This window comes from Sphingobacterium wenxiniae, assembly GCF_900116225.1.
In the GTDB taxonomy this organism is placed as follows: domain Bacteria; phylum Bacteroidota; class Bacteroidia; order Sphingobacteriales; family Sphingobacteriaceae; genus Sphingobacterium; species Sphingobacterium wenxiniae.
Map to the genome: position 1 here is coordinate 1 of NZ_FOZZ01000003.1, position 387,132 is coordinate 387,132.

Genomic DNA, 387,132 nt, shown 5'->3' on the forward strand with positions numbered 1-387,132 from the left:
CCAAACTCTTTCGCTGACACACCAAACTCTTTCGCTGACACACCAAACTCTTTCGCTGACACACCAAACTCTTTCGCTGACACGAATAGCTTTCCTTAGCGAGCATTTTACAATCATCTAATTTCCCATAATAATTCCCCATTTATTAGCAATAAACCAACAGAATAGCGTATTTTTGTGTCGCTTAACAAAGAAGCTGATTATTAGAATGGAACATACACGTATTAAAGCATTATTATCCTCTGAAGAGTTTGGCAAGGAAGTTATTGTCAAAGGTTGGGTGAGGACTTTCCGCAATAACCAATTTATCGCTATCAACGATGGGTCGACCATCAATAATATACAAGCTGTTGTAGATTTTGAAAACACCGATGAAGCACTGCTAAAAAGAGTAACAACTGGTGCTGCTATCCGCGTAAAGGGGATATTGGTAGAGTCCTTGGGCAAAGGTCAGCGCGTAGAAATCAAAGTAACGGAATTATCTATTTTAGGAGATTCAGACCCAGAGAAATTTCCGCTGCAACCGAAAAAACACAGCTTGGAATTCTTACGTGAAATCGCCCATCTACGTTTCCGTACAGGTACATTCAACGCTATATTCAAAGTGCGTAACGCTTTAGCTTTTGCGGTACACAAATTCTTCAATGAAAGAGATTTTGTTTATATGCATACACCTATCATTACCGGTTCGGATGCTGAGGGTGCAGGCGAAATGTTCCGTGTGACCACTCTGGATTTCGACAATCCCCCACGTACAGAATCCGGTGAAATAGATTTCAAAGAAGATTTCTTTGGCAAATCGACCAACCTCACCGTTTCAGGTCAGTTGGAGGGTGAGCTTGCTGCGATGGCTTTTGGTAATATTTATACTTTTGGACCTACATTCCGTGCTGAAAACTCCAACACAACACGCCACTTGGCTGAGTTCTGGATGATTGAACCGGAAATGGCTTTTTATGAGTTGGAAGACAATATGGACTTGGCCGAAGATTTATTAAAATATGTCATCAAATATGCTTTGGATAACTGTTCTGAAGAAATCGAGTTTTTGAAAAACAGATTATTGGAAGAAGAGAAATCCAAACCACAAAACGAGCGTTCGGAGTTAAATCTTGTGGAGAAACTGAACTTTGTGTTAGAGAACAAGTTCGAACGTGTAACCTATACGGATGCTATCGAAATCTTGAAACGCAGCAAACCCAACCAGAAGAAACAATTCAAGTACCTCATCGAAGATTGGGGCGCTGATCTACAATCTGAACACGAACGTTACCTGGTGGAAAAACATTTCAAAAAACCGGTTATCTTAACCGATTATCCACGTGAAATCAAGTCGTTCTACATGAAGCAGAACGAACCAGATGCACAAGGACGTCATACGGTACGTGCCATGGACATCTTATTCCCTGGTATCGGTGAAATGGTCGGCGGTTCACAACGTGAAGAGAGCCTCGACAAGCTTCTAACCCGTATGGCGGAAGTGGGGATTCCTGAAGAGGAAATGGACTGGTTCTTGGATACCCGTCGTTTCGGTACAGCGCCACATTCGGGATTTGGCGTAGGTTTTGAACGCTTGGTATTATTTACTACAGGCATGACAAATATTCGTGACGTTATTCCGTTCCCAAGAACACCGAAAAACGCAGAATTTTAATTTTATTTAGGAGTGTCCGAAATGCAATGATAAGTGCTTATTTGTCATGCTGACGATAGGAAGCATCTGTTAATTATATAGCGCGTCTATAGTACTAATAGATCCCTCCTATCGTCGGGATGACATACAAAAAGAATACTTACCTTTTTCGAACATCTCCATTAATACAATCGCTATGTTAATCAAGATATACGAAGACAATCCGAATCCCAAAGCCATTCAACAGGCTGTGGATATCCTCAAAAAAGGTGGGGTGATCATCTACCCAACGGATACGGTGTACGGTATCGGTTGTGACATTACCCAGCAGAAGGCGATTGAGCGCGTCTGTCAAATCCGTGGATTGAAACCGGAGAAGTCCAATCTTTCGTTTATCTGCTATGATTTAACGGATATTTCCCAGTACACAAAACCTTTTGACACACCTGTTTTCCGTGTGTTGAAAAAAGCCTTACCCGGTCCTTTTACCTTTATCTTCAATGCCAGTGGTCAAGTCCCTAAGCTTTTAAGCTCTAAGAAGAAGACTGTTGGTATCCGTATTCCGGACAATAATATTGTACGTGAAATCGTCAAGGAATTAGGCAATCCTATTGTTACGGCTTCCATCCGTGATGAAGATGAAATTATCGAATATTCAACCGATCCCGAACTCATCCACGAAAAGTACGAAGATAAAGTGGACTTAGTGATAGACGGTGGTTATGGTGACAATGTGGCTTCTACAATAGTTGATGTCACGACAGGCGATTTTGAGATTATCCGGGAAGGAAAAGGAAATCTGGACGATTATTTATAGGCCTCTGCGCGTTCCTTTAAAGCGTTATTGAACAGTTTAAAACCTTTGCTAGTATTCCCTTCTATCATGTTCCTAAAGAAGGGAACTAAAAGTCCACTAAAATATTCGCCTTGAATAAAACGTGTTTGGCCTTTACCTAAAGGTTCAAGTAGGAAATAGTGCTCACCATCGAAAAGCCCTTTTATCCCAAGAATTCCTCTCCATCGAATTTCCGATAAAGGTTCCAGTTTCAAAATCTTTGGTTTCATTGTTATCCCCATTCCTCCGGGTTGCTCTAATCTGACCTTCACAGATTGCCCTACTTGAGGTTGCTCAGAGAAACGTTTCACCGTTGGACTCCATTCTGGATAACAGTCAAAATCAGACAATACTGTCCATACTTGCTCTACAGAAGCCTCAATAATTGTCTCAAATGCTATATGTACCTTTTTCATATACCAAAGGTACCTGGTAAAAACAGCGTAAAGCTTGATATAAATCAAGAATTTATTTTTACCAATCTCTTGAAAAAATACAATTAAGTACTTATTAAATATAAAGAATATGCAAATAGCAAATTATTCAGAATTTCGTAAGCACATGAAAACTTATCTCGACAAGGTAGCTGAGGACAAAGATCAATTAATCATTCACCGAAATAATGGTAAAAGTGTTGTCATCATGAGTGTGGACACATTCAACCAAATGGATGAAACAGAATATCTTGTAAGCACCAAAGCAAATAAAGCAAGTTTGGACAAGGCAATGGAAGAATACAATCTCGGCAAGTTTGAAGAGAAGAAACTTATTGCCGCAGAGGACGAAACACCCTATGAATAGTATTTCCTTTCTTCCTGAGGCTTGGAAGCAATACAAATAGTGGGTCAACACCGATAAACAGATGCTCAAACGCCTTAATAAACTGATAGATGAGTGTACACGATCCCCCTTTGAAGGAATCGGGAAGCCTGAACCCTTAATGGGAAATTATACAGGTTGGTGGTCACGACGAATTGACCATGAGCATCGTTTAGTCTATCGGGTAAAGGATGATATTCTTATTATAGCACAATGTCGTTTTCATTACGATGATTGAACAGTACCATCACATTTTAGCCCTTATACGGCTCAACGTTTCGGGTGTCATCCCAAGCATAGAGGCTATATATTGAAGAGGTACCTGGTTGAATAGCTCCTTGTTAGTCTTAAAATAATGTTGATACCGTTCCTCTGCCGATAAGGCTATAAAAGAAAATATACGGTCTTCCAGCATCGAAAAACACTTGGCTATAAATCGTTTTTCTACAACATTCCAACTTGGTAGGTTTTGTTCAAATTGACGGTAGTCGATCAGTTCCAAAGTCAGAATTTTTGCATCGGTCAGCGCACGAATATTCCATCTTGAAGGCTGGTCAAAAAGAAACGAATTGAGATCTGTTATAAAGTAATTTTCTCCTCCTATCCACTGTGTAATTTCCTTATTTGCTGTCTCGGCAAACACTCTGAATATTCCGTTTTCAATAAAGCTTAACTTCGTACAGCGCTTATGTTGCTGAACAAAGAAATCACCTTTATTTAGATATTCTATCTGAAATTTGGATTGGATAAATTTGGCGTCTTCAAGGGTTGTGCCAAACAAATCGGTAAGCACATGTTGTAATTCCATAACTATAGGATTACAAACTCTTCCACCACCACATGACCCACGTACTCATTAACGCGACCGATAATCTGTCTGCGCATCATCGCCAGCTCATTTTTAATCACAGCAGATTCAACCTTGACAAATAGTTTTTTATCTCGAATATAAATCTTTTGGGTACGGTTGGCAATAGCTTTACCAATGATTTCCGGCCAGGCATTGATAATAAAAGATTCGTCAAACTTAGAGCGTAGCCGATAAGTCTCTATCCATTTTTCGACCGCTTCTTTTATCCCGATATCATCCCGAGTCGGAATCTCATCAAATTTCTTCTTATACATCGACCGTACCTCCTTCTACTTCAAAAATACGAATAGGTTGGGCTATTTCATCAAAAATATGTTTGATTCTATACGCATCTGTATCACTGAGGAAAATCTGACCAAATTCATCGTCTGAAACCAACTGCATCAGTTTCTTAGTACGCTTTTCGTCCAGTTTGTCAAAGATGTCATCCAGCAACAGCAAAGGTTTATACTTCTTTTTCTCCCGCAAAAAACTGTATTGCGCCAGTTTCAATGCAATCAAGAAGGATTTCTGTTGACCTTGAGAGCCAAATTTCTTCAACGGCATCCCTTCATGTATACTGAACAGCAAATCGTCTTTATGCACTCCCTGAGACGTCCGTTCCAAGATTCGATCCTTTTCTAAGTTGGACGACAGTAATTCCATAAAATCCTGTTCCATCAACGGCGACTCATAGATCAAAGAAACGGATTCTGCTTCATCAGTAAGGAAACGGTAATAACGCTCAAATTCAGGTAAGAATTCCTCCATGAATTGTTGCCTGCGCTGAAATATACGTTCCCCCACCTCAACCAGTTGCATATTCAACACCTCCAAAAGCCCCAAATCCAAAACTCCGGTTTGTTTAATCTGCTTAAGCAGACTGTTCCGTTGCAGGAGCACTTTGTTGTAGTTAATAAGTGTATCGAGGTAGTGGTTGTCCGTTTGAGAAATCACATTATCCATAAACTTACGCCGCTCCTCACTGCCATCGGTTACGATAATGGAATCATTGGGTGAAATCATCACTAACGGAAACTGTCCGATATGGTCGGCCAAACGTGGATAATCCTTTTTGTTCTTCTTAAATTGCTTTTTCTGATTCTTCTTTACGCTACAGGAGACCACATCCGAGATCTGTTCTCGCTCGAACTCCCCCTGCACCATAAACCAATCCATCCCTTTCTTGATATGTTGCGAATCAATGGGGTTGAAATAAGACTTACAGAGTGCCAGATAGTGTATGGCGTCCAACATGTTCGTCTTTCCTGCTCCGTTTGGCCCTGCAAAAGCATTGACCTGCGGGAGAAAATCCAAGGAAGACTCCGTGTAGTTTTTAAAGTTGAGAACAGAAAGTTGTTTGAGCCACATGATGAAAGGAAAAACCAAAATTAAAAATTAAAAAGGAGGGGCAAAAATTTTTGCCCCTCCTTTTTAATTTTTAATTTCTTCAAAGTCTACAAACTCTCCTGCGGTTTCAGTACCCTTTCGGGATCTGGATTCTTCCTGCGGAACATAATCCACACGAACCTCCCCTCCTTGCCCGGCACTTGTTTTTTGTTGTCTAAATTGAGCGAAGGGATCTCCCTGACCGTTATATTGATACTGGTATGACTGCTGACCATTATATGGTGATTGCTGTGCTTTTTTCATTATACGCTCTGTCATTTTGCGCAACGCAAAAGGCATCAGCAAACGAAAGGTATATTTAAGCGCATAGTATACGATAACAAATATTGCGATAATTTTAAGTAATTCCATTCTCTTTTCTCTAACGTTTGTACCAAAGTTACAAAAAACCGAATAAATCTTCCGTCAACAAAATGTCAGCATCAGAAAGCCTTAACATTATTTAAGCTTTCAATCCTGTAATTGTTTTTTAGCCTCGGTAACAGCTCTTGCCAGTTCTTCAGCTTTATGTGAGCCGATAATATAGACCAAACCTTCTCGATCTGTCAACCATACCGCATCTTTTCCTCCAGAATAGAAACGTATTTTTCCGTTCTTATGAAGATTATAGACCGGGTTGTTAAAAACAAAAGTACTGTAGGGCTTCAGTTCCACCTTTACAATATTGTTCAGATCTATCTTAACCAGTTTCGAAGACCATAACCCACTTAAAGTAAGGTTACGCGTATCCACTACGGTTTTGTAATGCACCATATAAATCATCAATACCGAAACGATGATAACACCCACTCCAACAATAAAGAACAGCTGCTGCGAAATCAATTGATCCCAATTGAGGTAAGAGGCAATAAAACAAAACAAAGCCAATATCAACCGAACGCTGATCCACGTCGCATCACGCCCCAAATATTGCTTTTCCTGGAAGAGATAATGTCCGCCCATATTTTTTAATTACAGACTAATGTAAATACTTTTTTTGTACTTTCCGTTATCTTATAGCGATTATCCAACTGATAGTTCACGATCCACAACACATCACCATTGCCATTGACCAGAATAGGGATCTGCTTTTTCTTAAAAACAGGAACTTTTTGCTGGATAAAGAAATCACTTAACTTCTTCTTGCCTTGCATACCTAACGGACAAAACGTATCTGCTTCTTCCCAATAACGCAGAGTTAACGGAAAAATAAGTCTGTCATAATCCAGCTTGGCAACTTTTTTATCCCGAACAATCGTCAAATCTGTCGAAACAGCACAAGAGATAGTCATTTCACCAAGATGTATATCAGTATCCGTTTCAGCAATATCTTTTCGCTGCCCGTCAGTTTCTCTCCATTTATCTCTTTTTTGTAGAAAAAGTTTATCGCGATCTACCCACAAACGGTGCGTAGCTGAATCGAATACCGTTCCAACTCCTTTCGCCTTTTGGGCTGCCAAATCTCCCAAAACCGCTTTAGAAAATCCGTATGGTCTAAATAAAGCATAAAGCAGAGGCATATCAGACAGATAAGGCATTAATGTATTCTTATTGATCGCCATCGTTCCATCGGCTTTAACATCAAAAATACGTGTACGTATGGGTTCAATAAAAGATTCCAAAAGTTGATACGATTCCTGAAAGTGGACTATATTCTCGGCTAATACTGTTTCAAAATCAGCTGTTATCTCCTTGAATTTCGGTATAATTTCCAAACGAATCTTATTGCGGGCATATCTTGTCGAAAAATTAGACTGATCGTCACGATAAGGAATACTTTCGGACAGGACAAATTGAGCAATCTCATCAGCAGTCAAAAACAACAAAGGACGGATAATTGTACCGCGCTTGGGCAATATCCCTTGAAGTCCCTGCAATCCCGTTCCTCGAGTCAGATTCAACAAAACGGTCTCCAAATGGTCATTCCGATGCTGCGCAACAGCAATCCAAGAAATGTTGTTTGATTGACGGAGTTCCTCAAACCAAGCGTAACGCAAGTCCCTTGCTGCCATCTGTATGGAAATACCTTCCTGCCGTGCATAACTTTCCGTATCGAACCGTTTTTTCATCAATGGAAAACCCAACTGTTCAGCATAAGATTCTACCAACTGCTCATCCTTATCTGACTCCTCGCCTCGAAGCTGAAAATTACAATGTGCAACATAGCCCTTGTAGCCCAACTGCTTAAACAAAAAAGCCATCAACATAGAATCCTTCCCCCCACTTACGGTCAGCAAAATTGTGTCCGTAGGCTTAATTTGAAGCGTTCCTTCCACGTATCTTTTGAATCTATGCAGCAAATCCATGAACCAAAGTTAATAGAAGTTTTTCAATTGTCCTCTATACCGGCCGGGTATAGTCAGGACAAACGTATCTTATTTTTATTTTAAAGTTTCTATTAAACCTATAAGGTTTTATTTCAAAAAACTACATAAATAAAAATTAAAGCCATTCCCTCTTCATTAAAAATTTTCCTTTAACAAAAATTTGCTGTTTTATTATCTATTTTTGCGCTTGTGAAATATTACTTTGTCTTCATCGTATGGTTATTTAGCATCGCTACTGGTCTCTCCCAAACTCAAGACCGGTTAAATCTGGTTTCTTCTCGGTATAGTACCGTCATAGATCAGAAAGGCTTTAGCAGTATCCAGCCCGTTTATTCCCACAAAGGAAATACTCTTTCTGCGGATAGCGGTATTTTATATGAAGATGAAATCGGTCGCCAATTCTTCGAGGCTTTCGGTAATGTCGTAATTACCCAGCCATCCGGAACAGTTATCCATGCGGATAAGCTACATTATGATGCTGCTCCTCAGGTTGCTACCTTGACCAACAATGTACGTATGGTGGATGCAAATTCTGTATTGACAACCAATTTTTTGGTCTACAAGATGCGGGACAAGGTCGGAACCTATACCGGAGGAGGGAGAATTATTTCACGAGGCGATACCATTACTTCCAAAAACGCGTATTATTTTGAGAATACGCAGGATGCTTATTTCCGAAATCAGGTCGTTGTCAGAACGCCTGAAACCAAGATTTACACAGACACTATGCGGTACAACTCCGCACAACGTATGACTTATTTCTTTGGCCCCACCAATATCAAAGGAAATAAGGGAGAAAATCTTTATACCGAAAAAGGAGACTATAATACGGAGTTTGGCATAGCCCGCTTCTCCAAGAACAACCTTTACACCGAAGAAACACGTTTTCTTAAAGGTGACAGCCTTTATTACGAACGCAATGCGGGTATAGGAAAAGCTTTCCGAAATGTGGTCTTTGTGGATACATTGGATAAATTTTATGCCTATGGTGGTTACGGTCTATACAACCAAGCCGATGGTTCTATCACCATGACAGAAAACCCCTTGGTTGTGACTGTCGTACAGAATGACTCGACAGAAACTGCAACAGCCACAGTCCCCGATAGCACCTCCAATTCGGAAATAAGCCTACAAGAAACTGAAACAAAACAAGCGGCAAAAACTGTGGAAACACGCTCCGCAGAGACAGAATTATCCGATGATAAGCTTGTTACTTCTGACTCTACCGTTGCCGTTCTTCCAAAAGAGAAAGCCCGTGTAGATTCTGTCTACCTAACAGCTGACACGTTATTTTCTAAGCTTATTCCGCTCAAAGACTACAAGGCATTGGACTTTAAGCTCGACAGAGATGGAGGAGAATTGCAAGTGGATGAAGATGTCGATTATGGGGATGACGATACTTTATTCGAGGAGCTCGTTGAGCTACAGGATTCGGTCATTACAACCGTAGATAGCCTAAAAACAACCATTGCGTTAGAAGAGAAAGAGCTTATCGAAACGGAAGATCCAAAGTCTATCACATTAACGGAGAAAAAGCCTATTTCACCAAGGAACAGGCCGCGGAGTATACCTGTACAGGAAACCGAAATCGAGAAAACACTTAGACAAGATTCACTCCTTCGTCAACAAGCGGTCATACCGATCGGAGGAGAAGTTGATAGCCTAATGAGCCAGGCCATGACGGTTGCGCAAACTCCCGATACCACATTCAACTTGCCAAAAGACTCCGTCCATCTGGATACCGCACAAACACGGATTGTAAAGGCTTATTACAATGTACGAATGTTCAAATCGGATTTGCAGGCTGTTGCAGATTCTGTCTATTATGGCATGGCAGATTCCATGTTTCGATTTATGGGCAATCCGATGATATGGGCCGAAGGTTCACAAATCTCTTCGGACACGATATATATGCAACTTGTACAACAGAGACTGGACAATGCCTTGTTAGTAGGCAATGCATTTATGGTCAATGCCGTACAGGATTCTGTCAAGTTCAACCAATTGAAAGGACGTAAGATTACCGCTTTCTTTGCCAACAACAATATCGATCGCTTATTTGTAGACGGAAATGCCGAAAACCTTGTATTCTCCGTCAACGAAAAGACCAATAGAATTACGGAAATGTTCCATGACCGGGGTGCCCGTATCAAAATCAAGATGGAGGGAAAACAGATTATCGACTACATCACTATACGCAAAGTGGACCAAAAAGTTTACCCGTTCAAATTAGTCACCCAAGAAAATGAGATATTGCCGGGGTTTATCTGGCGACCACAAGATCGACCAAAATCCAAGGAAGACATGCTAACCCGGAAACGAGGCAATAGTGAACAGACACCTCCGGAGACGGAAAAAGTAACTCCTCCTTCTGAAAAGGATGTAAATCCTCCTGAAGAGACCGTAGTTAAAGAAGAGATAGAGGGCTAAATTAACCTCTCCCCTAGGTGCTGTCTAAAAAGCTCAACAAATTGTCATCTTGAGTCTCGCCCAAGGCGAGAAAAGACACAATTTGTTGCCAAAACGTGCTGCTTATCCTTCCATCGCCAAAGGCGAGACACAGCGACAGACTCAGGTTGACAGAGCGCTGAGGCTTTTCAGACAACCTTTTCCTTTAAGAACGCAACCAACTTTGCGACAGCAATGGAGCGATGGCTGATAGCATTTTTCTCCTCAGCAGACATTTCTGCAAACGTCTGTGTATAGCCATCCGGAATGAAAATCGGGTCATAACCAAACCCATCTGTTCCTCGTCGTTCGAGTATAATTTTTCCTTCAATTGCTCCTTCAAAGAAATGTTGTTCTCCCTGTAGATACAATGATATGACGGTTTTGAATCGTGCTGAGCGATCAGGATTATCACCCAATTTGCTCAACACCAAGTCGATATTTTTTTCCATATCACGCGAACCTGAATAACGTGCAGAATACACGCCCGGTTCTTTACCCAAAGCATCAACTTCTAGTCCCGAATCATCACCAAAACAGGATACATTGTATTTTTTGACAAGGTAATCGGTTTTTTGTTGTGCATTTTCGTGGAAAGTATCTCCTGTCTCGGGTATATCATCCTCACAACCAATGTCCGACAGTGATTTAATCACAAATTTATCTCCTACCACCGCCTGCACTTCACGTTGTTTATGTACATTATTGGTGGCAAATACTAATTCTATCATGTTACAGGTTTTATAAATTGTTCCAAACTTAGCCAAAATCGGGTTTAAATACAATTTAATATCAGTATACACTTAACGAAAAAAATACCTCCTATTAGGTATTGAATGCCAACATTTGTTTCCCTAATTTTGAAATAGCCTTGTGATAACCAAATTGTTTCAAATCTTTCACCAAAATGAAAAGATCCTTCTTTCTATGTTTAATAGCGATCTTCGTATTTATAGTAGGGAAAGCACAAACTTTCCCTACCGATACACTCGCTGTGTTACAAATTGCACAAGAAGAGGGGCTGTCTCAATTAGGTGCTTCTTCCCTTCAATTTGACAAGCAGGGTTACCTATGGGCGGGCACACAGAATGGTTTAAACCGTTTTAATGGTTATCAAATGAAGGTGTGGTTAAGTGACATAAACAATTCGGGATTTCCCGACGACCATATCCGTGGAATGCACTATCAACAGGATACACTATGGATGACCACCAATACACATTCACTATGCGCATATCTGCTAAAGGAAAATAGGTTTATACACTTCTCCAAAGAGCTGGATTTTGAAAAGAATCCCTTTGTCAAATACAGTTATGCTATATCGGCCACACCCAACAACCAAATTATCATTGGTACGGCGGGGCATTGTATCCTCTACGACCGCAACCAGCGGATCTTTGATATCCTGCCTGTTCCTCAAATATTAGAAAACGATTTTGTAACTGATATACAGCACTTCAAGAAGAACCATTACCTCATCGGCACGAATGCAAGCGGTTTATATATATTGGACATACAACATAAAACGATTGAACAGACTCCAATCCTGCGGAGCTTTCAGAACAACCTGGTTGATGCTTTATATAAGTTAGACAATGGAGATATACTTGTAGGCACAGCAAATGGAATGTACCTGCTTGCTGACAATCTCAAAACCTTGCACAAAATAGGGCAAAGAAATGTTAGAAGCATACATCGTTGGGATGAGGAACACCTACTAATCGGCGGTAAAAATGAGAATTTCTTACTCGCCGAGGATTTTACCTGGAGAAAGCTTGTTTTTGTGAACCATGACGGCAAAGAATTGACCTCCGATATATTGGCTTACCAAGAGGATGTACAGGGTGGGAAATGGTTAGGCACCGAAACCCGAGGAATACTGTATTATCATCCGAACCAGATGAAGTTTACCTCAAAGCGCATACAGGCTGCCAATGCTCCTAAACAAGATTTCATCAGCACATTCAATTTTCTCCGAGATGGCAACGACTTATGGATGGCCACGGAATTTGGTTTTGTAAAACACCCATTAACATCCGACCGCTACAAACTCTATAGAACCGACCTACTCGAATACACCTTGACCAAAGATGCCCGAGGCACAATATGGGCAGGAGGATTTGAACAGGGATTGCTTAGGTATGATCGTCAAAAAGATAAATTCGCTTCCATACCATTACCGTTCTTAGATAAAGATATCATCCAAATAACACCAATCTCTTCAGATAGCATTTGGATACACACTTGGTCCAGCGGTATATACAGTATGCACACAGGAACACTAAAGATGCAGCCTGTAAAACTCTTGGGGAAAGAGTTAGTGCGTTCAAGGACAAGCCTCGTCGACCGCCAAGGCAACATTTGGATAGGTAGCGACGAAGGTCTCTATCAAGTTAAAAAAAACCGAAATGTAAAGTATTATGATTCATTATCCAACGAACGGGTATTCGCCATTGCCGAAGACCTTCGAGGAAAGATTTGGATAGGCACTGCCAAGGGTGTAAACCAGGTTGATCCGAAGACTGGGATCACTACACATTATACGCAACAGACCGGTCTCCCAAATGATTTTATATATGGACTACTCGTAGATCAGAAAAATAATGTATGGATGTCAACCAACTATGGAATCTCTATGTTCAACCAGTACACAGCCATATTTAAGAACTACACAGAAGACGATGGGTTACAAAATAACGAATTCAATGGTAAGGCGGCTTATCAAGACAGTTTAGGATATTTCTACTTTGGGGGAATGAACGGTTTCAACGTCTTCCATCCCGACAGTATTCCAATGAATACCCATACGGGCAAAACACATATTGAAAATGTCCTGCTCTTTGGTCGCCCCATTCAGGAAAATATTCTTTATACGGATACATTAACTTTCTCCCATGACCAGAATGTCATTACCTTCGATTTCGTAAATCTTAATTATCTATGGAGCAAAAAAAATCGCTATCAGTTCATATTGGAAGGTTTTGATAAAGAATGGCGCCCAATAACAAGGGACCGTTCGACAACTTATACCAACTTGGCTCCAGGAACATACACCTTCAAAGTGCGCGGAAGCAACAATGAGCTAATATGGGGCGATATTGATGAGATGACCATCATTATCAGGTCACCTTGGTATGCTACACTACCTTTCCGGGTTGGGTTGATTCTCCTGATCTCTGCATTGGTAGTAGGTGGCTTCTCTTATAAGACCTACCAACAGAAACTGACCAATCGCCGTCTGCTACAGATGGTCAACGAACGTACGGAAGAACTGTCTGAAACGAACAAAGTTCTTCACGAATCTCTATCCTTGACCCAACAACAGAAAGATAACATCACTTTTTTGATGCAAGAGCTTAACCACCGTGTCAAGAACAACCTACAGCTCATCACCAGCCTAATCGACATACAGAGCTTCCAAATCGACAACCAACTCATACAAAAGAAGCTGCGCACCCTGCAGGCACGTGTCTTTACAGTATCGCGCATTCATGACCTACTCAATTTGAGCGATAACGACAAGGGTGTATCCATCAAAAGCTTTATCAATAATTTAACCGCAGACTTGATTACCTTTTCTGGTCAGAAAATATATTTTCATTCTAATATCAGCGATCTGGTATTACCTTCTAATAAACTGACCTATTTAGGCCTTATCCTCAATGAGCTTATTATCAACTCTATAAAACATGCCTTTAAACAAGAACAAGAACATAAAGAAATCCATGTCTCATTGGCTGAAAGTGGAAACAATATCACTATACAATACAGCGACAATGGTGTAGGCTTCGATAAAAGCAGACCTTTCACCGATGACCACAAAGGCATGGGGTTAATGCGTCTATTGATTAAAGAGCTCAAAGGGACAATGGATATTGAAGTCTCAAATGGCAGTATTTTCACCATCAAACTACCCAAAACCTAGGAGAATCATGAACAAGCAGATATTAATAGTAGAGGACGAAATCATTATTGCCAACAGCATCAAGCTGCATTTGGAATCCAGCGGTCTGCAGGCCGAAATCGCCACAACACCCGAGGAAGCATCTATTTTGTTGGCAGACAAAACATTTGACCTTGTATTGAGCGACATTAACCTGCGCCATGAGATAGACGGAATAACCCTGGTTCAAGAATTTGTACCTAAGCATGTACCCATTATTTTCTTGACCGCCTACTCCGATACAGAGACCTTACGCAAGGCCGAACTTTCTATGCCCTATGCCTATCTTTTAAAACCTTTCCATAAAGATCAACTACTGCTTACTATAAACTTGTCAATAGCGCGTGCACATAAGAGAAGTATACTTTCTTCCTTAGCAACCAAAAGAACTACTGAGGATATTGTCCTCAGCATCAGAGAAATCGAGATCGTGCAATGTGTCGCTCAAGGTAAGACTACTGCAGAAATCGCCGACGAACTCTTTATCAGCCCACAAACTGTAGCCACCCATAGAAAGAATATCCTACAGAAATGTGGGTGCAGAAATGTCATTGAACTCATTGCCCTTGCCATAGAAAAGGATTGGCTATAGCCATCCCCCACCATCGTTAACACGTAGATTAAAGAAAATGATTAATCACAATTTCGACAACGCAAGACATATATGGAGCCGCATCATCAAATCTGAAGATGACAAGCCTTATAGTTTCGATATAGAAATACAAAACCAACTACTCAATCTGTTCCATGTGGGCCCATACTATTATTATATATTTAATTGTGGCACTGCTGACTTCGAACTTGTGGACACTAAAGCTGAAGAAGTGATGGGATACCCATTGGATTGTATATCACCAGGTTTTTTGTTTGTTTAAAACGAGGACGAGTTATGGGGACAAAAAAACAGGCCGCTACTTTAGTAACCGCCTGTTTGCTTTTTTATAAATGTAAGAAAATGAAATGCTTACTTCGCAGCCTGATAGCGTTCCGCTACAGCATCCCAGTTAACTACATTGAAAATAGCCTCAAGGTATGCTGGGCGCTTATTTTGATATTTTAAGTAGTAAGCGTGTTCCCAAACATCGATACCCAAGATTGGTGTACCTTGTACGTCAGCTACATCCATCAACGGGTTATCCTGGTTTGGTGTAGAAGTTACAGCCAACTCTCCATCAGCCTTCACGATCAACCAAGCCCAACCCGAACCAAAACGTGTAGCACCTGCATTTTGCAACTGTGTTTTTAATTCTGCGAAAGAACCAAAAGTTTTGTTAATTGCTTCTGCCAAGTCACCTGTAGGCTCTCCACCTGCATTCGGACCTAAGATAGACCAGAAAAGACCGTGGTTAAAGTGGCCACCGCCATTGTTACGCACTGCCGCTGGATATTTAGAAATATTTTTGTTGATTTCTTCTAACGATAGATTTTCAGCATCCGTGCCGGCAATTGCCTTGTTCAAGTTGTCCACATAAGCCTGATGATGGCGATCATGGTGGATTTCCATTGTCTCTTGGTCAATGTGTGGTTCCAATGCATTGCTTGCATATGGTAATGCTTCTAATTCAAATGCCATAATATTTTAATTTTTTATAGTACACAATTAATTGTACGAATATAACAATTTAAAGCTATTTTATGTTTCCTGTTTCCTTTAAAAACGCTAATTTCCTATCTTTTATTACGAAAAAATGATGTTATCAGATCGGCACATTCTTTCTGTAACATACCACTGACTATAGTTGTTTTCGGATGATAAAGTTGTCCAAATTTGGAGGCCCCTCGTTTCTCATCTGTCGCTCCGTACACAATCCGTGAAACCTGTGTCCAATAGGATGCTCCTGCACACATCACGCAAGGCTCAACCGTGACATACAGTGTACAGTCTTTAAGATATTTGCCTCCCATATAATTGGATGCTGCCGTAAAAGCCTGCATCTCGGCATGGGCAGTCACATCATTCAGCCGTTCAGTAAGGTTATAACCTTTGCCTATAATTTTTCCATGACTAACGATGATAGCTCCTATCGGGATTTCATCTTCCTGATAGGCTTGCTTAGCAAGCTTCAACGCCTCACGCATATAGGTTTCATCAACCGTGATCGGATCTTCATCCGTTGGTTCAAAATTGTATATTTTCAAAAAATAGAAATTAAAAATTAAAAAAAACGCCTCCCTCATGGAAGGATGCAACACAGATTGCTATTTTGACAGAAATCTTATCTCTAAACGACATTGTCATATTGACGAAAGGAGATATCTATGTCTAAGCTGGAGTTATATCCAGAGATTTCTCCTCCTAACGTCGTCGAAATGACAAAAAGGGACTACATCAACCTCGCACCATTTGGCACTGGACGTTCAACGGCACTCAACACAATATCCCCATTTTCATCGGGAAGTCCCGTAACCAAGCATTCCGACATAAAATCGGCAATCTGTTTTTTGGGAAAGTTGACCACTGCAATAACCTGCCGACCTATAAGATCCTCCTTCGCATAATGCGCAGTAATCTGTGCACTAGATTTCAAAATGCCCAATTCACCAAAGTCAATACGTAATTGATAGGCGGGCTTTCGCGCTTTTGGAAAGTCGTCTACCTCTAACACTGTACCCACACGCAGATCTACGCACTCAAAGTCTTCCCAACTTATTGTTGCCATAACTACAGACGATTGGACTCCAAATCTGTCAGTTCTTTAGATAAGGTAAACAGCACATATTCTTTATTTCGTCGCAACCGTTTGGTCAAACGCTCGACTAAAACTTCTTCCCCTCCTTCTTGATAAGCGAGATCCTCGTCGCTAAGGTGATTATACTTTCTGCGCAGCTTGATTTTCAATATATCCCAATCGGAATTAGATATTTTTAACGAACTCATGTATCAGATTCTTAAAAAAATGCGTTAATATTGTCAGAAAATAAAATTAAATAAAAAAATCGCATGAAAAAATCTTTACTTACATTAATTTGTTTTATTGCTGCAATTACTTTTGCTCAAGCACAATTATTACCTTCTTTTAAATTAGGTGTAAAGGGGGCGTTGGGCTTTTCAAGCTTGAGTTCAGAGGGTAAATTATTCAATTCAGATACCAAAACAGGCTTCCAATTGGGCGCTTGGGGACGTGTAGGTCTTGCCGGATTCCATGTACAGCCAGAGGTTTACTATGCCAGCAAAAAAGCCGGTATCAAGACAGCTAATAACGAGGAAGGAGATGCAACTTTCAAAAGTATGGATGTTCCTATTTTATTAGGTACTAAAATCGGTCTAGGCCCTGTAGGTTTCCGTATTCAAGCTGGCCCCGTATTCTCTTTTGCTCAGGATGGCAAAGTCGTGAACATTTCAGAAGCAACCAATTGGGACGCGTATAAAAAGAATTCAACAGGTATTATCGGTGGTATCGGTGCTGACATCAGCAAATTAACCATTGACGTACGTTATGAGCACGGTTTAACGAACCTAAGCTCAACAGGAGATCAAAAAATCAGAATGTGGACAGTTGGTTTAGGCTTCGCTATCTTATAGTCGCCTTTAGCCTTTAATTAAACAACATCATTACCGAACAGTTTTGTTCGGAAAAATATAGAAAAGCGATATTGGAGATTTCCGATATCGCTTTTCTATTGATTAGAAACATTCTAAATTGATTGTTTTTCTACTTTATTTGTCATAATTATGTTAGCAATTAGATAGATTTGCGGGTAAAATCAAATATCACGAATAATGAGTAATTCAAAGCCAGTTTTAAGTTCTTCTCTGGGAAGAAAACTAATCATGAGCTTGACAGGAATTTTTCTATGTACTTTCCTTATCGTTCACTTGATTGGTAACTTGCAGTTATTTAAGGATGACGCGGGGTATGCATTCAACCAATATGCTTACTTCATGACGCATTTCACGCCTATTAAGGTTGTTTCTTATTTACTTTATGCTTCCATCATCTTGCATGCTATCTATGCTTTAGTTCTGACCTTGAAGAATAGAGCTGCTCGCCCTATCGGCTACGCACAGTATGACGGTAAAGCAAACAGTACGTGGAACTCGCGCAACATGGGTATCTTGGGTACAATTGTACTTGTTTTCTTGGCTACGCACATGCAAAACTTCTGGTGGAAATACCATAACGATCAGGTTCCTTATGTGGAATACCGCACAGATCTGGCCACAGGTGCAAGATCCATCACCGAATTGCAAGCCAGTGAATTCACTGATTACCAAGTGACCATTGAAAACAATGTCGAAATCGTGAAAGCACGCGACCTTTATAAGCAAGTTGCTTATGCTTTTAAAAACATTGGTCTGGTTATTTTCTATGTCATCGCTATGGCAGCATTAGCCTTCCACTTAATCCACGGTTTCCAATCGGCATTCCGCACATTGGGTGTTTCGCACAAGAAATATTTACCACTGATTCAAGCGATCGGCGTTTGGCTTTTTGGCGTTATTGTCCCTATTGGGTTCGCCTTGATGCCTTTATATTTTTATTTTGTTAAATAATATTTAGGATATAGTTCAAATATCCATATAATACAAATTATTTAAAGATATGTTAGATTCTAAAGTACCTGCAGGCCCATTAGCCGAGAAATGGTCAAAACATAAATTCAACATGAAGCTGGTTAACCCAGCCAACAAACGTAAATTTACGATTATCGTTGTTGGTACAGGTTTGGCCGGAGCTTCTGCTGCTGCATCATTGGCAGAACTTGGTTACAATGTAAAAACTTTCTGCTATCAGGATTCGCCTCGCCGTGCACACTCTATCGCTGCACAAGGAGGTATCAACGCAGCGAAAAACTACCAAAATGACGGCGACTCCGTTTTCCGTTTATTCTATGACACTATCAAAGGTGGCGACTACCGTGCTCGTGAAGCAAACGTTCACCGCCTAGCAGAGGTATCGGTCAATATTATCGACCAATGTGTGGCACAAGGTGTGCCTTTCGCTCGTGAATACGGAGGTTTGTTAGATAACCGTTCTTTCGGTGGAGCACAAGTATCCCGTACATTCTATGCTCGTGGACAAACGGGACAACAATTATTATTAGGTGCATATTCGGCACTTAACCGCCAAATCCGGAAAGGTAAAGTTCAATCTTACACACGTCATGAGATGTTGGATTTGGTAAAAATCGATGGTCATGCACGTGGTATCATCACTCGTGATATGGTGACTGGTAAGATTGAAGCGCACGAAGGTCATGCTGTATTGTTATGTACAGGTGGTTATGGTAACGTATTTTTCTTATCAACGAATGCAATGGGCTGTAACGTAACAGCAGCATGGAGAGCACACAAACGTGGAGCTTTCTTCGCGAACCCGTGTTATACGCAGATTCACCCGACCTGTATACCTGTAACAGGTGATCACCAATCGAAATTGACTTTGATGTCTGAATCATTGCGTAATGACGGTCGTGTATGGGTTCCTAAAACTGTAGAATTAGCTGAAAAACTAAGAAAAGGCGAATTGAAACCTTCAGACATCAAAGAAGGCGATCGCGATTACTTCTTGGAAAGAAAATATCCTTCATTCGGTAACTTGGTACCTCGTGACGTAGCTTCACGTAATGCTAAAGAAATGGTTGATGAAGGTCGTGGTGTGGGTAAATCAGGTGTTGCTGTATTCTTGGACTTTGCCGATGCCATTAAGCGTCTAGGTAAAGACACCGTAGAAGCTAAATATGGCAACTTGTTTGACATGTACTACCAGATTACGGATGAAAATCCTTACGAACAGCCAATGCGTATCTATCCTGCTGTTCACTATACGATGGGTGGTATCTGGGTTGATTATAACTTGATGACAACTGTTCCTGGTTTATATGCTCTGGGTGAAGCGAACTTCTCTGACCACGGTGCTAACCGTTTGGGTGCTTCAGCTTTGATGCAAGGTTTGTCAGATGGTTACTTTGTTATCCCTTTCACTGTAGGTGATTACTTAGCTAACTTGGGAAGTTTTGCTCCTGTGGATAAAAACCACCCTGCGTTCGAAGAAACCCGTAAAGAAGTAGAATCAAAAATCACTACACTTCTTAGCTTAAAAGGTGAGAAAACGGTTGACGATATCCACAAACAATTAGGCCACATTATGTGGGAATACTGTGGTATGGCGCGTACGGAAGAAGGCTTGATTAAAGCGAAACGTTTAATTCAGGAATTGAGAAAAGAGTTCTGGTCGAATGCACGTGTTTTGGGAGAAAACGACGAATTGAACATGTCTTTGGAAAAAGCTGGACGCGTGGCCGATTTCTTGGAATTGGGCGAACTGATGGTTGACGATGCGTTAAACCGTAGAGAGTCTTGTGGTGGTCACTTCCGCTTAGAGTCCCAAACCGAAGAAGGAGAAGCTAAACGTATAGATGAAGAATTTACTTACGTAGCTGCTTGGGAGTATAAAGGTGACAACCAACCGGAAGTTCTTCACAAAGAGGAATTGGTGTTTGAAAACGTTAAATTAACACAAAGAAGTTATAAATAAGATATGCGACGTGCGATATGCGATATATGACCCTCTAGATGTCAAAAAATCGCAATACGCAATACGCAATTCTCAAATCGTATACAGATATGAGTAATCACATGAATTTAACGCTGAAAGTTTGGCGTCAAAAAAATGATAAATCCAAAGGTCAGTTTGTAACAATCCAAGCAAACGATATCGCTGATGATATGTCCTTTTTGGAAATGCTTGATATTGTCAACGAAGACTTGACACGTAAAGGAGAAGATCCAATATACTTTGACCACGATTGTCGTGAAGGTATTTGCGGGATGTGTTCATTGGTTATCAATGGTCGCCCACACGGCCCTAAATATGGAATTACGACCTGTCAATTGCACATGCGTTCGTTCCATGACGGGCAAACTATCGTTATCGAACCTTGGAGAGCTGCTGCTTTTCCGGTGTTGAAAGACTTGGCTGTTGACCGTACAGCATTTGATCGTATTCAGCAAGCGGGTGGATATGTAAACGTAAACACAGGTGGTGTACCGGATGCAAATACTATCGCAATCCCTAAGCGTATCGCTGATGAGGCTTTCGAGTCAGCTACCTGCATCGGTTGTGGTGCGTGTGTAGCTGCGTGTAAGAATGCTTCGGCAATGTTGTTCGTTTCGGCAAAAATCTCACAATTCGCTTTGTTACCACAAGGTCAAACAGAGCGCTACGAAAGGGCACAAGCCATGGTAGATCAGATGGATGCTGAAGGCTTTGGTAGCTGTACAAACACAGGTGCTTGTGAAGCAGAGTGCCCTAAAGGCATCAAACTTTCAAATATTGCACGTATGAACCGCGAGTACTTTACGGCTAAATTCTTCCGTGAAGAAGATGTGCATACGCATAACTAAAGAAACAAAATACTTGTTTATATTGCAGAACCCACGTTACTATATCAGTTAACGTGGGTTCTTTTTTAATTCCTTCATCCGCATTGCTAAATTTCATTTCGGTTTTTTGTTATATTTACACTTTAGGAAAAACAGAAATAGATGCTTACCAAAATTCGGATTCTCCTTCTGGTCTTAACACTAACCTTAATTGGTACAGGTTTAACCATTCATTTTACCACGACTGAAGAGGATATATTGGAGCTGGATCAAAAGGAACTTACTGAAACGATTCATAAATACGAAACACGTATTGACGAATTGTGGCAAGATAGTCTTCTTGTAAAGACTTTTCAAAATGCAGAGAAATACCCACTTCAAGTAGCCGAGATAACCGATAAAACAGCTAAAGAATATATTTTTTTCTTTATTTACAAGCACCATGAGCTGGTACATTGGTCATCGAACGTCTATGTGCCAGTAACAGATTTAGGAGTACGGGAAGGTACCTCCTTTATACAGTCAGAAAACCGTTCTTTTCTATTCAAGAAAAAAGAGCTTGCAAATAATGTTACCGTATTGGCAATGATCCCTCTAAAGCGAGATTTTGATCGCCCCAATACTTATCTCCAAAATTCCTTCCAACCGGTCGTAAATGTTAATAATATCGAAATCGCAAAATACGATGACAACAAAAATATTCGGAATATATATAGCAAAGACAAAAATTATTTGTTCTCTGTAAAGCTTATAGACGGAAAGAAGGATAATATTTTCATTAATCTACAGCTTTTCTGTTGGATGGCTGCCTTCATCTGTATCTTTATCTTGTCTTATAGTCTTTGCCTGCAGATTGCCAAAAAGGGGAATGGATGGATTTCGGTATTAATCTTTGCAGCAATATTACTCTCTATAAGATACATTGATCTCCGCTCTAACTGGTTGTCAATACATTCGAGCTTTCAGATATTCGACGCTAAACTCTACGCTTATAACGAATTTTTACCCAATATGTGGGCATTCGTAATGACCTCAATCAGTATTTTTGGACTGATTGTCTTCATTAAAGTCGTCCAAAAAAAGCTAACTCTTCCCTCTTTCTTTCGCCATAAAATAGTAGCAATATTCTTATCCTTTCTCGCCGTCCTGTCGATCCACTATATAGGATATAACATGTACTACTATATGGGGACATTACTAACCCATTCTCCTTTGCATCAGTATGATTTCACTAGACTACTGAACCTTGGGACCTATGGCTGGTTATGTGCGTTAATTGGGTGCATCAATATTACAGCATTCATCTTGTACATTGACAATATCGTATTGTTTATCAAAAATCTTCTAAGTAACATCACACTTACCCTCAATATTGAGTTAATCTGTATCGTTATCGCCCTAGTATCAGCGGCATTATTAGGGGTCAATATATTGTTATTTATTTTCTTCGGTTTTTTGATTTTTATTCGCTCTTATCTCACCTACAATTTTTCACAACCCTATCGTTTATCCATTTTTATAGCCTCAATTCTCCTGCTCTCTGCCATATCGGTCATCATCTATAACAGCTCTACAAAAACGAAGAAAATAGAGCATATGAAGCAATCGATATCCCATTTATTAGCAGAAGATGATACCAATGCCATCTCTTTGTTCATCGACATAGAAAACAACATAAAAGATGATATCCGATTAAATAAACTCTTAAATCTCCACTCCCGTTCACAGGATATGGATTATTTAATGGACTATCTGAAGACACGTTACGCAGGAGGATATCTTTCCCGCTTTGATTTCAGAGCATATTTCTACGATAACGAGGGTGAGTCCTTGAGTGACGATTCTTCAAACAAAGCAACTGAATATCGAGAAAAGGTTATTAAAGGCGCTATAAAAATTCCTGCTACTAAAGGCTTTTATCGTCTGAGAAGCTCCTTAGGAGCATACGAATATTTCACACATATCGCAATCCCCTATGAAAACGATCCAGAAAGATTTTACCACGTCTATCTGGATTTTAAGAATGTATCATATAGCACAGCTTTACCTTACCCTGAATTACTTACAGATAATACAAGCAGTGTCTGGCAACAGAACACATTCTTAAGCCACTCTTATGCACTATATAGGGACGGGGTACTAATCACACAATATGGAACTTACAACTATCCTGAGCGAAGTATTCCAATGGCGGGTGACCTGCAGAAATATTTGGAACTAAACCTTCACGACGAATATTACCATTTGGCCTTCAAACCAGATGAATATACTTCGATCATCTTGAGCACCAATAAACCTAGTATCTGGGAAATACTCGCCCTAGGGTCAACCTTCTTCATTCTGTTATTGGTCTTCTTTTCCCTTTACAACATGATACATTATCTGTTGAAAACGATTTCTGACAAATCTTTTCATTGGATTCGGATTAAATATCACTTCAGGCAGTTTTTCAATAATATTCAATACAGTACGCGGATTCAATCTTTAGTGATTATTTCCGTCCTATTGGGTGTACTTATTTCTGGAGCTATTGCATTTCTAAGCATCAACCGACAGTTGGAATCCAATCAGGCGGACACACGACTAAAAGAAATTGCGGAAATAACCAAGAAAATCGAGATCAGCATTGGAGATGTAGAGGGCAATTTAAATGAAAAAATCAAGGATATACTCACGGGTATCGCAGCTACGACAGTGAGCAACTTCAATCTTTACGACAAATCCGGAAAGTTACTTTACTCCTCCCAACCGCGAATATTTGACTTAAAGTTATTATCCGAATACATGAATCCTAAAGCATTGACAAAGCTGGCTGTTCTGCACCGTTCTGAGGCATACGAACGGGAACGTATTTCGGATTTTTGGTATACTGCGGCTTATTCTTCCATCAAGGATGAAGAATACCGAACAGTTGCCTACCTCAGCACACCTCATTACTCTTCAATAAAAGATACAGCAGAAAGCAAGAACCTATTACTGAACACCATTCTGAATATCTACACCGTCATTATTATTTTGTTCGGTTTTATTGCCGTTGCTGTCTCCAGTAAAATAACAGAGCCTTTGAACATTGTCCGCGAAAAGCTGGCGGCTACACAGCTGTCCGATAAGATCAACGAACCTCTTTATTGGGAAAGAAACGATGAGATTGGTATGCTCATCAAAGAATACAACTACATGTTGGTAAAACTGGAGGAAAGTGCGAAACAGCTACGCGATGTTGAGCGAGAAACAGCATGGCGGGAAATGGCAAAACAGGTCGCACACGAAATAAAAAATCCGCTGACACCAATGAAGCTTGGCATACAGCAACTCATCCGATCCTATAATGAAAACGATAGTCGTTTTAAAGAACGATTTGATCGCATCTCACATTCCATTATTGAGCAAATTGATAGCTTATCAAAAATAGCCACTGAATTTTCTGCCTTCGCCAAATTGCCTGAAACCAATATGGTAAAGATCAATCTGATAGAAAAAATACAGAAAGTCATCAACTTATTCAGTGGGACATCCAATGTTACAGTTGTTTTTATTAATAATACAGGGAAAAATGAGGTCTATATACTTGGGGATAGAGACCAAACTCTACGCTCCTTCAACAACTTAATAAAAAATGCCATTGAAGCCAGTGTTGGAAGGAAGAAAATAAAAATCCATGTGACCTTGGAATTAACAGACAACAATTGGGTGAAGGTATTTGTAACAGATAATGGTTATGGCATTTCTCCAGAGGCTTTACCAAATCTGTTCAAGCCAAACTTTACAACCAAAAGTTCTGGAACAGGATTGGGACTGGCATTTGTCAAGCAAACGGTAACCGCGATTGGTGGCAAAATAGAATTCGTTACGAAAACAAATGTAGGGACATCCTTTATCATCAGCCTCCCTCCTTACGAGGAAGAAGAAAACAAGATAAAGACCTTATCTTAAGACAACATTCGCACGTCCCATAACTGCATTATCGCTATAAAGCAAAACAGTATACGCACCTTTCTTGAATTTATCTAACGACCACAAGAATTGATATTCTTCTCCATTGTTCGTAAAGTTAATCACTTCCTTAAAGGTATACTGCAATTTTTCTCCATGTACATAGAACAGGTTACTTGCATCACCAAATAGATTACCAGATGGGTCAATAACCCGAACGAACACTTCCTTATCTCCCGCCCTAGCCAAATCATTGTCGGCAACAGAAAATAATATCTGCAATTTGTCTACACGTCTCGCACGGGTCTCCGTGTGCATATCACCTTTCTTAGTCTCGTTAATACCATTAATCTGTATATTGGAAACTTTCAATGCTGAAGCTGTAACAACTTTATCTTTCAAGGAGTTATTTTCTTCTGCTAAATTGGTGATTTCTTTGCCAGATTGAATAACTTTTTGCGTAAGGTTGCTATTCTCCTTCTGCAATACCTCATTCCGTACCTTTAATTCAGCTAAGCCGTTTCGCAATATGGATACATCATCTTTCAATCGAATAACTTCTTGTCTCGCCTTAAGAATATCGGATTCTACAATAGAATTGTCGTCTAACTTATGACGCAAATTTTCGATAACCTCGCGTGCTCTTTCTTCAGAGGCTTGTAATAATGGATCTACAACATCCATTTTCAATCCGACCAAATTATCCAACTCAGCTTCTATACGGTCTATTTCTATCTGCAAATCTTGCTTTTGCAGCGTCATCGTATAAAGCTTCTCTCCTGAGGATTTGAATTTCACATAAAAATAAACATTCGTCGCCAATAGCGCAGCAATAGCTATGATAAAGAAATAAATTCTCGAATTGTTATTATGTTTTGGAAGGGTGTGATTGGCCTCTTCTTGATCCGAAGCCGACATTCGCTCTATATTATCTACCTTACTCATTCTCAACAAAAAATACCAAAAGTGTTCTCTCTAATCTACAGTAAATCAATATCAAAAACTATTCCAATACAAATACTCGAAATTGAATTTAACATCTACTCAAAATAATTCATGGTGTAGAAGCCTCCTTTTCGCAGATATTCTTCTTTCCTCATCAATTGTAAATCACTGTCCATCATATCTTTGACAAGCATCGGCAGAGTGAACTTGGGTTTCCAACCTAGCCTTTCCTGGGCTTTAGAAGAATCACCGATCAAAAGTTCCACTTCAGTAGGTCGGTAGTAGGCCGGGTCAACTTTGACTACAGTTTGTCCCAATTTTATATTCTCAACAGGAATATTTAATCTGTTCAATATTTCCTCATCCCGATCAATGATAACACCCTTTTCCGATTCATTCTTTCCACTAAACTCGATCTCTACACCAATTTCAGCAAAAGCCATACGTACAAAATCACGCACAGGAGTAGTTACTCCTGTAGCAATCACGAAATCTTCTGGCTTATCTTGCTGCAACATAAGCCACATCGCCTCCACATAGTCTTTCGCATGTCCCCAATCCCGCTGTGCAGATAGGTTGCCCAAGAACAATTTGTCCTGCAATCCTAAAGCAATCTTTGCCACAGCCCTGGTAATCTTACGGGTTACAAAAGTTTCTCCTCTCACTGGGCTTTCATGATTAAAAAGTATCCCATTACATGCGTACATATTGTAAGCTTCCCGATAATTGACCGTTATCCAATAGCCATACAATTTCGCTACGGCATAAGGACTTCTTGGATAAAATGGTGTTGTCTCGCTTTGTGGCACAGCCTGCACTAAGCCGTATAATTCCGAAGTAGAAGCTTGATACACACGTGTTTTTTGTGTCAACCCTAATAAACGCACCGCGTCCAAAATCCGTAACGTTCCAATACCATCGGCATTAGCTGTATATTCAGGTGTATCAAAACTTACCTTAACATGCGACTGAGCCGCAAGATTATAAATTTCATCCGGCTGAACTTCCTGAATAATACGAATCAAGTTAGAAGAATCAGTCAGATCACCATAATGTAGGATAAAATTACGTTGACTTAAATGAGGATCTTGGTAGATATGGTCTATCCTATCTGTATTAAACAGTGAGGAGCGTCTCTTAAGGCCGTGTACTATATATCCTTTTTTTAAAAGAAATTCTGCTAAATATGCCCCATCCTGACCAGTAATACCGGTAATGAAAGCTACTTTGGGTTTATTTGTATCCATTATTTGCGAGTAATAAGCAAAATTAAGAATATTTCGAAGTGTTTACGATTATTATGGCTTTTTTCGCATCTTCAATCAAATTCTAATTAAGTAAAGTCCCAAAAAAGATAATAGCTATCTCCTTCATGACATTGGGTCGAGAAATAAAAATGAGGTTGCTCCTTACATTTGGAAGCAACCTCATTTTCATTTATTTTATCAGATTGGATACTTTTTACTCTACACGTGAGAAATTAAGCACCAAGTTTCCACTGCCATTTTCTAATGAGACAGGCATACGCATTACAAGTGATTGTCCGTCAGAATAGGACAAGTTTAAACGGTAACCACTGGTCACATTAGACGCTTTCTCGCCAGAGTATACTTTCTTAAATTGGAATTGCGGATATGCGCCCTCTTTTGCTCCGTCATAAACAGACCATACAATGGTACGAACCGCACCATCAGCACATAAATTACCGGCAGCATTAAAAGCAATGCTTCCACGATAATTACCCCCTGGCAAAGTCCAAACACTTCCAATGAAACAATCAACCGGTGCTTCATCAAAAATATTCTTGATTGTATATGTTGAAGGAATATCTTCTCTATTCACAGAATTGAGCACCCATTTTCCTTTCAACCCATTTCTCCACTGCGAAGCAGACGGGCCATCGGCCTGCGAAACGCCTGAAGAAACTCCACCGCCTGTAGAAGTTTTCTTTTGTGCCCCACAAGAAGTCAACAATAAAATAACGGCAAACAAAGCCGCAAATGACAAGAAATGTTTATGTTTCTGCATGATATAAAAATTAATTTTCCTATTTGAGTATATTCGCAAACTTAGATAAATTCATGTTTATATGCAATACAACTACGAATGCATATATACTGAATCTCCTCTCCCTCACAGATACATTATTTATAGAGGAAATATATAACTTTGCGTCATATGACTGTATCCAAAAATCATACCATAAGCAAGATTATTGCGAAAGCAATTTTGCGCATTACGATTATTCTATTGGCTATTCCAATTATTGTCTATTTCACGAATAGGGAATTACTGCCCGCAAACCTTAATTTTCAAAGTATTTGGTCAATTGCTGCGCCTATTTTACTTTTTTTATTATTCACAGCATTATTGATTGTCGTGCTTCGAAATAAGTTTACACAAGTGGATTTCAATTGGATGTTTTCACTTTGTGGAGCATTTTTGTGTGCCTATTTGTTGCTTTTATATATCCAAAGCAGTCCATTGACATAATGCAGGCTATTCCAATCACATCATCATGAAAAATAAATACTGGTCCATCTTAAAAAATATATTCAAAGTTCTGGTGACTCTCGGAGCTTTGTATTTTGTGATGCGCAAAATCTCATTTCCAGACGTCAAGCAAGCCCTAACAGATTGTAATCCCTTATTCTTATTTTTAGCTTTATTAAGTTATATCATATCGATAGTCATCGCCTCCTCACGACTGAACAGCTTTTTTAAAACCATCGGACTGAAATTGAGTGAGCGTTATAATATGCGGTTATACCAATTGGGCCTATTGTATAACTTTTTTCTTCCTGGAGGTATCGGAGGGGATGGTTATAAAATTTATTTTCTGAAGAAAAATCATCACATCAAAGGTAGAAAAGTCCTCAGTGCCGTATTTTTTGATCGATTAAGCGGCCTTTGGGCACTTTGTATCATTATCGGAGCATTGGTTATTTTCATGCCTCGACTAGCAATTCCCAACAGCATTACCATTGCCACACTGGCTATAGGAACCACAACATACGTTTATTTTCTTCACCTTTTCTTTCGGGATTTCTTTAATCGCTTTATCCAGACACATATCAAAGCACTCGCTGTACAAGGATTTCAGACGCTGAGTGCTATATGCATACTTTATGCGATGAACTTCGATGGTAAGTTTTCTCCGTATCTGCTTATCTTTATGGTTTCTTCACTTGTCGCAGTTGTTCCGACGATTGGCGGAGGCGTAGGTCTACGAGAATTAGCTATCATCTATGGTGCAAACTATTTTAAATTGGACCCTCACTTAGCAGTATTAATTAGTCTGATTTTCTATATCATTTCCCTGCTCGTTGCTTCTTCGGGTATATATTATATCTTTAGACCCCAGCGTTTAGGTGCAGACAGACTTCCCTCTGCAAGTGAAGTGGAGAAAGAACTTGAAAAGGAATAAATACATATTATGGCAAATATCATTATCACAGGTGCCAGTCATGGCATAGGATTCGAAGCAGTTTTGGACTTAACACGAAACAGAGACAACCAAGTCATTGCCTTGGCGCGTTCGGCAGATAGACTGAGAAAACTACACGAGATATCCACATCTTTAAATCCTGAAGGCGGAAAGCTTTATCCTGCACAGTTTGATATTGTTTATGACAATTATCCCGATTCACTAATTCCATTCATACAATCCAAATTCGAACACGTAGATATTCTGATAAACAATGCTGGAATATTAATCAATAAACCATTTTTGGAAACTTCTTTGGACGATTTCGCACAGGTTTTCCAGACCAATCTATTGGGACACGTGAATATGATAAAGCACATTGCTCCTTTAATGACAAACGGCGGGCATATCGTCAATATCGGAAGCATGGGCGGTTTTCAGGGCTCTGCAAAATTTGCAGGATTATCGGCTTATTCTGCAAGCAAAGGCGCCTTAGCAACATTAACAGAATGTTTAGCAGAAGAGTTTAAAGAATTAGGTATAAAAGTGAACTGTTTAGCGTTAGGCTCTTCGCAGACAGAAATGTTCGAAGAAGCGTTTCCGGGAGTAGAAGCTGGAACCTTGGCATTCGAAATGGGAAGATATGTAGCAGAGTTTGCACAAAATGGTCATCAATTTTACAATGGAAAGGTGCTTCCTGTTGCAAATACAACACCATAAAAGATTCGTGATTATCTTACACCATTATCGAAGATAATCACGAATATCTCTATAAAGAGTTTATCCACCCAGCTAAATCACTTAATACAACCTCATTAAAGGTTTCCTCAATCTCGACATATTCAGATACGGCTCCTGTCTCTGCTTTTTGAAACAGATGGTTCAGTCCATCATATACTTTTAAGAGATGACGATCGTTTTTAGGCAAATTATCCGACAAGCTTTCCATATTAGGAGCAAAAGGCACTTGAATATCTTTACCCCCAAAAGCTGCATACACAGGGATTTTGATTTGTTGAATGAACGGCACCGGATCTATACGCATGAAATAACGATAAGCGGGTCGCATCATCATTTTTATCTCATCCTTTTGGGATTGTGTAGGATCTGGAATAATAACTTCCGTGTTCTCTAGAATCTGCAAATAAGCATGTTCTGCAGATAAATCACTTTTCACCAAAGCATAATTTTTCCGGTTAATGTTACGCACTTGTTCCAAATAATTTTCTGACATTCCCGCATTCTTACCTATCTCATAGGCCTGCAAAACCATCAATGAGTCAATAGAGATTGCCGGACCGGCCAGTACACCTATAAAATCGATATCGGCAGAATGCTGGCCTGCGATTAGCGTAGCAATTAGCCCTCCCTCGCTGTGCCCAATAATGCCGACCCTATTCACATCGACTTTCTCCTGGCTCTTTAAAAAATCCACGGCACTGATTACGTCTTTGCTAAACTCATTGATTGTACTCGTGGTATAATTTCCTTTGGATTGACCTATCCCGCGCTCATCATAACGCAAGACAATAATATTATTTCGCGTTAAATAATCGGCAACTACTTTGAATATCTGATGCCCAAAGATTTCTGAATTTCTGTCCTGTGGGCCGCTCCCGGTCACTAATACAACAGCAGGAAATTTACCTTCACTGCGAGGCATGGTGATTGTCCCAGCCAATTCTTCAGCATCAAAGGTATTCTTAAAACGCACATCCAAGGTGTCGTAAGGATAAGGAGCTGTCGGCGTCTGCGGACGTAAACGTTTATTGGAAACATTTTCCGGTCTGGACATCACTATCGGTAGTTTCATTCCATTTTGCAATACTTGCCCCTCCAACTTTTCATTATCCAGCAATCTGCCTTGAAAACGCAAACCAATAGCTGCAACCTCAATAAAGATCGAATCTTGTTCTACACGAACAGAACTTAACGGAATCTGAGCCTTGCTCTGTGCCGGACTCTCCATACTCCCTTTCCATTCTTTAGTCTCTCCTTGCAAATGGAAAACCAAAGGGAGTGCCATTCCTTGTATCTTCAAATCACCTCGCCATGTACCTTCAAAAGATTGAGAATATCCTAAACAGGACTGTACCAACAAAAGAATGAAAACCAGATAATTTCTCATATAAATAAGCTTCTATAAATCAACTATGCAATCACGTATAAAATAAATTTTCTAAGCCTTGCAGAATAAGTTTTCAAATAAACATAAAATCAGGATGACCAAAACATAAATATAGTTAAAATATTCGCACATAATTCCCTACTTTATATGCCACACAATAATTATATTGCATATAAAATGATTTATGTAAGTTTGCACAATTTTAAAATCAAATGAGAAAAGTACTCGGTTATATCCTTACACCTATATTTTACATCTGTTTTGCACTCGCACTACTTATCTTCCATCCTATCCAATGGCTTTGTCTAAAACTCGGAGGATACGGAGCGCATAAAAGAAGCGTAGATATACTGAATGGATTGTTAGTCGCTTGTAATTACACGCTATTCAACCGTACACGTTTCATTGACAATAAAAATCTACCTATAGGCAAACCCATCATCTTCATTGCGAATCATCAGAGCACCTATGACATTCCGCCGATGATCTATTTTTTAAGAAGATTCCACGGAAAATTTATCTCTAAGATTGAATTAGCCCAAGCTGGCATTCCCAGCATATCGTTCAATCTTTTGCACGGAGGCGCGGCCAACATCGACCGCAAAGATCCAAAACAGTCTATCAGCGAAATTCTGAAATTGGCAAACAACATGAAGACCAAAAATTGGTCTGCTTTTATTTTTCCGGAAGGGACACGGACGAAGACAGGTAAAATGAAGCCATTTTCTGTTGGCGGGGTTGCAACTTTATTAAAAAAGAACCCTGAAGCATTGGTTGTACCTATAGCTATTCGTAATTCTTATTTGATGGTCCAATACGGCATGTTCCCACTCCGACCATTTACTTCTATGTCATGGGAAGTCCTGAATCCGATTGACACGACTGGTCTAAGTCCTGAAGAAATAGTTAAAAAAGCGGAGGATATTATCCGATCAAAAGTGGAAGGTTAAAACTCAATTTACTTTTCTACCCTTCCAATCGTATTTACCGATATTTCCGGCTATGCCGATATAAACTAAATACACCGCGTGTACCAAGGACAGCAAAGGTAAGCACCATAGCAATTCCCTTCGACCACTAAAATTACATAGCGGCAAGACAAAGATGAACTCCGCAAAAAACTTCAGTCCGAATGCCATCAGGAACAAATAGTGTAGATGAGGAAGAGCAATAAGAAAATTCCCAAAACCAACGATTAGAGACAAATTAAACAGCCATATACAAATCCCCAAGGCAACGACTTTCTTGTCCTTATATTTCGTACTTTTCGAAGCCCAGCGCCTGCGTTGACTGATAAAAGAAGACAAAGTCGGTTTCGCATCTGTATATACAACAGCCTCCCTGCTTTTACAGAACCCAATCTTATCGGCATATTTCTCCGCAACCTTATGTAGGAAAAGCTCATCATCTCCTGAAGCCAGATTATCAATACCGCGGAAACCACCCATTTCGTAAAATATGGAACGACGATAGGCTAAATTTGCACCATTACATGTCGTTGGGTTGCCATTTCCAATACCAGCCGCCCCTAAACCAATCAAGTAGAGAAATTCTACTGTTTGCAAGCGTTCAAAGAAACTCTTTTCCTCGGAATACACTACGGGCGATGAAACCATATAAGCACCAGTTTCCTCAAAAAAACCGACTACAGTTTTGAGCCAATTCTTATCCATGCGGCAATCAGCATCCGTTGTCACGATAATATCCCCATTGGATTGTTCAATAGCACGTGTAATCGCCAACTTTTTATAAGAATTAAGTTTATCTCCTTCGTTAAGCTGAATAAGTCTGACACCTTTTTCCGCATAAGACAAGACAATTTCAGCAGTATTATCAGTAGAATGGTCATCCACTACAATGATTTCCAACAATTCTTTCGGAAAATCCTGTGCAACAATACAGTCCAATGTCCTGCCAATATTACCTTCTTCATTGCGAGCGGCAAGCAGCACCGAAACACGTGTTGATGATGACTTTTGGCCAACCCGAAAATAAGGGATACGCAGCCAGCCACGTAGCATATACAGCACCAGCAGCACATACACAATGGTCATGCATACCGAAAAAATATTAAGACTTATTACCACCAATATAGTTTACATTCATTACAAAAAATGCCCCGATAATCGCCGGCAATATTAAATTGACAAACCAGATACAGGAAACAATAGCCATCACAGCAATTTCTTGTGTAGTGATGTAGCTATACAAATTACTGGCGACAAAACTACGGATCGAGAAATCAAAAATATCCAGCGAAGGTACGGCAGATTGCACAAAAAACAAGATAAAAATCATGAAAGTCATTGGCATAAAAGGCAGATCGGGCAAAATAACCAACATCAGCACAATATATTGCGAGGTAAAAATGATAAATCTTGCCAATGACAACAACAATACATCCAAGAGTTCTTTGGTCGTTACTTGATCTAAAATAGAGAAAAAGGGCTTTATCCTTGCCAGAAACTTGAATTTACCAACCAAATAATCAACCCAGTGTACATTGAAGTATAAAATAACAAACGTCAGCGCATATATTCCTGCGAGCAGCCATACTGCAAATTTCACTTCTATTGGCGTTGGCAGGTAAGTAGAAACAAACCAAGCAATACTTAATGCCCCAAAAACACTCGTCAGCACCAACTGAGCAAACAAGCCGACCCCCATCGCTACGGCTCCCGAAGCCCTATTTTCTGGGCGCAAAAGCATCACCCGTCCGCCATATTCTCCGATTCGGTTGGGCGTGAATATTGCCCAAGTCAATCCACAAAAAACGGATTTCGTCGCTTTCCACCAACTAATTTTCTCAATCCTCCGGCTCAAGTATTTCCACTTGACAACCTCCAGCGCCCAATTCAGGAGCATCATGACCACAACGACAGCAAGCGTCAAGCGTATCACCAACGGGTCAATACTATTCACCAGCGTCTGAAATTCCCTTAAGTTTTTCTGATTGTTTACTTTTGAAACGATGAACCACATAGCCAAGCCCACAATGAGCAACTTGATACCAAGGTTCAAATATTTTTTCTGTTGTTTTGTCAAGAGCCAAAAATAAAAGCACAATGTTACTAAATTTTTAGGATATAGTCCATACCCTCCCCTGGCTTTAATTAGAGTACACGGCACAGCGTTAAATAAAGGTTTTTGTCTGACAGTTTTTCTGCCCTCTATATAAAATCGTATAATTGTACCATGCAAAGAGAGAAAGCGAAAGAGCGTATTATTTTAGGAATCGACCCCGGAACCGTCGTCATGGGATATGGTTTGGTTAAACAATCCGGACAGAAACTAACGCTCTTAAGCTTGGGTGTGGTAAAAATGGGACATCTGGATGATCATGGTCTAAAACTCCAACGTATTTTTAAGAAAACCATGGCCCTAATCCAAGAGTACAAACCTGATTGTGTTGCTCTGGAAGCACCATTCTACGGGAAAAACATTCAAGTCATGCTCAAGTTGGGCAGAGCGCAAGGAGTAGCTATGGCCGCGGCATTGAGTGTTGATATTCCCATTTTTGAATATTCACCCCGAAAGATAAAACAATCGGTAACCGGAAATGGAAGTTCCAGTAAAGAACAAGTTGCTGCCATGTTGAAATCATTATTAAAATTTCAGGAAATACCCGAATTTCTGGACGCAACAGATGGATTGGCTGTAGCAGTATGCCATGCTTTTCAGCAAAATCTGCAAACAGACACAAAAAGCTACTCCGGTTGGGAGGCCTTTGTAAAGGACAACCAGAAAAGGGTACGCTAAAGCTTCACCTGTCGGATAACATTCTTTACATTTAGCTCGACAATATCAGTCATGGATTTACAATTCGCATAAGCATCGTTGTCATAATATGCCCGATAACCTTCTCTTAACTGAATAATATTTTCTGGTGTAGACAGTTCCTGTAATTTGGAGGCATCACGCAAATCTTTAATACGGTGGCGCTCACTACGAACACGATGCACTATGGAGGATCTTTCTTCCTGCTGATACTGCAACACCGTTTTTTCATTGAGATGTTCCATTGCTAATTTCACATACGGAAAATTCTCCTTAAAATATTGTGGCATGTAGACCTTGGGATTGCCTTCATAAAACTGCTGATCAAAGTCAATCGCCCGAATACGAAATTGAAAATCATCAAAATCTGGCGTTATCTGCATCACAAAATTATAGGCTCGCATATCACCCAACACAGAAATAATGCAGCGTTCATTGAATTTCACAAACTCTTTTGCTATTCGGGTTCGGTTATAATCTTCATTATGAATCTGGTTTTTGCTAAATACATCCCCTGGGATCCCAACGATATGTTCCTCTATTAGCGTATCACGATCCACCAGATAATTCACCTGATTAGGCGAAAGAATCTCCTCCAGTTCCAGCCCATATATACGTGAGGCATCTGCCTGTTTAACATAGAAATAATCATACACATCATTAAGACGGTTAATAATACGTACCCGAAAAGGTTTTGTATTTCCGAAAGCACAATATTCTATCCGATCGATGATTTTATGCTCAACGATACGCGTGTTACCCGAAGCCTTCAGCTTCGCATAGACGACCTTTAGCCCCTCATACAACTGATCCTGAACAGATGGCGGATATAAAGGTGTCTCCCAGAAAGTATCTTGACCAAACTTATCCATCACAGGCACCGTTTCCGTAAAGTTCAACATATCCCGATACGAAATAGGCAGTTTCGCATCGCGTTGATACATCCGTAAATATTTTATCAAGCCGTTTCCTACAGGAAAAATAGGTTTCTTCCGCGATATTTTTACATCCTCGATTTCCATATACTCCTTTTTGGTAAATATACCAATTATACCGGGCTTGAAGGCGCAATGCAAGAACAAAGCCCAAACTTTAAAAAAATGACAAATAAGCGTTTATTTTTTACAAATCACACAATCAATTACCGAAAAATCTTGTTATTTTTGAAAAAATTTTAATAAAGGAAAGGTTTTTAGAAATGGATAAAAAAGGAAGAAGTTCCCCGGGCGAGGAACTTCTACGCTAACCAATTATAAACCTATGTTATTTTGAGGGAAGTAACATGCTTTTTTATTATCAAATCGATATTTTTATTATCATTTTGACAAAACAAATATAGTTTAGATTATATTTTAATGCAAAAAATATTTTATTTTTATATAATTTTAAAAAAACACCCATTTTAAATACAAATAAATACCATTTTTATGGATAAAAAGTACGCAAATTACGATTTAGACAATCTAGATATTCAGATTTTGTCTATTTTAATGGAAAATGCCTCCATTCCTTACACAGAAATCGCAAAAAAACTAATTGTTTCAGGCGGAACTATACATGTTCGCATGAAAAAAATGGAAGAACTTGGAATAATTAGAGGATCTCAGCTAATTATTAATCCTCAAAAGGTTGGTTTTGACATTACAGCCTTCTTGGGAATCTATTTGGAGAAAGGTTCGCAGTATTCTGATGCTGTAAAACAGCTACAGGATATTAAAGAAGTAGTCGAATTGCATTATTGTACCGGTCAATACAGTATGTTTGCCAAAATTGTCTGCCGCGACACAGCACATCTGCGTAAAGTCTTGAACGAAGACATCCAGGCATTGAAAGGAATCCAGCGCACGGAAACTATCATCTCTTTGGAAGAAAGTATTAAAAGACAAATTACTTTATAATCAAAGAGCCGACTGAAAGTCGGCTCTTTGATTATAATACTTTTCCCAGCAATTCGATATAAAACCGAATTCCGTTCTCAATTTCCGTGAGGTAAATAAATTCATCGGCAGTATGCGAACGGGCTGAGTCACCAGGGCCGACTTTTAGGGAGGGATATGGAATCAAAGCTTGGTCGCTCATTGTAGGGCTACCGTATAGCTTCGCTCCTAAAGTCATGCCAGCTTTTACTATTGGGTGTTGGAGATCTATCGTGGAAGGGTTTAGCCGCGTAGAGCGTGCCTGCACAGAAGAATGAACATGTTCACGGATAATAGCCAACACTTCTTCATTGTTATAAACATCCGTTGTACGGACATCCACAACAAAAGTGCAGGAAGCCGGAACAACATTATGCTGCGAACCTGCCTGAATCATGGTCAAGGACATTTTCACCGGGCCAAGGTGCTCGGATACTTTCGGGAATTGATACGTCCTAAACCACTCGACATCCCGCATCGCTTTATAAATAGCATTTTCCCCTTCTTCCCGAGCTGCATGACCGGAGATGCCTTTGGCTTCACAATCCAGTACCATTAACCCTTTTTCGGCAACAGCCAAATCTAATAATGTTGGTTCGCCAACAATAGCAAAATCAATTTTTTTCAGATGTTTGATAGCTTCTTCCACACCATTCTTTCCCGAGACCTCTTCTTCAGCAGAAGCCAACAAACACAGGTTATAATCCAAATTCTCTTCCGCATAATAATACAGAAAAGCAGCAATCAAAGACACAAGACAGCCTCCGGCATCATTACTTCCCAAGCCATATAATTTCCCATCCTCCACTAAAGGTTCAAAAGGGTTCTTGGTATATCCCGGATTGGGTTTCACTGTATCATGATGGGAGTTGAGTAAAATGGTAGGCTTCGAAGCATCGAAATACTTGTTATAAGCCCAGATATTATTCTCCACACGCTCAACCTTTATACCTCTTTGCTCAAAAAAAAGACACAACTGAGCAGCCGTGTCCTTCTCTTCCCTACTAAATGAGGGGATGGAAATAAGCGCTTTGAGCAACGCGATACTATCCGCTGTCAGAAGCATTATATCCTTATTCATTATACAGTCCTCCTGCCTTTTTAGCAGATAATTTAATGCCTTTGATGAAAGCCGAACTAAAGCCATTATGCTCCATTTCATTCAGTCCCGCAATAGTACAGCCTTTAGGAGAAGTAACTTTATCAATCTCTCCTTCTGGGTGGTTTTGGGTTTGTAATAAAAGATCGGCAGCACCTTTGGCTGTCTGCACCGCCATTTTGAGCGCATCATGTGCATGGAAGCCAATTTCCACCCCACCCTGTGATGCAGCACGGATTGCACGCAAGAAGAAAGCGATGCCACAGGCACAAAGTGCCGTTGCGGAAGTCATCAAATCTTCTTGGATCACCACAACAGAACCAACAGATTCAAATAAGGTTTCAATCTGCTTAATTTTAGCTTCTTCCGCATTATCCGTAGCAATACAAGTCATGGATTGTCCGATAGCAATGGCGGTATTAGGCATCGCGCGAATCACTGTCTTCTCTTCTCCCAAAACAGCTTTTACATCTGAACAATTTACTCCCGATACCACAGACACAATAATCTGTTGGTGGTTCAGAGCAGGCTTGATATCTTCCATTACCTTACGAAGCTGTTGTGGCAAAATCGCCAACACCACAATCTCTGCGGTTTTCGCTGCTTCCGCATTGTTATCACTGATCTGAAATCCCAATTCCGCTTCTTCTTTCAAAGAGGAAAGACTACGACGTGTCAAGGTTATATCCGATGTCTGATAAAGTCCTGATTTCACTAAGCCTTTCGCTAACGAAAAGCCGATATTTCCACTGCCTATAATTGCTATTTTGCCCATAATTTTATTTTGAAACTAAACAAGTGCCAAATCCTCCCTGCTGAAACAGATGTAGATTAGCCGCATTTCCAATATACACATTTTTCACGCCTTTGCCAATCGCGTGAAACGCGTTTTGCAGCTTGGGAACCATGCCTTCATAAATTACACCCTCCGATTTAAGACTGTCAAAATCTTTCTCGGTAATTGATTGGATAACAGAATTATCATCGTTTACATCCCTCAACACACCGTTTTTCTCAAAGCAATACACCAAACTGGTTTCATACAAATCAGACAGAGAGACAGCCAAGGCTGAAGCGATCGTATCCGCATTAGTATTCAACAGTTGACCAAGTCCATTATGTGTAATCGCGGAGAATATCGGTGTAAATCCTGCCTCCAGAAACTTTTTGACGCCCAATTTATTGACCGAATCCACCAAAATATCACCTACAAAACCGTAATCAATATCCTTTACCGGACGCTTTACCGCCTTTATGCTATTCGCATCAGCTCCGCTCAGCCCCAAGGCATCACAACCATGCTTTTGAAGGGCCGCAACGATTTTTTTATTGGTTAGACCAGCATAAACCATCGTTACCACATCCAACATTGGTTCATCAGTGATACGCCTGCCTTCCACCATCTTGGCCTCAATACCAATCTCCGCAGCTAAGCGTGTAGCAATCTTTCCTCCGCCATGCACCAATATTTTCTTACCCGGCAAGGCAGCAAATTTTTCAAGAAATCGTTGCAATTCACTTTCATCGTCAATCACATTTCCACCTATCTTAACGATATTCAGCACACTTCCCATCTATTTCTTTTTCTATTATTTATTTAATCGTCTCCAACATTCTTTTCAATACAACCTGAGCTGCCCAAACACGATTACTCGCCTCTTTGATGACCAACGAGTTTGGACCATCCAATATTTCTGAGGAAAGTTCCAAATCACGTCTCACAGGTAAACAATGCATAACTTTAGCATCATTCGTAATGGCTAGTTTCTCGTTGTCCATCATCCAACTTCCTTCAACCGGATATACCTTGCCGTATTCTTTATAGGAAGACCAGTTTTTCACATATACAAAATCAGCACCTTGCAACGCTTCTTTCAAATCATGTGTAATAGCGGCTCCCTGTGTAAAATCCTCATTTAGGTCATATCCTTCCGGATGAGCGATGGTAAATTCCACCAATCCTTGTTCCTGCGCTTTGCACATCCACTCCGAGAAAGAATTTGGCACAGCTTGCGGTAAGGCTTTTACATGTGGTGCCCAAGCTAAAACGACTTTGGGTTTAGCCACATTTTTATGCTCCGTAATTGTTATCAGATCCGTCAAACTTTGCAACGGATGACGGGTAGCACTTTCCAAGGACACCACAGGCACACCACAAAATTTGATGAACTTATTGAAAAGATCTTCATTATAATCTGCTTCTTTGTCTTTCAGGCTCGGAAACGAACGCAAACCTAAGATATCGCAATACTCACCCATTACCGCTGCCGCTTCACGAATATGCTCCACTGTTGTACCATTCATCACCACACCATCCTGCGTCTCCAAGGCCCAACCATCCTTATCCATATTCATGACCATAACATTCATACCAAGGTTCATTGCTGCTTTTTGTGTGCTCAAACGTGTCCGCAGACTCGGATTCAAGAATACCAGACCCAATGTTTTATGTTTTCCCAATGATTCATTTGCATTGGGGTTAGCTTTCAGCTCCAAGGCTTCCTTTACAATCTCTGATAGATTGTCTACATCAACTACCGAAAAAAATTTGTTCATTTTTCAAATTAAAAAGTCAATCCCCCTAACCCCCGAAGGGGGAATAATCCACTTTGCTCCCCTCCTTGCCGTGCCTCGGCCAAGACGAGGGAGGGGCTGGGGAAGGAATTATCTCAACCGCTCCTCAAAAGCCGTCAAAAATCTATCAGCGATTTCCTTAGTAATATTCAGCGCCGGTAAGATACGAATAACATTGGGTTTCGCCTCGCCGGTGAAGATTCTATTTTTAAGCAACAGATCTTTTTTGACATGATTCAATTCCGCAGGCAAATCGATACCGATCATCAAACCACGACCACGGACTTCCTGAACTTTATCAAATTTCTTCAATTCATCAATAAGATAATCTCCTACAGCTCGCGCATTTTCTAAGAGGTTCTCCTGTTGAATGATATCCAACACTGCTACTGCTGCCGCACAAGCCAAATGATTCCCACCAAAAGTAGTACCTAAAAGTCCATAAGAAGCTTTAAATTTCGGAGCAATGGCAATCCCTCCAATTGGGAATCCGTTACCCATTCCTTTAGCCATTGAGTAGACATCCGCTTCTACTCCTGCATAATCATGCGAGTAAAAATCTCCTGTACGTCCATAACCACATTGTACGGAGTCCGCAATGAAAACACTGCTATATTGATCGCACAGCGTTCTTATCAAACGTAAAAACGGAAGAGAAGCTTCACGAATACCGCCAACACCTTGAATACCTTCAATAATAACAGCAGCGATTTCCTCTCCAAAATCTTCAAAAGCTTTCGTCAAAGCCTCTTCATCATTGAAAGGCAAAAAGACTACATTTTCGGTCTCATTTACCGGTGCAACAATCGCCGGATTATCAGTAGCAGCTACAGCCAAAGATGTCCGACCGTGAAACGACTTACTAAAAGCAATGATTTTCTTTCTCCCCGTGTGAAAAGAAGCCAGTTTAAGTGCATTTTCATTAGCTTCAGCCCCGGAATTACACAAGAACAAGGTATAGTCATTCTTCCCGGAGATTTCGCCTAATTGTCGTGCCAATTGTTTTTGGATTGGGATTTCAACAGAATTGGAATAAAAGCCAATTTTATGCAGTTGCGAAGTCAAAGTTTCAACATAATGTGGGTGCGTATGTCCAATAGAGATCACCGCATGTCCGCCATATAAATCCAGGTATTCATTACCTGCCGCATCCCAAACAGTGGAGCCTTCTGCCCGCACAATGTTGATGGGATTGATGGGATAAACATTAAACAAATCCATTTTTATGAATAAGAATATGTGGGTTTAGATAAAATACTGTGTACAAATATAAATAACAGCCTGATAATAATACATCAGAAAATAAAAAAGCCCATCAAATACTGATGGGCTTCCCTATAATTGAAATAAGATAAATTAATCTTTTTTCTCTTCTGTTGCAGGAGTTTCTTCCGCCGCTGCTTCTTCAGCTTTAACTTCTGTAACTTCTTCTGCAACCACAGCCTTTTCAGTAGTAGCTTTTTTCTTAGCACCACCGCGTCGGCGTGTAGTTTTCTTCTCAGTTTTAGCTGTTGTTCCGTAAACCTCGTTGTAATCTACCAACTCGATGAATGCCATTTCAGCGTTGTCACCAAGACGATTTTCCATCTTGATAATACGTGTGTATCCACCTGGACGAGTAGCTACTTTTTCCGAAATTTCACGGAAAAGGATTGTTACAGCTTCCTTGTCTTTCAAGTAAGCAAATACAGTACGACGAGAGTGAGTCGTATCGTTTTTAGATTTTGTAATCAAAGGCTCAACGTAAGTACGCAATGCTTTAGCCTTAGCCAAAGTAGTAGTAATACGTTTGTGTTTGATTAATGAAGTCGCCATGTTAGCTAACATCGCCTTACGGTGACTGTCAGTGCGCCCTAAGTGGTTTACTTTTTTTCCGTGTCTCATTTTTTGTTTTGTTTTTTGTGCGTACCGTTCTTATTTAAAGTAAAAAGTAAAAGTAAAAAGTAAAAAATCTCTATACTCAATACACTGTACTCAATACTACAGAGGAATTACGCAACAGGTCGCTTATTTGTTTTTACTTAATTATTATTCTTCGTCTAATTTGTATTTTGCTAAGTTCATTCCGAAAGACAAGCCTTTTGATTTAACAAGTTCTTGAATTTCGCTCAATGACTTTTTACCGAAGTTACGGAATTTCAACATATCCGCAACGTCATAGGTCACAAGCTCAGCCAAAGTACGGATATCCGCTGCTTTAAGACAGTTCAATGCACGCACTGAAAGATCCAAATCAACCAATTCAGTTTTCAAAATCTTACGCATGTGCAAGATTTCTTCATCTACGACTTTAGTCTCTTCTTTAGTTTGTGATTCTAACAACATATTCTCATCAGAGAACAACATGAAGTGCTGGATCAAAATCTTAGCTGCTTCTTTCAATGCCTCCTCTGGATGGATTGAACCGTCTGTAGAGATATCCAACAATAATTTTTCATAGTCAGTTTTTTGCTCTACACGATAGTTTTCAATCGTATATTTTACATTCTTGATTGGCGTAAAGATAGAATCTACAGCGATAAGACCTACAGGACCATCAGTAACTTTGTTTTCTTCAGCATTTACATAACCACGTCCTTTAGCCACTGACAACTCTACTTCGATAGTGATTGAGTTATCCATGTTACAAATCACCAACTCAGGATTCAAAACAGTGAAATTATTAGAGAACTTAGTAATATCGCCCGCAGTGAACTGTTCCTGACCTGTGATAACCACAAAGATTTTCTCACTATCACCTTGCTCACCCGTTTTTTGGAAACGAACTTGTTTAAGGTTCAAGATAATCTCGGTAACATCTTCAACAACACCCTTGATAGTAGAAAATTCGTGCGAAACGCCTGAAAACCTTACCGACGTAATTGCATATCCTTCTAACGAGGACAATAAAATACGGCGCAAAGCATTACCAATAGTTACACCAAAACCAGGCTCTAATGGACGAAATTCGAAAGTACCATCAAAATCTGTTGATTTTTGCATGATAACTTTATCCGGTCTTTGAAATGCTAAAATTGCCATTTATTTTCTTTTAAAAGTTTTTATTAATGAACATAAAATACAATAGGAGAAGTGTGATTGCAACAATCACACTTCTCGCTATAATTTTATTATTTAGAGTACAACTCTACGATTAAGTTTTCTTTAATGTTTTCAGGAATATCAGCTCTTTCAGGGAAAGAAACGAAAGTTCCTTGTAGTTCATTAGCGTTCCATTCTAACCAACTGAATTTATTGATTTTTCTACCTTCTACTGAAGCTGTGATAGCTTCCAAAGTTTTAGAACGTTCGCGAACTGCGATTACGTCACCCGGACGCAAGCTATATGATGGGATGTTAACAACTTCGCCGTTAACAGTAATGTGCTTGTGGGATACCAACTGGCGCGCTGCCGAACGAGTTGGAGCAATACCCAAACGGTAAACAACGTTATCCAAACGAGCTTCCAATAATCTTAGGAAGTTCTCACCAGTGATACCTTGTTTCGCAGAAGCTTTTCCGAACAATGTACGGAATTGACGCTCCAAAACACCGTAAGTGTATTTTGCTTTTTGTTTTTCTAACAACTGAACTGCATATTCAGATTGTTTACCTCTTCTTTTCGATGGACCATGTTGTCCAGGAGGATAATTCTTTTTTTCTAACGCTTTATCAGGCCCAAAAATTGGCTCTCTGAATTTACGTGCGATTTTGGACTTAGGTCCGGTATATCTTGCCATTTTTTCTCTCTGTTTGAAGTATCTTTCAGCCTATAGCTGAAGAATCTTATCTTAAACAATAAAAATTATTAAACTCTTCTGCGTTTTGGAGGACGACAACCATTGTGAGGAAGTGGAGTGATATCTTTGATAGTAGTCACATCGATTCCTACAGTTTGTAGTGTACGGATAGCCGACTCACGTCCAGCTCCTGGTCCTTTCACAAAAACTTCTACTTTGCGCAATCCTAAGTCATGTGCTACTTTACCACAGTCTTGAGCAGCCTGACCAGCAGCATACGGAGTATTCTTTTTAGAACCTCTGAAGCCCATTTTACCAGCTGATGACCATGAAATAGTTTGACCTTGATTGTTTGTCAAAGTAATGATGATGTTGTTAAAGGTAGCGTTAATGTGAGCTTGTCCTACAGGCTCGATAACAACGATACGCTTTTTAGTAACCTTTTTACTTTTAGCCATTTCTTAATTATTATTTAGTAGCTTTTTTCTTGTTTGCAACTGTTTTACGTTTACCTTTACGCGTACGAGAGTTGTTTTTCGTACGTTGACCACGAAGAGGTAAATGCTTACGGTGACGTAAACCACGGTAACAACCGATATCCATCAAACGTTTGATGTTCAATTGAACTTCAGAACGCAATGCACCTTCAACTTTGATTTCTTCGTTGATGATGTTACGGATGGCTGCTAACTGGTCATCGTTCCATTCAGATACTTTCACATCTTCACTGATCCCAGCTTTCTCTAAAATATAAGCCGCAGTGGAACGACCGATACCGAAAATATAGGTAAGGCCTATAACACCTCTTTTGTTTTTAGGTAAATCTATACCTGCTATCCTTGCCATATAATACTTTAAGCGATTATGTTAATAAACTACCCTTGACGTTGCTTGAACTTAGGGTTCTTTTTGTTAATTACAAACAATTTTCCTTTGCGACGGATCAATTTGCAGTCCGCGCTACGTTTTTTTATAGATGCTCTTACTTTCATTGTAATACTATTTTTAAAAGCTGTTCATGTAAGAATTACTACCTATTTATAACGGTAAGTAATCCGACCTTTAGTTAAATCATAAGGAGACATTTCCAATTTAACCTTATCCCCAGGAAGAATTTTGATATAATGCATACGCATTTTACCAGAAATATGAGCGATAATCTCATGCCCATTCTCTAATTCCACCCGAAACATCGCGTTGGAAAGTGCTTCTTTTATAATACCGTCTTGTTCTATCGAGGCTTGCTTAGCCATATACTTTAACTTTATTTACGTTTTAGCCTGCACAAACAGGAGTGCAAAGATAAATAAAAATATTGAAAACCAACTACTTTTTATCCAAAACTTTCTCCACGTGCTCAAAGGTCAACAAAACATCGGGGCTGCCTTTACGGATAGCAACCATCTGCTCGAAATGCGCAGATAGCTTACCATCTATTGTACTCACCGTCCATCCATCGTCCCAAAATTTAACACCGGCTTTGCCTGCATTGATCATCGGTTCAATACAAATAACCAATCCTGATTCCAATTTCGGACCGGAACCACGTTTGCCGTAGTTCGGAACTTCCGGTTTTTCATGTAAATGTAACCCTACTCCATGTCCTACCAACTCTCTGACAATTCCATAATTGTAAGGTATAACATGTTCCTGAATTGCCGATGAAATATCACCGACACGCTTACCAGCTATAGCCTGGGCCACACCTTTGTACAATGCTTCTTTTGTAACATCCAAAAGTTGTTGAGCTTCTGCCGAAATCTCGCCCACACCAAAAGTATAGGCAGAATCACTGATAAAACCATTCAGATTTACACCCCCATCCACAGAAACCAAATCACCATCTTTAATCACATACTCACTTGGAAAACCATGTACAATTTGATCGTTCACGGAAATGCACAGGGAATATGGGAAACCATGGTAATTCAGAAATGCAGGCGTACCGCCATGATCATGAATGAAATCATAGGCTAACTTATCCAAAGATAAAGTAGTAATACCAGGCTTAATAGCCTTTGCAATTTCACCAAGCAGCAACGAGAGTACATTTGCTGACTCTCGTATCTGCTCGATTTGTTCTTCTGTTTTATAATAAACTTTAGACATCTATTAAATTGCTGATTGATCGATACCTTCGACTGTTGCCGCCGTAGAACGACCTTTCACTCTGCCGGTTTTCATCAATCCGTCATAATGACGCATCAACAAATGACTTTCAATCTGTTGCAGTGTATCTAAAACAACACCAACCAAGATCAACAACGATGTACCTCCGTAAAAGTGCGCAAATTGATCGTTCACACCCAATTTCGTCGCGACAGCAGGTAAAATTGCAATAATTGCAATAAACAATGCTCCCGGGAAAGTAATACGAGAGATTACATTATCAATAAACAAGTTGGTATCATAACCAGGTTTTATACCTGGGATAAAGCCGCCGTTTTTCTTCATATCCTCAGACATTTGTTGAGGATTCACCATAATTGCTGTATAGAAAAATGTGAAAGCGATAATCAATACGCCAAAAGTCACATTATAAGCTACAGAAGTATAGTTGCTCAATGAAGCCAAAAACTCAGATTGCATATTAGGAAAAAACTGAGATAAAGCCATTGGCAAGAACATAATCGCCTGCGCAAAGATGATAGGCATAACCCCAGCAGCATTCACTTTCAAAGGAATATACTGACGAACACCACCAACCTGCTTGTTACCAACAATCTTCTTAGCATACTGCACAGGTACCTTACGAATACCTTGCACCACCAAAATAGTGAAGATAACAACAAAGAACAATGCGACAAATTCTACCAACAAAGGAATAGGACCTCCGCCATTAGGGCTCATCTTAGACCCCCACTCCGCTACAAGACCTGCAGGAAGTTGGGCAATAATACCCGCCATGATGATTAATGAGATACCGTTTCCAATACCTTTATCTGTAATCTTTTCACCAAGCCACATCACAAACAGGGTACCCGCTGTCAACACGATAGCTGAAAGTATAGTAAACATTGGTTCGGCCAATGTTTTAGCTTCTGCAGGAACTTGTGTCTTCACATAAGCCACCGCTTGTACTAAAGTAATAGCCAATGTCAGATAACGAGTAATCTGTGTCATTTTTTTACGACCAGACTCGCCTTCCTTTTGCATCTTTTGAAACGCAGGAACCGCAATCCCCAATAATTGAACGACAATGGATGCCGAGATATAAGGCATAACCCCCAATGCAAAAATAGCTGAACGCGAGAACGAACCGCCGGCAAACATATTGATCAAAGCCAATATACCGTTGTCACTGCTCCCCTTTGCAGCCAATGCATCCGGATTCACACCTGGCAATACCACGTGACACCCTATACGGTAGATAAGAAGAAGCAATAACGTCGTAATGATACGATTACGCAACTCCTCAATTTTCCATATATTGGTTAAGGTTGTGATTAGTTTCTTCATGTAATATTATAGTTTTACGATAGAACCACCAGCGGCTTCTATAGCCTTTTGAGCAGAAGCTGAAAAAGCATGTGCTTTCACTTCAACTTTTGCAGTCAACTCACCACGACCTAAGATCTTAACTAAGTCGTTTTTGGAAACCAATCCATGAGACTTTAAAGTATCGAAATCTACTACAGTAAGGTTATGTTTAGTCACCAATTCTTGCAATACGTCTAAGTTTACACCATTGTACTCAACGCGGTTATGGTTTTTGAAACCGAATTTAGGCACACGACGTTGCAAAGGCATCTGACCACCTTCAAAACCGATCTTTGTAGAGTGACCAGAACGAGATCCAGCACCTTTGTGTCCACGTGTTGACGTTCCACCACGACCTGAACCTTGACCTCTACCGATACGTTTTTTGTTTTTTACAGAACCTTTAGCTGGTTTTAAACTACTTAAATTCATTTTGTCTTAAAATGTTGTGTTACGCCTTCGCTCTCACTAAACAGGTCGTAACGATGAATAATTAATTAAATAAACGGAAAGGAACCGTGACAGCCCTTTCCGTTAACCTTTATCCGATTAGATAGCTTCGATAGCTACTAAGTGGTTTACTTTTCTAACCATACCAATGATGGCTGGAGTAGCTTCAACTTCTACAGAGTGGTTGATGCGTTTCAAGCCTAAAGCTTGGATAGTTCTCTTTTGGCGCTCGTTTCTGTCGATAACGCTCTTTATCTGGGTGATTTTGATTTTTGCCATGATAATTAACCGTTAAATACTTTATTCAAATCGACGCCGCGGTTTTGTGCAACTGTATATGCATCGCGAAGATTAGCTAATGCATCGATAGTCGCCTTCACAACATTGTGAGGGTTTGACGAACCCAATGATTTAGCCAATACGTCCTTAATACCTGCACTCTCCAATACGGCACGCATCGCACCACCCGCAAGTACACCTGTACCGTGTACAGCTGGTTGTACCAAAACGCGACCACCGGAGAATTTACCATATTGTTCGTGAGGAACTGTACCATTGATAACTGGAACTTTAATCAAGTTCTTTTTAGCGTCATCGATACCTTTAGTGATAGCCTCAGTAACCTCTTTAGCTTTTCCTAAACCGTAACCTACGATACCGTTTTCATCACCAACAACAACGATAGCTGAGAAACTGAAAGTACGACCGCCTTTAGTAACTTTCGCTACACGTTGAATGCTTACCAAACGATCTTTTAATTCAATTTCGCTTGCTTTTACTCTTTTTATATTGCTTAATGCCATGTTTTTGATTGATTAAAAGTCTAAACCGCCTTCGCGAGCACCTTCAGCCAATGATTTCACACGGCCATGGTATAAGTACCCATTACGGTCAAAAACTACTTTACTAATACCTGCTGCAACTGCTTTTTCGGCAACCAATTTACCTACAGCTTTAGACTGCTCAACTTTGTTTCCTGAACCAGCAAACTCTTTAGAAGTTGAAGATGCTGATGCTAATGTTTTACCAGTTGTATCGTCAATAATCTGAGCATAAATAGCTTTATTGCTTCTGAATACCGATAAACGTGGACGCTCAGCCGATCCAGCCAGGTTTTTTCTTATTCCTTGTTTGATTCGCTCTCTGCGAGATAATTTATTTCCTGCCATGGTTATTATTTTTTAGCTGATTTACCTGCTTTTCTTCTTAAAACTTCACCTGCAAACTTAACACCTTTACCTTTGTATGGTTCTGGTTTACGTAGGCTGCGGATTTTCGCAGCAACCTGACCGATCAATTGTTTGTCGATAGACTCCAATGTAACGGTTGGGTTTTTACCTTTTTCTGCAGTTGTTGTTACTTTAACTTCCTGTGGCAATACAATAACAATCGGGTGAGAGTAACCCAAGGCTAATTCCAATGTGTTACCTGTACTTGTTGCACGATAACCAACACCGACTAATTCTTGTGTAGTTTTATAACCTTCAGTAACACCTACAACCATGTTGTTAAGCAATGAGCGGTATAGACCGTGCAATGCTTTGTGTCTTTTTTGTTCCGTAGGACGAGTCACTACGATATTGCCATCTTCTTCTTTAACAGTGATGGCGCTGTCTACTTGTTGTGATAATTCACCTTTTGGGCCTTTTACTGTAACCACGTTCTTATCGGATACGGATACCGATACTCCCGTAGGAAGAGCAATAGGCGCTTTTCCAATTCTTGACATCTTTCTTCGTGTTTTTTACCTGATTAATAAACGTAACATAAAACCTCACCACCGACGTTCTGTACACGGGCTTCTTTATCTGTCATCACACCTTTAGATGTAGACAAGACAGCAATACCCAAACCGTTCAAAACGCGAGGCATGTTTTCAACACTTGCATACTTTCTTAAACCAGGTTTACTCACACGTGTCAATGTGCGAATAGCCGGAATTTTGCTAATTGGGTGGTACTTCAAAGCGATTTTGATGCTTCCTTGAGGACCGTTTTCTTCGAATTTGTAATTAGCAATGTAACCTTTGTCAAAAAGAACTTTGGTGATCTCTTTTTTAAGGTTCGATGCAGGAATTTCAACAACCCTGTGGTTGGCCTTAATGGCATTCCTTACTCGTGTAAGGTAATCCGCTATTGGATCTGTATTCATTATATGATTAAAATTATGAACAAGGGTTTCCTGGACTAACCGAAGTCCTGGACCTATTGCCCGTTAACAAAAATTTTTCAATACGAAAAAACCCGATAAACCCATTTCGGGTTTATCCGGGCAAAAGTAAAAGTTTTTTTTCTGATTACCAAGAAGCTTTTTTCACTCCCGGGATTTTACCGTCCAAAGCCATCTCACGGAAAGTTACACGAGAGATACCGAACTGACGCATATATCCTTTAGGACGACCAGTCAATTTGCAACGGTTGTGCAAACGTACCGGAGAAGCATTTTTTGGTAATTTATCCAAAGCTGCATAATCACCTGCCGCTTTCAAAGCTGCACGTTTCTCAGCAAATTTAGCTACCAATTTCTGACGCTTTACTTCGCGTGCTTTTATTCCTTCTTTAGCCATTGTTCTCTGATTTTTGATTTTTGAATGGTAAACCGAATTGTTTCAATAACTCCAATGCTTCGATATCGTTGCCAGCTGAAGTCACGAAAGTGATATCCATACCTTGGATCTTGTTGATTTTGTCAATGTTGATCTCAGGGAAGATAATCTGCTCAGTGATACCCAAATTGTAGTTACCTCTTCCATCAAAGCCTTTATCGTTGATACCACGGAAGTCGCGGATACGAGGCAAAGATACAGCGATCAAACGGTCAAGGAATTCGTACATATTGTTGTCACGCAATGTTACACGTGCACCAATAGGCATTCCTTTACGCAATTTGAAGTTAGAGATATCTTTCTTAGACTTGGTAGCAACAGCTTGCTGACCAGTAATCAAAGTCAATTCAGCGATTGCGTTATCGATAAGCTTCTTGTCCGCTGTAGCAGCGCCGATACCTTGCGATACGACGATTTTTTGCAGCTTAGGAACTTGCATAACGCTTTTATACTGAAATTTTTCTTTTAGCGCTGTACGGATTTCTTCCGCATATTTCGCTTTTAATCTTGGTACGTAAGTCATTATTTAATTTCCTCCCCTGATTTTTTTGCGTAACGAACAATTTTGCCTTCTGCGTTAACTTTACGACCTACACGTGTAGGTTCGCCCGTTTTAGGGTCGATCAAAGCTAAGTTTGAGATGTTGATAGCAGCTTCTTTCTCGATGATACCACCATTAGGGTTAGCTGCGCTTGGTTTAGTGTGTTTCTTAACAATGTTAGCGCCTTCAACGACAGCTCTGTTAGCATCCACTAAAACTTGCAAAACTTTTCCTTGAACACCTTTAGAGTTACCAGCGATAACTTTCACTAAATCACCTTTTTTAATCTTGATTTTGTGCGTAGTTGTTTTTTTCTTCTGTGCCATAATTATAAAACCTCCGGTGCTAATGATACAATCTTCATGAACTGCTTCTCACGTAATTCACGGGCTACTGGGCCGAAGATACGTGTTCCGCGTGGTTCATCGTTATTATTCAACAATACTGCTGCATTGTCATCAAAACGAATGTATGAACCATCTTTACGACGGATTTCTTTTTTCGTACGAACAACTACTGCTTTAGTAACTGTTCCTTTTTTTACATTTCCTGAAGGAATAGCGCTTTTCACGGCAACAACGATCTTATCACCGATTGATGCATAGCGCTTGCGCGTACCGCCTAACACACGGATAACTAAAACTTCTTTAGCTCCAGAGTTGTCGGCTACATTTAATCTTGATTCCTGTTGTACCATTATTTAGCCCTTTCTATAATTTCAACTAATCTCCAGTTCTTTGTCTTACTCAGCGGACGAGTTTCCATGATTAATACCGTATCGCCGATACCGCAGGTATTCTCTTCGTCATGAGCTTTGAATTTGGTAGTTTTTTTAACGAACTTACCATAGATAGGGTGTTTTACTTTACGTTCTACAGCCACTACGATAGATTTGTCCATCTTGTTGCTAACTACCAAGCCGATTCTTGTTTTTCTTAAATTTCTTTCCATTTCGACTTTACTTTTTATGCCTCAGAGGCTGTTTGTTCCGACTTAGCTGCATTTTTACGCTTTGAAACCTCTGTAGCAAGGCGAGCGATATTTCTGCGAGCCGCTTTAATAGCGTTTGGATTCTCGATTGGAGAAACAGCGTGTGCAAATTTCAACTTGTTAAGAGCAGCTTTCTCTTCTTTAAGACGAGCTGTTAATTCCTCTTGTGATAATTCGATGATTTCTGAATTCTTCATTTTCTTTCAGTGTTATTGCTGGGTTATCAATTCAAGTTTATTAATGCCTTGCGGGTAACGGCCGCAAGGCTTAACTAATTGACATTACCAACGTTTTTATGCTTCTACGTAGTCTCTACGTATAACAAACTTCGTTTGAACCGGTAGTTTCTGAGCGGCAAGGCGCAATGCTTCTTTGGCGACTTCCAAAGGCACACCTTCTGCTTCAAATAACATACGGCCTGGACGCACTACGGCTACCCAGTATTCAGGAGCACCCTTACCTTTACCCATACGTACCTCTGCAGGTTTTTTCGTAACAGGTTTGTCAGGGAAGATACGGATCCAAACTTGACCTTCACGTTTCATATAACGTGTTACGGCAATACGTGCTGCCTCAATCTGGCGGCTTGTGATCCATGCTGGCTCCATTGACTTGATACCGAAAGAACCGAAAGCTAATTCCGCTCCACGTGAAGCGTTACCTTTCATGCGGCCTTTCTGCATCTTTCTGAACTTCGTTCTTTTTGGCTGTAACATGTTCGTATTTTATTTTAATCCCAACCTTATGGTCGAGAACAATTTTAAATCTTATTATTTAATTAACCTTTTCTCGCACCACCGCGGTTATTACCACCACGATTTCCACCACGACCACCTTTGTTACGGTTGTCACGGTCTCCACCACGACGCTCGCCACCTTCGTTGCCACCGCGTGTTTTTGTGTTTGAAGTCTGTCCGATGTTAGGAGACAAATCACGTTTACCGTAAACTTCTCCTTTACAGATCCAAACTTTCACCCCGATTTTACCGTAAGTTGTCAAGGCTTCTGCCAAAGCATAGTCGATATCAGCACGAAGTGTATGCAAAGGTGTTCTTCCTTCTTTGTACTGTTCAGTACGAGCCATTTCGGCACCGCCCAAACGACCAGAACACATTACTTTGATACCTTCAGCACCCATACGCATAGTAGAAGCGATAGCTGTTTTCATTGCACGACGGAATGAAATACGCGCTTCTAATTGCTTAGCGATACCTTCTGCTACCAATTTCGCATCAAGCTCAGGGCGTTTGATCTCGAAGATGTTGATTTGAACGTCTTTTTTCGTCAATTTTTTCAACTCTTCTTTGATTTTGTCAACCTCTTGACCACCTTTACCGATAACGATTCCTGGACGTGCAGTGTGGATAGTAACGGTGATACGTTTCAAAGTTCTTTCAATAACAACTTTTGCTACACCGCCTTTTGCGATACGTACAGAAAGATATTTTCTGATTTTTTCGTCTTCAACTAACTTATCAGAATAGTTGTTGCCTCCGAACCAATTAGAGTCCCATCCTTTGATGATCCCTAATCTGCTACCTATTGGATTTGCTTTTTGTCCCATTCTTATACTAAATTAGTTGTTAACTGTTTTTAAACTATCTACTACCAAAGTTACGTGGTTTGAACGCTTACGGATTCTGTAACCACGTCCTTGTGGAGCTGGACGTAATCTTTTCAATTGACGACCACCGCCAACAGACACTTCTTTTACGAATAGTGCGCTGTCTTCCAAAGAAGCTCCTTCGTTTTTAGCTTCCCAGTTTTTGATTGCCGACAATAATAGTTTCTCTACGCGAGCAGCTGCTTCTTTACCTGTGTGTTTCAAGATGTAAAGAGCTGTTTCTACTTTCTCACCACGGATAAGATCTACCACCAAACGCATCTTACGAGGCGAAGTAGGGCAGTTCAATAACTTGGCAGTAGAAGCTCCTCCTACTTGAGCTTTTTCCTGCTCTTTACGCTGTCTGATTAAGACAGATTTTTTGAGTTTTTTTGTTGCTTCCATTACCTAATTATTTTTTCTTTTCTGCGTGGCCTTTGAATGTACGCGTAGGCGCGAATTCACCAAGCTTGTGACCAACCATATTTTCTGTTACATAAACAGGGATAAATTTGTTCCCGTTGTGCACTGCGAAGGTATGGCCAACAAAATCAGGTGAAATCATTGATCTACGAGACCAAGTTTTGATTACTGATTTTTTATTTGATTCATTCTGAGAAAGAACTTTTCTTTCTAAGTTGTGATCGATATAAGGACCTTTTTTAATTGAACGAGCCATTATTTTTTCCTTCTTTCAATGATGTAACGATTCGATGTTTTCTTCTTGTAGCGTGTTTTGAAGCCTTTAGCTAACACACCAGTACGTGAACGAGGGTGACCTCCTGAAGAGCGACCTTCACCACCACCCATAGGGTGATCTACTGGGTTCATAGCCACACCACGAACGCGAGGACGACGACCTAAGTGACGTTTACGACCAGCTTTACCCAATACTTGGTTAGCTTTTTCAGCATTCGATACTGAACCGATAGTCGCAACGCATGTAGAAAGGATCATACGAGTCTCGCCTGAAGGCAATTTGATGATGGCATACTTACCGTCACGTGCAGACAATTGCGCATAGGTACCAGCCGAACGAGCGATTGAACCACCTTGACCAGGATTCAATTCGATGTTGTGGATGATAGAACCCAATGGAATGTTTGCCAATGGTAATGTATTACCAACTTCTGGGGCTACTGATTCGCCTGCAATTACAGTTTGACCAACTGTTAAACCAGCTGGAGCAATGATATAACGTTTTTCACCATCCGCGTAGTGCAACAAAGCAATACGTGCTGTACGGTTTGGATCGTACTCAATGGTAGCAACTTTTGCAGGGATATCTTTTTTATCGCGTTTGAAATCTATTAATCGGTATACTTTTTTATGTCCCCCACCGATGTAACGCATAGTCATTTTACCGGATTTATTACGACCACCTGACTTCTTGTTGATACCAACTACTAATGATTTCTCAGGAACGTTAGTTGTAACGTCCGAGTAGTCAGCACCTACTCTGAAGCGAGTACCAGGGGTAACCGGTTTGAATCTTTTAACTGCCATTTCTTATTATAGTGTACTGTAAAAGTCAATAGTTTCACCATCTTTCACCGTGATGATGGCTTTTTTATACTTAGGGCTTCTTCCAGAAACGAAACCTGCTTTCGTGTAACGGCTTTTTGCTTTACCGGCAACAACCGCTGTGTTCACTGCCAATACAGTAACACCGAACATTTCTTCAACAGCTTGTTTAATCTGGATTTTATTAGCTCTGTGATCAACTTTGAAAGCGTAACGGTTCAATTTCTCCGTCAACAACGAAGCTTTCTCAGTCAAAATAGGTTTTTTGATAATCTCCATATTATTTAGCGAATGCTTCCTCCAAAGTTTTAACAGAATCCGTAGTCAACAAAAGTTTTGTAGCGTTCAACACATCGTAAGTGTTCAAATCTGAAGCTGCAATTACTTTTGCTTTTTTCAAGTTTCTGCTTGATAAATAAACATTGTTATCGTAAGCTGGCAATACCAATAAGGTTTTCTCGTCAGCTATGTTCAACGCGTTAACCATAGCCAAGTAGTTTTTAGTTTTGATTGTATCGAAGCTTACGCTATCCAATACCAAAACATTGTTTTCTTGTGCTTTGTAGCTCAACGCTGATTTACGTGCTACTTGTTTCAATTTTTTGTTCAATTTGAACGAGTAGTCACGAGGTTGCGGACCGAATACACGGCCACCACCGTTAAACAATGGAGATTTGATAGAACCCGCACGAGCACCACCAGTACCTTTTTGTTTGTGTAATTTACGCGTAGAACCCGCGATTTCGTTACGTTGCTTTGATTTGTGAGTTCCTTGGCGTTGGTTCGCTAAGTACTGTTTCACATCCAAATAGATAGCATGGTCGTTTGGCTCTACACCGAATACTGCCTCAGGAAGTTGCACCTTGGCACCTGTTTCTTTTCCTGATAAATTTAATACATTAACTTCCATCTCTCTACTATTTGTCTACGATTACATAAGAACCTTTAGCTCCTGGTACGGAACCACTAACAACGATTAGGTTTTGCTCAGGGTAAACTTTCAAAACCTGTAAGTTTTGAACTTTCACTCTGTCACCACCTGTACGACCTGCCATGCGCATTCCTTTGAATACACGTGAAGGCCATGAAGAAGCACCCAATGAACCTGGAGCACGTAGTCTGTTGTGCTGACCGTGAGTCGCACCACCTACACCACCAAATCCGTGACGCTTCATTACACCTTGGAAACCTTTACCTTTTGAAGTACCGACTACGTCCACGTATTCGCCTTCCTCGAAGATGGTTACATCCACGGTGTCACCTAGTTGTTTCTCATCCTCGAAAGTTTTGAATTCAACTAGTTTACGCTTAGGAGTCACTCCTGCTTTTGCAAAGTGTCCTTTCAAAGGAGCTGTTGTGTTTTTCTCCTTGGCATCATCATAACCAAGTTGAACCGCAACATAGCCATCCTTCTCAACCGTACGTATCTGCGTTACCACGCACGGCCCAGCCTCAATTACTGTACAAGGGATATTCTTCCCTTCCGCATCGAACAGGCTGGTCATTCCTACTTTTTTACCAATAATTCCTGACATGTTATAAATAAATTAATTAAACGTCCTTCGAAGCAGTAGGGCTTCGCTCAAGACACACTTTCCCCACAAAGGGATTGCAAAGGTAAAAACATTTTTATAAGTATCAAAGAGTTAGCGAATTATTTTTTTTAATTGTGTTCTATCTTAAGAATCGACAATAGCAAAAACAATATGGATAAGCAACTCTCATCTCATTTTTATAAGAGTTATAGGATTTTTTATGTATTAGCTGACATAATAATTGCTAACACCACAATAAATTATATGAAAGAAAACAAACTTGCCAAGCTTAGCCTTGAGCAATTGCAAAAAGAAAAACAAAAATCAAAAGGGGCTTTGATTGGCCTCCTCATCGTATGCGTCATATTGATCACCTTTATGATTGTGTTGACAATAAAAACGAAACGTTTTTTTCTGCTTGCTTCTCTTGGGGGGCTTATTCCAGCTTTATCGCTGTTAGCTATTAACAATAAGAAAATAGAAAAAGAAATTGAATCCCGTCAAACATCCCATACCTAATGAAAAAAATTAACCTTACCGAATTGACTAACGAGGAATTGTTAAAAGAAGCGAAGAAAAGAAAATCGCTATTTACTATACAATGTGTTATCTTCATCATTATGTCTATGATGTCTATTATCACAATAGTAGATAAAGATATTAAAGTATTAACCTTTTTGCCGATTGCGTTTGCTGGAATTACAATTGCTGCATGGCAGCAGCATCAACTAATGGAAAAGGAACTGGAATTACGTAACTTAAAATAAGAAAGAACAATGGACGCTAAAGAACATCACGCCTGCCTAAACTGTGGCACGGAGCTTTCCTCTTCCTATTGTCCGAACTGCGGACAGAAAGCAAGCATTCACCGTTATTCCATAAAACATTTAATCGCACACGACTTTGTACATGGTGTTTTCCATTTTGACAAAGGTTTTCTATACACCCTAAAAGAACTCTTCACTCGTACGGGGCACAGTGTCCGAGAGTTTATTCAGGGAAAGCGCAGCAAAAATTTCAATATATTTACTTTCCTCGTTCTTATACTTACAGCAAGTCATTTTCTGGGAGCGTACAACAGTTTTGAGCTAAGCGAACTTTATGACAATGAAAACAGCAAAAGCTTTATGACGACTTATCAAAATTTTTCTAGTGAAAACCCTAGATTGGTCGCATTTATGCTAATTCCTATCTATGCGCTATGCAGTTTCTTGATTTTCAGACGAAGCAAACAGAATTTTACAGAACACATCGTTCTAAATGCTTTTAAAGCCAGTGGTGAATTTATCATTGGGTTAACTTTTACTACTTTGGCAATTTTCTATCAAAGTAAGGAAGTGCTCATAACCGCACTTGGTATAGTATCTTTACTCAACTTCTTATATACTGTCTGGTTCTATCGTCAATATTTTTCAGTGTTTGGTTACACAAAAGGTAAACTTATCTTTAGAAGCATACTTTGCGCAATAGCCCCACAATTTGTCGGTGGAATAATCGGAGGAGTAATAGGAATAGTTACGGCTGCCGTGAAATAAATACAATTTATCAATCTAAAAACTTCGGAAGTCTAATCCTTTAACCGCTGATCAAAGTTGAATGATCGTTGGGCGACCAATTTTACTTTAGCGGCATCCGGATGTAAAGGATTTAGTATATAATTGCTTTCTTCTTCAATCAGAACTGACGGCACTTCCATCAGCAGATGGGTACCTTTTGCAACAAAATCGGAAGTAATACGATGTAGGGAAGATTTTCGCTCTTCATGCTGCCAATCCGCGGGAAGATCCTTAATAGCAAGTTTCAGCACTTTATCGTCAGGCACATCAAAGGTCATTATAGCATACGGCCTTTGCAGGTCTTCCGGGCGCAGATGTACCAACAGTTCCATCACCGCCAGTGCCCTGCTCGAAGTTAAATAAACGACAGCAGTTCCCTTGGCATTCCATCGGCCACCGTAAAGCTTAGCGCCGTTTCCACTCAAGTCACCTGCATACTGTGGTGAGGCAATCCTATACACTAACATTAGCTAAACACCCCATGTTCTATCCGTCCTAATACATCCAGCACCATCGTAAAACCAATACTGGTATCCAATAAGCTCAGTGGAGCCTGATTCCTCAAGGCATAATTAGGCTGACGCAGCCATTTGTTGAACGCCTCAGCCGAACCCAACACTTCAATACCGCGCTCATATAGCTTTGCCAACTCAATAGCCCGGTCCGCATGCTCGGTTTTGATGAAGGTATCAAGGCTATAACGCTGTAAGGTACGCTCGCTGATATGTAAAATATCAGCCATTTCCTGTATAGTTAAAGATAATTTGCGGGCCAAAGACAAAAGCTTTTGTTTAGCTATTCCTCCTCGAGCGATCTTCACCAAATCAAAATCAGAGGGCGGAGATAAGGACTCCCCCATCAGCAGACTAAGCGGGCTATATGTAGCCGCCCGATAAGCCACCATGGGCTCTTCTGCTTGTAATGGTTCTTCTGTTTTCTTTTTCATATCAGACAATTATACACAAATATAATCATTTTGTCCGAAAACCAAAAATCAACTACACTAAAAGCTGCAGCTTTTTCACTTTTTTCAGTATATTGGGGCAACAACCAAGTGATAGACAATGGAGAAAACTGACTTAGTACGATTTTCAAACGATCAGGCTATCTATACCAATAAACACTTTGACGGTTATTTAGCCTTTTTACCCGAACCGGCACAGGATGATGGGCTTCCTTCACAAACGGACACAGCTCTTACGTCCATAACACCCCATTTATCCTATCGTTCTTTCTATGGAAAAGAATTTTGTTGGTTTGAATTTAAAAATAGCAGACTATCCACCAATCTGCGCCTACAAATTACTGCGCGGGAAAACCATCTTTGGCTACTTATTAATATGCGTACGGGTATTTTCGTCAACTTGGGCAACGTATGTCTTGTACCGCAGGATATGTTGCTCTGTTATCACACCCTTGTTCCTCATCATGATATTGATCTGCGTGCAGACAGCAATTGGTTTCTGTTGTTAGGAATAGATGGCCGTATAATAGATGATTTAACCGAAGAATACACACAACTGCAAGAGCTTTTCATCACAACAGCAGAAAACCTCCCTTACCGGACGATCGGAACGGTAAACGTTCAAGTCAGGCTTAAACGGATAATGGAAGCACTGCACCAAATCAAATTTCGACCTTTCAGCACCTATTATCACTTAGCTAACTGGAATATGCGTTTTTTCCAAAGCGTATTTCAGCAAATGCAAGCACAGTCTATAGAAAAAACAGATTACGAAATCGACCTATATTATAAAGCCATTGCCTATATTCGGGAAAATTATTGCGATGACCAAATCAACATCGAAACAATAGCCAACGCTCTCCATGTAAGCGAGAGTACACTGAAAAGAGCGTTTCAAGGCAAGTCTTTTTCAGTAGCAGAGCAGATTACCGAGTTTAGGTTACAGAAGGCTCGGGAATTGATCAGAAGCACGAACCAACCGATCAGCAGGATCGCTTATACTTTAAACTTTGCCTGTCCCAAACATTTCAAGCGGCTCTTCATCAAACGCTTCCTCTTAAGCCCGCTGGAATACCGGGACAGCATAAACTTGAAACGGTTATTCTAAAACTTCTGTCTACTGGTATTCACCCATGGCTTACTTTACATGTACAGCGATGGAAATTACATAACCAATAGCGCTATGCACATCACCAGTTGATTAGCGTACCATACCATTGCCCCAGGGTAATAGTACATTGCCGCAAAGGTATATACCCATACCGCAGATGTCACCACCAATAGCAACAAGCGCTTCAACACTGACGCATTGGTATAGTGCTTTAATCCGTTGGTCATCACTTCTTCTTCGCTGCACAGTATCAACAGACAAAAGCACATCAACATGCATCCATTGGTGAATACCTTTTGTGCATTGGTAATGTACAACGCCTCATTGGTGATGTAACACGGTAAGTATATACTTACTTAAAAATCGTTGTTTATTCGCCAGAATCGCAATTTTTACAAGTAAAAATTAAAAAAGCGGGTCAATCGGGTCACAACTTTTCCATCTCGCACAAAAAGTTGACCCAAATAGCCCCCTCTGTAAGAAGTACCTCTCCCTATATTTGACGCAGTAATTAATTTTTTTATTCACCATTAAATTTTAAGTATTATGGCAAAGCCTACATTAACATCAAAAACGCGTACAGATTCAAAGTTGGTTCAGTACGCTTCTAACGTGGTCAGTAAAACAACGGAAAATGCCTCGCTATTTCCAGATGCCACAGAAAAAGTAGCGCTGTTGAAAACTGCGCTCGACACGTACATGGGTTCTTTATCCGAAGCGGCATACCGTGATATGCGCCAGGTTATCATCAAGAACCAGCAGGCCACAGTCGTCAGGGAGTTACTGTATGATCTGTCACTGCATGTAGAGTCTGTCGCTAAAGGCGATCCAAACATCCTGTTAGCAGCGGGGTTTGTCCCCAGCAAGGACAATTCCAGCAGTATTGGCATATCGCCAAAGGCCAATGATCTTCGTGCTGTAGTTACCCATCCCGGCACCCAGACGGTGCAATTGCGCGTCAATGCTTGGCGACCTGCGAAGTATTATCAATTCGAATACCGCAAGGCGAACAGCCTCAATCCATGGACAACGGTACTCAGCACCAAATCCAGAACAGCCATATCCGATCTGGAATACCTGCAGGAATATGAATTTCGGGTGACCTATTTGGGGCCTAACCCCACACCCAACTACAGTGAGATTGTACGTTGCGTAGTGGTGTGACGACTACCTATCTGGTCTGCAGCAGCTGCGGGCCAGATACTTTTTTTCATTTATTTTTAGTAGCTTTAAACAGTAGAACATGCATATGAAAACCCTTACCATAGACCATCCCCTTCGTACCATCAGCTATAAAGTAAAGGACAATAGCTTCCCAACTCCATATGAGCTTCAGGTATTGGATAATTACCGATTAGCACACGACCAGGTCTGGTACATGAAACGCTTATTTGAAAGCGAAAAAGCGGAAGCGCAGCTGGCACTTATAAATCTTCATAAATTGGATGAAGAGCAGGAAGAGTTAAGCCGCATGCTCACTTTCTATAAAGGAGAACTTGATATCAACGATAAGAAACTGCATGCCAATGTGGATATCCATTTTCAGGTGGAACTCCGTAACTTCTACAATAGCGTAATCGAACAGCAGCAGAAGTTAGTCCGATTTTATGACCATATTGGGATACGAGACAGGGAATATACCCTTATTACAGATACCTATTATAAAGAAGAAAAGCCAGTGGATCCTTTACATTTTACCGTATTGGATTTCGTATTTGAACATTATGAGGATATGCAGGTAGATATCGTTTCACTCGACAAAGATCTGCAGGAATTTCTCGCAGAACTTTCCGATGTTTACCGTCTCTTAGATGCCTATATTGCACAGTTTAACCTTTTGTACAGAACATACGAAACTGTTTTGAAAAAGACAGCACAATTAACAAGGAGTGTGCAGGTATTTCAGGTAATCTGGGAAAATCAATAAAGAGGCTGCAAGCATATAGCTTACAGCCTAAAGCTTATTATTTACTGCTTAATAACCTCTTCGCCTTTCAGCATTCTGCCATAACGAATCAAGGCTTCCACATAGTAATAATCGGCATAGGTCAATATCCTCCCCTCCCGCAAGATTAAGCGGATTACAACCTATGGTTAGTGATATACGCTACAACCGATTTACCCGCCGTTTCAACGGTGGTAGGCAGCTCTAGATCTACATGTACTTCTATTCGTTCGGTAAATCTCGGCCATGTCATTTTTATGGAAACCCGTGCCAATGATTTGGTCGGATCAGCAACATGTAGCCTGAGTTCTCCAGAAGGCAATGGATGAACCATCAACAGACAAGGATCACTTACCTCTATTTGGATGTCTCCATAGTCAAATAGAGAGGTTGTATCATGAAAAACAAACCCATACAAATTTAATTCCTTATGCCGTACAGCCTGAATGTCGGCTTCATTCTTCAATATTTGGACATTATCTTTGGCCAAGTAATCTTGTATCTGTGATGTATCTTGAACATTTGGAACAATAATATAAGCATATTTCGCATTGGTGGGTGCCACACCATGCTTCAACCAGAGCGTAAACACATCCTTGGTCACATCAGCATCGAATCTACCGCTATTGATAGTAGACCATTTACCTGTCTGCTCCTTTGCCCTAAGTCCTACATCGCCACCATGAGGCAATACGTAGCCCACATTACCTTGTATGACCCATTCCAAATTATTGTCATAATCAGAACCGAAATTACCGTTACTATATGTCTGAACCACATTCCCTACTGTCGATGTGATGACATTACTTTGCAACAGACATTGGTTGAGTGTAGTCACGACCTCTTCCGTGCCTGTAGCATGGATACCAGCTCCTAAGCAAACCACTTCGTCATCAAAAAAGAACCAGGACTTTTTGGCCGTTGTGCTATTGTTATCAAGGTCATACACACTCACCCCTCTTATACTATCCGATACACCTCCCACGAAGGAGGTCGTACCATAAGTCCCCCATTGACGAGGTCTGACCATCGTTCCTTTTCTCGCCGTGACACCTGGTATCATAGACCAGTCCCACACCGGGAACACATCATAATATTCTGTACCCGTTACAGCAATTGAGGTGGCTCCATCCGATAAGAAGTAGCCCTCCAGATTTTCTCCATTGCCGTTTTCATTCCGAAAGGTTCGATCCGATACAGTACGCAATTCAACTGTATACCCAGGCTTGGTCTGCAAGGTGTAATCCGCCCGATAGTAATGTGTGTGCGCAGCCTCTACGCCACTATTGGCCGGCTGACTATTGTTCAAGCGTGCAATGGCACTGCGGTAAACAGAAGCATTGCTGGGGTCAATCGCTTTCATCCGCTCCAGTAGATTGACAAAGTCAGCCTGACTGACGGCCCGAGGTCTGGCAATGCTCCGGCCAATCGCATTAAACAAATAATTTTGCCCACGTATGACCCGCAAATAAGTGTGACGAACAAATTTACTCAAGTTATCCAGATTACCGTTATCCTGTGCATAAGACACCCCATCGATGTATAAAGCAACTCTGGTCGCAACATTGATGATATCCCAACCATAACCACCGATATACAACTGCGGACCATGCTGCAAGTACGAAAAATCAGGTTGTAACCCCTCGCCTACTGTGAAAGATAAAGGAAAAAGAGCCTGTTGGATTCCCTTGTTTAGCACGGTGGGGTCCTTGGCCAAGCATCCTCTGTATATCCAGTGCAGGGCAATATTCATTTTGTTGGCTCCAGTTCCCTGCGAACCACCTTGGTCAGGTGCTCCACCTTTATTCTTCATCCGGGCCAACAGAGCATTCTCCAATGCAGCTGGTAGTTGCTGTACGCCATTTCGCATCAACACCAAGATCTCTCCCACACGCTGTGGATAAGCAATCTGATCATAAAACCAATTCCAATGATCGGCGTCTTTATCATACCAGCACTGCAGCCCCTTCACTATAGCTATATGCAGCACCTCATCCTCGTGCAAATCACTTTGACTATTGGTGTAGACCAAAGCCATTGTTTTCAATCTATCCAGATGAGCAGTGGAGATTTTATCTCCTGTATAAGTCAAGTCATCCCAAGAGCCATCAGGGTTGACCGCTTCCATATAACGCTGTGCATTTGAAGTAACGGTTTCGTAGCTATCGATCTCACTGTACAGTAAATTGCTGATGTTTCCCAATATCTTCTCGTACACCGTAGCTTCAGCACCTCCGTTCATAACATAAGGAAGATTTACTGCCAAGGAAGGAAAACTAAAGATTATCCCTGACAAGCATACAGCAGTGATAAATATGGATTTTATAATTTTCATTGTGATAATAATTGTTGTACCACATTTGCAGCTTACACACAAACAAAATGCCATACATACACGAAGAAAAAAAAGCAGCCACTGTTATATACAGAAAAACAGTGGCTGCATAATTAGAATCTTAATAAATCCACCCTGGTGTCCTCGTCAGATTCGTGTTTTTATCCACTTCACCTTTAGGCACTCCCCATACATAATAGAAATCGCCTGGCCATGAAATTTTAACAGCCGCACTTGCTGCTCCCCATGCCCGTTGTGTTCCATCCTCTGATTTATCAAATTTTGTCTCTTTCAACGTACGCCAGCGCATCTCATCGAAGAAGTTGATACCCTCGTTGACCAACTCTCTACGACGTTCGTCACGCACGTAATCACGAGCAGTAACTTTGTCACCAAAGTTGGCAGCCATCGTAGGCATACCTACACGGTCACGTACTTGTTTCACTTTGGCTTGCGCCTCTGGCAGCCTATCCAACTCTACCAATGCTTCGGCCCACATCAACAACACATCAGCATAGCGGATGAGAGGCTCATCGATAGGGTTGGCTAATCTGTACAGGAACTCATGCCCTTCACCTGCAAATTTGCGGTGTAGATAGAATAAGTTTTCACTATTAGCTGTCAAGTCAGGTAATATACCAGGAATCAAGTCATCTTTGCCCACACCATTCGTATATGCTTTTGCTGCTGCCCAAGGCCAGCGCATCACATATTCCGGCTCATTATTTGTCGCCGGCGGATTGTTATCCAACGCTTTTATGGTATCGTACGGACAGATTATGCTGTAACGCAAGCGTGGATCACGTTTAGCATAAGCCGCTCTGATTCTATCTTCGTTACCTTCTTCTAAATACAAATTTTTTACCGAAGATAGTCCAGCGCCATTCAGCTTGGCATTGACTACAGAGGTAACTTTCTCATGAATATCTACTCCTCCGTCTTTTATATCGCGCAAGAAGAAAACCTCTCGCTGTACGGCAGGAGTAGTATTATACCCTGTAATGAAATCATCCCAATTGAATGCTTTGCTGGTGTTATTATCTACTTTGACCTCGTAAAGATCAGCTATAGCAGGTCTGATGTGCATATCTGTCCAGCTACCAGCATTGTCACCACCCCCCATTTGGAATGCTCCTTGTATTCGAGCTCTATTGATACCGAATGATTTCGTTGCGTCCTCCATATATTGTACGCTGAATATCATTTCATTGCTACTTTCATTAGGCTCTTTGAACAGTTGCTTGAAATCAGCATCTGTACCCGTCGGAGCGAATATGCCATAGCCCATCTCACCTACCTTAGCAAAGTCAGCTGCTGCAGCTTCGAAATCACTTTTCCCATCCTGACCTTGCCAACCTTTGCTCTGAGCTCTGTACAAGTATGCCTTGCCACGCAAAGCATAAGCCGCACCTTTGCTCGCTTTTCCATCTTTTTTGTTGACGTAGTTGTCTGGCAGATTCGGTTCGTTGATAGCCTCTGTCAAGTCGATAATGATCTGCTCCCATACGTCCATCTCCGCGGTCTGACCTTTTGTGTATTCATTGGCATTGACATTCTCCAAATAGAGCGGCACACCAATTCCATTACCTCCATACAAGGCATTGATATGAAGGTAAAACAGGGCCCGCAAAAACTTGGCTTCTGCCATCATCCTACCTTTACTCTCCTCGCTGATCGGTGCTCCCGAAAGACCCTCTATGGCGTCATTGGCTCTGTAGACACCTTTGTAAAACTTCACCCATTGCTCACTCAATATGGCACTGGAAGCTGTCACTCCGGCACGGAAAAAACCACCATTGTTATCATAATTGCCCTGACTAGTCATACCGAATATATCAAACAGGTAATTGCCGGCACCACCCGAATTGGCGACACTCGGTCCCCAACCTCGCAGTGTAGCATATACACCTGCCATCCCTTGTTCACACAATGCTTCGGATTGCCACATAGTCGACGATGCAAGGGTATTATAAGGATTTGTATCCAAGAAATTCTTTTTACATCCGCCAAAACTAAGCGATAACACAGCTAACCCTAATAAGCTATATTTTATTTTTTTCATGATTCTTCTATTTTTATGATATTAGAATGTAAGATTAATCCCACCCGATAGCGTCCGTGCTAATGGGTACACACCAAAACCTACGCCACCGATTTCCGGATCAACTCCTGGGAAATTCGTTATTGTCCATAAATTCTCTCCACTGAAAAACACCCGTAGATTACTAATTTTAGCACGTTGGGTAATCTCTTTAGGAATAGTGTATCCGACTTGCAGATTTTTCAACTTGATATAAGAAGCATTGTACAAAAAGTCGGTATTATTCTGGAACGTACCTCCACTGGTTTTCAAACGAGCATAAGGTGCTGTCAAATAATTGGAGTTAGGATCCAACTCGGGACTTGCATACTTCGTCTCATCAAAGAAGTAAAAATCATTTCGTGCATTGGCCGGCACAGTATTCTGTGGGCTACTGATAATCGGATAGTTCAACCCATTACCATAAAGATGGTAAGACATACCTGCTTGTCCAGACCACAACATACTGATATCGACACCTTTCCACTCGGCTGATAATTGCAAACCAAAATTGTATTTCGGCGTGTTGGATATTCCTGTCCATTGACGGTCATACTCATTACCATAGTTGCCATCTCCATTGTTATCAGCATAGATGTATTCACCATACCAATACCTGGTACGATCGACAGCTGCAGAGGTCTGCCCATTGAACTTGTAACCTGCCGCCACCATATCATTTACCCATTGTAAATCTTCTGAAGTACGAATCATCCCGTCTCTTGGACCACCATTAGGGTTGACGGAACCATCCGAATTGTTATAGGTACCTGTACCACGGTATGTAGTCTGTAAAAACTGATCGCCCAACATGTGCCCCTCGGGTCTATTATTCAGTGCAGCGTAGTTCAGGTATTTATAGATTGGGTTCCCATGTACATCTAAGTCATTCTCATCATAACCATATTCCAGTTCTCCTAAATACTTCACGACACGGTTTTTGTTGTATGAGAAATTACCCGTAACACCATAGCGTACGTTACCGATTTTGTCTCGCCAACTGGTCGTAATTTCGAAACCATTATTACGCATACTTGCGGAATTTTCCATCGGAATAGTAATATCGCCTCGTGTAGAATAGGCAACAGGCGTGGTAAGAATCCCCTCTGTCAACCGTGAGTACACATCAAACTCCAAATTCAGACGATGTTTCAAAAACGCTGCATCAAAACCTAAATTGCTCGATGTCACATGTTCCCATGTCAACAACGTATTCGGTAATTGAGAAGGATACAAGCCTTTGGTTTCCGTACCATTCAACACGACGTTGGTCGAAGCATACAAGGCTTGCCAAGCGTAATAGCTGGAAGTCACATTACCCAATTGCCCCCAAGATCCTCTTATTTTGAAATCATCAACCGCATTTTTCAAAGGTTGGAAAAATGACTCTTCACTCAGACGCCTCCCCACGGACACCGAAGGAAAAACGCCGTATCTGTGATCAGGAGCAAAGCGTGATGAACCATCACGACGAACATTACCTTCAAAAAGGTATTTGCCTTTATACGCATAATTCACACGCGCAAATTGTGAAATCATCGAATAGTCACGCTCATAATCGCCGCCTATCGATGCCATCTCAATACCTGTGGTAATATCTGTCAACGAATAATCTAACAAGCCTCTTCTCGTTGCGTTGAAACCATTGTAATTCCAATAAGTCTGCTCATAGCCCGCAAGTGCTGCTACATCATGGTCACCGAATGTTTTCATATAGTTCAATGTACCAATCAGGTTACGTGCTATCTGGCGTGTGAATGATTTAGATGTCGTTGCAAGACTTAGATTGCCATTGTACTCCGCCAACGGCTCACCTGTCCTGAAGCTGTATCGCTTAACATTGACATCGTATCCTTTTTTATCCCATATTGCATCTTGATAATTGAACCTCACTTCTGCATTCAAGCCTTTGATTAGCTCTGCATTCACGTACCAGGTTGTATTCAGTCGGGAAGTAATATTCTTGCCATCGCGCAAGATCAATCGTGCTAATGGGTTTTCCATGTTCATTGGATTCATCGCTGCATTCAGCGTAGGATCTTCGAGCGCACCGTATTTGCCATCGTGTATAGGTGTCATCGCTGGCACCATCTGATTGATGTAGTATAGCGCGCCATCTGTCGTCGGATCAGCTACATCGCCGTAACGCTGATTGAAGTAAGTTCTGGTACCTATTTTCAGAAAATTAGCAACTTTCGTCTCTACATTGGCACGAATAGAATATTCGTCGAGTGAAGTATTGGGCATCGTCCCTGGATTGGCTTGATAACCTGCCGACAATAAATATGTACTATTTTCACTACCACCCGAAGCCTGCACGGTATGTTTGTGGTAAAAACTTGCGTAATAAAAATATTCAGTCCAATCGGTATTCGGATAAGCTAAATAATTAGGTACACCCCACGGATTATTTGTTCCATTTGGATCGGATGAAGCTGCTCGCCATATATCGATATCCGATTGTTTGTATGGCAATAGCGTAGGATCATTGGTTACACCGACAGGGTTGAGATTGGCTGTCGCCCTATTGTGCATGTCCATCCACTCTGCAGTATTGGACTCGATACTGAATTTGGAGCTCACATTGGTCTGCGCAAATAACGATGAATAAGAAACCTTAGGAGCTGTATTGAGTCTACCTCCTTTGGTCGTGATGAGTATTACACCATTGGCAGCACGCGAACCGTATATGGCGGCAGAAGCAGCATCTTTCAAGATACTGATACTTGCGACATCCTCCGGATTGATAGCATTGATAGCATTACCTTCGTCGACAACCACACCATCGATGACAACCATCGGACTGTTGGATCCTTGAAAAGTACCCGTACCACGAACGAGGATACCAGCACCGTCACTTCCGGGACGACCGCTACCTTGCCTAACCTGCACCCCACTCGCCAGACCTCCTAATCCAGAGGAAAGATTCGCCATAGGCCGGCTTTCCAATTTGTCGGAGCCTACACTCGCAACAGACCCTGTCATGTTGACCTTTTTCTGCACACCATACCCCACAACGACGACTTCGTCCAAATCTTGGCTGGACTCTTGTATCACCACAGATAGCACCGCCCCATCCACAACTTTCTCGACTTGACTAAAGCCCACAGCCGTGATTACGAGGGTTTGCCCTCTATCGACCGTAATCGAAAAGTTACCTTGATCATCTGTAGAAGTTGACACAGAAGAGTTTTTAACAGTTACTGTTGCTCCAGAGACAGCAGTCCCTTCTGCTGAAGTCACTCGACCAGTGACCGTTTGTTGGTAGAAAACACTGTTTTCATGAACAATTGACTCAGAAGCTTTTACCCCCCCCCGTTGATAGTAGCTAAAGTGCTAACACTCAACAGAAAAACTAAATGAATCTTTTTACCAATAAAGGAGGCATTTGTAAATCTCTTTATCATAAAATTTGATTATAGTTAATTATTTTTTTGCATTATTTATACTTTTCTCTTTAGCAAAGCCCCTTTTCATACCCTTGCTTTCTTATCTGATTGTAGTCTTTCTGCTCTTATATCGTATCCTCCTTTCTTCGATTTCACACAAGATTTGATTCCACAGGTATGTAAAATTTACTGCTTAATAACCTCTTCGCCTTTCAGCATTCTGCCATAACGAATCAAGGCTTCCACATAGTAATAATCGGCATAGGTCAACGGAACATCGACTTCTGTTTCATGTGGAATGGAGCCCACACTGTGTTTCAGAATATAGCCACCATTATCTTTATAGGCCGCTTTATAAGGTTCGCGCGAAAGCGATTCCAACATTTTTTCCGACTTAGTGATGTAATTGGCACTTTCCTCACCTTCAGTATATAGGCTTAACTCCAATAATGCAGACGCTACAATCGCCGCCGTAGAAGCATCACGCAAGTCTTTTTGCGCATAGTATTTGCTGTCCGACGTTAGCTTATCCTGATCGAAGTCCCAATAAGGCACCAAATCTTCCGGCAGGTTAGGGTGATTCAAATAAAAATCGGCAATACCTCTCGCTTGTTTAAGATAGGCTTCATCTTTCGTTTCGCGGTACATTACGGTGTAGCCGTACAGCGCCCATGCCTGTCCCCTTGCCCATGCCGATTCATCAAATGCGCCCTGTGCCGTTTTCTTCGCTATCACCGATCCGTCCTCCGGATTGTAGTCAACGACATGGTAGGAGCTATAGTTGTCGCGAAAATGTTCTTTTAAGGTCGTATTCGCATGTGTCTTCGCAATCTCTGTATACCGTGGGTTTCCGGTTATCTTAGAAACCTGTGTTAAAAATTCCAAGTTCATCATATTGTCAATGATAACCGGATAAGTCCAAGGCTGTCCATCCCAGTTTTTGCCGCCATCCCACGAACGGATCGTTTTTGTGCTTTCTTTGAAACGGGATGCCAAAGATTCAGCGCCGGTAGCCAACACTTCTTTATATGCGCTCGAATCTCCGGTTAAACGCAACGCATTTCCGAAACTGCAAAACAGCATAAAGCCTAAATCATGCGTTGTCGTGTTATGTTTTTCCTTTTCTAGGTATTTTAATTTGCTCTTCGCTATATCCAACAATTCTTGATCTCCCGTTGCTTCATAAAGATACAAAGCCGTGCCCGGATAAAAACCCGAACACCACCATGCCGTACCCCAGTTCACATGCTTCCCATCCTTAAAGGTTGTCGGAATATCCGACTCCTGGATTTGAGATTCTAAATACTTAATCTGTTTAGAGGCATCATTCAACTGCTGCGTGACGAACGCTTCGCTAAGTTTCAATGCTGCTTTATCTTGTTTATGCTGGGCACAAGACTGGAGCCCTATACTGCCGGCAATAATCACCGCCAATATACTTTGCTTTACTTTTATCATTTTCTTAATTATAGTTATCAGTAGTCCGTGTACAGTGGTCAGTAATTTATCCAACTATTGACCTCTGTCGACTGACTACTATTTACTGTTTACTGACCACCAAACTAATAAGTCACATAATAATCTTTCGGGAAAGTCTCTCCCGCAAATATCTTCTGCGAAGTCCATTTCTCGGGTTTACAGGTCCAGAATTCATCATCTGCCGGTAAGCCCAAGGGTAGGAACGATAGGGAAGCTACGTACATAGAGCCGGCATTGGTATAATAATCTGCCAGATTCTGCTGTTCTACCCCCACAACGCCCATCGTCAACCATCCGGATTTTCCGATATTCCTCCCTTTGTAAATATGTTTTAATACGGCGGTTAATGCCGCGCGCACTTGACCTTTGCTGATATCCTCTGGTAGTTGATTGTCCAACGCTACCGCAGCCAAAGGCTGAAAAGCTGCATTTCGATAGGTAGATGAACGGCCAACTACGGTATAATAGCCCTCTGGCGATATTAATCTTTCCAAATGGTGGGCATACCTTTGCATCCGCTTATATGCACGCTCATACATTTCCTGATAATGGTTGCCTGCGTCAAGGTTGTGTTTCAACGATTCCACCTGCATACAATGGATTACATAGCCGTTATAATGGTCAAAGCTAAACCGATCGCCATCACTATACCAGCCATCGCCGACATACCATTCTTTATCAAATTTATTAACCGCATAATCGATTTTTTCGCGCACGCATTCCTCACCTATAAAATGCAGAAAGGTCTCTGTCATCGCTGCAAAAAGCAACCAATTGCTCTCATTGGGTTTGATCATACGCAACAATTTAAATTCCTCTACGACTCGCTTTTTCGTAATTTCTGAAAGCGGTTCCCACAAGGCCTGTGGTGCACGGAGAAATGCCTGCGCCAAGTGTGCCGCATCAACCAGGGTTTGGGAGGATGGCCCGCGCCAGGTGAAATAATCTGGAGATTGCGGGTCTAAACCGTATTGGATACCCAGTAAAGCCTGTTCTCGGAATTTTTTGCGGAGCTTACCTTCTGTCGTTTCATCATCGGGCAAAGCAAGCCATGGTGCCATCCCAGCGATTAAACGTCCAAATGCTTCCAGATAACCCACTCCCGAATCTCTGCTGTCAAAAACAGGGCTTACTTCCATAGGCATATTCTTCCGAAACTCTTGCTTACTGATATTCTCCAGTATGGGCGTTGCTATATGTGACAAGACAGATACCCAATAGGCCCGATCATCTTGTACAGCCTCTTCACTTCCTGTAAATATATTTAAGGATGCCTTACCTTGAGCAGGAGAAATCAACGCTCCCATCCCAAATGTTGCCAAGAATTTGAATACTGTCCGTCTGTTCATTTTTGGTTATATATTTTAAGTTTACAAACAAGAAGTCGGTCGATTAACAACACAAAATTAGCAGCCCCCCACCTTTTATAGGGTGAATTTCATAAAGAAATAGGGGTAAAATCGTAAATTAGCCAAACGAACTACAGCTTAAAACTCCTAACATTATGATTTTATTTTTACGTAAAATATTATGTATCTGCACAATAACACTCTTAAACACCCAGTTACTAACTGCTCAGAACCTACAGTTCCATACCTTAACAGAAGAAAATGTTTTTGATAAACAGCCTGTTCTGTCCATCGTTCAGGACAACAACGGTAGACTGTGGTTTGCAGGAGGAACTGACATTTATCACTATAATTCTGAACGAATCACCGATTTAAAAGATCAGGATAGTTCATGGAATGACATCGGTTATATCACAAAATTAGCCATCAACACTGATAATCAACTTTTTATAGCTTCATCTACAGGCATACACATATATAACACTGAAAAACAGATATTTACTTCCCCCCCATTTATTGTAAAAAATAACATACTTCCTCTAGATATCCTCGATATCTATGCTGTCAAAAATCAGCTGTACTTAGCTACCAAAAAAGGTTTATACCTCATCCTTCTTGATTCACAAGAAATCATGCCGCTCATCCAAGGCAAAGCTGTATATGCTTTTGCTCCAATAAATACCAAATTATACTTCGCAACAGCAAACAGTGTCGAATACTTGGAGATAGCGCCCCAAATAAACAAGCCTAGCATCAAAAAAATACTGGATATTCCTACCACCATCACATCGGATGATTTGATTACCACACTATTCCTTGACCAACAACATATCTGGATCGGGACAAAGCTTCATGGCATCTTCCATTATGATCCTTCCCAAAAGAAAATCATAAATTATAATGAAAACAACACCAACCTGCTGAGCAATTATGTTAGAAAAATAACCAAAGGTCCTAATGGCAACGTATGGATTGGCACGCTCAAGGGACTTTCCATTTACGCTGGTAACACCACTTTTCAAAATCATTATCATAATTCCTTTGCACCGCAGACCCTTAGTCAAAATTCAATCTACGATATCTTTATAGACAGACAGCAGATTGCATGGATAGGAACATATTTTGGAGGGATGAATGTGGTCTATCCTACAGCAATTCATGCGAAAGTATACGCCACAAAAGATACGCCCCCATTTCGATTAAGTAGCGATATCATTGGCAGTTTCGTGGAGTCAGAAAATGGATATTGGATAGGAACAGAAGAGGATGGAATCAACTTCTTAGATAAAAGAACTGGACAAATAAAAACCGTACGACACTATGCACAATCCAATCTGATTAAAGATTTATACCTAAAGGACGACAAATTATACATTGCTCAATTCTCTGGCGGTTACTCAATTGCCAATATTAAGAATAATAGCGTCCAGAACTTTATTCTAAGCAAGGACACTCTAGATGTGGTGAACAATGTATTCAGTATATACACTGATGATAATCAAAAGGTATACCTCGGAACTAATGTGGGTCTGTATATCCAAAATGGTGATAACGCCCCACCTACTCGGGATTCCTCTGTCCCGCAGACAACTATCCATAAAATCAAACAAGACAACAACGGAAACTTATATTTACAGCAAGGAAATCGTCTTTTTGTCAAAAAGAATCGAGAGGGTAGTTTTCAACATATAGAGAAACTTGGCTCGCTAAACGTCAGTGATTTTTTCATCGAAGCAAATAAGCTCTGGCTGACTGTGGCCGATCATGTTTACAGACTAACTGATTTTGAAAAGTTAGATAGTATCGTACAATTAAAGGGGAATCAACTGGGGGCAATAGTAAAACTAGCCGACCAGCTCTGGTTAACTAGCAAGCAGGGGTTAGTCTATTATGATTTAAACACCCAATACATGAATATCCTCACAAAGGAAGATGGATTACCAAGCAACAACTTGGGAGCTGCGAAAATATACATTGACCAAAAGCAAAACATATTCTTAGCCACGCAGAATGGTCTTGTTTCTTTTTCATCCCAGGATATTTCCTTTAATAAGCAAAAACCACACGTGTTTTTTTCGGCTATTAAAGTAAACGATAAAACACTTCCTCAGCAAAGAATAGAAACCGATGAAAATACACAGACCGTAACTATACATCTAAATCACGATGAGACCTTCCTTGCTATTGATTTTGCTGGATCTAATCTAATCAGACCTGCCAAAAACCGTTATCGCTATATGTTAAAAGGATTCGATTCCGACTGGAAAGAAATCTCTTCTTCAAATATTCAGTACAGCAACCTTCCGGTTGGAGAGCATGTACTCAGCGTCTATGTCAGTAACAATGACGGCGTATGGAGCGACACTCCTCTTGTCATAAAACTCATCGTACACCCTCCTTTTTATCTCTCTTGGTGGGCATTTATTATATATGCCATCCTTATATTGGCTGCCATACATTTTATTATTAAGTTTATCGTTGAGCGGGAAATACTCATCAATTCTGAAAAGGAGCAGGAAAAGAAAATCAAGTTTTTCACCCAGATTTCTCATGAAATCCGCACGCCACTGACACTTATAACCGCTCCACTCGATGAAATTATCCACGAAACAGCTAATCAAAGTAATACGCAGCAAAAAATACTACGTATAAAAAAGAACACCAATAAATTACTTGCTGTTATCAATGAATTATTAGACTTCAACAAATTCGATGAGAAGCAACAAAAATTAAGATTACAAAAAATAGATCTAAGTACCTATTTAGAAGATTCCTTCTATCTGTTAAGCGACTTAGCACAGTTAAAAGAGCTCAATTACTATATCCGAAGATTAGATAAAGGTGGATTATTTTGGATAGACCCACAGCAATTCGACAAGGTTATGTTCAATCTGCTGTCTAATGCTATAAAGTATACACCAAAGGGCGGAACCGTATACCTTGATTTCATCAAAACAGCGCAAGGAGCCGAGATATGCATTGTAGACAATGGAGTCGGTGTATCCAAAGCTAATCAGTTCAAGATATTTGAAGAATACTATCGACAGGAAGCAACGGAAGATGTAATAGGAACAGGCATCGGGCTGTCGCTTACTAAAAAAATCATTGAACAACACAGCGGAGATATCATCTGTGAAACCTTAAACATAGACAATAAGTCTTGGACTATGTTCAAAATATCGTTAGAACAAAAGTTCGATACCGATACTGACATACAGCTTATAACTTCGTCATATAAATCAGACACCGAGGTATTTTCTACTGTTCAGGCCGAGAGCATGAATGACAGCCAGGAAACCATCCTTATCATCGAGGATAACAAAGAGTTATTGGGTATCATTACAAACATATTCCAAGAAAGCTACCAGGTCATAACCGCGCAAGATGGACAAGAAGGTTTCGATAAAGCAAAACAATACCTCCCAAGTCTTATTATTTCAGACATGATGATGCCCAAAATAAATGGTCTTCAACTCTGCCAATTACTCAAAGAAGACCTTTCCACAAGTCATATTCCCTTCATCTTACTCACAGCAGTAAACGACGAAAACATCCATACCGAAACACTAAAATATGGAGCAAATATATACCTAACCAAACCATTTGATAAGGGTCAACTCTATCTGTCCGTTCGAAATCTTTTGGCTATAGCGCAAAAACAAAGAAAAGATTTTCAAATCAAGACAAATATAGAAAATGAAATCGATCAGAAATTCATCACGACACTTGACCAACTTATTGAAGAACATATTATGGACGATGGGTTCGATGTGAATTATATCTCCCGTGCGATGGGTATGAGTGCGCCAATCCTCTATCGTAAATTAAAAGCCATAACAGATCTATCGCTTAACAATTATGTCAAATCATACAGACTCAATAAAGCAAAAGAATTATTAACAACCTCACAGATAATAAATATCAGCGAGGTCGCTTATGCCGTCGGGTTTTCCGACAGAAAATATTTTAGCCGGGAATTCAAAAAACAGTTTGGTATTACTCCCTCAGAATATATCGCTGAAAAGTAACAACTTATTGTTTTTACATCTCCTATTATTGGTTAACGACTTCTACTGTATACGGAACACTTTGCTTTAGCTTGTTCCCTTTCACCGATAATTTAATGCGGAACACTTGATCACCCCAAATTTTCGCAATCCGAATATCTTCTATGCTTTTAGCCTCTACGGAAGGTTCCACAACCTTACTATCAAATCCAATCTTAACCAATTTGCCATTAGCCAAAGTCAAGCTGATGGACGAATGTTCCACAATAGGCTTCACAGGAGTCATCAACATGATTTCAGAAGGCTGGATCCATTCTTCCAAAACATAGTCTTCGGTAATCAATAAGCGGTTGACAGTAGGCGAAAAGATTAATTCGCGGTTCCATTGTTTTACCCGAGCCTCTTTGGGATAGGCCTGGCTTATATCAATGGAATAGGTATACGTATTTCCTTTTTGTTCAAATTTCACATCTTGAGCCGTAAAGGCTTTGCCATCCTTTTGCTGTATACCATTGATGATCGGAAGGTTATGCCATTGCGATTGCATATTCCACAAAGCGTATCTATTTGGACCAAAGGTCTCCTTCGTATACGTCCCGACACCGACATCAATAAGAACAGGCAAAGAGTCTAAATACAACATAAAGCTTCCTACATCATTATGGTTATGGCTCACACCATTTGTCCCACCGATAGCGGCAAAGAACAAATCACCTTTTGCATGATTGCTCCTCAGCGTTGCCATCTGCAAGCTCTCATAATAATGCGCTGTATTTTTTCGTAATGCAGTACCATCTGTTTTTCTCAAATCATGATACACTCCGGCAGTCATTAAAAAATCCTGTACAGATCCCAACGACAATGTTTCGCCTTTTATACCGTCCAGATAAGCTGCAAAAGCTTTCAACGATGCGTCATCATACAACGTTCCGTATGTCCATATCTTAGCCGGATAAGGCACCTGTATCGCCTCTGCATCAGCAAAGTTCAAAAAACGATTTCCTGTAATATGTGCATGCAGGATATAGTTTCCCATTTGGTGGATTTTATTGTTTTCTTTGAAAGACACCCGTTGTCCGGAAGCATCTTCCAGCCACTGAATCATCTGCCCAAGTTCGCCTGCGGCATGTCCCCAATAAGAAGGACCTTCTTCACAAGCCCCATCCTCAGGATAAAAATCAATAAACTTATCCGCACTGACCATGAGTTTCTGCAACACCTTCCGCAAACGAACATCATCGGTGTCGACCAATAAAGCCGTCTTCAGCACATTCGTATTCACCCATATATTCCAGTTGTTGACCAATGTTCCTTCCCGTAGGTTCATCCACCAGAAATCATCCCGCTCCGCATAAGGCGTCAATATTTTATCCGCTAATTCTTTGACTATTTTCTTAGATACTTGAGGCGAATATTCGTCCAATTCATCCTTAAGCAGAAGATATATGGCCGACAGATCCGCAGCTGTCCTGCCTGCCCCCAAATCAATATAGCTATCCAAAGGGTCGGCCAAACCTGCACCCGATTTTTGTACCACAATATGTGCGGGGCTAACCCAAGTGCTTTCCTCCAAGGTCAACCATAGACCATTTACGATTTGTGGAATAAATCGGCCTTTATTTTCTACTAATTCTCCCAGCACCAATCGTGACAATACATCTCGACGTTTATTGACCGTTTGCTCGTAATTAGTACGGTTGCCATTAAATTTGTACTCCATGTACTGTGTAGCAAACAAAGACGGCCAATCAAAATCTTGAACACGCTCAGCAGATACTATTACTTTCTGCTTCTCAGCGGATGGGAGTCGGTCAACATATCCTCGCCATTCGTGAAGCTTTTGCATGCGCCATGAAGGGAGTGATTCCACTATACCATTAATCTGCTCTATGTTTATTTTATCTTGTAGCATCTGTTGAGCGGACAATTGCGATTGACCAGAGCCAAGAACCAGCAGTAAAAAAGCTATATATAACTGAAATCCTCTCATCTTACAAACCTTTTACCAACACATCTCCCTCCAACAATCGCTTGTAGCGTACCAAGGCCTCTATATAGTAATAATCCGCATAGGTCAATGGCACATCTACCTCCGAGTTGAGTGGCAACGCACCAACACTATGCTTCAAGATATAGCCGCCGTTCTCTCCCTGAGCAGCTTTATATGTAGGCGAAGAAAGGTTTTGGATAAGCTGTTCAGCTTTGGAGAAATAAGTGGTAGATTTTGTTCCTTTGGTGTATTGTGCCAGCTCCAACAAAGCCGAAGCATACAATGCTGCCGCAGAAACATCCCGCAAGTCTCTTTGCTCATACGTTTTACTATCCGTAGAAATCTTATCCTTGTCAAAATCCCAATAAGGTACCAAGTCCGCCGGCAGATTTGGGTGAGATAAGATATAATCAGCTATCTTCTGGGCTTGCCTTAGATAAGCTTTCTTTTTCGTTTCTCTATACATCATTGTATAGCCATACAGTGCCCAACCTTGTCCACGCGACCACGCTGATTCATCAAAAGCCCCTTGATGGGTCTTCTTTGCCAACACTTTCCCAGTATGTTCATCATAATCTATAACATGGTAACTACTGAAATCTTCTCGGAAATGGTTCTTAATTGTCGTATTCGCGTGTGTTTCTGCAATTTTCCGATATTGAGGATTGCCGGTTATATGGGATGCCTGTGTCAAAAACTCCAGATTCATCATGTTATCGATGATAACAGCATAGTTCCAAGATCCCCAAGACCATGATTTGATGACCTTCGGTTTATCATGGTAGCGAGAGGCTAACGAGTTTGCCCCGGTTAATAGAACTTCTTTATAGGCCGCAGAATCACCCGTTAACCGTAATGCATTCCCAAAACTGCAATAAAGCATAAAGCCCAGATCGTGTGTCCCGGTATTGTGTTTTTCTTTCTCTAAATGCTTCAGTTTTTGTTGAGCCAGATCCAATAAGCCTTGATCTCCCGCTCCCTCATACAGATACAACAATGTTCCCGGATAAAAACCAGAGCACCACCAATCCGAATTGGAAAATTTCTGTTGACCGTTCTCAAAAGTTTTCGGGAATTTATCTTCCGGGGTTACTGATGCCAAATACTTGATTTGGTGACTTGCCTCCTGAAGTTGTTGCTCAATAAAATCTTTCGATAAGGTAAGTTTGGAAGTATTTTGTGCTTCAGTTGTCTGAATAAAGCACAGCGCTGCTAGTAAAAAGAAAGTGTATAGTCTCATGTGAATTAGATTTATACAACTAATATATCCTTTACAAGACAAGCATGCAAATGGGAAAACATGCCGTTATCAACTACAACGTTTTCAAAACGCGAGCAAACGTTTGCGTAAAATAATATAATTTTTAGTCTCGGGGTTAACCCCGAGACTAAAAATTAATACTGGTTCGTATTCAACATCACCAGCGTGCAAGCCTCCACAGCCTCTATACCAGCGGCTTCAAGTTTCGCCTTTAATTCCTCATTCTCCGTACCAGGGTTGAAAATTACCCTGTTGGGCTTCGTCTGCAATATATAGTCGTAATACACCGGTTGGTTTTTCGGGCCCACATAAAGCGTAATGGTGTCAATATCATTATGTATACGATCCGTAGATTCAATCTCTACTCCTGCCACCTCACCAACTTTTCTACCAACATTGACAATCGGATACCCCTTACGAACTAACTTATTGGCAACCAGATAAGAATACCGAGCAGAATTTGTACTCGCACCAAGGATTAATGTTTTTTTCATACAATTGAAATATGTGTTATAAGTTAGTTTACTATAAAATCTCCATTTGCATTATATGCATTTTGCCTCAAAATAGGCATTTTTAAAATTTCATACAACTCATCCAGCTTTACTAAGCTCCCATTAGCCATATTGGAGAGTAGCACAATGGTAATATCACTCGTTAAATCCCGGACATACAAGTTACGAAAACCGTGCCACCATCCTGTATGATAGACAATCTGATTTCCTTCCGGAGAAAACGTTCGCCAACCATAACCATAGCTAAAAAGATTACGCTTCGCATCGTTCCTCGGTAAATAAGCCGAATCCAAAAGAGCTTTATCTAAAACACGACCTTCATTTAAAGCCCTATCCAACAGATACAAATCCTGAACAGTGCTATAAATTCCTTTATCACCCACCGGGCCATCCAGAAAATTCTGAACAACAGAACGACGCCATACCTTGTCATGTCCGATTACATCTGTCGGTATCTTTTCGTATACCGCTTTAGACAAAACGGCTGTATTTTTCATTCCCGCAGGTCTAAAAATCTTTTCATTCATGTACACGGCGAAATCCTGACCAGTAACCTTTTCAATAATGCCCGCAAGCACCATATAATTGGAATTATTGTAATGGAAACGACCGTCCGGTGCACCATATCGATTTGGCTTATGTTCAATCAACAAGTTGATCGCATCCATATTGCTCATCCCCTTTTTCTTATCCTTCCACACTCCTTCGGCGAAATAGACATAATTTGGTAGTCCACTACGATGCGTTAACAGCATTTGTATCGTGATGCCCGGATAAGGGAAGTCGGGAAAAAAGTCATTAACCGTCTGATCCAGTCGAACCTTTTCTTCCTCGACCAATTTGAGTACGCCCAATGCCGTCATCGGTTTTGATACCGACGCCAGTTCAAATTTAGAATCTATTTTCAAGCTATCTTTTTTAAGATAATCCGCCCAGCCAAAGGTATTTTGATAGATAATCTTTCCCTTCTGTGCAATGAGCACATTCCCGTTAAAAGCTGATTTCTGATGAAGCTTTTGCATAAAATCATCTATTTGCTTATTGGCTTCTTCAGGTTGATAAAGTAGCGCAATGCTATCTTTTTCTTCCTGCTTTTGCTCTATTACTCGCTGCTTGGCCTCCGGAGAGGAGCATGCTAAAAATCCAATTACAATACCTACTACAATACTTAATCTCAAAAAATTCACGTTCACAAAAATCCCCTAAATAATAGTGTTCTTCAATGTTTAATACAGTTCTCCCAAAATAGTATTTATTCAAAAGAAAATCAACAAAAATAGATAAAATAAAAAACGGTCCTGGAAAATTCCCAGGACCGTTTTTTATTTTATCAGCAAATATGTGTTATGCTAAAAGTCGGATTGGTGCTTCTAACAAGCCTTTCAATGTCTGTAAGAAAGCCGCACCTGTTGCCCCATCCACTACGCGGTGATCGCAACCTAAAGTAAGTTTCATGATGTTACCAGGAACTACTGCTCCATCCTTCACCACCGGAACCTGTTGAATTGCGCCAACAGATAGAATTGCGCCATCAGGAGAGTTGATGATCGATGTAAATTCGTCAATACCAAACATACCCAGGTTAGATACGGTGAACGTAGATCCTTCCCAATCTGCAGGTGTTAATTTCTTAGTTTTTGCTTTTCCTGCAAAGTCTTTCACCTCTGCCGAAATATGCGATAGGCTCTTGCCATCTGCAAAGCGTACAACAGGAACCAATAAACCGTCTTCCACGGCCATAGCAACGCCAATATTGGTATGCTCATTGAAACGGATCTTATCGCCTTGCCATGAAGAATTTACGGCAGGGTGTTGTTTCAATGCTACAGCTACCGCTTTGATAACGATGTCATTGAAAGAGACTTTTACCGGTGCTACCGTATTGATTTGTGCACGCGCTGCAATAGCGTTGTCCATATCGATACTTACCGTCAAATAGAAATGTGGCGCTGTAAACAACGATTCTCCCAAACGGCGAGCGATGGTTTTACGCATTTGCGATACATTTTGCTCAGTATATTTCTCTTCACCAACGTACTGTGGCAAGGAGATCGTTTTGGTTTCTGTAGCTGGGGCAGAAGTAGCTTCTGCTGCTTTTGGAGCTGCAGAAGGAACAAAGCTCTCTACGTCTTTCTTCACTACGCGTCCCCCTTCAGCAGAACCTTTTACATCGTTCAAGTTGATACCTTTCTCTTTCGCAATTTTGCGTGCTAATGGAGAAGCTTTCACTCTTGAATCATCATTCGAGCTGCTTGAAGCCGCTGGTGCCGCGCTTTCTGCCTTAGCTTCCGCTTTAGGGGCTTCGGCTTTATCCGCTTTGGTAGATGATTTTGGCTTTTGGTTCAATAAAGGGGTTACATCTGTACCTGCAGGACCTACAATAGCAATAATGTCGTTCACTTTCGCTGCTTGGCCAGCTTCTACACCAACATACAACAATGTACCTTCTGCATAAGCAGTCACTTCCATTGTCGCCTTATCGGTTTCTACATCTGCAATAGCATCATCTGATTTAATCGTATCCCCAACTTTAAAGTTCCATTGTGCAATGACACCTTCAGTCATGGTATCACTCAACAAGGGCATCGTGATTACCGTACAATCTAAATCCTCAGCCGATACGGATGAAGTAGAATCTTCTTCTGTGGATTCTTCTTTTGCAGGTTCCGCTTTATCTTCTTTCGCTTCTTGCTTAGGGGCATCGCCTCCTTCCAATAATGCTTTGTAATCTTCACCCTCTTCGCCCAAAACCGCGATAACAGCATCTACTGCTATCGCTTCACCTTCTTTAGGGCCAATATATAACAATGTTCCTTCTTGATAAGATTCGAAGTCCATTGTTGCTTTGTCTGTTTCAACTTCTGCGATAAGATCGCCCGAGTTTACCTTGTCACCGACTTTTTTGTGCCATTTAGCGATAACCCCTTCGGTCATGGTATCGCTCATTTTCGGCATTTTTACTACTTCAGCCATTTGTTATAGTAGATTATATCTTTAAGTTAAAGTAATTCCGCTTAATTAATCCATTACAAAAGGATAATCCTCCTGCACGTATATATCTTCATAGATTGCTGAAGGATCTGGATAAGGTGACTCTTCTGCAAATTTCACAGAATCTTCAACTACTTTTTTCACACCAGCTTCTACTTCCGCAAACCAAGCCTCATCAGCATATTTGTTTTCCAAAATTGCCGCTTTGGTTGAAAGCAATGGATCACGACCTTTATACTCTTCTAATTCTTCTTTTGTACGGTATTTAGCCGGATCGGACATCGAGTGTCCTTTATAACGGTATGTACGGATTTCCAAGAAAGTAGGTCCTTCACCTGCACGTGCACGTTGTACAGCTTCATCCATCGCATTGTGGACAGCGACAACATCCATTCCGTCAACAGGTGCACTTGGCATGTCAAAACCTAAACCTATCTTATAAATGTCCTCCATATTGGTCGTACGTTTTACGGAAGTACCCATCGCGTAACCATTGTTCTCACAAACAAAGATAACAGGTAATTTCCACAACATGGCCATGTTGAAGGTTTCGTTCAATGCACCTTGACGCACTGCACCATCACCCATAAAACAAACGTTAACATTATCATTGCCCAAGTATTTTTCAGCAAAAGCAATACCAGCTCCCAAAGGAATCTGACCACCAACGATACCGTGTCCGCCCATCATTTTATGTTCTTTGGAGAAGAAGTGCATAGACCCCCCTTTTCCTTTGGAACATCCGGTCACTTTACCAAAAAGCTCTGCCATACATTCGTTAGCCGACATACCTTTTGCCAAAGCATGAGCATGGTCACGGTAAGATGTAATTACAGAATCTTCTGGCCGAGTTGCAGAGATAGTTCCTGCCATGACAGCTTCCTGACCAATGTAAAGGTGACAAAATCCACGGATTTTTTGCTGACCATATAGCTGACCTGCTTTCTCCTCGAACTTGCGCATGAGTAGCATAGATTTATACCACTCTAAATATGTTTCTTTTGTTATAGGTGTTGAACTCATTTTAAATGAATTGAATTTCTTAACTAAACCGAGACAAATCTAATCAATTATAACGATATTTCGGATAAATTTTCAGACGGAAATAACCGACTTTTGTCACAAAATCAATAAATAAGCCACAAAAGGCATGAAAAATTATTTCAACCGAGCGATTACATCTTCTGCCGAAAGCTTTTGCTGTTCCCCCGTCTCCATATGCTTCAGGGAAAGTAATCCCGATTGCATCTCTTCTTCCCCAATCAACAACACATACGGAATCCGTTTTGCATCCGCATAGCTCATCTGCTTTTTCAGTTTCGCAGCTGTAGGATATAACTCTGTTGCAATGCCTTCCTGACGAAATTTCTGTAGCAAAGGCAAGGTAAATAGCTCCGTTGATTTATCAAAATTGGCAATAAGCACTTTCGTCGTCGCTCCTGCCGATTGCGGGAATAGTCCCAACTCTTCCAATACATCGTATATACGGTCCGCACCAAAGGAAACACCGACACCGGTCAAATCTTTCAAACCAAACATCCCGGTTAAATCGTCGTAACGACCTCCTCCTCCAATGCTTCCCATAGCAACCTCATTGGTCTTCACCTCAAAGATACAGCCTGTATAATAGTTAAGCCCTCGAGCTAGCGTTATATCCACTTCAACACATTTCGTCAATAACTCCGCACAACCTAGGGATGTGATATAAGCAAACACTTCCTCTATCTCAGCCACGCCTTGTAAACCGGTTGTTGACTGCGCAAGCACTTCTTTGATCTGTGTCAATTTCTCGGTATTATCGCCTTCCAAAAGGATAATAGGTTTCAATACTTCTAAATCTTCCGCTGAAAATCCTCGCTCGATAAGTTCTTTATTTACCCCTTCCAAGCCTATTTTATCCAACTTGTCGATCGCTACTGTCATATCCACGATAAGCTCTGGCTTACCGATAACCTCGGCGATACCGGTCAAAATCTTACGGTTATTGATCTTTATCGTAAAATCCCGCAATCCCAACAAGGACAACGCTTCATGGTAAATAAGGATAAACTCCGCTTCATTCAATAATGAAGGTGAACCCACCACATCTACATCGCACTGATAAAACTCCCTATAACGACCACGCTGCGGACGATCCGCACGCCATACCGGCTGAATCTGAAAACGCTTGAACGGCATAGCCAATTCATGCTGATGCATAACCACATAACGGGCAAAGGGGACAGTCAGATCATAGCGCAACGCTTTCTCTGAAATATGAGGGATTAACTTGTTCGAGGATTTTTCCTGCAACAGGTTTTCCGGAGCTTTACTAAGATAATCACCAGAATTAAGTATCTTGAAGATCAACTTATCGCCTTCCTCCCCATATTTACCTGTTAACGTAGATAAATTTTCAAAAGAAGGTGTTTGGATTTCGTTGTACCCAAATTTTTTGAAAACTGTTTTTAGAGTATTGAAGATATAATTTCTTTTCTCCATTTCTGCCGGAGAAAAATCACGTGTGCCTTTCGCTAAAGAAGGTTTTATAGTCGCCATAGCGCAAAGGTAATAAAAAAGGAGTTTTAGAAATTAATTGTTTAAAGAGATTAGGGGTTTAATTGCTTAAAAGAGGTTAGGTGGTTAAGTGTTTGGAGCTTATTGTTGAAAAGGGAAAGAAGAACTAAGCGTTTATGTTAACAGTGAGAAAGCTAAACCTTAACCCGTTAACTCCTAAACAACTAACCAAAATTAAACTGTTTCGGTTTCAAATACCTTTAGGTTTTCACAGGCTTTTTCAGCGGCAAGTTTCTCTGCGCTTTTCTTATTGAAATCCTTCCCTACGCCGCAAGATTCCCCATCGACCATCACCTCTACTGTGAAGAGTTTCGAGGACTCTCCCGGAGGGTTTTCCACTTGCACAAATTGCACGTCTTTCCCTAAATGCTGACACCATTCAATTAACCGGCTTTTGAAATTGGTTTCGGTAATTTCCAACAGATGAATATCAACATGAGGCTTAATAATGCGTGTAAGCAGGAACTCCCGAGTGAAACGGTAGCCTTTGTCGATATACACAGCACCGATCAGTGCCTCAAAAGCATCGCCCAACAATGAGCCTTGTTTATTGGGATAGTGAATCATTCGGGCATCATATTCAATAAGCTCATTGAACCCCAACTTACGGGAAAGTTGGTTAAGATTAGCTCGGCTTACGATTTTGGAGCGCAACTCCGTCAGAAAACCTTCGTCTTTATATGGATATAACTTAAACAGCAATTCGGCCACTACAGAGCCTAACACTGCATCCCCCAAAAACTCCAAACGTTCATTGCTATTCTTTACCCCCTCTTTGATAGGGATAGCGACAGATTTATGCCGAAAGGCCATCTGATAAAGCTTTACATTGCCAGGCACAAAGCCAAGAATGTTCTTTAGTTTACGGATGTAAGCTTTATTCGGTGAGAAGTACAAGTAATATATCCTTGACAAAGGCATTCGCTATCTATAAACAAGCAATAGGCCGTTTCTTACGAAACCGCCTATTCATTTTATCTTGAACTAATATTTAACGACATTTAAGCTTGGTATTTTTTCACAATAACAGTTGCATTGTGACCACCAAACCCAAACGTATTGCTCAAAGCTGCGTTCACCACGCGTTTCTGAGCTTTGTTAAATGTAAAATTCAGGTTATTATCAATTTCCGGATCATCTGTAAAGTGGTTGATCGTTGGTGGAACGATGTCATTCTTCACGGACAAAATAGAAGCAATAGACTCTACCGCACCAGCAGCACCCAACAGGTGACCTGTCATTGATTTTGTGGAGCTGAGGTTTAACCTATAAGCATGTTCACCAAACAGACCGATAATAGCTTTTGGTTCACTTATATCCCCAACTGGTGTTGATGTACCATGAAGGTTGATATAATCAATATCCGAATATTGGAGTCCTGCATCCTCAACAGCCATTTTCATCGCTAATTTAGCACCCAATCCTTCAGGATGAGATGCGGTAATGTGGTGCGCATCGGCACTCATACCACCACCTGCTACTTCAGCATAGATTTTAGCGCCACGTGCTAATGCATGTTCCAGACTTTCCAGAATGATGGCTCCCGAACCTTCGCCCGAGACAAAACCATCACGGTCTTTATCAAATGGACGAGAAGCAGTCTTAGGATCATCATTACGTGTAGAAAGCGCATGCATTGCATTAAAGCCTCCGATTCCCGCCTCATTCACAGTTGCTTCGGAGCCACCGGTTATAATAACATCGGCCTTACCTAAACGTATGTAGTTAAAGGCATCAATCATTGCGTTCGTAGCAGAAGCACAAGCAGAAACTGCAGAAAAATTTGGACCATGTAAACCATAACGCATAGAAATATGCCCTGGAGCTATATCAATAAGCATCTTAGGAATGAAAAAAGGATTGAAACGAGGTGTTCCATCTCCCCTGGTAAAGTTGGCAATCTCTTCCGTAAAAGTGGTTAAACCACCAATACCAGCTCCCCAGATAACGCCTATACGGTTTCTATCTAATTTATCAAATTCTAATCCAGCATCTTTTACTGCTTCATCTGTAGAAGCAATAGCATACTGAACAAAAGGATCGACTTTACGCGCCTCTTTGCGATCCATAAATTCATGTGGATCAAAACCCTTCACCTCGCAGGCGAATTGAGTTTTAAATTTCGACGCATCAAAATGCGTAATAGGAGCAGCGCCACTCACTCCATTGATTAACCCATCCCAGTATGCTGAGACAGTGTTACCTAATGGGGTAAGTGCGCCTAAACCTGTTACAACTACTCTTTTAAGCTCCATTAAATATGTTTGGCCTAATAAATTAGTTATTTAACGTTTGTTTCCAAGTAAGAGATAGCTTGACCTACTGTACTGATATTTTCAGCTTGGTCATCTGGAATAGCTACGTTGAATTCTTTTTCAAATTCCATGATCAACTCAACTGTATCAAGTGAGTCTGCACCCAAATCATTCGTGAATGAAGCCTCTGGTGTTACTTCTGCTTCGTCTACACCTAACTTTTCAACGATAATTGCTTTTACTCTTGATGCGATATCTGACATGATTTTCTAATTTAATTTGTTTAATAAATCTGTGCAAAGAAAAATAAATTTCCCCAAAAATCAAACCTTTTTGATTTTTAGATACAAAATAAGAACGCATGAGAGCACAAAATGTCCTAAAAACAAACATTAAACTGCACTAAGCCAATATTAATAAAAAAAAATATATCTCGCAAACATTCGCACAACTTTAATTTCACAATAAGATAACACACCTCATATTTACACTAAATTATGTATCTTCGGACTGTATTTAAGCTAAGCCGAAAATTGAGTACTGTAAAAAAACATTTAACCATTGATTTCGATTTCGACTCCGAACTGGACTTTATTCTAATTGGGATAAGCTGTCCGCTAAGAGATTACAGGCTCTGCCATTTCATCTCGAAATACAGCAGCATCGAGTTTGTCCGCGGCAAGGAAGATTACATTGACCACAAAGGATATGCAAAGGAAAAAGACAAGGACGAAATGGATTTCCATATTGTATATGAGAAAACCAAACTCAAAAAAGTGTCAAAATCCCATTTCAGCATGTACAGATATTGCGATGAAAATTTTGAATTTGAATACTACCTACTCAACAACCGCAGCATAGAAGGGACACTATTAATTAGCGAACTGCCTAATTTTGACTATTTTTTGCTCATCAAGCATTACATTGATGATGAAGATCTCCGAGGCTTGATCGAGGAAATTAAGAATATCCCAGAGGTACTTTTGGCAAAAGAATTAGACCCTTCCTCATTGAAATCCAAGGAAAATCTGATATTTTAGTACGAAAAAATAATATTTAGTGTAAAATTTACACCACAAATAAACCTAACTTAAAAACAGATTGTTATTTTTGCAAATCTGTTAAAACGCAGACTAAAGAAATAGAATTTTATTAATTATAAAATATTGTAAATGAACAAGCTTCAAAAAAGGACAAAAATCGTAGCCACGCTAGGTCCAGCATCATCAGACAAAACCGTTTTGACCAACATGATTGCTAAAGGCGTGGATGTTTGCCGTCTAAATTTCTCACATGGCAGCCAAGACGACCACCTAAAAGTAATACAGACCATCCAAGCAATCAATACAGAACACCCATTCAACGTTGGTATTTTGGCCGACCTTCAAGGCCCTAAAATCCGTATCGGTAAAATGATCGAAGGTGGTGCAATATTGGTAAACGGTTCTGAGGTCGAAATCACTACAGAAGAGCTTATTGGGGATGAAAAACGTATCTATATCACTTACGAAAACTTCCCGAACGATATTAAAGAAAACGAAATCATTTTATTGGATGATGGTAAACTGCAACTACGCGTTATCAGCACCAACCATAAAGATACCGTAAAATGTCAAGTTGTGCATGGCGGTGTGCTTACTTCACGTAAAGGGGTAAACCTTCCAAACACCAAAGTCTCCATCCCTTCATTAACAGAAGAAGATTTAGACAACCTTAACTTTGCATTAGATAATGGTGCAGACTGGATTGCAATGTCTTTCGTGCGTTCTGCAGAAGATATTCACCAGTGTAAAGAAATCATCAAAGCGAAAGGTAGCCACGCATTAGTTATTGCAAAAATTGAAAAACCTGAGGCGATTGACAACATCGACGCGATTATCGAAGCCATCGACGCCGTGATGGTTGCTCGTGGAGACCTTGGAGTAGAAATGCCGATGGAAGAGGTTCCTGGTTTACAGAAAATGATCGTACAGAAATGTCGCAACCTTTCCAAACCGGTTATTATTGCAACCCAGATGCTGGAAAGCATGATCACAACGCCTCGTCCGACAAGAGCTGAAGTGAATGACGTAGCAAACTCTGTGTTGGATGGCGCTGATGCTGTGATGCTAAGTGGTGAAACGTCTGTTGGCGAATTCCCGGAAATCGTTATCGAGACGATGGCAAAAATAATTACGCATGTGGAGCAAACCTCCTACCCGTATTATAGCCAAAAAGAAAGCACGCACTTAAACAGCACCAAAATCCCTGATGCGATCTGCGGTTCCTCGATCTATTTGGCACAGCACACAGAAGCATCTGCAATTTCAGTAATGACTTCTTCCGGATATACAGCTTTTGAAATTTCAAGCTACCGTCCGAATACAGACATTTATGTGTTTACAGGTAATAAAAAATTAGTAAACTTATTGAGTTTATTATGGGGTGTACGTGTATTTATTTATGACAAATTCGAAAGTACCGACGGTTCTATCCAAGATGTCAACCAATTGCTTCAAGAGAAGAATTTGGTTTCAACAGGACAGATTGTCATCAACACTTCTTCTACACCATTGAATGAAAAAGGAAGAACGAATACCATCCGTGTTTCGGAAGTAAAATAATACGTAAACATAGATCTTATACGGAGAGCTCACAATTTTTTGTGGGCTCTTTTTTTCACCTCTCCTATCTTTTTTTATCAAAAGCATTACACTACAAAAGTTCCAATGATTTCTTCTTTTCTTTGAATAGCAGTTTTCGAAAATGACAAAGTACATTTTTCTTTTCCTATTTATCAGTATCACATATAATCTGTTCGCCCAGCAATCGGTGGAAGGTATCATTGTCAACCAAGCGGACAATAAAGCCCTTGAAAATGCTTCTATAGTCCTTCTAGATAGTGACTCCATTATGCGGTACTTTGCACGGTCGGATGAAGCGGGAAGATTTCGCCTAGAAAAAGTGACAGCTCAACCTTACTTACTTTTAGTTACTTATCCCAAATTCGAAATATATAGCACAAACATTGATCTTAAAGCACAAGATTTAAAGCTAGATTCTATCAAAATTGATTCTCGGACAAATATTCTTGAAGAAATTGTAATCACACAAAAAATTCCCATCAAGATTAAAGGAGACACCATAGAGTATGATGCTGGCAGTTTCGAAACTGAGAAAAATGCCAAATTGGAAGATCTACTCCGTCGCCTACCCGGACTTACCGTTTCGGCATCTGGCGAGATTACAGCTCAAGGAAAGAGTGTTTCCAAAGTGCTCATCGATGGCGAGGAGTTTTTTGGATATGACCCCAAAATTGCCATACGCAATGTACGGGCAGATGCTGTCGATAAGGTGCAAGTCTACGAACGCAAATCCGAGCAGGCAGAACTAACAGGTGTAGACGACGGCGTGAGGCTCCAGACGGTAAATGTCATACTGAAAGAAGAAGCACGAAAGGGTCTTTTCGGAAACACAGCGGCCTCATTGGGTACAAAACAACTTTTTGACGCGAATCTTTTTACAGCAAAATTTAACCAATCAGAACGTATTGGCATTAATGGAAGTTGGAACAACATGGGCAACTCGGGTGATGTCAGCCGAATTCGAATGGGCAACCAAATTATTGGCCGTCCGGAACACAAAAGCATTGGTGCCAATTATCAAAATACCTTTCTTCAAAAGAAGCTGAACCTTAATTCGAGCTATAATTTTACCAACAACACACAAGCAAACGATTCAGAAAACTACAGCAAGCAGATTATCTCGGATAACATGACCCACGAAACCGAACGCAAATCTACTTCCCACGCGGACAATAAAAACAATACACTGCGCACACAAATACGTTATAAAATAGATTCTTTGAGCAATCTCAACATTCAATTGAATGCAAACAAAGGCTATAGCGAATCTTCATCGGCCTCTTCAAGCTACACCATCCGCAATGCAAATAATTTGGCCAATGACTTTGAAAGTCGTAACCACTCCGATGGCGAACAAGAAAGTATAAATCTACGGTTGGACTATAGAAGAAGGTTAAGCCAAAAAGGACGAAGCCTCAACCTACACCTCAATACTCAGCATAGCAATAATGAGAACAATACTGGGGTAGATGAAACCACAAATCTTTACAACATAGAAGGAGTCCTCGACAGTACCAGAAGAATCGACCAAAACCGCCTCAGCGATGATCGCAACAACACCATGTCGGCTTCCATAAACTTTAGCGAACCTATTTCGGACAAAATCTATCTCACAATGGGATATAATTTCAACCTGTCCAACAGAACAGGTCTAACAGATGCGTACAACAACAATACGCAGAATCTTAGTCTGCTCGACACCTTATACTCTAAAAACCAGCGAGACAAAGCCCTGGACAACGGTTTCGACATGAACTTGAGCTTACGCCTTCAGAAATTCAGCATCAACATCTCTAATCAGATGGTCTACCGACAACAGGAATTGGTCGACCATTACCACAACATTCATCTTACTCGAGGTTTTTGGCAAAATAGTCTTAATGCGCATGCGATGTACAACATCAGCAACAGCAAACACCTGAACCTCAGCTATCAGAACCGTACAAATGTACCTTCCTTCGCACAGCTTCAACCTATACAGCCGCGCACCAATGAGTTGTATGTCCCGATAGGAAACCCAAATCTTAAACGGGAAAATCAGCACAGCTTCAATTTCAACTTCAATAGATTCAGTTTATTGAAGGCTTCCTCTTTTAATATAAATGCCAGCATCGCCTTGACAGACAATGCTATTGTCAACAAAACGGAAATCGACGAACAAGGTCGTACACAGGCTACTTTTGTCAACATAACCGACCACACCAACTGGAACGCACGCCTGCATACCAACTATACAAAGCCTATTTGGAATGGCCTTATCCAGTTAGGTCCATATGTTTCATCGGCTTACAACAGCAGTTACCTTTTTATAAATGGAGAGCTCAACAAAAACAACAATACTAATCTCCAACTGGGAATAAGTGCTAATAAACAAAACAGCAAAGCTATCGATTTCAATCTCAATATCGGAACAGGTATAGTGAATGAAGAAAACAGCGTACAGACAAGGCTCAACAACACAACTATGCATTCCAACATCAGCACTGACCTCAAATACCATCTTCCGTATAAATTCAGTCTTACACAGGCTATCTATTATACCTATACGGGTAAAACGAAAGTTTTTCCAGAACCTATTCAACAATTTTACATGAATATGGAGCTAACCAGAAAGCTGTTAACCTCAGAATCATTATTACTCAGTGTTAAAGCTTTTGACATTTTCAACACCTTTAACAATAGGAATCGAACTTTCAGCAACAGTATGTATTCACAAAATCAGCAGCAGATGTTGACACAATATTTCATGATTGGACTTAAATGGGACTTTAACAAGAATCTGGGCAAAAAAAGTGAAGGTTAATGAGGAAAGATGGAAATGAAGTATCTAAAGCTAATGACTAAAAATATTTTAATCTATATCGCACTGTTCTTCGGCAGCGTATCCGAAACAATTGCCCAACATGCTTATTTTCCAATGAAAGGCACAATTATGTTCGACAGAGAAGTGTATACACGCGCACGGATACGAGAACTGATGCAGGAGCACAGTGATAATCGCAATCCCAGAATAGTCATGCGCCATGAAGGAAACATCAATGAAATACCTGAAAAAACCGTCTCTCAATTTTTGCTACAGTTTGACGAAGATGAGACATTGATGCAACCATACGAACAAGAAGAGAACACTACTGCAACACCGAATCGTCCGATAAGGTCGTCTGGCTCTCGAAACCGCAATATACGACAAGGGATTAACAGATCTTCACAACAAGGCAAGATCTATTACCAAAATATAAAGACACAAGAAGCAGAAATCGCTTTGGAACTTGATGAAAAATACCTATTGCAAGATAGTCTACAAAATATAACATGGCGATTTACAGATGAATATCGGAATATCGCAGGCTACGAATGTCGTCGAGTGAACGGCGCAACGCCTGACTCTCTCTATATCGTTGCCTTCTATACGGATCAAATCCCACTCTCTGCTGGACCTGTATTAACCCATGGGCTTCCCGGTATGATATTGGGATTGGCTATCCCTGAAATGCATATCAACTACTGGGCAACCAAGGTAGATTTTTCAGTAGAGAATGTACCTAAGCAATGGCGCGATAAGAAGAATAAAATATTAACTACGGAACAATTTTTTGAATCGCTCAACAACAATAGAATATTCGGCGGTAGCGGTTCTGATCCTCGTCAGAGGCGTAGAAATCTATTAGAAAACTTGATTTATTAAATAGTGAAAGGCGTCCAAAATGGACGCCTTTCACTATTTAACATTTTCTTTTACCGCCTTTGGCAATGAAGCAAAGACCAATTCATAGCTATGGTCTATCAAACTTCGAAGTTTTTCATCCGGCAATTGACGATTGCAATAAATCGTATTCCAATGTTTCTTATTCATATGATAACCGGGAATAACCGTAGCCGGATACTCGTTCCGTAGTTCCAACGCATATTCTGGATCACACTTTACATTGAAGCTCAGCGCATCCACCTGATCCAGCCCCACCAGCAAAAAGACTTTGTTCCCAACCTTAAAGACTAAGGTATCTGGACCAAACGGTGTTTCTTCTGTCGCTCCAGGCTTTACAATACAGTAGTCCCTTATTTCTTCAATATGCATAATGCTATACGACCATTACTGCAACGAGACCAAAAGTTCGCGTTGAATTTCCGCTCCTTTGTCTTCATTATACCATTTTTGCATAGCCTCTTTGATCTCTTCAAATGGCTTTCCCTCTTCCTTTTGCTGCACAAAGATGTCGTGTAATTGTTGTGGACGTGGCCCCCAAATCACCTTATCGTGTCCCACATCGTTGCGGATAATCAATTTAGGGATAGATTTTCCACCATTAGTCAAATAATCCTCTATCAGGAAAGGCTCCGCATCCCGCAATTGAATTTCAAAATCGATATTCGGATTGTTTTTCACAATCTGATAAAGTTGCGCTACAGAATGTGCTGCATCGCCACACCATGGTTCGGTAATAACAATCCAATGTTGCGGTTCTGTAATGGAGGAAATCATCGACTTCATTTCCTCATTAGGCTCAAAGCGTTTTAACCAGCGGTTCATTCGCGACCAGTTGAGCTTCGCATAGTTTAAATACTCCGGATCCTGATAAGCAGGGTAATCCTGAGGAGAAGCTAAGATTTGTTCAAAATAATCTAAATATTCCTGAAAGGTCATGTCTCTATATGTTGCAAACACGAATTTAGCAATTTATTCCGGCTAAAAAAATTTTATACGTGGCAAGCGAGCGTTATAAAATATATGTCATGACAGTTCTAACAGATGAAATATATGGCTTATCGTCTCAATGCAAAACCAATACGTGACAGATTGGCAGAAACTTTTATCCCAAAACAGCCAATCCGTTATAATTTCAGCATTTTTCACGGTTGGCATAGCACTTGATAGAATAGAGGAAAATAACAAATTAGTAAAAAACAATATTTTAGATATGTCAAAAATTATAGGAATCGACTTAGGAACTACAAACTCATGTGTTGCCGTGATGGAAGGTAACGAGCCTGTAGTTATTGCTAACAACGAAGGAAAACGCACAACGCCTTCTATTGTTGCTTTTGTTGAGGGCGGTGAACGTAAAGTAGGTGATCCTGCAAAACGTCAAGCAATTACCAATCCTCATAAAACTGTTTATTCTATCAAACGTTTCATGGGTACTTCTTTTGACGAAGCGCAAAAAGAAATCTCCCAAGTGCCTTATAAAGTAGTAAAGGGCGACAACAATACACCTCGTGTAGAAATTGACGACCGTAAATATACGCCACAAGAAATTTCAGCGATGATTCTTCAAAAAATGAAGAAAACAGCAGAGGATTACTTGGGACAAGAGGTTAACCGTGCCGTAATTACTGTACCAGCCTACTTTAACGATGCACAACGTCAGGCTACAAAAGAGGCTGGAGAAGTTGCCGGCTTAAAAGTAGAACGTATCATCAACGAACCTACTGCCGCTGCTTTGGCTTATGGTCTTGATAAAGCGGACAAGGACATGAAAATCGTAGTGTTTGACTGTGGTGGTGGTACACACGACGTTTCTGTTTTGGAATTAGGCGATGGGGTATTCGAAGTAAAATCAACCGATGGTGATACACACCTTGGTGGTGATGACTTTGATAACGCTATCATCAACTGGTTAGTAGAGGAATTCGCAAACGAAAACAACGGTTTCGACTTGAAAAAAGATGCAATGGCATTGCAACGTTTGAAAGAAGCTGCCGAGAAAGCAAAAATCGAACTGTCAAGCACAACTTCTACCGAAATCAACTTACCTTATATTACGGCTGATGCTACTGGGCCTAAGCACCTAGTGCGTACATTATCACGCGCTAAATTTGAAAGCCTAGCTGCTGACTTGATAAAACGCACTATCGACCCATGTCGTACCGCATTGAAAAATGCAGGTTACAGTACATCAGACATCGACGAAGTAATCTTAGTTGGTGGTTCGACACGTATCCCGGCGATTGTTGACGCGGTTAAAGAATTCTTCGGAAAAGAACCATCTAAAGGTGTAAACCCTGACGAGGTTGTGGCATTGGGTGCTGCGATTCAAGGTGGTGTATTAACCGGCGAGGTTAAAGATGTATTATTGTTGGATGTCACACCGCTTTCATTAGGTATCGAAACCATGGGTGGCGTGATGACGAAATTAATCGATGCCAACACAACTATCCCGACCAAAAAGTCCGAAACATTCTCGACCGCAGCAGACAATCAGCCTTCCGTTGAGATTCACGTATTGCAAGGGGAAAGACCGATGGCTACGCAAAACCGTACTTTAGGCCGCTTCCAATTAACGGATATTCCTCCAGCACCTCGTGGAGTGCCTCAAATCGAAGTAACTTTCGATATCGATGCCAACGGTATCATTAAGGTATCTGCAAAAGATAAAGCTACAGGAAAAGAGCAAAATATCCGTATTGAAGCTTCCTCAGGTTTATCGGACGAAGAGATCCAAAAAATGAAGCAAGAGGCAGAAGCCAATGCAGAAGCTGATAAAAAGATCAAAGAAGAAGCTGATAAAATCAATGCGGCTGACGCTTTAATCTTCTCAACTGAAAAACAATTGAAAGAATACGGCGACAAGCTTTCTGCTGATAAAAAAGCGGCTATTGAAAGCGCTTTTGAAAAGTTGAAAACAGCTCATACTGCAAGAAATTTTGCGGATATCGATACAGCGTCTGCTGAATTGCAAAATGCTTGGAACGCAGCCTCCGAAGAGATGTACGCAGCTTCACAACAAGGTGGAGAGCAGCAACCTCAGGGTGATGCAGGACAAAACAATAGCGCAAAAGGTGGCGACGATGTTCAAGATGTAGAATTTGAAGAAGTGAAGTAATTCTTTGCTTTTAAATAAAAAAGAAAGGCTGTCTTAAAAAGACAGCCTTTCTTTTTTATTTAAAATAAGTTCCCTTAAAAAAGCTTATCTGGGTATGCACCATCTGCAATAAGCTTAGAGATACTCTCTTGTACGATAGGCTTATCTTCTTTGTACGTCACACCAAACCATTTGGATGATGTCGGGATAACCTGAAAATCAGCCATGCCGTGTTTCACCATATAATCCGGTACGGAAGGGATAAAAAATTCTGATTTTGGATTATCTGCATTTTCTTCCACAAAACCTTTGAACATACTTTCCGCAACTTCAAAAATTTTCGGCGTAAATCCCCAGAAGTTCATGGATACGCGAGTCTCCGGAGCTAAATCATGTTGAACATCGTTTTCTTCATACACGATCTTTTTATTCCCATCTTCATCGGTTACATAGTATATATTCGTACGTTCAGTAACCGATTTCAAATGTCCTTGCTCATCGACATCACACACCCCACGTGAAACATAGCCATAATCTGACATCGTATTGCCGACTTGGAATCCCATTAATGCCATCTTTTCGTCTGATACTTCCGTTGTCAAAAACTTCGCCATCTTGTTAAAAGAATCTGTTCCGTAAAAGTCATCCGCATTGATAACACAGAAAGGTTCATTTACAAGCCCCTTAGCACTCATCACAGCATGTGCTGTTCCCCAAGGTTTAGAACGTTCTATAACACGATCAATACCAAATCTTGTTAAATCAAAGCTTTGGAACGCATAATCAACTTCAATTTTGCCTTTGAGTTTTTCATCAAAAACCTCACGCATTTTATCGACAAATTCTTCACGAATGATAAAAATTACTTTTCCAAAACCGGCATTTATCGCATCGTATATAGAATAATCAATGATCGTTTCCCCATGAGGGCCAAAAGTATCTATCTGCTTCAACGAACCATACCGGCTTGCCATGCCTGCAGCAAGAATTAACAATGTTGGTTTACTCATTATAATTATTTATTTTGTGTTAGTACCTATTAAAATCAACGAATTCTACAAAGATAAAAATCTATTTCTTTTTAAAGAGGCTATTTAATAATCCAGAGGCCAGCTTTCCTAAGAACTTAGCTCCTTCACGTGCTAATGTACGTGACGCTTGATTTGTCGCCGCTTCCATCGGCGTCTGCCTTGTACTTCTTCTGGTGGTAGTAGTCGGTTTTTGCTGTGCCTTTTCTTTTTCTTTCGCCAATTTCTCTCGTTCCTGTTCCAACTCGTAGGCCTTCATACGCTCCTCAACAATCTCTGCCGCGCTTCGCCTTTCCACCCGCTCTTGATATTTCGTATAGAAATCCGACTGCTTGATAATATTATCATACACTCCCGTTCCAGCAGGTCCCATTACCGCTCGAGCAGGGACCAAATGCGTAGCGACAACCTCTGTCGGGATACCCTTATCATTTAGCACTGTAACCAATGCTTGACCTGTACCTAAACTGGTCAGCACTTTGTCAATAGCATAAAATTCAGAATGTGGATAGGTTTTTACGGTCTTGCGTAAGTTTTCCGCATCATTCGGCGTGAAAGCACGTAATGCATGCTGTACCCTATTCCCCAATTGCCCCAAAACAGATTCTGGGATATCGCTCGCCGCCTGTGTACAGAAAAATACACCAACTCCTTTTGAACGTATCAGTCGAATGATTTGCTCCACCTGCATCAGAAAAGCCTTTGATGCTCCTTTGAACAACAAATGTGCTTCATCAAAAAAGAAAACTAACTTAGGCTTATCCAAATCACCTACCTCTGGCAATTTTTTGAACAATTGCGCCAGGAGGCTGAGTAAGAACGTAGAAAACAGCAGTGGTTGATCCTGCACATCAGAAATGTTCAATAAGGTAATCACCCCTCGCCCATCTACTTTATTAAAAAGATCTTGTATATCGAACTCTCGCTCTCCGAAGATATGAGCAAGTCCCTGTTGTTCCACCGCCACAATCTTACGCAGAATCGTGCCTGAAGTTGCTGTACTGATTTTACCGTATTCCTCTTTGATCTCTGCCGCCCCTGGCCCATCGGTCAAGTAAGACAGCATTTTTTTCAAGTCCAACAAATCTACCAGTGGAAACTGATGATCTTCTGCATATTTGAAAATTGCGGCAAGCACACCTGTCTGCGTATCGTTCAGATCCAAAATACGCGACAACAGTATCGGTCCAAAATCTTCAATAGTGATGCGCATCGGTGCTCCTAAACGGCCGCTCAACGAAAATATCTCTAAAGGAAAACTTGCTGGCTCAAAAGGAATGCCCACTAAATTCCCACGCTCAATCAAGGCGTCATTTATTTTACCCGGTTCGGCCAGTCCAGACAAATCACCTTTGACATCCAACATGAATACAGGGACTCCTCCATCAGATAATTGCTCTGCAATTAATTGTAGCGTCCTTGTTTTTCCAGTTCCAGTAGCTCCAGCAATCAGACCATGCCGATTCATCATCTTCAAAGCTAAGTTTACCTTGGCACCTGTAACTACCTGACCATCGAGAATACCTGACCCTAATTGGATAAAAGCTCCTTTAGGATTATATGAAGCTGTGATTTTTTCTATAAATTGTGCTTGCATAGACATCATTTATAACATACAAGTATAACTCTTTAATTACAATTATGATATATGTTTGTCATATTTTAATCAAAAGGCCCATACTTCCAAAGATTTAATAAAATTTTAACACCAGGACTACCTATTTGTTAGGTTTTTTTACAGAAAAACCCTATTTTTGTAACTGTAAAAAACAGAAAGTGAAAAAGAATATCAGACAAATAATTGCAGCCAAGATATGCTTTGCCGTCTTTTTAACAAAGATGCTCATATCGGCTACACCTATGTTTGTCGATGTTTTGGATCAGGGAACGATACTTCAGGTTGTCCTTCAACTGGAGATCGAAAATACGGCAAATGGGAACAATCCATCAGAGGATTTGCACGAAACCGGATCCAAATTTTTCAGTACAGAGAGTTCAGACTACCTGACATTCTGCCCTATTGCAGAAAACCAAGGCAAGCAAAACAATTATCTCCGGAATGAAAAGCTTATTTACTCTTTCCATCCTTCCGTTCCCACCCCGCCTCCTAACTGTTAATTCTATTTTTTCGCAAGGCATAAACTTCACTAGGAATATCCCTAGGATTTTTCATGCCGTTATTCATTGGAATTGTGCACAGCGCGATCATCTTTGTTATGAACTATGGCTTTTAAGCCTACCGAAACAACAAGATACAAATCGTTGTGCCCTTATTGAAACAGTCAAAATTAAAATATTTTTATGTTAGGAACTCGTGTATCTGCTTTTCTAAAATTATCGAAAAGAGATTTAAAATATGACTTCCCGGCAAGTGTTGTAGTCTTTTTAGTAGCCTTACCACTATGTTTGGGTATAGCAATGGCCTCCGGTGCTCCATTGTTTGCAGGAATTTTAACCGGAATTATTGGAGGTATTGTTGTTGCCAGCATCAGCAAATCGCCCCTAAGCGTTAGTGGACCTGCAGCTGGGCTAACCGTTATCGTCCTTGGTGCCATAGAACAACTTGGTGCTTATGAGACATTCCTTTTGGCAGTAGTAATTGCCGGTGTCGTACAGTTGATACTGGGAATTATCAAAGCAGGGATGATAGGCAACTATTTCCCCTCTGCTGTCATCTTAGGGATGCTGGCTGCCATCGGTATTACCATCATTTTGAAACAAATACCGTTGGCTTTTGGTTTGACAGAAGATCATGCCTTTGAATTGGACAACGGCGGCGGGATAGCTGCATTTAAAGACACCTTGCTTTCTGGTATCAATTGGGGCGCAACGATTATATGTTTTCTATCACTGGCCGTATTGATATATTGGCCGAAGATCAAGGGATTAAGCAAGGTTCCAGCACCATTAGTAGTCGTGTTACTGGGAGTGGGCTTGGCTTTGGCATTCAACGGAACCGCTATGGCAATCACGGACAGCCATTATGTGGTTATCCCTGTAGTTTCTTCTTTCCAAGAGTTCACAAACCTGTTCATCTTTCCAGATTTCTCACAAATCTTGAACAAAGATGTATGGGTCGTAGCTATTACCATTGCTATTATTGCCAGCTTAGAGACACTTTTAAGTATTGAGGCCGTGGATAAGCTTGATCCTTTCAAACGTAACACACCTACCAATAGAGAGTTGATCGCACAAGGAATTGGAAATATGTCCAGCGGTATGTTAGGTGGTCTTCCGATGACTTCGGTAATCGTACGCTCTTCAGCCAATGTGCAAGCAGGTGGACGTACCAGACAAGCCGCAATGTTACACGGGATGTGGCTTTTGGTTGCTTTACTTGTCATTCCGGGAATAATCAATATGATTCCGCTATCGTGTTTGGCAGCTATCCTTTTGCACACAGGCTACAAATTAGCTAAACCGGAACTATTCAAGAGCATGCTGCGCAAAGGATTAGATCAGTTTATTCCATTTGTGATTACCATTGTAGCTATCGTTTTCACAGATCTACTGATGGGTGTAGGAATCGGTATTTTGGTCGCGGTATTCTATATTATCAGAGCCAACATGCAAAATGCATTCAAGATTGAAGTAAAAGAAAAAGACGGAGAAAATACGGTTGTCATGACACTCGCTGAGGAGGTTTCTTTCTTGAACAAAGTGCCTATTCAGCAAAAATTATATAACTTGCCTAAGAATACCGGAGCCATTCGTATTGATGGCCGATATAGCAAGTTTATCGACAAAGACGTAATCGAAGTACTGCGTGATTTCGAAATGAATGCAGTCAGCAAGGGTATCAATATCGAATTGGATTCTATTACATACAAGAAGTAAAGACTTGAAAAAGAGGGGGTCTAAAAGCTTCCTCTCGACAGGAACTCTATTAATTTGTCATGTTGACGATAGGAGACATCTATAGAAGCTACTTTAGCTCATAGATCCCTGCCTACCGCAGACAGGCTTCCTTGGTCAGGATGACAAAAAAGTTGATTATTAATTTTAACACTTAAAACAAAACTTGTCTAAAAAATATTTATAAGACAAAAAAAATATAAAACAATATGGGACAAAAAGAATTAGAGATCGGTTACAACAAAATATTAGACGGAAACAAAGAGTGGGTTGAGTTTGTCAAGAATGACTCGACAGGCCGCTTTGAGCAGTTTGCAAAAGGCCAAAGTCCAGAAATTTTATGGATAGGCTGTGCAGATAGCCGCGTGCCTGCAAACGAGGTAACAGGTAGAAAACCTGGTGAAGTTTTTGTCCACCGTAACATTGCGAACATGTGTGTGCATTCTGACATGAGTATGTTGTCAGTATTGGACTATGCTGTAAATGTATTAAAAGTAAAACACATTATCGTAGCTGGTCACTATGGCTGTGGAGGTGTAGCAGCTTCTTTAAGCCAAAAACAATTCGGCATTATCGACAACTGGTTGTGCCACATCAAAGATGTTTACCGACTACACGCGGCCGAAATCGATGCTATTTCTGATTCAGAAGAAAAAACAAACCGTCTGGTTGAACTGAATGCCAAAGAGCAGGTCTTCAACCTATGCACAACTTCTATTGTTCAAAACGCATGGAAGAACGGCCAAGACTTAGCCGTGCATGGTATGGTAATCAACATTGTTACAGGTGAATTGATCGACTTAGACACCACATTTACCAGCAACGAGTCTTTGGGCAAAGTATTTGCTTTCAAATAGGCTCTTAACACAATTAGAAGAAAATAGCGAGACCTTCGATGGTACTCGCTATTTTTTTATCCTCTTCTAAGTTTATCACTTCCTTTATAAGCATCTATCAATTTCGTAACTTTGCTTCGTATGACAGATATTATTCAGTTATTGCCCGATTCGGTGGCCAACCAGATAGCAGCAGGTGAAGTTGTTCAACGCCCGGCATCTGCCGTGAAGGAACTTATGGAAAACGCCATCGATGCCGGAGCAGACAAGATAAAGCTTATCGTCAAAGATGCAGGAAAATCACTCATCCAAGTGATTGACAACGGCTGTGGCATGAGTGTCACTGATGCCCGTCTATGCTTTGAGCGGCACGCTACTTCTAAAATACGCAAAGCAGAAGATCTATTTGCCATACGCACCATGGGTTTTCGAGGCGAAGCTATGGCATCCATTGCCGCTATCGCCCAAGTAGAACTCAAAACCCGCCGTGTGGAAGATGAACTGGGAACCATCATTGAAATCGAAGGATCAAAAGTGATAGATCAACATCCCGAGGCACTACCTGCGGGCACCAGTATATCGGTAAAGAATCTGTTCTTCAACATTCCTGCCCGCCGTAATTTTTTAAAAAGCAATCCGGTGGAGATGCGCCATATCATTGATGAATTTCAGCGCATAGCCCTGGCGCATTCCGATATCTTTTTCAGCCTGCACAGCGATGGAAACGAGCTATTTCATTTACCTGCCGAAACACTAAAACAGCGGATTGTCCACCTCTTTGGCAACAATTACAACCAACGCTTAGTCCCTGTGGAAGAAGACACGACCATCATTAATATACATGGCTTTATCAGCAAGCCCGAGTTTGCAAAAAAGACAAGGGGAGAGCAGTTCTTCTTCGTGAATAACCGTTTTGTCAAAGATCCCTATCTGAATCATGCGGTCATGAATGCTTACGATGATATTCTTCCATCTGATACTTATCCACTCTATGTTTTATTCATAGATATTGACCCGGCAAAAATTGATATCAACGTCCACCCAACAAAGACAGAAATCAAATATGAGGATGATAAAGCTATTTATGCTATCCTCCGTTCTGCGGTAAAACGTTCATTAGGTCGTTATAACATTACACCTTCCTTGGATTTCAACCAAGAGACCAGCTTTGCCAACCTGATTACAGACAAGCCATTGGAAGAAATTCAAGCTCCCACTATATCGTTCAATCCAAACTTTAATCCTTTTGAAGAGGGAAAAAGCCCGTCCTCCGGCACACGTTCTTCCGCCTATGCCGAAGGTTTGGAACGAAAAGCTGGAATACCCCAAAACTGGGATACCCTATACAAAATAACCAACCAGGAGGAAACGGAACAGCTTTCTTTGCTTCCAGAGAAAGAATCTATTGCTGTGGTAGAAACCCCAGCAAATGAGCGGACAAACACTAAACAGTTCTTTCAATTGCATCAGCGTTTTATAGTATCACAGATACACTCCGGCTTTATGCTCATTGACCAACAAGCAGCACATGAAAGAATACTGTTTGAACAATACAAAGAGCAACTTGAAAACAACCAAGGGAGCAGTCAACAGAGTTTATTTCCGCAAACTATCGAATTGAGTGCAGCAGATTTTGCTTTAATGGAGGATATTTTGCAGGAAATACAGACTTTGGGGTTTCAGTTACGACCGTTCGGGAAAACAACATACATTATTGATGGTATTCCTGCGGATTTAGGCACCAATGTAAATGAAACAAAAATTCTTGAACAACTTTTAGAGGATTTTAAAAATAATAGTGATAACTTAAAGCTTGATAAAAGAGAGAATCTGGCAAGAAGCCTAGCAAAAAACGCATCGATAAAAGCCGGAGTGGCTTTGGACAATGAAGAGATGGCAGAACTTATCGATAAGCTTTTTGCAACCGAATCGCCAAGTATATCTCTCTATGGGAAACCAACGATCGTTACTATCACCTTGCAAGAGCTAATGGAACGATTTGGCAAAAACATACGTTAAACAGACTAATTTTTCTATATGAACAACCTTCTTTCAAATCTGCCTCCAGTAGTTAAAAACCTACTTATAATCAATATTATCTGTTTCATCGGGTCGCTGATATTCGAGCAAGCTACTCGTTTTTTTGGTGTATTCTATCCAGACTCGCCATTTTTTCACGTCTGGCAAGTAATTACTTACATGTTCATGCATGGCGGATTTAGTCATATTTTCTTTAATATGTTTTCCCTGGTTATGTTCGGGCCAATTATTGAGCAGATTTTAGGATCAAAACGTTTTTTGAATTTTTACCTAATTTGCGGTATTGGAGCTTTAGTATTACAATACGGGGTCCAAGCTGCTGAAGTTTATAATATTGCAGGGACAATCCGAGCTTCTGAATATATTAACTTTGACATGCTCAACAATCGAGTAAGCTCAAATCTGCCTATAAGTCAACAAGACTTCAATACCTTGGCTTCTATCTACGCTACACCGCTGGTTGGTGCTTCAGGGGCTATTTATGGCTTGCTTTTAGCTTTTGGCTATTTGTTTCCAAATATGTCGCTGTACCTGTTTTTTATTCCAGTACCGATTAAAGCAAAGTTTTTTATCCCGATTTTAATACTCATTGAAATATATTTAGGCTTTTCCCATTCGGGCGATTCTATTGCTCACTTAGCTCACGTAGGTGGTGCTTTGTTTGCATTTATCCTGCTGAAAGTATGGGGAATTAAGAGAGGTTATCAATAATTATGGAGAGAAAAGAAAATGTGTTAAGGGCCTTTTGGCGAGACACCTATCGTAGCAAGTCTCCCATCCCTTATATCTTATCTGCACAGGTATTATTATTTGTGCTGATTCATTTTTTTGATTTATTGAAAGAGGTAAACCTTATCCAAATGCCCCTATACGACTATGCACTGGATTATCTACGGCTGCCTCTTTCTCCCGAAAGATTTTTAACCCAACCGTGGTCACTCATTACCTATTCTTTCCTCTACACAGGACTCTTCCACTTATTGTTTGACTGCCTGTGGTTATATTGGATTGGCAACACATTTCTCAATTTTCTCAATAAAAGACAGTTTCTGTTTGTCTATATTTCAAGCATACTAACAGGAGGCATTCTGTATGTCCTGTTAGGGTTTATCCCGATCTTGCACCAGAGCTTTCAAACATCTTTCAGTAGCTCTGCCTTTGCCATTGGTGCTTTAGTCGCCAGTATCGCGACACTAGTCCCGCAAATGCACATCCGATTGTTTCTTTTTGGCAACGTGCAACTCAAAACCATCGCTATTGTTTATACAGCTCTACAGCTGGTATTCATAGCTTTAGTAAACAAAGCCGGCGCAGTCACTTTTCTTATCATGGTATTTGGAGGAATCTTATTCACATATGCTTTGCAGCGAGGCAACGATTGGAGCTTACTATTTAAAAAGACCAAACCCAGTAAGCTAAAGGTCGTACATAGAAACAATAACCTTACAGGTAGTGCGTTAAAATATAAACATCAATCGGACTTACCCAATCAGGATGAAATTGATTATATCTTGGATAAAATTTCAGTAAGCGGCTATGATAGCTTGACGTCATATGAAAAAGAAACGCTTTTCAGAGTAGGTGATGACTACGATGAGGAAGAGGAGGAATACGAATAATGGCAAGAAAGTCGATATTCAAAAAGAAATTAGGGTACTTTAGCAGAACGGTCATGCTTGGCAACTGTCTAGCTGTACTCTTGTTATTGCTCAGTTATTCGGCTTCTTTCATCAATCCAAAAACTGTTTGGCCTATTGCCTTCTTGGGTTTAGGATATTTACCTATATTATTGATCAATCTGGGATTCGTAGCGTATTGGCTCTTACGTAAACCAAGATATGCCCTACTTACGCTGATTCCTATCCTACTGGGATGGAACTTGCTCTCGCAGCACATCGGCTTTCGAACGCAGAACACAGCCTCTGAAAAAAGTGATTCCACTCTACGTATTATGACGTATAATGCACACCTTTTCAAAGAAATCAAAAACCCTACCACGAAAGACTTTAAACAAGGAGCTATTGATTTAATCAACAAAACAGATCCAGACATTCTTTGTATGCAGGAGTTTTTTACCAAAATCAAAGGACAACAGCAATTCAGTAAAATTCTAGCACAAGATGCTGGATTTGAGGATTTCTACTTTGCTCCTGCGATGAAGAGTGAGCATGAAGGGTACGGACAGATTATTTTTTCCAAATTCCCCATCATCAACAAAGGAACAATCACCCAAAATGAATATGGGATAAACCGTATCATCTTCGTCGATATTGTCCGCCAGCAAGATACAATCCGCGTCTATAATGTTCATCTGCGATCTTTTGCGCTACAAAACGAAGACAAAGAATTTATTCAAAACCCTTCTGCAAATACGCATACAGAAGAAAAAGCTACTCATCGTGTAGGTCGCAAGCTCAAAGACGCATTCGAAAAACGTAGTAAACAAGCCCAAGCTTTACGTGAACATATCGATGCAACACGTTATCCGGTCATCGTTATGGGAGATTTTAATGACACCCCTATGTCCTATAGCGTCAATCTGATTAGCAGAGGCCTTAAAAACACGTTTAGGGAAAAAGGACAGGGCTGGGGTGTAACGCATTACGAGATGCTCCCCCTATTTCAAATAGATTATATGTTATGCAGCAAGGTATTTCAAGTCGAAAATTACCAGATTGTCAAAGAAAAGCTCTCCGACCACTACCCTATCTGGGCAGATATTAGCTTGCTACCTTAACAAGGCCATATCGTTCCAAGGCTTTTTTGATAAAAGAATCACCCCTGTTCTTCACCTTGAAATAGGCTTCACGACCAAAATAATACCGCCCTACTAACGCTTCAATATCGGTTTCTATCAAATCTCTCAGTTCAGCCTTTCTACGGTCGGAAATTAGAAGCCCTTCACTTCGCACAAAATCGATGAAAGCATGGTACTCATTATCCGGCAGGTTATACCCCTGCAAAAAGTTTTCAATGGAATATGCGGGAAGTTGCTTGGTAAACCGTGAATATACAAATTGCTCAATAAAGCTATAACGCAACAGATCCTGATACAACAGGCTGAGCGAGTTGGAATCTTGTGGAACGATAATATCAGGCAAGATTCCACCACCGCTATACACTTGGTTTCCGGCATTGGTTTGAAAGACTTTGCCATGTGCATAAAGCGTATCAACAGCCCATAGTCCTTTGTACATGGAGTTGAAATCCACCATATTCGACCAATTTGCCGTATATTTTTTCTGTATACTACGTCCTAAAGGAGTGAAATAGCGCGCAATACTGAGGTTTATAGTAGACCCATCAGGAAAATCAAATTGTTCCTGCACAATTCCTTTCCCGAAAGAACGCCGCCCAATAATAATGCCTCGATCCCAATCCTGGACCGCACCAGCTACAATTTCACTTGCAGAAGCTGTTTGCTCGTTAATCAGAACAGTTAACTCTCCCGTTTCAAATTCACCATTTCCCTCCGAATGATAATTATGCCGCTCCTCATGCGCACCCTCTGTGTATACGATAAGACGCCGATCGTGAAAAAACTCACTAGCCATCTTGATAGCTACATGGAAATATCCACCTCCGTTATCCCGCAAATCCAAAATCAATCGTTTCGCTCCTTGCTTTTTCAGCTCAACAAGGGCCGTTTTAAACTCTTCAGCCGTATTCACACCGAATCGCCTCACCTTGATATAGCCGACTGTCGGTTCAATCATATAGACTACGTCTAGTGAACTCACCGTCACCTGGTCCCGCACCACCTTAATCGGCTCAGTTAATGACAAAGAATCCCGTTGAATGTGAATATTGACGGAAGAACCTCGTTTACCACGAATCAACCGTTCGATTTCCTCTCGGGACACCTGTACACCGGCAACTTGCCGTTCACCGATCTTCAGAATTTTATCCCCTACCCGAAAGCCCGCTTTATCCGCCGGGCCATTATTGATTAAGGAAACAATAAGTAAGGTATCATTCAGATTGAAATATTCCATGCCTATTCCTTCAAACGTACCTTCCAGAATCTCAGTCTGCCGCTTGGATTCGTTAGGCACTAAATAGGAGGAATAAGGATCCAAATGCGAAATAATATGGTTGATTGCCCCATGCTGTATGGAATCCATGTCCACACTATCCACATAGGTGTTGGAAATCAAATCCATCAGCTGTTGGATCTTCCAAGTGTCGTTGGACAGTCCAATCGGCACAAGACTACTTCCCGGCTTGCTCCCCTGCTCATTGACATAATTCTGTCCTAGAATTATGCCCAAAAGCAAGACCGCTGCGTAAGTCGCAGCCACAAAAATATTCCGTTTAGTACCTTTTTGCATGGATAGTATTCGGTTGCAAAATTAATATAGTTTTATCAAATTATTGATAAACAAAAATAATATTCTGAATCAGCAGAATATACAGAAATCTCCTCGAAAATCCTAATATCGCTTATAACAATTAAGAGACAATCATAAGGGGTAAATGTTTTCTCATCTAATCCTCCCAACAAAGCAAAAAAACTATATTTTTTTATATGTTTGGGGTTTCAAAGTCCTTAGTCATGCACGAGATTGAACCCTACTACCGATGGCGCGACGATTACATCGCCGCTGATGACGAACGGTCCCCTTTCTATGGAACGGTTTACAGCGAATTCGAATTTGATAAACAGATATATAATTACCTGTTACATCCGCAATGGGACGCTTTTGGGTCGCTGACACTCTATCTGAAAGTACTTTACGCAGACTACGAAAAAGGCTATGCTATTATTGAGTTGATCGGCGAATGGAATGATGCCATCTATAACGACATCATGATTCTCAAACGAGAGTTGATAGATATTATGATCGGAGAAGGGATTAACAAATTTATACTCATTGGCGAGAATGTCTTGAACTTCCACAGCTCTGATGATTCTTACTATGAAGAATGGTATGAAGACATAGAAGACGGTTGGGTCGTTGCTATTAACTTTCGTGAACATGTCATCCAAGAGTTCAAATCTATGAACATTGATTACTATATCAATTTCGGGGGTGATTTCAACGAGTTCCCTTGGCGTACCTTAAAACCCAGACAACTCTATCATCATATCCAAGAGCGTATAAACAAGCGGTTAGGAATGTAGAACAGATTCGGTTTTCTCCCTGCTTTTTCATACTTTTGAGCAGACGTTTTGTAGCGATTACACATAGTTGCCCATTCGTCACTTTTTTGACTTGTATTTTTTAATTTTTACTTTAACATCATGTCATTCAGAATAGAAAAAGATACCATGGGTGAAGTTCAAGTACCTGCAGATAAATACTGGGGTGCGCAGACCGAACGTTCACGTAACAACTTCAAAATCGGACCAGCCGCTTCTATGCCAAAAGAGATCATCGAAGGCTTTGCTTACTTGAAAAAAGCTGCTGCTTATGCCAACCACGAATTAGGGGTATTACCCGTAGAAAAGCGTGATGCTATCGCCGCAGTTTGTGACGAGATTTTGGCTGGCAAACTTGATGACCAGTTTCCTTTAGTAATTTGGCAAACAGGTTCAGGAACACAGTCCAACATGAACGTAAACGAGGTTGTGGCAAACCGTGCACAGGTATTGGCAGGTGGCAAAATCGGCGAAGGAGAACCCGTATTAAAAGCAAACGATGATGTCAACAAATCGCAATCATCTAACGATACTTTCCCTACAGGTATGCACATTGCTGCCTACAAAGCTGTAGCGGAGGTAACTATCCCTGGTGTGGAAAAATTGCGCGACACCCTTAAGCGTAAATCCGAAGAATTCATGCATGTCGTAAAAATAGGCCGTACCCACTTAATGGATGCGACTCCATTGACATTAGGACAAGAAATTTCAGGTTATGTAGCACAGCTTAACCACGGCTTGAAAGCTTTAAAAAATACTTTGTCTCACCTTTCTGAGCTTGCTTTAGGCGGTACTGCTGTAGGAACCGGCTTGAATACGCCCCAAGGATACGATGTCGTGGTTGCAAAATACATCGCAGATTTCACAGGACATCCTTTCGTAACTGCCGAAAATAAATTCGAAGCCTTAGCAGCACATGACGCTATTGTTGAAACACACGGCGCATTGAAACAGCTTGCTGTAGCTTTGAATAAAATCGCTAACGACATCCGCATGTTGGCTTCAGGCCCTCGTTCTGGTATCGGCGAAATTTTGATTCCTGAAAATGAACCGGGGTCATCCATTATGCCGGGTAAAGTAAATCCAACGCAGTGTGAAGCATTAACTATGGTCGCAGCCCAAGTAATGGGTAACGATGTAGCCATTACTATTGGTGGTACACAAGGTCATTACGAACTAAACGTATTCAAACCTGTGATGGCAGCCAACTTCCTACAATCAGCTCGCCTAATAGGAGATGCCTGCGTTTCTTTCGACGAGCACTGTGCACAGGGAATAGAACCGAATCATGCCCGTATCAAAGAATTGGTAGACAACTCATTGATGTTGGTTACCGCTTTGAACACCAAAATTGGTTATTACAAAGCTGCAGAGATCGCACAAACTGCACATAAAAACAATTCCACATTGAAGGAAACAGCTATTGCATTAGGTTATGTAACAGCGGAGCAATTCGATGAATGGGTGAAACCAGAGGATATGGTTGGAAGTTTAAAATAGATTAGTGATTTATTCCTCATATAAATACAACATGAAAGCATGTCTATCCATTTGGATAGCCATGCTTTTCTTTACAAGTAGCTGTGTCCGTCATTCGGAAATGCAATCAGAAGGAGCCGACTACCTACAAGGTGTATGGATTCAGGATAGCATTCCTAATCAATCTCAAATGTTGGATTATACGCTGCATGAATTCAAATTCACTTGTGATTCCATATACACCGTCATGAAAGTTCATGCCAAAACGCAACGGATTCCAGATTCCTGTTATCAAGACGGCAAATGGACAGAATATGCAAAAGGTGTGTACGTCATCCGTGGCGACAGTCTCATCGGAGAAGGTATATACGCCAAGCCTAATGGGAAATATAAAGCTTCCGGATGTTACCGCACGGGAACTTATCTCCCACGGTATAAAGTGGCTTATCATGATACAGACTCTTTAGTCCTTGAGAGTCGTTTTGACCAACGTCCTATCATTCTACGCAAAACACAAAATATCACTTGTGTTCCTAAAAAACGTTGGGAATAGATAGTGATAAGTGACCTATTGTAAGTGATAAGTAAACAGACTGGTAACTTCTCACTTACTACTGACCACTTTATTGCACAAACTGTCCATCCTGATTAATTGCCTTGACATAAGCACTGGCATATCTATCGAGGATAGCTGCAAATTGATAACGGCTGACCTGTGCCTCCCTATCAAAACTTCCTTCAAATTTTAACTTTGAAGACCAATCCTTTTCTATTTGTTTTTCAATTTCTTCACCGCGCATGCCTACAAAACGAATGAGATCCAGAAAATTCGCCCAAGTCATTTCCTCATCCGTATTGTCCACAAACCAGAGCTGACTCCTGCTGTACAACTGTCTGAAGATAGGCTCTATTTCTGCAAAAGTCACGGCTTTCTCTTTTCCTAAATAAAATCCCCTATCTTTTGTACTTCCTTTAAAAATACCCGACAGACCAAGCCGCTGCACAGCCCCAAAGTTGACGTCCTCAATAGCTATATCTTGATAAGGGACAATTCTTGCCCCATAAAGTAACAATTCACTTTGCAGCTTTCGTACATCAATCTTGTCCGAAGTCGTTTTGAAAAATGCCAGATAACTTGCCGCTGCCCCCATTGCCTGCCCTATTGCAGCCTTTATCGGTAAGCCAGTGCTTTCGTCAGATAATAATTGCTGCACGCCTAATATACTAAAGATCCCATCACGTTCGGAAAACAACAATTGTTGCAAGGACACACCATAGATATCCCCAGCCGCTTCCCCTGAAGCAAGCAACGTCCGATACTGTTCCTTTTCCAATTGACTGATAGGTAATATCCGTCCAGGTTTTGCCCAAGTATTCTCTTGAGATAATAAAGTGGGCAACTGTTGTTCATTACTTCCATCCACCATGGCACGAACTTGATAACGGTGCTTATTGGTCAATACAACTTCCCATCCTTTCTTTACCGGTTTCAAACTTTCTATCCTCTCTCCACGAACGACCGTCAAATTAGTTTGTTTAGATAATATTCTTTCCACTGCATTTTGAACCAATCTCGGACTCATATCCTTTTTGATAACAATGGCCAAGGAATCGTTCCGCTGTTTGGACAATCCAACTTCCATAAGCAGTTCCATCCATATTCCCCCGTCCAAAGCAGGAAGATTTTCAATGGAGAGTTGCTGTGTGAAAAGCTCCGGAAGTATATCTTGCGCATCCACCACCCAAAGAGTTGGCACATCCGATTTTGCACCTTGTACAGCCGCCGCAAAGGACAGCATATCGTGGCCATAAACCAACAATTCCGGCTTTTTAGTCTTTTGGGCATATAACATATTGTCAACTGCAAACCATATAAGGAAGAATACCAATATCTGTCTGTACATATACATACTTTACTTAAGGAGCTAAAAATACACATTTTAAACGGGAATGATTCTCGGATGCGACAGTAAATAAAATGTGATTTTATATTCTTATACTTCCCAACTTTTAGACCTTCGGAAATCAGCACGAAATAATTAACTTTGCAGGATGTTAAATGATGAAAAACCACTGAATTTTATCGAGGAGATTATCGAAGAAGATCTTCGTAAAGGAACCCATGACGGACGTGTACTGACACGCTTTCCGCCAGAACCTAATGGTTATCTCCATATCGGTCATGCCAAGTCTATCTGCTTAAACTTTGGTTTGGCGCAGAAGTACAATGGCAAAACAAACCTTCGTTTTGACGACACCAACCCAGTGACAGAGGACACCGAGTATGTCGAAAGTATTAAACAAGATATTCAGTGGTTAGGTTACCAATGGGCTGAAGAGCTATATACCTCAGATTATTTTGAAACTTTGTATGGCTATGCTGTCCAACTTATCAAAAAAGGTTTAGCTTATGTGGACGACAGTAGCGCAGAAGAAATTGCTGCAGCTAAAGGTACACCTACCGAGGCTGGAAAACCCACACCTTACCGTAACCGTTCTATCGAAGAGAACTTACAACTCTTCGAAGAGATGCGTGAAGGAAAATACAAAGATGGTGAAAAAGTATTACGTGCTAAGATTGATTTGGCCAACCCCAACATGCATCTGCGTGACCCTTTGTTGTACCGCATCAAGCATGCTCATCACCACCGTACAGGCGATCAATGGTGCATTTACCCAATGTATGATTTTGCCCATGGACAATCCGATTCCATCGAAAAAATCACGCATTCCATCTGTACCCTGGAGTTTATTCCACACCGTGCATTATACGATTGGTTAATTGAACAATTAGAAATATTCCCATCTAAACAATATGAATTTGCACGCCTAAACATGACCTATACGGTGATGAGTAAGCGTAAGCTTTTACAATTGGTTAACGAGAAACATGTAGAAAGCTGGGACGACCCTCGTATGCCAACAATTTCAGGCCTTCGTCGTCGAGGTTATACGCCAGCTTCCATCCGCAACTTCTGTGAGCGAATTGGTGTGCAGAAACGAGAAAACATGATAGATGTAGGTTTATTGGAGTTTTGTATACGTGAGGACCTTAACCAAACAGCTTGGCGTCGCATGGCCGTATTGGATCCTATCAAATTGGTAATTACCAACTATCCAGATGGACAAACCGAGGAACTTATTGGGGAGAACAACCCAGAAGTAGAAGGAGGAGAAGGTTCTCGTGTACTTCCATTCTCCAAAGAGCTTTGGATTGAACGTGATGATTTCATGGAAGAACCACCGAAGAAATTTTTCCGATTAGGTCCTGGACTATCCGTACGCTTGAAACATGCTTATATTGTGGAATGCCACGATTTTGTGAAAGATGAAAAAGGGAAAGTTACCGAAGTGCATTGTACCTATGTCCCTAATTCAAAATCTGGTGAAGACACCTCTGGATTGAAAGTCAAAGGGACTATCCACTGGGTTTCTGCAGCACATGCCAAACAAGCTGAAGTAAGGTTGTATGACCGTCTCTTCAACGAAGAGAACCCCGCAGCAACGGAAGATTTTAAATCATCGATTAATCCCGATAGCTTACAAATCATCGAGAAGGCATATATCGAATCGGACTTAGCACATGCTGAAGCAGGCAAAGGATACCAATTTATCCGGTTAGGCTATTTTACCTTAGATACTAAATCTACAGCAGACCACTTGGTGTTCAACCGTACGGTAACACTCAAAGATAGCTGGGCGAAGGAAGTAAAGAAAGGCTAAAAAACGCGTCATTGCGAGGAAGCATGACGAAGCAATCTGCGTTTTTGACATCATCAGATTGCTTCGTCACCTCGCAATGACGATGATATTTCGCTTTTCAGACAAGGACTGCGCCTCCTTTTTCTCTTTTATTCCCCGAGATATTTATCCCGATAATGCGTAAATGTCTTATTCACCTGTGCATACAGCTCCTTCTCTCCTGTTCCTTCCAAAATCCTGTCATACATCTCCAAAACGGCTAAAGAATAGCGTATCTTACGGGTATCCAATGCTTCGGGTTTATCATTGGCAAGGGATTCTGCATAGTCCAAATAGTCTTTTACAAAAGATATGTTCCGTTTCACCACATTATTGGCCAGTTCGATTTCTTCCGTTTTATATAAGGTATCTACAATATCGGTATAGCTTAACGCTTCATTCAAGCTATAACTCCGCTTAGGCAACAGCTCAACTGCTTTTATAGCCACCTCCTTGGCTTTTGCCAAATCGCCCTGCTGTTTTAATAATTGCGAAGCCTGTACATAAACATCCGGATAGATAAAATTTTCCATGAGTCGACGAGAATCCACATCTACAAAGTTCATACTCCCATATTTGCCCCATTGAAAAGTATGCACGGCATTCTGATACAGCTTTTCAACATTACCGGCCAACTGTCCGTCTTCCTGCCCCGGTAGCGAAACAGGCATTAGCCTTCGCACAATTCCCTCATCTACAATATATTTATCCAGTCCTGCCATATTTTCCGCAGGCGTATAGTTCGTAAAATAAATAGGTCTTTGCCAGTTATTTTCCAATATAATCGCCATTAGGCTTAATTCTGCACGTGAAACATGGTTCTGCGGGTATTCCCACTGCATTTTGTCCACCACATAATCCTTCCAGGCAGAAGGCACCACATTATTCGCTATGACGGCTTCTTTATCTACGCTCATCTGTATTTTTTTCGCTGGCAGATAATTGAACCATTCTCCAGATTGCATTTCTACCTGGTTCACTCGATTACCAGACAACAAGAATTCCAACAATGTATCTACATTGACATAATCGTTGATCCCTCTATCCACAAAAGGCAGATAATCACGAATGCCTTCATCTAACTTCGAGGTATCAAAAGGCAATTTTACTGGAGCAGCCTCATTTACCTGATTGTTCAGCTGCCGCACATACCAATGTGACGTCAGGTAGCTCAGATTCACAATGCGCACATCTGTACGTATACCCTCTACCTCCTGCAAATACCACAATGGAAACGTGTCATTATCTGCATAGGTAAACAATATAGCATTCGGTTCACAGGACATCAGATAATTGTAGCCCATATCCCTTGCCAACGAACGGTCAGAACGGTCATGGTCATCCCAATTTTCCGAAATCAGCAATATCGGTGCTGCAAACATACAAACCAGCCCCGAAGTAATAACAGATGTTCTCATGCTCGCTTTACGACGCAAGAAATCTACAACAGCCATCACACCCAACCCTATCCAAATAGAAAAGGCATAAAACGACCCTGCATACGCATAGTCACGCTCTCTTGGCTGTATAGGTGTTTGATTGAGATATATGACAATTGCTACTCCAGTAAAGAAGAACAACAATGCCACAATAGAAGCAAAGCGTTTATCCCTACGGAAATGCCAAATTAATCCCATTACACCAATAAATAAAGGAAGGAAATAATAGACATTACGACTCGGGTTGCTACGCATAGCATCAGGCAAATCCTTTTGACCACCTACCAATACATTATCTACTGCCTTTATCCCCGAAATCCAATTCCCATCGCTATAACCACCATAATTTTGTTCATCATTTTGTCTACCGGCAAAGTTCCAAAAGAAATAACGGCCATACATATTGCCTAACTGGTACTTAAAGAAAAACTGCAAATTATCTGCAAAAGTGGGACTTTCGTTAGCCGACAATCCAAGATACGAACGATAATAATCAGCATGCTTACTGCTGTAAACACGCGGGAACAGTGTTTCTTTATCAAATGTATATTCCGAAACGCCACTCATCTTTTCGTATTTATGTTCTCCTTTTTTATAAGTTTCCGATGGCTTTACACCTGTCACCTGCGCATCGAAAGTTTGTCCCTTTAACAATGGTTCTTTCGCATATTGAACTCGTGTAACATAGCCTAAGAAAGAATAGACATTATCGGGAGCATTGTTGTTCAACGGCGGATCGGCATGTGCACGGATAGCAATCATCGCGAATGACAGATAACCAAAACAAACAAAGCTCAGGCTCAACAAACTAATATTAAGAATAGGTTTTATTCGCAATACGCTATAACGTATTCCCCAAACCAATCCCCCGACCAAAAGCAAAAAGAAAAATACAATCCCTGAACCGAAGCCCAATCCTAATTGGTTGACGAAGAACACATCAAAACTTGCGGCTAACCGAAGAGAATATTGAATAGCACCCCATAGTATAAAAGCCAATATCACGATACCAATCAATAAAGCTTTTGCTCCGCCTTTCCAGGTAATAAGCTGATTTTTCCGAAAGTAAATAACCAGTGCTATCGCAGGAATAGTCAGGAGGTTCAATAAATGTACTCCAATAGACAAGCCCATAATATAGGCGATCAGAATCAACCAGCGATTGGCATCAGGCTCATCTGCCCGACGCTCCCATTTCAATATCAACCAAAAGACTACAGCTGTACAGAGCGAAGACATTGCATATACTTCCGATTCTACTGCTGAATACCAAAATGTATCTGTAAAACTATAAGCCAAAGCACCAACCGCACCTGCAAGCATAATTTGCACCGTTTCCCAAGTTGTAGGCTGTTCACTTTTCCGCAGCACAACCTTTCGGGTTAATGCCGTTATTGTCCAGAAAAGAAACAGTATAGTCAGGCCACTACACAAAGCCGAACCGACATTCATCCAGAAGGCAATCTTTGATACATCCCCCATCGCCAGATTAGAAAACACATTTTGTATCATCAAGAACAACGGAGCTCCGGGTTGATGCACAATCTGCAACTTATTGGCAGAAGCAATAAACTCACCCGTATCCCACCAGCTGTTAAACCGATCTGCCGTAAGGAGATAAACAATAGTCGCGATAAGTGCACAAAGCCATCCGATCAGATTATTTGTTGTATTGTAGCTCTTCATAAATATTATTGTTGGTTAATTTAAAGCTACGCTATATCTGTTGTTAAAAAGAAGCTGTTAACAAAATTTAACAATCGATAGTTTTAGCACTTATTACCCTCAAGACATTTGGCATCTCTCCGCAAGAATAATTATGTTTGTTTTACACAGAGAAAGCAAAGCTTTAAATACATAACCAAATAGATTTAATTATGTCCATTAAATACAACGTTCACGAAATCGGCAATGCTATAGACCCCACAGCACCAAAAAAGTTTTACGTCCGTCCTATCAGTTCGGGAGAAATCACATTAGATGAACTAGCTTCGCAGATATCCCATTCCTGCTCTTTGACGGAAGCCGACGTTTATGGTGTCCTCCATAGCTTAATTCGTGAAATCCCAAGAGCCCTCGCTGATGGATATATCGTACGACTGGGCAATTTAGGATCCTTTAGAATGAGCATTAACAGCACTGGAAGCGATAGTCCACAAGAAGTTTCCGAAGAGAATATCTATAAAAGACGGCTCATCTTCACTGCAGGAAAACAGATGAAGAAAGCATTGGAGAAAATACAATTTGAAAAAAATGAATAACGAATGAAGTCCATCAATGAACGCAATTCGGTGCGTAAAACAAATTGCCTATTCAATTTCTCCAAATTGAATAGGCAATTTATCAAAGTCCCCGTAGCGAGTTATGCAAGTTGCTCTACAATCTTTTTAGTTGGCCCGGGATTACTCATCGTATAAAAGTGTAGGACCGGCGCACCAAATTCAATAAGCTCCTGACACATATTCACCATCCATTCCGTGCTGATTTGCTGTACTTCGGCATTGTTTTTACACGCAGACACCGCATCACTCAATTCTTCCGGAATATCCAGGTGGAAGATCTTTGGTAAAGCAATCAATTGTTTTTTGGTCGTCAGAGGCTTCAAGCCCGGAATAATAGGGACATGAATATCATGTTCGCGACATTTGGTTACAAATTCTTTGTACTTCTCTACATTGTAGAACATCTGCGTAACGATAAACTCGGCTCCCATTTCCACTTTCTTTTTCAACCACTTAAAGTCGGTATTGAAATTGGGAGCTTCAAAATGTTTCTCCGGATAGCCTGCTACACCAATGCAAAAATCAGTTTTCTCAGAGATTGCAATATCTTCGTGTAAATACTTCCCCTGATTCATATCCGCAACTTGCTGCAACAAATCGGTCGCATAAGCATGTCCGCCAGGGGTAGGTATGAAATCAGCATCACCTTTACGAGCATCTCCACGCAGAACAAGGACATTATCAATCCCCAAGAAGTTAAGATCGATGAGAGCATTTTCAGTTTCCTCTTTGGTGAAACCACCACAGATTAAGTGAGGGACAGCATCTACCTTATATTTATTCATGATAGCCGCACAGATAGCTACAGTACCCGGACGTTTTCTATACGCCACACGCTCCAACAAGCCGCTTGCATGCTGTTTATACAGATAATCTTCCCGATGGTAAGTTACATCAATAAATGGTGGCTTAAATTCCATCAATTCATCCATCGTCTTAAAGATACTCTGTATGCCCTGCCCTTTGGCAGGTGGCAACAGTTCAAAAGAAAACAAAGTCTTCCCTTTTGCGTTTTTGATATGATCTACAATTTTCATGTTTTTTTCGATTTAGGCTTAGAGAAAACGCACAAAACCCTGTGTTTTTCAGCTTATCTTTCCCAACTTTTCTATTGAGTAGAACGTAGCACCTTGACCTTGTGTCAGGTTGCTAAGGCTTCAGCGGGTCTATTCCCTCTGCCTTTCTCTATAAGCGGATGCTAATATCGGGAATAGAATTAAAATTTAAAAATTTAACCCCTATAAACATCCACAAGCCCTTCCGGTAATTCGACAACAATGACTTCTTCCTCGGGGTCTATACCACGAATCAAATCCGTGTTCAATGGAAACATCAGTTCAGCCCCTTCAAAATCCACCGTCGCCATAAACTGTTGGGGTAATTCACGTACGTCTACAATCTCACCAAGTTCGCCCTCATTTTCATCAACAACCAGATATCCTATTAAATCTGAATACCGAAAATCATCGGGATCTCTTTCCGGCATCTTATCCTTCGGTAGATAGGCTTTCTTTTTCAAAAGTGGTTGTGCTTTATCCACATGGTCAATATCTTCTAAATTAAGATAAGCTGTACTATTGTTGTGTATTTTGATGCTATCTACAAAGTAAGGCACCAATTTCTTATTGACTTCCAGAAAAACAACATCAAAGTCAAGGTCTTTATAATCCTCAAACTCAAAAAAAAGTTGCATTTCACCTTTTAGCCCACGTGTCTTGGTGATATAGCCAATGTAAAAAGCTTCGTTGATATCCATATTGCAAAGTAAAAAGTAAAAAGTAAAAAGGCAAAGAGAAATAGGAAGTTTAATTCATTAAAAAAGCCGAACTCTAATGAATTCGGCTTCCTTGAATCTGTATGAATAGAAATTATCCTTCAGTTTCTTCTGTGTTTTCAGCACCTTCTGTTGCTTCAGGAGCTTCAACTTCCTCTTCCGCAGTTTCTTCTGCAGCAGGCGTGTTTTTAGCAACGATAGCAGCAGCTCTGTCAGCTTTTTTCTTCGCTTCAGCAGCAAGAGCTTCTTTTTTAGCACTCTCTTTAGTTTGTGCTAAACCTGATTTTTTACCTTCGATTTGAGCTTCTTTAGATTCTAACCATTGCGTAAATAGTTCTTCAGCTTTAGCTTCATCAAAAGCACCTTTTTTAACACCACCTTCTAAATGTTTTTTGTAAAGAACACCTTTGTAAGAAAGGATAGCGCGAGCAGTATCAGTAGGTTGTGCACCAACATTCATCCAGTATAACGCTCTGTCAAAATCCAAAACGATAGTTGCTGGGTTTGTGTTAGGGTTGTAAGAACCTAAACGCTCGATGAATTTACCATCACGTGGAGCACGTGAATCGGCTACTACTACGTGGTAAAAAGGTTTTCCTTTTTTACCGTGTCTTTGCAATCTGATTTTAGTTGCCATGTTTTCTTATTATTTTATGTATTCAACATATCCCCCGTGCTTCATGCAAGAAGGGACGCAAAGATAAAAATTAAAAAGGGAAAATGAAAATTAAAAACAAGCTCCTCCAAGAACTTGCCTTTTTATGTATATTCGTGCAAGCAAAACCTACAGGATTAGGGCTTGCAAACCTGTTCAAGCACTACGCTTAATCTCTTGGCATAACATGAAGCAGATAGCTCCCTTAAAAATATTAAAGGCCTCCGCAGGATCGGGCAAAACGTTCAGTTTGACCCTGCATTATATTACCCTTTTGCTCACCAATGAGAACAACTACAGGGAAATATTAGCCGTTACGTTTACCAATAAAGCTACGGCAGAAATGAAAGAACGTATTCTTACCGTATTGAGCGGCTTAGCTTTAGACGATAATAGTTCACGCACAAATGATTTTCGGCAATTGTTACTGAATCAATTTCCTGATTGGAATGCTGCACTAATACAAGAAAAGGCATACCATATCTTCCGAAAAATACTACACGATTACAGTCATTTCACAGTCAGTACCATCGATGGTTTTTCACAGAAGGTTATCCGAGGTTTCACCTACGAGTTGAACCTCGATGCTGCCTATAAGATCGAAATGAATACCAACAAGGTGAAGCAAGACCTTACGGTCATGCTCAACCAGCTATTAGATGAGCGTCCCGACCTGTTGGATTGGATAATCAACTATGCAGAAAAGAAGATTGCCAACAACGAAAACTGGAACTACCGTCGTCAGCTGATGGAGCTTGCCAGTCTTATCTTTACTGAAAATTTCCAAGAATTCGATGCTCACTTGGCATCTGCTGATGCACAGGATATTTTCCTGCTACTAAACCAGGAAGTGGAGGAAAAAACAAATTTATTCCTGCAGTCTCTCAGTGAAGCGATAAAGACTTTCCAACATACGTTCAAAAACCTCGGAATTACCGCTAACGACCTAAAAGGGAAATCCCGGAATGCGCTCATTTCGGCCGACAACAGCGATAGTAATGTCAGCAAGTTATCCCCCTCTGATTTACAGAAGTTGTTTGATAAGTTTCTGAAACTGATAGAATCCGATGATGCTTTTACCGATACCGATAAAAATATCCGCTACGACCTCAAGGCACAACTCATGCCCATCCTCCAACAAATCGAGGATCTGCACCGGTTCTTTCCCACCTATATAGCCTACCAAGCAGTACAAAACAATCTTTACTTCCTACGATTGCTCAAGGAGATGAGCAGTCTGTTAGCGCAATGGCGCAAGGAAAACGGTGCTCAGCTTATTTCTGATTCCCAGATATTGCTTAATAAATTAGGTCTGGACGAGAACAACGACCCGACCTTTATCTGGGAGAAAATTGGCAACCGATACAGCTACTTTCTTTTTGATGAGTTTCAAGATACTTCGCGCATTCAGTGGAAAAACTACAGCCCCTTATTGATAAATGCTTTAGGAAATGCTCAACGCAAGTTTCATGAACATCTTATCGTGGGCGATGTCAAGCAAAGTATCTACCGCTGGCGCAATGGGGATTGGCGCATTCTCTTACAGCAAGTTGAGGAGCAGGTGGCACAAGCATTCCACCTGAGTCCCGACCAACGTCAGTACTTCATCGAGAATGGTTCTTTGGACGTTAATTACCGAAGTCTTCCACGCATCATCACCTTTAACAATCATCTGTTCGCACAGCTTCCACAGAAATTGCAACAGTTGTTGAACGATAAAGTACAGGAGAGTCTCTCTGAGGAAGCATGGCAATGGTGGACAGCCTCCGGTAACCATCAGATGCTGAACCAAGCCTATGCACAAAGCCAACAAGAGATACCTCTACATAAAATCAATGCACCCAAACAGGGAAGTATAGAAATTGAATATCTTCCCGTGGAAGACAACCGCTACCGCCGACAGAAAGTCATGGACGAAGCTTTGGAACGCTTGTGCAATAAAATAGAAATCTGGATATCATCTAAGCGTTACGAACCACGACAAATAGGCATATTGGTACGCAGCAACACACAGGCCAAGGCTGTTATCCAAAAACTATTGGAGCATAAAAATAAAACCGGATTGGCCATAGAATTCATTTCCGGAGACGCGCTTGCCTTGCTGTCCAACGATGCTATTTTACTGCTCATCGAAACACTGAAAGCCCTGGTGTACCATGCTGACAAACACATTTTGCACCGTGCTAAAATCACTTATCTCTATCAACTCATTAGCCAAAAGAAATCTTTCTCTGAGGACAAATGGTTACTTTTCAAGAACAATACGTTACAAGATTTGCAGGAAATCCTTCCCGAAAAGTTGATTAGCGTATGGAATGAGCTACAGAAGGCTCCTTTGGTTCACTTGGTCGAACAACTTATTGAAATCTACGACCTACACCACGAAAAAAACATCCACTTGCCTTACATCTTGGCTTTTAAGGATATTGTTTCTAATTTCTCTCTTCAAGGTGAGCGTGGTATTACACAGTTTCTGGAATTCTGGGAAGAAGATGGCAACAAGGCTGTCCTACCTTCTAATGGTAGGATTAACGCCATTGAAGTCACCACCATTCATAAATCCAAAGGCTTAGCATACGATGTAGTCATGTTGCCGTTCTGTTCCTGGGATTTAGACGGCATGACCAATGGTGACTTCTGGATCAACACCCACGACAGTCCCTTTCAGCAGTTGGGTAGGATTCCTATTAAGTACAATAGTACAGTGGGGAAATCTATTTTCTTCAAACAGTATTTTGAAGAAATGCTCTTCAATTACATGGATGCCCTCAATACTTTTTATGTCGCGACAACACGTGCAGTGGAACATCTATATATACTGGCACCTTCCTTTAAGGAGAAAACAGATGCCAAAACAGGAATTGCCTCACTGGAAATCAAAAACGATTACATCAGCGATGTACTTTATCAAGTACTAAGTTCCGACGATGCCCCTTTCCGACTCCAACAAGGAACGATGTGCATAGAAGACGAATCTACAACCGTTGCTCCGTCTGTAGAAGCAACCTCGCAAAAAGCTGAAGCAGAACAGGGACGTATACATTTCCAAAACACGGCATTGACACACTACCCTATTTCACACGAGCTTCAAAAAGCTTTGGATAAATCGACCAAGCGCACAATAAACAGCATTCTGATGCTGGAAAAGGCAGCGCAGTATGGTATATTGGCGCATGAAATCATTTCAATGGTTACAAAGGAACATGAAATCGATCACTTTGTTCACCAGTTTATCGAAGAAGGTATTCTTGCAAAATCCGATCAGCCTTTCCTGATGCAGGAGATCCACCAGATATGGAATCATCCCGTTATCAATAGCTGGCTGACGGGACCGTATAAAATCTGGAACGAGTCCAGTATAATTCTACAGGATGGGGAAACTATCCGTCCGGATAAGGTATTTACCAATGAAAAAGAAACCATTGTATTGGATTTCAAATTCACTAAAGGCGATTATACAGATCATCAATATCAAATTGACCGCTATAAAAAAGCATTGGTAAATTTAGGACACCCCGATGTAAAAGGCTATTTGTATTATGCCAAAATAGATGAGTTGGTGGAAGTGGAATAGATCGAAGGTTGAACCTTGATTGACAGTAAGTAGTTTTGAGAAAAGGCAGGAATTACGTTATTAGGGACAACTGCCCTTGTTTTATTACATAATAAAACAAAAATCACCCTTGTTTTGTTACTCGATTTCAATAAATTTGGGTTTGTTTTGTGATAAATATGAATTTTAAACGATATGTTTTTGATGAGTTGGTGCAATGGAAAGCAACTCCCAATGCCAAGCCATTGATATTAAGAGGAGCTCGACAAGTAGGAAAAACAACCTTGGTTCGTAGTTTCGGAAAAAGTTATACCCATTTTATCGAGCTTAATTTAGAAAAAAACGAAGATGCCAACCTCGTAGAACGGAGTAATAGTGTGCAGGAATTGGTCAATTTTCTGGCATTAAAAAATGAAATTTCTCCAAAAGAATTTCCGGAAACACTCCTTTTTATTGATGAAATTCAAGAGTCTGAAAAAGCTATTTCTTTTCTGCGGTATTTTTATGAGGATTTGCCGAAATTGAATGTCATTGCCGCGGGGTCTTTGTTGGAACATGCTTTAAAGAAAACCAAAAATTATCCGGTAGGCCGGATTAATTATCTGTATCTGTTTCCTTTAAATTTTCAGGAATATCTTGAAGCACAAGGAAAAAAGAATTTATTGGAAAGATTTCGGAATATTCCCATTGACGAAATTGCCCACGAACTTTTGATGAAAGAGTTCCAGACCTATTGTATTATCGGAGGAATGCCTGAAATTGTCGCCAACTATGTTGCCAATCAAGATTTATTAGTACTTCCACAGACTTATGAAAGTATTTGGAACACCTACAAAGACGATGTAATAAAATATGCCGATAGTAAATCGGAAGAAAATGTGATGAAACACATCGTCAATACCGCTGCATCGTTTGTTGACCAACGGATTAAATTTCAAAATTTTGGACATTCCAATTATAAGTCGAGGGAAGTGAGCGAGGCATTCCATAATTTAGATGCCGCAAAGGTCATTCAGGTAATTTATCCTTGCACCAATGTAGAGCCGCCTATTCTTCCAGATTATAAAAAATCTCCCCGATTACAATTTTTGGATACAGGGATTTTAAATTTTGATTTGAATATTCAAGCCGATTTGTTGCTGATGAAAGACCTTAGCGAAGCGTACAAAGGAGCGATTATACCCCACATTATCAATCAGGAAGTTTTGTCTTTGAATACTACGGATTACAAAAAGACCAACTTTTGGGTTCGGGATAAAACGCAATCATCGGCAGAGGTGGATTTGGTCATTGCTCACGGAAAATTTCTGATTCCAGTTGAAATCAAATCAGGGAAAACGGGAAGTTTGAAATCCTTGCATCAATTTGTGAATCAAGCTCCTCATCAATTTGCAGTCAGAATGTATGGAGGAAAATTCAACATTGAAGAAACCGTTACTCCCGAAGGAAAACCTTACTTGTTAATGAATTTACCTTACTATTTAGGGACGTATTTAAAACAATATATCAATTACTTTATAACTAGATATAATGTCGAATGATTGAATCCAAATCAAAAGGGAAAAGAAAAGAAGTCTTCATTACAATTGAAGACAATGATTTGAGAGAACTATTCTAAAATAATGAACAAACCATTCTTACACGCCGTAGCAGAAGATATTAAACAACGATTCGGTAATAATCTTTCCGATATCGCTATCATATTCAACAATAAGCGGCCGATTACCTATCTCAAGAAACATCTTGCCGATGTGTACGGGCAGGCCATCTGGTCTCCTCAGTTCTTTACAATCCAAGAGTTTCTGAAACGTTCTACCAAGGCTGCTGAAGCTTCCAGTTTAAGTCAGTTTTTCCACCTCTATCAACTGCACAACGAGCTGCTACAAGCAGAGGGAGCCGAACCAGAAACCTTAGAGGAGTTCTATCCAATCGCTGAAATCATACTCAGTGACTTTAGCGAACTGGATTATGAACTTGTGCATGTAGACCACGTTTATATGGAGCTGTACGATACGACAAAAATCGACCTGACTTTCCAACATTTTACGGCAGAACAGCAACATTTTATACGGCAGTTCTGGCAATCTTTCAGCATTGCTGGACATACGGGGTTACAACAACGCTTTCTTAAATTATGGAAACGACTACCCATACTGTACAGGAGCTTCAAGGAAAAACTAAAGAATGAAAACCAGTTCAATTACCCGACCTTATACCGTCAACTAGTCGAAGGACAAGCTGACCTACCCAATTTCGCCCAACCGTATAAGAAATTGTTATTTGTTGGGTTCAACGCCTTGAATAAAGCCGAAGTCAGCCTTTTCAAACAATGGCAGGATGATGAAAAAGCACTCTTTTATTTCGATGTCGACCAGTATTATCTAAATGACAAGCAACAGGAAGCCGGGTTGTTCATCCGCAGAAACCTACAACGCTATGAACTGCATAATGCATTGGGAGAAGCTCCAGATATTATAGGCAAGCGTACATCTGAGATTCAGGTTTATGCCGCTTCAGGCAATATCAGTCAAACCAAGCTTTTGCACGATATCCTCAGCGATACCCCAAACACTGGACAATCTGCTGCCGTACTTCTTGCTGATGAAAGCTTATTAGTCCCCTTGCTGCAGAGTCTACCCGATGTGCACCCCAATATCACTACAGGATACCCTTTAGTACAGTCTCCGATATACGGATTATTGGATCTTTGGATGGATGTTCAAGAAGAGATTTCCCATCACAAGAAAGAGAAAATCCCTTTTCAGTATGTCGAAACGTTCATCAGCCATCCATTGGTCAAGCTATCCACAATAGAGAAGAACACTATACTACGGGATATAGCGGATAGGCAGCTGTTTGAAATACCAATTGAGGAATTGATGGTAAAGAGTTCGGTCGTGCCTAACTTCTTTCGCCGCATTACCTCCCCGACTGGTCTACTCCCTGCCCTAAGTTTGCTATTAGATTACCTTTTAGCCAGTTTAAAAGGACAAGATCGGGTGAGCCAGATAGATAGCAATCTCTTGGTAGAAACACAAAAAGTTGTCCAGCAGCTTGCTACTGGACTGGAACGATTAAATCCTACTTCTATCCTCTTTCAGATCGGTTTGGTCCGCAAAGCCATAGCACCCATCAATTCTGCTATTGAGGGTAACCCTTTGGAAGGTCTGCAAATTATGGGACTTCTGGAAAGCCGATGTCTTAACTTTGACCATGTTTATATCTTAGGAGCAAATGAAGGTATCCTTCCTAAAACAGCGGCATCTCCCACTTTTTTGCCGAATAGCCTGCGTAGAGCCTACGATCTTCCTGTGGTGGAAAATCAAGATGCTCTGTCGGCTTATTTGTTCTATAGACATTTACAATACAGCAAGGGGATTCACGTATTCTACAACAATATTGTCAATGAACGCAGTACAGGCGAAGAAAGTCGTTTCTTGAAACAACTGCAATTTGAAAGCAATTTCCAGTTTGTCATTCATAGCCAACAGCAACCTATACATTTTGATGAACCCGCTCCGGAACTCATCATCCATAAAACAGGTAAGGTCGCTGAACAATTGTGGGAGACCTTCATCGTAAACAAGAAGCGAATTTCTGCGACAGCATTAACCACCTACCTGCAATCACCACTACAGTTTTTCTTAAAACACGTAGCCGAAATACCCGAACCTCCTACCCTTTCGCAAGAGTTTGAGATGAATCGTCTAGGAACAGTTATCCACAACGTCATGGAATCTCTTTACACCCCATATAAAGGTAATCAAGACTACATTCCTACTACTGAATTGCACCATAAACTAGATCAGGTGGATCAATTGGTGATCCGTGAAATTGCTACACTATACCAGACTGAATTTCAAGAAGCTTCTGAGATGAGCAGCATGCAACGCATTATGTTAAAAATTGCAAGCGAATATGTGAAGATGTATTTGGAATATGACATGGAACATTATACAGCTTTCCGCATCATTGAACTGGAAAACGATGAAGATTATATACTGGATTTTCCAATTACCTTACAAGGAAAAACAGAAATTGTTCGTTTATACGGTATTATAGACCGGGTCGATGAAGTAATTACAAATGAAGGACAAGTCATCACTCGTATTGTCGATTATAAAACCGGAGGGGATACGGTAGAGTTCAAAGAACTGGACAAGGTTTTTGCCCCCAACACAGAGAACAAGGCCTTAATACAGACACTATTCTATGTGCACATCTTTGAGCAAAAGACAGGAATACAAGACTTAGAACCTCATCTATATGTAGCGCGAAGAATGCGTGAAGAAGGGACATTATTCAAAGGCAAAAAAGAAATATTGGAAAGTGAAATTTTAGCCGAAACCAAAAATCAGTTTGTAAATTTTCTGAGAGAAACATTGGAAGAGATTTTCAACCCCGATATTCCTTTTCGACATAATCCAGAAAGTAAGGTCTACCCATCCGACCCTTACACCTTGTTTTATAGAAATGCTGTACAAGAAGAAGATTAAAAAAAGACTTCCGAAGTTTTAGAAACTTCGGAAGTCTAACAATCCCTTTTCTATACGCACTTTTATTTCCGTCGTCTCATCGCACGGTCTGCTCGTTTTCTAGCAGTATTTATTTTATAATTAAACCATTTGTTTTTAAATATTTTACGCATTGTATCGTCAAAGTGGCGAGTGATAAATAAGTTACGTGCACCCTTGAGTTTTTCTCCAAAAGAATTAGCCAAAGCACGTACAGAAATAGAATAGCCTTCTGTTTCATATTGGATATAATGCCACCAACCCGCAGGCATATAACAAGTATCACCAGGTCCAATCACCGCTTCATATCCGTCCAAGTATTTTAATGCCGGATATTCCTCTACACTGCTTGTTTTAAGATTGGCTATACTATGGAAGTTATAAGGCAACTTATACATCAAATCCGACTGATCGTTAGGGAACAGCCAAATGCGTTTTTTGCCTTGAAATTGCGAGATAAAAACGTGGGACATGTCGATATCAAAGTGATTCCGCGTAGCCGAACCTTCGCCTCCAAAGAACATGAAGGGCAACCCTTGTAGAACCTTCCCCCCTGTTACATCATTATAAATGACATCTTTCTTAAGTTCAGGTCTGATTTTAAGCAAATTGAACAGAAACAGACGCAGTTCAGTAGGTTCCGCGCTTATCTTATCCAGATATTGCCCAAAGCTCATACGCCCTATAGGTGGGCTAGCCGCATGATTCTGCGACTCTTCTTCCCGACCATAGACATCGATTTGCTCATTTCCGGCTATTTCCTTGAAATAGTCATAACTCCACTTTTGCCAACAAGCACTATCCTTACTGATAAAGTCCTTGATGATGACAGGCTGGCTTTTATTTAAGTAATCTCTTACAAAATCCTTTGAAGAGATACCTGATATACTATTTACTGGTTTTAGTTTCACAAGTTTTCCGTTTTAAAAACTACTTACAAACTTAAAAAAAAATATTCCTATTAAATCCATATCTGCCACGCTATATTTAGATAGCAAAAGACATCTACAAGTTTAATAGAAATATCCTATCATTAATATGACAAAAGTCATATTCGTGTAATTAGTAGGACCACAAGTCCTGCTCCCAATCCATCAGCGTTTTCTTGATACGTTCTGACTCATAAAGACGCTCCACATCATTAGCAATATAATCTTTGATACGAAGATCCTCTGGGTTCGATTCTTTTACGATATAGCTGGCGAACATACGTTTGATAAACACATCATCGTAACTAAGCCCTGTGGCATCGTTATTACGATTAACGACCTCTTTATTCACCAGAATATGGCGTGCCTCCGGAAAATAAATCCAAAACGCAGGCGTAGGATCTACCTGTGGAGTAAATGAATTATCCTGTACAGGCAGGGCGACATCACTATTGGTGACTTCCTGTTGCTCTGGCTGCACTGCAAAAGGGTCAAATGGATCATAACCAGCATCTCCACTAGTATTCATTCCTGCAGTACTTTCCATACCAGGAATCTGCGGAGTAATCAAAGGAGCAATACCGATAATACGCGGTTCAAAAACCGAACGCTGCTTATCGAATATCCAATCTTCTTTAATACGGAATTTTACGATATTTTCTCCACTGAATGTACGGGATTCGTATCGAGAAGAAATAACTTCATTGTTTTCGTTGTATTCTTCGACCAGGACGCTATCTCCACCAAAACGAGCCATTACTTGATCTGTTGGTAGGACATTTTTAAAACTATCTCCATTCGGGTCATTTTCCGACGGTGTAGGGTCGTAAGCTGTCAACTCACCATTCATGACCGCATTGATTAGAATATCTATCAAACGTGATTTTGGTGAAGCAAATGCCTTATTCAATTTTTCCCGTAAATCAATTTCTCTCCATACCCGCTTTTGATAAGCGACATCGGTCTGCCGGATATTTGCATACGGAACAACCTTGCGGTTTTCGATATCTGTTTTCACCGTATAACCGTCAACTGGAGGTTCTTCAGCATGAATGGGTTTTGTACTATTGGAAAGGTTCTGTTGCTGTGCTATAGCGGCAACAGAAGTCGTTAAAACCAAAATAGAAAATAAAATCTTTTTCATTTCACCTCAATCTTTATTGTTAATTCGTCACCCGGAACGTAATAGGATCCAAGTTTTGTGCCACTCCATCCGGCCCAACTCCCACAATATCGTAGATCATCACAACAGTACCTGGCGTGATTGCGCTTAAGCCCGTTTTCATCTGTGCCGAAAACGATGCCCCAGAAGCTTGATAAGGACCAATAGGATCTACACGAGGTTTCGCAATGTACATGTTAAAGCGACTGATATTGAACTTTGCATCAAATTCAAAGTTATCCAAAGCCGCTGAAACAACATTCTGTCCTTTCAATTGTGCAGCTGAAATAGTTCCACCCACCTTACCTGCGACACGTGCTGTAGGTTTAGGTATACGTTTCACACGAAACTTAGAACTACCTATATTTTGTGTTTTACCATCAATGTTAGCGGACACTGTAATCGTAGCCTCTCCCGTATTACTAACACGAGCAACATAACGATTACCAGACTTGTTAATGGATACACCGGAACCGCTAACGGACAAGTTTTCACTTGGAATTCCCGGAGCAGATACCGAAATAGGGTTATCCACACCAATATATAACACATTCATCGCATCTGGTGAAACCACCGCAGATGGTTTAGCCACTTGATAAGTCATCGGCTCTGTTTGGTAGGTTTTGACTGTACCGTCCGTTTGTTGCACACGGATAGTCCCTTGCCACGTGTATACACCCGGTGTACCTGTATTGACTTGGTAAACACCTTGCCCATTTGTTACCGGTAAACTGCTACCACCAACCGTAATTTGTGGTGTAGACTTAGAATCATAAGCCGTTAAAAACACTTTGGCCGTGTATGGTTGTCCTTGAATCAGATAAGAAGTTGGCGCAACCGCAACCGCAGCAAACTGGTCTAAGTTAACTACTGCCTGATCCATTTTTCCAAAGATATGCTTCACAACTGCCGACTCTGCATTTTTCGCATCCGCATTTATTTTCTCTAATGCCGTAATCGCAGCAGTAAGTGGAATCCCATCACCAAAGTTAGCCTGTTCCCAAGTTTTCTTGATACCTCCACGAGGAGCAGGATCTTCTGCTTCTAATGTTAAATTGATCTCATTGTTTGTCAATGTCAGAAGTTCAGCCTTTGTTTTGGTAATCACTTCCCGTAACTCTTTTGCTCGCCCTTCATTAATCATCAAACGTGCAGATATATCTGTAGAGCTTCTGTATTTCACATCTCCAGTCTCTTCATCTAATCCTCCGCCTTCACCTTCCAAAAGCGTAGTTAGCTCACCTACTTTTGAGGTAAGTTGCTGTACCAAAGCTTGGGCTTGTTCTGCTTTTTGCAGAATAGGTTGTGCACGCTCTGGGTTCTCTTTCAGCTTTGTTTCTCGGAACGCCAAGAACATATTGTCAATACCGGCTTGGGTATTTTGAGTTGAGGTATTTAAACTATTCCCCAAATTCTTGAAAGCATCCAGAATAGAATCACTTACATTCAATGCTACCAAGCCTAGTAGCACTAAATAAAGGATGCCTATCATCCGCTGTCTTGGTGTCTCTTTTTTTCCTGCCATAATGTAATTTTCTCAAATACTACCTTAAAAGATTAAAATACATTAAGAGCGATTCGTGTTCATTGCCGACAACATATTGCCATAAATGGCATTTAACGACGATAAATTTTTATTGAAAGTACTTACTTGCTCCTTGAACTGTTGCATATCCGCGGCAGATTCATTAAATGTCTGCAAATCGGAAGCTGCACGCTCAAACGCATTACTCAATTGCGCTGCGCCTGTAGACGCTGCATTCAATTTATCGGCAAACTGGTTGGTTGCAACAGCGGTATCCGCAACTTTGGAAATAGAAGCAACTTTATCGCTGAACGTACGTAATCCATCGCCAAGATTACCTATTAAATTTTCATCAATCTTTGCATCCTGCAAAAGCTTGTCAAGTGCAGCGGTGTTTCCTGTCGCTACGGGTTGTGCTACAGCACGAACTGAACGAGTTGGTAGTTCACCGTTATAATCTTCATCCAACTCCGGATAAACTCTTGTCCAATCTGGCTCTTGTTCCGCCTGCATAAAGCCCATAATAAAGAAAAGCAGGGCTTCAACAGCCAAACCTACACCAATCATCCATTCACCACCTTTGAGGTGTAAAATTTTGAACATCAAACCGATAATAACAACCGTTGCTCCCCAGTTGATGAGTGTATTAATCCCAAATTTGAATTTTGTTTTCTTTGCCATCGCTGTGCTTTGTTATTTTTTATTGTTGTTTACTTTGATATTACTACATGGAAACCCCTGCGTAACGCGTTACGGAACGGAAACCGATATAAGATTTTGACGTATCCTGATACTCGTATTGACGAGCCCCGTTCTGAAGGAAATAGCCGACATCCTTCCATGATCCTCCTCTTACTACTTTACGCTTCAACGTCTCGTGATCGGATGACTTCGCGTTGTAGGTGTAAGTTGGATTCATGTCGTGCACAAACGAGTTCGCCGACTCATTGAAGCTGGATTGTGTCCACTCTGCCACATTCCCAGCCATATTGTAAAGCCCAAAATCATTTGGCCAATAAGAATATACGGGTGCTGTGTAGGCTGCTCCATCATCAATGTAATTTCCACGACCGGGTTTAAAATTTGCCATTAGACAACCTTTCGCATTACGAGCGGACGGACCTCCCCAAGGGTATTGCATTCCCACTTTCCCCCCACGAGCGGCATACTCCCATTCAGCTTCCGAAGGCAATTGATAAGGCATACGCTCTATCTTACCTGTGCTGTTAGCCACATTGTTATAAAGTCTTGTTCTCCAGGTATTGAAAGCCTGTGCCTGACGCCAAGTTACACCTACTACGGGATAATCATCAAACGAAGGGTGAGAGAAATATCCTTCTACCATAGGTTCATTTTGTGCATAACTGAAGTCATTGAGCCATACCGTCGTATCTGGGTAGATTAACATAGTATCGCGCATAATGAAATCTGAACGGGATTTTGTAGGATCATTTTTAGCAGCAGTAGCGGATCGCAAATCGTACCATTCGTAATGGTATCTTAACAGACGAACGTCCAATTCATTCTTACCAAAAATACGATCTTCACCTTGATAGAACATACTGGAAAGGCGTTCCTTAGCATTTTCATCCTTCGATTTCCATGGCGAACTGCTGTTTACTTTTTTCCAGTCGATATAACGTTCTCCATTTCCAGCATCTACAAAGTAATTGTCATCTCCTAAGAAATTATAGATTAGAATGGAATCACGCACCCAATGCACGAACTGACGATATTCACTATTGGATATTTCGGTATCATCCATGTAAAAAGGTGCGATAGTTACTTGTCTGTTCTGTGCAATCTGCGCATAGGTAATATCTTCATCCGACTGGCCCATAATAAAAGTTCCTCCCGGAATAAGGACCATACCATGTGGTGCTTTGTTCGCTTTCAGTTTATTCAACCTGACGCCAACCAATTCTCCTGAATTGCTTGGTCCCTTACAGGATGATAGTGCTATTAGACATAAAGAAAATAACCCTAAAAAGTAGTAAAACTTACATTTCATATATGCGTGTATGTCTTTCAATAATCCCAAACCCCATTATAAGGCATAAATATAAACAAAGAATTGTGTAACACAACTCTACTTACCTAAATTAAAAGTGCATAAAATTAACTGCATTCCCTCATATATTGAGAAAAACTCATTTGAAAAAGCCTAAAAAAGTCGAACATTCGCTACATTTTAACAACATTTAACATTTTAAAAACAGCTGTCCATAAAAAAAGGCAACTTATCGTGTTGCCTTTTTTATAGAAATATCTGAACGGACTATTTATTCACCTGTTTGATATATTGCTCTACAGCCATGGTCATACTTGGTGCTTCTGGCGTCGGTGCGGGAATATCCAACGTCAAACCATGCTTTAACAATTCTTGTTGAGTAGTTGTTCCAAATGCTGCAACGCGGGTATTGTTTTGCTTAAAGTCGGGAAAATTCTCATACAATGATTGTACACTCGAAGGACTAAAGAATACTATGATGTCGTAGAAAACATCTTCTAAATCTTTAATATCACTTATAACCGTACGGAAAAGCACAGCTGGTGTAAAATCATAACCATTATCCTGTAACCATTTCTGAGTTTCTTCATTTGCTACATCCGAACATGGGAACAAGAACTTCTCTTTACTGTGTTTTTTTAACACTTCCTCTAAGTCTTTAGCCGTCTGCTTTCCAAAGAAAATCTTGCGCTTACGGTATTGGATATATTTTTGAAGATACAGCGCAATCGCCTCCGAAATACAGAAATATTTCATATCTGCCGATACCTCATAACGCATTTCTTCACAAACCCGAAAAAAATGGTCTACAGCATTCTTACTGGTAAAAATAACCGCCGAATAATCAGCAAAATTAATCTTTTCTTTACGCACATCTTTGGCTGAAACGCCTTCCACATGGATAAAGCCTCTAAAATCTAATTTAAGGTTATATTTCTCCGCCAATGTGAAGTATGGTGATTTGTCGTTCTCAGGTTTGGGTAAGGTAACTAAAATACTTTTTACCTTCTTTGCTCTGGCTACATCTACTTGCATATTCAACTTTTTATTTACTCAAAGTTTTTATCAAAATCAAAATCGGCGCGACTTCGAGTGCACAAAGATACAGAATTAAATAAACAAGTGAAAATCGCACAGTCCCAAAAAGTCGCAGAGCGGTACGGAAAAACCTGTAAGCAAACAAGATAGTTACAATGACACTAAATAAAATTAATATAATATTAAAATAGGCGGTGGGTACAAAAACAATCATCAGTAAAAACGGCATTAAAAATAACATACTGTTAAAGTACACTAAATACAAAACCGTAATATATTCGCGCACAAGACGTTCAATCTCAAACACAAAAGATAGAAATCGAATGAAAACTATTTTTAAAATAAATAATGCCGCTACAATAATTGAAGTCCGTAGGTAGTTTTCTAAATTCAACACATCGTAGCGAACGAAAGCAGACTCTATGAGCACAATGAATAAGCCTAAAGCCAAACTAAAAATCAAATAGAGAAAAATATAAGGCCAAGAAGTCAACATATTGTCTTCTTTACTCACCTGTTGCAAGGTGCGCTCTTGATAATAAGCCTGCACAATCATGGTAAAATCACCAGGAAAGATCAGTTTGATAATAGCGATGGATAAAAACAAGAGAAAGACACTAAAGAGTACCCATTGCGGGCGTTCTGATTTTACCCTCCCTTCATTAGCTTCCTTCCCTTTCATCTTTCCCTTCTCGAGCATAGTTTGGAGAAATGCAGGTGTACTGACACTTTCAGCTTCCAATTCATTCAACAAAAGCTGTAACATCTGATGAGGCCTATCCTCAGGAGGTAATACATAATTAAAGGTATCTACCGATACGGCAGTGGCACTATCAACAGAAACGGTCTGCAAAACCTCCTCCTGTCCATGGCTAAATCCAACTCCAAAAAAGAGTAAGAAGCCTATAATAATCTGCCTGACGAATACCATTAATTCTAAAAAATCCTTACTTTGCCGTAAAGTTAGAATAATTTAGCATGGTAAAAAAAGAAAAGGTAACGCCGCCCGAAATTGAACGCTGTCCGTGGTGCGGCAACGATGAGTTATACACCCGTTACCACGATGAAGAATGGGGAAAAGTCGTAACAGATGAAAAAGTTCTGTTTGAGTTTTTGGTATTGGAATCTGCTCAAGCTGGATTAAGCTGGATCACCATTTTAAGAAGACGGGAAGGATATCGAAAGGCATTCGCTGATTTTGACTATAAACAAGTAGCTGCATTTACTCCTGAAAAGATAGAAGAATTAGTACAAAATCCAGACATTATCCGCCATCGCGGAAAGATTGAAGCCACGATAAGCAATGCCCAAATCTTTATGCGGATTCAAGAAGAGTTCGGCTCGTTTTGTAATTACCTATATAGTTTTATACCGAACAGCCAGCCCATAGTAAACAACTTGAAGAGCCTTTCGGATGCAGTCACCCATACCAAGGAATCCGATGCTATTGCTAAAGATTTGAAAAAAAGAGGTATGAAATTCTTTGGCACGACCATCTGCTATGCGTATATGCAAGCTGTAGGCATGGTCAATGATCATTTAGACAGCTGTAGTTTTAAATAATTATTTTTGCCACGAGATTAGGTCCGTGGCGAAAATAATTATTTATGTTTATAAATATCCGCCAGATTACGACACTGTCCCTTATAGTCCAATCCGTAACCCACGACAAATTCCTTATCAATCTCAAAGCCCACGTACATAATGTTATCAAACTCATATTGCAGGCAGTCCGGTTTCAAAAGAAGGGCACATACAGCTATACTCGCCACATTTAACTCTTCCAAGGCAGCTATAGTATGTTTCAAGGAATTACCAGAGTCTACAATATCTTCCACAATCACTACATCACGTCCTGTAAGGTCTATCCCTACGCCAAACAGCTGATTAATCTGTGACTGTTCCGTACCCTGATAGGAAGCTAACTTCACAAAAGAAAGCTCACAAGGGATATGAATTTCCTTCATTAGGTCAGCCATAAACATAAAACAGCCGTTCAGCACACCCACAAAGACAGGATTCTTTCCCTCATATTTCATACTGATATCTATCCCAATTAGTCTAATACGCTTCTGAATCTGCTCATAATCTATGAAACGTTCAAACGTTAATCCATCTATTTCTATCTGTCTCATTCTTTCTCGTTATCTTCTTTCTCTGGCTGTTTTCCAAATAATTTTTCCAACAGGTTCCTTCGCGTGCGCTCTTCCATTTCCAGTTCCTTCATGATTGCTTCCTGATTCGAATCTATCTCACTGAAAGTGGTATCTACAACGCCTTTAGGCCGTGGTGGACGTAAATTGGGCTGCAACACAACTTGGTAAAAACCATAATTTGCAGGTACTTCTTCGTCTTGAAGCTGCCCTCGTTTGTTCATAATATAACCGTACGTGTTAAAATGACGCTGTGCCCAAGGCTTGAGATGCCCAGTATAATCAAATGAGGATAGTCCGGTTTTTGGCCGAGGGACAATACTGGACAGATAAAGGCTTTCGCCAATATTTAAAGTGGACGGTGTTTTACCAAAATAATAAGATGCAGCCTCATGAATACCGTACACATTCCGTCCCCATTCGATGACATTGAGATATACCTCAAGCAGTCGATCCTTGGGAACTTGCTTGGAAGCTTCCATAAGCCATACCAGTAATATCTCTTCAAACTTCCGCATCATGGTTTTATTTCTGTTCAAATACAGATTTTTAACCAACTGCATCGAAATAGTGCTGGCCCCTCGTTTAAATGCCTTTTCTTTGATATTTGTAGCTATCGAGAGCTTAAACGCCTCTTCTTCAAAACCATTATGCTCATAAAAATAAGGATCCTCCGTATTGAGCAAAGTCTTTTTCATGATAGAAGAGATCTGGTTCAACGGAGTAAATTTTGGATTCTGCGAGCCTAGAATTATCTGGCGCATCAATAAAGTATCCTCATAAGCTTCATAAGTAAATGTGGTATTTAATGCTGCTATATCAGCTTTCCCCCATTTTTTCACCTTCAATTCTTTATCATCTATTTTTGAAGAAAAGGAAAGCTTATCGGGATTATCAAAATTCACCTCAAAATCGAGGTCATAAGCAATCCTTCCTTCCACTTCAATACCTTCCACCGTTTCAAACAACCCTTTTGGAATAGCATCAAAGAGCTTCTGTGCTTCAAATTGCCCTGTATGTATTGACAAGCTTAATACCTTATCAGGTTTCGGAATAAATTTCACATGGGGTTGGAAAATAAAATCCCTAACCTGCACTTTACTTTTCGGGTCTATCTCGAATCCTATACTACCAATATTAACCTGTCCTTCTCCCGTTGCTTCTGGCAACACGATTTCATCTTCTGATAAACGTCGATGCTTTACCCGCAGGTTCTTGAATGCCCATCCCCCTGCCATGGTTAAAGAATCTTTATGCTCACGCTTCACCTTCTTCAGTTCAAACATCACCTTATCAAAACTTACCCCTAAGCCGAATTTACGACGAAGCAGAGGCAATTCTGTATTCTCTTTTTCAGAGGACAGCTCTACTCGAAGCTCCTGCTTGTCCGGATTCACCCGTCCCTCCAAATTCCACTGGGCATCATTATCATTTAAGAACAGCGCTATTTCAAAATCTCCACCATCAATTACAGCTTGGGGCAAACGAATTCGTTGCTGAACACTATCATCTCGATAGGACATCTCAAAGTTCTCCAGCTCCATATCCCGCGGTATCTTAAAAAACACCTGCTTAACCAGTCCATCAATCAATGCCGCGTAATTCTGTGTCTTATCTTCTTTCTCTTGCTTAATAGTATCCTGTTCTTTTTTACGGAACAGGAAATCATAATTACTTATACTATCCTGTTTCACCAGTGATACTTTAGCATTCTTTAATCCTAAGTTCCCGATTTTAACATCACCGAACAACAAGGCCCATAATCTTACAGAAACTGACATTTTTTCTATATCCGCCAACTTCTCCCGTTCTTTCGGCAATACTTCGATGTGGTCAAATGTAACCGTCGTTAAACCTGTGAAGCGATAATTTTTCACCTTGAAATCAATGCCGTATCGTTCCGGTAGAATACGCTCTACCTTAGCCATAGCATCTGCCAACATACGCCCGCGAACAGATAAGCCTATAACCAGCCCTATCAATAGTAAAGCTAAAAACACCCCCCCAACAATTAAGGTTATCATTTTTTGTTTAGGGCTTAGTGCAGGCAATTTCTGTAGTATATCCATACTTTTCTATTTCGATTTAAAAATAGGACATTTTTACCAATAAAGACTTCCGAAGTTGAAGAAACTTCGGAGGTAGCACAACCCTCCTATTCCTTTCCTCCTAAGAAAAAACAATATTTTTTGCTTTTTTATCAAAAAAAGTTTGACAAACAAAAAAATATTATAAATTTGTAGCGTTAACATGACAGCAAGAAATTTACATACAAATTGGTGGTGGCCTGAAGCATATTGCGTCGGGGACTGATTTGGCATGTAATGAAGATATTTCATAATCAACCAAAACCACAGTGAAAAGCAGCCCGACGGATATTCGTCGGGCTTTTTCCTTTTTTGAAAAGACAACAAACATAAAGCAGAGAGTGATTAACCGTTTAACAATTAAACGACAAAAGAAAAATGATTAAATTAAATACCACGCACAAACAGATATTGGCCGATACAACAACACCGGTCAGCATTTATCTTCGGTTACGTGATTCTTTCCCCAACAGTCTATTATTAGAAAGCTCGGAGTACCACAGCCGCGACAACAACATTAGCTATATCTGCTGCGAGCCAATTGCAGGTATATCTCTAACAAATAACCAACTGAGCATACAGCTTCCCAACGAAGCGACAATCTACAAAAATAGTGAAGATATCAATCTGCGAGAAGAAGTCTCTGCCTTCAGACGACTATTCCAACAAGAACAGCAAGAACAGTTTGCCGTAGCATCTTCCGGGTTGTTCGGCTACTTTACTTTTGATAGTATTGAACATTTTGAAGACATCAAATTAATCACACCGCCCTCCCCTAACAGGGATATTCCCCACATGCAATACCATGTGTACCGTTATGTGATTGCTATTGACCATTTCCGCAACCAGCTACATATCTTTGAAAATCTTTTGGATGGGCAAGAGTCAAAAATTGAACAACTGCAATACCTTATTCAGAACAAAAATTTCCCCGAATATCATTTTGAAACTACAGGAGAAGAATCATCCAATATGACCGATGAGGCTTTTAAGGAGTTAGTGAGCAAAATGAAAGAGCACATTCAGCGAGGTGATGTTTTCCAGATTGTACCTTCAAGAGCTTTCGCGACACCTTTTCTAGGCGATGAGTTCAATGTATATCGCGCGCTACGCTCCATCAACCCTTCACCATATCTGTTCTATTTCGACTATGGCAGTTTCAGACTTTTCGGTTCTTCTCCAGAAGCCCAATTGACCATAAAGAAAGGCGAAGCAACAATTTATCCCATTGCCGGAACATTCAAAAGAACAGGTGATATGGATCTTGATGAAAAGATTGCTGAAGAATTGAAAAATGATCCCAAGGAATCTGCCGAACACGTCATGTTAGTAGATTTAGCTCGCAATGACTTAAGTCGCCATTGCACAAATGTACAGGTGAAATCCTACAAAGAGGCTCAGTATTATTCTCATATCATCCATTTAGTTTCCAAAGTATCAGGAAAGCTCAAGGAAGACACCAACCCATTTGATGTTGTAGGTGACACCTATCCGGCTGGTACACTTTCAGGAGCTCCTAAACACATGGCTTTAACACTGATTGACCGTTACGAAGGATTACAACGTTCGTTTTATTCCGGAGCAATTGGTTTTATGGGGTTTAATGGGGATTTTAACCATGCTATTATGATACGCTCCTTCCTCAGCAAGAATAATATACTTCATTATCAGGCAGGTGCAGGAATCGTTCTGGAATCCGATCCTGAAAAAGAATTACAGGAAGTCAATAACAAAATCGCCGCTTTACGCAAGGCATTAGAATTAGCAGAATCGATATGATACGTCCATTAGATTATTGTACAGAGTTACATCACTTTGAGCAGTCAATTGAAACAATAGAACAGCGCATCAGCGAATTGACAGCGATGAAAAACCTATATCTTAAGAAGGCCAAAGATTTTGAAGAAATCGACAGTTTATTAAAAAATGAAAAGCTTACAGAACAAATGAATAACAGCAAAATATTGGTCATCGACAATTACGATTCGTTCACTTACAACCTCGTCCACCTTTTACAGGAATTGGGGCAAAAGTATGAAGTTGTTCGTAATGATAAGTTCGAGCTGTCGTATGTCGATCAGTTTGACAAGATACTTCTATCTCCCGGTCCCGGTATCCCAGAAGAAGCGGGGTTATTACTGGATGTTATTCGCACTTATGCACCAACCAAAAGCATTTTGGGAATCTGTCTCGGCCAGCAGGCTATTGCCGAAGTGTTCGGTGGAAAACTGTTCAACATGCCAAAACCGTTACATGGAGTCTCTTCAAGCATTTTCGTGAAAGATGTTACAGAGAAGTTGTTTAAAAACTTTCCAGCCGACTCCAAAATAGGACGATACCATTCGTGGGCAGTAGAAAAAGAAAGCCTTCCTGTATCACTGAAAATCACTGCTGAAGACGAAAATGGCGTTATCATGGCTTTATCGCATACGGAATACGATGTCCGTGGAGTACAATTCCACCCCGAATCTGTCTTAACAGACAACGGCAAATTGTTAATAGCGAATTGGTTAAAATAGTATAGAGTAGGGAGTATTGAGTATATAGAAGTAAAGTGTAACACTACTCTTATCTCAATACGCATATCTCAATACGCATATCTCAATACGCATATCTCAATACTGTAAAAAACATGACGATCTTAGATAAAATAGTACAAAAGAAAAAGCAGGAAGTAGCAGAAGCAAAATCCAAAGTATCATTAACAGAACTACAGCAATATCCATTGTTCGGCAGAGCCTGCTATTCGCTGAAAGATTCTATATTTCATCCGACACGCACCGGAATCATAGCGGAATTCAAACGAGCCTCCCCCTCCAAAGGTCTAATCAATGGTACTTCCTCTGTACAGGATGTGGTAAAAGGATATCAGAATGCAGGAGCCTCGGCAATATCGGTATTAACTGATCCCGATTTTTTCAAAGGGAGCTTAGCTGATTTGACCGCAGCAAGAGAAGTTTTAGATATTCCACTGTTACGTAAAGAGTTTATTGTAGACATTTATCAGATAGCTGAGGCAAAAGCTTACGGAGCCGATATCATTTTACTAATTGCGGCATGCCTCCCGCACCAAGAAGTAAAAGAGTTCTCTGAATATGCAAAATCCTTAGGGTTAAATGTACTACTAGAAGTGCATAACGAGGAAGAGCTACAGGCTAATATTTTTGACAGCATTGATGCTATTGGAGTGAATAACCGCAACTTGAAGGATTTTTCGGTCTCCTTAGAGCATTCTTATGATCTAGTCAACAAGATACCTAAGCGCTTTATCAAAGTTTCGGAGAGTGGCATTTCAAACCCTGAAACGATCAAGGATTTAAAAGAACGCGGTTTCAATAGCTTCTTAATCGGAGAAAATTTTATGAAAACTGACAACCCTGCTCAAGCTATTAAGGAGTTTGTGACAGAATTAAAAGTCTAATGATTGTAACGGTTAAGCAATTAAACCTTAAACAAATAAACAAATTCCTTACCTTTGCACCATGTCGGTAAAGATTGGTGAACATATTGATTTAGGGGAATTTCCATTGCTATTAGCACCAATGGAAGACGTGAGCGACCCACCGTTTCGTTATGTATGCAAACAAAACGGTGTAGATATGATGTACACGGAGTTTATATCTTCCGAAGGGTTAATCCGAGATGCTGCAAAATCTATTCAGAAGCTTGACATTTTCGAGTATGAACGCCCCATAGGCATACAGATTTTCGGTGGGGATATTGAACATATGCGCCAATCCGCAGAAATATGCTCAAGAGCAAATCCAGATTTAATCGATATTAATTACGGTTGCCCGGTTAAGAAAGTGGTATGTAAGGGTGCAGGCTCATCCCTATTACAGGATATTGATAAAATGGTTGCTATGACCAAGGCCGTAGTAGAGGCTACACATCTTCCGGTCACGGTAAAGACTCGTTTAGGCTGGGATGACAACACCAAAAACGTGTACGAAGTAGCCGAAAGATTACAGGATGTGGGTATCAAAGCCTTGGCTATCCATGGAAGAACCCGTGCACAACTCTACAAAGGGCAAGCTGACTGGAGCATGATTCGCGATGTAAAGAGAAACCCACGTATCAAGATTCCAATTTTCGGAAACGGTGATGTGGACTCTGTGGAAAAGGCCGCTGCATGGCGCCAAGAATATGAGGTCGATGGTATCATGATTGGTCGTGCTTCTATCGGTTATCCGTGGATTTTCCGTGAGATCAAGCATTTTTTCAAAACAGGCGAACGACTTGAAGGACCTACTATTGCCGAGCGTGTAGAGGTTTGCAAGACACATCTTACTAAATCCATCGAATGGAAAGGTGACAAGCTCGGTATTTTTGAAATGCGAAGACACTATGCCAACTATTTTAAAGGTATCCCGAATTTTAAGGAATATCGTATGAAATTGGTTGGACTAAATACTTATGAAGAGATTATAGAAGTCTTGGAAGAGATCCAAGAGAATTTTGTAGAAAGCATGATGTTTTAGAGACACAAAATTGTGTCTCTAAAACCCTTAAAATGCATAGCCAAATCCAATCATCCATTTTCCGGTAATAGACTCAGAATGTACTCCTTTATTAATAAGTTTACGGCCAATTCCTCCACTTACTTCCAACATCAGATTTCTTTTCAGCAGCCATTTACCACCTAAGCCTATACCCAAACCAACCGATGTCTTTTTATCTCTCACGATCGTATAATAATCTCCTTCAGGATTATATGTTTGATAATCATCCTCCATATTGGTAACAGGGACAAATCCTTCCATAAAAAAACCAGCTCCATGCGATCCGCCCAAGTAAAATCTTGCAAATGGTGAAAACTGTACCATTTCATCCATCGCACCCAGCCCTAATAAGCTATGCAAACCCACACCTAAATCTTCATTGAGCGCACGTTCATAGGAAACATTAAGAATCGGTCCGGCAATCAAAACAATTGGATCTATCATAAGATGATTTTTACGTGCCAGTGCTCTTTCCTGCCTTGACTCTTGCCCATAGCTTCCCCATGACAAAGCCAACAAGCTTACTAAAAGTAGAATTTTTCTCATTTGGTTAATCAATTAATGTAATGTGCTTTTTATATTTTTTGTCCACAAAGAAACGAAAGCCAAGCATGAAACGCTACCCTTCGTTAGTAACATTCTTAACATGCGTTTAAACTACCGTTTCAACAAACGCTTGATAAAGCTTCTTTCTTGATATAGGACAAACAATAGATATAAAATCAGTAAGGCATTTCCTGTCCAGAAATTACGAGAAAAGCACAGGAAGTTAATGGCAATCATCGATGAACCCAATACAATATGCAGCAACATCTTTCCTATACGATAAGGGATGGCATAATTTCGCTGTCCCCATAAGTATGAAAGGCTCACCATGGTGATATAAGCAATACTGGTTACTAATATAGCGCCCAGATAACTAAACTTCGGAATCAGTACATAACAAAAAACTACGGTAATCATCGCTCCAATACCTGAGATATAAAGTCCGTATCTCGTTTGGTCTGAAAGCTTATACCAGATAGATAAGTTCATATAAATACCTAACATTACATAATTAAAAAGTATGATAGGAATATAATTCAACCCTGACCAATATTTTGCCGTTTCCATCGCGTCTCCTCCCTTGATGAAATATTTAAGCCATTCAATATTCATCGAAATCCCGACCATAACCAGCATCATCGCCACCACAAAGTATTCCATGATAAGTGCATAAACTTTGCGGGCATTCTCTTGTTTGGCATAAGAAAAGAAAAAGGGTTCGGCTCCCAGTCGAAAAGCCTGCACAAAAATACTCAGAAAGATAGCTATTTTGCTAATTGCTCCATAAATCCCCACATCACTTTCGCCGATACCTTCGGGCAATAGGCTTGGCATAAGTATCTTATCCAAATGCTCGTTGATAATAAAAGAAAGGTTTGCTATCAGAATAGGGAAGCTATATGAAAATATACTTGCGAGTAACTCCTTATCGACTTTAAGACTGAAGCCCCGCATCTGCGGCATTAGCATCAGCAAAGTAACCACACTGGCTATCAAATTAGAAAGAAAAACATAACCGACCCATGGCCCCTTATACCAGGAAAAGGCAGATTGCCATTCGGGTTGTATTTTAAATAACCAAGGAAGAAAAACAATAAAGAACAGGTTAAGAATTACAACGACGAAAATATTTGTCAGCTTTAGTATGCCAAACCGTATAGGTCTATTCTGTGAACGTAACTTAGCAAATGGAACAACCACTAAAGCATCTGCGACCAAGGTCAATCCCATGAAATATACATAGGACTTATAATTTTCTACAGATTGTACCCCTTTTCGGGCAAACCATTCGGCTATGGGCTGTGCAAAGGAAAATACCAACAATAGGAAGACTAATGAGGTAGCTATCGTAACAATAAATGTATTATTAAATACCTTTGGTTTATCTTTCTCGTCAACCTTCTGCAGATAGCGAAAAAAAGAAGTTTCCATACCAAATGCCAAAAATGCATTGATAAGAGCGGCCCAAGAATACATCGTCGTAAATATACCGTAGACCGATGTCGCAAACTTATTGACATAAATCGGTGTCAAGACAAAGTTCACCAAGCGCGATATAATGGTCGTAAGACCATAAATCGCTGTATCGCTAACAAAACGTTTAACTACCGACACCTTAGATTATCTTATCTTTTTAACAACGACAAAATTAATAAAATCACGAAGTTCACCTTCTTCATAGGTAACCGACTCCACCTCTGCCTTATCTGGCCCTCCTTCACAATATTCCAACAGGGATTCCAAGGAAAAAGCGTCTCCTTCAGCCTCAATATATACGCTTCCATCCGGTTGGTTAACAACAAAACCTTTAACCCCTAGATGATCGGCAACAGCCTTCGTAGTTGCACGGTAGTACACACCTTGAACCTTTCCCTTGACAGTAATATTTAGATGTTTCATTGTGTACAAAGGTAGTCAAGAAAACCGAAGATATTAAGCGATTCTTTTCAGCTTTACCTCATCAGTCAATCGAAAATCCAACATATTCTCCAAAAGAACTAATCCAGGTCTCTTCCCAACACTAATAGAACCTATCATTTCATCAACACCTAATGCTTTCGCTCCATTGATAGTAGCCCATTTCAACAACTGCAAAAAAGGAATATGATCAGCAGCCTTGGATAGCACCTTCAATTCCTCTAAAATATCCAAAGTATCGTTAGATGCTAAACTATCCGTACCTACGACTACACGGTCTTCGTTCGGTACAAAGCCTAAAATTCGCGGCAGGTGCCCTTCGATGTATAAATTAGCCTTAGGACAGAAACAGTAGTAAACATCCCGCTCTTGCCGTTCCACAAAATCTAGATCCTTCGTTGTAGTATACGTGTTATGAACCAGAATAATTCTATTTTCCTTCGGAGTATGTGGTAGATAGGATTGAATGGAGTTACGAGCATGCGCCTTAAAATCCGACACATCGAAACCCATATCTTCATAAAACTTTAAAAATTCACCTTCTTTATAACGATAAAGCTTGTTTTCCTCTTCACTTTCCTGATTGTGGATACTTACGATATTATCCCGCTGAACCGCTTTTTTGAATGCTTTAAACATATCCTTGGAACAGGAATATGGTGCATGTAATGTAATGGAACTATGTTGGGATTGAAAATAAAACTCCACATCCCTTGCTTTATCCAAACGATCTTGTATATCATTCTTGTTCAAGCCCATGACTTCTACAAAAGTATGGTATAAGATGGGACTTTTTGCTTTGATTTTAGCTGAATGGGCAGTATTCGCGTGGTCCCCAACGGCTTGTATTCCGTTTGCATACATCAGCTGGTCTGCTTCTAAAATCTTACGAAAAATTAAATCTTCATCCTCTTCCCTACTCCTCATCACTTCCCTAATAAAGGTGGGCAGCCCATTTCCTTTGGCCGTCTTGCCCAGCATATGAGAAAGCTCAATATGACAATGAGCATTTACAAACCCTGGAATCAGAACACCTTCATAGAACTCTTTTTCTTCGTTCTTAACCCGCTCATCGCCTGCTCCATAGACACCTACGACAGTCCCACTTTCATCCAATGCCACCACTCCGTTTTTAATATAATCCCCCTCAACTGGAACTATAAAGCTTGCTGAAATATACCGCATCACTACCTAAATATAACTAAACAAATCTAACAAAATTACTACTCAAATTTCACGCCACACCTTCTTAAGGTGCGAATATTTTAACTTATTTGACATAATGATAAATAATATTTAGATTTGCCCCATCGAAAGGGGTGCCTTGTTTCCGAACACGAATAAAGGCTGAGATTATACCCAGTCCCACTTTACGTGGGGCGCACCTGATCCAGATAATGCTGGCGTAGGGAGTGGTTAGTTAAATTGGTCGCTATTGCAAACCCCTTGTAATAGTATGTTTAACTCAAAAAAATCAACATTAAAACGATGATTAGATTATTCATCAGCACAATTTTATTGTCATTATCATTCATGGCAATAGGACAACAACATGAGCTAACAGTAAGTGTGCTCAACAATGGGAATGAACCTTTAAGCAATGCATCTGTCACGGTAAGCCGCACGCAACGCCACAGTAGCCAGACCGATCAACAAGGACGCACTGAATTTTCGAATCTCAGTGCAGGTCGATATCAAATCCGCGCAACTTTTGTAGGTTACGGAACAAAAGACACGACCATTCTCTTAGATGCTGACAAACAGATTACCCTTCAACTTTTTCCGAGCAGCATACGCACCGAAGAAGTGCTTGTTACAGCAACCCGAGCAGGCGACAATGCTGCAACAACCTACAAAAACCTCTCAAAAGAAGACATACGACGCAATAATCTAGGGCAGGATATCCCCTACCTCTTAGACCAAACGCCATCGGTTGTTATAGGCTCTGATGCAGGGGCTGGCATTGGTTATACTAACATGACTATTCGTGGTTCTGATAATCAACGTATCAACGTAACACTGAACGGAATACCTCTTAACGACGCGGAGAGTATGGGTTCTTTCTTTGTCAATCTGCCCGACTTTGCCTCAAGCGCAGAAAGTATACAGATACAGCGGGGGATAGGAACTTCCACCAATGGCGCTGGTGCTTTTGGTGCATCATTAAATATTCAGTCCGACATATTGGAACAAAACCCTTATGCCGAGCTCAACAATAGTGTAGGTTCATACAACACATGGAAAAATACCGTCAAGGTTGGTTCAGGACTAATCAATGACAGATTTGCATTTAATGGGCGTTTGTCCAAAATCAGTTCAGATGGCTATATTGACCGAGCTTCCTCCGACTTGAAATCCTTTTATTTCGATGCTGGCTATTATGGGAACAAGCATCAATTGAAGGCAACAATATTTTCGGGCAAGGAAAAAACCTATCAAGCATGGGATGGCGTGCCTGAAGAGATGTTAGAAGAAAATCGTCGTTACAATGGCTTTACGTATGAAAACCAAACGGATAATTATACGCAAACACATCATCATCTGCATTATAATTATTTTGCATCAGAACGCACAACATTCAACGCGGCTTTACACTATACGCGGGGTGCGGGGTATTATGAAGAATACAAAAAAGCACAATCATTCGGCAGCTACGGATTAGCTCCCATCGAAATCGGCGGAACAACGATAGACAAGACAGACCTTATTCGTCGTCGCTGGTTAGACAATCATTTCTACGGAACCGTCCTTTCCATAAAGCACACGCTGAATGAAAACCATAATCTGATCTTCGGCGGAGGTGCCAACCAGTATAAAGGCGATCACTATGGCGAAGTTATATGGGCGCGATATGCTTCAGATTCTAAATTAGGTGATAAATATTACCTGAATGATGCAGAGAAAAACGACGTCAACGTATACGGAAAATGGAATGCAACTTTTGGAGCGATGCGTCTGTACACCGACCTCCAATACCGTTTTGTCGATTACACTTTCGAAGGTTACAACCACAATCTAGAACTGGCAGATGTCAATGTGAAACACCATTTTTTCAATCCCAAAATCGGCGCCACCTATATGTTGTCATCAACGGCAAATGTGTACGCTTCTTATGCTTTCGGCAACAAAGAACCTGTCCGCAAAGACTACACGGAATCCTCACCAAATGCACGTCCGAAACCCGAAAGAATGCATGACATCGAGGTTGGTTATCGATTAAGGCAAGAAAACATCAATCTTGGAGCAAATGCTTATGGGATGTTCTACAAAGACCAGCTAATACAAACCGGTGAAATTAACGATGTAGGCGGGGCAATACGGGAAAACGTGCCTGACAGTTACCGTATTGGATTAGAGTTAGATGCTGCTTGGCAAATCTCAGAACAATTCCGTTGGAAAGCCACCGCAGGATTGAGCCAAAACAAAATCAAAAACTATACTGAGTTCATCACGGTTATGGACGAAAATTGGACTGAATTAGACGTACCACAAATAGAGAAACAGTACAGTTCTACGACGATTTCTTTCTCGCCATCAACCATACTTTCAAATGAGTTTTCCTACTCACCTATCCGCCCATTGGAATTTGCCTTTGTAAGCAAATATGTTTCCAGACAGTATCTGGACAATACACAATCCGAAGACCGCAGCGTGAACCCTTTCTTCGTAAACAATATTCGACTTCGTTACAATTTTTCATTGTTAGGAATCAAGGATATTGATGCTAATCTGGCCGTTAATAACATTTTCAATGAGAAGTATGAATCACACGGCTATACGTATGGCGGTATCACGCCTGATGGCACACGACTTTTTGGCAACGCTTATTTCCCACAAGCTGAAACCAACTTCTTATTCGGTCTGAATATAAGGTTTTAATATAGCGTAACACATTGTTCATCGGTTCTGACGAGATGACAAATCCTTTTACAAGACTTCCGAAGTTTTAGAAACTTCGGAAGTCTTTATTTTACTACCCGGAAGTTCTCATTTTTTGTCTTTTTAATTTTTATCCCGATTCACTTCGTTTCTCGGGACTTCGCAATGCTCAGCTTTTTTCTTACTTTTACGACTATGCGAGCAGTAATACAACGGGTCACTCAAGCTTCTTGTACTGTCGACAACCAAGTCACAGGCACTATACAGCACGGACTATTGGTTCTTTTAGGAGTAGAAGAAGCCGATACCGCAGATGACATGAAATGGTTAGCACAGAAATTAGTCAATCTTCGCATCTTTTCTGACGAGGCTGGCCTGATGAACAGATCCATCCAGGACATAAGAGGAAACATTCTCTTAATCTCCCAGTTCACTTTGTTAGCACAGACAAAAAAAGGCAACAGACCCTCTTTTATTCGCGCAGCAAAACCTGAAAAAGCCAAACCGATGTACGAAGAAATGGCAGTACTACTTTCCACTTTGTTAAACAAAGAAGTGCAATTAGGTATTTTCGGTGCCGATATGAAGATAGACCTTTGCAATGATGGTCCCGTTACTATTATAATGAATACACAGGATAAAGATAATTTTTAAAAACCACATTGTCTCAATACTCAATACCCACTACTCAATACTATATATAATTATGACTATAAAAGAAGCACAAGAAATCATCGATAAATGGATTAACACTACTGGTATCCGTTATTTTAATGAACTGACGAACACGGCTATTTTAATGGAAGAAGTGGGTGAAGTAGCCCGTATCATGGCACGACAATACGGGGAACAGTCCTTTAAAAAATCAGATAAAGAAGTAGATTTGGCAGATGAAATGGCGGATGTATTGTTCGTCTTGATGTGCCTTGCCAATCAAACCGGAATTGACTTGACAGCCGCGCTGGAAAAAAATTTAGAGAAAAAATCTATACGTGATGCGGATAGACATAAGAATAATGAAAAACTCTTTTAGTGATGTCACAGATAATGATGATTACACAGATGTTTATCAAGGCTTCCGAAGTCTAACTTCGTTGAGGGCAACACAGACTTCCGAAGTTTTTAAAACTTCGGAAGTCTTTTTACTCTCTACGCAACATCTTTTTCTCAATACGCACTAGTCAATACCCAATACTATTCTACTATCTCAATCTCTGTGAACAAGGGTCTGTGATCTGAGGCATATTCCTCTGAAAGGACTTGATACGATTTCCACGCAAACTTACTGTGCTTTCCGACCATGATATAATCAATTTCAGTTCTCGGATTGACATTCGGAAAGGTCGGTCCATTACTGGTCGTATTCCTTTCAAAATGGGTTTCCAATATTTTGATAGGTTCATCATCTGGTTCAGCATTTAAGTCCCCCACCAGAATCAACGGCCTTTCGTACCAATCGCCAAGTTCATTAATGTATTTGGCCTGTGCAACCTTATTTGCTTCCCCCAGATCCAAATGTGTATTGGCAAAAGAAACCATCTTACCGTCAGGTAGCTCCACATCCACAATGGCTAAAGATCTATTTTCACTCTCCTCCACCATTGGTAAATCGTATCGCCTCTTACCAACAATTTTATGTTTGGTCAGGATTAAAGTCCCGTATTCACCTTCTTCCAAATCTATCCCTTTAGAGAAAAAATAATCCATTCCGGTTAATTCCGCGAGCTTTGCTGCCTGATCCACATTTCCTGAGCGCGACACCCGAACATCCACCTCCTGTACACCGACCAGATCGGCATCCGAATCTTTGATAACTTTCGCTATTGCTTCCAAATCAATCTTATTCGCATGCGCAGGTGGACTACCATGGTGAATATTATAACTCAGGATTTTGATACGTTGCGCATAGGTCATGCTCCCTAATAAGCAACAAAACACGATTAAAATAACCTTCCTCATAACTCAAAACTACCCAGTTAAAACCAATAAACCAAAACAAGTTGTTTAACAAATTATTATCTTTAGTCCCATGAAACGTTTAACCTCATTTTTCATTGTACTATTTTTGGTTTCCTCCTGTGCGCTAAGACACGAGAAACAAGCAAGCCTATCCAAAGAATTTTCCAATGGTGCAGTAGTAACTGCGCACCCATTGGCTTCCGAAGTAGGCGTAGACATCCTCAAAAAAGGCGGAAATGCCATCGATGCAGCTATTGCCGTAAAATTTGCTTTAGCCGTTGTTTATCCGAATGCCGGTAATATTGGTGGCGGAGGTTTTATGGTTTACCGATCCAGCGCTGGTGAAACAGCCGCATTAGATTTCCGTGAAAAAGCGCCTGCAAAAGCCTTTACAGACATGTACCTCGATAAAGAAGGTAACCCCATTACGGATCTAAGCCTATACGGACAGCTTGCCGCAGGAGTTCCGGGAGCTGTGGCCGGCATGGATGCTGCACACAAAAAATACGCTTCGCTTTCCTGGGCTGAACTTCTTGCTCCAGCTATCCAGATGGCAGAAAAAGGATTTCCTATCACCCAGAGGCAAGCCAATGAATTCAACCGTCATAAAGAGCGCTTCCAGAAATTCAATCCAAATGGTGCGGCTATCATTCGCGCAGAAGAATGGAAAGCCGGCGATATATTTGCACAGCCCGAATTGGCAAGCACACTAAAACGTATAGCCCAACAAGGACGTGATGGTTTTTACAAAGGTGAAACTGCAGACCTGATTGTTGCCGAGATGAAGCGTGGGAACGGCATCATCAGCCATGAAGACCTTGAAAATTACGAAGCTGTATGGCGTGAACCAACCATAGGAGATTACAAGGGGCATAAAATCATTTCCATGCCTGCACCATCCAGTGGTGGTGTGGCATTGGTTGCTTTGCTACAATCCGTAGAAAATTATCCTCTGGCAAAATGGGGCTTCCAGTCAGATAGTACTGTGCGTGCTATGGTTGAAGCGGAAAGACGTGTTTATGCTGATCGGGCGACTCACCTTGGCGACCCGGATTATTACCGTGTTCCGGCAGAATACCTGACAAACAAGAAATTAAATCAGGAGCGTATGGCTAAAGTTGACCTGCGCAGAGCGACTCCTAGCTCCGAGGTAAAAGCAGCCCAATTCCCTGGCTATGAATCGGAAGAAACGACACATTACAGCATAGTGGACAAGGACGGTAATGCTGTTTCTTTGACTACAACCATCAATGGTTCATACGGTTCGTTGGTATGGGTAGATGGTGCCGGTTTTCTTTTGAACAACGAAATGGATGATTTCTCCGTAAAACCGGGTTCTCCCAACATGTATGGACTCCTTGGCGGAAAAGCCAATTCCATTGAACCTGGAAAACGCATGCTCAGTGCCATGACACCCACCATTATAGAAAAAGATGGAAAATTGAAAATGGTAGTTGGAACACCGGGTGGATCGACAATTATTACTTCCGTTTTTCAAACGATACTGAATGCTCTGGAATTTGGTATGTCGGCCCAGGAATCCGTGAGTGCGGCGCGATTCCATCATCAATGGCAACCTGACCAAATTGATGTAGAAGATACTGCGATTTCAGAAAGCGTGCGTCAGAGCTTAGAAAAAGATGGGTACAAAATCCATAAGCGTGGTGCTATTGGACGTGTTGAGAATATTATTGTATTACCTAATGGCAAGTTGCAAGCCGGAGCCGATCATCGTGGCGACGACTTCGCAGCAGGTTATTAATAAAAGGAGACTTCCGAAGTTTAAATTTTATAATCGCAAAAAACTTCGGAAGTCTTCAAAGTTTTTCTATTCCAAATACCGGTTATCAATCTGCTTATTGGCCTTAGCACCCAATAATTTCAGATTTTCTACTTTCTTAATAACATTTCCACTACCTTTAGATAGTTTTCTCATAGCATCTTGATGCTTCTCTGTGGCTTTCTGCAAATGGTTTTCTATCTGTTGCATATCCTGCAAAAATCCTACAAACTTATCGTACAAGCTACCCGCTTCTTTAGCAATCTCCAACACGTTCCTGTTCTGCCTTTCCTGTACCCACACACTTGCAATTGTCCGCAAAGTCGCCAACAAGGTAGAAGGGCTTACAATCACCACTTTCCTATCCCAGGCATACGAAAACAATTCCGACTTTTCCCGAACGGCCATGCTCCACGCCGATTCAATAGGCATAAATAGCAGAACGAAATCAGGAGAGTGTATCCCATACAGCGCTTGATAATTCTTTACAGAAAGCTCGCGAATATGTGTCTCGATAGACTGCACATGCTGTTTTAACGAGGTTTGCTGCTCCTCTTCTAATTCCGCATTCACCCAACGTTCATAAGCCGTAAGAGAAACTTTGGAATCGATGACCAGATGTTTATCCTCCGGCAGCAAAATGATAGCATCAGGAATTTTTCGACTGCCATCATCGCTGAAAACGGATTGTAATTTATACTCCTGATCTTTAATCAAACCAGAACGTTCCAGCACTCTTTCTAAAATGATCTCTCCCCAGTTTCCCTGTTTTTTCGTATCGCCTTTTAGTGCTTTGGTGAGATTGTTTGCTTCATCTTTGATAAGCAAGCTTTGTTGCATCAGCTGTTCCACCACACCTTTCAGCACATGTCGTTCCGCCGATTCCTGCTGATAAGTGCGCTCTACTTTCTCTTCAAAAGATTTGATTTTTTCCTTTAACGGATCTAAAATCTGATGGAGATGCTGCTGATTTACCGCAGTGAATTTTTGTGCTTTTTCCTCCAATATGGCATTGGCAATCTGTTGAAACTCGAGCTGAAACTGCTCCCGTAACCGGGAAAGCTCCATTTTTTGTTCCTGAAATTTTTCCTGCTGTGCCTGTAAAAAGGCATTGGTACTTTCCAAAGTTCGCTCTACACTTGCCCGCTCTTGCCGCTCGTTCTCTAAAGCTATTTCTAATCGTTCTTGGGACGTCTTAACGATGTGCTCCCGTTCCTGGGATTTCACTAGTTCTAAAGATGCAATCTGCTTCTCCTCCAATAATCGTTGATAGTCTGCTTGCGAAACCCGCTTACCCTGTTGCCATAGCAACACAGCAATAACCAAGGCCAATATCCCTATGATGATAACGGAAAATATATCCATGCTTATTGCAATTTTTGATGGGTCCTCCACCATAAATCCGGCAGATCACCGCCTACCGCCTGCTGATAATCCTCATAACGGCACGGCACCCAGTAGTAACGTTCGTTAACAGATTTCGAACCAAAATACGGCACCTGCATCCACCAACGGTCAGACTTTTTACTTTTCACGAATACTAATTCGTAGTCATCATTTTCCAGTGTCGTACGGTAAATAATATAAGCGGACTTAGGAATCAAAGGTGCATCATTTTTTCGGTTATAAAAACCATCGATAAAGCACCAAATCATTTGTGCAACCAAGCTACCCGTATGCCCCATCGGGTCAAATGTCGGGTTATACTCATAAAACCCAACAGAGGAACATTTATCTGACATTCCGGCATAACGAGCCAATTGACAAGCCTCATCACCATATAAGCCATTCGGGTTTGCATTAGCATTTCCTGGAGCTTCCGAAGCACGAATAGCCCCAATATCAAAGCTAACCATATCCGCCGCACGGATTAATGGTTCTGCCTGATCTAATTTACCAGCCATCATGCCAATACGCATAGTACTAAAAAACAGTTTATCGTACATATTGATGGACTCCTTACTCACCAAATAAGTTTGATAAGCCAGATTACTCAAGTTAAAAAGATAATCCGGTTGGTGCAGAATAATATGGTTCAAATAGGTATTTGAATTCAACACCGTATTTTCTGCATTATCTTGGTCTAGGTCAAATTTACCATCGATAATGGCAACTTCGACACGTTGTTCCAATCCCTCGTATGCGGTATATTGCGCATAAGTCAAATCCTGTCCCCCACCAATGATAACCGGAAGAATATCCTGCTTCACCAATTCTTCAACGACAGTCTTTAGTGCCACATAGGTATCCTTTATCGTCGATCCGGCCTGGATATTACCCAGATCTACTATTTTGACCAGATAATCGCCCTGATAAAGCTGATAGAAATGCTTTCTTACTACATCCGGTGATTTTTTTGTCCCGGCATTGTTGACCGATGCCCGCTCTTCTTCAACCCCGATTAAGGCAATATGCGGCTTGGAGTCTTCCTCCCATGTAGGAAAAATATCCTCATAGGCTTGGATAAGCTTCCCGAATTGGGAATTATAAAATACTGTTTCAGGTGCAATTTGTGCGATAGAAATCGGTGTGAAAAAATCAGCTAAAGACATAGTGACAAATTAAAAATTAAAAAACCAAAAGTCAAAAGTCAAACTTTCCACAAAATGTGAGAAAAGCGTGATCTTACTATTTTCACATCATTGGCCAATGCCTGTATTTACACCGCGAAGAAAGCTGTTAGCTCTTCTAAAGTTTCGGGAGAAGTGGTCAAATCTTTGACTATCTTTCCTTTTTCCAAAGCGATGATACGGTCAGATATTTCGACAGTATGCGAAAGATCGTGACTGGAAATCAAGATAGTCATACCGCTTTCGTTCATCAGCTGACGAATCAAATCTTTCAACCGAAACTGCGAACTTGGGTCTAAATTTGCAAATGGCTCATCCAAAATAAGCAATTCGGGATTGCCAATCAAAGCTCCCACGATACCAACTTTTTTTTGATTTCCCTTTGAAAGGTCTCGAATATATTTATTGCGTCCTAATATTTCTCCATTGAAAAATGCTGCAAACTGTGCAATAAACCCATCAACATCTACCTTTGACATTCCATATAAATCACCGATGAAATAAAAGTACTCTTCGGGAGTCAGGTAACCAATTAAAAAACTCTCATCCAAAAAAGACCCGGTAAAGTATTTCCAATTTTCACTTTCTTGAACCTTTACACCATTGATACTTATTTCTCCAGTATCTGCTTGAATCAAATCCAACATTAAGCTGAACAACGTCGTTTTTCCAGCACCGTTATTACCAACCAAGCCTACACGTTCGCCCTTTTTAATTTCGAGATTATCGATATGCAACACCTGCACACCGTTATAATGTTTTGTTATATTATGAATACTTATCATGTTCTAAAATATACTGATTAATCCTTTTGTTTAAATCCTTCGAGCATTGCATATCGCTTCTCCTTATAGAGTTTTGCCAATGCCTGCAATATGATCTTACGAAGCAATAAGCCTACGATACCTAAGCCTATCAACACCAGATTGGCCGTATTGTGATTTATCAGCGCTCTTGTGCTAAACCAAATAATAATCGGTCCGAAAATCAATGGGATACCAACCAACCATTGCGCAATCCCTATTCCTTGATAATTAAACATACTGCTATGACTGAGGTCTATCCGTTTCCTATTGTAGGCTCCAAAAAAGAGGATAACTGGGATATTGACTCCCATATTGTACATCGCACAAGCAAAATTCACATAAACCTTATCCCAACCAAAATACACATACGGTGTGCTCAACAAGGTCAATAACAATACCGACCCGTACATCAACAGCGCTTTTGACTCCAAATAGTTGCTCATCGTAATCGGCCTTGTATTGAACAATGGAAAATAAGCACTATCCCAAGCGGGGATAAACTGTCCGAAATTAATCACAAAAATTCCCGTCATAAAAACACCGACAAAAATGAGCATTCCCGAGCCATCATAAGTTGGATTGCCATAAAAGAATAACCCATACGCTAAGAACACCATACACATTGTCACGGCAGTCTTTGCTCGTTTATTACGCCAGATAAGTTTCAGATCCAATTGTAGAAAGGGAGCTAATGCCCCAAAACGATTTGTCCAGCTTAGATCTGATGCCCGCTGCACGACCTGCCCTTGTACCAAATAAGCATCTAAATACAGGTTCGTTTTTAAATCGCGGAATGTTACCCTATAGCTACATAGTGCAAGTCCAAAGGGAATCAATGCTAACAGCGGATATTGCAATATGCTATCGAAAAAACGACCAAAGAGTGTCGATACGGAATAAATTTTAAAATATTCCAGTCCGATGAGAACGGAACATATCACAATAAAAGGTATTAAAGCTTTTAAGTTATTGCTAAAGCGTTTCTGTACCCAAAAGTTAAAATAATTGACAGCATAAACGATGCTTATCACTGCCAGTAGCCAAGCAATCAATCCTGTTGCAGAAAAACTATCTCTATTCAGGTAGCCAACAACAAACGGAAGAGCTACACTTGCGGTTAATATATTATAGAATGAATAACTTGTCTTGAATAAAATATGGTGTATAATCTGACTGCGCTGTATTCGTTTGGTCAGCAAAGGTTTGATATCCAAAACAGGCAGATTCTGCAGCATAAACCGCAGCACAAATTCGCCTAAAAACCACAATAGCAAGAAATTATTAACAACCAAAATAGGTTCTACCTGCGGATATATTTTTTGCATCAAAGGATATAACCCTACGCCCAGACTTAAAAATACAAGAAAAAAATACAGCCCCATAAACCCTAAGAGGATTTTGACACTGATTCCTTTTCCAAAGGAAGCCGAACGGAAAAAAGACTTCCACTCTAACTTCAATAATCGTAAAAACATAAAAAATTGCTTTAGTTTATCGCTTCAATTATAAGCATTAGTCTGTAAAACAGGAAAAATGTTACACTAAAAAGTAAAAAAGCCAAAAGTCAAACTTTCCACAAAATGTAAGGAAATAAAAATACCTATCCAGCAGATTTGCATAGCCAAGGGCAATAGATTATCTTTGAAAACAGCATTTTTGAAGACAATCAAGTGGTATTAGTTACAGGAGGAACAGGTTTTCTGGGATCATCATTAATCAGCTATCTGATTAATGATGGCGTAGCCGTCTTGGCGACCAAGCGTTCACAATCCACCATACCTGAATCCTTACGTTCGTCATCTCTCATTCAATGGGTAGATGCCGATATTACGGACTATTTTGCTTTGGCGGATCTCTTTAGCGGCATTTCCAAAGTCTATCATTGTGCTGCTATGATATCCTATCAAAAAGAGGATTGGTCTAATATGCTCCACACTAACATCGAAGGAACCCGACATATCGTCAACCTTTGCTTGGAACACCAAGCCCGATTAGTACATGTGAGCTCCATAGCAGCTTTGGGTGTTAGCAAATCCGGCGAGCCAATTACCGAAAACAGCAAATGGGATGATGGCGAGGAGCATTCCAAATATGCCCTGTCCAAATACGAAAGTGAAATGGAAGTATGGCGTGGTATTGTAGAGGGATTGGATGCTGTTATCGTCAATCCATCGGTTATTATGGGCAACGGCGTTGGCAACAAGGGATCAGGTGTTATCTTCTCGCTCGTGCAGAAGGGTTTAAAGATCTATCCTCCAGGAAGTGTAGGCATTGTGGATGTGGCTGATGTTGCTAAAATAATGATACAACTCATGGAGACACCATCCATCAGTGGAGAACGATTCATCCTAAACAGCGAAAACCTGACCAACAAAAGCTTGTTGGAGCGCATATCGATCTTATTAGACAAACCTGCTCCGACTATAGAAGCAAAACCTTTTATGCTCAGTATCGCTTGGCGAATTGCAAAAGCAGCAGCTTGGTTCAAAAGCAAACGTCCGGCACTCACCCGAGAATCAGCTAAAGCTTCAGCATCGAACTGGACCTATTCGAACCAAAAGCTCATCGACAGAACAGGATACCTATTCAAACCGATAGACGACACCTTGAAAGAAATGAGTAAGGCATTCAAAGACTAAAAACAAATAATCAACACAAACTAAACCCATCGTGAAGAACTATTATATCATTGATTTTGACAGTACCTTTACCCAGGTAGAAGCCCTGGATGAACTGGCAAGAATTTCACTTGAAAACCATCCTGACCGGGAAAAGATTTACCAACAGATTGAAGATTATACCAACTTGGCAATGGAAGGAAAAATATCCTTTCGGGAAAGCCTTGCCGGCCGGGTACAGCTCCTCAATGCCAACAAAGAGCATCTCAATAAATTGGTAACGCACCTCAAAAAGAAGGTATCCCGTTCCTTTGATCGAAACAAAGAATTTTTCAAGAAAAATACCGACACCGCTTGGATTGTATCCGGCGGCTTCAAGGAGTTTATCACACCTGTAGTTACACCATACTATATCAAAAAGGAAAATATCTACGCCAATACATTCAAATTTGACAGCAATGGAAATATCATTGGTTATGACGAGAACAATCCGCTATCCGATGAAGGCGGAAAAGTAAAACTTCTTCAGGAATTGCAAATTGACGGACGCATATTCGGCATAGGTGATGGTTATTCTGATTTTCAGTTGAAAGAATCCGGGTTAATCGAAAAATTCTTTGCTTTTACGGAGAATATAGCCAGAAAAAGTGTGACAGATAAGGCAGACCATATCACGCCAAGCTTTGACGAGTTTCTGTATGTCAACGACCTACCTCGAGCAATTTCTTATCCCAAAAACCGCATTCTTTGCTTGCTCGTAGGGGATGTTCCTGCAATAGCCGTACATATCCTGAAACGTGATGGGTTTTCGGTACGTGTAAAGGAGACTTTCGAAGAGAAATATACCAAGGATGTAGGCCTGCTTCTTCTGGGGAATGGCGTAAGCGTAGACGACGAACAGCTCGCCCGTGCCGATAAACTAAAAACCATCGGCTATTTAGGTGATATCAAAGGTAAGATAAGCAAACGCATTTGTAGTGAAAAAGGAATTGTTGTTTTCGACGATAAGAAAAACAAAAACCGCAATGCAGAGTTTATTCCACGCCGTATGGCAGATTTTATCAATAATGGCGATACAGCGATGAGCCGGAACTTCCCGAATCTTACCCTACCTAAGCTAACACAGGCACATCGCCTCCTGCATATTCACCAGAATGTACCTGGTATTATGGCACAAATCAACCAGGTTTATGCCGAGAATGACATCAACATCATCTCCCAGTTCCTGATGACAAAAGGCGATATAGGTTATGCCGTGACCGATATTCACACAGCTTACGACAAAAACATGTTGAAGCAACTCAAACAAATTGACAAAACAATTAAATTCAGGATATTATACAAATAGCGAGAGGACTCCCTCGCTATTTGTATAATTGTTGTATGCCTTTTGGAAATATTACTTCATCCAGCGGTATATCCAATGAAGAAACATCGTCTATCAATTCCTCCATCGGCTCAAAAAACGAAACACCAATCTTTCTACAATCCGGATGGCATTCTGAAAGGAAACGATCATAAAAACCTTTGCCATAACCTACTCGATTCCCTTTCACATCACATGCTAGAAGAGGAACTAAGACGACATCCAACAGTTTAGCCGAAACCGTTTCTCCTCCAGTCGGTTCTAAAATTCCCCACGCATTTACTTCAAGTTGACTATCGTTCGAAAACAAGAAATGTTGCATAGAACAGTCCTGCAGATTACTGCGACTCACAACTACTTTTTTCTGTAGGTAGATGTCCTTAAAATATTGTACAAAAGTCCAAACATCCGGTTCCTTTTTATGCACCATAGGAATATATGTATGCAGGTAAGTGACCGCCTTCCAATCCATGTCTGTCAACAACTTGCAAATAGCCCTACTACCTTCTGCAAGCTCACCTATAGAGAGGGCCTCTCTTTTCTGTTTATAGATTGTTCTACATTCTGCTTTTGTCATGCTCTTAGCTGTAAGTGTAGGCTATAAGCAAGCAAAGCTTAAACCCTACTGCCTATGGCTTAATACAAAAAAACGGTCTTGTGCTCACGCAACAAGACCGAATAATCAACCTAAACCTTAACCTTTATTATGATTTAACACGCTCGATATAATCACCGGTGCGCGTATCGACTTTTACTCTATCTCCTTGGTTAATGAAAAGCGGAACACGGATTTCCACGCCAGTTTCCACAGTTGCATTTTTCAACGCATTGGTAGAAGTGTCACCTTTCACCGCAGGCTCTGTGTACGTGATTTCCAACTCCACGGTTGTGGGTGCTTGTGCCATGATAGGCTCATCACTTTCAAAAGCAATAATAACGTTCATGCCTTCTTTCAAAAACCGTGCGGTATCACCAAACAATACCTTCGGAATATTGAACTGCTCGTAAGTGTTATTATCCATCACTACAAAAAACTCACCATCATCATATAAATACTGATAATCGTTAGTTTCCACACGTGCGATTTCTACCTCCTCGTCCGTACGGAAACGGTATTCTACTAATTTACCAGTTTTCACGTTACGCATACGTGCTTGATAAAATGCACGTAAGTTACCTGGCGTACGATGAATATATTCCTCTACCGCAACCAATTCTCCGTTGAAACGAAGTATATTCCCTGATTTAACCTCAGACGCTTTTGACATAATTATATTTTTAAAACTCCTTAATACTGCAAAATTAAGAAATATACTGCTTTTATTAAAATTGGGCTTAAATGGTTATTTATAATCTAAAATACTCAGTTTTTCATCACAGAAAACATATTCTTTTTCTTGGTTAGAGCCAATGATGAACAACCTTTCAGGATGTGAAGTCCTCTCGACCAAAGAAAGATACCACTGTTCTCCCTCCACGTCTAGATTGCTTGTAGGCTCATCCAACAAGACAATCTTACTATCTGAACAACATCCCAAAACCAATTTTAACCGTTGTTTCATCCCAGAAGAGAAATAATGGATTTCCTTATCTTTTGATTTTTGCAACCCCATCAATTCAATCAACGAATCTTTATCAAAACCCGGAAAATAAGGTTTGAACTTAAAATGAAAATCCAACATCTCCTGTAAGGTAAATTCCTCGATCAACTCGACATAAGGTGCTGTAAAGGAAAGTTGTTGATAAACCGTTTCCACTTCAATCTGCGTTGTCAAATCTCGACCCGTGTATATAATTTTTCCTTCGCTGGGCGACAGACTTCCAGACAACACTTTCAATAAAGTAGACTTGCCCGAACCATTCGGCCCAAGCACAGCATATTTTTTTCCAAAAGTAAAGGTATAATCAACCTTGCGAAAGATCCATTCTTGATTATACCTTCTACCTACGCTTTGTAAAGTTATTTGCAATAATCTTCCTTTATATAGTTGAAACTCGACCTTGATTAAAACCTTTGATAACGCCGCGGTTAGAATTACGAATAAATGAAAGAATCTCGTCACGTAGTTCTGTTGGAGCAAATTCAGCTTCAATCAAATCCAAGGCCTTGGTCAGATTACGGTTTTGTACGAAAAGTACACGATAAAGATCTTGTATCTCCGTAATCTGCTCCGTAGAGAATCCTCGACGACGTAGTCCCACCGAGTTGATTCCTGCATAAGCAATTGGCTCACGGGCAGCTTTGATAAACGGCGGAACATCCTTACGTACCAAAGTACCACCAGTGACAAATGCATGCGAACCAATCTGACAAAACTGGTGTACAGCAACCATACCCGCCAATACCACATAATCGCCCACAGTAATATGACCTGCCAACGTACTTGAGTTGGAAAAGATACAGTTATCACCTACGATACAATCATGTGCAATATGGCTGTATGCCTGAATAAGACAGTTCTTACCAATAGCCGTCTTGTAACGATCCTTCGTACCACGGTTGATGGTCACGCACTCACGAATTGTCGTATTATCTCCGATTTCTGCGGTCGTGACCTCTCCCTCGAACTTTAAGTCCTGAGGCTCGCCTGAAATAACGGCTCCTGGAAAGATTCGACAGTTCTTCCCTATCCGAGCACCATTCATGATGGTCACATTTGAACCAATCCACGTTCCTTCACCAATTTCCACATCTCTGTGAATGGTTGAGAAAGGTTCTACCACCACATTCTGGGCTATCTTAGCCTCTGGGTGTATGTATGATAACGGTTGTATCATAATTAATTACCTTTTACTTTTACAATCTGAGCCATCAGCTCAGCTTCACTAACTATTTTATCGCCAACCATACCTACACCTTTCATGCGCGCAATACCTCTACGGATCGGTTCCAAAAGCTCACAGCTAAAGATAACGGTATCCCCTGGTGTCACTTGATTCTTAAAACGAGCATTTTCGATCTTTAGGAACAGTGTTAACCAGTTTTCTGGATCGGGCACTGTATTGAGCACGAGAATACCACCGGTCTGAGCCATAGCTTCAATTTGCAAAACTCCCGGAAATACCGGTGCTCCTGGAAAATGTCCCATAAATAAATCTTCATTCATCGTGACATTTTTCAACCCTACAACATGTGTTTCGGACAATTCCAGAATCTTATCCACCATCAAAAAAGGTTGACGGTGTGGAAGAATATTCATAATCTGAACTGTGTCGTATACGGGTGTTGCATTCGGATCGTACACCTTAACTCCTTTACGGTTTTTATCTTTCTTAATCTGTGCTTTGATTTTTTTAGCAAATGCGGCGTTTGCGGCATGTCCTGGGCGAGCAGCCATAATATGACCTTTTAGCGGACGACCGACCAAAGCCAAATCTCCAATCATATCCAATAACTTATGACGAGCAGGCTCATTCTGCGAACGCAACTGGATATTGTCCAAAATACCTTCGCTTGCTACTTCTACGGTTTTGTTAAACAGCGAAGACAGCTTATCCAATTCTTCTTTACTCACCTCTTTATCCACAATCACAATTGCATTGGACAAATCTCCTCCTTTAATTAGATTATGGTTTAACAAGCTTTCCAATTCATGCAAGAAGCAGAAAGTACGAGAACTGGAAATCTCACTTTCGAATTCAGAAATATTGCTGATAGAGGCATGCTGACTTCCCAATACAGGTGAATTAAAATCAATCATACACGTCAACCTATAGCCATCCAACGGCATAGCCATGATTTCAACTTTTCTATCTTTTTCAACATAGACAATATTATCCGTGATTTCGTAATAATCTCTATCCGCCTCTTGGTCTACAAAGCCCCCTTCTTTTAGTTTTTCAACGAAGATACGCGAACTACCATCCAGTATCGGCACCTCAGGCCCATCAATCTCAATCAAAACATTATCAATCTGAAGTCCAACTAAGGCCGCCATCAAGTGCTCAATTGTACTTACCGAAGCTCCATTCTGAGAAATTGTAGTTCCACGCGATGTGTCGGTAACATTGTCTGCATCAACAGCAACGATAGGTTCACCCTCCAAATCTACCCGTTTAAACTTATACCAGTGAAACTCAGGCGCAGGTTTAAGGGTAATGTTTACAGCTTGACCTGTATGCAAACCTATTCCGGAAATGGAGATTTCCGTCTGTATGGTCCTTTGCTTTACATTCATATCTAACATTCTATTTAGCAATATTTTCGTTATATTGATTTGTTGTCCAATTCTTTTAGCTTCGCCTCCAATTCTAGAATACGTTGTTCCAACACAGGTAATTTGCTATAAAGCACCTGTGAACGCAATTGTCCCGTATATGGCGTAGCTGGGCTTCCACCCCATTTTTTATTCGGCTCACGAATAGAGCGGTTAACCCCCGACTGGGCCTGCACCTGCGAACCATCGGCAATATGGATATGTCCAACCAGTCCCACTTGGCCCCCCAAAACCACATGCTCTCCAACCTTAGTACTACCCGAAATGCCAGTTTGTGCTGCGACAACACTATGCTGACCAATTTCCACATTATGCGCTACTTGAATAAGATTATCTAACTTAACGCCCTTACGGATTATTGTTGATCCTAAAGTCGCTCTATCGATAACCGTATTTGCACCAATCTCTACCTTGTCCTCGATTATAACATTACCGATTTGTGGAACTTTAGCATATGAGCCATCGCTTTGCGGCGCAAAACCAAAACCGTCACTCCCCACAATCACGCCGCTATGAAGCACAACATCTTCGCCAATCACACAATCGTAATATACTTTCACTCCGGGGAAAAGTGTACAATTATCACCAATCGTCACATTATCACCCACATATACCTGTGGATATATTTTGACGTTGCGTCCCACCTTTACATCACGACCAATATAGGCAAACGCACCAAGGTAAACGTCGTCTCCCAAAATGGCAGTTTCATGTACAAAAGATGGCTCTTCACGTCCGCTTCTTTCCTGACGTAACTTATGATATATATTCAGTAACTCCGAAAACGCTGAGTATGCATCTTTCACACGGATAAGTGTAGCCTGAACAGGCTTTTGCAATTGTAAGTTATCATTGACAATAACTACCGAGGCATTTGTCTCATAAAGAAAATGCTCATACTTAGGATTAGACAAAAAAGCTAATCCCCCTTCCTGACCTTCTTCTATCTTAGCCAGTTGGTTGACAGTTGCTTCCGGATTTCCTTCCACATATCCGTTTAACAGAGTTGCTATTTGATTTGCAGTAAATTGCATTTTACAAATGTATACTTTTTCTCAATTATTCTATATCTAATTATTTATCCCAACTTTTCTACAAATCCAATTTCTTTGGGATAAATGATGGCAAATTTCTGTACACGCCTAGCCAAAGCCTCCAAATTTGATAAGTCGGATGCTTCCGCAATATCCTGTACGTCGCCGTATTTATTCAAAATCTTGATATTATTATGCTTAGAATCATACGCACTATTGGAAATAGTTTGTGTGTAGACAAAATACGTTGCCTCCTCTGCCGTTATTCCTAAATGCTCCGCTACCCGTTGCCGTACGATGCCCACTTCTTCTTCAGTATAAGGTTCATTGCGTAACTCCGTACGCAGTAAATCCCGTTTCATCAACCGCTCACAAAGCATCCGAAGAATACGATCTTCAGCAAATACCCATTCTTTGATAGCCGACAAAATATCGGTATCATCCAAGCGTGTAAACCATTCCAGATGCATCGGATCTTCCAAAAAATTTGAAATATCGATTTTACAGCGTAAAAAATGCTGCAACGCCTTTGTCGCGAACAGCTCCGTCCCTTGCATACTGAGCTCTTTCGCTCTGTATAATATTTTAATCAGCATCTGTTCCCCTGCAAGCACGGTTTTGTGCAGATACACCTGCCAGTACATCAAGCGTCTGGCAATTAAAAATTTTTCTACAGAATAAATCCCTTTAGCTTCCACCACTAACTCATCATCTTTCACGTGGAGCATCTTAATGATACGATCGAAAGAAATAACGCCTTCCGACACACCAGTAAAAAAGCTATCTCGATTTAGATAATCCATGCGGTCAGTGTCAAGCTGTCCAGAGACCAATTGGTGAAAGAATTTTCGAGGATACTCGTCCTTGAAAATAGTGATCGCCAAAGAAAGTTTACCATGAAATTCTGCGTTCAATCGATCCATTAAGAGCGAGGAAATCATCTCATGTGATACCGCTTCTACCAATGTATGCTCCAATGAGTGTGAGAATGGCCCATGACCAATATCATGCAGTAGGATAGCTATCAAAACAGCTTCTTCCTCTTCGTCTCTAATCAAAACTCCTTTTCCACGCAATGTATCGATCGCCAGACACATCAAATGCATTGCTCCAATTACATGTTGAAACCTAGTATGTAATGCCCCGGGATAAACCAAATGTGTCATACTGACCTGCTTGATATAGCGAAGTCTTTGTAGATATGGATGTTGGATAAGGTCGAAAATAAATGCGGATGGAATTGTGACAAAACCATACACCGGATCATTGATAATTTTTTTCTTGTTCAAATTTTTATCTTCGTAATTACCCTATACTCTATATCTTTGGAAAAGCAATTTTCATATCCTTAGGACATGAAGGAGTTTAACCCAACTAAGTTAGACGCAAAGATACGTACAATGAAGTTAATTAATGTTAAAAATAAGTCTAAAAACTGACTTTACACCTATTTTAGTTAAAAAGTATCGCTTTTTGGGGTATTGAACGCAGAAAGAATACAGTCCGATGACAACTGCTCCATATTATTATAGAGGAGAGCAGATAAAAGGGTAACCAAACACATTGAATAATACTACTATGCATAAAACACATATACTCTGGGCAGATGACGAAATTGAGTTCTTACGGCCGCATATCATGCTTTTGGAAGAAAAAGGATATCGAGTAAAAACAGTCAACAATGGTAATGACGCTGTAGAAGCCTTTCAGAACGAGCCTTTTGATCTGGTGTTCTTGGACGAAAATATGCCTGGCAAAACAGGATTGGAAACGCTGGCTATCCTCAAAAGTATCAATCCCACTATCCCAACCGTATTGGTCACCAAAAATGAGGAAGAGCATTTGATGGAGGATGCTATTGGCTCAAAAATAGACGATTACCTCATTAAACCCGTCAATCCAAAACAAATCCTGCTCACGATAAAGAAATTCACAGAGAACAAAAGGCTGGTCAGCGAAAAGACTTCCATGGCTTACCAGCAGGAATTCAGAAATCTGGGTATGACAATCAACGATGACTTGGATTTTAGACAATGGGTAGAAGCCTATAAGAAAATAATTTACTGGGAACTTTCCTTACAAAAATTGGAGGATGCGGGCATGCACGAGATATTGACCATGCAAAAAGCAGATGCTAATGCCTTATTCTCAAAATTTATCGAGAAAAATTACCTCAATTGGATACAGAACAAGGAGGAAGGACCTATACAGTCCCACCAGTTGTTCAAGAAAAAAGTCTTCCCTGCTTTAGAGGTCGGGACACCAACTTTCTTCTTCCTCATCGACAACTTGCGTTACGATCAGTGGAAAATTATTAACGAAGTTCTGACCGACTATTATCGCCTGGAGGAAGAAGATGCGTACTATAGCATTCTACCAACGGCGACACAATATGCACGAAATGCAATATTCAGCGGGCTGACCCCACTGGAGATGGAAAGGCGCTTCCCGAAATTGTGGCAGAACGATGAAGACGAAGGCGGGAAGAATCTACATGAAGATGAATTTCTCACTGATCAAATTAAACGCCTATATCGCCGAGAAATCAAGCATTCCTACCACAAAATCCTTACTTTGGAGCAAGGGAAAGACATCATGGACAACGTGCATAACCTGATGAAGAACGACCTGAATGTTTTGGTTTACAACTTTGTCGACATGCTCTCCCATGCCCGTACAGACATGGCTATGATCCGTGAATTAGCAAACGATGAAGGAGCTTATCGTTCATTGACACTTTCTTGGTTTGAGCACTCTCCACTGTTGGAAGTTCTGAAATGGCTAGCTCAGCGAAATGTCCGAGTGATTATTACCACCGACCACGGAACCATTCGCGTTAAAAGACCGAGCAAAATTGTAGGCGACCGTAACACAAATACAAACCTGCGTTACAAACAAGGCAAAAACCTCAATTACAACGGAAAAGAAGTGTTTGTTATCAAAAATCCACATGATGCGCAGTTGCCAAAGTTGCATGTCAGTTCTTCTTTTGTATTTACCAAAGACGATTACTATTTTGTCTATCCCAATAACTACAATCAGTTTGTCAATTACTATCAAGGCACATTTCAGCATGGCGGCATTTCCTTGGAGGAAATGATTATACCCTACGCAGTTTATACACCAAAATAGTAGTTTTGCACTTATGGAATTTCAGGTAAACCATGTAGAAGAGTTGCCAGAGGTGGCACAACAGATTATTCAACATTTCCCCGATGACCGCGTCTTTCTTTTTTACGGTAAGATGGGAGCAGGGAAAACGACCCTTATCAATGCCCTTTGTCAAGCTTTGGAGGTAGAAGACGCCACCTCTAGCCCCACATTTTCCATTGTAAATGAATACCAATCATCACAAGGACTAATTTTCCATTTCGATTTCTATCGCCTTAAAAGCGAAGAAGAAGCTTTCGATCTCGGCTATGAGGAATATTTTTACTCCAACAGCTATTGCTTCGTCGAATGGCCAGAGAAAATCCCCAATCTTCTCCCATCTAACGCACGTGAAATCAACATCACCGCAACCTCGCCAACGAGCAGAACTATACATATTAAATAATTTTTTTCATGAGCGTGCAACCTTTGTTTGCATCCCTTCGTCTTTCTAACAAAGACTAATCTGAAAATTGGATAACATGAATATAGATACCTTATGGAATGCATGCTTAGTGGGCGACCGCAAAGCACAATTTCAACTGTATCAGATGCTATCCGGAAAGATGTTTGGTGTATGCTTGCGCTATGCACAGGATGAGGCCGAAGCAGAAGATATCCTGCAGGCTGGTTTTATCAAGGTGTTTACAAAAGGACAGTTATTTGAAAATAAAGGCTCTTTAGAAGGTTGGATTCGCCGGATTATGGTGAACACGGCCATCGAACAGCATAGGAGCAAAAAGCGGTACATGACAGAACCACTGCTTCCCGACACACCTATTACGGCCAGCGGGATAAACAGCGATAGCAATCTGCATTATCAGGATTTGCTCAGCATGGTGAAGCAACTTCCTGTCGGTTATCGCACGGTATTCAATCTGTACATTATCGAAGGATATTCGCACAAGGAGATTGCCGAAATGCTGTCCATAAGCGAAAGTAATTCCAAATCACAACTTTCCAGAGCGAGGCAGTGGTTAAAGGAAAAATTGGAGAAACTTGAAAATGTTGGGTTATGAACGACAAAGATTTAGACAAATTATTTAAGGAGAAACTGGAAAATATTTCCGTTTCGCCACGTCAAGACCTTTGGCAAAAGATAGAAGGACAGCTTGACGAAAAAAAGACTGTTCGCTTAGGCCGATTCGGATGGATGAGATATGCAGCAGTTGCTGTCGGCAGTTTAGGCCTTGCCGCATTATTATATACATTCTTCCTGAATGAAGATCCAGCTGTGGAGCAAAAACAACTTGCTTATCAAGGAAGTACAAAAACAGCGGTAAACCCGCCACTTCCTGAACAGCCATCTGCAATAGAGAAGTCAGAAGTAAACAGTGCTGCGGCATCACAAAAAAACAGCACGGTTGGACTTTCTAATCATACGGAAGTAGCCGTACAGATAGTCAAGAAACATGTTGAGCCACAGCTGAACATGGAGATGTCGAGCAACGAATTAATCGCCTTAGAGCCAGCAGCTTTGTCGGTATATTCAACGCCAGAGCTATCAGTGGAAACGACAACGCCACAATATGCTATCGAGATCGCCCCTATCCAGCCGCTAATTGATGATCCGGAAATAGAGGAAACCATGCTGGCATCAGCTCAGAGCTCAGGAGAAGGAATTGTACCGAATATCTTAAACAAGATTTCTGACGCACTGAATCCCTCTGACAGTAAGTCTATTCAATTCAGCAAAGACGAAGAAGGGTCCCTTCGCCTTGACATATTCAATAGTTTAGTTAAAAACCGTAACAAAAAAAGGAGATAAAACCATGAAAAATAACCTACTATACACCGCAGTAGCTTTCTTAGCTATCAGTTTTTCTACTCAACAAGCATTCGCACAGGAAGATACCAAACGCGACTCTTCATCGACAAAAATCGATACCGATCTCACCATTGGTAGAAAAGATTACGATGACCGTGGTCGGGAGATCAAGTATCCTCGCGTCTTCGGAGGCCTGACGTTCACACGAATTGACTGGGGTTTCTCCCGTATTATGGATGATGGAAGCTTTAATCTTGGTGAAGACAATCAGTTTCTGGAATACAAAAAAGCCTCTAACTTTGGCTTTGACGTTGCACAGTTCGGGATTCGATTCAACGAGTCCATCAAAATGTATGTTTCAGCCGGTTTTGAGTGGAATTATCTGCGCCTAAAACATAACATTATTTTGGATCAAGACGCTACACCATTGGCTTACGATGAGTCGGACATTGCCTATAAGAAAAACATTTTCACGTCAACATATTTACGCACCCCTCTAACATTTGAATGGAGAGGAAACAGAAATCGTCACGGCGACCGTCCTAAAATCGCTGTTGGGGCAATGACAGGTATCCTATTAAAAGGAACACAACGTCTTAAAAGCGAAGAACACGGCAAACAGAAATTCAAAGACAATTATAATCTTGCCAGCTTCCAGTACGGTGCCTTTGCCCGGGTTGGTTTCGGCTCAATGGGAATTTTTGCCAAGTACTATATGAACGATATGTTCGAGAAAAGCCCTACACAGGAAAAATTGAATAACTTCACCTTCGGGATGACCTTAGGGTTTTAACCGGAAGAAAGAGCAAGGCGGGCCACCTTGCTCTTTCTTCAACTAAAAATCCTTACTTTTGTGCCACACATTAAGGTTTAGCATTCTAATTTATATGGCACAAACATCCTCCTGTCAATACATTCCTACAGACACGCAAAAAAGCGGAATTCCGCTTATCCATGGTGAGGATGTTTCTCATATCTTCGAGGCCAAACAAGAGGTTATTGCTGTCAAACAGGCAAATTTTGCTATGGAAGAAGGCAAGATTACTGCTATTATCGGAGAATCTGGCAGTGGAAAAAGCACTTTGCTCAAACTGATATACGGCCTTCTGGAGCCTTCGACAGGAGAAATTAGATACCGAGGTTGGCTTGTTCCGACTCGTAAAGATAAACTGATTCCCGGACATGATGCCATGAAACTGGTTTCTCAAGGTTTCGATGACTTAAATCTATATGCAAAAGTTTGGGATAATATTGCTTCGCAGCTCCCTAACACCAATCTCAGCCTGAAACAGTCCAAAACACAAGAAACGTTGGAAAGGTTAAAAATAGCGCACCTTGCACAACAGCGTGTGGCGGATCTCAGCGGTGGTGAAAAACAACGCGTTGCCATCGCACGCGCTTTGATTAACGAGCCAGAAGTATTATTAATGGACGAGCCGTTCAACCAAGTTGATGCTGCATTTCGTGATGCCTTACAACAAGACATACGTAATATTGTAACCGAAACAGGATTAACAGCTATATTGGTCTCGCATGACCCTGCAGAGGTGTTGGCTATGGCTGATGAGCTAATCGTCATGAAGCAAGCGCAAATTATTGAGCAAGGGAAACCTGACACATTGTATTACATGCCCCAACATCCTTACACAGCCCAACTATTAGCAAAAAGCAACATCTTAAATCCGAAGCAAGCCTCAGCTTTTGGCATCAGCACGACCAACACCATTGCTATACACCAAGAGGACATCCACTATACAATAGCTCCCCAAGGAAAATTCTGGGTTAAGGAAATCCTTTTCCGTGGATTTTATAAAGAGTTAATCATCACGGATGGAGAAAACCTTTTGCATACCATCATGCACCCCATCACCAACATACAAAGACATGATAAGGTGAACTTAAGGATAGAAAAGCACATTGTCTTTAATCAATAAAAGCGTTAAGAAAGACTTGCTTTATTCTTCCAAAGATTTTTCAATCAAGGCAATAAGCTCATCAAACTCCTCTGCGCTATAACCAATAGATTGGTAGATGATTTTCCCTTCCTTATTGACCAACACATTGCGAGGTATTAACGACTCTGCAAACAGAGAAAACACTTCACGTCTCAAGTCTGGGTAAACCGGAAAAGTATATTTATTATTTGCCATAAAAGGATCAAGTTTATCCCAGCCTTCCTCTCGTGCTAATACCATTACCTCGAAATCAGCTCTTTCTCCCCACTTCTCCCACACCTCTTTTTGCAAGCGAGGAAGTTCTTGTCTACACGGTGGACACCAAGTGGCAAAGAAGTTCAACAAGACGACTTTTCCTTTCATTGCGCCCATCGGCATAGGCTCATTCTTTTTATTCTCAACAGTAAATAACGGCACTTTCTCGCCTACTGCAACTTTCCACTCCTCTTGTGCCTTTAATTGCACTGCACAAATCACTGCGCACAATAACAGGATTACTCTTTTCATTCTATATTTTTTAACTATTTAGACAAAAATAACCTTTATTTTAGATTTTTCAACCAAGCAAACAGAGCATCTGACCATTTCCTCTTATCAGTTTTATTATGAAGACCAAACCCATGCCCGCCCGTTTCATAGATAAATATATCATTCGGGATACTAATCTCGTCCAACGCCGCTTTATAACGAAATGAATTGGCAATAGGCACAGCCTTATCATCTTTTGCATGTACCAAAAATGTTGGAGGAGTCTTTTCTGAGGCCTGTTGTTCCAACGAGAAATAACGTATATCTTCTTGATTTGGTTCTTCACCAATCAAGTTTTTCTTCGAGCCTTGGTGAGTTATCTCATCCTCCATCGAAATCACTGGATAAATCAAGATCGAAAAATCAGGAGCTAAGTTTATTCTTTCACTAGTCTCAATCTTCACATCATCATAATGATTGGACAACGTCGCTGCAAGATGTCCACCCGCTGAAAATCCAAGAACACCAACCCGATCTAAATCATAATGCTCTCGTATATATTGCATTCCTCTTTGCGCATCCTGTAGGGGAACAATCTTACGATTGGTCATATTCTCGTCCTTAGGCAAACGATAATACAACACAAATGCACTATATCCCTGCTCATTAAATGCCTTAGCAACCTCATGTCCTTCATGGTCGAGTGCCACCATCCCATACCCACCTCCCGGAATGACCAATACTGCACGGCTTGCATTGGGCACTTCATATTTATACAATGCCGGAATATGCTCATCACCCAACTCAGCTACTGATTTGGTTGCATTCGGAATAGCTGCATCATAAAGCGCAACCTTTTCTTGCGCAAGCGTATAGTAATTTATCAACACCACAAAAAATACAGTATAAATAAGTTTCATATTTTATCCTCTTGTCTTTCGTGCTATTTATTGATTAGCAACTATGATTAAATCCAGATCTTTCGACGGAAGATTAAATTTCTCTGCCACATCCTTATTAGTCAGCATGCCCTGATAAAGGTAAATCGCACTACGGATGCACTGATTTGCCCAAATCATATTGTTCATCCCTCCCTTTTCACCTATCTGCAACAAAAGTGGCGTAAAAATATTGGTCAATGCATAAGTCGCTGTACGTGCCACGCGTGACGCTATATTAGGCACACAATAATGTATCACATCGTATTTACGGAATACCGGTTTATCATGAGAGGTTACTTCTGATGTTTCAAAACAACCTCCTTGGTCGATACTTACATCAATCAGCACCGAATTTGGTTTCATCTCTGAGACAGTATCTTCCGATATAATACAAGGCGATCGACCATTTGTAGCACGCATAGCACCGATTACTACATCACAGGATTTTACTGCTTTATTAAGGATAAAGGGCTGGATAACTGAAGTAAAAACTCTACTCCCCACATTATTCTGCAACCTCCGTAAACGATATACAGAATTATCAAACACTTTTACCTGCGCCCCCAAAGCGATAGCCGTACGTGCCGCATACTCACCCACCGTTCCTGCGCCAATAATGACCATTTCCGTTGGTGGAACGCCTGTAACACCTCCCAACATTAATCCCTTGCCATCGAACACATTGCTCAGATACTCCGCAGCAATCAAAACCGATGTTGCCCCAACGATCTCACCCATCGCACGCACCACCGTCAAATGCCCTCCTTCATCTTTCAAATACTCATAAGAAAGCGCTGTAATCTGTTTTTTCATCAATGCTTGCAATACTTTCAAATCCATGAGCGAGGGCTGATGAGAGGACATGAGCACTTGCTTATTTTTCATCAACTCTACTTCTGCCAATGTCGGTGCAGCAATTTTAATCACAATATCACATTGAAAGACTTCTTTTTTGTCAAAACTTATCTGCGCGCCCTGTTCACTATAGTGTCGATCCAAAAAGTTAGAAGCTTCTCCTGCACCGGTCTCCAAAACGACCTCATGCCCACAGGCCACCAACAGAGCCACAGAAAGGGGTGTCAACGGCACTCGGTTTTCTTGGAAAGAGATTTCTTTGGGAATTCCTATTTTTAAAGAATGCTTCCCTGCTCCCATACGCATCATTGCTTCCTGCGGCTGCAAAATTGCCTTTTGAGCTATTTTTGAAATATCATTCATCACTTACACTAATCATTAATACAAATAGTGAATTTACCTATTATTCTGCTAATATTGAGATTTAATTCTACAAATATTTTATTTTTGTATAAATTTACAGTTTAGGATCTAACCTTGAAAAGATGCAAAGATTCCCTATTTTAAATCAAATTGGTATTGTCCCAAGATGGACAATATTTATTTGTGATTTAACAGTCTCTGCGATTGCATTCATATTCGCTTATACACTCTTCTATTCCTTTAATTTGAATGCATACGATCGACCTTCATTCGGTTTGGAGTTTATATACTGTTTATCTATTACAGCTATTTCTTTTTCGGTATTTAGATTATACTCTGGTATTGTACGATATACCAGTGCAGTCGATTCTATTCGTATCTTATCCACAATTCTATTTAACCTCATTCTATTCTTCATTCTCAAAGTATTCTCTTTTGCATTTAACATACCTTCACTTCTCCCTACCAATTTAATCATTATTTACAGTCTATTTACATTTACAGGACTAACGACCTACCGTACATTAATTAAGATTTTCTTTCAATATTCTAAATCTATAGGTCCTGACAAACAAAATGTTGTAGTATATGGAGCGGGAGATTTAGGGATCGCCGTTAAGAGAACCTTTGATCATGATGTAAAATCCAACAAGTTTATCATAGCTTATATAGATGATGATGATAATAAGATAGGAAAATCCATTGATGGGGTTAAAATATTCAGTTCTAGCAATTTTGATAAACTAATAGATAAAATGCAGATTGATGAACTAATCTTTGCCTCTCACAATATAAATACCGAAAACAAGGACAAAATTGTCGAGGCATGTTTGGAGCATCAAATCAATGTATTGACGTTACCTCCTGTAAATGAAATTATCAACGGCAACCTTTCACCCAATCAGATTAAAAAAATCCGGATAGAAGATCTTCTGGAGCGTTTACCTATCCAACTCCCTTTTGAAAACATTTCAGAACAGCTTACGGGAAAACGGATTTTAGTTACGGGTGCAGCGGGTTCAATCGGCAGTGAAATAGTCCGGCAATTAAGCAAATTCAATCCACAACTGATTATTCTGTGTGACCAAGCGGAGTCTCCCTTACATACCCTACAGCTTGACATGCAAGATCAGTTCAAGAACCAGCTTTATCATGCATTTATTGCCGATGTAAAAAATGAGGAACGAATGCGTATATTATTCGAAAGCCTTCGCCCTCAATATGTTTACCATGCAGCAGCCTACAAGCATGTGCCTATGATGGAGAACCATCCTGTAGAAGGAGTTTTAACCAACGTAAAAGGCACCTATACTGTCGCAAATCTTGCCGTTGAGTTTGAGGTTTCCAAATTTGTTTTCGTTTCTACGGACAAGGCTGTCAACCCAACCAATGTAATGGGCGCAACGAAACGTATAGCCGAAATCTATGTACAAGCACTAAATCACCACTTAAGCCAGAAATCTTCTCAGCAGAAAACACGTTTCGTGACGACTCGCTTTGGAAATGTGTTGGGATCCAATGGCTCTGTTATCCCTCGTTTTCGTGAACAGATTGAAAAGGGCGGCCCAGTAACGGTCACTCATCCAGAGATAACCCGCTACTTTATGACTATTCCGGAGGCTTGCCAATTGGTTATTGAGGCTGGTTGCATGGGCAATGGTGGTGAGATTTATGTATTCGATATGGGTAAATCCGTAAAGATTGTCGATTTAGCAGAAAAGATGATCAAACTTTCTGGCCTTACCCCTTATAGAGACATCGATATTAAATTTACAGGGCTACGTCCGGGTGAAAAACTCTATGAAGAATTACTCAACGACTTGGAAAATACCGTACCAACACATCATAAGAAAATTATGATTGCTCGTGTTCGCCAAAACGATTTTGATATGGTCAACCAACAGATACAAGCTCTTTTGAACAGTACTAAGGCACATGATAGCATGGAGATGGTTAGGCAAATGAAATGTATGGTAGCCGAGTTCAAGAGTCAAAACTCGATATACGAACAATTGGACAAAGAGCTATCTCCTCGCGTTAACTAAGAAAACACGAAGAGATTTTTCATTAAAACTTGCAATAAACTTTTAAAAGTGTATTTTTGCGTTCCATATTATTTATTATACGATAATAACAAATGTCAAACGCAAAAGTAAATCCAACTGAACCTAAAAAATCATCGGGTTCATTTTTTCAGGACAATCAAAGAAGCATAACCTTTATCGTTGGAGGTATCTTTGTGCTAATTGTATTGTACTTTGGGTATCAAAGACTATATTTAGGACCACGCGCTGAAAAAGCTGCAAACCAAATCTACAAAGCCGAAGAGTTTGCGGCAATCGATTCTTTGCAAAATAAAGCTATCGAAGGTGATGGTTCATTCTTGGGCTTCAAGGAAATTGCTGACGAATATTCCAACACCAAATCGGCAAATATTGCCAGCGCTTATCTTGGTGGCTTATACCTTCGCCAGGGCAACTATCAGGATGCTATCAAATATTTACAGAAATATTCGGATACAGGAAGCGAAATCTTGGATCCGTTGGTAACGGGATTGATTGGGGATGCTTATTCCGAATCAAAAGATTATAAGAACGCCGCCAATTATTATAAAAAAGCAGCTGACAAAAGCAGTAACAGCTACACAACGCCTCTGTTCTTAAAGAAGTTAGGCTTGGTTTACGAAGCTTTGGAAGATTTCAAAAATGCTGAAAAAACATACCAAACGATTAAAACAGATTATCCGGAAAGCCCTGAGGCCAGCATGATTGATGGCGCGATTGCAAGAGCACAGGCTAAACAATAAATTTTTGTCAAAAAACCTTAAAAGGGCTGCTTCATAAAAAAGCAGCCTTTTTGTATTTATCTTTTTTATCTTTGCCCCTATGTCAAGTAGTTTAAAAAATTTATCCGACTTCTCCCATATGGAAGTCGGAAATGCCCAAGGATTAAAGTTTGCCATTGTTGTTTCCCAATGGAATGCACAAGTTACAGGCGCATTGCTTAATGGCGCTTTGGAAGGTTTGGCTAAGCATGGAGCTGTTGAAGGTGATGTTGAAGTGGCAAACGTTCCGGGGAGCTACGAATTAATTTCGGGTGCAGATATTGTCCTACGTAACGATGAATTTGATGCTGTTATTTGTTTGGGCTGTGTTATACAAGGTGAAACCAAGCATTTTGATTTTATCTGTGATGCAGTTGGTCATGGCATTGCCAATGTAGGTCTAAAATACAACAAACCCGTTATCTTCGGTGTACTAACCACCGACAATTTAGAACAGGCTTTGGATCGCGCAGGCGGTAAACATGGCAATAAAGGCGAAGAAGCTGCTATTACAGCTATCCAGATGGCACTGCTAAGCAAAAAATATAATTGATATTAAATTTTCCCTAACTTTACCAGTATGAGACGTTATTTTATAGCAATTATTGGTTTTCTTTTCATAGGATCGATTTTTCTGTCTTCGTGTTCCTCTCAGCAACAATGTGCGGCTTACAGCACATATCCTAAGAAGAAGCATAGAACGAGATAGCAAATATGAAAAACAAACTGTTAACACTTGCTTTTGCAATATTGTATATCTGTCTTCAACCTTGCTTGGGGCAGGGATCCGACTTACTGTGGAAGGGAGTTGGGGGCAAGGAGAAATGGGAACAGACCACATACATCCTGTTCACAGTCAACGGCAATGGTTCAAAATACATACAAGATGGCCGTCGTTTCCTTATCCACCGCTCATCAGGTCGAGCTCGTTTTGAAGGAAGAACGGAAAAAGGAAGTAACCTTGTTGTCCTCTTCAATTACAAGACCGGCAAACTCAAAAAATATTATATTAATGGAGAAGAAATTTCTTCTTCAAGTGAGATTCAAGAATCTTTTAATAAGGTTCAAGAGCAGTTTCAACGGGATAACGAGTTTCTTTTTTTATCTACCAAAACGGAGCTACACCAAGCTAAAAGTAAGGTATCTTCCCGTATCGTCAACGCAGAAAAGTTATTATCCATTCCCATTCAGCTACCTCATAACAATATTTCAGGAGAATTACTCTTTCATCCAGAAACTGGGTGGATTAAGCAGATTTCTGAAAGCAACGGCGGAACATACTTGGTGAATGGCTATAAAGATATTGGCGGAGGGATTTATCTTCCTACTGTTTTCAAAAATGTACAGAACAGTAATAAAAGTATTATTTTTCCTACTGTAGCAGCTTTTACAGACATGCAGGAAGAAAAGTTTACACAACTGTAATTAAAAAAAATATAAAAGGCGGCTACACCTCATAAGTATAGCCGCCTTTTATATTTCCTCACCGATCTTTTTATTCTTGATAAGTAGAGACCAAGCTTGTTCGTCCCAAAGCATCCACCGTTGCGAACTGCACTTTCTGCCCCTGTTTCAATTCTAAAGGAACGCTGTACTGTGGGCTATTTTTTGATGGTACGTTTCCATCTGTAGTATAATGAATCGCAAATCCTGGGAACTCGACATTCGCATGCAGTTTTCCGTCAATCTTTTTCACACCTACAGCAGGCAAACGGAAATTCAACCCATCTTCCACTTTCTGTAATTCATTCAACCCGACCTTCTGGATAAATGCAGAATAATCTGTATTGAAGTCCTCGATCTTAAATATTTGTTCATCTTCGTAGGTGGCTTTTGGAGACCAAGCTCGTTGTGCCAACGCAAAGAGCCGTGGGAATACCATATAATCCATTCGTTCACTGTCCACAATTGTCTCAGCCCATAAACCACCTTTCACCCCTACTAAGTTTTTCTTTCCTTCTTCAGTAAGTCTAACCTTGTCCGCAAATCGCTCCTTTCCAAACTTCGCTCCGTTCACAGTGTGTTCAATATTAGCAAAAAAGGCTTCGGGTAAGAATAAAAAAGACTGGTACAAGTCTGCATAGGAAGCCCATTTAAGACCAGGCTCTGCAAAATTAGTATCCCATGCCATATCAAAATAATTATTATTAGCACTGATATAGACAGTTTCGTACCCTGCATTCGCTAATCGATAGGCCAAATCCTCTTGCCCTCCACCGATTAGGTTATTCCATACATCCAGTTGCATCTTTCCTCCAGATAAAGCATCATTCACCACCATACCTTTTCCTCTGTTCACCATGCCGAACTCTTCCCAACCTGCCATTTGCAAACCTTTCTCTTTGGCCAAGGCATTCACTTTGGCAACATAATAGGGCCATACATCATAGACAGATTTCATTCCTTCCGACTTCATCAAATCTTGGATTTTAGGCGATTTCTCCCATACACCATTAGGGACTTCGTCTCCTCCCATAGAAATCTTTTTCAATTCCACACCAGCTTCAGCATACATCGCCTTAATATCATCAATCACTACACCTAAAAAAGTGTAAACAGATGGCAGTGCCACATTCATAACATTATCTGTGAAATACTGCACCGAACTATAAACCGATTTATCATCCAAGTCTCTCAACATAAACTCTTCTGCTTTCGCTCGATTCCCCTCCTCTATAAACCTTTGATAACGTACATCCATCGCCTTAATCGAAGCACGTGCATGCCCCGGTGTTTCGATTTCAGGCACTATTGTGATATGTCTTGCCTTAGCATACTGCAAGATTTCTATGAAATCAGCCTTGGAAAGATACTGCGCATCTGTACGAACACCTCCCGAACCGTACGCAGGCTGAATACCTTTGGCATCTCTATACAAAGGCGTCCGTCTTGCTCCGATTTCGGTAAGTTCCGGCAATGAAGGCATTTCTATCCGCCAACCTTCATCATCACTAAAATGCAGATGGAAAGTATTCAATTTATACCGGGAAAGCATATCCAAATATCTCAAAATGGTTTGCTTATCTTTGAAGTTCCGTGCAATATCCATCATAAATCCACGATACGCATAACGTGGAGCATCTTGAATACGGGTATATGGCAACCTAATGGCAGATGACCGAAAATCTTCTGGATTCAGCAAAGACCGTAATGTCTGTATAGCATAAAAAACACCCGTACCCGTACTGGCTTCTACGGTTATTCCATCCTTATCCACACACAGAATGTATCCCTCATTAGGTTGTCCCTCCAAATGAATAACCCGAATAGCTGCCTTTTTTTCATCCCCTTCATAGAATTGCACACCACTCAGTTCTTCCGCAATTTTTTGTAAATGCGGCATCTCTTCCGCAAAAATTGGATCTACCCAATAAGATGACGCACCGTTCAATACATACTCACCATCCGACACATCCATTGACAAAGGTCTTGGTAATACCCGTTGGGGTGATACAGGCACTTGTCTATTTACATTCTTGTCGTATAAAGCTGCCCAAAAATGATTTTCTTCAGTGACGCCCAGTTTTAACGGCTCTACATGTAGTTCAATAGGGTAATAGCGTTCGGTATTTTGACGATGTTGCAAATAAAATCCATTAGGCACTGTCGATTGGTTAACCAAAGCGTATTTTGACGTATAGGTCATCACCAAGGAATCCTTTGCCGGTATAAATAAACCCTCCTTAAACGCAGTCTTAAAAAGATTTCCTGTCTCATCTTTAATACTGTATGTTTTTTCGTCTCGCTCTAATATAGGGAAAATCGCATTGAACCAAAGATCCATATCTTTCAACTCCAGCTGCTGTTCACTGTTATTTTTCAAAACCAAGTGTAAATCTAGATTATCCCTCCCATTATAATCGGCAGTCTTTCGCCAATGTAAGGATAAGTCCCTCGAATAATCTTGCGCTATCCCAGGCAAGGTCAATCCAACAAGCATAAACGATGCTAAAGACAATATAAGATGTGTTTTTTTCATGTTCATTCTAAAATCGTAATAACTTTAAAAATACGTAATATTTTTAGCAATACATTTTTTTTAAATTTATTTTGCACAATGAACAAACATTCCTATATTTGCACACCGAAACACAAAAACGGCCCGTTCGTCTAGGGGTTAGGACGCAAGATTTTCATTCTTGAAACAGGGGTTCGATTCCCCTACGGGCTACCGAGAGGCTCCAAAGAGAGCCAAGAAGATTCAAAAACCGCCTTTAAATACGTTTAAAGGCGGTTTTTCGTTTTATAGGGTTCGTCGAAATTCACCCAAATTCGACAAAAAGACCCCCCAAAAGAACCCCCGACACCTTGCGTGTCCGCCCGATATTCTGTATCTTGCATTATTGTTTAACGGTTTAAAATCAGAGGATTATGAGCAGAACGGTAAAAATCGAATGTGGCATCAGTTTCCGTTTGAGGGAAACGGGAGCCACCAAACCAACGCCGATAACGTGCTTCGTAGAGTACAACTGCAAGCCCGTGGTGAAGATTCCAACGGGAACAAAGGTACACCCAGCCAAATGGAACCCCGAAAAAGAAAGACCCATTGGCGGACTGAAAGGGCTTGAATCGGCCGAGGCAAAAGCAATTGTCGAAAAGCTTGCCACCGTAAAGGCTACGGTGGAAACCGAGTACCGAAACTATGTGAACAAATTCCAAAGCTATCCCGATAAGGCTATCTTTAAGGAACAGGTAATAGGGCTACTTGCAGGGGCAACAACGGTAAAGGCATCCGACCCCAGCCAGTCGCTGATTTCCTTTTTCGACCGACAGGTAAAACTTAGCCGTGAGGGCAAGAGAACCGTGCTGAAAGGCAAACGGGCAGGGATGCGATACAAGGAGAACACCATCCGCTCATACGAGGGCAGTCGGAGCCTATTGCAGGAGTACGTGGAGCATAGAAAGCTGAAAAGGCTTAACTTCGATAATGTGACAATGGATTTCTACTATGACCTGCGGGATTATATGTTCACCGACCGTAGTTTTTCGCTCAACTACTTCGGTAAGGTCATCAAGCACATCAAACTGTTCATGGGTGAAGCTAAGGAACTCGGTTGGCATGCCAACGAGATATACAAGTCAAAGGCGTTCATCAAGGTGGAGGAAGAAACCGATGCCGTATATAACGATATAGAACAGTTAGGGGCAATACATTCCGTTGACCTAACAGGCCATCCAGGTCTGAAGAACGCGCGCGACCTTTATCTGCTCGGCGCATGGAGCGGACTCCGCTTTCAGGACTATTCGGTATTAGCGGACAAAGCACGGGTTCATGGCGACTTTATCCATATTGAAACAGAAAAAACAGGGGTTTTCGTGGCCATCCCGATACTTCCCGTTGCAAGGGAAATAATGGAGCGATACCGCCAAGAGGACGGCACGTATATCTATCCCAAGCCTATCAGCAACCAAAAGCTGAACGATTATATCAAGATTATCGGGAAGATGGCCGGACTTACCCAGCCTGTCAGCATCACCGTACCGCAGGGCGGTACAAGGATACAGGTGACCATTCCTTTCTATGATGCTATGGGAACACATACGGCAAGGCGTTCGTTCGCCACCAATATGTACAAGCATTACAGGCTTCCAACGTTCACCATCATGAAGATAACGGGGCATACCACGGAAACTAATTTCTTTAAATATATCAAGATGACCCGTGAGGAAAACGCACAGCTCATACTCGATACGGTCACCGCAAAAATAGAACTGGATAAGGCAGGATAACCAAAACAGAACGCACATGAATTTAAAGGATTTAAAACACCTAAATACTCTATTGAACGATTTCGCTTGGTTCGGGCAGACGTTCCTGCATACGGGTACGGGGCTGGAATGGAATACCATCGGCGGACGGGATTACTTTGCCACCGCTTGGATGGAATTCTTCAAGGGCATCAACGATGGCACTTACTACCGTTTGGCAGAAGCCATCACCGATGCACCTTACGTATCGCACTTTCGTAAAGAGGTAGAGGAACGGCTGAACCCGTTGCTTGCCGAACTGGAAGCAATGGCCGTAGAGCAGGGCTTGCACAAGATAAAGGTGCACATCGACGTAGGGAAATTCAAGAGTTATGAAACAAAGTTAAAGCAATTGAGTGCGGACGGCATTATCTTCGACATTATACAGGACGATGACGATATCCGTGACACCTATTTCATAGACGGAGCCCCCGACCAAATCCGCTCCTACATCATGCACGGTATAAAGGGAGTTATCGACCGTTACACTTCGGCAGAACAGGAGAAAATAAGAGGGCTTGAAAGCAGGCTAAAGGAACTTGAAACCGAGTTACAGGAAAAAAAGCTCTTTTGGCCGTGCAGGATGCTGGGCGCATAGAGCTTGCCCGAACCGTAAAGGAACAGCAGGACGAGATAACCGCCATTACGGAGCGCAACCGCACGTTGGAGGAAATACTGTCAGAATACAGCAAGGAGGAAGAAGAAGCGGACAATGGGGTAATAGACCCATCCAGCCCCATAGAGAACGGCAGGCTCCGCATGTACTTCTTTTACAAGCTGGGGTTCCTTGACAAGTCCGTTTGGAACGATGGCCTAACATACGGACAAATGGGCAAGATTCTACAGAAAATCCTCGGAGGCAACCCCATCAAGGCGGACACGGCCGAACGTGATATCAAGCTGTTCAATGCGACGGGAAGTGCCAAACTAAAGGATTTTGAAGCCAAGAACGAAGATAAGGTACTTAACTATCTGAAAGGCATTTGCCCCGACATGGATTTTCCCAACGGCAGGTTTGTCAACGACATTAGAAAGAACACGGGCAGGAGCGGATAGACACCCTTTGCCCTATTTTATTTCTGTCCGAAATTCCGTATATTTACACTAACAAGTCTATAAAGAGAACATGAAAAAGAGAAAGATGGCAATGGTTGCCAGCCAAGTAAAGATAGACGAGGAAGACCTACGGGATATCCAGTTTTGGTTAGACCGCCCAGCTTCCGAGCGGATAGCCGAAGTGACACGCCTGCGCAGGGCATATTACGGTTGGTTGCTCGGAACGTACCCCCAACACATGGAAAAAACAGTAACCCAGCGCAACGATGATATTTGAACAGGATTTTACCGACTTCGTCCAGCTTCTGAACGACCACCAAGTTAAGTACATGGTGGTAGGAGCTTATGCCCTTTCATTTCACGGCAGGCCGAGGCACACGGGCGACCTTGATATATGGATAAAGCCCGATGCGGAGAACGCAGGAAAAATGGTCAAGGTGATAGACGAGTTCGGATTTGGCATGCTTGGGCTTACCGAGGAAGACTTCCTACGGGAAAACTATGTTACCCAATTGGGCTATCCGCCGTTACGCATAGACATCCTTAATGCCATATCGGGTGTTGACTTCGATGAGGCGTACCATACCCGTCTTGAAACCGAAATAGACGGACTTGATATATCGTTTATCAGTGCCAATGACCTCATCCGCAACAAGCGGAACGTGGGAAGACCCAAAGACATTGGCGATATCGAAGCACTTGAAAAGCTGAAAAAGCAACAAGAGGACGAACCTGCCCAAAGAAAAAGAGGACTAAGAAGATAGCTGATATATGCCCCATATATCTTAAACAGTACCGCAGGGCATCCTATCGAACAAAAATGAAATAGTGACCAATCCCCCTTTGAATCCCCCCGAACATTGCTCCATACAAATACGTTTGATATGGCGCAGATATTCACAAGCTATTCGGACAGGGAGTTCAAGGAAATCCTATCCGAGAATGTAAAGGAGGCCGTTAGAGAGGCACTCCGCGGAGAAACGGCAGAAAAGCCGACCCCACCCCCACAGAACATAGGTTACAGGACGAGAGCCGAGACACGGCTCATGCTCGGCGTGGCCTATTCCACCATGCACTATTGGGAAAAGGCAGGCATCCTCGTACCCCGACGCATAGGCCGAAAGGTCTACTATTCTGACGAGGCCATCCGTGATGCCCTCGCAAAAAGCGGAAAGGGGCTGAAATGATGGTGTACCGAAACAATGATATAACGGTATATCCAGCTATTCCGTTAGTTATTTATCTGCAACAGCAGATAAGTAGCCACCCCAACCAAAAGCAGGGTGTCCGTAGGAAAGAATACCGGAAAGACAGCCGGAAAGACCGACCACCCGCAGTCAGTTCTCCAAAGGTAAACCTTTGTCGCCCTGTAGGGAGCAAGTTTATTTTTTTGCAATGCAAAAAACCGTTCCCCCACGCTCCAGCGAGTGGGGAACGGCGGGTGCTCCCGATGGTCGCAGTCCGTAAACTTGGGGAGGTTTGCCAATGAAAAAATTGGCAAAAGTAAAAGGAACGGACGGGAAAACACCCAAGCGTGGCCGTCCGAAAAAAGCCATCACACGAAGCGTTTCTCTGGTCGTCCGCTTGACCCCTACCGAACGGCTCGCCATTTCGGGTAGGGCAAGGAATGCAGGCATGCGGATAAGCGATTGGTTCCGGCAGTCCGCAAAGACCTCGGTGATAAAACCGAGGCTGTCAAAAGAGGAAGCCGGCCACTTGCGTAACCTGTCGGGTATAGCAAACAACCTCAACCAGTTGACCAAGCTCGCGCATACGGGTGGGCTTGTGACAATCATGGCGGATCTGCGCAGGGTACTTGGTGAATTGGAGCGGTTAATGGATAGGATGGGCAGGGATGATAGCTAAGTTAATCGTAGGCAAGAGCTTCGGTGGATGTGTCCGCTACCTATTGGAACGTGAACAGTCGAAAGTCTTGGATTCGGCAGGCGTTAGGGATTACAGCATCAAGGCTATTATTGCCAATTTAAATGCCCAGCGCAAGATGCGCCCACAGCTTGGCAATGCCGTAGGGCATACCGTCCTTAGTTGGAGCAACGAGGACAGGGATAAGCTCACGGTGGAGAAGATGGCACAGCATTCGAGGGAGTACATGGAAAAAATGGGCATCAAGAATACCCAATATGTGACGGTACTGCATACGGACAAAAAACATCCGCATCTGCACGTTGTCTACAACCGAGTGGACAACGATGGAAAGACGATAGGCAATTTCAACAATTGGCACAAGAGCCGAAAGTTATGCAGGGAGATGACCGAGCGTTACGGCTACCATCTCGGCAAGGGCAAGGCAAAGGTGAACAGGCAGGCGTTGAAAGGGAACGACAGACTACGCTATACCATTCTTGATGCCCTTAAAGACATCATTGCAAAAGCCACCACGTGGAAGGAGGTCGAAGCAATGCTTGCAAGGCAGGATATCGGTATCCATTACAAGTACCGTAGTGGAACAGATGAAGTGCAGGGCATTTCGTTTGAAAAGGACGGTGTGAAGTTCAAAGGTTCGGCAATCGACCGCAAATACAGTTTTGCAGGGATAGAGAAACAGCTCAGCGAAAACCGAGCAATAGGAATAACGCACTCCACCACGGAAAGCCCCACACTTGCCGACCAGATAAGGGAAGTACTCGGACAGCAGGAACAGCGGTCAGAGACATACGAAGCGGGAATAGGCTTGCTCGGTGACCTATTGAACATGCCCGCTTCGATAGAACCCGAACCCGACCCTATGTGGCGTAAGAAAAAAAGAAAACAGGAGAAGAACAATCAAGAGGAATCAGCAGATAAAACACTAAAGAAATGAACGAACAGGAATTACAGACCACCCTAAAAGACCTACAGGAGGTCATGGTGAGCATGGACGGAAGTCTACAGGAAATCGAAAAACAGCAGTCAGAAGCCAAGGACTATTCGGACGAACTGGCTGAAATAAGCAAAAAGTTGGATAGTAAAGTAACAGAGGAAACGCTTGTGGGAATGAAAGCATCCATCCTAAAGCATGCAAAAGCAACCGATAACCTTGTCACCGCTTTGGAAGAACAGAAGAAAGCAATAAGTAAAATGCCACAGAGTATAAAAGTCCTTGCGGAGCATCGCCTAACAGGGCGACAACAGCCGTATATCATTGCGGGGGCAGTCCTTGCGCTTGTATCGGTTTTTTCTCTTTTCGCCAGCATTCAGCTTTGGCGGTCAAATTCCGCTTTGCACGATAGCGACATCAAAATCCTAATGGTGAGAATATTTTATCCACCCGTATCAATGGATATTGATTCCATATACAACAGCAATCCCGAAAAACTTAAATCATGGGTAAAACACGAGGAAGAAAGATTACTTGCCGTTAGGAAAGCAGAGGAAAACGCAAGACAATCCACCCAGCAGGCAGAACGGGCAAAAGAAGAATTGCAAAGGCTGAAAGAACTAAAGGACAGGGATTAATATTTTCTAATTAGCAACAAGCCGTCAGTTTCAAATAAACTAACGGCTTGTTGTTTGATACTAATCGTGTTATTGCTCTAACATTTTAACAAAAATGACGTTTGTCATTTCTATGAACGATTGTTTCTGTATATTTGGCACAAAATAATTTCCTTTTGATACGTTTTTGTGCATATATCCTATTAGTCGCTTTGACACTGCAATCATTCTATCGCAGTATCATGGCTGTGGACTATCAGATAAACCTGCCCGATTACATTGCGAAATGTATCAACAAAGACAAGCCCCAGCTCCATTGTGACGGTCAATGTGTGCTGATGAAGAAAATAAGGGAAAAAGAAAAAGAGGAAACCAAAAAGAACTTGGTTATTTATGAATACAGTGCGCACTATGTGCATAAGGAACAAACCGTTTTTTCCGTTTACCAACCGAATGAGGAAATCAGCGAAGAAACCTTTTCGCCTTATCTGATTGATTATAGGTTTACCTACAACAGTCCTGTATTCCGCCCCCCAATCGCTTAACGCATACCAGTAGCATTTGGCTTAACTTCAATTCGACATATTTTCGTATCGTAGGGTACAAAGTTGAAATTGATATGCCCTGTTAACCCGATACGTTTCCGAATATTTCAGTAAACATTTGCGATAGGTATTATTACAGTTTGCATTCATATTTGGGTGATACCATAAACTTGTCCAAAGTGGACAACTGCCTACTGGATTTCAATCATTTTTCATCTGATATAACTTAATTTTTAAAGGTGATGAAGCTATCAGATTTCCATTCCACTACGTGGCCTGAAAATCGTGATGGTTTCACAACACATTTGTTAATAACAATGAAGAAAATAATACTTTTTCTCACCGTATTATGCTTTGTGGTGGTGTCCTGTACAAAAGAAAAAACGGACTACGAAGCGGAAATCGACACGGAAGTTACCGAACACCACGAGTTTAAAGAGGTTTATGCCATCAACAGCGATGGATATAAAATCAGCATTGAAGCCTTAAACGGAACGTTCTATAAGGGCTACAACGAAATTCGTCTGAAGATAACGGGCAGTCAGACTGGCGCAGAAGCGGATGCAACGGCTGTAACATTCCTACCCATCATGTCCAATGCCAATGGCGACAGAACTTCCTGCCCCCACCGATACGATTTGGTGTATAGACAGGACGAAAGCTATTTTTCGGGATATTCGGTATTTACGGACGAGAGCGGTGCAGAAAGAACTTGGGAACTTTATATCAGTTTCACGATTGCAGGGCAAACCCATACGGTCAAACAAAATATCTCCGTTAGCGAACAGACGAACCAAAATCTGAACATGACCACGTTCACGGGAAAGGATGAACAGCAGTATTTCATAGCTTTGGTATCACCACAAAAGCCCAAAGTTGGTGAAAACGAACTGGTCGCCGGAATTTACAGATATAACAGACCCACCAATCCCCCGTCCGGAGATTTCCCCGATGCCTCGCAGTTTTCCTATACCGAGGTAAGTGGTTTTACCTTGCAGTTAGACCCAAGGATGCCCGAACCATCCATGGGAAACCACTCATCACCCAACAACAAAGACTTAACACAGCAGAATGATGGACTGTACCACGGTGTTGTTAACTACACGATGACAGGGAACTGGACATTGAATTTCATCCTGTTGAACCAACAGGGGCAGATATTGAAAGGTACGGTCGTATCGACCGATTTCACGCCGGGCGTGGTGGGTGTGAAAAGCGAATTGCATATTGATATTTTATTCTAAGACTATGAAAAAAACAAGTATTGCTTTTTTGGCTCTCTTTCTTGGAATAACGGCAAATGCCCAACACACGCACAAGCAGGAACAAAGTGACAGTACCAAAACCCTTGAAGAAGTAACCATAACGGCCATTGCCAAGCGGAAAATCGAGACAGAGATGAAAATGGCTGTTTCGGTGGATGAATTTTTGGCGTCTTCCGACAATATCAGCTTCATCAAACGGGGTGCGTACGCATGGGAGCCGTTGCTCAACAACATGAGTACTGAACGCTCTACCATTACCATTGACGGAATGCACGTTTTTGGGGCGTGTACGGATAAAATGGACCCCGTTACTTCATACGTGGAGAGCAACAACCTTTCCACCATTGATATTACATCGGGGCAGGAGGGCAATATGCACGGGGCAACCGTGGCAGGGAGCATCGACCTAAAAAGAAAGAGTACGCCGTTTGGCCTTGAAAAAAAATGGAACGGAGCATACCAAACGGGATTTGAGACCAACAACAAACAGTTTTTCAACCTCGGAAATCTTTCCTATTCCAGTGATAAGTTCGTGGCAGACGGTAGTATCGCTTTCCGCAAGGCAGGGAACTATTACGATGGAAATAATAATGTGGTAAACCATTCACAATTCAATAAATTCAATACGTCTTTGGGATTGGCGTATAAAACGGGGGAACTCTCGTCGATAAGGGTGGATGCCATCTACGATAAGGCGAAAGACGTGGGTTTCCCTGCGCTCCCCATGGATTTATGGCTTTCCCGTGCTATTATCACGTCAGCATCCTATAAGCAGTTGTTTGAAGATGGATTGTTGAGGGTATGGGATAGCAAGGTGTATTTCAATGCAGTGGAACACTACATGGATGATACCAAGAGACCCGAAAATCTTGTCCACATGGATATGCCGGGCTGGAGTACCACCTACGGGTTGGTTTCCAAAGCTAATCTTAAACATGGTGAGTACAGTTCCGAAATCCAACTCAATGTTTACGACAATCTATCCATTGCGGAAATGACCATGTATCCACAGGACAGGAGCAAGAAAACAATGTTTGCGTATAGCTGGCCTTGGGTGACGACCCGTTTTGCAGGGCTTTCGATGAACAACTCATGGGATATGTCGGATATGAGCCGAGTGAATTTCGGAGGCTCTTTGGGATGGAACTACAACCGTTCCAAATATGTCGAGTTCAATTGGATTTTCCATCCCGGCACACCGCAGGAAAAAAATAGGATATTGCCGGGGTTACACGCCAGTTACGAACTCCATATCAACCAATTTGATTTTTCTGTCGGAACAGGTTACGGGCATCGTGCGCCATCCGTTTCGGAGGGTTACGGATATTACATCTACAACAGTTTTGACCGCTACGATTACATCGGAAACCCCGATTTGAAAAATGAAATTTCCTACGAGGCCAATGCGAGTGCAGGTTATAAGAACAAGCGGATGGGCATAGAAGCCAAGATAAACTATTTCCGTATCGAGAATTATATCGTTGGTCGGATTTTGAGCTTGGGAAGCCCGATGAACTACCAGTCGGTCGGTGTGAAAGGTTATACATCATTGAACCACGCCAAACTGTTCAATATGGCATTGAATGCCAACTACGATATACTGACACACCTGCATTGGAAAGGAACGGTTACCTACGCACGGGCAACGGACGACAAAGGAGGCAATCTGCCTTTTATCCGTCCACTGAGCTATCAGACCTCACTGTATTATATGCACAGGCAGTTTGGCATTCGGACTTCGGCAAACGGTGACTTTGCACAGGAGAATTACAGCCCAGAATATGGTGAAGACCTTACTTCGGCCTATATGGTGTGGAACCTCTCTGCGGATTACACGTTCAGCTTTAAGAATTACAAAGCCGTTTTGCAGGTAGGTGCGGAGAACCTGTTCAATGAGCATTACAGCACCTATGCAGATTGGGGTAATATACCAAGGATGGGGCGTAATGTTTTCACTTCATTGAAATTCAATTTTTAGCACGATGAAGCAGGTTTTTAGTGTTCTGATGATGGTCTTGTCCTTGCTGGTTGGGTTTCAGCAAACCATTATCGTCATGTACTTTAAGCTGAACCAAGAGGCAATAGAACGGGAGTTTTGTGTCAACAAGAACAAGCCCGAACTGGAATGCCATGGAACATGCCATCTGAAAAAGCAATTGCAGAATACAGGGAACAGTGACCCGGCTTCCATTGGTATCTACCAACGGGTTGATATGCTCCCTATTTCACTCACGGAATTTAAGACAAAGATTTTAATCATTGAACTGCGGAACAACATTCCAATGTATAAAGCAATCCACTATGCCGAGCCTTATAGGGAAATCTTTGTACCACCGCCCATTGGCTAATTTATCATACGTGTACTTATTGAAAAGTAATACTAAATCAAGAAAAAGAATTTAACTTTTAGAAATATCATAATGAACCCGACATGATTAAAATAATCATTAGACATCAAGTGCAATGATTTATTTTAATCATCAAAGGCTCCATCTTACAACTTAAAAACAAATAATAACAAGATGAAAACATTAACAAAATACTTCCTATTGTTCGTTACCTCATCGGCATTGGTGTCCTGCGGTAAGGATGACAATCCTGTCGCCAATAACATTACCTTACATTTCAACAACACATTCAAGAATACGGCTATCGTGCTTGGGGATGCCACATCTTCCACGGCTACGGTGAATACTTCGGCCGAGGGGCAAGCGCACCACTTTTCAGAATTGAAATATGTGGTAAGTAATATCCGTCTTGTAAAAGCGGACGGTGCAGAAATCCCCTACAATATCAACGATTTGGACAAGGGGGCAACCGTTGTAAACCATTCCAAACCGCAGACCTTGGATTATGTGCTGACCAATATTCCGGTAGGTGAATACAGGCAGCTGAAATTCGGTTTGGGCGTAAAGCCCGAACTGAATACATTGGACGAGGCAAGGTTTCCCAATTTTTATGCGGAGGCAGGTGCTAACGATACCGAAATGCATTGGGAATGGGGAACAGGGTATCGTTTTACGAAAATTGAGGGTTTCTATGACACGGATAACAAAACGCTATCTATCCATACCGGAAGCACAGTTGAGGGAACAAACGGCGACCCTGATACCTATACGCAAGGGGTCGATGCTTACAGGGATATTACCCTCACACTTCCGAACAATGCCGTTGTCGGCAGTAATGCGCCACGGATTACCATCAATGCGGATTTTGACAAACTGTTGAGCGGAAAAACCAATACGATTACGTTGGGGGCAGGGAACGCAACGCCAAGCATCCATACCGCCGTCAATATGGTCAAATTTGTTGACAACTTGGGTGGAGACGGGACCAGTGACATTACGGGAATGTTTTCTATTGAAAGCGTAGATAACTAACATTGGTAGAGAGCCACCTAAATCTACGGATAACGGTGGCTCTTTTTCCAATTTATACTATTCAGATACATGAAAAATGTTCTCATCATATTATCCATCTTATTGTTGTTGTTATCCTGTAACAAGGAGGATAATATTGAGCCAATGCCTTACGACAACCCCGAAATACCATTGAAGATACCTTATGGCTTTCCGGCACTGAACCCGTCGGCGGATAAGAATAGACCCACCAAATACAGTGTGGAATTGGGCGAAAAATTATTCCACGAGAAAAAATTCAGTGGCAATAATACGATTTCATGTGCCAGTTGCCACAACCGGTCGAGTGCTTTTGCCGACAATAACATCCAAGCCATAGGGATTTATGGCAGGGTTGGACTTCGGAATACGCCACCCATCCAAAATTTGGCATTTATGAAGTTCTACAACTGGGATGGAAACAAACTTACATTAGAAAGCCAGCCCTTAGTTCCCATCATTACGCACGAAGAAATGAACTCCTCTATTTTGGAAGTGATTGGAAAATTGAGGAATGAATACGAATACAAAGAGTTGTTCAGAAAGGTATTCGGCGATGAAGACATTACCCCCGATAGGATTTACCGAAGCCTTTCACAATATCAATATACACTAATCTCCGCTGGCAGTAAATACGACAGAGTTAAACGAAACGAGGGAGAGACATTCACGGAAAGCGAGGCACGGGGCTATCACACGTTTAAAATGAAATGTGCAAGTTGCCACAGTACCGAACTGTTTACTGACCAAAGTTTCAGAAATGTAGGTTTTCCCTTGAACCCAAGCACAGAAGAAGCAGGACGTGCGAGAGTAACAGGAGTACCCGACGATTTGATGCGTTTCCGTGTTCCCTCTTTGCGGAATGCCGAATACACCGCACCGTACGGCAGTTTTGGCCAATTTCCGACCTTGAAAGCTGTTTTGGATTATTTCGACAATGGCGTTTTGTATGCTGATAACCTTGACCCCATTTTGAAAGAGAATGGTAATAGAATTCCTATGACCGAACAGGAAAAAGAAGATATTATCGACTTTATTAAAACGTTAAGCGATAGTTCGTTTGTTGGCAAGTGACTTATCGGTAAGTATCACCTACATCTAAAAGAAAAAACAGAAAAAAAGAAAGCTGTTCTACCAACGGATAAAAGATAACGAAGCACTATAAGTCCCAACGGGTGACCCTGCGAGGTACGGGCTGGGGCATTATGCGTGCGGAGTTATCGGTATCCGTTACCTTTGCTGTCCTTTTTGTTTGTTATTTCCCCTCGCTCATTTGTGGCCTGCGAAACCCCACCGCTCTTGGCCGTGGCTGTTCTCGCTTTGGGCTGTTTACGGTGAATTTCTTTCGTGTCATGCGGAGCTTTCTTCTTTCTTTCGCCAGCTAAGAAAATATGTAGCCGATTGCTTCGTTTTCTACTGTCGGAAATCACTACATTTACGTCAATCATTGAGCATCACATGGGGTGTATAGCAGTGTCTAAAAAGAACCACGAAAAGAACCCCCAAAATTTAAAAATCGCTGTTTTTGTCACGGTAAAGCAATATTTTGAATCCCCCTACGGGCTGTTCCATAAAAACACCTGTTCTTTCAGCGTTATTTCCCAGTTGTTGTGCAAAGGAATATTCTACCGGGGTAAAAAACAGGGTTATTATACATAATGCCCCAAGTTTAGATATATACAATTTAATCTGTATGATTAAGTTCACGTAATATTCGTTAGTTGAACCAAATATAGTCATTCATTTCACTTTACTACACGTTTTGACAAAAAAGGCTCTCCTTTTTTCCATTTCTTCTCCAAACACGTTATATTCGTATGTGTGTAATTTGTTTTATAATCGGCCGACGACCGGCAGGTTAATCTACCAAAATAGCAAAATGACTTTGTATGTCAACAACATTTTTTATATGTAAGTTTAGTGAATTAAACCAGTATGTCTCAGCGCCTAAAGACCATCTTCGAAGGGAATGTTACACCATGGTTTTCACAGGAAACGAAGGAGCCGTTCTTTCCTTGAACAAAAAGGACACCTCCCTTCCTCCACATTCTCTTCTCTTCATATCACCCAGTTGTCTTTTGTCCATACCAGAACAACTGCAAGATACAGACATCTTGCAGTTCAGCGACGAATTTTACATACGGAGTTATCACGACACAGATTTCCTACAAAGCAGCAGCCTGTTTCCGGAAGGATCATATAGCAGCATAGAGGTCCCCGATAATTTTCTCCGCTATGTACAGAATGTCATCAGTCTTTTATATGATGCTTTTCAGCACATGGACAATCCTCTATACCTTCAGTTAATCCGTAACTTATTGGAACAGGCTCTCATACAAACCTCTATCCACAAAGCGTCTACCAATATGCCTGACTTCTTTGATGATGCGGATAAAACAATCGTCAATCTGTTCAAGGAAAGTATAAAACAACACATCCACAAAAGTCGTGCAGTGAAGTTCTATGCCGATAAGTTGAACATGACGAGTAAACGTTTAGCTAAAGCTACTTATAACGTGACGGATAAAACACCTAAGGATATGATTACGGAATATATAGTTAGCCAGCTCAAATGGGAATTAATATACAGCGAACTCAGCATCAAAGAAATCGGCCGTTCATATGGATTTCTTGATGAGAACAACTTTAGCGCATTTTTTTCCAAGGAGATGAGGGTAACACCAAAAGAATTTCGCAAACAACAGCGAAAAAAGCCTGATAGGCTCTCCACTAAAACATGATGAAACTCATTTTTCTCTCCCCACAAAATAATACATTTGCATATCATCAAAAATTCTTAACTTTAGGACATACGGTGAAATAGGAGGTTTTTATGAAAGGTTTTATAGCTATTTTGGGATTATTTTTTTCTATTTTCTTTTTATCTGCCCAAGAGCATACGCAACAGACTTCTGTCAGCCTAAACATCGTTTTAAGACCCGTCCTGAACCTTACGGTCAATCCACAACAGATGACGACCACCTTAGCATATAATACATTGGAGGATTATCGCAATGGTGTCGAGGTTATAAACAAAGAACATCTTACCGTATCTGCAACAGGCCCTTATGAAGTGAACGTACAGTTTATTCAACCCGAGTTTCTGCAGACGACAGGACAAGTGGAAAAAACCATGTATCTTCCTCAAATCAAGGTCACTGCTATCCCAATAGAACCTGATGGTGGTATACAATTACAAACTGCAACCATCACCACAGAGAATCAAAGTATAATATCCAGCAGTAGCCCTATTCTCAATAAAGTATTCGATGTTTCTTATCGTGGCCCAGGAGAAGAATATTTCTTAGACTACATCAGTAGTACAGAAGCAGCCCAATTCTCTAATACCGTACTTTACAGTATAGAAACCCGATAAAACAGTAAAAAAATACTCTATTTTACTTTCTAACGACAAGCCTGTAGTTAAAATACTACAGCTATGCGCAATATTATATTTTTTTTGCCCCTTTTCATCTTTTTTGCGCCTGCTTTTCTTTTCACCTTTGCACTCGTCAAACGGGAAGTACCCGTTGGACAGTAAAAAAGAAAACAAACAAAAATCATGAAAAAAATAATCTTATCATTTGCACTAGCTATTATCACAACAGCAGGTATTCAAGCACAAACTTCTACTACTACTGCTGACGTTAAAGTAAATGTTATTCTTAGACCGACTTTGTCTATTGAAGTAAACCCTAACATCCCTAACGATGGTGGAGAATTAGAAGAGTCAGGTGCGGTAAACTTAGTCTACAAAAATGCTAACGATTATGCAAATGGTATCACCAAAACCATCCCTAGTCACTTAAAAGTAAGTTCTATTGGTTCTGGATACAAGGTTCACGCACAAGTAGCCAACCAAAACTTAAACAGATCTGTAGGAGAAGGAGCAGAGACTATGAGTGGGGAATTGGTGAAAGTACGAATTAACGATGGTCAAGAAAGGAAGATCAGCGAGTTGAACGGTAAACAAGAAATGTATTACAATGGCGGGGGTAATGGTTCCAGCGGTTCCGTTCTTAATCAAGAACTTGCAGTAACCTATCGTGCTGAACAGTTAAACACAGAACAGATTGCTAATCTAATGGGGCCTAATGGTGCTGCAGCTCGTTATACAACGACAGTAACCTACACAATAACTACTCCATAAAGGTTAATATATCAACATTTATTGTGTGAAAAGCAAGTATTGTATAAGCCGATACTTGCTTTTCGCACGAAATGCCCCTACCTTCGTTGTATACGTATTTACTATCAACATGAAACACATTACATTTTTCCTTTACAGTCTTTTCTTCCTTCATTTTGCCCAAGCACAGACGGGTTTAACTGTAGGACCTCCGCGTCTATACTTTACTGCCAATAGCGGACAGAATCAAAGTGAATTGTTAGAAGTGACCAATCCCAGCAAAGACTACACTCTTGAACTGTCAGTCTCCTTTCAAGATTGGGAATACTCAGAATACGGCGATAATGTATTGGCACAAGCTGGCACTTTGTCCAACAGTTGTGCGGAGTGGATATCTGTATCGGAACCATTTTTTATGTTGAACCCTGGTGAAACCAAACAGTTAACCGTAAACCTGCAGGTTCCCTCTGCTTTCGTGTATACCGATGCTACACCTGTTCATACAGCCATGCTATTTGTCACACAGCTCAACCCTAAGGAAGGTCAAGACCGTGATGGCGCCAATATCCGTGTAGCTGTACGTTCAGGGGTTAAAGTATATCACCGTTTTCCCGACAGAAACAATCCCGATCTTGAAATACAGAACCTCCGTTATTTACCTCAAGACAGTACTTCCAGTTTCTTAGAGGCCTCCTTTGAAGCGACGGGCAACGTATGGCTAGAAGGTGAAATTACTGTAGAGTTGTTAAATCAGGATAGTGGGGATAAAATACGTCTGGAAAAACAAAATTTCTTTTGTCTTCCACACGATAAGCGTAAACATTACATCGCCTTACCCAAAGATCTACAAGCAGGTGAATATCTTGCATCTGTTGTCATGAGCTATGGCGACAACAACCGCATCAAAATCGGTGAATTAATCTTTAAACATGAAAACGATTAGATACTTGTTCTGCATAAGCTATTTTATTGGCCTGACTCCTTCGGTCAAGGCACAGATAGAGTTCGAAACCATCAGTGGGGGATATGTTTCTTTGGAATCCTATCTGGGTATAGAAACAAGTGAAAGTTTCAACCGCATACGGTTAGGGTACAAAGGTATGCAAGTATACTACCCCAATTGGTCCGTCATCGTACGTTTACTTCAACCAATTACCCCAAAATGGGGCAATAATGTCTCTGGACTTCCATTTCCAGCGGAGAAAATCAGTTTTCGTTTTACTACTGATGATAATCAGGAGATCAACCTAAACAGTATCGCAGCAAATCGAAACCCCATATATCTAAAGCCAAGTGAGTCAATATATATGATCCAAAATGCTCAGTACCCCATACAGGTAGCTCATAATGATTATAAATATGCCAACCTAAACTTTACATTTAGAGTTGATGGTGGCAAATACTTGGATGATTACAAAAACACCAACATTTATACTCTTATACAATACGATATTCCCTTACTCTTCACCTTGTATGATGGACAGGGGCGTGTCTTGGCCACCTTTAACAAGACATATACCTTAGCCATACAACCCAAATTGCGGGATGGTGAACTCGTTGACGTAGAACCCGATTTCAGCATCAGTGTACTTAGCGATGCCAACATTGTCAACCTTTTATTCCGCACACAGCAAGATTATCAGGAAGGCGTGAGCACACGGTTAAACGATGCATTAAAAATCAATGCCAAAACCGGATATAAAGTTCGGCTCAAAGCATTATCACCAGAGTTTTTAGGCACCGAAGGTCAAACCATGGAATTATCAACCGTAGGGGTTCAGCTTATGCCAGGTAACGGAGCTCGGCCTATCACACAAAATCCGTTTCTCAAGTTTTCTACAAACGAACAAATTGCTTTGGTAGGACAAGGCGATAGTCAAAAAAAACCGCAGTATTTTCACATGGATTACAAAGCCGCATTGACGCGGGAGCAGCTTCGGCTTGTGAAACCAGGATCTTACTCCGTTTCACTGATGTACTTATTAATTCCTCGATAATCTAAAATATAGAGGGAATGTCCACCACAAGTATTCGTATACTTTATTGCCTGTTAAGTGTCTTTTGGGCTATCAGTAGCCATGCGCAGCCGTACGCGATGGAGGCCACTGCCCCTGAGCAACAGGTGGTCGAAGGGACATTACTTTCAATCGATTTAGGATTGAGCAACCTATCGGAGAGTGATTTTCAGGGTTATTGGGAAGTAAAAGCTCCCCAAGGCCTTAGTACAATAAGCCCAGAAAGGATTCCCGTTGAAGTCCAAAGGGGCAAAAAGCGCTTCATGACGCTACGCTTCAAAGTAAACCAAATCGCGGGCATGCAAGGACAAGCTGTCCGGTTCATCCTCCACCAAAACGACGGCACGGAAGTTCTATCCAAAAGCGTGCGCCTGAATGTCCCGGAGAAACGGCACCTCACCCTGCAAAACCATTCAGAAATACAGTTCTTCAAGCAGGTGGGCGATTCCATCCGTATCCGGATACAGGTTAATAACAATGGTTCGACCGATGAAGATATTCGGCTGGTTCTTTCCACACCTGACCGCATCGGCAAAAGAGAATTTCAGATTATCCCAATCCAATTACCCGCAGGAGCAGATAGCCTGATTCAGTATAGTTTTGTTGTCGAAAAATACATGATGAACCTACCGCAATACAATCTCCATGTGGCGGGCATCTATGCCAACGATGATGTATTTGGTAATCTGACGCTGTCATTTAACAACCTGACTTCCTCACGAAATTACCAGAACTTATCTGCGATACCGATCCAGTCACTATCCTATAACCGCAATTACGTAGAGCTGATGATGACCAACGCCTTATCGCAAAATCCCAACTATTATCTGCGCTCACAAGGTAGCTATTGGGCTGCGCATGGAAAACTGAACTATCAGCTCAATATCAATCAGTTTGGCAATTTCCATAACTCGCCCAACATCAACAATACATTCCTCCAATATGAAAGGAACAATACCGAGATTACCTTAGGTAATATACAGGAAAATACCGAAGCTTCGGTGTTTGGTCGGGGAGTCAAGCTATCTTTTAAAGACACGGCAAATTTTAATCAATATACAGTTGGTGTAGTTGAAAAATCAGCAGACCTGCTGGGACTTTATAATGGTGCAGTCAGCCCGGGAGTGACAGCATATCTACGCACGCAATTAGCGCAGGAACATCCCGAGAGCAAGTCATATGACGGCTTATTATATTACGACTATTCAGCATTTGACAGCACCACCAATCTCCTGTTTTCCAACCGATTCGATATATTAGGAAAACAACAGAGCGAGCGCACCCGTCTACAGGGGTTTGTTGCGGGTGGCGTAGCCTACTATAACAGCAACCAAAACTCCATCAGCCAACCTTCTGCCGCATTGGGATTAAAGCTTAACACTCAACTTGGAAAATGGCTTTTTGACAGCGACAACTTCTATAGCAGTCCTTATTTTACAGGCAACAGGCGCGGTATGCTTCAATTTGTTCAGCGCATCAGCAGGCGATTTAACAGCACAAACCTAAGTGCTGGGTATCAATATTTCAACTTCTCACCCAAGTTTGTCAACCCACGTTTCCAGCCGATGGATAACAGCAATGAGCGCATTGATGTCACTGTTTTTCATCCCTTGTCAAGACTACTGTCCCTTACACTCCAGCCTAATTACCAGCGGGAGTCCGGGACCTTTATCTACGGAACAGAATCTGCACAGGTTTCCAAACAAGCCTGGCAGCTCGGCAGCATTATTAATTTCCGTTCGCCGAACTTGAAGCATAGCCTTTTTGCCAATACAGAAGTCGGTTTTGTCAATCTCGTCGGGGCGCCTTCCAACAATTTTGCCTTGCGTACCAACATGACCTATAACTGGGGTGCGTGGAATGTCTATGGCTCCTATCAGACCGGCACTTTCCAGATATATGAGCTGTACAACAGCCTATTTTTTCATATCCCATTGTGTGACCGCTATACTTTAGGCTCTTCCTACCTGGGTCATCTTTTCCAACAAAGGCTACAATGGAGCAGCCAGCTAATGGGAAATCTGTCCAAAAGCTTTGGCAACAGCTATGGCGGAAACCTCAATCTTAACTGGCGATTACCACGTAACACAATAGCAACGGCTCATTTCCAATATACACTCACAGAAGGCATCACCGGCTATCGCTATTCATATAATAACCTGCAACTGGGGGTTCGGCAAAACCTTCGCAGCCAGCCTATGGACAAACAACCGGTAAAAGAGGGCGACATCCATGTTTTTTGCTTCTATGACACGAACCACAACGGACGCTACGACGAAGGCGATCAGCCCGCACCGGCTTATACGCTGCTCATCAACAATGTGATGTTCAATACCGATAAAAAAGGGAACGTAACGTTTAAGAAAGTTCCATACGGACAATATCAGGTGTTTTCTCCACTACGGGACAACTATCAGGCCGTTTCCCAAACCATTACAGTAGCCTCACGGAAGGTTCAAATCCAGGTTCCATTACAACAGGTCGGTACCCTGCGCGGAAAAGTGCTTATACAGTATGACCCTGCGCGCAGTATGGAAGCGGATTTATCATTGAGCAATTACGCCATCATCGCCAGAAACCAAGAAGGTCAACTTTTCCATACACATACCAATGAATTTGGTGAATATAGTTTGAAACTGCCTTCGGGTGATTATGACATTTACCTGGATGAAACTAAATTAGCGCAGCATATCTTCATTCAGCACAATATACGCCCTGTTCGTATTGAAATCGGGAAAGTACATGACATTTCCCCTTTCGAATTAGAGGTAAAAGCCAAACAAGCAGAGGTTAAGCGTTTCGGCACTTAAAAATTTCATTATCCCTCCATTTAGTATAATTAACCGAAGACAATTTCAATTATTTTTCACTTGTATGCAGTTTTTTACTAACTTAGCCGCAATTTAGATTTAGTATAAATAAAGAGTTCTAAAAATATGAAAAAGATCCAACTGTTAGCCTTGTTACTTGGCGCCTCTTTTTACGGCTCGGCACAACAGAATAGCTTGATGTCACCTGACTTCTGGAAGACAAATCCAACTGTAGAACAAGTAAAAGCCGAAATTGCCCAAGGCAATAGTCCATCACAAGCAGATGCTGCATCTTGGGATCCGACTTCTAGAGCTATTCTTAATGGAGCATCTTTAGATGTAATCAAGTTTATGGTTGAACAAGAAGGCAACGGTGTTTTCAAAAAAACACACCACAGTGCATCTTATTTACACTGGGCGACAGGAACGGGAAACGCGGATTTAGTGAGTTACTTAGTCGAAAAAGGCTCAGATGTACATCTTTCCGATAGCCATGGCCGTTCTGTTATTGCAAGCGCAGCAACAAACGGAGTTACCAATACCGCCATCTATGACATTCTATTTAATGCAGGTATAGATCCGAAACAAACATATGAGGATGGGGCTTCCTTGCTTTTATTAGCTATATCCCGTGACAACGATTTAAAGATAACGGATTACCTCATCTCCAAGGGTTTATCACTTCAGGATAAAGATGAGTACGGCAGTACTGCTGTAGATTACGCCGCTAAGTTGGGTAACAAAGCATTGATGGAAAAATTGATGACTAAAGGCATCAAACCTACCAACAATGCGCTTTTCTTTGCTACACAAAGTGGCCGTGGTCCCGCTAACGGTATAGAGACATACCAATATTTAGTCGAAACACTAAAATTAGACCCTAAGGCTATCTACAAAAAAGATGGTTCCACCATTTTACATCCCTTGGTACGCCGTCCAAACAATGGCGAGATCATCAACTATTTCTTATCACAAGGAGTGGATGTGAATAAAGCCGACAACGAAGGCAATACGGTATTAATCAATGCCGCAAGCGGGCGTGATGTACAATTGTTAGAAACATTGATTGCGAAAACAAACAATATCAATGCTTTAAACGACAAAGGTGAATCAGCATTAACTAAAGCTGTTGCCGGAAGTTCTGCTGCTGTAGTAGAATTGTTGTTGAAAAATGGGGCTGACATCAATGTCGTAAATAAAGATGGTCATAATCTGGCTTACTATTGGTTCAACTCTTACAGAGAAGGCAGACCAGGCGGACCACAAGGAGCAGCACCACAAGGTGATGATTTTGCAGATAAATTAGCTGTTCTTAAAAGTAATGGATTGGATATTGCTGCACCACAACAAGACGGAAGCACCTTATTCCATTTAGCAGTAGTGAGAGAAAGCGCAGACATGATTAAGAAAGCTGCTGAATTAGGCGTAGATATTAATGCGCAGGACAATGAAGGCACAACAGCGCTACACAAAGCTGCATTGATCGCAAAAGACGATGTAACTTTGAAAGCATTGGTTGCTTTAGGAGCAAAAAAAGACTTAAAAACAGAGTTTGAGGAAACCGCTTACGACTTGGCAAGTGACAATGATTTCTTGAAAGAGAATCAGGTAGCTATTGACTTTTTGAAATAAAGTAAAAAGCACGTCATTGCGAGGAGAAGCGACGAAGCAATCTGTGCTTTTTTATATTGTCAGATTGCTTCGTTCCTCGCAATGACGACAACGGTTTACTTTTTTTAAACCGCTTTCATAACTTAAACATAACAATGAAACTATCTTTAAAATTTTTAGCAATTATATTTTTTTTAGGATTCTTTGCCAACAGTACTTTTGCACAAAGCAGCAAGTACAAATGTATGTTGCAAATGAATGCCTACACCGGTGAAAAAGCCTATGTGGTTATTTCTTTGATTAATCCAAAAGGCGAATACGAGAAAACATTGGCAATGTTGGGACCCGACAAACAATGGTACAACACGCTAAAAGACTGGTATAAGTTCCAAACCAAAACGAAGGAGAAAATCACGACTGTGACCGGAGCCTCTGTTGGTGGCGGTGACCGTGCCGTACGTACCTTGGAAATCGACAATAGCAAATTCAACAAAGGTTATAAGCTACGCTTTGAATCCGCTGTTGAAGAGCAAAAATATTTTACGACCGATGTAGAAATTCCGTTGACCACGGATGGCGTAACAGCCAAAACCGATGGCAAAGGGTATATCCGTTTCGTTAAACTAAACAAGGCTCAGTAAAAACGAAGAAATGACTTTATCCATCTGGAGGTATGCCCACTTGGCTTTAGCCATCATATCTTCCTTATTTCTACTGATTCTTGCTGTTACAGGTGTTATTCTGGCAGTCGATGCCATCTACGAAAAAACACCGCCCTTTCGTGTAACAGAAACAGAAAATATTACCCTCGCGCAAGTTGTACCAACCTTGCGCGAGGTTTATCCCGAAATCATCGAAATCAGCGTAGACCATAACCAGTTCGTCAGTATCGATGCAATGGATGAAGAAGGGAACATGGTACAAGGTTATATTAACCCTACCACAGGTGAAGTGCTTGGCGAATTGCAGACCAAAAGTGATTTCATACAATGGACTACTGCTCTGCACCGTTCCTTGTTCCTCAAAACACCCGGACGTATTATTATTGGCGCAGTTTCTTTTTTGCTGATGCTCATCACCATTGTTGGTTTAGTTCTCATCATAAAACGCCAGCAAGGCATTCGTCATTTCTTTGATAAAATCAACAAAGATTTCTTTGCACAGTACTTCCATGTCGTCAGCGGACGACTCTTGCTTATCCCTATTTTCATCATTGCATTAACCGGCACGTATCTGTTTATGATACGATTGAACTTAATTCCAAAGCCTACCGAAAACGTGGAACATCCCTTGGCAGAAGAGGTAGAAGGTGAAATTATACCCGTTGAGGAATTTCCGATTTTTAAGGAGACCAAACTGGTGGATATTGAAAAACTGGAATTTCCTTTCATGCCTGATGACCCGGACGAATTTTTCGTTCTAAAGCTTCGGGATCGTACAGTGACCATCAACCAGATAAGCGGTGCACCTGTTGAAGAAACCCACTTTGCCTATACAGAGGTATTGGAAAAACTGAACCTCAACCTACATACCGGTCGTACCAACATACTTTGGGCTATTATCCTGGGGATCGCATCCCTGAATATCGTTTTCTTTATCTATACCGGTTTTGTTATTACGTTTAAGCGTACGCGTACCAAGGTAAAAAACAAGTACAAAGCTGAAGAAGCACAGATTATTCTTTTGGTCGGTTCAGAAAATGGTTCGACACTGTTCTTTGCCAACCAGATCCTCAAACAGTTATTGGCGGACGGAAAAACGGCTCACCTCACCGAGATGAACCAATATCGTATTTTTCCGCAGGCAGAGCGTCTACTCGTGTTCACATCAACTTTTGGTCAGGGAACAGCACCAACCAATGCATTACAGTTTGAAAAGCTGGTAGCTCAATTTCCTCAATCGCAGCCCGTACATTTCAGTGTGGTTGGGTTTGGTTCCAAATCCTATACCGACTTCTGTGGTTATGCCGAAACTGTTGACAAATTACTCGCACAGCAATCCTGGGCCAATCGTTACCTCGACCTATACACCGTCAATGATAAATCCACTGATGAATTTGTACAATGGGCAACGGCATGGACCGAGAAATCATTGATTCCTTTGGCTACTGCCCCTACTCTATACAGCGAAAAAGTAGCTGGGTTACAGAAACTCAAAGTGGTTGAAAAAACAGTGGTAACGGACGAAAATTCAACATTCAAGGTTCTCCTGAAACCGATCTCCAAAGTCAAATTCCAATCCGGCGATTTGTTGACCGTCTATCCTGCCAATGATAACCGAGAACGTTTCTATTCCATCGGCGGCAATGATGGGTGTATACAATTAATGGTCAAGCTTCATCCACAAGGTTTAGGTTCCGGTTATCTCCATGATTTAACAGAAAATCAGATTATCGAAGGACGGGTATTGGCAAACCCTAATTTTCATCTTCCGAAACAAGTTCCATCCGTGATGATGATTGCCAATGGTACAGGTATTGCCCCGTTCTTGGGCATGGTCATGGAAAATAACCAGCAATTGCCGCTATACCTCTACGTAGGTTTTCGCTATAACAATAGCCTTGCAAAACAGTATCAGGAATTTGCAACGGCACATATCAACAAAAAACAACTCCACAGTTGTCAGTTTGCCTTTTCTCGCGAACAGACTTCCCAATATGTGATGGATTTAATCCGCAGAGATGCAGATTTCTTTACCGAACAGCTTGAAAAAGGAGGAGTTATCATGATTTGTGGCTCGCTGAATATGCAACATGATGTCGAAGCAGTATTGGATAATATGACACAGCAACGCTATAACAAACCTTTACGTCATTATAAAGAACAAAATCAGATTTTAACGGATTGTTATTAACCCAACTCCCATATGGCCTACATTGGTTACGGATAATATTCGTTGCCCTATGCTTGTTATCACTTACTCTTTTTGCTCAAGCGCAGGTTCAGGTACAACGACAGGCGATGTTGATGGGTTCAGTGTTTGAGTTTACAGTTATTGATAAAGATAGTCTACAGGCGAATGAACATATCGACATGGCCATCGCAGAGATGGAACGCATCGAAAACCTGATTTCCGAATGGCGACCAGAAACGCAAATTTCTGCAGTAAATCGCAATGCAGGTATACGTCCTGTTCGGGTTGATGCAGAAGTATTTGATTTAACAAAACGGGCTTTAACCTACTCAAAAATGAGTGATGGTGCTTTCGACATCAGTATTGTAGCTTTGGATAAAGTGTGGGTATTCGATGGTAGCATGACCGAGATGCCCACTGAAGAAGCCATCCGACAATCCGTAGCTAAAGTAGGTTTTGAAAATATTATCCTTGATTCTGTCGAACAAAGCATCTTCCTAAAACATACCGGCATGAAAATCGGGTTCGGTTCAATCGGGAAAGGCTATGCAGCCGATAAAGGGCGGGAATTTCTACGAAAACTAGGTGTAGAGGGCGGTATCGTCAATGCCTCGGGCGATTTGGCTTCCTGGGGAGAACAAACAGACGGCAAGCCTTGGGCTATCGGTGTCAACAATCCTTTCCGCCTCCACAAGATGGTTAAAATCCTAAAAATCCGTGAGGGTGCGGTTGCCACTTCCGGCAGTTATGAGAAGTATGCCGAAATTGATGGCAAACGCTATGCTCATATCATTGACCCCAAGACCGGTTACCCTTCCACAGGTCTGACCAGTGTCACCATCTATGGTCCATCCGCCGAGTTTGCGAATGCCCTCAGCACGTCCATTATGGTATTAGGCGCTAAAAAAGGTAAACAGCTGCTTCAGCAATTCTCAGAATATCGGTATATCTTTATCACAGATAGAGGAAAGGTCATTCGGTAGGCCCTCTGCCGAATGCCAATAAAACCAGATTACGATTATTTATAACCTATATTAACCTCTACATCAGATGAAAATCGTCAACGGGTATTCATTAGTACTATTCCACTATGCCAAGATAAACCGAATCGGACATTTGTCCGGTATACCCTTCAATGATTCCAACATACACATGTAAGGGACCTTTTGTCATACCTATCATAGGAACTTCACATTTTCCTGCATTTACTTCCGCAACACCAATCTTTAGGTCTGCATTATACGTCTCTTCATGCAATAGAATATTGATCTTGTAGGATGCGCCCAAAAGACCAGAAGGGGGAGTCCATTGAAAATGCAATAAGTCACCTCTCCTCTCTACGGAACAAGTATGCAAGGGCGGTAGATCTCCTCTAAAAACCAATATTTTCTCTGGATTTACATAAGGTCTGCCTTCCTCATTGATTTCAATACATTCTTTGAAAACTTGTGCTTGCGCCTGCTGTACAGCTCCTACTCTACTTCCTTTAGGTGCTAGATTTTTATACCCATAACGGAAAATGGGGATTAACATCCTTGTAAATGCGTTAGCCACTTTCATTTTCTCCCGATTGAGTAACATAGCAGGCGAAGGCTTCTTACTATTGGGGCGTCGAGGGCCACGAATAATATTTTGCCCATTTAGCATATAACCATAATGTACCCCAAATTTTCCAATGACTGGACCATTAGGCCCATCTTTCTGTATAGCCATTATCTGTTTATAATTAATTAACAACTCAATCTGCTTTAAATATAAGAAAATTATCCATTTATAGGGATATTAATTAAGTATTATTTAGTATTAGTAGGGATTTAGTAGGGATATACCCCTACTAAACCCCTATTAACTCCCTATTATATCCCTATAAATACTATATAAATAGATACTCTAGTTTATAAATCAATAGAAGCAAGTCTTTGGATTCCCTTGCAAGATTTATTAAGGTTGAAAACTTAGGCTATTTATCCTCACAAAATACCGCTGGCCATGCCCCGCTGTGTCTCGGCTCTGACGAGGACTATGGCGAAGGAAGTGGAGCAAAAACAGAAATTTAAACAGTCTCTCACGCGTACGTGTACAGATTGGCGGTGGGGGGAATAGAAAACTATAAAACTTCTACTCTTTTCATAACATCGTTGACGATAATCTTTACCATTTCTCCCTTTTTTCCATCAACTTTATAATCTACAACCTTTCCGTCTTTCCAAACAATATCTACAGCAATATTGCCTCGGGCTTTTAAGCCTTTGACTTCACCATCCTTCCAGCCTGTAGGTAGCGCTGGCAAAAGGTGGATATAGCCATCGTGGGATTGCAATAGCATCTCGGCAATACCTGCTGCACCACCAAAATTACCATCAATCTGGAATGGAGGATGCGCACAAAACAAATTAGGATATGTTCCAGCACCCACACCTTCATAAGTGACTTCATTTTTAAAGGCTGGCTTTAGCAACTGTCGCAGGATTTCCAAAGCATGATCGCCATCATGCAATCTTGCCCAGAAGAGAATCTTCCATGCGCGTGACCATCCCGTACCTTCATCGCCACGTACTTCTAAAGTTTTGCGAGCCGCATCAGCCCAGTCCGATGTTGTGATCGGTGAAATAAAATTAGCAGGATATAACCCATATAAATGCGACACATGCCGATGTTGAAGCTCGACTTCCTCATAATCTTCCAACCATTCCTGCACACGCCCCGATGGGCTAACAATGACTGCTGGGGGAATTTGTTTCAGATCTTTCGACAAGGTTAGCGCAAAATCATCTTGCAACTTCAATATTTCATTGGAAGCTATTATGGCTTGGTAGAGTTCCCTGATGATCTGATTATCAATCGTAGGTCCCATAACCACAGAAGCCGTTGTGCCGTTTGGCAGCTTAAAGGCATTTTCAGGAGAAACAGATGGCGAAGTGACCAACCATCCTGTTTTCGGATCTTTAACCAAAGTAGCTTGATAAAATTGAGCAGCTCCCTTTAACAGAGGATAGATTTCTGCCAAATAGGTTGTGTCCTGTGTAAACTGATAATGTTCCCACAAATGGTTGCACAACCATCCCGAAGCCGTACTTGCTCCCCATGAAGCCTGCTCGCCCGGAGCAGAATAGCCCCACACGTTGGTCATCATATACACGACCCAGCCTGGAGCATTGTAATACGCTTTTGCAGTCTGTTCACCCTCTTTGGCAATCCGTTTAATCAGGTTGATAAAGGGTTTATGATATTCAGACAAGTTACCCACTTCTACACCCCAATGGTTCATCTGGGCATTGATATTTAAGTGGTAATCGCCGTTCCATGGCGTTTGAATCTGATGCGCCCACAGTCCCTGAAGGTTCGGCGGCAAAGCTTTAGCTACTTCCGGAGCGGTGCTTGACAGCGTGAGATACCGTCCAAACTGGTAATAAAGTACCGCCATTCCGTTATCCTGCAAAGGATTTTCATAAAATTGAGCAATCCGAAGATCCGTCGGCAAGTGGTTTTTGGGTTGTTCGTCCACCATATGCAATGACACTCTTTCAAACAACGGCTGATAGCGTTTTTTATGTGCTCCCTCCATTGCCTGATAAGGACCGACTTTTACTAAAGTATTTTTGACTTCTTCCAGCGGGTCATGCCCATAATAATCGGTACTACCGCTGAAATAAACCAGCACTTCGTCTGCTTCTTTGATAATAATCTGATGGTCGTAGATCTGTTTTGTTCCTCCTTTAGCCACGACTTTTACACCTCCTGCAAAGGATAATCCTTTACCACCTTTTCCATCAGGCAAGTTGCCCTGTAGCCATATTTCATCACCTTGCACTTGCATATCCTGCACATTTTCTTCCCGATAAAAATGCAGGGCAAAGGAGATGGATTGTTTTTTATTAGACGACAATCTAACCACACCAACATTTTTATCAAAAGAGGTGAAATATTCCCGAAGAAAAGTAGTCCCATCAACATCAAAAGAGGTGGTCGCTTTGGCAGAAGACAAATCCAGTGTCCGTCTATAATTAGTAGCTGTTCCTTCTATAAAATGCAAGAAATTAAGAAAACCGAAATTCTGGAAACAACCATAGGGAACATTCGCGCCGTTACCATGTCCTGAACCTTGTCCTTTACAAACAAAATGCTTGTTGACCAATGCTTCTGCCAGGTCATTCTTCCCCTCAAACAGTAATTTCTGAATCTCCTCAACATATAGATGCGCCTGGTCATTATTGGGATACTGCGGACTCCCCGACCACATCGAAATCTCATTCAACACGATGGATTCGTCCTGTACATTTCCATTTGGCATCATACCGATCAGCCCGTTGCCCAAAGGCACCGACTCTTCCCAACGGAGAGCCGGTTTATCATACCATAATGTAAGGTCTTGTGCAATCGCCGAAATTGACCACAAAACACCTAACCAACAACACATCAATAGTCTTTTCATATTTTATTGATATAAAGTAATCTCAGCAGCAGTAAACAACTGACCTACAGATTCATCCGAAACAAATTTGATATATTTTGTCTGCAAAGGTTCTCCAAAATAAATCACTTGCTCAATCGGATTCGCCTGAATATTCGAAAATTCTCCTTCACGATAAGGCTGCCAATCTTTGTTATTATCGCTGATCAGCAAGGTAAATTTGGTTATCATACCGTCCTTCTGACCATCCTGACGCGGTAGATAGCCTATTGCTGAAACTGCTTTTTTCAACTCAAAGACAACGCCTTCGCTTCCTTTTGTGCCTTCAGCAAATGTTTGTGCATTGCCATCGACAGCTTTAGCAAAAGATTTATCTTGCAGTTTAAAATCCTTGGCAGACAGCTTCACTTTGGCCGGCACGGTTTTATCGAATTTGAAATCTTCCTTAAATTCCTTGAACAATCCAAAATCACTCAATGTAGGAGCTACAGGTGCAAAAAGCTGTACCCGTAATTTGGTTGCCGTTACCGGTTGTTCCAGACGGATAAGCCTATTTGCACCAATACTCGTAGCCTGCGCTAAAGGTTTCCATGAACCATTTTCGAAAACCTCCACCGCAACACTATCTAAGCGTTGTCCAAGTTTGATATTTTCACGCAAGCGGATAATATCAAATTCCTGTGCTTTAGGCAACGTGATTTCCAAAGTAGGATTGAGCACCGCATCATCCGAAGCATAATAAGAATAACGATCATCATCCAACACAAACTGCGTGCTGAATCTGTCCGAATTAGCGCGCACATTGGAAGCTGTAATCGTCGCCCCTGCAGCTAAATTGGTTTGGAACGTTTTTTCCAGTTTACGCCCGAAATATTCCAATGATTTCACATCATTTTCATGCAGATAGCCATCTGGCATAGGCGCCAGGCCTAAATTCATATTTGCGCCCCGACCTACTGATTTAAGGTAAATATCAAAAAGCTGGTCTGGTGTTTTCACGCGTTCGTCCTGCTCAGGATGGTAGAACCAACCCGGTCTCTGCGGCACATCACACTCCGCCGGAATCCAGAACTCACCTCCTCGGTCTCCGGTAGTCAGATTAGAATCATCAACCAATCCCGGGACAGGCTTAAAACCATCCTGGCCCTTTGGCGTAATCGTTGCCCAACTTGTTTCGGCAGCAAAACCTTCTTCATTCCCTACCCAACGCATATCCGGACCTACATCCGAAAATATCATGGCATTTGGCTGATACTTGCGCACAATAGGCCAGGTTTTCTCGTGCCACTCATAATATGTAGAGCGATCTATCGTACGTTTTTCTTTTTTACCTCCATAATAACCGTCACCACCATTCGCTCCGTCATGCCAGGACGTGAACAGCTCACCATACTGTGTCATCAATTCGGTCAACTGTTCGCGATAAGCCTCCGCGTAAGCGTGCGTCCCGTAACGTGTATCATTTCTATCCCATGCAGATAAATACACGCCGAATTTCATTCCATGGGCATGTGTCGCTTCCATAAACTCACGTACCATATCCCCCTTTCCTCCTTTCCATGGCGTACTGGCAATACTGTAAGTAGTCGTTGCAGTTGGCCATAAACAGAATCCGTCATGGTGCTTTGCAACAGAAACCAGCCCTTTGAACCCTCCAGCAGCTGCCGCTTTGGCAATCTGGTTCGTATCAAATTTACGTGGGTTGAAAATTTGCGGATCGGCATCACCAAATCCCCATTCTTTATTTTGAAAAGTGGTAGGTGTATAGTGGATTAAACAGTATGTTTCCATTTCATGCCAGCGTAACTGACGCTCCGACGGTAAGGCTCCATAAGGCTCCGGTTCGGGCTGTCCAAAGACAACAGCCGGAAATAAAAGTGATAAAAGAAATAAGTTCGATTTTTTCATTGCAATAAAAATATAAGAGTGAAAATAGGATTTTTTTTTAAAACGATGTTATAGACTTGAGAATACATGAGTAAGCGGCGTCATGAATCTCAGATACAATCTATTAGATGCTGTCTCCTAAATTCGCGGCCATAAGCATAAGAAGACAGCATCTATCGTTATCTGTTGAGATGATACAACAAAAAAATTACCAACCCAGATTTTGAGAATACCCAGCTAGGTTAATCTGATCTACAGGTATTGGATAATGATAATATTTGTTATCCCAGGAGCGTGCATTTGCTATATTGCTGTAAATAACAATATAATTCTGTGCGTCCGTGATTACTGAAGAAACATCGTTGCCATTTTGCTGATACTCATTCCTTAGTGCTGCAGTGAGCTTCATCCCTTTGATTGTTTTCGGATTCTCAATAAGTTTACCGGCTTTCCATCTCAGAATATCTAGGAATCTCAAACCTTCACCAATTAGTTCTACTTGTCGCTCCCGTCTGATTTCACGAAGTAGAGCAGAAATTTGGTAACCGTAATCTAATCCATTTGAGTCGGCTGCCACATTTACAGTCAGAGAAACCATACCAACTCGGGCACGCAAAAGATTCACACTGATATCCAAATCCTGTTGTGATAAATCCCCTTGCAATTCGTATTTTGCTTCAGCATAGTTTAATAATACCTCTCCGAAGCGGAAGATAAATGCATCAATATCTGACTGACTAGCATTAAATTGGGCCAAATCACTTGAACGCCCCTTAATCAACCAATAACCCGTCGTTGTACGTGATGTTCCGATAGCAGGTAACCCTGTTTTTAAAGGTTCTGGCACGCCCTCTCCTTTTCTCCAAACAAAGTCTGGCGTAGCGATTGTTTGTATATACCGTGCGTCCCTGTTTAGGAGTTCCAGATCAGGTCTTGAATCATCGTATGTATATGTTGTAGTGGCAACGGGATTTCCGTCTTTGAAAAGATATTGTTCCACAAATGCTTTGCTCACTCCTGTGTTATTTTCTGTCGCTGTACGGGTATACCCTTGCGTACTTACCCCCAATACATACGACCTGTGAAGGATATTCTCCGGATTTCCATTAAGATCCTGCTGAATAAATAAATTATAATAATCTTCATTCGGTTTTCCTGTTGAATACAGGCTATATCTTCCAGATTGCATAAGTTGTTCGGATGCACTTAACGATAATTGTAGAGGTTCTTGCTCATTACCCAACGCATGGTATTTCCGATAAGTACCTTCCCAAAGTCCTATACGGGATAACAATGCTCTCGCCGCATCTTTGTGCAGTCTACCTGCTTGTTCCGTTCCATTTTCTGGCAGATTGTTGACTGCGAACTGCAGATCTTCTAGTACTTGGTCCATGACTACATTACGATCCATCCGCGAACCGAAAAGTTCTTCTGAAGAATCGTCTAGATCTCTGAGCACCAATGGCACATCACCAAAGCGGGCCACCTTCTGCCAATAAAAGAGACCTCTGAAAAAGCGTACCTCTGCAGCATACATTTCCGCATTTGCTGTTTGTGCTCTCTGATAACGCTCTAAAAAATAATTGCATTGGCGAATCAGCAACCAGTCGGCAGCCGCCCAGCCGCCGCCTGTACTTGGAATAGCAAACGTTCCGCTTAACAGAGCGTCCTGCGATCGTGGAACCATATTGTCCGAATTGTTATCCGCATCGAAATTAGCCGCGAGTGGCAAATTGTCATAAAACTTATTCGCATAAAGCTTTAAATCATTTTCTGATTGGAAATAAGTAGGCTCACTAAATTGATCCTGCGGGAATCGATCTAGGAATCCGTCGTTCTTACAGCCTTGAAGGCAGAGCGTAGCTAATGCTACGTATATCGTTAATTTGTGAAATTTCATGAGATTAGAGATTTAATTGAAGACCAAAAGCAAATGTTTTTTGAATCGGATAAGCCATACGATCCATTTTTTCGGGGTCATAGCTTTCAAACATTTTTGTCCATACGAACGGATTTTCTGAAGTTAGATAAAAGCGTACTTTTGAAAGCTTTGCCTTCTGCAAAATAGCCGACGGCAATGTATAACCTAATGTCAACTGTTTGATCCGTAAGTACGAAGCATCCTGTAAATATTGCGTTTGCGTTTGGAAGTTTCCACCGCCACCAAAACGCTGCCGAGGGAAATAAGCATTTGGATTTTCTTCTGTCCAATAATCCAACGAAGCCGTTGTCGGAACAGACCATTCACTGGTAAATCCCCAGAAATAAGTTCCCCCCAACATAACGTCGCGCTTTCCTACGCCTTGTAGAAAGACAGTCAGGTCAAAGTTTTTATATTCTCCTCCTAAACGCAAACCATAGTTGTAACGCGGCTGATCATTTCCGATAACACGAAGATCTCCCGAATCATTCAAAGTGTTTAGCCCGTTATTGACGGCTCCATCATTGTTTAAATCAGCAAATCGAACGTCTCCAGCCAGCCATTGTCCGCCCCAGATACGGCTCTTATCCAATTGAGCGGCTTCTTCATCCGTGGCATAGAGACCATTAGATGTATAACCCCATATCTCGCCAATTTTCCGACCGACATAATAGTCCCCCAAGCTTCCAGTAGGATTAAGGTCATACCTTGTTATTTCTGCTCTATTATCGCTCATGTTAAAGTTGGCAAAGTAGCGGAAACCACTTTCCAGTTGATCTCTCCAAGAAAGCTCTACTTCCCAGCCGTTGGTCTTTAGATCGGCCGCATTACGGTTTGGCGCTCCCGTGCCCAAGATGGCCGGCAAGGCTACTCCTCGCACAATCATGCCTTTAGTGTCCCGGCGATAGATGTCGAAAGCTCCAGTTAAACGATTATTAAACATAGTAAAATCTAAACCGAAGTTGCTTGTTGAGACCTTTTCCCATGAAAAACTTGAACTTACAAGCCCTGGAGCTGTAATATAAGTCTGCTGAGCATCTCCGAAGATATATTGCGTGGTTCCGTAAGGCATAGTCGCAATATATGGATAATTTGTTCCTAGCATTTGGTTAGGCAGCTGTCCATATGAACCTCTCAATTTGATGTCGTTGAATAGCGGTTTTGCAAAATTCATGAAAGATTCGTCGGATAGACGCCAACCTGCAGAAACAGAAGGGCTGAATACATACCTGTTGTCTGCTGCGAAGCGGGAGGAACCGTCATAACGACCATTCACTTCGATCAAATATTTGTTATCAAAAGTATAATTGACGCGGAAAAACTGACCAATAAGTGCCCAATCGCCTATAGTTGATCCGACCAGTGGCTTCTCATCGTTATTCAGATTAACAAAGGGGTAGTCCTGATTCAACAGATTTTTGACCTGAAGATTAAAAGATTCGTTCTTTTTATATTCCTGATTGTATCCGCCCATCACCTTTAAATAGTGTTTACCAAAAGTATTTTCATATTGTGCATACAAATTTATAGCAGAATAGATATCGTGCATATTTTGCTCTTGTACAAAGGCTGGGTTATTGTGTGGATAAAGCCCTAACAATGCCGCTTGCGTTGGGTCGGCAATATCGCCTCCCGCAGGAACTGCACCATATTCATAAAATGATTTAGTATTTGACTTTCTGTTATAATGATAGGAATTCCATGTCAAATCGCCCACGATCTGAAAATTTTTGAGTGGCTTCAACGTAAATCCTCCTGTTAACCATATATCGTCGGACTTGAATCTGTTTCTTCCGTTGTTTTCGATGAGTGCAAACGGGTTTGTGAAACTGCCTTGCCCTGAATAATTGCCATCTGGGTGACGAATAGGCATAATCGGACGGACATCATCCGACACCCGGTCGCCTAGAATATCATATCTAGACGTAGTTCCAGGACGATCATCCTCTTTGCGATTGAACCGCATTTTCCCCGAAAGCTCTAACCACTCGGTCGCTTTTACATTAATACCGAGATTACCGTTATAACGATTGAACTTTTGATCAGCGGCCTCAAAGAGCCCTTTTTGTGTCAATGCCCCTAACGAGGAATAATATGAAATTTTCTCACTCCCTCCCGATAAAGATAGATCATGTTGACTCATTGGCTGCCAACCTGGAAACATTTCTTTCATCCAGTTTGTATTCCCAACATAACGGTAACGAGAAGGGTCATTCGGATCGATGTATACTGCGTTTTCGGGTATTGGATTTGCTAAATAATTCTTTATTTTTTCAATATCCAAGTCCGTAAATACATCCGAGCCTGTGGCGCCACCCGATAGACGGCCATTTCGGTCTGCCTCGCGGTACATCGTTACATAGTCCAAGGAGTTGACAAGATCCGGTAATACGGTAGGCCTGGCAAATGATTGGTTTAATGAGTAAGACACACGTGTAGGAGATTCATACTTCCCGCTTTTGGTCGTTATTAAAATAACTCCATATGCTGCCCGTCCACCGTATATCGCTGCGGAAGCAGCATCTTTTAACACGGTAACACTAGCTACATCGTCCGGATTGATTTGATTAGGGTCGATTTGTACACCATCCACAAGGACCAACGGCGACCCTCCATTTAGCGAGTTGTATCCACGGATATTAAAGGATGATGTAGACCCCGGTCTACCGTCACCCGTGGTTACATTAAGATTTGGGACAGCTCCCTGTAAACCTTGGCCTAAATTCGTTATTGAACGTCCTTCAAGTGCTTCCGAACTAACAGAAGATACTGCACCCGTAAGATTAGCTTTTCTATTAGTACCATATCCGACAACGACCACTTCATCCAGCGAGTTATTCTCAGGTTCGAGCACGACTTTGATGGTTTCTTGCGAACGGATAGAGGAGGTAAATTGTTTGAATCCTACCATACGTACCTCAAGAATCGAACCGACACTAACTGCAATCTGAAACCGGCCTTCTCCGTCAGTAGCTGCTGTAGCATCTGAATCCAGCACACGCACAGTTGCGCCGACGAGTGGGTTTCCTTCGGTATCCACCACTTGTCCAGCCAATGTTTGTTGCACGTTTTGCTCATGAATTGTTGTACCATTAGCAAGTATGGTTTGTGGATCGCCAAGTAAAAAGGAAGATAACAGAGAGACACTAAGCGTCTTGCTCCATAAATTCTTCCGAAACAGCAACTTCTTTTGCTTATAAGTTTGTTTCATGGTTTTAAGGTTTAAAATTTTAGTATTCTACAAATATATTACTCCAACCTCCATTATTATTTAATATAATTACCCAATATATAAACGATTTTACCATACACATTAAACATTAATGTAATTTCATAAAAAAATACTTCATTGTTTATCGCTAAGAATATCTCTTTTATTATAGTTGTTAGCTACCATCGTAAATATGAACCGTAAAATTGCGGTTGAATTCTGCTCACTTATCATAAATGATTTTTAATAAATCACAAAAAAAATACATAAAATAGTAGGCTATGCCTTAAATTTGCTCATCATGAAAAAAGATCAATCTAAAATCATTCGGGAACAAGCACCTCGCTCAACCACCCGAGAACACTCTGTACCTTTATATTTAACATCCAGCTTTATTTTTGATAGCGCTGAGCAAGGTAGGGCTGTTTTTGCAGGCGAAGAAGAAGGCACGATATATTCCCGATATTCCAACCCGAACACAACTGAATTCATCAATAAGGTCTGCATCATGGAAGGCGCCGAAGACGGTTTAGCCTTTTCATCGGGTATGGCCGCTGTATTTGCTTCTTTTGCCGGATTTGTCCGCAGCGGCGACCACATCGTTTCTGCAGGAGCTATCTTTGGCTCAACCCATCAGTTGTTCACCGAACTATTTCCACGTTGGGGCGTGACAACTAGCTATGTAAATGCTGTAGACAACGAAGCATGGGAGAAAGCCATACAACCCAATACCAAGATTATTTTCTTGGAGTCACCTTCTAATCCGGGATTAGAGTTGGCAGATTTGGAGTTTTTGGGTAATCTAAAACAAAAATATCCACACATCATCTTTATCATCGATAACTGTTTTGCGACACCTTACTTACAAAAGCCTTTGCAATATGGTTTTGACCTTTCCCTACATTCTGCAACGAAATATATGGATGGTCAAGGTCGAGTCTTGGGTGGCGTTATCGTCGGGAAACAAGATTTGATCAATGAGCTCATGTTTTTCATTCGACACACCGGACCGGCAATGTCCGCATTCAATGCCTGGACACTATCCAAAAGTTTAGACACACTGGCCCTTCGTATGGACAGACATTGTAGCAATGCCTTGGCATTGGCAGAAACATTGGAAGAACACGGTGAAATCGTGCATGTAAAATATCCGTTCCTACCTTCTCACCCACAATATGAATTGGCGAAAAAGCAAATGAAGGCCGGTGGAGGAATTGTTACTTTTGAAGTAAAGGGTGGCAAAGAAAGAGCGTTTAGGTTTTTGGATAAATTGGAAATGATTCTTTACACTTCAAATTTAGGGGATGTGCGTTCTATTGCTACGCACCCTGCAACAACCACGCACGCCAAACTAACGGAAGATGAACGGTTAAATTTAGGCATCACACCAGGTACTGTTCGGCTGTCTGTCGGTTTGGAAGATAAGGAAGACATCATTGGCGATGTGCTGCAAGCTTTGGAAGCGACAAAATAAAAACAATAAAGGGGCTAAGCCCCTTTATTATTTTATTACAATACTGCCAGTGCTTTATCGTAATTCGGTTCATCCGTTATTTCCGCAACTTGTTCCGTGTACACCACTTTTCCCTGCTCATCAATGACGACTACCGCACGGCTTAGCAAACCCGCCAATGGCCCGTCAACAATTTTCAACTGATAGGCTTCCGAGAAGTTGCTGTCTTTATATTCCGAAAGTGTGGCCACGTTCTCAATACCTTCAGCCGCACAAAAGCGCCCTTGTGCAAAAGGAAGATCTTTGGAAATACACAATACCGCGGTATTGTCCAAACCTGCCGCCTTTTGATTAAAATGGCGAACCGAAGCCGCACAAGTCCCTGTGTCTACACTTGGGAAGATATTTAGAATAACACGTTTTCCTTTATAATCTGCCAAAGATTTTTCAGACAAATCGCCTCCGGTCAGCTTGAATTCTGGAGCAACAGACCCAACTGCTGGCAATTCACCTTGCGTGTGGATCGCCCCGCCTTTAAATGTAATATTAGCCATGGTTTTACTTCTTTTTTGTTTATCTGTGAAGATACGAATAATATCTATAGTTACCCAAATTTCATCATAGAATACATAATGACAAAAACAGTTTTGTTGTTGTAATAAAATAGCAAAGGATAGTTTTTTTGATACATTTATTCAGAAAAATATTTCGGAAAAAAATTTGTTTGTTCAACTCAAAAATACTATGTTAGCATAGAATTATAAACTATGTTTTAAAACATGGGCAAATAAAAGTCATTTTATGAAAAGATTATTACTCGGTTTATTATTGGCCAGCCCTTGTTTAGTTTGGGCGCAAGGGTCACAGGTTAACACCCAAGGACAAAAGGCTGTTGGGATGTCAGGAGCTGGTTCGGCGCTCTTTGTTGACGAGTCTTCTATATTTTACAATCCGGGAGCACTTTCCAAAGTAGAAAACAATGCTATTTCCATCGGAGGAAGTGCTGTGATGTATCGTTCTGCTTTTCGCGAGATCAACAGCAACGATGTGCACCATACCAAATTCAAAATATCTCCTCCTTTTTCGGTTTTTGCCACATTTGGGCCAAAAGAGTCTTGGTGGAAAGCAGGGATTGGGGTTTATACACCTTTCGGCGGTTCGGTAGATTGGGGAACAGATTGGCCCGGTAAATATGAGCTGAATCATTTGCAGCTACGTGCCATCTACATACAGCCTACCTTAAGCTTCAAAATAACAGAAAATTTCGGTATCGGAGGTGGTTTTGTGTACAATATTGGACTTGTAGACCTCACCCGCTCTATCCCCGTTTCGGATGCTGCAGGTGTTGCGGGACAAGCTGAACTTTCAGGTACAGGAACGGGAATGGGCTTTAATGTTGGTGTGCATTACCATCTGGAAAACAATGTGGCGATCTCCTTAAGCTACCGCTCAAGTGTAATCACCAAACTAAAAGATGGCGATGCTAAATTTACAGTCCCGGCGGGCTTGGCAGCATCTTTCCCAAACACGACCTTTAGCTCTGAGCTACCTCTTCCTGCAACGTTCAACTTTGGCATAAGCATCCCTGTTGGAGAGAAAGTAGATATTGCGGCAGATGCCAGCATTATCGGCTATGACATCTATAAAGAATTGGTATTTGATTACAAGGACAATACACCTACGTTACAGGACACACGTCAAATCAAGAAATATGAAAATGCTTTTTCCGGAAAAATCGGTATTAATTATAAAGCTTCTGAAACCTTGGCTTTACGTGCTGGAACGGGCTATGTATATTCACCTGTCAGAGGCCCGTATGTTTCACCAGAAACACCAGATAACAATCGATTCATGGCTTCGGTAGGATTTACTTATGATATTAACGATAAGTGGGATATTACAGGAGCGTATGTTATGCAACAGCTTTTTGAACGCACAGTGAGCAGCGCGAATTCAGGTCTAACAGGAACCTATAAAACCTATATCCACGCACCGGGTCTATCGTTAACCTATAAATGGTAATTCACATGAAAAACATACTTAAAAATATTCAATGGTCTATCAGCGCAGCAGCAGTTGTTTTTGTTAGCTCCTGCGCTCCCGACATCGAAAGTCCTTCATCTTCTGCTGGTCAGGCTAATTTCTCCAAATACATAGCTATAGGCAACTCCCTTACAGCAGGCTTTGCCGATGGGGGACTTTATCTGGAAGGCCAACAAGTGGCTTATCCCAATCTTATTGCGGAACAGCTGAAAGCTGTGGGTGGTGGTGAATTTAAAACCCCGTTTTTTAGTCAAGAACAACACAACGGATCCGGTTATCTAAGCTTAAAAGCACTGGTGGATGGCCTGCCTGTAATGGAAAATGTAACCAACAACCTCGCTATTCGTGGGCTAAACCCAAATGGCGCTCCTTTATACACGAAATACACGGATCAAATCCACAATTTTGGTGTTCCCGGAATGCGTCTCGATATGGCTTTTGCTCCAGGTATAGGCTCTGTTCTAGGGAATCCTTATTTTGAGCGTTTACTACCGGACAATACACCGCCAGAAACAACCTATTTTGGGCATGTCACCAGTCAGGAATATACTTTCTTTAGCTTCTGGCTTGGTAATAACGATGCTCTTGGCTACGCTACCAACGGCGCTTTCACAGAGGGGCCAACATCTGCATTAACGCAGACGGCTACTTTCAACAAGCTGTACAATGATTTTATTAACAAGCTAACTGAAAAAGGGCAAAAGGGCGTTGTCGCGACTATTCCTGATGTGACGGCTATCCCTTTCTTCAATACGGTAACAACAGCACGTATTGTAGCCGGCATTACGGCATCTACAGGAGGTGCTTATACGAAGGTCTATATACAAACAGAAGCTGGAGTTCGTGAAGCCACAGAGCAGGATTTATTCGGGCTTACATTCCCGACAGATACATTAGGCAAGGTTAGCAATGGTATACCGGGCTACGGCTTAATTCCACAGAACCCATTGCACGATAAGTTTGTGTTGGACAAGGATGAAATTGTAGAAGTTTCTACACGCGTGAACGAATTTAACAAGATCATCAAATCTGCGGCAGAAAGTAAAGGTTTGGCATTGGCAGATGCACATGCTTACCTTAACAAGGTTAAAAATCCGGGTATTCTCTACAATGGAATAGGAGTTAACGCTTCCTTTATCACGGGCAATGCGTTTTCACTCGACGGAGTACATTTAACCCCGATGGGCAATGCGCTTATTGCCAACCTTTTTATTGAGGCCATTAATGCCAAATACGGCAGTAAACTTTCGAAAGTCGATGCGGCACAATACCGTGGGGTGAAATTCCCATAAATACAGAAGCAATAGACTTTAAGTAATGTAAAGCAACGCTTATTGCCTATTGCTGTTTTTTACGTAAGTTTGAGCAAAAATCAACAAATAGAAACATGAAAGTTCATTTACAACGTAAAAACGATGCTGTACACTTTGAGGCATCCAGCGAACTATCTGATATTAAAGTAAACATTGACGGTTCCGAAGGTATCGGAGGCGAAGGAAAAGGTGTACGCCCAATGGAGCTGGTATTGATGGCATTGGGTTCTTGCAGCGTTTTTGACTTAACAACTATTTTAAAGAAACAACGCCAAGACCTCCAGGATGTGCAGGTAGAAGTTTCCGGTGAGCGCCGGGAAGAAATTCCAAATGTATTCACCAAAATCCACATCGCCTTTACCCTATCAGGGAAAATCGATGAAGAAAAAGCACAAAAAGCAGCAGAGTTAGCTGTCAAAAAATATTGCTCGGTACATGACATGCTTGCCGCAGGTGGCATAGACATCAGCTACAGCATACGCATCAATTAGCATCTTTCTTCCGCCAAATCTTCTCAGCCCACCTCCCGACAAACCAAAAGGAAACAGCTAGAATCAGGAAGAAAATCGTGCGATTGATATTATCCCAAAGATATTCCACAAAGCGGGTATACAGGTTCAGTATAAAGAAAACGAAACCTATATCCCGCGTGGCATTATCTTTAGTTTTCATGCCATAAAGTGCCACACCCAAAGAAAGCAAAACAGCCAGCACGCCCCAATAAAAGATATGATACTGTCTCACTTCTGTCCAGCTATCAAAACTATCGTAGTTACCAAAAATAGACAAGCACCAAAGTGCAATCATAGTATATAATAAGCCAACGACATAACTTGTAGACTGAAATGGTTGTAAACGCTGAATTTTAGGCTGTCCCCACAACGAAAAAGCCGTTACCAACAGACCGAAGAGCGTAAAGCGCAAAGGGTAGTTCATCCCCCAAAATTTAAAACCCCAATCACTATGATAAGCTGTTTCTGTTGCAAACCAGATGCCCAGGGCAATAAGCATAAACACCCAAAGCAACTTGGATTGCAGCTTAATCGCTAACACAGCATATATAACAATCGACAACAAGAATGATAATGTGAAATGGCTGGTGTTTCTATCCAGTACCTGTCCCAAAAATCCTACGCATGCTGCCGTTGCAAATGCCCCGGCCAGCATCAGGGTTTCATTGGAAAAGGTTTTGTCCGGGTAGCGTTTTTTATTTCTGAACCCCAGGAAATAGAACCCCGTAGCCAACGCCCCGAAAAACAGACAGAACACGATATTGGGTGTTTCGTAAAATCTTTCGACAAAACGAATCAAGGCATCGTCTGCAAAGAGCGAAAATACAGCAAATACCAAAGATACCAGTGCGATCCAAAAAGCATAACGCGCCAAGGTTTTCCATTCAAAGCCTTTTTCATCGATATTGCCCTTTAGTGCTTCCACTTGTTCTGCCGACAGCAAATTATTCTCCTGCCAATGCTGGAGCGCATCTTCGACTGTTTGCTTCTCATTCCTGCTTAAATCCAGTTTTTTCAATTTCAATTGCTTCTAAGTTTTCGTCAAACAAAGTACAAAATACTCGCCAAAGTATTTTCATATCATAACAAAATCAAAAATTAGCATTTCATTATGTCCAAGGTAGTGCTGTCCGTTTAAAAAACTGTACCTTTGTATCTTGCATAAAAATCAGGAGAAAACATGAGCTCTGCCGAACAGCAAAATCACATAGACTTAGTTGAACAAAACGAAATAGAAGTTTACGGCGCACGCGTACACAACCTTAAAAACATTGATGTTGCCTTTCCACGCAACGAATTAGTAGTCATAACTGGTTTGAGTGGCAGTGGTAAATCCTCTTTGGCATTTGATACAATTTATGCAGAAGGGCAACGCCGCTATATGGAAACATTCTCGGCCTACAGTCGTCAATTTTTAGGTGGTATGGAGCGCCCGGATGTCGATAAAATTTCAGGGCTAAGCCCGGTGATTTCCATTGAGCAGAAAACTACAAATAAAAATCCACGCTCTACTGTAGGGACTATCACGGAGATTTACGATTTCTTGCGTTTGCTATATGCCCGAACCGCAGATGCCTATTCTTATGTAACCGGAAAACCCATGCAACGCATGTCGGAAGAGCAGGTGGTCGAAAAAATCCTTGAAGAATTTCAGGATGAGCCGATATACGTTTTGGCACCGGTCGTAAAAGGACGTAAAGGCCATTACCGTGAATTATTTGAACAGATACGTAAGCAGGGATACACGAAAGTACGGGTAGATAGTGAGATCTTGGACATCGTTCCAAAAATGCAAGTAGACCGCTATAAAATCCATGATATAGAAATTGTAGTCGATAGGCTGTATGCAAATGAAGGCGACCGAAAAAGGTTGTACACCTCGGTCATGCAGGCTATGAAAACAGCTAAAGGCATCATAAAGATTGCCAACAAGGAGAATAAAGAACATTTTTTCAGCCGTTATCTCATGGATGCGGAATCAGGTTTATCTTATGACGAACCCCAACCAAACACATTCTCTTTCAATTCGCCTTATGGAGCTTGTCCGAAATGTGACGGCTTAGGTTATATCTTTGAAATCGATAAGAATATTGTTATCCCTAACCGCAAGTTGAGCATACAAAAAGGTGGTATTGTACCACTGGGCGAATCTCGGGAATCCTGGACTTTTCAAGTTATCAAGGCAGTAGCAACGAAGTTAGATTTTTCTCTAACTGCACCTATCGAAAAATTAACCGAAGAGCAGATAGATTTCTTATTGTTTGGAGGTGAAGAACCGTTGTCCTTAACCGTTTCTTACGGAAGCTACGGAGCACGGGAATACACAACCCAGTTCTTTGGTATCTTCCGATTATTAGAAGAATTGAGTGGTAAAGGGCATCACGACAATTCTAGTTTGGATGAATTTCGAACAAAAGTAGCATGTCCAACATGTAAGGGGGCAAGACTCAAAAAAGAATCTTTGCACTTTAAGATTGATGGTAAAAATATCCACGAACTTGCAACCATGGACATTTCAGCCTTATACGAATGGTTTGACAACATTGAAGGCCGATTAAACGAAAGACAAAACACGATTGCTGCGGAAATACTCAAAGAAATACGTGCACGCATAGGCTTCCTCTTGGATGTTGGCTTAAATTACTTGACACTTGACCGCTCTTCCAAGACTCTTTCGGGCGGAGAGGCTCAACGTATCCGCTTAGCTACACAGATTGGCTCTCAATTGGTCAATGTGCTTTATATTCTAGATGAACCAAGCATTGGTCTGCACCAACGTGACAACGAACGATTAATCAACTCGTTGAAAAACCTCCGGGATATCGGGAATTCGGTTCTTGTCGTTGAACACGATAAGGACATGATTTTGCATGCTGATTATGTTATTGACATGGGACCGGAAGCCGGTGTACATGGTGGCAAAGTTGTCGCACAAGGTACACCGAAAGAGATACTAAAAGCAAAATCACTTACGGCCAGTTACCTTAATGGAGATAAAGAAGTCGCTATTCCTGCCACACGCAGAGAGGGAAACGGCAAGCTATTATCACTAAAAGGGGCAAAAGGAAACAACCTAAAAAATGTTTCAGTCGACTTTCCCTTAGGGAAGCTTATATTGGTGACAGGCGTATCAGGGTCGGGGAAGTCCAGTCTTATCACGGGCACGCTATACCCAATTCTCAATCACCATTTCTTCCGTGCCAAGGCAGCACCGCTCCCTTATAAAAGTATTGACGGCCTGGAACATATTGACAAAGTTATTGAAATAGACCAAAGTCCAATTGGTCGTACACCTCGTTCCAACCCGTCCACGTACACGGGAGTGTTCTCGGATATCCGTACACTTTTCGTGCAGCTTCCCGAGGCAAAGATTAGAGGCTATAAGCCTGGTCGCTTCTCTTTCAACGTAAAAGGTGGCCGTTGCGAAACTTGCCAGGGTGCAGGAATGAAAATCATCGAGATGAATTTCCTTCCTGATGTGCAGGTTCCTTGTGAGACCTGTCAAGGTAAGCGTTATAACAGAGAGACGTTGGAAGTGCGCTATCGTGGCAAATCCATCTCGGATGTGTTGGACATGAGTATTGACGAGGCTGTTACATTCTTTGAGCATATCCCTTCCATCTATCGTAAGATAAAGACTTTACAAGATGTTGGATTAGGGTATATTACCTTAGGACAATCTTCCACTACGCTTTCCGGTGGCGAGGCGCAACGTGTTAAATTGGCTACGGAACTTTCCAAAAAAGATACAGGTAATACGTTCTATATTTTGGATGAGCCAACTACTGGCTTACATTTTGAAGATGTCAATGTCTTGTTGGGCGTTATCAATAGGCTAACAGACAGAGGTAACACGGTCTTGATTATCGAACATAATCTCGATGTCATCAAAACGGCAGACTGGGTTATCGATATGGGACCCGAAGGGGGCAAAAATGGCGGTAAGCTCATGTTTTCTGGTATTCCAGAGGACCTTATCAAACAGAAAAACAACGAAACTGCAAGGTTTCTGAGATTAGAGATGACAAACTAATAAATGGAGCACATAAAAAGTTGACTGTTTTTACATACACGTTGTAGTAAAAAAACTACAAACATAAACTATAAAAAAGCCTATAGGCTGTAGCGTTTTAAAATTTTAGTCGTTTGAGATAATATTTAGCACTATCTTTATATACATTTTGTAAACAATAACTATGGAAAAAGTTCTATCCTATATTCAAAGTATGCCAACAGCTGTACGTTCAGCCTATCTTAGTATACTCATGTTCTTAGTAGCTATAGCACTTATTTTCATAGTAGAATATAATTTATACGAGACCCCGCCAATAAGTATAAAATCATATCACACAACTGAAATGGAACATTTCACGGTGTACAATTAATTTTTTGGCATAATGCTTGTATTATATTAGGCTTCATAATTTAGGTTAATAATTGGTTTTAGAAAGGTTCTCAATCTCCCCGATTGAGAGCCTTTTTCTTTATCGCATAATACAAACTAATTCCCTATATTTATCACAACATATCCTTTTATAAATGAAAAAATATCACTACTCCGATGGGACCAACAGCTTTGGGCCATTCAGCATAGAGGAGTTAGCACACAAAGGGCTGACGCCAGACACCTTTGTGTGGGAAGCGGGTTTTCCTAATTGGGTTAAAGCAAAAGAAGTTCCTGAACTTGCTTCGCTATTCGCTCACACCGACCTCGCAAATCCGGCTCCCTACTATACGAATCCATATTCCAACGCCCCTTCATTACCAAATGCACAACCACCAAAGAACTATCTTATAGAGACTATCATTACCACCATCTTTTGTTGTCTCCCTTTAGGCATTGTTTCCATTGTCTACGCTTCGCGAGTGGAAAAGAAATTCTATTCCGGCGATACTATTGGGGCAGAGAATGATTCTGCCAATGCTAAAAAATGGTTATGGATCAATGTAGGTGTTACCATTGCATTGTATATTTTACAATTCATTTTCTTCGGAACAGCAATATTTATGGCTTTATTGGAGGGAGGAAGCTATTAAGCATATAGCCACGAATAAATATAAAAACATTTGGGTCAGCTGTGCTGTTGTGGTAGGGGTTGGTATACTATATATATACCGCAACTTCAACCCTATGGAGCACACCTGGTTTCCGAAATGCCCCCTAAAAGTCTGCACAGGATTGGACTGTGCCGGTTGTGGCTCTCAGCGTGCTATACATTACCTACTGAATGGTGAATTTCAAGAAGCCTTTCATCAGAATGCTTTGCTTATCCCTGCCATTCCATATATTGCACTTGGCTTAGGTTTTCGCCTTATAAAGCACCCAACCGCAAAACAACTAAAATGGCGGAAAATCCTTTTCGGAGATTCCGCCATTAAGATATTTGGCTCTGTATTCCTAATCTATTCCGTTATCCGGAATATACACTAATTTTATTGCCATCCCCCTCCCAGGGCTTTGTAGATAACAATCTCATTCAGAAGTTCCTCTTTCTGTATTTCTACCTTATCCAGAGCCGCTGTTACAGCATCTTTTTGAGCAGTGATAATTTCCAGATACGAGATCCGACCGGCAATAAACAATTCATTTGCAGCATCGACAGCACCTTTCAATGCTTCGACCTGTTCACTGATATAATGCTCTCTTTGCTGAATATGTTCTTGGGTTTTAACGGCATTGGACACTTCGTTATACGCATTTAATACCCTTTTTTCATATTCTAAAAAATTCAGCCCATACATAGCCTTAAATGTATCATACTGACTCTTTAAATGCCGTTGATTGAGGATGGGGGCAGTTAATCCTCCCAGCAGACCGTAAGTCAATGACTTATCGAAATCAACCAATTTATTAAAGCTAAAGGTCTGAAGACCAACATAAGGAGAAAGAACGACAGAAGGCAAGAAAGAAGCACGCGCAGCTTTAACATCCTGCTCTGCGCTTATTAACTGAAAAGAAGCCTGTCGGATATCCGGTCTCGCAGCCAGCATCTGGAATGGCGCTCCTACATCAAGTTTTGCAAACAGCCTTTGGTCGGCAAAGCTCAGGGAATCACGTTCAATTGGCCCATTAAACCGGCCAGCCAAATAGTTTATATGATGCTCTAAGACAGTTATTTCTTGCTTCATCCTTTCACGCTCAGCCCTAGAGCTGGCAAGAAAGGCCTTAAACTGTTGTACGGCTAGTTGCGAAGTACGTCCGGCTTCTTTCTGGAGCTCAGTGATTTCCAATGCCTGTTCATTTAGACGAATATTATCATCAAAAACTTTAATCTTAGCATCTAAACTCAACAGCTCGTAATATGCAGAAGCTATATTTGTTATGATTTCAGTTTCTACCAATCGGCGAGCCTCGTTCTCAGCAAGTAAGTTTTGAAAGGCCGCCTGTTTTTGACTACGGATTTTACCCCACAGATCTAATTCCCAAGATGCGCGTACACCAACAAAATAGTCAGGGACAGCAGGCTCAGGAATTTTTTCATCATCCTTCAGATTTTCAGAAAAGTTGGAATCATAATTTCCAATACCCGCCTCTGTATAAAATCCATATTTGCGCAATCCAGCCTCTGCGGCCGCATCCAAGCTTGGTAAAAGCGCGGCTTTTCGTTGTCTGAAACTGGCTTGGGCAATTTCTATTCGCTGAATAGCCTGCTGAATATCATAATTATGAACCAGGGCAGAGTCGATAAGCTCCTTCAGTTTCAGATCGGTAAAAACTTCCTTCCAAGGTCGATAAGCTATACTCATCGTGTCAGCCTCTTGTATAGCACTATCTTTTGCAAACTGTTCTGGAAGTGCTTTATGCTCATTTTTATCTAATTTCTTGGGCACACTACAAGATGCCAAAAACGCCACTATCACTAAAACAGTCACCGCAGCAGGAATAGCTTTCTTTTTCCCTTTCTTACCTTTGGAGAAAAGGACGAACAGTCCTGGAATAAGGATAACACCAAACAATGTACCGATAAGCATCCCTCCTACTGATGCCGTACCAATAGTTCTATTTCCTATTGCTCCGGCACCACTCGCCATCATAAGTGGAATTAATCCGGCAATAATCGCAAAAGAGGTCATCAAAATAGGCCGCAGACGTACATAAGCCCCTTCAATGGCCGCCTCCCAGACACCCATCCCCTGTTTCTGTTTCAATACTGCATACTCCACGATAAGAATAGCATTCTTACCTAATAAACCAATCAACATGACTAAGGCTACCTGTGCATAAATATCATTTTCTAACCCCAACAATTTGAGGAAAAGGAAAGAACCAAATATCCCCGGAGGAATACCCAAAATAACAGGGAGAGGTAACAGGAAGCTTTCGTATTGGGCGGATAATAAAAGGTAAACAAACACCAAACACAATGCAAAAATATACACGGCCTGATTTCCCGAAATTACCTGCTCACGAGTCATTCCCGCCCATTCAATCACATATCCTTGAGGTAGCTCTGCGGCCAATTTCTGCACAGTCTCGATGGCTTGTCCTGTACTATATCCTGGAGCGGGTTGACCATTAATCATGGCAGAGGTAAACATATTATACCGCGTTATCTGCTCCGGTCCATAAATACGTTTCATTTGTATGAATGAAGAATAAGGTACCATCTCACCATCTTTCGTTTTGACGAATAAATTTAATACATCCTCCGGTCTTTGACGATAATGTGGTTCGGCTTGCACCATCACTTTATACATCTGACCATAACGAATAAAGTTGGTAGCGTAGAAACTTCCCATCAATGTCTGCAGCGTATTCATAGCGTTTTCTACCGAAATACCCTTTTTTGCTGCCATGTCGTAATCGATCTCCAGCATATATTGCGGGAAGCTCACATCGAAGCTTGACGATGCATCTTCAATAGCTTCGGAACTATTCAGATCCGCGATGAATTGCTCAACGACTTCAGCGGTTTTGTTCAAATCTTCATTTCCGCTTCTATCCAATAGACGAAGCTCAAAGCCGGCAGCATTACCGAAACCCGGCACTGTTGGTGGAGGAAAGAATTCGATTTCAGCATCGGCAATATGTGCCGTCTTTTCTCGCAACACTTTCATAATATCGTCTACAGTCTCATCTCTATCTTCCCAACCTTTGAGGTTAATCATTCCCATACCATAAGATGCTCCGGACACTTCCGTCAAAAGACTATATCCAGCAAGAGTAGAAACCGTTTCTACGGATTCCAAGCTGCGGGAGATTTCATCCACTTCATTCAACACACTTTCGGTACGGTCTACCGTTGCACCGGGAGGCGTAGTCACATTGACATAAATCATCCCCTGATCTTCGGTAGGGATAAATCCAGATGGCAATACACTACTCGCTCCCCAAGTCAGGACAAAGAAGCCAGCCAACATCGCAAGCGTTACCATGCGACGTCCTGCAATCTTCGTCAGCAAATTGCGATAGCTATTTGCTGTCTTGTTATAAGAGTTATTGAACTTTCTAAAAAACTTATCCAGCCAATTGTTGGTTTCTTTTTTATCATGCGGTGAGCGCAATATAATCGCACACAATGCCGGTGTCAACGTAAGCGCATTGATACCCGAGATAACAATCGCTGCAGCCAGTGTCAAAGAGAACTGTCGATAAAATATCCCGACTGGTCCCGAAAGGAAAGCCACAGGCACGAACACGGCGGACATCACCAATGTGATAGCAATAACAGCAGAACCAACTTCCTTCATAGCTGCAAGCGTAGCTTCCATTGGAGGAAGATGCTCATCTTCCATCTTTGCATAGACGGCCTCTACCACCACAATACCATTATCCACCACGATACCAATCGCTAGTACCAATGCAAACAAGGTTAATAGGTTAATAGAGAATCCCATCATCAACATAAAGAAAAGTGCGCCAATTAAACTCACCGGAACGGCAAGAATCGGAATAATCGTTGCACGAAAATCTTGAAGGAAAATAAATACAACTAAGAATACCAAAATAAATGCCTCTATCAAGGTCTTCACGACACTGGAAATAGATGCATCCAAGAAACGGGACACATCATAACCCATCGTGTAGGTCATGCCCGGAGGGAAGGTCGCTTCTTTTAATTCTGCCATACGATCCTTCACGCGTTGGATAACTTCCTGTGCATTTGATCCCGGAAGTTGTTTCATCATAATAGAAGCGGAAGGGCGGCCATCTGTTTTTGATGACATTTCATACTCCAACGAGCCAAATTCCACATCAGCCACATCTCTAATACGGATAATCGATCCATCGGCATTCGCCCGAATCGGTACATTGGCATATTCATCAGGCTCGGAGAACTTACCTGGATAACGCAACACATATTGCTGCATATTGATGGTCTTATCAGAACCTATTCCCGTCTGTCCGGGAGCCGCTTCAATATTCTGCCGACGCAAAGACTCAATCACTTCATCCGTGGAAATCTGATAGGCCGCTAAACGGTCAGGTCTTAGCCAGACACGCATCGCATAATCACGCATACCCATGATCTGCGCAAACCCCACGCCTTCGATACGCTTCAATTCCTTCAGGATATTAATATCCGTAAAATTGTAGATAAAGCGCTCGTCGGCAGTTTCATCGGTGGTAAAGATATTAAGGTACATCAACATACTGTTGACCTCTTTCTCTGTGGTAACGCCAGCACGGATAACTTCTTCGGGCAACTCGTCCAGAACCGTAGTTACCCTGTTTTGTACGTTCACCGCCGCAATATCCGGGTCGACGCCGACTTTAAAGGCCACCTGAATAAGCGTTGTTCCGTTGTTGGTCGTCACAGTATTCATAGAGGTCATTCCTGCTACACCATTGATGGCACGCTCTAAAGGAATGGCTACGGCATTGGTACTTACTTCGGCATTGGCTCCGGTATAGTTCGCCGTAACAACCACGGATGGCGGAACAATATCCGGAAACTGTGTAATCGGTAATGTGAATAGCGCCAGCAATCCCAAAAGCGTGATAAATAAGGATATCACCAAGGAGAGTACTGGCCTTTTTATATAGGTTTCAAACATGAACTTTCTTCTAAAATATTGTTATAGTCAATCTATTATTTAGGATCTACAGCCTCCACTTTCATTCCATTGCGTAGCCCTTGAACACCTTCAAATACAATTTTCTGGTCATCTTCCAGACCACCTTCAACAATATAGTAATGGCCTACCCGTTGTCCTGCCTCAAAAGGTATCATTTCCACAGTTTGATCATCATTCAACACATATACATAGGTTTTATCCTGAATTTCAAATACAGATTTCTGATGTACAAAACGGGTATCTCCTGTAGAGATAGGTACGGCAATTTTTCCAGACGCACCATGTTTCAGCAAACCTTCCGCATTGGGAAATTTTGCACGAAGAGATATCGAGCCAGTGTTCGGTTCGAACTCACTTTCCACAATCTGTGCAATACCTGTGTGTGGGTATTCCTGCCCATTCGCTAAAATAAGTTTCACACTTTTCTTAAAGTTGTTGCTGCTAAAATTAGAATCACTGGCGAGATCTAAGTATTCTCCCTCTGATATATCAAAATACACGTTCAATGCCTGTAGATCCGAGATATTGGTAATCAACGCACCTTCCTCCAACAGTGAACCTTCTTTTAGCAAAATACGGTCTATACGTCCGTTGAATGGAGCACGTATAAGGGTTTGACCAAGTTTCGTCCGAGCTTGGTTCAGAACAGCTTTCGCCTCTTCGATTTTAGATAAAGCGGCTTTGTGTTGTACGGAAATTAAATCTTGCTCCGTTTGTGACACAATATTTTTCTCTACCAATTTTTTGGTTCTCTCCTTTTCCAACTCCACCTTCTTCGCTTCAGCAATGGCAATATTCAACAGCGCTTCTGCCCGTGCATAATCGGCTTTATATTCTTCATCATTTAGCTTGAAAAGTACTTGCCCGGCCTTCACCATACCGCCTTCATCGATATAGATTTTTTCAAGAAAACCACTCAGTCTCGAACGAATTTCAACATTTTTAGTCGCCTGAATATCGGCGATATATTCTTTATAGATGGTTGTATCCATCACCGTAAGCCCAACGACAGGAACCTTACGGATTATTTCGGATTTATTGTCCGTGTTCTCTGTACTCTTCACAGTACAGCTACCTACTAACAAAGCCAATCCCATCAATGGGAATAACAATGAAACTGTTTTCATGTAAACGTTATGTTTGTAATAAAAATGATTAAATACAATAACACATATTATCCTCCAAAAGTTGGGTATATATGTAGTTTCTTTATGGACAAAGGTGTCCTAAGAATTGGGAAACTCTTAGGAATATAAAGAATTAGAAAGGTTTTAAACGATAAAGATGGGAGTAGTAGTCCGGGATAATCTGACGTTTTTTTCCATCGTAAACAGGATGCTTACGAACTTTCAATAGTGGCCTGATCGCGAACAGAAGTCCCAGAACAAGCACAAACAACGGCATCAGATAGTATTGGTGTTGGATGGAACGATATTCTTCGTAAAGGATTTCTACGTCCTCGGCTTCTTTATCAATAGGGATATCCAGAACATCATCCAGTACAAATTCTAAAATCGATTCACCGTTAAGAATGGAGTCATCATGTGCCATAGAAGTATTAGCCCCTGCTTCGTAAGCAAGGATATTGATGTAGCATAGAAGCACAAAATAATGAACCAGTTTCTGCAGCATGATGCAGGGCAAAAATACTGAAGAGACTTATACCTGTCAATACTGATTTGTAAAAAAGGTGTTAAAATAAAAGCGGCTTCCAAAATTTTGGAAGCCGCTTTTATTTTATGAATATGGCTGATTACATCATACCTGGCATACCGCCGCCCATTGGAGGGGCACCAGCACCTGCAGGATTTTCTTCAACCTCATCTGCCAATACACATTCTGTAGTCAACAACATAGAAGCTACAGACGCTGCATTTTCCAAAGCTACACGAGATACTTTAGTCGGATCAATCACACCTGCACCAATTAAGTTTTCGTAAACATCTGTACGTGCATTGTACCCGAAATCTGCCGCACCTTCTTTCACTTTCTGAACAACTACAGCACCTTCGATACCAGCGTTGTTACAGATTTGGCGAAGGGGCTCTTCGATAGCACGTTTGATGATTTCCACACCGATAGTTTCATCTTCATTCGCACCTTTAAGGTTAGCTAATGCCTCTGTAGCACGAATGAAGGCTACACCACCACCGGCAACGATACCTTCTTCAACTGCTGCACGGGTAGCGTGCAATGCATCATCAACACGGTCTTTTTTCTCTTTCATCTCTACTTCAGTAGTCGCACCTACATAAAGTACAGCCACACCGCCTGACAATTTAGCTAAGCGCTCTTGCAATTTCTCACGATCGTAGTCCGAAGTAGTTGTTTCGATTTGGGAACGGATTTGTGCAACGCGTGCTTTGATATCATCCGCATTACCTGCACCGTTGATAATCGTTGTGTTATCTTTGTCAACAACAACCTTCTCTGCCTGACCTAAGTAAGAAAGGTCTGCATTTTCCAATTTGTAACCCCTTTCTTCAGAGATAACAGTACCACCAGTCAGGATAGCAATATCTTCCAACATCGCTTTACGACGGTCACCGAAACCTGGTGCTTTCACAGCTGCCACTTTCAAAGAACCGCGGATTTTGTTCACTACCAAAGTAGCTAAAGCTTCACCATCTAAATCCTCAGCGATAATCAACAAAGGTTTACCTGTTTGTACTTGTTTTTCCAAAATAGGCAACAATTCTTTCATGTTGCTGATTTTCTTGTCGTAGATCAAAATGTAAGGGCTTTCTAATTCCGCCTCCATTTTGTCAGAGTTTGTCACAAAATATGGTGACAAGTAACCACGGTCAAACTGCATACCTTCAACTGTTTTAACTTCAGTTTCAGTACCTTTTGCCTCTTCTACCGTGATAACACCGTCATTACCTACTTTTTCCATAGCTTCTGCAATCAATGAACCGATTACATCGTCGTTGTTAGCAGAGATAGTCGCTACTTGTTTGATTTTATTGTTATCAGAACCAACTTGTTGAGATTGTGATTGCAAATTTGCCACAACAGCTGCAACAGCTTTGTCGATACCGCGTTTCAAATCCATTGGGTTAGCACCTGCAGCTACCGATTTCAAACCCGGAGCTACGATAGCTTGTGCAAGAACGGTCGCAGTAGTTGTACCATCACCAGCTTGGTCAGCAGTTTTAGAAGCAACTTCTTTTACCATTTGCGCACCCATGTTTTCCAAAGCATCTTTCAATTCGATTTCTTTGGCTACGGTCACACCATCTTTAGTGATAGCAGGTGAACCAAATTTTTTCTCGATGATTACGTTACGGCCTTTAGGTCCTAAAGTTACTTTTACCGCATTTGCTAAAGTGTCCACACCTTTTTTCAGTGCGTCACGTGCTTCTACATTATATCTTACTTGTTTTGCCATTTTGTTAGTATTGAGATTTGAGTATCGTGTATTGAGACCTGTTTGGCTCAACACTCAATTTATATTTTATAATCTTAAATTCATACATCGCAATACGCATATCGCATATCGCTATACTTTTTTACAACACTGCGTAGATATCCGATTCACGCATGATTAAATATTCTTTACCCTCGTAAGTGATTTCTGTACCGGCATATTTACCGTACAATACTTTGTCACCCACTTTTACAGTAAGGGGTTCTTCTGGTTTACCTGTACCTACTGCTACGATCGTTCCTTGAGAAGGTTTTTCTTTGGCTGTATCTGGAATGTAGATACCTGATGCTGTTTTTTCTTCTGCTGGAGCCGCCTCTACGACAACTCTGTCTCCGATAGGTTTAATACTTAATGCCATAATTATTTAGTTTTTTATGTTTTTACGTAATATTTTTATTTATCTATCCCTCATTCAGCACCAATTATGCCAAAGGTAAAAAAGCCTTTTTTCTTGCCATTTTTTCACCAACACTATTTAAAAATTGACAGTCTGCATCTTTTTTTGTGCCATCCTGTCACATTCGGCAACCATATACCCACACATAAAAAAAGCCCCGCAATGGCGGAGCTTTCCTCTATTTCTTACACAACTCTTAGTTTGCCGTATCTGCTGGTGCAGATGTAACAGGAGCTTCTGCTTCCGGAGCTGCCGTATTGTTGTTTAAGTTCAATGGTGAAGTTTGTTGTGCTGGTGCATTGATTTGGTCACTTAGCCCTCCTCTTGCTCCGCCGCCTGCTGATGGGCCTAAAATATTTATAGCCAAACAGAACACCATTAGCGCAATGGCCAATCCCCAAGTTCCTTTTTCCAAAAAGTCACCAGTACGCTGAACGCCCATCAAATTGGAACTTCCAGCAAATCCTGATGACAAACCTCCTCCTTTTGGGTTCTGAATCAACACGATAAATGCCAATAGAATACTTACTAATACAATCAGGATAATTAAAAACGTTTGCATTTCTTTATTTTGTTAATATAATTTTTCTTCAAGATTTTTGATTTGGGTCGCAAAATACGATTTTTTTTCTGGAAACTTCAAAATTAATTTTTTATACACTTCAATCGCTTTGACATACATGGCTTGATCAACGTAGATATTTGCCAACGTTTCTGTCACCAAATCAAACTGCTCTTCGGAGCTTTTCCGTGCTTTATTTTCCCCAGTCAGCTGATCCGGCAGTGGGGGCTGTATCTGCGGCTCTTCACGAATAAAGCGCTCAATAAGCTCTGTCGTTTTATCGACACGAGAATATTGCACTTCTTTCTTTTTCACTTCCTCACTCAGCTTATCCTCCGGATTTTGCAAACGAAAGATATTTTCGCGTATTTGCTGATCCAAGATAACCTCATCTACTTTCGCTGCATCAAAAGGTGCTTTATCGGCCACAGGAAGGTGAGGGCTCGCAAAAGGCTGGTAGGTATCGGCGTGCTCCAGACGGGTTTTATGCAGCCACCAACGAAAGCTATAAGGCATCAGTTCATCGTTGTACAAGCTGACATTTTCCTCCTCTTTGTCCGGGTCCGAAGTCGTCTCCTCCATTTCATCAGCAACCTCTTCCTCCTCTATATGCTTATGAAGTGCAAAATAATCGCCTCCACCAATCGCCTCGTGCATAAGCGTTTCGAGAGAAGCCTCATTTTCCTCGTGTTCTACTGGCTCCTCTTCCAAGGGCGTCATCTCCTCTTCGAGTATTTCTTCCACAACCGTATCCTCAAAAGGCACATAATCATCATCCACAATCTCTATTTCAGAGGCCTTTTCAACAGGCTTATGGATATATTCCTGTAGCCAAGTAGGGTTTCGTGCGAGCAACACAGCTGATGCAGAAACCACATCCGTATCCTCTTCCATCGCCTTTTTGCGTTCATACGCAAAATGCAAAGGCTGAGAATAGGGGTATTTCGATAAAAGCTTATCAAAATCTTCCTTTGTCAATGCCCCTGGGTTAACAAGCGCTTGATGAAATAATGTCGTTAATGCTACATTTTGAGACTCCATATCGCTACTTATTTTCTACCAGTTAGCAAAGGCTTTATTATAAATATCCTCCGTCAACAGATTGATGATTTCCTTGGTGATAGTTTCCTCCTGACTTTGGATCATACCCGAGAACTCCCTAAATTGGGAAAAGCTCTGTTCAAAGCTACTTTCACCGGTCTCGTCCAGTTGGTTGGTGTATTTCACCCGTACGGTGATGGTCAAACGGTTCATCGCTGCACGATCGGTATTGGCTTCTACCGCTACCGGAGCGATATCATAACCGGTAATCATCCCCTCAAACATAGCATGGGCATCTCCATCTACCTGACTCAGGCGCGATTGGCTACGGATACGTTCTTTCAGTGCCTCTGTGAAATTCTGACTCAAAGGTGTATAAACCAAAGGAGCAATGTTCTCGAAAAACTGTACATTCACCGTCTTCATATTCTCGGGAATAGACCCTCCTGTAAAGCTATACTTTACGCCACAACTTTGCCAAGTCAAACAGATGACCACAACTATACACCAAAAACGGAGGAAAACCTTTTGCATAGTATTACTAATCTAAATTTAAGTCTTTTATCTTTCTATATAAAGTACGTTCCGAAATACCCAATTCCTGTGCTGCAGCTTTACGTTTCCCTTTATGTTTTTTCAGGGCTTTTTTAATCAAGTCAGATTCTTTATCTACTAAAGAGAGGGATTCTTCCACTTCCTCAGCATCCTGTGCTTCATATGACATGAAATCCGGGGTATTGCTGTTTTCATTAGGATTTCGAATGGTGATTGTCGGTTTTGTGCCTAATTCTTCACTTAAGTACGCCGGTGCAGGACGTACCTCGTCATACAGTTGGTTGATATATGGGGAGTTTTGTTCGAATGTCCCGGCATTGACACCTTTCTGTATAAGCTCGACAACCAGTTTCTTTAAATCTACCATATCCTTTTTCATATCAAAAAGAACCTTGTATAGCAGATCTCTTTCAGAAAAATCTTCTTTTGCGCTATCCTTCACAAAAACAGGCAGATTAGAGCCAACTTGCTCGGCTGGAAGATATTTAGCCAATATAGTTGCATCCACGACACGCTCTGTCTCCAAAACGGCAATTTGTTCAGCAATATTTTTCAATTGACGCACATTACCCGGCCAATTATACTGCATCAACAATTCCTGCGCATCAGGTGTCAATTGTATACCTGGAGAACGATATTTGTCTGTAAAGTCTACGATAAACTTCCGAAACAACAAATTAATATCCTCTTTACGTTCCCGCAAAGATGGAATACGCAACGGCACGGTGTTCAAACGGTAATACAGGTCTTCTCTGAATTTACCTTTTTTTACCGCTTCATACACATCCACATTTGTTGCGGCAACGACACGAACATTAGTTTTCTGAACTTTGGAAGATCCTACACGGATATACTCTCCGGTCTCTAATACACGGAGCAAGCGAGCTTGTGTTCCCAAAGGTAGCTCGCCAACCTCATCCAAAAATATAGTTCCTCCGTCAACCACCTCAAAGTATCCTTTACGTGCTTCATGCGCACCAGTAAACGAACCTTTTTCGTGGCCGAATAATTCGGAATCAATGGTACCTTCTGGAATAGCACCACAGTTGACTGCAATAAAAGAACCGTGTCTGCGCGCACTCAGTTGATGAATAATATGCGAGAAAACTTCTTTACCTGAACCACTTTCTCCTTGAATCAAAACAGAGATATCCGTTGGAGCCACCTGCTTTGCTACATCGATAGCCCGATTAAGCAACGGCGAATTTCCAATAATACCAAATCTGTTTTTTATATCTTGAATATCCATGTTTTAGTATTGAGTATAGTGTATTAAGTAGTGAGATTTATACGACACCAATCAAATGACATCTTAATTCTTCGCAATACGCAAATCTCATTACACAATACTAATCAACTATTTTACCAATCAAAGTAGCGGAGGTACAACGCTCTGCCAATACATTGACATACTGTCCCGGTTTGAAGCGAGTATCTACAGGAAATACCACCATCGTATTTTGGTCATTTCTACCACAGTAGTCTTCATCCGACCGCTTAGAAAAACCTTCGATCAACACTTTTTGGACTTTGCCTATAAAATTTTGCGCACGATAGAGGCTGTGTTCCTGTTGCTTATTTACAATCTCGGTCAATCGTCTTTTCTTTACCTCTTCCGGCACATCATCGGCATAACGTTTCGCGGCTAATGTTCCCGGACGTTCCGAATACGCAAACATATATGCGAAATCGTATTTCACATAATCCATCATAGACAATGTTTCCTCGTGCTCCTCTTCTGTTTCCGTACAAAAGCCGGTAATCACATCCGTTGAGATAGCACATTCCGGAATGATCCGACGGATTGCATCTACACGTCCCATATACCACTCACGGTCATAGGTACGGTTCATCAAGTCCAACACGCGCGAATTTCCAGACTGCACGGGTAAGTGTATATATTTACAGATATTCTCGTAACGTCCCATAGTGTACAACACCTCGTCCGTAATATCCTTTGGGTGGGAGGTTGAAAAACGAACACGAAGTTCAGGGCTAACCTCTGCCACCATGGCTAACAATTGAGCAAAATTCACCGCTGGAGCTGGTTCTTCACCTTCTGCCACAGGTTTTGTATATTTATAAGAGTCTACATTTTGTCCAAGCAACGTCACTTCACGATACCCTGCATTGAACAAATCTTGTGCCTCCTGAACAATAGATTGATAATCACGACTACGCTCTCTTCCCCGAGTAAACGGCACAACACAAAACGAACACATATTATCACACCCACGCATAATAGATATGAATGCCGTAATACCGTTCGAGTTCAGACGAACAGGGCTGATGTCAGCATAAGTTTCTTCGCGGGAAAGCAATACATTGACAGCTTTCGTTCCGTCATCTACCTTATCGATCAAGTTTGGAAGGTCACGGTAAGCATCTGGTCCAACAACCACATCTACCAACTTCTCTTCTTCTAAGAATTTCGATTTCAAGCGCTCTGCCATACAGCCCAACACCCCGACAATCATACCCGGATTTTTTGCTTTGGCAGACTCAAATTCTTTTAATCTATTACGGACACGCTGCTCCGCATTCTCACGAATAGAGCACGTATTGATAAACACCACATCTGCATCTCTATAATCACGCGTTGTTTCAAAACCATTGTCCAACAGAATGGATGCAACAATCTCACTGTCAGAAAAATTCATCTGACAACCATAGCTTTCGATATACAGTTTTCGGCCTGTAGACTTCCCTGTAGGAAGCATGTCTAAAGCCTCACCTTGGCGAGATTCATCGTGTGTTTTTGTGGTATGTTGTAATTCTATCATAGCTTCACTCAAAAGATTACAAAGTTACGAATAAAAACTTATTATAATGCCACTTTGGCAGAGGTTGACCAAAATTTAACAAGATGGACAAGTAACCCCTACAAGCCTCGTCCTCATTTTGTGGTCCTCTCTCTTAATCCCTCTCCCAAGGAGACCAATTAGCTTACGATCCAGTTAGACAGGTAGCAAACTATACGCTCCCTCTTCTTTGCTGTGCCTCGCGGAGCCTCGGTTCAGGCGAGGGCTCTGAAGAGAGAGCTGGGGTGAGGATAAAAAAAGACTTCCGAAGTTTTTTGAAACTTCGGAAGTCTATGCAGTCTCCTAAATATGAATGACTAATTTCTTGAAGCTTCAGCCTGTGCTTCTTTGACCATTTGGTCACCAGCCACGATAACAATCTCTACACGACGGTTTTCAGCACGACCAGCATCTGTATCGTTCGATGCAAGTGGCTCAGAATAGTTTTTACCTTGGGTTTTGATTCTTCCTCCATTCAAACCTTGTGAGACCGCATAAGATTTTACAGAAGCAGCACGAGCTTCTGAAACTTTCTGGTTAGCGGACAAAGAACCAACGTTATCCGTATGTCCGATTACCAAAATTTCAGTTCCCGGCTCCTTATTTAAAGTCTCTACCAAATTCGCAATATTGGTTTTTGCAGTCGACTTCAATGTTGAACTGTTAAAATCAAAAAGGATGCCCTCATCAAATTTCACGATGATTCCTTCATCTGCTTTGATTACCTCCGCTCCTGCTACAGTATTTTCTATTTCACGAGCTTGTCTATCCATTTTTTTTCCGATCAGACCACCTGCAACACCTCCAATCGCGGCACCAGCAATAGCTCCTACTGCTGTATTTCCAGCTTTACCTCCAATTAAGGCACCAAGACCAGCACCCGCTGCCGTACCAATGGCAGCACCTTTCGTCGTGTTACTACTGTTTTGTATTGTTGAGCAACTTGCAAACAACATTACTGATGTTGCTACAGATAGACCATAAACCGCTAATTTTCTATTCATCTTCATCATGATATGCTAATTTCTTTTTAGAGGTATAAACAAAGCGAATGCCAAAAAAGCTTAAAGAGCGTTAAGGGTTCGCTCTTGTTTCATTTTTTTATCTTTCCTGTGGCTGAATATCTACTTTAGGCAGACGCTGTGAGCGAGGACGGCCATTTTTTTCCCAGCTTTCAAAAGAATTCTTTACGTAATCCATAAAATCATACTGCCCCCATCGCTGTACCATGGCATATGAAGGGCGGTATAGGTCCAAAAAAGACTGCAATTCGTCCTCATCCACGCCTTCGATTAAGGCTCCAACACTTGTTTTATTAAACACGCGGTCTACCTGCGATTCTTCAAGTTCTCTATCCATGAGCTTAGCAAATCGTTTTGCATTTTTGGCATCTCTGCCGAAGAGGTTATAAAGTGCTGTAGCTGGGCTATTCAAATACGTGCCAACAGAATTTTTACCGCCATTGTATACACCTTTTTTACGGTAATCATCGAGCATATCACGCATTTCTGCTTCTTTGCTCATCCTACTGACCACAATGGTTTCGAGGGTCATGCCCGCCTGCATCTCAATAAGAATGTCGTTCTCCGTGAATAACAGGGTTTTCACAGGGCCATAGCCTATTTTAGAAAAAGACAAGCTATCGCCTATGGACGCTTCAATAATAAAGACCCCAAAATTATTGGTTTGTACCTTTTTATTGGTACGTAAGTTCGTGACATTCACTTCTCCAATCCTTGAGCCACCACCTTTTTCCACTACAATTCCGGAAACGCCGCTCATCTGCGCAAAAGCCCTATCTGGTAGCCATAACAATAGTAACAGACAACCGACCAACGCACCTATATGTTTTTTCTTTAAATACATTTGTCTAAAATTAACAAATCTTTAGACTACCCGCATGTTAAAAAGTTTTAAATCACTCGTTAACATTATTTATAAGGGTAGAACACAAAATTCGCCCCTTCGGGGACAATTACAAAGAGGCACATAAAATCATTCGGCTTTTTAAAGCTCTTAATAAATGCCTCTTTACGCTCCTCTTTAATTAATCCTCGGTCTATAAATTCCTCCAAAGAGCTTACATTGATGCTCCATTGGGTGTTTAGTTCATTTTTGTCCAACAACAGTTCGCCGACACTGACTTCATGCTGATGTGCGATAAATATAGGGTAAAGGGTATATCCTTCCGCCATCATCTCTGTTGAGACCTCTTTTATCGATTCGCTATAAAAATCCAGATCGACTTTTAAACTTTTCAAGGGACTATTGGCCTTCGGATCCTCCGAGGCACCTGCTTTTCCCATTAAATCTTCTATATCCATCCTCTTTGAGTATTGAGTACAAAGTATTGCGTATAGAGACCATATATAATCTCTAATCTTGCTAACAGTACATAACAAAAAATATCATCGTCATTGCGAGGCAACGACCGCAGAAGGCAGCTGCGAAGCAAACCAATCTGATGACAATTAACTACCCTTCAACGCCAATAGCACCACATTTTCCACATGTTGGGTATGCGGGAACATATCCACAGGTTTGATCCGCACAACATCATATTTTTCCTGCAACAGCGCCAAATCCCGGGCTTGCGTGGCAGCATTACAACTCACATACACCACTTTTGCCGCTTCCATCTCCAGAATACGCTTGACCACATCTTCGTGCATCCCTGCACGAGGAGGATCTGTAATCACGACATCTGGCTTTCCATGTTCATCGATAAAATCTGCAGTCAGCACATCTTTCATATCACCGGCATAGAACTTTGTATTGCTAATACCATTGATTTCCGAATTGATCTTTGCATCTTCAATAGCCGAAGGCACATACTCGACACCCACGACCTCTTTAGCTGATTTCGCTACGAAATTCGCAATAGTTCCTGCTCCTGTATAAAGATCATAAACCAATTCATTACCCTTCAAATCAGCGAAGTCACGTGTAATCTTATATAACTCATACGCTTGTCTGGAATTTGTTTGATAGAATGATTTTGGCCCTACTTTAAATTTCAACCCTTCCATTTCTTCGTATATGAAATCACGACCCTTATAGGTATGTATATCTTGATCGAAGATGGTATCATTTCGTTTTTGGTTAATGATATACAACAACGATGTTAATTCTGGAAAATTTTGGTTTATATAATCCATCAATGATTCCACCTGTCCTTCCTCAGGATAGGCAAATACCACAATCACCATCACCTCGCCAGTGGAAGAAGTACGGATAATCAAGTTCCGTAAAGCACCTTCATGCGCTCGTAAATCATAGAAAGATATACCTTCACCAACGGCAAAATCCCTTACCTTATTACGAATTGTATTAGATGGATCTTGTTGTAGATAGCAATGGTCAATATCCAGAATTTTATCAAATCGTCCCGGCACGTGAAAACCTAATGCATTCAGATCTTCTGGTTTCACTTCTTCGTCTACTGACGTCAACCAGCGTTTATTAGAAAAGGTAAACTCCAATTTATTTCTGTAATATTCAGTTTGACCGGATGCCAAAATAGGCTCCATAGCAGAAGTATCGACCTTGCCCAGACGCTTCAACGCATTATCAACCGATTGCTGCTTAAAATGTAGCTGCGCTTGATAATCCATGTGCTGCCATTTACACCCCCCACAAGTGCCAAAATGTGGACAAAACGGATCTATACGGTATTCCGAAGCTTGTTTCAAAGCTGTCACCCGGCCCTCAGCAAAGTTTTTTTTCTTGCGCATCAATTCCACATCAGCTACATCGCCCGGAACAGCCCCTTCAATAAAAAGCACCAATTCATCCTGCTTGGCTACGCCTTTCCCCTCTTCTGCTATATCAATGATCCGAACATCGGATATAAATTTCTTTTCTTGTGGAATTCTTCTTCTCATATCGAGTGCAAAAGTACGCTTTTTTGAGGGAATATTGACTCCGCTAATTGAGCACATTCAAAAACTTCAACCCCACTACAAAACCATTTTCTGTCCTGTCTCCCTGAAATGAGCGTACAAAATCAAAACGCAGCAGACGGAATTTGCCCCAACCTATATTATTGAACCCAGCCGTGACTTCGTGATAAGGTTTGTGTTCTGTGGTAGAAAGATGATGATAACCCACTACTAGATTCCACTGTAACCTATTCAGCAATGGCAGCTTATTCATCACGAAGCCTTTGAAATCATGTTCTGCATGCGCTTCAAAATAGGCATCTTTCGTGCTGTTAGCATAGTAGGGCATGTTTAGAAATGTATTCATATAGCTTCCAGTAGTGCCGATGTGCGTGCGGTTACCGTTAAAGTGTTTATAGTCTGTAAACGCAATACCCTCCGCATTAAAGAATTTTCCGGTATTCACACGTGCGCGCAATTGTCCGGCGTACCCCATTGTCATACTCTGCGAGACCTGAGCAAATAACATTTGGTGATTATATTTTCTATCCTCCGTTCCTATATTATAATGATAGCCTACGGTAATCTGAGGCCGACTCCCTTCATTCAGCAACATGCGATAGTCACCACGTTCCACAGCTTTTAAGCCAGGCGTCCATTGTAAGGCTAAACTCGTTTTGAATATCTTGTGCGCCTCAAAAGGTGCAGACTCTTGATCCTCTGGCGACAGCGGATTATTAGACACATACTCTTTATCCTTCTTTAAGAAAGAGTAATTGGTATGGTTAAACAGAGGTTGGCGATTCTGATAAGAAGCATTCACAAAAAAGCGCAAAGGAATAGCTATATTCTGTGCATAAGCCGCCGTAATAAACTTCTTCTGATACAGCTGCATAAAATTCTCTTTGAAAAACAAGGAGGATACCATATTGATAAAAGGATGAACACCGCCATTTTCATTAAACTGTACCACCTTATTTCCACCTTCCAGACTCAGCATGGCATAATTCTTCGTGTTGAAGCGATGCAGGAGATTCGCCTGCACCCGCAGTTTATCCTCTGCCACACCGTATTGGAAAGTCGTCGAGAACGTAGAACGATTTCCGACTTGTGCATCGCCTAACTTTGCCTGCAATAAGGCAGAGAAGGTCCAGCCCTGCACAGGATTAAAACCTGTAGCAAAAATATTTGACAGACCTTTATAACCAATTTCTAACTTCTTGTGGGAATTTCGGTAGGTATACCCCGTTAAAACATCCGTTGGTTGAAACCGGTTGTGCTTTCGATCAACAGAATCCACATACGTTTTACTATTTCGAATAGTCTGCACACTATCTTTTTTCACATAGTCGGTGGCTTCCTCTTCCGTAAGAGGTACGGGTCGCCTATTTGCCCAATAGGCGCTATCCTTCTGATTGGCATTTCCCGTCATTCTGCTCAATGTAGAACCAAAGGTGCCCTTTTCGAATTGTTCAACAAAGGCATAATTACTGAAATTATGGATATAACGACCGTTAATATTAATTCCCAACAAACCTATACCAAAATCAATCGTCTGTAATGATTTTACCCAACGCCTGTCAGGGGTATTAAAATGATATTGTTGCACCAACTTCAAAGTATCTATGACTGGCACCTGCAACCTGTATCCGGGAATTGCAAAATCCACTGCATAGATTTCCCAGCTATCCTCAACAATATAGAGAAACCCTTCTACGGTTGGTTCTTTATCGCGCTTGGGTAGAACCCGAATCTTATAAACGTGGTGACCTTCTTCTAAACGGCTATCTACCAACCTGTATGTATAATAATTAAAAGCAGCAGAGGAAATAGGCGAAACCACTGATGCTCCAAGTTCCACCCTATCACTGTAAAAATCAAAATTTGTACCTATTGCGGTATTAAAGCTGAATCCTCGATCATCACCGCTAACTTTGGAAGCGACAATATTCTCATACAATTTATTTGGTTTCTGAAAGCTGATGGTCGATACTGTTTCCGAAAGATAAACAATACCAGAACGCGTAGAATCCAGCAGACCAATCATCTCATCGTCCACTTCCGCCAAGGCTATTTTCTTAGGCAGATTCTTTATCCACATGGTCCCTCGAGAGTAAAAATCTGCATGGAACTTATCATTTTTATCCGCATTCGCCCTACGATGGGCCTGTGCTTGCCGGATAATGCGATGTGCTGGATTTTCAACTGAAGTCACGACAACCTCTTCGATAGCCAGTTCTTCCGGCTCTAACACTATATCCAAAAAAGTGCTTTCCGTATCAATCAATACCGTTCTGCTTTCGATACGGAAACCCAATTTTTTGATAATGAGCGTATGTTTGCCTTTACTGAGTCCATTAATCGAAAACTGACCTTCCACATTGGTAGATGTCCCCAGATAGCTATCCTTAACCATCACACTTACTGCAGGTAAAGCTGTTTGATTTTTATCCTTTACAACGCCTGACACCTGTGCCCTCATGCTGAAAGAAAACAGCAAGAGAAAAACGGTAAAATAGATTTTCATAAATTGAGTATAATATCTTGTTATTTAGCTAATCGCAGTAAAAGTAAAGTTATTTTATATGCAAAAAACCCAAGAAATGTTAATTATACTATTATTTTTAACAGCCTTCATTGTTCCAAGGAAAGCAAAAAAGAAAATCTTACTACCTTTGCTATATGACAAATAACAGGAACACCATTCAAGATATAAAGGAATTCGAAGTTGCGGAACGCTTCTTGCGCTATGTACAAATCGATACGCAATCCGACCTAAGCTCCACTACATTTCCTTCGACAGAAAAACAGAAGAACCTAAGTAAGATTCTCGTGCAGGAACTTCTCGACTTAGGTATCACAGACGCGCATTTGGATGAACATGGCTATGTATACGCGACCATTCCTTCCAATACAGATAAACAAGTCCCTGTAATTTGCTTTTGCTCCCATGTGGACACCTCACCGGATTGTTCTGGCACGAACGTAAAACCTCTTATACACGAAAACTATCAAGGACAGGATTTATCCCTCCCTGAGGATCCATCCGTAGTGATCAAATTTGCCGAACATCCGGACTTAAAAAACCAAATCGGTCATGATATTATAACAGCCAGCGGAACGACACTATTAGGGGCTGACGACAAAGCGGGGGTAGCAGAAATTATGGATGCAGCTCGTATCCTGATGGCGCATCCCGAGATCAAACACGGTAAAATCAAGATTTTATTTACTCCGGATGAGGAAATCGGCCGCGGTGTAGATTATGTCGACTTACAGAAATTAGGGGCCGACTTTGGCTATACCATGGATGGAGAAAAAGCTGGAACAATTGAGGATGAGACTTTTTCGGCCGATGGTGTAAAATTGACTATTCATGGTGTATCCGTACATCCGGGGTTTGCCAAAAACAAAATGATAAGCGCCTTAAAGATTGCTGGTGAAATTATCGAAAGCTTACCGAAAAATAGTCTTTCACCAGAGACAACTTCCGGAAAAGAGGGCTTTATCCACCCCAATGGTATTCATGGCGGTGTAGATCAAACGGAAATAGACTTCATCATCCGCGACCATAACACGAATAAGTTAGCGGAGCATGAAGCTACATTAAAAGCTATTGTAGCATCTGTCATGTCAAAATACCCTTCGGCATCCTTTGATTTCAAAGTACAGGAACAATACCGCAACATGAAGGAAATTTTGGATCAACATCCAGAGATTATGGAAGTTGGATTAGAAGCCATCAAACGTGTCGGCTTAACTCCTGAACGCAGAAGTATCCGTGGTGGAACCGACGGTTCACGCTTATCATTTATGGGGTTGCCATGTCCCAATGTGTTTGCGGGGGGACACGCTTTTCACGGAAAAATGGAATGGGTAAGCCGACAAGACATGGAGAAGGCGGTATTGACAATTTTGCACATTGCTTCCATTTGGGAAGAAAGAAGCTAATATAACTTTAATCTTCGGGCTAAATACAAGACTAAAAAATGTAGTGATAATACTACATATTAGTATCGTAAATAATTCTTATTTTTGAAATAATTTAAAACATATAAAAGTTTCATTATGAAAAAGTTAGTTACACTTATTACTTTCTGTCTAATGTACTTATTTTCTTTTGCCCAAGGTAATGTTGAGGTCAAAGGGAAAGTAACCGACGAGAATGGCCAGGCCATTGCCAAAGCAGAAGTTGTGATCAATAACACCACACACACGTTGACCACAAACGAAAAAGGAGAATTCAGTATCAACTTACCAGAAGGAAAATACGTTATCAAAGTGTCCAAATTAGCCTATGGCACTAAACGCGTTGTCCTTGAAGTAGTAAGTGACACACAAGTAGATGTCTCTCTTGAAAAAATTAAACGCTCTAAAACATCCCGTGCCTAACACATGTCCAACGAAGTATTAAAAGCAATCCAATACCGAAGAACTGTTAACCAGAACAGCTTCACCGATAAAGATATTACAAAAGAAGATATTTTAACCCTTTTAGAAGCAGCGAATGCCGCTCCCACACATAAACGCACACAACCATGGCGTTTTGTCGTGTTTCGAAAAGAAGGTTTGGTCCGTTTAGGTGAAGAACTGAGTCGTATTTATCGTACCATTACTCCCCCTGAGAAATATACTGAACTCGCGGAGCAGAATATGGTCAAGAAAGCTACGGCATCCAATGTAGCGATAGCCATCGTTGTCAACTATACCGGTCAATTACCGGAATGGGAGGAATTGGCGGCGACAGCTTGTGCTGTTCAGAATCTTTGGTTGGCAGCACATTCTTTAGGTATCGGTGGTTACTGGGCTTCACCGGGACTTATCAACCATTTGGGATCTTTTCTAAACCTGGAAGAAAATCAAAAATGTGTTGGCTTGTTTTACTTGGGCCATCACGAGAGTGAAGCTCGGGAACCCGTGCGTAAACCCCTCACAGACGTTGTCCGTTGGGAAGAGTAAATTGAATTGCCGTGGGTTTAAACCCGTGGCAATTCAATTAAACACAATCTTTATTTCTGCATCCGTACCCTTCCATCTGGATTTTTTTTCCAAGACATCCATTAATTCGTTCATCAATATCAAGTGATCGTCAACATCAGAAGTAATATTGAATGGCCTACCCTGTTCATCAATCTGGAATCGGAGTGTCAGTTCGAATAGGTCAGTGACACCCGAATAATGTTTGGATAAAAGTTCCGCCAAAGTTTTCCATCCACCAATAGGCTCAGCGGCTGTATTACCTATCGCTTGCACCGAAACTTTTTGTAGGGTTTCGTCCATCAACTCTACCTCTGTCACATTAACCTGTTTCTTATGAGGCAGATAGCGGATAAGAATTAAGATACATACTGAAACAAACATCACAGCGGCCACCATTCCTATAGCCAATCGCTGCCAACCAAAGAAATACCTATTCTGCCTTTGTGCGTGCTCCTCAACCCGACGACTAAGGCGTTGTTGCAGGAGACTCAGCGATTTACTATCTACTCCATTTTGCAAACGGTAACCATCGATCGCATCCTGCAAGAAAGGGTCTTCCAAGGCTTCCCGTTCCAACGCATGCATCTCCTCCCTGCTCATCAGCCCATGGATGTAGTTATGTATTCTGGATAATTGGTAATTATTTTCCATTTTTTCTGCTCTCCATACAAATTTTCAAATTCCGTTTTCCATTTTGGATATAGCTCTTCACCTTACTCAAGTCATAACCCGTCGCATCAGCAATATCTTTATAACACTGCTGTTCAAGATAGAATAATCGGATACAAGCAGCCTGCTCTTTGGACAATGTTATCAGACAATCATGCATATTCTCAAAATCCCGCTCAGACCATTTCTCTTCTATGGCATCGTTCAATTTCTGCTCACTCTCCAGCAAATTGTGTTCTATATCCACGTGCTGCTGTCGCTTTTCTTTTCGTAACTCCATCAAACAATAGTTCCGGGCAAAAACATACAGCCAGCTTTTGAAATTCTCCACCTCATGAACACGAAGTTTATCCACCAATTGTTCAAAGATCTGCATAACAGCATCCTGACTGGTATCTCTATCCTCCAAATATTTAAAGCAGACACCATAGAGCAAAGACATGTACGGAGCGTACAATCTGCCCAGAATTTCAATATCCCCCGTAGTTCTGTATCGTACAAGAAGCTCCTTTTCGTCCATGTATTCCTTTTACGCTATCGATAAGATGATGTAAGTCGCCAAATTCCATAAGATATGGAGATAAAAATCCTTTAACTACTGATATAACTTTGTAAATGATTGATCGTCTGTTTTTGGTCTTCTATAATGTATTTCACCAAGTCTCCTATAGAAAGCATCCCAATAACCTTGTTATCATCCATAATAGGCAAATGTCTAAAATGATGTGTAGTCATCAACTCCATACAACTTTCAATAGTCTCGTTTGGCGAGATAGTACGAGGAGAAGGTGTCATAACCTCATGAATCGGCGTTTCTTTGGATGATTTACCATGCAGGATAATTTTTCGCGCATAGTCACGTTCTGTGAAGATGCCGATCAACTTTTCATTGTCGATGACCAACAATGCGCTGATGTTTTTCTCCATCATAATTTGTAGTGCTTCCAGAACGGATGTGTTCTGTTCAACAGCATAAACAACAGGAGATTTTGTCTGGAGGATAAGTTTAACGTTTTTCATAATCGTCCTTTTAGTTAGAAATTCAAAACTAAAATACGAAAAATAATTATTTTTCCCGTTGGGGCAAAGGCATCTTATTTTTATGTTTAAAATAAAAGGAGGTTTTGTTTAGCCAATGTTTTGTCCTCCGAAGCCGGACGGGCTTTTCCCACTTTTGACCGCAAAAGTGGGGCAAAACTCGGCGCTGATTTTTGTGAAAATGATGGTTGGGCGTAGGCTAATTTCTACAATACTTCACAAAAATTAGGCGCCATTTTCCGTCAAGGAAAGGTTGGTGCGAGTAGAGTTTAGACTTCCGAAGTTTAACTTCGTTGAGGGCTTCGCCGTTCAGAAACTTCGGAAGTCTTCAATAAAAGTGTAGGGCAAAAAGTAATGTCCTGTCCAGGCGAGGGACGGAAAGGTTTTGTGATGGGGAAAAATCAACATATTGTAGAAACAAAACCTCCATTTCCCTTCAACACCAGTCCCTTTAATTTTTTTTTACGCTTACCCCTATTTTCAATTAAATAGTAGCAAAGCAATGATAAGCGTCACTACAATATTAAACCCTTGTGCAATTAAGAAGGCATAAAGCGGTTTCTTGTTACTGTGGACAAACAAATCTTTAAAATTAGTTTCCAAGCCTATGGATGTAAAAGCCAAGGCAAACCACAAACCCTGTATACTTTTCAATTCGTCTTTAACATTTGCAACCTGCTCTGCACTGATGAAAAAAGAGAAAAGCACCGATGCAAATACAAAGCCTATGACAAATTTCGGGAAGCGTTCCCAAATAATTTTGAGCGTTGGTTTTTCAGCATGTTCTGCACTTTTCGAGTGCGAGTAAGTCCAGTAAATACTAATGGCAAATGCAGCAATGCCCAAAAGCACATTTTGCGAAAATTTTACGATAGTACTAATTTTCAAAGCTTCCTCCCCTACGAGGGAACCCGATGCGACAACAGCACCTGTCGTATCGATACTACCACCCAACCAAGCACCTGTTACTTCCTGTGAAAGCCCCATCCATTCCGCCATATAGGGCATAAAAATCATCATGGGAATAGCCGTTATCAGCACCAACGATACGACATACGATAGTTTCTTAGGGTCTCCCTTAATCGCTCCTGAAGTAGCAATTGCAGCAGAAACACCACAAATAGAGACTGCCGAAGAAAGCATCATAGACATTTCCTGATCGATTTTCAACTTCTTGCACAGCCAGAAGGCAAAATACCACACAGACACTACAACGACCAAAGCTTGTACTAGGCCCAAGGCGCCCGCTTTTAAGATATCGCCAAAAATGACCGTCGTTCCCAACAAAACCAGCCCAACTTTCACATACATTTCTGTTGCAAGTGCTTCCTTAAACCATACAGGCAGCTTAAACACATTACTGATCAACAAACCTATCCCTAAACTAAAAATAACCGCCTCAAGATTATAATCTCGTATAGTGCTATTCCCTGCCAGAATCAAAGCAAATATCGTAATCACAAAAACGGAAGGGAACACGATCAACAAGGGTTTCAACGGTTTGCCCAAGAGCAACGCTCCTACAAGCGCAGCAGAAAACACCAACAAAAACTGCGCACCTATAGCCAAAAAATTATATTCCGACAAAACTCTACTAAAGAGCATATCCACACTTTCCCAGGAGAAAGTCGGATTCGGGATAACAACTCCGTAAAGAGCCAGAAAGATAATTCCCAGACCGAGTATAACCACTACCCAATCTTCGCTGAAGGTAATTCTTGATGAAGAAGACATGTTGTGTAATTAGGGTTCTTAATAAAATGTGACCAATATAGGCATTTTTCATAAAAGCCCCCTGTATTTTTTATCTCCAATTGTAACGAAGCGTAACTCCGTAAGTTTGCGGATCACCAACCACACCTGCGTATTGGCCAAAATTCCCTGGTGCGGCAAGTAATTGTTCGTAATAATCCTGATTTGCTAAATTTCTACTCCATACAATAAGAGACAATCCATTGGCCGCTCGAAATCCCACTCGTGCATTCAATAAAGAATATGCCTCTATATTGAGATATTGCGAAGGCGAAGGACTAGAGGAAAATTTCGATCTATAGAAAAAGTCTGTTCCAGTAAAATAGTTACCAGGAAGAGACAGCAGTTTACCCTTCATTGTCAGCTCTGCAGACAGTGACCATGACCATTTTGAAATCCCTGGAAGTTCTCCACCCGATATATCTTTAAAAGCTTGAGTTCCTCCAACCTCCTCCAAAGGGACAGGGGCATTAGCAAAGGCTACATACCTACCATCGGTGTAGGCCAAAGCGCCATTCAGCATTAAGAATTTCCAAGGTCTAAAACTTCCATCCAATTCCAGCCCTTTTACACGCACTTTCTCCGCATTCGCCAGATAGCCTCTGTTTACCCCTGGATCTGGCGTTTGCACCTGTGTTTGGTAATCTTTAATATTCGTCTGATAAACTGTTAGATTCAACAAAAGTCCACTTATAGGCGTCGTCTTAACACCAAACTCTATATGATTTACCGATTCGGGACGCACCTCTGCCAGTTCTGTAGCTATTTGCCCGTCAACCACAGGTAACCCGCCTACATTTATACCTATAGGCTTATAGGTCTTGGAATAGGTCGCGTAGACATTATATGCTCGATTAAATTTATACTGCAAGGACAGTTGGCCGGAGAGGTTTCCAGCATCAGCATTAACCTGAAACGCTTGGTCAGAATAAATACTATTTATTGCAGAGAGCTGCACGTCACTATATGCCATATTATTATCAATATATTTCTTACGGTCGTAATTAGCAACTTTCTTATCATAGTTATAGCGTAACCCCGGCAATATATGCAGGTGAGGGGTAATAGCCCAATCGATCTGGGAGAAAACAGCTAAACTTGCACTCTTTATTCCGTATCTAGTACGAATACCAACCTTATCTATCAAACCTGGCCCCCATTGAATCGCCGACGGATCTCTTTGTTGAAAACGCCACAATGCATCCCCTGCTTCCTCGGTATGTACAGGGTCTGTTCTTAAATCCTGCCACAAACCGAATACACCAACGACTCCGCTTATCTTCTCATTAAGATGGCCGGAATAACGGAATTCTTGAGACCACTGATCATGTATCGAGTTCCCTGCAGAAACAGTATATACTGGAATCCCTAGATAATCTCTGTCGTTTAAAGGTCCCCAGTTCCAATATCGCCATGCGGAGGTCGAAGTAAGTGTCCCATTTCCTATCTTATAATCGACATTGAGAGAAACTCCCCCAAGTTCATTATCCGCTTTGGAACGTGTATCCAAATCTACTTTCCGTTCAAAGGCACTATTATAGGGCACCTCATAACCTAAATCCTTAATAATCGCATCAAACTGCTGATAGTCCGAACGTTGGGTTTTAACAACACCAGCTATAGCCCAACCATACCCATCTGGCCGTTGGGTGGTTACATCAGCCGCAAGTAATATTCTTAGATTCTCTGTCGGTGTATATAATAGCTGTCCTCTTACCCCCATATTATTGATATCATTTATAGGACGATCGGAATGCACATTATAAAATACGCCATCGCGCTGCGTTCCAGAAAATGAAAGGCGCGCAGCTAACTTCTCTTTGAACAAAGGGCCTGTCAATGAAGTTTTGGCCTGGATGTATCCATAATTTCCATAACTCAGCTCAAAATTTGCATTAGGTTCAAACTCTGGCAGTCGTGATGTAATATTAAAAGCTCCTGCTGTGGTATTTTTACCGAACAACGTTCCCTGTGGGCCACGCAATACTTCAATCTGCTCAATATCAATAAAATCTAACCAAGTAGCTGCTGGACGGGCTAAATACACCCCGTCCAAATAAAACCCTACTCCCGGATCAATTCCGTCATTCGTAAGACCATAGGTAGATCCCAGCCCACGGATATTCAATGTTGTATTACGCGCATTGGAAGTATATAATTGTACGGAGGGAACTAATTCTTTCAACCGATTCACATTGAATGCTCCTGCATCTTCCAATGCTGCTCCACGAAGTGTTGAGATGGGAATAGGAACCTCTTGCAACTGCTCTTTTCGCCTTCGGGAAGTAACAACAACCTGATCCAAAGATTCAGATTTAGGAAGCAAGGCAATCACTGTAGGTGATGTTTCAACAACTATTTTCATCGTTTCGTACCCTACAACCGAGACTATTAGCGTAAAGGGTAATTTTTGTCCTGTCACAAACACAAATTTTCCAGTTTTATCTGTACGCACTTGATGGGTAACTGCCTCCAGTTGTACAGTGGCACCTTCGATAGCTTCTTTTGACAAGGCATCGACTACAATACCCTCTAGTGTTGCATTGATAATTGGTGAGGGTTGAATCTGTGCAAAAGCCATGATATTTGAATATAAGGCTATGAATAAGATATAAGGATAGATCAAAAATCTATATTTTTTCATATTTTTGAATGTTTAATAGTGAATACTACCAAGTGCCAACGCCAATTGAACTTGTATAATTTACTTATTGAACATAGAGGGAAGCACCAAGCTTCCCTTTTCTATGTTTTAAATGTAGAGGGGGATAAGTTCTCATGCACACATTCGCATACGAAGCGAAAGGCTATAAAGATTGATGATATTACGTCCAGCTCGAATAGCTGTTTGTGGAATTAGGTTGTAGCTTTTCATTGTTTTGTTTAAAATTTTATACTATCGTTGCCAACGCCAATTGAAACGAACAGGACAAATATATTAAACATTTTCAAAAAGACTACTAATTTAGTAGTTTTTATTTTTCCCATATCAGCTATACATAACAATGGAAATAGAACATCGGTGTTCCTATTTGTTACAAAAGCATCTGTTATGCAATCGTTGTGTGGAACTAAAACGACAATAGCAATATTGCTGATTAGTTTTTTTCCTTAATACACAAACGAAAGCCCCGCAATTTGCGGGGCTTTTTCAATCAACCAATAACCCTAATATTAAAAACAGTATTTATTCTCTTCAATAAGTTGACGCGCAATCCGTTGGCGTGCTTCTTTCGTATTAAACGGTTCTGCCTTGGTAAAACGGCGCAGCCCCATCAACATCATTTTCAGCTCATCGCCTTCGGCAAAAGCATAGAGTGCCTCTTTACCTGCTACAGCGACCTTATCTATGGTATTGTAAAGGTACACACGAGCTATATCCAATGGAAATGCTGCTACGTTCTCGCCTTGTGTATGATAGATTTTCTCCGCGCGTAGCAACGTAGATTCTGCCACATAGACATAGCCAATAATATCCGCGATGTTCATCAGTATCTCCTCTTCCTTCGATAGCGACATCATCAGTTTTTGCACTGCAGCTCCTGCTACCATCAAACCGGCTTTTTTGAGGTTTGCCAGAATTTTCTTTTCTGCCGCAAAAGGAACTGTATCCTCCTCTCCAAAGTCAGGAATACCCATCAGCTCATTGGCTACTGCCGTAGCAGGTCCCATCAGATCCAGTTCGCCTTTCATAGCTCGCTTTAACAACATATCGACGACTAAAAGACGATTTACTTCGTTTGTACCCTCAAAAATCCGATTGATACGGGAGTCACGATACGCTCTTTCCATTGGTGCTTCAGCAGAATATCCCATTCCTCCATATATCTGTACACCTTCATCCACCACATAGTCCAACATTTCAGAACACCACACCTTGATAATGGCACATTCTATAGCAAATTGCTCGGTAGATTTCAATTTAGCTTTCGCCTCATCCATTCCACCCGCAACCAAAGCGTCATAAGCATCATCAATATTCTGTCCTGCCCGATAGGCAGCAGATTCATTGGCATATAGACGAATTACCATTTCGGCGAGCTTATGTCGGATAGCGCCAAACTTGGAAATCGGCAGATTAAACTGTACACGTTCATTAGCATACTTTACCGCTTGGGTGATAACCGAACGTGCAGAACCTATTGTGGCTGCCCCTAATTTGATACGCCCTATATTCAGGATATTAACCGCTATCTTAAATCCGTTCCCCCGCTCCGAAAGCAGGTTTTCAACAGGCACAGGACAATCGTTGAAGAATACCTGTCTTGTGGACGAACCTTTGATACCCAATTTATGTTCCTCTGGGTTCATAGTTATTCCGCCAAAGTCTTTTTCGACAATAAAAGCACTGAGATTTTTATCGTCATCTATTTTTGCAAAAACGATGAAAATATCTGCAAAACCACCATTGGTAATCCACATTTTCTGTCCATTGATGATATAATGCGTTCCTTCAGCATTCAATTTTGCGGATGTACGTCCAGAGTTTGCATCCGATCCGGCATTCGGCTCTGTCAAACAATAAGATGCTTTCCACTCACCCGATGCCAACTTAGGGATATACTTTTCTTTTTGTGCATCATTGCCGTAATAAAGAATCGGCAAGGTGCCAATCCCTGTATGTGCAGACAAAGCTACCGCAAAAGAAAAACCTCCACCAACAGCCTCGCCTACCAACATCGATGTATTGAAATTCTTTCCAAATCCACCATACTGCTCTGGAACCGATATCCCTAACATGCCTAGTTCTCCAGCTTTTTCCAGAAGACTCTGCATCAACCCTTCTTCCTGCGCATCGATTCTATCTAATTTGTTCAGCACCTCTGCATCCAAAAAATCCAAACAAGTCTGGCGAATCATTTTCGCCTCCTCGTCAAATTCTTCAGGAATAAAAATTTCCGAATACGGGGTCTCACGAATAACGAATTCCCCTCCTTTGATTGCTTGTTTCATTTTTGTTCTAGATTAAAGAGTAAAGAAGAAAGAGCCAAGATGAAAGTCCTCTTTTTATTCCTGTCCCTCCACTCTTACTTCTTTACAATCATTCCCCTAATTTCTTAATAAACCCTGAAATCATCTTTTGTAACTCTATGATTCTATTTTCTATTTCGTTTGTTTTAATTTCTGATATATAATTATTTTGATTCGCTATAAGAAGCTGTGTTCCCAACTCAAACGAAGAGCCAAGAGCAATATTTAAAAAATGTCGAAAATGAGTAATCCCCCTGTTTGAACCTTCCGCAATATTCGAAGGAATAGAAACTGCTGCCCTATTCATTTGGCTTATCAATCCATATTGCTCCGTTTTAGGAAATTCCAAGCAAAGTTTATGGATATGAGAAGCAACTTCCATTGCCAATACCCAAATTTTAAGATTTTTAAAGTTATGCTTCATGTCTTTTTATAGTTTTAGAGCAAAGATGAAAGGAGAAAGATTTATTCTTGTCTCTTTGCTCTTGTTCCTTTGATCTTTTCTCAATACGCAATACTACAACAACTCAAATATCCCCGCCGCTCCTTGACCAGCGCCCACACACATAGTGACCATACCGTACTTCTTATTCTGCCGTTTAAGCTCATTCAAGAGTTGCACGGTCAGTTTCGCACCTGTACAGCCCAGTGGATGCCCTAAGGCAATAGCACCTCCGTTAACATTGATTTTGTTTTCATCCAATCCCAATTCACGGATCACGGCCAAAGATTGCGAAGCAAAAGCTTCATTTAGCTCAAAGAGATCAACGTCCTCTTTCTGAAGTCCCGCCATTTCCAGTGCTTTCGGAATAGCTGCCACCGGACCAATACCCATGATACGCGGAGGTACTCCAGCCACTGCATAGCTAACCAAGCGTGCAATAGGCTTAACATCCAACTCTTTCAACATCTTCTCGGAAACGACCATCACAAACGCCGCACCATCGGATGTTTGCGACGAATTTCCTGCCGTGATACTTCCCCCTGCGGCAAAAACAGGCCGCAACTTCGCTAACGCTTCTGCGGAAGAATCAGCACGCGGACCTTCGTCGGTATCCACGATATATTCTCGGGTCGCAATCTTATTATCCTTAAGATAGTTTTCTGTTACCTTGATAGGTACTATACCCTCTTTCAAGTGACCATTCTGAATAGCTGCTATCGCCTTCTGATGCGATTTAAGCGCAAAAGCATCTTGATCCTCCCGGGAAACATTAAACTCCTTGGCTACAGCTTCTGCGGTCAAGCCCATTCCCCAGTACCAATCCGGATGTTCCTTGGCAACCACAGGGTTAGGTACAATCTTCCATCCGCCAAATGGCATACCCGACATAACCTCTACCCCACCCGCAATAACACAATCTGCCATACCAGACTTGATCTTCGCCACAGCTGTAGCAATAGTTTCCAACCCAGAGGCACAATATCGATTAATCGTCACCCCTGGTACCTTATCTGTATTTAACCCCATAAGTGAAATCAGCCTCGCCACGTTAAGCCCTTGCTCTGCCTCCGGCATTGCATTTCCAACAATAACGTCATCGATTTTATCAACATCCAGCTGTGGAATGGTCGATACCATGTGTTTGATAACTTCTGCCGCTAAATCGTCCGCACGCATAAACCGAAAACCTCCCCGAGGAGCTTTTCCAACTGCTGTGCGATATCCTGCTATGATGTATGCTTCCATATTTGTGTAGTATTGGGTAGTGAGTATATAGTATTGAGAAATTCTCTTGATTGTTTATACAAATAAAAGCTCACCACTATTTTTTATTTCAACGATTGAATTAATTTATAAATCATCTTTTGGATTTCTTCTGATGCAACATCTAACCTATCATAGGTTACAATATCAATATATTTTAATCTTTTTAGTAACTCGATTTGAGTTTGCAGTTCGTAAACAGACCCGTTGGCAATCCCTAAGAATTGGATAAACTCTCCTTTAGAATTTCTACCAGCTCCTTCAGCAATATTAGACGGTACTGACACAGCACATCTACGAACCTGTACTAAAAGTGTAAACCTTTCAATATCTGGAAGATTGCTTGTACAGGCGTATATTTCCTCTGTCAGATCCATAGCTTTTTGCCAAACTTTCAGTTCCTTAAATTTATGCATAGCTCAATTTTTCGTTACTCAATATTCACATTAATTACTCAATACCCACGAATCCGTACTCACCACTAAACACTAATTTCTCAACGCTTTCCCCTTCGTTAGCATGTGCTGAATACGTTCCAAGGTTTTGCGCTCTGCACATAATTCTAAAAATGCCTTACGTTCGATGTCCAGTAGATATTGCTCAGAGACTTCAGTTGGTTCAGAGAGGTTACCCCCACACATCACCCAACCTAATTTTTCAGATATCTTCTGGTCATGTTCGGAAATATAGTTCGATTCGCGCATCGAAGCAGCTCCCAGATATACAATCCCCAAACCTTGATTGCCGAGTACTTTAATATCATTTCGAGGGGTAGGTTGTACATAGCCTGCGTTTGCCAATTCCAATGCTTTCGCCTTAGCATCTGCCAGCAAACGTTTACGATTCATCGTGATACCAAATTTACCTTCCTGTAGGTACCCCAACTCTGCGGCTTCCGCGGCAGACGTAGACACCTTAGCCTGACCAACCGTTAGGAAACGCTCTTTTAGCGTATTCTGTACAATCTGATCTGCTTTATACTCATCCGAAGCCCGAAGTGCAAATTCTTTGGAACCGCCACCGCCTGGAATTACGCCGACACCAAACTCCACTAAGCCCATATACGTCTCCGCATGCAGCTGTACAAAATCGGCGTGCATCGAAAATTCACAGCCTCCGCCCAAGGTAAGTTGAAACGGCGCAACCACAACCGGGATAGCCGAATAACGAATGCGCATCGCTGTATTCTGGAACATACGGACAGCCATATTCAACTCATCAAAATCTTGCTCTACAGCCATCATGAAGATCATGCCGATATTAGCTCCTGCCGAAAAATTTTTGCCATCATTGGTAATAACCAATCCACGATATTCTGTCTCCGCAAGATCAATAGCCTTGTTAATGCCTTGTATCACATCTCCCCCGATGGTGTTCATCTTAGTATGGAATTCACAGTTGATGATTCCATCCCCTAAATCAGTAATAGTCACACCCGAATTTTTCCACAGCGTTTTGCTATCACGGATATGGTCTAAAACGATAAGATCCTCCGCTCCTGGAATAGGACGATAACCTTTCGCAGCAATATCATAGTAATGACGCACACCATCCACAACCTTGTAAAAGGACTCACAACCCGCAGCCAGCATGTCGTGTACCCATTGTGACACTTCACCTTGCTGCCCTGGCAGTCTTCTTTCCTCCGCACGAATTTTGTCTAACGTTTCACGTACCCCCAATGCATCCCAGACTTCGAAGGGCCCTAATTCCCATCCAAATCCCGCACGCATGGCATCATCAATACGGTAAAAATCTTCCGTAATCTCCGGTACTCGACGGGAAACATATTCAAACAAAGGATAATGCATCGCCCGGAACAACATTCCAGCCGTATCAGTACCTTTTTCGTAGACTTTCATTCTTTTTCGGATATCTTCCACAGGTTTGGTCGCTTCTAGGGTGACCGACCTGACCTTTTCCTGTTCCCGATATTCCAATGTCTTCAAATCCAATGAAAGGATAACCGAATTCCCTTGTTCATCCTTCACTTTCTTGTAAAAACCTTGTTTCGATTTTTCGCCCAACCACTTATTTTCTACCATTTTCGTAATATAAGATGGCAATTGGAAAATTTCTTTTGCTTCATCGTTAGGCACATTTTGCGTCAACCCATTCGCAACATTGACCAAGGTATCCAAACCTACTACATCTGCCGTACGAAAGGTTGCTGACTTCGGGTGTCCCATTGCCGGACCCGTATATTTATCGACCTCTTCTACTGATAAGCCCATTTGTTCCACTAAATGGGTCAACGCCAACATCGAATATACGCCAATACGATTCCCTATAAAAGCCGGAGTATCCTTACATAGTACCACTGTCTTACCCAACATTTTATCACCATAATGCAAAAGGAAATCCACTACCTCAGGCTTTGTCTCGGCGGTGGGGATGACCTCCAACAGCTCCAGATATCTTGGTGGATTAAAGAAGTGCGTACCGCAGAAATGCGCCTTAAAATCATCCGATCGTCCTTCGGTCATTAAATGGATGGGAATACCCGAAGTATTGGATGTAATCAATGTACCAGGCTTGCGGTATTGCTCGACTTGTTCAAACACTGTTTTTTTGATGTCCAAACGCTCAACAACTACTTCAATCACCCAACCACACTGCGCGATAGCCGACATATTGTCTTCAAAATTTCCCGTTTGAATTCGTTTCACATAGCTTTTGCTATAAATCGGGGATGGATTGGTTTTCAGTGCTGTATCTAGGGAACTGTTCACAATGCGATTCCGAACCACGGGGCTTGCCAAGGTTAGTCCCTTTGCCTCTTCCTGCGTAGACAGCTCTCGCGGTACAATATCCAACAAAAGAACCTGCACACCTATATTAGCAAAATGGCAGGCAATCCTGGAACCCATCACTCCTGAACCTAAGACAGCTACTTTCTTTATACGTCTCTCCATAGTATTTAGATATTAGTATTGAGTATTGGGATATGAGTATTGAGTACTTAGATGACTCGATAGCTTCTAATATCGCTACTCCTTATTCTTGTTTCTTTGTCCTTGTTTCTTTGTCCTTGCTTCTTTGTTCTTGCTTCTTTGCGCTTATCTCTTTCTCCTCGTCTCTTTGCTATTCAGCCCTTACTCCGCCTCCACGCTTGGCTGATATTCCATTGCCAGGGTGTTTATCTTCTGTAACGATTGAATCAACTGCTCCCGCTCATCCTCTGGTAAGCGTGTCTCCAGAAACTCATTAAATTCCTTAACCACAGTTTTTGCAATCTGGCGTTTTTCCACGCCCAATGGAGTCAAGTACACTTTTACCGAACGCTTATCCGAGGCATTGACCTCTCTATATATAAAACCCAACGATTCCAAATTATTCAGAACACGCGAAAGCGAAGTACTCTTCACCCCTGTCGCATTCGCAATCTGTGTAACCGATGTTCCTTCCTTATGTATATTAATGAGTATATATCCTGCCGCCTGGGTAAACCCAAATTGTGAAGCAATAACATTATACTTATTGGCTACAGTCTGCCAACAGGTCTTCAAAAAGTAATCTATAGTATTATCTTGGGACATAATTCGATTTATATTTACTATGCAAGCATAACAAATGTAATGATTATAAATTTCAAAACAAATTTTTCTCACATTAAATTTTTGATAAGTTTTCAAACGCTCAGTTCTTTCCCTCCAGGAAAACGAACCTTATTTTTATGTTTAGAATAAAAGGAGGTTTTATTTCTACAATATGTTGATTTCTTCCCATCGCACAACCTTTCCGTCCCTCGCCGGGACAAGGCATTCCTTTTTGTAGCGCAAAAAGGAATCAAAACCGACCGAAGGGAGCTCATCGAAGATAAACCCTTTTATTGAAGACTTCCGAAGTTTCTGAACGGCGAAGCCCTCAACGAAGTTAAACTTCGGAAGTCTAAACTCTACTCGCACCAACCTTTCCTTGACGGAAAATGGCGCCTCATTTTTGTGAAGTATTGTAGAAATTAGCCTATGCACAACCATCATTTTCACAAAAATCAGCGCCGAGTTTTGCCCCACTTTTGCGGTCAAAAGTGGGAAAAGCCCGTCCGGCTTCGGGGGACAAAACATTGGCTAAACAAAACCTCCATTTTACCTCAACACGCTCCCCTTTAAAAAGATTTTTTGATTCTGTTCTCTCCCTCCGCTCATTGTACATAAAAAGGAATTTATCTAAGTTTGTAAAAAACACCGAGCTATGGCATTAGTAAATATTCCAAGACTGGATCTGCTACAATATACCGAGGGTACCGCAGAGCAGCGTAAGCAATTTTCACAGGAGATTGGCAAGGCTTTCAATGAAACAGGTTTTGTAACTATTGCAAACCATGGACTAAGCCAGTCGCTGATTGACGAACTTTACAGCGTAGTAAAGGCTTTTTTTGACCAACCGGAAGCCATTAAACGCAAATACGAATACCCTGAACTGGCAGGACAGCGCGGCTACACTTCCAAAGGAAAAGAAAAAGCCAAAGATGCCAGTACACCCGACCTTAAAGAGTTCTGGCAACGCGGACAGACCATCGTAGGCGAAACCTACTCTAAAGAAGATTTTCCGGACAATATCACCGTTGAAGAATTACCCCGTTTCAACGAGGTCACAGCCGAAATCTACAAAAAACTGGAAGACGCAGGACGCAATCTGCTAAAAGCGATTGCCTGCTATTTGGACTTAGAAGAAGACTATTTCGAACAATACGTCATCAACGGCAACTCCATCCTTCGGGCAATCCACTATTTTCCGATTGAAAATCCGGATGCTATTGCAGCCGATGCTGTACGCGCAGGCGCCCATGAAGACATCAACCTGATTACACTCCTGATTGGTGCGAGTGCTGATGGCCTTGAAGTGCTGACCAAGGACGGACAATGGTTTCCAATCAAAGCGAAAGGAGAGGATATCGTCGTCAATGTAGGCGATATGTTGCAACGCTTAACAAACAATAAACTAAAATCCACAACACATCGCGTAGTCAATCCACCTCGTGAGCTAATGAAAACGTCACGTTATTCTGTGCCATTTTTCCTTCACCCAAAAGCATCAATGAGTTTGGCCTGTTTGGATTCCTGCGTATCTGAAAGCTATCCTAAAGCGTATGAAGATTATACTGCAGGGCAGTACCTAGACGAGCGATTAAGAGAAATCGGTTTGAAAATGTAAATAGTTAAAAAAAGATCGATAAGCGGAAATCCGCTTATCGATCTTTTTTTCTCAATCTATCCAAGGGCTCTGTACCCGGCATAAGTATCGAATTTTCACCAGTCAAAATTTTGACCTTACCTGTATAAAAGATAGAAGTATCGGGGCTGATAATTGGCATACGACCGGCATCACCCGCATTCTTGAGCTGAACAAAAAAACTTCCCATATCCTGTAAAGGCACTCGCTGTTTCATCGTATCCAGAAGAGGCAGTTTCTGCTCCGGATAAAACTTTCTAAGCTTAAACGCGACACTATCCTTTTCCTGCGCCAACACCGATATAGTCAATAAGCTACAAATAATAATTAAACAGTACTTCATAACACCGACCTATTAATTGTTTCTTTAAATTTACACTAACTATGTGGAAATTACAATTTCCCCCGTTAAATTGTGTTAAATAGGCAATTGGAAGCTTAAGCATAGCTATTTTTGCAATGTGCAAGCAGCCAATAGCTGACAAACAGAAAGAAGATTTGCTAAACAACGGATGAAGAAACGGAGTATCCCTTTAATTATATGGTTGATGTCTATTGCCCTCTTAGGGGTTATAGCCATGCAATATTATTTTGTAAAGGAATCTTATAAACAAAAATCCCAGCTCTTTGACGAAGCAGTAAATGCTTCACTAACTGCTGTTGCAGGAAAAATTGAACGGCAGGAAATAGTAGATTTTGCTAAGGCACAGGAACGGCTTAATCAGGAAAAATATAAAGCAGACCAGAAAAAACAGCAACAGAAAGAAAAAATGTTGGCCGATCAGTTGAAATTGCAGGAACGAATCAAAAACCTGCAAGTACAACAATTTGACCACCAACAATCATACAAAGAGCAAGAAGAGCAGCTGAAAGCCGCATTTCCCAATGCTATTTCCATCGACAATTCATTTTACGAGACTTACGTACGCCGCAAACGTTATCAGGAACTTTTGGGGTTCAACGTTTTCACGAACTACGTGGATGGCACATACATTGAGGCAGATATTGAGGTCTTTGCCAAGCGCAAGATTCCTACTATCCCATCAAAGGACGACAGCACACGTTTTGTTATCCCGATCATGCAGAACGGTCAAGTTGTCGCTATCCAGACGGCAACCCTCATGCCGAAAGTCAACTCCAAGATTGCTTTTGACATACATGCACTGGACAAACAATTGGCCGAGTTTAATGCCCGTAGATTTGAGGGAGCAGAAAGCCTTTTCGACACCCTAGCGATTATTGGCGGAAAGAGCATGACCATTCTTCAAGACATCGAATACGCCCCGGAATTGGCAAAACGACCATTCCAAGAGCGTCTAAACATCACGTATTTACGTAATGAACTTGCCAAAGAGTTAAGTAAAAGAAGTATTGTTGCGCCATTCAATATTGAAGTTCGCGACAACCAAAGCGTGGTTATTTATGAAACTATTTCCCATAAAAATCCTGCTGACCAATTTAAGACAGCTCGCTATTCTACTAACCTCTTTGAGAATGACCTGGGCAATGCTCCAGGGATACTATCTGTATATTTCCCCCAGAAATCGTTTATCATACGCGATAATATGGGCTACTTACTTTTTCCGATGATTGCATTGCTTGCCCTACTTATTGGAGCCTTCGGCTATACATTAAGCATCATCTTCAAGCAGAAGAAAATCTCGGAAATGAAAACGGATTTCATGAACAACATGACCCATGAATTCAAAACCCCGGTAGCCACTATCATGATCGCGAGCGAATCTTTACGGGACCCCGAGATAGCGGCTGACGGCAACCGTGTAAACCGATTGGCAAATATCATCTATGATGAAAACGTACGCTTAGGCAACCATATTGAGCGTGTATTGAACATCGCCCGATTGGAAAAAGAGAATCTCAAAATAGAAAAAGTCAATGTTCATATCAATGCAGTCGTATCCAACGTACTGGAAAGCATGCAGCTGCAGCTACAAAAGGCTGGAGGTACATTAAACATGGACTTAGAAGCACCACAGGATCTTGTCATTGGCGATGAGTTGCATCTCTCCAATGTATTTTTTAACTTGGTAGATAACGCGATCAAGTACAGTAAGACAAGTCCAAACATAACGGTCAAATCCATCAACCATAAAGGTAATATTGTAGTGACGGTAGCGGATAAAGGGATGGGTATGACCAAGGATCAAAAGGATAAGATTTTTGACCAGTTTTACCGTATCCCGACAGGGAATGTCCATAATGTAAAAGGGTTCGGACTGGGCTTAAGCTATGTACACGATATTGTAAAACGATTGAACGGTAGTATACAGGTGAAAAGCGAAAAAGATAAAGGCACAATATTTGAACTATCTTTTCCTTTAAAAGGTACAACACCTGATTAATTAGAAAACTTAACGAATATACATATGCAAAAAATATTGTTAGCAGAAGATGACCCAAATTTAGGGGAGCTTCTGAAAGACTATCTGGAATTAAAAGGCAAATTTGAGGTTACTTTATGTCAAGATGGAGACGAAGCGTTGAATGCTTTTCGCAAAGAGACCTATGACCTCTGCATATTTGATGTCATGATGCCGAAGAAAGATGGGTTTTCGTTAGGAAAAGACATCCGCAAAATGGACAAGACTGTGCCTATCATCTACGCCACGGCAAAAGGTATGATGGAGGATAAAACGCAGGCATTTGAGTTGGGTGGGGACGATTACATTACGAAACCTTTCCGTGTGGAAGAACTTCTGCTTCGTATCAACGCCTTGTTGAAGCGCGCTTCGAAAGATAAAGAGGAAGAAATTGCAGATAAATTCGAAATCGGCGATTACTTTTTCGATTACACCAGCCAGATTATCTCCTATAAAGGTCAACAGCAAAAGCTTTCTACCAAGGAAGCAGAATTGCTACGCTTACTTTGCTTAAACAAAAACGATGTGTTGACACGTGAAGAAGCGTTAGTAAAAATCTGGCATGACGACAATTACTTCACAGGACGTAGCATGGATGTATTTCTCAGTAAGTTGCGGAAATACCTCAAAGAAGACCCAAATGTGGAAATTGTCAATGTGCACGGCAAAGGCTATAAATTATTGGTTAGTTAAAAAAGAACCCCGATATTTAAATATCGGGGTTCTTTTTTACGCTATTCTTGCGGAGCTGTTCGGATAATCGTCACATAGCCTTTGTGGTTATGCTTCTTCCCCTTTCCATCCACGATTTCCAGATGATAGAAATATGTTCCGGCGGCCAATCCTTGTCCAGTCCAATTATTTTGATAGTCTATAGCATAGTATACCTCATTGCCATGTCTATTATAGACACGTAGAACGTTCGACTGAAATAAATCCAGACCTAAAATTTCGAATGTATCGTTCACTCCATCCCCATTCGGTGTAAACACATTTGGGATAAAGAAGTTGACAATCATCACTATAGATTCCGATTCGTTGTTTGAAAGGTTTATATCTTCCTGTCGGCTACTTACCTTAGCTAAGGTGATCACCTGTCCCACTTGTTCTCCGCGCACCCGAATCCACTGTGAGGCAGCTTCCCCGGCATCCAGCTTCGGAATTCGCCAGGTAAGTTCTCGGGTGTTTTCATTATACTGTATATCTGTCGTTCCATCGGGATCAATTCCAAGGTAGGTCAGATACAACGGTAGTGAAAAAGTGACGATCACATCATAAGCATCCACTTCACTATTGTTCAACACCATCAGTTGGTAATTGAATTCTTGTCTTAGGTGCACTTCTTTTGACTCGGGCAGATTGCGTACTTCAATATCAAGGTAGACAACCTCCCCTTCGGGGTCAACAATAACCTCAACAGGATCCGACATGTCGGAATTACAGTCATCACCCAAAGCCATCACCGTATATACACCTCCTTCCTGAACAACAAGGCGCTGATTGTGCTGCCCTTGTAGTGGCTCACCGTTATAGAACCAAATATAAGAAAGCGCATGTGCAGCATCAGCTCGCAAAGTCACCTGTTTACCCTTTACGATATGCACAGTCTGCCCCTGCTGCGCTTTTGCCGACCCGAAGATCAGCAAAAGCACGGCTACCAGTAACGGTGTAAGCAGGGGCAGGTGAAACATATCAATTACACATTAGAAATGCAAGAATTTACCACGTCTCTGCAGTAGCACCTTCAACAGTAATGGTTGGTTTACTTGGTTTAGCAGTTACCGTAACATCTGTTCCTGTTGTGGTATACGAACAGTACTTACTTGTTCCGACCAAGTAACCAATCCGTACTTTATATGTAATCGTAGTCCCGGCAAGAACATCTTGAGGTTCATAAGTGGCGCTAGTTGCACCTGCAATCGGTGTATCTACTCCTCCTACAACCGTATACCATTGATAAGCAAACGCAGTATATGCATCTGCACTTACTGGTGTTGCCGTAAATGTAGCTGGATCCTCTTCACAATACTCAGGAGCATTCACTGTAGCTGTTAATGCTGCAAATTTATAGATTGGCACTTCCTCGGGTATAGACTCACAATTTTCATCATCGATATAGGAGATGTAAAGATAGCCTGTCGTTAGGTTCGCGGCAGGAATTGAATTTCCTGTCAATGCAATTGGCGAAGTATCACCTATATTTGCGATAACTAAAGGTGTTGCACTATGCCTCACAATCCATCTGGGATTGGGGCCTGTTGCCGGAGAATTGCCTAAATCATAGTCTTCTGCATCTGCACAAAAGAGCACCACATCCGGAGTGGTAGGTGTTACTTGACCATAGCTATCGGTAATTCCGATAAATAACAATAATCCAATTATTGCCATGATTTTGTTGAATTTATTTTTCATAATTTTTGAAATTTTTATCTTTTTTAATATTGTGAATTTGGGTGAAGTTCTATATTAGGAGCAGGAGGCTTAGGTTTAACAGTTATTGTTATTTCATTACTAAGCGACTCACATACCGTTCCATTTAAGGTAGATGTCACTTTTCTTTGATATTTGGCAGTTTCTGCTGATGCAATCGGCAAATAATTTTGGGTTGTTGCCCCAACTATGGTTTCATACGTCCCAGAAGTATTTTTTTGCCATTGATAAACAATAGTTGCTCCGACTGTTGTTTCATCCGGTAATGACCCATTTATCATAACTGGATTATCACCTTCGCAAATAGTCTGGTCTCCCGAAATTATACCTCCAGATATTTTATTCCGTATAATTTTAATTTCTGTTCTTGCAGAAGGATAAGCGTTATGTTCTCGTGCTTCTAGCCAATATGACCCTTCCCAATTAGCAGGTATAGTGAAAGTACTCGTTGTGACATCCATATCGATCTGTACTCCTCCTATTCGACTATTATAAAATCTATAGGTATAAGGCGTGTATGTTTGAAAGTTGGAGATCGTGATGGATTGAGTTGCTCCTTGGCAAAGCGTAATATCACTTTCCGATACCGTAGGAGGAACTATATAAAAGGCATAATAATAACGTGCAGTTATTCCAATTCCCAATAAACTGTTTACCTCAAATCTTATTCCATCAAAACTATTCCCAGTAGGAGGAAATACGACATTTCCGGTTGTATTTCCTCCTAATAATTGTAATAAATTCAACAACTCGCTTACAGAGTAAGATGGCGCTACTAAACTATTTATCCCCCCATTCGTCCGCTGAATGACAAAGCCTCCTAATAATGTCAACAAAGAAGAATTACTCCCTATCTTCGCTACCACAGGAGAATATATACTGGGTTTTGGATTATTTACAAATTGTAGATTCTGTTGAGCATGGATTAACCCTCCTATTCCTAATGTTACATTTAGAGTAGAATAGTTTGTCGTATCGGGTAAATCAACAGCATTTCCTGCACCGGAGACCGAAGCTAAAGCTGTATTTGACGGTTGCTGAGCATCTGCATAAATTCGCTGCCCATAGCCAACCTGCACCAAGCCTAATAGCAAGGAGAAAGCCGTAGCCAAAAAGATATACCAAGTCCGTATACACATAGACTGGTGTTAATTAAATAAGATTTAACAATAGTATTCTTTCATAGCGAGGTATATCCCCTTAGGACGCTCCTCGGCTTAAAAATAGTATAATTTTAAGATGAAACCATATTTATCAGGAAATATTTTCCTGTATAAATCGAATCTCAACAAAAAAATACCAAGATATTTAAAGCAAAGGGGGGCTAAAAAGGTCTGAAAACCGCAAAACGCTTCATTGCGCTGTGCCTCGCCTCCTGCGATGGAGGAACGCAGTGAGGAAGCCTGCCTACCGCAGGCAGACAATCTGCGTTTTTAATGTCACTCCTGCCCCCTATCCTTAGAGCGCTTCGCTAACTCTAAGGATGAAGAATTAGGGTAGTCTTAGACTTACACGAATCCAAAACTAGGATAACATTTATTACATTTTATGGCATTCAATTTACACGTAGAATTGCAAATTGATTTTTTATATCAAGAAAGAGTAGTATTTTTGCATTCGAAAAATGTGGACTGATTTGCGCATGGCATACGGACAGGCTGCCAAAGGAGATTGCAACCACGGTAAAAAAGTGCTAAAACCAGAAGAAAAATGTTTTTCCACTTCTACTTCGATTCTTTTTCTCCTGCGTACATCACAAAAATAGAACGCAACAATGGCATATTTATTTACTTCAGAATCTGTATCAGAAGGACACCCGGACAAAATTGCCGACCAAATTTCTGATGCTTTAATTGATAATTTCCTAGCGTGGGACCAAGATGCACGTGTGGCTATAGAGACCTTGGTAACCACTGGACAGGTTGTATTAGCCGGCGAGGTGAAATCCAACATCTATCTGGATGTGCAGAAAATCACGCGCTCAGTTATCGAAAGAATTGGTTATACCAAATCAGAATACATGTTCGAAGCGAACTCCTGTGGGGTACTTTCGGCTATTCACGAACAATCTGCCGACATCAATCAAGGTGTGGACAGACAAACCAAGCAGGAACAAGGCGCGGGCGATCAAGGTATCATGTTTGGCTATGCCAATAACGAAACAGAAAACTACATGCCCTTGGCACTGGATATTTCTCATCGCCTCCTTTATGAATTGGCAGCACTACGTCGCGAAAACAATGAAATCAAGTATTTAAGACCTGACGCTAAATCACAGGTGACCTTAGAATACAGTGATGACCACAAACCGCAACGTATCGATACCATCGTTATTTCTACCCAACACGATGATTTCGGCACTGAAGCAGAAATGTTGGAGAAAATAACTGCTGATATCAAAAATATTCTTATTCCTCGTGTAAAAGCCCAGCTTAAGCCGGAATTGCAAGCACTTTTCAACGATGATATCAAGTTCCATGTGAACCCTACAGGTAAATTTGTTATTGGCGGACCTCATGGGGATGCTGGATTAACAGGCCGAAAAATCATCGTAGATACCTACGGAGGAAAAGGGGCACACGGTGGTGGTGCATTCTCAGGGAAAGATCCTTCCAAAGTAGACCGTTCTGCTGCATATGCTACCCGCCATATTGCTAAAAACTTAGTGGCTGCTGGTATTGCTGATGAGCTATTGGTACAGATTTCCTATGCAATCGGTGTAAAAGATCCTATGGGTATCTATGTGAACACATACGGCACAAGTAAAGTAAGCTTGTCGGACGGCGAAATTGCGACTAAAATCACCGAACTGTTTGATATGACGCCTTATGGTATCGAAACCCGCTTAGGCCTACGCAACCCAATCTATTCGGAAACAGCAGCCTACGGCCACATGGGACGTACACCCAAAACGGTCACCAAGACATTTGAAAATTCTAACGGCGAGAAGAAGACCTTGGAAGTGGAACTGTTTACTTGGGAAAAACTTGATTACGTAGACAAAATCAAAGAAGCTTTCGGTTTGTAAGCAAACAGAATAACTGATAACGAAGAAGGTGTCCGCAAAGTCAAGTTACTACTTGAAGTTCCGTGGACACCTTCTTTTGTTTTTAACTACAGTGCAAAAGCATTAAGAATTTCACTGTAATTTTCTTGTGTATCTGTACCCAGATAGGTTACCCGAAATTCGTAACTCTGAAAACTCTCCAAACCTTCCAACACAACAGTGGACTTCGGACTTAATTGATAACTCCAGGCTTCATCCACCCCTCTTTTACGGTATTCAAATTTATAATAACGAGCCCTTCTCCATGGTTTTGCCTTAATAAGCAACTTTGAGGTGCCTACACCCAAAGAATCAACCTTTAAAAGTACGGCTTTAGGAGTCGGGACTCCACTGCCACGGCTAACAGTAGGCGTAAACCCTGCCGTCATGATAACCGCTTTATCACCCTGCGCTACGAAGTCCACATACTTGGATAACCTGAATACTAGAATCTCCAGCTCTGTTCGCTTCTGGTCTCGAATAGTAATCGCCCGGCGATCATAAAAAGAAGCGTCTTTCACACATTCCCTATACTCTTGCAGAACAGTGGTCACTGTGGGTAGAGCCGGATCTGGTGTTTCAAATACATCTACATGTTCTGTCATCTTGCTGATGATCTCTTCAACGAATTGCAACAACTGTGCTGCATTCATCTTTCTGAAATTTAATGTTGTTCTCATAACATTGTTTTTTTACTGTTTAAAAAATAAATTAAATGAACCAGTGTTAGCTAACAAGACAAAGTTGCACATCAAAAAAGCAGAAAAATTGTAAAATCGTGCCAAATTTCGGGGGTATCCGAAATTTTATTTGGCACGATTTTACAATTTCTAATTCTTCAAAAGCTATTATTTTTAGCTTAAAAAGCTGGTTTAAGTTCTGTCAAAGGCTGTTTTTATTGCTTTTCACACCAGAAAAAGGGAAATGTCAGCGAAAGAGTTTGACGTGTCAACCAAACAGTTTGACGCACCAGCGAAACAGTATATTACATCTGCAACACTGCTTTTAGCTTCCAACAAACAGTCTGGAGAATCAACGCCCTAATTTCTGCCTTGTACTACACTGTCTAACCTACCAAACCAAGTAGCTGACACAAGGACAAAATAGTTTACCTCATTCGTCACATGATTTATAGCCATAGCGAAATAGACTGATGCAAGAGCAAAAGAAAACTGCTGGACAAACCGATACGCCGTACTGAATGCGAAAGCGGTAGAAGTTGAAAACTTAGGCTATTTATCCTCACAAGATACCGTTGGCCGTGCCCCGCTACGTCTCAGAGGCTGTTTAAATTTTTGCTTTCACCCCAAAACACGTCATTATGAGGAGCGATAGCGACGTGATAATCTGTGTTTTGATTCTCTTGTCCATAGATTTCTCCTCGTTCCTCGTCGAAATGACGTAAAAATTATATTTTTAAACAGCCTCTCAAGCGAGGGCTCAATCTTGTTAAAGAGAAAGAGGAGACAAATAAAAGGTTACAGCAACCCTCTCGCTTTTATCTCCAGGTATTTATTAATCGCGTTGATCGTTAGGTTTTCAGGAGCCGTAAAAATCGTCTGTATACCTTGGCGGTTCAGTTCCTGCACAATCAGTTGTTTTTCGTAGACAAATTTTTCAGCAATAATCTGGTTATAAGTATCCATAACTTTCTTGCCTTTATGTTTTGCCATATCGACGAGTTCGGTATTTTTGAAGACCACTACGACAACGATATGAGTTTTGGCCAACATACGGAGATAGGGCATTTGCCGGTTCAGGGCATCAATCGTTTCAAAATTGGTATAGACCATCAATAGCGAGCGCTTATTGATATGTTTATTACAAAAAGCATACAGATTACCAAATTCCGTTTCTTCAAATTGTGTAGTAATGCTATATAGCTTTTCCAAAATCAGTTGCATCTGATTGTTTCGTTTCTCGGCTGCAATATGATTCCCTACCTGCTTTGAAAAGGTCAGCATACCCGCTCTATCCTGTTTGAGGATAGCTGCATTGGCTAAAACCAAAGTTGCATTAATCGCATAATCCAACAATGTTAAGCCGTTGAAAGGCATACGCATCACACGCCCAGTATCGATAAGGGAATAGATAGGCTGTGATTTTTCCTCTTGATATTGATTGACCAGTAATTTCTTATGCTTGGCCGTAGCTTTCCAGTTGAGATGACGGTATTCATCACCTCTTACATACTCACGGATATGGTCAAATTCCAACGTTGCCCCCACTTTACGCACACGTTTTATCCCCAATTCGACCAAACGATCCGTAGTAGCTAACAGCTGGTATTTCCGCATCTGGATGAAAGAAGGATAGCACGAAATATCCATGGGTTCAGTCAAGGTAAACTTTCGCTCGAACAAGCCTAAATGTCGCACCAAAACATGACAGCGTTGGAATGTATAAACGCCACGGGAAGTCGGCCGAACACTGTATTGTAATGTTTTGACTTTTTTGGGCAACAACGGCGTCTCAAAATCCATATCCCGCAATTGCAACTGTACCGGAAATTCTTCGATAAGCCTTGCGCTCACCTTGACCGGGTAAAAGCTCGTCAAGCGAATTTCCATAAGGTTTTCGTCGCCATTCGATAACTTCTCCGGATAGTTTCGCACGATATCTATCCTTCCTTTTCCCAAATACAAAAACAGGAGATCCCATAGACATACACTTAGGTATACCCAAAATAGCACATATACCGGAGTAAAGAGTTGCTTCACAAAAAACGACAATAGAAATAGAGTCGCCATCAGCAACAAGCTGTTGAAGAAACGATTCGATAGGTATAGGCTTCGGATAAAACGCATTATCTTGGGATTTCGATACTATCTACAATTTGTTGGATAACGAAGTCGCTTGTAAAGCCCTCCATTTCTTTTTCTGGCGTAAGCAGTACACGGTGTCCAAGAATGCTTGGTGCAACATATTTCACATCATCTGGCGTGATAAAGTCACGGCCTTGTAAGGCTGCAGAAGCCTTGGCCGCTTCCAGAATAGCAATAGAAGCACGTGGTGAAGCCCCTAAAGTAAGGTTAGGGTGCTGCCGCGTGTGATACACCACCTGTGCAATATAATTAAACACATCCTCATGCACATAGACCTGCTTCACTAGATCCTGAAAAGCCACGATTTCTTTTACATCCACCACAGGTAGCACCAGATCCTCTTTGTTTTGTGCTTTCTGCAAATGGTGTTCCTTCAATATTTCCAACTCTTCTTGCAATGCCGGATAGTCTACGTTGATTTTGAACAAAAACCTGTCTAACTGCGCTTCAGGAAGACGATAAGTCCCTTCATGTTCAATCGGGTTTTGCGTCGCGAACACAACAAAAGGGCGTGGCATCGTATAGGTATCCCCATCAACGGTTACTTGCCTCTCCGACATACATTCAAAAAGTGAGGATTGTGTCTTTGCAGGGGCGCGGTTAATCTCATCAATCAAGATGATATTCCCAAAAATGGGGCCTTTCTTAAATTGAAACTCATTGGTTTTCAAATCAAGGATAGATGAACCCGTCACATCAGAAGGCATAAGGTCAGGCGTGAACTGTACCCTTTTAAATTCCCCTTGGATAGTCTTGGCCATCAATTTCGCAGTCAATGTTTTAGCGACACCGGGCATCCCCTCAATAAGCGAGTGCCCTGCAGCCAATATTGAAATCAACAACTTGTGGATAACATCATCCTGTCCTACGATGACCTTTTTAACCTCTGCTTTGACTGCGCTCATTTTTTCTTTCAGCACAGTCAAATCTATACGGTTCTCAAAACTCGGTTCATATTTGTTTTCTAATTCATTCATAGCATATTTGCTTTATTCTTAAATTCTTCAATCGTCTCGTTAAGGAGCAAAAGCTCGCTGTCCGTAAAGGTTTCGCGCCTACGATATGCTCGGATCAAACCAAGCAGTTGCTCGCAATCACTTACAGGCACACCTGAACGCATCGCTACCTGTTGTGCAAACTCCTCTTCCTCGATTTTTAATGTATCCAATTGATAATGGCTACGCAAATCATAGAGGAAATATTCTATTTTTTTATTCACCAGATTACCCGGACTCCCCGTCTCATAATACAGCGAAGCAATAGTCTTGGCAAATTCTTTGGAGAGATTTGGCTCCGGTTGTACGACTTCTACAGCCCTTGATTCACGTTTGCTGCGGAACAGCAAAAACAGGATCAAGGCGAACAGCAGAACATACCAAGCTTGACGCAAACCATCATTGGTCAATAAAACCCGTAGGGGTGTTCGGGCAAATGAATCAGAGGTGTAATAATCATCATACCAACGCACATCTTTGCCTTGCAGTAATTTCAAAGCACTCGCAGCATAATTGTAGTTATCCTCTTGCAGCATATAGAAATTCGTAAACATCAACGGTTCTAAATGCAAAAGAAAACGTCCTTTGTTTCGCTTTACTTCAATAAAATTGGGTAATTCCCGATTCTTTTCTACTTCATAAGACCCAATAATCCGTACTTCAGCAGAATCCAACCGATAAAAAAGCCCTGGATATTCCAAATCTTTATAATAAGCCGTGATCCCATTGTGGAGAAAGAACGGGCGGTCTTCAAAATCAAATATCGCCCCGAACTCCTTAGGATAATAATAGTCCATCCGTATACCAAGAGAGTCCAATAGCCCATTATAAAACTGATTGGCAGAGATAAATACCTCGCCCCCCTTATCTACAAAAGAAAGGAGCTCATCCACCACTTGAGGCGACTCATCAAAATAATCAACGACATACACCAAACTATTGTTCGGACGAGCCTTCAATGTATCACGGATATCTGGAAAAACCGTGCTTGTTAAATCTTTTACTTGGACACCCTCCCCAAGGATATTGGGCAACTCTTCATGGACCACATACAACCCATAAGGAATCTTGTCCCGTTGATTGAAGGAGCGCCTCCAATCAATAGGCTCCTGTCTGGTCACATCGATAACCGCGATAACCAACAGCGTAAGGCCAAACAAAAGCAATCCTATCTTACTTGAATTTCTCATTTCCACCGCGATTGAAATTGTAAGAAATAGGCTGCATACTCCTCATATTTTGTGCGGTCTATTGCCGCACTACCGAACCATACTCTATCGAAAATAGCCACATTTCGTTCAAAATCCCTACGCAGCTCTATATCCGATATTTCGCTCAATAGCTCCATATTCGTCTTGGTATGTTTCCACTTGACCACTTTTCTTTGTGCCAACAACTGGATATTCAACAGATTGAGATAGCGTATTGCCAACGCATAATTATTATCTTTTAGCGCTTGCTCGATATATTTGGAAATATCTACATCCAACAGATTCTTCTCTACAAAACGAATCTCCGAACTTTCCTCACCCTCTTTCTCCTCATGCGCAAAAAGACGGTTTCCAGAAAACAATACGCGATAAATAATCACAATGAACCCCACAATAGCGATAACCGCCAGAATCTTGTAAAACCAGTCTCCAAAGCGAAGAAAGCCCATATCTGGCAACAAATTATCAATCCATCGGGATATACGGTTCCACGCTCGCTCAAAGATATTGGTCTGGAAAACATCTTCATCATAGTTGAATTCCGGATTCTGATATCTTTCCGACATATCCGAAAAAGCAGCCGTGTCTATCAAAGGATACTCCTGAAACTTCGGCACTTTATCGTAATAGCCTTCCTCCATGTATTTCCCCTGCTCAATCTCCACACTATCCACTGCAAACACTTCCTCCTCCACAGGTGGAACAATCTTCACAGAATCCTGTGCAAAACCCGCCACACTTAGAAAAAGTGCAACAAAGAACAATCCTATTCTATTGCGCATCATTCCCCCTCCCCAAGCTATTGATTTTATCGTAAACGTCTTCCCCGTATTTCATTTCCTTCGCCGTTTCGTAGATAATGCCATATACCAGCACTGACAACAGGTAATACACCAGGTAGAGTACAATCAACACAGTTCCGCCCAGTGCCGTCAACATCCGACCAGCAAAGGTATCAAAAAAGGTATCCGTAAAGCCTAATGTATTATAAGCAATAATACCAACGATAACACTGGGAATAATAGTCAGCATCATCAACAGTATCTGGAAAACCATCCCCACCACATAAGAGGAAACGCCATAATCAATAAACTTCTTCTTCAACAATCCGAAGGTCTGTTGTATTGTATCCGTCAACCCATAATAGCCTTCCCTATAGAATAAAAACGAACATGCAAACCATGTCCCAACAAAAGCCATAAGGATTCCCGCAGCAAAGCTTCCTATAAACGGAATAAAGGACAATATACCCACACCCAGCAAAAGCGGAATAGACAATAAAAGTCCAGCAACAATAGATACTACCAAAAATTTGAGATATTTACCGATGTGTCCCCTAAACGATCGTACCACAGATTTCGCATCAAAATCGGTAGATTTCTTGTTTTTCAACAGGATGAAGTATTCCATACCCAATCCAAAGAACACTGTTGTAAATACCAATAAAGCGATAATCCCAATAAAAACAAGCAACAGCATTTCTGCCGATTCCGTAAAAAACAGGTTAGATTTCAGATTAATGCGTGTAGTACCATAATAAATCAGCACGAGCATAGCACATAAGGGCAATACCGCCAGCTTAAACATCGTCTGCGCAAAATGCCGGATAACAAGCCGAAGCAGATTAACAAAATCTTGTACAATTTCGCCCAATTTACGTTCCTTACCAAAGTCAAACTTTACTTCCATCCGTTGCGTTTTGCTAGTTGATAAGGCCGTAAAACATAAAAATACAAGATCGCGATAAAGGATAGTACTATAATCGCTAAGCACATCCATATAGAAAACTGATAGTGTCTGGTAACGAATCCTTCCAGAAAACCAGCGACAATGAAGAAAGGAACCGTACTCACCAACACTTTCGAAGCCGTTCGAATTCCTTGCTTAAACGATTCCAATCGCGTATACGATTTAGGAAACATAAAACTGTTGCCCACTGCCAAACCGCAACCACCAGCAATAACGATTACTGATAATTCAATGGCACCATGTATCCAGATTGCGGACATTGCCTCTTCCAATACACCATGCTGGTAAAACATATAGTGGAATGCGCCTACCATTACGCCATTACTGAACAGGATATAACCCGTACCAACACTGAAGATCAAGCCAAAGGCAAATGCAAGAAAAGCAACCCGCACGTTGTTAATCGTTATTGCTAAAGAAGAACCGACGGCACTTCCATCACCATACACTCCTGCGGGATTGCCTTGCTCAATATTACTGATGCTCATATCTACATACCGATCTCCCATAATAAACCGCACGAAATTCATGTCAAAATGCGAAGAAATCACACCAATCCCAATCGCCAGCAGAAAAATCGCCAGCGAATACAACAACGGCCTGCGAATAGCCCAGATCGCTTCCGGAATATCATACTGCACAAATCGTAAGAACTGATTCTCAGAAGATTTTTGGTCGCGGTAAAGCTGTTGATGAGCTAGAATAGAAAGACCATTTAGGTAGTCCTTGGTCTTGGAATCCGGGTAAAAAGTCTGGGCATAAGCCAGATCATTGGTCAACTCCATATAGTTAGAAGCCAATATATCAGGATCTATATTGATTTTATTTCTTAAATTGCTTTCAATTGAAATCCATTTTTCTTTATTTCGTTCAATAAAGGAAGCTTCTCTCATATATGAAGGGACTATAACTTGCACTAATATAGGAAATATCGGCTATTTCAAATATATATATGATGACAAAAGAATGCAAACATGCATACACTATTAATTAATACACCGCAAAATGTAAAGTTTGAATACAAACTGGCTTCTCTAGGATCCAGGATGATATCCTTTGGCATCGATTATTTCCTTATAATCTGTTACTCGCTATTCGTTTTTTACTTTCTTCGCTCTACAGGGCTTTTTAATATAAGTGATGACTGGTTGCTTATCGGGATTTATATGTTGCTTCTGCTCCCGGCATTTTTTTACACCTTCATTATGGAAACATTTTTCCACGGACAGACAGTGGGAAAAATCATCATGAAGATTAAAGTTGTGAAAATCGATGGAACACGAGCCACAGTTTACCAGTATTTTATCCGCTGGGTATGTACGATTGTAGATATTTTTCTGTCAGGGGGAGCTTTAGCCATCAGTAGCATCATTGTTTCCAAGAATGCGCAACGTATTGGGGACATCGCAGCAGAAACAGCGGTCATCAGCACCAAACAGGACATGGCTTTGCATCAGACCTTATTTGCTGAAATCACGAAAGAACATACCGTCACCTTCCCGCAAGTAATGAAACTCAGTGATAAGGATGCTAACCTGATAAAAGACATCTACAAAAAGGGGTACGAAAGAAAAGATTACAACCTTATTATCGCACTAAGCAACAAGCTTGTACAGCTGTTGGACGTAAAGCCGCAGATGCGCCCCGAAGAGTTTATTGATGTCGTGATTAAGGATTACTACCACACGTTTAGGGATAGATAGGTTATCTCTATGGTTATTGGATTTGTCAATGAAGAGAGGTGAAACAGATAAGCGCTCCTGAGCATTTACAATGAGTATAAATTTTACTCGCACTAACCTTCCTTAACTTCAAAATGTCGCCTTAAAAGTTTTGACCATGTAGAAAGTCTATTTTCGCACTCCCCTATGGTCAAAGCTTTTCAGCGACGAGTTTTGCCTACTTTTGCGGAAAAAGTAGGATGCTCGTCCGGCATAGAGGACAAAACAAAAAACGTCCGGTGTTCAAATAACACTTAACCAAACCTCCACTTCACGTAATTAATATTCTTATTGTCCGCTAAGTATTTGCGCTCGTAATACGTTTTGATGGCCAAAACCTCATCCACCAAGTTCGAGTGGTATAAATCGGTTGTCTCTTTCTCTTTTGGCAGATTTAAAAGAGCTATTTGCTCCAACGTATAGGCATAAAAGCCATCATTGTCCGTTTTCAAATGCATAACCCCATCGGCTTTCAAGATATATTTATAGCGTTCGAGAAATTTCGGATTTGTTAAACGCTTTTTCTCCCGACTTTCCTGTGGCTGAGGATCCGGAAAAGTAATCCAGACTTCGTCAATCTCATTCTCTGCAAAATATTCTAAAATTGTCTCAATCTGTATACGCAAAAAACCAACATTCTCAATCCCCTCTTCCAACGCCGTCTTGGCCCCTCGCCAAATACGATTACCCTTATAATCAACACCGATAAAGTTTTTGTCTGGAAAAAGCTTCGCTAAGTTCACTGTATACTCACCTTTGCCACAAGCCAACTCTAGGATAATCGGTTTATCATTCTTAAAGAATTCCTTCGCCCACTTTCCTTTGAAAGGCTTACCCTCATCCAATTGTACTACGTTCTTGAATGTTGCGACCTCGGCAAACTTTCTTAACTTATCCTTACCCATTTTAAACTGTTTTGTCCGCAAAAATAACCTTATCTTTGTATTATATCAATAATAAGACGTGGAAAAAGACGCTAAGATTTTTGTTGCAGGCTATCGCGGTATGGTAGGGTCAGCCATTGTGCGCACCTTGGAGGAACAAGGTTATAATCATATTATAAAACGCACTTCCGAGGATCTCGATCTACGCAATCAACAAGCCGTAACGGATTTTTTCGCTACGCAAAAACCTGATTATGTCTTTTTGGCAGCGGCTAAAGTTGGAGGAATCATCGCCAACAATACCTATAGGGCAGATTTTATTTATGAAAACTTAGCTATTCAGAATAACGTCATCCACCAGTCGTATGTCCATGGTGTAAAGAAACTGTTGTTCCTTGGCTCCAGCTGTATCTATCCGAAAATGGCTCCACAACCACTAAAGGAAGATTATCTTTTAACGGGCACTTTAGAACCAACCAATGAGCCATATGCGATTGCTAAAATTGCGGGTATAAAAATGTGCGAGGCTTACCGCGAACAATATGGCTGTAACTTTATTTCCGTGATGCCAACAAACTTATACGGCGTCAATGACAATTACCATCCAGAAAATTCCCATGTACTCCCTGCCTTAATACGCCGTTTTCACGAAGCCAAAATAAACGGAAGTGCCGAAGTGACGATTTGGGGAACAGGCACACCACTTAGGGAATTTATGTACGCCGATGATCTGGGAAATGCCTGCGTTTTCCTCATGGACAATTACAATGAAAAACAATTTATCAATATCGGTGTCGGGGAAGATTTGAGCATCAAGGAACTCGCTTTGCTCATTCAAGAAGTTGTAGCGTATAAAGGCCAAGTCCGTTTCGACACAACCAAACCTGACGGCACACCACGCAAACTAATGGATGTCTCGCGGTTACACCAATTGGGTTGGAAACATCGCGTAAATCTCCGCGAAGGCATCACACTTGCTTATCAGGATTTTCTGAACAGATATTAATTACACGTTATTATCGGGATGCTGCGTTTGTGCAATAATATCTGCATTCGGAGCTTCGTACGGCACTTCTACTGATTTTCCAATCGCCAGACTTCCTTTTTTGTCCTTCTTTTTCTTTTTAGGTTTTATAAAATTAGTCACTTTATTGATAAGCCCGCTTACTTTCCCTTGGTTCACCTGCCCTACAGCCGTTTCCGAAGCCAACAACACCAAGGCTTTTTTCAACCAACCTGCTTTTTTTAATATTGTGGAATTAAGGACAATGGGCGTACCTATCTGCAAGGCTTTCGTTAACCAGTCTGAATCTTTGCTTTGTGTAGCTTTGCGTACACCACTGAATAGACCCTTCACCATACCAACTCCTGGAACATGCGAGGTCACATTATTCAGAAAACGCACTGGCGCTTCTATTTTCTTTTTAAGCAAGTGATACTGATCAGACAGATAAACCTCTTGTTCTTTCTTGCGAAGCTGAACACGAGCAATTTCCGACCTTAGATCCTGTAAATTATTTATCTTAATTGAACTTTTCATTTTCATCTGTTTTGGTTTCCTCTTCCGCTGCCTCATCTTCTTCCTCATTCCACTTACTGGCTATCTTCCGGATAGTGATATCCATAAAAATTGTCTCCAATTTAGGCTCAAACAGACGAATCAGCAACAGGATAACAAAAAAGATGACACCTGTAAGTAGAAAACCTAAAGCATTGCTTCCCAATACTTCGCCCAAGTAGAAACCTAAAGCCAATGAGCAAAAGAATACAATAAATAAAGTAAGTACGACCCTGGTCAAATCCAAAACCAACGAACCAAAAATACGCGACCCCTTCGCCAAGGCCTTTAGCCTTAACAGAGCAATTTGCGTGTCAACATATTCCTTCGCTTTTTGAAAAGTTCCGGATAGCGAAAATTTTTCTTCTTCCATGTATTTACAGTTTATGGAGAGGGTATAGCCCTTCAGCTTCCCTCTCTACGCCAGACAAATATATCTATGCGTGTTCTTCAATCTCATCATCGATAGCCTGCTCTACTTCTTTTACTTTTGAAGTCAAACTAGCTACAATTCTATCTTTTAACTCGCTTAACTGATCCAACTGCTCCTCAGCGCGCTCTTTAATAGCATCTCCTAAATCAGCCAATGACTCATTGATTTTGTCTCTCGTTTCTGAGCCTTTATCAGGAGCAAATAATAATCCCAAGACAGCACCTGCTGCCAAACCCGCTAATAATGCGGTTACTACCTTTCCGTTATCGTTCATTTTCTCTTTCTTTTTAGTCTTTTCCATTTCTAATCAATCTAAGGTTGTTTACTTAGATAAACAATTATTTTAACGAATCGTTTTAAATTTACAAAAGTATTTTCAAAACCTCCTCGTCATATTGTCAAACAACAAAAATCTTTCCAATTAAATTTCATGTGCCAATACTTCCTGAATTTTGGAAACCTCCAAAGTATTACCTATTTTTAACCTAACCACTTATAATAAAACTTGATATGCTTACCAAAACATTCAGCAGTGCCGTTTATGGCATCAAGGCTACTACAATCGGTGTGGAGGTCAATATCTCTTCTGGCACAAAGTATTACATTGTCGGACTTCCGGACAATGCTGTAAAGGAAAGCCTGCAGCGTATCGAAAGTGCCATTTTGACGGTAGGATACCGTATGCCTCGACAAAAAATCGTCGTTAATCTAGCTCCTGCAGATCTTCGAAAAGAAGGTTCTGCTTACGACCTGTCCATTGCCATCGGAATATTAGCCGCTTCGGGACAACTTGATACCGATCGGCTAAAAGACTACCTTATCTTAGGCGAATTATCATTGGATGGCAGTATACAACCAATTAAAGGCGGGCTTCCTATTGCTATTCAAGCGCAACAGGATGGATTCAAGGGGATCATCTTACCACAGCAAAATGCCCGAGAAGCGGCGGCAGTAAATCAGCTAGACACCTTACCGGTCAGCAACCTAAAAGAAGTGATTGATTTTTTCAATGGCGATCTGAATATCAACCCTACCCGTATTGACATAGAAAGCGAATTTCGGCAACAGGTCGACAACTATGATATTGATTTCTCAGATGTGAAAGGACAAGAGAATATCAAGCGTGCTCTGGAAATTGCCGCGGCAGGAGGACATAATGTTATTCTTATCGGCCCGCCAGGCTCAGGGAAAACCATGCTTGCCAAACGCCTCCCTACAATCCTCCCACCGCTTACACTTAACGAGTCATTAGAAACCACCAAGATACACTCCGTTTCGGGACAATTGAAAGCTTCATCTTCCTTAATGACCATACGACCGTTCCGCGCTCCGCATCACACCACTTCGGACGTGGCATTGGTTGGTGGTGGAAACAACCCACAACCTGGAGAAATATCTCTAGCTCACAATGGGGTGCTATTTTTAGATGAACTTCCCGAATTCAAACGCTCAGTTTTGGAGGTTATGCGCCAGCCTTTGGAAGCGCGCAACATTACCATATCAAGAGCCCGCTTTTCGGTCGACTATCCGGCAAGTTTTATGCTCATCGCCGCAATGAACCCCTGCCCTTGCGGTTACTACAACCACCCTGAGAAAGAATGTATCTGCGGCTCTGCTATGGTACAACGCTACTTAGGTAAGATTTCAGGACCATTATTAGATCGCATAGACCTACATGTGGAAGTTACACCTGTCGAGTTCAAAGAACTTTCCAACGCCAGAGTTTCGGAAAACAGTGCTGCTATCCGTAGCCGGGTTATTAGCGCAAGGAAGGTACAGGAACAGCGCTTCGCCGATCATGCAACAGTTCATAGCAATGCCCAGATGGGTAGCAAAATGCTAAGGGAAGTCTGCCGGATTGATGAAACAGGCAAGCAATTATTGAGCATGGCTATGGAAAAGTTAGGTCTATCCGCACGAGCATACGACCGTATCCTTAAAGTCGCCCGTACCATCGCTGATATGGAAAACGAGAAACACATTTTAAACCATCATCTAGCCGAAGCGATTCATTTTAGAAGCCTTGATCGAGAAAACTGGGCGGGGTAACAGTAATAGCAGTGTCTAAAAAGGGTCTGCAAAACGCGTCATTGCGAAGAGCGTAGCGAGGAAGCCTGCCTACCGCAGGCAGGCAATCTGCGTTTTTGACATCATTCCCGCCTCAGGCGGGACTTCGTTACCTCGCAATGACGATGATGTTTAGCTTTCTTAGGCACTCTCATCGTTTTTATTCTAAAAAAACTGCCCTATAAAATGGCGAAATGCCCAGGGATAAAGCAAAAGTGTAATGGCCAATCCAGCTAATGCCCCGAACAAGTGTGCATCATGGTTGATACCATCCTGCGCTTTTTTGGATGCCCAAATACAATAACCTAAAAACAGTAATGCAAATAGGTAAGCTGGCATAGGTATCACCATGAACAGCCCAAGGGTTGCCTTCGGTTGGAAAAGAATAAAACTAAACAGTATCGCGCATATAGCGCCTGATGCCCCTAAGCTATAATAACCCGGATTGTTCTTCTGCTGGAAAATTGTAGGAATATCACTCAACACTAGGCTAAGAATATACAGCAACGCAAACCAAAAATGCCCCATTGGCCCACTAAACTGCACAAACATGGTCTCAAGACTGAATCCAAAAAAATAGAAGGTCATCATATTAAAAATAAGATGCATCCAGTCCTTATGAATCAGACCGCTTGTAAAAACAGTATAGAGTTTGGATTTATCACGATGTATACCATAAGGATGCAGCATATACTTCCCGTAATACTGGGGATTAGAAAAGAGGTATAAGCTAAACCCAATGGTTAATGCAAAGATAATGGAGGCAACAGGTGTTGCGTATAAGTATTGTTGAATCATGAGCTATAGCGTAAATTAAAAACGGTCTTCTATCAGAAACACATAGAGTTCCTTTGGCCCATGTGCCCCCAAAACGAGCATTTTCTCAATATCAGCGGTTCGACTGGGACCTGTAATGGTGGTTAACATAGTCGGTAGGTTTTCACCATATCTTTCCTTTACCCGATTAAGTCCGTGTTTAATATCCATCACAAGCTGGGAGGCCTTGGCGATCACGATATGCACCGGAGGGTAGATACTCAAACGTCGACCAGCCTCGCTGCTATTCGATAGTAGAATACTTCCATTTCTTGCTATCAATGCTTCGCATGCTGTGATACTGGCATCCACTGCCTCAAAATTATAGGACGTTGTATAGACCGGAAAACCGTATTGATCTAACAGTTGCTGCACCCCCTTTTCCCAAGCGTGAATCTTTGTAATTTTAAGCTTTTCGGCTAAGAGTATTAAATTTTCGATAAGCGCAATCTCACCATCACAATAGATAAAATTGCCAGCAACCTGCGTAAATTCCCGAGCAAAGGTGACATCCAAAGGTTCCTCTTCGTCTTTATATAACGGAGAATCCTCAAAGTCTGCATGCGGATTATCACGCTTCTGCAACAATGCGTGACGAATCTTTTTCAGCATCTTTTCTTTGGCTGTCGTATTCCTTATATTCATGTAATCGTATATAATACACTTTAGCCTCGAGTTAATCCCGAGGCTAAAGGCATTTATTTAGTTTCTATATTTCCACCTTCGGATTCCACCTCGTTATTACTGCTTTCCGGAGGAAGGTTCAACGGCAAATCAGTTTGTGGGACACCTCCACCGTCTGCTCCACCATTTACAAACTCGTCATAAGTGGTACGATTACCAAACGGACGCTTACCCAAGATTTCTTCTAAATCACTTTGGAACAAAATTTCTTTTTCCAATAATTTCTCAGCAATTTTTATCAATCCATCTTGCTTTTCAAGAAGAAGTTCTTTGGTTCTATCATAAACCGCTGAAATCAATGTTCTAACTTCTTCATCAATTAGCTCTGCTGTCTGGTCAGAATATGGTTTTTGGAATTGTGACTCTCCTGAACTATCACGGAACGATACATTACCGACCCGGTTATTCATACCGTATACCGCAACCATAGCATAGGCTAGCTTGGTGATACGTTCCAAATCGTTTTGCGCACCGGTACTAATGCGTCCGAAAGTAATATCTTCTGCCACACGTCCGCCCATGGTCATACACATGCTGTCCATCAGCTGCTCCGTAGTGTACAGGAACTGCTCTTTCGGCAAATACTGCGCATAACCTAATGCTGCGACTCCTCTCGGAACAATGGAAACCTTTACCAATGGATCTGCATTTTCCAAGAACCAACCGGCAATAGCATGTCCTGCTTCGTGATATGCCACGATTTTTTTCTCTTCCGGAGATATAATCTTATTTTTCTTTTCCAGACCACCAATCACCCGGTCAATGGCATCCTGAAAATCCTGCATGCTGATAGACGGTTTGTTCTTACGCGCTGCAATCAAAGCCGCCTCGTTACAAACATTGGCAATTTCAGCTCCGGCAAAACCCGGTGTTTGGGCAGAAAGTTTTTTTGCATCTACTTCTTCCGCCAATTTCAATGGCTTCAAATGCACGTTAAAGATATGCTCACGACCGATTAAATCTGGTTTATCGATAGAAATCTGTCTATCAAAACGCCCTGGTCTCAACAAAGCTGAATCCAACACATCAAGACGGTTAGTCGCCGCCAAGATGATGACACCAACGTTTGTCCCAAAGCCATCCATCTCCACCAACAACTGGTTTAAGGTATTTTCACGCTCGTCGTTTCCACCCATAATGGAATTTTTCCCTCTGGCGCGGCCGATAGCATCAATCTCATCAATAAAGATGATACATGGCGCTTTTTCTTTGGCTTGTTTGAACAGGTCCCGTACACGTGAAGCACCGACACCGACAAACATTTCTACAAAGTCTGAACCTGACAAAGAGAAAAACGGCACCTGGGCTTCCCCAGCAACGGCTTTTGCCAACAAAGTCTTACCTGTACCTGGAGGGCCTACCAATAAGGCTCCTTTCGGAATCTTACCTCCCAAATCGGTATACTTTTTCGGGTTTTTCAAGAAATCTACGATTTCCATTACTTCTGTTTTCGCTTCTTCTAGACCCGCTACATCGTTGAACGTGATGTTAATCTGCGATTCTTTATCAAAAAGCTGTGCTTTAGATTTACCAATATTGAAGATGGCTCCACCACCTCCACCAGCACCTCCACCCATACGGCGCATCAACAAAATCCAAATTCCGACAATAATCAGCAATGGAAGCATGAACGAAATAAACCACCCCGCCCAAGGATTGGAACGGTTTTCATAGTGTGGTTCAATACGCACACGATCATCGGGTAAATTCTCTTGCGAAACCTTCAACTTTTCATTCAAGATAACATCTGAAGGCTCAGTAAATACATATTGTGGCCCTATAGCTGGAGAAAGCAGCAAAGAGTTAGCACTTGGTGCCACTTCCTTATACTTCTCATCATCTAACCGATCTTTTTTGATATATACTTCGACTTGTACCAAATCGTTGCTCTTCACCGCTACCAATTTCTCCACATCGCCCGGAAGCAACATCTCTTTCTCAAATTTGGAGTAGGTAATCTCCTTGGTTGAATCACTACTAAAAAAGTACTGTAGCCCAAAGAAACCAAGGATAATTAATATCCAAATCCACATCATATTGAACCGCGGCGGAACTGGGGTCACTTTCTTACTTGGGATTTTCTTCATTACAATTTATTATATCTTCTTACAATTATTTACAAAAATTAAGCACTTTGATAGGTTTGAACATCTGCATCTCCCCATAGCTCCTCTATGCCATAATGTCGCCTTGTCTCGGTTTTGAAGATATGCACAACCACATCTACAAAATCCAACAACACCCACTCTCCGTTTCCATGGCCTTCTTTTTGCCAAGGATCTTGCCCGAAAGCTTTATAGACTTCGTCTTCCACACTCTTTGCAATAGCATTGACCTGTACGTTGGATTCCGCATGACAGATGACAAAATAATCGGATAGAGTAGCATTAACATTCCGCATATCCAGCCTTACGATATCATTTCCTTTCTTTTCCTGCATCCCCAACACCACAATCTCCGCAAGCTTGGTAGACAATTCTGATTTTATATTTTTACTCATTAAAAAAACAGTAGTTTTGAACGTTATTTACTCTTTAAAACATTTTTCTTTTGCAAAATAACACATTTTCGGGACTTTACCTTAGACAAAATTTAATTGTTCTGGATGAAGTAACATCCACAAATGATTATTTAAAAAATCTATTGTCAAATATTAAGCCACTACCTGCCTTTACTGCCATTATGGCAAAACACCAAACACAAGGCAAAGGGCAACGCGGAAGCACATGGTTGGTTGAACCGCAACAGGCACTTACCTTTAGTCTGCTCCTATATCCCACCGACTTACAGATAAGCCAAGCATTCAACCTCAATATCATTGTGTGCCTCGCCATACAGCAATGGCTAAGCCAATATACGGACAACGTGCGCATCAAATGGCCAAACGACATCTACGTCAACGATCGGAAAATCTGTGGGGTGCTGATCGAAAACCAAATAGCCAACCTAAAAATCAAGTCATCCATCATTGGTATCGGCATCAACATCAACCAACGCCATTTTCCTGAAGACTTACATCAACGCGCAACATCCTTACTATTGGAAACACTCGACCAAACTCCTCAAGATATCGAGTCATGTTGTCTATCGTTATTGGAAACACTGGCATATACCTATCAGACTTACTCACTCTCAGACAGCAATACGCTCTTCCAACTATATAATAACCTGCTCTACCGAAGAGGAGTCTCTGCATCATTCTACATTCAAGGCAAAGAAGTCACAGGCATTATACAAAAAGTTAACCACGAAGGAAAATTGGTTGTAACTATAGATGGGGAGTTTAAGGATTTTGACCTGAAAGAGATCCGGCATCTTTAAGTGTGTAAAATGAAGGTTTGGTTTAAATTACTTGTTTCCTCCCTATGATCTTCCTAAATTTGCTTTCCGTGGCAGGAAGAGATTAAACCTTTCTCCCTTATTACAGTCATAATAACGAAAGAAACAAAACGAAAATGAAGAAATTTAGTTTATTGATTGCGGCTATACTCCTTACCATAAGCGGAGCAATGGCACAAATTTATAACCCTGTAAAATGGCAAGTCGCTTCTAAGAAATTGAACAACAACGAAGCAGTTGTGTATATAAAAGCGATAGTTGATAATGGATGGCATATCTACGGACTGAACGTACCAGATGGCGGGCCTATTTCAACTTCTTTTGATTTTACAGCTTCAAAGGATTATACGCTGAATGGTAAAGTAGCCGCTCCAGCACCTAAGTCAAAATTTGAGAAAGATTTCAACATGAACGTGCCTTATTACGACACGAAAGAGGTTGTTTTCCAACAAAAAATAAAACTGAACAAGGCACAAACCACCGTAAAAGGGGTGGTTACGTTCATGGCTTGTGATGCACAAAGATGTCTGCCACCAGACGAATATGCATTTAACGTCACAATTAAGTAGTATTTACGAATATAAGACATGAAAAAGGTAGTAGTTTACTGCCTTTTTTTTATTTTAGCGCCCTTACTAAATATGCTATGCGATTATTGTTAAAGTATTTTGTAGCTCTACAAATTTTATTGCTTCCATTATATCACTCGTCTTATGCACAGCAAGACAGTTTGATATCGTTTGACGATGTTGAATTTACAGATGGATCCGCAGGCTCGGAAAGTTCGGACACCTTGTTGGAAGTGCCGGACGATTTGGTCTTTAGCGATGGTTCTGAAGCTGAAGAAGCTTCGCAAGACAGTCTCTCTACGGACACATCAGGCAAAACCTTCGATGTGCAGGAGGAAAAACAGTCTCTTTGGGGTGTCTTCATCGCCGGACTGTTAGGTGGTTTCGCGGCCTTTATCATGCCTTGTATATTCCCTATGGTACCGTTGACAGTCAGCTTTTTCACTAAACGAGGTGGCTCTAGAGCCAAAGGAGTATCGCAGGCGCTACTTTACGGGTTATTTATCATTGTCATATATGTTGCATTAGGAATGCTCATCACGATTACCTTTGGGTCAGATGCTTTGAATGCCCTTTCCACAAATGGTATATTCAACTTTTTGTTCTTCTTGATATTGGTGGTTTTTGCGGCATCTTTCTTTGGTGCTTTTGAGCTGACTTTACCAAGCTCCTTTGTCAACAAAATCGATGCAAAATCTGATAAAGGAGGATTCGTTGGATTATTCTTTATGGCATTTAGCTTGGCTTTGGTTTCCTTCTCCTGTACAGGGCCTATCATTGGTACGTTATTGGTAGAAGCCGCATCCAGAGGAGAGCGTTTGGGTCCTGCTGTAGGGATGCTTGGATTTTCTATCGCGCTGGCTATTCCTTTTGTACTGTTTGCGTTCTTCCCTTCCATGTTGAAATCCCTTCCCCGTTCGGGCGGATGGCTTAACAGTGTAAAAGTTGTATTGGGATTCTTGGAGCTTGCTTTAGCTCTTAAATTTCTGTCCAATGTCGATTTGGCATACCACTGGAACTGGCTGGACAGGGAAGTGTTCCTGGCACTGTGGATAGTTATCTTTGGCATGATGGGGCTATACTTAATCGGTAAGATAAGCTTTGCACACGACAGTCCTCTGACACATCTATCGGTTCCGCGCACTATATTATCCATCATCGTATTTTCCTTCGTGATGTACATGATACCCGGAATGTGGGGAGCCCCTCTGAAAGCAATCTCTGCCTTCTTACCGCCTTCTGCTACGCAGGATTTTGACCTTTCAGTAGCAAACTTTGCCTCTACACCAGCGCAATCGGCAACAGGTAAGAAAAAGAAATACTATGAAATATTCCACGACCGTGGAACACCGAAGGGATTTGATCCTTACTATGATTATGAGGAAGGACTGGCTGCTGCCAAAGAACTGAACAAGCCTGTACTTGTTGATTTCACAGGCTGGAACTGTGTGAACTGTCGCAAGATGGAGGCAAATGTCTGGACTGACCCTAAGGTGGCAGCGCTTCTACGAGAAGAATTTGTTATGGTCGAACTGTTCGTAGACGATCGCACGGAACTTGCTGCTGAGGAGCAATATGTCTCCGAATATTCGGGCAAACGTATTCGCACTATTGGCAATAAAAACAGTGATTTTCAAGCATCAGCGTTCAATAGTAATTCACAGCCATTATACGTCATTGTAGATCCGGAAGGGAATGTATTGATACCGCCCACTGGAGCAGATTATAACGTAAATAGCTATGCCGCTTTCCTTCAAAGAGGAATCGAGGCATTCAAAAAATAACAGTATTGAATAGCTAACGTGTATTAACATTATGTAAAATATGTCCGCCAATTAGGCAGATGAACATCTTCTGCACGATTATTGCGTACATAGGCAAAATTGAATATAAAAATAGAAAGCTGTCTAAAAGGATTCTAAAAACGTAAAAATGCGTCATTGCGAGGAGTATAACGACGAAGCAATCTACATTTTTACCGTTACTCCCCGCCAGAACCGAGACACGGTCGCCTCTGGTGATGGAAGGATAACAAGTACAGATAGTTAATAAATTGTTTGTTTCGACAAGCTCAACAACCTGTCCCTACTTTGGCGGGATGACAATTTATTACGCTTTTTAGCAATTTCTAATAGATTAAAAAAAGAAAAATCAATCTAAAAAAATGAATACGATTAAAAACATTGCAGTTTTAACTTCTGGGGGAGACTCTCCGGGCATGAACGCGGGTATCCGTGCTGTCGTGCGTGCTGGTCTCTACCACAATTTAAATGTATTTGGTATACGTCATGGCTACGACGGTCTGGTTAATGGTACAATCATCCCTATGGATGCTAAGTCCGTTGCCAACATCATCCAACGTGGGGGAACCATACTCAAAACAGCAAGAAGCGAAGAATTCAGAACATACGAAGGTCGTAAAAAAGCCTACGACAACATAAAAAATTTAAACATCGATGCGTTGGTGGTTATCGGTGGGGATGGAACATTTACCGGCGCTTCTAAATTTATTGAGGAGTTCGATATTCCAATCATCGGGATGCCAGGAACTATTGACAATGACCTTGCGGGAACAGACTTCACCATTGGCTACGATACAGCGATCAATACTGTAGTGGATGCTGTGGATAAAATACGTGATACAGCAGAGTCCCACGACCGCGTTTTTGTCATCGAAGTTATGGGGCGCGACTCGGGGTTAATTGCTCTTCGTTCGGGTATTAGTACTGGAGCAGAGGCTGTATTGATTCCAGAGCTTGAGGTCAATTATGATGCGATTATGAAGCGCTTGGACAAAACCCGTAAAAATAAATCATCCCGTATTATCATTGTTGCTGAAGGCGATAAAGAAGGTGGTGAAGTGGTTGCTGAGAAGATCAAAGAAAGCTTCCCACATTATGATGTTCGTCTCTCCATACTAGGGCATATTCAACGTGGAGGTAGGCCATCTTGCATGGATCGTGTATTAGCGAGCCGATTGGGGGTTGCTGCTGTAGAAGGTTTGTTAGAAGGCCGAAAAGGAGAAATGGCAGGCTTAATTTGTGGGCAGGTACAGTTTACTCCGTTCAGCAAAGCCATCAAGCACATCAACAAGGCTGATGAAAACCTAACCCGAATAGTAGAGATATTGTCATTATAAAAAAATAAGGAGCTCGTTAAGAGCTCCTTATTTTTTATAATACTTCGGCCAACTTAGCCTCTAACGCTTCACCTCTCAGATTTGAAGCCACAATTTTACCTTCCGGATCGATCAGGTAATTTTGCGGAATACCACGGATAGCGTAAAGTTCTACTACGATAGAGTTCCAGAACTTCAAGTCAGATACATGTGGCCATTGTTCCAGTTTATCTGCCTCAATAGCTTTTAACCAATCGTCTTTCCTTCCCGGACGGTCCAGAGAAACACCCAATACGGTAAAGTTTTTGTCTTTAAACTTATTGTAAGCAGCAACTACAACCGGGTTTTCATGGCGACATGGCCCACACCAACTTGCCCAGAAGTCTACCAAGACATATTTTCCTCGCAACGAAGACAGAGATAGTTCATTACCTGCCGTATCAGGCAAAGTAAAATCTGGCGCTACAGCTCCCACCGCCAATTTCCCCATTTTGGTCATTTTATCTTCCAAACTTTTGCCCAATGTACTGTTTTTTAAATCTGTAGACAGCGATGCAAAGGCCGGTTTGACAAAATCAATAACATTCTCCGGCGAAATCAACTCATCCAATATCGTCAAGGAAACATAACTATCTTTGTTATTTTCAACATACGCTTTATTTATTTCGTTCTGTTTCTCATAAATCGCAGCAGCTCGCTCTTGCAGCCCACCGATAAATTCCTCACTTTTCTTTTGTTCTTCCGAGGCTGCCATGAATTCTTCATTCAGCGCTGCAAATCCTTCACGTACAAAACTGATTTCTTTCTGATATACCGCAAAATCATCATTGATACGGTTACCACTCACCGATGCAGATTCAAGGTTTTGTCCTTCTACTTTGATAACACCTTTAGACAGGTAAACCATATTTGTTTGTGGCATTGCTCCGCCTTGTTGTAATTCCTGCATGGATTTTCCTTCTTCAGAGAGCGCTAAGAAAGCCTTAACAGGAGCCGAAACTGACCCTTGATACTTGAACTCACCATTATTTACTTTTGCTGAATCCAGTATATTTTGCCCTTTGTCATTATATTGGATGAAAATCTTTGCCTCGGGTTGGGTTTGCCCAATCTTACCCTTTAAAGTAAAATCTTCCTGAGCAAACAGTAGTACGGGAAGTGCTCCCAATACCGTTACTATTCCTTTTTTCATATATTCTCTTGTTTCTATTATTCTTCTTTAAAAATCTCAATACGCAATACCCACAATACTCATACTACTTATCCCTGTTACCATCTTCCACTGGCACCGCCGCCACCGAAGCCGCCGCCGCCAAAACCTCCGAAACCGCCTCCAGAGCCACCACCAAATCCACCACCACCGAAGCCGCTACCTCCTCCACCAGAACCTCCTTTGCCCAAACTATTCAATAAAGTCCACCAAAAGATATCCGATGAGCCTTTGCCCGACATCACATTTCCACCACCGCCACCGCCATTTCGCGATATCAGCGAGATGATGACAAAGATGATTATAATGATAAAGATAATCGGAATGCCCCCTCCTTCACCTTCTTTTTTCGGATCTGCTTTATATTCACCTTTCGTATAGGCGATGATGGCATCTGTTGCCTTGTCCAGTCCGCGGTAATAGTTTTCTTGACGAAAGTAGGGCTTGATCTCATTTTGGATAATTCGATAAGCAATCACATCGGGCAGTGCACCTTCCATACCATAGCCGGTCTGAATTGTTACAGCCCTATCTTGAATAGCCGCCAGAAGTACTATCCCATTATTGTATTTCTTTCCCCCTACTCCCCATTTTTTTGCCAGTCGAACCGTATAATCTGCGACATCATAGCCATCAGTTGTGGGTACAAGCACCACGGCAATCTGTGTAGACGTAGAGTCTTCAAAATCCAACAATTTCCGTTCCAAAGCGTTGATTTCCGCTCGGCTCAATGTGCCCGTATAGTCGCTTACCAAATGGTTCGGAGCTTCTGGCAAGTTCTGTGCATAGACCAACGTGCTTGTCAGCATAACAAGCCCTATCGTCCATATATAGATGATTCTCCTCAGTAGATTATTCATATCCATTCACCTTCTCATTATCGGTTCCCGAAGTAGATATCGTTCGGAAGCTCATTGATGTCATCCACGCGACGCGGAAAGAATGCCTGTAGCTGTTCTCCTGCATGCGTTATCCCTGCAATCAATCCTTCTGTAAGTTCTCCTTTCACAAAAAAGGACACCATTTGCTCTTTTGTTGCTTCCCAAAAATTCTCGGCAACTTTTTCGTTGATTCCCTTATCCCCAATAATGGAAAAAGCATGGTCATCTACAGCCAGATAAATCAAAACACCATTTCTCAACGATGTACGATCCATTTCCAGTTTTTTGAAAAATTTGATGGCAGCATCCAATGCAGAAGGTTCTTTCAACGAACGCTCCACGACCAAACGTACCTCACCTGAGGTTTTACTCTCAGCAACACTGATTGCATTTACGACCCGCTCCTGATCTTCAACCGATAAAATATCCATCCGTTTACTATTGTATGTTTTCCATATAAAGACTTTTAGCCCAAGGGAAACCATGGGCTAAAAAACTAATCCTTGTTATCGCGTATTAAAACGATACAGTAGGTGCTTTATCTGCTCCTTCTGCAGCCTTAAACGTTCCCTTAGCCTTGAAACCAAAAATCCCTGCCATAATATTGTTCGGGAAGCTTCTTACTGTAGTGTTATAATCCTGCACAGCTTCATTATATGCTCTACGCTCGACAGAGATACGGTTTTCTGTACCTTCAAGTTGCGCTTGAAGCTCCTGAAAGTTGGAGTTTGCTTTCAAATCCGGATAAGCCTCTACACTCACCAACAAACGACCGATAGATTGCGAAAGCGCATCTTGTGTCTGCTGATAGTTGGCAATCGCTTCTTCCGACAGATTCGATGGATCCACTGTAACGGAGGTCGCTTTTGCACGTGCTTCTACGACAGCTGTCAATGTATTTTCCTCATGTTGAGCTGCACCTTTCACGGTATTCACTAAGTTCGGGATAAGATCCGCGCGACGTTGATAAGCATTTTCTACCTGTGCCCATTTCCCTTTGACATTTTCGTCTTTAGACACCATGGTATTGTATCCACACGAGCTGAAAGACAACGCGGTGAACAAACCAACAAAAGCAATCAATAATCTTTTCATGTATACTATTTTTAATCAATTTTTTATAAAAATACTAAATTGTTCTAAGATGACAAAGAAACCACATACAGTTATCTGATGGAAGAAATCCATATATCTCGCTCTCTGCCTTATCTTGAATGATAAGCTATCTTAAAAACGGAGATTTATTTTTTATACGAACCCATTTAAATATTATTCAAATCGGAAATTCAAACCTATAAGGTTTGTTGTTCTTAATTTGGCTTGTGCTGTTAAAAAACTTCTATCCCCTCTATAACTTCATTTACCACCGTAACTTTAAAATAAAAATACCTATTTTCGGGGAATGACAGTGCATAAGGACAATTTATTCCAATACAACACCAAACAGCGATGGAAAGTTTTCCTCTTGCTCTTTGCGGCTCTTATAGCCGCTGCTTCGTTATTGTATACCAACTATCTGGTCAAGAATTTATCCCTGTCTGAACGTACTAAAGCAGAGGTATGGGCTATGAGCACGCGTAGTATTCTTTCCATGCCGGATGTGGACGATCAGTTTATCAGTTTTGTATATGCAGTGCGTGATAGTCTGTCTATTCCTGCCATCATCACCGATGCACAGGGGAATATTATCTTTTGGCGCGGGTTGGACAGCACCAAAACCAACATCAAGGAACATGGTGGCGACTCCACACAACAGGCTTTGCAGTACGATCCTACTTATTTTGAGAAACAACTGGCTGAAATGAAGCGGAGTCACCCGCCTATTGACCTCCTGTTGGATAATAACGAGACTTGGTCTGTCTATTATAAGGATTCTGATGCACTACGCCAATTGCGTGTGTTTCCTTACATACAACTGTCCCTGATAGCTGTTTTTCTTGCCATAGCTTATTCTGTTTTCAACTCTATCCGAAAATCGGAACAGAACTTGGTGTGGGTGGGGATGGCCAAGGAAGCAGCTCACCAGTTGGGTACGCCAATTTCTTCCCTGATGGGTTGGTTGGAATTGGTTCGTATGAAATTTGATGCAGAGGACGATAATATCCTAAACGAGATGGAACGGGATGTAAAGCGATTGGAAATTGTTGCGGATCGCTTTTCCAAAATAGGCTCTACGCCGACATTGACCAATCACATCGTCTATAATGTTATTTTAGATTTTGTGAATTATTTTAAAGTCCGGACAAGTGATAAAATCACATTTGAGCTACAGGGAGACCGTACGATAGAAGCCAAGCTGAATATCCCCTTATTTGATTGGATTATCGAAAATTTATTAAAAAATGCGGTCAATGCAATAGAATCTGAAGGAAAAATTTCTATCAACATCATCGATAACATTGCAAAAGAAGAAATTTTTATAGACATTAGCGATACGGGAAAGGGAATACCCAAATCAAATTTTGATTCTGTATTCCAGCCCGGATTCACCACGCGCAAACGTGGATGGGGCTTAGGACTTAGTTTGACCAAGCGCATGGTAAATTATCACCAAGGACAGATCTTCATCAAAGAATCGGAGATAGGAAAAGGAACAACATTTAGAATAATACTTAAAAGCAATCTACGTTATGAACCCACTCAAGTCTGACGAATATCCAGCAGTTTACGCCGACTATATCGATCATGTAGTAGGCGATGTAATGGAAGACCTGCAAGAGCAGCTACAAATCTTCCCGGAATTTATACGTTCTATTTCTGAAGATATGGGTTCTTATGCCTATGCTCCGGGAAAATGGACAATCAAGGAGGTTTTGTGCCATATATTGGATACCGAACGGGTTATGGCCTATCGTGCATTGCGGTTTTCGCGCAATGACATGACCGAGCTTGCTCCTTTCGAGCAGGATCCATACGTACAGAATGCACGCCATAATGAACGCTCTTTGGAAAGTATTGCCGACGAATTTACTTATTTGCGTCGAGGCAACTTAGCGTTGTTCGAAACTTGGAACGAAGCGGAGTTGGCCCGAAAAGGCATGGCTGCAGGACGTTTAGTCACTGTCCGCGCTTTTTTATATGTCATTGCCGGACACTTAACACATCACCGCATTATTCTGAAAGAACGCTATTTAAACAACGAAAATGTCGAACAATATCTGGTTTAAGAATTATCCACTCGAAGAAATCAATGTTATCTTCGGGAAGTTTATGACAGGCTACTTGGATATCAAAGCTACAGCCGTAGAAGACAATATGCTCATCGCTACGATGCCAATAACGGATCGGGTCAAGCAGCCATTTGGCATCTTGCATGGCGGAGCTTCAGTCGTTCTGGCTGAATCGGTTGGCAGCGTTGCGTCCAACCTTATCATTGATCCGGCTCTTTTTGTAGGCGTAGGTATGGAAGTGAACGCCAACCATCTCAAATCAGTGGCAGAAGGCACCTTATTTGCCTACTGTTCCGCTCTTCATATTGGCAAAACCAGCCATGTATGGGATATCAAGATCAGAAATGAAAAGGAAGAACTGATCTGTGTTTCTCGACTAACTGTGGCTATCCGCGAGAAAAAAAGCCGGTAAAAAAGAACTTTTTACTTGTTATTTTGTCTTAACAGTAATGACATTCCATTTTAATCGGATGTTGTAATACGGTTTAGGTTATAGATAGGCTCCGTTTCCCAACGGAGCCTATCTACTTTAAAGTTTTTCCTGATTGTCCCTAATCAAAACCAACAGGACTTACCTTTCACAATATATGCAACCGATTGCCTGATATTTTTCGTTTCCTATTATCAATATAATTTATTAGTCTTGTAATACGGAAGGTTTCCAAAACAGACAACCAACCAAATTAAAATAAACTTTTTATCAATGAATAGTATCGACACACCAAAAAAAACAGCTTTTATGCCAATGGCAATCTGTTGTGCTTTTTTCTTTATTCTTGGGTTCATAACCTGGGCAAATGGGTCATTAATACCCTTTTCCAAACAAGCATTCAATCTTGAAACAGATTTACAAGCATTCTTGGTAACGACAGCTTCGTATATCGCTTACTTTTTTATGGCTATTCCAAGTTCTTGGATTCTGAAAAAAATTGGATTTCACAATGGTTTAGTAACCAGTATCGTCATGTTGGCCTTAGGCTCTCTCTTGTTTATTCCAGCAGCAGACAATAGCAGCTACTTATTGTTCTTAGCCGCTATTTTCGTTCAAGGATCTGGTATGGCACTGTTACAAACAGCTGTGAATCCTTATTTGAGTATCATTGGACCAATAGATAGCGCTGCACAAAGGATTTCTATAGCTGGTGTCTTCAACAAAACAGCTGGAATCATAGCTCCGATTGTATTAGGATCCTTACTTCTTAAAGGAGCTAACGATTCACAAGCTAAATTAGAAGCGGCAACTTCAGAGGTTGAAAAAACAGCTATTCTTGATCAATTACTACAACAATTACACACGCCTTACATCGCATTAGCTATATTTTTGTTCATTTTTGCTATCCTTCTTAAGTTTATTGTAAAACTTCCTGAGGTAAATGCTGAAGACGATGAAGTAACAAGTGCAGAAAAATCTAAAAAATCTGTGTTTGAGTATCCTCATTTATTCTTGGGCGCTTTCGCTATCTTTTGTTGTGTAGGTGTTGAAGTAATGGCTGGCGATATTATCGGAACTTATGCCCGAGAGTTGGGTTCTGTACCACAAGTATTTACAGACAATGCTACAGCTTTCACATTAGGGTTTATGTTGGTGGGTTACCTAATTGGTATTGTTACCATTCCTAGATTTGTATCACAGCAAACAGCATTACGCATCTGTACATCAGTCGGTATCATTTTTACCATCTTGTCAGTCGTCACGACAGGTTTAACGTCTTTTTGGTTCGTGGCATTACTTGGCTTAGCAAACTCACTGATGTGGCCAGCGATTTTCCCACTTGGCATCAAAGGTTTGGGTAATTTCACAAAAATCGGATCTGCTATTATGATTATGGGTATAGCTGGTGGTGCTATCTTACCTCCTCTGTACGGCTACATCAAAGACCACTTAGAGGTTAACTTTCAGACAGCATTCTTGGTTACAATGGTACCCGCTTACCTATACATTGTATACTTCGCAACCTGGGGTCACAAGATCGGACAGAAAAAAGCTTAACATATTTACAGGGCATCGCTTTCGTGATGCCCTTTCTCTTTACAAAATTCTTGTTATCTTTAGGCTGATTAAAAAAAACAGACTATATGAAAAAAGCTTTTTTATCTCTATTCGCTGCCGGAGCAATCTTTTTGTCCCTACAAGAGGCACAAGCGCAAGCAAAACTTCCACCTGCCAGTAGCACGACCAAAATCGAGCAAGGTGTAGGTATCCGTAACATATCACTTGTTTATCAACGCCCTAATGCAAATAATCGTGTTGTTTTCGGTGGCTTAGTCCCTTATAATGAGGTATGGCGCACAGGAGCCAACAATATTCCTGCGATTACTTTTGAAGAAGAGGTAACTATCGCTGGAAATAAAGTTCCTGCAGGCACCTATGGTATTTTTAGTATCCCTACGCAAAACGGCGATTGGACCATTATCCTTAGCAAAAATGTACAGCAGTGGGGTGCTTATCAATACAAACAAGAGGAAGATTTCTTGCGTTTTTCTGCGAAACAGCAGAAACTAAACGATAAAGTTGAAACCTTTACCATGGCTTTTGAAAATGTCAATCCAAAAGGAGCAGATTTAACGCTAACATGGGAAAACACAAAAGTCTCTTTCCCCATCGCTGTCGATCAATCTAAAGAAATCATTGCTAGCATCGAAGAAGCCATGAAAGGTGAGAAAAAACCTTACTTCCAGGCTGCACAGTATTACTTCAACAACGACTTAGATATCAATAAGGCAGTAGAATGGGCAAACGAAGCCGACAAAGGCAATACGCAAGCACCACATATCAAATATTGGAGAGCACGCATCCAATTGAAAGCTGGCGACAAAGCTGGAGCAATCAAAACCGCAACCGAAGGAGTTGCTATAGCAAAAGCAGCTAATAACGACGAATATGTGAAGTTAAATACGCAAGTGCTTAACGAATCTAAATAGTTTTTGTAACGAAGTTGTTTAAAAATGGTTATGCATTTTTAAACAACTTCGTTTTTCTCTTTGATAGCCAATTGTCCACAAGCGGCATCAATATCCTTTCCACGGCTACGACGCACATTGGTAATAATTCCTTGCGATTTCAAATAGGCTGCAAATTCATCGATTTTATCGGCTTCGGCATTCACAAAATCCGCCAAAGCAATAGGGTTATACTCAATGATATTCACCTTACAAGGCACATGCTTACAGAAGCGAGCCAGTTCTTTTGCATCTTCCAGCTCATCATTGAAATTATGAAAAACGATATATTCAAATGTAATCGGGCTCTTCGTTTTGGCATAGAAATATTTTAGTGCTTCCGCCAAAGCCTGCAATGAGTTCTGCTCGTTAATAGGCATAATCTCATTACGCTTTTTGTCATTTGCCGCATGTAGGGAAAGGGCTAAATTGAACCGCACTTCATCGTCCCCAAGCTTTTTTATCATCTTGGCAATACCTGCTGTAGAAACGGTGATACGCTTCGCCGCCATATTCAATCCATCGGGAGCAGTGATACGTTCCACTGATTTCAGCATATTGCTGTAATTCAACAAAGGTTCACCCATACCCATGTACACAATATTGGTCAAGGGTTGTTGGTACTGTTCCTCTGCTTGCTTGGCGATAAGTACCACTTGGTCATAAATTTCATCAGCATTCAGGTTGCGTTTGCGATCCATATAACCCGTAGCACAGAATTTACAGGTTAAACTGCACCCCACTTGAGAACTAACACAAGCCGTCATCCGCTCAGGGGCAGGAATCAATACGCCCTCAATGACATTGCCATCATATAAGGTGAAACTGCTTTTGATGGTTTTATCGGAACTGATTTGCGACTGCCTTACCTGAACTGCGTGGATTACAAAATGTTCTTTCAGTTTCTCACGCAGAGCCTTGCTTAGGTTACTCATTTGGTCAAAGTCCGTACAGGATTTCACCCACAACCATTCGTAGATTTGCTTGGCACGAAAACCTTGCTCCCCCATCTGCGTCAACGTATCCTTTAACTTCTCTAAGGATAAACTTCTGATATCAATCAATTTACTTTGTATAGCCACAGTGCAAAGATACGGTAATTTTACCAAATGGTATATGCGGGGTAAAATGGTAGGGGATTAATGATTAATAGCAATGGAGGATTTTATTAGATAGTTTTGTCGCTCAAGCCCCCGAAAGCTTTCGGGGGCTTGAGCGACAAAACTATTTGTAGAAATAAAACCTCTCTCTTTTAATTAACTAAAAAAACAGCATTTGCCATTAACAATTTACCGCTCTCCCAAAAGTTTCGAAACAGCACATTATCTACCAGATAAATCACTGTACCTGCTCCAACAGATTCCGTACCGAACACTAAACCGTTTTTCATTTGTTTGCTGAGATTTTGCCCAACGAAACCACTCATTAAGGAATTTTCTTTAATATAACCCACATTCCAACCCTTATTATCGGTGAAATATTGGAAAAGATTAGCGCTTTCTTTCAGCGTGAAATAGTTATCCGTGCCAAAAAATAAGGGGTGAGTTTTGTCAAAATCTACTTTATAGATTGCTCCTGCAGTGTATTCCTTCAACGCATCACGTTCTCTATCCGCATAAGCTCTTAAGGGAGATTCCTTAGCCTTAGCAACCGAATCCTGCTTCACAGCCTTGATATTACTCCAACCTTGTGAAGATACTTGATTTACGGCATTGCCTATAGCGATTACTTTGCCTCCTCCGCGAATCCAATTGGCGAAAGCCTCACTCTGCGCTTTTTCTTTTAAAAAAGAATAGTTTCCCGTAGGCATGATAAACACATCTATCTCATCCCATTTCACACGACTGATATTCTTCGGGTTGACCAAGACAATAGGATATTCCAGCTGTCGATCAAAATAATGCCACACTTCTCCTACATTCAGCGCTCTCTGCTCTTCTCCTGCCAACATCATGACTTTTGGCGCTTTCACCGATTTCACGTCCGAGCTTCCTAGATCCTTGGCACCATCAACAATGCCTGAATTTATAGGATGTAGGGTAACAGCAAATTTATCAGCCTGCTGCTTGACAATCTTCTTAAAATCAATATTTTTATTCGCGCCTGCCATCAAAATAACCGAACCGCTCGGAAATTCTTCACCGTTCAGCTTGAAGGCAATTTCAGAAGTTTTAACACTTACTTTCTCTTTCAATAGGGCTGCTAATAACTGTGCGGATGCAAAGCCATTCCATTTGAAAGCGTAGCCGAAGCCATCGATAACGGTATTGGAGACAGTCGGCAGTTTATAATCCGCTGATTTTGCAACTTTACCGGTAGAGGCAAGAGCCGGAACTCCGTATACATACGGCAGCGACCAAGCCGTGATATCATACGTAACGGAGTCTGTCAACTTAGCTTCCGGTTCAAAAAGAACCCTTACTAATGCTGCTTTAGATTGATTGCCAGGAATGACTACGTCTCTGTTCTTTATGGTATAACTTTCATTTCTCTTACTGAAATAGTCAAGTCCTTTCACTGCTCCAGAGGCACTATAATACTGTATCTTATTCTTATCTAACAGTTGTAGCAATGCCCTGATTTTGAGTTCATGTTTAGGCTCGTACTTCAAAATATAGCTGTGGTAAGAGGAAAGTCGCCCCTCCACAGCATCTGTATGGAATTTTTTAAATTCTGCCACCACTTTATCTGCATGACCAGACACGACCTCTACAACATTCAAGCCAGAGGCATGATGCTGCAAAGCACGATCCACTAAAGTCAGCGTATCCTTATCGCTGGTATAAATCCCCAATCCGGCAGAACCATTTCCTGCTTTTTCATAAGTCATTCCGATAGCACCGGAATAGATGGGATAAGTATCACCGTAAGAAGGATAAAACAGATCAAAACGTTCCTTCGTAAAATATAACCAGCCTTGTTGGTCAAAATATTGGGCATTGTGTTTTCCGATTGTTCCCTGAAACTCCCGTTGCCAAGGGGTAATCACTTCATGAAATGGCTCGGCTGCCGGAGGAAAATAATAAGGAGAATTTACGCCTTGCTCGTGAAAATCCACATGGATATGTGGCAACCATTTATTGTAAAGTGCTAGACGCTGTTCACTTTCGACTTGCGTTTGCCATGCCCAATCCCTGTTCAGATCAAAATAATAATGGTTTATCCTTCCCCCCGGCCAAGGTTCCTGATGTTCTCGTGCATACAGGTCTGGATAGAACTGTGTACCCAAAACACCATTCTGCCAATTGTTATAGCGCTCTGTACCATCTGGGTTTAGGCAAGGATCGATGACGATCAGGGTATTAGCCAATGCTGCTTTTGTTTTTGCGTTATTGGGATTAACCAATTGGTATAATGTCATCATGGATGCTTCCGCCGAAGAGGTTTCATTACCATGAACGTTATTACTCATCCAGACAATGGCAGGCATATCTGATAAAGTTGGATCGCCTTCGGTCAATTTTGCCAATCGCAGATTGTTCAAACGTATTTCTTCCAATCGAGCAATGTTCTTCTCCGAGGAAATGAAGAATGCATAGAGAGGTCTTCCCTCCACCGAGGTACCGTATTGCTCAAACTTGATCTTGTCAGGAACTTGACTTGCTACATATTTGTAGTATTCCAGAAGTTTCCAGTGTGGTGTAATCTTGGCACCGACTTGATGACCTAAGTATTCTTCGGGAGACTTTACTTGTGCCCACGAAAGACTGAATAGGAAGAAAAAAGCGATACTAAATAACTGTTTCATGAAGTTTAGATTAGTAAGCGCAAGATAAGACTTTTTATGAATAAATAAAGAAATGGGGCAAGTGTACTTGCCCCATTTCTTTATTTATTCAACGCTTCTCTAACCTTGGGAGCGATCTTTGTTCCATAAAGTTCGACAGCTTTCATCATGTCTTTATGATCCGGACTCCCCACATCCATGTGTGCAGAAAAACGGGTCAGACCGAACAACTCAATAATATGTAATATCTTGTCTATCGATTGGTTTACATCTCCTACAATCAAATGTCCATGCATAGAACGACCAAAGTCGTATTGCATCCGTTGATAAGGGGGCCATCCTCTGGAAGCTCCGATTCTGTTCATCTGTCCAGCATAAATCGGGTAGTACTTGTCCGCCACTTCTTGACCATTTTCACCAAAGAAAGCATGCATATGAACACCTACTTGAAAATCTTCTGGATCATGCCCATTATCATCCCATGCCTGACGATATACCTCAAACAACGGCTGAAAGTTTTCGGGATTCCCACCGATAATGGCAAACATAACCGGCAACCCCATTTTACCTGCACGAATAACAGAAGAAGTCGTTCCTCCCACAGCAACCCATATAGGCAGACTATTATGTTTTGGTAGTGGAAAAACGGGTTGGTTAATCAACGGTTTTCGGAATCTCCCTGACCAGGTAATCGTATCTTGTTTATTTAAACGAACCAATAAATCGAGCTTCTCCTCGAATAAATCCGCATAGTCCTTCAAGTCATATCCAAACAAAGGGAAAGACTCGATGAAAGATCCTCGTCCCGCCATGATTTCCGCACGTCCGTCAGAGATCAGATCAACAGTTGAAAAATCTTGAAACAACTTAACAGGATCTGCTGAGCTGAGCACAGATACCGCGGATCCCAACTTAATATGTTTGGTCACCGTAGCTGCGGCTGCCAAAACAATTTCGGGCGAAGCAACAGCATAATCCTCTCGATGATGTTCTCCCATACCAAAGAAATCTAAGCCTACTTCATCCATTAGCTTCACCTCTTCGATAATCTCGTGCATCCGCTGTGCAGCTGGCTGTATCTTTCCTGTTGTGGGATTAATCTGTAGATCCCCGAACATACCTACGCCTAATTCAATCATACTATTTTTTCCTTTCTGAGACAAAGGTAGCCGGTCTATTAGACCTGTGCATTGATATACATCAAGAAATGCTTAACCGTGAATATATTCTTTCTTCCCGTAGCTTTGGATAAGTTCACCTTCAAAGTCTAACCACTCCTGCCAACGTTTGTCCACATCTACATCTGTTGCATATTTTCGTGCAAAGTTCAGGAATGTGGTATAATGATTAGCCTCGGATACCATCAGGTCATAATAGAATTTCGCCAGCTTTTCATCCTTGATATTTTTGGACAATACCCGAAAACGCTCACAGCTACGGGCTTCAATCATCGCTGCAAAAAGTAAGCGGTCGATAAAGGCTTGATTACGCGAACCATCTTTTTTGGAAAATTTCATCAATTGACCTACATAATCATCTTTACGCTCACGCCCTAATGTATAGCCTCGCTCTTTGATGATTTCGATAACCATTTTGAAATGTTCCATCTCCTCAATAGCAATTGCAGTCAGTTCATGAACCAAATCTTCCAATTCTGGATTCTGCGTAATTAAAGTAATGGCATTGGACGCCGCCTTTTGCTCACACCAAGCATGATCGGTTAAGATTTCTTCCAAATTTCCCTCTGCAATATTGGCCCAACGAGGGTCTGTCAATAGTTTCAATCCAAGCATAACTGTACGTAATTAAATAAGACAAAGCTACGAAATAAAAGCGAAGCGCCTCCCATAGGAAGGCGCCTCAACTTGTATTTTAATATTAGCTTTTTCAATTCAGCACAACCTATAAGGTTTCCTGATTTCACCATCGTATGCAATATACGCAACTATAATCAAGCTTTATAGATTGATTTTTTATCCAAAAAACTTTTCGGGATCAAAACCGTGCTCTTTAAGTACATCCTCGGGAACACCGTTCCATACGCCGGGTCTATTTCCGGCATAGCCTATATCCTTAATACCTATTTCGCTCGTGAAGAATCCCGAGGAAGTCAGATTACGCATTAAGGAAAAGAAAGCTACGCCTTGTTGCATTTCAGGTTTCGCTTTTTCAGGGTAAGCAATTTCTTCCACCAAAGCGAGTTGATCGGCTTCCTTGCAATTGACAAATGCATCACCGTAACGTCGCTGTGCTTGCAGATCCAACCACTTCAAACCTCCGCGCATAGGTGTCTTATTATCCGGAAGATCTTTCACCATGAATTCGATAAATTCTGGCACATCTGCTTCTGACGCCGATCCTGAGACTTCATCTTTGGGTATAATAATATCTGCTAAGACGGTAATCGTTGCCATTTCATGATCGGTAAAGAATTTCTCTTCCAATAATTTCTGGGTGCGTTCATGCTCCCAATCCATTACACCAGGTAGCTTATCTGCGTCCGCTACTGCCTGTACACTCTTACTTTTATCATCTTTACAAGCTCCTGCCAATAGACCTGAACCTGCAGCTACCAGCCCTAATGCTTTTAATGATTCTCTTCTGTTCATCGCAATATTTTATTAGCTGTTTAACTTTTTCTTCTCTTCCAAAATATATTCTGCGGTACGCATAGACAGTGCCAAGATAGTCCACGTCAGGTTCTTATCCCCTTGCTGCACAAAAGGTCCGGCATCCACTACATATAGGTTCTTACAGTCATGTGCTTGCCCCCATTTGTTCAGTACCGATGTTTTCGGATCATTACCCATACGGGTTGTACCACCCTCATGGATAATTTTCCCCGGAGCTTCCAAGCCATACATGGTATCCGCACCAGGAATCCTTGAAGTAATAACAGCTCCCATCTCATGCATAATAGATTGGAAGGTATCGATCATGTGTTTAGCCTGCTGAACCTCTTCATGTGCCCATTTGTAATGGAAACGAAGTACAGGAATACCATATTTATCCACTCTGTTCGGGTCGATTTCACAGTAATTGTCTTTTCGGGCCAATGCTGTTCCCCGTCCTGCCATACCTACGTTTGCACCGTAAAAGCTGCGATAGTCTTGCTTTAAAGATTTACCGTAACCACCTCTGTCTTTGCTTTCACCATTTTTATCTCTGCTATTCACATTCGGCACCCAATTTAGGAAACCATAAGAAGGCATGTGTAATCCGCCTCCATATTCAATATGATAGCCTCTCGGGAAATTCAATTTTTTGTTGTCTTCCCACCAAGGTGAATAGATATGTACGGAGCCAACGCCGTCTTCATTATAGCGTTTTCTGTCCATCAACTGAGGTAGATAGCCCGATAAACTTGCACCTGTTGAATCGTGCAGATATCGACCGACCAAACCAGTGCTGTTGCCTACCCCCCCTGGATGTGCTGCTGATTTGGAGTTCAACATAATCCGCGCACTTTCACAGGCACTTGCTCCAAGGATAACCGTTTTGCCACGAACAACGTATTCTTGTAAATCTGTGGTGTTCACATAAGAAACCCCTGTTGCAACTCCTTCATCATTGGTAATCACTTCCCGCACCATCGCATTGTCAATCACTTTCAGATTGCCTGTTTTCATCGCTGGAATGACCAGACAGGACGAAGATGAAAAATCACCATAAACCTTACAAGCTCTTCCGCACTGTCCGCAGTAGAAACATGTTCCGCGACCTTTAATCTCAGGAGATACCTCTGTCAAGACCGAACCTCGACCCGGAATAACCGGTACACCGGCTTTTTTTGCTCCTTTAGCAATATAAAGTTCGTTCAAGCGAGGTTTTGGTGGCTTCATAAAGATGCCGTCTGGTTCATTTTCTATGCCCTCTACCGTTCCATAAATTCCAATCATACGGTCAACACGATCGTAAAACGGTTTTACTTCATCATAGGTAATTGGCCATTCATCTGTTACTCCATCTTTTGGTTTAAAGTCGTCCGGTCCCATACGTAAGGAGATACGTCCCCAGTGATTTGTACGCCCCCCCAACATCCTTGCACGGAACCATTCAAATTCTGTCCCTGCAACCTTTGTATAAGGCTCACCTTCCAGCTGCCAACCACCGAAGGCGGCATCAAAATCCCCGAAAGGGCGTGTAGTACCTGCTCCACGTCTTGGGGATTCCCAAGGCCAACGGAGCTGCAATGCATCCACAGCTGGATCATAGAACGGTCCAGCCTCGAGCATTAAGACCTTAAGTCCCGCATGTGCAAGGATATAACCAGCCATACCTCCGCCTGCACCTGACCCCACAACAATAGCATCATATACCTCCGGACTCTCTTTAATCTGATAATTTGACATGATTTACAAATTGATTATTCGGTTTATTTTAATCTCTTCTCTTTTACTAATACCATTTAGCAAAAGTAAATATAGAAAAAAGTTTTATTTTCCACCAAAAATATCTGTGTATCATGATGGTTACGGAGGGAGACATACTGCTGGTCAAATATAGAAACTCAATACCATAAGACAAAAACTGTTAGACGAACAAACAAACCTATGACATGATTATCTTGAGCAATCCGTAAATTTGCCTTACAATATTAAGAAATGATTACACGAGAACAAGTTTTGCACGCTTTAAGTCATGTCGAAGAGCCTGACCTCAAAAAGGACCTGGTAACACTCAACATGATACAAAATATAGAGATACTTCCTAACAAGATTAAATTTGATGTCGTCCTAACCACCCCAGCTTGTCCTCTGAAAGGACATATTGAACATGCATGCCGGAATGCAATTGCTTTATTTATTGGCAAAGAGGTTGAAACAGAAATCAATATGACCTCTCGCGTTATCGGAGCAGATGCACAGCTTGATGGTATTAAAAATATTATTCTGGTTTCCTCCGGCAAAGGTGGAGTTGGTAAATCCACCGTAGCTAGTAACCTGGCTTTAGCACTAGCAGAAACAGGCGCTAAAACTGGTTTATTGGATGCTGATATTTACGGTCCATCTTTACCTCTGATGTTCGGGCTGGAAGGGGTTAAACCACAGTCCACACAGACGGCTGATGGCAAAACTAAGATTGTCCCGGTTGAGAAGTTTGGTCTTAAATTACTCTCCATCGGTTTCTTTACCGACCCGAATCAACCCATTCCTTGGCGAGGCCCCATGGCGACTTCTGCCATTAAGCAACTCTTTGGAGATACCGACTGGGGAGAATTGGATTACTTGGTAGTGGATATGCCTCCCGGAACAGGAGACATCCATATAACTGTAGCACAAGGCTATCCTATAGCCGGAGCTGTTATCGTAACTACACCTCAACAGGTCGCTCTAGCTGATGCCATTAAGGGACTGGCCATGTATCAAATGGAAGGCATCAATGTCCCTGTTTTAGGCGTTGTGGAGAACATGGCTTATTTCACACCTGTAGAGCTTCCTGACAACAAATACTATATTTTCGGCAAAGACGGCGGTAAAAGACTCGCAGAAACCAACAATGTACCTTTCTTAGGAGAAATCCCTTTAGTAAAAGCTGTTGCAGATTCCGGAGACAATGGTTTCCCCATTCTTTTGGATGCAGATGAACCTGTGGCGGAAGCATATAAATTCATTGCAGGACGGGTAGCCCAAGAGTTGAGTATTTTAGCTAATAGCAAATAATAAATAAAGCCTACCGGAAGATCAGTAGGCTTTATTTATTATTTTACAGAAGATAACCGCCAAGTAAAAATCCCCAGCACAAAAGTGCTGGGGATTTTATTTACAGCTGAATATAAATCAGCGATTACCATCCAGGGTTTTGCTGCCCTCTTAACACAGGGTTAGCATCCAATTCTGATTGTGGGATAGGCCACAAGAAAACATATTCAGAATAAGCAACCACAGCCTGTGCCGGAGTTAAGATAGTTGAACCATCATACACCGCAGATGACAACTGCTGAGGCAATACTTTGGCTGGAATTCCTCCTGTTCCATAAGGGGAAAGCGCTAAACGATGTACATCACCCCATCTTTTCCCTTCTGCAGAGAACTCTATACGACGTTCGTTATAAATTGCCTTTTTCAAATCTGAAGGAGCTGTGGCTCCAAAAGAATTTGCTGCGCCAACTGCACGGTCACGAACAGCATTCAATAAACGTAAAGCTTGTGCATCATTACCATCATAAGCATATGCCTCTGCTACGTTTAACAGAACCTCCGAATAACGCAAAATCGGATTCCAATCGTCGTTATCCCCATATTTTCTGAATTTATAAGTATATACAAATGGACGATCTCCCGCACTTTGTTTATAAGTAAGCTCTTTCTTACGCACATCGTCTGCCAACCAGAAGTCAATGTTGTAGAAGTTCGGGCTTATTGCTACCAAATCACGACCATTTAATGCCGATGGCCCTAACATTCCTGAGATAGCTCCGTTCACACCACCATTCGATGCGATACTTTGCGCTACGGAGAAAATAGACTCCACGTTGTTCGTATAACTTAAGAAAGGTGTAGTTGGATCTGCTTCTAATCTGAATCCCCCAATAGAAGACTGGAAAGGTGCCGAACTTGCATCCGTTCCCAATTTAGCTCCTTCTGCAATTACACCTTTGTAATCTGCTTGATGTAACTTGATACGTGTTTTCAAGGCAATAGCTGCACCTTTTGTCGCACGAGAAATACGCGCGGCAGCTGATGAGCGTGTCGCAGGAAGAATATTTTCTGCTTCATCCAAATCAGCTAATAATTTAGCATACGCATCTGCGACAGTACCTCTTTCCAAAGCATTTGCTTCGGAAGCCGCAGCGGCACTAGTAATAGCAATCGTTCTGTATGGAACACCTAAATTACTTGTAGGGTTATCAGCATACGGACGTGCAAAATGTATCAGCAATTCATGGTGAGACAATGCACGCAGGAAAAGTGCTTCTCCTTTGTATGGATTAGCTACTTCGGCAGATAGAACGCCGGCAGAAACTGCTCCATCCACACCTTCGATAATAACATTACACTGGTTAATCAAAGCATAAAGCTGTTCCCAGTGATTAACATTATTCGCAGAAGTCACATTGTAAGTATTCTGATACGTGATTTGGAAAAAGGCCTGTAAGTTGACCATATCTTCGCCACGCATCTCTCCCTGCTCAATAGAAGCTCCACCAAATGGGTAACCACGACCGGCCCCACCGTTATACGTACCTACAGCCGCCTGCCAATACATACCGTTTACCGCCAATTCGATATTTTCAGGTGTGGTGAATGCCGTTGTTTCTGAAAGTGCAGACAGCGGATCCAGCTCTGTGAATTTCTCACAAGAACTAAAGGACAAGCACAATGCTAATAATGATGCCCCAAAGATTTTATATTTTATTTTCGTCTTAAACATGTTATTCAATTTTTAAAATCCAACATTAAGTCCTAACGTGAATGTACGCGGAATCATATTTGCTCTGTTATCTAATGCTGATTGGCTATTTGTTGTAAAGCTATTAGCCACCTCTGGGTCTATACCAGAGTATTTTGTAATTACGAATGCATTTTCAACATTTGCGTATACTCTCAAGCTGGAAAGGTGTATTGTAGACAAGAATGGTGCATTATTGAATGAATAACCAACACCGATGGTTTTCATACGTAAGAAATTACCATTTTCTAAGAAGCGACTATTCGTTCTTCCTTCCAAATTGATAGAAGAACCGTGTCCGTAAACCACTTTAGGTACATCTGTTTGTTGACCAGGAGTAGTCCAACGATCCAACAATTCCGTTCCTGCATTTCTGAAGTCCATACCATTCAAAGCCTCTTGACGAGTTTGGTTGTAAACTTTATTACCTCCTGAATAAACCATATTCACAACGAAATCTAAACCTTTGTAACGGAAAGTATTGTTAAAACCACCGTACCATGTAGGTAATGATTTGCCCAAGATTTGTTTGTCTCCCAAAGAACCAGCTTGGCTTACGTCAGTAGGATTGCTTGCATCGTATTTACGGTAACTTGTTGTACCTGCAACGTTTTGAACCAATTCACCTTTGTCTGTTCTATAGATAGCATTACCGTTTTCAGCATTTACTCCGTAATATTCATATCCGAAGAAAGAGCCAATGGATTCGCCTTCTCTATTTACATGATAAGTGTAGGTAATGTCATTTCCATCAACCAGTGTCTGAATTTCATTCTTTACGAAAGTAGCATTGAAGTTGGTATTCCATACGAAGTTATCGTTAGAAATCACATTTCCTCCTACTGTAAACTCAAGACCTTGGTTAAACATCTTACCAACATTCATATTGATCGAGTTACCCGGAACACCTAATGATGGAGACATTGGCACAGCCAAAATCATATTATCAATATTATTGCGGAAGAAATCTGCCGTGAATGTAATACGGTCATTTAGGAAAGCCATATCTAAACCGACATTGATTTTTTTACTGGTCTCGAACTTAAGATCGGGATTACCGGCCTGTGAATAGTAAATACCCGCATCAGCTCCATAAATACGAGCAGCAAAAATCCCCGCATAAGGGTAAGAGCCTATTTCGGTGTTACCCACCTCCGCATAACCACCTCTTAACTTAAACTGGCTGATAAAGTTGCTTGTAAAAAAGTCTTCACGTGCAACATCCCATCCCAATGAAACCCCAGGAAGGGTGGCACTCTGTTTGCCATGTGGCAATGAAGAGATTTTATCGTGTCTTAGAGTTGCTGACAAGAAGTATCTATCCAACAACACATAGTTTGCACGGGCAAAAGAAGACTGGAAAGCTCTTTCAGAAGCACCGCCACCCAACAATTGATTTGTCAATGAACCAGAGATGATGTTCTCATTTTCTGCAAAATAAGTCGATGATAAACCTGTTCCGTGTGCAAAGAAGTTGCGACTTTTTGATTTCTGATATTCTAAACCGGCAACGATATCCAAACGACTTGTACCAAAATCTACCTTATAGTTTAAGGTATTCTGCCAGTTGTAGCGGAAGCTTGGTAAATAGTATTGATAAATACGTCCCGTCACTGAGCGACCATCTCCGTGCTCTGGATTCCAATACAAATATTCTTCTCCGGCAATATATTGCGTAGCAATCTGGGTTCTAAAATCTAACCCTTTAAGCAGGTTCACATTCGCATAAGCATTACCATTGAAATGTAGGTTAGCCGACTTATAAATATTGTGATCTAACACATACGCTAAGTTTGTATAGTTACCATCAATACCAGACAAGTTCGCGCCGGATCCTAGTGCAGCACCATCTGCAGACAAGTTATATGTACCATCTGCCCATTTTGCAGGTACATTCGGAAGAGCCACTAAAGAGTTAGCTACATTCCCCGAAAGAGAATTTCCTCCATCATTAAAACCACGGTCCTCTACGTAAGAAACTGCAGTATTCAAACCAAATGTTACTCTATTATTGAATGCTTTCTGATCTACCTTACCACGGATGTTATAACGTTTTTGGTTGTTCGATACAGACACACCTTCCATATTGCTGTAGCCTCCAGAGAAATAATAGGTCGTTTTATCCGTACCACCACTCAAAGACATAGCATGATTTTGTTGGAAAGCATTTCTGAAAGCAATTTTTTGCCAGTCTGTATCGTACACTTGTCCTGTTACAGGATCTGAGGTAGGGAATGCCTCTGGATCCCATCCTCTTGCAGCTAATTTTTCATTCGTGATTTCGATAAACTCATTCGCATTCATCAAGTCGTAACGTTTAGCAGGCGTAGCAACAGCGAACCAATTGTCATAAGTCGCTTTTACCTGACCAGCTTTACCTGATTTGGTTGTGATCAAGATAACACCACCTGCTGCTCTCGAACCATAAATTGCTGTAGCCGCACCGTCTTTTAATACTTCAACGCTTTCGATATCGTTGGAGTTAAGACTTCCCAATGGGTTCGTGTAGAATACGGCACTTTGATCGCCTGTGATAAATGGCACACCATCAATCACATACAATGGATCCGAAGAGCTGGAAATAGAACTTACCCCACGGATACGGATTTTTGCCGGCTGCCCCAAGATACCTGAAGTATTCGACGCCTGCACACCCGCAGCCAAACCAGATAAAGATCTATCCAACGATGGAGCTGTCACGTTTGCGAACTCCTCTCCTTTAATAGAAGTAATCGAACCTGTAATCTCTCTCTTCGTCTGTGTACCGTAACCTGTTACGATAACCTCATCCAACGAAGTTTCTCCACCTTGAAGAACTACGTTAACCGTACTACGGTTACCCACAGTCACTCGTTGAGTGGTATAACCAACGTACGTAAAGACCAATGTGCCATCAGCAGCAACATTGATCGAATAATTTCCTGAACCATCTGTTTGTGTAGCGACATTACTACCTGCAACAGCAACTGAAACCCCACTTAAGGAGCTTCCGTCCGAAGCTGAAGTAACCCGACCACTCACCTGACGATTCTGCGCAAACGATTGCCCTATCAAGCAAGTAAGCACAAAAATGATACTGAGTAATTTTTGTTTCATGTGTGTATTATTTAGTTTAATTGTTTTGTTAGTAGCATAATGTATAACGATTGTTACAACAACTACAACACAAACGTAACAAAAAAATAACAATCTTCACACTTTTTAACAAATTTTTCAAAAAAACATTTTGGTATTATTTCTTTATGAAATCAATATAGAAAATATCAAATCACTTCACATAAAAAGGCAAAGAAACTATTATTTTATGTAAAATTAATGCAATAGCTCTTTGCAAGAGGCCTACATAAAAGAAAAAGGTGGCCCAATGGGCCACCTTAAGAAATATTGAATAGGTTTTTGCTTCTAAGGAAGTTTAATAATTTCAACACCTCCTCCGAAAGAACCAGCGGATACCGTGTAAGCTCCGACATTCAAAGTTACAACACCATCAACCAATTTTCCTGTAACGGATGTCATAGAAACAGGTCCGTAGCTTGGGTGATTATCAATAATTTGGTTAGGACAAACAATTGTTTCACCATCAGACTTAATCATAAAAGCAAAGCTTGTATATCCAAATGGCTTTATCACCTTGTATACATTTGCTCCTTCTGATTTCGCGACTTCAACACCATATGTATCACCCATCCATCCTTCTTCTGAATTCAATTGAGCAGTCGCAGCAGCTCCAAAATTAAGAATACTGGAAGCCAAAACATCCACTTTCTTTCTATTGGAAGGAGATAGGCTCTCATCAGGAATATTAAGGGAAATAGGGAACGCTAGACCTGCTATAACATCAGTACCCGACAAGGTAACAGATAATGCGCTAGGGTCTATCTTCGAAAAATCGCCATAGTTAACTTTAGCATAAGATTTCGCTTCTCCATTGGCAAATACTACAGGTCCGTCCATTTTAAAGATGTCCGTATAGCCCGCACCAGCAGCAGAAATCGTTACAGGCACCGAAAGCTCTCCACTTGTTGAGGTTCTACCTACAGGAACACTGATTGATCCCCCCTCCATCGTTAGACTTGTCGATACGTTAAAAAAACTCACTTTATTTGGCTCTCCAGGATACAATGTTCCATCGGTCTTATCACAAGAGGATAGCCCAAACGCCAAGGCAAGTGCACCTACGATATGTATATAAACTCTTTTCATTGTTATATTCTTTAAAATTACATTGGGTTTTGATCTTTCGTCGCATCCATATTTGGATTACCATCGAATTCCTTCTGAGGAATTGTTAAAATAAACTCCTTGTTAGCTGGATCCAAAGTATTCCAATTTGGCTTAGCCGTATGGTTTGAGTTTGCTGCGTTTCTATTAAATCCTGTTTTCAAACGCAAAATATCAAAAATACGCTCAGATTCACCCCATAATTCAATACGACGTTGAAGAATGATCTGATCCATCAAGGTTGTAGGGCTTCCAATAGAGCCCATGGTCAAACTATTAGACATTGTCATTGCGTTCAAAATAGCTTGGTAACCTTGTGGGTTTCTAAGTTTCATCAATTCTTCTAAAGCTGTTTTTGCCTCTGGCAATCTTCCCGCATGCGCTAAAGCTTCAGCTTTTACAAGTTGCATTTCTTCTGCACGCATGAAGATATAGTCTCCCAAGTCGGTTGCCAAATCAGAATAACGGAACTTACGCTGGTTATATGGCTTGGTATCATTAGTTCCTCCATCAGTAGGGCCTTGCCACCAAGCTTTACGCTCATCCGTTGAAGGGATTTGATCATATAGCCAATTGTAGATAACCTTTCTTGAAGACCTTGCATAACGATCTGCTCTCGCATCCATATGTGCAAAGAAAGACGCATAGATACCAGATTGATCCGCTATTACTTCAGATCCCCACAATACACTTTTGAGGTTTCTGTTGTTAAACCCACTTTGCAAATCATCACCAGTAATCATTGCTAAACCAGACTTAGATAAGGCCGCAGTAGAATGTGTTACAGCGTCGGTCCACTTATTCTGTACCAAAGCAACATTTGCTTTAATAGCATTGGCAACATAGTAATCAATATGCGATTTATGTGCTTGCGATTTGTCTGCATCAAGCATGGATATAGCTTTATCTAAATCCGTGTTGATCTGTGCATACACCTCTTCAACAGTACCTCTTCCCTTTCCTTCAGATGCAGAAGTAGTGGGCTCAGTATATAAAGGTACCCCAGGTGCATTCTCATGTCCAACATAAGTTTGTTGGAAAGATTGAATTAACTGGAAATAAGCATATGCTCTAAGGGCATAAGCCTGAGCCATAATTTTACTTACGACAGCTGGATCTCCTGGCAATGTCTCCTCTTGTGCCAAAATATAGTTAGCATTACTTACGATATTGTAATAAAAATTCCAAGTGGAATAGGGTCTCCAAGTAGTCGCAGTAAATCTCGAGCGGACATCATAACGATAGTCAAAATAGAACCAACCATTACCCTGCGCGTCTTGTAACAAATCTTCCCCCATTAAAGAGGTGTAGAGTTTGGTTGATAAGATCCCAAAGTTTTGGTGTGTATTACCTGTTGCCCAGCCAGAGGTATATAGCATACGGTAAATACCATCTAAAGCTACTTGCGCCCCATCAGTAGTTTCAAACAAAGTAGGAGCGTCGACCCTGTCTGTAGGTTTTGTCTCTAAGAAATCTTTACTACAAGAGGAAAGACCCAATGCAAGACTCAAAGCAGATATATAAAATATTTTTTTCATTTCTTTCTCTTATTTATTCGATTAAAACTTAAGGTTAACACCTGCAGAAATCGTTCGGTTAGGCGTATATACATAGCCTGTCGTTCCAGTAAAGTTATTCTGAGGATTTAATCCTTGTCTAGCAGAGAACAATGCCAAGTTATCACCTTGTGCAAAAACTCTTACAGAGTTTAGACCGATACTTTTCACATTAAATGTGTAGCCAATAGCGATATTTTTGATAGAGAAATAAGATGCATCTACCAAAGATCTATCAGTCAAAGTATAAGTCGCTTCTTTTTGGACACGAGGAATATCTGTAACGTCACCAGGTTGTTTCCATGCTCTCAACATTTCTCTTGAAAAGTTATTACCTATGTAAAGTGGAGTCATATATGAATATCCAACAACATCATAGATTTTACCTCCAATAGAGTAAGTTGTCATTGCCGAGAAATCAAAATTCTTATAAGTTACACTTGTTGACAAAGATCCATATAACTTAGGAATGCGGTTCCCCAACATAACACGACTTGCTGCAGCTTTACCCATATCGTTAGAAATATAATGCTTGCTTAAGTCAAACTCATCGTCTTTATTGTCATAGACCCAGTACAATTGATCACCAGTCCCTGGATCAACCCCTGCGCTTCTTGCCATATAGAAAGAGTTTAGGGCCTCGCCAACACGAATTATATTGCTTCCGCTAATAATCTCATTTTGACCGTCTGTCAATTTCAAAACCTCGTTTTTCACTTTAGATCCCATAGCGGTAATGTTCCAAGTCAACTCACTATTTCTGATTACATCATAACCCAATGAAAGATCGAAACCAGAGTTTTTCATATCGCCCACGTTGTCGTTGAATCCATCAAAACCTAAAGATAAGGCCAATGGTCTATTTAACAACATATCCGTAGTTTTACGAGTGTACCAATCAAAACCAACCGTTAATCTGTTATCTACAAAACGTCCATCAAAACCGACGTTGAAAGCTTTATTTTTCTCCCAAGTAACTCTTTTATTCTCAACTGATGAAACTTTACCACCATTGTTGTTGGCGTTATTCCATGTTAAGTCATAGAAAGCTTGCCATGCATAATAAGCAGATGCACCATCAAAAAGCAAATCATTATTACCTTGGCCACCATAACTTGATTTAATTGTAAAGCTGTTCAACCAAGAAACATCTTTAAGAAAATCTTCTTCTGAGATTCTCCAAGCTCCACCGATTGACCAGAAATTACCCCAACGATTGTCTTTATAGAATCGAGAGGATCCATCAGCTCTAAAACTACTCGATAGATAGTATTTACCATCAAAGTTATACTCTAATCTTGAGAAATAGGATTCAATGGTTTCATTATTTTCATACGAATCCGCATCAGCTATGGTAGAACCAGGTGCCAATTCATAGATACCTCCAAAAGGGAATCCTGTTTTCTGTGCACTTAAGTGATTAAACTTATAGCTATAGTTCTCGTGACCCAACAAGACATTTACATTATGTTTATCGAATGTACGATCCCAAGTCAAGAGTTGGTTAAATGTATAAGAAAATACTTTTCTCGATTGCTTATTTAAACGTCCAGAACCAGCGGCATTACCAAAATACGGGTTGTAGTAGTAGGTATAAAGGTTATCTCTATAATCTGCTCCTAAGTTAACTGCTAAAGTAAAGCCTTGGAACGCTCCGTATTTACTATCCTTCGTATTAAATTCGATCATACCTCTTGCACCTGCATTGTTTCTGATATCGTAATATTTATCATCATACAATGTTGCGATAGAGTTGAAGTTTTGCTGTGCTCCTGACGCACGGTCAAGACCGTAATCAAATAAGCGGTTACCATCAACATCTAACACAAAATCACCATTTGCATCTCTTTCCCAAATTGGGTATAGAGGAGCCATTTGCTCTGAAGAATACCAAACATTTGAGGTTGTACTACCAGTAGCCTCTAATGAATTAGTTGTACTTCTTGCAAAGTTAGTAGACATCGTTGTTCTAAACCAATCTACTGGTTTTAATTCTGTATTAACACGACCTGTAAACCTATCATAGGAAGTGGTTTTTAACAAACCATCTTCTTTCAATGCATTAATAGAAGCCATTGTTTTGATTTTATCACTGCCTCCAGAAGCATCAAATTGATATTCCTGACGAACAGGATTACTCGCCATTACTTCGTCCAACCAGTTTTCGTTCCATTTTAATTGGGCATTGGAGTTAATTTTACCCGTACTAAGATCGAACAGTTGGTCAACAGGAACATTATACGGATTATACTGTTCATTAACACCAAAAATAGGATCTACAGTACCTTTCAAACGGTTAACCGCGTTGACTCCTGCTTGTCCTTCTGGGGTTCCTTTGGTATAAATTTCATCATTTTTATACGCTTGGAATACTGTCTCCAAATACTCTTTAGTATCCATGACATCGTAACGCTTCACTGCACGAGAAGCGATACCTACATTCGTTCTAAAGTTAACAGAAACCTTACCTTCTTTCCCTTTTTTGGTTGTAATCATAACCACACCATTTGCAGCCCTAGAACCGTACAATGTTGAAGCTGCAGCATCTTTCAATACACTTAAGCTTTCAATATCATTAGGGTTGATGGAGTTAAGGTCACCATTAAATGGAATACCGTCCACAACATACAGCGGATTAGCTGAAGCATTGATAGAACCGAATCCACGAACACGTACTGTTGCATCAGAACCAGGTTGTCCTGAACCCAAAGTAGAAACTACCCCTGGTGCAGCTCCATCCAAAGCCTTGGTGATACTAGTAATCGGTCTGTTTTCAATCGTTTCCGCCTTTACTGTAGCTACAGATCCTGTAAAAGCGGAGCGTGTAGATGTACCATAAGCGACAACAACAACTTCATCCAATTCTGTGTCGTCACCAATCAATTGAGCATTTACTACTGACCGTGAGCCAACATTTACACGTTGGGTTGCGTAGCCAATGTAAGAAAACGCCAAAGTAGCATTGTTACCAGATACATTGATGGAATAACTCCCCGAAGCATCTGTCTGAGTGGCATCAGTTGTCCCAACAACAACGACAGAAACTCCAGCCAATGGAGATCCATCACTCGCAGAAGTCACCCTACCACTCACTTGCCGATTCTGCGCGTATGCCGCCCCTATAAAAAGCGTAAACAGCAGAACAAAACTGAGTAATTTTTGTTTCATGTGATTTGTTTGTTTAGTTATTACTATTATAATTGTTTTTATTATTTGTAAGCTTACGACTCAACCAAAATAAATTTGGTTGAACATCCCCAAAACAGCTAAAACATTTGTTAAAAACTGTTAAAGTGTGGACAAACCTATAAAAATTAGATTATCACTGCAAATATTTTAACAATAAATTCTCACGATGCTAAAAAAGCAATAAAACACTCAGAAATATAAAAAAAGGAAAAACAACCCACCAATAACAACTTTAACAAAAAAATAACATTAATAACAGAATTATATTCTGAAAACGACAACATATAAAACATTATCCAATATAACAGAAACATATACAAAGGTCTTTTGCAGTATCATTGTTACATGGATTTTTTCAACCATAATATACCACGACCACATTATTTTCTTGTTTACAGTCAAACTACTGATTGTTAAAGACTCCCACTTACAAATCTAGCCATACTTACAATAAAACAATCCTACCAGATTAGCCTTTCCTGCTCCAAACAATCTTCCTATCTTTGCTGCATGCGTTTTGATATTATTACCGTATTGCCAGGCTTACTGGAAAGTCCATTTGCACACTCCATTCTTCAACGTGCACAGAAAAAGGAATTAGTCGAAATCTATGTACACAATCTTCGAGACTATGCCGATAACAAGCATAAGTCTGTAGATGACTATCCTTATGGTGGAGGTTCAGGCATGGTGATGCAAATTGAACCTTTTGCAGCTTGTATTGAAAAGTTACAAGGTGAACGCATATATGATGAAGTTATCTACATGACACCTGACGGGGAAACCTTAAATCAGGATATTGCCAACACTTTATCTTCTACTGAAAATATCATCATTCTTTGTGGCCATTATAAAGGAATAGATCAGCGCATCCGTGACGTATTTGTCACTAAAGAGATCTCCGTCGGCGATTACGTTCTATCTGGAGGAGAATTACCTGCAGCTATATTAGTAGATGCTATTGCAAGGTTAATTCCGGGGGTACTTTCCGATGAAACCTCTGCGCTTTCCGATTCTTTTCAAGACGGCTTATTAGACGCTCCAATTTATACACGTCCGGCAGAGTGGCGCGGTCACAAGGTTCCTGATGTTCTTTTGAGCGGTCATGAAGCTAAAATAGCTGCATGGCGCGACGAACAGCAACTCAAACGGACACAAGAGCGGAGACCAGATTTATTAAAGGACTAAGAGTTAAACGGAGATTCTCGCTATAAAGATTCTTTGTCGCTTAGGCCGCGACTGGCCCATACTTTTTTTCCGCAAAAAAGTATACAAAAAACTCTCCGCTTAAAAGCTTTGACATGTTAGATAGTGCAAAGATAGGCTTTCTACAGATGTCAAAACTTTTGAGGCGGAATTTCGGTTAAGGAGTGTTTTGTGCTAGTAAATTTGAGTACTACACTGCAAGGTGCTGAAGCACTCTCTGTTCCATCCCAGAGGTGGAAAGACAAAGTAAATCCCGAGGGATTGTGCGGAAGGGAAAGGCATGGAAACTATTGTCCGAAGCTCTCTAAAAAGCTTCGGACAGTGGTTTCAGACTTGGAGAGGGATTTCTTTTGTGTGGGGTGGGGTGTGCGACAAACCACCTCGGATGGGACAAAGGGTTTTGGTCACTTTTGCCCTTCAAAAGTGACGCCCTGTCCCGGTGAGGGACGGAAAGATAGTCGGGAGGGAGGAATCGACATATTGTCGAAAGAAAAGCTACCTTTATTCCCTCCTATTTTGTATTTTCGAGTTATGCAGAAAGTCCTTTTTATAGGTTTAGTCTGGCCGGAGCCAACTTCTTCCGCTGCGGGAACACGTATTATACAATTAGTCGAATGTTTTCTTTCTGGAGGTTACGAAGTTACTTTTGCATCTGCCGCAGCGAAATCTCCACACAGTTACGATTGGGAGCCCTGGCCTGTAGCCGAGCAAAGCATCATCCTAAATGACAGCAGTTTCGACAGCTTTATCAAAGATTTACAGCCAGATATGGTTGTTTTCGATCGGTTTATAATTGAGGAGCAATACGGTTGGCGAGTTCGCGAAACCCTTCCTCAGGCGATAACAATTCTCGACACTGAAGATCTACACTTTCTACGTAAGGCACGCCAACTCGCATCAAGCAAAAACGAATCCATTGTTTATCACAATGATATTGCTAAGCGCGAAATTGCATCTATTCTACGTTGTGATTTATCACTTATGATTTCTAAAACCGAAATCCAGCTCTTAACAGAACAGTTTCAACTATCATCAAAGATACTGTTTTATCTACCCTTTTTAGAAGATGAGATAGACGAGAAACGCATTTCCAACTGGAAAGGCTATGATGATCGGGAAGACTTTATGTTCATCGGGAACTTCCTCCATGAGCCCAACTGGCATACGACATTAATACTTAAAAAAGAAATCTGGCCTCGCTTAAGGGAACTTCTGCCAGAAGCTTCACTACATATATACGGAGCCTACGCTACAGAGAAAGTCTACCAACTACATAATCCTAAGGAACGCTTTTTCATCAAAGACAGAGCAGACGATGCTCGTGAAGCCATGGAAAACTACCGTGTGCTGCTAGCTCCTATCCCATTTGGTGCAGGAGCAAAGGGAAAATTAATAGATGCCATGCAAAGCGGCACGCCCAATATCACCACTTCCGTGGGAGCAGAATCAATGTCGATAGATGGCAGATGGAATGGATTCATAGAAGACGAATGGAATACTTTTGTCCAAAAAGCACAACAGCTTTATCGTTCTTCATCTCTTTGGAAAGCTATGCAACAGCAAAGCATCAACCTTCTTAATAAACAATACAGCAAGCAGATGTTTTGTGATATATTTTTAAAGAGGATAGAAGAAATACAAAAACAGGTACATCAACATCGGGAAGGAAATTTCATAGGGGAAATACTCAAATCACAACAATTTAACAGTACCAAATACATGTCGCTCTGGATAGAGGAGAAAAATAAATGAAGGTAGAGGCATTTTGCCTCTACCTTCATTTATCGCTTCCGTTTGAAGACCATAGTGGTAGTTACAGCACCCTCTATGTGAGTCAAAGTTAGCGTACTCACTCCACCGACTATGCTTTCTTTAATTTGATATTCTACCCCATCAAAAACCATACTTTTGGAAGTCGGCATATGATAAGTATGCGACTGTGCTGTACCGTCATTTTTCTTATGCCAAGCCCCATCCTTATCGAAGTTGAGCGTCTCTCCTTCTTCCAAAATTTGTACCGTCACATTCAAATCCGGATTAGATGAACCTGCAACAGTTTTTGTCCAACTTTCCCAAGTCCCTGTACGAATAATATTCAGCGCGGTATCTCGCCCCATATTATCAACGGTCTCTTTGCTACAGGCCCCGAGGCCAACAACCATAATTCCTAAGCAAAGAAACATCCAGTTTTTAAAAGTAAATGTTTTCATATTTTTCGAATTTATACAGTAATATCAAAACTATTTTTCAAGTACTATGCCAAATCCTCAATCACAAAAAAACTTAACATTATTTGTATTTACGATATTTTCGTATATCTTTGATTAATTCATAACAAATAGATCATGAAAAGATTATTTATAGTATTCAGCCTATGTATAGGCTCCCTGACCCTCAACGCACAAGAGAAGGCTGTAGCCAAAATTCATTACATCTTCAAACATGTGAACGACACCACACAACGAGATAAACACCTTCGGGATGAAGTCGTCACTTATTTAGGCACTTCCAGCTCCTACTACAGCAGCTATTCTTCGACACGTGCACAAGAGGATATGCAAAAACAATTGAATGATCCGGCATTCGATGGAAATTTGGTTATCAGTCGCAATACAACTCCCGTAAAAGAGTCCTATTTCTTGGATTTTGCCAATCAAATCTCCCAGGAAGTTAGACAAATCAGCATCGATAAATTCATTATTGACAATGAATTCCCCACACAAGACTGGGAAATCAGGGAGGAAAGTAAGACTATTGGAGGATATGAAGTCCAAAAAGCAACTACCCACTTCAAAGGTCGGGATTATACCGCTTGGTTCACTACCGAACTACCGTTTACTGCAGGCCCCTGGAAGCTGAACGGCTTACCGGGTTTGATTCTCGAAGTCTATGATACGAACAAAGAAGTTGTTTTTGAATATTCAGGATTTGACAAACTGGAAGACACAGAAACGCTCGTTTCCACACCGGAAAAAGCATTAAAATCAACAGAAAAAGAAGTCAATAAATTAGCCGAAGCCTACCGTGCTAACCCCCAAGCATATACCCAATCAAAGCTTGGAGGGACTTTTACAACAGCGCAAGGAAGGGAAAACTCGGTGAGAGTCTCAGGTAGCGGTTCTACTTCAGCAAGTGCCTCTATACGAGTTTCTGGCGGTTCAGAAAATTCATCAGCATCTATAGACGCGAGCAAAATCAAATCCATGAACATCAAAAACGAAGATGATTACAAACCTTCTGGAACGACCAACAACCCTATTGAACTAACGCCATAACGTGAAAAAAACAATACTCTTCCTTATCACTTTCCTGTGCTTCCACTTAGTTGAGGCACAGGAAACAACAATATCTGGAATATTAAAAGATAAAGCCAATGGCAATCCTATCCGTTCGGCCAGCGTCAACATAAAATCATCCGAACACAAAATCATAGCATTCAAAGTGTCGGGGGCAGACGGTTCCTTTAACATAAAGACTAATCGGGACCTAACTGGAGCTTATATTGAGGTCAATCATTTGGGTTACAAAAAAAAGCAAATAGCATTAGAGACTACGATCAGTAATCTTGTGGTTGAATTGGAAGGCCAACAGATACTATTGGAAGATGTACAAGTAAAAAGTCGACCCCAGGTAAGACGTATTGGAGATACTTTATCTTACAATGTAGGAAGTTTCGCCAAAGAAGAAGACCGCAGTATTGGCGAAGTCATCAGTCGACTTCCTGGCATGGAAGTCTCCGAGTCCGGACAAATCAAATACCAGGGTAAAGATGTTTCGAAAATGTATATAGACGGTGACGATTTACTAGAAGATAGGTATAACTTAGGCACACGTACCATTCCCCATAAAATGGTCAAAGACATACAGGTATTGGACAATCATGAACACCTCAAGGTGTTAAAAAACAAGCGGTTCACTGATGATGTAGCCATTAATTTGGTGATTAAGGACGAAGCTAAATTGAAACTAACCGGGCAAGCTAAGATTGGGGCAGGGTTGCCTAAACAATATGACAGTGAAGTCAATACAATTCTTTTCAACAAAAAGTTCAAAATGCTCAATGTCATCCAGGGCAACAATGTGGGGAGAGACCTTACCGGAGATTTAATCGGTTTTAACCGCAACAGTACGTTGGCACGCTTAGGGAGTACACCCACCAACAATTTATTGAGTTTGGGAACAGTCAGTGCCCCTCCTATTGCCAAGCAGCATTATTTCATGAATAATTCCGGCACACTCAATACCAACAATCTAACTAATCTGCAGAATAATTGGCAATTAAAGTCTAATATACAGGCTATATACGACAAAAATCATCTTGATTTTGCTGGAAAAACTGATTATTTCACCCCACAGCAAACAATCAGCTTTGATGAGCGCCAGCACAGTGATTTTCGACAGTTTCTTGCTGCTCTCCGATTTTCGATATCCAAAAATGTAGATAAACAGTTTGTTGAGAATAACTTTTCTTTCGAATATGAAAGGGAAAAAGGAACTTCACAAATTTTAGGCAACACAACAGATTTAACAGCCTCACTCAGTCATCATATTCGAGGCATCACCAATCAGTTGCAATATGTCCCACAGCTAAAGAATGGTAATATCATACAATTCGATTGGTTTTTAAACTACGGTAATAAACCTCAAACACTCCATATTTCTCCTGGTGTTTTTCCAAATACCTTTCTCCAAGGAGAAGATTATATAGCTACTATACAGCAGTTTGAGGTGCCGACTCTTTTCAGTCGTATCTCAACAGGCTATCGTTTTCCAAAAGGAAAAATAAAACAGTATTACAGTCTTGGGCTATCTCTAGAAGACCAGAAACTACAGTCAGAAATCAGCCTAAATCAAAATGGAACAATATCTGTCCCTAGCCACGATTCTACAGTCAATGACCTGCATTGGTTACGAACACAATATACGTTAGGGGCAGACTATAACTGGAAGAGAAAACGATTAGAGACGCGCTTATTTTTACCCATCTCTTTACAGCACACACAATTTAAGGATCCAAACTATCAGTTGAACAAAGGACAGAACAAAATATTGTTCAATCCCTCCTTTCAGCTGAAATACCGTGTAGCTGCAGAGGATGACTTATCCTTATCGTATAGCTTATCCAATTCTTTTGGCAATATCCAGGATATCTACAGAGGAGTTGTCATCAAAAATTATCGTACACTCTCCCAAAACAACACAGATATCAACGAGAGTAAGACACATTCCACGGGATTAAACTATCGTTGGAGCAGAACGATAAATCTATTATTTGCCAATATGGGTATGAACTATTCGCATACAAAACGTAATGCGATGGTAGCTCAAGACATCAACAATTCTATTTCACAGACCATCCTTTTACCCATCGCCAATTCCATCAGCTCTTTTTCAGCTAATGCTGGTTTCGATAAATACATTTTCGTCTTGGCAAGTACAGTTAAGTTAAATGCATCCTATAGCTTCTCCAACTTCAACCAACTTTTCAATCAGGAAGTACTGCCTTTCAACAACAGCACATGGAGTTTACGTCCCCAAATAGAAGCCAAACTGTGGAAGAAGATTAATCTTTCTTATTCCGGCACACTCGCTTGGTCCAATTCTGAGCAGAAAAACAATCCATCGTTGAACAACAAGGTCTTTAATCTTTCACAGAACATCGGCTTACCATTTCACCCTTTCCAAGGGGCATACCTCCGTATTAGTGGTCGGCATCTCCTAACTGAGCAACCCAACATGGAACAAATCAATTATTTCTTTGTAGATACCTTCTTGCGCTTCCGTAGCAATAAGTTAAAAACAGATTTTGAGTTGAGCTTAACCAATCTGGCTAACGTGAAGACCTTCGAGACTTACGCCATCTCCGCCAACCAGCAAACCCATAACAGTTACCAGTTGCGCGGAAGAATGGGGATATTTAAGGTGATATTCAATCTATAAAAAGAAAAAGGGCGAAAGCCCTTTTTCTTTTTACAACATTTCTCTTAGATTTCGTACACTTTCGGCTACATCTCCTTGATTATTCTCCCAGTTGTATTCATATTCTGCGGATAACATACCATTAAAGTTTTGTCTTTTCAGTTCGTCAATAACTCCCTGAAGAGGTAATTTACCCGTTCCCCAATGCACATCATGCGCATCTTTCTTTCCAAACTCGTTCAAATCTTTAAAGTGCGAGTGCACGATCTTGCCCTCCAATTTCTTCAAGCATTCCACAGGATCCAATCCCGACCGCATCCAATGTCCAACATCTACTGTTGCTCCCATCTTTGGACTTCTACCTTCCAAGGCAGCCAATACAATTTCCGGCTTCCAATACGTTGTCGGTTCCGGATGATTATGGATAGAAGCCCGCACATCATATTTATCACACAATGCGGATACAATATCTAGATGTCCTTCCTCCGGTTCACAATTGATCACCTTGATGCCCATATCTTTTGCGAAAGCAAAAATCTGCTCCCATTCTTCCTCATCCTTACCATTGGTCACACCAAAAGCATGCAAGGTGATATTATGGTCATTCAACAATTTCTTCACCAATGCCCTTCCTTCTTCCGAAAGTGTATAGCCCATTTTTTCCTCATTGCCGGCACCGATCGTCTGTCCCGGGAAAGCCTCTACATAGCGCAAATCGGCGCTATCAATCTTGTCTAAAGCTTCTGCAAAAGTGTACAATCTGAAGGTATAAGCTTGTGCTCCCAATTTCCAACCAAGCTTCTCCTCCGGATAGGTTACCGAAGAATCCTGTTCCGTCTTTTCGGTAGCTGTTGTTGAAGAATTAGTGCCGGAAGAACATGCTGAAAAGGACAATCCAGCGAACAACGCCATAGCGTATAATGCATTTTTTTTCATGAGTTTTAAGGTTTTTTTTTAATCTAATGTAAGAAAAAAATAAGGGAAAACGTACGTTTTCCCTTATTTTTCATCTTTCAATTGTTTTTATGCCTCAAAGAAAGGTAAAGCATTTGCTATACGATGAATGATCTCATCCTTACCTAACGCTTCAGCTATCTGGAATACATCCGGACCAAATTTTCCGCCCACCAACATGATACGGAAAGGCATCATCAGCTCGCCGATCTTCATTCCAGATTCGCTAATTTTTTCTTTAAATAGGGGTTCCAATGTTGCGGCATTCCAATCCTCCACTTCGGCAAATACAATAGAAATATGCTGGAAGAAAGCAGTTTTATCTGCATTCCACTTCGGTTTCACGGCATCTACATCGTAAGCCTCCGGCGTCTTGAAGAAGAAGGAAGCTTGCTCCCAAAAATCCTCCACAAAAGTCATACGCTCTTTCACTAAGCCTAAAATCTTGGCCTGATAAGCTGCATCTACCTTCTCAATGCCGTGCTGACTCAATATTTCAGTAACCTTTGGCAATAGTTCTTCATCACTCGTTTGCTTAATCCATTCGTGGTTGAACCATTTGGCCTTCTCAAAATCAAATTTAGCCCCCGCTTTACTGATACGTTCCACGGAAAACTTGGCAATAAGCTCGTCCATACTGAAGAGCTCCTGTTCAGTACCATCGTTCCAACCCAATACAGCCAGCATGTTAATAAACGCTTCAGGAAGAAATCCCATTTCACGAAAACCTTTGGTCAAATCACCTGTTTTCGGATCTGCCCAATTCATAGCATACACTGGGAAACCTAATCTATCACCATCACGTTTGCTTAACTTACCGTTGCCATCCGGTTTCAAAATCAATGGCAAATGTGCCCATTGTGGCATATCCGATTTCCAGCCTAAATATTCCCATAATAAAATATGGACTGGTGCGGATGGTAGCCATTCCTCGCCACGAAAGATATGAGAAATCTCCATCGCCTTATCATCTACCACGACGGCCAAGTGGTAAGTAGGCATACCATCAGCCTTTAAAAGCACTTTGTCATCTACCAAATTCGTTTCAAAAGCTACACGTCCACGAATCATATCCTCAAAGGATACTGTTTCACCTATCGGCATCTTGATACGGATAGTATGCGGATGACCCGATGCCAAAAGTTCCTGTGTCTCTTCCGGTGAAAGGCTCAGCGAATTTCGTAATTGCATACGGTTTTCATGTGAATAGCGAAAATTCGGTTGTGATTTGCGCTGCTCATCCAGCTCTTCTGCCGTATCAAACGCATAGTAAGCATAGCCATCACGTATAAGTTGCTCTGCATATTGACGGTAAGAAGGCTTACGCTCACTTTGACGATAAGGTCCAAAAGCTCCTGGCTTGTTCGGGCTTTCATCCGGGGCAATGCCACACCAAGCCAAACATTCCGTAATATATTCTTCGGCACCAGGAACAAAGCGGGTCTGGTCGGTATCTTCTATCCTCAATATAAAATCGCCCCCATGGTGGCGTGCAAAAAGGAAATTGAACAAGGCTGTCCGAACACCTCCAAGGTGCAGACCTCCTGTAGGACTTGGTGCAAAACGCACACGAACTTTTCTCTGCAAATTCATTTGTATATAATCTGTCTTTTAAAGGGTAAAGAGGGCGCCTAAAAAGGTTGCAAAAACGTAAAAACGCGTTCCCGAACGCATTCGGAACGAGAAGCGTAGCGACAAAGCCTGCCTACCGCAGGCAGGCAATCTGCGTTTTTACCGTCACTAGATTGCTTCGTTGCCTCGCAATGACGGTGACGGCGAGCTTTTAGACACTGCCTAGAATATCCACGATTTTATTCATATTCTACAATTATGGATATTTCATAAGGGCAAAATTACGCAATTTCTGACGATTATGTAACTTTGTAATGTTTTGGGATAAAAACCCAGCCCATATTTATGCAAAAAGAAATTGAACTTGCCATCACGCCAGATTTTATCGAAGATGAGCAGCATATCCTATCGGAGGGAGCCCGAAAATTAGGCTTATCCCCCAAACGTATCCAAGGAATGTTTATCCGCAAACGTTCCATTGATGCCCGTAGCCGTCAAGTAGTTTACCGCATCCGTGTGGTGTTTTATATTGATGAACCCTACACTCCGGAAATTATCCGTCCTATCATACAACCTGTACACCAAGCTAAGCCTGTCGTCATCATCGGCGCAGGGCCTGCTGGCCTCTTTGCCGCTTACCGTTGTTTAGAACGCGGGTTGAAACCTATTGTATTAGAAAGAGGAAAGGAAGTACGCGAGAGGCGTAGGGATTTGGCCAAAATCAACAAAGAAGGATTTGTTAATCCCGAATCTAATTATTGCTTTGGTGAAGGCGGTGCTGGTACCTATTCGGATGGAAAGCTTTATACCCGATCCAACAAGCGGGGTGACGTACAGAAAGTATTGCAAATCTTTGTACAACATGGGGCTACATCTGATATCTTGGTCGATGCTCGCCCGCATATAGGCACCAACAAGCTGCCACACATCATCGAGGACATGCGCCAGACCATTTTAGAGCACGGGGGAGAAATCCATTTCAACTGTAGAGTAGACGATATCTTGGTTAATTTCGGTAAAGTAGAAGGCGTTCGGACGGCAGATGGCGAGAACATCAAAAGCGAGCATGTAATTGTCGCTACAGGGCATTCTGCACGTGACATTTTTGAGCTCTTCCGTCGTAAAGGTTGGCTTATCGAAGCCAAACCTTTTGCTTTGGGCGTGCGTATCGAACATCCACAAGAGATCATCGATCAGGCGCAATATCACTGTGCTGTGCGCCATGAAAACCTTCCCCCAGCCTATTACAGTTTGGTGGAGCAGGTCAACGACCGTGGCGTGTTTTCTTTCTGTATGTGTCCTGGGGGCATTATAGCACCTTGTGCTACCGATAAAGAAGAAATCGTGGTGAATGGTTGGTCGCCCTCTAAGCGCAATAATCCGCATGCCAATTCGGGCACAGTGATACAAATTAATTTGGATGACGTCCCTAACGCTCTGGAAGATGCCTTTGCCCTGTTGGATTTCCAACGCCAAGTGGAGCGGAAAGCTTTTGACCTTGGCGGCGGCAGCCTTGTCGCCCCAGCACAGCGTATGGTTGACTTTGTCAATAGTAAAGTTTCGGGCACGCTACCAGAAAATTCGTATAAACCCGGAACTAAAAGTGTGGATTTACGAGAGGTCCTTCCTGATTTTGTACACAAAGCCCTACGAGGTGCTCTACCAATTTTCGGCAAGAAGATGAAAGGTTATTATACCAATGAAGCTATATTGGTTGGCGTGGAATCCCGCACTTCATCGCCCATCCGCATACCAAGAGACAAGGACAGTTTGCAACATCCCGAGATTTCAGGACTATACCCTTGTGGTGAGGGCGCCGGCTATGCAGGTGGTATCGTATCCGCTGCTATTGATGGGATTAACTGTGTAGATGCAATAGGGCTTTCATAAGTCCCTGAGGCTGAATCCACATACATTTTTTGTTAAAAAATTAGCTATAAGATATTGACAGATTAAAAGTAAACTTCTATCTTTGTAGCACAAAAGCGAAAGTAGCTCAGTTGGTAGAGCACAACCTTGCCAAGGTTGGGGTCGCGAGTTCGAATCTCGTCTTTCGCTCAGAAAAAGCTTCTCAATTCAGGAAGCTTTTTTTATTTTTAGGGTATGATAAATTTCGGTCCCCAAACAGGTATAAAACCATTATTACCGATATACGGGTTTACAACCCTTATCTTGATTCCCACATTCATTATATTTATTAGCACAAAAGCCGACATAATCGTGTGGTGTGGATTACTACTATTCTCCTATACTTTTATCAGCATTGCTTATTTCATAGCCCAGAAAACAACTCGGTATTGGATAGAAGGGGATTTTTTGCATTACAAGACGTTATTTCTAAAAGGAAAAATCGCCATACACTCCATCCGAAAGCTGGAAGTGAATACCAGCTGTTGGCTAAGCAATAAACCCTCCACCAGCAATACAAAAGGCATCATCATTTACTTTAACAAATATGATGACACGTTCATAACTCCCGAAAACAATACAGAGCTTGTTAATGAGTTAGTTCGAATAAACCCGACTATTGAAGTATTTACAAAAGACAGGCATTTATCAAAAAAAGACATATAATCAGCAGACTGTCATTAATAAGTTGTGCAGACAACTATTTACATAAAAAAGCTTGACAGCAAAGCGTTTTTGACGTACTTTTGTGCTGTAATCAATGAGATAATCAACGATTGCAAGTTAAAAATTGTCTTTTCATAATTTAGGTTTATAATTGGTTAGTAGCAAACCCTGGTGCCCATCACCAGGGTTTTGTTTTTTATGTAACTTTTATAAATCAGTCTTTAGTACATGACAAAACTTAATAAGTCATAAAAAAACGCGTCATTGCGAGGAAGTATGACGAAGCAATCTGCGTTTTTAATGTCATCAGATTGCTTCGTTACCTCGCAATGACGATGACATTATTTTTTATCATATACCGTAAAATCAGTCTTAGCCTCTCCTTACTATTAACAAATGTCTTCTATTAACCAGTAAATACAATATCCTCAACAAAACCAACTATTATTAAGAATAAATCAAAACAAAATCATTTTATTTATAAAATTTATAATAAAACATATTTTTTATTCCTATATTAGCAACCTAAATTATTTTGAGGAGAAAAATGAAAAATGAAAGATTAGCGGAACAAGGACTATACAATCCTGATTTTGAACATGATGCTTGTGGTGTTGGTTTTGTTGCACACATTAAAGGCCAAAAATCACATCAACAAGTTCAGGATGCCCTGACGATGTTGGAGAATATGGAACACCGCGGAGCTTGTGGCTGTGACCCAGAGAGCGGTGATGGTGCAGGAATTATGATACAATTACCTCATGAATTTTTATGGGAAGAATGTATTAACCTTGGCATCCAATTACAAGAGCCCGGATATTACGGCACAGGTATGGTATTCCTTCCTAAAGAAGAAGATCTAAATGCTATCTGTCGCGAATCGATTATTGCTGCAACAGAAGAGCGAGGAATGAAATTCTTAGGTTTTCGGGATGTGCCGGTTAATAGACAAGGTATAGGCGTAACTGCGCTCAGTGCCGAACCAGAAATCGTGCAGTTTTTTGTTTCCCGTCCAGACGGTGTGTCAACCACAGAGGATTTTGAGCGGAAACTATTTGTTTTAAGAAGGCTCATCATCCAAAAAGTAAAGAAACATCAAGAATACCCTCTCCCACTCTATATCGCATCACTTTCCTGCAAAACTATTATTTACAAAGGACAGCTTACGACATACCAAGTAGGTTCTTATTTTGAAGATTTAAAAGATCCACGCGTCGTATCGGCTTTTGGTTTAGTACACTCCCGCTTCTCTACCAATACTTTTCCCTCATGGTCTTTAGCACAACCTTTCCGTAATATCGCGCACAACGGAGAAATCAACACACTCACAGGAAACCTCAACTGGTTTTACGCAGGTGTACGTTCACTTTCATCACCTTACTTTACTGAGGAAGAAATGCAAATTCTTCTTCCTGTAGTTGACCGTGGGCAGTCCGATTCTGCTTGTTTAGATAATGTCGTGGAATTGCTTTTGCATAGCGGACGAAGCCTACCGCATGTCATGTTAATGTTAGTTCCTGAAGCTTGGGATGGAAATACCCAAATGGATCCGTTGAAAAAAGCATTCTATGAATATCACGCTACGCTAATGGAACCTTGGGATGGGCCTGCGGCACTTTGTTTTACGGATGGGAAAACTATTGGGGCAACGCTTGACCGCAACGGTCTACGCCCTTTGCGCTACGCCATCACTTCAGATGATCGCGTTATTGTAGCTTCTGAAGCTGGGGCACTACCAATCCCCGAAAGCCTTATTATCAAAAAGGGACGTCAACAGCCTGGTAAGATTTTCGTCGTAGACATGGAACGAGGTAGTATACGTTCTGACGAAGAAGTCAAAGGAGAACTTATCCGTCAACAGCCCTACGGCGACTGGCTGAATAAATACAAAATCCGCATGGATGAATTGGAAGAACCCCGTGTAACCTATACTTATCTTAAAAAGGAGTCAGTACTCAAGTACCAACAGGCTTTTGGCTACTCTCGCGAAGATTTAGAGACCATTCTTACACCAATGGCACTCACAGGCTACGAACCGATCGGCTCCATGGGTACAGACGTGCCATTGGCTATTCTTTCGGATCAGCCTCAGCATCTCTCCAGTTATTTCAAGCAGTTTTTTGCACAGGTAACCAACCCACCGATTGATCCTATCCGTGAGCGTTTGGTAATGAGCTTAGCTACCTTTATCGGCAATGCGGGCAATATATTAATCGAAGACAAAAAATTCTGTCACTGTGTTACCTTGGAACATCCGATATTAACTTCCAGCGAACTAGAAAAGCTTCGTTCCATCGATACAGGTATATTTCAAGCAAAAACCCTGCAACTTTATTTCAAAGCAGATGGTCAATCAGGTTCGTTAGAAGCTGGTATTGAGCGACTGTGCCGTTATGCAGACGATGCCGTACGCGATGGTTTTGAGGTAATTATCCTCTCCGATCGTGCTATTGATTCGCAGCACTGTGCTATTCCATCCATCTTAGCGGTATCTGCGGTGCATCACCACCTTATCAAAACAGGAAACAGAGGTGCTGTTGGTTTAGTTGTGGAAGCTGGTGATGTCTGGGAGGTACACCATTTTGCCTGCTTATTGGCTTTTGGTGCTACAGCAATCAACCCTTATATGGCCTTGGCTACTATCCGCACCATGAAAGAATTAGGCCAGATAGACACCGAACTCACTTGGGACGATTTAAAGAAAAATTATGTTAAGGCTATCTGTGCAGGCTTATTAAAAATATTCTCAAAAATGGGTATCTCTACCCTACAATCGTATCATGGTGCACAGATTTTCGAGGTGTTGGGTATTGACAAGTCTGTCGTAGATAGATATTTCTGTGGTTCAGTTTCCCGTATCGGAGGGTTAGGACTTGACGACATTGCGACAGAAGCACTCGCTAAGCACTGGCGTGCCTTTGGCCCTACTCGAGTAGAGAAAAGATTACTTCCTGAAGGGGGATTATATCAGTGGAAGCGTCGAGGAGAACGTCATTTATGGAGTCCGGAAACCATACATCTTTTACAGAAAGCTTGCCGTACAGGTGATTTTGAGGCTTACAAACAATACGCGACCTTAATCAACAACCAAAAAGAACGCATGTTCACCTTGCGCGGCTTGCTTGATTTTGCGAAACACCGCACGCCTGTGCCTTTGGAAGAAGTGGAGTCTATAGAAAGCATCATGAAGCGTTTTGCTACAGGAGCGATGTCTATGGGATCAATTTCAACAGAAGCACACAGCACTTTAGCTATTGCCATGAACCGTATCGGTGCTAAAAGCAATACTGGCGAAGGAGGTGAAGATGCTATCCGTTTTGAACGTCTACCAAATGGTGATTCCATGCGTTCGGCCATTAAGCAAGTTGCCTCCGCACGTTTCGGTGTGACTTCACATTACCTAACCGAAGCGGATGAGATACAAATCAAAATGGCACAGGGTGCTAAACCAGGTGAAGGGGGACAACTCCCAGGTCATAAGGTTAACGAGTTCATCGCCCGCCTGCGTCATGCTACACCAGGCGTAGGATTGATTTCTCCTCCTCCTCACCACGATATTTATTCCATAGAGGATTTGGCTCAGTTAATTTTCGATTTGAAAAATGCCAATAGAGCTGCAAGAATCAACGTAAAATTAGTATCTAAAGCTGGCGTAGGAACAATTGCTGCCGGGGTGGCCAAAGCACATGCCGATGTTATCCTTATTGCGGGGTACGATGGCGGTACAGGCGCATCCCCAATCAGCTCTATTAAGCATGCCGGCTTGCCTTGGGAACTGGGTTTGGCAGAGGCCCATCAAACATTGGTACAGAACAAGCTGCGCAGTCGCGTTGTATTACAGGCGGATGGGCAGATGAAAACCGGACGTGATATTGTCATCGCTACCTTGCTCGGAGCAGAGGAGTGGGGCGTAGCAACTGCGGCTCTTGTTGCTGGAGGATGTATCATGATGCGTAAATGCCACTTGAACACCTGCCCCGTAGGTGTCGCCACACAAGATCCAGAGTTGCGTAAGCTTTTCTCCGGAAAACCGGAGGATATTGTGAACCTATTCCGTTTCTTAGCGGAAGAAGTACGTGAGATTATGGCGCAACTTGGTTTCCGCAGCATCAACGAAATGGTAGGTCGTGCACAATTTTTGAAAAAACGGGAAGCACTCAACCACTGGAAAGCAGAGAAAATTGATTTCTCGCAAATTCTATACGTGGCGCGCAATGAACCTTCCGAGAGTTTATACAATACGCAGGAACAGGATCATGGCATGAGCATGATTTTGGATTGGGGACTATTGACACAAGCCAAACCTGCCTTGGAAAGTAAAACACCGGTCTTTGGCACATTTAGAGTAAAAAACACGGACCGCACAATTGGAACAATGTTGTCCAACGAGATCTCCAAGCTATATGGAGCCGAGGGACTTCCCGACAATACCGTCAACTTCAAATTTGAAGGTTCAGCTGGACAATCTTTTGGCGCATTTGGTGCCAAAGGGCTTTCTTTCGAGCTGGAAGGCGAAGCTAATGACTACGTAGGAAAAGGGCTTTCAGGCGCACAGTTAGCTATCTATCCAACGGCTGATAGCCCACTAGTTGCCCATGAGAACATTATCATCGGTAACGTGGCTTTATATGGTGCAACTTCCGGTCACCTGTTCATCAACGGTATGGCAGGAGAGCGGTTTGCCGTAAGAAACTCTGGTGCAACAGCCGTTGTAGAAGGAATCGGTGATCACGGTTGTGAGTACATGACCGGTGGACGGGCATTGATTATCGGGCCAACAGGTCGAAACTTTGCTGCCGGTATGAGCGGCGGTATCGCCTGGATATACAATATCGCCGGAGACTTCCACGACAACTGTAACCAAGAGATGGTAGACCTTGACCCACTGGATACCGAGGATGAAAATGCTATTATCGCTCTTTTGAAGCGTCACATCCATCTGACCAATAGTGAGCGGGCTAATTTTATTCTCCAGAATTGGGATAGTGAAAAAAGCCGGTTTATCAAAGTATTCCCTCGTGAATACAAAAATGTGTTACTTAAAAAACTAGTGGAAGCTTAATAACGAGGAGGAAAAATAATCATGGGAAAACCAACAGGATTTTTAGAATTTGAAAGAACGCTTCCTCAGAAAGAATCTGTAGAAAGCAGAAAACAGAATTATCAGGAATTTGTACATAGCTATTCCGACGTACAGTTGAACCAGCAAGCAGCACGTTGTATGAACTGTGGCATTCCATTTTGTCATTCAGGCTGCCCTTTAGGCAATGTGATACCGGAATTTAACGATGCCGTATACGATGGCCGTTGGGAAGAAGCGTATAACATATTAACATCGACCAACAACTTTCCGGAATTTACAGGTAGAATATGCCCGGCTCCTTGTGAAGCTGCCTGTGTATTAGGCATTAACAAATCACCGGTAGCTATTGAAGAGATCGAAAAGCATATCATCGAGATTGCTTATAAGAAACAATATGTACAACCAAACCGCAATCTGGTAAAAACCGGAAAACGTATAGCCGTAGTAGGCTCTGGTCCAGCGGGGCTTGCCGCTGCTGCGCAACTCAATAAAGCCGGACATGATGTCGTCGTTTATGAACGTGATGACAAAGTCGGTGGTCTTTTACGCTATGGTATTCCAGATTTTAAACTGGATAAATCGGTCATTGACCGACGCGTGGAAGTGATGCAGGAATCCGGGATTGAATTTAGAACAAATGCTGAAGTTGGAGCAAATGTTCCAGCAAGTGAACTTCAATCCTATGACGCAATTGTATTAACTGGTGGTTCTACCATCCCACGTAACCTTTCCATCCCGGGACGGGAATTAAAAGGTGTACATTACGCAATGGAATTCCTCAAACAGCAGAACAAGCGTGTGGGTAATTCACCTATTGAAGTAGAGGAGATTCTCGCCACTGGCAAGAATGTGCTAGTTATCGGTGGAGGTGATACCGGTTCTGACTGTGTAGGCACATCCAATCGTCATGGAGCAAAAAGTGTAACACAATTTGAGCTCATGCCGCAACCACCGCAACAGCGCACCGAAGCCATGCCTTGGCCAACATACCCTATGCTCTTGAAAACGACTACCTCTCATGAGGAGGGCTGCCAACGTCATTGGAGCGTGAGCACCAAAGCTTTTCTTGGCGATGATAATGGACATGTTCGTGCGGCATTGGTTGTCGATCTGGAATGGGAAACCGACGGTCTAGGCAGACCGACCAAGTTCAAAGAAGTAGAAGGTTCGGAACGCGAAATGCCTTGTGAACTGGTTACATTGGCCATGGGTTTCCTACACCCTCAACACGACGGTCTTTTACAACAATTAGGCGTAAAATTAGATGGACGCGGTAATGTAGAAGCGATCGAGGGAGAATACAAATCTTCTGTTGACAAAGTCTTTGTGGCAGGCGATATGCGTCGCGGACAGTCTTTAGTGGTATGGGCGATTTCCGAAGGTCGTGAATGTGCGCGTAAGGTTGATGAATACCTCATGGGATATTCCGAACTGGAATGCAAAGATAAAACCGTAGCTTACGCTTAGTTTTTTAGCCTCGGGATTTGAAATCCCGAGGCTAAAAATTAATGCAGCTTTCTATTAATAAGACGACGCTCCCTATTTTCAATTTTGGCCTTAATATATGGGTAGGCGAATACTGCCCCTAACACAATAACCGCTCCTGCATAGAAACCTAAACTCATGGTTTCACGATGCCCAAATATCAATAGGGCTAAGATAATTCCATAAACAGGCTCCATATTGGTAACCAAAGCCACCGTAAAAGCACTAAGCTCTTTCATCACAGCGACCCCCAACACATAGGCTACTGCAGTACAAACTACGCCTAACAGTATCAGGTATGAAGCATCCGATGCGCTTAACCACATCTGCTCATTAAACTGTCCCGTAGCCAACATAAAGAGAGAAACCCAAAAGAAGGCCCCTAACATCTCATAGAAAGTAATAATAGTAGGGCTGGTCTGCTTGACCATCCGAGCATTCAATATGGAGAATATACTCGCACAAAATGCGCAAGAGAGTCCAAAGATAATCCCCCACACATATTTGAACTCAAATTTAAAAATCAGGTAAATTCCAAAAATAATAACTAATCCAATAGCAACATCAGCTATAGAGATACGTTTCCTGTTGATAATAGGTTCCAGGATAGAAGTAAAAAGTGTCAAGGAAGATAAGGTCACCAACGTAACCGAAACAGTAGACACCTTGATGGCATGAAAGAACAGCACCCAATGTAATCCTACAATCCCTCCCACCATAAAGAATTGGATAAGCTTATCGCGCGTCACACGGATAGACTTTCCCTTGATGATAAAATAAAGAAAAAGAGAAAGTGCAGCTATCAAAACTCTGTACCATACTAAGTGTAATGCCGACACCGAAATCAATTCTCCCAAAACACCGGTAAAGCCCCAGATAAGTACCGTAAAATGTAGAATAAGAAGGTTTTTGTTTTTCATCAGAATGATTACACAGATTTAATAAGATTTGACAGATACAGTTGGTACGCAATACCCTCTACGCTATACGCAATATACATACTACTTAGGAGCCTTGTATTTCAGCCAGAGGGCCAACGCAAGGAACAATACATTTGGAATAAGCATAGCTATCAACGGAGGCAGCCCTCCTTTCAAAGAGAACATCGTAGAAAATTGCACCAAGACAATAAAAGCAAAGCTCAACCCTATCCCAATCCCCAGACTCAGACCAATACCCCCACGCACTTTTTTTGAAGAAAGGGAAACGCCCATCAGTGTCAAGATAAAAGCAGAGAAAGGCCCCATATAACGTTTATATCGCTCCAGCAGCAGATCCGTCATCATGCCTGTTCCGCGAGTTTCCTCCTTTTTTATCCTTTCATTCAGCTCTTTGGTATCCATCGCCGTGAAAACATCATCGTACACCTCAAAATCTCTTGGCAGCATATCCAAAGTGGTATCGCGCGCAGTCCCCTGTTCCATTGTCTCCCGCAGACCATCAATTTTCCGGACAGTATAATCCTCAATTTTCCATTTGGTAGCAACTGAATCCCAGGTAATCCGTTGGGCCATCAGTTTTTCAATCATATGGTCGCCATCAAATTTTTCCAGCGAAAAATTAAATCCCACGTTTCTCTTCGTATCAAAATTATCGATGTACACATAGGTATTCGAATCTATTTGCATGTGGGTAGACAACGTAGTGGTACTCACTTTATGAGGTTTTACATAGACACTTTCAAAGTTAACCTTGATTTTGTTTGTATAAGGAATAATCCAAAGGTTAGAGACCAATGTAAAGGTAAAGATCAATCCCGCCGCAATCATATATGGTCTTAGGAAGCGGTTAAAGCTCATTCCTCCACTCAGTATAGGAACAATTTCCGTTTGGTCGGCCATCTTGGAGGTAAAGAAGATCACCGCCACAAAATTAATCAGTGGAGTAAGCATGTTCAGGAAAAAGGGGATACTACCTAAGGCATAATACTCAAAGAAAACCCTTGACATAGGAGCTTTATTCTTCAAGAAGTCATCCAGTTTCTCCGACACATCAAACACGACAATCACCACAATAAAAATCCCTACCGTAAACACAAAAGTGCTTAGGTATTTTTTGATGATATAGCGGTCAATGATGTTTAACATTTTACAAATTAATTAATGAGGATTGGAGATTAGTAGTTTCCAGGTTCCAACTAACTACAATCGTTGACCAAGAATCTTTATCATTTTCTCCTTCCACGTATAGAAAGTCCCTTCTATAATTTTATCCCGAGCCTGTTTAACCAACCAAAGATAGAAATGCAAATTATGCAAGGAAGCAATCTGTGCACCCAAAATTTCCTGTGAACGTATCAAGTGCCTTAAATAGGCTTTGGTGTGAATCTGATCTACCAACAAATCACTCTCCGCTTCGATAGGCGAAAAGTCATCTTTCCATTTTTCGTTCTTGATATTGATGATACCATTCTGTGTAAACAACATACCATTTCGCGCATTTCGCGTAGGCATAACACAGTCGAACATATCAATACCTAAAGCAATATTTTCCAAGATATTGACAGGCGTACCTACTCCCATCAGATAACGAGGTTTGTCCTTTGGCAGGATATTGGTCACCACATCAGTCATAGCATACATCTCTTCTGCAGGTTCACCTACGGAGAGTCCACCGATGGCGTTTCCATCTCTGTTGAACGAAGCAATCACTTCTGCAGATTTTTCACGCAAGTCCTTATAAACAGAGCCTTGTACGATTGGGAACAAGGTTTGCTCATAACCATAAAGCGGTTCTGTACTATCAAACCTATCCACGCAACGTTTTAACCAGCGATGCGTCATATCTAAGGATTTACGGGCATAGCTATATTCACAAGGATAGGGCGTACACTCATCAAAAGCCATAATAATATCCGCTCCGATAACACGTTGCGTATCCATCACATTTTCTGGCGTGAACAAGTGCTTGGAGCCATCGATATGCGAACGGAAAGTCACTCCTTCCTCGCGAATCTTACGCACCTCCGTCAAGGAATAAACCTGATAGCCTCCCGAGTCTGTTAAGATTGGCCCCTGCCAATTATTGAATTTATGCAGGCCACCTGCCTTATGCAATACATCCAATCCAGGGCGCAAATACAGGTGATATGTATTTCCTAAGATAATCTGGGCTTGTATATCATTGACCAGTTCATGTTGGTGTACAGCCTTTACTGTGCCCGCAGTGCCTACCGGCATAAAAATTGGCGTCTGTATATCCCCATGTGCTGTGTGCAGTACTCCTGCCCGTGCGCGTGAACCTGTATCTTGTGCTTGAAGCGTAAATTTCATCTGTGCTCTCTTTCGTTTTGTATAAAAGCGTCTCGAATAGATGCTTTTCACAAATCCAGTGCAAAAATATAACAAAAATCAGCAGGAAACGATTATCCCGAAAATTCTTAATAAAACTTAACGATTTCTCACCTGTATCTACGTAGAACCCCGTATCTTTGGGACTTTTATATGGCAACATTTGAACAAATCTTACCTTACTTTCCTCATGCCCTTATAGGGGTATTGTCCATATTGTGGCTTATACAATTGTACTATATACTCTTCGTCTACGGGAAATTGGCGGTCTATAAAGTAAAATCTTATGCCGATACCGAGAATAAACCTCCCGTAAGTATTATTATCTGTGCACATAATGAGCAAGAGAATATAAAAAACTTTCTCCCGACGATACTGGAACAGGATTATCCCGAATTTGAGGTCATATTAGTCGATGACTGCTCAGATGATGACAGCCGCTGGATATTAAAAGACTTCTGTCAACAATATCCCAATAAGCTTCGCATCGTTGAAATCAAGGAACATGTTCGTCTAAAGCATTCCAAGAAATTTGCCGTAACCTTAGGTATAAAAGCAGCAAAATATGAGCATTTAGTATTTACAGATGCCGACTGCCAACCACAATCTCACAGATGGTTAGCAGAAATGGCTGGCGCATTTACCTCACATAAAGAAATCGTTCTTGGTTATTCTCCTTACTTTAAGCAACAAGGCTTCCTAAATCGGCTTATTCGATTTGAAACTACACATACAGCCATGAGCTATTTGGCTTACGCCTTAAAGCGAAATGCCTATATGGGGGTGGGCAGGAATCTGGCTTATACCAAAACCCTATTTTTTGAAGGAAAAGGCTTTAACAAGCACATGCATATCAAGTCGGGTGATGATGACCTTTTCGTCAATCACAATGCCACCCCCACCAATGTCAACATCGCTATCCACCCAGATGCACAGGTATATTCCGTTCCGAAAATGACATGGAGAAGCTATTACAAACAGAAAAGCAGACATTCAGGAGCTTCGGTATTATATAAAGGCAGACATAAACGCATGTTGGGAACACAATTAGTTTCTGCAGTGTTTTTTTATATTGTATTGATAGCATCCTTCATCTCATACCCAACTTGTTGGTACATCCCATTAGCCTTTTACGGAACACGGTTATTAGCTCAGTTTTTCATATTTACACCAGTATACCGTAAACTACAGGTCAGTGATCTTTTAATAGTATTGCCATTCTTAGACCTATTTTACTATTTTTATATTTGTATCAACGGTCTTTTTAACAGGCGAAAAAAAGACATTTCGTGGTAAGTAATAAATTGTGTCCTTTCATCGCCAGAGGCGAGACACAGCGACAGGCTCAGGATGACAACGAAAATCAACTTTTTAGACAACAGCAACACTAAAAAAACAATAAAATAACATGAATCCTACAGTCGATATTATATTCAAATATTTCCCTAAACTAACGGAAAAACAAAAGGAACAATTCACCCAGCTGGCAGAAGTGTATCCATTCTGGAACGACCAGATTAACGTTATCTCCAGAAAAGATATGGAAAGCCTATATCTCAAACATGTACTTCACTCCCTCGGGATTGCTAAATTTGTTCAGGAATTTGCTCCCGGCACACGGATTTTGGATGTGGGAACGGGCGGTGGATTCCCAGGGATTCCGCTGGCAATTTTATTTCCGCACGTGCAGTTTCATCTAGTCGATTCCATCGGCAAGAAAATAAAAGTAGTACGTGAAGTCGCACAAGCTATTGGCCTGACGAATGTAGAGGCAGACCATATCCGTGCAGAGCAATTGGACTACAAATATGACTTCGTTGTGTCCCGAGCGGTTACACGACTGGGTGATTTCATCCCATGGGTACGTAATAAATTTGAGAAAAAGGATAAAAACGGCGTTCCTAATGGTATCTTATACCTCAAAGGAGGTGACTTGAAGGAAGAAATAAAAGATGCAAAGGTAAAGGTACAGCTTCATTCCCTATCCAGCTATTTTAAAGAGGATTTCTTCGATACGAAATATGTCTTGTATGTGCAGATGTAGGTCAGAGATATACTTTTGTTTATACTAAGGCTCAGCTTTTAGCTCTAAATTTTTATGGATAACATCTACGGAGTCCCTATAATTCTTCAGACTGTTTACCATATATTCTACACGTTCATAATGTGTGGCATTGGCGAGAAAATCCAAATCAGGCTTAAAGTATAGACTAAACTTCTGTAATGAATCGCCTTGTAATGGGATGTACTCATCCAGTAGGGGGTTCCACAGGGCATTAACCAAGTCATCGGCATATTCCTCTTCGAATATACGTTGCAGACGACGTGCGCCTTTCCCTCGTCTGCTGAAATGGTTATACAGTTTTTGTATATTAACAGCTATCCCACCCAGGGGATTGATGATAACCATATTCTTGTTATCTCCAAGCCCAAAAATCTCCTTGTGATATGCCTTCTTTGCCTCCAACTGCTCTTCGGGACTGAGCTTCTGATGGACAACCACTTCTTCAAGGACTATCGTGTCCCTTCTTATGGTATCCTGCACAGAAGTTACCAGATATGACGGAATCTGTGCCGATAGCACCATTCCATAAGCTCCAATGACCATACCTACAATAAATAAAAAAGCCCTTGCCATAACTTGGGTACTGTTTATCTAAAGTTATGGCGAAGGCTTCTTCTTCGAGGAATCTTTAACGGAATTTAACGCTTACCCAAGCTCAGCGATGATTCCTTGACCTATTGCATTAATCTCCTCATCCATACCAAACATCGGCAATTCCGTTTCCGGGTTCAATTTTAACCAGGTCTGCTCTGTATCCTTTATAATCTTCACGTATTCCTCCCCGTCTTTAAATACCATATACACATCTTTCTCTTCTGGAAAGATCGAATAAACTATATTCCCGATCTCTATATCGAAAGGTTCCTGTGGGCCTTGTAATTCCATATCCTATACTTTTTTTTATTCAAAATTACTGAAATCTAACCTTGTCCGCAACCTTGTTTTCTTTTCATGAAAAATGAATCAAGCAAAAAACGAAAAGCCCGAAAAATTCGGGCTTTTCTGAAGTGGGAAATACTGGGTTCGAACCAGTGACCCCTACCTTGTCGAGGTAGTGCTCTAAACCAGCTGAGCTAATTTCCCTCGTATGAGCGCAAACTTACATAAATTCTATTTTATATGCAATCCATTCGATACAAAACTTAAAGATGATTACATACCGTACTAACTATTCAAAACATACAGCTACTTCCTGCATATATTTATTACCACACAGCATTATAACAACACTATAGATACAACAGTTTCTGCAAGAAACACAACTGCATTACATGACCTTCAAATATACCTATACTCGTTATACAACCTCATGTGCACATACTCAAATGTATGTTATACAATGTAGGTAGTTTTCTTCTTGCTGTACATAGGATGAACAAGAGATGCAATTAACTATATCATAATGTACACAAACATAAGACTACAGTATAGTGTATCCGTCATTTTGCTACGTAACATGCCTTTAAGGAAACATATATTTCGCTAAAAGAGCATGAACTTCACCATAGATTAAACATTCGAACACAATCTGTATATTGCAACTGTATAAAAGACAATATACTCTATCTTTTTGAACATGTAGTCTACGTTAAACTACAATGACTGCGACAAAAATCAAGTTGTCGAAAAGATAGACTCCTTACACGATGAAAAAACGACACATTTCATCAAGATACAGCACATTGCACAAGCCTACAATGCTATCGTCTTTTTGTTAAAGTCTATTGACTTTGTTGTGCTGAATATTGTCGTTGTTTCCATGTTACGTAGAAATCCTTACTATTTTATCTTCCTTTACGAGACAATCCTTATCCGAAACTTTTGTTGTAATTGACCATTAATAACAAGAAGCTTTTTATCCTACCCCTTATTTTACGCTCTGCCACTCTTTATCGTTCAACTTTCCCGGAGAGGTTAACCACAACAACAAGAACGTTAGCAACCCATTATACACAATCAACTCAAAACCTACCTTATAGCCGGTATATGGCAACACATACAATGTCAACAAATAAATTAGAGTAGGAGCAAGTATACAGATGTAAGGCACTAAATTATCATTCACTCGTTTTTTTGTCAAAATGCCGAAGGCAAACAATCCCAAAAGAGGACCATACGTATATCCTGCGACCTTGAAAATAGCAGTCACTACCGAATCATCATTAATCACATGAAAAAAGACAATGACCAACAACATGACAACCGAAAATGCCAAATGCACAATATTCCGTTGACGCACCAGTTTAGGATCATTAGGATTCTCTTTCTTATTGAAGTTCAGAAAATCCACACAATATGAAGTTGTCAATGCTGTCAGTGCTGAATCGGTAGTGGCAAAAGTCGCAGCAGTCAACCCCATCATAAACACAATACCTGGTAGGATCCCTAAGTGTCGCAGTGCAATCTCGGGATAGAGATAATCGGATTTGCCCAAGTCGGCAATATTGATACCATTGGCATCTGCATAGAAGTATAATAATGCGCCTACACACAAAAAAAAGATATTAATCACAACGAAGATACTGGTGAAAGTCATCATATTTTTCTGAGCTTCACCAATAGTTTTCATACTTAAATTCTTTTGCATCAAGTCCTGATCCAGACCTGTCATCGCAACGGTCACAAAGATCCCACCAATCAGATGTTTCCAAAAATGACGGGTATCTCCCAGCAGGTTTTCCCAGACAAATACCTTAGAGTACGAGCTCTCTTTAATTTTTTCCATCGCCTCTGGTATACTCCAACCCAAACCATCTGCCATAAAATAAATAGATAAAAAAACAGCAAGCACTAAAAAGGTTGTTTGTAGAATATCCGTAATAAGAATAGTTTTTAGCCCTCCTTTATTGGTGTACACCCATATCAATAGCAAGCAGGCCGCTACTGTCACTATAAAAGGGATATTCCAAGTGTCAAAAATATAACGCTGCAATACGATAGCAACCAAATATAGCCGGAAGGCAGAGCCAATTGTTCTTGAAATCAAGAAAATCATTGCGCCAGACTTATAACTTTTGTAGCCCAAGCGTTCCTCCAAATAGGTGTAAATAGATGTGAGCTGCATCCGATAGTACAACGGCAAAAGCACATAAGCGATGAGAACAAAGCCAATTGCATTTCCCAGAACAAACTGAAAATAGCTGAAATTATTAGGCTGTAAACCCGCGGGGGCATTGCCAATATCTCCTGGGACGGATATAAAAGTAACGCCCGATAGCGCAACGCCGATCATCCCAAATGCCACCACATACCACTTAGCACTCCGGTTAGCAACAAAAAAGGTAGAGTTATCGGCGGTTTTGCGGGATGTGAAATACGCTATCCCAAGTAGTATAGCGAAATATACTACCAAAAAAGACAATAAAATAAGAGGTGACATAATTGTATGTTTAAGTTATAAAAGTGACGGAAGTGATGAAGGTTACGGAGGAGGTTCTTCATCACTGTCCTAACCTACACCACCATCATCACTTGCATGATAATGGATAGTTTGTTTTATTTTTCTTGGTAGCTTTCAATAGCCTTTCTGACGTTACCAAATTCTTCCAACAGTGCTGACGCCGTGTCTTCATCCAATCCCGTCTCATCCATCACCATGCGTACCCCACGTGCCACCAATTTCACATTGGATAGTTGCATATCAACCATTTTATTCCCTTTCACACGTCCTAATTGAATCATAACAGACGTGCTGAGCATATTGAGTACTAATTTCTGCGCTGTTCCGGATTTCATACGTGTAGATCCTGTAACGAATTCAGGACCAACAACAACTTCTACCGGATATTGAGCCACCTGTGCAATCGGCGAGCCGTCATTGCACACGATACAACCCGTAGCAAGCCCTGCCTCATTCGCTTTTTCCAAGCCTCCGATAACGTATGGGGTCGTGCCAGAAGCAGCAATCCCCACAACCACATCATTTTGGTTAACACCAAATTCTTCCAAATCTTTCCAGGCTTGCTCTTCGTCATCCTCTGCAAATTCCACAGCCTTACGAATTGCAACATCTCCTCCGGCAATCAGACCGACAATCCAGTCAAAAGGAACGCCAAAAGTAGGTGGACATTCCGAGGCATCCAATATGCCTAAACGTCCACTGGTACCGGCACCTATATAAAAAAGCCTTCCTCCTTTTTTCATCTTCTCCACAGCCACCTTCACCAAAGGTTCCAACTGAGGAATAGCTCTTTCCACCGCATCAGGAACGGTTTTGTCCTCTTTATTGATATTTGTCAATAATTCTGTTACGGACATTTTATCCAAATCCTGATAATTCGACTCCTTTTCTGTTACTCTTACCATATTACAAATAAAAAAACTATTACAAATATGCGAATTTCAAAACAAAACACGCACAAACCTGCATAAATTTTATTAATCTAACATTTCGTTTATAGGGAGAAAATCATATCCCCTGTCCCTCAATACTTGGATAATATCTTCCAAGCGGTCATATAGCTTATCTTTTCTTCGCTTATCAACGCCTAAATGTATCAAAATTATATGACCATTTAGCCCTTTTTCTTTTTCCGTTTGCAATAATTGCTCAAAAATTTTTTCCGAGGTCATATATCGTGTTCCCATTTCCGGATAAGTGTAATCCGCAGCCGTCCGCAAACCCGGCGTATAATTTACCGCCTCAATACGTTCGGCATTTGCCCACCGCACAATATCATGATTATACCATTCATATGAGGGCATGAAAAATGTAGCTTCTTCCCTACGGATACCAAAACTTGCCAATGCCGTATAATTAGCTTCCAGATCCCTTTTGAAATCTTCTTCTACGACCAGTGTACTATCTCTATTTTCCCATGTGGCATACAACAAATGCTTATCCGAATGCGGGCCAATATAATGGTTCTTCCTAATCTTGTTTATAAAACTTTGATTTTCTTTATTTCTTAGAAAATCCCCTGTTAGAAAGAAACTTGCTTTCACCTTTTGTTTTTTCAGTACACGGGCTACAGTCTCATTCCCATCATTAAAGTCATGCGCCGTAAATACAAGGCTAATCTGCTTTTTATTACCATCCCCTTGCACAATAGCACCATATTCATCTTTTTTCACTTGTTGGACAGATTCCTGTGAAGACAAGAGATAAATCAAAGAAGCTGTACCGTCCATCGTCGGTTCGTTCGTGCTATAATCCCCATAGTCATCATGATAAACGACCAAATCGCTCTGAAATTCGGCATATTCATCTTGCTCGTGCAATTGTATCCCGATAAGGTTATTAAAGATAGCTGCATACACAGGACCATCCACCAGTCCTCCATCAATTGGATAGTTATGCAGATGGGTAAAAGCAGAATGAGGATCTACTGGGGTATCTCCCCACGCAGGCAGACCATATACCATGCTCGTCCCCCATGGATTAACACCAAACAGCCAATCAATATTGGCTTGCATCAATTCGTCATAACTTGCATCATTCGTCAAATCTTTATACCACAGACATTGCATGGCAAAGGCGACTGTCAGATTATTGCTGCACCAGATAAAAGGTACACCACGATAAAAAGCATTTTGCTTAGCTCTGTCCCACACTTGCTCTATCCCATTTTTATAATAGGAAATAACTTCCTGACGCGGCTCTCCTTGTAGGTTTTTTGCCAACTCATAATGCCCGAGATTAATAAAAGGATAATATTGATAATGGTTTGCGGTATCACGAACCATCCAAGGGGTTATAGGTTCTTCTTTGGCAAAAGTTAATGCCTTCTCTAAGTATTCCTGTTTTCCGGTCTGTTGGTACATCGTCGCGTATGCCAACTCCATATCATCCACCCAATTGTCTTCTGCATAGATATAAGGAGATTTGACAGAGACTGTTTGGGTAACACCTAATTTCTTATGTGCGTAGTCAAAGGCTGTTCGTGCTTTGCCTGTCAGCATTTGACTATAGTCGGTATCTTTTTCACGAAAGATAGCTGCTCCCAGATTAAAAGCACTAGCAAACTTTGAAGCCGTAGAACTTGTTCCTGTTGTATTATTGAGAAACTTCCCTCTTTGCTGTGGTTCACCGTCGATAAAGTAAACCGGCCGTTCATAACCTCGACCATAATAAGGATCTTCACCGGGCATACGCATAGCTGCATGATCACGGTCATCCGCTATTTGATTAAACATAATATGAGGCTCGGGGTGCATTTTCAACAACCAATCAAGTCCCCATTTTGCCTCATCCAGCACATCCTTAACACCATTCGCCCCAGATAATCCGTTGGCTTGCTTATGATCCGTAAAGGCATGCGGAAAGTCCCGATAAGCAGCCAGTAGGTGATATGTCGCATTGGCGGAAGTAGTTGCATATTGCAGATAATCGGAAGCATCATGCCAACCGCCGCCCACATCTACATGTGTACTATCTGGCAAGCCTACAGACGCTGCATACATGGTAAAACCATCGTGTGTATGGCAGCTATCTTTCAAAAAGGGATTAAAGAGTGTACGTTGTTGCCGCATATAGCGCAGTGCAAAATCTGCCGTGCCGTTATAAACATCATCTGCTATACGGATAATGTGGGACTTTACCCCATCCACCTCAACGATATATGTTCCTTTTTGTCTTACAGCCGAAAAATCCAATCGATAGGACTGTACAAAAGCACCATACGCGCCAAAAGGTGCAGAAGGTTTCCCTTTGAATACCACTTTATCGGACTTTGCATCACGCAGAACAAAATCATGGATTGGCAGATCGCTCTTGCTGACCCACACGGCTACTTTTTTAGCCTGTTCTCTATACCCCAGCTGATTGACACGTATCCATGTGTCCTGCGCAAAGGAGAGCTGCACAACCAGCGTAATGAACAACAACAAAATACATCTCATCGCAAATTAAATTTCATAATCACCCCATCCATCGTTGAAGCAACGACCTGTTTATCATCAAGAATCAATATAGGGTTAATCATCCCGTTGGACAGTTTATACTGCCACAAAACCTCTCCTGACTCTTTATCCACAGCGGACAATAGCCCAGAATGACTTGGCACAAATACTTTTCTTCCTCCGGAAGTAATAGCCGATGGTGTTAATTCATAGGGTAATTGCAATTTTGAAGTCCAAACCACTTCCATGTTATCTGCATTTGTTGAAATCCCTAACAGATTTCCATCCATTGTCTTTACATAAACGTAGTTTCCATCTTCCGATAAACCCATGGATTCACGGACACGAATCGGATCTTTCTTTTCACGCCATATTACCTCCCCATTATCTGCATCCAAACAAGTCATAAACCGATCGGGAGCGACAATAAAAATCCGATTATTCACAGCTATGGGATAGCAGGCTGCAGCGGAAAACATACGGTTCTTATGCCCATTGTCCCATGACCAGAGAATCTTTCCGTCTTTTTTATTCAGTGCATAAAACCCATTACCCCAATCACCAAAAATAACTTTATCCTTATAAATTGTAGGTTTAGCTGAAACATAACCTTTCAGCTCATCAAAAGTCCATAATACCGTTCCTTTCTCCACATCAATAGCGCGAAAACCACCATCTGACCCACCAATAAATGCAACACCATCTTCTACTGCAGGGCTGCCCAATACCGCTTTACCGGTCCGCACCTTCCACTTCAACATTCCCGTCTCTGCATCCAAGCCATAAATATGGTGGTCAGAAGAACCTACAACGACCACACCTTGCCATACTGCAGGAGTAGAGTAGACTTTTCCTCCAGTTGTATATTCCCAACGTTTTTCACCGCTTCCCGTGCTGAGCGCATATACTTTACCCATGGTATTTGCTGTAATCAGCAAATCGCCATAAACGGCAAACCCCGTCCCTAAATCACTGTCATCCTGAAACGACCAAGCTTTGGACACTTCGCCGATATATCGCTCATTGACTGAAAAATCAGGTCTTTTATACATTTTCACGTCTTTCTCGAAGTGATGATTTCGTAAAGGCACTTGCAACCAGCTTTCTTCCGTACGCCACAAAGGCCTACGCAGCTCATAGGTAGCCTGGTTATCATCAATCGAGATAATATTATATCCACCAACAGTGTCATTCGCCCGCAGGTTAGAACGCCCCATCACTCCCGGGATGCCCTCCCAATCGTATAGCTTGTTCTGATGTCCGTGACCACACATCGCCAATTGCACATTACGCTGCTTCAAGCGATCGACAGCTTCATACCAATTGTTTAAGGAAGAATCCTGAGGATAGTGGTTAATATAGATAAGCGGTGTTTCTTTATCTGGATTAGCTGCAAAAACGGAATCCATCCATACCAAATTTTCTCTCGGAATTTGTCCTGGGCTCATTCGCATATTAGGTCCCGAAGTTGTACCCATGAACATATAGCCCTTATGCTGAAAGAAGAATGTTTCTTCACCGAACACTTTCCGAAAAGAATTAGCCCCGCTTTCTGACCAATTGCTGTCATGATTCCCCGGGATCACATACCAAGGCAATTGTAAACTATCCAGTATCTGCTTGGCAAGCAACAATTCATCATCTGAACCAAATTCAGTAATATCTCCTGAAAATATCACAAAATCGACATCTAACTGCTGGTTGAGGTCTTGAACGGTTCGACGTAAGTCATCAGCACCGGTAGCTCCACCCACATGGGTATCCGTTACTTGGGCAAACCTGAACGGCTGGGCAAATACAGAAGCAACAAAGCAGAATCCTGTTAGAAAGAGTATAATTTTTTTCATGGGAAGCAGACAAAGCAAAAGGTCAAAAAACTGACCTTTTGCTATTATTTAAATCGAGATTATTCCCAGCCCGGCGTTTGGGTCAAGGTATAGCCTCTATCTTCATACGCTTGGATCAGACCTATGCTCACTGGAGACAAATAGTTTCTGTCGGTGACAGCAAGCCTATTTGTAAAACCAAAAGCCACATAGAACCCTTCCATCTCCGCATCATTGGTACCATCATATTTCACAATCGTACCATCTGATTTCATGACTTGCAAACGGTCTTTAAATGCAGGTAAAATTTTGCCTGGATTGCTCTTGTCACCAAAATCTTTAACACCTATAACCCAAGCACCTAATTTATAATCATCTTTAGTGAAGTTCATATAATGCAGTTTCTTCCACCGGCGAAGATCCTGAATTCGAGCATACTCGTAAACGAATTCCATTCGTCTCTCACGACGTATTTCCCACATCAAAGGCGAGACATCACCGTCTCTGCCCAAATCGTTAGGCAGTTTGCTTAACATCAATGGAGCTGTTTTCTGCACACCTTTAGCCACAGCTTCTGCATCCAACGGTCTATTGCGTATAGCATTGATGGATTTATCCAAATCAGACTGAGAAACAGGTGCTCCGCCATAGTTTTCTGACAAAATCTGTTTGGCTTCTACCCAGTTTAATACGACCTCCGCCAATCGCACGATTGGTGCATCATTAGTATTCGTGCTTGAACCCCATTTCGGAGGATAAGCCCCACCGATGAAAGACAAAGCTTCCCTTCCAGCAAACTTATGCGCATAAACTCGTGTACCAACAGCTGGAGCATTGACCGTATCCATGAATGTGGCTTCGAAACGAGGGTCACGTGTCTTCACCAATTCCTGTAACCTGAAATTGGAAGCTCCATCTACGGTAGAATTTTGCCAAACATCACCATCCGAACATACAAAAGCCTTGATCAAATCCAAATTCGCGGAACGCGCTTGAATTTCTGTACCATTGCTATAAGATGCTATGGCGTGTCTAATCGTCAAGGCATCATCGTATGTTCTGTGAAAGATCACTTCGCTGTTGCCCGCTAAATCTTCAGAAGCAAACAAACTTTTATAATCTGAGTTAAAATTCCATCGGCCGCTATCCATCACATACTGTGCTGCATCACGCGCCATCTCTAGATATTTCTGTGCTTTTGCCTTATCCAGATTATGATAGTGCTGCCACGATCCCTCAAAAAGCATCAGATTGGAAATCAATGCCGCGGCAACATAGCGGTTTACATAGCCATTTCCATCACTTACCCGCATATTATTCAGTACGTATTGGAAATCTTCGTAGACTTTGTCCATAACAAACCCACGCTCATCTCTATCTTTATACTGGGCATCAAAATCATCCGATCCAATTGTATGGTCATAGTATGGAACATCGCCAAAATTACTCACCAATCGGGCATATTCATACCCTCGGAAGAAACGTCCCACGGCAGTCCAATGGTTCAACTCCTCGTCTGAAAGTCTGCCTTGCGCTTCCTTACCTAAGCGCTCAAGCATAAGATTGGCTTTCCGTACCCAGTAAAAATTCCAGTTCGGCCCCATATGCTCTAAACGAAGGGTTGCCGGTGTTGCCGAGGTAGATCCACCTCCGCTAGTAGGTACTGCTCCTAACATGGATGCCTGTAAATTTTCAGACGTAAAATCATCCGAGAAGTTAAATCCACGCAGCGGAGTATAAGCCACACCAAACCCGGTATTGTACCCTACAAAGTAATTAGGGTAGAAGTCATTGGCATATAAGCGTAAGTCATTATCGTTTCGCCAAAACGAAGTCTCTGAGTCGATGACCTTATTGAGCTCGGGTCTATCCAGAAGGTCTGTACAGCTACCCCCCAGTACCAAAGAAGCTCCTAAAAGAATATATGTTAATTTTTTCATTGCTGTCTGTTTTTAGAAATTTAATTGAAGACCAAAAGATGCACTTTTGAACGTCGGCGTTCCGACACCTGTTCTGCCCGAGTTATAGTTTGTCGCATTGAACATCGACACTCCGGATTCTTCTTCCGGATCGATTGGCAATCCATTCAGCTTATCCCAGGTAAAGAAGTTCTCCAACGCCACATATACACGCAGGTTATTCACTTTCACTGGCGCCAACACACTTTTTGGTAAAGAATAACCCAATGTGATATTTTTGATTCTTAAGTAAGACATATCCAATAGATAGCGTGATTGTGGCCGCAGATTATTCGCATCATTACTGTTCGCATTGTTAAATGCCGCAGGATAAAATGCATTTGGCGTCTCCGGTGTCCAATAATTGTTCACAATAGCTTCTGGCATCGCTCCATCAGCCGTATTATAGCCTGCTATAGCCAATGCACCGTTACCCCACATTGCACGCTGACCAACTCCCTGGAAAAACATCGAAAAGTCAAAACCTTTATAATCTGCCCCTAAGCGGAAACCATAGTTATACCGCGGCGTAAAGTTTCCGATAATCTTTCTGTCGCCCGGATTATCAATCGTTCCATCTCCACCATCAATCTCTCCGTCACCATTCAAATCTTTGAATTTTACATCTCCAGGACCGAAGTTAAAAGTATTGGTGCTTTCCAACCACGCCTGATAAACCGGTTTCTCACCATTTGGACCATTTTTCTGTAAATACGTCTCACCTCCACCACTGGTGTTATATTTCGTCATCTCTGGCGTCAGTTTTACAATCTGCGGATTACCGTTAGCATCCAGTACAAAGTCATCATATTGGAATAAGCGATCCGTCTCATAGCCCCATATATCACCATACACTCTACCATCGTAATTGGCGGTTACTAAGCGTGAGCTTGTATAATTACTGAATACAGATTTTGCGTCATCCAGATTTGCACGTAGATTGATTCCCAAGCCATTTTCAAAACGATGATTAAAGTCTACGGCAATTTCGAAACCACGGGTCTGCAATTGACCAAAGTTACCCCAAGGAGCTGCGCCGCCCAATGTCCAAGTTGTTCCTTCGCTTGGAGAGAACATGTTCTTGGTTGTTTTCTGATACCAATCGAATACTACGCCCAACTTGCTGTTGAAGAAGCGTGCATCCACCCCGATATCCAGCGTTTCTAAATCCTCCCAGAATACACTCGGCACACGTAACGCCGGCGAACCAAGGCTGATCACCCTTCCACCATTGGCAATCCATGAGCTTTGTGAAGACCCCATATTCGAAACATACAAATCTGATGGTACAGCCTGGTTACCAATGCTACCCCAAGAACCTCTAAATTTCAAATGGGATAGGTATGGCTTAGACCATTCCATGAAACTTTCTTCGGAAGCGACCCATCCTGCCGAGAAAGAAGGAAACCATCTCCACTGCAAATCACTTGGAAAGTTGGAAGAACCGTCATAACGCAGATTAGCCTCTACCAGATATTTATTTTTATAAGCATAGTTCAGACGACCAAAGTAGCCCAACTGCGCTCCCCAATGTGTACTTCCACTTCCTGTTATAGTCCCTGTGGCCAGATCAAATTGCGGATTAGTAATATCTAACAATGTAGTCTGCTGTGTCCAATGTGTGCGTGCATTGTCCGTCACCAAGTTAGTCCCTAACATAAACTTGAAATCATGCCCTCCGTCTAGATTAAGGTCATACGTCGTGAACGCATTCAAGGTGTGTTTGTAGGTATTTGCTGTACGCGCATAAATATGATCCGGATTTCCTCCCGGCGCGGTATATTCCCGATAAATCAAATCATATGCAGGCATTGCCCCTGGCGACCCTGCCCCCACCACCGCTCCGGTAGCATCAACATACACAGGGTTTCCACTGGCGTCCATACGTGCCGCAGGTGCTGACCAGCTATCTCCTGCAGTAAAACGTGTTCCAGGACGGAACCAATTGTAATCTTCGTTCGTAAAATTATAATCGACATCAACCTTCCAGTTGGATTTCAACTTCACAGTTGTCCCAACATTCATATTGATATAGTTTCGTTTCATAGAAGCCTCATTTGCTGCATCAAACTCACTATGTGGACTACGGATAGGATTACCATGCTCATCATTACCCATAGGATACAACGAGCTCCAACGATACATATAATACCACATATCCGCTGTAGCAGAGTTCGTGGCGTAAGGATACGTTTTATTCCGTTGCGAGAACATTGCGCCTCCACGCAAAGTGATGTTATCATTTAACTCCGTCGTCAAGCGAAGTCCACCGTTGATCCGTTTAAATCTATCAGAATCTCCGGGTTTAAGCATTCCGCTCTGTGAAAGTTGAGCAAAGGAAGCCGTAAATTTAGTCTTACCAAAAGACCCGTTCACCGAAGCATTATTCGTAATCGTTGGCGCCCATTCCCGAATCATATAATCGTATGGGTCATACGTCCGCAAACCTAGCTTTCTTGCTGTGTTTGTAGGGTCGACATACCAATCTCTTCCATATACCGTAGGGTCATTCTTGCCGATTGAGCTTCCATATTTTTTATCCCATTCCACCGCTTTTTCGTAGCTTTCAGGTGTCAGGTAATAAAATGCTCCGGTAATATTAGTCCCCATTCTTTCCATAGCATCCGCCGTATACTTCAAGGCATTTAACCGCCCCATCTCATATTTTTTGAATGGATTTTGAAAAGAAAAGTTATTGGAGTAATTGACCGTAACTTTTTCCGATGTTCCACCGGTTTTTGTCGTGATTAGGATTACACCGAATGCTGCTTTCGCTCCATAGATCGATGCTGAAGCCGCATCTTTCAGCACTGTGATGGATTCCACGTCATCCGGATTGACATATTGGATACTTGGAATCTCGACATTATCCAATAAGATCAATGGATTTCCGTTTCCTTGAACAGAAGCAATAGCTCCACGAATCTTTATCGTAGGGTCTGAACCAATCTCACCGCTTGGAATCGTAATCGTCAAACCCGGTGTAGTACCTTGGATACCACGCCCTACGTCAGCAATCGGCCGACCTTCCAGATTTTCTTTTACATTGATTGATGACACCGCTCCGGTCAGATTTCCACGACGTTGGGTACCATAGCCCACAACAACCACTTCATCCAATGACTGGTCGCCACTGTCCAATGTAACGGATAAGCTATTCGACGAAACGCTCACCTCTTTGGTTGCAAAACCCACCGAGGAAAAACGCAATGTTGACCCCAGCGGGGCCTGAATGGTATAACGCCCATTAGCATCTGTCTGCGTAGAGGCTGTTCCTCCCACAACAGTGACCGTCACACCTTCGATAGGGCCGGAAGATCCTGTGACCGTTCCGCTTACCGTGTTCTGGAAAACAGAGCTCGAAAAAGGCAAAATCCCTTCAATGGATAAGGAAGTGCTTTCCCGCTCTCCGGCAAACATCTCATACGAAAACGTAGGAGAAGATGCTAAGAACATGCCCATTACAGAAAATAGTAAAGATTTTCTCATGATTAGTTTATTTTAAAATAGTATGATTTCACCATAAGTAAGTTTTATGTTTTTTGCATATTTGTACGAGAAATTATAAATAAATGCAAAAAACCGACACTAATATAGTTAAGAAATGTTAATTACAAAACATTTATGCATCTTTTAACAAATTCTTGCTATATATATAAAAAACACGCACAAAGGCGTGTTTATATAAATAACAAGCAAAAACAAGCATTACTTACTCATAATCAGCATATAACAGGTATTCCGATCGCATTTTTTTGTACTCGTACAGTTCCTCTTCCCAACTTTTGCGGATTTCCTCTTCGGATAAGCCTGCAACAATCTGCTTCCGTAGTTCATCTGTACCTGCAAGTTTATCAAAGAACTCAGCTCTACTAAAAAACTTGCTCTTGTCCGGCATCTTATTATAAAAGTCTAAAACGTATTTCAACGTAAATTTCTGTTCATCAGCATCCAAATCTCTTAAATCTACCCCATACATCGTATCCCCTTTACCTTCGACATGTTTCGCCATCCCAGCCTTTTCCCCTGGAACAAATTGAAAATCGCCATATACAGGACTATCGTAACCCACCACTTGAAAGGGCCAATCTGTCCCTCGCCCCACAGAAATTTCTGTACCTTCAAACAAGCACAAAGACGAATACAAACGCACAGAAAGATGATTCGGTAAGCTTGGCGACGGAACAACCGGAAGTTCATACATCATTCCATGATTCCAATTCTCTACTGGAATAACCGTCAATCTGCAAGTCCGCCCCTCTTCTAACCATTTCTCTCCGTTGATCATCTTTGCAAGCTCCCCTACAGTAAGCCCATGCACCATAGCAATCTTATGGAAAGATACATTGGATTTGAATTTATCGTCCTTGCGCACGGGTCCATCAACCTGATCACCACAGGGATTAGGACGATCCAACACGATCAACTCTTTATCATGCTTCGCACAAAGTTCCATAACACGGTGCAAAGAGGTTATGTAGGTGTAAAAACGAGCTCCAACATCTTGTAAATCAAAAATCATTACATCAATAGATTGTACAATGGAATCTTGTTTCTCATTGCCTCCATACAGTGTGAACAATGGCAACCCTGTTTTTTCGTCAACTTCATTACTCACCTTCTCTCCACGCTCTACTTCTCCACGAAATCCATGCTCAGGCGCAAAAGCAAATCTCAAATCCACACCTTCTCGCACCAACACATCAACAAGATGCTCTTTTTGTTCCCCAACAACTGAAGTTTGGTTACCCATGAGCCCGACTTTTTTATCTTTCAGTAATGGCAGATATGCAGATAGTCTATCTGCTGCAGTTAGAATCGGACCAGAAGATGTATTAGAGGAACTTCCCTTGCCGTTCTCTGCAGATTTATTGCTCTGCGCATTACAAGAAAACAACAAAACCACTGATACAACGAGGATACTAAAATAATTTTTCATATTTATGCGTTTTTAATTGCCTAACAAACATAAACAAGAAAATTCAATTTTAAAGGATGTTCTATAAATAAAAACTTCCGAAGTCATTTTTCAGACTCCGGAAGTTTCACTAAACAAAAAATTCAAACTATGATTATTCTTCGATATCCCACCATACAGGGGCAGAAAGGATACTCCTTAGGTTTGCCTCTGGATGTGATGCCAACCAATTTTCTGAATTGTAGTTTCTCTCGTGGCTACACTGCTGAATACGGCGCGGCCAATAACGAACGTCCGAAGGAGAAGCTCCTGGATAACACTCCGCTACTGTTGCCGAAGCGACTTCAAAAGGTCTCGCAAAATCTGGATATACTACACCAAACTGTGGATGTGGAGCCGAATAGTTAAAACGGCGCATATCATTCCAATTTTGTACAGTCAACGACATTGAAATCTGTTTTTGTTGCATTATTTTTGCCATGCTCAATTCACCGGCTGTTTGTGCAACGGCTTTGCTTGACAAGAATGCTGCAATTTCAGATTCAGAAATAACCTGTTTTCCATACTTACTTTGATCGTACTCCCTTAACTTCTCATTCATTGCCTCCATGTGCGCACGAATACCTGCCTTATAGGCGGTTAAAGCATTAGCAGCATCTCCTTTACGCAATAATACTTCAGCTTTAATAAAACACATCTCATGGTAAGTCAATAAATGGGCAGGAGCATCTGCTCGGATATAAAAACTCCCTGTCGAATTTACATTAATTGTTTCGTCATTAAAGTTTGGATTAATCAATCGCATACCATTATAACGACTTGCCAAGTATTGGTCATTCCGAACATCAGCATCTTTTCTTGCCTCACGTACGGCTGCCACCCAGTCCAAACGATCCGAATATACAGACACATAGACTGAGTCTCCCTGCCTATCTGCAGTAGCATTCGTTGTGTACCATCTATTGAAGAAACTCGCATTAGCCGCCTCTGTATCATTGCCAGCCCTAACATAGCCAGAAGGATGGGTAGTATTAGCATCTGCTTTAGTTGCCATAATTTCAAACAGGACAGGTCCACCTTTTGTACGAATATCCGATCCGATCAGGTCGACACCTTCTGATAAACGCCATTCTTTTTTGCCAGTAGTACTATTATAGAACTCTGCACTTGGTATGATGCGTACTGCTCTAGGATCTACTACTTTAGAGCCTCCTGTAAAAGAGTTCGTTAACAAATCCGTATACCATTTCGACATTTTATTACCTGTACCGCCTAAGTTTCCATGCTGCATAGAGCGCACTATGCCGGAAATATTGGTTTCGTCTGTATTGATTGCATCCATTACAGTATTATCTCCAATTGATTGAGGTGCTTTTTCCAAAGCAGCCAATACAGCATCTGGATCGTAGAAAGATTTTTTGCTCAAGTTGTTCAACCATCTCGCTTTTAAACCATACGCTAGTTTAAGCCATTTTTGCGGGTCTCCACCATTCCAAATATCACCTCCCGACAATGGTGTTGCAGTCACACCCTGCTGTTTTGATAAATTCTCAATAGCTTTATCCAACATATCCAAACAGCCGTAGAAAATTGTCTTACCATCATCATAAGCAGGCGTAACATCAGAACCTAATGCATCCGTATACGGCATCTCACCATACAAATCCAACATCAGCATAAAACCCCATGCGTGAATAAGCTGTCCTGCCCCCACGTAATGCCAAGCCTCTTCTTCTGTTGCCTTGTTAATCATCGGCTCCAGATTGCCCGCAGTAAACACAAACCAAGCCTGATAAGGCCATGTTGTGGACGCTAGGGGGAAATCCCAGCGAACAATCAAATCATTGTTCGTGGAAGCTCCATTCTTAGTAATATTCTGTGTAATCCACGCCGCTCTGGTTCCAGAAGATTCATACGCATCAATAAACTGCATCTGAATAGATCTAAGCCTTAAATCTGGAGTAGGCACCTCATCATTCGCTTGGCTGGGGTTTTCGTTCACATCCAGCCACTTTTCGCAAGAAGTCAAGTTTAAGAGCAACAATACTCCTAATATATATGATAATTTTTTCATGTCCTTGTTTTTAGAAAGTCACATTAAGTCCAAATGTCACACCTGCTGTGGCAGGGACACCATTGTAATCAATTCCCACAGAGCTGGAACCTATAGCGCCTGACCCAGCTGCAGATGTTTCCGGATCCATGCCCTTATAATTGGTCCACACCAATAGGTTAGTACCTGTTACAGTCGCCGTCAGACCTTTTATAGCCTTTACTTTACTTAAAGTTGTTTTCGGAAGAGAATAGGCTAATGAAATAGTACGCAGACGCAGCCAGTTGGTATCCGTCATATAATTCGCCGACTCAAGGTTGTATGCTCCACCACTCTGATAATAACTGTTAATGACATCCTCACCACTTCTGGTTTGATTACCAATTTGGTACATTTTACCTGTTTCGTATTCAAATGTTTGTACATCTGAATAGATTGGTGTTTTATCGGCATTTTCACCGGTTTTCACCACCCCTGTAAGCGTCAATTTCTCGCGATCCATAGAGCGTGTACTCATACCCATAGCAGTCATATAGTAGTCTGTTCCGTTATAGACATGCCCACCTATACGATAATCCAAAAGAAACGATAAATTCCAGTTTTTATATTGGAAATTGTTATTGAGACCGCCAAAAAGCTTTGGTTCTCTATTTCCAATTTCATGTGTCACCAATCCATCAGATTGTGGCATTCCTGATTGCGGGTTTAATACTAAATGTCCTTCTGGACTTCTTAGCCACTTCGACCCAGAAATTGCCATAAAATTACCTCCATTGAAAGAAGCGGCTTTTGCATTTCCCACTTGTACATCGGTCACATAAAGTACATCCAAACCCGGTAAAAGATTTTCTACACGTCCTTTATTTCTCGAAGCGTTTAGTGTCAAATCCCATCTAAAATCTTCTTTCTTGATCGGAGAAACTTTAGCCGATAATTCTAGCCCATTATTAACAATTTCGCCGGCGTTTGTCCACATCAAGATATAACCCGTAGCTTGAGAAGTACGTGGTTGCATCAATTGGTTAATACTTCTATTCTTATAGTAGGTAAATTCCAATCCTAATTTGCTGCCGAACAAGTTAACATCCAAACCATACTCCTGCGATTCGGTAATCTCTGGCAATAACTCACGGTTACCCCTTAACCAGTCATTACGAACACCTACACCCGCACCGTTATTATACAAGGTATATTCTGCAGGGGTAACCACATACGTATTGGTTACATAAGGGCTTGCATCCTTACCTACCCTAGCCCAGGAGGCACGCACCTTACCAAAGGATAAGATATTGTTTTCTGGAATAAACTCAGAGAAGATAAAACTTCCCGATACCGAAGGGTAAAAGTAAGAGCGGTTATGAATCGGCAAAGTAGACGTCCAGTCGTTACGTCCGGTAACAGTCACATACGCAAAATCCCTGTACGATGCTCTGTATTCTCCATACACACCCACCATCCGCTTTTGTGTTCTTTGCTGAGCAGCAGCCCTATCTGTAAGAGTAGTATTGGTATAGGCGTAGAATCCTGGAATAATAAAATTCCATGCCTTGCGTCCATTGTACTCAACATCTGTCATCTCAGCCATCGTTCCGACCAATAAATTCATGTCGAAATCACCAAACTTCTTTTTGAAGTTAGTCATCAAGTTTGAACTCAGATATTGAAAATCTGTATCATTTTCGGACAATAATCCATTTTGATAAATCTGATTAACACCTGAACCCGGCTCTGTAAATCGGTTTGTTTTTTGCGTATAACGGTCAATCCCCACCGTATAGTGTATATCCCACCAATCCGCAATGTCTACACTGGCTTTGAAGCTACCTGTTAAACGCTTGGTATTGTCCGTTCTTGGCATTTTATTCATTATCCAGTACGGATTATCGAAGTCGTTAGCAACCTGCTCCCAATCAAAAGGACGATATTTTGACCCATCCTCATTCAGCCAATGCGACATATTCATGTCACGCGGCCAAATAAACGCACCCTGTACAGCACCTGCGCCACCGTGACCATACAACCCTCCTGACGTTAGAGAACTCAGTTGGTCGGCACTAGAATAAGCAACATTTGCACCGACTTTGAGAATGCCATAGTTTTGCTGCCCATTGAAACGAACAGTAGTCTTTTCGTACTCTGTACCTGGAATAATACCATTCTGTCTAAAATCGGATGCTGACAAATAGAAATTGCCATTTTTTGATCCTCCTGAAACACTCACCGAGTTATCCCAAGAAGTGGACGATTGAAAGAAATCACCCATATTATCATACATCACATCATTTGGACCGAACTTAGCTCCCCAAGATCCCATAGTCGTTGTCGCATCGCCTTCCATCAAAGTACCATCTTGCTGATAGAAACCTCTTTTATAACGATTTTGATATTCTGGCAAACGATTAGCCCAATTAGAAATCATCCGCGAATTTACCGATACACTTGCAGTCCCTTCTTTACCGCTTTTAGTTGTAATCAAGACAACCCCAGCAGCTGCCCGTGACCCATAAAGCGCTGCCGCCGCAGGCCCCTTTAATACCGATACATTTTCAATATCTTCCGGGTTAATATCCATCACACGGTTACTATAGGTGGAGTTAGTGGACGAACCTCCATCAAACAGGCTATTACCATTCACACTAGTTGAATTATCATAAATCACACCATCCACAACAAACAAAGGCTGATTATCCCGCTCTAAGGAGGTTCCTCCCCGAAGAATAATACTTGCCCCTGCACCCGCACCCCCACTGGTTTGGGTAACATTTACACCTGCAATTTTACCAGCCAAAGAATTGACAATATTAGCTGTCTTATTCTTCATCAATTCTTCACTTCCCAGGTCTTGGACGGCATATCCTAAGCCTTTTTTCTCACGGGTAATACCCATTGCTGTTACGATAACCTCATCTAGAGCGGTATCTTCAGCTTGTAGAGTCACATTTACCGTTCCCGAAGTGACGGTAACTTCTTGTTGCGCATGCCCTAGACTCGTAAACCGCAAACGGTCACCCGTCGCTGCTTCGATACTAAAGGCACCATTTGCATCAGTTTGCACAGAAATAGATTTTCCAATTACACTGACCGTTACACCCGCCAGTGGGCCATTGGCATCACGAACAACACCCCGAATGGTGCTTTGCTCTTCAAACATTTTAGGAACCTCAGTTTTAAGAGCGCTGCTTGAACGCCAGTCAACATGGCGATCTAAGGCAAAACCCTGATAACTGATCATCCCCAAAGCAACAGAAAACAGTATAGCTTTTCTCATTGTCTTTTAGTTAATAATGATCGTTTATGGTTAATTAACTCCTTTTTCCGAGCGCAAAAAAACGCATCGGATTATATATAATTAAATGTCTTATTCTTTAGTTTACAAATACATACCAAAAATTAGGTACTACAATGTTAAAGTATTCTTTTTAAGATTGCAAGTTTTTGCAAATCTTTTTTAAAAAAATATACAAAAAAGCAAATCATAGTCTTAAAACTCATCAAAACACGCACGAAGGTGCATAAAAATAGAAAAGAATTACTGCACTGCTAAGTGCTGGCTCATGCCAAGGTTCAAGCGCAATCGCTCCATAAAGGTTGCTCCTGGATCAGATTTCTGCGTGAGATAATCGGGATTGGTCTCTTTCCACCAGGATGTATTTCTAAAATCTTGGTATTCATGATGTCCAATAACATACTGAATACCATATTTCGTCATGAGATATTGAATCAACTTTGTGTTTGCTTCTAGCTGTGCTTCGGTTAGTGGATATCGGGCAGATCCCACATTCTCGATACCTATCGCACAATAATTCAACCCGATAGTATGTCTGGCGAAAGTTGTTTCAGGAAGCAGCTGAAAGACACTACCATCTCGACCTATCACAAAATGAGCTGAGACATTCAAGGCACTGGCCTTCTGCAATTGTGGTCTCCCAGGAAGCTGAACAGGATTAAAGGTGCGAATAGTCTTATCCACGGAAAGCACATCCGTCCAATGTACAACAATCATTCGAGGATCAATGTGGACTGTAGGATTAACGAAACCATGACGATTCTGTAAATATTCCAAAGAGAGGCGTTCGCGTTCCGCGTTCCACGTAATCGGACGTTGGACAATAGTCGGTCTCTCTTGCGCCATAAGCAGCAACGGAATGAAATACAAGAAAAGAATAAAAAACAAACCTGTTCTCTTTGTCCCCATACTAACAAAACTACTTATTAATCTTAGGTAATTTTGTAAATTGTCTGTTATATATCTTGGACAGGCCTTCTTAAACTCCTTTACTTATCCCCACTTCCAATTGTTACAAATACCTTCTGTGTAGAGGAAGCTCTACATCAAAAACAAGTGTTAAAAATGTTAAAAAAGGTAAAATATTGAGATTAAAGTTCTTGATAGCCTACCTTTGTGGCTCTGTATAAAAAATAAAGGTTTTTATTATTGAAGCTATGCTAAAGAAAAAAACAGCCGTTGTTATTGTAGAATCCGACGGTTCCCCTAAGAAAAACATTCAAGTTCCCACATTACTTCTAACACATTGGAAGAAGGTTTTGTTTTCAATAATTGGATTATTATGTGTTTGTGTGTTTTCATTGATCTATTTTGTAAGACAAAAGACCTCTGAGGAATATACACAGGTCTACGACCAGAAAATAAATAAGCTCAAAGCCCAAAATCGCCAGTTGGAAATAGATGACTTCAACAATCAGATGACCAACGAGGAAATGAAAAAATCTTTTCATGTCATTGATAGCACAATTGAGCGGATCAATGAAAAGATGAAAAAAAGAGGGCTAAAAGCAATTTCCATCAAAAATGCTGGAGGACCAGTGGAAGAGGGCGAAGAGAACTGGACCGAGCTCGCTGCTTTCTATGAAAGAGAGCTCAAAAATATTGACGCAAAATTAGAGGAAATCCCATTGGGCATGCCACATCGCGGACGAGTAACTTCCCGCTTTGGATATCGCAGAAACCCTTTCACCAACAGAGGTCGCGAAATGCACTCAGGCGTAGATTTAAAAGGCAGAGTTGGAGATCCTGTGCGCGCTACTGCCAAGGGTAAAGTCACTTTCGCGGGTTACAAAGGCCAATATGGGTATGTAGTGATGGTACAACACAGCAACGGATATGAAACCCGCTATGCACATCTTACCCGCACGAGAGTGAAGAAAGGACAACGTGTAGAAGTTGGCGAGGTTGTAGGATTGTTGGGAAGCACTGGTAGAAGTACCGGCCCACATTTACATTACGAAGTATTGCAACACAACAAAAAGTTAAATCCCGAGAGATATTTCTCATTTTAATTATAAAAAGAAGAAGGTGTCAAAAAAACTAAACATCATCGTCATTGCGAGGTAACGAAGCAATCTGATGATGTCAAAAACGCAGATTGCTTCGTCGCTGCGCTTCTCGCAATGACGCGTTTTTAAGTTTCGAGAACCTTTTTAGACAGCCCCTTCTTTTTCTGTTGCTTTTGCTTGCTTCAATTCGCGTTCATATTGGCAACAACCATGTAGGTTTTCATAAACCTCATCAGAAGCCAGATGCTTCTCATTATCGTAGCCGGCCTGCGCAATACGTTTCAGAACAGTGTCTACATTCGTTTTCTTCGCATCATAAGTAATATTTGCGGTTTTCTTATCGATATCCCAGACAACCTGGGCTTCATCTTTTGCATTGCCCGCTTTCTCTATTGTGCGCTTGCACATACCGCAATTTCCATTAATTTCAACGGTTTCTGTTTTGGCATTCTTCACTTGCGCAAAGGATACGGTCGCCAACATAACAAAACATGCTGTAATAATATAAGATAATATCTTCATTGTTTCTGATTTTAAAAATTAAACTTGCACAGGTTCAATTTTGAAACCTGCCTTTTCTACAGTAGCCACAATTTCCTGTGCTGTAGCACTGCTTGCCTCAACAGTTAAGATCTTGTCTTTATTTGCGGTGTCTACTTCCCATTTTTCTATGCCGTCCAATCCGTCAAGATGAGGTGTTACTGTGGAAATACAACCTCCACAGTTGATGTTTGTTTTAAATTTAAATGCTTTATTTTCCATTGTTTTTTCCTTTGATTACTTCTTAACACTACAAATATCCGTATAATACCTCTAGATATTGTTGTATAATTTCTTGTTTGATTTGTGAAATTTACAGATTCCAGTCGCCCACTATACAATCTTTCATTTTTTCCACTTCAACCGTAAACTATTACTCACCACGCTTACACTGCTCAGCGCCATCGCAGCACCCGCGATCATTGGATTCAGTAAGAACCCATTGATTGGATACAGGATACCTGCTGCAATCGGAATGCCAATCAAGTTATAGATAAATGCCCAAAAGAGATTTTGACGGATAGTTGCCACGGTCTGCTTAGACAGTTTAATGGCTTCGGGGATTTTGTTCAAATCGGAAGAGATAATGGTCATTTTCGCTACATCCATGGCAATATCACTTCCTTTACCCATCGCGATGCTGACATCGGCGGTTGCCAAAGCTGTGCTATCGTTGATGCCATCCCCAACCATCGCTACTATTTTTCCCTTCTTATGCAGCTCTTTGACAAAATCTGCTTTCTGCTGCGGCAATACCTCTGCCTGATAATGCGGTATACCGGTCTGCTCCGCAATTGCTTTTGCCGTCGCTTCATTATCGCCTGTCAGCATATAGAGCTCAATCCCCATATCCTTAAGCGTCTGTATCGCTTCGACAGAAGTCTCTTTAATCTTATCTGAAATAGCCAATACGGCCAATGCTTCTTTACTGTTAGAAAACCAGATAACTGTTTTGGACAAGCCGCTCCACTCATCTGCTTGCTGTTGTAATTTTGCATCGATGGATATGCCTTTATCAGCCAATAGTACCCTATTGCCTGCGTAATAAGTCTCGTCATTATGCGATGCTTTCACACCTTGGCCGGTAATGCTGTCAAAATCTGATAGTTTTAACTTTTCCAAAGTTTGTAACCTTGGAAAAGTTTCGAAATAATTAACCACAGCTTCGGCCAATGGGTGTTCGGATTGCTTTTCGATACTCAACAGGATGTTTTGATGCGTATCGTCATCGTTGAACCATTGGATACCGGTGACTTCGGGTCTGCCTTCAGTAATAGTCCCAGTTTTATCTAAAATAATCGCGTTAACCTTTTTTGCCAGCTCCAGACTTTCTGCGTCCTTAATCAGAATACCTTTTTCCGCACCTTTTCCCACGCCCACCATAATAGCTGTAGGTGTTGCCAACCCCAATGCACAAGGACATGCGATAACTAACACAGTCACTGCTGCAAGCAAGCCGTGGACAAGCCCCTCACTACCATCGAACACAAGCCAGATCACAAAGGCCAAAACTGCAAGACCGATTACGACAGGAACAAATACCCCTGCAATTTTATCCACTAATTTTTGCACTGGCGCTTTACTTCCCTGCGCATCCTGTACCATTCGAATAATCTGAGCCAACATCGTTTCCTTACCCACTTTCGTTGCTTGAAAGCGAAAACTCCCCTTTTGGTTGATCGTACCTGCAAAGACTTTCTCGCCTCCTGTTTTCTGTACAGGCACCGGCTCCCCACTTAACATACTTTCATCTACGTATGAGCTGCCCTCAGTCACCATACCATCCACAGCAATCTTTTCTCCGGGCTTGACCAAGATAATGTCATCGACCTGTACATCCTCAATAACCACTTGCTTCTCTGTTCCATCAGAAAGGATAAGAATTACTGTTTTAGGCTGTAAGCCCATCAATTTTTTAATTGCTGTAGAGGTATTCCCTTTGGCTTTTTCCTCCAACAGTTTACCCAGCAGAATAAAAGCAATAATCACTGCTGCGGCTTCAAAATACACATGTGGATGCAACCCCTTGCTGTGCCAAAACGCTGGGAATAACATATTGAACATGCTGAAGATATAGGCTATCCCTGTACTCAATGCCACCAATGTATCCATGTTTGCCGAACGGTGCTTGGCTTGCTTCCAGGCATTAACGAAAAAGTCTTTACCAAGCCATAGCACAACTGGTGTGGAAAACAGCCACATAATCTCGTTCGCATAAGGCATGTTCATAAAAAACATTCCGATCACCACTACGGGAAGCGACAATACAATTGCCCAAACCGTTTTGCTTTTCAGCTTTTTGTACTTCTTCTCATGCAGGGAATCAAGTGCTTCCTGTTGTGTACTTTCATCCTCCAAAAGCAAGTCATAACCCACATCCTGTACCGCCTTTTGTAAAGCAGCGGGATTGGTCATATTGGGCAGATATTCTACCGATAGCGTAGCATTTGCAAAATTTACAGAAGCACCCAACACCCCTTCTACCGCTTTGACCGTACTTTCTGCACTCACCGCACAGCCTGCGCAGGTCATGTTCAATACGGGAAATGACTGTTTCACAGTAGTCACGCCGTAACCTAAATCTTTGATGGTTTTTATAGCTTTCAAAGGAACAGCATTATCTGCCACGACAATTTTAGCGCGTTCGTTGTTGAGTTCAACGTTGTGGCTTTCTATTCCCTGCACCTGCGCAAGCCCCTTGTCGACAATCATCGCACAATGCTCACTGTGCACGCCCTCAAGCGGAAGATAGAAAGTTTTTTTATTATCTATTGCCATATCGTTTACTATTATTACAATAACAAAATTGACAATAAACGGTTAGACCGGCGTTACACTATTTTGGAAAAGAGTTGTAAGATTTACAGCCTTTACACCTCATCTAAGGGCTTTCTTTTATCAGTTTTTATCTGTTTAAAATGGCTTGGGGAAAGTCCTGTAACCTTTTTAAATTGGTTGCTAAGGTATGCAACACTGGAATAATTCAGCTGGTAGGCAATTTCACTAAGAGAAAGTTCGTCATAAACCAATAATTCCTTCACTAGTTCGATTTTTTGAGCAATATGGTATTTTTCAATCGTGATACCTTCGACATCGGAGAAAAGATTGGATAGGTAATTGTAATCATGCTTAAGCTCTTCGGCGAGCACATCGGACAGGTTCATATTCCTCTCATTCTCCTTCTGACGCACCCACTGTATGACTAAGGTTTTTATCTGTTCGATCAATTGACCTTTCTTATCATCTATCAGTGCAAAGCCCAAGGCTTCCAAAACCTCGGACAGCTCCTGTTGTTGTTTCCTATCGAGAGCAGATTCTAGATATACTTCCCCCAACTTCACTTCCTTTGCAGAAATCCCCAACTTTTCCAACTCTTGCTTAACAACCATAATACAACGATTGCAGACCATATTCTTAATATAGAGAGTTGATTCCATACGGGGGTAATTTTTAAAACGAATGTACGGAATACAGATGGATACTTTGTTTCGTTAAAGTAAAGAATCCCACGACCAGAGTTTATTTTTAAAATTTAGAATCTTCCAAGAACGATATTATCGACCTATATTTTTCGCAAATCACCAAAGATTAACAACCTCATTTCTGCGAAAGTCAGCGTAATCTGCAGACAGGATTAAAGCGTGCTATTTTTTAAGCAAAAGGTAATTCGCTCCATTCGGACCTTCGATAACTTTTCCTTCTTCATCTAAATAGAAAAGTTGATTCTCACCGACTTTCAAGTGAACATCAGTGGCATTGCCTTTCAAATGTATTGATCCGCCATTATTATACCACGTGAAACTACCGCTATCTTCTACTTTCGAATCTCTCTCCAAATATGCGCTTTGGATGCGAAATGTTTCGTCTTCATTCAACACAATCTCCGTTTGAATTCCTGGACAATCCGCGCATGGCAACGTTCCCTCGTAGGTTCCTGCCCAATCTAAAGAATTCTGCGATGTGTGTACAGTATCAATCTCCGAAAGAGAAATACCAGATAGCGCACTGCTATCTTTAGTTTCTACATCGGTATTGGTTGATGACGACGGGGCACAAGCAGCTAAGCTTCCGCAAATACAAGTAAAGAATAAAATTTTATTTAACATATTGCTTTTTGGGTAATAGCATAGCAATTTGTTTGCCAATCTTTAGACATGGTTTAAATCATGTCTAAAGATTGCTATGTCACCACGCCAACACAGACATGACCGGAAAATGGTCGGAAGGAAATTTACCAATATAGGTATCCGTCAATACACCATATTTCAGCACACTGAAAGGTGTGGTAATAAAAATATGGTCTATACGACCTGCGGGATGCAAACTTTTCCCCCAACCGTTAAAAGAAGAGTTAGGTTCGTACACCAAAGGAGCCACTTCATGCGCATCCTGCACAACACCGCTTTTAGCCAATGTAAAATAAGCCTCATTATGCTCATCAACGTTGAAATCTCCAGTCAATATCAGAGGAAGGTCAGCAGCAAACTCTTTGGCTTTCGCCAAAATAAGGTTGGCACTTTCTCGACGAGCCTCAACCCCGACATGATCAAAATGGGTATTCATGAAGATAAATTGTCGGTTGTTCTGCTTATCCTGAAATACACCCCAAGTACATATACGGGGAAGTGCAGCATCCCACCCCTTGTTAGGAGATTCAGTATCGGTTGGTGACAACCAAAACGTTCCGTCTTTGATTAAGCTAAATCTGTTTTTATTATAGAAAATCGCTGAATGCTCCCCTTTTTGCGCTCCATCATCACGTCCTACACCAACATAGTCAAAGTCTGGGAGCAATGCTTCCATGTCTTGCAATTGTTCCAAAAAGCCTTCCTGAATACCAAAGATTTCAAACTCATGAAATTTAATTAGGTTCGTCAATGCCTCTTTTCGATCTTCCCATAAATTCCCCACATCGCCATCTGTTTTCAGGCGGATATTATAAGATGCCACCGTCATGGTTTGTGCCCAAGTAACAAAACACATTGCAACCAGCGCTATTGCGATAAAAAATCCTCTCCTCATGCTTTTATTTATTCAAAAGATTATTCAATAATTCCGGTTGGTCGGTCGTAATATAATCAATTTTACTATCGATAAAATATTGTAAATCTTCTTCGCTATTGACCGTCCAAACATTGGACTTCAACCCCAAATCACGAGCTTCTTGAATCCAAGTTGGGTTTTTCTTCAGCACGCTTAGATGATAATCAAATCCATCCAATCCGGCCTCTTTCAGCTCTGCCGGACTCTTGTCGCTATTGAGGTAATGGACTTTTGCTTGAGGATCAATCTTTTTGAAATGTAAACAAGCGTCATAATCAAATGCAATATATTCTACTTGTTGTTCGGCAGTCAGGCTTTTCACCAAGTCAACAGCCACTTCAACAGATCTGAGTGTCCGTTCCTTACCCAAACGGTTAGTTTTCAATTCGAAAATCAATTTTGTCCCCTGCTGCTTCAACCCCTCTTTAAGATACTCTTCTGCTGTAGGAATTTGTTCACCATTCGGATGTTTCTTTGTCAACAGTTCGGCATAAGTTGCCGTTGCAATGTCAATACCGTAAAAATCGTTATCATGGGTCACAACCAGCACATCATCCTTGGTTAGGTGTACATCAAATTCACTCCCCCAAGCCTTTTGCTCGACAGCTTTATTCAAAGATGCCAATGAATTTTGAGGAACTTCGGTGTTTTTCCATGCGCCACGATGTGCAATCATCTGCGTTTGGGCATAGGAGGATATGCTACAAAAAGTAATCAAAGTGAGTAATAATAATGTCCGTTTCATCTGAAATCGTTATTGAGTTTATTGCCTTATTGTGCCACTAAGATACCCATTCCAGATTAATTCTATATTAAATTATATGTTTTCCACTTTTTTAACGTTTCCTTGCGTCTTACTTTCTCCCCTCCCACTCATCGTAGAATTGCTGTAAAAAACCTTCCATATATCGGTGGCGTTCATCTGCAATTTGTTTTCCTGTTTGCGTATTCATACGATCTTTGAGCAAGAGTAACTTTTCGTAAAAGTGGTTAATCGTAGGTGCCGTTGTATTTTTATAGGCTTCCTTTGAAAGATTTTCTTCGACCGGAATAGTCGGATTGTATATTTCACGGTTCTTATATCCACCATAGTTAAAAGCACGGGCTATACCTATAGCACCAATTGCATCCAGCCGATCAGCATCCTGCACAATTTCCAACTCCTTGGAGTGGAAAACCACCTCTCCCAAAGAAGCCTTGTACGACATATTCAAGATGATTTGTTGCACATGCTCGATGCGTTCGGTATCTAATCCTACTGAATGGAGAAATTCTCCAGCAATACGAGGCCCTAAGCTTTCATCTCCATCATGAAATTTGCTATCGGCGATATCATGCAACAAAGCCGTCAGTTCACAGACCAATACATCCGCCTGCTCTGTTTGCAAAATAAGCTTTGTGTTGTTCCACACCCGAAGAATATGCCACCAATCGTGTCCAGACTCGGCATTTTTCAGTCTCTCCTGTACAAATTCTACCGTTTGCTGAATGATGTTTTCTTTGTTCATTGTGCTGAAAATATGAAATTATACTACTCGACTTATAGACCTTGTTTATATTTTTTGCCGTGCTTCAACAGGCTCAGCATGACAAAAAACAACAGTATCACCTTGAGCCTGTCGAAGGGTCTATTTTAAATAAAGTCTTCAAAACCTTATAGGTCTTTAATCTTTTACTTAGACTTCCGAAGTTTAACTTCGTTGAGGGTTTCGCCATGTTGGAAACTTCGGAAGTCTTTGCTTATTACTCCTTTTTATCTTCTTTTGTACCTTCGTACAGCTCGTATTGCAACAAACGACAGTCCAGTTTTCCATTGAAAAACTCAAATCGTCGAGACGCACGCAAACCTATTTTTTTAGCTAGTTCCGGATTCCCGGTGAAGATATAGCCACGATAACCGCGGCATTTTTGCTTCATAAAATCTCCCATCCGTTTGTAGGTGATTTCCAATCGTGCATGTGTTCCTAAACGTTCACCATATTCCGGATTGAACATAATTACTCCTGGGGCTTCCGGGATCGTTGTTTCCTCGAAATCGCAGACCTCAAAAGTAATCAGATGCTCTACTCCTGCGTTGCGCGCATTGAGCTTGGCAATTTCGATAGCTTCCCTGGAAATATCAGAAGCGATGATGCTGGGAATATTCGTTTTTTCTGTAATATCTTTTAACCTTCGGCGCTCTTCAAAGAAAACCTCCTCATTATAGCCTATAAAATGCATAAACGAATAATTCATCCGCAACAGTCCCGGCATACGATTTTGTGCCATCAAAGCGGCTTCAATAGCCAAAGTGCCAGATCCACACATCGGGTTCACAAAAGGTGTTTTACCATCCCACGCCGTTGCCATGATGGTAGAGGCTGCCAAAGCTTCCAACATCGGCGCTTTACCCGGATGTTTACGATACCCATGCTTAGCCAGAGTCTCACCAGACGTATCAATGAAAATCTCAGCACGTTCTTCCATCCAATGCAAATGGATGACACAACGGTTAAGCTCTGGACCTGAATTCGGACGTATGCCTTTTTTGTCTTTAATCCGATCAACGATAGCATCTTTAACTTTTACATTCGCAAAAAGTGGCGTTGTAATAGTCTCATTGTGCACGTTGGACGTCACAGAAAAATAGCCGTCAAGAGGAATAATTTCTTCCCAAGCTATACGCACTAGATTTTTATATAATTCATCTGCATCGGCAGCCCTAAAGGACTTAAGCTCATATAACACCTGACTTGCCGAACGAAGGTTAAGGTTCAATCGCATACATTCGTTGACAGAAGCTTTCACTTCTACTCCCGTATTAAAAGAACGAACAATTTGAAACCCTAAATCTGTCACCTCCTGTGTAAGATAAGGAGATAATCTTCTATTACAGGTGATGATTACTTTATTTGCTGTGTTGAAAACTTCCATCATATTTTTGCAAAGTTACTTATTCTGCTTAGCAAAAAATGTTTAATTTTACAGTTTAATAGTTATTGATATGGAAATAAGAGGAAAAGTACACGAGATAGGTGCGACACAACAGGTAACAGAATCTTTCAAAAAGAGAGATTTGATAGTGGCTTATGCCGAAAACCCACAATTTGTAGAATACATCCGTTTTGAAGCGACACAGGATAGAGTAAATATCTTTGACAACCTGGCTATAGGTGATGACATAGAGGTTTCTTTTAATCTACGTGGCCGCCCTTGGACAAACAAAGAGGGAGTGACAACTTATTTCAATTCTTTAGTAGCATGGCGCGTAACGAAGTTAGCAAACACAGCTCCTGCTGCCACTGCTCCGGGCATGCCTGAAATGCCTCCTGTAGATATTTCATCTTCCGGTGCTGATGATGACGATTTACCTTTCTAAATAAAATAGAATTTTAAGGAATAGGGCTGTGCAAATGCACAGCCCTATTTTTTTAAGAAGTAATCTTATAGGTATCAAAACCCAAAAGATGCTAAAAGAATTGATTGCATGGTGATAAATGCAAATTTTAGCCTTATTTTTGGCTTAATATTTTAGAACATAGGCTTTGATGAATATCCTCTTGAGACGTATTTTTATATTTTTGGCTTTCTTTTTTATTGGTGTAAGTGCTATAGCGCAGGTTGTAGAGGAGGAATTCAGTAGTGCGCTTGACTCTGCTCGTGCTGCGGAGGATAACCGCAAGGACTCGGTTATATTTACGGCAAGGTACATCCGCTACACCACATTGGCGATGATGAAACAGTCTACGCGTACAGTACAGTTGGACACAACACATGTCAATTTTCAATATTACAACAAGCAAAATCTACCTTGGAATCCATCGATAAATTTGGGCTCTTATGGATTAGCTAGCCGAGACCTGCTTTTTGTTCCCAATAAAACCATAGGTTTTCAACCTGGATTTCATGCGTTGGAGCGATATATCATACACCCAGATTCGGTACAATATTTTCGGGCAAGAGCTCGCTATTCGGAACTCTCAGCCGTTGGTTTTTTCTTCAACGATCAAGTTTTTCGGGCACGTGTAGCGCAAAATATCAATCCCCAATTAAATATTGGGGCGGATTATTATGCCACGAATACGGATGGTTATTATGCAAATCAAGATTATAACGACCGCAAAGCAGCGGTCTACTCTTGGTACGAATCTAAGAACAACCGCTACAACCTCTTGCTTAATGCCACATTTAACAGCTTGAACTCACCTGAGAACGGGTCGATTGTAGATCGAAATATCCCTGGCGGCGATATTTTTAAAGATACGACCAGTAATAAATCCAATCTAGGTTATCTAACTCGACTCAGAGGACGGAACGCAACCCGACCGTATAACAAATGGAAAGACAATGGGCTTTTCATTCGGCAGTCTTATTTTATCGGCCGGTTAGACACTGTAAATAAAGGAACTCCAGAGATGGAAATACATCCGACTAACGCCGTGGCACACAACTCCTCTATCCGTCAGCGCAAATTTATCTTCTTTAAAAATGAAGCAGATTTGGAAGGGGCTTTTCCTTATGGCGATGCGGTTTTAGTTGATGACACCACCAGTATTACCACGATTACCAACGATTTCTCGTATAGCTTCTATCTGCGGGGTAAAGGTGTCTTTAAAAATGAAGCTAAACTGGATTTAGGTTTTCAGAACGATCTAATATGGTATAGAGACAGCCTTACCTCTGACTTTTACCAGAATAGCATGGTCAAGGGAACGTTAGGCTATAGGTTCAGTGACCGGGTCGATTTACGGGCTAGTGTCAACCAGATTGTAGTCGGCCGAAACGCAGGTGACTTCTTGTATGAAGCAAATGCTGACATTTCCTTTGGAGAGAGAGCTGGAAAGATTAGCTTAGGTGCTTATTCCCAAAATAAATCACCAGAAATGGTATTCAGCCGAATGAACTATACATATCACCAATGGGAGCACGACAATCTGGAGAAGACAAAAATACAGAACCTATCCTTTGCTTACCGAAACCCCTTATTGGGCTTCCATGGTAAAGCAGAGTATTTCCTGATGGACAACTATACTTACTTCAAGGAGATTGACAACCCCGATGACAATGAGTTATTACGGAAATTAATAGAACCTACTCAATCGGGCAATATTAACCTGTTGAAGGTCTCGGTTGGTCAAAATTTTAAATTCAGACGATTCCATCTTGACAACTTGGTCGTTTATCAGAAATCTGATGCTAATAATGAACTGGCTATTCCAGAACTATACACTTGGCACAGCTTATATTACGCCAATATACTGTACAAGGTCATGGATTTTCGACTGGGAATGGATGTACGGTTCAATACCCCTTTCCGCTCTCCTTCCTATGCCATCAATGCAGGACAGTTTTATAATGACAATGTAGGGATAGAATATTCGACATATCCTATTGCCGATGTCTGGTTTACGGGGAATATCCGACGTGTAAATTTATTTGTAAGCTATAACTTTGCAAACCAGGGCCTTTATCCAAAAGGCTATTATACAGTGAGAAGGTATCCTATGAACGATTCCAACTTCCGCTTTGGTGTATCTTGGAAATTTTACGACTAAGCTGCGGGAGCGATTCGACTTTGATACTAGCCTGCTTCGAGATTTTTCCAAGACTGGCTCCGAGAACTGGCTCTATATACGAAATACATAATCAAAAGTCTATAATACTAAAAAAGCATCGATAAATCGATGCTTTGTTGTGGGAGATACTGGGTTCGAACCAGTGACCACTTCCGACTGCTCAGTCGGAATGCCCTGAACCAGCTGAGCTAATCAAGTTGATCAAACGCTTGCGGCTCTTCCAAGATTTTATTTCTTGTTCACGATCCATGGCTTGTAATTTTTCCTCATATATTTCGGTGTAGACTATTCGCCAATCTGAGGTTCTGCCCGTAAACCCACGATGATGGTTATTATGTTTTTTGAGCCTATCGAATAAATCTGAAGTATAGCCAACGTAATATCTATCCAACGCTGAGGAATATAGCACATATACGAAATACATAATCAAAAGTCTATATACTAACAAAGCATCGATAAATC

The 387,132-nt window shown here is 41.3% G+C and carries 338 protein-coding genes, 3 tRNA genes, 2 pseudogenes and 1 riboswitch; of the genes and pseudogenes, 135 read left to right on the forward strand and 208 right to left on the reverse strand.

The features are described 5' to 3' along the window. Window positions 1-208: 208 nt before the first annotated feature. Complete coding sequence (gene asnS / locus BM375_RS04795) at window positions 209-1,654, forward strand: asparagine--tRNA ligase (protein WP_093364081.1); 1,446 nt, start codon at window positions 209-211, stop codon at window positions 1,652-1,654. A 175-nt stretch (window positions 1,655-1,829) separates the two neighbouring features. Beyond that, window positions 1,830-2,450 (forward strand): L-threonylcarbamoyladenylate synthase, encoded by a 621-nt coding sequence (locus BM375_RS04800; RefSeq protein ID WP_093364082.1) that lies wholly within the window; start codon window positions 1,830-1,832, stop codon window positions 2,448-2,450. On the opposite strand, the gene BM375_RS04805 is transcribed toward BM375_RS04800, so the two are convergent. Beyond that, on the reverse strand, window positions 2,441-2,884 hold the full coding sequence (locus BM375_RS04805; RefSeq protein ID WP_093364084.1) for an SRPBCC domain-containing protein: 444 nt from the start codon (window positions 2,882-2,884) through the stop codon (window positions 2,441-2,443). The two genes, BM375_RS04800 and BM375_RS04805, sit on opposite strands and share 10 nt — an antisense overlap. Before the next feature lie 109 nt (window positions 2,885-2,993). Between BM375_RS04805 and BM375_RS04810 the strand changes: the two genes are divergently transcribed. Both BM375_RS04810 and BM375_RS04815 read left to right on the forward strand, forming a co-directional pair. Next, window positions 2,994-3,269 (forward strand): type II toxin-antitoxin system Phd/YefM family antitoxin, encoded by a 276-nt coding sequence (locus BM375_RS04810; protein WP_093364085.1) that lies wholly within the window; start codon window positions 2,994-2,996, stop codon window positions 3,267-3,269. A 52-nt stretch (window positions 3,270-3,321) separates the two neighbouring features. Next, window positions 3,322-3,525 (forward strand): annotated as a pseudogene (locus BM375_RS04815) (Txe/YoeB family addiction module toxin); the annotation flags it as partial. 9 nt (window positions 3,526-3,534) lie between these two features. On the opposite strand, the gene BM375_RS04820 reads toward BM375_RS04815, so the two are convergent. From BM375_RS04820 to tilS, 6 genes are all read right to left on the reverse strand, one after another. After that, entirely contained in the window at window positions 3,535-4,095 is a 561-nt protein-coding gene (locus BM375_RS04820; RefSeq protein ID WP_093364088.1) for a Crp/Fnr family transcriptional regulator, read from the reverse strand. A gap of 2 nt (window positions 4,096-4,097) precedes the next feature. Further along, window positions 4,098-4,412 carry a DciA family protein gene (locus tag BM375_RS04825; protein WP_093364090.1) on the reverse strand — a complete coding sequence of 105 codons (315 nt, stop codon included), beginning with the start codon at window positions 4,410-4,412 and terminating at the stop codon, window positions 4,098-4,100. Further along, the gene (gene recF / locus BM375_RS04830) at window positions 4,405-5,508 is read right to left on the reverse strand and encodes a DNA replication/repair protein RecF (protein WP_093364091.1); all 1,104 of its coding nucleotides are present in this window, start codon (window positions 5,506-5,508) and stop codon (window positions 4,405-4,407) included. Before recF ends, BM375_RS04825 begins: the two co-directional genes overlap by 8 nt. A 63-nt stretch (window positions 5,509-5,571) precedes the next feature. Further along, the gene (locus tag BM375_RS04835; protein ID WP_093364093.1) at window positions 5,572-5,898 is read right to left on the reverse strand and encodes a DUF4834 family protein; all 327 of its coding nucleotides are present in this window, start codon (window positions 5,896-5,898) and stop codon (window positions 5,572-5,574) included. Between the two features lie 99 nt (window positions 5,899-5,997). Beyond that, window positions 5,998-6,489, reverse strand: coding sequence for a hypothetical protein (locus tag BM375_RS04840; RefSeq protein WP_093364094.1), 492 nt, complete (start codon window positions 6,487-6,489; stop codon window positions 5,998-6,000). A gap of 5 nt (window positions 6,490-6,494) precedes the next feature. Then, the gene (tilS, locus tag BM375_RS04845; RefSeq protein WP_093364095.1) at window positions 6,495-7,832 is read right to left on the reverse strand and encodes a tRNA lysidine(34) synthetase TilS; all 1,338 of its coding nucleotides are present in this window, start codon (window positions 7,830-7,832) and stop codon (window positions 6,495-6,497) included. Between the two features lie 210 nt (window positions 7,833-8,042). Here tilS and BM375_RS04850 point away from each other — a divergent pair, with 210 nt between their 5' ends. After that, on the forward strand, window positions 8,043-10,283 hold the full coding sequence (locus BM375_RS04850) for an OstA-like protein (protein ID WP_244525827.1): 2,241 nt from the start codon (window positions 8,043-8,045) through the stop codon (window positions 10,281-10,283). A 167-nt stretch (window positions 10,284-10,450) separates the two neighbouring features. Here the strand turns inward: BM375_RS04850 and rdgB are convergent, their stop codons facing one another. After that, window positions 10,451-11,032, reverse strand: coding sequence for an RdgB/HAM1 family non-canonical purine NTP pyrophosphatase (gene rdgB / locus BM375_RS04855; protein WP_093364584.1), 582 nt, complete (start codon window positions 11,030-11,032; stop codon window positions 10,451-10,453). A 176-nt stretch (window positions 11,033-11,208) separates the two neighbouring features. On the opposite strand from rdgB, the gene BM375_RS04860 reads away from it, so the two are divergent. The 3 genes from BM375_RS04860 to BM375_RS04870 are packed head-to-tail and all read left to right on the forward strand — an operon-like array spanning window position 11,209 to window position 15,119. Next, window positions 11,209-14,226: a ligand-binding sensor domain-containing protein gene (locus tag BM375_RS04860; protein ID WP_093364097.1), complete on the forward strand. Its 3,018-nt coding sequence runs from the start codon at window positions 11,209-11,211 to the stop codon at window positions 14,224-14,226. A 7-nt stretch (window positions 14,227-14,233) separates the two neighbouring features. Further along, window positions 14,234-14,836 (forward strand): response regulator transcription factor, encoded by a 603-nt coding sequence (locus BM375_RS04865; RefSeq protein ID WP_170852590.1) that lies wholly within the window; start codon window positions 14,234-14,236, stop codon window positions 14,834-14,836. Window positions 14,837-14,873: 37 nt separating this feature from the next. Beyond that, window positions 14,874-15,119, forward strand: a complete 246-nt coding sequence (locus tag BM375_RS04870) for a hypothetical protein (protein ID WP_093364100.1) — start codon at window positions 14,874-14,876, stop codon at window positions 15,117-15,119. An 89-nt stretch (window positions 15,120-15,208) separates the two neighbouring features. On the opposite strand, the gene BM375_RS04875 is transcribed toward BM375_RS04870, so the two are convergent. The 4 genes from BM375_RS04875 to BM375_RS04890 form a co-directional block, all read right to left on the reverse strand. After that, window positions 15,209-15,817 (reverse strand): superoxide dismutase, encoded by a 609-nt coding sequence (locus BM375_RS04875; protein ID WP_093364101.1) that lies wholly within the window; start codon window positions 15,815-15,817, stop codon window positions 15,209-15,211. 95 nt (window positions 15,818-15,912) lie between these two features. Continuing rightward, a complete protein-coding gene (locus tag BM375_RS04880; RefSeq protein WP_244525828.1) occupies window positions 15,913-16,383 on the reverse strand; it encodes a nucleoside deaminase in 471 nt (156 codons plus the stop codon). A gap of 185 nt (window positions 16,384-16,568) precedes the next feature. Then, entirely contained in the window at window positions 16,569-16,904 is a 336-nt protein-coding gene (locus BM375_RS04885) for a tRNA-binding protein (RefSeq protein WP_093364105.1), read from the reverse strand. A 2-nt stretch (window positions 16,905-16,906) separates the two neighbouring features. After that, entirely contained in the window at window positions 16,907-17,122 is a 216-nt protein-coding gene (locus BM375_RS04890) for a hypothetical protein (RefSeq protein ID WP_093364106.1), read from the reverse strand. A gap of 63 nt (window positions 17,123-17,185) precedes the next feature. Between BM375_RS04890 and BM375_RS04895 the strand changes: the two genes are divergently transcribed. From BM375_RS04895 to BM375_RS04915, 5 genes are all read left to right on the forward strand, one after another. Beyond that, window positions 17,186-17,767 carry a porin family protein gene (locus BM375_RS04895; RefSeq protein WP_093364108.1) on the forward strand — a complete coding sequence of 194 codons (582 nt, stop codon included), beginning with the start codon at window positions 17,186-17,188 and terminating at the stop codon, window positions 17,765-17,767. Window positions 17,768-17,965: 198 nt separating this feature from the next. Then, the gene (locus tag BM375_RS04900) at window positions 17,966-18,739 is read left to right on the forward strand and encodes a succinate dehydrogenase cytochrome b subunit (RefSeq protein WP_093364110.1); all 774 of its coding nucleotides are present in this window, start codon (window positions 17,966-17,968) and stop codon (window positions 18,737-18,739) included. A gap of 49 nt (window positions 18,740-18,788) precedes the next feature. Continuing rightward, window positions 18,789-20,723: a fumarate reductase/succinate dehydrogenase flavoprotein subunit gene (locus tag BM375_RS04905; RefSeq protein WP_093364111.1), complete on the forward strand. Its 1,935-nt coding sequence runs from the start codon at window positions 18,789-18,791 to the stop codon at window positions 20,721-20,723. 89 nt (window positions 20,724-20,812) lie between these two features. Beyond that, complete coding sequence (locus tag BM375_RS04910) at window positions 20,813-21,592, forward strand: succinate dehydrogenase/fumarate reductase iron-sulfur subunit (protein WP_093364585.1); 780 nt, start codon at window positions 20,813-20,815, stop codon at window positions 21,590-21,592. Window positions 21,593-21,733: 141 nt separating this feature from the next. After that, complete coding sequence (locus tag BM375_RS04915; RefSeq protein ID WP_093364113.1) at window positions 21,734-25,504, forward strand: sensor histidine kinase; 3,771 nt, start codon at window positions 21,734-21,736, stop codon at window positions 25,502-25,504. On the opposite strand, the gene BM375_RS04920 is transcribed toward BM375_RS04915, so the two are convergent. The 3 genes from BM375_RS04920 to BM375_RS04930 form a co-directional block, all read right to left on the reverse strand. After that, complete coding sequence (locus BM375_RS04920) at window positions 25,496-26,449, reverse strand: coiled-coil domain-containing protein (RefSeq protein ID WP_244525829.1); 954 nt, start codon at window positions 26,447-26,449, stop codon at window positions 25,496-25,498. The genes BM375_RS04915 and BM375_RS04920 overlap by 9 nt on opposite strands. A gap of 95 nt (window positions 26,450-26,544) precedes the next feature. Beyond that, window positions 26,545-27,696: a GDP-mannose 4,6-dehydratase gene (gmd, locus tag BM375_RS04925; protein ID WP_093364116.1), complete on the reverse strand. Its 1,152-nt coding sequence runs from the start codon at window positions 27,694-27,696 to the stop codon at window positions 26,545-26,547. 214 nt (window positions 27,697-27,910) lie between these two features. Then, complete coding sequence (locus tag BM375_RS04930; protein ID WP_093364118.1) at window positions 27,911-28,477, reverse strand: hypothetical protein; 567 nt, start codon at window positions 28,475-28,477, stop codon at window positions 27,911-27,913. A 150-nt stretch (window positions 28,478-28,627) separates the two neighbouring features. Here BM375_RS04930 and BM375_RS04935 point away from each other — a divergent pair, with 150 nt between their 5' ends. The 3 genes from BM375_RS04935 to BM375_RS04945 are packed head-to-tail and all read left to right on the forward strand — an operon-like array spanning window position 28,628 to window position 30,596. Continuing rightward, the gene (locus tag BM375_RS04935; protein ID WP_093364119.1) at window positions 28,628-28,942 is read left to right on the forward strand and encodes a hypothetical protein; all 315 of its coding nucleotides are present in this window, start codon (window positions 28,628-28,630) and stop codon (window positions 28,940-28,942) included. Window positions 28,943-28,967: 25 nt separating this feature from the next. Next, window positions 28,968-29,876 (forward strand): lysylphosphatidylglycerol synthase transmembrane domain-containing protein, encoded by a 909-nt coding sequence (locus BM375_RS04940; RefSeq protein WP_244525830.1) that lies wholly within the window; start codon window positions 28,968-28,970, stop codon window positions 29,874-29,876. A gap of 9 nt (window positions 29,877-29,885) precedes the next feature. After that, window positions 29,886-30,596, forward strand: a complete 711-nt coding sequence (locus tag BM375_RS04945; RefSeq protein ID WP_093364122.1) for an SDR family NAD(P)-dependent oxidoreductase — start codon at window positions 29,886-29,888, stop codon at window positions 30,594-30,596. A gap of 49 nt (window positions 30,597-30,645) precedes the next feature. Here BM375_RS04945 and BM375_RS04950 read toward each other — a convergent pair whose 3' ends face one another. Further along, window positions 30,646-32,004, reverse strand: coding sequence for an alpha/beta hydrolase family protein (locus tag BM375_RS04950; protein WP_093364124.1), 1,359 nt, complete (start codon window positions 32,002-32,004; stop codon window positions 30,646-30,648). A 212-nt stretch (window positions 32,005-32,216) separates the two neighbouring features. Between BM375_RS04950 and BM375_RS04955 the strand changes: the two genes are divergently transcribed. Then, a complete protein-coding gene (locus BM375_RS04955; RefSeq protein WP_093364125.1) occupies window positions 32,217-32,954 on the forward strand; it encodes a lysophospholipid acyltransferase family protein in 738 nt (245 codons plus the stop codon). 3 nt (window positions 32,955-32,957) lie between these two features. On the opposite strand, the gene BM375_RS04960 is transcribed toward BM375_RS04955, so the two are convergent. Further along, on the reverse strand, window positions 32,958-34,058 hold the full coding sequence (locus BM375_RS04960) for a glycosyltransferase family 2 protein (RefSeq protein WP_093364127.1): 1,101 nt from the start codon (window positions 34,056-34,058) through the stop codon (window positions 32,958-32,960). Between the two features lie 16 nt (window positions 34,059-34,074). Next, complete coding sequence (locus tag BM375_RS04965) at window positions 34,075-35,049, reverse strand: lysylphosphatidylglycerol synthase domain-containing protein (RefSeq protein WP_093364128.1); 975 nt, start codon at window positions 35,047-35,049, stop codon at window positions 34,075-34,077. Between the two features lie 150 nt (window positions 35,050-35,199). On the opposite strand from BM375_RS04965, the gene ruvC reads away from it, so the two are divergent. Then, window positions 35,200-35,763 (forward strand): crossover junction endodeoxyribonuclease RuvC, encoded by a 564-nt coding sequence (gene ruvC, locus BM375_RS04970; RefSeq protein ID WP_093364130.1) that lies wholly within the window; start codon window positions 35,200-35,202, stop codon window positions 35,761-35,763. On the opposite strand, the gene BM375_RS04975 is transcribed toward ruvC, so the two are convergent. Next, window positions 35,760-36,803, reverse strand: coding sequence for a hypothetical protein (locus BM375_RS04975; protein ID WP_093364587.1), 1,044 nt, complete (start codon window positions 36,801-36,803; stop codon window positions 35,760-35,762). The genes ruvC and BM375_RS04975 overlap by 4 nt on opposite strands. A 405-nt stretch (window positions 36,804-37,208) precedes the next feature. Between BM375_RS04975 and BM375_RS04980 the strand changes: the two genes are divergently transcribed. Continuing rightward, window positions 37,209-37,679 (forward strand): Lrp/AsnC ligand binding domain-containing protein, encoded by a 471-nt coding sequence (locus tag BM375_RS04980; protein WP_093364131.1) that lies wholly within the window; start codon window positions 37,209-37,211, stop codon window positions 37,677-37,679. A 31-nt stretch (window positions 37,680-37,710) separates the two neighbouring features. Here the strand turns inward: BM375_RS04980 and BM375_RS04985 are convergent, their stop codons facing one another. The 34 genes from BM375_RS04985 to rplC all read right to left on the reverse strand — a co-directional run bounded on the left by BM375_RS04985 (window position 37,711) and on the right by rplC (window position 57,817). Further along, window positions 37,711-38,778, reverse strand: coding sequence for a M20 family metallo-hydrolase (locus tag BM375_RS04985; RefSeq protein WP_093364133.1), 1,068 nt, complete (start codon window positions 38,776-38,778; stop codon window positions 37,711-37,713). Continuing rightward, entirely contained in the window at window positions 38,771-39,571 is an 801-nt protein-coding gene (gene proC, locus BM375_RS04990; RefSeq protein ID WP_093364134.1) for a pyrroline-5-carboxylate reductase, read from the reverse strand. Before proC ends, BM375_RS04985 begins: the two co-directional genes overlap by 8 nt. Window positions 39,572-39,575: 4 nt before the next feature. After that, entirely contained in the window at window positions 39,576-40,370 is a 795-nt protein-coding gene (gene argB / locus BM375_RS04995; RefSeq protein ID WP_093364136.1) for an acetylglutamate kinase, read from the reverse strand. A gap of 19 nt (window positions 40,371-40,389) precedes the next feature. Continuing rightward, window positions 40,390-41,352 carry a Rossmann-fold NAD(P)-binding domain-containing protein gene (locus BM375_RS05000; protein ID WP_093364137.1) on the reverse strand — a complete coding sequence of 321 codons (963 nt, stop codon included), beginning with the start codon at window positions 41,350-41,352 and terminating at the stop codon, window positions 40,390-40,392. A gap of 108 nt (window positions 41,353-41,460) precedes the next feature. Further along, complete coding sequence (locus BM375_RS05005; RefSeq protein ID WP_093364139.1) at window positions 41,461-42,591, reverse strand: aspartate aminotransferase family protein; 1,131 nt, start codon at window positions 42,589-42,591, stop codon at window positions 41,461-41,463. Window positions 42,592-42,726: 135 nt separating this feature from the next. Further along, window positions 42,727-43,254, reverse strand: a complete 528-nt coding sequence (rplQ, locus tag BM375_RS05010; protein WP_093364141.1) for a 50S ribosomal protein L17 — start codon at window positions 43,252-43,254, stop codon at window positions 42,727-42,729. Between the two features lie 144 nt (window positions 43,255-43,398). Continuing rightward, a complete protein-coding gene (locus BM375_RS05015; RefSeq protein ID WP_093364142.1) occupies window positions 43,399-44,391 on the reverse strand; it encodes a DNA-directed RNA polymerase subunit alpha in 993 nt (330 codons plus the stop codon). 89 nt (window positions 44,392-44,480) lie between these two features. Beyond that, window positions 44,481-45,089 carry a 30S ribosomal protein S4 gene (gene rpsD, locus BM375_RS05020; protein ID WP_093364143.1) on the reverse strand — a complete coding sequence of 203 codons (609 nt, stop codon included), beginning with the start codon at window positions 45,087-45,089 and terminating at the stop codon, window positions 44,481-44,483. A gap of 68 nt (window positions 45,090-45,157) precedes the next feature. Next, window positions 45,158-45,547: a 30S ribosomal protein S11 gene (gene rpsK, locus BM375_RS05025; protein ID WP_093364145.1), complete on the reverse strand. Its 390-nt coding sequence runs from the start codon at window positions 45,545-45,547 to the stop codon at window positions 45,158-45,160. A 10-nt stretch (window positions 45,548-45,557) separates the two neighbouring features. Continuing rightward, the gene (rpsM, locus tag BM375_RS05030) at window positions 45,558-45,935 is read right to left on the reverse strand and encodes a 30S ribosomal protein S13 (protein WP_093364146.1); all 378 of its coding nucleotides are present in this window, start codon (window positions 45,933-45,935) and stop codon (window positions 45,558-45,560) included. 29 nt (window positions 45,936-45,964) lie between these two features. Further along, complete coding sequence (ykgO, locus tag BM375_RS05035; protein WP_093364148.1) at window positions 45,965-46,081, reverse strand: type B 50S ribosomal protein L36; 117 nt, start codon at window positions 46,079-46,081, stop codon at window positions 45,965-45,967. A 42-nt stretch (window positions 46,082-46,123) separates the two neighbouring features. Further along, window positions 46,124-46,342, reverse strand: a complete 219-nt coding sequence (gene infA, locus BM375_RS05040) for a translation initiation factor IF-1 (RefSeq protein ID WP_021071231.1) — start codon at window positions 46,340-46,342, stop codon at window positions 46,124-46,126. Window positions 46,343-46,415: 73 nt separating this feature from the next. Further along, window positions 46,416-47,198: a type I methionyl aminopeptidase gene (gene map / locus BM375_RS05045; RefSeq protein WP_093364150.1), complete on the reverse strand. Its 783-nt coding sequence runs from the start codon at window positions 47,196-47,198 to the stop codon at window positions 46,416-46,418. A 3-nt stretch (window positions 47,199-47,201) separates the two neighbouring features. Continuing rightward, window positions 47,202-48,548, reverse strand: a complete 1,347-nt coding sequence (gene secY / locus BM375_RS05050) for a preprotein translocase subunit SecY (RefSeq protein ID WP_093364151.1) — start codon at window positions 48,546-48,548, stop codon at window positions 47,202-47,204. 6 nt (window positions 48,549-48,554) lie between these two features. After that, the gene (gene rplO, locus BM375_RS05055; protein WP_093364153.1) at window positions 48,555-49,001 is read right to left on the reverse strand and encodes a 50S ribosomal protein L15; all 447 of its coding nucleotides are present in this window, start codon (window positions 48,999-49,001) and stop codon (window positions 48,555-48,557) included. A gap of 117 nt (window positions 49,002-49,118) precedes the next feature. Beyond that, window positions 49,119-49,298, reverse strand: coding sequence for a 50S ribosomal protein L30 (gene rpmD, locus BM375_RS05060; protein WP_093364154.1), 180 nt, complete (start codon window positions 49,296-49,298; stop codon window positions 49,119-49,121). Between the two features lie 5 nt (window positions 49,299-49,303). Beyond that, window positions 49,304-49,822 (reverse strand): 30S ribosomal protein S5, encoded by a 519-nt coding sequence (gene rpsE / locus BM375_RS05065; protein WP_093364155.1) that lies wholly within the window; start codon window positions 49,820-49,822, stop codon window positions 49,304-49,306. 12 nt (window positions 49,823-49,834) lie between these two features. Beyond that, entirely contained in the window at window positions 49,835-50,188 is a 354-nt protein-coding gene (gene rplR, locus BM375_RS05070) for a 50S ribosomal protein L18 (RefSeq protein ID WP_093364156.1), read from the reverse strand. Between the two features lie 5 nt (window positions 50,189-50,193). Then, window positions 50,194-50,748 carry a 50S ribosomal protein L6 gene (gene rplF, locus BM375_RS05075; protein ID WP_093364158.1) on the reverse strand — a complete coding sequence of 185 codons (555 nt, stop codon included), beginning with the start codon at window positions 50,746-50,748 and terminating at the stop codon, window positions 50,194-50,196. A 23-nt stretch (window positions 50,749-50,771) separates the two neighbouring features. Further along, window positions 50,772-51,170: a 30S ribosomal protein S8 gene (rpsH, locus tag BM375_RS05080; RefSeq protein WP_093364159.1), complete on the reverse strand. Its 399-nt coding sequence runs from the start codon at window positions 51,168-51,170 to the stop codon at window positions 50,772-50,774. Window positions 51,171-51,315: 145 nt separating this feature from the next. After that, on the reverse strand, window positions 51,316-51,585 hold the full coding sequence (rpsN, locus tag BM375_RS05085) for a 30S ribosomal protein S14 (protein WP_093364161.1): 270 nt from the start codon (window positions 51,583-51,585) through the stop codon (window positions 51,316-51,318). Further along, window positions 51,578-52,147: a 50S ribosomal protein L5 gene (gene rplE / locus BM375_RS05090; RefSeq protein ID WP_093364162.1), complete on the reverse strand. Its 570-nt coding sequence runs from the start codon at window positions 52,145-52,147 to the stop codon at window positions 51,578-51,580. Before rplE ends, rpsN begins: the two co-directional genes overlap by 8 nt. Beyond that, the gene (gene rplX / locus BM375_RS05095) at window positions 52,147-52,491 is read right to left on the reverse strand and encodes a 50S ribosomal protein L24 (RefSeq protein WP_093364164.1); all 345 of its coding nucleotides are present in this window, start codon (window positions 52,489-52,491) and stop codon (window positions 52,147-52,149) included. The genes rplE and rplX overlap by 1 nt, the downstream gene beginning before the upstream one ends. A 2-nt stretch (window positions 52,492-52,493) precedes the next feature. Further along, window positions 52,494-52,862, reverse strand: a complete 369-nt coding sequence (gene rplN, locus BM375_RS05100) for a 50S ribosomal protein L14 (RefSeq protein ID WP_093364165.1) — start codon at window positions 52,860-52,862, stop codon at window positions 52,494-52,496. Beyond that, on the reverse strand, window positions 52,862-53,116 hold the full coding sequence (rpsQ, locus tag BM375_RS05105; protein ID WP_093364167.1) for a 30S ribosomal protein S17: 255 nt from the start codon (window positions 53,114-53,116) through the stop codon (window positions 52,862-52,864). The genes rplN and rpsQ overlap by 1 nt, the downstream gene beginning before the upstream one ends. Before the next feature lie 14 nt (window positions 53,117-53,130). Further along, the gene (rpmC, locus tag BM375_RS05110; RefSeq protein WP_093364168.1) at window positions 53,131-53,352 is read right to left on the reverse strand and encodes a 50S ribosomal protein L29; all 222 of its coding nucleotides are present in this window, start codon (window positions 53,350-53,352) and stop codon (window positions 53,131-53,133) included. Between the two features lie 96 nt (window positions 53,353-53,448). Continuing rightward, window positions 53,449-53,871 carry a 50S ribosomal protein L16 gene (gene rplP / locus BM375_RS05115; RefSeq protein WP_093364169.1) on the reverse strand — a complete coding sequence of 141 codons (423 nt, stop codon included), beginning with the start codon at window positions 53,869-53,871 and terminating at the stop codon, window positions 53,449-53,451. 62 nt (window positions 53,872-53,933) lie between these two features. Continuing rightward, window positions 53,934-54,719 carry a 30S ribosomal protein S3 gene (gene rpsC, locus BM375_RS05120; RefSeq protein ID WP_093364171.1) on the reverse strand — a complete coding sequence of 262 codons (786 nt, stop codon included), beginning with the start codon at window positions 54,717-54,719 and terminating at the stop codon, window positions 53,934-53,936. A gap of 12 nt (window positions 54,720-54,731) precedes the next feature. Continuing rightward, entirely contained in the window at window positions 54,732-55,163 is a 432-nt protein-coding gene (gene rplV, locus BM375_RS05125; protein WP_093364173.1) for a 50S ribosomal protein L22, read from the reverse strand. 7 nt (window positions 55,164-55,170) lie between these two features. Continuing rightward, window positions 55,171-55,437, reverse strand: a complete 267-nt coding sequence (gene rpsS / locus BM375_RS05130; protein WP_021071214.1) for a 30S ribosomal protein S19 — start codon at window positions 55,435-55,437, stop codon at window positions 55,171-55,173. After that, entirely contained in the window at window positions 55,437-56,264 is an 828-nt protein-coding gene (rplB, locus tag BM375_RS05135) for a 50S ribosomal protein L2 (RefSeq protein ID WP_093364175.1), read from the reverse strand. The genes rpsS and rplB overlap by 1 nt, the downstream gene beginning before the upstream one ends. Window positions 56,265-56,270: 6 nt before the next feature. Then, window positions 56,271-56,561 (reverse strand): 50S ribosomal protein L23, encoded by a 291-nt coding sequence (gene rplW, locus BM375_RS05140; protein WP_093364177.1) that lies wholly within the window; start codon window positions 56,559-56,561, stop codon window positions 56,271-56,273. Between the two features lies 1 nt (window position 56,562). Continuing rightward, window positions 56,563-57,192 carry a 50S ribosomal protein L4 gene (gene rplD / locus BM375_RS05145; RefSeq protein WP_093364179.1) on the reverse strand — a complete coding sequence of 210 codons (630 nt, stop codon included), beginning with the start codon at window positions 57,190-57,192 and terminating at the stop codon, window positions 56,563-56,565. 7 nt (window positions 57,193-57,199) lie between these two features. Continuing rightward, window positions 57,200-57,817, reverse strand: a complete 618-nt coding sequence (gene rplC, locus BM375_RS05150; protein ID WP_093364181.1) for a 50S ribosomal protein L3 — start codon at window positions 57,815-57,817, stop codon at window positions 57,200-57,202. A 171-nt stretch (window positions 57,818-57,988) separates the two neighbouring features. Between rplC and BM375_RS05155 the strand changes: the two genes are divergently transcribed. From BM375_RS05155 to BM375_RS05165, 3 genes are read left to right on the forward strand one after another with little or no spacing between them, the layout of a single operon-like run. After that, window positions 57,989-58,336 (forward strand): hypothetical protein, encoded by a 348-nt coding sequence (locus tag BM375_RS05155; protein ID WP_139227498.1) that lies wholly within the window; start codon window positions 57,989-57,991, stop codon window positions 58,334-58,336. Then, the gene (locus tag BM375_RS05160) at window positions 58,336-58,584 is read left to right on the forward strand and encodes a hypothetical protein (RefSeq protein WP_093364184.1); all 249 of its coding nucleotides are present in this window, start codon (window positions 58,336-58,338) and stop codon (window positions 58,582-58,584) included. The genes BM375_RS05155 and BM375_RS05160 overlap by 1 nt, the downstream gene beginning before the upstream one ends. Before the next feature lie 9 nt (window positions 58,585-58,593). Next, the gene (locus BM375_RS05165) at window positions 58,594-59,352 is read left to right on the forward strand and encodes a DUF3667 domain-containing protein (RefSeq protein ID WP_093364185.1); all 759 of its coding nucleotides are present in this window, start codon (window positions 58,594-58,596) and stop codon (window positions 59,350-59,352) included. Between the two features lie 32 nt (window positions 59,353-59,384). On the opposite strand, the gene BM375_RS05170 is transcribed toward BM375_RS05165, so the two are convergent. Further along, a complete protein-coding gene (locus tag BM375_RS05170) occupies window positions 59,385-59,840 on the reverse strand; it encodes an RES family NAD+ phosphorylase (protein ID WP_093364187.1) in 456 nt (151 codons plus the stop codon). Further along, window positions 59,840-60,319: a type II RES/Xre toxin-antitoxin system antitoxin gene (parS, locus tag BM375_RS05175; RefSeq protein ID WP_093364188.1), complete on the reverse strand. Its 480-nt coding sequence runs from the start codon at window positions 60,317-60,319 to the stop codon at window positions 59,840-59,842. The genes BM375_RS05170 and parS overlap by 1 nt, the downstream gene beginning before the upstream one ends. A gap of 118 nt (window positions 60,320-60,437) precedes the next feature. On the opposite strand from parS, the gene BM375_RS05180 reads away from it, so the two are divergent. Further along, a complete protein-coding gene (locus BM375_RS05180; RefSeq protein ID WP_093364190.1) occupies window positions 60,438-61,445 on the forward strand; it encodes a helix-turn-helix transcriptional regulator in 1,008 nt (335 codons plus the stop codon). Window positions 61,446-61,501: 56 nt separating this feature from the next. Here BM375_RS05180 and BM375_RS16985 read toward each other — a convergent pair whose 3' ends face one another. Continuing rightward, window positions 61,502-61,765 (reverse strand): hypothetical protein, encoded by a 264-nt coding sequence (locus BM375_RS16985; RefSeq protein WP_139227499.1) that lies wholly within the window; start codon window positions 61,763-61,765, stop codon window positions 61,502-61,504. 229 nt (window positions 61,766-61,994) lie between these two features. Between BM375_RS16985 and BM375_RS05185 the strand changes: the two genes are divergently transcribed. Continuing rightward, window positions 61,995-62,612: a hypothetical protein gene (locus BM375_RS05185; RefSeq protein WP_093364191.1), complete on the forward strand. Its 618-nt coding sequence runs from the start codon at window positions 61,995-61,997 to the stop codon at window positions 62,610-62,612. A gap of 85 nt (window positions 62,613-62,697) precedes the next feature. Next, entirely contained in the window at window positions 62,698-63,375 is a 678-nt protein-coding gene (locus BM375_RS05190; protein WP_139227500.1) for a hypothetical protein, read from the forward strand. Window positions 63,376-63,529: 154 nt separating this feature from the next. Here the strand turns inward: BM375_RS05190 and BM375_RS05195 are convergent, their stop codons facing one another. The 5 genes from BM375_RS05195 to BM375_RS05215 all read right to left on the reverse strand — a co-directional run bounded on the left by BM375_RS05195 (window position 63,530) and on the right by BM375_RS05215 (window position 74,025). Beyond that, window positions 63,530-65,728, reverse strand: coding sequence for a polysaccharide lyase 8 family protein (locus BM375_RS05195; protein WP_170852591.1), 2,199 nt, complete (start codon window positions 65,726-65,728; stop codon window positions 63,530-63,532). Between the two features lie 121 nt (window positions 65,729-65,849). Further along, complete coding sequence (locus BM375_RS05200; RefSeq protein ID WP_093364196.1) at window positions 65,850-67,790, reverse strand: RagB/SusD family nutrient uptake outer membrane protein; 1,941 nt, start codon at window positions 67,788-67,790, stop codon at window positions 65,850-65,852. A gap of 21 nt (window positions 67,791-67,811) precedes the next feature. Beyond that, a complete protein-coding gene (locus tag BM375_RS05205; protein ID WP_093364198.1) occupies window positions 67,812-71,099 on the reverse strand; it encodes a SusC/RagA family TonB-linked outer membrane protein in 3,288 nt (1,095 codons plus the stop codon). A 284-nt stretch (window positions 71,100-71,383) separates the two neighbouring features. Then, a complete protein-coding gene (locus tag BM375_RS05210; protein ID WP_093364199.1) occupies window positions 71,384-72,655 on the reverse strand; it encodes a glycoside hydrolase family 88 protein in 1,272 nt (423 codons plus the stop codon). Between the two features lie 104 nt (window positions 72,656-72,759). Further along, complete coding sequence (locus BM375_RS05215; RefSeq protein ID WP_093364201.1) at window positions 72,760-74,025, reverse strand: DUF2264 domain-containing protein; 1,266 nt, start codon at window positions 74,023-74,025, stop codon at window positions 72,760-72,762. 155 nt (window positions 74,026-74,180) lie between these two features. Here BM375_RS05215 and BM375_RS05220 point away from each other — a divergent pair, with 155 nt between their 5' ends. Beyond that, window positions 74,181-78,053 carry a hybrid sensor histidine kinase/response regulator transcription factor gene (locus BM375_RS05220; protein ID WP_093364202.1) on the forward strand — a complete coding sequence of 1,291 codons (3,873 nt, stop codon included), beginning with the start codon at window positions 74,181-74,183 and terminating at the stop codon, window positions 78,051-78,053. Window positions 78,054-78,078: 25 nt separating this feature from the next. Here BM375_RS05220 and BM375_RS05225 read toward each other — a convergent pair whose 3' ends face one another. The 10 genes from BM375_RS05225 to BM375_RS05270 all read right to left on the reverse strand — a co-directional run bounded on the left by BM375_RS05225 (window position 78,079) and on the right by BM375_RS05270 (window position 89,863). Beyond that, a complete protein-coding gene (locus BM375_RS05225; RefSeq protein ID WP_093364204.1) occupies window positions 78,079-80,022 on the reverse strand; it encodes a heparinase II/III domain-containing protein in 1,944 nt (647 codons plus the stop codon). A gap of 1 nt (window position 80,023) precedes the next feature. Next, entirely contained in the window at window positions 80,024-81,262 is a 1,239-nt protein-coding gene (locus BM375_RS05230) for a glycoside hydrolase family 88 protein (protein ID WP_093364205.1), read from the reverse strand. A 155-nt stretch (window positions 81,263-81,417) separates the two neighbouring features. Then, on the reverse strand, window positions 81,418-81,777 hold the full coding sequence (locus tag BM375_RS05235) for a CoA-binding protein (RefSeq protein ID WP_093364207.1): 360 nt from the start codon (window positions 81,775-81,777) through the stop codon (window positions 81,418-81,420). Window positions 81,778-81,800: 23 nt separating this feature from the next. Continuing rightward, the gene (locus tag BM375_RS05240) at window positions 81,801-82,976 is read right to left on the reverse strand and encodes a serine hydrolase domain-containing protein (protein ID WP_398357152.1); all 1,176 of its coding nucleotides are present in this window, start codon (window positions 82,974-82,976) and stop codon (window positions 81,801-81,803) included. A 166-nt stretch (window positions 82,977-83,142) separates the two neighbouring features. Next, entirely contained in the window at window positions 83,143-84,771 is a 1,629-nt protein-coding gene (locus BM375_RS05245) for a pyruvate dehydrogenase complex dihydrolipoamide acetyltransferase (RefSeq protein WP_093364211.1), read from the reverse strand. A gap of 45 nt (window positions 84,772-84,816) precedes the next feature. Continuing rightward, on the reverse strand, window positions 84,817-85,812 hold the full coding sequence (pdhA, locus tag BM375_RS05250; protein ID WP_093364213.1) for a pyruvate dehydrogenase (acetyl-transferring) E1 component subunit alpha: 996 nt from the start codon (window positions 85,810-85,812) through the stop codon (window positions 84,817-84,819). A gap of 135 nt (window positions 85,813-85,947) precedes the next feature. After that, window positions 85,948-87,327 carry a histidine--tRNA ligase gene (gene hisS / locus BM375_RS05255; protein ID WP_093364214.1) on the reverse strand — a complete coding sequence of 460 codons (1,380 nt, stop codon included), beginning with the start codon at window positions 87,325-87,327 and terminating at the stop codon, window positions 85,948-85,950. Between the two features lie 192 nt (window positions 87,328-87,519). Then, entirely contained in the window at window positions 87,520-88,266 is a 747-nt protein-coding gene (gene rnc / locus BM375_RS05260) for a ribonuclease III (protein WP_170852593.1), read from the reverse strand. An 80-nt stretch (window positions 88,267-88,346) separates the two neighbouring features. Continuing rightward, the gene (fabF, locus tag BM375_RS05265; RefSeq protein WP_093364216.1) at window positions 88,347-89,600 is read right to left on the reverse strand and encodes a beta-ketoacyl-ACP synthase II; all 1,254 of its coding nucleotides are present in this window, start codon (window positions 89,598-89,600) and stop codon (window positions 88,347-88,349) included. 26 nt (window positions 89,601-89,626) lie between these two features. Then, window positions 89,627-89,863 (reverse strand): acyl carrier protein, encoded by a 237-nt coding sequence (locus BM375_RS05270; RefSeq protein WP_093364217.1) that lies wholly within the window; start codon window positions 89,861-89,863, stop codon window positions 89,627-89,629. 270 nt (window positions 89,864-90,133) lie between these two features. On the opposite strand from BM375_RS05270, the gene BM375_RS05275 reads away from it, so the two are divergent. The 4 genes from BM375_RS05275 (at window position 90,134) to BM375_RS05290 (ending at window position 95,909) form a co-directional block, all read left to right on the forward strand. Then, window positions 90,134-90,640, forward strand: a complete 507-nt coding sequence (locus BM375_RS05275; RefSeq protein WP_244525831.1) for an IPExxxVDY family protein — start codon at window positions 90,134-90,136, stop codon at window positions 90,638-90,640. A gap of 132 nt (window positions 90,641-90,772) precedes the next feature. Then, the gene (pyk, locus tag BM375_RS05280; protein ID WP_093364219.1) at window positions 90,773-92,203 is read left to right on the forward strand and encodes a pyruvate kinase; all 1,431 of its coding nucleotides are present in this window, start codon (window positions 90,773-90,775) and stop codon (window positions 92,201-92,203) included. A gap of 142 nt (window positions 92,204-92,345) precedes the next feature. Further along, on the forward strand, window positions 92,346-95,027 hold the full coding sequence (locus BM375_RS05285; protein WP_093364220.1) for a TonB-dependent receptor: 2,682 nt from the start codon (window positions 92,346-92,348) through the stop codon (window positions 95,025-95,027). Between the two features lie 33 nt (window positions 95,028-95,060). Further along, on the forward strand, window positions 95,061-95,909 hold the full coding sequence (locus BM375_RS05290) for a GLPGLI family protein (RefSeq protein WP_093364222.1): 849 nt from the start codon (window positions 95,061-95,063) through the stop codon (window positions 95,907-95,909). Between the two features lie 33 nt (window positions 95,910-95,942). Here the strand turns inward: BM375_RS05290 and BM375_RS05295 are convergent, their stop codons facing one another. Further along, complete coding sequence (locus tag BM375_RS05295) at window positions 95,943-96,299, reverse strand: MmcQ/YjbR family DNA-binding protein (protein WP_093364223.1); 357 nt, start codon at window positions 96,297-96,299, stop codon at window positions 95,943-95,945. A gap of 15 nt (window positions 96,300-96,314) precedes the next feature. Then, window positions 96,315-96,866 (reverse strand): thioredoxin family protein, encoded by a 552-nt coding sequence (locus tag BM375_RS05300; RefSeq protein WP_093364225.1) that lies wholly within the window; start codon window positions 96,864-96,866, stop codon window positions 96,315-96,317. 274 nt (window positions 96,867-97,140) lie between these two features. Between BM375_RS05300 and dnaK the strand changes: the two genes are divergently transcribed. Beyond that, the gene (dnaK, locus tag BM375_RS05305; RefSeq protein ID WP_093364592.1) at window positions 97,141-99,045 is read left to right on the forward strand and encodes a molecular chaperone DnaK; all 1,905 of its coding nucleotides are present in this window, start codon (window positions 97,141-97,143) and stop codon (window positions 99,043-99,045) included. A 74-nt stretch (window positions 99,046-99,119) separates the two neighbouring features. Here dnaK and BM375_RS05310 read toward each other — a convergent pair whose 3' ends face one another. Both BM375_RS05310 and BM375_RS05315 read right to left on the reverse strand, forming a co-directional pair. Beyond that, window positions 99,120-100,034, reverse strand: a complete 915-nt coding sequence (locus BM375_RS05310; protein WP_093364226.1) for a nucleotidyltransferase family protein — start codon at window positions 100,032-100,034, stop codon at window positions 99,120-99,122. 61 nt (window positions 100,035-100,095) lie between these two features. Then, complete coding sequence (locus tag BM375_RS05315; RefSeq protein ID WP_093364228.1) at window positions 100,096-101,655, reverse strand: helicase HerA-like domain-containing protein; 1,560 nt, start codon at window positions 101,653-101,655, stop codon at window positions 100,096-100,098. A 173-nt stretch (window positions 101,656-101,828) separates the two neighbouring features. Between BM375_RS05315 and BM375_RS05320 the strand changes: the two genes are divergently transcribed. The 7 genes from BM375_RS05320 to BM375_RS05350 all read left to right on the forward strand — a co-directional run bounded on the left by BM375_RS05320 (window position 101,829) and on the right by BM375_RS05350 (window position 109,520). Beyond that, window positions 101,829-102,170, forward strand: a complete 342-nt coding sequence (locus BM375_RS05320; protein ID WP_244525832.1) for a hypothetical protein — start codon at window positions 101,829-101,831, stop codon at window positions 102,168-102,170. 183 nt (window positions 102,171-102,353) lie between these two features. Then, window positions 102,354-103,889, forward strand: a complete 1,536-nt coding sequence (locus BM375_RS05325) for a SulP family inorganic anion transporter (RefSeq protein WP_093364229.1) — start codon at window positions 102,354-102,356, stop codon at window positions 103,887-103,889. Window positions 103,890-104,116: 227 nt separating this feature from the next. Further along, the gene (locus BM375_RS05330) at window positions 104,117-104,764 is read left to right on the forward strand and encodes a carbonic anhydrase (RefSeq protein ID WP_093364231.1); all 648 of its coding nucleotides are present in this window, start codon (window positions 104,117-104,119) and stop codon (window positions 104,762-104,764) included. A gap of 120 nt (window positions 104,765-104,884) precedes the next feature. Continuing rightward, window positions 104,885-106,762, forward strand: coding sequence for a DNA mismatch repair endonuclease MutL (mutL, locus tag BM375_RS05335; protein ID WP_093364232.1), 1,878 nt, complete (start codon window positions 104,885-104,887; stop codon window positions 106,760-106,762). A gap of 18 nt (window positions 106,763-106,780) precedes the next feature. Further along, the gene (locus BM375_RS05340; RefSeq protein ID WP_093364234.1) at window positions 106,781-107,494 is read left to right on the forward strand and encodes a rhomboid family intramembrane serine protease; all 714 of its coding nucleotides are present in this window, start codon (window positions 106,781-106,783) and stop codon (window positions 107,492-107,494) included. 2 nt (window positions 107,495-107,496) lie between these two features. Next, the gene (locus BM375_RS05345) at window positions 107,497-108,402 is read left to right on the forward strand and encodes a rhomboid family intramembrane serine protease (RefSeq protein ID WP_093364235.1); all 906 of its coding nucleotides are present in this window, start codon (window positions 107,497-107,499) and stop codon (window positions 108,400-108,402) included. Further along, window positions 108,402-109,520 (forward strand): endonuclease/exonuclease/phosphatase family protein, encoded by a 1,119-nt coding sequence (locus tag BM375_RS05350; protein WP_093364237.1) that lies wholly within the window; start codon window positions 108,402-108,404, stop codon window positions 109,518-109,520. Before BM375_RS05345 ends, BM375_RS05350 begins: the two co-directional genes overlap by 1 nt. On the opposite strand, the gene BM375_RS05355 is transcribed toward BM375_RS05350, so the two are convergent. Then, window positions 109,504-111,114: a S41 family peptidase gene (locus tag BM375_RS05355; RefSeq protein ID WP_093364238.1), complete on the reverse strand. Its 1,611-nt coding sequence runs from the start codon at window positions 111,112-111,114 to the stop codon at window positions 109,504-109,506. The two genes, BM375_RS05350 and BM375_RS05355, sit on opposite strands and share 17 nt — an antisense overlap. 224 nt (window positions 111,115-111,338) lie before the next feature. On the opposite strand from BM375_RS05355, the gene BM375_RS05360 reads away from it, so the two are divergent. The 3 genes from BM375_RS05360 (at window position 111,339) to BM375_RS05370 (ending at window position 113,958) form a co-directional block, all read left to right on the forward strand. Next, entirely contained in the window at window positions 111,339-111,908 is a 570-nt protein-coding gene (locus BM375_RS05360) for a hypothetical protein (protein ID WP_093364240.1), read from the forward strand. Window positions 111,909-112,028: 120 nt separating this feature from the next. Next, entirely contained in the window at window positions 112,029-113,426 is a 1,398-nt protein-coding gene (gene fumC / locus BM375_RS05365) for a class II fumarate hydratase (RefSeq protein WP_093364241.1), read from the forward strand. Window positions 113,427-113,457: 31 nt separating this feature from the next. Then, window positions 113,458-113,958 (forward strand): fumarate hydratase, encoded by a 501-nt coding sequence (locus tag BM375_RS05370; RefSeq protein WP_139227503.1) that lies wholly within the window; start codon window positions 113,458-113,460, stop codon window positions 113,956-113,958. Between the two features lie 70 nt (window positions 113,959-114,028). On the opposite strand, the gene BM375_RS05375 is transcribed toward BM375_RS05370, so the two are convergent. After that, on the reverse strand, window positions 114,029-115,309 hold the full coding sequence (locus BM375_RS05375) for a hypothetical protein (protein WP_139227504.1): 1,281 nt from the start codon (window positions 115,307-115,309) through the stop codon (window positions 114,029-114,031). Window positions 115,310-115,457: 148 nt separating this feature from the next. Between BM375_RS05375 and BM375_RS05380 the strand changes: the two genes are divergently transcribed. Beyond that, entirely contained in the window at window positions 115,458-117,128 is a 1,671-nt protein-coding gene (locus BM375_RS05380; RefSeq protein ID WP_093364246.1) for a glutamine--tRNA ligase/YqeY domain fusion protein, read from the forward strand. Window positions 117,129-117,256: 128 nt separating this feature from the next. Here the strand turns inward: BM375_RS05380 and BM375_RS05385 are convergent, their stop codons facing one another. Beyond that, entirely contained in the window at window positions 117,257-120,271 is a 3,015-nt protein-coding gene (locus tag BM375_RS05385; protein ID WP_093364247.1) for a glycosyltransferase family 117 protein, read from the reverse strand. 191 nt (window positions 120,272-120,462) lie between these two features. On the opposite strand from BM375_RS05385, the gene BM375_RS05390 reads away from it, so the two are divergent. Continuing rightward, window positions 120,463-120,846 (forward strand): HU family DNA-binding protein, encoded by a 384-nt coding sequence (locus BM375_RS05390; protein ID WP_093364249.1) that lies wholly within the window; start codon window positions 120,463-120,465, stop codon window positions 120,844-120,846. Window positions 120,847-120,947: 101 nt separating this feature from the next. On the opposite strand, the gene metF is transcribed toward BM375_RS05390, so the two are convergent. The 3 genes from metF to BM375_RS05405 form a co-directional block, all read right to left on the reverse strand. After that, window positions 120,948-121,904 carry a methylenetetrahydrofolate reductase [NAD(P)H] gene (gene metF / locus BM375_RS05395; RefSeq protein WP_093364250.1) on the reverse strand — a complete coding sequence of 319 codons (957 nt, stop codon included), beginning with the start codon at window positions 121,902-121,904 and terminating at the stop codon, window positions 120,948-120,950. Window positions 121,905-121,954: 50 nt separating this feature from the next. Beyond that, window positions 121,955-122,061: riboswitch (SAM riboswitch) on the reverse strand. Between the two features lie 37 nt (window positions 122,062-122,098). Further along, window positions 122,099-122,623: a ribosome maturation factor RimM gene (rimM, locus tag BM375_RS05400; RefSeq protein ID WP_093364251.1), complete on the reverse strand. Its 525-nt coding sequence runs from the start codon at window positions 122,621-122,623 to the stop codon at window positions 122,099-122,101. 112 nt (window positions 122,624-122,735) lie between these two features. Further along, window positions 122,736-123,278, reverse strand: coding sequence for a 30S ribosomal protein S16 (locus tag BM375_RS05405; protein ID WP_093364253.1), 543 nt, complete (start codon window positions 123,276-123,278; stop codon window positions 122,736-122,738). A 205-nt stretch (window positions 123,279-123,483) separates the two neighbouring features. Between BM375_RS05405 and BM375_RS05410 the strand changes: the two genes are divergently transcribed. From BM375_RS05410 to BM375_RS05420, 3 genes are all read left to right on the forward strand, one after another. After that, window positions 123,484-126,870, forward strand: coding sequence for a UvrD-helicase domain-containing protein (locus tag BM375_RS05410; protein WP_170852594.1), 3,387 nt, complete (start codon window positions 123,484-123,486; stop codon window positions 126,868-126,870). A 158-nt stretch (window positions 126,871-127,028) separates the two neighbouring features. Then, a complete protein-coding gene (locus BM375_RS05415; RefSeq protein WP_093364256.1) occupies window positions 127,029-128,390 on the forward strand; it encodes an ATP-binding protein in 1,362 nt (453 codons plus the stop codon). Window positions 128,391-128,471: 81 nt separating this feature from the next. Then, window positions 128,472-131,345 carry a PD-(D/E)XK nuclease family protein gene (locus BM375_RS05420; protein WP_093364257.1) on the forward strand — a complete coding sequence of 958 codons (2,874 nt, stop codon included), beginning with the start codon at window positions 128,472-128,474 and terminating at the stop codon, window positions 131,343-131,345. Window positions 131,346-131,407: 62 nt separating this feature from the next. Here the strand turns inward: BM375_RS05420 and BM375_RS05425 are convergent, their stop codons facing one another. The 7 genes from BM375_RS05425 to BM375_RS05455 all read right to left on the reverse strand — a co-directional run bounded on the left by BM375_RS05425 (window position 131,408) and on the right by BM375_RS05455 (window position 138,959). Continuing rightward, complete coding sequence (locus BM375_RS05425; RefSeq protein ID WP_093364259.1) at window positions 131,408-132,274, reverse strand: cupin-like domain-containing protein; 867 nt, start codon at window positions 132,272-132,274, stop codon at window positions 131,408-131,410. A gap of 151 nt (window positions 132,275-132,425) precedes the next feature. Beyond that, window positions 132,426-133,436: a type IX secretion system ring subunit PorN/GldN gene (gene porN / locus BM375_RS05430; RefSeq protein ID WP_093364260.1), complete on the reverse strand. Its 1,011-nt coding sequence runs from the start codon at window positions 133,434-133,436 to the stop codon at window positions 132,426-132,428. A gap of 19 nt (window positions 133,437-133,455) precedes the next feature. Next, a complete protein-coding gene (porM, locus tag BM375_RS05435) occupies window positions 133,456-134,979 on the reverse strand; it encodes a type IX secretion system motor protein PorM/GldM (RefSeq protein ID WP_093364262.1) in 1,524 nt (507 codons plus the stop codon). 42 nt (window positions 134,980-135,021) lie between these two features. Further along, the gene (gene porL, locus BM375_RS05440) at window positions 135,022-135,660 is read right to left on the reverse strand and encodes a type IX secretion system motor protein PorL/GldL (RefSeq protein ID WP_093364263.1); all 639 of its coding nucleotides are present in this window, start codon (window positions 135,658-135,660) and stop codon (window positions 135,022-135,024) included. A gap of 43 nt (window positions 135,661-135,703) precedes the next feature. After that, entirely contained in the window at window positions 135,704-136,990 is a 1,287-nt protein-coding gene (gene porK, locus BM375_RS05445; protein ID WP_093364264.1) for a T9SS ring complex lipoprotein PorK/GldK, read from the reverse strand. Between the two features lie 267 nt (window positions 136,991-137,257). Then, the gene (locus BM375_RS05450; RefSeq protein ID WP_093364266.1) at window positions 137,258-138,025 is read right to left on the reverse strand and encodes a uroporphyrinogen-III synthase; all 768 of its coding nucleotides are present in this window, start codon (window positions 138,023-138,025) and stop codon (window positions 137,258-137,260) included. A 10-nt stretch (window positions 138,026-138,035) separates the two neighbouring features. After that, window positions 138,036-138,959: a DUF4271 domain-containing protein gene (locus tag BM375_RS05455; protein WP_093364267.1), complete on the reverse strand. Its 924-nt coding sequence runs from the start codon at window positions 138,957-138,959 to the stop codon at window positions 138,036-138,038. Between the two features lie 47 nt (window positions 138,960-139,006). On the opposite strand from BM375_RS05455, the gene BM375_RS05460 reads away from it, so the two are divergent. Then, the gene (locus tag BM375_RS05460; RefSeq protein WP_093364269.1) at window positions 139,007-139,591 is read left to right on the forward strand and encodes a DNA-3-methyladenine glycosylase I; all 585 of its coding nucleotides are present in this window, start codon (window positions 139,007-139,009) and stop codon (window positions 139,589-139,591) included. Between the two features lie 38 nt (window positions 139,592-139,629). Here BM375_RS05460 and BM375_RS05465 read toward each other — a convergent pair whose 3' ends face one another. Next, complete coding sequence (locus BM375_RS05465; protein WP_093364270.1) at window positions 139,630-140,163, reverse strand: phosphoribosyltransferase; 534 nt, start codon at window positions 140,161-140,163, stop codon at window positions 139,630-139,632. Beyond that, window positions 140,160-142,250, reverse strand: coding sequence for a transglycosylase domain-containing protein (locus BM375_RS05470; RefSeq protein ID WP_244525833.1), 2,091 nt, complete (start codon window positions 142,248-142,250; stop codon window positions 140,160-140,162). The genes BM375_RS05465 and BM375_RS05470 overlap by 4 nt, the downstream gene beginning before the upstream one ends. Window positions 142,251-142,646: 396 nt before the next feature. Here BM375_RS05470 and BM375_RS05475 point away from each other — a divergent pair, with 396 nt between their 5' ends. The 4 genes from BM375_RS05475 to dusB all read left to right on the forward strand — a co-directional run bounded on the left by BM375_RS05475 (window position 142,647) and on the right by dusB (window position 146,749). Next, complete coding sequence (locus tag BM375_RS05475) at window positions 142,647-144,047, forward strand: anthranilate synthase component I family protein (protein ID WP_093364272.1); 1,401 nt, start codon at window positions 142,647-142,649, stop codon at window positions 144,045-144,047. A gap of 167 nt (window positions 144,048-144,214) precedes the next feature. Beyond that, on the forward strand, window positions 144,215-144,787 hold the full coding sequence (locus BM375_RS05480) for an anthranilate synthase component II (RefSeq protein WP_093364597.1): 573 nt from the start codon (window positions 144,215-144,217) through the stop codon (window positions 144,785-144,787). Window positions 144,788-144,900: 113 nt separating this feature from the next. Continuing rightward, the gene (gene trpC / locus BM375_RS05485) at window positions 144,901-145,689 is read left to right on the forward strand and encodes an indole-3-glycerol phosphate synthase TrpC (RefSeq protein WP_093364274.1); all 789 of its coding nucleotides are present in this window, start codon (window positions 144,901-144,903) and stop codon (window positions 145,687-145,689) included. Window positions 145,690-145,750: 61 nt separating this feature from the next. Beyond that, window positions 145,751-146,749 (forward strand): tRNA dihydrouridine synthase DusB, encoded by a 999-nt coding sequence (gene dusB, locus BM375_RS05490; protein ID WP_093364275.1) that lies wholly within the window; start codon window positions 145,751-145,753, stop codon window positions 146,747-146,749. 27 nt (window positions 146,750-146,776) lie between these two features. Here dusB and BM375_RS05495 read toward each other — a convergent pair whose 3' ends face one another. The 4 genes from BM375_RS05495 to BM375_RS05510 all read right to left on the reverse strand — a co-directional run bounded on the left by BM375_RS05495 (window position 146,777) and on the right by BM375_RS05510 (window position 150,418). Continuing rightward, the gene (locus BM375_RS05495; RefSeq protein ID WP_093364277.1) at window positions 146,777-147,316 is read right to left on the reverse strand and encodes a hypothetical protein; all 540 of its coding nucleotides are present in this window, start codon (window positions 147,314-147,316) and stop codon (window positions 146,777-146,779) included. A gap of 111 nt (window positions 147,317-147,427) precedes the next feature. Next, a complete protein-coding gene (locus BM375_RS05500; RefSeq protein ID WP_093364279.1) occupies window positions 147,428-148,930 on the reverse strand; it encodes a lipopolysaccharide biosynthesis protein in 1,503 nt (500 codons plus the stop codon). 6 nt (window positions 148,931-148,936) lie between these two features. Next, window positions 148,937-149,215: an acylphosphatase gene (locus BM375_RS05505; RefSeq protein WP_093364281.1), complete on the reverse strand. Its 279-nt coding sequence runs from the start codon at window positions 149,213-149,215 to the stop codon at window positions 148,937-148,939. Window positions 149,216-149,248: 33 nt separating this feature from the next. Beyond that, window positions 149,249-150,418 carry an amidohydrolase family protein gene (locus tag BM375_RS05510; protein WP_244525834.1) on the reverse strand — a complete coding sequence of 390 codons (1,170 nt, stop codon included), beginning with the start codon at window positions 150,416-150,418 and terminating at the stop codon, window positions 149,249-149,251. 303 nt (window positions 150,419-150,721) lie between these two features. Between BM375_RS05510 and BM375_RS05515 the strand changes: the two genes are divergently transcribed. The 4 genes from BM375_RS05515 (at window position 150,722) to BM375_RS17160 (ending at window position 154,293) form a co-directional block, all read left to right on the forward strand. Further along, window positions 150,722-153,112: a TonB-dependent receptor gene (locus BM375_RS05515; protein WP_093364284.1), complete on the forward strand. Its 2,391-nt coding sequence runs from the start codon at window positions 150,722-150,724 to the stop codon at window positions 153,110-153,112. Between the two features lie 195 nt (window positions 153,113-153,307). Then, the gene (dtd, locus tag BM375_RS05520; protein ID WP_093364598.1) at window positions 153,308-153,766 is read left to right on the forward strand and encodes a D-aminoacyl-tRNA deacylase; all 459 of its coding nucleotides are present in this window, start codon (window positions 153,308-153,310) and stop codon (window positions 153,764-153,766) included. Window positions 153,767-153,818: 52 nt separating this feature from the next. Continuing rightward, complete coding sequence (locus tag BM375_RS05525; protein ID WP_093364285.1) at window positions 153,819-154,145, forward strand: nucleotide pyrophosphohydrolase; 327 nt, start codon at window positions 153,819-153,821, stop codon at window positions 154,143-154,145. After that, entirely contained in the window at window positions 154,129-154,293 is a 165-nt protein-coding gene (locus BM375_RS17160) for a hypothetical protein (RefSeq protein ID WP_170852595.1), read from the forward strand. The genes BM375_RS05525 and BM375_RS17160 overlap by 17 nt, the downstream gene beginning before the upstream one ends. A gap of 13 nt (window positions 154,294-154,306) precedes the next feature. Here BM375_RS17160 and BM375_RS05530 read toward each other — a convergent pair whose 3' ends face one another. Beyond that, window positions 154,307-155,071 (reverse strand): endonuclease/exonuclease/phosphatase family protein, encoded by a 765-nt coding sequence (locus tag BM375_RS05530; protein ID WP_093364287.1) that lies wholly within the window; start codon window positions 155,069-155,071, stop codon window positions 154,307-154,309. A gap of 70 nt (window positions 155,072-155,141) precedes the next feature. On the opposite strand from BM375_RS05530, the gene ggt reads away from it, so the two are divergent. Then, complete coding sequence (gene ggt / locus BM375_RS05535; RefSeq protein WP_093364288.1) at window positions 155,142-156,833, forward strand: gamma-glutamyltransferase; 1,692 nt, start codon at window positions 155,142-155,144, stop codon at window positions 156,831-156,833. 66 nt (window positions 156,834-156,899) lie between these two features. Here the strand turns inward: ggt and rmuC are convergent, their stop codons facing one another. From rmuC to BM375_RS05555, 4 genes are all read right to left on the reverse strand, one after another. Further along, window positions 156,900-158,216 (reverse strand): DNA recombination protein RmuC, encoded by a 1,317-nt coding sequence (rmuC, locus tag BM375_RS05540; RefSeq protein ID WP_093364290.1) that lies wholly within the window; start codon window positions 158,214-158,216, stop codon window positions 156,900-156,902. A gap of 2 nt (window positions 158,217-158,218) precedes the next feature. Next, window positions 158,219-159,403, reverse strand: a complete 1,185-nt coding sequence (locus BM375_RS05545; protein ID WP_093364292.1) for a formimidoylglutamase — start codon at window positions 159,401-159,403, stop codon at window positions 158,219-158,221. A gap of 107 nt (window positions 159,404-159,510) precedes the next feature. After that, window positions 159,511-160,206, reverse strand: a complete 696-nt coding sequence (locus tag BM375_RS05550; RefSeq protein ID WP_093364294.1) for an ABC transporter ATP-binding protein — start codon at window positions 160,204-160,206, stop codon at window positions 159,511-159,513. A 17-nt stretch (window positions 160,207-160,223) separates the two neighbouring features. Beyond that, on the reverse strand, window positions 160,224-161,702 hold the full coding sequence (locus tag BM375_RS05555; RefSeq protein ID WP_093364296.1) for a DUF5687 family protein: 1,479 nt from the start codon (window positions 161,700-161,702) through the stop codon (window positions 160,224-160,226). Between the two features lie 195 nt (window positions 161,703-161,897). Here BM375_RS05555 and BM375_RS05560 point away from each other — a divergent pair, with 195 nt between their 5' ends. Further along, on the forward strand, window positions 161,898-162,866 hold the full coding sequence (locus BM375_RS05560; protein ID WP_093364298.1) for an SDR family NAD(P)-dependent oxidoreductase: 969 nt from the start codon (window positions 161,898-161,900) through the stop codon (window positions 162,864-162,866). Window positions 162,867-162,897: 31 nt separating this feature from the next. Next, on the forward strand, window positions 162,898-164,193 hold the full coding sequence (locus BM375_RS05565) for an HAD-IB family phosphatase (protein ID WP_093364301.1): 1,296 nt from the start codon (window positions 162,898-162,900) through the stop codon (window positions 164,191-164,193). A 16-nt stretch (window positions 164,194-164,209) separates the two neighbouring features. Here the strand turns inward: BM375_RS05565 and BM375_RS05570 are convergent, their stop codons facing one another. From BM375_RS05570 to BM375_RS05600, 7 genes are all read right to left on the reverse strand, one after another. Then, window positions 164,210-164,788, reverse strand: coding sequence for a 5-formyltetrahydrofolate cyclo-ligase (locus BM375_RS05570; RefSeq protein WP_093364303.1), 579 nt, complete (start codon window positions 164,786-164,788; stop codon window positions 164,210-164,212). A 127-nt stretch (window positions 164,789-164,915) separates the two neighbouring features. After that, window positions 164,916-165,479: an elongation factor P gene (gene efp / locus BM375_RS05575; protein ID WP_093364305.1), complete on the reverse strand. Its 564-nt coding sequence runs from the start codon at window positions 165,477-165,479 to the stop codon at window positions 164,916-164,918. Between the two features lie 75 nt (window positions 165,480-165,554). After that, entirely contained in the window at window positions 165,555-166,181 is a 627-nt protein-coding gene (locus BM375_RS05580) for an ABC transporter ATP-binding protein (RefSeq protein WP_093364307.1), read from the reverse strand. Window positions 166,182-166,191: 10 nt separating this feature from the next. After that, entirely contained in the window at window positions 166,192-166,989 is a 798-nt protein-coding gene (gene lpxA / locus BM375_RS05585) for an acyl-ACP--UDP-N-acetylglucosamine O-acyltransferase (RefSeq protein WP_093364309.1), read from the reverse strand. 2 nt (window positions 166,990-166,991) lie between these two features. Continuing rightward, window positions 166,992-168,389, reverse strand: coding sequence for a bifunctional UDP-3-O-[3-hydroxymyristoyl] N-acetylglucosamine deacetylase/3-hydroxyacyl-ACP dehydratase (locus BM375_RS05590; protein WP_170852596.1), 1,398 nt, complete (start codon window positions 168,387-168,389; stop codon window positions 166,992-166,994). 29 nt (window positions 168,390-168,418) lie between these two features. After that, entirely contained in the window at window positions 168,419-169,462 is a 1,044-nt protein-coding gene (gene lpxD, locus BM375_RS05595; protein WP_093364314.1) for a UDP-3-O-(3-hydroxymyristoyl)glucosamine N-acyltransferase, read from the reverse strand. A 44-nt stretch (window positions 169,463-169,506) separates the two neighbouring features. Continuing rightward, window positions 169,507-170,751, reverse strand: coding sequence for an HD domain-containing protein (locus BM375_RS05600; protein WP_093364316.1), 1,245 nt, complete (start codon window positions 170,749-170,751; stop codon window positions 169,507-169,509). A 289-nt stretch (window positions 170,752-171,040) separates the two neighbouring features. Here BM375_RS05600 and porX point away from each other — a divergent pair, with 289 nt between their 5' ends. The 6 genes from porX (at window position 171,041) to BM375_RS05630 (ending at window position 176,314) form a co-directional block, all read left to right on the forward strand. Continuing rightward, on the forward strand, window positions 171,041-172,594 hold the full coding sequence (porX, locus tag BM375_RS05605; RefSeq protein WP_093364318.1) for a T9SS response regulator signal transducer PorX: 1,554 nt from the start codon (window positions 171,041-171,043) through the stop codon (window positions 172,592-172,594). A gap of 13 nt (window positions 172,595-172,607) precedes the next feature. Beyond that, entirely contained in the window at window positions 172,608-173,018 is a 411-nt protein-coding gene (gene tsaE / locus BM375_RS05610) for a tRNA (adenosine(37)-N6)-threonylcarbamoyltransferase complex ATPase subunit type 1 TsaE (protein WP_093364321.1), read from the forward strand. A gap of 76 nt (window positions 173,019-173,094) precedes the next feature. Then, a complete protein-coding gene (locus BM375_RS05615; RefSeq protein WP_170852597.1) occupies window positions 173,095-173,631 on the forward strand; it encodes an RNA polymerase sigma factor in 537 nt (178 codons plus the stop codon). After that, window positions 173,628-174,380: a hypothetical protein gene (locus BM375_RS05620; protein ID WP_093364326.1), complete on the forward strand. Its 753-nt coding sequence runs from the start codon at window positions 173,628-173,630 to the stop codon at window positions 174,378-174,380. The genes BM375_RS05615 and BM375_RS05620 overlap by 4 nt, the downstream gene beginning before the upstream one ends. Before the next feature lie 4 nt (window positions 174,381-174,384). After that, a complete protein-coding gene (locus BM375_RS05625; protein ID WP_093364328.1) occupies window positions 174,385-175,173 on the forward strand; it encodes an outer membrane beta-barrel protein in 789 nt (262 codons plus the stop codon). Between the two features lie 94 nt (window positions 175,174-175,267). Continuing rightward, on the forward strand, window positions 175,268-176,314 hold the full coding sequence (locus BM375_RS05630; protein WP_093364329.1) for an ABC transporter ATP-binding protein: 1,047 nt from the start codon (window positions 175,268-175,270) through the stop codon (window positions 176,312-176,314). Between the two features lie 21 nt (window positions 176,315-176,335). On the opposite strand, the gene BM375_RS05635 is transcribed toward BM375_RS05630, so the two are convergent. From BM375_RS05635 to BM375_RS05645, 3 genes are read right to left on the reverse strand one after another with little or no spacing between them, the layout of a single operon-like run. Then, on the reverse strand, window positions 176,336-176,842 hold the full coding sequence (locus BM375_RS05635) for a TlpA family protein disulfide reductase (protein WP_093364332.1): 507 nt from the start codon (window positions 176,840-176,842) through the stop codon (window positions 176,336-176,338). Between the two features lie 35 nt (window positions 176,843-176,877). Then, complete coding sequence (locus tag BM375_RS05640) at window positions 176,878-177,723, reverse strand: alpha/beta hydrolase (protein WP_093364333.1); 846 nt, start codon at window positions 177,721-177,723, stop codon at window positions 176,878-176,880. Between the two features lie 27 nt (window positions 177,724-177,750). After that, window positions 177,751-178,962: an alanine dehydrogenase gene (locus tag BM375_RS05645; protein ID WP_093364335.1), complete on the reverse strand. Its 1,212-nt coding sequence runs from the start codon at window positions 178,960-178,962 to the stop codon at window positions 177,751-177,753. A 122-nt stretch (window positions 178,963-179,084) separates the two neighbouring features. Here BM375_RS05645 and BM375_RS05650 point away from each other — a divergent pair, with 122 nt between their 5' ends. The 4 genes from BM375_RS05650 (at window position 179,085) to BM375_RS05665 (ending at window position 183,211) form a co-directional block, all read left to right on the forward strand. Further along, window positions 179,085-181,007: a polysaccharide biosynthesis protein gene (locus BM375_RS05650; protein WP_093364336.1), complete on the forward strand. Its 1,923-nt coding sequence runs from the start codon at window positions 179,085-179,087 to the stop codon at window positions 181,005-181,007. Window positions 181,008-181,099: 92 nt separating this feature from the next. Further along, complete coding sequence (locus BM375_RS05655) at window positions 181,100-181,768, forward strand: tetratricopeptide repeat protein (RefSeq protein ID WP_093364338.1); 669 nt, start codon at window positions 181,100-181,102, stop codon at window positions 181,766-181,768. A 79-nt stretch (window positions 181,769-181,847) separates the two neighbouring features. Beyond that, a complete protein-coding gene (gene ribH, locus BM375_RS05660) occupies window positions 181,848-182,339 on the forward strand; it encodes a 6,7-dimethyl-8-ribityllumazine synthase (protein ID WP_093364339.1) in 492 nt (163 codons plus the stop codon). 161 nt (window positions 182,340-182,500) lie between these two features. Continuing rightward, window positions 182,501-183,211 carry a hypothetical protein gene (locus tag BM375_RS05665; RefSeq protein WP_139227505.1) on the forward strand — a complete coding sequence of 237 codons (711 nt, stop codon included), beginning with the start codon at window positions 182,501-182,503 and terminating at the stop codon, window positions 183,209-183,211. A gap of 70 nt (window positions 183,212-183,281) precedes the next feature. Here the strand turns inward: BM375_RS05665 and BM375_RS05670 are convergent, their stop codons facing one another. Continuing rightward, window positions 183,282-185,765 (reverse strand): beta-N-acetylhexosaminidase, encoded by a 2,484-nt coding sequence (locus BM375_RS05670; protein WP_170852598.1) that lies wholly within the window; start codon window positions 185,763-185,765, stop codon window positions 183,282-183,284. A gap of 120 nt (window positions 185,766-185,885) precedes the next feature. Between BM375_RS05670 and BM375_RS05675 the strand changes: the two genes are divergently transcribed. The 16 genes from BM375_RS05675 to BM375_RS05755 all read left to right on the forward strand — a co-directional run bounded on the left by BM375_RS05675 (window position 185,886) and on the right by BM375_RS05755 (window position 198,307). Further along, window positions 185,886-185,957: transfer RNA gene (locus tag BM375_RS05675), tRNA-Glu, on the forward strand. A 200-nt stretch (window positions 185,958-186,157) separates the two neighbouring features. Then, entirely contained in the window at window positions 186,158-187,516 is a 1,359-nt protein-coding gene (locus tag BM375_RS05680) for a phage integrase SAM-like domain-containing protein (RefSeq protein ID WP_093364344.1), read from the forward strand. Between the two features lie 16 nt (window positions 187,517-187,532). Continuing rightward, on the forward strand, window positions 187,533-188,132 hold the full coding sequence (locus tag BM375_RS05685) for a hypothetical protein (RefSeq protein WP_139227506.1): 600 nt from the start codon (window positions 187,533-187,535) through the stop codon (window positions 188,130-188,132). Further along, window positions 188,111-188,590, forward strand: coding sequence for a hypothetical protein (locus BM375_RS05690; protein ID WP_093364347.1), 480 nt, complete (start codon window positions 188,111-188,113; stop codon window positions 188,588-188,590). Before BM375_RS05685 ends, BM375_RS05690 begins: the two co-directional genes overlap by 22 nt. Before the next feature lie 70 nt (window positions 188,591-188,660). Beyond that, window positions 188,661-188,867 carry a hypothetical protein gene (locus tag BM375_RS05695; protein ID WP_212611630.1) on the forward strand — a complete coding sequence of 69 codons (207 nt, stop codon included), beginning with the start codon at window positions 188,661-188,663 and terminating at the stop codon, window positions 188,865-188,867. Beyond that, the gene (locus BM375_RS05700; protein WP_212611631.1) at window positions 188,857-189,354 is read left to right on the forward strand and encodes a nucleotidyltransferase; all 498 of its coding nucleotides are present in this window, start codon (window positions 188,857-188,859) and stop codon (window positions 189,352-189,354) included. Before BM375_RS05695 ends, BM375_RS05700 begins: the two co-directional genes overlap by 11 nt. 120 nt (window positions 189,355-189,474) lie before the next feature. Beyond that, the gene (locus BM375_RS05705; protein WP_093364349.1) at window positions 189,475-189,777 is read left to right on the forward strand and encodes a MerR family transcriptional regulator; all 303 of its coding nucleotides are present in this window, start codon (window positions 189,475-189,477) and stop codon (window positions 189,775-189,777) included. Window positions 189,778-190,075: 298 nt separating this feature from the next. Beyond that, complete coding sequence (locus BM375_RS05715; protein ID WP_093364352.1) at window positions 190,076-190,456, forward strand: MobC family plasmid mobilization relaxosome protein; 381 nt, start codon at window positions 190,076-190,078, stop codon at window positions 190,454-190,456. Then, the gene (locus tag BM375_RS05720; RefSeq protein WP_093364353.1) at window positions 190,446-191,411 is read left to right on the forward strand and encodes a relaxase/mobilization nuclease domain-containing protein; all 966 of its coding nucleotides are present in this window, start codon (window positions 190,446-190,448) and stop codon (window positions 191,409-191,411) included. The genes BM375_RS05715 and BM375_RS05720 overlap by 11 nt, the downstream gene beginning before the upstream one ends. Next, window positions 191,408-192,046 (forward strand): hypothetical protein, encoded by a 639-nt coding sequence (locus tag BM375_RS05725; RefSeq protein ID WP_093364355.1) that lies wholly within the window; start codon window positions 191,408-191,410, stop codon window positions 192,044-192,046. The genes BM375_RS05720 and BM375_RS05725 overlap by 4 nt, the downstream gene beginning before the upstream one ends. A 155-nt stretch (window positions 192,047-192,201) precedes the next feature. Next, window positions 192,202-192,570 carry a hypothetical protein gene (locus BM375_RS05730; protein ID WP_139227508.1) on the forward strand — a complete coding sequence of 123 codons (369 nt, stop codon included), beginning with the start codon at window positions 192,202-192,204 and terminating at the stop codon, window positions 192,568-192,570. A 317-nt stretch (window positions 192,571-192,887) separates the two neighbouring features. Continuing rightward, entirely contained in the window at window positions 192,888-193,814 is a 927-nt protein-coding gene (locus tag BM375_RS05735; RefSeq protein ID WP_093364358.1) for a hypothetical protein, read from the forward strand. A gap of 4 nt (window positions 193,815-193,818) precedes the next feature. Further along, a complete protein-coding gene (locus BM375_RS05740) occupies window positions 193,819-195,813 on the forward strand; it encodes a TonB-dependent receptor plug domain-containing protein (RefSeq protein ID WP_093364359.1) in 1,995 nt (664 codons plus the stop codon). 4 nt (window positions 195,814-195,817) lie between these two features. After that, window positions 195,818-196,183 carry a hypothetical protein gene (locus tag BM375_RS05745; RefSeq protein ID WP_093364361.1) on the forward strand — a complete coding sequence of 122 codons (366 nt, stop codon included), beginning with the start codon at window positions 195,818-195,820 and terminating at the stop codon, window positions 196,181-196,183. A 174-nt stretch (window positions 196,184-196,357) separates the two neighbouring features. Beyond that, window positions 196,358-197,215, forward strand: a complete 858-nt coding sequence (locus BM375_RS05750) for an MbnP family protein (protein WP_093364362.1) — start codon at window positions 196,358-196,360, stop codon at window positions 197,213-197,215. A 69-nt stretch (window positions 197,216-197,284) separates the two neighbouring features. Next, a complete protein-coding gene (locus BM375_RS05755; RefSeq protein ID WP_093364364.1) occupies window positions 197,285-198,307 on the forward strand; it encodes a cytochrome-c peroxidase in 1,023 nt (340 codons plus the stop codon). A gap of 143 nt (window positions 198,308-198,450) precedes the next feature. On the opposite strand, the gene BM375_RS05760 is transcribed toward BM375_RS05755, so the two are convergent. Beyond that, the gene (locus BM375_RS05760) at window positions 198,451-198,681 is read right to left on the reverse strand and encodes a hypothetical protein (RefSeq protein ID WP_093364365.1); all 231 of its coding nucleotides are present in this window, start codon (window positions 198,679-198,681) and stop codon (window positions 198,451-198,453) included. Between the two features lie 441 nt (window positions 198,682-199,122). Between BM375_RS05760 and BM375_RS05770 the strand changes: the two genes are divergently transcribed. The 10 genes from BM375_RS05770 (at window position 199,123) to BM375_RS05815 (ending at window position 211,634) form a co-directional block, all read left to right on the forward strand. Further along, window positions 199,123-199,974, forward strand: a complete 852-nt coding sequence (locus BM375_RS05770) for a helix-turn-helix domain-containing protein (RefSeq protein ID WP_093364368.1) — start codon at window positions 199,123-199,125, stop codon at window positions 199,972-199,974. Window positions 199,975-200,066: 92 nt separating this feature from the next. Next, window positions 200,067-200,609 carry a hypothetical protein gene (locus tag BM375_RS05775; RefSeq protein WP_093364370.1) on the forward strand — a complete coding sequence of 181 codons (543 nt, stop codon included), beginning with the start codon at window positions 200,067-200,069 and terminating at the stop codon, window positions 200,607-200,609. Between the two features lie 186 nt (window positions 200,610-200,795). Beyond that, window positions 200,796-201,383 carry a hypothetical protein gene (locus BM375_RS05780; protein ID WP_093364371.1) on the forward strand — a complete coding sequence of 196 codons (588 nt, stop codon included), beginning with the start codon at window positions 200,796-200,798 and terminating at the stop codon, window positions 201,381-201,383. A gap of 109 nt (window positions 201,384-201,492) precedes the next feature. Further along, window positions 201,493-202,305: a fimbrial biogenesis chaperone gene (locus BM375_RS05785; protein WP_093364373.1), complete on the forward strand. Its 813-nt coding sequence runs from the start codon at window positions 201,493-201,495 to the stop codon at window positions 202,303-202,305. Further along, window positions 202,292-203,359: a hypothetical protein gene (locus tag BM375_RS05790; RefSeq protein ID WP_093364374.1), complete on the forward strand. Its 1,068-nt coding sequence runs from the start codon at window positions 202,292-202,294 to the stop codon at window positions 203,357-203,359. The genes BM375_RS05785 and BM375_RS05790 overlap by 14 nt, the downstream gene beginning before the upstream one ends. 17 nt (window positions 203,360-203,376) lie before the next feature. Then, entirely contained in the window at window positions 203,377-206,187 is a 2,811-nt protein-coding gene (locus BM375_RS05795) for a hypothetical protein (RefSeq protein WP_139227510.1), read from the forward strand. A 126-nt stretch (window positions 206,188-206,313) separates the two neighbouring features. Continuing rightward, window positions 206,314-207,819 carry an ankyrin repeat domain-containing protein gene (locus BM375_RS05800; protein WP_093364377.1) on the forward strand — a complete coding sequence of 502 codons (1,506 nt, stop codon included), beginning with the start codon at window positions 206,314-206,316 and terminating at the stop codon, window positions 207,817-207,819. Between the two features lie 134 nt (window positions 207,820-207,953). Further along, window positions 207,954-208,439 (forward strand): DUF2271 domain-containing protein, encoded by a 486-nt coding sequence (locus BM375_RS05805; protein ID WP_093364379.1) that lies wholly within the window; start codon window positions 207,954-207,956, stop codon window positions 208,437-208,439. Between the two features lie 10 nt (window positions 208,440-208,449). After that, the gene (locus tag BM375_RS05810) at window positions 208,450-210,651 is read left to right on the forward strand and encodes a PepSY domain-containing protein (protein WP_093364380.1); all 2,202 of its coding nucleotides are present in this window, start codon (window positions 208,450-208,452) and stop codon (window positions 210,649-210,651) included. Further along, window positions 210,642-211,634, forward strand: coding sequence for an FAD:protein FMN transferase (locus BM375_RS05815; RefSeq protein WP_244525835.1), 993 nt, complete (start codon window positions 210,642-210,644; stop codon window positions 211,632-211,634). Before BM375_RS05810 ends, BM375_RS05815 begins: the two co-directional genes overlap by 10 nt. 97 nt (window positions 211,635-211,731) lie before the next feature. Here the strand turns inward: BM375_RS05815 and BM375_RS05820 are convergent, their stop codons facing one another. The 5 genes from BM375_RS05820 to BM375_RS05840 all read right to left on the reverse strand — a co-directional run bounded on the left by BM375_RS05820 (window position 211,732) and on the right by BM375_RS05840 (window position 222,081). Then, window positions 211,732-212,364 (reverse strand): hypothetical protein, encoded by a 633-nt coding sequence (locus tag BM375_RS05820; protein WP_093364383.1) that lies wholly within the window; start codon window positions 212,362-212,364, stop codon window positions 211,732-211,734. A 394-nt stretch (window positions 212,365-212,758) separates the two neighbouring features. Beyond that, window positions 212,759-215,083 (reverse strand): glycoside hydrolase family 95 protein, encoded by a 2,325-nt coding sequence (locus BM375_RS05825; RefSeq protein WP_093364385.1) that lies wholly within the window; start codon window positions 215,081-215,083, stop codon window positions 212,759-212,761. A 3-nt stretch (window positions 215,084-215,086) separates the two neighbouring features. Beyond that, the gene (locus BM375_RS05830; protein ID WP_093364386.1) at window positions 215,087-216,970 is read right to left on the reverse strand and encodes an alpha-L-fucosidase; all 1,884 of its coding nucleotides are present in this window, start codon (window positions 216,968-216,970) and stop codon (window positions 215,087-215,089) included. A 187-nt stretch (window positions 216,971-217,157) separates the two neighbouring features. Then, window positions 217,158-218,849 carry a RagB/SusD family nutrient uptake outer membrane protein gene (locus BM375_RS05835; RefSeq protein ID WP_093364388.1) on the reverse strand — a complete coding sequence of 564 codons (1,692 nt, stop codon included), beginning with the start codon at window positions 218,847-218,849 and terminating at the stop codon, window positions 217,158-217,160. Window positions 218,850-218,853: 4 nt separating this feature from the next. Then, complete coding sequence (locus tag BM375_RS05840) at window positions 218,854-222,081, reverse strand: SusC/RagA family TonB-linked outer membrane protein (protein ID WP_093364389.1); 3,228 nt, start codon at window positions 222,079-222,081, stop codon at window positions 218,854-218,856. A 301-nt stretch (window positions 222,082-222,382) separates the two neighbouring features. Between BM375_RS05840 and BM375_RS05845 the strand changes: the two genes are divergently transcribed. Next, on the forward strand, window positions 222,383-223,555 hold the full coding sequence (locus tag BM375_RS05845) for a trans-sulfuration enzyme family protein (RefSeq protein ID WP_093364391.1): 1,173 nt from the start codon (window positions 222,383-222,385) through the stop codon (window positions 223,553-223,555). 35 nt (window positions 223,556-223,590) lie between these two features. Here the strand turns inward: BM375_RS05845 and tpx are convergent, their stop codons facing one another. After that, window positions 223,591-224,088 carry a thiol peroxidase gene (gene tpx, locus BM375_RS05850; RefSeq protein ID WP_093364392.1) on the reverse strand — a complete coding sequence of 166 codons (498 nt, stop codon included), beginning with the start codon at window positions 224,086-224,088 and terminating at the stop codon, window positions 223,591-223,593. A gap of 247 nt (window positions 224,089-224,335) precedes the next feature. Here tpx and BM375_RS05855 point away from each other — a divergent pair, with 247 nt between their 5' ends. From BM375_RS05855 to BM375_RS05865, 3 genes are all read left to right on the forward strand, one after another. Beyond that, window positions 224,336-225,556 (forward strand): OmpP1/FadL family transporter, encoded by a 1,221-nt coding sequence (locus BM375_RS05855; RefSeq protein WP_093364394.1) that lies wholly within the window; start codon window positions 224,336-224,338, stop codon window positions 225,554-225,556. Window positions 225,557-225,561: 5 nt separating this feature from the next. Then, window positions 225,562-226,869, forward strand: coding sequence for an SGNH/GDSL hydrolase family protein (locus tag BM375_RS05860; protein ID WP_244525836.1), 1,308 nt, complete (start codon window positions 225,562-225,564; stop codon window positions 226,867-226,869). Between the two features lie 95 nt (window positions 226,870-226,964). Then, on the forward strand, window positions 226,965-227,381 hold the full coding sequence (locus BM375_RS05865; protein WP_093364397.1) for an OsmC family protein: 417 nt from the start codon (window positions 226,965-226,967) through the stop codon (window positions 227,379-227,381). Here the strand turns inward: BM375_RS05865 and BM375_RS05870 are convergent. Then, complete coding sequence (locus BM375_RS05870) at window positions 227,374-228,420, reverse strand: DUF2157 domain-containing protein (RefSeq protein ID WP_093364603.1); 1,047 nt, start codon at window positions 228,418-228,420, stop codon at window positions 227,374-227,376. The genes BM375_RS05865 and BM375_RS05870 overlap by 8 nt on opposite strands. A gap of 162 nt (window positions 228,421-228,582) precedes the next feature. On the opposite strand from BM375_RS05870, the gene uvrA reads away from it, so the two are divergent. The 3 genes from uvrA to BM375_RS05885 all read left to right on the forward strand — a co-directional run bounded on the left by uvrA (window position 228,583) and on the right by BM375_RS05885 (window position 232,833). Then, the gene (uvrA, locus tag BM375_RS05875; RefSeq protein ID WP_093364399.1) at window positions 228,583-231,435 is read left to right on the forward strand and encodes an excinuclease ABC subunit UvrA; all 2,853 of its coding nucleotides are present in this window, start codon (window positions 228,583-228,585) and stop codon (window positions 231,433-231,435) included. A 506-nt stretch (window positions 231,436-231,941) separates the two neighbouring features. Next, window positions 231,942-232,439 carry a CD225/dispanin family protein gene (locus tag BM375_RS05880; protein WP_093364400.1) on the forward strand — a complete coding sequence of 166 codons (498 nt, stop codon included), beginning with the start codon at window positions 231,942-231,944 and terminating at the stop codon, window positions 232,437-232,439. A 94-nt stretch (window positions 232,440-232,533) separates the two neighbouring features. Continuing rightward, entirely contained in the window at window positions 232,534-232,833 is a 300-nt protein-coding gene (locus BM375_RS05885; RefSeq protein ID WP_093364605.1) for a DUF2752 domain-containing protein, read from the forward strand. Window positions 232,834-232,835: 2 nt separating this feature from the next. Here the strand turns inward: BM375_RS05885 and BM375_RS05890 are convergent, their stop codons facing one another. The 16 genes and pseudogenes from BM375_RS05890 to BM375_RS17640 form a co-directional block, all read right to left on the reverse strand. Further along, a complete protein-coding gene (locus BM375_RS05890) occupies window positions 232,836-237,401 on the reverse strand; it encodes an efflux RND transporter permease subunit (RefSeq protein WP_093364402.1) in 4,566 nt (1,521 codons plus the stop codon). Window positions 237,402-237,436: 35 nt separating this feature from the next. Next, the gene (locus tag BM375_RS05895; protein ID WP_093364403.1) at window positions 237,437-238,549 is read right to left on the reverse strand and encodes an efflux RND transporter periplasmic adaptor subunit; all 1,113 of its coding nucleotides are present in this window, start codon (window positions 238,547-238,549) and stop codon (window positions 237,437-237,439) included. A 133-nt stretch (window positions 238,550-238,682) separates the two neighbouring features. Further along, a complete protein-coding gene (locus tag BM375_RS05900; protein ID WP_093364405.1) occupies window positions 238,683-239,054 on the reverse strand; it encodes a hypothetical protein in 372 nt (123 codons plus the stop codon). 121 nt (window positions 239,055-239,175) lie between these two features. Continuing rightward, window positions 239,176-240,813: a chaperonin GroEL gene (groL, locus tag BM375_RS05905; RefSeq protein ID WP_093364406.1), complete on the reverse strand. Its 1,638-nt coding sequence runs from the start codon at window positions 240,811-240,813 to the stop codon at window positions 239,176-239,178. Between the two features lie 121 nt (window positions 240,814-240,934). Beyond that, entirely contained in the window at window positions 240,935-241,210 is a 276-nt protein-coding gene (locus tag BM375_RS05910) for a co-chaperone GroES (RefSeq protein WP_093364408.1), read from the reverse strand. Between the two features lie 235 nt (window positions 241,211-241,445). Further along, the gene (gene secG / locus BM375_RS05915) at window positions 241,446-241,811 is read right to left on the reverse strand and encodes a preprotein translocase subunit SecG (protein ID WP_093364409.1); all 366 of its coding nucleotides are present in this window, start codon (window positions 241,809-241,811) and stop codon (window positions 241,446-241,448) included. A gap of 12 nt (window positions 241,812-241,823) precedes the next feature. Further along, window positions 241,824-242,852, reverse strand: coding sequence for a hypothetical protein (locus BM375_RS05920; protein WP_093364411.1), 1,029 nt, complete (start codon window positions 242,850-242,852; stop codon window positions 241,824-241,826). Window positions 242,853-242,867: 15 nt separating this feature from the next. Continuing rightward, the gene (locus tag BM375_RS05925) at window positions 242,868-243,386 is read right to left on the reverse strand and encodes an LptE family protein (protein ID WP_093364412.1); all 519 of its coding nucleotides are present in this window, start codon (window positions 243,384-243,386) and stop codon (window positions 242,868-242,870) included. 7 nt (window positions 243,387-243,393) lie between these two features. Beyond that, window positions 243,394-244,656, reverse strand: a complete 1,263-nt coding sequence (locus BM375_RS05930) for a sigma 54-interacting transcriptional regulator (protein WP_093364414.1) — start codon at window positions 244,654-244,656, stop codon at window positions 243,394-243,396. A gap of 100 nt (window positions 244,657-244,756) precedes the next feature. Continuing rightward, complete coding sequence (gene miaB / locus BM375_RS05935) at window positions 244,757-246,190, reverse strand: tRNA (N6-isopentenyl adenosine(37)-C2)-methylthiotransferase MiaB (RefSeq protein WP_093364415.1); 1,434 nt, start codon at window positions 246,188-246,190, stop codon at window positions 244,757-244,759. A gap of 335 nt (window positions 246,191-246,525) precedes the next feature. Then, window positions 246,526-247,224, reverse strand: coding sequence for a YiaD family glycine zipper/OmpA-like lipoprotein (locus BM375_RS05940; RefSeq protein WP_093364417.1), 699 nt, complete (start codon window positions 247,222-247,224; stop codon window positions 246,526-246,528). Between the two features lie 85 nt (window positions 247,225-247,309). Then, window positions 247,310-248,074, reverse strand: a complete 765-nt coding sequence (locus BM375_RS05945) for a hypothetical protein (RefSeq protein WP_093364418.1) — start codon at window positions 248,072-248,074, stop codon at window positions 247,310-247,312. A 65-nt stretch (window positions 248,075-248,139) separates the two neighbouring features. Further along, window positions 248,140-248,532, reverse strand: a complete 393-nt coding sequence (locus BM375_RS05950) for a hypothetical protein (RefSeq protein ID WP_093364420.1) — start codon at window positions 248,530-248,532, stop codon at window positions 248,140-248,142. Window positions 248,533-248,679: 147 nt separating this feature from the next. Continuing rightward, window positions 248,680-250,092 (reverse strand): 23S rRNA (uracil(1939)-C(5))-methyltransferase RlmD, encoded by a 1,413-nt coding sequence (rlmD, locus tag BM375_RS05955; protein WP_093364607.1) that lies wholly within the window; start codon window positions 250,090-250,092, stop codon window positions 248,680-248,682. Window positions 250,093-250,135: 43 nt separating this feature from the next. Next, window positions 250,136-252,304 carry a DUF5686 family protein gene (locus tag BM375_RS05960; RefSeq protein ID WP_398357333.1) on the reverse strand — a complete coding sequence of 723 codons (2,169 nt, stop codon included), beginning with the start codon at window positions 252,302-252,304 and terminating at the stop codon, window positions 250,136-250,138. Window positions 252,305-252,313: 9 nt separating this feature from the next. Continuing rightward, window positions 252,314-252,616 (reverse strand): annotated as a pseudogene (locus BM375_RS17640) (carboxypeptidase-like regulatory domain-containing protein); the annotation flags it as partial. A gap of 155 nt (window positions 252,617-252,771) precedes the next feature. Between BM375_RS17640 and pepT the strand changes: the two are divergent. The 3 genes from pepT (at window position 252,772) to BM375_RS05975 (ending at window position 255,048) form a co-directional block, all read left to right on the forward strand. After that, the gene (pepT, locus tag BM375_RS05965; protein ID WP_093364423.1) at window positions 252,772-254,040 is read left to right on the forward strand and encodes a peptidase T; all 1,269 of its coding nucleotides are present in this window, start codon (window positions 252,772-252,774) and stop codon (window positions 254,038-254,040) included. 117 nt (window positions 254,041-254,157) lie between these two features. Then, window positions 254,158-254,481, forward strand: a complete 324-nt coding sequence (locus BM375_RS05970; RefSeq protein WP_093364424.1) for a carboxypeptidase-like regulatory domain-containing protein — start codon at window positions 254,158-254,160, stop codon at window positions 254,479-254,481. A 3-nt stretch (window positions 254,482-254,484) separates the two neighbouring features. Beyond that, a complete protein-coding gene (locus BM375_RS05975) occupies window positions 254,485-255,048 on the forward strand; it encodes a nitroreductase family protein (RefSeq protein ID WP_093364425.1) in 564 nt (187 codons plus the stop codon). A 33-nt stretch (window positions 255,049-255,081) separates the two neighbouring features. On the opposite strand, the gene BM375_RS05980 is transcribed toward BM375_RS05975, so the two are convergent. From BM375_RS05980 to BM375_RS06030, 11 genes are all read right to left on the reverse strand, one after another. Continuing rightward, the gene (locus BM375_RS05980) at window positions 255,082-255,720 is read right to left on the reverse strand and encodes a hypothetical protein (protein ID WP_093364427.1); all 639 of its coding nucleotides are present in this window, start codon (window positions 255,718-255,720) and stop codon (window positions 255,082-255,084) included. Further along, a complete protein-coding gene (locus BM375_RS05985; RefSeq protein ID WP_093364428.1) occupies window positions 255,710-256,258 on the reverse strand; it encodes an RNA polymerase sigma factor in 549 nt (182 codons plus the stop codon). The genes BM375_RS05980 and BM375_RS05985 overlap by 11 nt, the downstream gene beginning before the upstream one ends. Window positions 256,259-256,329: 71 nt before the next feature. Then, window positions 256,330-256,758: a CBS domain-containing protein gene (locus BM375_RS05990; protein WP_093364430.1), complete on the reverse strand. Its 429-nt coding sequence runs from the start codon at window positions 256,756-256,758 to the stop codon at window positions 256,330-256,332. A gap of 498 nt (window positions 256,759-257,256) precedes the next feature. Further along, window positions 257,257-258,510 carry a YeiH family protein gene (locus tag BM375_RS05995; RefSeq protein ID WP_093364431.1) on the reverse strand — a complete coding sequence of 418 codons (1,254 nt, stop codon included), beginning with the start codon at window positions 258,508-258,510 and terminating at the stop codon, window positions 257,257-257,259. 70 nt (window positions 258,511-258,580) lie between these two features. Next, the gene (locus BM375_RS06000; RefSeq protein WP_093364433.1) at window positions 258,581-261,172 is read right to left on the reverse strand and encodes a TonB-dependent receptor; all 2,592 of its coding nucleotides are present in this window, start codon (window positions 261,170-261,172) and stop codon (window positions 258,581-258,583) included. Between the two features lie 530 nt (window positions 261,173-261,702). Then, window positions 261,703-263,481 carry an acyl-CoA dehydrogenase family protein gene (locus tag BM375_RS06005; RefSeq protein WP_093364435.1) on the reverse strand — a complete coding sequence of 593 codons (1,779 nt, stop codon included), beginning with the start codon at window positions 263,479-263,481 and terminating at the stop codon, window positions 261,703-261,705. Between the two features lie 88 nt (window positions 263,482-263,569). Then, complete coding sequence (locus BM375_RS06010; RefSeq protein WP_093364436.1) at window positions 263,570-263,923, reverse strand: four helix bundle protein; 354 nt, start codon at window positions 263,921-263,923, stop codon at window positions 263,570-263,572. Window positions 263,924-264,016: 93 nt separating this feature from the next. Then, complete coding sequence (locus tag BM375_RS06015) at window positions 264,017-265,189, reverse strand: acetyl-CoA C-acyltransferase (RefSeq protein WP_093364438.1); 1,173 nt, start codon at window positions 265,187-265,189, stop codon at window positions 264,017-264,019. A gap of 83 nt (window positions 265,190-265,272) precedes the next feature. After that, on the reverse strand, window positions 265,273-265,623 hold the full coding sequence (locus tag BM375_RS06020) for a four helix bundle protein (RefSeq protein ID WP_093364439.1): 351 nt from the start codon (window positions 265,621-265,623) through the stop codon (window positions 265,273-265,275). A gap of 72 nt (window positions 265,624-265,695) precedes the next feature. Further along, window positions 265,696-268,122 (reverse strand): 3-hydroxyacyl-CoA dehydrogenase/enoyl-CoA hydratase family protein, encoded by a 2,427-nt coding sequence (locus tag BM375_RS06025; RefSeq protein ID WP_093364441.1) that lies wholly within the window; start codon window positions 268,120-268,122, stop codon window positions 265,696-265,698. A gap of 180 nt (window positions 268,123-268,302) precedes the next feature. After that, on the reverse strand, window positions 268,303-268,746 hold the full coding sequence (locus BM375_RS06030) for a MarR family winged helix-turn-helix transcriptional regulator (RefSeq protein WP_093364443.1): 444 nt from the start codon (window positions 268,744-268,746) through the stop codon (window positions 268,303-268,305). A gap of 655 nt (window positions 268,747-269,401) precedes the next feature. On the opposite strand from BM375_RS06030, the gene BM375_RS06040 reads away from it, so the two are divergent. Then, complete coding sequence (locus BM375_RS06040) at window positions 269,402-270,364, forward strand: isopenicillin N synthase family dioxygenase (protein ID WP_093364446.1); 963 nt, start codon at window positions 269,402-269,404, stop codon at window positions 270,362-270,364. A 34-nt stretch (window positions 270,365-270,398) separates the two neighbouring features. Here BM375_RS06040 and BM375_RS06045 read toward each other — a convergent pair whose 3' ends face one another. Continuing rightward, window positions 270,399-270,725 carry a hypothetical protein gene (locus BM375_RS06045; protein ID WP_139227511.1) on the reverse strand — a complete coding sequence of 109 codons (327 nt, stop codon included), beginning with the start codon at window positions 270,723-270,725 and terminating at the stop codon, window positions 270,399-270,401. A gap of 169 nt (window positions 270,726-270,894) precedes the next feature. Between BM375_RS06045 and BM375_RS06050 the strand changes: the two genes are divergently transcribed. Both BM375_RS06050 and BM375_RS06055 read left to right on the forward strand, forming a co-directional pair. Next, the gene (locus BM375_RS06050) at window positions 270,895-272,745 is read left to right on the forward strand and encodes a sensor histidine kinase (RefSeq protein WP_093364449.1); all 1,851 of its coding nucleotides are present in this window, start codon (window positions 270,895-270,897) and stop codon (window positions 272,743-272,745) included. 24 nt (window positions 272,746-272,769) lie between these two features. Further along, on the forward strand, window positions 272,770-273,456 hold the full coding sequence (locus BM375_RS06055) for a response regulator transcription factor (protein WP_093364450.1): 687 nt from the start codon (window positions 272,770-272,772) through the stop codon (window positions 273,454-273,456). Window positions 273,457-273,497: 41 nt separating this feature from the next. Here BM375_RS06055 and BM375_RS06060 read toward each other — a convergent pair whose 3' ends face one another. From BM375_RS06060 to BM375_RS06070, 3 genes are read right to left on the reverse strand one after another with little or no spacing between them, the layout of a single operon-like run. Further along, window positions 273,498-274,454, reverse strand: coding sequence for a T9SS type B sorting domain-containing protein (locus BM375_RS06060; RefSeq protein ID WP_093364452.1), 957 nt, complete (start codon window positions 274,452-274,454; stop codon window positions 273,498-273,500). A 28-nt stretch (window positions 274,455-274,482) separates the two neighbouring features. Beyond that, entirely contained in the window at window positions 274,483-275,175 is a 693-nt protein-coding gene (locus tag BM375_RS06065; RefSeq protein ID WP_093364453.1) for a hypothetical protein, read from the reverse strand. A gap of 23 nt (window positions 275,176-275,198) precedes the next feature. Then, the gene (locus BM375_RS06070) at window positions 275,199-276,332 is read right to left on the reverse strand and encodes a hypothetical protein (protein ID WP_093364455.1); all 1,134 of its coding nucleotides are present in this window, start codon (window positions 276,330-276,332) and stop codon (window positions 275,199-275,201) included. 635 nt (window positions 276,333-276,967) lie between these two features. Between BM375_RS06070 and metK the strand changes: the two genes are divergently transcribed. Continuing rightward, window positions 276,968-278,221 (forward strand): methionine adenosyltransferase, encoded by a 1,254-nt coding sequence (gene metK, locus BM375_RS06075; RefSeq protein WP_093364456.1) that lies wholly within the window; start codon window positions 276,968-276,970, stop codon window positions 278,219-278,221. Between the two features lie 86 nt (window positions 278,222-278,307). On the opposite strand, the gene BM375_RS06080 is transcribed toward metK, so the two are convergent. The 7 genes from BM375_RS06080 to BM375_RS06110 form a co-directional block, all read right to left on the reverse strand. Next, on the reverse strand, window positions 278,308-278,919 hold the full coding sequence (locus tag BM375_RS06080; protein ID WP_093364458.1) for a hypothetical protein: 612 nt from the start codon (window positions 278,917-278,919) through the stop codon (window positions 278,308-278,310). A 798-nt stretch (window positions 278,920-279,717) separates the two neighbouring features. Then, window positions 279,718-281,046: a DUF58 domain-containing protein gene (locus BM375_RS06085; protein WP_093364459.1), complete on the reverse strand. Its 1,329-nt coding sequence runs from the start codon at window positions 281,044-281,046 to the stop codon at window positions 279,718-279,720. Next, on the reverse strand, window positions 281,046-282,041 hold the full coding sequence (locus BM375_RS06090) for an AAA family ATPase (RefSeq protein ID WP_093364461.1): 996 nt from the start codon (window positions 282,039-282,041) through the stop codon (window positions 281,046-281,048). Before BM375_RS06090 ends, BM375_RS06085 begins: the two co-directional genes overlap by 1 nt. After that, window positions 282,038-283,249, reverse strand: a complete 1,212-nt coding sequence (locus tag BM375_RS06095; RefSeq protein WP_093364462.1) for a DUF4350 domain-containing protein — start codon at window positions 283,247-283,249, stop codon at window positions 282,038-282,040. Before BM375_RS06095 ends, BM375_RS06090 begins: the two co-directional genes overlap by 4 nt. Further along, window positions 283,246-284,055: a hypothetical protein gene (locus BM375_RS06100; RefSeq protein ID WP_139227512.1), complete on the reverse strand. Its 810-nt coding sequence runs from the start codon at window positions 284,053-284,055 to the stop codon at window positions 283,246-283,248. The genes BM375_RS06095 and BM375_RS06100 overlap by 4 nt, the downstream gene beginning before the upstream one ends. Then, window positions 284,042-284,959, reverse strand: coding sequence for an ABC transporter permease (locus tag BM375_RS06105; RefSeq protein WP_093364465.1), 918 nt, complete (start codon window positions 284,957-284,959; stop codon window positions 284,042-284,044). The genes BM375_RS06100 and BM375_RS06105 overlap by 14 nt, the downstream gene beginning before the upstream one ends. After that, window positions 284,950-285,912, reverse strand: a complete 963-nt coding sequence (locus BM375_RS06110; RefSeq protein ID WP_093364467.1) for a stage II sporulation protein M — start codon at window positions 285,910-285,912, stop codon at window positions 284,950-284,952. The genes BM375_RS06105 and BM375_RS06110 overlap by 10 nt, the downstream gene beginning before the upstream one ends. Before the next feature lie 81 nt (window positions 285,913-285,993). Between BM375_RS06110 and BM375_RS06115 the strand changes: the two genes are divergently transcribed. Next, window positions 285,994-286,722: an RDD family protein gene (locus tag BM375_RS06115; RefSeq protein ID WP_093364468.1), complete on the forward strand. Its 729-nt coding sequence runs from the start codon at window positions 285,994-285,996 to the stop codon at window positions 286,720-286,722. 272 nt (window positions 286,723-286,994) lie between these two features. Here BM375_RS06115 and trmB read toward each other — a convergent pair whose 3' ends face one another. Continuing rightward, complete coding sequence (gene trmB / locus BM375_RS06120) at window positions 286,995-287,645, reverse strand: tRNA (guanosine(46)-N7)-methyltransferase TrmB (protein WP_093364470.1); 651 nt, start codon at window positions 287,643-287,645, stop codon at window positions 286,995-286,997. Between the two features lie 58 nt (window positions 287,646-287,703). Here trmB and fcl point away from each other — a divergent pair, with 58 nt between their 5' ends. After that, entirely contained in the window at window positions 287,704-288,630 is a 927-nt protein-coding gene (gene fcl, locus BM375_RS06125; protein ID WP_093364471.1) for a GDP-L-fucose synthase, read from the forward strand. Here fcl and BM375_RS06130 read toward each other — a convergent pair whose 3' ends face one another. The 3 genes from BM375_RS06130 to BM375_RS06140 form a co-directional block, all read right to left on the reverse strand. After that, entirely contained in the window at window positions 288,631-289,164 is a 534-nt protein-coding gene (locus tag BM375_RS06130; RefSeq protein WP_139227513.1) for a hypothetical protein, read from the reverse strand. Then, complete coding sequence (locus tag BM375_RS06135; protein WP_093364474.1) at window positions 289,148-289,555, reverse strand: hypothetical protein; 408 nt, start codon at window positions 289,553-289,555, stop codon at window positions 289,148-289,150. The genes BM375_RS06130 and BM375_RS06135 overlap by 17 nt, the downstream gene beginning before the upstream one ends. A gap of 64 nt (window positions 289,556-289,619) precedes the next feature. Beyond that, entirely contained in the window at window positions 289,620-289,889 is a 270-nt protein-coding gene (locus BM375_RS06140; RefSeq protein WP_093364609.1) for a YtxH domain-containing protein, read from the reverse strand. Window positions 289,890-290,125: 236 nt separating this feature from the next. Between BM375_RS06140 and BM375_RS06145 the strand changes: the two genes are divergently transcribed. Next, a complete protein-coding gene (locus BM375_RS06145; protein WP_093364476.1) occupies window positions 290,126-291,664 on the forward strand; it encodes a YifB family Mg chelatase-like AAA ATPase in 1,539 nt (512 codons plus the stop codon). Window positions 291,665-291,847: 183 nt separating this feature from the next. Here BM375_RS06145 and BM375_RS06150 read toward each other — a convergent pair whose 3' ends face one another. The 4 genes from BM375_RS06150 to rsfS are packed head-to-tail and all read right to left on the reverse strand — an operon-like array spanning window position 291,848 to window position 295,682. Then, the gene (locus tag BM375_RS06150) at window positions 291,848-292,480 is read right to left on the reverse strand and encodes a rhomboid family intramembrane serine protease (RefSeq protein WP_093364477.1); all 633 of its coding nucleotides are present in this window, start codon (window positions 292,478-292,480) and stop codon (window positions 291,848-291,850) included. A gap of 15 nt (window positions 292,481-292,495) precedes the next feature. Next, window positions 292,496-293,143 carry a LutC/YkgG family protein gene (locus BM375_RS06155; RefSeq protein ID WP_093364479.1) on the reverse strand — a complete coding sequence of 216 codons (648 nt, stop codon included), beginning with the start codon at window positions 293,141-293,143 and terminating at the stop codon, window positions 292,496-292,498. Window positions 293,144-293,196: 53 nt separating this feature from the next. Further along, entirely contained in the window at window positions 293,197-295,269 is a 2,073-nt protein-coding gene (ftsH, locus tag BM375_RS06160) for an ATP-dependent zinc metalloprotease FtsH (RefSeq protein WP_093364480.1), read from the reverse strand. A gap of 38 nt (window positions 295,270-295,307) precedes the next feature. Beyond that, window positions 295,308-295,682 carry a ribosome silencing factor gene (gene rsfS / locus BM375_RS06165; RefSeq protein ID WP_093364482.1) on the reverse strand — a complete coding sequence of 125 codons (375 nt, stop codon included), beginning with the start codon at window positions 295,680-295,682 and terminating at the stop codon, window positions 295,308-295,310. 50 nt (window positions 295,683-295,732) lie between these two features. Between rsfS and BM375_RS06170 the strand changes: the two genes are divergently transcribed. From BM375_RS06170 to pfkA, 4 genes are all read left to right on the forward strand, one after another. Then, window positions 295,733-296,503 carry a biotin--[acetyl-CoA-carboxylase] ligase gene (locus BM375_RS06170; RefSeq protein WP_170852600.1) on the forward strand — a complete coding sequence of 257 codons (771 nt, stop codon included), beginning with the start codon at window positions 295,733-295,735 and terminating at the stop codon, window positions 296,501-296,503. 134 nt (window positions 296,504-296,637) lie between these two features. Beyond that, complete coding sequence (locus BM375_RS06175; protein ID WP_093364485.1) at window positions 296,638-297,090, forward strand: protein-disulfide reductase DsbD domain-containing protein; 453 nt, start codon at window positions 296,638-296,640, stop codon at window positions 297,088-297,090. Between the two features lie 77 nt (window positions 297,091-297,167). Next, entirely contained in the window at window positions 297,168-298,874 is a 1,707-nt protein-coding gene (locus tag BM375_RS06180) for a protein-disulfide reductase DsbD family protein (protein ID WP_093364487.1), read from the forward strand. Window positions 298,875-299,254: 380 nt separating this feature from the next. Then, window positions 299,255-300,229: a 6-phosphofructokinase gene (gene pfkA / locus BM375_RS06185; protein ID WP_093364488.1), complete on the forward strand. Its 975-nt coding sequence runs from the start codon at window positions 299,255-299,257 to the stop codon at window positions 300,227-300,229. A 34-nt stretch (window positions 300,230-300,263) separates the two neighbouring features. Here pfkA and BM375_RS06190 read toward each other — a convergent pair whose 3' ends face one another. From BM375_RS06190 to BM375_RS06205, 4 genes are all read right to left on the reverse strand, one after another. Further along, complete coding sequence (locus BM375_RS06190; protein WP_093364490.1) at window positions 300,264-301,400, reverse strand: TlpA disulfide reductase family protein; 1,137 nt, start codon at window positions 301,398-301,400, stop codon at window positions 300,264-300,266. A gap of 77 nt (window positions 301,401-301,477) precedes the next feature. Continuing rightward, window positions 301,478-302,278 (reverse strand): TPM domain-containing protein, encoded by an 801-nt coding sequence (locus tag BM375_RS06195; RefSeq protein ID WP_170852601.1) that lies wholly within the window; start codon window positions 302,276-302,278, stop codon window positions 301,478-301,480. A 17-nt stretch (window positions 302,279-302,295) separates the two neighbouring features. Further along, window positions 302,296-302,730, reverse strand: a complete 435-nt coding sequence (locus BM375_RS06200) for a TPM domain-containing protein (RefSeq protein ID WP_093364493.1) — start codon at window positions 302,728-302,730, stop codon at window positions 302,296-302,298. Between the two features lie 85 nt (window positions 302,731-302,815). Then, a complete protein-coding gene (locus BM375_RS06205; protein WP_093364494.1) occupies window positions 302,816-303,394 on the reverse strand; it encodes a LemA family protein in 579 nt (192 codons plus the stop codon). A 307-nt stretch (window positions 303,395-303,701) separates the two neighbouring features. Between BM375_RS06205 and BM375_RS06210 the strand changes: the two genes are divergently transcribed. The 5 genes from BM375_RS06210 to BM375_RS06230 all read left to right on the forward strand — a co-directional run bounded on the left by BM375_RS06210 (window position 303,702) and on the right by BM375_RS06230 (window position 308,391). Continuing rightward, window positions 303,702-304,949 carry a sensor histidine kinase gene (locus BM375_RS06210; protein ID WP_093364496.1) on the forward strand — a complete coding sequence of 416 codons (1,248 nt, stop codon included), beginning with the start codon at window positions 303,702-303,704 and terminating at the stop codon, window positions 304,947-304,949. Then, window positions 304,930-305,466 (forward strand): DinB family protein, encoded by a 537-nt coding sequence (locus BM375_RS06215; protein ID WP_093364497.1) that lies wholly within the window; start codon window positions 304,930-304,932, stop codon window positions 305,464-305,466. The genes BM375_RS06210 and BM375_RS06215 overlap by 20 nt, the downstream gene beginning before the upstream one ends. Beyond that, complete coding sequence (locus tag BM375_RS06220; RefSeq protein ID WP_093364499.1) at window positions 305,444-305,881, forward strand: hotdog fold thioesterase; 438 nt, start codon at window positions 305,444-305,446, stop codon at window positions 305,879-305,881. Before BM375_RS06215 ends, BM375_RS06220 begins: the two co-directional genes overlap by 23 nt. Before the next feature lie 291 nt (window positions 305,882-306,172). Further along, complete coding sequence (locus BM375_RS06225) at window positions 306,173-307,459, forward strand: sugar MFS transporter (protein ID WP_244525838.1); 1,287 nt, start codon at window positions 306,173-306,175, stop codon at window positions 307,457-307,459. An 86-nt stretch (window positions 307,460-307,545) separates the two neighbouring features. Then, the gene (locus BM375_RS06230; RefSeq protein WP_093364500.1) at window positions 307,546-308,391 is read left to right on the forward strand and encodes a DUF2911 domain-containing protein; all 846 of its coding nucleotides are present in this window, start codon (window positions 307,546-307,548) and stop codon (window positions 308,389-308,391) included. Window positions 308,392-308,429: 38 nt separating this feature from the next. On the opposite strand, the gene rlmN is transcribed toward BM375_RS06230, so the two are convergent. From rlmN to BM375_RS06260, 6 genes are all read right to left on the reverse strand, one after another. After that, entirely contained in the window at window positions 308,430-309,491 is a 1,062-nt protein-coding gene (gene rlmN, locus BM375_RS06235) for a dual-specificity RNA methyltransferase RlmN (RefSeq protein WP_093364502.1), read from the reverse strand. 170 nt (window positions 309,492-309,661) lie between these two features. Further along, window positions 309,662-312,157 carry a M14 metallopeptidase family protein gene (locus BM375_RS06240; RefSeq protein ID WP_093364503.1) on the reverse strand — a complete coding sequence of 832 codons (2,496 nt, stop codon included), beginning with the start codon at window positions 312,155-312,157 and terminating at the stop codon, window positions 309,662-309,664. An 80-nt stretch (window positions 312,158-312,237) separates the two neighbouring features. Beyond that, the gene (locus BM375_RS06245; RefSeq protein ID WP_317614814.1) at window positions 312,238-313,275 is read right to left on the reverse strand and encodes an LLM class flavin-dependent oxidoreductase; all 1,038 of its coding nucleotides are present in this window, start codon (window positions 313,273-313,275) and stop codon (window positions 312,238-312,240) included. A gap of 72 nt (window positions 313,276-313,347) precedes the next feature. Next, window positions 313,348-313,929 (reverse strand): MiaE family protein, encoded by a 582-nt coding sequence (gene miaE / locus BM375_RS06250; protein ID WP_093364505.1) that lies wholly within the window; start codon window positions 313,927-313,929, stop codon window positions 313,348-313,350. 180 nt (window positions 313,930-314,109) lie between these two features. Then, window positions 314,110-314,745, reverse strand: coding sequence for a gluconate 2-dehydrogenase subunit 3 family protein (locus BM375_RS06255; protein WP_093364507.1), 636 nt, complete (start codon window positions 314,743-314,745; stop codon window positions 314,110-314,112). Window positions 314,746-314,757: 12 nt separating this feature from the next. Beyond that, the gene (locus BM375_RS06260) at window positions 314,758-316,488 is read right to left on the reverse strand and encodes a GMC family oxidoreductase (protein ID WP_093364508.1); all 1,731 of its coding nucleotides are present in this window, start codon (window positions 316,486-316,488) and stop codon (window positions 314,758-314,760) included. A gap of 252 nt (window positions 316,489-316,740) precedes the next feature. On the opposite strand from BM375_RS06260, the gene BM375_RS06265 reads away from it, so the two are divergent. Then, window positions 316,741-317,799 (forward strand): Mrp/NBP35 family ATP-binding protein, encoded by a 1,059-nt coding sequence (locus BM375_RS06265; protein WP_093364510.1) that lies wholly within the window; start codon window positions 316,741-316,743, stop codon window positions 317,797-317,799. 124 nt (window positions 317,800-317,923) lie between these two features. Here BM375_RS06265 and BM375_RS06270 read toward each other — a convergent pair whose 3' ends face one another. The 5 genes from BM375_RS06270 to BM375_RS06290 all read right to left on the reverse strand — a co-directional run bounded on the left by BM375_RS06270 (window position 317,924) and on the right by BM375_RS06290 (window position 328,473). Further along, the gene (locus BM375_RS06270; RefSeq protein WP_093364511.1) at window positions 317,924-319,510 is read right to left on the reverse strand and encodes a RagB/SusD family nutrient uptake outer membrane protein; all 1,587 of its coding nucleotides are present in this window, start codon (window positions 319,508-319,510) and stop codon (window positions 317,924-317,926) included. Between the two features lie 12 nt (window positions 319,511-319,522). Then, the gene (locus BM375_RS06275; protein WP_093364513.1) at window positions 319,523-322,624 is read right to left on the reverse strand and encodes a SusC/RagA family TonB-linked outer membrane protein; all 3,102 of its coding nucleotides are present in this window, start codon (window positions 322,622-322,624) and stop codon (window positions 319,523-319,525) included. 306 nt (window positions 322,625-322,930) lie between these two features. Beyond that, entirely contained in the window at window positions 322,931-323,731 is an 801-nt protein-coding gene (locus BM375_RS06280; protein ID WP_093364514.1) for a hypothetical protein, read from the reverse strand. Window positions 323,732-323,748: 17 nt separating this feature from the next. Further along, window positions 323,749-325,287 carry a RagB/SusD family nutrient uptake outer membrane protein gene (locus BM375_RS06285; RefSeq protein ID WP_093364516.1) on the reverse strand — a complete coding sequence of 513 codons (1,539 nt, stop codon included), beginning with the start codon at window positions 325,285-325,287 and terminating at the stop codon, window positions 323,749-323,751. A 21-nt stretch (window positions 325,288-325,308) separates the two neighbouring features. Beyond that, window positions 325,309-328,473 carry a SusC/RagA family TonB-linked outer membrane protein gene (locus BM375_RS06290; protein ID WP_093364518.1) on the reverse strand — a complete coding sequence of 1,055 codons (3,165 nt, stop codon included), beginning with the start codon at window positions 328,471-328,473 and terminating at the stop codon, window positions 325,309-325,311. Window positions 328,474-329,004: 531 nt separating this feature from the next. Here BM375_RS06290 and trmD point away from each other — a divergent pair. Then, complete coding sequence (gene trmD / locus BM375_RS06295; protein ID WP_093364519.1) at window positions 329,005-329,682, forward strand: tRNA (guanosine(37)-N1)-methyltransferase TrmD; 678 nt, start codon at window positions 329,005-329,007, stop codon at window positions 329,680-329,682. A 201-nt stretch (window positions 329,683-329,883) separates the two neighbouring features. Beyond that, window positions 329,884-331,452, forward strand: coding sequence for a glycosyltransferase (locus BM375_RS06300; RefSeq protein WP_244525839.1), 1,569 nt, complete (start codon window positions 329,884-329,886; stop codon window positions 331,450-331,452). A gap of 29 nt (window positions 331,453-331,481) precedes the next feature. Here BM375_RS06300 and BM375_RS06305 read toward each other — a convergent pair whose 3' ends face one another. After that, window positions 331,482-331,910 carry a hypothetical protein gene (locus BM375_RS06305; protein ID WP_093364521.1) on the reverse strand — a complete coding sequence of 143 codons (429 nt, stop codon included), beginning with the start codon at window positions 331,908-331,910 and terminating at the stop codon, window positions 331,482-331,484. A gap of 135 nt (window positions 331,911-332,045) precedes the next feature. Here BM375_RS06305 and BM375_RS06310 point away from each other — a divergent pair, with 135 nt between their 5' ends. Further along, window positions 332,046-332,975, forward strand: a complete 930-nt coding sequence (locus tag BM375_RS06310) for a GLPGLI family protein (protein ID WP_093364522.1) — start codon at window positions 332,046-332,048, stop codon at window positions 332,973-332,975. Between the two features lies 1 nt (window position 332,976). Further along, complete coding sequence (locus BM375_RS06315) at window positions 332,977-335,640, forward strand: peptidase associated domain and porin domain-containing protein (protein ID WP_093364524.1); 2,664 nt, start codon at window positions 332,977-332,979, stop codon at window positions 335,638-335,640. Window positions 335,641-335,670: 30 nt separating this feature from the next. On the opposite strand, the gene BM375_RS06320 is transcribed toward BM375_RS06315, so the two are convergent. Next, window positions 335,671-336,555 carry a sugar phosphate isomerase/epimerase family protein gene (locus BM375_RS06320; protein ID WP_093364525.1) on the reverse strand — a complete coding sequence of 295 codons (885 nt, stop codon included), beginning with the start codon at window positions 336,553-336,555 and terminating at the stop codon, window positions 335,671-335,673. A gap of 87 nt (window positions 336,556-336,642) precedes the next feature. Continuing rightward, window positions 336,643-338,166: a glutamate--tRNA ligase gene (gene gltX / locus BM375_RS06325; RefSeq protein ID WP_093364527.1), complete on the reverse strand. Its 1,524-nt coding sequence runs from the start codon at window positions 338,164-338,166 to the stop codon at window positions 336,643-336,645. Between the two features lie 324 nt (window positions 338,167-338,490). Here gltX and BM375_RS06330 point away from each other — a divergent pair, with 324 nt between their 5' ends. From BM375_RS06330 to BM375_RS06350, 5 genes are all read left to right on the forward strand, one after another. Further along, the gene (locus BM375_RS06330) at window positions 338,491-340,035 is read left to right on the forward strand and encodes an NAD(P)/FAD-dependent oxidoreductase (RefSeq protein WP_093364528.1); all 1,545 of its coding nucleotides are present in this window, start codon (window positions 338,491-338,493) and stop codon (window positions 340,033-340,035) included. Window positions 340,036-340,130: 95 nt separating this feature from the next. Next, window positions 340,131-340,203: transfer RNA gene (locus BM375_RS06335), tRNA-Gly, on the forward strand. Window positions 340,204-340,248: 45 nt separating this feature from the next. Further along, entirely contained in the window at window positions 340,249-340,719 is a 471-nt protein-coding gene (locus BM375_RS06340) for a PH domain-containing protein (protein ID WP_093364530.1), read from the forward strand. A gap of 547 nt (window positions 340,720-341,266) precedes the next feature. Then, window positions 341,267-345,781: a glutamate synthase large subunit gene (gene gltB, locus BM375_RS06345; protein ID WP_093364532.1), complete on the forward strand. Its 4,515-nt coding sequence runs from the start codon at window positions 341,267-341,269 to the stop codon at window positions 345,779-345,781. Window positions 345,782-345,802: 21 nt separating this feature from the next. Then, window positions 345,803-347,269, forward strand: coding sequence for a glutamate synthase subunit beta (locus tag BM375_RS06350; RefSeq protein ID WP_093364533.1), 1,467 nt, complete (start codon window positions 345,803-345,805; stop codon window positions 347,267-347,269). Between the two features lie 38 nt (window positions 347,270-347,307). On the opposite strand, the gene BM375_RS06355 is transcribed toward BM375_RS06350, so the two are convergent. The 3 genes from BM375_RS06355 to tgt all read right to left on the reverse strand — a co-directional run bounded on the left by BM375_RS06355 (window position 347,308) and on the right by tgt (window position 350,559). Continuing rightward, window positions 347,308-348,207, reverse strand: a complete 900-nt coding sequence (locus BM375_RS06355) for a DMT family transporter (RefSeq protein ID WP_093364535.1) — start codon at window positions 348,205-348,207, stop codon at window positions 347,308-347,310. A gap of 81 nt (window positions 348,208-348,288) precedes the next feature. Next, the gene (locus BM375_RS06360; RefSeq protein ID WP_093364536.1) at window positions 348,289-349,374 is read right to left on the reverse strand and encodes an LptF/LptG family permease; all 1,086 of its coding nucleotides are present in this window, start codon (window positions 349,372-349,374) and stop codon (window positions 348,289-348,291) included. A gap of 54 nt (window positions 349,375-349,428) precedes the next feature. Next, entirely contained in the window at window positions 349,429-350,559 is a 1,131-nt protein-coding gene (gene tgt / locus BM375_RS06365; protein ID WP_093364538.1) for a tRNA guanosine(34) transglycosylase Tgt, read from the reverse strand. A 171-nt stretch (window positions 350,560-350,730) separates the two neighbouring features. Here tgt and BM375_RS06370 point away from each other — a divergent pair, with 171 nt between their 5' ends. Together BM375_RS06370 and rsmG are read left to right on the forward strand one after the other, a co-directional pair. Continuing rightward, window positions 350,731-351,873, forward strand: a complete 1,143-nt coding sequence (locus BM375_RS06370; RefSeq protein ID WP_093364539.1) for a glycosyltransferase — start codon at window positions 350,731-350,733, stop codon at window positions 351,871-351,873. A 112-nt stretch (window positions 351,874-351,985) separates the two neighbouring features. Further along, the gene (gene rsmG, locus BM375_RS06375; protein ID WP_093364541.1) at window positions 351,986-352,621 is read left to right on the forward strand and encodes a 16S rRNA (guanine(527)-N(7))-methyltransferase RsmG; all 636 of its coding nucleotides are present in this window, start codon (window positions 351,986-351,988) and stop codon (window positions 352,619-352,621) included. Window positions 352,622-352,645: 24 nt separating this feature from the next. Here the strand turns inward: rsmG and BM375_RS06380 are convergent, their stop codons facing one another. From BM375_RS06380 to BM375_RS06440, 13 genes are all read right to left on the reverse strand, one after another. Continuing rightward, window positions 352,646-353,215, reverse strand: a complete 570-nt coding sequence (locus BM375_RS06380) for a hypothetical protein (RefSeq protein ID WP_093364543.1) — start codon at window positions 353,213-353,215, stop codon at window positions 352,646-352,648. 72 nt (window positions 353,216-353,287) lie between these two features. Further along, window positions 353,288-353,527, reverse strand: coding sequence for a hypothetical protein (locus tag BM375_RS06385; RefSeq protein ID WP_093364544.1), 240 nt, complete (start codon window positions 353,525-353,527; stop codon window positions 353,288-353,290). A gap of 123 nt (window positions 353,528-353,650) precedes the next feature. Beyond that, window positions 353,651-353,725, reverse strand: a tRNA-Val gene (locus BM375_RS06390). Between the two features lie 784 nt (window positions 353,726-354,509). Next, window positions 354,510-356,021 (reverse strand): sodium:solute symporter, encoded by a 1,512-nt coding sequence (locus BM375_RS06395; protein WP_093364546.1) that lies wholly within the window; start codon window positions 356,019-356,021, stop codon window positions 354,510-354,512. Between the two features lie 116 nt (window positions 356,022-356,137). Next, window positions 356,138-356,947, reverse strand: coding sequence for an N-acetylmuramic acid 6-phosphate etherase (gene murQ, locus BM375_RS06400; RefSeq protein ID WP_093364547.1), 810 nt, complete (start codon window positions 356,945-356,947; stop codon window positions 356,138-356,140). A 72-nt stretch (window positions 356,948-357,019) separates the two neighbouring features. Further along, on the reverse strand, window positions 357,020-359,482 hold the full coding sequence (locus BM375_RS06405; RefSeq protein ID WP_093364549.1) for a bifunctional glycoside hydrolase family 9 protein/polysaccharide deacetylase: 2,463 nt from the start codon (window positions 359,480-359,482) through the stop codon (window positions 357,020-357,022). After that, window positions 359,479-361,329, reverse strand: a complete 1,851-nt coding sequence (locus BM375_RS06410) for an outer membrane protein assembly factor BamB family protein (RefSeq protein WP_093364551.1) — start codon at window positions 361,327-361,329, stop codon at window positions 359,479-359,481. Before BM375_RS06410 ends, BM375_RS06405 begins: the two co-directional genes overlap by 4 nt. Before the next feature lie 59 nt (window positions 361,330-361,388). Next, window positions 361,389-363,248, reverse strand: coding sequence for a RagB/SusD family nutrient uptake outer membrane protein (locus BM375_RS06415; RefSeq protein ID WP_093364552.1), 1,860 nt, complete (start codon window positions 363,246-363,248; stop codon window positions 361,389-361,391). A 12-nt stretch (window positions 363,249-363,260) separates the two neighbouring features. Then, window positions 363,261-366,755: a SusC/RagA family TonB-linked outer membrane protein gene (locus BM375_RS06420; protein ID WP_093364554.1), complete on the reverse strand. Its 3,495-nt coding sequence runs from the start codon at window positions 366,753-366,755 to the stop codon at window positions 363,261-363,263. Between the two features lie 223 nt (window positions 366,756-366,978). Further along, complete coding sequence (locus BM375_RS06425; protein ID WP_093364555.1) at window positions 366,979-368,205, reverse strand: exo-beta-N-acetylmuramidase NamZ family protein; 1,227 nt, start codon at window positions 368,203-368,205, stop codon at window positions 366,979-366,981. A 133-nt stretch (window positions 368,206-368,338) separates the two neighbouring features. Next, window positions 368,339-370,258, reverse strand: coding sequence for a SusD/RagB family nutrient-binding outer membrane lipoprotein (locus BM375_RS06430; RefSeq protein WP_093364557.1), 1,920 nt, complete (start codon window positions 370,256-370,258; stop codon window positions 368,339-368,341). Window positions 370,259-370,268: 10 nt separating this feature from the next. Further along, a complete protein-coding gene (locus tag BM375_RS06435) occupies window positions 370,269-373,505 on the reverse strand; it encodes a SusC/RagA family TonB-linked outer membrane protein (RefSeq protein ID WP_093364559.1) in 3,237 nt (1,078 codons plus the stop codon). Between the two features lie 261 nt (window positions 373,506-373,766). Beyond that, window positions 373,767-374,432: an N-acetylmuramoyl-L-alanine amidase gene (locus tag BM375_RS06440; RefSeq protein ID WP_093364560.1), complete on the reverse strand. Its 666-nt coding sequence runs from the start codon at window positions 374,430-374,432 to the stop codon at window positions 373,767-373,769. Between the two features lie 248 nt (window positions 374,433-374,680). Between BM375_RS06440 and BM375_RS06445 the strand changes: the two genes are divergently transcribed. Then, entirely contained in the window at window positions 374,681-375,535 is an 855-nt protein-coding gene (locus tag BM375_RS06445) for a M23 family metallopeptidase (RefSeq protein ID WP_093364562.1), read from the forward strand. A gap of 141 nt (window positions 375,536-375,676) precedes the next feature. Here the strand turns inward: BM375_RS06445 and BM375_RS06450 are convergent, their stop codons facing one another. The 9 genes from BM375_RS06450 to BM375_RS06490 all read right to left on the reverse strand — a co-directional run bounded on the left by BM375_RS06450 (window position 375,677) and on the right by BM375_RS06490 (window position 384,028). After that, window positions 375,677-376,054 (reverse strand): heavy-metal-associated domain-containing protein, encoded by a 378-nt coding sequence (locus BM375_RS06450; protein ID WP_093364564.1) that lies wholly within the window; start codon window positions 376,052-376,054, stop codon window positions 375,677-375,679. 18 nt (window positions 376,055-376,072) lie between these two features. After that, window positions 376,073-376,294, reverse strand: coding sequence for a heavy-metal-associated domain-containing protein (locus BM375_RS06455; protein ID WP_093364565.1), 222 nt, complete (start codon window positions 376,292-376,294; stop codon window positions 376,073-376,075). 123 nt (window positions 376,295-376,417) lie between these two features. Next, on the reverse strand, window positions 376,418-378,850 hold the full coding sequence (locus BM375_RS06460) for a heavy metal translocating P-type ATPase (RefSeq protein WP_093364567.1): 2,433 nt from the start codon (window positions 378,848-378,850) through the stop codon (window positions 376,418-376,420). Window positions 378,851-378,942: 92 nt separating this feature from the next. Next, window positions 378,943-379,509, reverse strand: coding sequence for a helix-turn-helix domain-containing protein (locus tag BM375_RS06465; RefSeq protein ID WP_093364569.1), 567 nt, complete (start codon window positions 379,507-379,509; stop codon window positions 378,943-378,945). 207 nt (window positions 379,510-379,716) lie between these two features. Next, a complete protein-coding gene (locus BM375_RS06470; RefSeq protein WP_093364571.1) occupies window positions 379,717-380,178 on the reverse strand; it encodes a copper resistance protein NlpE in 462 nt (153 codons plus the stop codon). Window positions 380,179-380,257: 79 nt separating this feature from the next. Further along, entirely contained in the window at window positions 380,258-381,094 is an 837-nt protein-coding gene (locus BM375_RS06475; RefSeq protein ID WP_093364573.1) for an endonuclease/exonuclease/phosphatase family protein, read from the reverse strand. A gap of 4 nt (window positions 381,095-381,098) precedes the next feature. Next, window positions 381,099-381,860 carry a glycerophosphodiester phosphodiesterase family protein gene (locus BM375_RS06480; protein WP_093364574.1) on the reverse strand — a complete coding sequence of 254 codons (762 nt, stop codon included), beginning with the start codon at window positions 381,858-381,860 and terminating at the stop codon, window positions 381,099-381,101. A 109-nt stretch (window positions 381,861-381,969) separates the two neighbouring features. Further along, complete coding sequence (locus tag BM375_RS06485) at window positions 381,970-382,623, reverse strand: HD domain-containing protein (protein ID WP_093364576.1); 654 nt, start codon at window positions 382,621-382,623, stop codon at window positions 381,970-381,972. A gap of 235 nt (window positions 382,624-382,858) precedes the next feature. Then, complete coding sequence (locus BM375_RS06490) at window positions 382,859-384,028, reverse strand: THUMP domain-containing class I SAM-dependent RNA methyltransferase (RefSeq protein WP_093364617.1); 1,170 nt, start codon at window positions 384,026-384,028, stop codon at window positions 382,859-382,861. A gap of 70 nt (window positions 384,029-384,098) precedes the next feature. Between BM375_RS06490 and BM375_RS06495 the strand changes: the two genes are divergently transcribed. Both BM375_RS06495 and BM375_RS06500 read left to right on the forward strand, forming a co-directional pair. Next, complete coding sequence (locus BM375_RS06495; RefSeq protein WP_093364577.1) at window positions 384,099-384,473, forward strand: DUF3127 domain-containing protein; 375 nt, start codon at window positions 384,099-384,101, stop codon at window positions 384,471-384,473. A gap of 169 nt (window positions 384,474-384,642) precedes the next feature. Then, window positions 384,643-386,649, forward strand: coding sequence for a putative porin (locus tag BM375_RS06500; protein WP_093364579.1), 2,007 nt, complete (start codon window positions 384,643-384,645; stop codon window positions 386,647-386,649). A gap of 181 nt (window positions 386,650-386,830) precedes the next feature. On the opposite strand, the gene BM375_RS06505 is transcribed toward BM375_RS06500, so the two are convergent. Then, window positions 386,831-387,132 (reverse strand): GIY-YIG nuclease family protein (locus BM375_RS06505; RefSeq protein WP_244525840.1); only part of this gene is annotated, 302 nt, incomplete at its 5' end.

Excerpts from the sequence above, each read along its gene's own strand:
- asnS (WP_093364081.1), top strand. The coding sequence starts at position 209 with ATGGAACATACACGTATTAAAGCATTATTATCCTCTGAAGAGTTTGGC.
- BM375_RS04800 (WP_093364082.1), top strand. The coding sequence starts at position 1,830 with ATGTTAATCAAGATATACGAAGACAATCCGAATCCCAAAGCCATTCAA.
- BM375_RS04805 (WP_093364084.1), bottom strand. The coding sequence starts at position 2,884 with ATGAAAAAGGTACATATAGCATTTGAGACAATTATTGAGGCTTCTGTA.
- BM375_RS04810 (WP_093364085.1), top strand. The coding sequence starts at position 2,994 with ATGCAAATAGCAAATTATTCAGAATTTCGTAAGCACATGAAAACTTAT.
- BM375_RS04820 (WP_093364088.1), bottom strand. The coding sequence starts at position 4,095 with ATGGAATTACAACATGTGCTTACCGATTTGTTTGGCACAACCCTTGAA.
- BM375_RS04825 (WP_093364090.1), bottom strand. The coding sequence starts at position 4,412 with ATGTATAAGAAGAAATTTGATGAGATTCCGACTCGGGATGATATCGGG.
- recF (WP_093364091.1), bottom strand. The coding sequence starts at position 5,508 with ATGTGGCTCAAACAACTTTCTGTTCTCAACTTTAAAAACTACACGGAG.
- BM375_RS04835 (WP_093364093.1), bottom strand. The coding sequence starts at position 5,898 with ATGGAATTACTTAAAATTATCGCAATATTTGTTATCGTATACTATGCG.
- BM375_RS04840 (WP_093364094.1), bottom strand. The coding sequence starts at position 6,489 with ATGGGCGGACATTATCTCTTCCAGGAAAAGCAATATTTGGGGCGTGAT.
- tilS (WP_093364095.1), bottom strand. The coding sequence starts at position 7,832 with ATGGATTTGCTGCATAGATTCAAAAGATACGTGGAAGGAACGCTTCAA.
- rdgB (WP_093364584.1), bottom strand. The coding sequence starts at position 11,032 with ATGATAGAATTAGTATTTGCCACCAATAATGTACATAAACAACGTGAA.
- BM375_RS04860 (WP_093364097.1), top strand. The coding sequence starts at position 11,209 with ATGAAAAGATCCTTCTTTCTATGTTTAATAGCGATCTTCGTATTTATA.
- BM375_RS04865 (WP_170852590.1), top strand. The coding sequence starts at position 14,234 with ATGAACAAGCAGATATTAATAGTAGAGGACGAAATCATTATTGCCAAC.
- BM375_RS04870 (WP_093364100.1), top strand. The coding sequence starts at position 14,874 with ATGATTAATCACAATTTCGACAACGCAAGACATATATGGAGCCGCATC.
- BM375_RS04875 (WP_093364101.1), bottom strand. The coding sequence starts at position 15,817 with ATGGCATTTGAATTAGAAGCATTACCATATGCAAGCAATGCATTGGAA.
- BM375_RS04885 (WP_093364105.1), bottom strand. The coding sequence starts at position 16,904 with ATGGCAACAATAAGTTGGGAAGACTTTGAGTGCGTAGATCTGCGTGTG.
- BM375_RS04890 (WP_093364106.1), bottom strand. The coding sequence starts at position 17,122 with ATGAGTTCGTTAAAAATATCTAATTCCGATTGGGATATATTGAAAATC.
- BM375_RS04895 (WP_093364108.1), top strand. The coding sequence starts at position 17,186 with ATGAAAAAATCTTTACTTACATTAATTTGTTTTATTGCTGCAATTACT.
- BM375_RS04900 (WP_093364110.1), top strand. The coding sequence starts at position 17,966 with ATGAGTAATTCAAAGCCAGTTTTAAGTTCTTCTCTGGGAAGAAAACTA.
- BM375_RS04905 (WP_093364111.1), top strand. The coding sequence starts at position 18,789 with ATGTTAGATTCTAAAGTACCTGCAGGCCCATTAGCCGAGAAATGGTCA.
- BM375_RS04910 (WP_093364585.1), top strand. The coding sequence starts at position 20,813 with ATGAGTAATCACATGAATTTAACGCTGAAAGTTTGGCGTCAAAAAAAT.
- BM375_RS04915 (WP_093364113.1), top strand. The coding sequence starts at position 21,734 with ATGCTTACCAAAATTCGGATTCTCCTTCTGGTCTTAACACTAACCTTA.
- BM375_RS04920 (WP_244525829.1), bottom strand. The coding sequence starts at position 26,449 with ATGAGTAAGGTAGATAATATAGAGCGAATGTCGGCTTCGGATCAAGAA.
- gmd (WP_093364116.1), bottom strand. The coding sequence starts at position 27,696 with ATGGATACAAATAAACCCAAAGTAGCTTTCATTACCGGTATTACTGGT.
- BM375_RS04930 (WP_093364118.1), bottom strand. The coding sequence starts at position 28,477 with ATGCAGAAACATAAACATTTCTTGTCATTTGCGGCTTTGTTTGCCGTT.
- BM375_RS04935 (WP_093364119.1), top strand. The coding sequence starts at position 28,628 with ATGACTGTATCCAAAAATCATACCATAAGCAAGATTATTGCGAAAGCA.
- BM375_RS04940 (WP_244525830.1), top strand. The coding sequence starts at position 28,968 with ATGAAAAATAAATACTGGTCCATCTTAAAAAATATATTCAAAGTTCTG.
- BM375_RS04945 (WP_093364122.1), top strand. The coding sequence starts at position 29,886 with ATGGCAAATATCATTATCACAGGTGCCAGTCATGGCATAGGATTCGAA.
- BM375_RS04950 (WP_093364124.1), bottom strand. The coding sequence starts at position 32,004 with ATGAGAAATTATCTGGTTTTCATTCTTTTGTTGGTACAGTCCTGTTTA.
- BM375_RS04955 (WP_093364125.1), top strand. The coding sequence starts at position 32,217 with ATGAGAAAAGTACTCGGTTATATCCTTACACCTATATTTTACATCTGT.
- BM375_RS04960 (WP_093364127.1), bottom strand. The coding sequence starts at position 34,058 with ATGACCATTGTGTATGTGCTGCTGGTGCTGTATATGCTACGTGGCTGG.
- ruvC (WP_093364130.1), top strand. The coding sequence starts at position 35,200 with ATGCAAAGAGAGAAAGCGAAAGAGCGTATTATTTTAGGAATCGACCCC.
- BM375_RS04975 (WP_093364587.1), bottom strand. The coding sequence starts at position 36,803 with ATGGAAATCGAGGATGTAAAAATATCGCGGAAGAAACCTATTTTTCCT.
- BM375_RS04980 (WP_093364131.1), top strand. The coding sequence starts at position 37,209 with ATGGATAAAAAGTACGCAAATTACGATTTAGACAATCTAGATATTCAG.
- BM375_RS04985 (WP_093364133.1), bottom strand. The coding sequence starts at position 38,778 with ATGAATAAGGATATAATGCTTCTGACAGCGGATAGTATCGCGTTGCTC.
- proC (WP_093364134.1), bottom strand. The coding sequence starts at position 39,571 with ATGGGCAAAATAGCAATTATAGGCAGTGGAAATATCGGCTTTTCGTTA.
- argB (WP_093364136.1), bottom strand. The coding sequence starts at position 40,370 with ATGGGAAGTGTGCTGAATATCGTTAAGATAGGTGGAAATGTGATTGAC.
- BM375_RS05000 (WP_093364137.1), bottom strand. The coding sequence starts at position 41,352 with ATGAACAAATTTTTTTCGGTAGTTGATGTAGACAATCTATCAGAGATT.
- BM375_RS05005 (WP_093364139.1), bottom strand. The coding sequence starts at position 42,591 with ATGGATTTGTTTAATGTTTATCCCATCAATCCCATCAACATTGTGCGG.
- rplQ (WP_093364141.1), bottom strand. The coding sequence starts at position 43,254 with ATGAGACACGGAAAAAAAGTAAACCACTTAGGGCGCACTGACAGTCAC.
- BM375_RS05015 (WP_093364142.1), bottom strand. The coding sequence starts at position 44,391 with ATGGCAATTTTAGCATTTCAAAGACCGGATAAAGTTATCATGCAAAAA.
- rpsD (WP_093364143.1), bottom strand. The coding sequence starts at position 45,089 with ATGGCAAGATATACCGGACCTAAGTCCAAAATCGCACGTAAATTCAGA.
- rpsK (WP_093364145.1), bottom strand. The coding sequence starts at position 45,547 with ATGGCTAAAAGTAAAAAGGTTACTAAAAAGCGTATCGTTGTTATCGAG.
- rpsM (WP_093364146.1), bottom strand. The coding sequence starts at position 45,935 with ATGGCAAGGATAGCAGGTATAGATTTACCTAAAAACAAAAGAGGTGTT.
- ykgO (WP_093364148.1), bottom strand. The coding sequence starts at position 46,081 with ATGAAAGTAAGAGCATCTATAAAAAAACGTAGCGCGGACTGCAAATTG.
- infA (WP_021071231.1), bottom strand. The coding sequence starts at position 46,342 with ATGGCTAAGCAAGCCTCGATAGAACAAGACGGTATTATAAAAGAAGCA.
- map (WP_093364150.1), bottom strand. The coding sequence starts at position 47,198 with ATGTCTAAAGTTTATTATAAAACAGAAGAACAAATCGAGCAGATACGA.
- secY (WP_093364151.1), bottom strand. The coding sequence starts at position 48,548 with ATGAAGAAACTAATCACAACCTTAACCAATATATGGAAAATTGAGGAG.
- rplO (WP_093364153.1), bottom strand. The coding sequence starts at position 49,001 with ATGAATTTAAGTAGTTTAAAACCAGCTAAAGGTTCTGTAAAAAACAAA.
- rpmD (WP_093364154.1), bottom strand. The coding sequence starts at position 49,298 with ATGGCAAAAATCAAAATCACCCAGATAAAGAGCGTTATCGACAGAAAC.
- rpsE (WP_093364155.1), bottom strand. The coding sequence starts at position 49,822 with ATGGCATTAAGCAATATAAAAAGAGTAAAAGCAAGCGAAATTGAATTA.
- rplR (WP_093364156.1), bottom strand. The coding sequence starts at position 50,188 with ATGGCAGGAAATAAATTATCTCGCAGAGAGCGAATCAAACAAGGAATA.
- rplF (WP_093364158.1), bottom strand. The coding sequence starts at position 50,748 with ATGTCAAGAATTGGAAAAGCGCCTATTGCTCTTCCTACGGGAGTATCG.
- rpsH (WP_093364159.1), bottom strand. The coding sequence starts at position 51,170 with ATGAATACAGATCCAATAGCGGATTACCTTACACGAGTAAGGAATGCC.
- rpsN (WP_093364161.1), bottom strand. The coding sequence starts at position 51,585 with ATGGCTAAAGAAGGAATAAAAGCACGCGAAGTAAAGCGTCAGAAATTG.
- rplE (WP_093364162.1), bottom strand. The coding sequence starts at position 52,147 with ATGACTTACGTACCAAGATTAAAAGCGAAATATGCGGAAGAAATCCGT.
- rplX (WP_093364164.1), bottom strand. The coding sequence starts at position 52,491 with ATGGCACAGAAGAAAAAAACAACTACGCACAAAATCAAGATTAAAAAA.
- rplN (WP_093364165.1), bottom strand. The coding sequence starts at position 52,862 with ATGGTACAACAGGAATCAAGATTAAATGTAGCCGACAACTCTGGAGCT.
- rpsQ (WP_093364167.1), bottom strand. The coding sequence starts at position 53,116 with ATGGAAAGAAATTTAAGAAAAACAAGAATCGGCTTGGTAGTTAGCAAC.
- rpmC (WP_093364168.1), bottom strand. The coding sequence starts at position 53,352 with ATGAAGAATTCAGAAATCATCGAATTATCACAAGAGGAATTAACAGCT.
- rplP (WP_093364169.1), bottom strand. The coding sequence starts at position 53,871 with ATGTTACAGCCAAAAAGAACGAAGTTCAGAAAGATGCAGAAAGGCCGC.
- rpsC (WP_093364171.1), bottom strand. The coding sequence starts at position 54,719 with ATGGGACAAAAAGCAAATCCAATAGGTAGCAGATTAGGGATCATCAAA.
- rplV (WP_093364173.1), bottom strand. The coding sequence starts at position 55,163 with ATGGAAGCAACAAAAAAACTCAAAAAATCTGTCTTAATCAGACAGCGT.
- rpsS (WP_021071214.1), bottom strand. The coding sequence starts at position 55,437 with ATGGCTCGTTCAATTAAAAAAGGTCCTTATATCGATCACAACTTAGAA.
- rplB (WP_093364175.1), bottom strand. The coding sequence starts at position 56,264 with ATGGCAGTTAAAAGATTCAAACCGGTTACCCCTGGTACTCGCTTCAGA.
- rplW (WP_093364177.1), bottom strand. The coding sequence starts at position 56,561 with ATGGAGATTATCAAAAAACCTATTTTGACTGAGAAAGCTTCGTTGTTG.
- rplD (WP_093364179.1), bottom strand. The coding sequence starts at position 57,192 with ATGGAAGTTAATGTATTAAATTTATCAGGAAAAGAAACAGGTGCCAAG.
- rplC (WP_093364181.1), bottom strand. The coding sequence starts at position 57,817 with ATGTCAGGAATTATTGGTAAAAAAGTAGGAATGACCAGCCTGTTCGAT.
- BM375_RS05155 (WP_139227498.1), top strand. The coding sequence starts at position 57,989 with ATGGATAAGCAACTCTCATCTCATTTTTATAAGAGTTATAGGATTTTT.
- BM375_RS05160 (WP_093364184.1), top strand. The coding sequence starts at position 58,336 with ATGAAAAAAATTAACCTTACCGAATTGACTAACGAGGAATTGTTAAAA.
- BM375_RS05165 (WP_093364185.1), top strand. The coding sequence starts at position 58,594 with ATGGACGCTAAAGAACATCACGCCTGCCTAAACTGTGGCACGGAGCTT.
- BM375_RS05170 (WP_093364187.1), bottom strand. The coding sequence starts at position 59,840 with ATGTTAGTGTATAGGATTGCCTCACCACAGTATGCAGGTGACTTGAGT.
- parS (WP_093364188.1), bottom strand. The coding sequence starts at position 60,319 with ATGAAAAAGAAAACAGAAGAACCATTACAAGCAGAAGAGCCCATGGTG.
- BM375_RS05180 (WP_093364190.1), top strand. The coding sequence starts at position 60,438 with ATGGAGAAAACTGACTTAGTACGATTTTCAAACGATCAGGCTATCTAT.
- BM375_RS05185 (WP_093364191.1), top strand. The coding sequence starts at position 61,995 with ATGGCAAAGCCTACATTAACATCAAAAACGCGTACAGATTCAAAGTTG.
- BM375_RS05190 (WP_139227500.1), top strand. The coding sequence starts at position 62,698 with ATGAAAACCCTTACCATAGACCATCCCCTTCGTACCATCAGCTATAAA.
- BM375_RS05195 (WP_170852591.1), bottom strand. The coding sequence starts at position 65,728 with ATGAAAATTATAAAATCCATATTTATCACTGCTGTATGCTTGTCAGGG.
- BM375_RS05200 (WP_093364196.1), bottom strand. The coding sequence starts at position 67,790 with ATGAAAAAAATAAAATATAGCTTATTAGGGTTAGCTGTGTTATCGCTT.
- BM375_RS05210 (WP_093364199.1), bottom strand. The coding sequence starts at position 72,655 with ATGATAAAAGTAAAGCAAAGTATATTGGCGGTGATTATTGCCGGCAGT.
- BM375_RS05215 (WP_093364201.1), bottom strand. The coding sequence starts at position 74,025 with ATGAACAGACGGACAGTATTCAAATTCTTGGCAACATTTGGGATGGGA.
- BM375_RS05220 (WP_093364202.1), top strand. The coding sequence starts at position 74,181 with ATGATTTTATTTTTACGTAAAATATTATGTATCTGCACAATAACACTC.
- BM375_RS05225 (WP_093364204.1), bottom strand. The coding sequence starts at position 80,022 with ATGAGAGGATTTCAGTTATATATAGCTTTTTTACTGCTGGTTCTTGGC.
- BM375_RS05230 (WP_093364205.1), bottom strand. The coding sequence starts at position 81,262 with ATGAGACTATACACTTTCTTTTTACTAGCAGCGCTGTGCTTTATTCAG.
- BM375_RS05235 (WP_093364207.1), bottom strand. The coding sequence starts at position 81,777 with ATGAAAAAAACATTAATCCTTGGTGCGAGTACAAATTCTGCTCGGTAT.
- BM375_RS05245 (WP_093364211.1), bottom strand. The coding sequence starts at position 84,771 with ATGGCTGAAGTAGTAAAAATGCCGAAAATGAGCGATACCATGACCGAA.
- pdhA (WP_093364213.1), bottom strand. The coding sequence starts at position 85,812 with ATGAGTTCAACACCTATAACAAAAGAAACATATTTAGAGTGGTATAAA.
- hisS (WP_093364214.1), bottom strand. The coding sequence starts at position 87,327 with ATGGCGACTATAAAACCTTCTTTAGCGAAAGGCACACGTGATTTTTCT.
- rnc (WP_170852593.1), bottom strand. The coding sequence starts at position 88,266 with ATGCCTTTGTCAAGGATATATTACTTGTACTTCTCACCGAATAAAGCT.
- fabF (WP_093364216.1), bottom strand. The coding sequence starts at position 89,600 with ATGGAGCTTAAAAGAGTAGTTGTAACAGGTTTAGGCGCACTTACCCCA.
- BM375_RS05270 (WP_093364217.1), bottom strand. The coding sequence starts at position 89,863 with ATGTCAGATATCGCATCAAGAGTAAAAGCAATTATCGTTGAAAAGTTA.
- pyk (WP_093364219.1), top strand. The coding sequence starts at position 90,773 with ATGAACAAGCTTCAAAAAAGGACAAAAATCGTAGCCACGCTAGGTCCA.
- BM375_RS05285 (WP_093364220.1), top strand. The coding sequence starts at position 92,346 with ATGACAAAGTACATTTTTCTTTTCCTATTTATCAGTATCACATATAAT.
- BM375_RS05290 (WP_093364222.1), top strand. The coding sequence starts at position 95,061 with ATGACTAAAAATATTTTAATCTATATCGCACTGTTCTTCGGCAGCGTA.
- BM375_RS05295 (WP_093364223.1), bottom strand. The coding sequence starts at position 96,299 with ATGCATATTGAAGAAATAAGGGACTACTGTATTGTAAAGCCTGGAGCG.
- BM375_RS05300 (WP_093364225.1), bottom strand. The coding sequence starts at position 96,866 with ATGACCTTTCAGGAATATTTAGATTATTTTGAACAAATCTTAGCTTCT.
- dnaK (WP_093364592.1), top strand. The coding sequence starts at position 97,141 with ATGTCAAAAATTATAGGAATCGACTTAGGAACTACAAACTCATGTGTT.
- BM375_RS05310 (WP_093364226.1), bottom strand. The coding sequence starts at position 100,034 with ATGAGTAAACCAACATTGTTAATTCTTGCTGCAGGCATGGCAAGCCGG.
- BM375_RS05315 (WP_093364228.1), bottom strand. The coding sequence starts at position 101,655 with ATGTCTATGCAAGCACAATTTATAGAAAAAATCACAGCTTCATATAAT.
- BM375_RS05325 (WP_093364229.1), top strand. The coding sequence starts at position 102,354 with ATGTTAGGAACTCGTGTATCTGCTTTTCTAAAATTATCGAAAAGAGAT.
- BM375_RS05330 (WP_093364231.1), top strand. The coding sequence starts at position 104,117 with ATGGGACAAAAAGAATTAGAGATCGGTTACAACAAAATATTAGACGGA.
- mutL (WP_093364232.1), top strand. The coding sequence starts at position 104,885 with ATGACAGATATTATTCAGTTATTGCCCGATTCGGTGGCCAACCAGATA.
- BM375_RS05340 (WP_093364234.1), top strand. The coding sequence starts at position 106,781 with ATGAACAACCTTCTTTCAAATCTGCCTCCAGTAGTTAAAAACCTACTT.
- BM375_RS05345 (WP_093364235.1), top strand. The coding sequence starts at position 107,497 with ATGGAGAGAAAAGAAAATGTGTTAAGGGCCTTTTGGCGAGACACCTAT.
- BM375_RS05350 (WP_093364237.1), top strand. The coding sequence starts at position 108,402 with ATGGCAAGAAAGTCGATATTCAAAAAGAAATTAGGGTACTTTAGCAGA.
- BM375_RS05355 (WP_093364238.1), bottom strand. The coding sequence starts at position 111,114 with ATGCAAAAAGGTACTAAACGGAATATTTTTGTGGCTGCGACTTACGCA.
- BM375_RS05360 (WP_093364240.1), top strand. The coding sequence starts at position 111,339 with ATGCACGAGATTGAACCCTACTACCGATGGCGCGACGATTACATCGCC.
- fumC (WP_093364241.1), top strand. The coding sequence starts at position 112,029 with ATGTCATTCAGAATAGAAAAAGATACCATGGGTGAAGTTCAAGTACCT.
- BM375_RS05370 (WP_139227503.1), top strand. The coding sequence starts at position 113,458 with ATGAAAGCATGTCTATCCATTTGGATAGCCATGCTTTTCTTTACAAGT.
- BM375_RS05375 (WP_139227504.1), bottom strand. The coding sequence starts at position 115,309 with ATGTACAGACAGATATTGGTATTCTTCCTTATATGGTTTGCAGTTGAC.
- BM375_RS05380 (WP_093364246.1), top strand. The coding sequence starts at position 115,458 with ATGTTAAATGATGAAAAACCACTGAATTTTATCGAGGAGATTATCGAA.
- BM375_RS05385 (WP_093364247.1), bottom strand. The coding sequence starts at position 120,271 with ATGAAGAGCTACAATACAACAAATAATCTGATCGGATGGCTTTGTGCA.
- BM375_RS05390 (WP_093364249.1), top strand. The coding sequence starts at position 120,463 with ATGTCCATTAAATACAACGTTCACGAAATCGGCAATGCTATAGACCCC.
- metF (WP_093364250.1), bottom strand. The coding sequence starts at position 121,904 with ATGAAAATTGTAGATCATATCAAAAACGCAAAAGGGAAGACTTTGTTT.
- rimM (WP_093364251.1), bottom strand. The coding sequence starts at position 122,623 with ATGGATATCAACGAAGCTTTTTACATTGGCTATATCACCAAGACACGT.
- BM375_RS05405 (WP_093364253.1), bottom strand. The coding sequence starts at position 123,278 with ATGGCAACTAAAATCAGATTGCAAAGACACGGTAAAAAAGGAAAACCT.
- BM375_RS05410 (WP_170852594.1), top strand. The coding sequence starts at position 123,484 with ATGAAGCAGATAGCTCCCTTAAAAATATTAAAGGCCTCCGCAGGATCG.
- BM375_RS05415 (WP_093364256.1), top strand. The coding sequence starts at position 127,029 with ATGAATTTTAAACGATATGTTTTTGATGAGTTGGTGCAATGGAAAGCA.
- BM375_RS05420 (WP_093364257.1), top strand. The coding sequence starts at position 128,472 with ATGAACAAACCATTCTTACACGCCGTAGCAGAAGATATTAAACAACGA.
- porN (WP_093364260.1), bottom strand. The coding sequence starts at position 133,436 with ATGAAAAAGATTTTATTTTCTATTTTGGTTTTAACGACTTCTGTTGCC.
- porM (WP_093364262.1), bottom strand. The coding sequence starts at position 134,979 with ATGGCAGGAAAAAAAGAGACACCAAGACAGCGGATGATAGGCATCCTT.
- porL (WP_093364263.1), bottom strand. The coding sequence starts at position 135,660 with ATGGCAAAGAAAACAAAATTCAAATTTGGGATTAATACACTCATCAAC.
- porK (WP_093364264.1), bottom strand. The coding sequence starts at position 136,990 with ATGAAATGTAAGTTTTACTACTTTTTAGGGTTATTTTCTTTATGTCTA.
- BM375_RS05450 (WP_093364266.1), bottom strand. The coding sequence starts at position 138,025 with ATGCAAGTAGATGTAGCCAGAGCAAAGAAGGTAAAAAGTATTTTAGTT.
- BM375_RS05455 (WP_093364267.1), bottom strand. The coding sequence starts at position 138,959 with ATGGTATTCGTCAGGCAGATTATTATAGGCTTCTTACTCTTTTTTGGA.
- BM375_RS05460 (WP_093364269.1), top strand. The coding sequence starts at position 139,007 with ATGGTAAAAAAAGAAAAGGTAACGCCGCCCGAAATTGAACGCTGTCCG.
- BM375_RS05465 (WP_093364270.1), bottom strand. The coding sequence starts at position 140,163 with ATGAGACAGATAGAAATAGATGGATTAACGTTTGAACGTTTCATAGAT.
- BM375_RS05470 (WP_244525833.1), bottom strand. The coding sequence starts at position 142,250 with ATGGATATACTACAGAAATTGCCTGCACTAAGCCCTAAACAAAAAATG.
- BM375_RS05475 (WP_093364272.1), top strand. The coding sequence starts at position 142,647 with ATGATTAAATTAAATACCACGCACAAACAGATATTGGCCGATACAACA.
- BM375_RS05480 (WP_093364597.1), top strand. The coding sequence starts at position 144,215 with ATGAATAACAGCAAAATATTGGTCATCGACAATTACGATTCGTTCACT.
- trpC (WP_093364274.1), top strand. The coding sequence starts at position 144,901 with ATGACGATCTTAGATAAAATAGTACAAAAGAAAAAGCAGGAAGTAGCA.
- dusB (WP_093364275.1), top strand. The coding sequence starts at position 145,751 with ATGTCGGTAAAGATTGGTGAACATATTGATTTAGGGGAATTTCCATTG.
- BM375_RS05495 (WP_093364277.1), bottom strand. The coding sequence starts at position 147,316 with ATGAGAAAAATTCTACTTTTAGTAAGCTTGTTGGCTTTGTCATGGGGA.
- BM375_RS05505 (WP_093364281.1), bottom strand. The coding sequence starts at position 149,215 with ATGAAACATCTAAATATTACTGTCAAGGGAAAGGTTCAAGGTGTGTAC.
- BM375_RS05510 (WP_244525834.1), bottom strand. The coding sequence starts at position 150,418 with ATGCGGTATATTTCAGCAAGCTTTATAGTTCCAGTTGAGGGGGATTAT.
- BM375_RS05515 (WP_093364284.1), top strand. The coding sequence starts at position 150,722 with ATGATTAGATTATTCATCAGCACAATTTTATTGTCATTATCATTCATG.
- dtd (WP_093364598.1), top strand. The coding sequence starts at position 153,308 with ATGCGAGCAGTAATACAACGGGTCACTCAAGCTTCTTGTACTGTCGAC.
- BM375_RS05525 (WP_093364285.1), top strand. The coding sequence starts at position 153,819 with ATGACTATAAAAGAAGCACAAGAAATCATCGATAAATGGATTAACACT.
- BM375_RS17160 (WP_170852595.1), top strand. The coding sequence starts at position 154,129 with ATGAAAAACTCTTTTAGTGATGTCACAGATAATGATGATTACACAGAT.
- BM375_RS05530 (WP_093364287.1), bottom strand. The coding sequence starts at position 155,071 with ATGAGGAAGGTTATTTTAATCGTGTTTTGTTGCTTATTAGGGAGCATG.
- ggt (WP_093364288.1), top strand. The coding sequence starts at position 155,142 with ATGAAACGTTTAACCTCATTTTTCATTGTACTATTTTTGGTTTCCTCC.
- rmuC (WP_093364290.1), bottom strand. The coding sequence starts at position 158,216 with ATGGATATATTTTCCGTTATCATCATAGGGATATTGGCCTTGGTTATT.
- BM375_RS05545 (WP_093364292.1), bottom strand. The coding sequence starts at position 159,403 with ATGTCTTTAGCTGATTTTTTCACACCGATTTCTATCGCACAAATTGCA.
- BM375_RS05550 (WP_093364294.1), bottom strand. The coding sequence starts at position 160,206 with ATGATAAGTATTCATAATATAACAAAACATTATAACGGTGTGCAGGTG.
- BM375_RS05555 (WP_093364296.1), bottom strand. The coding sequence starts at position 161,702 with ATGTTTTTACGATTATTGAAGTTAGAGTGGAAGTCTTTTTTCCGTTCG.
- BM375_RS05570 (WP_093364303.1), bottom strand. The coding sequence starts at position 164,788 with ATGACAAAAGCAGAATGTAGAACAATCTATAAACAGAAAAGAGAGGCC.
- efp (WP_093364305.1), bottom strand. The coding sequence starts at position 165,479 with ATGTCAAAAGCGTCTGAGGTTAAATCAGGGAATATACTTCGTTTCAAC.
- lpxA (WP_093364309.1), bottom strand. The coding sequence starts at position 166,989 with ATGATACAACCGTTATCATACATACACCCAGAGGCTAAGATAGCCCAG.
- BM375_RS05590 (WP_170852596.1), bottom strand. The coding sequence starts at position 168,389 with ATGAATGTAAAGCAAAGGACCATACAGACGGAAATCTCCATTTCCGGA.
- lpxD (WP_093364314.1), bottom strand. The coding sequence starts at position 169,462 with ATGCAATTTACTGCAAATCAAATAGCAACTCTGTTAAACGGATATGTG.
- porX (WP_093364318.1), top strand. The coding sequence starts at position 171,041 with ATGCATAAAACACATATACTCTGGGCAGATGACGAAATTGAGTTCTTA.
- tsaE (WP_093364321.1), top strand. The coding sequence starts at position 172,608 with ATGGAATTTCAGGTAAACCATGTAGAAGAGTTGCCAGAGGTGGCACAA.
- BM375_RS05615 (WP_170852597.1), top strand. The coding sequence starts at position 173,095 with ATGAATATAGATACCTTATGGAATGCATGCTTAGTGGGCGACCGCAAA.
- BM375_RS05620 (WP_093364326.1), top strand. The coding sequence starts at position 173,628 with ATGAACGACAAAGATTTAGACAAATTATTTAAGGAGAAACTGGAAAAT.
- BM375_RS05625 (WP_093364328.1), top strand. The coding sequence starts at position 174,385 with ATGAAAAATAACCTACTATACACCGCAGTAGCTTTCTTAGCTATCAGT.
- BM375_RS05630 (WP_093364329.1), top strand. The coding sequence starts at position 175,268 with ATGGCACAAACATCCTCCTGTCAATACATTCCTACAGACACGCAAAAA.
- BM375_RS05635 (WP_093364332.1), bottom strand. The coding sequence starts at position 176,842 with ATGAAAAGAGTAATCCTGTTATTGTGCGCAGTGATTTGTGCAGTGCAA.
- BM375_RS05640 (WP_093364333.1), bottom strand. The coding sequence starts at position 177,723 with ATGAAACTTATTTATACTGTATTTTTTGTGGTGTTGATAAATTACTAT.
- BM375_RS05645 (WP_093364335.1), bottom strand. The coding sequence starts at position 178,962 with ATGAATGATATTTCAAAAATAGCTCAAAAGGCAATTTTGCAGCCGCAG.
- BM375_RS05650 (WP_093364336.1), top strand. The coding sequence starts at position 179,085 with ATGCAAAGATTCCCTATTTTAAATCAAATTGGTATTGTCCCAAGATGG.
- BM375_RS05655 (WP_093364338.1), top strand. The coding sequence starts at position 181,100 with ATGTCAAACGCAAAAGTAAATCCAACTGAACCTAAAAAATCATCGGGT.
- ribH (WP_093364339.1), top strand. The coding sequence starts at position 181,848 with ATGTCAAGTAGTTTAAAAAATTTATCCGACTTCTCCCATATGGAAGTC.
- BM375_RS05665 (WP_139227505.1), top strand. The coding sequence starts at position 182,501 with ATGAAAAACAAACTGTTAACACTTGCTTTTGCAATATTGTATATCTGT.
- BM375_RS05670 (WP_170852598.1), bottom strand. The coding sequence starts at position 185,765 with ATGAAAAAAACACATCTTATATTGTCTTTAGCATCGTTTATGCTTGTT.
- BM375_RS05680 (WP_093364344.1), top strand. The coding sequence starts at position 186,158 with ATGAGCAGAACGGTAAAAATCGAATGTGGCATCAGTTTCCGTTTGAGG.
- BM375_RS05685 (WP_139227506.1), top strand. The coding sequence starts at position 187,533 with ATGAATTTAAAGGATTTAAAACACCTAAATACTCTATTGAACGATTTC.
- BM375_RS05695 (WP_212611630.1), top strand. The coding sequence starts at position 188,661 with ATGAAAAAGAGAAAGATGGCAATGGTTGCCAGCCAAGTAAAGATAGAC.
- BM375_RS05700 (WP_212611631.1), top strand. The coding sequence starts at position 188,857 with ATGATATTTGAACAGGATTTTACCGACTTCGTCCAGCTTCTGAACGAC.
- BM375_RS05705 (WP_093364349.1), top strand. The coding sequence starts at position 189,475 with ATGGCGCAGATATTCACAAGCTATTCGGACAGGGAGTTCAAGGAAATC.
- BM375_RS05715 (WP_093364352.1), top strand. The coding sequence starts at position 190,076 with ATGAAAAAATTGGCAAAAGTAAAAGGAACGGACGGGAAAACACCCAAG.
- BM375_RS05720 (WP_093364353.1), top strand. The coding sequence starts at position 190,446 with ATGATAGCTAAGTTAATCGTAGGCAAGAGCTTCGGTGGATGTGTCCGC.
- BM375_RS05725 (WP_093364355.1), top strand. The coding sequence starts at position 191,408 with ATGAACGAACAGGAATTACAGACCACCCTAAAAGACCTACAGGAGGTC.
- BM375_RS05735 (WP_093364358.1), top strand. The coding sequence starts at position 192,888 with ATGAAGAAAATAATACTTTTTCTCACCGTATTATGCTTTGTGGTGGTG.
- BM375_RS05740 (WP_093364359.1), top strand. The coding sequence starts at position 193,819 with ATGAAAAAAACAAGTATTGCTTTTTTGGCTCTCTTTCTTGGAATAACG.
- BM375_RS05745 (WP_093364361.1), top strand. The coding sequence starts at position 195,818 with ATGAAGCAGGTTTTTAGTGTTCTGATGATGGTCTTGTCCTTGCTGGTT.
- BM375_RS05750 (WP_093364362.1), top strand. The coding sequence starts at position 196,358 with ATGAAAACATTAACAAAATACTTCCTATTGTTCGTTACCTCATCGGCA.
- BM375_RS05755 (WP_093364364.1), top strand. The coding sequence starts at position 197,285 with ATGAAAAATGTTCTCATCATATTATCCATCTTATTGTTGTTGTTATCC.
- BM375_RS05760 (WP_093364365.1), bottom strand. The coding sequence starts at position 198,681 with ATGATTGACGTAAATGTAGTGATTTCCGACAGTAGAAAACGAAGCAAT.
- BM375_RS05770 (WP_093364368.1), top strand. The coding sequence starts at position 199,123 with ATGTCAACAACATTTTTTATATGTAAGTTTAGTGAATTAAACCAGTAT.
- BM375_RS05775 (WP_093364370.1), top strand. The coding sequence starts at position 200,067 with ATGAAAGGTTTTATAGCTATTTTGGGATTATTTTTTTCTATTTTCTTT.
- BM375_RS05780 (WP_093364371.1), top strand. The coding sequence starts at position 200,796 with ATGAAAAAAATAATCTTATCATTTGCACTAGCTATTATCACAACAGCA.
- BM375_RS05785 (WP_093364373.1), top strand. The coding sequence starts at position 201,493 with ATGAAACACATTACATTTTTCCTTTACAGTCTTTTCTTCCTTCATTTT.
- BM375_RS05790 (WP_093364374.1), top strand. The coding sequence starts at position 202,292 with ATGAAAACGATTAGATACTTGTTCTGCATAAGCTATTTTATTGGCCTG.
- BM375_RS05795 (WP_139227510.1), top strand. The coding sequence starts at position 203,377 with ATGTCCACCACAAGTATTCGTATACTTTATTGCCTGTTAAGTGTCTTT.
- BM375_RS05800 (WP_093364377.1), top strand. The coding sequence starts at position 206,314 with ATGAAAAAGATCCAACTGTTAGCCTTGTTACTTGGCGCCTCTTTTTAC.
- BM375_RS05805 (WP_093364379.1), top strand. The coding sequence starts at position 207,954 with ATGAAACTATCTTTAAAATTTTTAGCAATTATATTTTTTTTAGGATTC.
- BM375_RS05810 (WP_093364380.1), top strand. The coding sequence starts at position 208,450 with ATGACTTTATCCATCTGGAGGTATGCCCACTTGGCTTTAGCCATCATA.
- BM375_RS05820 (WP_093364383.1), bottom strand. The coding sequence starts at position 212,364 with ATGGCTATACAGAAAGATGGGCCTAATGGTCCAGTCATTGGAAAATTT.
- BM375_RS05825 (WP_093364385.1), bottom strand. The coding sequence starts at position 215,083 with ATGAAAAGACTATTGATGTGTTGTTGGTTAGGTGTTTTGTGGTCAATT.
- BM375_RS05830 (WP_093364386.1), bottom strand. The coding sequence starts at position 216,970 with ATGAAAAAATCGAACTTATTTCTTTTATCACTTTTATTTCCGGCTGTT.
- BM375_RS05835 (WP_093364388.1), bottom strand. The coding sequence starts at position 218,849 with ATGAAATTTCACAAATTAACGATATACGTAGCATTAGCTACGCTCTGC.
- BM375_RS05840 (WP_093364389.1), bottom strand. The coding sequence starts at position 222,081 with ATGAAACAAACTTATAAGCAAAAGAAGTTGCTGTTTCGGAAGAATTTA.
- BM375_RS05845 (WP_093364391.1), top strand. The coding sequence starts at position 222,383 with ATGAAAAAAGATCAATCTAAAATCATTCGGGAACAAGCACCTCGCTCA.
- tpx (WP_093364392.1), bottom strand. The coding sequence starts at position 224,088 with ATGGCTAATATTACATTTAAAGGCGGGGCGATCCACACGCAAGGTGAA.
- BM375_RS05855 (WP_093364394.1), top strand. The coding sequence starts at position 224,336 with ATGAAAAGATTATTACTCGGTTTATTATTGGCCAGCCCTTGTTTAGTT.
- BM375_RS05860 (WP_244525836.1), top strand. The coding sequence starts at position 225,562 with ATGAAAAACATACTTAAAAATATTCAATGGTCTATCAGCGCAGCAGCA.
- BM375_RS05865 (WP_093364397.1), top strand. The coding sequence starts at position 226,965 with ATGAAAGTTCATTTACAACGTAAAAACGATGCTGTACACTTTGAGGCA.
- uvrA (WP_093364399.1), top strand. The coding sequence starts at position 228,583 with ATGAGCTCTGCCGAACAGCAAAATCACATAGACTTAGTTGAACAAAAC.
- BM375_RS05880 (WP_093364400.1), top strand. The coding sequence starts at position 231,942 with ATGAAAAAATATCACTACTCCGATGGGACCAACAGCTTTGGGCCATTC.
- BM375_RS05885 (WP_093364605.1), top strand. The coding sequence starts at position 232,534 with ATGGAGCACACCTGGTTTCCGAAATGCCCCCTAAAAGTCTGCACAGGA.
- BM375_RS05890 (WP_093364402.1), bottom strand. The coding sequence starts at position 237,401 with ATGTTTGAAACCTATATAAAAAGGCCAGTACTCTCCTTGGTGATATCC.
- BM375_RS05895 (WP_093364403.1), bottom strand. The coding sequence starts at position 238,549 with ATGAAAACAGTTTCATTGTTATTCCCATTGATGGGATTGGCTTTGTTA.
- BM375_RS05900 (WP_093364405.1), bottom strand. The coding sequence starts at position 239,054 with ATGCTGCAGAAACTGGTTCATTATTTTGTGCTTCTATGCTACATCAAT.
- groL (WP_093364406.1), bottom strand. The coding sequence starts at position 240,813 with ATGGCAAAACAAGTAAGATATAATGTAGAAGCACGTGACGCACTGAAA.
- BM375_RS05910 (WP_093364408.1), bottom strand. The coding sequence starts at position 241,210 with ATGGCATTAAGTATTAAACCTATCGGAGACAGAGTTGTCGTAGAGGCG.
- secG (WP_093364409.1), bottom strand. The coding sequence starts at position 241,811 with ATGCAAACGTTTTTAATTATCCTGATTGTATTAGTAAGTATTCTATTG.
- BM375_RS05920 (WP_093364411.1), bottom strand. The coding sequence starts at position 242,852 with ATGGAGTCTCAAAATGTAGCATTAACGACATTATTTCATCAAGCGCTT.
- BM375_RS05925 (WP_093364412.1), bottom strand. The coding sequence starts at position 243,386 with ATGCAAAAGGTTTTCCTCCGTTTTTGGTGTATAGTTGTGGTCATCTGT.
- BM375_RS05930 (WP_093364414.1), bottom strand. The coding sequence starts at position 244,656 with ATGGATATTCAAGATATAAAAAACAGATTTGGTATTATTGGAAATTCG.
- miaB (WP_093364415.1), bottom strand. The coding sequence starts at position 246,190 with ATGATAGAATTACAACATACCACAAAAACACACGATGAATCTCGCCAA.
- BM375_RS05945 (WP_093364418.1), bottom strand. The coding sequence starts at position 248,074 with ATGTATTTAAAGAAAAAACATATAGGTGCGTTGGTCGGTTGTCTGTTA.
- BM375_RS05950 (WP_093364420.1), bottom strand. The coding sequence starts at position 248,532 with ATGGATATAGAAGATTTAATGGGAAAAGCAGGTGCCTCGGAGGATCCG.
- rlmD (WP_093364607.1), bottom strand. The coding sequence starts at position 250,092 with ATGAGAAGAAGAATTCCACAAGAAAAGAAATTTATATCCGATGTTCGG.
- pepT (WP_093364423.1), top strand. The coding sequence starts at position 252,772 with ATGACAAATAACAGGAACACCATTCAAGATATAAAGGAATTCGAAGTT.
- BM375_RS05970 (WP_093364424.1), top strand. The coding sequence starts at position 254,158 with ATGAAAAAGTTAGTTACACTTATTACTTTCTGTCTAATGTACTTATTT.
- BM375_RS05975 (WP_093364425.1), top strand. The coding sequence starts at position 254,485 with ATGTCCAACGAAGTATTAAAAGCAATCCAATACCGAAGAACTGTTAAC.
- BM375_RS05980 (WP_093364427.1), bottom strand. The coding sequence starts at position 255,720 with ATGGAAAATAATTACCAATTATCCAGAATACATAACTACATCCATGGG.
- BM375_RS05985 (WP_093364428.1), bottom strand. The coding sequence starts at position 256,258 with ATGGACGAAAAGGAGCTTCTTGTACGATACAGAACTACGGGGGATATT.
- BM375_RS05990 (WP_093364430.1), bottom strand. The coding sequence starts at position 256,758 with ATGAAAAACGTTAAACTTATCCTCCAGACAAAATCTCCTGTTGTTTAT.
- BM375_RS05995 (WP_093364431.1), bottom strand. The coding sequence starts at position 258,510 with ATGTCTTCTTCATCAAGAATTACCTTCAGCGAAGATTGGGTAGTGGTT.
- BM375_RS06000 (WP_093364433.1), bottom strand. The coding sequence starts at position 261,172 with ATGAAAAAATATAGATTTTTGATCTATCCTTATATCTTATTCATAGCC.
- BM375_RS06005 (WP_093364435.1), bottom strand. The coding sequence starts at position 263,481 with ATGAAACAAGCAATCAAAGGAGGGGAATTCGTTATTCGTGAGACCCCG.
- BM375_RS06010 (WP_093364436.1), bottom strand. The coding sequence starts at position 263,923 with ATGAAGCATAACTTTAAAAATCTTAAAATTTGGGTATTGGCAATGGAA.
- BM375_RS06015 (WP_093364438.1), bottom strand. The coding sequence starts at position 265,189 with ATGGAAGCATACATCATAGCAGGATATCGCACAGCAGTTGGAAAAGCT.
- BM375_RS06020 (WP_093364439.1), bottom strand. The coding sequence starts at position 265,623 with ATGCATAAATTTAAGGAACTGAAAGTTTGGCAAAAAGCTATGGATCTG.
- BM375_RS06025 (WP_093364441.1), bottom strand. The coding sequence starts at position 268,122 with ATGGAGAGACGTATAAAGAAAGTAGCTGTCTTAGGTTCAGGAGTGATG.
- BM375_RS06030 (WP_093364443.1), bottom strand. The coding sequence starts at position 268,746 with ATGTCCCAAGATAATACTATAGATTACTTTTTGAAGACCTGTTGGCAG.
- BM375_RS06040 (WP_093364446.1), top strand. The coding sequence starts at position 269,402 with ATGGCATTAGTAAATATTCCAAGACTGGATCTGCTACAATATACCGAG.
- BM375_RS06045 (WP_139227511.1), bottom strand. The coding sequence starts at position 270,725 with ATGAAGTACTGTTTAATTATTATTTGTAGCTTATTGACTATATCGGTG.
- BM375_RS06050 (WP_093364449.1), top strand. The coding sequence starts at position 270,895 with ATGAAGAAACGGAGTATCCCTTTAATTATATGGTTGATGTCTATTGCC.
- BM375_RS06055 (WP_093364450.1), top strand. The coding sequence starts at position 272,770 with ATGCAAAAAATATTGTTAGCAGAAGATGACCCAAATTTAGGGGAGCTT.
- BM375_RS06060 (WP_093364452.1), bottom strand. The coding sequence starts at position 274,454 with ATGTTTCACCTGCCCCTGCTTACACCGTTACTGGTAGCCGTGCTTTTG.
- BM375_RS06065 (WP_093364453.1), bottom strand. The coding sequence starts at position 275,175 with ATGAAAAATAAATTCAACAAAATCATGGCAATAATTGGATTATTGTTA.
- BM375_RS06070 (WP_093364455.1), bottom strand. The coding sequence starts at position 276,332 with ATGTGTATACGGACTTGGTATATCTTTTTGGCTACGGCTTTCTCCTTG.
- metK (WP_093364456.1), top strand. The coding sequence starts at position 276,968 with ATGGCATATTTATTTACTTCAGAATCTGTATCAGAAGGACACCCGGAC.
- BM375_RS06080 (WP_093364458.1), bottom strand. The coding sequence starts at position 278,919 with ATGAGAACAACATTAAATTTCAGAAAGATGAATGCAGCACAGTTGTTG.
- BM375_RS06085 (WP_093364459.1), bottom strand. The coding sequence starts at position 281,046 with ATGCGTTTTATCCGAAGCCTATACCTATCGAATCGTTTCTTCAACAGC.
- BM375_RS06090 (WP_093364461.1), bottom strand. The coding sequence starts at position 282,041 with ATGAATGAATTAGAAAACAAATATGAACCGAGTTTTGAGAACCGTATA.
- BM375_RS06095 (WP_093364462.1), bottom strand. The coding sequence starts at position 283,249 with ATGAGAAATTCAAGTAAGATAGGATTGCTTTTGTTTGGCCTTACGCTG.
- BM375_RS06100 (WP_139227512.1), bottom strand. The coding sequence starts at position 284,055 with ATGATGCGCAATAGAATAGGATTGTTCTTTGTTGCACTTTTTCTAAGT.
- BM375_RS06105 (WP_093364465.1), bottom strand. The coding sequence starts at position 284,959 with ATGGAAGTAAAGTTTGACTTTGGTAAGGAACGTAAATTGGGCGAAATT.
- BM375_RS06110 (WP_093364467.1), bottom strand. The coding sequence starts at position 285,912 with ATGAGAGAAGCTTCCTTTATTGAACGAAATAAAGAAAAATGGATTTCA.
- BM375_RS06115 (WP_093364468.1), top strand. The coding sequence starts at position 285,994 with ATGCATACACTATTAATTAATACACCGCAAAATGTAAAGTTTGAATAC.
- trmB (WP_093364470.1), bottom strand. The coding sequence starts at position 287,645 with ATGGGTAAGGATAAGTTAAGAAAGTTTGCCGAGGTCGCAACATTCAAG.
- BM375_RS06130 (WP_139227513.1), bottom strand. The coding sequence starts at position 289,164 with ATGAAAAGTTCAATTAAGATAAATAATTTACAGGATCTAAGGTCGGAA.
- BM375_RS06135 (WP_093364474.1), bottom strand. The coding sequence starts at position 289,555 with ATGGAAGAAGAAAAATTTTCGCTATCCGGAACTTTTCAAAAAGCGAAG.
- BM375_RS06140 (WP_093364609.1), bottom strand. The coding sequence starts at position 289,889 with ATGAACGATAACGGAAAGGTAGTAACCGCATTATTAGCGGGTTTGGCA.
- BM375_RS06145 (WP_093364476.1), top strand. The coding sequence starts at position 290,126 with ATGCTTACCAAAACATTCAGCAGTGCCGTTTATGGCATCAAGGCTACT.
- BM375_RS06150 (WP_093364477.1), bottom strand. The coding sequence starts at position 292,480 with ATGATTCAACAATACTTATACGCAACACCTGTTGCCTCCATTATCTTT.
- BM375_RS06155 (WP_093364479.1), bottom strand. The coding sequence starts at position 293,143 with ATGAATATAAGGAATACGACAGCCAAAGAAAAGATGCTGAAAAAGATT.
- ftsH (WP_093364480.1), bottom strand. The coding sequence starts at position 295,269 with ATGAAGAAAATCCCAAGTAAGAAAGTGACCCCAGTTCCGCCGCGGTTC.
- rsfS (WP_093364482.1), bottom strand. The coding sequence starts at position 295,682 with ATGAGTAAAAATATAAAATCAGAATTGTCTACCAAGCTTGCGGAGATT.
- BM375_RS06175 (WP_093364485.1), top strand. The coding sequence starts at position 296,638 with ATGAAGAAATTTAGTTTATTGATTGCGGCTATACTCCTTACCATAAGC.
- BM375_RS06180 (WP_093364487.1), top strand. The coding sequence starts at position 297,168 with ATGCGATTATTGTTAAAGTATTTTGTAGCTCTACAAATTTTATTGCTT.
- pfkA (WP_093364488.1), top strand. The coding sequence starts at position 299,255 with ATGAATACGATTAAAAACATTGCAGTTTTAACTTCTGGGGGAGACTCT.
- BM375_RS06190 (WP_093364490.1), bottom strand. The coding sequence starts at position 301,400 with ATGAAAAAAGGAATAGTAACGGTATTGGGAGCACTTCCCGTACTACTG.
- BM375_RS06195 (WP_170852601.1), bottom strand. The coding sequence starts at position 302,278 with ATGAATAATCTACTGAGGAGAATCATCTATATATGGACGATAGGGCTT.
- BM375_RS06200 (WP_093364493.1), bottom strand. The coding sequence starts at position 302,730 with ATGGATATTTTATCGGTTGAAGATCAGGAGCGGGTCGTAAATGCAATC.
- BM375_RS06205 (WP_093364494.1), bottom strand. The coding sequence starts at position 303,394 with ATGAAAAGATTATTGATTGCTTTTGTTGGTTTGTTCACCGCGTTGTCT.
- BM375_RS06210 (WP_093364496.1), top strand. The coding sequence starts at position 303,702 with ATGACAGTGCATAAGGACAATTTATTCCAATACAACACCAAACAGCGA.
- BM375_RS06215 (WP_093364497.1), top strand. The coding sequence starts at position 304,930 with ATGAACCCACTCAAGTCTGACGAATATCCAGCAGTTTACGCCGACTAT.
- BM375_RS06220 (WP_093364499.1), top strand. The coding sequence starts at position 305,444 with ATGTCGAACAATATCTGGTTTAAGAATTATCCACTCGAAGAAATCAAT.
- BM375_RS06225 (WP_244525838.1), top strand. The coding sequence starts at position 306,173 with ATGAATAGTATCGACACACCAAAAAAAACAGCTTTTATGCCAATGGCA.
- BM375_RS06230 (WP_093364500.1), top strand. The coding sequence starts at position 307,546 with ATGAAAAAAGCTTTTTTATCTCTATTCGCTGCCGGAGCAATCTTTTTG.
- BM375_RS06240 (WP_093364503.1), bottom strand. The coding sequence starts at position 312,157 with ATGAAACAGTTATTTAGTATCGCTTTTTTCTTCCTATTCAGTCTTTCG.
- BM375_RS06245 (WP_317614814.1), bottom strand. The coding sequence starts at position 313,275 with ATGATTGAATTAGGCGTAGGTATGTTCGGGGATCTACAGATTAATCCC.
- miaE (WP_093364505.1), bottom strand. The coding sequence starts at position 313,929 with ATGCTTGGATTGAAACTATTGACAGACCCTCGTTGGGCCAATATTGCA.
- BM375_RS06255 (WP_093364507.1), bottom strand. The coding sequence starts at position 314,745 with ATGAACAGAAGAGAATCATTAAAAGCATTAGGGCTGGTAGCTGCAGGT.
- BM375_RS06260 (WP_093364508.1), bottom strand. The coding sequence starts at position 316,488 with ATGTCAAATTATCAGATTAAAGAGAGTCCGGAGGTATATGATGCTATT.
- BM375_RS06265 (WP_093364510.1), top strand. The coding sequence starts at position 316,741 with ATGATTACACGAGAACAAGTTTTGCACGCTTTAAGTCATGTCGAAGAG.
- BM375_RS06270 (WP_093364511.1), bottom strand. The coding sequence starts at position 319,510 with ATGTTTAAGACGAAAATAAAATATAAAATCTTTGGGGCATCATTATTA.
- BM375_RS06275 (WP_093364513.1), bottom strand. The coding sequence starts at position 322,624 with ATGAAACAAAAATTACTCAGTATCATTTTTGTGCTTACTTGCTTGATA.
- BM375_RS06280 (WP_093364514.1), bottom strand. The coding sequence starts at position 323,731 with ATGAAAAGAGTTTATATACATATCGTAGGTGCACTTGCCTTGGCGTTT.
- BM375_RS06285 (WP_093364516.1), bottom strand. The coding sequence starts at position 325,287 with ATGAAAAAAATATTTTATATATCTGCTTTGAGTCTTGCATTGGGTCTT.
- BM375_RS06290 (WP_093364518.1), bottom strand. The coding sequence starts at position 328,473 with ATGAAACAAAAATTACTCAGTTTTGTTCTGCTGTTTACGCTTTTTATA.
- trmD (WP_093364519.1), top strand. The coding sequence starts at position 329,005 with ATGCGTTTTGATATTATTACCGTATTGCCAGGCTTACTGGAAAGTCCA.
- BM375_RS06305 (WP_093364521.1), bottom strand. The coding sequence starts at position 331,910 with ATGAAAACATTTACTTTTAAAAACTGGATGTTTCTTTGCTTAGGAATT.
- BM375_RS06310 (WP_093364522.1), top strand. The coding sequence starts at position 332,046 with ATGAAAAGATTATTTATAGTATTCAGCCTATGTATAGGCTCCCTGACC.
- BM375_RS06320 (WP_093364525.1), bottom strand. The coding sequence starts at position 336,555 with ATGAAAAAAAATGCATTATACGCTATGGCGTTGTTCGCTGGATTGTCC.
- gltX (WP_093364527.1), bottom strand. The coding sequence starts at position 338,166 with ATGAATTTGCAGAGAAAAGTTCGTGTGCGTTTTGCACCAAGTCCTACA.
- BM375_RS06330 (WP_093364528.1), top strand. The coding sequence starts at position 338,491 with ATGCAAAAAGAAATTGAACTTGCCATCACGCCAGATTTTATCGAAGAT.
- BM375_RS06340 (WP_093364530.1), top strand. The coding sequence starts at position 340,249 with ATGATAAATTTCGGTCCCCAAACAGGTATAAAACCATTATTACCGATA.
- gltB (WP_093364532.1), top strand. The coding sequence starts at position 341,267 with ATGAAAAATGAAAGATTAGCGGAACAAGGACTATACAATCCTGATTTT.
- BM375_RS06350 (WP_093364533.1), top strand. The coding sequence starts at position 345,803 with ATGGGAAAACCAACAGGATTTTTAGAATTTGAAAGAACGCTTCCTCAG.
- BM375_RS06355 (WP_093364535.1), bottom strand. The coding sequence starts at position 348,207 with ATGAAAAACAAAAACCTTCTTATTCTACATTTTACGGTACTTATCTGG.
- BM375_RS06360 (WP_093364536.1), bottom strand. The coding sequence starts at position 349,374 with ATGTTAAACATCATTGACCGCTATATCATCAAAAAATACCTAAGCACT.
- tgt (WP_093364538.1), bottom strand. The coding sequence starts at position 350,559 with ATGAAATTTACGCTTCAAGCACAAGATACAGGTTCACGCGCACGGGCA.
- BM375_RS06370 (WP_093364539.1), top strand. The coding sequence starts at position 350,731 with ATGGCAACATTTGAACAAATCTTACCTTACTTTCCTCATGCCCTTATA.
- rsmG (WP_093364541.1), top strand. The coding sequence starts at position 351,986 with ATGAATCCTACAGTCGATATTATATTCAAATATTTCCCTAAACTAACG.
- BM375_RS06380 (WP_093364543.1), bottom strand. The coding sequence starts at position 353,215 with ATGGCAAGGGCTTTTTTATTTATTGTAGGTATGGTCATTGGAGCTTAT.
- BM375_RS06385 (WP_093364544.1), bottom strand. The coding sequence starts at position 353,527 with ATGGAATTACAAGGCCCACAGGAACCTTTCGATATAGAGATCGGGAAT.
- BM375_RS06395 (WP_093364546.1), bottom strand. The coding sequence starts at position 356,021 with ATGTCACCTCTTATTTTATTGTCTTTTTTGGTAGTATATTTCGCTATA.
- murQ (WP_093364547.1), bottom strand. The coding sequence starts at position 356,947 with ATGGTAAGAGTAACAGAAAAGGAGTCGAATTATCAGGATTTGGATAAA.
- BM375_RS06405 (WP_093364549.1), bottom strand. The coding sequence starts at position 359,482 with ATGAGATGTATTTTGTTGTTGTTCATTACGCTGGTTGTGCAGCTCTCC.
- BM375_RS06410 (WP_093364551.1), bottom strand. The coding sequence starts at position 361,329 with ATGAAAAAAATTATACTCTTTCTAACAGGATTCTGCTTTGTTGCTTCT.
- BM375_RS06415 (WP_093364552.1), bottom strand. The coding sequence starts at position 363,248 with ATGAAAAAATTAACATATATTCTTTTAGGAGCTTCTTTGGTACTGGGG.
- BM375_RS06420 (WP_093364554.1), bottom strand. The coding sequence starts at position 366,755 with ATGAGAAAATCTTTACTATTTTCTGTAATGGGCATGTTCTTAGCATCT.
- BM375_RS06425 (WP_093364555.1), bottom strand. The coding sequence starts at position 368,205 with ATGAAAAATTATTTTAGTATCCTCGTTGTATCAGTGGTTTTGTTGTTT.
- BM375_RS06430 (WP_093364557.1), bottom strand. The coding sequence starts at position 370,258 with ATGAAAAAATTATCATATATATTAGGAGTATTGTTGCTCTTAAACTTG.
- BM375_RS06435 (WP_093364559.1), bottom strand. The coding sequence starts at position 373,505 with ATGAGAAAAGCTATACTGTTTTCTGTTGCTTTGGGGATGATCAGTTAT.
- BM375_RS06440 (WP_093364560.1), bottom strand. The coding sequence starts at position 374,432 with ATGGGGACAAAGAGAACAGGTTTGTTTTTTATTCTTTTCTTGTATTTC.
- BM375_RS06445 (WP_093364562.1), top strand. The coding sequence starts at position 374,681 with ATGCTAAAGAAAAAAACAGCCGTTGTTATTGTAGAATCCGACGGTTCC.
- BM375_RS06450 (WP_093364564.1), bottom strand. The coding sequence starts at position 376,054 with ATGAAGATATTATCTTATATTATTACAGCATGTTTTGTTATGTTGGCG.
- BM375_RS06455 (WP_093364565.1), bottom strand. The coding sequence starts at position 376,294 with ATGGAAAATAAAGCATTTAAATTTAAAACAAACATCAACTGTGGAGGT.
- BM375_RS06460 (WP_093364567.1), bottom strand. The coding sequence starts at position 378,850 with ATGGCAATAGATAATAAAAAAACTTTCTATCTTCCGCTTGAGGGCGTG.
- BM375_RS06465 (WP_093364569.1), bottom strand. The coding sequence starts at position 379,509 with ATGGAATCAACTCTCTATATTAAGAATATGGTCTGCAATCGTTGTATT.
- BM375_RS06470 (WP_093364571.1), bottom strand. The coding sequence starts at position 380,178 with ATGTTAAATAAAATTTTATTCTTTACTTGTATTTGCGGAAGCTTAGCT.
- BM375_RS06475 (WP_093364573.1), bottom strand. The coding sequence starts at position 381,094 with ATGAGGAGAGGATTTTTTATCGCAATAGCGCTGGTTGCAATGTGTTTT.
- BM375_RS06480 (WP_093364574.1), bottom strand. The coding sequence starts at position 381,860 with ATGAAACGGACATTATTATTACTCACTTTGATTACTTTTTGTAGCATA.
- BM375_RS06485 (WP_093364576.1), bottom strand. The coding sequence starts at position 382,623 with ATGAACAAAGAAAACATCATTCAGCAAACGGTAGAATTTGTACAGGAG.
- BM375_RS06490 (WP_093364617.1), bottom strand. The coding sequence starts at position 384,028 with ATGGAAGTTTTCAACACAGCAAATAAAGTAATCATCACCTGTAATAGA.
- BM375_RS06495 (WP_093364577.1), top strand. The coding sequence starts at position 384,099 with ATGGAAATAAGAGGAAAAGTACACGAGATAGGTGCGACACAACAGGTA.
- BM375_RS06500 (WP_093364579.1), top strand. The coding sequence starts at position 384,643 with ATGAATATCCTCTTGAGACGTATTTTTATATTTTTGGCTTTCTTTTTT.